The organism is Stutzerimonas stutzeri, assembly GCF_038561965.1.
GTDB lineage: Bacteria > Pseudomonadota > Gammaproteobacteria > Pseudomonadales > Pseudomonadaceae > Stutzerimonas > Stutzerimonas stutzeri_AA.
This window is the reverse complement of record NZ_CP139348.1, coordinates 2,697,299-3,158,671: the sequence shown is the minus strand read 5'-3', so window position 1 is coordinate 3,158,671 and position 461,373 is coordinate 2,697,299. Positions and strand designations below refer to the sequence as shown.

General features: G+C 60.9%; 415 protein-coding genes, 8 tRNA genes, 3 rRNA genes, 5 pseudogenes and 1 riboswitch (1 of these 432 running past the window's edge). Of the genes and pseudogenes, 247 read left to right on the top strand and 184 right to left on the bottom strand.

What is annotated here, in order from left to right; translation table 11 throughout:
• Positions 1-30, bottom strand: partial view of an SDR family oxidoreductase gene (locus tag SM130_RS14300; protein WP_102825363.1) — the start only. The gene continues 1,029 nt to the left of window position 1, outside the view; 30 of the gene's 1,059 nt are visible here — the first part of the coding sequence; the start codon lies at positions 28-30; its stop codon lies beyond the left edge, outside the window.
• An 88-nt stretch (positions 31-118) separates the two neighbouring features.
• On the opposite strand from SM130_RS14300, the gene SM130_RS14295 reads away from it, so the two are divergent.
• A complete protein-coding gene (locus SM130_RS14295; protein WP_102825364.1) occupies positions 119-502 on the top strand; it encodes a winged helix-turn-helix transcriptional regulator in 384 nt (127 codons plus the stop codon).
• Here the strand turns inward: SM130_RS14295 and SM130_RS14290 are convergent.
• Together SM130_RS14290 and SM130_RS14285 are read right to left on the bottom strand one after the other, a co-directional pair.
• Positions 499-591 (bottom strand): annotated as a pseudogene (locus SM130_RS14290) (LysR family transcriptional regulator); the annotation flags it as partial. The gene SM130_RS14295 and the pseudogene SM130_RS14290 overlap by 4 nt on opposite strands.
• Positions 592-895: 304 nt before the next feature.
• Entirely contained in the window at positions 896-1,999 is a 1,104-nt protein-coding gene (locus SM130_RS14285; RefSeq protein WP_102825365.1) for a DUF2855 family protein, read from the bottom strand.
• A 73-nt stretch (positions 2,000-2,072) separates the two neighbouring features.
• Between SM130_RS14285 and SM130_RS14280 the strand changes: the two genes are divergently transcribed.
• Together SM130_RS14280 and SM130_RS14275 are read left to right on the top strand one after the other, a co-directional pair.
• A complete protein-coding gene (locus SM130_RS14280; RefSeq protein ID WP_102825434.1) occupies positions 2,073-2,717 on the top strand; it encodes a TetR/AcrR family transcriptional regulator in 645 nt (214 codons plus the stop codon).
• Positions 2,718-2,883: 166 nt separating this feature from the next.
• Positions 2,884-3,627: a class I SAM-dependent DNA methyltransferase gene (locus tag SM130_RS14275; protein ID WP_102825366.1), complete on the top strand. Its 744-nt coding sequence runs from the start codon at positions 2,884-2,886 to the stop codon at positions 3,625-3,627.
• Positions 3,628-3,723: 96 nt separating this feature from the next.
• Here SM130_RS14275 and SM130_RS14270 read toward each other — a convergent pair whose 3' ends face one another.
• Positions 3,724-4,863: an MFS transporter gene (locus tag SM130_RS14270; protein WP_102825435.1), complete on the bottom strand. Its 1,140-nt coding sequence runs from the start codon at positions 4,861-4,863 to the stop codon at positions 3,724-3,726.
• Positions 4,864-5,003: 140 nt separating this feature from the next.
• Here SM130_RS14270 and SM130_RS14265 point away from each other — a divergent pair, with 140 nt between their 5' ends.
• On the top strand, positions 5,004-5,489 hold the full coding sequence (locus SM130_RS14265; RefSeq protein ID WP_181019259.1) for a MarR family winged helix-turn-helix transcriptional regulator: 486 nt from the start codon (positions 5,004-5,006) through the stop codon (positions 5,487-5,489).
• 184 nt (positions 5,490-5,673) lie between these two features.
• On the opposite strand, the pseudogene SM130_RS14260 reads toward SM130_RS14265, so the two are convergent.
• Both SM130_RS14260 and SM130_RS14255 read right to left on the bottom strand, forming a co-directional pair.
• Positions 5,674-5,877: pseudogene (locus SM130_RS14260) on the bottom strand (flavin reductase); the annotation flags it as partial.
• Positions 5,878-5,947: 70 nt separating this feature from the next.
• On the bottom strand, positions 5,948-6,640 hold the full coding sequence (locus SM130_RS14255) for a GNAT family N-acetyltransferase (RefSeq protein ID WP_102825368.1): 693 nt from the start codon (positions 6,638-6,640) through the stop codon (positions 5,948-5,950).
• 378 nt (positions 6,641-7,018) lie between these two features.
• Here SM130_RS14255 and katG point away from each other — a divergent pair, with 378 nt between their 5' ends.
• Positions 7,019-9,250, top strand: a complete 2,232-nt coding sequence (katG, locus tag SM130_RS14250) for a catalase/peroxidase HPI (protein ID WP_102825369.1) — start codon at positions 7,019-7,021, stop codon at positions 9,248-9,250.
• Between the two features lie 97 nt (positions 9,251-9,347).
• On the opposite strand, the gene SM130_RS14245 is transcribed toward katG, so the two are convergent.
• Entirely contained in the window at positions 9,348-10,070 is a 723-nt protein-coding gene (locus SM130_RS14245) for an FMN-dependent NADH-azoreductase (RefSeq protein ID WP_102825370.1), read from the bottom strand.
• Positions 10,071-10,187: 117 nt separating this feature from the next.
• Here SM130_RS14245 and gcvA point away from each other — a divergent pair, with 117 nt between their 5' ends.
• Positions 10,188-11,093, top strand: a complete 906-nt coding sequence (gene gcvA / locus SM130_RS14240; protein ID WP_102825371.1) for a transcriptional regulator GcvA — start codon at positions 10,188-10,190, stop codon at positions 11,091-11,093.
• 99 nt (positions 11,094-11,192) lie between these two features.
• The gene (locus tag SM130_RS14235; RefSeq protein WP_219725297.1) at positions 11,193-11,516 is read left to right on the top strand and encodes a hypothetical protein; all 324 of its coding nucleotides are present in this window, start codon (positions 11,193-11,195) and stop codon (positions 11,514-11,516) included.
• Between the two features lie 123 nt (positions 11,517-11,639).
• On the opposite strand, the gene SM130_RS14230 is transcribed toward SM130_RS14235, so the two are convergent.
• From SM130_RS14230 to SM130_RS14185, 10 genes and pseudogenes are all read right to left on the bottom strand, one after another.
• The gene (locus SM130_RS14230; protein WP_102825372.1) at positions 11,640-12,692 is read right to left on the bottom strand and encodes a hypothetical protein; all 1,053 of its coding nucleotides are present in this window, start codon (positions 12,690-12,692) and stop codon (positions 11,640-11,642) included.
• Between the two features lie 83 nt (positions 12,693-12,775).
• A pseudogene (locus tag SM130_RS14225) lies at positions 12,776-13,297 on the bottom strand (REP-associated tyrosine transposase).
• A 180-nt stretch (positions 13,298-13,477) separates the two neighbouring features.
• Positions 13,478-14,152 carry a hypothetical protein gene (locus SM130_RS14220; protein ID WP_102825373.1) on the bottom strand — a complete coding sequence of 225 codons (675 nt, stop codon included), beginning with the start codon at positions 14,150-14,152 and terminating at the stop codon, positions 13,478-13,480.
• A 172-nt stretch (positions 14,153-14,324) separates the two neighbouring features.
• A pseudogene (locus SM130_RS14215) lies at positions 14,325-14,468 on the bottom strand (REP-associated tyrosine transposase); the annotation flags it as partial.
• Between the two features lie 289 nt (positions 14,469-14,757).
• Positions 14,758-15,621 carry an IS3 family transposase gene (locus tag SM130_RS14210; RefSeq protein ID WP_102825374.1) on the bottom strand — a complete coding sequence of 288 codons (864 nt, stop codon included), beginning with the start codon at positions 15,619-15,621 and terminating at the stop codon, positions 14,758-14,760.
• Complete coding sequence (locus tag SM130_RS14205; protein WP_102825375.1) at positions 15,618-15,920, bottom strand: transposase; 303 nt, start codon at positions 15,918-15,920, stop codon at positions 15,618-15,620. Before SM130_RS14205 ends, SM130_RS14210 begins: the two co-directional genes overlap by 4 nt.
• Positions 15,921-16,057: 137 nt before the next feature.
• Entirely contained in the window at positions 16,058-16,645 is a 588-nt protein-coding gene (locus SM130_RS14200; RefSeq protein WP_146029741.1) for a hypothetical protein, read from the bottom strand.
• Positions 16,620-17,342: an adenylate/guanylate cyclase domain-containing protein gene (locus SM130_RS14195; protein ID WP_102825376.1), complete on the bottom strand. Its 723-nt coding sequence runs from the start codon at positions 17,340-17,342 to the stop codon at positions 16,620-16,622. Before SM130_RS14195 ends, SM130_RS14200 begins: the two co-directional genes overlap by 26 nt.
• Before the next feature lie 108 nt (positions 17,343-17,450).
• Positions 17,451-18,713, bottom strand: coding sequence for a ribonucleotide-diphosphate reductase subunit beta (locus tag SM130_RS14190; RefSeq protein WP_102825377.1), 1,263 nt, complete (start codon positions 18,711-18,713; stop codon positions 17,451-17,453).
• Positions 18,714-19,202: 489 nt separating this feature from the next.
• Positions 19,203-22,094: a ribonucleoside-diphosphate reductase subunit alpha gene (locus SM130_RS14185; RefSeq protein ID WP_102825378.1), complete on the bottom strand. Its 2,892-nt coding sequence runs from the start codon at positions 22,092-22,094 to the stop codon at positions 19,203-19,205.
• A 709-nt stretch (positions 22,095-22,803) separates the two neighbouring features.
• Here SM130_RS14185 and SM130_RS14180 point away from each other — a divergent pair.
• On the top strand, positions 22,804-23,523 hold the full coding sequence (locus SM130_RS14180) for a winged helix-turn-helix domain-containing protein (RefSeq protein WP_102825379.1): 720 nt from the start codon (positions 22,804-22,806) through the stop codon (positions 23,521-23,523).
• An 11-nt stretch (positions 23,524-23,534) separates the two neighbouring features.
• Positions 23,535-25,136, top strand: coding sequence for an ATP-binding protein (locus SM130_RS14175; RefSeq protein WP_102825380.1), 1,602 nt, complete (start codon positions 23,535-23,537; stop codon positions 25,134-25,136).
• 255 nt (positions 25,137-25,391) lie between these two features.
• Here SM130_RS14175 and SM130_RS14170 read toward each other — a convergent pair whose 3' ends face one another.
• From SM130_RS14170 to SM130_RS14160, 3 genes are all read right to left on the bottom strand, one after another.
• Positions 25,392-27,836, bottom strand: a complete 2,445-nt coding sequence (locus SM130_RS14170; protein WP_102825381.1) for an acyl-CoA dehydrogenase — start codon at positions 27,834-27,836, stop codon at positions 25,392-25,394.
• A gap of 109 nt (positions 27,837-27,945) precedes the next feature.
• Entirely contained in the window at positions 27,946-29,088 is a 1,143-nt protein-coding gene (locus SM130_RS14165) for a mechanosensitive ion channel family protein (protein ID WP_102825382.1), read from the bottom strand.
• 128 nt (positions 29,089-29,216) lie between these two features.
• Positions 29,217-29,573, bottom strand: coding sequence for a rhodanese-like domain-containing protein (locus SM130_RS14160; RefSeq protein WP_102825383.1), 357 nt, complete (start codon positions 29,571-29,573; stop codon positions 29,217-29,219).
• Positions 29,574-29,917: 344 nt separating this feature from the next.
• On the opposite strand from SM130_RS14160, the gene SM130_RS14155 reads away from it, so the two are divergent.
• Complete coding sequence (locus SM130_RS14155; RefSeq protein WP_102825384.1) at positions 29,918-30,430, top strand: hypothetical protein; 513 nt, start codon at positions 29,918-29,920, stop codon at positions 30,428-30,430.
• A gap of 27 nt (positions 30,431-30,457) precedes the next feature.
• Here the strand turns inward: SM130_RS14155 and SM130_RS14150 are convergent, their stop codons facing one another.
• Positions 30,458-30,880, bottom strand: a complete 423-nt coding sequence (locus SM130_RS14150; protein WP_102825385.1) for a DUF1810 domain-containing protein — start codon at positions 30,878-30,880, stop codon at positions 30,458-30,460.
• Between the two features lie 405 nt (positions 30,881-31,285).
• On the opposite strand from SM130_RS14150, the gene SM130_RS14145 reads away from it, so the two are divergent.
• A complete protein-coding gene (locus SM130_RS14145) occupies positions 31,286-31,612 on the top strand; it encodes a hypothetical protein (protein ID WP_102825386.1) in 327 nt (108 codons plus the stop codon).
• 43 nt (positions 31,613-31,655) lie between these two features.
• On the opposite strand, the gene SM130_RS14140 is transcribed toward SM130_RS14145, so the two are convergent.
• On the bottom strand, positions 31,656-32,207 hold the full coding sequence (locus SM130_RS14140) for a nucleotidyltransferase family protein (protein ID WP_102825387.1): 552 nt from the start codon (positions 32,205-32,207) through the stop codon (positions 31,656-31,658).
• Between the two features lie 123 nt (positions 32,208-32,330).
• A tRNA-Ser gene (locus SM130_RS14135) sits at positions 32,331-32,420 on the bottom strand.
• A 203-nt stretch (positions 32,421-32,623) separates the two neighbouring features.
• On the opposite strand from SM130_RS14135, the gene SM130_RS14130 reads away from it, so the two are divergent.
• The 8 genes from SM130_RS14130 (at position 32,624) to queF (ending at position 40,155) form a co-directional block, all read left to right on the top strand.
• Positions 32,624-33,916 (top strand): HD-GYP domain-containing protein, encoded by a 1,293-nt coding sequence (locus SM130_RS14130; protein WP_102825388.1) that lies wholly within the window; start codon positions 32,624-32,626, stop codon positions 33,914-33,916.
• A 125-nt stretch (positions 33,917-34,041) separates the two neighbouring features.
• Positions 34,042-34,731 carry a crotonase/enoyl-CoA hydratase family protein gene (locus SM130_RS14125; RefSeq protein ID WP_102825389.1) on the top strand — a complete coding sequence of 230 codons (690 nt, stop codon included), beginning with the start codon at positions 34,042-34,044 and terminating at the stop codon, positions 34,729-34,731.
• 140 nt (positions 34,732-34,871) lie between these two features.
• Positions 34,872-36,092, top strand: coding sequence for an aspartate aminotransferase family protein (locus SM130_RS14120; RefSeq protein ID WP_102825390.1), 1,221 nt, complete (start codon positions 34,872-34,874; stop codon positions 36,090-36,092).
• A gap of 57 nt (positions 36,093-36,149) precedes the next feature.
• Positions 36,150-36,431 carry a topoisomerase II gene (locus tag SM130_RS14115; protein ID WP_102825391.1) on the top strand — a complete coding sequence of 94 codons (282 nt, stop codon included), beginning with the start codon at positions 36,150-36,152 and terminating at the stop codon, positions 36,429-36,431.
• A 12-nt stretch (positions 36,432-36,443) separates the two neighbouring features.
• Positions 36,444-37,442: a succinylglutamate desuccinylase gene (locus SM130_RS14110; protein WP_102825392.1), complete on the top strand. Its 999-nt coding sequence runs from the start codon at positions 36,444-36,446 to the stop codon at positions 37,440-37,442.
• An 85-nt stretch (positions 37,443-37,527) separates the two neighbouring features.
• Positions 37,528-38,457: an ABC transporter ATP-binding protein gene (locus SM130_RS14105; protein ID WP_102825393.1), complete on the top strand. Its 930-nt coding sequence runs from the start codon at positions 37,528-37,530 to the stop codon at positions 38,455-38,457.
• On the top strand, positions 38,454-39,233 hold the full coding sequence (locus SM130_RS14100) for an ABC transporter permease (RefSeq protein ID WP_102825394.1): 780 nt from the start codon (positions 38,454-38,456) through the stop codon (positions 39,231-39,233). Before SM130_RS14105 ends, SM130_RS14100 begins: the two co-directional genes overlap by 4 nt.
• A gap of 91 nt (positions 39,234-39,324) precedes the next feature.
• Positions 39,325-40,155 carry an NADPH-dependent 7-cyano-7-deazaguanine reductase QueF gene (gene queF, locus SM130_RS14095; protein ID WP_102825395.1) on the top strand — a complete coding sequence of 277 codons (831 nt, stop codon included), beginning with the start codon at positions 39,325-39,327 and terminating at the stop codon, positions 40,153-40,155.
• A 39-nt stretch (positions 40,156-40,194) separates the two neighbouring features.
• On the opposite strand, the gene SM130_RS14090 is transcribed toward queF, so the two are convergent.
• A complete protein-coding gene (locus tag SM130_RS14090) occupies positions 40,195-40,461 on the bottom strand; it encodes a DUF4404 family protein (RefSeq protein WP_102825396.1) in 267 nt (88 codons plus the stop codon).
• A gap of 226 nt (positions 40,462-40,687) precedes the next feature.
• Here SM130_RS14090 and SM130_RS14085 point away from each other — a divergent pair, with 226 nt between their 5' ends.
• Complete coding sequence (locus tag SM130_RS14085) at positions 40,688-41,389, top strand: MlaA family lipoprotein (protein ID WP_102825397.1); 702 nt, start codon at positions 40,688-40,690, stop codon at positions 41,387-41,389.
• Between the two features lie 37 nt (positions 41,390-41,426).
• Here SM130_RS14085 and SM130_RS14080 read toward each other — a convergent pair whose 3' ends face one another.
• Positions 41,427-41,726, bottom strand: coding sequence for a PilZ domain-containing protein (locus SM130_RS14080; RefSeq protein ID WP_102825398.1), 300 nt, complete (start codon positions 41,724-41,726; stop codon positions 41,427-41,429).
• Between the two features lie 194 nt (positions 41,727-41,920).
• Here SM130_RS14080 and rssB point away from each other — a divergent pair, with 194 nt between their 5' ends.
• Both rssB and rssC read left to right on the top strand, forming a co-directional pair.
• Positions 41,921-43,105: a two-component system response regulator RssB gene (gene rssB, locus SM130_RS14075; protein WP_102825399.1), complete on the top strand. Its 1,185-nt coding sequence runs from the start codon at positions 41,921-41,923 to the stop codon at positions 43,103-43,105.
• The gene (rssC, locus tag SM130_RS14070; RefSeq protein ID WP_102825400.1) at positions 43,102-43,584 is read left to right on the top strand and encodes an anti-sigma factor antagonist RssC; all 483 of its coding nucleotides are present in this window, start codon (positions 43,102-43,104) and stop codon (positions 43,582-43,584) included. Before rssB ends, rssC begins: the two co-directional genes overlap by 4 nt.
• Here the strand turns inward: rssC and tal are convergent, their stop codons facing one another.
• Positions 43,585-44,511, bottom strand: a complete 927-nt coding sequence (gene tal / locus SM130_RS14065) for a transaldolase (protein WP_102825401.1) — start codon at positions 44,509-44,511, stop codon at positions 43,585-43,587.
• A gap of 132 nt (positions 44,512-44,643) precedes the next feature.
• Positions 44,644-45,648 (bottom strand): tRNA dihydrouridine(20/20a) synthase DusA, encoded by a 1,005-nt coding sequence (gene dusA / locus SM130_RS14060; protein ID WP_102825402.1) that lies wholly within the window; start codon positions 45,646-45,648, stop codon positions 44,644-44,646.
• 1,152 nt (positions 45,649-46,800) lie between these two features.
• Here dusA and SM130_RS14055 point away from each other — a divergent pair.
• The 5 genes from SM130_RS14055 to rrf all read left to right on the top strand — a co-directional run bounded on the left by SM130_RS14055 (position 46,801) and on the right by rrf (position 52,015).
• Positions 46,801-48,337: ribosomal RNA gene (locus SM130_RS14055) — 16S ribosomal RNA — on the top strand.
• A 91-nt stretch (positions 48,338-48,428) separates the two neighbouring features.
• A tRNA-Ile gene (locus SM130_RS14050) sits at positions 48,429-48,505 on the top strand.
• Positions 48,506-48,535: 30 nt separating this feature from the next.
• A tRNA-Ala gene (locus SM130_RS14045) sits at positions 48,536-48,611 on the top strand.
• 267 nt (positions 48,612-48,878) lie between these two features.
• A 23S ribosomal RNA gene (locus tag SM130_RS14040) occupies positions 48,879-51,769 on the top strand.
• A gap of 130 nt (positions 51,770-51,899) precedes the next feature.
• A 5S ribosomal RNA gene (rrf, locus tag SM130_RS14035) occupies positions 51,900-52,015 on the top strand.
• The 16S, 23S and 5S rRNA genes sit together here with 2 tRNA genes alongside, the layout of an rRNA operon.
• Positions 52,016-53,089: 1,074 nt before the next feature.
• Here rrf and SM130_RS14030 read toward each other — a convergent pair.
• Complete coding sequence (locus tag SM130_RS14030; RefSeq protein WP_102825437.1) at positions 53,090-54,487, bottom strand: class II fumarate hydratase; 1,398 nt, start codon at positions 54,485-54,487, stop codon at positions 53,090-53,092.
• Positions 54,488-54,634: 147 nt separating this feature from the next.
• Between SM130_RS14030 and SM130_RS14025 the strand changes: the two genes are divergently transcribed.
• From SM130_RS14025 to SM130_RS14000, 6 genes are all read left to right on the top strand, one after another.
• Positions 54,635-55,141, top strand: coding sequence for a DUF2059 domain-containing protein (locus tag SM130_RS14025; protein WP_102825438.1), 507 nt, complete (start codon positions 54,635-54,637; stop codon positions 55,139-55,141).
• Between the two features lie 11 nt (positions 55,142-55,152).
• Positions 55,153-55,449 carry a BolA family protein gene (locus SM130_RS14020; RefSeq protein ID WP_102825439.1) on the top strand — a complete coding sequence of 99 codons (297 nt, stop codon included), beginning with the start codon at positions 55,153-55,155 and terminating at the stop codon, positions 55,447-55,449.
• 125 nt (positions 55,450-55,574) lie between these two features.
• The gene (locus SM130_RS14015; RefSeq protein ID WP_102825440.1) at positions 55,575-56,510 is read left to right on the top strand and encodes a rhodanese-related sulfurtransferase; all 936 of its coding nucleotides are present in this window, start codon (positions 55,575-55,577) and stop codon (positions 56,508-56,510) included.
• 46 nt (positions 56,511-56,556) lie between these two features.
• On the top strand, positions 56,557-57,186 hold the full coding sequence (locus SM130_RS14010; protein WP_102825441.1) for a DsbA family protein: 630 nt from the start codon (positions 56,557-56,559) through the stop codon (positions 57,184-57,186).
• Positions 57,179-58,957: an ABC transporter ATP-binding protein gene (locus tag SM130_RS14005; RefSeq protein WP_102825442.1), complete on the top strand. Its 1,779-nt coding sequence runs from the start codon at positions 57,179-57,181 to the stop codon at positions 58,955-58,957. The genes SM130_RS14010 and SM130_RS14005 overlap by 8 nt, the downstream gene beginning before the upstream one ends.
• Before the next feature lie 271 nt (positions 58,958-59,228).
• Positions 59,229-61,181: a methyl-accepting chemotaxis protein gene (locus SM130_RS14000; protein WP_102825443.1), complete on the top strand. Its 1,953-nt coding sequence runs from the start codon at positions 59,229-59,231 to the stop codon at positions 61,179-61,181.
• 52 nt (positions 61,182-61,233) lie between these two features.
• On the opposite strand, the gene SM130_RS13995 is transcribed toward SM130_RS14000, so the two are convergent.
• The gene (locus SM130_RS13995) at positions 61,234-62,277 is read right to left on the bottom strand and encodes a metal-dependent hydrolase (protein ID WP_102825444.1); all 1,044 of its coding nucleotides are present in this window, start codon (positions 62,275-62,277) and stop codon (positions 61,234-61,236) included.
• A 136-nt stretch (positions 62,278-62,413) separates the two neighbouring features.
• On the opposite strand from SM130_RS13995, the gene arfB reads away from it, so the two are divergent.
• Positions 62,414-62,827 carry an alternative ribosome rescue aminoacyl-tRNA hydrolase ArfB gene (gene arfB, locus SM130_RS13990; protein ID WP_102825445.1) on the top strand — a complete coding sequence of 138 codons (414 nt, stop codon included), beginning with the start codon at positions 62,414-62,416 and terminating at the stop codon, positions 62,825-62,827.
• 38 nt (positions 62,828-62,865) lie between these two features.
• Here arfB and SM130_RS13985 read toward each other — a convergent pair whose 3' ends face one another.
• From SM130_RS13985 to SM130_RS13975, 3 genes are all read right to left on the bottom strand, one after another.
• A complete protein-coding gene (locus tag SM130_RS13985; protein ID WP_102825446.1) occupies positions 62,866-64,182 on the bottom strand; it encodes an MFS transporter in 1,317 nt (438 codons plus the stop codon).
• 154 nt (positions 64,183-64,336) lie between these two features.
• Positions 64,337-65,668, bottom strand: coding sequence for a DUF2254 domain-containing protein (locus tag SM130_RS13980; RefSeq protein WP_102825447.1), 1,332 nt, complete (start codon positions 65,666-65,668; stop codon positions 64,337-64,339).
• A gap of 85 nt (positions 65,669-65,753) precedes the next feature.
• Positions 65,754-66,644, bottom strand: a complete 891-nt coding sequence (locus SM130_RS13975; RefSeq protein ID WP_102825448.1) for a LysR substrate-binding domain-containing protein — start codon at positions 66,642-66,644, stop codon at positions 65,754-65,756.
• A 126-nt stretch (positions 66,645-66,770) separates the two neighbouring features.
• On the opposite strand from SM130_RS13975, the gene SM130_RS13970 reads away from it, so the two are divergent.
• The 11 genes from SM130_RS13970 to SM130_RS13920 all read left to right on the top strand — a co-directional run bounded on the left by SM130_RS13970 (position 66,771) and on the right by SM130_RS13920 (position 76,601).
• Entirely contained in the window at positions 66,771-67,592 is an 822-nt protein-coding gene (locus SM130_RS13970) for an FAS1-like dehydratase domain-containing protein (protein ID WP_102825449.1), read from the top strand.
• A 101-nt stretch (positions 67,593-67,693) separates the two neighbouring features.
• Positions 67,694-68,857: an acyl-CoA dehydrogenase family protein gene (locus SM130_RS13965; RefSeq protein WP_102825450.1), complete on the top strand. Its 1,164-nt coding sequence runs from the start codon at positions 67,694-67,696 to the stop codon at positions 68,855-68,857.
• A gap of 114 nt (positions 68,858-68,971) precedes the next feature.
• Positions 68,972-69,376, top strand: a complete 405-nt coding sequence (locus SM130_RS13960) for a VOC family protein (protein WP_102825451.1) — start codon at positions 68,972-68,974, stop codon at positions 69,374-69,376.
• Positions 69,373-70,725, top strand: a complete 1,353-nt coding sequence (locus SM130_RS13955; RefSeq protein ID WP_102825452.1) for an MmgE/PrpD family protein — start codon at positions 69,373-69,375, stop codon at positions 70,723-70,725. The genes SM130_RS13960 and SM130_RS13955 overlap by 4 nt, the downstream gene beginning before the upstream one ends.
• 109 nt (positions 70,726-70,834) lie before the next feature.
• A complete protein-coding gene (locus SM130_RS13950) occupies positions 70,835-72,040 on the top strand; it encodes a CaiB/BaiF CoA transferase family protein (protein ID WP_102825453.1) in 1,206 nt (401 codons plus the stop codon).
• A gap of 20 nt (positions 72,041-72,060) precedes the next feature.
• Positions 72,061-72,888, top strand: a complete 828-nt coding sequence (locus SM130_RS13945; RefSeq protein WP_102825454.1) for an HpcH/HpaI aldolase/citrate lyase family protein — start codon at positions 72,061-72,063, stop codon at positions 72,886-72,888.
• A 54-nt stretch (positions 72,889-72,942) separates the two neighbouring features.
• Positions 72,943-73,935 (top strand): TRAP transporter substrate-binding protein, encoded by a 993-nt coding sequence (locus SM130_RS13940; RefSeq protein ID WP_102825455.1) that lies wholly within the window; start codon positions 72,943-72,945, stop codon positions 73,933-73,935.
• 119 nt (positions 73,936-74,054) lie between these two features.
• A complete protein-coding gene (locus SM130_RS13935) occupies positions 74,055-74,945 on the top strand; it encodes an alpha/beta fold hydrolase (RefSeq protein ID WP_102825456.1) in 891 nt (296 codons plus the stop codon).
• 360 nt (positions 74,946-75,305) lie between these two features.
• Complete coding sequence (locus SM130_RS13930; RefSeq protein WP_146029744.1) at positions 75,306-75,692, top strand: hypothetical protein; 387 nt, start codon at positions 75,306-75,308, stop codon at positions 75,690-75,692.
• 75 nt (positions 75,693-75,767) lie between these two features.
• Complete coding sequence (locus SM130_RS13925; protein ID WP_146029745.1) at positions 75,768-76,247, top strand: hypothetical protein; 480 nt, start codon at positions 75,768-75,770, stop codon at positions 76,245-76,247.
• 84 nt (positions 76,248-76,331) lie between these two features.
• Positions 76,332-76,601, top strand: coding sequence for a hypothetical protein (locus tag SM130_RS13920; protein WP_102825457.1), 270 nt, complete (start codon positions 76,332-76,334; stop codon positions 76,599-76,601).
• A gap of 258 nt (positions 76,602-76,859) precedes the next feature.
• On the opposite strand, the gene SM130_RS13915 is transcribed toward SM130_RS13920, so the two are convergent.
• Positions 76,860-77,903, bottom strand: coding sequence for an IS110 family transposase (locus tag SM130_RS13915; protein ID WP_102825458.1), 1,044 nt, complete (start codon positions 77,901-77,903; stop codon positions 76,860-76,862).
• Positions 77,904-78,047: 144 nt separating this feature from the next.
• Between SM130_RS13915 and SM130_RS13910 the strand changes: the two genes are divergently transcribed.
• From SM130_RS13910 to SM130_RS13895, 4 genes and pseudogenes are all read left to right on the top strand, one after another.
• Positions 78,048-78,599, top strand: a complete 552-nt coding sequence (locus SM130_RS13910; RefSeq protein WP_102825459.1) for a hypothetical protein — start codon at positions 78,048-78,050, stop codon at positions 78,597-78,599.
• A 421-nt stretch (positions 78,600-79,020) separates the two neighbouring features.
• Positions 79,021-79,641: a LysE family translocator gene (locus tag SM130_RS13905; RefSeq protein WP_102825460.1), complete on the top strand. Its 621-nt coding sequence runs from the start codon at positions 79,021-79,023 to the stop codon at positions 79,639-79,641.
• A 98-nt stretch (positions 79,642-79,739) separates the two neighbouring features.
• A complete protein-coding gene (locus SM130_RS13900) occupies positions 79,740-80,099 on the top strand; it encodes a VOC family protein (protein ID WP_102825461.1) in 360 nt (119 codons plus the stop codon).
• 85 nt (positions 80,100-80,184) lie between these two features.
• Positions 80,185-80,492, top strand: a pseudogene (locus SM130_RS13895) (NIPSNAP family protein).
• 342 nt (positions 80,493-80,834) lie between these two features.
• Here SM130_RS13895 and SM130_RS13890 read toward each other — a convergent pair.
• A complete protein-coding gene (locus tag SM130_RS13890) occupies positions 80,835-81,770 on the bottom strand; it encodes a hydroxymethylglutaryl-CoA lyase (RefSeq protein ID WP_102825462.1) in 936 nt (311 codons plus the stop codon).
• A 202-nt stretch (positions 81,771-81,972) separates the two neighbouring features.
• Positions 81,973-83,175: a CaiB/BaiF CoA transferase family protein gene (locus SM130_RS13885; RefSeq protein ID WP_102825463.1), complete on the bottom strand. Its 1,203-nt coding sequence runs from the start codon at positions 83,173-83,175 to the stop codon at positions 81,973-81,975.
• Between the two features lie 177 nt (positions 83,176-83,352).
• Between SM130_RS13885 and SM130_RS13880 the strand changes: the two genes are divergently transcribed.
• Positions 83,353-84,252, top strand: coding sequence for a LysR family transcriptional regulator (locus tag SM130_RS13880; protein WP_102825464.1), 900 nt, complete (start codon positions 83,353-83,355; stop codon positions 84,250-84,252).
• 149 nt (positions 84,253-84,401) lie between these two features.
• On the top strand, positions 84,402-85,400 hold the full coding sequence (locus SM130_RS13875) for a DctP family TRAP transporter solute-binding subunit (protein ID WP_102825465.1): 999 nt from the start codon (positions 84,402-84,404) through the stop codon (positions 85,398-85,400).
• A 157-nt stretch (positions 85,401-85,557) separates the two neighbouring features.
• Here the strand turns inward: SM130_RS13875 and SM130_RS13870 are convergent, their stop codons facing one another.
• A complete protein-coding gene (locus tag SM130_RS13870) occupies positions 85,558-86,889 on the bottom strand; it encodes a DUF2254 domain-containing protein (protein WP_102825466.1) in 1,332 nt (443 codons plus the stop codon).
• Between the two features lie 253 nt (positions 86,890-87,142).
• Here SM130_RS13870 and acs point away from each other — a divergent pair, with 253 nt between their 5' ends.
• Complete coding sequence (gene acs, locus SM130_RS13865) at positions 87,143-89,098, top strand: acetate--CoA ligase (RefSeq protein ID WP_102825467.1); 1,956 nt, start codon at positions 87,143-87,145, stop codon at positions 89,096-89,098.
• Between the two features lie 163 nt (positions 89,099-89,261).
• Here acs and SM130_RS13860 read toward each other — a convergent pair whose 3' ends face one another.
• Together SM130_RS13860 and SM130_RS13855 are read right to left on the bottom strand one after the other, a co-directional pair.
• Entirely contained in the window at positions 89,262-89,621 is a 360-nt protein-coding gene (locus SM130_RS13860) for a YgaP-like transmembrane domain (RefSeq protein WP_102825468.1), read from the bottom strand.
• A 285-nt stretch (positions 89,622-89,906) separates the two neighbouring features.
• Positions 89,907-91,940, bottom strand: a complete 2,034-nt coding sequence (locus tag SM130_RS13855; protein WP_102825469.1) for a S9 family peptidase — start codon at positions 91,938-91,940, stop codon at positions 89,907-89,909.
• 440 nt (positions 91,941-92,380) lie between these two features.
• Between SM130_RS13855 and fadB the strand changes: the two genes are divergently transcribed.
• The 5 genes from fadB (at position 92,381) to SM130_RS13830 (ending at position 99,627) form a co-directional block, all read left to right on the top strand.
• A complete protein-coding gene (gene fadB / locus SM130_RS13850) occupies positions 92,381-94,528 on the top strand; it encodes a fatty acid oxidation complex subunit alpha FadB (protein WP_102825470.1) in 2,148 nt (715 codons plus the stop codon).
• Between the two features lie 18 nt (positions 94,529-94,546).
• Entirely contained in the window at positions 94,547-95,722 is a 1,176-nt protein-coding gene (fadA, locus tag SM130_RS13845; RefSeq protein WP_102825471.1) for an acetyl-CoA C-acyltransferase FadA, read from the top strand.
• Between the two features lie 131 nt (positions 95,723-95,853).
• A complete protein-coding gene (locus SM130_RS13840; protein WP_102825472.1) occupies positions 95,854-96,087 on the top strand; it encodes a DUF1653 domain-containing protein in 234 nt (77 codons plus the stop codon).
• Positions 96,088-96,373: 286 nt separating this feature from the next.
• On the top strand, positions 96,374-98,977 hold the full coding sequence (topA, locus tag SM130_RS13835; RefSeq protein ID WP_102825473.1) for a type I DNA topoisomerase: 2,604 nt from the start codon (positions 96,374-96,376) through the stop codon (positions 98,975-98,977).
• A 131-nt stretch (positions 98,978-99,108) separates the two neighbouring features.
• Complete coding sequence (locus tag SM130_RS13830; protein WP_102825474.1) at positions 99,109-99,627, top strand: DUF6586 family protein; 519 nt, start codon at positions 99,109-99,111, stop codon at positions 99,625-99,627.
• Positions 99,628-99,645: 18 nt separating this feature from the next.
• Here SM130_RS13830 and SM130_RS13825 read toward each other — a convergent pair whose 3' ends face one another.
• The gene (locus SM130_RS13825) at positions 99,646-100,485 is read right to left on the bottom strand and encodes a DMT family transporter (RefSeq protein WP_102825475.1); all 840 of its coding nucleotides are present in this window, start codon (positions 100,483-100,485) and stop codon (positions 99,646-99,648) included.
• Positions 100,486-100,708: 223 nt separating this feature from the next.
• Between SM130_RS13825 and SM130_RS13820 the strand changes: the two genes are divergently transcribed.
• Positions 100,709-100,945: a hypothetical protein gene (locus tag SM130_RS13820; RefSeq protein ID WP_102825476.1), complete on the top strand. Its 237-nt coding sequence runs from the start codon at positions 100,709-100,711 to the stop codon at positions 100,943-100,945.
• A 74-nt stretch (positions 100,946-101,019) separates the two neighbouring features.
• Here SM130_RS13820 and sulA read toward each other — a convergent pair whose 3' ends face one another.
• Complete coding sequence (gene sulA, locus SM130_RS13815; RefSeq protein WP_102825477.1) at positions 101,020-101,496, bottom strand: SOS-induced cell division inhibitor SulA; 477 nt, start codon at positions 101,494-101,496, stop codon at positions 101,020-101,022.
• A gap of 11 nt (positions 101,497-101,507) precedes the next feature.
• Entirely contained in the window at positions 101,508-102,116 is a 609-nt protein-coding gene (gene lexA / locus SM130_RS13810) for a transcriptional repressor LexA (RefSeq protein WP_102825478.1), read from the bottom strand.
• 208 nt (positions 102,117-102,324) lie between these two features.
• Here lexA and SM130_RS13805 point away from each other — a divergent pair, with 208 nt between their 5' ends.
• The 8 genes from SM130_RS13805 to SM130_RS13770 all read left to right on the top strand — a co-directional run bounded on the left by SM130_RS13805 (position 102,325) and on the right by SM130_RS13770 (position 109,302).
• The gene (locus SM130_RS13805; protein WP_102825479.1) at positions 102,325-103,032 is read left to right on the top strand and encodes a TetR/AcrR family transcriptional regulator; all 708 of its coding nucleotides are present in this window, start codon (positions 102,325-102,327) and stop codon (positions 103,030-103,032) included.
• 39 nt (positions 103,033-103,071) lie between these two features.
• Positions 103,072-103,596, top strand: coding sequence for a L,D-transpeptidase (locus SM130_RS13800; protein ID WP_102825480.1), 525 nt, complete (start codon positions 103,072-103,074; stop codon positions 103,594-103,596).
• Positions 103,597-103,611: 15 nt separating this feature from the next.
• Entirely contained in the window at positions 103,612-104,610 is a 999-nt protein-coding gene (gene nagZ / locus SM130_RS13795; RefSeq protein WP_102825481.1) for a beta-N-acetylhexosaminidase, read from the top strand.
• A gap of 24 nt (positions 104,611-104,634) precedes the next feature.
• Positions 104,635-105,372 (top strand): S-methyl-5'-thioinosine phosphorylase, encoded by a 738-nt coding sequence (locus tag SM130_RS13790; RefSeq protein ID WP_102825482.1) that lies wholly within the window; start codon positions 104,635-104,637, stop codon positions 105,370-105,372.
• A 146-nt stretch (positions 105,373-105,518) separates the two neighbouring features.
• Positions 105,519-106,016 carry an LEA type 2 family protein gene (locus SM130_RS13785; RefSeq protein WP_181019263.1) on the top strand — a complete coding sequence of 166 codons (498 nt, stop codon included), beginning with the start codon at positions 105,519-105,521 and terminating at the stop codon, positions 106,014-106,016.
• 7 nt (positions 106,017-106,023) lie between these two features.
• Complete coding sequence (locus SM130_RS13780) at positions 106,024-106,218, top strand: SEC-C metal-binding domain-containing protein (protein WP_102825484.1); 195 nt, start codon at positions 106,024-106,026, stop codon at positions 106,216-106,218.
• 7 nt (positions 106,219-106,225) lie between these two features.
• Positions 106,226-106,687 (top strand): DUF2489 domain-containing protein, encoded by a 462-nt coding sequence (locus SM130_RS13775; protein WP_102825485.1) that lies wholly within the window; start codon positions 106,226-106,228, stop codon positions 106,685-106,687.
• A 77-nt stretch (positions 106,688-106,764) separates the two neighbouring features.
• Complete coding sequence (locus SM130_RS13770; RefSeq protein WP_102825486.1) at positions 106,765-109,302, top strand: penicillin acylase family protein; 2,538 nt, start codon at positions 106,765-106,767, stop codon at positions 109,300-109,302.
• A gap of 19 nt (positions 109,303-109,321) precedes the next feature.
• On the opposite strand, the gene tsaA is transcribed toward SM130_RS13770, so the two are convergent.
• Both tsaA and trpB read right to left on the bottom strand, forming a co-directional pair.
• Positions 109,322-110,029, bottom strand: coding sequence for a tRNA (N6-threonylcarbamoyladenosine(37)-N6)-methyltransferase TrmO (tsaA, locus tag SM130_RS13765; RefSeq protein WP_102825487.1), 708 nt, complete (start codon positions 110,027-110,029; stop codon positions 109,322-109,324).
• 111 nt (positions 110,030-110,140) lie between these two features.
• Positions 110,141-111,349, bottom strand: coding sequence for a tryptophan synthase subunit beta (gene trpB, locus SM130_RS13760; protein WP_102825488.1), 1,209 nt, complete (start codon positions 111,347-111,349; stop codon positions 110,141-110,143).
• Positions 111,350-111,772: 423 nt separating this feature from the next.
• Between trpB and SM130_RS13755 the strand changes: the two genes are divergently transcribed.
• The 3 genes from SM130_RS13755 to betA all read left to right on the top strand — a co-directional run bounded on the left by SM130_RS13755 (position 111,773) and on the right by betA (position 117,091).
• Complete coding sequence (locus tag SM130_RS13755) at positions 111,773-113,839, top strand: choline transporter (protein WP_102825489.1); 2,067 nt, start codon at positions 111,773-111,775, stop codon at positions 113,837-113,839.
• Between the two features lie 91 nt (positions 113,840-113,930).
• Complete coding sequence (betB, locus tag SM130_RS13750; RefSeq protein ID WP_102825490.1) at positions 113,931-115,403, top strand: betaine-aldehyde dehydrogenase; 1,473 nt, start codon at positions 113,931-113,933, stop codon at positions 115,401-115,403.
• 14 nt (positions 115,404-115,417) lie between these two features.
• Entirely contained in the window at positions 115,418-117,091 is a 1,674-nt protein-coding gene (gene betA / locus SM130_RS13745) for a choline dehydrogenase (protein ID WP_102825491.1), read from the top strand.
• 120 nt (positions 117,092-117,211) lie between these two features.
• On the opposite strand, the gene rimO is transcribed toward betA, so the two are convergent.
• The gene (gene rimO / locus SM130_RS13740) at positions 117,212-118,534 is read right to left on the bottom strand and encodes a 30S ribosomal protein S12 methylthiotransferase RimO (protein WP_102825492.1); all 1,323 of its coding nucleotides are present in this window, start codon (positions 118,532-118,534) and stop codon (positions 117,212-117,214) included.
• A gap of 108 nt (positions 118,535-118,642) precedes the next feature.
• On the opposite strand from rimO, the gene SM130_RS13735 reads away from it, so the two are divergent.
• Positions 118,643-119,704 (top strand): hypothetical protein, encoded by a 1,062-nt coding sequence (locus SM130_RS13735; protein WP_102825493.1) that lies wholly within the window; start codon positions 118,643-118,645, stop codon positions 119,702-119,704.
• Positions 119,704-121,311, top strand: a complete 1,608-nt coding sequence (locus tag SM130_RS13730; protein WP_102825494.1) for a recombinase family protein — start codon at positions 119,704-119,706, stop codon at positions 121,309-121,311. Before SM130_RS13735 ends, SM130_RS13730 begins: the two co-directional genes overlap by 1 nt.
• On the opposite strand, the gene SM130_RS13725 is transcribed toward SM130_RS13730, so the two are convergent.
• The 15 genes from SM130_RS13725 to SM130_RS13655 all read right to left on the bottom strand — a co-directional run bounded on the left by SM130_RS13725 (position 121,312) and on the right by SM130_RS13655 (position 128,844).
• On the bottom strand, positions 121,312-121,599 hold the full coding sequence (locus SM130_RS13725) for a hypothetical protein (RefSeq protein ID WP_102825495.1): 288 nt from the start codon (positions 121,597-121,599) through the stop codon (positions 121,312-121,314). It abuts the gene before it with no gap.
• 14 nt (positions 121,600-121,613) lie between these two features.
• Complete coding sequence (locus SM130_RS13720) at positions 121,614-122,243, bottom strand: phosphohydrolase (protein ID WP_102825496.1); 630 nt, start codon at positions 122,241-122,243, stop codon at positions 121,614-121,616.
• Positions 122,240-122,725 (bottom strand): hypothetical protein, encoded by a 486-nt coding sequence (locus SM130_RS13715; RefSeq protein ID WP_102825497.1) that lies wholly within the window; start codon positions 122,723-122,725, stop codon positions 122,240-122,242. The genes SM130_RS13720 and SM130_RS13715 overlap by 4 nt, the downstream gene beginning before the upstream one ends.
• A 57-nt stretch (positions 122,726-122,782) precedes the next feature.
• Complete coding sequence (locus tag SM130_RS13710; RefSeq protein ID WP_102825498.1) at positions 122,783-123,622, bottom strand: DUF2303 family protein; 840 nt, start codon at positions 123,620-123,622, stop codon at positions 122,783-122,785.
• A 41-nt stretch (positions 123,623-123,663) separates the two neighbouring features.
• Complete coding sequence (locus tag SM130_RS13705) at positions 123,664-124,011, bottom strand: hypothetical protein (protein WP_102825499.1); 348 nt, start codon at positions 124,009-124,011, stop codon at positions 123,664-123,666.
• Positions 124,012-124,051: 40 nt separating this feature from the next.
• Positions 124,052-124,309, bottom strand: a complete 258-nt coding sequence (locus SM130_RS13700) for a pyocin activator PrtN family protein (protein WP_102825500.1) — start codon at positions 124,307-124,309, stop codon at positions 124,052-124,054.
• On the bottom strand, positions 124,306-124,671 hold the full coding sequence (locus tag SM130_RS13695) for a hypothetical protein (RefSeq protein WP_102825501.1): 366 nt from the start codon (positions 124,669-124,671) through the stop codon (positions 124,306-124,308). Before SM130_RS13695 ends, SM130_RS13700 begins: the two co-directional genes overlap by 4 nt.
• Positions 124,668-124,943: a hypothetical protein gene (locus tag SM130_RS13690; RefSeq protein WP_102825502.1), complete on the bottom strand. Its 276-nt coding sequence runs from the start codon at positions 124,941-124,943 to the stop codon at positions 124,668-124,670. The genes SM130_RS13695 and SM130_RS13690 overlap by 4 nt, the downstream gene beginning before the upstream one ends.
• 11 nt (positions 124,944-124,954) lie before the next feature.
• Positions 124,955-125,536 carry a hypothetical protein gene (locus SM130_RS13685; RefSeq protein WP_102825503.1) on the bottom strand — a complete coding sequence of 194 codons (582 nt, stop codon included), beginning with the start codon at positions 125,534-125,536 and terminating at the stop codon, positions 124,955-124,957.
• Positions 125,533-125,730, bottom strand: coding sequence for a hypothetical protein (locus tag SM130_RS13680; protein WP_102825504.1), 198 nt, complete (start codon positions 125,728-125,730; stop codon positions 125,533-125,535). The genes SM130_RS13685 and SM130_RS13680 overlap by 4 nt, the downstream gene beginning before the upstream one ends.
• Positions 125,731-125,823: 93 nt before the next feature.
• Entirely contained in the window at positions 125,824-126,081 is a 258-nt protein-coding gene (locus SM130_RS13675; RefSeq protein WP_102825505.1) for a DUF1654 domain-containing protein, read from the bottom strand.
• Positions 126,082-126,293: 212 nt separating this feature from the next.
• A complete protein-coding gene (locus tag SM130_RS13670) occupies positions 126,294-126,887 on the bottom strand; it encodes a hypothetical protein (protein WP_146029746.1) in 594 nt (197 codons plus the stop codon).
• A complete protein-coding gene (locus tag SM130_RS13665; RefSeq protein WP_102825507.1) occupies positions 126,871-127,788 on the bottom strand; it encodes a DUF4747 family protein in 918 nt (305 codons plus the stop codon). Before SM130_RS13665 ends, SM130_RS13670 begins: the two co-directional genes overlap by 17 nt.
• Positions 127,789-127,918: 130 nt before the next feature.
• Entirely contained in the window at positions 127,919-128,125 is a 207-nt protein-coding gene (locus SM130_RS13660; protein ID WP_102825508.1) for a carbon storage regulator, read from the bottom strand.
• Positions 128,126-128,154: 29 nt separating this feature from the next.
• A complete protein-coding gene (locus SM130_RS13655; protein WP_256044973.1) occupies positions 128,155-128,844 on the bottom strand; it encodes a S24 family peptidase in 690 nt (229 codons plus the stop codon).
• 759 nt (positions 128,845-129,603) lie between these two features.
• On the opposite strand from SM130_RS13655, the gene SM130_RS13650 reads away from it, so the two are divergent.
• On the top strand, positions 129,604-130,107 hold the full coding sequence (locus SM130_RS13650; protein ID WP_102825509.1) for a phage regulatory CII family protein: 504 nt from the start codon (positions 129,604-129,606) through the stop codon (positions 130,105-130,107).
• On the top strand, positions 130,100-130,321 hold the full coding sequence (locus tag SM130_RS13645) for a TraR/DksA C4-type zinc finger protein (protein ID WP_102825510.1): 222 nt from the start codon (positions 130,100-130,102) through the stop codon (positions 130,319-130,321). Before SM130_RS13650 ends, SM130_RS13645 begins: the two co-directional genes overlap by 8 nt.
• Positions 130,322-130,325: 4 nt before the next feature.
• Here SM130_RS13645 and SM130_RS13640 read toward each other — a convergent pair whose 3' ends face one another.
• Positions 130,326-130,907: a hypothetical protein gene (locus SM130_RS13640; RefSeq protein WP_342369038.1), complete on the bottom strand. Its 582-nt coding sequence runs from the start codon at positions 130,905-130,907 to the stop codon at positions 130,326-130,328.
• Between the two features lie 37 nt (positions 130,908-130,944).
• On the opposite strand from SM130_RS13640, the gene SM130_RS13635 reads away from it, so the two are divergent.
• The 16 genes from SM130_RS13635 to SM130_RS13560 all read left to right on the top strand — a co-directional run bounded on the left by SM130_RS13635 (position 130,945) and on the right by SM130_RS13560 (position 145,379).
• A complete protein-coding gene (locus tag SM130_RS13635) occupies positions 130,945-133,647 on the top strand; it encodes a DUF5906 domain-containing protein (protein ID WP_181019265.1) in 2,703 nt (900 codons plus the stop codon).
• Between the two features lie 301 nt (positions 133,648-133,948).
• The gene (locus SM130_RS13630; RefSeq protein ID WP_146029747.1) at positions 133,949-134,557 is read left to right on the top strand and encodes a hypothetical protein; all 609 of its coding nucleotides are present in this window, start codon (positions 133,949-133,951) and stop codon (positions 134,555-134,557) included.
• A gap of 280 nt (positions 134,558-134,837) precedes the next feature.
• Entirely contained in the window at positions 134,838-135,203 is a 366-nt protein-coding gene (locus tag SM130_RS13625) for a putative holin (protein WP_102825514.1), read from the top strand.
• Complete coding sequence (locus SM130_RS13620) at positions 135,196-135,528, top strand: phage holin family protein (RefSeq protein ID WP_102825515.1); 333 nt, start codon at positions 135,196-135,198, stop codon at positions 135,526-135,528. The genes SM130_RS13625 and SM130_RS13620 overlap by 8 nt, the downstream gene beginning before the upstream one ends.
• A gap of 153 nt (positions 135,529-135,681) precedes the next feature.
• Positions 135,682-136,305 carry a hypothetical protein gene (locus SM130_RS13615; RefSeq protein ID WP_336442484.1) on the top strand — a complete coding sequence of 208 codons (624 nt, stop codon included), beginning with the start codon at positions 135,682-135,684 and terminating at the stop codon, positions 136,303-136,305.
• 171 nt (positions 136,306-136,476) lie between these two features.
• Entirely contained in the window at positions 136,477-137,058 is a 582-nt protein-coding gene (locus SM130_RS13610) for a terminase small subunit (protein WP_102825517.1), read from the top strand.
• Between the two features lie 2 nt (positions 137,059-137,060).
• Positions 137,061-139,031, top strand: coding sequence for a phage terminase large subunit family protein (locus tag SM130_RS13605; RefSeq protein WP_102825518.1), 1,971 nt, complete (start codon positions 137,061-137,063; stop codon positions 139,029-139,031).
• Between the two features lie 14 nt (positions 139,032-139,045).
• Positions 139,046-139,264 (top strand): hypothetical protein, encoded by a 219-nt coding sequence (locus SM130_RS13600; RefSeq protein WP_102825519.1) that lies wholly within the window; start codon positions 139,046-139,048, stop codon positions 139,262-139,264.
• Positions 139,264-140,724 (top strand): phage portal protein, encoded by a 1,461-nt coding sequence (locus SM130_RS13595; protein ID WP_102825520.1) that lies wholly within the window; start codon positions 139,264-139,266, stop codon positions 140,722-140,724. The genes SM130_RS13600 and SM130_RS13595 overlap by 1 nt, the downstream gene beginning before the upstream one ends.
• Positions 140,724-141,956 carry a head maturation protease, ClpP-related gene (locus tag SM130_RS13590; RefSeq protein WP_181019267.1) on the top strand — a complete coding sequence of 411 codons (1,233 nt, stop codon included), beginning with the start codon at positions 140,724-140,726 and terminating at the stop codon, positions 141,954-141,956. The genes SM130_RS13595 and SM130_RS13590 overlap by 1 nt, the downstream gene beginning before the upstream one ends.
• Entirely contained in the window at positions 141,953-142,588 is a 636-nt protein-coding gene (locus SM130_RS13585) for a head decoration protein (protein WP_102825522.1), read from the top strand. Before SM130_RS13590 ends, SM130_RS13585 begins: the two co-directional genes overlap by 4 nt.
• A gap of 70 nt (positions 142,589-142,658) precedes the next feature.
• Positions 142,659-143,657 (top strand): major capsid protein, encoded by a 999-nt coding sequence (locus SM130_RS13580; RefSeq protein ID WP_102825523.1) that lies wholly within the window; start codon positions 142,659-142,661, stop codon positions 143,655-143,657.
• Between the two features lie 2 nt (positions 143,658-143,659).
• Entirely contained in the window at positions 143,660-143,974 is a 315-nt protein-coding gene (locus SM130_RS13575; RefSeq protein WP_102825524.1) for a hypothetical protein, read from the top strand.
• Between the two features lie 2 nt (positions 143,975-143,976).
• Positions 143,977-144,414, top strand: coding sequence for a hypothetical protein (locus SM130_RS13570; protein WP_102825525.1), 438 nt, complete (start codon positions 143,977-143,979; stop codon positions 144,412-144,414).
• 8 nt (positions 144,415-144,422) lie between these two features.
• Positions 144,423-144,611 carry a hypothetical protein gene (locus SM130_RS13565; RefSeq protein WP_102825526.1) on the top strand — a complete coding sequence of 63 codons (189 nt, stop codon included), beginning with the start codon at positions 144,423-144,425 and terminating at the stop codon, positions 144,609-144,611.
• A 12-nt stretch (positions 144,612-144,623) separates the two neighbouring features.
• Positions 144,624-145,379: a hypothetical protein gene (locus SM130_RS13560; RefSeq protein ID WP_102825527.1), complete on the top strand. Its 756-nt coding sequence runs from the start codon at positions 144,624-144,626 to the stop codon at positions 145,377-145,379.
• A 327-nt stretch (positions 145,380-145,706) separates the two neighbouring features.
• On the opposite strand, the gene SM130_RS13555 is transcribed toward SM130_RS13560, so the two are convergent.
• Positions 145,707-146,240 (bottom strand): hypothetical protein, encoded by a 534-nt coding sequence (locus tag SM130_RS13555; protein ID WP_146029748.1) that lies wholly within the window; start codon positions 146,238-146,240, stop codon positions 145,707-145,709.
• Positions 146,241-146,309: 69 nt separating this feature from the next.
• On the opposite strand from SM130_RS13555, the gene SM130_RS13550 reads away from it, so the two are divergent.
• From SM130_RS13550 to SM130_RS13520, 7 genes are read left to right on the top strand one after another with little or no spacing between them, the layout of a single operon-like run.
• Positions 146,310-149,483, top strand: a complete 3,174-nt coding sequence (locus tag SM130_RS13550; protein WP_102825529.1) for a phage tail length tape measure family protein — start codon at positions 146,310-146,312, stop codon at positions 149,481-149,483.
• The gene (locus SM130_RS13545; RefSeq protein WP_102825530.1) at positions 149,484-149,891 is read left to right on the top strand and encodes a hypothetical protein; all 408 of its coding nucleotides are present in this window, start codon (positions 149,484-149,486) and stop codon (positions 149,889-149,891) included.
• A gap of 42 nt (positions 149,892-149,933) precedes the next feature.
• Positions 149,934-151,925: a hypothetical protein gene (locus SM130_RS13540; protein WP_181019268.1), complete on the top strand. Its 1,992-nt coding sequence runs from the start codon at positions 149,934-149,936 to the stop codon at positions 151,923-151,925.
• 31 nt (positions 151,926-151,956) lie between these two features.
• Complete coding sequence (locus tag SM130_RS13535; protein WP_181019269.1) at positions 151,957-153,474, top strand: hypothetical protein; 1,518 nt, start codon at positions 151,957-151,959, stop codon at positions 153,472-153,474.
• On the top strand, positions 153,474-155,090 hold the full coding sequence (locus SM130_RS13530) for a hypothetical protein (protein WP_102825531.1): 1,617 nt from the start codon (positions 153,474-153,476) through the stop codon (positions 155,088-155,090). Before SM130_RS13535 ends, SM130_RS13530 begins: the two co-directional genes overlap by 1 nt.
• A 6-nt stretch (positions 155,091-155,096) precedes the next feature.
• Positions 155,097-156,938, top strand: a complete 1,842-nt coding sequence (locus tag SM130_RS13525) for a hypothetical protein (protein ID WP_102825532.1) — start codon at positions 155,097-155,099, stop codon at positions 156,936-156,938.
• On the top strand, positions 156,938-157,174 hold the full coding sequence (locus SM130_RS13520) for a hypothetical protein (protein WP_102825533.1): 237 nt from the start codon (positions 156,938-156,940) through the stop codon (positions 157,172-157,174). Before SM130_RS13525 ends, SM130_RS13520 begins: the two co-directional genes overlap by 1 nt.
• A gap of 431 nt (positions 157,175-157,605) precedes the next feature.
• Here SM130_RS13520 and SM130_RS13515 read toward each other — a convergent pair whose 3' ends face one another.
• Positions 157,606-157,938, bottom strand: coding sequence for a hypothetical protein (locus tag SM130_RS13515; RefSeq protein WP_102825535.1), 333 nt, complete (start codon positions 157,936-157,938; stop codon positions 157,606-157,608).
• A gap of 144 nt (positions 157,939-158,082) precedes the next feature.
• Here SM130_RS13515 and SM130_RS13510 point away from each other — a divergent pair, with 144 nt between their 5' ends.
• Together SM130_RS13510 and SM130_RS13505 are read left to right on the top strand one after the other, a co-directional pair.
• On the top strand, positions 158,083-158,715 hold the full coding sequence (locus SM130_RS13510; protein WP_102825536.1) for a glycoside hydrolase family 19 protein: 633 nt from the start codon (positions 158,083-158,085) through the stop codon (positions 158,713-158,715).
• Positions 158,712-159,200, top strand: a complete 489-nt coding sequence (locus SM130_RS13505; RefSeq protein ID WP_102825537.1) for a DUF2514 family protein — start codon at positions 158,712-158,714, stop codon at positions 159,198-159,200. Before SM130_RS13510 ends, SM130_RS13505 begins: the two co-directional genes overlap by 4 nt.
• A gap of 29 nt (positions 159,201-159,229) precedes the next feature.
• Here the strand turns inward: SM130_RS13505 and SM130_RS13500 are convergent, their stop codons facing one another.
• Both SM130_RS13500 and SM130_RS13495 read right to left on the bottom strand, forming a co-directional pair.
• The gene (locus tag SM130_RS13500; protein WP_102825538.1) at positions 159,230-159,985 is read right to left on the bottom strand and encodes a TerC family protein; all 756 of its coding nucleotides are present in this window, start codon (positions 159,983-159,985) and stop codon (positions 159,230-159,232) included.
• 196 nt (positions 159,986-160,181) lie between these two features.
• Positions 160,182-160,892 carry an SOS response-associated peptidase family protein gene (locus SM130_RS13495; RefSeq protein ID WP_102825539.1) on the bottom strand — a complete coding sequence of 237 codons (711 nt, stop codon included), beginning with the start codon at positions 160,890-160,892 and terminating at the stop codon, positions 160,182-160,184.
• Between the two features lie 100 nt (positions 160,893-160,992).
• On the opposite strand from SM130_RS13495, the gene SM130_RS13490 reads away from it, so the two are divergent.
• Both SM130_RS13490 and umuC read left to right on the top strand, forming a co-directional pair.
• Positions 160,993-161,418, top strand: coding sequence for a LexA family protein (locus tag SM130_RS13490; protein WP_102825540.1), 426 nt, complete (start codon positions 160,993-160,995; stop codon positions 161,416-161,418).
• Complete coding sequence (gene umuC / locus SM130_RS13485) at positions 161,406-162,662, top strand: translesion error-prone DNA polymerase V subunit UmuC (RefSeq protein ID WP_102825541.1); 1,257 nt, start codon at positions 161,406-161,408, stop codon at positions 162,660-162,662. The genes SM130_RS13490 and umuC overlap by 13 nt, the downstream gene beginning before the upstream one ends.
• A gap of 30 nt (positions 162,663-162,692) precedes the next feature.
• Here the strand turns inward: umuC and SM130_RS13480 are convergent, their stop codons facing one another.
• Positions 162,693-162,992 (bottom strand): hypothetical protein, encoded by a 300-nt coding sequence (locus SM130_RS13480; RefSeq protein ID WP_102825542.1) that lies wholly within the window; start codon positions 162,990-162,992, stop codon positions 162,693-162,695.
• Between the two features lie 396 nt (positions 162,993-163,388).
• Here SM130_RS13480 and SM130_RS13475 point away from each other — a divergent pair, with 396 nt between their 5' ends.
• A complete protein-coding gene (locus SM130_RS13475) occupies positions 163,389-164,045 on the top strand; it encodes a hypothetical protein (RefSeq protein WP_102825543.1) in 657 nt (218 codons plus the stop codon).
• A gap of 28 nt (positions 164,046-164,073) precedes the next feature.
• On the opposite strand, the gene SM130_RS13470 is transcribed toward SM130_RS13475, so the two are convergent.
• From SM130_RS13470 to SM130_RS13385, 18 genes are all read right to left on the bottom strand, one after another.
• Positions 164,074-165,144 (bottom strand): acyltransferase family protein, encoded by a 1,071-nt coding sequence (locus SM130_RS13470; RefSeq protein WP_102825544.1) that lies wholly within the window; start codon positions 165,142-165,144, stop codon positions 164,074-164,076.
• Between the two features lie 22 nt (positions 165,145-165,166).
• Complete coding sequence (locus tag SM130_RS13465) at positions 165,167-166,192, bottom strand: glycosyltransferase (protein ID WP_102825545.1); 1,026 nt, start codon at positions 166,190-166,192, stop codon at positions 165,167-165,169.
• A gap of 62 nt (positions 166,193-166,254) precedes the next feature.
• On the bottom strand, positions 166,255-166,464 hold the full coding sequence (locus SM130_RS13460) for a hypothetical protein (protein WP_102825546.1): 210 nt from the start codon (positions 166,462-166,464) through the stop codon (positions 166,255-166,257).
• Between the two features lie 407 nt (positions 166,465-166,871).
• Positions 166,872-168,077 (bottom strand): glycosyltransferase family 4 protein, encoded by a 1,206-nt coding sequence (locus tag SM130_RS13455; protein WP_102825548.1) that lies wholly within the window; start codon positions 168,075-168,077, stop codon positions 166,872-166,874.
• Positions 168,078-168,141: 64 nt separating this feature from the next.
• Positions 168,142-169,179 (bottom strand): acyltransferase family protein, encoded by a 1,038-nt coding sequence (locus SM130_RS13450; RefSeq protein WP_102825549.1) that lies wholly within the window; start codon positions 169,177-169,179, stop codon positions 168,142-168,144.
• Between the two features lie 48 nt (positions 169,180-169,227).
• Complete coding sequence (locus tag SM130_RS13445; protein ID WP_102825550.1) at positions 169,228-170,334, bottom strand: glycosyltransferase family 4 protein; 1,107 nt, start codon at positions 170,332-170,334, stop codon at positions 169,228-169,230.
• Positions 170,335-170,401: 67 nt separating this feature from the next.
• Positions 170,402-171,715 (bottom strand): hypothetical protein, encoded by a 1,314-nt coding sequence (locus tag SM130_RS13440; RefSeq protein ID WP_181019270.1) that lies wholly within the window; start codon positions 171,713-171,715, stop codon positions 170,402-170,404.
• Positions 171,716-171,740: 25 nt separating this feature from the next.
• Complete coding sequence (locus SM130_RS13435) at positions 171,741-173,039, bottom strand: hypothetical protein (protein WP_102825552.1); 1,299 nt, start codon at positions 173,037-173,039, stop codon at positions 171,741-171,743.
• The gene (locus tag SM130_RS13430; protein WP_102825553.1) at positions 172,933-174,243 is read right to left on the bottom strand and encodes a glycosyltransferase family 4 protein; all 1,311 of its coding nucleotides are present in this window, start codon (positions 174,241-174,243) and stop codon (positions 172,933-172,935) included. Before SM130_RS13430 ends, SM130_RS13435 begins: the two co-directional genes overlap by 107 nt.
• A gap of 61 nt (positions 174,244-174,304) precedes the next feature.
• Positions 174,305-174,814: a transcription/translation regulatory transformer protein RfaH gene (rfaH, locus tag SM130_RS13425; protein ID WP_102825554.1), complete on the bottom strand. Its 510-nt coding sequence runs from the start codon at positions 174,812-174,814 to the stop codon at positions 174,305-174,307.
• 55 nt (positions 174,815-174,869) lie between these two features.
• A complete protein-coding gene (locus SM130_RS13420) occupies positions 174,870-175,613 on the bottom strand; it encodes a WbqC family protein (protein WP_102825555.1) in 744 nt (247 codons plus the stop codon).
• 22 nt (positions 175,614-175,635) lie between these two features.
• A complete protein-coding gene (locus tag SM130_RS13415) occupies positions 175,636-177,846 on the bottom strand; it encodes a polysaccharide biosynthesis tyrosine autokinase (RefSeq protein ID WP_102825556.1) in 2,211 nt (736 codons plus the stop codon).
• Positions 177,847-177,897: 51 nt separating this feature from the next.
• Positions 177,898-178,830: a glycosyltransferase family 2 protein gene (locus SM130_RS13410; protein ID WP_102825557.1), complete on the bottom strand. Its 933-nt coding sequence runs from the start codon at positions 178,828-178,830 to the stop codon at positions 177,898-177,900.
• Positions 178,799-180,358, bottom strand: a complete 1,560-nt coding sequence (locus tag SM130_RS13405; protein ID WP_102825558.1) for a lipopolysaccharide biosynthesis protein — start codon at positions 180,356-180,358, stop codon at positions 178,799-178,801. The genes SM130_RS13410 and SM130_RS13405 overlap by 32 nt, the downstream gene beginning before the upstream one ends.
• 3 nt (positions 180,359-180,361) lie before the next feature.
• Complete coding sequence (locus SM130_RS13400) at positions 180,362-181,564, bottom strand: DegT/DnrJ/EryC1/StrS family aminotransferase (RefSeq protein WP_102825559.1); 1,203 nt, start codon at positions 181,562-181,564, stop codon at positions 180,362-180,364.
• Between the two features lie 69 nt (positions 181,565-181,633).
• Positions 181,634-182,386, bottom strand: coding sequence for a hypothetical protein (locus SM130_RS13395; protein ID WP_102825560.1), 753 nt, complete (start codon positions 182,384-182,386; stop codon positions 181,634-181,636).
• Between the two features lie 909 nt (positions 182,387-183,295).
• Positions 183,296-183,372, bottom strand: a tRNA-Met gene (locus tag SM130_RS13390).
• A gap of 170 nt (positions 183,373-183,542) precedes the next feature.
• A tRNA-Met gene (locus tag SM130_RS13385) sits at positions 183,543-183,619 on the bottom strand.
• Between the two features lie 399 nt (positions 183,620-184,018).
• Here SM130_RS13385 and SM130_RS13375 point away from each other — a divergent pair.
• From SM130_RS13375 to SM130_RS13365, 3 genes are all read left to right on the top strand, one after another.
• Positions 184,019-184,336 carry a hypothetical protein gene (locus SM130_RS13375; RefSeq protein ID WP_102826120.1) on the top strand — a complete coding sequence of 106 codons (318 nt, stop codon included), beginning with the start codon at positions 184,019-184,021 and terminating at the stop codon, positions 184,334-184,336.
• Between the two features lie 30 nt (positions 184,337-184,366).
• Positions 184,367-184,672, top strand: a complete 306-nt coding sequence (locus SM130_RS13370) for a hypothetical protein (protein WP_102825561.1) — start codon at positions 184,367-184,369, stop codon at positions 184,670-184,672.
• Between the two features lie 83 nt (positions 184,673-184,755).
• A complete protein-coding gene (locus SM130_RS13365; protein ID WP_102825562.1) occupies positions 184,756-185,730 on the top strand; it encodes a tRNA dihydrouridine synthase in 975 nt (324 codons plus the stop codon).
• Between the two features lie 6 nt (positions 185,731-185,736).
• Here SM130_RS13365 and SM130_RS13360 read toward each other — a convergent pair whose 3' ends face one another.
• Entirely contained in the window at positions 185,737-186,483 is a 747-nt protein-coding gene (locus tag SM130_RS13360; RefSeq protein ID WP_102825563.1) for an SDR family oxidoreductase, read from the bottom strand.
• Between the two features lie 135 nt (positions 186,484-186,618).
• On the opposite strand from SM130_RS13360, the gene SM130_RS13355 reads away from it, so the two are divergent.
• Entirely contained in the window at positions 186,619-187,065 is a 447-nt protein-coding gene (locus tag SM130_RS13355; RefSeq protein ID WP_272890581.1) for an Hsp20 family protein, read from the top strand.
• Between the two features lie 59 nt (positions 187,066-187,124).
• Here the strand turns inward: SM130_RS13355 and SM130_RS13350 are convergent, their stop codons facing one another.
• Positions 187,125-188,000, bottom strand: a complete 876-nt coding sequence (locus tag SM130_RS13350) for a LysR family transcriptional regulator (RefSeq protein WP_102825564.1) — start codon at positions 187,998-188,000, stop codon at positions 187,125-187,127.
• 139 nt (positions 188,001-188,139) lie between these two features.
• Here SM130_RS13350 and leuC point away from each other — a divergent pair, with 139 nt between their 5' ends.
• The 14 genes from leuC (at position 188,140) to SM130_RS13280 (ending at position 204,674) form a co-directional block, all read left to right on the top strand.
• Positions 188,140-189,567 carry a 3-isopropylmalate dehydratase large subunit gene (gene leuC, locus SM130_RS13345; protein WP_102825565.1) on the top strand — a complete coding sequence of 476 codons (1,428 nt, stop codon included), beginning with the start codon at positions 188,140-188,142 and terminating at the stop codon, positions 189,565-189,567.
• 11 nt (positions 189,568-189,578) lie between these two features.
• On the top strand, positions 189,579-190,226 hold the full coding sequence (gene leuD / locus SM130_RS13340; protein ID WP_102825566.1) for a 3-isopropylmalate dehydratase small subunit: 648 nt from the start codon (positions 189,579-189,581) through the stop codon (positions 190,224-190,226).
• Positions 190,227-190,312: 86 nt separating this feature from the next.
• On the top strand, positions 190,313-191,395 hold the full coding sequence (leuB, locus tag SM130_RS13335) for a 3-isopropylmalate dehydrogenase (RefSeq protein WP_102825567.1): 1,083 nt from the start codon (positions 190,313-190,315) through the stop codon (positions 191,393-191,395).
• A 54-nt stretch (positions 191,396-191,449) separates the two neighbouring features.
• A complete protein-coding gene (gene asd / locus SM130_RS13330) occupies positions 191,450-192,562 on the top strand; it encodes an aspartate-semialdehyde dehydrogenase (protein WP_102825568.1) in 1,113 nt (370 codons plus the stop codon).
• 135 nt (positions 192,563-192,697) lie between these two features.
• Positions 192,698-193,708: an aspartate-semialdehyde dehydrogenase gene (locus tag SM130_RS13325; protein ID WP_102825569.1), complete on the top strand. Its 1,011-nt coding sequence runs from the start codon at positions 192,698-192,700 to the stop codon at positions 193,706-193,708.
• A gap of 145 nt (positions 193,709-193,853) precedes the next feature.
• Positions 193,854-196,598, top strand: a complete 2,745-nt coding sequence (locus SM130_RS13320) for a FimV/HubP family polar landmark protein (protein WP_102825570.1) — start codon at positions 193,854-193,856, stop codon at positions 196,596-196,598.
• Between the two features lie 2 nt (positions 196,599-196,600).
• Positions 196,601-197,461, top strand: a complete 861-nt coding sequence (truA, locus tag SM130_RS13315) for a tRNA pseudouridine(38-40) synthase TruA (protein ID WP_102825571.1) — start codon at positions 196,601-196,603, stop codon at positions 197,459-197,461.
• 90 nt (positions 197,462-197,551) lie between these two features.
• Positions 197,552-198,175 (top strand): phosphoribosylanthranilate isomerase, encoded by a 624-nt coding sequence (locus tag SM130_RS13310; protein WP_102825572.1) that lies wholly within the window; start codon positions 197,552-197,554, stop codon positions 198,173-198,175.
• Positions 198,176-198,385: 210 nt separating this feature from the next.
• The gene (gene accD / locus SM130_RS13305) at positions 198,386-199,279 is read left to right on the top strand and encodes an acetyl-CoA carboxylase, carboxyltransferase subunit beta (RefSeq protein WP_102825573.1); all 894 of its coding nucleotides are present in this window, start codon (positions 198,386-198,388) and stop codon (positions 199,277-199,279) included.
• Positions 199,276-200,580, top strand: a complete 1,305-nt coding sequence (gene folC / locus SM130_RS13300) for a bifunctional tetrahydrofolate synthase/dihydrofolate synthase (RefSeq protein WP_102825574.1) — start codon at positions 199,276-199,278, stop codon at positions 200,578-200,580. Before accD ends, folC begins: the two co-directional genes overlap by 4 nt.
• Entirely contained in the window at positions 200,564-201,196 is a 633-nt protein-coding gene (locus SM130_RS13295; RefSeq protein ID WP_102825575.1) for an SPOR domain-containing protein, read from the top strand. The genes folC and SM130_RS13295 overlap by 17 nt, the downstream gene beginning before the upstream one ends.
• Before the next feature lie 98 nt (positions 201,197-201,294).
• The gene (locus tag SM130_RS13290; protein ID WP_258006878.1) at positions 201,295-201,840 is read left to right on the top strand and encodes a CvpA family protein; all 546 of its coding nucleotides are present in this window, start codon (positions 201,295-201,297) and stop codon (positions 201,838-201,840) included.
• A gap of 69 nt (positions 201,841-201,909) precedes the next feature.
• A complete protein-coding gene (gene purF / locus SM130_RS13285) occupies positions 201,910-203,415 on the top strand; it encodes an amidophosphoribosyltransferase (RefSeq protein ID WP_102825576.1) in 1,506 nt (501 codons plus the stop codon).
• 47 nt (positions 203,416-203,462) lie between these two features.
• Entirely contained in the window at positions 203,463-204,674 is a 1,212-nt protein-coding gene (locus SM130_RS13280; protein WP_102825577.1) for an O-succinylhomoserine sulfhydrylase, read from the top strand.
• Between the two features lie 73 nt (positions 204,675-204,747).
• Here SM130_RS13280 and gspD read toward each other — a convergent pair whose 3' ends face one another.
• The gene (gene gspD, locus SM130_RS13275) at positions 204,748-206,682 is read right to left on the bottom strand and encodes a type II secretion system secretin GspD (RefSeq protein ID WP_102825578.1); all 1,935 of its coding nucleotides are present in this window, start codon (positions 206,680-206,682) and stop codon (positions 204,748-204,750) included.
• Positions 206,683-206,685: 3 nt separating this feature from the next.
• Complete coding sequence (locus SM130_RS13270; RefSeq protein WP_102825579.1) at positions 206,686-207,330, bottom strand: type II secretion system protein N; 645 nt, start codon at positions 207,328-207,330, stop codon at positions 206,686-206,688.
• Positions 207,331-207,586: 256 nt separating this feature from the next.
• On the opposite strand from SM130_RS13270, the gene SM130_RS13265 reads away from it, so the two are divergent.
• Both SM130_RS13265 and SM130_RS13260 read left to right on the top strand, forming a co-directional pair.
• Positions 207,587-207,662 (top strand) — tRNA-Val (locus SM130_RS13265).
• A gap of 37 nt (positions 207,663-207,699) precedes the next feature.
• Positions 207,700-207,776 (top strand) — tRNA-Asp (locus tag SM130_RS13260).
• A 328-nt stretch (positions 207,777-208,104) separates the two neighbouring features.
• Here SM130_RS13260 and SM130_RS13255 read toward each other — a convergent pair.
• Positions 208,105-208,941: an isocitrate lyase/PEP mutase family protein gene (locus SM130_RS13255; RefSeq protein WP_102825580.1), complete on the bottom strand. Its 837-nt coding sequence runs from the start codon at positions 208,939-208,941 to the stop codon at positions 208,105-208,107.
• A gap of 432 nt (positions 208,942-209,373) precedes the next feature.
• Here SM130_RS13255 and SM130_RS13250 point away from each other — a divergent pair, with 432 nt between their 5' ends.
• The gene (locus SM130_RS13250) at positions 209,374-209,853 is read left to right on the top strand and encodes a VOC family protein (RefSeq protein WP_102825581.1); all 480 of its coding nucleotides are present in this window, start codon (positions 209,374-209,376) and stop codon (positions 209,851-209,853) included.
• A gap of 123 nt (positions 209,854-209,976) precedes the next feature.
• On the opposite strand, the gene SM130_RS13245 is transcribed toward SM130_RS13250, so the two are convergent.
• Positions 209,977-210,885 (bottom strand): LysR family transcriptional regulator, encoded by a 909-nt coding sequence (locus tag SM130_RS13245; protein WP_102825582.1) that lies wholly within the window; start codon positions 210,883-210,885, stop codon positions 209,977-209,979.
• Between the two features lie 101 nt (positions 210,886-210,986).
• Between SM130_RS13245 and wrbA the strand changes: the two genes are divergently transcribed.
• From wrbA to SM130_RS13230, 3 genes are all read left to right on the top strand, one after another.
• Complete coding sequence (gene wrbA, locus SM130_RS13240) at positions 210,987-211,613, top strand: NAD(P)H:quinone oxidoreductase (RefSeq protein ID WP_102825583.1); 627 nt, start codon at positions 210,987-210,989, stop codon at positions 211,611-211,613.
• Positions 211,610-212,836 (top strand): CynX/NimT family MFS transporter, encoded by a 1,227-nt coding sequence (locus tag SM130_RS13235; protein WP_102825584.1) that lies wholly within the window; start codon positions 211,610-211,612, stop codon positions 212,834-212,836. Before wrbA ends, SM130_RS13235 begins: the two co-directional genes overlap by 4 nt.
• Positions 212,837-213,156: 320 nt before the next feature.
• Complete coding sequence (locus SM130_RS13230; protein WP_102825585.1) at positions 213,157-215,286, top strand: putative bifunctional diguanylate cyclase/phosphodiesterase; 2,130 nt, start codon at positions 213,157-213,159, stop codon at positions 215,284-215,286.
• Positions 215,287-215,289: 3 nt separating this feature from the next.
• Here SM130_RS13230 and SM130_RS13225 read toward each other — a convergent pair whose 3' ends face one another.
• On the bottom strand, positions 215,290-215,622 hold the full coding sequence (locus SM130_RS13225; protein WP_102825586.1) for a protealysin inhibitor emfourin: 333 nt from the start codon (positions 215,620-215,622) through the stop codon (positions 215,290-215,292).
• Between the two features lie 9 nt (positions 215,623-215,631).
• The gene (locus SM130_RS13220; protein WP_102825587.1) at positions 215,632-216,675 is read right to left on the bottom strand and encodes a M4 family metallopeptidase; all 1,044 of its coding nucleotides are present in this window, start codon (positions 216,673-216,675) and stop codon (positions 215,632-215,634) included.
• A gap of 195 nt (positions 216,676-216,870) precedes the next feature.
• Here SM130_RS13220 and SM130_RS13215 point away from each other — a divergent pair, with 195 nt between their 5' ends.
• Genes SM130_RS13215 through SM130_RS13205 form a run of 3 tightly spaced genes read left to right on the top strand, consistent with a single transcriptional unit; the run spans position 216,871 to position 219,485 of the window.
• Complete coding sequence (locus SM130_RS13215) at positions 216,871-218,310, top strand: cytochrome ubiquinol oxidase subunit I (protein ID WP_102825588.1); 1,440 nt, start codon at positions 216,871-216,873, stop codon at positions 218,308-218,310.
• A 3-nt stretch (positions 218,311-218,313) separates the two neighbouring features.
• A complete protein-coding gene (cydB, locus tag SM130_RS13210) occupies positions 218,314-219,321 on the top strand; it encodes a cytochrome d ubiquinol oxidase subunit II (protein WP_102825589.1) in 1,008 nt (335 codons plus the stop codon).
• On the top strand, positions 219,321-219,485 hold the full coding sequence (locus SM130_RS13205) for a DUF2474 domain-containing protein (protein WP_102825590.1): 165 nt from the start codon (positions 219,321-219,323) through the stop codon (positions 219,483-219,485). The genes cydB and SM130_RS13205 overlap by 1 nt, the downstream gene beginning before the upstream one ends.
• A 280-nt stretch (positions 219,486-219,765) precedes the next feature.
• Here SM130_RS13205 and SM130_RS13200 read toward each other — a convergent pair whose 3' ends face one another.
• The gene (locus SM130_RS13200; protein WP_102825591.1) at positions 219,766-220,803 is read right to left on the bottom strand and encodes an AraC family transcriptional regulator; all 1,038 of its coding nucleotides are present in this window, start codon (positions 220,801-220,803) and stop codon (positions 219,766-219,768) included.
• A complete protein-coding gene (locus SM130_RS13195) occupies positions 220,800-221,813 on the bottom strand; it encodes a carbon-nitrogen hydrolase (protein ID WP_102825592.1) in 1,014 nt (337 codons plus the stop codon). The genes SM130_RS13200 and SM130_RS13195 overlap by 4 nt, the downstream gene beginning before the upstream one ends.
• A gap of 186 nt (positions 221,814-221,999) precedes the next feature.
• On the opposite strand from SM130_RS13195, the gene SM130_RS13190 reads away from it, so the two are divergent.
• The 5 genes from SM130_RS13190 (at position 222,000) to SM130_RS13170 (ending at position 228,113) form a co-directional block, all read left to right on the top strand.
• Entirely contained in the window at positions 222,000-224,030 is a 2,031-nt protein-coding gene (locus SM130_RS13190; RefSeq protein ID WP_102825593.1) for an NADPH-dependent 2,4-dienoyl-CoA reductase, read from the top strand.
• Positions 224,031-224,067: 37 nt separating this feature from the next.
• On the top strand, positions 224,068-224,490 hold the full coding sequence (locus tag SM130_RS13185; RefSeq protein ID WP_102825594.1) for a nuclear transport factor 2 family protein: 423 nt from the start codon (positions 224,068-224,070) through the stop codon (positions 224,488-224,490).
• 198 nt (positions 224,491-224,688) lie between these two features.
• Positions 224,689-226,047, top strand: a complete 1,359-nt coding sequence (locus SM130_RS13180) for a chromosome partitioning protein ParA (RefSeq protein ID WP_102825595.1) — start codon at positions 224,689-224,691, stop codon at positions 226,045-226,047.
• Positions 226,048-226,052: 5 nt separating this feature from the next.
• The gene (locus tag SM130_RS13175; protein ID WP_102825596.1) at positions 226,053-226,994 is read left to right on the top strand and encodes a 1-aminocyclopropane-1-carboxylate deaminase/D-cysteine desulfhydrase; all 942 of its coding nucleotides are present in this window, start codon (positions 226,053-226,055) and stop codon (positions 226,992-226,994) included.
• 18 nt (positions 226,995-227,012) lie between these two features.
• Positions 227,013-228,113, top strand: a complete 1,101-nt coding sequence (locus SM130_RS13170) for a cyclic nucleotide-binding domain-containing protein (protein ID WP_102825597.1) — start codon at positions 227,013-227,015, stop codon at positions 228,111-228,113.
• Between the two features lie 13 nt (positions 228,114-228,126).
• On the opposite strand, the gene SM130_RS13165 is transcribed toward SM130_RS13170, so the two are convergent.
• A complete protein-coding gene (locus SM130_RS13165) occupies positions 228,127-229,521 on the bottom strand; it encodes an MATE family efflux transporter (protein WP_102825598.1) in 1,395 nt (464 codons plus the stop codon).
• A 121-nt stretch (positions 229,522-229,642) separates the two neighbouring features.
• On the opposite strand from SM130_RS13165, the gene pdxB reads away from it, so the two are divergent.
• The 8 genes from pdxB (at position 229,643) to SM130_RS13125 (ending at position 237,456) form a co-directional block, all read left to right on the top strand.
• The gene (gene pdxB / locus SM130_RS13160; protein WP_102825599.1) at positions 229,643-230,788 is read left to right on the top strand and encodes a 4-phosphoerythronate dehydrogenase PdxB; all 1,146 of its coding nucleotides are present in this window, start codon (positions 229,643-229,645) and stop codon (positions 230,786-230,788) included.
• 87 nt (positions 230,789-230,875) lie between these two features.
• Positions 230,876-232,885 (top strand): DNA polymerase III subunit gamma/tau, encoded by a 2,010-nt coding sequence (dnaX, locus tag SM130_RS13155; RefSeq protein ID WP_102825600.1) that lies wholly within the window; start codon positions 230,876-230,878, stop codon positions 232,883-232,885.
• Positions 232,886-232,904: 19 nt separating this feature from the next.
• Complete coding sequence (locus tag SM130_RS13150) at positions 232,905-233,231, top strand: YbaB/EbfC family nucleoid-associated protein (protein ID WP_102825601.1); 327 nt, start codon at positions 232,905-232,907, stop codon at positions 233,229-233,231.
• A gap of 163 nt (positions 233,232-233,394) precedes the next feature.
• Positions 233,395-233,994 carry a recombination mediator RecR gene (recR, locus tag SM130_RS13145; RefSeq protein WP_102825602.1) on the top strand — a complete coding sequence of 200 codons (600 nt, stop codon included), beginning with the start codon at positions 233,395-233,397 and terminating at the stop codon, positions 233,992-233,994.
• 145 nt (positions 233,995-234,139) lie between these two features.
• Positions 234,140-235,129: an ABC transporter substrate-binding protein gene (locus SM130_RS13140; protein WP_102825603.1), complete on the top strand. Its 990-nt coding sequence runs from the start codon at positions 234,140-234,142 to the stop codon at positions 235,127-235,129.
• 101 nt (positions 235,130-235,230) lie between these two features.
• The gene (locus SM130_RS13135) at positions 235,231-235,977 is read left to right on the top strand and encodes an ABC transporter ATP-binding protein (RefSeq protein ID WP_102825604.1); all 747 of its coding nucleotides are present in this window, start codon (positions 235,231-235,233) and stop codon (positions 235,975-235,977) included.
• Positions 235,974-236,747 carry an ABC transporter permease gene (locus SM130_RS13130; protein WP_102825605.1) on the top strand — a complete coding sequence of 258 codons (774 nt, stop codon included), beginning with the start codon at positions 235,974-235,976 and terminating at the stop codon, positions 236,745-236,747. The genes SM130_RS13135 and SM130_RS13130 overlap by 4 nt, the downstream gene beginning before the upstream one ends.
• A 49-nt stretch (positions 236,748-236,796) precedes the next feature.
• Positions 236,797-237,456 carry a transporter substrate-binding domain-containing protein gene (locus SM130_RS13125; RefSeq protein ID WP_102826123.1) on the top strand — a complete coding sequence of 220 codons (660 nt, stop codon included), beginning with the start codon at positions 236,797-236,799 and terminating at the stop codon, positions 237,454-237,456.
• A gap of 26 nt (positions 237,457-237,482) precedes the next feature.
• On the opposite strand, the gene SM130_RS13120 is transcribed toward SM130_RS13125, so the two are convergent.
• The 4 genes from SM130_RS13120 to hemN all read right to left on the bottom strand — a co-directional run bounded on the left by SM130_RS13120 (position 237,483) and on the right by hemN (position 240,929).
• Complete coding sequence (locus SM130_RS13120) at positions 237,483-238,091, bottom strand: SCO family protein (RefSeq protein ID WP_102825606.1); 609 nt, start codon at positions 238,089-238,091, stop codon at positions 237,483-237,485.
• A gap of 45 nt (positions 238,092-238,136) precedes the next feature.
• Complete coding sequence (locus SM130_RS13115; protein WP_102825607.1) at positions 238,137-238,685, bottom strand: adenine phosphoribosyltransferase; 549 nt, start codon at positions 238,683-238,685, stop codon at positions 238,137-238,139.
• A 22-nt stretch (positions 238,686-238,707) separates the two neighbouring features.
• Positions 238,708-239,442: a fumarate/nitrate reduction transcriptional regulator Fnr gene (fnr, locus tag SM130_RS13110; RefSeq protein ID WP_102825608.1), complete on the bottom strand. Its 735-nt coding sequence runs from the start codon at positions 239,440-239,442 to the stop codon at positions 238,708-238,710.
• A 104-nt stretch (positions 239,443-239,546) separates the two neighbouring features.
• Entirely contained in the window at positions 239,547-240,929 is a 1,383-nt protein-coding gene (hemN, locus tag SM130_RS13105) for an oxygen-independent coproporphyrinogen III oxidase (protein ID WP_102825609.1), read from the bottom strand.
• Positions 240,930-241,134: 205 nt separating this feature from the next.
• Between hemN and nadE the strand changes: the two genes are divergently transcribed.
• The gene (gene nadE / locus SM130_RS13100; protein WP_102825610.1) at positions 241,135-241,962 is read left to right on the top strand and encodes an ammonia-dependent NAD(+) synthetase; all 828 of its coding nucleotides are present in this window, start codon (positions 241,135-241,137) and stop codon (positions 241,960-241,962) included.
• 18 nt (positions 241,963-241,980) lie between these two features.
• On the opposite strand, the gene SM130_RS13095 is transcribed toward nadE, so the two are convergent.
• The 12 genes from SM130_RS13095 to ccoN (SM130_RS13040) all read right to left on the bottom strand — a co-directional run bounded on the left by SM130_RS13095 (position 241,981) and on the right by ccoN (SM130_RS13040) (position 254,082).
• Positions 241,981-242,697: a sulfite exporter TauE/SafE family protein gene (locus SM130_RS13095; RefSeq protein ID WP_102825611.1), complete on the bottom strand. Its 717-nt coding sequence runs from the start codon at positions 242,695-242,697 to the stop codon at positions 241,981-241,983.
• On the bottom strand, positions 242,690-242,899 hold the full coding sequence (gene ccoS / locus SM130_RS13090; protein ID WP_102825612.1) for a cbb3-type cytochrome oxidase assembly protein CcoS: 210 nt from the start codon (positions 242,897-242,899) through the stop codon (positions 242,690-242,692). The genes SM130_RS13095 and ccoS overlap by 8 nt, the downstream gene beginning before the upstream one ends.
• 102 nt (positions 242,900-243,001) lie before the next feature.
• On the bottom strand, positions 243,002-245,416 hold the full coding sequence (locus tag SM130_RS13085) for a heavy metal translocating P-type ATPase (protein WP_102825613.1): 2,415 nt from the start codon (positions 245,414-245,416) through the stop codon (positions 243,002-243,004).
• A 7-nt stretch (positions 245,417-245,423) separates the two neighbouring features.
• On the bottom strand, positions 245,424-245,924 hold the full coding sequence (locus tag SM130_RS13080) for a FixH family protein (protein WP_102825614.1): 501 nt from the start codon (positions 245,922-245,924) through the stop codon (positions 245,424-245,426).
• 12 nt (positions 245,925-245,936) lie between these two features.
• On the bottom strand, positions 245,937-247,349 hold the full coding sequence (gene ccoG, locus SM130_RS13075; RefSeq protein ID WP_102825615.1) for a cytochrome c oxidase accessory protein CcoG: 1,413 nt from the start codon (positions 247,347-247,349) through the stop codon (positions 245,937-245,939).
• A gap of 137 nt (positions 247,350-247,486) precedes the next feature.
• Entirely contained in the window at positions 247,487-248,404 is a 918-nt protein-coding gene (gene ccoP / locus SM130_RS13070; RefSeq protein ID WP_102825616.1) for a cytochrome-c oxidase, cbb3-type subunit III, read from the bottom strand.
• Entirely contained in the window at positions 248,405-248,590 is a 186-nt protein-coding gene (locus SM130_RS13065) for a cbb3-type cytochrome oxidase subunit 3 (protein ID WP_102825617.1), read from the bottom strand.
• Between the two features lie 6 nt (positions 248,591-248,596).
• Complete coding sequence (ccoO, locus tag SM130_RS13060; RefSeq protein WP_102825618.1) at positions 248,597-249,208, bottom strand: cytochrome-c oxidase, cbb3-type subunit II; 612 nt, start codon at positions 249,206-249,208, stop codon at positions 248,597-248,599.
• Positions 249,209-249,220: 12 nt separating this feature from the next.
• Positions 249,221-250,648: a cytochrome-c oxidase, cbb3-type subunit I gene (gene ccoN / locus SM130_RS13055; RefSeq protein ID WP_102825619.1), complete on the bottom strand. Its 1,428-nt coding sequence runs from the start codon at positions 250,646-250,648 to the stop codon at positions 249,221-249,223.
• A 351-nt stretch (positions 250,649-250,999) separates the two neighbouring features.
• Positions 251,000-251,935, bottom strand: coding sequence for a cytochrome-c oxidase, cbb3-type subunit III (gene ccoP, locus SM130_RS13050; protein ID WP_102825620.1), 936 nt, complete (start codon positions 251,933-251,935; stop codon positions 251,000-251,002).
• 98 nt (positions 251,936-252,033) lie between these two features.
• Positions 252,034-252,645 (bottom strand): cytochrome-c oxidase, cbb3-type subunit II, encoded by a 612-nt coding sequence (ccoO, locus tag SM130_RS13045; RefSeq protein WP_102825621.1) that lies wholly within the window; start codon positions 252,643-252,645, stop codon positions 252,034-252,036.
• A gap of 12 nt (positions 252,646-252,657) precedes the next feature.
• Positions 252,658-254,082, bottom strand: coding sequence for a cytochrome-c oxidase, cbb3-type subunit I (ccoN, locus tag SM130_RS13040; protein ID WP_102825622.1), 1,425 nt, complete (start codon positions 254,080-254,082; stop codon positions 252,658-252,660).
• 63 nt (positions 254,083-254,145) lie between these two features.
• On the opposite strand from ccoN (SM130_RS13040), the gene SM130_RS13035 reads away from it, so the two are divergent.
• Positions 254,146-254,838, top strand: a complete 693-nt coding sequence (locus SM130_RS13035) for an alpha/beta family hydrolase (protein ID WP_102825623.1) — start codon at positions 254,146-254,148, stop codon at positions 254,836-254,838.
• Positions 254,839-254,879: 41 nt separating this feature from the next.
• On the opposite strand, the gene SM130_RS13030 is transcribed toward SM130_RS13035, so the two are convergent.
• Entirely contained in the window at positions 254,880-256,448 is a 1,569-nt protein-coding gene (locus SM130_RS13030) for a methyl-accepting chemotaxis protein (RefSeq protein ID WP_102825624.1), read from the bottom strand.
• Between the two features lie 348 nt (positions 256,449-256,796).
• Positions 256,797-259,472: an aconitate hydratase AcnA gene (gene acnA / locus SM130_RS13025; protein WP_102825625.1), complete on the bottom strand. Its 2,676-nt coding sequence runs from the start codon at positions 259,470-259,472 to the stop codon at positions 256,797-256,799.
• Positions 259,473-259,709: 237 nt separating this feature from the next.
• Between acnA and rlmM the strand changes: the two genes are divergently transcribed.
• Both rlmM and tusA read left to right on the top strand, forming a co-directional pair.
• A complete protein-coding gene (rlmM, locus tag SM130_RS13020; protein WP_102825626.1) occupies positions 259,710-260,759 on the top strand; it encodes a 23S rRNA (cytidine(2498)-2'-O)-methyltransferase RlmM in 1,050 nt (349 codons plus the stop codon).
• A 64-nt stretch (positions 260,760-260,823) separates the two neighbouring features.
• On the top strand, positions 260,824-261,075 hold the full coding sequence (tusA, locus tag SM130_RS13015) for a sulfurtransferase TusA (RefSeq protein WP_102825627.1): 252 nt from the start codon (positions 260,824-260,826) through the stop codon (positions 261,073-261,075).
• 31 nt (positions 261,076-261,106) lie between these two features.
• Here tusA and SM130_RS13010 read toward each other — a convergent pair whose 3' ends face one another.
• The 4 genes from SM130_RS13010 to coxB all read right to left on the bottom strand — a co-directional run bounded on the left by SM130_RS13010 (position 261,107) and on the right by coxB (position 265,768).
• Complete coding sequence (locus SM130_RS13010) at positions 261,107-261,895, bottom strand: cytochrome c oxidase assembly protein (RefSeq protein WP_256044917.1); 789 nt, start codon at positions 261,893-261,895, stop codon at positions 261,107-261,109.
• Positions 261,896-261,987: 92 nt separating this feature from the next.
• Positions 261,988-262,347 (bottom strand): hypothetical protein, encoded by a 360-nt coding sequence (locus tag SM130_RS13005; protein ID WP_102825628.1) that lies wholly within the window; start codon positions 262,345-262,347, stop codon positions 261,988-261,990.
• A complete protein-coding gene (gene ctaD, locus SM130_RS13000) occupies positions 262,347-264,878 on the bottom strand; it encodes a cytochrome c oxidase subunit I (protein WP_102825629.1) in 2,532 nt (843 codons plus the stop codon). The genes SM130_RS13005 and ctaD overlap by 1 nt, the downstream gene beginning before the upstream one ends.
• Complete coding sequence (gene coxB, locus SM130_RS12995) at positions 264,875-265,768, bottom strand: cytochrome c oxidase subunit II (protein WP_102826125.1); 894 nt, start codon at positions 265,766-265,768, stop codon at positions 264,875-264,877. The genes ctaD and coxB overlap by 4 nt, the downstream gene beginning before the upstream one ends.
• 144 nt (positions 265,769-265,912) lie before the next feature.
• On the opposite strand from coxB, the gene SM130_RS12990 reads away from it, so the two are divergent.
• The gene (locus SM130_RS12990) at positions 265,913-266,377 is read left to right on the top strand and encodes a DUF2231 domain-containing protein (protein ID WP_102825630.1); all 465 of its coding nucleotides are present in this window, start codon (positions 265,913-265,915) and stop codon (positions 266,375-266,377) included.
• A gap of 68 nt (positions 266,378-266,445) precedes the next feature.
• Here SM130_RS12990 and SM130_RS12985 read toward each other — a convergent pair whose 3' ends face one another.
• Both SM130_RS12985 and SM130_RS12980 read right to left on the bottom strand, forming a co-directional pair.
• A complete protein-coding gene (locus SM130_RS12985) occupies positions 266,446-266,859 on the bottom strand; it encodes a CopD family protein (protein WP_102825631.1) in 414 nt (137 codons plus the stop codon).
• Between the two features lie 111 nt (positions 266,860-266,970).
• Positions 266,971-267,822, bottom strand: a complete 852-nt coding sequence (locus tag SM130_RS12980; RefSeq protein ID WP_102825632.1) for an ion transporter — start codon at positions 267,820-267,822, stop codon at positions 266,971-266,973.
• A 173-nt stretch (positions 267,823-267,995) separates the two neighbouring features.
• Here SM130_RS12980 and moaA point away from each other — a divergent pair, with 173 nt between their 5' ends.
• From moaA to SM130_RS12865, 23 genes are all read left to right on the top strand, one after another.
• On the top strand, positions 267,996-268,991 hold the full coding sequence (moaA, locus tag SM130_RS12975; protein ID WP_102825633.1) for a GTP 3',8-cyclase MoaA: 996 nt from the start codon (positions 267,996-267,998) through the stop codon (positions 268,989-268,991).
• A gap of 229 nt (positions 268,992-269,220) precedes the next feature.
• On the top strand, positions 269,221-272,709 hold the full coding sequence (smc, locus tag SM130_RS12970; protein WP_102825634.1) for a chromosome segregation protein SMC: 3,489 nt from the start codon (positions 269,221-269,223) through the stop codon (positions 272,707-272,709).
• Between the two features lie 183 nt (positions 272,710-272,892).
• Positions 272,893-273,714, top strand: coding sequence for a cell division protein ZipA (zipA, locus tag SM130_RS12965; protein WP_102825635.1), 822 nt, complete (start codon positions 272,893-272,895; stop codon positions 273,712-273,714).
• A 289-nt stretch (positions 273,715-274,003) separates the two neighbouring features.
• Complete coding sequence (gene ligA / locus SM130_RS12960; protein ID WP_102825636.1) at positions 274,004-276,373, top strand: NAD-dependent DNA ligase LigA; 2,370 nt, start codon at positions 274,004-274,006, stop codon at positions 276,371-276,373.
• Positions 276,374-276,805: 432 nt separating this feature from the next.
• Complete coding sequence (locus tag SM130_RS12955) at positions 276,806-277,285, top strand: acyltransferase (protein WP_102825637.1); 480 nt, start codon at positions 276,806-276,808, stop codon at positions 277,283-277,285.
• Complete coding sequence (locus tag SM130_RS12950) at positions 277,282-278,391, top strand: DegT/DnrJ/EryC1/StrS family aminotransferase (RefSeq protein WP_102825638.1); 1,110 nt, start codon at positions 277,282-277,284, stop codon at positions 278,389-278,391. Before SM130_RS12955 ends, SM130_RS12950 begins: the two co-directional genes overlap by 4 nt.
• Before the next feature lie 26 nt (positions 278,392-278,417).
• Positions 278,418-278,840, top strand: a complete 423-nt coding sequence (locus SM130_RS12945; RefSeq protein ID WP_102825639.1) for a sugar 3,4-ketoisomerase — start codon at positions 278,418-278,420, stop codon at positions 278,838-278,840.
• Between the two features lie 160 nt (positions 278,841-279,000).
• On the top strand, positions 279,001-280,308 hold the full coding sequence (gene aepX, locus SM130_RS12940; protein ID WP_102825640.1) for a phosphoenolpyruvate mutase: 1,308 nt from the start codon (positions 279,001-279,003) through the stop codon (positions 280,306-280,308).
• Positions 280,309-280,319: 11 nt separating this feature from the next.
• Positions 280,320-281,438: a phosphonopyruvate decarboxylase gene (aepY, locus tag SM130_RS12935; RefSeq protein ID WP_102825641.1), complete on the top strand. Its 1,119-nt coding sequence runs from the start codon at positions 280,320-280,322 to the stop codon at positions 281,436-281,438.
• Positions 281,435-282,541 carry a phosphonoacetaldehyde reductase gene (locus SM130_RS12930; RefSeq protein ID WP_102825642.1) on the top strand — a complete coding sequence of 369 codons (1,107 nt, stop codon included), beginning with the start codon at positions 281,435-281,437 and terminating at the stop codon, positions 282,539-282,541. The genes aepY and SM130_RS12930 overlap by 4 nt, the downstream gene beginning before the upstream one ends.
• A gap of 108 nt (positions 282,542-282,649) precedes the next feature.
• The gene (locus tag SM130_RS12925; RefSeq protein ID WP_102825643.1) at positions 282,650-283,048 is read left to right on the top strand and encodes an adenylyltransferase/cytidyltransferase family protein; all 399 of its coding nucleotides are present in this window, start codon (positions 282,650-282,652) and stop codon (positions 283,046-283,048) included.
• A 127-nt stretch (positions 283,049-283,175) separates the two neighbouring features.
• A complete protein-coding gene (locus tag SM130_RS12920; RefSeq protein WP_102825644.1) occupies positions 283,176-284,465 on the top strand; it encodes a glycosyltransferase in 1,290 nt (429 codons plus the stop codon).
• 88 nt (positions 284,466-284,553) lie between these two features.
• On the top strand, positions 284,554-286,467 hold the full coding sequence (locus SM130_RS12915) for a CDP-glycerol glycerophosphotransferase family protein (RefSeq protein ID WP_102825645.1): 1,914 nt from the start codon (positions 284,554-284,556) through the stop codon (positions 286,465-286,467).
• Positions 286,468-286,688: 221 nt separating this feature from the next.
• Positions 286,689-287,801, top strand: a complete 1,113-nt coding sequence (locus SM130_RS12910; protein ID WP_102825646.1) for a DegT/DnrJ/EryC1/StrS family aminotransferase — start codon at positions 286,689-286,691, stop codon at positions 287,799-287,801.
• Positions 287,798-288,493 (top strand): WbqC family protein, encoded by a 696-nt coding sequence (locus SM130_RS12905; RefSeq protein WP_102825647.1) that lies wholly within the window; start codon positions 287,798-287,800, stop codon positions 288,491-288,493. The genes SM130_RS12910 and SM130_RS12905 overlap by 4 nt, the downstream gene beginning before the upstream one ends.
• The gene (locus tag SM130_RS12900) at positions 288,490-289,761 is read left to right on the top strand and encodes an ATP-grasp domain-containing protein (protein WP_102825648.1); all 1,272 of its coding nucleotides are present in this window, start codon (positions 288,490-288,492) and stop codon (positions 289,759-289,761) included. The genes SM130_RS12905 and SM130_RS12900 overlap by 4 nt, the downstream gene beginning before the upstream one ends.
• Complete coding sequence (locus SM130_RS12895) at positions 289,758-291,038, top strand: CDP-glycerol glycerophosphotransferase family protein (protein ID WP_102825649.1); 1,281 nt, start codon at positions 289,758-289,760, stop codon at positions 291,036-291,038. Before SM130_RS12900 ends, SM130_RS12895 begins: the two co-directional genes overlap by 4 nt.
• A 45-nt stretch (positions 291,039-291,083) precedes the next feature.
• Positions 291,084-294,569 carry a glycosyltransferase gene (locus SM130_RS12890; RefSeq protein ID WP_102826126.1) on the top strand — a complete coding sequence of 1,162 codons (3,486 nt, stop codon included), beginning with the start codon at positions 291,084-291,086 and terminating at the stop codon, positions 294,567-294,569.
• Positions 294,570-295,057: 488 nt separating this feature from the next.
• On the top strand, positions 295,058-296,260 hold the full coding sequence (locus SM130_RS12885; protein WP_102825650.1) for a flagellin: 1,203 nt from the start codon (positions 295,058-295,060) through the stop codon (positions 296,258-296,260).
• 77 nt (positions 296,261-296,337) lie between these two features.
• Positions 296,338-296,700 carry a flagellar protein FlaG gene (locus SM130_RS12880; RefSeq protein ID WP_102825651.1) on the top strand — a complete coding sequence of 121 codons (363 nt, stop codon included), beginning with the start codon at positions 296,338-296,340 and terminating at the stop codon, positions 296,698-296,700.
• A 67-nt stretch (positions 296,701-296,767) separates the two neighbouring features.
• Entirely contained in the window at positions 296,768-298,165 is a 1,398-nt protein-coding gene (fliD, locus tag SM130_RS12875; protein WP_181019271.1) for a flagellar filament capping protein FliD, read from the top strand.
• Between the two features lie 236 nt (positions 298,166-298,401).
• Positions 298,402-298,788 (top strand): flagellar export chaperone FliS, encoded by a 387-nt coding sequence (fliS, locus tag SM130_RS12870; RefSeq protein ID WP_102825652.1) that lies wholly within the window; start codon positions 298,402-298,404, stop codon positions 298,786-298,788.
• 98 nt (positions 298,789-298,886) lie between these two features.
• Positions 298,887-299,135: a flagellar protein FliT gene (locus SM130_RS12865; protein ID WP_256044897.1), complete on the top strand. Its 249-nt coding sequence runs from the start codon at positions 298,887-298,889 to the stop codon at positions 299,133-299,135.
• A 68-nt stretch (positions 299,136-299,203) separates the two neighbouring features.
• On the opposite strand, the gene SM130_RS12860 is transcribed toward SM130_RS12865, so the two are convergent.
• Positions 299,204-299,485, bottom strand: coding sequence for a pyrimidine/purine nucleoside phosphorylase (locus SM130_RS12860; RefSeq protein WP_102825654.1), 282 nt, complete (start codon positions 299,483-299,485; stop codon positions 299,204-299,206).
• Between the two features lie 98 nt (positions 299,486-299,583).
• Positions 299,584-299,925, bottom strand: coding sequence for a DMT family protein (locus tag SM130_RS12855; RefSeq protein WP_102825655.1), 342 nt, complete (start codon positions 299,923-299,925; stop codon positions 299,584-299,586).
• Between the two features lie 127 nt (positions 299,926-300,052).
• Here SM130_RS12855 and SM130_RS12850 point away from each other — a divergent pair, with 127 nt between their 5' ends.
• Complete coding sequence (locus tag SM130_RS12850; RefSeq protein WP_102825656.1) at positions 300,053-300,304, top strand: YkgJ family cysteine cluster protein; 252 nt, start codon at positions 300,053-300,055, stop codon at positions 300,302-300,304.
• A gap of 188 nt (positions 300,305-300,492) precedes the next feature.
• Here the strand turns inward: SM130_RS12850 and gltA are convergent, their stop codons facing one another.
• A complete protein-coding gene (gene gltA / locus SM130_RS12845; RefSeq protein WP_102825657.1) occupies positions 300,493-301,764 on the bottom strand; it encodes a citrate synthase in 1,272 nt (423 codons plus the stop codon).
• A gap of 360 nt (positions 301,765-302,124) precedes the next feature.
• Between gltA and sdhC the strand changes: the two genes are divergently transcribed.
• The 15 genes from sdhC to htpG all read left to right on the top strand — a co-directional run bounded on the left by sdhC (position 302,125) and on the right by htpG (position 320,417).
• Positions 302,125-302,499, top strand: coding sequence for a succinate dehydrogenase, cytochrome b556 subunit (gene sdhC / locus SM130_RS12840; protein WP_102825658.1), 375 nt, complete (start codon positions 302,125-302,127; stop codon positions 302,497-302,499).
• Positions 302,493-302,861 carry a succinate dehydrogenase, hydrophobic membrane anchor protein gene (gene sdhD / locus SM130_RS12835; protein ID WP_102825659.1) on the top strand — a complete coding sequence of 123 codons (369 nt, stop codon included), beginning with the start codon at positions 302,493-302,495 and terminating at the stop codon, positions 302,859-302,861. The genes sdhC and sdhD overlap by 7 nt, the downstream gene beginning before the upstream one ends.
• Before the next feature lie 3 nt (positions 302,862-302,864).
• A complete protein-coding gene (sdhA, locus tag SM130_RS12830) occupies positions 302,865-304,637 on the top strand; it encodes a succinate dehydrogenase flavoprotein subunit (protein ID WP_102825660.1) in 1,773 nt (590 codons plus the stop codon).
• Positions 304,638-304,647: 10 nt separating this feature from the next.
• Positions 304,648-305,352, top strand: coding sequence for a succinate dehydrogenase iron-sulfur subunit (locus tag SM130_RS12825; protein ID WP_003302396.1), 705 nt, complete (start codon positions 304,648-304,650; stop codon positions 305,350-305,352).
• Between the two features lie 292 nt (positions 305,353-305,644).
• Positions 305,645-308,476, top strand: coding sequence for a 2-oxoglutarate dehydrogenase E1 component (locus SM130_RS12820; RefSeq protein ID WP_102825661.1), 2,832 nt, complete (start codon positions 305,645-305,647; stop codon positions 308,474-308,476).
• A 71-nt stretch (positions 308,477-308,547) separates the two neighbouring features.
• Positions 308,548-309,774, top strand: coding sequence for a 2-oxoglutarate dehydrogenase complex dihydrolipoyllysine-residue succinyltransferase (gene odhB / locus SM130_RS12815; protein ID WP_102825662.1), 1,227 nt, complete (start codon positions 308,548-308,550; stop codon positions 309,772-309,774).
• Between the two features lie 95 nt (positions 309,775-309,869).
• Positions 309,870-311,306, top strand: a complete 1,437-nt coding sequence (gene lpdA / locus SM130_RS12810; RefSeq protein WP_102825663.1) for a dihydrolipoyl dehydrogenase — start codon at positions 309,870-309,872, stop codon at positions 311,304-311,306.
• A 189-nt stretch (positions 311,307-311,495) separates the two neighbouring features.
• Complete coding sequence (sucC, locus tag SM130_RS12805) at positions 311,496-312,662, top strand: ADP-forming succinate--CoA ligase subunit beta (RefSeq protein ID WP_102825664.1); 1,167 nt, start codon at positions 311,496-311,498, stop codon at positions 312,660-312,662.
• Entirely contained in the window at positions 312,662-313,546 is an 885-nt protein-coding gene (sucD, locus tag SM130_RS12800) for a succinate--CoA ligase subunit alpha (RefSeq protein WP_102825665.1), read from the top strand. The genes sucC and sucD overlap by 1 nt, the downstream gene beginning before the upstream one ends.
• Positions 313,547-313,965: 419 nt before the next feature.
• Positions 313,966-315,285 (top strand): branched-chain amino acid transport system II carrier protein, encoded by a 1,320-nt coding sequence (brnQ, locus tag SM130_RS12795; protein WP_102825666.1) that lies wholly within the window; start codon positions 313,966-313,968, stop codon positions 315,283-315,285.
• A 119-nt stretch (positions 315,286-315,404) separates the two neighbouring features.
• Positions 315,405-316,130, top strand: coding sequence for a DUF599 domain-containing protein (locus tag SM130_RS12790; protein WP_102825667.1), 726 nt, complete (start codon positions 315,405-315,407; stop codon positions 316,128-316,130).
• 57 nt (positions 316,131-316,187) lie between these two features.
• A complete protein-coding gene (locus SM130_RS12785; protein WP_102825668.1) occupies positions 316,188-316,649 on the top strand; it encodes a PaaI family thioesterase in 462 nt (153 codons plus the stop codon).
• The gene (locus SM130_RS12780) at positions 316,646-317,089 is read left to right on the top strand and encodes a PaaI family thioesterase (protein WP_102825669.1); all 444 of its coding nucleotides are present in this window, start codon (positions 316,646-316,648) and stop codon (positions 317,087-317,089) included. The genes SM130_RS12785 and SM130_RS12780 overlap by 4 nt, the downstream gene beginning before the upstream one ends.
• 64 nt (positions 317,090-317,153) lie before the next feature.
• Positions 317,154-318,395, top strand: coding sequence for an MFS transporter (locus SM130_RS12775; RefSeq protein WP_102825670.1), 1,242 nt, complete (start codon positions 317,154-317,156; stop codon positions 318,393-318,395).
• Between the two features lie 114 nt (positions 318,396-318,509).
• On the top strand, positions 318,510-320,417 hold the full coding sequence (htpG, locus tag SM130_RS12770) for a molecular chaperone HtpG (RefSeq protein WP_102825671.1): 1,908 nt from the start codon (positions 318,510-318,512) through the stop codon (positions 320,415-320,417).
• 60 nt (positions 320,418-320,477) lie between these two features.
• On the opposite strand, the gene SM130_RS12765 is transcribed toward htpG, so the two are convergent.
• Complete coding sequence (locus tag SM130_RS12765; protein WP_102825672.1) at positions 320,478-320,912, bottom strand: OsmC family protein; 435 nt, start codon at positions 320,910-320,912, stop codon at positions 320,478-320,480.
• Positions 320,913-321,148: 236 nt separating this feature from the next.
• Between SM130_RS12765 and SM130_RS12760 the strand changes: the two genes are divergently transcribed.
• The 5 genes from SM130_RS12760 to sstT all read left to right on the top strand — a co-directional run bounded on the left by SM130_RS12760 (position 321,149) and on the right by sstT (position 327,725).
• Positions 321,149-322,174 carry an amidohydrolase family protein gene (locus SM130_RS12760; RefSeq protein WP_102825673.1) on the top strand — a complete coding sequence of 342 codons (1,026 nt, stop codon included), beginning with the start codon at positions 321,149-321,151 and terminating at the stop codon, positions 322,172-322,174.
• A gap of 62 nt (positions 322,175-322,236) precedes the next feature.
• Positions 322,237-322,710, top strand: a complete 474-nt coding sequence (locus SM130_RS12755) for a DUF3859 domain-containing protein (RefSeq protein ID WP_102825674.1) — start codon at positions 322,237-322,239, stop codon at positions 322,708-322,710.
• 165 nt (positions 322,711-322,875) lie between these two features.
• Complete coding sequence (locus SM130_RS12750) at positions 322,876-324,501, top strand: methyl-accepting chemotaxis protein (protein WP_102825675.1); 1,626 nt, start codon at positions 322,876-322,878, stop codon at positions 324,499-324,501.
• 205 nt (positions 324,502-324,706) lie between these two features.
• Positions 324,707-326,317, top strand: a complete 1,611-nt coding sequence (locus SM130_RS12745) for a methyl-accepting chemotaxis protein (RefSeq protein ID WP_102825676.1) — start codon at positions 324,707-324,709, stop codon at positions 326,315-326,317.
• A gap of 169 nt (positions 326,318-326,486) precedes the next feature.
• Positions 326,487-327,725 (top strand): serine/threonine transporter SstT, encoded by a 1,239-nt coding sequence (sstT, locus tag SM130_RS12740; RefSeq protein WP_102825677.1) that lies wholly within the window; start codon positions 326,487-326,489, stop codon positions 327,723-327,725.
• Positions 327,726-327,790: 65 nt separating this feature from the next.
• Here sstT and fabB read toward each other — a convergent pair whose 3' ends face one another.
• Entirely contained in the window at positions 327,791-329,008 is a 1,218-nt protein-coding gene (fabB, locus tag SM130_RS12735) for a beta-ketoacyl-ACP synthase I (protein ID WP_102825678.1), read from the bottom strand.
• An 11-nt stretch (positions 329,009-329,019) separates the two neighbouring features.
• A complete protein-coding gene (gene fabA, locus SM130_RS12730) occupies positions 329,020-329,535 on the bottom strand; it encodes a 3-hydroxyacyl-[acyl-carrier-protein] dehydratase FabA (RefSeq protein WP_038660800.1) in 516 nt (171 codons plus the stop codon).
• A 430-nt stretch (positions 329,536-329,965) separates the two neighbouring features.
• Between fabA and SM130_RS12725 the strand changes: the two genes are divergently transcribed.
• The 8 genes from SM130_RS12725 (at position 329,966) to SM130_RS12690 (ending at position 336,348) form a co-directional block, all read left to right on the top strand.
• Positions 329,966-330,988 carry an NAD(P)H-dependent glycerol-3-phosphate dehydrogenase gene (locus SM130_RS12725; protein ID WP_102825680.1) on the top strand — a complete coding sequence of 341 codons (1,023 nt, stop codon included), beginning with the start codon at positions 329,966-329,968 and terminating at the stop codon, positions 330,986-330,988.
• A gap of 22 nt (positions 330,989-331,010) precedes the next feature.
• A complete protein-coding gene (locus tag SM130_RS12720) occupies positions 331,011-331,367 on the top strand; it encodes a DUF4389 domain-containing protein (protein ID WP_102825681.1) in 357 nt (118 codons plus the stop codon).
• A complete protein-coding gene (gene sixA, locus SM130_RS12715; protein WP_102825682.1) occupies positions 331,364-331,822 on the top strand; it encodes a phosphohistidine phosphatase SixA in 459 nt (152 codons plus the stop codon). Before SM130_RS12720 ends, sixA begins: the two co-directional genes overlap by 4 nt.
• A gap of 76 nt (positions 331,823-331,898) precedes the next feature.
• Positions 331,899-332,342 (top strand): hotdog fold thioesterase, encoded by a 444-nt coding sequence (locus SM130_RS12710; protein ID WP_102825683.1) that lies wholly within the window; start codon positions 331,899-331,901, stop codon positions 332,340-332,342.
• Positions 332,343-332,470: 128 nt separating this feature from the next.
• Positions 332,471-333,283 carry an alpha/beta fold hydrolase gene (locus tag SM130_RS12705; RefSeq protein WP_102825684.1) on the top strand — a complete coding sequence of 271 codons (813 nt, stop codon included), beginning with the start codon at positions 332,471-332,473 and terminating at the stop codon, positions 333,281-333,283.
• Positions 333,280-334,137 carry an alpha/beta hydrolase gene (locus tag SM130_RS12700; protein ID WP_102825685.1) on the top strand — a complete coding sequence of 286 codons (858 nt, stop codon included), beginning with the start codon at positions 333,280-333,282 and terminating at the stop codon, positions 334,135-334,137. Before SM130_RS12705 ends, SM130_RS12700 begins: the two co-directional genes overlap by 4 nt.
• 226 nt (positions 334,138-334,363) lie before the next feature.
• The gene (locus SM130_RS12695; protein ID WP_102825686.1) at positions 334,364-335,167 is read left to right on the top strand and encodes a DUF4892 domain-containing protein; all 804 of its coding nucleotides are present in this window, start codon (positions 334,364-334,366) and stop codon (positions 335,165-335,167) included.
• 86 nt (positions 335,168-335,253) lie between these two features.
• Positions 335,254-336,348, top strand: a complete 1,095-nt coding sequence (locus SM130_RS12690) for an AI-2E family transporter (protein ID WP_102825687.1) — start codon at positions 335,254-335,256, stop codon at positions 336,346-336,348.
• Positions 336,349-336,363: 15 nt separating this feature from the next.
• Here the strand turns inward: SM130_RS12690 and SM130_RS12685 are convergent, their stop codons facing one another.
• Positions 336,364-337,353 carry a patatin-like phospholipase family protein gene (locus SM130_RS12685; protein ID WP_102825688.1) on the bottom strand — a complete coding sequence of 330 codons (990 nt, stop codon included), beginning with the start codon at positions 337,351-337,353 and terminating at the stop codon, positions 336,364-336,366.
• Positions 337,354-337,529: 176 nt separating this feature from the next.
• On the opposite strand from SM130_RS12685, the gene selD reads away from it, so the two are divergent.
• The 16 genes from selD (at position 337,530) to SM130_RS12605 (ending at position 354,104) form a co-directional block, all read left to right on the top strand.
• Positions 337,530-338,564, top strand: a complete 1,035-nt coding sequence (selD, locus tag SM130_RS12680) for a selenide, water dikinase SelD (RefSeq protein ID WP_102825689.1) — start codon at positions 337,530-337,532, stop codon at positions 338,562-338,564.
• Positions 338,564-339,670 carry a tRNA 2-selenouridine(34) synthase MnmH gene (mnmH, locus tag SM130_RS12675; RefSeq protein ID WP_102825690.1) on the top strand — a complete coding sequence of 369 codons (1,107 nt, stop codon included), beginning with the start codon at positions 338,564-338,566 and terminating at the stop codon, positions 339,668-339,670. The genes selD and mnmH overlap by 1 nt, the downstream gene beginning before the upstream one ends.
• 29 nt (positions 339,671-339,699) lie before the next feature.
• Entirely contained in the window at positions 339,700-339,978 is a 279-nt protein-coding gene (locus SM130_RS12670) for a hypothetical protein (RefSeq protein WP_014820449.1), read from the top strand.
• A 271-nt stretch (positions 339,979-340,249) separates the two neighbouring features.
• Positions 340,250-341,167, top strand: a complete 918-nt coding sequence (locus tag SM130_RS12665) for an AAA family ATPase (RefSeq protein ID WP_102825691.1) — start codon at positions 340,250-340,252, stop codon at positions 341,165-341,167.
• 34 nt (positions 341,168-341,201) lie between these two features.
• Positions 341,202-342,164, top strand: a complete 963-nt coding sequence (locus tag SM130_RS12660; RefSeq protein ID WP_102825692.1) for a DUF58 domain-containing protein — start codon at positions 341,202-341,204, stop codon at positions 342,162-342,164.
• Positions 342,161-344,161: a transglutaminase TgpA family protein gene (locus SM130_RS12655; protein WP_102825693.1), complete on the top strand. Its 2,001-nt coding sequence runs from the start codon at positions 342,161-342,163 to the stop codon at positions 344,159-344,161. Before SM130_RS12660 ends, SM130_RS12655 begins: the two co-directional genes overlap by 4 nt.
• Positions 344,162-344,280: 119 nt before the next feature.
• On the top strand, positions 344,281-345,078 hold the full coding sequence (locus SM130_RS12650; RefSeq protein WP_102825694.1) for an acyl-CoA thioesterase: 798 nt from the start codon (positions 344,281-344,283) through the stop codon (positions 345,076-345,078).
• A 174-nt stretch (positions 345,079-345,252) separates the two neighbouring features.
• Positions 345,253-345,708 carry a hypothetical protein gene (locus SM130_RS12645; protein ID WP_102825695.1) on the top strand — a complete coding sequence of 152 codons (456 nt, stop codon included), beginning with the start codon at positions 345,253-345,255 and terminating at the stop codon, positions 345,706-345,708.
• Between the two features lie 64 nt (positions 345,709-345,772).
• Entirely contained in the window at positions 345,773-346,210 is a 438-nt protein-coding gene (locus SM130_RS12640; protein ID WP_102825696.1) for a YqaA family protein, read from the top strand.
• Positions 346,211-346,283: 73 nt separating this feature from the next.
• Entirely contained in the window at positions 346,284-347,351 is a 1,068-nt protein-coding gene (locus SM130_RS12635; RefSeq protein ID WP_102825697.1) for an AraC family transcriptional regulator, read from the top strand.
• 186 nt (positions 347,352-347,537) lie between these two features.
• Positions 347,538-348,305, top strand: coding sequence for an SDR family NAD(P)-dependent oxidoreductase (locus SM130_RS12630; protein ID WP_102825698.1), 768 nt, complete (start codon positions 347,538-347,540; stop codon positions 348,303-348,305).
• An 11-nt stretch (positions 348,306-348,316) separates the two neighbouring features.
• Entirely contained in the window at positions 348,317-349,501 is a 1,185-nt protein-coding gene (locus tag SM130_RS12625) for an acetyl-CoA C-acyltransferase (protein WP_102825699.1), read from the top strand.
• A 10-nt stretch (positions 349,502-349,511) separates the two neighbouring features.
• The gene (locus tag SM130_RS12620) at positions 349,512-350,651 is read left to right on the top strand and encodes an acyl-CoA dehydrogenase (protein WP_102825700.1); all 1,140 of its coding nucleotides are present in this window, start codon (positions 349,512-349,514) and stop codon (positions 350,649-350,651) included.
• Between the two features lie 133 nt (positions 350,652-350,784).
• Complete coding sequence (locus tag SM130_RS12615; protein ID WP_102825701.1) at positions 350,785-352,404, top strand: long-chain fatty acid--CoA ligase; 1,620 nt, start codon at positions 350,785-350,787, stop codon at positions 352,402-352,404.
• A gap of 73 nt (positions 352,405-352,477) precedes the next feature.
• A complete protein-coding gene (locus SM130_RS12610; protein ID WP_102825702.1) occupies positions 352,478-353,560 on the top strand; it encodes a CaiB/BaiF CoA transferase family protein in 1,083 nt (360 codons plus the stop codon).
• Between the two features lie 277 nt (positions 353,561-353,837).
• Positions 353,838-354,104 carry a hypothetical protein gene (locus SM130_RS12605; RefSeq protein ID WP_102825703.1) on the top strand — a complete coding sequence of 89 codons (267 nt, stop codon included), beginning with the start codon at positions 353,838-353,840 and terminating at the stop codon, positions 354,102-354,104.
• 861 nt (positions 354,105-354,965) lie between these two features.
• On the opposite strand, the gene SM130_RS12600 is transcribed toward SM130_RS12605, so the two are convergent.
• Genes SM130_RS12600 through SM130_RS12580 form a run of 5 tightly spaced genes read right to left on the bottom strand, consistent with a single transcriptional unit; the run spans position 354,966 to position 360,512 of the window.
• Positions 354,966-356,117 (bottom strand): acyl-CoA dehydrogenase family protein, encoded by a 1,152-nt coding sequence (locus SM130_RS12600; protein WP_102825704.1) that lies wholly within the window; start codon positions 356,115-356,117, stop codon positions 354,966-354,968.
• Positions 356,118-356,155: 38 nt separating this feature from the next.
• The gene (locus tag SM130_RS12595) at positions 356,156-357,250 is read right to left on the bottom strand and encodes an enoyl-CoA hydratase/isomerase family protein (RefSeq protein ID WP_102825705.1); all 1,095 of its coding nucleotides are present in this window, start codon (positions 357,248-357,250) and stop codon (positions 356,156-356,158) included.
• 2 nt (positions 357,251-357,252) lie between these two features.
• The gene (gene mmsB, locus SM130_RS12590) at positions 357,253-358,143 is read right to left on the bottom strand and encodes a 3-hydroxyisobutyrate dehydrogenase (RefSeq protein ID WP_102825706.1); all 891 of its coding nucleotides are present in this window, start codon (positions 358,141-358,143) and stop codon (positions 357,253-357,255) included.
• A gap of 35 nt (positions 358,144-358,178) precedes the next feature.
• Positions 358,179-358,952 carry an enoyl-CoA hydratase gene (locus SM130_RS12585; RefSeq protein ID WP_102825707.1) on the bottom strand — a complete coding sequence of 258 codons (774 nt, stop codon included), beginning with the start codon at positions 358,950-358,952 and terminating at the stop codon, positions 358,179-358,181.
• A 48-nt stretch (positions 358,953-359,000) separates the two neighbouring features.
• The gene (locus SM130_RS12580) at positions 359,001-360,512 is read right to left on the bottom strand and encodes a CoA-acylating methylmalonate-semialdehyde dehydrogenase (protein ID WP_102825708.1); all 1,512 of its coding nucleotides are present in this window, start codon (positions 360,510-360,512) and stop codon (positions 359,001-359,003) included.
• 157 nt (positions 360,513-360,669) lie between these two features.
• On the opposite strand from SM130_RS12580, the gene SM130_RS12575 reads away from it, so the two are divergent.
• Complete coding sequence (locus SM130_RS12575) at positions 360,670-361,563, top strand: LysR family transcriptional regulator (RefSeq protein WP_102825709.1); 894 nt, start codon at positions 360,670-360,672, stop codon at positions 361,561-361,563.
• Between the two features lie 204 nt (positions 361,564-361,767).
• Here SM130_RS12575 and SM130_RS12570 read toward each other — a convergent pair whose 3' ends face one another.
• Positions 361,768-362,121: a YgaP family membrane protein gene (locus SM130_RS12570; protein ID WP_102825710.1), complete on the bottom strand. Its 354-nt coding sequence runs from the start codon at positions 362,119-362,121 to the stop codon at positions 361,768-361,770.
• A gap of 218 nt (positions 362,122-362,339) precedes the next feature.
• Between SM130_RS12570 and SM130_RS12565 the strand changes: the two genes are divergently transcribed.
• From SM130_RS12565 to SM130_RS12540, 6 genes are read left to right on the top strand one after another with little or no spacing between them, the layout of a single operon-like run.
• A complete protein-coding gene (locus SM130_RS12565; RefSeq protein ID WP_102825711.1) occupies positions 362,340-362,429 on the top strand; it encodes a potassium-transporting ATPase subunit F in 90 nt (29 codons plus the stop codon).
• An 8-nt stretch (positions 362,430-362,437) separates the two neighbouring features.
• Positions 362,438-364,135: a potassium-transporting ATPase subunit KdpA gene (gene kdpA, locus SM130_RS12560; protein ID WP_102825712.1), complete on the top strand. Its 1,698-nt coding sequence runs from the start codon at positions 362,438-362,440 to the stop codon at positions 364,133-364,135.
• Positions 364,136-364,146: 11 nt separating this feature from the next.
• The gene (kdpB, locus tag SM130_RS12555; protein ID WP_102825713.1) at positions 364,147-366,198 is read left to right on the top strand and encodes a potassium-transporting ATPase subunit KdpB; all 2,052 of its coding nucleotides are present in this window, start codon (positions 364,147-364,149) and stop codon (positions 366,196-366,198) included.
• 42 nt (positions 366,199-366,240) lie between these two features.
• Positions 366,241-366,807 carry a potassium-transporting ATPase subunit KdpC gene (kdpC, locus tag SM130_RS12550; RefSeq protein ID WP_102825714.1) on the top strand — a complete coding sequence of 189 codons (567 nt, stop codon included), beginning with the start codon at positions 366,241-366,243 and terminating at the stop codon, positions 366,805-366,807.
• A gap of 5 nt (positions 366,808-366,812) precedes the next feature.
• On the top strand, positions 366,813-369,479 hold the full coding sequence (locus SM130_RS12545) for a sensor histidine kinase (protein WP_102825715.1): 2,667 nt from the start codon (positions 366,813-366,815) through the stop codon (positions 369,477-369,479).
• Positions 369,476-370,171, top strand: coding sequence for a response regulator (locus SM130_RS12540; protein ID WP_102825716.1), 696 nt, complete (start codon positions 369,476-369,478; stop codon positions 370,169-370,171). The genes SM130_RS12545 and SM130_RS12540 overlap by 4 nt, the downstream gene beginning before the upstream one ends.
• 23 nt (positions 370,172-370,194) lie before the next feature.
• Here the strand turns inward: SM130_RS12540 and glgP are convergent, their stop codons facing one another.
• The 3 genes from glgP to SM130_RS12525 all read right to left on the bottom strand — a co-directional run bounded on the left by glgP (position 370,195) and on the right by SM130_RS12525 (position 377,190).
• Positions 370,195-372,705 carry an alpha-glucan family phosphorylase gene (gene glgP, locus SM130_RS12535; RefSeq protein WP_102825717.1) on the bottom strand — a complete coding sequence of 837 codons (2,511 nt, stop codon included), beginning with the start codon at positions 372,703-372,705 and terminating at the stop codon, positions 370,195-370,197.
• 80 nt (positions 372,706-372,785) lie between these two features.
• A complete protein-coding gene (locus tag SM130_RS12530) occupies positions 372,786-373,883 on the bottom strand; it encodes an endonuclease/exonuclease/phosphatase family protein (protein ID WP_181019272.1) in 1,098 nt (365 codons plus the stop codon).
• A 187-nt stretch (positions 373,884-374,070) separates the two neighbouring features.
• Complete coding sequence (locus tag SM130_RS12525; RefSeq protein ID WP_256044899.1) at positions 374,071-377,190, bottom strand: transglycosylase domain-containing protein; 3,120 nt, start codon at positions 377,188-377,190, stop codon at positions 374,071-374,073.
• A gap of 194 nt (positions 377,191-377,384) precedes the next feature.
• On the opposite strand from SM130_RS12525, the gene SM130_RS12520 reads away from it, so the two are divergent.
• The 3 genes from SM130_RS12520 to SM130_RS12510 all read left to right on the top strand — a co-directional run bounded on the left by SM130_RS12520 (position 377,385) and on the right by SM130_RS12510 (position 379,310).
• The gene (locus SM130_RS12520) at positions 377,385-378,185 is read left to right on the top strand and encodes an AraC family transcriptional regulator (RefSeq protein WP_102825720.1); all 801 of its coding nucleotides are present in this window, start codon (positions 377,385-377,387) and stop codon (positions 378,183-378,185) included.
• 166 nt (positions 378,186-378,351) lie between these two features.
• A complete protein-coding gene (locus SM130_RS12515) occupies positions 378,352-379,002 on the top strand; it encodes an AzlC family ABC transporter permease (protein WP_102826128.1) in 651 nt (216 codons plus the stop codon).
• Positions 378,999-379,310 (top strand): hypothetical protein, encoded by a 312-nt coding sequence (locus SM130_RS12510; protein WP_102825721.1) that lies wholly within the window; start codon positions 378,999-379,001, stop codon positions 379,308-379,310. The genes SM130_RS12515 and SM130_RS12510 overlap by 4 nt, the downstream gene beginning before the upstream one ends.
• 5 nt (positions 379,311-379,315) lie before the next feature.
• On the opposite strand, the gene SM130_RS12505 is transcribed toward SM130_RS12510, so the two are convergent.
• On the bottom strand, positions 379,316-379,990 hold the full coding sequence (locus SM130_RS12505) for a TIGR04211 family SH3 domain-containing protein (protein ID WP_102825722.1): 675 nt from the start codon (positions 379,988-379,990) through the stop codon (positions 379,316-379,318).
• A gap of 562 nt (positions 379,991-380,552) precedes the next feature.
• Here SM130_RS12505 and SM130_RS12500 point away from each other — a divergent pair.
• The 3 genes from SM130_RS12500 to SM130_RS12490 are packed head-to-tail and all read left to right on the top strand — an operon-like array spanning position 380,553 to position 382,970.
• Complete coding sequence (locus SM130_RS12500; RefSeq protein WP_102825723.1) at positions 380,553-381,881, top strand: TrkH family potassium uptake protein; 1,329 nt, start codon at positions 380,553-380,555, stop codon at positions 381,879-381,881.
• Positions 381,871-382,566, top strand: coding sequence for a potassium channel family protein (locus SM130_RS12495; protein WP_102825724.1), 696 nt, complete (start codon positions 381,871-381,873; stop codon positions 382,564-382,566). Before SM130_RS12500 ends, SM130_RS12495 begins: the two co-directional genes overlap by 11 nt.
• Positions 382,563-382,970 carry a GFA family protein gene (locus tag SM130_RS12490; protein ID WP_102825725.1) on the top strand — a complete coding sequence of 136 codons (408 nt, stop codon included), beginning with the start codon at positions 382,563-382,565 and terminating at the stop codon, positions 382,968-382,970. The genes SM130_RS12495 and SM130_RS12490 overlap by 4 nt, the downstream gene beginning before the upstream one ends.
• 3 nt (positions 382,971-382,973) lie before the next feature.
• Here SM130_RS12490 and SM130_RS12485 read toward each other — a convergent pair whose 3' ends face one another.
• The 5 genes from SM130_RS12485 to SM130_RS12465 form a co-directional block, all read right to left on the bottom strand.
• A complete protein-coding gene (locus SM130_RS12485) occupies positions 382,974-385,322 on the bottom strand; it encodes an FdhF/YdeP family oxidoreductase (RefSeq protein ID WP_102825726.1) in 2,349 nt (782 codons plus the stop codon).
• Positions 385,319-386,122: a formate dehydrogenase accessory sulfurtransferase FdhD gene (fdhD, locus tag SM130_RS12480; RefSeq protein WP_102825727.1), complete on the bottom strand. Its 804-nt coding sequence runs from the start codon at positions 386,120-386,122 to the stop codon at positions 385,319-385,321. The genes SM130_RS12485 and fdhD overlap by 4 nt, the downstream gene beginning before the upstream one ends.
• Before the next feature lie 101 nt (positions 386,123-386,223).
• Positions 386,224-387,126 carry a LysR family transcriptional regulator gene (locus SM130_RS12475; protein ID WP_102825728.1) on the bottom strand — a complete coding sequence of 301 codons (903 nt, stop codon included), beginning with the start codon at positions 387,124-387,126 and terminating at the stop codon, positions 386,224-386,226.
• A 50-nt stretch (positions 387,127-387,176) separates the two neighbouring features.
• Complete coding sequence (locus tag SM130_RS12470; protein WP_102825729.1) at positions 387,177-388,214, bottom strand: AraC family transcriptional regulator; 1,038 nt, start codon at positions 388,212-388,214, stop codon at positions 387,177-387,179.
• 8 nt (positions 388,215-388,222) lie between these two features.
• Positions 388,223-389,137 carry a GGDEF domain-containing protein gene (locus SM130_RS12465; protein ID WP_102825730.1) on the bottom strand — a complete coding sequence of 305 codons (915 nt, stop codon included), beginning with the start codon at positions 389,135-389,137 and terminating at the stop codon, positions 388,223-388,225.
• Between the two features lie 1,035 nt (positions 389,138-390,172).
• Here SM130_RS12465 and SM130_RS12460 point away from each other — a divergent pair.
• From SM130_RS12460 to SM130_RS12435, 6 genes are all read left to right on the top strand, one after another.
• A complete protein-coding gene (locus SM130_RS12460) occupies positions 390,173-392,656 on the top strand; it encodes a TonB-dependent receptor (protein ID WP_102825731.1) in 2,484 nt (827 codons plus the stop codon).
• A 73-nt stretch (positions 392,657-392,729) separates the two neighbouring features.
• Positions 392,730-394,643, top strand: a complete 1,914-nt coding sequence (locus SM130_RS12455; protein WP_102825732.1) for a phytase — start codon at positions 392,730-392,732, stop codon at positions 394,641-394,643.
• 69 nt (positions 394,644-394,712) lie between these two features.
• Positions 394,713-395,426: a protein TolQ gene (tolQ, locus tag SM130_RS12450; RefSeq protein ID WP_102825733.1), complete on the top strand. Its 714-nt coding sequence runs from the start codon at positions 394,713-394,715 to the stop codon at positions 395,424-395,426.
• 11 nt (positions 395,427-395,437) lie between these two features.
• Positions 395,438-395,899 (top strand): protein TolR, encoded by a 462-nt coding sequence (gene tolR, locus SM130_RS12445; RefSeq protein ID WP_102825734.1) that lies wholly within the window; start codon positions 395,438-395,440, stop codon positions 395,897-395,899.
• Positions 395,899-396,702 carry an energy transducer TonB gene (locus tag SM130_RS12440; RefSeq protein ID WP_102825735.1) on the top strand — a complete coding sequence of 268 codons (804 nt, stop codon included), beginning with the start codon at positions 395,899-395,901 and terminating at the stop codon, positions 396,700-396,702. The genes tolR and SM130_RS12440 overlap by 1 nt, the downstream gene beginning before the upstream one ends.
• A 30-nt stretch (positions 396,703-396,732) precedes the next feature.
• Positions 396,733-398,694 carry a PhoX family protein gene (locus tag SM130_RS12435; RefSeq protein WP_102825736.1) on the top strand — a complete coding sequence of 654 codons (1,962 nt, stop codon included), beginning with the start codon at positions 396,733-396,735 and terminating at the stop codon, positions 398,692-398,694.
• Between the two features lie 40 nt (positions 398,695-398,734).
• Here the strand turns inward: SM130_RS12435 and SM130_RS12430 are convergent, their stop codons facing one another.
• Entirely contained in the window at positions 398,735-401,722 is a 2,988-nt protein-coding gene (locus SM130_RS12430) for a PAS domain-containing protein (RefSeq protein ID WP_102825737.1), read from the bottom strand.
• Positions 401,723-401,924: 202 nt separating this feature from the next.
• Here SM130_RS12430 and SM130_RS12425 point away from each other — a divergent pair, with 202 nt between their 5' ends.
• Complete coding sequence (locus SM130_RS12425; RefSeq protein ID WP_102825738.1) at positions 401,925-403,889, top strand: DEAD/DEAH box helicase; 1,965 nt, start codon at positions 401,925-401,927, stop codon at positions 403,887-403,889.
• Positions 403,890-403,892: 3 nt separating this feature from the next.
• Here SM130_RS12425 and SM130_RS12420 read toward each other — a convergent pair whose 3' ends face one another.
• The 5 genes from SM130_RS12420 to SM130_RS12400 all read right to left on the bottom strand — a co-directional run bounded on the left by SM130_RS12420 (position 403,893) and on the right by SM130_RS12400 (position 410,808).
• Complete coding sequence (locus tag SM130_RS12420; protein ID WP_256044900.1) at positions 403,893-405,614, bottom strand: bifunctional protein-serine/threonine kinase/phosphatase; 1,722 nt, start codon at positions 405,612-405,614, stop codon at positions 403,893-403,895.
• A 59-nt stretch (positions 405,615-405,673) separates the two neighbouring features.
• Entirely contained in the window at positions 405,674-406,486 is an 813-nt protein-coding gene (locus tag SM130_RS12415; RefSeq protein ID WP_102825740.1) for a formate/nitrite transporter family protein, read from the bottom strand.
• Between the two features lie 175 nt (positions 406,487-406,661).
• Positions 406,662-407,045, bottom strand: a complete 384-nt coding sequence (gene nirD, locus SM130_RS12410) for a nitrite reductase small subunit NirD (protein WP_102825741.1) — start codon at positions 407,043-407,045, stop codon at positions 406,662-406,664.
• Positions 407,045-409,603 (bottom strand): nitrite reductase large subunit NirB, encoded by a 2,559-nt coding sequence (nirB, locus tag SM130_RS12405; RefSeq protein WP_102825742.1) that lies wholly within the window; start codon positions 409,601-409,603, stop codon positions 407,045-407,047. Before nirB ends, nirD begins: the two co-directional genes overlap by 1 nt.
• Before the next feature lie 446 nt (positions 409,604-410,049).
• Positions 410,050-410,808, bottom strand: coding sequence for an SIR2 family NAD-dependent protein deacylase (locus tag SM130_RS12400; RefSeq protein WP_102825743.1), 759 nt, complete (start codon positions 410,806-410,808; stop codon positions 410,050-410,052).
• Between the two features lie 226 nt (positions 410,809-411,034).
• On the opposite strand from SM130_RS12400, the gene SM130_RS12395 reads away from it, so the two are divergent.
• Complete coding sequence (locus SM130_RS12395) at positions 411,035-412,372, top strand: coproporphyrinogen III oxidase (protein ID WP_102825744.1); 1,338 nt, start codon at positions 411,035-411,037, stop codon at positions 412,370-412,372.
• A 12-nt stretch (positions 412,373-412,384) separates the two neighbouring features.
• Here SM130_RS12395 and SM130_RS12390 read toward each other — a convergent pair whose 3' ends face one another.
• The 9 genes from SM130_RS12390 to SM130_RS12350 are packed head-to-tail and all read right to left on the bottom strand — an operon-like array spanning position 412,385 to position 421,763.
• Positions 412,385-413,881: a methyl-accepting chemotaxis protein gene (locus SM130_RS12390; RefSeq protein WP_102825745.1), complete on the bottom strand. Its 1,497-nt coding sequence runs from the start codon at positions 413,879-413,881 to the stop codon at positions 412,385-412,387.
• Between the two features lie 30 nt (positions 413,882-413,911).
• On the bottom strand, positions 413,912-415,201 hold the full coding sequence (locus tag SM130_RS12385) for an SAM-dependent methyltransferase (RefSeq protein WP_102825746.1): 1,290 nt from the start codon (positions 415,199-415,201) through the stop codon (positions 413,912-413,914).
• On the bottom strand, positions 415,188-415,988 hold the full coding sequence (locus tag SM130_RS12380; RefSeq protein WP_181019280.1) for a DUF1365 domain-containing protein: 801 nt from the start codon (positions 415,986-415,988) through the stop codon (positions 415,188-415,190). Before SM130_RS12380 ends, SM130_RS12385 begins: the two co-directional genes overlap by 14 nt.
• Positions 415,989-415,999: 11 nt before the next feature.
• Entirely contained in the window at positions 416,000-417,247 is a 1,248-nt protein-coding gene (locus SM130_RS12375) for an NAD(P)/FAD-dependent oxidoreductase (protein ID WP_102825748.1), read from the bottom strand.
• A gap of 2 nt (positions 417,248-417,249) precedes the next feature.
• Positions 417,250-418,017: an SDR family NAD(P)-dependent oxidoreductase gene (locus SM130_RS12370; protein ID WP_102825749.1), complete on the bottom strand. Its 768-nt coding sequence runs from the start codon at positions 418,015-418,017 to the stop codon at positions 417,250-417,252.
• The gene (locus tag SM130_RS12365; RefSeq protein WP_102825750.1) at positions 418,014-418,442 is read right to left on the bottom strand and encodes a nuclear transport factor 2 family protein; all 429 of its coding nucleotides are present in this window, start codon (positions 418,440-418,442) and stop codon (positions 418,014-418,016) included. Before SM130_RS12365 ends, SM130_RS12370 begins: the two co-directional genes overlap by 4 nt.
• Positions 418,439-419,869, bottom strand: coding sequence for a deoxyribodipyrimidine photo-lyase (gene phrB, locus SM130_RS12360; protein WP_102825751.1), 1,431 nt, complete (start codon positions 419,867-419,869; stop codon positions 418,439-418,441). The genes SM130_RS12365 and phrB overlap by 4 nt, the downstream gene beginning before the upstream one ends.
• Positions 419,866-420,801, bottom strand: a complete 936-nt coding sequence (locus SM130_RS12355; protein ID WP_102825752.1) for a MerR family transcriptional regulator — start codon at positions 420,799-420,801, stop codon at positions 419,866-419,868. The genes phrB and SM130_RS12355 overlap by 4 nt, the downstream gene beginning before the upstream one ends.
• 2 nt (positions 420,802-420,803) lie before the next feature.
• On the bottom strand, positions 420,804-421,763 hold the full coding sequence (locus SM130_RS12350) for a YbgA family protein (protein WP_102825753.1): 960 nt from the start codon (positions 421,761-421,763) through the stop codon (positions 420,804-420,806).
• 340 nt (positions 421,764-422,103) lie between these two features.
• On the opposite strand from SM130_RS12350, the gene SM130_RS12345 reads away from it, so the two are divergent.
• The gene (locus SM130_RS12345; RefSeq protein WP_102825754.1) at positions 422,104-423,006 is read left to right on the top strand and encodes a TIGR01777 family oxidoreductase; all 903 of its coding nucleotides are present in this window, start codon (positions 422,104-422,106) and stop codon (positions 423,004-423,006) included.
• Between the two features lie 79 nt (positions 423,007-423,085).
• On the top strand, positions 423,086-424,111 hold the full coding sequence (hemH, locus tag SM130_RS12340; protein WP_102825755.1) for a ferrochelatase: 1,026 nt from the start codon (positions 423,086-423,088) through the stop codon (positions 424,109-424,111).
• A gap of 43 nt (positions 424,112-424,154) precedes the next feature.
• On the opposite strand, the gene SM130_RS12335 is transcribed toward hemH, so the two are convergent.
• The 7 genes from SM130_RS12335 to folE all read right to left on the bottom strand — a co-directional run bounded on the left by SM130_RS12335 (position 424,155) and on the right by folE (position 430,721).
• A complete protein-coding gene (locus SM130_RS12335; protein WP_102825756.1) occupies positions 424,155-426,812 on the bottom strand; it encodes an EAL domain-containing protein in 2,658 nt (885 codons plus the stop codon).
• Positions 426,813-426,977: 165 nt separating this feature from the next.
• On the bottom strand, positions 426,978-427,418 hold the full coding sequence (locus SM130_RS12330; protein WP_102825757.1) for a PAS domain-containing protein: 441 nt from the start codon (positions 427,416-427,418) through the stop codon (positions 426,978-426,980).
• 86 nt (positions 427,419-427,504) lie between these two features.
• Positions 427,505-428,032 (bottom strand): DUF3833 domain-containing protein, encoded by a 528-nt coding sequence (locus tag SM130_RS12325; protein ID WP_102825758.1) that lies wholly within the window; start codon positions 428,030-428,032, stop codon positions 427,505-427,507.
• A complete protein-coding gene (locus SM130_RS12320; RefSeq protein WP_102825759.1) occupies positions 428,029-429,267 on the bottom strand; it encodes an MFS transporter in 1,239 nt (412 codons plus the stop codon). Before SM130_RS12320 ends, SM130_RS12325 begins: the two co-directional genes overlap by 4 nt.
• On the bottom strand, positions 429,264-429,785 hold the full coding sequence (locus SM130_RS12315) for a chalcone isomerase family protein (RefSeq protein WP_102825760.1): 522 nt from the start codon (positions 429,783-429,785) through the stop codon (positions 429,264-429,266). The genes SM130_RS12320 and SM130_RS12315 overlap by 4 nt, the downstream gene beginning before the upstream one ends.
• Positions 429,786-429,792: 7 nt before the next feature.
• The gene (folX, locus tag SM130_RS12310; protein ID WP_102825761.1) at positions 429,793-430,164 is read right to left on the bottom strand and encodes a dihydroneopterin triphosphate 2'-epimerase; all 372 of its coding nucleotides are present in this window, start codon (positions 430,162-430,164) and stop codon (positions 429,793-429,795) included.
• The gene (gene folE, locus SM130_RS12305; RefSeq protein ID WP_102825762.1) at positions 430,164-430,721 is read right to left on the bottom strand and encodes a GTP cyclohydrolase I FolE; all 558 of its coding nucleotides are present in this window, start codon (positions 430,719-430,721) and stop codon (positions 430,164-430,166) included. The genes folX and folE overlap by 1 nt, the downstream gene beginning before the upstream one ends.
• Positions 430,722-430,934: 213 nt before the next feature.
• On the opposite strand from folE, the gene SM130_RS12300 reads away from it, so the two are divergent.
• On the top strand, positions 430,935-431,249 hold the full coding sequence (locus SM130_RS12300; RefSeq protein ID WP_181019273.1) for a hypothetical protein: 315 nt from the start codon (positions 430,935-430,937) through the stop codon (positions 431,247-431,249).
• A 5-nt stretch (positions 431,250-431,254) separates the two neighbouring features.
• Here SM130_RS12300 and SM130_RS12295 read toward each other — a convergent pair whose 3' ends face one another.
• On the bottom strand, positions 431,255-431,695 hold the full coding sequence (locus tag SM130_RS12295; RefSeq protein WP_102825763.1) for a thiol-disulfide oxidoreductase DCC family protein: 441 nt from the start codon (positions 431,693-431,695) through the stop codon (positions 431,255-431,257).
• Positions 431,696-431,788: 93 nt separating this feature from the next.
• On the opposite strand from SM130_RS12295, the gene SM130_RS12290 reads away from it, so the two are divergent.
• The 5 genes from SM130_RS12290 to nahK all read left to right on the top strand — a co-directional run bounded on the left by SM130_RS12290 (position 431,789) and on the right by nahK (position 440,843).
• Entirely contained in the window at positions 431,789-432,736 is a 948-nt protein-coding gene (locus tag SM130_RS12290; protein ID WP_102825764.1) for a MerR family transcriptional regulator, read from the top strand.
• Positions 432,737-432,770: 34 nt separating this feature from the next.
• Positions 432,771-435,293, top strand: a complete 2,523-nt coding sequence (gene pqqF, locus SM130_RS12285; RefSeq protein WP_102825765.1) for a pyrroloquinoline quinone biosynthesis protein PqqF — start codon at positions 432,771-432,773, stop codon at positions 435,291-435,293.
• A 301-nt stretch (positions 435,294-435,594) separates the two neighbouring features.
• Complete coding sequence (locus SM130_RS12280) at positions 435,595-436,782, top strand: porin (RefSeq protein ID WP_102825766.1); 1,188 nt, start codon at positions 435,595-435,597, stop codon at positions 436,780-436,782.
• A gap of 328 nt (positions 436,783-437,110) precedes the next feature.
• Positions 437,111-438,274, top strand: a complete 1,164-nt coding sequence (gene nosP / locus SM130_RS12275; RefSeq protein ID WP_102825767.1) for a nitric oxide-sensing protein NosP — start codon at positions 437,111-437,113, stop codon at positions 438,272-438,274.
• Entirely contained in the window at positions 438,243-440,843 is a 2,601-nt protein-coding gene (nahK, locus tag SM130_RS12270) for a hybrid sensor histidine kinase/response regulator NahK/ErcS' (protein ID WP_102825768.1), read from the top strand. The genes nosP and nahK overlap by 32 nt, the downstream gene beginning before the upstream one ends.
• A gap of 58 nt (positions 440,844-440,901) precedes the next feature.
• Here nahK and SM130_RS12265 read toward each other — a convergent pair whose 3' ends face one another.
• The 6 genes from SM130_RS12265 to tusD form a co-directional block, all read right to left on the bottom strand.
• Positions 440,902-441,903 carry a glutathione S-transferase family protein gene (locus SM130_RS12265; protein WP_102825769.1) on the bottom strand — a complete coding sequence of 334 codons (1,002 nt, stop codon included), beginning with the start codon at positions 441,901-441,903 and terminating at the stop codon, positions 440,902-440,904.
• A gap of 84 nt (positions 441,904-441,987) precedes the next feature.
• Positions 441,988-442,971 carry a glycosyl transferase family protein gene (locus tag SM130_RS12260; RefSeq protein WP_102825770.1) on the bottom strand — a complete coding sequence of 328 codons (984 nt, stop codon included), beginning with the start codon at positions 442,969-442,971 and terminating at the stop codon, positions 441,988-441,990.
• Positions 442,968-443,300, bottom strand: a complete 333-nt coding sequence (locus SM130_RS12255) for a TusE/DsrC/DsvC family sulfur relay protein (RefSeq protein ID WP_102825771.1) — start codon at positions 443,298-443,300, stop codon at positions 442,968-442,970. The genes SM130_RS12260 and SM130_RS12255 overlap by 4 nt, the downstream gene beginning before the upstream one ends.
• Entirely contained in the window at positions 443,297-443,599 is a 303-nt protein-coding gene (tusB, locus tag SM130_RS12250; protein ID WP_102825772.1) for a sulfurtransferase complex subunit TusB, read from the bottom strand. Before tusB ends, SM130_RS12255 begins: the two co-directional genes overlap by 4 nt.
• A complete protein-coding gene (gene tusC / locus SM130_RS12245) occupies positions 443,599-443,958 on the bottom strand; it encodes a sulfurtransferase complex subunit TusC (RefSeq protein WP_102825773.1) in 360 nt (119 codons plus the stop codon). The genes tusB and tusC overlap by 1 nt, the downstream gene beginning before the upstream one ends.
• Positions 443,958-444,350 carry a sulfurtransferase complex subunit TusD gene (gene tusD / locus SM130_RS12240; protein WP_102825774.1) on the bottom strand — a complete coding sequence of 131 codons (393 nt, stop codon included), beginning with the start codon at positions 444,348-444,350 and terminating at the stop codon, positions 443,958-443,960. Before tusD ends, tusC begins: the two co-directional genes overlap by 1 nt.
• A 264-nt stretch (positions 444,351-444,614) precedes the next feature.
• On the opposite strand from tusD, the gene SM130_RS12235 reads away from it, so the two are divergent.
• Complete coding sequence (locus SM130_RS12235; RefSeq protein WP_102825775.1) at positions 444,615-445,883, top strand: MFS transporter; 1,269 nt, start codon at positions 444,615-444,617, stop codon at positions 445,881-445,883.
• Between the two features lie 116 nt (positions 445,884-445,999).
• Here SM130_RS12235 and SM130_RS12230 read toward each other — a convergent pair whose 3' ends face one another.
• Positions 446,000-446,668 carry a Bax inhibitor-1/YccA family protein gene (locus SM130_RS12230; RefSeq protein WP_102825776.1) on the bottom strand — a complete coding sequence of 223 codons (669 nt, stop codon included), beginning with the start codon at positions 446,666-446,668 and terminating at the stop codon, positions 446,000-446,002.
• Between the two features lie 128 nt (positions 446,669-446,796).
• Between SM130_RS12230 and SM130_RS12225 the strand changes: the two genes are divergently transcribed.
• A tRNA-Ser gene (locus SM130_RS12225) sits at positions 446,797-446,886 on the top strand.
• A gap of 332 nt (positions 446,887-447,218) precedes the next feature.
• Positions 447,219-447,491 (top strand): DUF1652 domain-containing protein, encoded by a 273-nt coding sequence (locus SM130_RS12220; protein ID WP_102825777.1) that lies wholly within the window; start codon positions 447,219-447,221, stop codon positions 447,489-447,491.
• Here SM130_RS12220 and SM130_RS12215 read toward each other — a convergent pair.
• The 3 genes from SM130_RS12215 to glnT form a co-directional block, all read right to left on the bottom strand.
• Positions 447,480-448,100 (bottom strand): TetR family transcriptional regulator, encoded by a 621-nt coding sequence (locus SM130_RS12215; protein WP_102825778.1) that lies wholly within the window; start codon positions 448,098-448,100, stop codon positions 447,480-447,482. The two genes, SM130_RS12220 and SM130_RS12215, sit on opposite strands and share 12 nt — an antisense overlap.
• Before the next feature lie 64 nt (positions 448,101-448,164).
• Positions 448,165-449,232, bottom strand: coding sequence for a putative urea ABC transporter substrate-binding protein (locus SM130_RS12210; RefSeq protein ID WP_102825779.1), 1,068 nt, complete (start codon positions 449,230-449,232; stop codon positions 448,165-448,167).
• A gap of 15 nt (positions 449,233-449,247) precedes the next feature.
• Positions 449,248-450,612: a type III glutamate--ammonia ligase gene (gene glnT / locus SM130_RS12205; RefSeq protein WP_102825780.1), complete on the bottom strand. Its 1,365-nt coding sequence runs from the start codon at positions 450,610-450,612 to the stop codon at positions 449,248-449,250.
• A gap of 142 nt (positions 450,613-450,754) precedes the next feature.
• On the opposite strand from glnT, the gene SM130_RS12200 reads away from it, so the two are divergent.
• Positions 450,755-451,777, top strand: coding sequence for an alpha/beta fold hydrolase (locus SM130_RS12200; RefSeq protein ID WP_102825781.1), 1,023 nt, complete (start codon positions 450,755-450,757; stop codon positions 451,775-451,777).
• Positions 451,778-451,780: 3 nt separating this feature from the next.
• Here the strand turns inward: SM130_RS12200 and SM130_RS12195 are convergent, their stop codons facing one another.
• Genes SM130_RS12195 through SM130_RS12145 form a run of 11 tightly spaced genes read right to left on the bottom strand, consistent with a single transcriptional unit; the run spans position 451,781 to position 460,979 of the window.
• Positions 451,781-452,620: an ABC transporter ATP-binding protein gene (locus SM130_RS12195; RefSeq protein WP_181019275.1), complete on the bottom strand. Its 840-nt coding sequence runs from the start codon at positions 452,618-452,620 to the stop codon at positions 451,781-451,783.
• Between the two features lie 2 nt (positions 452,621-452,622).
• On the bottom strand, positions 452,623-453,495 hold the full coding sequence (locus SM130_RS12190) for an ABC transporter permease (RefSeq protein WP_256044902.1): 873 nt from the start codon (positions 453,493-453,495) through the stop codon (positions 452,623-452,625).
• Positions 453,492-454,301: a hypothetical protein gene (locus SM130_RS12185; RefSeq protein ID WP_102825783.1), complete on the bottom strand. Its 810-nt coding sequence runs from the start codon at positions 454,299-454,301 to the stop codon at positions 453,492-453,494. The genes SM130_RS12190 and SM130_RS12185 overlap by 4 nt, the downstream gene beginning before the upstream one ends.
• Positions 454,298-455,077 carry an N-acyl homoserine lactonase family protein gene (locus SM130_RS12180; RefSeq protein WP_102825784.1) on the bottom strand — a complete coding sequence of 260 codons (780 nt, stop codon included), beginning with the start codon at positions 455,075-455,077 and terminating at the stop codon, positions 454,298-454,300. The genes SM130_RS12185 and SM130_RS12180 overlap by 4 nt, the downstream gene beginning before the upstream one ends.
• Positions 455,074-455,727, bottom strand: coding sequence for a cysteine hydrolase family protein (locus tag SM130_RS12175; RefSeq protein ID WP_102825785.1), 654 nt, complete (start codon positions 455,725-455,727; stop codon positions 455,074-455,076). The genes SM130_RS12180 and SM130_RS12175 overlap by 4 nt, the downstream gene beginning before the upstream one ends.
• A complete protein-coding gene (locus tag SM130_RS12170) occupies positions 455,724-456,485 on the bottom strand; it encodes a creatininase (protein ID WP_102825786.1) in 762 nt (253 codons plus the stop codon). Before SM130_RS12170 ends, SM130_RS12175 begins: the two co-directional genes overlap by 4 nt.
• Positions 456,482-457,366, bottom strand: coding sequence for a DMT family transporter (locus SM130_RS12165; RefSeq protein ID WP_102825787.1), 885 nt, complete (start codon positions 457,364-457,366; stop codon positions 456,482-456,484). Before SM130_RS12165 ends, SM130_RS12170 begins: the two co-directional genes overlap by 4 nt.
• Entirely contained in the window at positions 457,363-458,121 is a 759-nt protein-coding gene (locus tag SM130_RS12160) for an SDR family NAD(P)-dependent oxidoreductase (RefSeq protein WP_102825788.1), read from the bottom strand. Before SM130_RS12160 ends, SM130_RS12165 begins: the two co-directional genes overlap by 4 nt.
• Positions 458,121-458,909 (bottom strand): SDR family NAD(P)-dependent oxidoreductase, encoded by a 789-nt coding sequence (locus tag SM130_RS12155; RefSeq protein WP_102825789.1) that lies wholly within the window; start codon positions 458,907-458,909, stop codon positions 458,121-458,123. The genes SM130_RS12160 and SM130_RS12155 overlap by 1 nt, the downstream gene beginning before the upstream one ends.
• A 1-nt stretch (position 458,910) precedes the next feature.
• Positions 458,911-459,933: a fatty acid desaturase family protein gene (locus SM130_RS12150; protein WP_102825790.1), complete on the bottom strand. Its 1,023-nt coding sequence runs from the start codon at positions 459,931-459,933 to the stop codon at positions 458,911-458,913.
• Positions 459,934-459,977: 44 nt separating this feature from the next.
• Positions 459,978-460,979: an ABC transporter substrate-binding protein gene (locus SM130_RS12145; protein ID WP_102825791.1), complete on the bottom strand. Its 1,002-nt coding sequence runs from the start codon at positions 460,977-460,979 to the stop codon at positions 459,978-459,980.
• Positions 460,980-461,027: 48 nt separating this feature from the next.
• A riboswitch (guanidine-I (ykkC/yxkD leader) is annotated at positions 461,028-461,130 on the bottom strand.
• Positions 461,131-461,373: the final 243 nt, after the last annotated feature.

Here is a 461,373-nt window from a genome sequence, read left to right as displayed (position 1 = left end):
CGAGCCGACTACCAGTGCTTGATTTGTCATGTTCAGACCCCCAAAAAGTGAAACAGGCCTGCACCTTACCCACTCGAAAATGTCGATCCAAGTCGGCACCAAATGGTAACCATCCCCCATGCAACCCGGCTCTGATGAAGAACAATGGCGCGAAGACTGCGCGCCGAGGCGCGTACTGGAACTGTTCTCCACCAAGTGGACCAGCATGATCCTGCACACCCTGCATGCGCGACATGACGGCACCGCCCGCAGCGGCGCGTTGCATCGCAGCCTGCCCGGCATCTCCAAGAAGATGCTGATACAAACGCTCCGCGAGCTGGAGGCAAGCGGTCTGATCGAGCGCCATGCCATCGATTCAGTGCCGCCGGAGGTAAGCTATGCGCTGTCGCCGCTGGGCCGGCTGATGGTCGAGCCCATCGAACTGGTCTACGACTGGGGGAGGCAGAACTCGGCCGCCCTGGATCAACTGCAGCCAAGACGAACCTCCCGCAGACGTGGCTAGATCGCGTTGACGATCTGCTCGCGCAGCCAGTGTTGAGCAGGGTCGCGATGCGAGCGTTCATGCCAGAGCATGGCCATCGCGTAGCCGGGACGTGGCGCCAGGGCAGGTCGGCTTTGCCGCGCACGTAGAACAGCCGTAACCGCGCAGGGGCAGAGGCGTTCACTGGACGCCTCCGTCTTGCCGCCTGTGTGCGACTGGGAAGCACGTTGCGCACGGCCTCGTCGGCCAGCGCCAGGTTCTGTTGCGCCAGAGACGGTTTCGTCGGTGCGGGTTCGCGTTCACGCGGCGAGGTACGGGGCAATTCCATAGTCAGGCTAGCGACTTAGTCGATACACGCCAGCCGTATCCATCTACCGCGCTGGCTGTGGCTATCTGCTCAGCATCAAAACGAGGTCAGTCGAGGACCACGGCGTTGCCCTCCAGCGGGTTGATATCACCTTTTATCAGGGCTTCGGCCAGCGTCTGTGCCGCTTGCAGCCCTACGTGCTCGTTCACCTGCATCCATGGCTGCTGCGTATCGCTTACCCGGGCGATAAAGGCCAGTTGCGCCTCGTTGAAGCGGCGGGTCACCTCGGCGGCGCCCCAGTCGGCGTTGCGTTTCTTGATCTGATAGGGCGCGAAATAGGGCTGTGGTTGTGGACCGGCCAGCGTTTCGTCCGTCTCTCGGTATTCGTGGTTCTGGGCTGACCCGGCGAAGCAGTCGTACACCAGGGCACCCTTGAAATGGCTGTGGATTTGCCGGCGTAGGTCGGCGCTGCCGGAGAAGTCGACGTAGAGCGTAGGCACGCTCGGGTCCAGCGACGCGAGCTGGTCGTAGCCAATTGCCTGGCGGTAGCAACCCAGGCCTTGCACGAAGTCGGTGTTGCCGGCGGAGGTCAGGCCGATCAGCTGCGCGGCCGGGTTGTGCTGCAGGCAGAACGCTGTGCCATACGCCGTCTTGCTCGAGGCGCTGGAGATCAGGATCTGGCGCGCACCGAAGAACGCGTTGTCGTCGAGGAAGTCGGCCAGCATGAACGAGGTGATGAACAGCGGCCGCAGCAGCATCTGGTAGTTTTCGCTCTCGACACGATAGGCGGCGTCGCTGCTGATGCGCTGGTACTGGTTGTAGGCCGATGTGAGTTCAAGTCGATGTTCGACGCCGTCGTAGAAACCGCGCTCGGAAACGCGCACGGGCTGCATGACGACATGGCTGGCGATCGGCCAGAAGCCATAGAAGCGTTCGCCCTTCGCCAGGCCATCGACAGTGCTCTCCACGACTTCGGCGAAGCCCCACGCCGGCATGTGGAACCGCTCGCTATCGCCGGTCGGGTAGAAGTCCCAATAGCGCAGGTGAGGTGTCTCGCCGAACGCGGCGTAGGTCACATTGTTCGTGGTCAGTGCCAGCCGGCTGATACGCAGCAGGGCTTCGCCGGGTTTCAGCTCCGGAATCGGTCGGGTCTGAATGCGGGTCTGCTGCATGTCTTTCTTGTTGTTCTGCAACTGGCGGATGACGCTCATCGATGGCACCTTGGGTTCGTAAATGGACGACTTCGACTCTATCCCTTTCGTTTCACCGCCGGGTTCGGATTTCATGAGCACACGATTACCGAGCGCCAAACCGCTCAAACGGCCAACTCAGCAGCGCGCCAAGGCCACCGTTCAGGCGATTTTCGACACCTATGTTCGGATATGGCAGCGCGACGGCTGGTCGCGATTGACGACCCGTGCGGTGGCACTCGAAGCCGGCGTGGCCATCGGCACGCTGTACGACTATTTCCCCAGTAAACATGCGCTGCACTCGGGCTACGTGCGCTATTGCGTCGAGCAACTGCTGGAGGTCATCGACGCGCAAGCGGTAGCACCAACCGCGCTTGCCTGGCCCGAGCGCATCCGGAGACTGGTGCGCACCCTTGCCGGGGTCGAGTCGCGGCTGCCCTGGTTTCACCCGGATATGCTCGAGCTGGAAACGCTAGTGGCCGAGCCCAAGCATCAGCGTCGGGCCTACGAGGATCTGTTGGCCGCCTGGCATCGAGTCATCGACGCGGCGACCGATCTGCCGGTACGCCCGAGCGCTGCGACGCTGGAAGCACTGCATCTTTCGGTCTGGGGTGGCCGCCGCTACGCAATGCTGGTGCAGCTTGAAGCGGAACGCATGAGCGATTGGGCCAACTGCATGGAGCAGCTGTGCCTGGACAGGCTCGGTGGCCCACCTCAGCCTGAGCGTGATCGATCATGAGGCAGCCTGTCGTTTCGCTGACTCGCTAAAGAGGGGCGAGCATACGGTCGCCGGGTCTCTGGAGGACGGGCAACAGGATGTGTCGGCTCGGCGGTAATTGCCGGGCGATTTCCAGCCGGCCGGGCTAATATGCGCGCCCCTTCGATCCCTCGCATATCAGGTCATCATGCCCGGCGATGCTCTCTATACCGACTTGTCGGGTTACTACGACCTCATGTGTGCGGACATCGACTACCGGGCGCAAAGTCACTGTGTTCATCGGTTGCAGCAGTTGTTCGGCAATGGCGGTACGAGGCATCTGGACCTCGCCTGCGGCACTGGCCCGCACGTCCGCCATTTCATCGATGCCGGCTATACCAGCGGCGGGCTCGACATCAACCAGCCAATGCTGGACAGAGCGGCGGTGCGCTGCCCGGAAGCGCAGTTTTCCCTGCAGGACATGTGTGGCTTTGCGGTCGAGCAGCCGGCCGATCTGATCACCTGCTTCCTTTACTCCATCCATTACAGCTGCGGGCTGGCAAGGCTGAAGGCGTGCATCGCCAGTGTGCATGAGGCGTTGGCTGCGGGCGGGGTGTTCTGCTTCAACGCGGTGGACAAGCGCCGCATCGACAACACGTCATTCGTCTCGCATACCGCCAGGCATACGGACGACCTGTTCACCTTCAGCTCCGGTTGGCACTACCCGGGTGAAGGCGAGCGGCAGTTGTTGAAGCTGCGAATCGAAAAAACCGCCGCTGATCAAAGCCAGGTCTGGCACGACGAACACGCGATGGTGGCGGTGAGCTTTACCGAGCTGAGCGAGCTGCTGGCGCCGTACTTCGAGGTGCATGTGCTGGAGCATGACTACGACAAGCTCATCCCCTGGGACCAGGCATCCGGGAACGCAATATTTGCCTGCGTGAAGATCTAACGGACGATTACGTCGCACGGGCGCTCGCGATATTGGTCCTACTGCATCGGTGGATGGCGCTCGCACTGGCCTGATCAGTCGGCGGCTACAGCTGCGTTACGCCCCCGGTTGCGTTTGCACTGGCGGCGGAGCAGTTAGCCGAAACGCCAGGCCCATCAACAGAACGATGCCAGCGGCCATCAGCAGCCAGGCATCTGCAAGGCTTGCCAATCGGTCACGCAACAGGCCCGCGCCGAGTGGCGCCAGGCTGGCAATCAGGTAGCCGCCGCCCTGAACGAAGCCTAGCAACGAGCCGGCGTCGGCCGAGTCCCGTGCATGGTCCATGGCCAGGATCAACGAGAGCGGAAACAACGCGCCGATTCCCACGCCCAGCAATATCGCCGTCGGGATTGCCAATGCCAGCGGCGCCAGTGCCAGACACAGCAGCCCAGCCAGCACAACGGCCAGCACACCCAGCACCAGCGGCCGCCGCTGCCGGATCCGTCCGATCAGCGCGGAGAGCAGCAACCCCGCGCACACCTCGGCAAGGCTGATGCCGCCCAACAGCAGGCCGCTGTCCGCGGCGCTCCAGCCGAGCCCCGTGTAATAGGGCGGCAGCCAGGCCAACACCAGGGTGTAGGCAGCTGTACCAATGCCGAAGAACAGCAACAGCCGCCAGGCGTGTGGGGATTTCAACGGCAATGGGCGGGAGGAGGTTCGGCCCGTGGCGACTGGCGGGCGCGCCAGGTTCCACCAAATCAGCAAGGTCAGCAGGGCCGGTATGGCCCACAACGCCAAGCCGCTCGCCCAACCGAACCGCTCTGCCAAGGGTGCGGCACTGGCGGCGGCGAGCGCTGCACCACCCATGATGCCGGTGGTATAGAGCCCCATCAGTGCACTGGTACGTTGTGGATGGCGGCGATGGATGTAGGCGGGTATCAGCGCCTGCACCAGGGCAATGCCAACGCCGCCCAGTGCAGCGGTGAAGATCAGCCCTACGCCGCTTGGCGTGCCCCAGCGCAAGGCACTGGCCAGCGCAACCAGCGCGAGCCCGAGCGCGACGCCACGGCGTTCGCCCAGGTGCGCTTGCAACATGGCTCCGCCCAGCGCACAGAATCCCATGGCGGCTATCGGTAAGGTGGTGAGCGCTCCCGCACCGGCACTGCCCAGGCCGGTTGCTGCCTGGATTTCATCGAGTAATGGCCCAATGGCCGCTAGGATAGGCCGCAGGTTCAGGCCTACCAGCAGGACAAGCATGACTGCCAGTAGTGCTTCGCCGCCCCGCAGTAGCGAAGGCGAAGCGGGGGATCGAACGGAAAGCATGAATTCTCCAAATGAACATCAGATGTGTCTTTTCGGTAAGTATCTTAACATCAAGATAAATAGATGAGGTATCCGTGATCGATAGAGCTCAACTCGCCGTTGAACAATGGCAACAGCAGCGGCCGGACCTGGACACCTTGCCCATGCGCGTGATTGGTCGGCTGGGCGAGGCGGCGCAGGTGCTCAACCGGGACGTGCTGCAACCATTCTTTGATGAGCATCGTTTGCACTTCGGCGAGTTCGACGTGCTCGCGACCTTGCGCCGCGCCGGCGCGCCACATGCCTTGAGCCCGACCGCGCTCTATGAGGCGGCGATGATTTCGTCAGGCGGCATGACCAACCGGCTCGACCGCCTCGAGCGTGCCGGGTTGATCGAGCGCAAGCCGAACCCGGAAGACCGCCGTAGCACCTTGGTCGCACTGACTGAAGCCGGCTTCACCCTGATTGAAGGCTTGATGACCGCCCACGTCGAAAACGAGAAAAGAGCGCTCGCCACGCTCAGCCGTGACGAACAGGAACAACTCGACCAGCTATTGGGCAAGTGGCTGGCGGGGCGCTAGGGCGCCGTTTTGCCTGAACTGCGTCGACGTGATCAGCTCTGTTGAAACGAGTTCGGTGCGTTGGAAAGCACTCACAGGGCGTCCTCTGTCGCTTGCGTTCGTAGGGTGGGCTTCAGCCCACCGCGGCCATCACTGGCGGCAGCGTTGAGGCCCGTCCGATCAGGGCCGCCATCGCGTCAGCCCATTATTGAAAGCCCGTGACGTTGCGGCCGAAGTACGCCGGCGCATCAGTGCTACCGCGGCGGCGGTACACGGCGACGACTTTGCAATAGAGGATGTCGTGGGTGCCAACGCTGGCGCTGTGGCTGATGCGGCAGTCGAACGAGACCGTCGCTCCGTCGAGCAGCGGTGTGCCGGTCGCGCGCGGCCCGGTGAAGCGCTCGGCCATGGAAGGGGGCGGAGCCTGGGGTGTGGAACGAGCGGCTTGGCAACACCTGATCCACGCCACTCCTGGTTGGTTAATGCAACCGTCGCGCAGTCGAGTTCTGCACCACGTCCTGCGCCTGGCGCGCCAATTGATCGAGCAGACGGTCGCGTCGTTTCTCCGCCTCGCTCATGGCCTTGCGGCCGTTCTGCTGCACCAGGTAGCTGTAGATCTGCCGGACTTCCTTGGACTGGAAGATCGGCTCCAGATCCTGCACCGCCACCGCGCCATTTGAAGCCTCGTTTCGCGTATTCATCACCACCTGCGGGCCACGTGCTGCCAATGCCTGAAAGCCCAGAGCATTGAAGTACGGCACCTTGCCGGCCACGCATGCCACCTCGGCATGGGAATAGCGCGTCACCATCGCCTCGACCATGGCTCGGCCGATGCCCTGGCGGCGATGGCCGGCGTCCACCGCCAGATAGACCAGCGTGCAGGCTTCGGGATCATCCACAAAGGGCAGGTACAGCGCGAAGCCGAGCAGCACCGCCGGGTCGTCAGCATCCAGCGCCATGATCAGCTCCGGCTTGCCGGCCTGCGCGCCGTCCATGCTGTCCAGATAGCGGTGTACCTCGAAACCCACCACGTACTGATACAGCTGATACAGCGGGTTGCTGGGCTGCAGCGAGACCGGGCTGATGTCGCCGAGATAGTCCACCACCATCTGTAACACCTGGCTTTTCAGCGATTCCGGCGGCGGGGTGTCCAGGTGGGCGAGGGTGAACATGGGTTGGGCTCCGGCATGGGCATTAAGGGCGGCATTGTACCGACGGAAGCATCATGGCGTTCGGTTAGACACTGCTCAGCGTCCGGATTGGCGCGCATCCTGTGCCTGCTCGAGACGCTCATTCATCCCACACAAGCGCCGTGCATCCCCGCTCCCAAGCCACCCTCTATCGACCCGATAGCGAAATACGATATCGGCTCTATCCGCACTCCTTCAGCTCGGGCCAGGCCCCGTGCCTGCTGCGTTCAAGGTCTCAATCGACGGTGTCAGGACTGAAAAACAGCGGAGGTATGGCTTTTGTTCAGTCAGGGCGTCGGTGCTAGGTTGAGTGAAGCGGCGCCCGACTGCGCCATAGATAACCGTGAGGAGCAGAAGAACATGAACGAAGAGACTGGCGAAAAAGCGGGCGGTGGTTGCCCATTCGGTCATGGCGCTGGCGCGCCCCGCAAACGCCCGAGCAATCGGGACTGGTGGCCTGAAGCGCTGAGCCTCACATCGCTTAACCAGCACTCACCCCGATCCAATCCATACGGCGGCGATTTCGACTATGCCGCTGCATTCAAGTCACTCGACCTCGACGCGGTGATCGCCGACCTTCACCAAGTGATGACCGACTCCCAAGACTGGTGGCCAGCCGATTTTGGCCATTACGGCGGACTGTTCATTCGTCTGGCCTGGCACAGCGCCGGAACCTACCGCATCACCGATGGCCGCGGCGGCGCTGGTGGCGGTCAGCAGCGTTTCGCACCGCTCAACAGCTGGCCGGACAACGCCTCGCTGGACAAGGCGCGGCGCCTGCTCTGGCCGATCAAACAGAAATACGGACGCAAACTGTCGTGGGCGGACCTCTACGTGCTCACGGGCAACGTGGCGCTGGAGTCCATGGGCTTCAAGACCTTCGGTTTCGCCGGCGGCCGAGCGGATACCTGGGAGCCGGAAGAACTGTTCTGGGGTCCCGAGGGCACCTGGCTGGGCGATGAGCGCTACAGCGGCGAGCGGCAATTGCATCCGGGGCTGGGCGCCGTGCAGATGGGGTTGATCTACGTGAACCCGGAAGGCCCCAACGGCAATCCCGACCCCAAAGCGTCGGCCATCGACATCCGCGAAACCTTCGCCCGCATGGCGATGAACGACTATGAAACCGTAGCGCTGATCGCCGGCGGCCACACCTTCGGCAAAACCCACGGCGCAGGCGACCCCTCGCTGATGGGGCCAGACCCGGAAGGCGCAGTGATCGAAGATCAGGGCCTGGGTTGGCGCAGCCGATTCCAGACGGGAGTCGGAGCCGATGCCATCACGTCCGGTCTGGAAGTCATCTGGAGCCAGACCCCGACGCAGTGGTCGAATTACTTCTTCGAAAACCTGTTCAACTTCGAGTGGGAGCTGACCAAGAGCCCGGCCGGCGCGCATCAGTGGGAAGCCAAGGACGCACCGGAAATCATTCCAGACCCGTTCGACCCCAACAAAAAACGCAAGCCGACCATGCTCACCTCTGACCTGGCGCTGCGTTTCGACCCGATCTACGAAAAGATCTCCCGCCACTTCCTCGAGAACCCGGACGAGTTCGCCGATGCCTTCGCCAAGACGTGGTTCAAGCTCACCCACCGCGACATGGGCCCGATTGCCCGCTACCTGGGGCCGCTGGTGCCGAAGGAAACGCAGATATGGCAGGATCCGATCCCCGAGCGCGACCACCCGGTAATTGATGAAGCGGACATCGCCGCGCTGAAGCAGAAGCTGCTGGGCATGGGCTTCTCCGTCTCCGAACTGGTGTCGGTGGCCTGGGGCTCGGCGTCGACCTATCGCGGCTCGGACAAGCGCGGCGGGGCCAACGGCGCACGTATCCGCTTCGCGCCGCAAAAGGATTGGGAAACAAATAACCCGGCCCTGTTGGCCCGCGTGCTGCAAAAACTGACCAACATCCAAACCGAGTTCAATGCTTCGGCCACCGGTGGCAAGAAGGTCTCCATGGCCGACTTGATCGTGCTCGCCGGCTGCGCCGCCATCGAGAAAGCGGCGCAGGACGGTGGCGTGACCATCACCGTGCCTTTCACGCCAGGGCGGATGGATGCGCTTGAAGAGTGGACCGACGGCCCCTCGTTCGAAGCGCTGCGACCGGTCGCCGATGGTTTCCGCAACTACTACCACGAGTCCCACTTTATGGCGCCCGAGGAAGCGCTGGTCGATAAGGCCCACTTGCTGCGCCTGAGCGCACCGGAAATGACCGTACTGGTCGGCGGCATGCGCGTGCTTGGCACCAACGCCGATGGCGGTCAGGAGGGCGTCTTCACCAATCGCGTGGGCACGCTTTCGAATGACTTCTTCATCAACTTGCTGAGCATGCAAAACGAGTGGGTCGCCACCGAGCACAAGAACCGCTTCCAGGGCCTCGACCGCAAAACCCGCCAGTCCACCTGGACCGCCACCCGTGTGGACCTCATCTTCGGCGCGCAGTCGGAGCTGCGTGCCCAGGCCGAGGTGTACGGCATGGCCGACGGCAACGAGAAGTTCGTGCAGGACTTCGTCAAAGCCTGGGACAAGGTGATGAACGTGGACCGACTCGATATCGGCAAGCCCGCTGACAACTTCAGCCAGAAGCTATCGGCGTAAAGCAGTGCGGCGGCGCCTTCGGGCGCCGCTGACCAACCAGACCGTAGGGTGAAAACGGCAACGCCTTTTCCACCCGTCGTTCTGGCCGACAACACCACTAAACTGCCTCTGCCTGCCTCTGCTCGACCCGACCCACATGAGCGCCCTCAAGTCCTGCCTGCAGCTCTGCGACCAACGCATCCACCTGACGTAAAGCCTGCGCCACAGAAGCAGCCAATACCTCGCCACCGGTTTCCTGGCCTTCAATGGCGATCTGGTGGATACGGGTGATCCCGATGAAATTGAGTGCCGTCACCAGGTTCGGCTCCAGGTGATTCATGTGCGCCATCTCTCCACCGGGACCAAAGCCGATACCGCCCCTCGCAGTGAGAATGACCGCATGCCGTGGCCGGTCTGCCAGCAACGGTACGTACGGGTCAGGCAGCTTGCTTTCGTCGACCTCAACCGTCCGGCCTGGGCGAACGATCTGGTCAATCCAGGCCTTGAGCGCCGCGGGCATGCCGAAGTTGTAGAGCGGCGTACCGATGACCAATACATCGGCGGCGATCAGCTCATCGACCAGCTGGTCGCTTTCCACCAGCGTGTCCCGCATCCACGGCTCACGGCGCTCTTCCGGCGTAAAGCTGGAGGCGATCCAGTCATGGCTGATAAAGGAGGGCGGGTTCTGGCCTATATCCCGGTAGACGATGCTGTCCTGCGCGCGGCCGGCCGCCCACTGGCTGACGAAGCGGTGGGTGAGGTGACGGCTGTGGGAACCGTGCTCGTCCTTGCCGGCAAGACCAGGGCGGGCGCTGGCATCGAGGTACAGAAGGTGCGTCATGGTGAATCTCCTCTGTGATTGAATTCATCTGTCGTTCGCAGTAAATCCAGCCTAGGGCTAGGCTCTGTAAGCGACAAACGACCATTTCTTCCAATTACAGATGAGAGAAACTCAGCCATGGCGCACCGCTGGTTACCTTCGCTTTCTGCGCTACGGGCCTTCGAAGCCGCCGCCCGGCATGAGAGTGCCAAGCAGGCCGCCGAGGAGTTGTCCGTCACCGCCACAGCGATCAGCCACCAGATTCGTTCGCTGGAGGAATCCCTCGGCGTGGCGCTGTTCCTGCGCAAACCTCGGAAACTGGAACTGACCGACCAGGGGCGGGAGCTGCAACAGACGCTGGAAGCCGCGTTCGACAACATCAGCGGGGCGGTCGAACGCCTCAGCGCGAAGCCCTGCCGCCAGGCGATTACCCTCAGCACCACACCGGCCATCGCGGTGCGCTGGCTGGTGCCCTGGGTCTGCCTACTGCGCGATTCCCATCCGGATATCGACCTGCGCTTTCACACCTCCCATGAGCCAGTCGCGCTGGATGGCGTCACGGCGGACATCGCCATCCGCTACGGCGACGGCCGCTGGCCGGGCTTGGTGGCGGAGAAGCTGTTCGACAACACCTTCGTCCCGGTCTGCAGCCCGCACCTCGGCTTGCGGGATATAGCTGAATTACCCAAGCATTCGCTGATTCACTTCCAGGCCCAGCGCGCCGCCTCCGCGCCAATCCATTGGGCTTCCTGGCAAAAACTCGCCAACGTGCCAGAGCTGGACGTCAGCGCCGGGCTGGTCTTCTCCGACGAGACCCACGCCATCTCGGCCGCCATCGGCGCGCAGGGCGTGGCGCTGATGAGCCGGCAGCTGATCGAGGATGAACTGACGGAAGGGCGACTGGTGCAGCCGTTCGGGCCGGAGATGGAGGGCAAGCCGTTTCACCTCGTATACCCGGAGAGCCGTCGGGATGATCCGACGGTTCGGGCGGTGAGGGAGTGGGTGATGGCAGTGCCGGGTGGGCTGTGTGAGGTGGTGCGTTAATATTTACATATTTATAAGTCCCAGCAGTGCATAAGGCTAATCTATCCATCGTCTTGATTTCTCACCGCTCTCGTTCTTTGTAAATAAATGGAAATTTCTATGAAAATCAAAAAATTGCTAGAGGTCATTGACGGCGCTGTTAAAAGATTAGTTACTCCAGTTGCAATGCTGGTGGCGGCAGGGTTACTTAGTAAAGGGCTGAGCAATAAAGATGCCAGTTATTTGGTGGTGTCTTTCCTTATTGTTGTTTTGGCTCTTTGGGCGTTAGGCTACATGGTCCTTTCGGTGATCGTCGCGATCAAAGAACTTGAGCAAGAAGGCGTAAGTAAGGTAGCAGCTGCTATGTTGGGTACCTCATTTATTCTTGTGTATATGGTGTTGTTCTTGGTTGCGCTGAATTTCGGCTTAGGAAAGCTTGAGTAATCTGATGCCGCTTGGCGTCCCGCCCGGCCAAGTTTGCGTCAGCGCCTTATCGTAGCAGGTAGGGTGTGAAACGGCGAAGCCTTTTCCACGCGTGGCTTGCGGACTATGTCGTCAGCCAATGCGTTACTTAGCAGGGTTGATTATTGCCCGAATGAACCTGAACGGAATTTGTACAACGCGCCCGTCGTCAAGTCGCAGTATCAGTGTTTCGCCAAGGGACCATGTGATGTGGATGTCATTCATTGCACAGGTGGCATCCAAGGACAGGTTCTTCACCGGCTCGTCGCAGTAGCTAGTCTCGAAGACAATCGATTCGGCTCGAAAATTACCCAGCCCTAATGTATGTATCGTCTTGTCTGGCAGATTGGTGAGTAGCCCACTGTAAAGAGCGATTAGCAATGCGAAAAAAATAGAGAAATGCAGAGCGGAATTCCAGCCTGCAATAAAAACGAACGAGCACAAAGCTGCTATGAGCGGAACTATTAGAACCACAGCTACGTAGATTGCCCATTTCCATGCTCCGATCTGAAAACCCTCGATGATTGGACCAGATTGGCCGAGCGTAAAGGTCGTCAGAAGGCCTGCAATCATTACCCCAACGTCGGCTGCCCACATGTACCGAAGGAAGCTTAACGGTTTCAGTTCAAAGACGATCTGGATGATCACACCGAACAAAAGCGTCACCGCAATCGGGACCAGAATGACTGATAACGGGAATAGTGTCGGCGCCAGGATTACCACCGCAATCAGGCTTAACGTGCAGGCTATAAATGGCAGCCCGAAGACTAGGCTTCCTAGTTTTAGTACCCACCAACCTCGACGCTCCTCCAGATATGGCAGTGAGTACTTGAGATCACCTTTGACCTGCTTGTGCTGGAGAAACTGGTGGTAGATCCATATGCCAGGGCTGAACAGGGCAACAACCAGTAAGCCAATAATCGTAAATCCAATAGCGGCCGCAGCGATTAATAGCGATGAGAATTGGAACAGATCAAAGCTCGGATAGAACTGGTGACGGTAAAAATAGAAAATGAATATCGCGAAGCCGAATAGTGGCGGTCCGGCCTTCAGAATGATTGATATATGCCGGCTGAGAACCGCACTGGATGATGCGAGCAAGTGGTCAAACACGTCTTCATCTGACGACGCTGGCTGGTCGATCCATTTCGGTTGCATCACGTCATCCTTGAAGCCGAGTCGGGACGGCCACGCTACGGGAGCAAGCGAAGCACTGCAACATGCGTCGCATGGTCCATTATTTAAGGCAGAGAAAGAGTCAGCTCTTCACCGCACCAATTAAGCGGGTAGATCCCAGCTCCGGCCGCTCGATGAAAACTCGAATATGGCCAGTCGACGACACGCTCCACCAAACCGTGCTTTAACGGATTTCGATGCACGTAGTCGACGTGATGCCGGTAATCCCGTTCATCCTGAATGAGGTGTTCCCATTAGCGCCGTTGCCAGATTCCACGCTCGCCGCGGGAGCGCTGAGTTGCTGTCAGTACTTCGGTCTTAGGCAAGCGTCGGGCGAAAGCGAATTTGATGACCTTCCAGCGCAGGGCGAAGTCAGCGTCACCGTCCGGTAGCGTCCAGACGCAATGCATGTGGTCGGGCAGAACGACCCAGGCGTCGATGTAGAAGGAATGGCGTGAGCGTGTGGCACGCACCGTATCGCGGAGCAGATCGATATGGCGGACCAGCAGGTCGCTGCGCCGGTTGAGCAGATTGACCGTAAAGAAATACGTGGCGCCCGGCACATGGGCGCGGCGGCAGCGGGACATGGCGCCTCATCCTTGAGCGTTGTGTTGGCGGGAGGTCCGTATCGGTGGATAAGCAAAGCGTTATCCACCCTACGACATCTCAACCGCCCACACCGCCGACGCATCGACGTTGCCGGAGCGTAGGGTGGAAAACGGTAGAGCCTTTTCCACGAGTCACTCCCACGCAACCTCGCTGACGTGTCATCTATCGCGCCGCACATCCAGCACTTCGTTTTTGCCTATTCTTTCTAGGAGTCGTTGCCGGAAGGTTAGCTTGCTCTCCTGCAAAGGTTGAAGGCCAAAACGCTGACGTTCGTTATCAACCAGGCGGCGCGGAAGATGGGTCTCACAATAGTGCGCATACTGCTCGAAGTAGATTCTGCTATACGCACCATCCTTGATTTCGACTGGCTCGTTTAGGGCCTTGCGCTTGTGTTTGACCCACGGCTCCAACGCATACCAGCAGGCGAGATACATCGGGCCCCAGATATTCATGAAGTGGTTTCGGGAAACCAGATTGTGAAGCGCCATGTAGCCAATGCGTTGAAGGTTGACCCCAACGACCTGCGCTGCATCGAGCTCCTGGCTGGTCCAGCCGTTCGGGTTTGTCTCTGGGTCGTGCGGCAGCCCGCAGTAGTTATGCCGTTTGTGGGCGTCGGTGAGTAGCCTTATCTGCGGTTTTAGCGTGTCCATTTCCGACATTGCCCAGCGGAGAATGTCAGCATCTCGGGAGATTGACGACTCGCGAATGTTCTTTGCGCCCTGCTTCAACCCTGCAAGCAGGACCAATGTGAGCAGCACCATTACCACGTCGGACAGGCCGGATACGCCGCTCCAGTCAAACTTGCTGAGCTCGATTTTTATTTCGGTGAACATCGTTGTCCTTGAGTCTGGTTTGTATGCGCTGTTGATGCCGTATGTATCGTTGAGTCTGCAAGTTTCGATAAGCGGTTTTTGATTGGCACAGAGGGCGCCACATCGCGCTATGCCAAATCGTATCGGCGATAGTGCAGATTTCTGGAGGCGGTGGAGGGATCGCAATGCAAGTGAAAGGGGAGCGTGAGCGTGTGGCGCGCACCGTCTCGCGGAGCAGGTCGACGTGACGGACCAGCAGGTCGCTGCGACGGTTGAGCAGATTGACGGTGAAGAAGTATGTGGCGCCCGGCACACGGGCGCGGCGGTAGCGGGACATGGCAGCTCATCCTTGAGCGTTGTGTTGGCGGGAGTTCCGTATCGGTGGATAAGCAAAGCGTTATCCACCCTACGCCATCTCAACCGCCCACACCGCCGACGCATCGACGTTGCCGGAGCGTAGGGTGGAAAACGGCGAAGCCTTTTCCACGCGTCACTTCCAGGCTACTCGCTCGCCGTGAAGGCGAAATCTTTCGGGGGGACCGAGGAAAGTGTGGCGGGGGATACCGAGCAGTGAGTCGGCAGATCAAAAATAAATCTGAACTAGCCCCGGTTTCACGGACACCGGCCTAAGAGACAGCGTGTAGGCGCTCATACTCAAACGGCGTCATGTACGCCAGGTATGAATGCCGTCGCTGCCGGTTGTAAAAAACCTCAATGTAGTCGAATAGGCTTTGCCGGGCTTCGTCGAAGGTCCGGTACTTGTGGTGACGTACATGCTCGGTTTTCAGGGTATGGAAGAAGCTCTCCATCGCTGCGTTGTCATGGCAGTTGCCCTTACGGCTCATGCTCGGTTGGATATTGTTTTGAGCTAGCAACGCCTGGTAGCGAGCAGTTCTGTACTGCACTCCTTGGTCGGTGTGTAGCAACAATCCAATCGGTTTGGCACGCCTGCCCAAGCTCATTTCGAGCGCTAACGTTGCCAATTCCTGACTGGGTTTTTTATCCATCGCCCAGCCTACGATCAGCCGAGAGTAGAGATCCATAATCACCGACAAGTAAAGCCATCCTTGGGCTGTTGGGATGAATGTGATGTCCGCCACCCAGCGCTCATTTGGTCGATCCGCGTAGAAGCGTCTCAGTAGCCGGTGCTCAACGATGTGCTCAAAGGTCCTTCCACGACCAGCCTGCTGCCATACCAAAGCCTGCCTCGTTCTGAGGCCCGCCACCCGCTTCAAACGGGCTATACGGTTCAGGCCTGCGGTGCTGCCTTGGCTGTGCAGCTCCCGATGAATCCGGATAGGGCCATACGTTTGACGGCTATCGAAATGAGCGGTCTCGATCTGGGCAAGCAATGTGCGGTTTGCTTTTGAACGTCGAGACTCGGCTCTGTTAAGCCAGGCATAGTATCCACTTGGCGAAGCTCCAACCGTTCGACAAAGCCTGCGGATCGGATATTGCGCTGCATGATCACGGACGAAGGCGTACTTCACACGAGGCTCTTGGCAAAGTACGCAGCCGCCTTTTTTAGGATTTCGTTCTCTTCGCGCAACCGCTCCAGCTCGCGTTTCAGCTGGGCAACTTCACCATCAGCTTCTGCCTGGCGGCCAGACCCTGGAAAGGCATCGGCCTGGCTCTGATCAATCTGCTGCTTCCACTTGTAGAGCTGGTTGACACGGATGCCGAGCTCGCGCGCAAGCTGTGTACAGGACTTATCCGTGTCGGTGAGCTGGCGTACAGCCTCTCGCTTGAACTCTGGGTTGTAGCGTTGATACGTACGTTTGTCGGTCATGGGACACCTTCCTCTCTGACGGTATAGTCACATTCGAGGTGTCCGTAAAATCAGGGTCAGTTCAATCTGTCCGCTTTTTCGAGCCTAGGGTGGATAACGGCAGAGCCTTCTTCACGCGTTATTCCAAGCTACCTCGCTTAAGATGTAGCAAATTTAGAGATAAGAAATATGGATGCGCCCGTTGCAACCCAGCATATGGCTATCCTGTAACCTGCTTGTAGTCTATATATTTTTATATCCCTGATGTATGCTGTTTTTAGTTTTTCAAAAGCTAGTTGCTTTTCAATTTCCTCTTTTGTTGAGGGTAGGCTGGATAGGTATTCTTCCAGCGAAACTTTGCTGATTACGGATTTTCTATTTAAAAAAGCGTCAGCAATTTGCAGGCTGAAGAGTCCGCCAGCATAGAATTGACTTTCTCCGGCTGTGCCGGATTTTATATGTCTTGCGGGGTTGCCTATGGCTGCCAATCCTAGGGTTATACATGCTATCGCAAGAATCCATAATGAAAAAAACAAAATCGAAAGTAGAATTCCTATCCAAGGAGGGTCAATGGTACATATCGAAGATATATGGGCCCAGGCTCGCCCAAGTAAGGAGAACGGAAGGACTAGAGCAGCAAGAAAAGCGCCAAGCTTAGTGTCAATGGCACGAATGGTGTTTTGGGTGTCGAGGATTGCCTCCTTCAGAAAATCAGAAGTGCTAACCATTTTTCTTGACCCACTCATTCATCGTGCTGTCCACGATGTTTCCGTGATAGCAGTTTCTTTGGTGGCTCCACGACAGGAGGCCCTTGTTGTGCTCGTTGAGATTGCTTTGAAAGCCACTCGAAATCATAACCTCCGCATCAGACCAACTGCGGTTGCCGTATGAGCACAACTCGGCTGCTTCACCAACAAGTTTTCCTAGCCAGACGGCTTCATTTATGCCGCTGCCTTTGTGTCCGGCCTTGATGAATAACGAGCTCCCATAAGAAAGGCCGATGCCGACATTTAATGTTGAATAGCCTTTCTTTTTATATTTTATGTTCAGCGTGTCTATGAGGGAGGCGGCCGTCGCAGCCACCGAAAATAGTTCGTCGATATCAGACTTTAAAGGAGTATCTGCGATACCCCAGACGCAGTCCCCTTCGATGGATATTTCGCTTATGGACGAATGGCTTCTAATTACCGCGACTAATTCTGAAATGTACGTTTTGTAGATCTTTGCAAGGGTAGGTCGCTTGTGCTTGGCGTTGAGATCCTTTGAGCCTCGCATGTCTACGAAGATTGCTGAGCAGTCAACATAATAGCCGTTATCGAACGTAAGCTTGTCTCTAGAAGGTATTGATTTGCTGTCTTTGTATTCGGAGTCTGAGCTGTTCAGGATTTCGTCTATGCGCTCTCTGCTTTTTGCATAATCGTAGGGGCTATATTTGGCTTCCATTTGCTCACGTCCATTTACCATTAGCGAAGGACAAGAAGCCCCAATGGGGCTTCTCGCTTCGCAATGCATGGTGCTTCCGGCTGATTAGCGTTTAAAGGTCATTTTGAATCAATCCCAGCTCAAAGCCCCACCAGTCTGATACTCAATAACCCGCGTCTCGAAGAAGTTCTTCTCCTTCTTCAAATCCATGATCTCGCTCATCCACGGGAACGGGTTGGTAGTACCTGGATACTCTTCCTTCAGCCCGATCTGCGTCAGACGACGGTTGGCGATGAACTTGAGGTAGTCCTCCATCATCGCGGCGTTCATGCCGAGCACGCCACGGGGCATGGTGTCGCGGGCGTATTCGATTTCCAGTTGGGTGCCCTGGAGGATCATCTGGGTCGCTTCGTCCTTCATCTCGGCGTCCCACAGATGCGGGTTCTCGATCTTGATCTGGTTGATCATGTCGATGCCGAAGTTCAGGTGCATGGACTCGTCGCGCAGGATGTACTGGAACTGCTCGGCGGTGCCGGTCATCTTGTTGCGGCGGCCCATGGAGAGGATCTGGGTGAAGCCGCAGTAGAAGAAGATGCCTTCGAGTACACAGTAGTAGGCGATGAGGTTGCGCAGGAACTGCTTGTCGGTATCCGGGGTGCCGGTCTGGAAGGTCGGGTCGGAGATGGAGCGGGTGTACTTGAGCCCCCAGCTGGCCTTTTTCGCGACGCTCGGGATCTCGTGGTACATGTTGAAGATCTCGCCTTCATCCATGCCCAGCGATTCGATGCAGTACTGGTAGGCGTGGGTGTGGATCGCCTCTTCGAAGGCCTGCCGCAGGATGTACTGGCGGCACTCGGGGTTGGTGATCAGGCGGTAGGTGGCCAGCACGAGGTTGTTGGCGACCAGGCTGTCGGCGGTGGAGAAGAAGCCGAGGTTGCGCTTGACGATGCGACGCTCGTCTTCGCTGAGGCCGTCCTTGCTCTTCCACAAGGCAATGTCGGCGTTCATGTTCACTTCCTGGGGCATCCAGTGGTTGGCGCAACCATCCAGATACTTCTGCCAGGCCCAGTCGTACTTGAAGGGTACGAGCTGGTTGAGGTCGGCGCGGGCGTTGATCATGCGCTTTTCATCGACGCGAACGCGGGCCGATTCGCCTTCCAGGTCGTGGAGGCCTTCCTGAACGTCTAGCTCGTCCAGCGCACGCTTGGCGCGGGCGATGGCATCGGAGTCACTGGCGGCAACGGCGCGGGCTTCTTCGACGGAGCCTGCGGCGTCCTGGTCGAGCTTGGCCGGTGTTTCGTTGCTGGCCGCAGTTGTTTTGGGGGCGGCCGGCGTGGCGACGCCCTGTGCGGTGGTGGTTTCTTCTTCGTTGAATTCGTCCCAGCTCAGCATGTGCGATAGCTCCTGATCGGGGACCGGGGCTTGGCCGGTCGGTATGTATGGGTTGCTTTTGGTTTGCACGCAAAAGCGGATGTTTGGTTTAGGGGAGGGTGGTGCCCTGCGCCCTTGGTTCTGTATTAGGTCGGGGTTTTGGGCCGGCCTTTTGTGTTGTCTGGTGGAGCGGCCCCTCACCCTAGCCCTCTCCCCGGAGGAGCGAGGGGACTGGTTTGAGGCGCGCCTCGGGTTATGCGTTAACTCAGATTGGGTGTTGGCGAGTAGTGGATCGCGAGCAATAACAAGGCGTCCCCGACTAGGCCTCCCCCTCGCTCCTAGAAAAGAGCAGCGCTTTTCAGTAGCAGCTCGGTGTGAGCGGTTTCCAGAGCGAGGTAGCGCTAGGCGCCTGGCGGGTCGGAGCCCCTGAGCGTACGCATGTACGTGATGGGGGCCGGCCTGCCCGACAACAACGCGCGGTCCGCTCTGGGACCGCGACTTTCGCACTACTTACTGGCAGGCTTCGCAATCCGGTTCATCAATGGCACACGCCTTTGGTACCGGTGCCGGACCTGCGGACATTTCCGGGGCTGGCGCGGCCTTTACCGGGGCCGCGCTGAAGCCGTCGCCATTACCGTTGGATACCGCGTTGAGCTTGCCGGTGTTGACGGTGGACTTCTCGGTGCTGGTCGCGGCTAGGGCACGGAGGTAGTAGGTGGTTTTCAGGCCACGGTACCAAGCCATGCGGTAGGTCACGTCCAGCTTCTTGCCCGAAGCGCCGGCGATGTAGAGGTTCAGCGACTGGGCCTGGTCGATCCACTTTTGGCGGCGGCTGGCGGCGTCGACGATCCACTTGGTTTCCACTTCGAAGGCGGTTGCGTAGAGGTCTTTCAATTCCTGCGGGATGCGCTCGATCTGCTGCACGGAACCGTCGTAGTACTTGAGGTCGTTGATCATGACCGCATCCCACAGGCCGCGCGCCTTGAGATCGCGCACCAGGTAGGGATTGATCACGGTGAATTCGCCCGAGAGGTTCGATTTCACGTACAGGTTCTGGTAGGTCGGCTCGATGGACTGCGACACGCCGGTGATGTTGGCGATGGTCGCGGTCGGTGCGATGGCCATGATGTTCGAGTTACGGATGCCGTTCTTGACGCGGGCACGGACCGGCGCCCAGTCCAGGGACTCGGTCAGGTCGACGTCGATGTACTTCTGGCCACGCGCTTCGATGAGGATCTGCTGCGAATCCAGCGGCAGCACGCCCTGGCTCCACAACGAACCCTGGAAGGTTTCGTAGGCGCCGCGCTCGTCGGCCAGGTCACAGGAGGCCTGGATAGCGTAGTAGCTGACCGCTTCCATGGACTTGTCGGCGAAGTCGATGGCGGCATCGGATCCGTACGGGATGTGCTGCAGGTACAGCGCGTCCTGGAAGCCCATGATGCCGAGGCCCACTGGGCGGTGCTTGAGGTTGGAGTTCTTGGCCTGCGGCACCGAGTAGTAGTTGATGTCGATGACGTTATCGAGCATGCGCACGGCGGTGCGCACGGTGCGCTCCAGCTTGGCGGTGTCCAGCTTGCCGTCGACGATGTGGCGCGGCAGGTTGATCGAGCCCAGGTTGCAGACGGCGATCTCGTCCTTGTTGGTGTTCAGCGTGATCTCGGTGCAGAGGTTGGAGCTGTGCACCACGCCGACGTGCTGCTGCGGGCTGCGCAGGTTGCACGGGTCCTTGAAGGTCAGCCATGGGTGGCCGGTTTCGAACAGCATGGAGAGCATCTTGCGCCACAGGTCTTTGGCCTGCAGGCTCTTGTAGTTCTTGATCTTGCCGTATTCGATCAGGGCTTCGTAATACTCGTAGCGCTCTTCGAAGGCCTTGCCGGTGAGGTCGTGCAGATCGGGTGTTTCGCTCGGCGAGAACAGGGTCCACTTGCCGTCGTCGAAGACGCGCTTCATGAACAGGTCCGGAATCCAGTTGGCGGTGTTCATGTCGTGGGTGCGGCGACGGTCGTCACCGGTGTTCTTGCGCAGCTCGAGGAATTCCTCGATGTCCAGGTGCCAGGTTTCCAGGTAGGCGCAGACCGCGCCCTTGCGCTTGCCGCCCTGGTTGACCGCCACGGCGGTGTCGTTGACCACTTTCAGGAAGGGCACGACGCCCTGGGATTTGCCGTTGGTGCCCTTGATGTAGGCACCGAGTGCGCGCACCGGGGTCCAGTCATTGCCCAGACCGCCGGCGAACTTGGAGAGCAGGGCGTTATCGCGGATGGCGTCGTAGATGCCGCCCAGATCGTCCGGCACGGTGGTCAGGTAGCACGAGGACAGCTGCGGACGCAGGGTGCCGGCGTTGAACAGCGTCGGCGTAGAGGCCATGTAGTCGAAGGACGACAGCAGGTTGTAGAACTCAATGGCGCGGGCTTCGCGGTTTTCTTCTTCGATGGCCAGGCCCATGGCGACGCGCATGAAGAAGATCTGCGGCAGCTCGAAGCGGACGTTGTCCTTGTGGATGAAGTAGCGGTCGTAGAGGGTCTGCAGGCCGAGGTAGGTGAACTGCTGATCCTGCTCGTGGTTGATCGCGGCGCCCAGCTTGGCCAGGTCGTATTCCTTCAGGCGCGGGTCGAGCAGTTCGAACTGCACGCCTTTTTCCACATAGGCCGGCAGCGCTTTGGCATACAGGTCAGCCATCTCGTGGTGGGTGGCAGATTCGGCGACTTCGAGGAAGGTCAGGGCCTCGGCGCGCAGGGTGTCCATCAGCAGGCGAGCGGTAACGTAGGAGTAGTTCGGCTCACGCTCGACCAGGGTGCGGGCAGTCATCACCAGGGCGGTGTTGACGTCGGTCTGCTCAACGCCGTCGTAGAGGTTCTTCAGGGTTTCTTTCTGAATCAGTGCACCATCAACTTCTTCGAGGCCTTCACAGGCTTCGGTGATGATGGTGTTCAGGCGACCCAGGTCCAGCGGCGCCAGGCTGCCGTCGGCACGCTTGATGCGGATGCTTGGGTGGGCTTCGACCGGCGCGTCGACTGCGCCACGCTTGCGCTCCTGGCTACGTGATTCGCGATAGATCACGTAGTCACGGGCGACTTTCTGCTCGCCGGCACGCATCAGGGCCAGTTCGACCTGGTCCTGGATTTCTTCGATATGGATGGTGCCACCGGAAGGCATGCGACGACGGAAGGTGGCGCTGACCTGCTCGGTCAGGCGCGCGACGGTGTCGTGAATGCGCGAAGAAGCGGCAGCGTTACCGCCTTCCACTGCGAGAAACGCCTTGGTGATGGCGACGGTGATCTTGTCGTCGGTGTAGGCGACGACAGTGCCGTTGCGCTTGATCACGCGCAGCTGGCCCGGGGCGGTAGCCGCCAGATCCGGTGCATCGGCTGACAGCGGGTTCTCGCGAGTGGATTGGTTCTGCATGGGGGCTCCGGATTCTATTTTTTAATCGCGTTCTGATTCTGTCTGCGCGGGCGTGGTCGCGCCCGGGCGTCTGTTGTTGCATGAGCCGTGCCCCGCATCGCAGGACATGACGGTGTCGCAAGGAATAGCCCTGACTCGGCCGCTATCGAGCTAAGTCGATGCCGGAAGGATAGTCAGGCTGAAAAAACTGTCAACACAATATGTTGTGTTTTGTTGTAGCTCCGAGCACAGCTGCTGGGTACGGGCTTGGAGTCACGTAGACGACTGTCGAATGCTTGCATTTATGCTTGACCCGAGGCTGCCGCCGGTGTTGCAGAGCGGTGAGAGGTGCGCTGTACGCTGGCCCCTTCGATAGGTGTCGATTGTGTTGCTTAGCGTGTGTAGGCCCAACATCTAGGGGCTACGGTGCGCAGGGGCGACAAGATAATGCTGGCTCAGGGCCAATGCAAGGCGCTCGGCTGGGATAACCTGTGGATAAGGTGTGTGCGGTTTGTGGGTGAAAGTGCGGCGCCCGGCCGCAGCCCGCATGGTTCCGGCGCTCGGCTGAGGGCCGACGAAATACGCGCCGTCGGGCATATTTTTATCGTGTGCACGGACACTACATCTTGTGTTTGCTGCTGCCCGCTTTTTGTGCATCGTTCGGGCCCAGGCGTTGGGTACAATGCGCGCTTGTTCGTTTGTGGTCGGACGGTTCGACAGGGGGCGGGGGATGGAGCAAGAGACGTGGCGGATTCTCATTGTCGAGGACGATCGACGGCTGGCTGAGCTGACGCAGGAATACCTGCAGGGCGATGGCGGCTTCGAGGTGTCGATCGAGTCGGACGGCGCCTGTGCTGTCGAGCGTATCGTCGAGGAGCGGCCGGATCTGGTAGTGCTCGACCTGATGCTGCCCGGCGAGGATGGGCTGTCCATCTGCCGGCGGGTGCGTGACCGCTACGATGGCCCGATCCTTATGCTCACTGCGCGCGCCGACGATCTGGATCAGGTTCTGGGGCTGGAAACCGGTGCGGACGACTATGTCTGCAAGCCGGTTCGCCCGCGTCTGCTGCTGGCGCGTATCCGTGCCTTGCTGCGTCGTCGCGATACGCCCGAAGCGCCTGGCAACGCCAAGCGGCTGCAATTCGGCCCACTGGTGATCGACAGCGCGTTGCGCGAAGCCTGGCTGCGCGGACAGCAGATCGAGCTGACCGGTGCCGAGTTCGATTTGCTCTGGCTACTGACCTCCAACCCGGGCCGCATCCTTTCCCGCGAAGAAATCTTCGCCGAGCTGCGCGGCATCGAGTACGACGGCCAGGACCGCTCCATCGATGTGCGCATTTCGCGTATCCGCCCGAAGATCGGCGATGACCCCGATCACCCTCGGCTGATCAAGACGGTGCGCGGCAAGGGCTATCTGTTCGTTTCCGAAGCTGCCGTGGCGATGGTGTAGCGCCGCCGCCCATGAATTCGATCTTCCTGCGCATCTATGGCGGCATGCTGGGGGTGCTGGTGCTGGTGGCGCTGCTCGGCGCTGGCGGTCTGCACCTGCTCAACCAGTTTCGCGCGGACGACCATCGCGAACGCCTGGCCAGCGGCACCTTCCGCCTGATGGCGCACAACATGAGCAGCATGACGCCCATCGAGCGGCGCCAGGCAGCGAACCTCTGGGGGCGGCTGCTGGGCATTCCGCTGCGGGTACGCACATTGGACGACGTGCGCTTGGAAGGCCGTCTGGAGGCGCGCTTGCTGCGTGGGCAGGTGCTGGTCGAGCAGATTCGTCCGCAGAGCACCACGGTGTTCAGCCTGGTCAGTGCGCGGGATCGGCTGGTGCTTACCGGGGAAGTCGAGCAGCTGAGCGAACAGCTGGCGCGTGCCACCATTTATCTATTGATCGACGAACTGATTCGTTATCCCGAAGCCGAGCAGCCGCAGCGGCTTGCCGAGCTGAAACAGGCGCGCGGTTTTGGCTTCGACCTGGAGCTGCTGACGCGCGACAGCGCCAACCTCGACGACGACCAGCGGCGGCGACTGGACGAGGGCGACACAGTGATGGCACTGGCGCGAGGCGGTGACGCCATTCGCGTGTTTGCAGCGATTGCCGGCACCGGCTGGATCATGCAGCTCGGCCCGCTGTATCAGATGAATCCCTATCCGCCGCAGTTGCTGCTGCTGATCGGCCTGCTTGGCCTGTCGCTGATCGGCCTGACGGTGTATCTGCTGGTGCGTCAGCTGGAACAGCGATTGAGCGCGCTGGAAAGCGCCGCGACCCGTATCGCCGCGGGCAATCTGGAAACCCGCGTGCCTGACGTCGGCACCGATTCGGTCGGGCGCCTGGCTACGGCCTTCAATGGCATGGCCAGGCACCTGCAACGCTTGCTGGCAGTACAGCGCGAGATGGTCAGTGCCGTCGCCCATGAACTGCGCACGCCGGTAGCGCGCCTGCGTTTCGGCCTGGAAATGACCGCCGAGGCGCAGACCGACGAGGCGCGCCGCAAATACCTGCAAGGCATGGACGGCGACATCGACGATCTCGATGCGCTGGTCGACGAGATGCTGGTGTATTCACGGCTGGAGCGCGGTTCGCCGACCTTGCATTTCCAGCAGGTCGACATGGGGGCGCTGGTCGATCAGGTGATCGGTGAATTGGCGCCGCTACGCGCGGACGTCAGCGTTGCTCGGGGAGAATGCATCGTGGCAGCCGATGGCAGTGCCTGGGCGGATGCTGAACCGCAGTACCTGCGTCGCGCCCTGAGCAACCTGATCAACAATGCCATGCGGCATGCCGAGAGCCGGGTGCGCGTCAGCTTCGCTATCGATGGGCAAATGGTGCGGCTGGACGTGGACGATGACGGCCCTGGTGTGCCGGAAGCAGATTGGGAAAAGGTCTTTACCCCGTTCCTGCGCCTGGACGACAGCCGCACCCGCGCCTCCGGTGGGCACGGGCTGGGCCTGTCCATCGTGCGGCGAATCATCTATTGGCACGGCGGCCGCTCGCAGTTGGGGCACAGCGACCTGGGCGGCGCACGCTTCAGCCTGGCTTGGCCGCGCCAGCACTCGAACTGAGCGCCACACCGTAGGGTGGGCTTCAGCCCACCGGTACCCGTCGGTGAGGGCTTCCTGGTGGGCTAAAGCCCACCCTACGGGTATGTGCACGCTTCCAGTTGTGCGGGTGTGGCAAGCACCCTGGCGTGAACGCTGATGTGGTGGGGGTAGGAACCAAGCGTAGGGTGGGCTTCAGCCCACCGGTACACATTGGTGAGGGCTCGCTGGTGGGCTAAAGCCCACCCTACGTGAGATGGAAGAACTAGCGGGGCCGAATCAGCGAATTCGGCCATCTTGCAGTTCCAGTTCCTCCTTGGCGAAGTCGTCTACGTCGATGACTTTCCGTCGTGCCAATTCCGCTACTCGCAGTTGCGCGGCTTCGGCGGCGTCGATGGCGCCAGTTGCGAGGGCTGTATCGATCGGGCTTTCGCCTGGGATCGGTTTCACTGTGCCAGCTTTGAGCGCTTTGGCGAGCTTCTTCGCCGCGCCCTGGCTGGCGGCGATAGCTTCGAAGGCATGCTTCAACGCGCCAAGAGGCTGCTCTGGATCATGCGGGCGGTACATGCCGTTGAGAATGCTCTCCATGGCCGGATCGCCTTCGGGCCGGCCGAGCAGGGCGGCGACCTCGGCGTCCAGTACATCGGACGGCCCCTTGTGGCGTGCACCAAACGGGAACACCAGGGCATGCAGCAGATGGCCGAGGATGCGGTTGGGGAAGTTGGCCAGCACGTCCTGCAGGGCGGATTCGGCCTTTTCCAGGCAATCCTCCAGCGCCCAGCGCAGCAGCGGTTCCTGTTCGGTCGGATGGCCGAGGTCATGGAATTGCTTGAGCGCTGCGGAGGCGAGGTAGAGATGGCTGAGCACGTCACCGAGGCGCGCGGAAAGCCGCTCGCGACGCTTGAGCTCGCCTCCAAGCAGCATCATCGACAGATCGGCCAGCATGGCAAATGCCGCCGCGATGCGGTTGAGCGAACGGAAGTAGGGCTGCGTAACCTTGTTCCCGGGCACGCGCCCCATCAGGCCGAAACTCAGGCCCAGCAGCAGGGTGCTGGCGGTATTGCTGACGGCGAAGCCGATGTGTTGCATCAACAGGCTGTCGAATTTCTTCACCGCGGCGTCGCGATCGGGTTCGTGTACCAACTCCATCTCACGTAGCACGAATGGATGGCAGCGGATTGCGCCCTGGCCGAAGATCATCAGGTTGCGCGAAAGGATGTTCGCGCCTTCGACGGTGATGGAAATTGGCGCCGACAGCCACAGTCGACCGAGATAGTTGTTTGGTCCGAGGATAATGCCCTTGCCACCGTGGATATCCATGGTGTCGGTGATGCAGGCACGGCCGCGCTCGGTGAGGTGGTATTTGAGAATCGCCGACAGCACCGAAGGCTTCTCGCCAAGATCGACGGCGTTGGCAGTCAGAATACGCGCCGCATCCATCAGCCAGGCGTTGCCGCCGATGCGCGCCAGCGGCTCCTGAATGCCTTCGAAGGCCGCCAGCGGGACATTGAACTGCTCGCGGACCTGCGCATATCGGCCGCCGACATAGCTGCACACCTTGGCCGCACTGGTACCGGTCGCCGGCAAGGAGATGGAGCGGCCGACCGATAGGCAGTTCATCAGCATCATCCAGCCTTTGCCGATCATGTCGCGGCCGCCAATGATGGCCTCCAGCGGCACGAAGACGTCCTTGCCCCAGTTCGGCCCGTTCATAAAAGCGGCGCCGAGAGGCAGGTGACGGCGCCCGATGTCCACACCGGGGGTGTCGGTGGGAATCAGCGCCAGGCTGATGCCGAGTTCTTCCTCATCGCCCAGCAGGTGATCCGGGTCGTAAGTCTTGAAGGCCACACCAAGTAGCGTCGCGACCGGGCCGAGCGTGATGTAGCGCTTCTCCCAGTTCAGGCGCAGGCCGAGCACTTCCTCACCCTGCCACTGGCCGCGGCAGATCACGCCGCTGTCGTTCATCGCGCCTGCGTCGGAGCCCGCATAAGGGCCGGTAAGGGCGAAGCAGGGGATGTCCGTGCCGTTGGCCAGGCGCGGCAGGTAATGATTGCGCTGCTCGTCGGTGCCGTAGTGCATCAGTAGCTCGGCCGGGCCGAGAGAGTTTGGAACCATGACGGTGCTGGCCAGATCACCGCTGCGGGTGGCCAGCTTCATCACGATCTGCGAGTGGGCGTAGGCGGAAAAGCCCTTGCCGCCATATTCCTTGGGAATGATCAGGGCGAAGAAGCCTTCGGCCTTGATGTAGTCCCAGGCAGCTGGGGGCAGGTCCATGCGCTGGGCGATGTCCCATTCGCTGACCAGGGCGCAGAGGGTTTCAGTCGGGCCGTCGACGAAGGCCTGCTCTTCTTCGGTCAGACGTGCCCGCGGATAGCCGAGCAGCGTGTCCCAGTTCGGGCGGCCGCTGAACAGTTCGCCGTCCCACCACACTGTGCCCGCATCGATGGCGTCGCGCTCGGTGGCCGAAATCGGTGGCAGCACCTTCTTGAACCAGTCGAACATCGGGCCGCTGAAATACTTCAAGCGCACGTCGGCAACCAGCAGCGGCACGGCAATGGCGAGCAGCGCGAGCCAGAGCAGGAACACCACTACACCGGCCGTGTCGGCAGCGGTCATGAAGATCAGGTAGGTGGCGACGATCACCAGGGCCGGCACTGGCGACACGCGCAAGTGGGCAAGTACGGCGATGCCGAGCAGTAGGACCAGTAACCAGAGCAGCGTCATGAGTCTTATCCTTTTAGATTCGAACAGCTTCCATCGTCAGCATAGGCGCTCGCGCCGCTACAGCGAAGGGACGAGGTGTAGCCGCGGGTTGCGGCGACACCGGGATGGGTCAAGCGCGTGGCTGGGCGCCGCGGGATTGGCTTTCGGTGTCCCCAGCGTTCTGGTTGGCGGCGGGTTTGTCCTGCGGTACGCCCGCCACGCTGATTTCCGGCAGGCTGCCGCCGATGAACTCCACGCTGCGGGTCGGGAAGGCGAACTGCACGCCCATTTCGCGAATGCCCTCAAGCAGTGCGAGGTTGATTTCCTGCTGGGTATCCATGTACCGGTTGTAGTCCGAGACCTGCATGATGTAGACGACTTCGAAGGTCAGCTGGCTGTCGTCGAAGCCGAGGAAATGCGCGCGGTCGAACTTGGCTATCTCGATGCCATCGATGATTCGCTTCATCAGCGCTGCCACGTCTTTTACCTTTTCGGTCGGCGTGTTGTAGGTGATGCCGAACTTGAAAACGATCCGTCGGGTGTTCATGCGCTTGTAGTTGTGCACGATCTGCCGCAGGAGGTCCGCGTTGGCGATCACCACCTGTTCGCCGCTGAGGGCACGGATGCGAGTGGTCTTCAGGCCGATGTGCTCGATATTGCCGGCCACTTCGCCGAAGACCACGAAGTCGCCGATCTCGAAGGGCTTGTCTACACCGATGGATAGCGAGGCGAAGATGTCGCTGAGCAGCGTCTGCACCGCCAGCGCGATGGCGATACCGCCGACGCCGAGGCTGGCGATCATGGCGGTGATGTCGACGCCCAGATTGGCGAGGATCGACAGCAGCATCATGGTCCAGACCACGATACGGATCATGATGCCGATAATGGTGGTAGTGACCGGATTGCGAGCCTTGCCATCGCGGGTCAGGCTTTCCATCCACAGGCGCACACCGGTATCCATCCACAGCGCGAACTGGAACGCCAAGGCGATGAACCAGCCATGGGACATCGTCGATTCCCAGCGCGGCGACAGTTCCACCGTCTTGAGGGCGATGAGCAGGGAAAAGGCCAGAATCAGCAGGTTGCTGGTGCGTGAAAGCAGTTCGGCGGCGATCCCGAGGAACTTGGTTTTCGCCCCCACTGCAAGCTTGCTCAGGCGCCGGGTCACGATTCCGAGGATGGTGCGCAGGATCAGAAAGCTGGCGACGGTGATGCCCAGTACGATCGCCAGGTTGATCCAGAATGTCTCGTTTAGCAGGGCGTCCCAGTTCATCCATTTCCTCCGGCAAGGGTGCGCTTGATGCGGCGGACCACGTTTTTCAGTGGTCCGTGCTGCGCATAAGTTCCCTTGTCGGCGGTCGGGTGGGGCAGGTGTGGCGCGTTCGGGGACAGCCGATGGCGTCAGTCGCGCGGCAGCGTCGTGACGAGATCATCGTAAGCGCCGGCGTTGATGACCTGGCTGTAGCCAAGCTTGCCGAGGACGTCCTGAGCGGCCGACGAGCGCCTGCCGCTGCGGCAGTAGAGCACCACCGGCGTGTCTTTATCGGGCACCAGCTGGTGGATCTGCTCGGCAAGGTCCGGCGTCTCGATGCGGACCGCCCCTGGCAATGCGCCGTCTGCAAACTCCTCCACGGTCCTCACATCGATCAGTACGGTACCGGGTCGTTTCAGCATCTCAAGCGCAGCGGCTTGATTGATCTCGCCAGCCATAGCCTGAAGGCTGAGGGTGAGCACTAAAAAAAGAATGGCTGCGCGCATTGGAGGCCTCGGAGCGCACCGGCGCGCTCAGCTGAATATACGGGTCAAATTGGGCAGGATCAGAATCACTGCCGTGGCGATGACGATCAGGGTCGCCTGCCGAAATTTCTTCTGCTTAAGCATGACATGGCCTTTTATTCTTGTGTGTAGCGGATTAGCGCCTTGCCGGGAGGCGCAGACGGTACGGTGCCCTTGGCCCGCGAATCGAGCGGGTAGAAGACGTACCGGACGTTCGCCCAGATACAAAAAAGTAAGCAAGTTCCACACCAGCGAATCAGTGGCTCAATGAAGCTGCGATGCAATTTTGGTTGTCTTCCGTGGGTAACTCAATTGGAGGACAACCGATGAACAAGTCGAAGCTATCGCTGATATTGCTGCTCACGGCCGTTTCGACGGCCGCGCTCGCTCAGCAGGAGGACATGACGCTGCAGCAGGAGCGCGACAAGATGGGCGCTGACTTGGAAGACAATCGCCAACAGATCGGTCGAGATATCAACCGTATCCGTGAACCTGGCGCCACGCAGAACGACGCGCAGGGCATTAATCGAGGTGGCGTGCAGAGCGATGCCAACAACCCCCGGCCCAACGTTCCCGGAACTGCGAACCCGCCTGCGGGAACCGGTCTGCCGAGCGCTCAGGACAATGTTCAACAGCCGAATCGTCGCCTGGAAATGACTCCGGCTCCGGGTACCACGCAGCCGCAATCGACTCCGGGTGGTGCCAATGGAAACGCCAATCAGGGTGGCGTCACGCCACCGGGTGGAATCGGAACAGGTAGCGGTAACGACGCTGGTGGCGCGAACAGTGGAGGTGCAGCTACTGGCGGTGCGACGGGTGGCGCTGCGGGTCAGCGTTAAGTCGGCCGGATCGCCCGTTTGCCAGCGCTAGTCCAGTCGTTCGAGGCTGGCGGGGTCTGCTTGACCGTCGAAGAAGGCCTGCAGTGCTTGTTCGAATAGCGCCGGTTCCGAGGCGGTGCGAGCGAATAGGGTCATGCAGGAATGAAATTTCAGGTCGTCCGGACTCCCAAGAATTTGCCGTGCACTACCGCTGCAATGTTCGAGCATCGCCTGGGTACAGGTCCGCAGGCGAGGCCCGAGGATCGGATGCTGCAGATAAGCAATCGCCTCCTCACGCCCTGAAATAGCGTAGCGCTGCGCCATGGCGCTACGGCCAAGGCCCTGCAGCTGCGGAAAGATGAACCACATCCAGTGCGTGCGTTTGCTGCCGCTTCGCAGCTCTTCGAGCGCCTGTTGGTAATGGTCCTGCTGCGCATCGACAAAGCGCTGCAGATTATGAAGGTCGGCCATGAGGTACGCCCAGGCGGGGAGAAACAAGCAATCTGCTACAGCTTGGCCAAGCCAACAACCGCTGGCGGACGTAAGGGCGCACTGCGCACGCCCACTCACCGATGGTTCGGACGGGCTCTGGCAGGCGATGGCCCTTTTTGCTGGCGCCGTGGCGCGGCGATAGAGCTGAAATCAAACGGGGCGCGGCGGAGTCCGCCGGCGTCTCGATGGAGCCTCGCGCGGCAGTCGCCAGCTCGCACGTCCTACGTTCGACGGCCCTGGTGCTAGCGATAGAGGCTTTGTCAAACGTTGGGCTGCAGCGACAGCCTGGCCGCAGTCACCGTTGCCATATTTTTTCACCACGTGTCTGGCCTGAGCGGAATGACGGTGTAGAATCCGCGCCCCCAAAAATCAGGAGGCAATAAGGTGGTGATTCATTACTCCCCAGTCGATGGGAATGTCGCATGTGGACGTGCGGGATCGAGCTTGACCAGCTCCCGGGACGCCAGTCAGGTTTCTTGCAAGCTCTGTCTTCGCAGCGTTGAGAAGGAGACAGATGAGCCCGTGCGCAAGACGCCAACCCTTGCCGAGTTAAGGGCGGCGGCAAAAGCGGCAGCGGCCCCGAAGATCAGCGTGGAGGCTGCGAAGTCGACCCTGCGCCTGTCACCAAGCGCCGAATGGCAAAAGCGTCTCGAGCAGCTGCCAGGGCGAAATCGCCTTCCACGCGGCGTCTCCCGGCAAGCGTTCATCTAACCGTGGGGCGCTAGGGAGGCGTTTCTCCGCGGGAGCAGCACGCTTAGAGAATGCTCAGTTTTGGCCAGGTCTCGATCCAATTCTTCGAAGCGATGCGATCCAGATAGGCTTGTCGTTTCTCGCTTTGAAAATGCGCTGTAGGCCGGACGATCAGGTTGAAAAGATCGTCCAGCCCAAGTGGCGCTGCCACCTCGATCTCCCCATCCATTCTTAGCCGCACCCCGACCGCCGTGGCCGTCTCGGGCCAATGCGCCATCGCGTCCGTCGCCGACTTGTACGGTTGATCACCGTTGCGAAGGTGCATGCGCGCCTGGTTTTTCACTGACCAGTCGAGCAAGCCGTCCGAACGCCTCAGGCTCGCCTCGATCTCGGTATCCGCGGCTTGATCGGCCAGTTGCGCCTCGAACCAGATGACGTCGATGTCGGACAGCTGGGCGAAGCCGGTGCGTTGGTGAAGGTGATGCCAAACCGCACTGCGCACGAACCCGGCCGCTACCCAGCAGTCTGGTAAACCGAGCGCCTTCACGTGATGAAGAATTCGCATCCTTATCGGATCTGCAGCGATGATGGATCGCAACTGAGCAAGTTTTTGCATGAAGCGGCGAGGTCCGTCTGACGAGGGGGCTCAGTCGGCTGTGTTCTGTGGCCCGACCAGCGCCCCAAAACGACGAAGCCCCTGAAAGTCTTACGACTTCAGGGGCTTGCGTGATTTGCTATATGGCGGTGAGGAAGGGATTCGAACCCTTGATACGATTTCTCGTATACACACTTTCCAGGCGTGCTCCTTCAACCGCTCGGACACCTCACCGGATCGACGGAGGTTCATGTCCGTCGAGGCGCGCTAATGTAATCGAACGCACTGCCTTTGGCAAAAACTTTTTTAGCTTATTCATGCGCTTAACAAATTCGTCTCGCTCAGGTGACAGGCTGCACGTTCCGCTAGACTGCTGGTGCAACTCAGGCCAAAGCCTGGGGTATTTTGAAAGGAAGCCGAGGGAGTTCACTCGTTCCATGAAACTGACACGCAAGTCAGGCAAGCATACCGATACCTTGTTGGTGCCAACCCGTCGCCGGGTCTCTGTCGCCAACCTGGAATTGGGTATGTACGTCTGCGAGCTGGATCGGCCATGGAACGAAACCAACTTCGCATTCCAGGGGTTTCCGCTATTAACGCCCGGTGATGTGCTCAGGGTTCGCAGCTGTTGCGTATATGTGTACGTAGACGACACGCGGCGAGTCCGCCTGAAGCACGGCGCCTCGGTTGCGGCCGGCGCACCGCGTATGCGCAAACCGCAGGAGCGGCGATATCATGCGCTCTCGATCGAAGTGGACGAGGCGCGCGCAGCCTACCTGGATGGCACTCAGCTTATCGAGCAGGTGCTTGCCGACGTGCAGCATGGCCGGGTGATCGACACCCGAGCGTGCCATGGAGCGGTCAGGCGTAATCTTGAAAGTATGTTGCGCAACGAGAGCGCGATGCTCTGGCTGATTCGGCTGAAGAAAAAGGATCTCTATACCAGCCTGCACTGCCTATCCGTTTCGATCATGGCGATGGGGTTCGGCAACCATCTCGGCTTGCTGGACGACAAGCTGCAGCTGCTGGGGATGGCTGGCCTGCTGCACGACGTAGGCAAGATGCGTGTCGATCCTGAGATCCTCAACAAGCCCGGCAAGCTGACGCCACAGGAATTCGAGGTGATAAAGCGGCATCCGGTCTTCGGCCTGGAAGCACTGCGGGCACAGCCCGGAATTCCGGAGGCGGTGCTGCATGCCGCTTACGGCCACCACGAGCGGCTCGATGGTACCGGCTATCCGTTGGGCTCGGGGCCGGCACAAATTTCTTACATGACGCGCATCATCACCATCGTCGATGCGTTCGACGCCATCACCAGCCATCGGGCCTACGACTGTGCCCGGCCGGTGCAGTCGGCCTTCGAGATTCTGCGCAGTGGCAGTGGCAGACAGTTTGACGAAGATCTGGTGCGCGAATTCATCCGTTGGCTAGGAGCCTTCCCGGTCGGCACGTTGGTTGAGCTGCACACCGGCGAAGTGGCTGTGGTCGTGGAAAAGCACCAGCAGTTCCAGCTGCGGCCCCGCGTCGTGGTCCTGCGCGATGCCGCAAAGGAGCGCTGTGCCGCTCGCTATCTAGACCTGGCTCAGGTCACGGTGGACGAGGAGGGCACGCCCTATCGCATTTCCATCGGCTTGCCGGACGGCTCCTTCGGGTTGCATATCGCCGACCCGGAACTGCAATCCATCCTCCATCCAGAGACGCTGGCTGACTTCGAGCAGGACAACACCTAAGCGCCTGTAACGCGATTCTCGCCTCATTCCGAGCGCTCAAGCGTGACCGGTCGGTCGGTCATCGTGCTTTACCTGAACCGGAGCGCTGGGTAACGTCTGCCCACTTCAAAACAAGGAATCTCGTCATGAGTGAGCTGGTCTCTTACCAATTCGAAGACGGCGTCGCCACGCTGACGCTGTGCAATGGCAAGGTCAATGCGCTCTCGCCTGCGGTGTTCGAGGCGCTCAATGCCGCGCTGGATCGCGCCGAGCAAGACCGTGCCATCGTGATTCTCACCGGGCAACCGGGTATTCTCTCTGGCGGTTATGACCTCAAGGTAATGACTTCGAGTCCAGAGAACGCCATGACGTTGGTCGCCACCGGCTCGACCTTCGCGCGGCGGATGCTGGCGCACCCGTTCCCGATCATTGTTGCCTGTCCGGGCCATGCGGTCGCCAAGGGCGCCTTCCTACTGCTGTCGGCGGACTACCGCATTGGTGTCGAAGGGCCATTCCATATCGGCCTCAATGAGGTGCAGATCGGCATGACCATGCACCATGCCGGCATCGAGTTGGCGCGCGACCGTCTGCGCAAGTCGGCTTTCCACCGTTCGGTGATCAACGGCGAAATGTTCGATCCGGCTGGCGCGGTGGATGCTGGCTTCCTCGACAAGGTAGTGCCGACCGGTGAGCTGCTGGCAGTCGCCAGGGCTGCGGCCAAGCAGTTGAAGAAGATCAACATGGTGGCGCACAAGAACACCAAGCTGAAAGTGCGCAAGGCGCTGCTTGAAACTCTCGACGAGGCGATCGCGCTGGACCAGCAGCACTTCGGCTGATTCAGCGGCCGGCCACCCAAGAGAATTTGTTTTCGAGTGCGCACTAGGGCTGGCCCTGCGTTTACACTGCGCGAGTGACGCCCCGCCGACGGCGGGGCGTTTTCATTTCTCATTCAGTGTCGCCTCGCAGGAGAGCCCCGATGTCCGCCTCGCACACCCCGGTAGAACGTGCCGATTTCGACCAGGTCATTGTTCCCACCTTCGCCCCAGCAGCCTTCGTACCGGTACGTGGCCTGGGTTCGCGAGTATGGGATCAGAGCGGGCGAGAACTGGTGGATTTCTCTGGCGGCATCGCGGTCAACGCGCTGGGTCATGCACACCCGGCTATGGTCGCGGCGCTGACTGAGCAGGCTGGCAAGCTCTGGCACATCTCCAACATCTATACCAACGAGCCGGCACTGCGCCTGGCGAAGAAGCTGGTCGCGGCGACCTTCGCCGACCGCGCGTTCTTCTGCAACTCCGGCGCCGAAGCCAACGAGGCGGCATTCAAGCTGGCCCGTCGTTACGCCCATGACGTCTACGGCCCGCAGAAATTCGAAATCATTTCCGCGCTCAACAGCTTCCACGGCCGCACCCTGTTCACCGTCACGGTGGGCGGGCAGCCGAAGTACTCCGACGGTTTCGGGCCGAAGATCGAAGGCATTACCCATGTGCCTTACAACGACCTCGAGGCGCTTAAGGCGGCAATTTCTGACAAGACCTGCGCGGTGGTGCTGGAGCCGATCCAGGGCGAGAGTGGCATCCTGCCGGGCGATCAGGCCTATCTGGAAGGCGCGCGCCAGCTGTGCAACGAGCACAACGCGCTGCTGATCTTCGATGAGGTGCAGACCGGCCTTGGTCGTACCGGCGAGCTGTTCGCCTACATGCATTACGGTGTCACGCCGGACATCCTGACCAACGCCAAGAGTCTGGGCGGCGGTTTCCCCATCGGCGCGATGCTGACCACCAACGAAATCGCCGCGCACCTGAGTGTCGGCACCCACGGCACCACCTATGGCGGTAATCCGCTGGCCTGCGCGGTTGCCGAGACGGTGCTGGATATCGTTAACACGCCGGAAGTGCTCGAAGGCGTCAAGGCGCGGCACGAGCGTTTCAAGGCCCGACTCATGCAGATCGGCGAGCGCTATGGTGTGTTCAGCCTGGTGCGGGGTCGCGGCCTGCTGATCGGCTGCGTGCTGAGCGATGCCTGGAAGGGCAAGGCCGGTGCCTTCTGTGCTGCTGCTGAGAAGCAAGCGCTGATGGTGCTGCAGGCTGGCCCTGACGTGGTGCGGCTGGCGCCGAGCCTGGTGATCGACCAAGCTGATATCGACGAAGGGCTGGATCGTCTCGAGCGCGCCATCGCGACGCTGACCCAGGCCTGATCATTTCCCAAGTGCGGCGCTGCGGGCGCCGCGCGTTCTACTAGCGAGAGCAATTCAATGAGCGATAGCCTGCAACTGGTTCTGGAAGATGTCGACGGAACCCAACTGGAAACGTCTTGCACCCGTTTTGCCGTGATCTGGCAGGGCCGCGAGATCTGGATTCAGCAGGTCGGCAACGGTCAGCTGATGATCGGTGTAGACGTAGAGGACGGTGACACCGAATACGCCAATCTGGTGCTGCGCCCGCTGGCCACCAATCTGGTCAGCCTGCAGCTGGAAATGGAACCGGTCGAGGCCGATGACGACGAGCACGTCCACGGCCCTGACTGTAACCACTGACGGCTTCCCGGCATGCTCGCCCTCGGCAAGCTGCTGGAATTGACCCTCGCCGGGCGCGAGCCCTGCGAGAAGGTCCAGCTCACCTCACGAGGGGTGAAGCTGCACTGGCTGGCCGATGGCGCACTTCTGGTGTCTCCGCCAGTCGCGCAGGATCAAGGCCTGGACCTGCTGCTCTCGGCAGGCATTCACGGCAACGAGCTCATCCCCATACATGTTCTGGATCGTCTGGTCCGCGCCCTTGCGCGGGGCGACGTGCAGCCGCGTGCGCGACTGTTGCTGCTGTTCGCCAACCCTGCGGCGATGCGCCGAATGGCGCGGCAGGTCGAGCACGATCTGAATCGCCTGTTTCGCGGCGAACATGCAGACCTGTGGGGTGGCGAAGCCATTCGGGCGGCGGAGCTGGAAGCGCTGGTCGGCGGCTTCTTCAGCGGGGCAGGGCGCCAGCGTCGCCATTTTGATCTGCACTCGGCGATGCGTCCGTCGCGCCTGGCCCAGTTCGTCATCTGCCCATGGCGAGAGGATGAGCAGATCTCGCCCGAGGCGCTGGTTCGCCTTCGGAGCCTGGCGATTGAGGGCGTTCTACTGCAGCGCCAGGCCACGTCGACCTTCAGCGCGATGACCACCACGCGGCACGGTGCCGAGGCGTTCACGCTGGAGCTTGCCGAAAGCCCAGGCGAGGTACTGCACCCGGCAGTGGCGCAATTCGAGCAGGGCCTGACTGCGATGATTGAGGGGCGCAAGGCGCCAATCGTCGCGCAAACATTGCCGCAGCTGCTGCATATTTCTCGGGAAGTCATCAAGCACAGCCCGCAGTTTCGCTTGTGCGTGCCGGCCAATATCGAGAATTTCGCGCCGCTGCCGCTCGGCAGCGTGCTGGCAGAGGATGACGGGGTTCGCTGGGTCATCGACGAGCCGGGCGCGTGCATCCTGTTTCCCATGGCTGACGTCGCCGAAGGGCAGCGTGCCGCATTGATCGTCGTGCCGCTGGAGCAGCCTGAAGGGGAGCGTTGAGGCATTAGCTCCGGAAACGGGCGGTTGCAATTGGCGGCATGCGCCCTTATCTAGCTTCACTCCCCCTGCGTTGTGTGCACTTCTTATGAGTACTGCTCTATCCATTCGGCAGTTGACCAAGACCTACGGAAACGGCTTCCAGGCCCTCAAGGGCATCGACCTGGACGTCGCCGAAGGCGACTTCTTCGCCTTGCTCGGCCCCAACGGTGCCGGCAAGTCCACCACCATCGGCATCCTTTCGACCCTGGTGAATAAAAGCGGTGGCACGGTCAACGTGTTCGGCCACGACCTTGATCGCGACCCGTCCCGGCTCAAGCGCTGCCTGGGCGTGGTCCCGCAGGAATTCAATTTCAACCAGTTCGAGAAGGCCTTCGACATCCTGGTCACCCAGGCCGGTTACTACGGCATCCCGGCAAAGATCGCCAAGGAACGGGCCGAGCGTTATCTCAACCAGCTGGGCCTGTGGGACAAGCGTGACGTGTCCTCGCGGATGCTCTCTGGCGGGATGAAGCGCCGCCTGATGATCGCCCGAGCGCTGATTCATCAGCCGCGGCTGTTGATCCTCGACGAGCCAACGGCGGGTGTGGACATCGAGCTGCGCCGCTCCATGTGGTCGTTCCTCACCGAACTCAACCGAGAAGGCATCACCATCATCCTCACCACGCACTATCTGGAGGAGGCCGAACAGCTGTGCCGCAACATCGGCATCATCGACCGCGGTCAGATCGTCAAGAACACCAGCATGCGCGAGCTGCTCACGCAGCTGCATGTGGAAACCTTTCTGCTCGATCTCAAGGAGTCGCAGCTGGTGGCGCCTGAGCTGGGCAATTATCCGTCGCGGCTGGTCGACCATCACACCCTCGAGGTGCAGGTGGAGAAAAGCCAGGGCGTGACCGAGCTGTTTCGCTTGCTGGGCGCCCAGGGTATCGAGGTGCTGAGCCTGCGTAACAAGACCAACCGACTGGAGGAGCTGTTCGTGTCGCTGGTGGAGAACAACCTGAAGGTGAAGTCATGAGCGGCGAGCTGCGTCCCAACCTGGTCGCGCTGCAGACCATCGTCCAGCGCGAGATCCGTCGCTATACCCGCATCTGGCCGCAGACGCTGCTCCCCCCGGCGATCACCATGGTGCTGTATTTCGTCATCTTCGGCAGCCTGATCGGCGCGCGGATCGGCGACATGGGCGGCTTCAGCTACATGGATTACATCGTGCCGGGGCTGATCATGATGTCGGTGATCACCAACTCGTACAGTAACGTGGTGTCGAGCTTTTTCAGCACCAAGTTTCAGCGCTCTATCGAGGAGTTGCTGGTTTCGCCGGTGTCGCCACATGTGATCGTCATCGGTTTTGCCCTTGGCGGCATCACTCGCGGGCTGGCAGTCGCGGTGATAGTCACGCTGCTGTCGATGTTCTTCACCGACCTACAGGTGCACCATCTGGGCGTGACCGTGCTGGTCATCACCCTGACCGCGAGCATTTTCGCGCTGGGCGGCTTCATCAACGCGGTGTTTGCGCGCAACTTCGATGACATCTCGATCATTCCAACCTTCGTGCTGACGCCGCTGACGTACCTGGGCGGGGTGTTCTATTCCATCAACCTGTTGTCGCCGTTCTGGCAGACGCTATCGCTGGCCAACCCGGTGCTGCACATGGTCAACGCCTTCCGTTACGGCATCCTTGGCGTCTCCGATATTCGCATCGGCGTGGCGATCAGTTTCATGCTGGTGGCAGTGGTCGCGCTCTATCTGGTGTCGGTTGGCCTGCTCAAGAGTGGCCGGGGTATGCGGCAGTAGGCGCACTCCATTCGGCCGCCGCGCCGATGCCGCTGAAAAGAACGCCGCGAAGCGCTAAACTTCGCGGCGTTTTCGTTCAGGTTCTCTTCCCATGCAGCATCCCGCCGAACACTCCCCGCTGGGCAAATCCAGCGCCTACGTTGCAACCTACAGCCCACATCTGCTGTTCCCGATTCCGCGTGCGCCGAAGTGGGCCGAGCTCGGCCTTACCGCCGCGACGCTGCCTTACCAGGGCGTGGACCTGTGGAATTGCTACGAGCTTTCCTGGTTGCTGCCTTCCGGCAAGCCGGTGGTGGCGATCGGTGAATTCGAGATTCCGGCGGACTCGCCGAACATCATCGAATCGAAGTCGTTCAAGCTCTATCTCAACTCGCTGAACCAGTCGGTTTTCGAGTCGCGTGAGGCGCTGCTCGAGGTGATGAGCAGCGATCTTTCCGCGGCTGCCGGCAAGCCGGTGAAGGTGCGGCTGCGTACGCTGGATGAAGTCGCAGCAGAGGGTGTTGCGGGGCTTCCAGGTCGCTGCATCGACGATCTGGATGTTGTTATCGAGCACTACGATCATCCGCAACCGGAGCTGTTGGTCTGCGATGCAGAGCGTGTGGTAGAGGAGGCCCTGCATAGCCACTTGCTCAAATCCAATTGCCCGGTGACTGGTCAGCCGGACTGGGGCAGCGTGGTGGTCGAGTACCGCGGCGCGGCGTTGCAGGCGGAGAGTCTGTTGGCGTATCTGGTGAGCTTTCGACAGCATGCCGACTTTCACGAGCAATGCGTGGAACGCATCTTCCTCGATCTTCAGCGTCTGCTGCAGCCCGAGAAATTGACGGTCTATGCGCGCTACGTGCGCCGCGGCGGCTTGGATATCAATCCGTACCGCAGCAGCGAAGCGCTTGTCGTGGACAATCGCCGTCTGGTGCGTCAATGACGCAACGGGTCGCCGCCGCGGCGCGACCCGTTAACAGTTTTAGATGCCCATATTGGCCAGGGTCTGCATGATGTTGCGCAGTGTCATGGCCATGTTCGGGTGGCTGACTTCGAAGCGCTCTACCGCCAGGTTGACACCATCTACCAGCGAGTCGTTGTAGTCGCTGGAGCCCTGAGCCGCCAGGCGCGCCTCGATATCCTGGGCGATCGCGTGCAGCGAAGCGCGCTCCTCGTCGGTCAGCGGCGTATCCTGGGCCAGTTGATTACGCAGTTCTTCGAGCTGCGACTGCAGATCATGTTCCGGCATTTTGCTTCCCTCTCATGGGTTTACTGACGACTTGGTAAAAGCCTTGATAACCGAAGGTTAAACCAGCGGCCGCACCTTGTCTGTGTCTTTGCCGGAGCAAGATTGCCTCTAGGCGCAGGCGTGAAAGCCGAATGTCCGGCTGGCTGCCGAAAACCGGGTGTTCGCTCTATACTGCGTGGTCTGCGTCGGTGCGCCGCATACACCAATACCTAGGGAGAAAAAAGCAATGCCCAAGATCGCTACGGCCTGGATCGCCGTGCTCAAGGCCGGTTTCGTCGCTACTGTCGCCATGCTTGGCGCGGCGCCTGCGCTGGCGGCCGAAGAAGATCCATGGGAGGGCGTCAATCGTGCGGTGTTCCGTTTCAACGACACCGTCGACACCTACACCCTCAAGCCGCTCGCTAAGGGCTACCAGAAGGTCACCCCGGAGTTTCTCGAAGACGGCATCGGTAACGTGTTCAGCAATCTTGGTGACGTGATTGTGCTGACCAACGATCTGCTGCAGGGCAAGGTTCGCGACGCCGGCATCGATACCAGTCGAATCCTGTTCAATACCACTTTTGGTGTGTTGGGCTTCTTCGACGTCGCCACCCAGATGGGCTTGCAAAAGAACGATGAAGATTTTGGCCAGACCCTGGGCGCCTGGGGGCTGGGGAGCGGTCCTTACGTCGTGCTGCCATTGTTGGGCCCAAGTACGGTGCGTGACGCCGCTGGCCGCGTGCCCGACGCCTTGCTCGAACCCTATCCGCATATGAATCATGTGCCGACACGCAACGTCACGCGCGGCGTGGATCTGGTAGATACTCGCGCCGGACTGCTTTCCGCCGAAAGAATGATCCGAGGTGATCGCTACATTTTCGTGCGCAACGCCTACCTGCAGAATCGCGAGTTCCGCGTTAAAGATGGCGAGGTCGAAGACGACTTCTGAAGCATGGCCGCATTTGCTGCGGCCATATGGAGCAGGGTCAGGACATCGAAAGAATGGCCAGTCCCAGGCTCTGCCGACCATCGTCGAGCTGGCTGATGCGCACGACTTCGGTCTGCGCGTCGAGCCCTTTGAGCTCGCTGTGTTCGGAAGGGATCAGCACGCGAACCTTGTCACCCATGCGTAGCTGAGCATTGGCCAATACCTGCATGCCGGTGCTGGAGAGGTCGATACAGGTACCGCTCATTTTTGTATCGCCATGTTCCAGCGCGACGGTGGTTTCGATTTGCATACGGATGAAATCGCGTTTCTCGCTGTAATCGCGGTCTTTCTGGCTCATGGTTTCAACCTTTTATATATGACTCCCGGCATTCTTATAGCGCTCCTCAATTCGACCTGTAAAGGCACCAGCCGGTTGGCTTGAAACGCCGTTCGTATGGGAGTACCGTCTGCGCCTTGAAACGAACCCAAGCCCGGCGTCACGCAGGGCCAATGTTTTCGCCAATCATCCTGGCGACACCGCCTGGTAGGAACATGCATAAACCAAGCGCGACGCTGCTGATCATAGATGACGACGATGTGGTTCGAGCCAGTCTGGCTGCCTATCTGGATGACAGCGGCTTTCGTGTCCTGCAGGCCGGCAATGGCCCTCAGGGTATGGAGCTGTTTGATTCGGACCAACCTGACTTGGTGATCTGCGACCTGCGCATGCCGCAGATGGATGGCCTTGAGCTGATCCGCCAGATCAGCGAGCGGCAGGTCGATCTTCCCGTGATCGTGGTATCCGGAGCCGGTGTGATGAGCGACGCGGTAGAGGCGTTGCGTCTGGGCGCCGCTGACTACCTGATCAAGCCCCTCGAAGACTTGGCGATGCTTGAGCATTCAGTACGTCGCGCGCTGGACCGTTCGCGTCTTCGACTGGAAAACCGCCGCTACCGCGAGCAGCTGGAAACGGCGAACCGCGATCTACAAGCCAGTCTGCATCTGTTGCAGGAGGACCAGGATGCGGGTCGCCAGGTGCAGATGAACATGCTGCCGGTGACGCCCTGGACCGTCGATGGTTTCGACTTTGCCCACCAGATCATCCCATCGCTGTATCTGTCCGGTGATTTCGTCGACTATTTCCGAGTGGATGATCGACGCATCGGCTTTTACCTTGCTGACGTATCCGGCCACGGTGCCTCTTCGGCTTTCGTGACCGTTCTGCTCAAGTTCATGACTACCCGCCTGCTGTACGAATCGCGCCGCGGCGGTACGCTGCGCGAATTCAAGCCGTCGGAAGTGCTCGATCACATCAATCGCGGATTGATCAACTGCAAGCTCGGCAAGCACGTCACCATGCTGGGTGGTGTGATTGATCAGGAGCGCGACGTATTGCACTACAGTATCGGTGGTCACTTACCGATGCCGGTCCTTTATACGGGCGAGGGTGCCCATTACCTGGAAGGCCGCGGTCTACCGGTCGGGTTGTTCGTCGAGGCCACCTACCAGAATTTCGAGCTTAAGTTGCCGGACACTTTCAGTCTGACTTTGCTCTCCGATGGCATTCTGGACCTTTTGCCAGGCGAGACACTCAAAGAAAAAGAGTCCGCGCTGCCCGGCCTGATAACGGATGCTGGTGGCACGCTGGATGGATTACGTCGAGTCTTCGGGCTGGCCGAGCTGGCTGATATGCCTGACGATATCGCCTTGCTGGTGTTGAGCAGGAACCTTGCATGAGTACTGGTAGAATCCAGTTCGCCGAAATGGATGGCACCTTTGTTCTCAAGTTCATCGGTGAAATCCGCCTGACGCTTTGTTCGGCGCTGGATGCAACGATTGAGAAGATATTCTCGTCGCGCAATTTTTCGTCCATCGTCATCGATCTGACCGAGAGCCGTAGCATCGACAGCACCACGCTGGGCCTGCTGGCCAAGCTGTCGATCCTGTCGAGGCAGAAGGTTGGTATGCTGCCGACGCTGGTCACTACGCATCCCGACATCACTCGGCTGCTGCAGTCGATGGGGTTCGACCAGGTGTTCAATATCGTCGACACGCCACTGCCGTGTCCGGAGTGTCTGGCAGATCTACCCTCTCAGGATCAATCGGAAGAGATTGTGAAGGCCAAGGTATTGGAGGCCCACCGCATCCTGATGAGCCTCAATGAGTCCAATCGCGAGGCCTTCCGTGACCTCGTTACCGCCTTGGAGCGGTCCTGATCAGGTCAATTTGGCCAGCAGCGCTTCTAGCTTTTCCTGATCCCGGGCGAACTGGCGGATGCCTTCGGCGAGCTTCTCGGTGGCCATTGGATCCTCGTTCAGGTCCCAGCGGAAGCTCTTCTCATCCAGGCTGATACGCGTTTCTGACTCGCGGCCCGGTTGCAGCTTACGCTGCAGCGTACCGCTGGCATCGGCCAGTTCGCTAAGCAATTCGGGGCTGATGGTAAGGCGATCGCAACCAGCGAGTGCCTCGATTTGCCCGACATTGCGAAAGCTCGCGCCCATCACTACCGTCTTGTAACCGTGTGCCTTGTAGTAGTCGTAGATGCGGCTGACCGATTGCACGCCCGGATCTTCCGCACCTTGGTAATCACGACCTTCGTGCTTCTTGTACCAGTCATAGATGCGGCCAACGAACGGCGAGATCAGAAATACGTCAGCCTCGGCGCATGCCACGGCCTGGGTGAAGGAAAACAGTAGGGTGAGGTTGGTCTGGATACCGGCTTTCTCCAACTGTTCGGCTGCGCGGATGCCCTCCCAGGTCGCGGCGATCTTGATCAGCACGCGCTCGCGGCTGATGCCGGCCTGCTCATAAAGCCCTATCAGGCGCTCACCGCGTTGAACCATGGCCTGGGTATCGAACGACAGTCGTGCGTCCACCTCGGTGGAGATACGTCCTGGGATCAGTTCCAGAATCTGCTTGCCGACCGCTACGGCGAAAAGGTCACACGCCAGGCCGATGTCGCCCCGGCATTGCTTCATTGCGTTACCCAGGTGATCGGCATAGCGCGGCATGGCTGCTGCCTTTAGCAGCAGCGATGGGTTGGTGGTGGCATCCACCGGCTTCAGGCGGGCGATGGCGTCGATATCACCGGTATCGGCGACAACGGTCGTGAACTGCTTGAGATGTTCCAGCTTGGAAGTCATGTAAGAGGGGCTCCGTCCTGTGAGTGGCATGACCTTACCCGAGCCAGACGGCCCGCTCAACGAGCGTATGGACCCGGATGCGCCTCGCCTTTGATCCAAATGCCCGGGCGGCGTTCCTTACCTGCAGAGCCGTCAGTGCCCTTCGAGCAGTGCCGCGGCCTGATCGAGCAATGCAAGTGGCTCGCTGGTCTTGTGAATATCCACCGACAGCAGTTGGCGAAAGCGCCGGGCACCATGAAAACCCTGGCCTAGGCCGAGTACATGGCGAGTGATGTGATGCATTGCGCCGCCGTCGGCCAGATGCTGCTCGATATACGGCTGCATATTGCGCAACGCCTGTGCCCGACTAATCACAGGTGTGACGCTGCCGAACAGCGTCTGGTCGACCTGCGCCAGCAGGTAGGGATTGTGGTAAGCCTCGCGGCCGAGCATGACGCCATCGAAGGTCCGCAGATGTTCCCGGCACTCATCCAGCGTCTTGATCCCGCCGTTGAGGATAATCTCAAGTTCAGGGAAATCCTGCTTCAGTCGGGCGGCTATGTCGTAACGCAGTGGAGGCACGTTGCGATTCTGCTTCGGCGAAAGCCCTTCGAGAATCGCGATGCGTGCATGCACAGTGAAGCTACGGCAGCCGGCATCACGGACCTGTCCGACAAAATCGCATAGCTCTGCGTAGCTATCGCGGCCGTTGATTCCGATTCTGTGCTTCACCGTGACTTCGACAGCCACCGCATCGCGCATCGCTTTAACGCAGTCGGCCACAAGTCCTGGATGGCCCATCAGGCAAGCGCCAATCATATTGTTCTGCACTCGGTCGCTCGGGCAGCCAACATTGAGGTTAACCTCGTCATAGCCGGCGGCTTCGGCGAGCTTTGCGCAAGCGCCCAGCTCTGCCGGCACGCTGCCGCCAAGTTGCAAGGCTAGCGGATGCTCGCTCCTGTCGTGTCGCAGAAACCGCGCCGCATCGCCATGAAGCAGTGCACCGGTAGTGACCATCTCGGTGTAGAGCAGCGCATGTCGCGATAGCTGACGCAGGAAATACCTGCAGTGCCTATCAGTCCAATCCATCATCGGGGCGACGGAGAAACGATGAGCGGGCGAGGGCGGCGTCGTTGCCGGCTTGAGGGCTTCTACCATGGGGCTTCCAGCGGTTCGTGTAGCTGACGTATTTCTGCGCGTCGCGGCACTTTAGTCACTGTGGCGGCTAACGTGCCGGAATCCGCAGCTCATGCTCGTGCTCGTGCGCGCAAGGCGCCCGCGATACGAGCGACGGGATGATGTGCGCCGTACAAATACGATCAGGCAAAAGGGCGCCGAGTTTACACCGACAGGCCGCTCTTCGCGCGCTGTCAGGAGGATGGCGGCGCGTCGCGGCACATCAGAGAGCTGGGCTCGGGGGCAGATAGATGGGCCGCTTCATCAGCTAGGCACAGCCGCAATTTTGTCAGGATCAGTCCTGGCGCTCCAGGCTGTGCGCGACGTTACGTATACAGGCGGCAGCAATTGTAGATGCCTCCACTGGACCTAAGGGCGCCGGCCATAGGTATTACCTGAATGGAGGCAGGTGGTGCGGAATGGGCGCTGACTGTCCCGGAGACCGTATCTTCGATCCGGGTATCTCGGCGAGACAATGGGAAACCTAGCTATATAAGGGAGAGATATCTGAATAACCCTGAGTGACCGTTATGCCCACAACTGACTGCTGACAAACTCGCCTGAAGGCGAAAATAACGGTTGACGTTAGTTTTCAGGCTCCTATAATGCGCACCTTCTCCGGCGCAGTCCTTAAGCAAAATCTCTTGTAAATCAAAAGGTTAGCGAAATAAAAGGGTTGCACGGATGGCAAATTCGAGTAGAATGCGCCGGGCTGACAGGGTGGTGGTTGAGTCCTGTTGGTGGCTTCGGTCAGGTTGATCGGAAGCGGTTGAAAGAGGTGGTTGACAGCGGTTTTGAACGCTGTATGATTCGCCTCCCGCTGACGAGAGATGAGAGTTGATCGAAGGCGCAAGCGGTTGAGAAGAAAGAAAAAGTTCTTCAAAAACAGCTTGACAGGTAACAAGGCTGCTGTAGAATGCGCGGCCTCGGTTGAGACGAAAGACTTGATCGAAACGCTCTTTAACAACTGAATCAAGCAATTCGTGTGGGTGCTTGTGAATGTAAGACTGATGGTCAGCTAGATTATCAGCATCACAAAGCAACACTCGAGTATTCGAGAGTTACTCTTTACTTGTAAAGAGATTTGCGATTGCTGAGCCAAGTTTAGGGTTTTCTCAAAACCCAAGCAGTATTGAACTGAAGAGTTTGATCATGGCTCAGATTGAACGCTGGCGGCAGGCCTAACACATGCAAGTCGAGCGGATGAAGAGAGCTTGCTCTCTGATTCAGCGGCGGACGGGTGAGTAATGCCTAGGAATCTGCCTGATAGTGGGGGACAACGTTTCGAAAGGAACGCTAATACCGCATACGTCCTACGGGAGAAAGCAGGGGACCTTCGGGCCTTGCGCTATCAGATGAGCCTAGGTCGGATTAGCTAGTTGGTGAGGTAAAGGCTCACCAAGGCTACGATCCGTAACTGGTCTGAGAGGATGATCAGTCACACTGGAACTGAGACACGGTCCAGACTCCTACGGGAGGCAGCAGTGGGGAATATTGGACAATGGGCGAAAGCCTGATCCAGCCATGCCGCGTGTGTGAAGAAGGTCTTCGGATTGTAAAGCACTTTAAGTTGGGAGGAAGGGCAGTAAGCTAATACCTTGCTGTTTTGACGTTACCGACAGAATAAGCACCGGCTAACTTCGTGCCAGCAGCCGCGGTAATACGAAGGGTGCAAGCGTTAATCGGAATTACTGGGCGTAAAGCGCGCGTAGGTGGTTTGTTAAGTTGAATGTGAAAGCCCCGGGCTCAACCTGGGAACTGCATCCAAAACTGGCAAGCTAGAGTATGGCAGAGGGTGGTGGAATTTCCTGTGTAGCGGTGAAATGCGTAGATATAGGAAGGAACACCAGTGGCGAAGGCGACCACCTGGGCTAATACTGACACTGAGGTGCGAAAGCGTGGGGAGCAAACAGGATTAGATACCCTGGTAGTCCACGCCGTAAACGATGTCGACTAGCCGTTGGGATCCTTGAGATCTTAGTGGCGCAGCTAACGCATTAAGTCGACCGCCTGGGGAGTACGGCCGCAAGGTTAAAACTCAAATGAATTGACGGGGGCCCGCACAAGCGGTGGAGCATGTGGTTTAATTCGAAGCAACGCGAAGAACCTTACCAGGCCTTGACATGCAGAGAACTTTCCAGAGATGGATTGGTGCCTTCGGGAACTCTGACACAGGTGCTGCATGGCTGTCGTCAGCTCGTGTCGTGAGATGTTGGGTTAAGTCCCGTAACGAGCGCAACCCTTGTCCTTAGTTACCAGCACGTAATGGTGGGCACTCTAAGGAGACTGCCGGTGACAAACCGGAGGAAGGTGGGGATGACGTCAAGTCATCATGGCCCTTACGGCCTGGGCTACACACGTGCTACAATGGTCGGTACAAAGGGTTGCCAAGCCGCGAGGTGGAGCTAATCCCATAAAACCGATCGTAGTCCGGATCGCAGTCTGCAACTCGACTGCGTGAAGTCGGAATCGCTAGTAATCGTGAATCAGAATGTCACGGTGAATACGTTCCCGGGCCTTGTACACACCGCCCGTCACACCATGGGAGTGGGTTGCTCCAGAAGTAGCTAGTCTAACCTTCGGGGGGACGGTTACCACGGAGTGATTCATGACTGGGGTGAAGTCGTAACAAGGTAGCCGTAGGGGAACCTGCGGCTGGATCACCTCCTTAATCGAAGACTTCAGCTTCTTCATAAGCTCCCACACGAATTGCTTGATTCACTAGCGAAAAGCGATTGGGTTTCGACCCGAGAGAGACGATTGGGTCTGTAGCTCAGTTGGTTAGAGCGCACCCCTGATAAGGGTGAGGTCGGCAGTTCGAATCTGCCCAGACCCACCAATTGTCATGGGATGTGGCCGATCTGTAGATGGGGCCATAGCTCAGCTGGGAGAGCGCCTGCTTTGCACGCAGGAGGTCAGGAGTTCGATCCTCCTTGGCTCCACCATTAACTCGATAATCGCTGAAAGCTCAGAAATGAGTGCTGCTTGGGCATCTGATGGATGTTTGAGGGTATTGATTTCTGGTCTTTGCGCCAGAACTGTTCTTTAAAAATTTGGGTATGTGATAGAAGTAGATTTGGGTAGTTACTTTCACTGGTAATTATTCAAGTCAAGGTAAAATTTGCGAGTTGCTCTTTATGGGCAGAATGCGGATTTTCGGCGAATGTCGTCTTCACGTTATTAGACAGTAACCAGATTGCTTGGGGTTATATGGTCAAGTGAAGAAGCGCATACGGTGGATGCCTTGGCAGTCAGAGGCGATGAAAGACGTGGTAGCCTGCGAAAAGCTTCGGGGAGTCGGCAAACAGACTTTGATCCGGAGATGTCTGAATGGGGGAACCCAGCCATCATAAGATGGTTATCACACACTGAATACATAGGTGTGTGAGGCGAACCAGGGGAACTGAAACATCTAAGTACCCTGAGGAAAAGAAATCAACCGAGATTCCCTTAGTAGTGGCGAGCGAACGGGGATTAGCCCTTAAGCTTCTTTGATTTTAGCGGAACGCTCTGGAAAGTGCGGCCATAGTGGGTGATAGCCCTGTACGCGAAAAGGTCTTAGAAGTGAAATCGAGTAGGACGGAGCACGAGAAACTTTGTCTGAATATGGGGGGACCATCCTCCAAGGCTAAATACTACTGACTGACCGATAGTGAACTAGTACCGTGAGGGAAAGGCGAAAAGAACCCCGGAGAGGGGAGTGAAATAGATCCTGAAACCGTATGCGTACAAGCAGTGGGAGCCTACTTTGTTAGGTGACTGCGTACCTTTTGTATAATGGGTCAGCGACTTATTTTCAGTGGCGAGCTTAACCGAATAGGGGAGGCGTAGCGAAAGCGAGTCTTAATAGGGCGTTTAGTCGCTGGGAATAGACCCGAAACCGGGCGATCTATCCATGGGCAGGTTGAAGGTTGGGTAACACTAACTGGAGGACCGAACCGACTACCGTTGAAAAGTTAGCGGATGACCTGTGGATCGGAGTGAAAGGCTAATCAAGCTCGGAGATAGCTGGTTCTCCTCGAAAGCTATTTAGGTAGCGCCTCGTGTATCACTGCTGGGGGTAGAGCACTGTTTCGGCTAGGGGGTCATCCCGACTTACCAAACCGATGCAAACTCCGAATACCAGCAAGTGTCAGCACGGGAGACACACGGCGGGTGCTAACGTCCGTCGTGAAAAGGGAAACAACCCAGACCGTCAGCTAAGGTCCCAAAATCCTGGTTAAGTGGGAAACGATGTGGGAAGGCTTAGACAGCTAGGAGGTTGGCTTAGAAGCAGCCACCCTTTAAAGAAAGCGTAATAGCTCACTAGTCGAGTCGGCCTGCGCGGAAGATGTAACGGGGCTCAAACCAGGTACCGAAGCTACGGGTTCAACGTAAGTTGAGCGGTAGAGGAGCGTTCTGTAAGCCTGTGAAGGTCAGTTGAGAAGCTGGCTGGAGGTATCAGAAGTGCGAATGCTGACATGAGTAACGACAATGCGAGTGAAAAACTCGCACGCCGAAAGACCAAGGGTTCCTGCGCAACGTTAATCGACGCAGGGTGAGTCGGTCCCTAAGGCGAGGCTGAAGAGCGTAGTCGATGGGAAACGGGTTAATATTCCCGTACTTCTAGTTACTGCGATGGGGGGACGGAGAAGGCTAGGCCAGCAAGGCGTTGGTTGTCCTTGTTTAAGGTGGTAGGCAGAGATCTTAGGTAAATCCGGGATCTTAATGCCGAGAGCTGATGACGAGCTTTCTTTTAGAAAGCGAAGTGGTTGATGCCATGCTTCCAGGAAAAGCCTCTAAGCTTCAGGTAACTAGGAACCGTACCCCAAACCGACACAGGTGGTTGGGTAGAGAATACCAAGGCGCTTGAGAGAACTCGGGTGAAGGAACTAGGCAAAATGGCACCGTAACTTCGGGAGAAGGTGCGCCGGTGAGGGTGAAGTATTTACTACGTAAGCCCATGCCGGTCGAAGATACCAGGCCGCTGCGACTGTTTATTAAAAACACAGCACTCTGCAAACACGAAAGTGGACGTATAGGGTGTGACGCCTGCCCGGTGCCGGAAGGTTAATTGATGGGGTTAGCGCAAGCGAAGCTCTTGATCGAAGCCCCGGTAAACGGCGGCCGTAACTATAACGGTCCTAAGGTAGCGAAATTCCTTGTCGGGTAAGTTCCGACCTGCACGAATGGCGTAACGATGGCGGCGCTGTCTCCACCCGAGACTCAGTGAAATTGAAATCGCTGTGAAGATGCAGTGTATCCGCGGCTAGACGGAAAGACCCCGTGAACCTTTACTATAGCTTTGCACTGGACTTTGAATTTGCTTGTGTAGGATAGGTGGGAGGCTTTGAAGCGTGGACGCCAGTTCGCGTGGAGCCAACCTTGAAATACCACCCTGGCAACTTTGAGGTTCTAACTCTGGTCCGTTATCCGGATCGAGGACAGTGTATGGTGGGTAGTTTGACTGGGGCGGTCTCCTCCTAAAGAGTAACGGAGGAGTACGAAGGTGCGCTCAGACCGGTCGGAAATCGGTCGTAGAGTATAAAGGCAAAAGCGCGCTTGACTGCGAGACAGACACGTCGAGCAGGTACGAAAGTAGGTCTTAGTGATCCGGTGGTTCTGTATGGAAGGGCCATCGCTCAACGGATAAAAGGTACTCCGGGGATAACAGGCTGATACCGCCCAAGAGTTCATATCGACGGCGGTGTTTGGCACCTCGATGTCGGCTCATCACATCCTGGGGCTGAAGCCGGTCCCAAGGGTATGGCTGTTCGCCATTTAAAGTGGTACGCGAGCTGGGTTTAGAACGTCGTGAGACAGTTCGGTCCCTATCTGCCGTGGACGTTTGAGATTTGAGAGGGGCTGCTCCTAGTACGAGAGGACCGGAGTGGACGAACCTCTGGTGTTCCGGTTGTCACGCCAGTGGCATTGCCGGGTAGCTACGTTCGGAAGAGATAACCGCTGAAAGCATCTAAGCGGGAAACTTGCCTCAAGATGAGATCTCACTGGAGCCTTGAGCTCCCTGAAGGGCCGTCGAAGACTACGACGTTGATAGGTTGGGTGTGTAAGCGCTGTGAGGCGTTGAGCTAACCAATACTAATTGCCCGTGAGGCTTGACCATATAACACCCAAACAATTTGGCTGTTAGACGGAAAGTCGACAGAAAAGCCGAAAATCAGCATGAACACGCATTACCTGATCACATACCCAATTGGCTGTAGCGGCTAAACCCCGAGACAGCAACTGAATTGCTTGACGACCATAGAGCGTTGGAACCACCTGATCCCATCCCGAACTCAGTAGTGAAACGACGCATCGCCGATGGTAGTGTGGGGTCTCCCCATGTGAGAGTAGGTCATCGTCAAGCTCCTTTCCCAAACCCCCGATCCGCGAAAGCGGGTCGGGGGTTTGCTTTTGCCCAAAAGAAAGCCGCGATAGGCAGGTCTGTTCCTGATCTGGTGTACAGGTAGTCAAGAGCTACTCCTCGCGTAACGACTCCACCGGACTGACGGTCGCCCAGCGTCGAGTGGCGGCGGTGATCGCAAAAGCGGATCGTCAAACAGGTCGATCTTCGTCTTCTGGTAGTTGGCATGACGCTTTAAATACACCCGTTCGGCCTTCGGCGAGCGGAAGAAGTTCTCCATTGCCGCATTGTCCAACAGTCTTCCCGCGGCGATAACTAGGCCCGATGTGATGTTGCCGAAGTAAGAAGCAAGGCCTGGTAGCCATCGGCGCAATACTGGCTGCCACGATTCGGCCACGATTCGAGTGCAGGTAGTGGCTGTCGACGTGCCACGGCCATCTCCAGTGCGGCATGCATCTAGGCTGCTGCATGCAGTGGTGCATCGCATAGCCGAGCCGGCGACGGCGGCTGAATAGAAAGATCAAGCACACCTGCCAGATACAGCCGACCGTGGTCCGTCCGTTCGTATGTCATGTCCGAGATTCGATACCGTTTGGCGCGGTCCGAAGCGAACTGGCGATCAGATCATCGACGCAATCGGCAGGTCGGTCGTGACGACTTGCTGGACACCAGCCGCCAGCGCTTGCGCGAACGAACACGCAGGCCGGACTCTATACGTCAGCCGAGCTGACCATATGCGTATCGAATTTGCTGAGCAAGATAGCCATACATGACGAACGCAATACTTCTGGCCGCATTTTGGAGTCGCGAAACTTGGAGGTGGCGAGAGCCTGTTTCCGGTGAGCTCTGTTGGCGGTGTTTCCTGTCCCGTTGGCTTGGTGGCGGCAGGCGAAAAAAATCAGCGGGTGCACAGTCGCGCTGGCGAGCTAAGACTCGGCGCTTGAACCAACTGCCATCACTGCGACGTACGTTCTCCTGCCTTTCCGTGTCCTATTTAGACCTGCCTGCAAGCTGGGAAAGCGAACGCTGATTGAGGTTGATGGACGGGGCGAGGTAGCCACGCCCCTCCGACTCTTTTTAGCTATTTCCACTGCCCGATTCGAGCATGGTTTCTGGACGAACCCATTGATCGAATTCTTCGCTGGTAACGTAACCGAGCTCCATGGCTGCTTCGCGCAACGTGGTGCCTTGCGCATAGGCTTTTTTAGCTATCTCGGCCGCCCGGTCGTAACCGATATGTGGGTTCAGTGCGGTTACCAACATCAGCCCGCGCTCCAGATGCTCGGCCATGCGTGCCGGATCCGGTTCGAGTCCTGCAATGCAATGGGCGTTGAAATTGCGGGATCCATCGGACAGAAGTTGAATGGATTGAAGCAGGTTGTGAATGATCACCGGCTTGAAAACATTCAGCTGCAGATGCCCTTGGCTTGCGGCAAAGCTGATCGTCATATCGTTACCCATGACCTGGCATGCGAGCATCGACAACGCCTCGCACTGGGTCGGATTGACCTTGCCAGGCATGATCGAACTGCCAGGTTCGTTGGCGGGTAACCGCACCTCGGCAAAGCCTCCACGCGGACCTGAGCCAAGCAGACGAAGATCGTTGGCCAGCTTCATCAGCGCGACTGCCAGTGTCTTCAACGCACCGGATAGTGCGACCAGCGGCTCGTGCCCCGCCAATGCTGCGAACTTGTTGGGTGCAGATACGAAGGGAAGGCCTGAAAGGGCTGCAAGCTCCGCTGCGATGGCTTCGGCGAATCCATGGGGGGAGTTCAAGCCAGTTCCAACCGCAGTGCCGCCCTGCGCTAGCTCGTACACAGCCGGTAAGGATTGGCGGATCGTGCGCTCGGCAATGTCCAGTTGGGCGACGAAGGCTGACATCTCCTGGCCAAAGGTGATCGGGGTTGCATCCATCATGTGGGTGCGACCGGTCTTGATCAGCTTGTTGTGCCGCGCCGACAGCTCGGCCAGGCCCCCGGAAAGCTCTGCAATGGCGGGCAGCAGTTTGTTATGAACTGCCTTGGCCGCAGCGATATGCATTGCGGTCGGAAAACAGTCGTTGGAGCTTTGCGCCCGGTTCACATGGTCGTTGGGGTGGACGGGCGACTTGCCCCCCCGGTTACCGCCGGCCAGTTCGTTGGCTCGGCCTGCGATTACCTCGTTGACGTTCATGTTGCTTTGCGTTCCGCTGCCGGTTTGCCAGACCACCAGCGGGAACTGATCGTCGTGTTGGCCATGCAGGATCTCGTCCGCGGCTTGTTCGATCAGACGAGCTACGTCGGGAGGCAAGTCGCCAATTCGATTGTTCACCCGCGCGGCAGCCTTTTTGATCAGAGCCAGCGCATGCAGCATTTCGATCGGCATGCGCTCGTTACCGATTTCGAAATTGCTCAGCGAACGTTGCGTCTGGGCACCCCAGTAAGCCTGTTCCGGTACTTCGACTGGTCCCAGGCTGTCGGTTTCTATACGCGTCATGCAATGCTCCTGCTCTATATTGCTGGTTAGGCTGCCTTGCGGTGTCGACGGTTCCCCTAGCGTGCCGCTCGCGGCTTGAGGCATTGGAACTCCAGGCGCAGAATGTGTCCATTGAAGGCTACCTATAGCCTACTCAAGGAATTTCCAATGCCAACGTTTCGTACCCAGGCCTTGCGCTCTGCAATGCTGTTTATCTGTGTCAGTTCCTCGGCGTTGGCTGACAGCGCGAGCCATGCGGGGAGTGCAGAGCGTTTCCTGCAGCTAGCCAATGCTGATCGGCTCGCCGTACCCGTCTATGCCCAAGTGCAGCAGATGTTTGCGCAACGCTTTGCCGAGGCTCAGGCGCCTGACAGCAAGAAGGCGATGCTTGAGCGCTACCAGGCGCAGGCCAACACCGCGCTGGACAAGGCTATAGGTTGGGACAAGCTGAAACCCGATCTGGTCGATCTATACACCAGCCAATTTTCCGAAACCGAGCTGAATCAGCTGATCGACTTCTATCAGTCCCCTCTGGGCAAGAAGATGCTTACCAAGCTGCCGGAGCTCAACGCGCGTTCAGCTCAGCTCACCCAGGTCAAGCTGGAGGGTGCAGTACCGGAAGTGAACAAGTTGCTGGCCGATATGACGGCCGAGCTCGAAAAACAGAAGCCTTGAGAGACCCCGTAATGCGCAAAATCGATCTAGTCCAAAATGCCCTGCAGGCTCTGCAGCCAGAACACCTCGAAGTGCTTGATGAAAGTCACATGCATAGCCGGGGGCAGGAAACCCACTACAAGGCAGTGATCGTCAGCCCGCAGTTCAGCGGGCTGAATTCGGTCAAGCGTCATCAGCAGGCCTATGCAGCGATGGGTGAGCTGATGCAGCAGGTCCATGCGCTGGCGTTGCATACCTATACGCCAGAGGAATGGGCGCAACAGCGCACGGTGCCTGCGTCGCCGGTATGTGCCGGCGGGCATAAGTAGGAGCGCTTGCACGCAGGACCGTCCTGACGTTCTTTGTTAGACTTTCCGCTCGCGCCGGCCCACGCCGGCGTTTTCGTTTGTATCCGGTCCACCCTTTACGCGGGTGACCACTGGTGGAAGTACTCATGACTCAAAAAATCGTTGTGGCCGCGTTGTACAAGTTCGTATCGCTGCCCGATTACGTTGCGCTGCGCGAACCGCTGCTTGAAGCACTCCTTCAGAATGGCATCAAGGGAACGCTGCTGCTTGCGGAGGAAGGCATCAATGGCACTGTGTCCGGTACGCGCGAGAGCATTGATGCGCTGCTCGACTGGTTCCGCCGCGATGCCCGCCTGGCCGATATCGACCACAAGGAATCGTATTGCGATGAGCAGCCGTTCTATCGCACCAAGGTCAAGCTGAAGAAAGAGATCGTTACGCTTGGCGTTGAGGGTGTGGACCCCAACAAGCGGGTCGGCACTTACGTGGAACCGCGAGACTGGAATGAGCTCATTGCTGATCCCGAGGTGCTGCTGATCGATACGCGTAACGACTATGAAGTGGCGATCGGCACGTTCGATGGCGCGGTTGATCCCAAAACCAAGTCCTTCCGCGAGTTTCCTGACTACATTAAGGCGCACTACGATCCGGCGAAGCACAAGAAGGTTGCGATGTTCTGCACCGGAGGCATTCGGTGCGAGAAAGCCTCGAGCTACATGCTCGGTGAGGGCTTCGAAGAGGTCTATCACCTCAAAGGCGGCATCCTTAAATATCTGGAAGATGTGCCCGAGGCGCAAAGCCGCTGGCAGGGTGACTGCTTCGTGTTCGATAACCGGGTGACCGTACGCCATGACCTCAGTGTCGGCGATTTCGATCTGTGCCATGCCTGCCGCGCTCCCTTAGCCGTGGAAGATCGGCAATCGGAACACTACGCTCCGGGAATAAGCTGCCCGCACTGCTGGGATACGCTGAGCGAGAAGACGCGCGCCGGCGCACGTGAGCGGCAGAAGCAGATCGAACTGGCGCGTGAGCGCAATCAGCCGCATCCCATTGGCCGCGATCCACGCGAACTGGATCGCTGACAGCCGGCCGCCGTGCCAGCACGTCACGCAGTAGTGGAGTATCGAAGTGGCCCGACTGATCTATGTGATGGACCCGATGTGCTCCTGGTGCTGGGGTTTTGCGCCGGTGATGACGGCATTGGCCGAGCAGGCCGAGCAAAAAGGCGTGTCGCTCGGGCTGAGGGTCGGCGGATTACGCCGTGAGCAGGTTGTGATGGATCAGGCCGGGCGCGAGCGCACGTTGTCTTACTGGCAAGCCGTGCACTCGGCGACGGGGCAGGCATTCGATCTGGAGCAGGGTCTACCTGATGCGCTGATTTACGACACCGAACCGGCTTGTCGCGCACTTGTCGCGGCTCGCGACCTCGACGAGGCACGCGTCTGGCCACTGTCGTTGCTGATTCAGCAGGCGTTCTACGAGCGCCGGCGTGACGTGACTCAACCATCAGTACTGGTGGAACTGGCCGAGGCAGCAGGGCTGTCGCGCAGCCAGTTCGCCGAATGTTATGACGACCCGGCCACCAAGGCGGCGACCGCGGCTGACTTCGCCTGGGTCGAGAACCTGGGTATCGCCGGCTTCCCCACCTTGCTGGCCGAGCACGAAGGGCAACTGGCGTTGGTAACCAATGGTTATCAGCCTTTGCCAGCGTTGGCAGCGCTATTGGAGCGTTGGCTGGAGCGCAACGCCCATGGCTGACCAACTCAGCTGGGCGGAAATTCGCCGGCTTGCGCTGCACCACCGCAAAGCACTGATTCTGGCCAATCTGGTTGCCGTGCTGGCGACGCTCTGTAGCGTGCCGATTCCGTTGCTGCTGCCGTTGCTGGTCGACGAAGTGCTGCTGGGTGCGGGCGATACCGCGCTACAGGTCATGAATCGCTTCCTGCCGGCCAGCTGGGAAAGCGCGGCGGGTTATATCGGGCTGATGCTGGGCATAACACTGGTCCTGCGAGCGTCGGCGCTGGTGTTCAACGTGCTGCAGGCGCGCCTGTTTGCGCGACTGTCAAAGGACATCGTTTATCGCATCCGCGTGCGCCTGATCGAGCGCCTCAAACGCATCGCTCTTGCCGAATACGAAAGTCTCGGCGGCGGAACGGTAGCGGCGCATCTGGTGACCGATCTGGAGACCATCGACAAGTTTATTGGCGACACGCTGAGTCGCCTGCTCGTCGCCATTCTGTCGATCATCGGTACGGCAGCCATTCTGGTCTGGATGCACTGGCAACTGGCTTTGCTGATCCTGCTATTCAACCCACTGGTCATCTACGCGACGGTGCAGTTGGGCAAGCGGGTGAAACACCTGAAACGGTTGGAGAACGACAGCACATCGCGCTTCACCCAGGCGCTGACCGAAACCCTCGACGCGATTCAGGAGGTTCGCGCTAGTAATCGGCAAGGCTTCTTCCTTGGCCGTCTGGGGCTGCGCGCTCGAGAGGTGCGGGACTATGCAATCGCCTCACAGTGGAAGACCGATGCATCCAACCGTGCCAGTGGTCTGCTGTTCCAGTTCGGCATCGACGTGTTCCGTGCCGCCGCGATGCTTACCGTGCTGTTTTCCGACCTGTCGATCGGCCAGATGCTGGCAGTGTTCAGCTATCTCTGGTTCATGATTGGCCCAGTGGAACAACTGCTGAGTCTGCAGTACGCCTTCTACGCCGCCGGCGGTGCGTTGGGCCGCATCAACCAGCTACTGGCGCGGGCGGACGAGCCGCAATATGCCGGCGGACGCGATCCTTTTACTGGCCAGACGACGGTCGCAATCGAGGTGCGTGGCTTGCAGTTCGCCTATCAGGACGAACCGGTGCTCGAGGGCCTAGACCTCAGCATCGCACCTGGTGAAAAGGTCGCCATCGTCGGGGCCAGCGGTGGAGGCAAAAGCACCCTGGTGCAGTTGCTGTTGGGGCTGTATCAGCCGCAAGCCGGGCAGATTCGTTTTGGCGGCGTGCCACTCGAAGACATCGGACTGGGCACCGTGCGCGATAACGTTGCTGTGGTGCTGCAGCACCCGGCGTTGTTCAACGACACCGTGAGAGCCAACCTGATGATGGGCCGCGAGCGGGACGACGAGGCCTGTTGGCGAGCGCTGGAAATTGCTCAGCTGGCGGTCACGATTCGCCAATTGCCGAATGGGCTGGACAGCATCGTTGGGCGCTCCGGCGTGCGATTGTCTGGCGGGCAGCGGCAACGGCTAGCTGTCGCACGCATGGTTCTCGCCGAGCCGAAAGTGGTCATCCTCGACGAAGCCACTTCGGCGCTCGATGCGGCGACCGAGTACGCGTTGCATCAGGGGCTCAACCGCTTCCTCCAAGGACGCACGACGCTGATCATCGCCCACCGGTTGTCCGCGGTAAAACAGGCTGATCGCGTGCTGGTCTTTGATGGTGGCCGGATTGCCGAAGATGGTGACCACCACCAGCTCATCGCCGAGGGCGGGCTATACGCCCGGCTCTACGGACACCTGCAGCACTGATGATCGCAGCCACCAAGCCGAACATGTGGCGCTGAACTCCTCGTCGATCGGCCCTTGGCCACAGACCCAGTTGTACTTATCGTCCGAGCGCAGTTCCGCCCCCACACGGTGCAGCCTGTTCCTACGCGTGTACGAATCAACGGTTGTGCTAGGCAAACCCATCCGGCGCTTACCGTCAGTCCTAAGGCGTCAAAAATATCCAGCTGAAACACTCAACTATTAGTAACCTCTGCCGACTTCCCGATGTGCCCCTTTTTGCGGAACCTTTCTGATGGAACCAGTATTGAATCTCTTCACCAATCTCTCGGTTGGCAAAAAGCTCATCTGCGGCTTCGGCCTGGTATTGCTGCTGACACTCGGCGTGGCTGGTACTGGGTTCGTTGCGGTCGATGAAATCGTAGGCCGTGCGCAACAGATCGAGCAGCTTTCCCGCGTCAACGCATCAATTCTGGGCGCTCGTGGCGCTGAGCGCGATTTCGCCCTGACACGCCAGCAGTCGTCGGCTGACGCGTTGCACAGCTCGTTGCAGCAGCTCAATACGGAGCTGACTGGCCTGACGGCAACTTCCAGCGCGGCAGAGCGCGCCTACCTGGCTCGGATTCGCCAGGCTGCAGAAGACTACGGCCGTCAATTCGACCGCTACATGCAGCTGATCGAGCAGGGCGCTGCGCTGCGCACGCAGATGCAGAACGCCGCGCAGGTCAGTCGCGAGGAGTTCGAATTCATCGAGCTGGACATGTACGACGCGGTACGGGTGCTGCGTCTGGAGGGTGACCGGCTCAAGGGTAGCGACCCGCTGACGATTGCCGAGGCGACATCCGGCCTGACCAAGCAGATTCTGGACATGCGAACGCTGGAGAATGTCTTCGTCGCCAACAGCTCCGACGCTGCAGCGAAAAGCTGGAGCGAGCTGCACGGGAACGTCGCGGCTATCGGCAGCAACCTGAAGGTCTGGCTGAACGATGATCAGCAGGCGTCGATGGACAAGGCCCTCGCCGAGCTGAATCAGTACCGGTTGGCATTCGACGAGTTCCGTCAGAGTCGTATAGAGCGGCTTGCGCTCGAGCAGTCGATGGCTCAGCAGTCGGAGGTGGTTATCGCTGCCGCTGACGAGGCGCTGGCCAATGCCAGCAACGCCATGCAGCAGCAGCGGCGCAGCGGCTACATGTTGCTCGGTGTTATCGGTGCGTTGGCTATCTTCGTCGGCCTGCTGGCAGCCATGGTTATTTCGCGAATGATTGTGGGCCCGCTGCGTAGCACTGTTCAGCAGGCTCAGCGCGTCGCCAATGGCGACCTGACGTACTCTCAGGCCAGCGCCCGTCGCGATGAAGTGGGGCAGCTGCAGAATGCCATGCACGGCATGACAGAAAGCCTGCGTAATCTGATCGGCCGTATCGGTGGTAGCGTCAGCCAGATCGCGGCGGCCGCCGACCAGCTTTCTACCGTGACTGCGCAGACCAGCGCCGGCGTACAGACCCAGCGCGTAGAAACCGAGCAGGTAGCGACCGCGATGCACGAGATGGCCGCTACCGTACAAGAGGTAGCGCGCAACGCCGAACAGGCTTCCTTGGCGGCGCGCCAAGCCGATCAGCAGGCGCGGCAGGGTGATCTGGTGGTACAGGACGCCGTGGGACAGATCGGCAATCTGGCCAGCGAGGTGAATCAATCAGCCCATGCAATCGAAGCGCTGCATGCCGAAAGCGGACGTATTGGCAGTGTGCTCGAGGTGATCCGCGCGGTTGCCGAGCAGACCAATCTGTTGGCGCTCAACGCGGCCATCGAGGCGGCGCGTGCCGGCGAGCAAGGTCGTGGCTTCGCCGTGGTGGCCGACGAGGTCCGTGCATTGGCACGGCGCACCCATGATTCCACCGAGGAGATCGAAGGGCTGATCGCCAATCTGCAGCGGGTGGCGCAGCAGGCCGTAGAGCAGATGCAGACCAGTCGGGACCTTACTCAGAGCACTGTTGGCCTGGCTAACGAGGCAGGTGTCGCACTGGGCCGGATCACCGAGTCGGTTTCCACCATCGAACAGATGAACCAGCAGATTGCTGCAGCGGCTGAACAGCAAAGCGCGGTGGCCGAGAATATTTCTGAAAGCGTGACCCGCGTGCGTGATATCGGCGATCAGAGCGCCAGCGCTACGGAACACACCGCAGGGGCCAGCGCAGAGCTGGCTCGTCTGGGCTTGGAGCTACAGGAGCTGGTTCGTCAGTTCCGGGTCTGATACCACGGCGTATCAGGAGCGGGTCAAGCGGCTCTGAATTCGAGCCGCTTGCTCAGCGGTTTCCATTCAATTCGGCCGCCCAGGCCTCCAGGGGCAGCGCCGGCTCCTGCTGCCAGATGCGATGCCATAGGCTCGTCAGACGGCTCATGTCACCGCGGTTGGCCGGCAGTCGCTCGGGCTGCGCAACCAGCTGCCATTCTCCCGCCGAGCGCTCGGCCAAGGGGAAGCGAAATGGGTGAAAGCCGGTCATCCCCAACCGCAGGTCCGTCACCAGCAGCTGGTCACCATCGTCGTCATAGCGCAGCACGTTTCCGGTGAACCACTGCAATCGCTCATGCTGCGGCGAATCCCTCAGATCTTCGGCCAGATGGGCGTTGCGCGGCAGTCGCACCAGGGTCGGTGGTGCGTCATCCCACCAGCTGACCAGGGTCTCGTAGTAGTACTCGCCATCCACCAGAATCACCCGCCACAAAAGGCTGTTGAAAGGTGTCGGTGTGCTGAACATCTGCTCCGCCTGAACGCCTTGGTTGGCCATGGTCGCCTGCACGCGGTGCTCGGCCATCTGCTTGCCGGCCAGGGTGAATCCCAGATAACCGGTCGAGAGGATCAGCGCGTAGGCGGGCCATCTGGCCGTTCGCCCGCGCAGCCCGAACAGCGCGCCAGCCAGCACTGCGATTAGTAGCGGAACGCTGTAAAGCGGGTCGATAATGAACACGCTGGACCAGGCTATCGGCGGGGTCGTCAGCGGCCAGAACAACTGCGTGCCGTAGCTGGTGAAGGCATCCAGCAGCACGTGCGTGGTCAGCACCAGCCAGATGGTGAGCAACAGCCGCGCTCCGGAATAGCCACTGTGTGGGTGCCATCGCCTGGCTAGCCAGGTCAGCAGCAGCGCGAGCAGGCTCAGAACGAACAGCGAATGGCTGAAGCCACGGTGATAGGTCATGTTCGCCACCGCATCGCCGTAGTCGATGACCACATCGAGGTCCGGCAGTGTGCCGAGCACAGCGCCATAAGCGAGGGCTTTGCGACCCTGCCAGCGGCCGAGCAGCGCACCCTGCACACTGGCGCCCAGAAGGGCCTGAGTGATCGAGTCCATGTGTAGATCCGTTGAGGCGGGGGTTTACCTTAGCCGAACGGCTGAAGGCATCAGGCGTGCAAATATCTAAAAAGTGTGTCGGCAGCGCGCGGTGCATAGGACAATCGCGGGCGTCCATCGTCCGCTGCGAGCTTTCATGCTGGAAATTTCCAATACCGTGCAGTTGCCCGATGCCGAGATCGAGCTGACAGCCATACGCGCCCAGGGTGCCGGCGGCCAGAACGTCAACAAGGTGTCCAGTGCCTTGCACCTGCGCTTCGACATTCAAGCGTCTTCGTTACCGGTGTTCTACAAGGAGCGGCTGCTGGCGTTACGTGACAGTCGGATCACCAGCGAGGGGGTGGTTGTCATCAAGGCGCAGCGTTATCGAACCCAGGAGCAGAATCGTCTCGATGCACTGGAGCGGCTGGCGGAGTTGATTCGCAGCGTCGCGAAGGTGGAGAAGGCGCGCCGTCCGACCAAGCCGACGCTGGGCTCGAAGAAGCGCAGGCTGGAGGGCAAGAGCAAGCGCGGCGCGATCAAGGCGGGCCGCGGCAAGATCGACTTCTAACTCAGCGTCGATTGCCGGTGCGCCTGCCCTGCGGATGCCTAAAGGGTTCCGGTTCGTGGAGGCACCGGTTCATCCTGCGCTACTGGATGCTCGTCGACCATTTCTGCTTCGTGGGCCGGCGCCGGGGCGGGCTCGACCTCGGGGGTGTCGGGCATCAGCTCCAGGACGGTGTGGCTGGTGCGCAGCATCGGGGTGAAATGGCCGTGCGGCTCGGTGACCAGATCCACCACCCGGCGCGGCCGCCAGAACGAGTAGATCGCAAGAATGCCCAATGTCACGGCGAAGAACAGTGGCAGCGCTATAGCGCCGAACAGGTGCATCAGCCCACCGGCGACCACCGGCCCGAATGCTGCGCCGAAACCGTTGGCCAGCAACAGGCCGCTTGAGCCGGACAGAATCTCGTCCGGATTCAGCTGATCGACCATTTGCGCCACTGCGATGGAATAGATGGAAAACGCCAGGCCGCCCCAGAGGAACATCAAGCCCAGGAGCAGCGAGCCAGCAAGGATCGGCGTGATGACCAGCGCCAGTACCGCCGCGATCGCCGCCACCCAGAGCAGCACCACGCGCCGATCATGCTTGTCGGAAAACAGCCCGATCGGCCATTGCAGCACTGCACCGCCGAGAATCGTGATGCTCATCAGCAGGCCGACACCGGCCGCATCGAAACCGACCTGGCTCGCATACACCGGCGCGAGGCCCCAGAAGCCGCCAAGGGTCAATCCGGAAATGCCCGCTGCCATCAGCGGCAGTGGGGCGATGCGGGCCAGTTGCAGCAGGTCGGTCGCAGGCATGTCCGGCAGGGCAGGCTGCGCCTGGCGGGTCAGGGTGATCGGCATCAGCGCGCTGCTGATGAGAATGGCCGCCAACGCGAACAGGGTGAAGTTCATCGGCGTGTCCAGGCTCAGCAACTGCTGAGCGGCGGCCAAGGCGCCGAGGTTCACGGCCATGTACAGGGCAAATACCTGGCCGCGCTTCTCACCGCTGACCTGAGCGTTGAGCCAGCTTTCGATGACCATATACAAGGTGACCAGTGACACGCCGTAAAGCACGCGCAGCACCAGCCACACCCACGGATTGACGATCAGTACGTGCAATAGCACGGCAACCGCCGCCAGCGCGGCGTAGAAGGCGAAGGTACGGATATGGCCGATACGCCTGATCAGCGAAGGTGCGAGCCAGGTGCCGATCAGAAAGCCTGCGAAATAGCCGGACATCAACAGGCCGATCAGGCCGGTCGAGTAGCCTTCGGCGACGCCACGCAGCGTGAGCAGGGTATTGAGCAGGCCGTGCCCGAGCAGTAGTAATGCAACTCCGCCCAGCAGCGAGCTGATGGGGGCTATTAAGGACTTCATGACAAACAACCCTAGGCAAATCGGACGATGTTGGCAACCCGCGAGCGGTTCGTAAGGTTACCGGTTAAGTAATTAACTGATTGATATTTAATGGCTTTATGAGAGAAAAACAGCGCTGGGCTTCGCTCGTTACAGCTTGGGCAGTAGTTCCGTCTCAGGATTCCACGCTCTCGGGCATTTCCAGCACAGCGTGATGGCGAATCACCTTGTTCAGACGCTGCACGGCTTGCGCAATGGCCTCCCTGTCTGGAGCCTGACGGATATTCTCCGCGCTCTGCTCGATTACCGCACGGGCATGGCTGAGCAAGACAGCTTCCGTGTCGGCTTCAGGCTTGCAATACAGCAGATTCTTGTAGCACTGCAGCAAGCTGAGCACGACCTGCGTATCGTCCTGCCCGTAATGCCGCAGCGGCCCGAGCACGGCGAGCAGCATCTGTTGCAGCTCCAGCTCGATGAAGAATAGACGAGGCGGCTGGTCCGGCTCGGACGCGATGTCGAAGCCCGGCAGCTTCAACCGTTCAGCGAACAGCACGCTGAGCATGTCGATGGCCTTGATGGCAGTGCCCGGATCGTTGATCCCCGGGCTGAGCGCTTTGCTGCCGATCTCGGTGATCTGCTTGAATCCGAAGAAATAATGTTGATTGGCGTACTCCTCGACATAGAAGTCGAAGGCATCAAGCAGGGTCTCGATCACTTCGTCATCAGCGTCGTTACTTAGCCGGAACAGCGGGTGACCGGGCATCACGAAGAAGCCGTTGTGCACTTGCACGGTCATACGCAGATCATGCTTTTCCAGCAGTGTCTTTGCGGCTTCGCTGTTGAATGCCTTGAAGTAGCCAGCTCGACTCGAGCACACCACCTTCCAATTCTGGTCGTCCGGCCAGCTTGGGCGTTTATCCAGGCTGCCGAACTTTTTCTCCTGGACCTTCAGTTCGCACAGGGTTTTTTTGAAAAGGTTGTTGAGGATGTAGTCGACCTGAATCGACTGGGATATTTCCCGGATGAATGTGATGAACAGGCAAAGGCTGACAATACCCAGGCCCAGCGCGACGAATATGCCCAGACTGGGCACGTTTATATCGTCACCCTCCTGAATCGTCAGGATAAGCAACAGAGAGTCAATGATGGTGCCCAGGTAGATACCGAGGATGATCTGATGGTTGCGGCTGCTGATCAGGCTCGGGATAACCCGTGGCGAAAGTGTGGAGGATGCCGAGTTGAGCACCACCATCACCATGCTGAAACTGAAGACCATCAGCGAGACGATGCTTCCCACCAGGGTGCCCAGGATCAGCCGGGCATTCTCGGCGTTGTTTACCAGGCCGAGCTTGAGATCTTCCTTGTAAACCTGAAGCCAGGTCATCTCCAGCCAGATGCTCACCACGCAGAGCAACACCAGCCCAAGCGTGATCAGAGCAGGGTAGAAGGCGATGCTGCTGATGATGCGTTGGTAGAAGCGAAACAGTCGATTGCTAGCCGTAGCCATTGAGATTCCATTCGGGCTGGATGAGGTGCGTATCGGTTTCGGCAGTAGCAAGGCGCAAATGTTCGCAGCGGTCGCGATATCTGGATCACGCCGTTTCTGGAGCGAGCACTGCAATCAGGGCGCGAACGCTACCGGGCAGGGCGTCCAGTTCGCGGACCAGGATGCTGCGTTCGCGTATGGCCCAGGGCTCGTCGAGCTCGACCAGCGCGAGCTGCATGGTGCGGCTGTGCCGGCGCGCCGCGGACTCGGGGATGATGCCGATGCCGACACCCGCCTCGATCATTCGGCATACCGCCTCGAAGCTGGACATCTGGATGCGCAGCGACAGCTGACTGCCGAGCGTTTCCACCTGATCGCGCAGGAAGGTCAGCAGTGTGCTGCCTTCGTGCAGACCGATGTGTTGGTAGGACAAGGTCTGACGCAACGTGATTTTCTGCTCGCCCGCCAATGGATGGTCGACCGGCACGGCGAGCAACAGACGATCAGTGCTGAAGTGCAACACCTGCAAGCCCTCGGCCTGTACTGGGCCGGCAATGATCCCCATGTCAGTGCTGCCGTCGAGCACGCCACGCACGATGTCGCGGCTAAGCCGTTCCTGCAGATCCACGGTCACGCCAGGGCGCTGGGCGAGAAAGCCCGCCAGCACTTCCGGCAGGAACTCGGTCACTGCCGTGGTGTTGGCGAAGATGCGGATATGGCCAGCTGAGTCGGTGCCGTACTCGGTGAACTCGCTTTTCAGGTAATCCACCTGACGCATGATCAGCCTTGCGTGCTGCAGCAGCTTGCGTCCGGCCGGCGTCAGCTCCACGCCGCGGCTGTCACGGTAGAGCAGCCTGCTGTCGAGCTGACTTTCCAACGCCTTTATACGGGCGCTGGCCGCCGCTGGCGACAGGTGAGCGCGGCGCGCGCCTTGGGTCAGGCTGGGGGATTCGGCGATGTGAATGAACAGGCGCAGGTCGGCCAGATCGAAATGCATAAATGAAGCCCGTGCGAAGTGCTGGCGTTCAGCTTAGCCGAACGCTGGTGTCGGTAAATACAAATTCACGGAACGCTGGATACGCTGCATTCTCCAGCCAAACAAAGACAACAGCCGGAAGCCGCAATGACCGATATCTCTGCCTGGATTGGCCGCAGCGAAGAAGTGCACGACCAGCTCAGCCGTAATCTCCTGATGCGCATCGCCGCCACCTTTGGTGAAACCACTCCTGCCCATGGCGAAGCACTACCGCCGCTTTGGCAATGGTGCTTCTTTCAGGAGCCGATCGCGGAAAACGGTCTGGGCGAAGACGGCCACCCGGCGCGTGGCGGTTTCCTGCCTCCGGCCGACAACCGCAACCGCATGTGGGCCGGTGGCCGGGTGGAGTTCATCCGCCCTCTCGAGGCGGGCGGCGAGGCGCGCAGGGTGTCTACCATCAAGCACATCGAGGAAAAGCACGGCCGCACCGGCGCGTTGCTCTTCGTCACCGTGCAGCACGACTATCTCCAAGATGGCCGCCTGGCCATTCGCGAGGAGCAGGACATCGTCTACCGCGAGCCCAGCCCGCCGAAGACCAGCAGCGGTGAGCCGATGGTCGCCGGAGGCTGGCGTGAGGCGGTAACGCCAACGCCGACACTGCTGTTTCGCTATTCCGCCGTCACCTTCAATGGCCACCGCATTCACTACGACTGGCCCTACGTCACCGAGGCCGAAGGTTACTCCGGCCTAGTGGTGCATGGACCGCTGATCGCCACCTTCAACCTGCGTGCTTTCTGCCGCGCCAACCCTGATATGCGTGTGCGTCGCTTTGCCTACCGCGGCCTGCGTCCGCTGGTGGTGCCGCAGCCGTTCGAGGTCGGCGGCCGCATCGTCGCGCCGGGCAGGGCCGAACTCTGGGCGGGTGATCACAACGGCCTGGCGCAGAAAGCTGAAGTGGAATTCGACTGAGCGCCGGATTGCCGGAGCACCGGACCGCCGAAATCGTAGGGTGGGTCGGTAAAGCGTGACCCTGCGTCTGCCGCGACAACGAGAAGTGTTGAGGAAGCGAGATGAATCCGAACAAGAACGAAGAACTCAATGCCATCCGCGAAGGTGTGCGTGCACTCTGCGCCGAGTTTCCGGCCGAATACTGGCGCAAGGTCGATGAAGAGAAGGGGTTCCCGGTCGCCTTCGTCCAGGCGCTGACCGAAGCCGGCTGGCTGTCGGCGATGATTCCAGAAGAATACGGCGGCTCCGGCCTGGGCCTTGCCGAAGCCTCGGTGATTCTCGAGGAAGTGAACCATTGCGGCGGCAACTCCGGCACCGTGCACGGGCAGATGTACAACATGTTCACGTTGCTCAGGCACGGCAGTGAGGAACAGAAGCGCTACTACCTGCCCAAGCTGGCTAGTGGCGAGCTGCGCCTGCAGTCGATGGGCGTCACCGAGCCCACCACCGGCACCGACACCACCAAGATCAAGACCACCGCGGTGCGGCAGGACGACAAATACGTGATCAACGGGCAAAAGGTGTGGATCTCGCGCATCCAGCATTCCGACCTGATGATCCTGCTGGCGCGCACCACGCCGCTGGCCGAGGTGAAGAAGAAGTCCGAAGGCATGTCGATCTTCCTCGTCGATCTGCGTGAGGCCATCGGCAACGGCCTGACCGTTCAGCCGATTGCCAACATGGTCAATCACGAGACCAACGAGCTGTTCTTCGACAACCTGGAGATTCCCGCCAGCAGCCTGATCGGCGAGGAGGGCAAGGGCTTCCGCTACATCCTCGACGGCTTGAATGCCGAACGCACCCTGATCGCCGCCGAGTGCATCGGCGATGGTCGCTGGTTCGTCGAGAAGTCCGCGCAGTACGCCCGCGACCGCGTGGTGTTCGGGCGGCCGATCGGGCAGAACCAGGGCGTGCAGTTTCCGATTGCAGAGGCCCACATCGAGATCGAAGCCGCCGACCTAATGCGCTGGCGTGCCTGCGAGGAATACGACAGCGGCCGCAACGCCGGAGCGGCGGCCAACATGGCCAAGTACCTGGCGGCCAAGGCCAGCTGGGAGGCCGCCAACGCCTGCCTGCAAACCCACGGTGGCTTCGGCTTCGCTAACGAATACGACGTCGAGCGCAAGTTTCGCGAGACGCGGCTTTACCAGGTCGCGCCGATCTCAACCAACCTGATCCTGTCGTACGTAGCCGAGCACTTGCTGGAGCTGCCGCGCTCGTTCTAACGGCGCCAAACGTAGCGTGGAAAACGGCGAAGCCTTTTCCACGCGTATCGAACAGGCGACACAGGTGGTGGAAATGCTTCGCGATTTCCACCCTACGAAAGAGGGAAGTGCGTCATGAATATCAGCCATCTCGACCACCTGGTGCTAACCGTCGCCGACCTTGATGTCACGGTCGATTTCTACACCCGCGTGCTCGGCATGCAGGCGGTGACCTTTGGCGAAGGCCGCAAAGCGCTCACCTTCGGTAACCAGAAGATCAACCTGCATCAGGCCGGGCGCGAGTTCGAGCCCAAGGCCGAGCGGCCGACGCCGGGCTCGGAGGACCTCTGCTTTATCGTCGCGACGCCCTTGCATGACGTTATCGCGCATCTGAGCGAGCAGGGCGTCACCATCATAGAAGGCCCGGTACAGCGCACCGGGGCGGCCGGCCCGATCCACTCGGTGTATGTGCGTGACCCTGACCAGAACCTTATCGAGCTGTCCAATCCGTTAGAGAATTCGCTGGAGCCCAACGCATGAGCCAGCACACCCGTGCCTTGACCGAATTCCTAGCAGGGCTTGCCTACGAGCAGATCCCCGACGCGGTGTTTGCGCGTACCGAAGATCTCTTTCTGGATTGGCTTGGCTCCGCGTTGGCCAGCGCTGGATCGCATCCTATTCCGCTGTTCGAGCGCTACGCCGAGAAGATGGGCCCGGCTGACGGCCCGGCGCGCATCCTCGTCAACGGCAAGAGCAGCTCGGCCTACTTCGCTGCGCTGGTCAACGCCGCCAGCTCTCATCTGGTCGAGCAAGATGATTTGCACAACAGCTCCGTGCTGCACCCGGCCACGGTGGTGTTTCCGGCGGCGCTGGCGGCCGCACAGGATCTCGGTAAATCCGGGCGAGAGCTGCTGGTGGCCTCGGTAGCCGGCTACGAGGCGGGTATCCGCATCGGCGAATTCCTCGGCCGCTCGCATTACCGCATCTTCCACACCACCGCGACCGTCGGCACGCTGGCTGCGGCGGTGGCCGTCGGCAAGCTGATGGATTTCGACCAGCAGCAGTTCACTCATCTGCTCGGCAGCGCCGGCACGCAAGCGGCGGGGCTGTGGGAATTTCTTCGTGACGCGGCCGACTCCAAGCAGTTGCACACGGCCAAGGCCGCCGCCGATGGCCTGCTCGCCGCATACCTGACCGCCGATGGCCTGACTGGCGCGCAGAACATCCTCGAAGGCGAGCAGGGCATGGCTGCCGGTATGTCCAGCGATGCCGATCCGAGCAAGCTGTCCGACCGCCTCGGCACCCGCTGGGCGCTGGCGGAAACCTCGTTCAAGTTCCACGCCTCCTGCCGGCATACCCACCCGGCCGCCGATGCGCTGCTGGCGCTGATGCAGCGCGAGGGGCTCGGAGCCGAAGACATCGCGTCGGTCACCACCCGTGTGCATCAGGGCGCCATCGATGTACTCGGCCGCGTGACCGTGCCGCAATCGGTGCATCAAGCGAAGTTTTCCATGGGCACTGTGCTGGGCCTGATCGTCCTGTACGGCAAGGCAGGGCTGACCGAATTCCACAGCCATGCGCTCGGCGACCCGCGTGTCGGCGAGTTCCGCGAGAAAGTCTCGATGGCCCTCGATCCCGAGGTGGACGGCGCCTACCCGGCGCGCTGGCTCGGTCGCGTCGACGTGACCACCACCGACGGCCGCACGCTGAACGGCGCCATCGACGAGCCGAAGGGCGACCCGGGCAACACGCTGAGCCGCGCCGAGCTGGAGGACAAGTTCCGCCGCTTGGTGCAGTTCTCCGCGGCGCGCAGCGATGACGAGGCGGGCGTGCTGATTGACCAGGTCTGGCGTCTGCGCGAGATCGGTGATCTGGGCGTTTTCACATGATCGGACTTGCCCCTCCGTCGGACAAATTGGTGGGCTGAAGCCCACCCTACAAAGCGTGTCATGCGCATTTGCAAGCGCTTGGCATGAACCGAGATTGCAGGAAGAAGATATGACCGACAGCCAAGCCAAACCCCGCCCGCTCGACGGCATCACCGTGGTCAGCCTTGAGCATGCCATCGCTGCGCCGTTCTGCACGCGCCAGCTGGCCGATCTCGGCGCGCGGGTGATCAAGATCGAACGGCCCGGTGCCGGCGATTTCGCCCGCGGCTACGACGAGCGGGTCGATGGCCTGGCCTCGCATTTTGTCTGGACCAACCGTTCCAAGGAGAGCCTGACCCTCGACGTGAAGCAGGACGACGCTGCTCAGGTGCTCGACCAGCTGCTGGCGGGTGCCGACGTGCTAGTGCAGAACCTGGCACCCGGCGCCGCGGCGCGCATGGGGTTGTCGTTCGAGGCGCTGCATGAGCGCTTCCCGCGGCTGATTGTCTGCGACATCTCCGGCTACGGCGAAGGCGGACCCTACGAGCAGAAGAAGGCCTATGACCTGCTGATCCAAAGCGAAGGCGGCTTTCTTTCCGTCACTGGCGGGCCGGGTGAAACCGAGATGGCCAAGGCCGGCTGTTCGATCGCCGATATCGCCGCGGGCATGTACGCCTACACCGGTGTGCTCTCGGCGCTGATGCTGCGCGACAAGACGGGCGAGGGCAGCCGCGTCGACGTTTCCATGCTCGAAAGCCTGGTGGAGTGGATGGGCTACCCGCTGTACTACGCCTACAAGGGCGCAACGCCGCCACCCCGTGCCGGCGCCGCGCACGCCACCATCTACCCCTACGGCCCATTCCCCACCGGCGACGGCGGCACGGTGATGCTCGGGCTGCAGAACGAGCGCGAGTGGCTGCTGTTCTGCGAAAAGGTTCTGCTGCAACCCGCGCTTGCCAGCGATGAGCGCTTCTCCAGCAACTCGCAGCGCTCGGACAATCGCGAGGCGTTGCGCGCGATCATTGTCGAAACCTTCGCCGGACTCAGCGCCGAAGAGGTGATCGCCCGGCTGGATGCCGCACCCATCGCCAATGCCCACGTCAACGACATGGCCGGTGTTTGGGCGCATCCGCAGCTCAAGGCGCGGCAGCGCTGGAGTGAAGTGGACAGTCCGAGCGGTCGCTTGCCGGCGCTGTTGCCGCCAGGGCGCAACAGTGCGTTCGCGCCGCGCATGGACCCGATCCCCGCGCTGGGTCAGCACACCGATAGCCTGCTAACCGAACTGGGCTACGCCCCTGTAGATATCCAGCGCCTGCACGAGCAGGGCGCGGTATGAGCGTGCCCAGGAGCCAGCCTATGAACTCACCGATCATCCGAAGCGCGCTGTTCGTCCCGGCGACCCGCCCGGAACGCATTCCCAAGGCGCTGGCGAGCGGCGCCGACGCGGTCATCGTCGACCTCGAGGATGCGGTCGCGGAGAACCTGAAGGCAGAGGCGCGGGGCAACCTCGACGCGTTTCTTACGGCCAATCCGGACGCTCGCGTGCTGGTGCGTATCAATGCACCGACCCACGCCGAGCAGGCCGAGGATCTGCTGATGTGTGCACGTCACGCCGGCGTCACCGGCGTACTGCTGCCAAAGGTGGAAAGCGCGGTGCAGGTGGCCCTGGCGGCCAGCTGCGGCAAGCCGGTCTGGCCAATCGTCGAAAGTGCCCGCGGGCTGGCCAATCTGGCGGAAATTGCCCACGCCCAGGGTGTCGAGCGGCTGTCATTCGGCGCGCTGGACCTGGGCCTCGATCTCGGTCTGGCCAATGGCACCGCCGGCGCCGAGCGCATGCTCGACCAGGCGCGCTATGCGCTGCTGTTGCAGTCGCGATTGGCCGGGCTGGCAGCACCGCTGGACAGCGTCTTTCCCGACATCAAGAACCTCGAAGGCCTCGCCCGTGCCTCTGCCGACGCGCGTGACATGGGCTTTGGCGGCCTGCTGTGCATCCACCCGAGCCAGGTGGCCGTGGTGCACGAAATCCTGATGCCCAGTGCCGCGGAACTGGACTGGGCGCAACGCATCCTCGCCGCCGGCGCGTCCGGCGATGGGGTATTTGTGGTGGACGGACAGATGGTCGACGCCCCCGTCATCGGCCGTGCCCGTCGCCTGCTGCAACGTGCCGGGCAAGCGGTGCCCTGACCGCAACGCTTGCCTGCGAAACGTACCAACCGACAAAAACAAGAGGGTACTTCCATGCTGAGTAACAAGCTCAAGGCACTCGCCTGCGCGCTTTCTTTCACCGTCGCCGGGTTGGTGCATGCCGCCGACCCCGTGACCATAAAGTTCGCCCACGTAGTGGCGGACAACACACCGAAGGGGCAGGGCGCCCTGCTGTTCAAGAAACTCGCCGAGGAACGCCTGCCGGGCAAGGTGAAGGTCGAGGTCTACCCCAACTCCTCGCTGTTCGGCGACGGCAAGGAGATGGAGGCCCTGCTGCTCGGTGATGTGCATATGCTGGCGCCGTCGCTGGCGAAGTTCGAGCATTACGCCAAGGCCATCCAGATCTTCGATCTGCCGTTCCTGTTCGATGACCTGGCCGCTGCCGACCGCTTCCAGAGCAGCCCGCAGGGCCGGGCGCTGCTGACCGCGATGGAGGACAAGAACATCACCGGCCTAGCCTATTGGCACAACGGCACCAAGCAGCTATCGGCCAACAAGCCGCTGCGCGAACCCAAGGATGCGCGCGGTTTGAAATTCCGCGTACAGGCATCCGCAGTGCTTGACGAGCAGTTCAAGGCCGTGCGTGCCAACCCGCGCAAGATGAGCTTCGCCGAGGTCTATCAGGGGCTGCAAACCGGCGTGGTCAATGGCACCGAGAACACCTGGTCGAACTACGAAAGCCAGAAGGTGCATGAGGTGCAGCCCTACATGACCGCGTCCGATCACGGCCTGATCGACTACATGGTGATTACCAACACCAAGTTCTGGAAAGGCCTGCCGGATGACGTGCGCAGCGAGCTGGAAGCGATCATGGCCGAGGTCACCGTAGAGGTTAACCGCCAGGCGGACGAACTCAATCAGAAGGCGCGCCAGACCATCGCCGCGTCCGGCAAGACCGAAATCATCGAGCTGACCCCCGAGCAACGCGCGATGTGGCGCGAGGCGATGAAACCGGTGTGGAAGAAGTTCGAGAACGAGATCGGCGTCGAGCTGATCGAAGCGGCACAGGCAGCCAATCGCTCCTGAGCCTCCAGAGGCACCAAGCGGCGGAGAACGAACGGGCCTGTCCGATGTGACCGGCCCGTATTTTTATGCCTGAAACCAGGCTTATGCTGACCGACCAAAGCGCGCAAGGAGACGCCGGCATGAGTCGTTACGCCACGGTCAGCACACCCGTGCTGGATATCGCTTATCTCGAATGGAACCCCCGCGGCCAGCAGGTGGCCGTGCTCGTGCACGGCTGGCCGGATTGCCCCGAAGGCTGGGAGCCCGTGGCCGAACGCCTGGCCGCAGCTGGCTACCGGGTGCTCTGCCCGACGCTGCGCGGCTTCGGCCAGACACGCTTTCGCGATGCGCTGACCCCACGCAGCGGTCAGCTCGCCGCGCTGGGGCGCGACCTGCTGGATTTCATCGACGCATTGCGCCTCGACCAGCCGGTGCTGGTCGGCCACGACTGGGGCGCGCGCGCCGTGGCCAATGCCTGCGGGCTACGCCATCACGCGGCGGCACGGCTGGTAATGCTGGCGGTGGGCTACGGCACCAATGACCCGAACCAGCAAATCTCGCTCAGCCAGGCGCGCAACTACTGGTACCACTGGTACATGGCCACCCCGCGCGGTCAGCAGACGGTAGTCGAGGATCGCGCGGCCTTTACGCGGCTGCTGTGGGATACCTGGTCACCGGCCGGCTGGTACGCCGAGGCGGATTTCATCCAGGCGCTGGAGGCTTTCGACAACCCGGACTGGGCGGCGGTGGTACTGCACTCCTATCGCCACCGCTGGGGCTTCGTCGAAGGCGATCCTGCATATGCATCGGACGAGGCGCTGCTGCAACCGGCCCCGGTGCTAGCCGTGCCGACGCTGGTGCTGCACGGCGAGGCCGATACCTGCAACGCACCGGAAACCTCGGCCGGGCGTGAGGCCTTGTTCAGCGGCCCTTACCACCGACAGCTGTTGCCCGGCGTCGGCCACTTCCCCCAGCGCGAAGCGCCGCAAGCGGTGGCCGAGGCGATTCTGCAGTTCTGTCAGTGGGATTGAGCCCGTTGCTACATGCTGCGGGCGGCGAGAGCTAACTGTTTTCAGGCCTACAGTGGTTGGTTTTTCTAGGGCTCTGCTAGGCCCGCCGCTTGTGCTTGCCAGTTTCTTTTGCGGCTCTACACGGCATGGAATCTCGAAGCCTTATCGACACGGCAATGGAGGAGCGTTTGCGGAAGGTCGCAGGCGAGGCAAGGTTTGATGACATCAATTTCATGCTTCCCGGAGCTGGTGTATAAACAGCCGGCGTCCCTGAGAGGCCCGAGCTAGAGGCTCGGAGAGAAAGGCGAACGGAATGTTATACACCAAGCCCGTTCGGCGTCTTATACACCACTTGGTGTCTAATTATAGTTAGGCTAGAAAATGAGTCTCGACATTCACCTTGAAGCCGATGAGCGCCTTCCAATAGCCGCTATCTCTACGACCTTGAGCGAACTCGGAGCACTGGATACAAATAGCGATCCAAAAGCAGCGCAAGGATTTTTCGATTCAGGCTTATCAGTAAGCGCCACATGCGAATTAGATGACCACACGTTATATGCAGAAGATGCTAAAGGCATGAATTTCCCTGTAGCTATTCGCTGTTACATACGGATAAAAGGGCCAGAGCCAGAAGGCTTCTCTGCACTTGGCGATCTAGAGCGTTTTGTAAAGCTCATTGCAACCAAAACTGATGCGCACTTTGTAATTTCATTCCAGTACGAATCTGCGTTGTATTGGAAAAACAACGATGGTCTGCACGCCGCCTAACCAGTGGTTCAAACAGTTCGTTTCGCTCATTGGGACGGGCTAAAGTCCGCCCCTTAACCAAACGTTAGGCTCTGTATGGAAACTTTGAGTATCGCTCTGTCATTATGGAAGCTTGGGCTTGTAAGCTCAGAAGAGCTAATCGCCTGGGTTGATGCTCACATTGGAGCATCCAACAATCCCGACGAGGCTCTAGTCCAGCTATCACTCGACGGCCCCGATGCTTGTCTTAAACGCCCAAGTTATGAATTCCCTTATAGACCAATAGAGCTTACGTTTACCGAAGAATTTGGCTTGCGAGTATCAGCGCTAAATATCCAATCTGAGTTTGAGGTTAATAATTTTATTAAGTGGGCGACTGTTAAATGTATGGGCGAAAACCTTGACGACCCAATAGTCATATTTTGCTACCAGCTTGAGGATTGCTGCACTCTCGAAGCACAAGTAGCCTTTCTCCACAATGAGCTTCCTTCGTTAAAATCCAAAAGTATGTCTATTGCCCACTCTTTCTATGCAAGCGTACCTAGCCTGAAGCCTCAGAACGAGTACACGACATGAACTGCCTAACAACTGGTTCAAATCGTTCGCTTCGCTCACTGGGACGGGCTAAAGCCCGCCCCTTAACCAAACGTTAGGTAACACATGAGTAATCTGCAGGAATTAATCTTGGAGGCGAGGAATGGGCTATCGATCCAAGAACGAATCCCAGATCAAAAGTGGCGAGAAATTGCTACGTTCTGCGGGTCTGCCGAAATAGCTGAAATAGAACTTCGCATTCAAGATCTACGAGCAGAGCTAGAGTCTGTCGAAGAATGGGATGGTGACACGCAGGACGATATAAATTTGGCAATTTATAAATTCAAGCTGCTCCTTGAGGCAGCAAAAGCCCATCGGGCAGAGTCACCTAACTAGTGGTATATGGACTCTCCCCACAAGCAGTGAGGAATAGCTTTTTTCGATCCTGTCGTCAGCGCGGTTGCATTCGTATATCCGGCCTGTACTGGGCACTGCCCTGGCCATCCTGTAGTTCGCGCAGCGGGGGCCAAGCGTTCAAGCGATCGCGAAGATCATGATTGTTATCGGCCTTGTTCCGCTGCAGGACTCGCCTGTTCCGACAGTCTCGCTCCTCACCACAACCACTAGAAACTCACCTCATTATTTACCCCGCCGTCAGGCGGGCTTTGTGCTGCGCCAGTTGCCGCTGAACCGTCGCTCGTGGCACCACACCGCCCAACAGATCCTCACCAGTTTGTTCGCCAGCGCCACGGCGGCCTTGTTGTGGCCGATGCGTTCGGCGGTTTGCAGCGCCCAACTTTGCAACTGGGTCAGCCGCTCCGGTGTTCGCGCCTTGCAGCGCTTGGCTGCCAGTAGCGCCGCCCTTGCGCCATGGACCAGCAAGGTGCGCACGTAGACGTTGCCCTTGCAGCTGATTCGCCCTAGGCGTCGCCGCTCACCACTGCTGTATTCGTTCGGTGTCATGCCCAGCCAGGCACTCAGGTGCCGGCCACTGGCGAAGCGCTCGGGCTTGCCGACTGCAGTTTTAAAGGCGCTTGCGGTCAGCAGGCCGATGCCACTGACTTCGTCGAGCTTGTGCACGATCTCATCGTCGGCATGCCAGCGCGCCAGTTGTTCTTCGCACTCGCGCATCGACTGTTCATAGAGGTTGATCTCGGCCAGTACCACTTGCAGCGCTCCACGCAGTGCACGCACTTCAGGCCGTTCGATCAGTTCGCACGCTTGGCGCAGAAAGGGCTTGATGCCGTTCGGCGCTTCAACCCCAGCCTCGCGCAGGATGCCGCGTAACAGGTTGATGCGTTGCACGCGAGACTTCTTCCAACCCTCGCGCAACTTATGCAGCTGCTGGACTTGCTGCTGTTGCACACTTTTGACCGGCACCGGGCGAATATCCTGGCAGCGTGCCGCTTCCAGAATGGCGTCGCAATCGTTGCGATCGGTCTTGTTGCGCCGCCGATACGGGCGCACATAACGAGGGTGCAAGAGCACGACGCGATGGCCTTTCTCCTGCATTAATCGCCCCCAATGGTGAGCGGTGCCACAGGCTTCCATCACCCACTCGACAGGCTCGACCTGCTCCTGTACATATCGCGCAAATGCCCCGGAATCGAGCCGCTTGCGTCGATCCACTCGGCCGATCTGAACACTTTCGGCAACCTGGTAAACGGACTTGGCCAAATCAACCGCTATGCGTTTCATCGCACCTCTCCCAGTGAACAGTCACCACGGTGTTATAGAAGAAACGTGGTGCAGGGAGAGTCCATTACAGCCTTCAAATCGCTCGCTCCGCTCGCTGGGACGGGCTAAAGCCCGCCCTTTAACCAAACGTTAGGCAACCCACAGATGATCTTCGGCAAAAAATCAGACTTCGCAATTGAGGCGATGATAGAGCCACATTTAGAACCGCCGTCTGAGCCATGGGGCAGGCTATGTATATGGGTCGCCGGAAACCAAATCGGTAATTACTCCGATCCGCACTGCGGTCTTTATAGCTGCTATGTTGGTTTAAGAGAAAAGTGCGATCTACTAGATAGTCTTTGGATAGACCTATTCCAGAGCTTACGCGACCAAGAAATCTGGAATTTCTTGGATGGTGCTCTTTATGGCTACCACGGGAATGTCGAGCTCGACGATGAAAGAACTCTGGAGCAGATGCGGAACGACTCAGAAGAGCTATCGCGGTTCGATTTCGTTACTCAGTGGGGGGAGATGTTTGACCGTGGTGGGAAGGCATTCATCCTGAGGCTTCCTAGCGGGGAATTAAAAATACTCAGTTATGACTACCAAAGCGATACCGTAAAGCCGCATATTTGCTCAGCAAAATCGTTTTGCCTAGCAGCCGAAGGGTTCACAAAATGGTATTCAAATCAGATTCGATTGCTAAACCCTAACTAGCGGTTCAAAACGTTCGCTCCGCTCACTGGGACGGGCTAAAGCCCGCCCTTTAACCAAACGTTAGGCGTAAAAGCAGAAATCTTGGAACACGGAAGTTATGCGCCCGAATAACAATTGTTTTTGTCATTCTGCAAATTCGCGGCGGCGGTGAGAATCCGTGCCGGAACATTTGCGCCAGAAAACAACATCCAAAACTCGCCAACAGGTTCAGCTGCACGCGTCCTGGCCGCCGTCGGGGGCTTTTTCCTGCAAGATCGTGCGCGTATGCTCCAAGCCACAACCCCAACACAGAGTCGCTTCACCATCCTGCGTCCGGCACGCCATCGTCGCCTAACCAGGCATTCAAGCCACTCGCTTCGCTCGCTGGGACGGGCTAAAGCCCGCCCCTTAACTAAACGTTAGTTCAAAAGGAGAATTAGCTGTGTCGCTAATGACGATTTTATTTTTCATACCAGCATGCTTTGCTCTAAACATGGCACCTGGGCCAAACAATCTTCTTTCAATGGCTAATGCGAAGCGGTACGGCGTCAGAATCGCCTGCTATGCCGGGGTTGGTCGCCTTGTTGCATTCGTTGGTATGATTACTCTTGCGGCAACGGGGCTCGCAACCGTGTTGTACACATCCGAGAAGTTATTTCTCATGATAAAGATTGTCGGAGGGCTTTATCTGCTTTGGATGGCTTTTCAATTGTGGACTGCAGATCCTTCTGACGGTGGTGATGAAGCACTCGAAGGAAGAAGCTTGTTCCAACTGGGACGGCAAGAGTTTCTTTTGGCAGCCGGAAACCCTAAGGCTATTTTGATTTTTACAGCTTTTCTGCCTCAGTTTGTTGACCCCTCTGGTTCTGTAGGATTTCAGTTTTTGGTTCTAGGCTTCCTGTTTTTAGTACTTGAATGGGTAGCTATAGCCGGGTATGCATTTTTTGGAAAAGCATTACGGCATTGGTTCTCTCGACCTTCAATGCGTCGTATGTTCAACCGGATTTGCTCGGGGCTACTTGGCAGTGCTGGTATTGGGCTTCTACTAGCTCGTCGTGAATGAACTAACAAAGCAATTAAATTCGCTCCCTGCGGTCGCCGGACGCTCGTTCCTCGCGCCGCTTATTGCGGGCGTTATGCGCCTCAATCAGAGACTAATCTATGTACGAACATGAAAAGCTAAATTACGTTGAGTTAGCATCTGCTGACTTGCAAGCGACGAAGTATTTTTTCGAGAAAGCCTTTAACTGGACATTCGTAGATTACGGCCCTGAATACACGGCTTTCTCTGGGCAGGGTCTCGATGGTGGCTTCTTTAAAGCAGATATGCGGTCGTCTACCTCTACCGGGGCTGCTCTGTTGGTTTTCTATAGCAATAATCTTGAGGCTACACTTGACAAGATTTCAGAGGCCGGCGGAAAAATCATAAAGTCAATATTCCCGTTTCCCGGTGGTCGTCGTTTCCACTTTACTGAGCCTAGTGGTAATGAGCTTGCTGTGTGGTCAGATGTAGGCGCATAACAAATGGTTCAAATCGTTCGTTTCGCTCACTGGGACGGGCTAAAGCCCGCCCCTTAACCAAACGTTAGGCATATAGGAGAATACTGTGGTTACCTGCCATCTCAGATACATAATTGACCCATATAAACTCAAAGAATTTGAATGTTACGGCAAACTGTGGATTCCACTGGTTGAGAAATTCGGCGGCAAACACCACGGTTACTTCTTGCCATCAGAGGGTGCCAATAATGTTGCGCTCGCAATGTTCACATTCCCAAGCTTGGCTGAGTACGAGCAGTATCGGGAAAAGTCCCTTCAAGACACAGCCTGCATAGCTGCCTTCAAATATGCTGAAGAAACAAGTGTATCATCAGCTATGAACGAACTTTCTTTAAACCAGTGTTCAATGCCTAACAAATGGTATATGGACTCTCCCCACAAGCAGTGAGGAATAGCTTTTTTCGATCCTGTCGTCAGCGCGGTTGCATTCGTATATCCGGCCTGTTCTGGGCACTGCCCTGGCCATTCTGTAGTTCGCGCAGCGGGGGCCAAGCGTTCAAGCGATCGCGAAGATCATGATTGTTATCGGCCTTGTTCCGCTGCAGGACTCGCCTGTTCCGACAGTCTCGCTTCACAACAACACTAGAACCATCACTTCATTTTTCAACCCCGCCGTAAGGCGGGATTGCGTTGTGCCAGTCGCCGCCGAACCACCGCTCATGGCGCAACACCGTCCAGCAGCCGGTGCACACAGGCTCAAACGCCGGCTTCCTGCATCCACTTCGGTTTCGGATAACGGCGATTGGCCTTGCCCGCCTTGAGCAGGGCGCCCGGTACGTCGTGGCCGAGCAGTTGGGGCAGGTCGGCGGCGCATTGCAGCAGGCGGTCGAGATCGACGCCGGTGTCTAGGCCCATGCGCTGGAACATATGCACGAGATCTTCGGTGCAGATATTGCCGCTGGCGCCGGGCGCGTAAGGGCAGCCGCCGAGTCCGCCGAGAGAGGCATCGAAGCGGTCGATACCGGCGTTCAGCGCCGCCAGCGCGTTGGCCAGGCCCATTCCGCGGGTGTTGTGGAAGTGTGCGGTGAATACCGCCTGCGGCCAGCTGTTCAGCACTTCGCGGCAGATGCGCTCGACCTGCGCCGGGTCGGCCATGCCGGTGGTGTCGCAGAGGGTGATGCCCTGCACGCCGATCTCCAGCAGGCGTTGCACCAGCTCATAGACGCGCCGTTCCGGCACTTCGCCTTCGAAGGGACAGCCGAAGGTGGTGGATAGCGAGGCGTTGATAGACACACCACTGCCGCGGGTGACTTCGATGATTTCGCGGAACTGCGCCAGTGACTGCTCGGGCGTCATGCGCAGGTTGGCCAGGCCGTGGGTGTCGCTGGCCGACATCACCAGGTTGATCTCGTCCACCTCGCAGGCCAGCGCCCGTTCGCAGCCCTTCACGTTGGGCACCAGCACGGTGTACTCGACGCCCTCCACACGGCGGATGCCGCGCATCACGTCCTCGGCGTCGCGCAGGTTGGGAATGGCCTTGGGCGAGGTGAAGGAGGTGACCTCGATCTTCGCCAGCCCGGTTTGCGAGAGGCGGTCGATGAGGGCGATCTTGGCGTCGGTCGGCACGAAGTTCGCTTCGATCTGGAAGCCGTCGCGGGTGGCGACTTCCTGGATATACAGGCGTTTGTTCATGGGAATCCTGTCGGTTGTGCCTGGGCGTAGGGTGGATGACGCTTTACCCATCCACCGTTGTGGCTTGCTGGCTGGTGGACAAGCTTCGCGTTGTCCACCCTACGTAAGGCCGCAGTTCGTAGGGTGGATGACGCTCCATCCATCCACCGTTTCGGGAATGTCGCGATGGATGAAAAGCGCGTCATCCATCCAATGGCCAGTGTCAGATAATCCCGCGCTCGCGCAGGCCCTGGCGTTGTTCGTCGGTGAGTCCGAGGCCGGCCAGCACATCGTCGGTGTGTTCGCCCAGCTGCGGGCCACCTTCGCCGATGCGTCCCGGCGTGCGCGACAGCTTGGGCAGCACGCCCGGCACCTTGAGCGGACCGGCAAAGGTCTGCACCTGCTCGATCATCTGCCGCGCCAGGTAGTGCGGGTCCTTGACGATATCGGCGGCGGTGTAGGGATAGCCGGCCGGCACGCGGGCGCCCTTGAGCGCTTCGATCACCCCGTCGCGGCTGTGCTGGAGGGTCCATTCGCCGATGGCGGCATCGATCAGCTCGGCGTGCTGGGCGCGGCCGTCGTTGTGGGCGAAACGCGGGTCATCGGCGAGATCCTCGCGGCCCATCAGGGTCATCAGGCGCTTGTAGATGCTGTCGCCATTGCCGGCGATCAGCACGTAGGCGCCGTCGCTGCACAAATAGGAATTGGACGGGGTGATGCCGGGCAGGGCGCTGCCAGCCGGCTCGCGTACGTAGCCAAAGGCGTCGTATTCCGGCACCAGGCTTTCCATCATCGCGAACACCGACTCGTACAGCGCCACGTCGATCTCCTGGCCCTGGCCGCTACGGTTGCGCTCCTGCAGGGCGAGCAATACGCCGATCACGCCATACAGTGAGGACAGCGAATCGCCGATGCTGACGCCAACCCGTACCGGCGGCTGGCCCGGATAACCGGAGAGGTGACGCAGGCCGCCCATGGCTTCGCCGATCACACCGAAGCCCGGCAGGTCGCGATAGGGGCCGGTCTGGCCGTAGCCGGAAATGCGCAGCATGATCAGCCGAGGGTTCAGCTTCGACAGCTCGTCCCAGCCCAGGCCCCATTCCTCCAGCGTGCCGGGGCGGAAGTTCTCCACCAGAATGTCGGCCTCGGCCACCAGCTGACGGACGATCTGCTGGCCTTCAGCGGCCTTGAGATCCAGTGTCACCGAGCGCTTGTTGCGTGACTGCACATGCCACCAGAGCGAGGTGCCGTCCTTGAGCTTGCGCCACTTGCGCAACGGGTCGCCGACCTTGGGCGGCTCGATCTTGATCACATCGGCGCCGAATTCGCCGAGCAGCTTGCTGGCGAAAGGGCCGGCGATCAGTTGGCCCATCTCGATCACCTTGAGCCCCTGCAGCGGCAGGTTCTTGTCTGTCTGTTCGCTCATCACGACACCTGTGCCGGTTGATTCATGGTGCCGAGCATGACCGACGCATCGGCAGTGAACAATTGGCCGTTGGCCAAGTATGACTTCGCGCTTCACGAAGTCTAAGACAAAAGGTGCTTTGAATGGCTTGGGTTGGCAGGTGCATGCTTCGTCTACCGCGAATACGGAAGTCCCATCATGCGTCGTATCGATTTCGTCACCTTGCGCCTGTTCGTCGCCATCGCCGACGAGCGCAGCCTGACCCGCGCGGCCGAGCGCGAGCACCTGGCGTTGGCGGCGGTGAGCAAGCGCGTCAGCGATCTGGAAGGGCAGCTCGGCGTCAGCCTGCTCTATCGCCAACCCAAGGGCGTCGAGCTGACACCGGCGGGGCACGCGCTGCTGCACCACGCGCGCAACCTGCTGGACAACCTGCGCCAGCTGGACGCTGATCTCAGCGAATTCAGCCAGGGCGTGAAGGGCCATGTACGCATCCACGCCAATACCTCGGCGGTGATCGAATTCCTGCCCGAGGACCTGAGTACCTTCACCCGTCAGCACCCGGAAGTGAAGATCGACCTGGAGGAGCGCGTCAGCAGCGACACCCTGCGTGCGTTGCGCGAAGGGCTGACCGATATCGGCATCTTCGCCGGGCACATGCCGGCCGAGGACCTTCAGGTGTTCCCCTACCGCGAGGACCGGCTGGTGCTGGTCACGCCACGCGAGCATGTGCTGGCCGGGCGTGCAGAAATCGCCCTGCGCGATGCCGCCGGCTTCGACTTTATCGGCCTGCAGCAGGACGCCTCGCTGCACGTGCTGCTGCAGCAGTCGGCACAGCAGATGGGCACGCCGCTGCGCCTACGCATCCAGGTGCGCAGCTTCGAGGCGATCTGCCGGATGATCCATACCGGCATGGGCATCGGTGTGCTGCCCGAGCAGGTGGTGCGCAACTACCTGCCGGCGTTGGATGTAGCCATCGTGCCGCTGAGCGATGCTTGGGCGCGGCGCGAGCTGAAGCTCGGTGTGCGCAGCCTGGAAAGCCTGTCGGTGACTGCGCGGCAGATGCTCGAACACCTCACCGCTCGCGAAGGCAATGGCTGAAGAAGCGCGTCGGGCGGTGTGATTGTGCTGCTGCCTTCGCCAAGCACGAAGTCTTGCTTGGCCAAATAGCAATTCAGCGCGTGGCGGTGCCGGGGTAGAGTCGGGCAGCGATATGGCTCACACAACTACAAAACGGAGCTCACACCCCCATGGCACGACTCACCCGTGGCATCACCCGTCTGCTCGCCGCTTCGGCGCTGTTTACCGTGCTCGGTGCCCAGGCCGATCCGGTCCTGATCAAGTTCTCCCACATCACCGCCGACAGCACGCCGAAGGGGCAGGGCGCGCTGATGTTCAAGAAGCTCGTCGAAGAACGCCTGCCCGGCCAGGTCGAGGTACAGGTGTTCGCCAACTCTTCGCTGTATGGCGACGGCAAGGAGATGGAGGCGCTGCTGATGAACGAAGTGCAGCTGCTGGCGCCCGCGCCGTCGAAGCTGGAGCAGTACACCAAGCAGCTGCAGCTGTTCGACCTGATGTTCCTGTTCGACGACATGCCTGCCGCGCAGCGCTTCCAGCAGTCGGGCAAGGGCCGCGCCATGCTCAAGTCGATGGAAGACAAGGGCATCACCGGCCTGGCCTACTGGCTCAACGGCATGCGCCACTTCACCGCCAACAAGCCGCTGCGCGAGCCGGCCGATGCTCGCGGCTTGAAGTTCCGCGTGCAGCCGTCGGACCTGCAGGCCGCGCAGTACACCGCGCTGCGAGCGGTGCCGCGCAAGATGGCCTTCGCCGAGATCTACCAGGGCCTGCAGACCGGCGTGGTTAATGCCCAGGACAATCCCTGGTCGAACATCTACAGCCAGAAGTACCACGAGGTGCAGAAGTACATCACCGAATCCAGCCACGGCATCGGCAATTACCTCTTGATCACCAATACCAAATTCTGGAATGGGTTGCCGCAGGAGGTACGTGGCGAGTTGGAGGCGATCATCGAAGAGGTCACCGTCGAGGTGAACCGTCAGGCCGAGGCACTGAACGAGAAGGCCAAGCAGGGCGTTATCGATTCGGGGAAGAGCGAGATACTGGTGCTCACCGACGAGCAGCGGGCGCGCTGGCGCGAAGCGGTACAGCCGGCCTGGGAAAAGTTCGAAGCCGATATCGGCAAGGACCTGATCGAGGCCGCCCGCGCAGCCAATTCGGCGCCCTGAGGCAAGCCCGCCAATGGTCTGTTAGACCAATGTGCAGTTTCGGCAACAGCGCCGCCTGCACAGAATGGCGGCGTCTATCTGCGTGATCGGACAAGTGTGTACTGCAACCGAATGGTTGAACGAGCGGCCCTGAGGCCGCTCTTTTTTTGCCCGGCATTCAGCTACGAGCAGGAACCGGTAGCATCTCCAGCGGCGGCAGGTCGCCGCGAGGCATATGACCGATTTGCGCCAGCAGATCGTTCACCGCGCGGCGGTCGCGATCGTTGGGCAGATTGGTGGCGTCGGCTGCGTCGCGCAGTGCCTTGAGCTCATCCACATAGGCCGCCAGTTGCTCGTCAGAAACCTCTCCGCGCAGGGCGTCCTTCAGGCATTGCATCAGTGACGTGACGATGTGCGGGTCGTCGCTGCCATAGGTTCGGATCGGGTCGAGAATAAGCGTCATCAACCGCTGCGGGCTGAGCTGCGGATAGAACAGTCTCGGTTTGCCCTCGTCTATACAGCCAACATCCAGGTTCGGCAGGCCCCCCAGCCGCCTCAGCAACACGCTGTGCAAATTGAGCACGCGCACGGCGGTACCCGGGTCATTGATCGATGGGCTGATGGCTTTTACCGCGATTTCAGTCATCTGCCGCATGCCGTAGGAAACGTTGGCACCGGCGAATTCTTCGTCGTGGAAATCGAAGCAGTCGAGCAATTGGCGTGTGCGATGCGCGTTCAACCCGGCGCTGACTTTCAACAGCGGGTGGCCTTCGACCAGGAAGAATCCCGGTTCCACCTGAAGCACCACCTGCAAATCATCGGGGGCCAGCAACTCGCGCAAGCGCTGCTCGTTGACCTCGCGCAGAAAGCCGGGCGTGCGTGCCTCGATGCAGTACCAGTCCCGGTCGTCCGGCGCCTCGGTGATGCTGCCCAATCGCTCGCGGCGCAGCGCCAGGTTGTGGCAGGCGCTGCGGTACAGCTCGCTGATGATCCAGTCCACCTGAATGGATTGCGAAATGGCGCGGATGAAAACCACGAACAGGGCCATGCAGCCCAGTCCCATCAGCACGGCCAGCAGCACGCCGAACGCCGGCAGGCTGTGTGGCTCGTTCTTGTTGATGAACGAGATCAGCACCAGGAAGAACAGGATGCAGCCCAGGTAGTTGCCGAGGATCAGCCGATTGCGCATATCGCTGATCAGCCCGGGCAGCACCCGAGGCGACAGGCGCGAGGCGGCACCGTTGAGCACCACCATGACCATGGAAAAGCTGAACACGGTCAGCGAAATGATGCTGGTGATCAGCGTGCCCAGTATTTCCCGGGTGTTGTCAGCCTCTGTCAGACCGGGTGGCAGGCTGCCTCGCAGGTTGTCGGCCAGGCTGGTGCTCTCGAACGCCAGCACGAGCCCGCAGAGCAGGAGATAACCGGCGGGGATCACCGTCGGGTAGAAGACGATGCTCTCGTGTATCCGCTTGAGTTGACGAAACAGGGTATTGCTTGGAGCTGACATGACGGGTCCTGGCAGTCGTTGTTACGAATTAAGACAGCATGCTGCGGGGAAATTGCTGCGCATGACGGTCTATGCTTGGTGAAGATGGCCGCCTGGCTTGGCGGCTGCTGCGGTATTCGGCATCGGCTGAAGCAGACGTCTGACAGGCGCGTGGTTGGCGACCCGCATGGAAAGCGCGGGTTGATCGGATGGTAGGGGTTCGCCTGCGAGACAAGCTGCGACCGAACAAACCAGAAACTCCGAGGTGACTGCCATGTGCGCTGCATCCGTGTATCCCGTGTTCGCTGAGGCTGCAAAGGATTCCCTGACCGACGAGGCCACTTACCGGGCCATGTACCAACAGTCGGTGATCAACCCGGAAGGATTTTGGCGCGAACAGGCGGCACGGCTGGATTGGATACAGCCTTTCACCGAAGTCAAACGCACCTCGTTCGACGATCACCATGTCGATATCAAGTGGTTCGCCGACGGCACGCTGAACGTCTCGGCCAATTGTCTGGACCGGCATCTGGCCGAGCGCGGCGATCAGGTGGCGATCATCTGGGAGGGCGATGAGCCGTCCGAGCATCGCGAGATCACCTATCGCGAGCTTTACCAGGAGGTCTGCAAGTTTGCCAACGCGCTGCGCGGCCAGGACGTGCACCGCGGCGACGTAGTGACCATCTACATGCCGATGATCCCCGAGGCGGCAGTGGCGATGCTGGCCTGCGCGCGCATCGGTGCGATTCATTCGGTGGTATTTGGCGGTTTTTCCCCCGAAGCGCTTGCGGGGCGGATCATCGACGGTAACTCGAAGGTGGTCATCACCGCGGACGAAGGCATTCGTGGCGGTAAGCCGATTCCACTGAAAGAAAACGTCGACGAGGCACTGACGCACCCGCAGACGCGCTGCGTGCAAAAGATCATCGTCGCGCGCCGCACCGGCGCCGACATCCGCTGGCACCCGCACCGCGACGTCTGTTACGACGACCTGATGCGGGTAGCTGGCGAGGTCTGTGCACCCAAGGAAATGGGTGCCGAGGAGCCGCTGTTCATCCTTTATACGTCCGGCTCCACCGGTAAACCGAAAGGCGTACTGCACACCTGTGGCGGTTACCTGCTTTATGCCGCGCTGACCCATGAGCGGGTATTCGATTACCGGCCCGGCGACGTTTATTGGTGCACCGCGGACATCGGCTGGATCACCGGACACAGCTATCTGATCTATGGCCCACTGGCCAACGGCGCGACAACGCTGATGTATGAAGGTGTGCCCAACCATCCGGACGTCACCCGCGTTGCGCAGATCATCGACAAGCACAACGTCAATATCCTCTACACGGCGCCGACGGCGATTCGCGCGATGATGGCCGAGGGCGCGGCGGCCATGGAGGGCGCCGATGGCTCCAGCCTGCGCCTGCTCGGCACCGTCGGCGAACCGATCAATCCGGAGGCGTGGCACTGGTATTACGAAACGGTCGGTCGATCGCGCTGCCCGATCGTCGACACCTGGTGGCAGACCGAGACCGGCGGCATCCTCATCAGCCCGCTGCCCGGCGCAACCGCGCTCAAGCCGGGCTCTGCGACGCGCCCGTTGTTCGGTGTGGTGCCCGGGCTGGTGGACAACCTGGGCAACCTGTTGGAGGGACCGGCCGAGGGGAACCTGGTGATTCTGGATTCCTGGCCAGGGCAGATGCGCAGCATCTACCGCGACCACGATCGCTTCGTCGATACCTACTTCAAGACCTTTCGCGGCATGTACTTCACCGGCGATGGTGCGCGCCGCGACGAGGATGGCTACTACTGGATCACCGGGCGGGTGGACGATGTGCTCAACGTTTCCGGGCATCGCATGGGCACCGCCGAGATCGAGAGCGCCATGGTCGCGCATGCCAAGGTCGCCGAAGCCGCCGCAGTCGGCGTGCCGCATGCGTTGAAGGGGCAGGCGATCTACGTTTACGTGACCCTTGTTGCTGGAGTGGAGCCAACCGACGCGCTGCGCCAGGAGCTGCAGCAGTGGGTGCGACACGAGATCGGGCCGATCGCGGTGCCGGACACCATCCAGTGGGCGCCGGGCCTGCCGAAAACGCGCTCGGGAAAGATCATGCGCAGGCTGCTGCGCAAGATCGCCACGGACGACTACGACGCGTTGGGTGATACCTCAACGCTGGCTGATCCTGGTGTGGTGGATCAGCTGATCGAGGCTCATGAGGCGGTGAAGAAGCGCTGAAGGCGAGGGCGCCCGGAGCGTGATCGCGCACCCAGTCGCCTCCACCCCGTTAGCCTGTGCCCGGCGGCAACATTACGACTCGCCGGGCTCGATGTTCCCCGCTACATGACAGGCCAGCGGTAATCGCGGACAAGTCCGCTCCCACAGGCTTGTCTGGCGCGGCTCACACGCCGGCTGGCGGGCTTTTCAGGCTGTCGTTGCCGGTAACGGTGGTGCCATTGGTGGCAGCTTCGGCGTTGGCCTGCAACGCTTGCTTATCGGAGTCGTAGCGCTCGAACGGCATCTGGTGTGAGCGGCCCTCGGCCAAGCCGGCCTGTTCACTGATTTCGTTGAACACGCGTTTGGCTTCGCAATGGCCGGTCACGCCGCGGGCCACGGCCATGCCGCCGATGCCGAGCTGCAGCAACCCACCGAGGCCGCCACGGCTGAGGCCCTTGGCAAGAAAATAGATGCCGCCGGCCAGGGACATCGCGCGCTCCCAGCCGTGGACGTTCTGGTTGGGTTGATTCGAAGAGTTGTTCATGGGTGGCTCCGACAAGGACATTCCTAATGAATGACTCTTGCCGAGGCAGGCTGTTCGACGCCGCAGGTCGGCATCTGGCGGCAACGTCGGTGAAGTGGCTGTAGTGGGAAGCCAAACGGACGCCGGGGGGAGCGAGCCAGGGCGCGCCAACGCGTGGGAGCGGTCTTGACCGCGAATCGTGAAAATGCGACGGACGAACTTCGCGGCCAACACCGGCGGGGGCAGCCGTGCTTCACGGTCGGCCCCGAGGATGAATGTCGCGCGCAACCCGACAGGCCGCGCGCGCTAAGCCGCCATGCCGAACACCTTGAGCACGAACGCATACTCCAGTGCCACGTCCTTGAGCGCCTGATAGCGGCCGCTCATGCCACCGTGCCCGGCACCGAACTCGGTCTTGAGTAGCAGCAGGTTGTCGTCGGTGCGGGTAGCGCGCAGCTTGGCGACCCACTTGGCCGCCTCCCAGTACTGCACGCGGCTATCGTTGTAGCCGGCCACCGCGAGCAGCGCAGGATAGGCCTGGGCACGGACGTTCTCGTAAGGGGCGTAGGCCTTGATCCGCTCGTGCACCTCGGGCTGATTCGGGTCGCCCCACTCGTCGTACTCGGTCACGGTCAGCGGCAGGTCGGCGTTGAGCATGGTGTTGAGTACATCGACGAAAGGCACCTCGGCGACGGCTGCACCAAATAGCTCGGGGCGCATGTTCAGCACCGCTCCGATCAGCAGGCCGCCGGCGCTGCCGCCGCTGATGGCCAGGCGCGCCGAGGTGGTGTACCCGTCGGCCAGCAGCTGTTCGGCACAGACGATGAAGTCGCTGAAGGTGTTCGGCTTGTGCTCCAGCTTGCCGGCGCGGTACCAGGCTTCACCGAGATCGCCGCCGCCGCGCACATGGGCAATGGCGAAGACGAAACCACGGTCAAGCAACGACAGCCGTGCGTGCGAGAACCACGGGTCGAGGCTATGGCCATAGGCGCCGTAACCATAGAGATAAAGCGGTGCCGGCTTGCCGAAGCTGTCGCGCCGGCCGACCAGGCTGATAGGGATCTGCGTGCCATCCTGCGCGGTGGCCCAGATACGCCGGCTTTCATAGGCGTCCGCATCGAACGGGCCTTCCACCGGAGTTTCCTTGAGTACTTCCTGCGTGCCGTCGGCCAATGTCAGCTGACGGATCTGTGCTGGGCGGTTCAGCGCCTCGTAGCGCAGGCGGATCACCGTGCTGGTGAATTCCAGTGAGTTCTGCACGTGCAGGCTGTAGGCCGCGTCGGGCAGTTGCAGGCGATATGGCTGCACTCCTTGCGGGCGAACCTCGATTGCCGGCAGCCCGTTCTCACGCAGGGTCAGGGTGATCGCCTCGGCATTCAGGCTGACCTCTTCCAGCATTACCGTTTCGTTGTGCGGGACCAGCTCCTGCCAGTGCTGCCGAGCGGGTTGCGCTTCGCTGGCGCGGTAGAGGGCGAAGTTGATGCCCGCCTGATTGCTGCGGATCAGCCAGCTCCACTGGCCTTCGTACAGGCCGTGATCGGGGAAGTACTCATGATCCTCCTGGCGCGGCGCCAGGCACGTCCATTGGCCTTCGGGTTCGTCTGCCGAGAGCACCCAGGCTTCGCTGGTGGTCTTGCTGTGGGAAAGGATGACCAGCTGCCGCTCGGAACTGACGCGGTAGCAATGCACGAAGAAGCGCCCGTCCGGGTCGTGATAAACCTCGCTGCTGCCAGTTTCGCCGAGGCGATGGCGGTATATCTTGTGCGGACGGTGGGTGTCGTCCAGCTCGCCATAGAACAGCGTCTGGCTGTCGTTGGCCCAGGTCATGCTGCCGTCGCAATCATCGAAGGGCAGGGCGGTCACGTCGCCACTGGCGAGGTCCTTGACGAACAGCCGGTAGATCTCGTCGCCTTCGCGGTCGAGGCTGTAGGCCAGCTTGCCGTGGTCCTGGCTGATGCTGAATGCACCCAGGGAGAGAAAACCGCCAGCGGCCAGTTCGTTGGGGTCGAGCAGCAGCTGTTCGGCGTTCTCATCTACGGTGAGCGAACCATCCAGCGGACGTGGGCAGCGATAATGCCGCGGATATTCGTCGCCAGCGGTGGTGCGCTGGTAATACAGCCACGGCCCCCAGGGCGAAGGCAGAGACAGATCGGTTTCGCGGATACGGCCCTTGATTTCCTGGAAAAGCATTTCGCGCAGCTCGGCCTGATCGGCGAGCTGTTCTTCGAGGTAAGCGTTCTCTGCCTTGAGGTAAGTCAGCACGTCTTCGGCGTCTCGGTTCTCCAGCCAGCGATAGGGATCTGTGCCGGTATCGGCTCGGGCGATGGGGGCGTTGGACATGCAGTAACTCCGGATACGTTTCGCGGCCTGGTAGGCCGGTGATGGCAAAAAGCGCGATGCGGCAGTGTACCTGCTCGGCTACGTCTAGGATTGACTCGGTGGGTGCGGTGCGGTTTCAGCCGCTCGGTCAGCCAGCGTGGCAAAACATCTACGCGATGAATGCGGCAGGATTGCAGCTGTCGATGGTGACCGGGTGGTCGCGAAATGCCTGCTTGCAGGTCCGTTTCGGTTAGGCAAGACAGCTGATTGACAATGTTGAGCTTTTCCCCGAAGGTGTGCCGACCCAAATCAAACGGGCGTATGAATCGAGCGTTTGCCAGAGCAAATGCCGGTCACCCGGATTATCGTGTCGGTGGGTGTCGTTCGCCGTGAGGCGCGGTCGAGTAGGGCCGAAGACGTGAGACACGTAACGTTCAGCTTCCATACCTGGAGATCAGTTGATGATTTACGAAGGTAAAGCCATCACGGTTAAGGCTCTTGAGAGCGGCATCGTCGAATTGAATTTCGACCTCAAGGGTGAGTCCGTCAACAAGTTCAATCGCCTCACTCTCAACGATCTGCGCCAGGCCGTCGATGCCATCAAGGCTGACGCGTCGGTGAAAGGCGTCATCGTTACCAGCGGCAAGGACGTATTCATCGTCGGCGCCGACATCACCGAATTCGTCGACAACTTCAAGATGGCCGACGAGGAACTGGTCGCCGGCAACCTCGAAGCGAACAAGATCTTCAGTGATTTCGAAGACCTGGGCGTACCCACTGTGGCGGCCATCAACGGCATCGCCTTGGGTGGCGGCTTCGAAATGTGCATGGCTGCTGACTACCGCGTCATGTCCACCACCGCCAAGGTCGGTCTGCCGGAAGTGAAGCTTGGCATCTACCCGGGCTTCGGCGGCACCGTTCGTCTGCCGCGTCTGATCGGTGTGGATAACGCCGTCGAGTGGATCGCATCCGGCAAGGAAAACCGCGCCGAAGACGCGCTCAAGGTTCATGCAGTCGATGCCGTGGTCGTCCCGGAGAAGCTGCAGGAAGCCGCCCTGGATCTGGTCAAGCGCGCCATCTCCGGCGAGCTGAACTACAAGGCCAAGCGTCAGCCGAAGCTGGACAAGCTCAAGCTCAATGCCATCGAGCAGATGATGGCTTTCGAGACGAGCAAGGCCTTCGTTGCTGGCCAGGCCGGCCCGAACTACCCGGCCCCGGTCGAAGCCATCAAGACCATTCAGAAAGCCGCCAACTTTGGTCGTGACAAGGCCATCGAAGTCGAGGCCGCCGGCTTCGTCAAGCTGGCCAAGACTTCGGTTGCACAGAGCCTGGTCGGTCTGTTCCTCAGCGATCAGGAACTGAAGAAGAAGGCCAAGGCCTACGACAAGCAGGCGCGCGACGTGAAACTGGCTGCCGTTTTGGGCGCCGGCATCATGGGTGGCGGCATCGCCTACCAATCGGCCGTCAAGGGCACCCCGATCCTGATGAAGGATATCCGCGAAGAGGGTATCCAGATGGGGCTGGACGAGGCCTCCAAGCTGCTCGGCAAGCGTGTCGAAAAAGGCCGTCTGACTGCTGACAAGATGGCTCAGGCGCTCAACGCGATCCGCCCGACCATGTCCTACGGTGATTTTGGTAACGTCGACATCGTCGTCGAAGCCGTGGTCGAGAACCCGAAGGTCAAGCACGCCGTATTGGCCGAGGTGGAAGCGCACGTTCGCGAAGACGCGATCATCGCCTCCAACACCTCGACGATCTCCATCAACTACCTGGCCCAGGCGCTCAAGCGTCCGGAAAACTTCTGCGGCATGCACTTTTTCAACCCGGTGCACATGATGCCGCTGGTGGAAGTGATCCGTGGCGAGAAGACCAGCGAAGTGGCTATCGCTACCACCGTTGCCTACGCCAAGAAAATGGGCAAGAGCCCGGTCGTGGTCAACGACTGCCCTGGCTTCCTGGTCAACCGCGTACTGTTCCCTTACTTCGGCGGCTTCGCCCGCGCCATCGCCCACGGTGTCGACTTCGTTCGCGCCGACAAGGTGATGGAGAAGTTCGGCTGGCCGATGGGCCCGGCGTACCTCATGGACGTCGTTGGCATGGACACCGGCCACCACGGCCGTGACGTCATGGCCGAAGGCTTCCCGGATCGCATGAAGGACGACACCCGCACGGCGGTCGACGTCATGTACGAGGCCAACCGTCTTGGCCAGAAGAACGGCAAGGGCTTCTACGCCTACGAGATGGACAAGAAGGGCAAGCCGAAGAAAGTCGTCGATGCCGAAGCCTACGAGCTGCTCAACCCGATCGTTGCCGAGACTCGCGAGCTTTCGGATGAGGACATCATCAACTACATGATGATCGCGCTGTGCCTGGAAACCGTACGCTGCCTGGAAGACGGCATCGTCGAGACCGCTGCTGAAGCCGACATGGGCCTGATCTATGGCATTGGCTTCCCACCCTTCCGTGGTGGTGCGCTGCGCTACATCGATTCGATCGGCGTTGCCGAGTTCGTCGCGATGGCCGACAAGTACGCCGACCTGGGCCCGCTGTACCACCCGACCGCGAAGCTGCGCGAGATGGCTGCCAACGGCCAGCGCTTCTACGGTTAATCGAGGGAGAGAGAATTCATGAGTCTGAATCCAAGAGATGCAGTCATCGTCGACTTCGGTCGCACCCCGATGGGGCGCTCCAAGGGCGGCATGCACCGTAATACCCGTGCTGAAACCATGTCCGCACTCCTGATCGACGGCGTGCTGGCGCGCAACCCGAAGGTTGACCCGGCCGAAGTCGAGGACGTGATCTGGGGCTGCGTGAACCAGACCCTCGAGCAGGGCTGGAACATTGCTCGCATGGCATCGTTGATGACGCGCATTCCGCACACCAGCGCCGGCCAGACCGTGAGCCGCCTCTGCGGCTCGTCCATGAGCGCCCTGCACACCGCCGTGCAGGCCATCCAGACCAACAACGGTGACGTGTTCGTCATCGGCGGTGTGGAGCACATGGGCCACGTCAGCATGATGCACGGCGTGGATCCGAACCCGCAGTTGTCGCTGCATGCTGCCAAGGCATCCGGCATGATGGGCCTCACCGCCGAAATGCTGGGCAAGATGCATGGCATCACCCGTGAGCAGCAGGACGCCTTCGGTGAGCGTTCACACCGTCTGGCGCACAAGGCCACGCTGGAAGGCAACTTCAAGGATGAAATCATCCCGATGGAAGGCTACGACGAGGACGGTTTCCTCAAGGTCTTCGATTACGACGAAACCATCCGTCCGGACACGACGCTGGAAAGCCTGGCTGCCCTGAAGCCTGCGTTCAACCCGAAGGGCGGCACCGTGACTGCGGGTACTTCCTCGCAGATCACTGACGGCGCTTCCTGCATGATCGTCATGTCCGCACAGCGTGCCAAGGATCTCGGCATCCAGCCGCTGGCCGTGGTTCGCGCTATGGCGCTGGCCGGTGTCGACCCGGCAATCATGGGTTACGGCCCGGTGCCTTCGACCCAGAAAGTGCTCAAGCGCGCCGGTCTGACCATGGACGACATCAGCCACGTCGAGCTGAACGAAGCCTTTGCTGCGCAGGCCCTGCCGGTGCTCAAGGACCTCAAGCTGCTCGACAAGATGGAAGAGAAGGTCAACCTGCACGGCGGCGCCATCGCCCTGGGTCACCCGTTCGGCTGCTCCGGTGCGCGTATCTCCGGCACCCTGCTGAACGTGATGAAGCAGAACAACGGTACGCTCGGTGTCGCCACCATGTGTATCGGTCTGGGCCAGGGGATCAGTACGGTCTTCGAACGCGTCTAACAGACAGATGCAAATGACTGCGCTAGGCTGACAGCCATTCCGCTAGCTTGCGGGGATGATTGTCAGTCGGTGCATGGAAGCCGGGGCCTGGTGCCCCGGTTTTTCTTTTTTGTCTTTGCGTGGAGGTTGGTATGCAGGTGGAGCCAGGGCGTTATCGCCATTACAAGGGCCCTGAATATCGCGTATTCGCCGTAGCGCGGCACTCCGAGACGGAAGAGCCGGTGGTCTTCTATCAAGCGTTGTACGGGGAGCGTGGGCTCTGGGTGCGCCCTTTGTCGATGTTCACCGAAACGGTGGAGGTCAACGGTGAAACGGTGCCGCGGTTCGCGTTGATCGAGGCCGAGGCGAGCGTTTTCGAGGGGTGAGATGGCACACGGCTATCGGCCTCGCGCTTGACCTCACGTCCATCACCACTATATATAGCGGTGCTTTTTAAGCAGAGCGAAAACCTCGGCGTCTGGTTTATGGCATCGAACCACCGCTCTGATTCGCACCATACGGGGCCCGGCAGGATCATGGTTTTGCCAGGTTGCCCGTTCGCAAGACGCGGACTGATGTTCGCTGATGCTTTGCCGTCTAGCGCCGGTCGGGCATTCAAACTGCCGGAGGCGCTGCCTCTGTTCACCTTTCGATTCAGGAACTCTCCTCTCCATGGGTAAATCGCTGGTCATCGTGGAATCACCGGCCAAGGCCAAGACAATCAACAAGTATTTGGGCAACCAGTACGTGGTGAAGTCGAGTATCGGCCACATCCGCGACCTTCCCACCAGCGGCTCTGCCAACAAGGAGCCGGTCAAGCGCGGCAAGGCTGCAGCGGCCGAAACGCCAGCGCTGTCGCCGAAGGAGAAGGCCAAGCGTCAGCTCATCACGCGTATGGGCGTCGACCCCGAACATGGCTGGAAAGCCAAGTACGAGATCCTGCCGGGCAAGGAAAAGGTGATCGAGGAACTGCGTCGTCTGGCCAAGGAAGCCGACACCATCTATCTCGCGACCGACTTGGATAGAGAGGGGGAGGCCATCGCTTGGCACCTACGCGAGTCCATTGGCGGTGACGACAGCCGCTACAAGCGGGTGGTGTTCAACGAGATCACCAAGAAAGCGATCCAGGAAGCCTTTTCCAAACCCGGCGATCTGGATATCAACCGGGTCAACGCGCAGCAGGCGCGTCGCTTCCTCGACCGTGTGGTCGGCTACATGGTGTCGCCGCTGCTCTGGCAGAAAATCGCCCGCGGGCTCTCCGCTGGCCGGGTGCAATCGGTCGCGGTGAAGCTGGTGGTCGAACGTGAGCGCGAGATTCGTGCTTTCGTTCCTGAAGAATATTGGGAAGTGCATGCGGACCTGGCGAGTGCGCAGCAGGCCAAAGTGCGTTTCGAGGTCGCCCGCGAGAATGGTGAGGCCTTCAAGCCGCTGAACGAAGCGCAGGCTACTGCGGCGCTCGAAAAGCTCAAGGGCGCTCAGTACAGCGTCAGCAAGCGCGAGGACAAGCCGACCAGCAGCAAGCCGTCCGCTCCCTTCATCACTTCGACCCTGCAGCAGGCGGCGAGCAATCGCCTCGGCTTCGGCGTGAAGAAGACCATGATGATGGCTCAGCGCTTATACGAAGCCGGTTACATAACGTACATGCGTACCGACTCGACCAATCTCTCGGCCGACGCGGTCGCTATGGTGCGTGGGTTCATCGAGAGCGAGTTTGGCGACAAGTACCTGCCGGAGAAGCCGAACGTCTATTCGAGCAAGGAGGGCGCTCAGGAGGCGCACGAGGCGATTCGCCCGTCCGACGTCAACCTGCGCCCCACTCAGCTGTCGGGCATGGAGCGTGACGCCGAGCGTCTGTACGAGCTGATCTGGCGTCAGTTCGTGGCGTGCCAGATGCCGCCGGCGCAGTACCTGTCCACCAGCGTGACCGTCGCTGCCGGCAATTTCGAACTGCGTGCCAAGGGCCGCATTCTCAAGTTCGATGGCTATACCAAGGTCATGCCGCAGCAGAGCAAGGCCGGCGAGGACGACGTGCTGCCGGAGATGAACAAGGGCGACGACATGAAGCTGCTCAAGCTCGATCCGAGCCAGCATTTCACCAAGCCGCCGGCGCGCTTTTCCGAAGCCAGTCTGGTCAAGGAAATGGAGAAGCGCGGTATTGGCCGGCCGTCCACCTACGCCGCGATCATCTCTACCATTCAGGATCGCGGTTACGTCTCGCTGCACAACCGCCGTTTCTACTCGGAGAAGATGGGCGACATCGTCACCGAGCGTCTGTCAGAGAGTTTCAACAACCTGATGGACTACGGCTTTACCGCCGGCATGGAAGAGAACCTGGACGACGTCGCTCAGGGCGAGCGCGACTGGAAGCACGTGCTGGACGAGTTCTACGGTGATTTCCGCAAGAAGCTCGAAGTCGCTGAAGCCAGCGAGAACGGCATGCGCGCTAACCAGCCGACGCTCACCGATATTCCGTGCAAGGTCTGCGGTCGTCCGATGATGATCCGCACCGCCTCGACCGGCGTGTTCCTCGGTTGCTCCGGCTACAGCCTGCCACCGAAAGAGCGTTGTAAGTCCACGGTCAACCTGGTTCCAGGCGACGAGATTGCTGCTGATGACGAGGGCGAGTCCGAGTCCCTCGTGCTGCTGGGCAAGCACCGCTGCCCGATCTGCAGCACTGCAATGGATGCTTACCTGCTCGACGAGACGCAGAAGCTGCATATCTGCGGTAACAACCCCGACTGCTCCGGTTACGAGATCGAGAAAGGGCAGTACCGCATCAAGGGCTACGAAGGTCCGAGTCTGGAATGCGACAAGTGCGGCAGCGAAATGCAGCTCAAGACTGGCCGTTTCGGCAAGTTCTTCGGATGCACCAATGCTGAATGCAAGAACACTCGCAAGCTGCTGAAGAACGGCGAAGCGGCACCGCCGAAGATGGATGCGGTGAAGATGCCGGAGCTCAAGTGCGAGAAGGTGGATGACACCTACGTGCTACGTGATGGCGCTTCCGGGTTGTTCCTGGCCGCCAGTCAGTTCCCGAAGAATCGCGAAACCCGCGCTCCACTGGTGCGTGAGCTGATCCCGCACAAGGACGAGATCGATCCCAAGTACCACTTCCTGCTCGACGCACCGCAGAAGGATCCGGAAGGCCGCTTTGCAGTCATCCGCTTCAGCCGCAAGACCAAGGAGCAGTACGTGCAGACCGAAGTGGACGGCAAGCCGACCGGCTGGAAGGCGCTCTACGACGGCGGCAAGTGGAAGGTCGAAGACAAGCGTTGACCTCGTCCCGGTCAGCTGCATTGACTGGCCGGGTAGAGCACTCCTGAGATCGGCTGACGGTTCGTCAGCCGATCTGGTGCGGCAACCTGTGAAGGTCCATTCTCTGTTCATCTTCTTTCGGAGAGCATGCCATGGCTCACGAGCTCTATACGCGCACCAACCAGAAGATCTTCTTCGCCGGCCTGTCACTGGAAAGCTGGCGCAAAGCCGAAGAGTCCGCCTCTATGCATTCCCAAGGGTTGATCCAGGCTGAGCGCGAGGCCTGCCTGTTTCACCTTCACGGCGCATTGCTTGGACTTTGCCATGAAATTGCTGGCTACTATCGTTCGCCAGGCGCGGACGCGCCGGCGGTCGAGGCGTTTCTGACCCGTAGCGTGCTGGAATCGGCGCCGAGTCCGGAGCTCGCTGAGCTGCTGGAATTGTCGGAGCAGCCGAGCACCTGGCTCGGGCAGTTGCTGATGGCCTACAAACAGCTGTTCCAGCCGCCACGCGCGCCAGCGAAGGCGAAGACCGATCCGCGCCAGCCGCTGATCGAGGCAGTCAGCGTCGAGGATGAAACGCCGCCGCTGTCGCGTGCCGAGCTGGAAGCCTGGCGACAGAACCTAAAGGGCCTGGCGTTACGCTTTCGCGAGTCGCTTACCGAGTGGTGACAGCTTCGCACTGCGGCATCAGCCGCGGTGCTTGATGGTCAGTACCATGGCGATCCCGCCGAGAATCGCCGCGCCGGACAGCAGCAGCGTCGCAGTAAGGGCTTCGCCTAGTAGCACGGCCCCGGCAATGGCCGTTAGCAGTGGAACGCTGAGCTGCACGCTCGCCGCCTGTATTGCCGCAAGGCCGGGCAGCGCTGCGTACCAGATGGCGTAGCCGATGCCAGAAGTCAGTGCCCCGGAAAGCAGTGCGTATATCACCCCCGGCGCATCCCATTGCTGCTGGCCCAGCAGCAGCAGGCAGAGCACTGCGGCGAATGGGACTGCTTTGATGAAGTTACCTGCGGTTGCTGCCAAGGGGTTGCTCGCGCCCCGTCCGCGTAGCGAGTAGACGCCCCAGGCTATACCGGACAGCAGCATGAGCAATGCTCCCTCCAATGCCGGCGCGCTGCTTCCCGGCAGCAGTAAGATCAGCAACCCGCTCAGCGCAAGCAGCAAACCAGCAATCTGCCCACCGCTGAAGCGCTCGCCGCGCAGCAAGCCCCAGGCAAGCATGCTCAACTGCACCGCGCCGAACAGCAGCAGGGCGCCGGCTCCGGCGTCTAGATCGATATAGGCGAAGGAAAAGCTTGCCGCATAGACGAACAGGGCCAAGGCACTGAACCAGTCGCCGCCTGCAGAGGGGCGGGCCTGGCTTATGCGCAACAGCAGCCAGAGCATGAGCGCTCCGGCCAGAATACGCAGGCCCGTGAAGCTGGCTGGGTCGATAGCGGTGTCTCGCAAGGCAATACGGCACAAAACCGAATTGCCTGCGAATGCCAACATGGCTAGAGCGGTTAGTAGCAATGTGCGGGTGGTCATGCGCAATCCTTATCGCGGCACCAGCGGGCGCGCTTTTTTCAGCGCATGCTACGTGTCGGTTGGATTAGGCGCATCGTTTTCTTGCCCAGTCTGTTCTCGCCGTCTGGAACCTGCGCGACTGTCGTTACCGTGCGTCGCAGCCGCAAATCTTGCTGGGGTAGGCAGAGGCTGCCCTGACGCCGGTCGGCTGGTACAATGGCCGCCTTTCACGCGGAGCTGATCCATGCCTACATCTTTTCTGGAAATCGTCGAGCTACCGGACGGGCGCATCGTGCTCCGTCGTGCCGAGGACGAACAGGTGTTGGTCACGCTGGATTTCTCTGACGATGCCAAGGTGTTCCTGCAGGGTCAGCATGTCGAAATCGCCAAGGCGATGTTCAATGTCGGCGTTCAGATGGCCGGGCGCATGTCGGAAGGTGAGTTTGAGCGTGATGATGACGAGCCGCGCGTTCTGCACTGAACGGGTCGGCGTTAGAGCACTGTAGCTTCAGAATTCCATTCTCGATTTGGCAGCACTTCCCTGTGCTGTTGCGCTCAAAATCCCAGACGAATATTTAGGCTCTGAGCTTCGCCCAGGCTGGCGGAAGCGCGCAGCCTGCCGCGCGTTTTGCCGTCGAGCTGACTGAACCAGCTGATGACCGTGTGGCTGCAGCCCGAGGCCAGTGCCTTGCAGGCGAGGTCAAGCGCACCCTTTGCGTCCCGCGGCTGCAGCAGAATGATGCGTTCGCGATTCAGGCCGCATTTACGCAGCCAGCTCTGCGAAAGGAACGCGGGAGGGGCGATCAGCGTAAGCCAGCGGCTGTCGGTTGCGTCACCGAGTTCACGCAAGATAGGTGCGAGCAGCAGGTGGCAATGTTCGCTGCTACCGCTCAGGCTCAATTCGCTTAAATGTTCCTTTTCCTGCTCGGTTTTGCTGCGTGGTTTCAAACTGCCGAACGGCGCAAGGCTTTGCGCGATGACGCCGTCGAACAATGATAGTTGGGGCCGGGAAGTGCTGGTCTGGTACTGCATGAACCTTCTCCTTAGCGGCGTATGACGCCGACACTCAAGCCTTCAATCACTAATTCCTGCTGTTCGAGGTCGACCTCGATGGGCGCGAACTCGGGGTTTTCAGCCAGCAGCCAAACCTTCTTGCCGTCACGCTTGAAGCGCTTCACCGTCACTTCGTCACCGACGCGGGCAACCACGATCTGGCCGTTGCGCACCTCGCGGGTGGTGTGTACGGCCAGCAGGTCACCGTCGAAAATGCCGACGTCCTTCATGCTCATACCGTGTACGCGCAACAGATAATCGGCGCGCGGATGGAAAAAGGCGGGGCTGATCTGGCAGGATTCCTCGACATGCTGCTGCGCCAGGATCGGTGCGCCCGCGGCGACACGGCCGATGATTGGCAGGCCGTTCTCGGGAGCGGCGGGTTCGAAGTCCGGAATACGTATCCCGCGCGACGCGCCGGGCGTCATCTCGATAGCGCCTTTGCGGGCAAGTGCCTTGAGATGCTCTTCGGCGGCGTTGGGTGATTTGAAGCCGAGCTCCTGAGCGATCTCCGCGCGGGTGGGCGGATAACCGTTGTCTTCCAGGCAACGCTTGATGAACGCGAGGATTTCCGTCTGGCGAGGCGTCAGCTTGATCATGTCGGTCTCTGTTCTTTTATACAGTGACTGGGATTATATACAGTGATCCAGCCTTGGCAACGAATGATTCGGCGTGGAGGGCGGCGACGTTCCGCCTGCGGCATACCGCGTCTGCGACAATGACGCTAGTGCGGCAAGGCGTTTCGTGGTTGACTTGCCGGTCGGTGAAACGTAAGTTTCAAACAGTTGTTTGTCTTTCGGAGGGGGCATGGCGCAGTCGGAAACAGTTGAGCGCATTCTTGATGCAGCGGAACAGCTGTTCGCGGAAAAGGGCTTCGCCGAAACCTCGCTTCGTCTGATCACCAGCAAGGCTGGGGTCAACCTGGCTGCGGTGAATTACCACTTCGGTTCGAAGAAGGCGCTCATACAGGCAGTTTTCTCGCGCTTTCTCGGGCCGTTCTGCGCAAGCCTGGAGCGCGAACTGGATCGCCGTGAGGCGCTGACCGACGAGAAGGACACGCTCGAAGAGCTGTTGGAGATACTTGTCGAGCAGGCCTTGGCCGTTAAGCCGCGCAGCGGTGACGACCTGTCCATCTTCATGCGCCTGTTGGGTCTTTCCTTCAGTCAGAGCCAGGGCCACCTGCGGCGTTATCTGGAAGATATGTACGGCAAGGTGTTTCGTCGCTACATGCTCAAGGTCCACGACGCAGCGCCGGCTATTCCGCCCATCGAACTGTTCTGGCGGGTGCACTTCATGCTTGGTGCGGCGGCGTTCAGCATGTCGGGTATCAAAGCGCTGCGCGCGATTTCCGAAAACGACTTCGGTGTGCGGACCTCGATCGAACAGGTCATGCGCATGATGGTGCCGTTTCTCGCGGCCGGCATGCGTGCCGACAGCGGCATCGACGACAGGACACTGGCTGCGGCGCAACCGATCGCGCGGCGCAACGCGGTGGCTATCCCGGCGAAGGCTTGAGCTACAAGCCTGCCGAGTGATCGGCTAAGCTAGCCGCCCATGGCATTTCTCGATTTTCTGCATATCTCCATCGCCGATCAGCAGCTCTACGGCTTCGCCGAGGGGCAGCTGCGTCTGCGTTTTCCCGTGTCTACGGCACGCAATGGTGTGGGCGAGCTGAACGGTTCCGGTTGCACGCCGCGCGGCCTGCACCAGGTGCGGGCGCGCATAGGTGATGGCTTGCCTCAAGGTGCGGTGTTGCGTGGGCGACGCTGGACCGGCGAAGTTTGGTCCCCTGAGCTCCATGGGAGTTTCCCTGGTCGTGACTGGATCTTGAGCCGCATTCTCTGGCTCAGCGGTTGCGAGCCGGGAGCCAACCGGCAAGGGAAGGTCGATACGTTCCGGCGTTACATCTACATTCACGGCACTCCGGATTGCGAGCCGATGGGTGTGCCGCTTTCTCACGGTTGCGTTCGTATGCGCAACGCCGATCTGCTTCAGCTCTTTCCATGGGTGCCGCCTCACTGTGCGGTGCGCATCGACGAGGCGCCCTGTCCGGAATGGGCCGCCGCTGAACTCGAATAAGGATTCCTTCTGCATATGCACGGTTCACTGATGCTGGACATTGCCGGTACCTGGTTGACTGCCGAGGATCGGCAGCTGCTGCGCCAACCCGAAGTCGGTGGGCTCATTCTGTTTGCCCGCAATATTGATCACCCGCGCCAGGTCGATGAGCTGTGCCGCTCGATTCGCGCTGTGCGGCCGGATCTGCTCTTGGCGGTGGATCAGGAAGGCGGCCGTGTACAACGACTGCGCCAGGGATTCGTAAAGTTGCCCGCGATGCGTGAACTGGCGCGCTGCGCCGATGCACCGCGTCTTGCCGAAGCCTGTGGCTGGGTGATGGCTACTGAAGTGCTCGCTGTGGGCCTGGATTTCAGCTTCGCGCCGGTTCTCGATCTAGATCACCAGCGTAGCGCGGTGGTCGGAGCGCGTGCCTTCGAAGGTGATCCGCACGCCGCGGTAGTGCTCATCGATGCCTTTATCCGTGGGATGCATACCGCGGGCATGGCCGCAACCGGCAAGCACTTCCCCGGTCATGGCTGGGCCGAGGCGGATTCTCATGTTGCCATTCCCGTTGATGAGCGAAGTCTTGAGGAACTGCGCAGCTGTGATCTGATTCCCTTTCAGGCGCTGAGCGGCACGCTCGATGCGATCATGCCGGCGCATGTGATCTATCCTCAGGTCGACGATCAGCCTGCCGGTTTTTCGCGACGCTGGTTGCAGGACATCCTGCGCACCGAGCTCGGCTTCAAGGGTGTGATCTTCAGTGACGACTTGTCGATGGCGGGTGCGCATGTCGTCGGCGATGCAGCCGACCGCATCCAGGCCGCGATGGCAGCGGGCTGTGACATGGGGCTGGTGTGCAACGACCGAGCCGCTGCAGAGTTGGCATTGGCTGCGCTACAGCGTCTGCAGGTAACCCCTTCGCCCATGCTCGCAGGCATGCGCGGCCGCACTTGCAGCGCAGCCGAGTACAAGCAGAACCCTCGTTGGCTGGACGCCATTGGCGCGCTGAAGGCTGCCGATCTGATCGACTGACTTTTCTTCTCTCAAGGAATACCCATGACTGTCCACGCGATCATTGGCGGTACCGGTCTGACTCAGCTGACGGGCTTCAAGCTGCACCGTGCCCAGCTGATCGATACGCCTTATGGGCGTCCCTCCAGCGAAATCCTGCGCGGCGAGTATGGTGAGCAGGAAGTGCTGTTTCTCGCCAGGCATGGCCATCCGCACCGTATTGCGCCGCATCAGGTGAACTATCGGGCCAACCTCTGGGCATTGAAGCAAGCGGGTGCCGAGGCGATTCTCGCGGTCAACGCTGTGGGCGGCATCCATTCGGCCATGGGTTCCGGCCATTTCTGCGTACCCCATCAGATCATCGACTACAGCTACGGGCGCGAACACACCTTCTTCGAAGGCGATATCGACCACGTGACCCACATCGACTTCAGCTATCCCTATGACGACGCACTGCGCGAGCGCCTGATCGGTGCCTTGGCCGCCGAGGGTTATGCGTTCAGCAGTCATGGGGTGTATGGCTGCACGCAGGGTCCGCGGCTGGAAACCGCAGCGGAGATTGTCCGTATGGAGCGCGACGGCTGCGATATCGTCGGTATGACCGGTATGCCTGAAGCTGCGCTGGCGCGTGAGCTCGACCTGCCTTATGCCTGTCTGGCGCTGGTGGTTAATCCGGCGGCTGGTAAAACGAGTGGAGTGATCACCATGGCGGAAATCGAAGCGGCGCTGGCGGCGGGTATCGGTCAGGCGCGGCAGGTACTTGCCAGGGTGCTCGCTAAGTGAGCGTCGTTGCTCGGGCACGATGGTAGCGGTGCGCTTGTCTGAAATGTCGTTGTCATATTGCGGCCTGAGACTGGTATTTTTGCGGCGGACCCCCATTGCGGCAAGCAAGCTGCTTGCTACACTTGGCCGTCCTTTGGAGTACCGGAATGTTTTGCCAGGCACGCACAATAAAAATACTTAGAACGGTCGTGTTGCTCAGCCTGCTTGGCGGCATGGCCGGATGTTCGACCTGGTTCTCGGGGGATTTCAAGGATCCCGAGGTCGAACTCACCAAGGTCGATATCGTCAAGGCGAGACTGCTGGAACAGCAGTTCATGCTGCGTTTTCGCATAGACAACCCCAATGATCGCAGCCTGCCGGTCCGTGGATTGATCTACACGGTTCATCTCAACGACATTGAACTCGCCAGCGGTGAATCCAGCGGTTGGCTGACCGTCCCGGCCAATAGCTTCGAATATTACGAAGTGCCTGTTCACACCAATCTGTGGCGACACATGAAGTACATCGTGCGGTTGTTGGAAAAGCCGGACCGTCCGATCAGCTACCGACTGACCGGTGAGCTCAAGACCGGCCTGATGCTCGGTCGACGCGTGCACATTTCGAACAATGGCGAGATAATCCCGGGCAACTTTATTCCGGAGTAGTACCCAGATGAGTCAAGAACCCCACGTGCATGGTCCTGACTGCAACCACGATCACGATCACAGCCATGACCATCATCACGTCCACGGGCCGCATTGCAATCACAGCCATGAGCCTGTGCGCAATCCGCTGAAGGACGTTGGCCGCAACGACCCTTGCCCATGTGGCAGCCAGCAAAAGTACAAGAAATGCCACGGCGCCTGAACCTGTCATGAGCCTGTTTCTCGGTCTGCTTCTCGCCGCCGCGCTTTTGATCGCTGCGCTGGGCGGTTATGCGTTCTATCTCTGGCGTCGCATCTGGCGTAACGAGCGGCTGCAGGTCGAAGCGCGAGCCAAGCAACAGACAGCGCTGGCCGAGGATCTGCGGATACTCGCCAGTTGCCTGTTGGACGGGCAGCTGCCTCTCATCGAGGGCGCGATCCGTATCAAGGTGCTGCTCGACAACTATGACATGGCGCTGGGGCAGCATCCCCGTTGCCAAGTGTTCCAGCAGCTCTTCGAAGCGACCGAGCAAGTGCCTACCCACGCTGCCTGGAAGGCGCTGGACAAGCATGAGCGGCGTCGACACGAGGCGCAGTTCAGCGCTCTGGAACTGCAACACAAGGCCGAAGCACGGCGTTCGGCCCGTTGGCTGCTCGATGAAGCTCTGCCAAAATCGCGCGACGCGGCCTGATCGATCGATCTTCTTCGCTGCACACCCTCTAAGCTGTTAGCACTCTTTCCTCTTGCAAGCTCGCACAGGAGTTTTCGATGTCTCTGCGTCTGCCGTTCGTTTTGGTTCGTCTGACGCTGGGGGCCGCGCTTGGTCTGGCCGGCCTCGGCGGTTGCCAGGCTTATCTCGATAACCGCTACAGCGCCAGTCTGCCACCGGCTCAGGGCATCCAACCGCTGACCGGGCTGGCGGGCAGTGCGAGCATTCGGCGCAATTCGCTGGGTATGCCGGTGATCGAAACCTCATCGTTTCACGATGCGCTGTTCGCAATGGGCTACGTGCATGCAACCGATCGTCTGAGCCAGATGGTCAGCCTGCGGTTGATGGCACAGGGGCGATTAGCGGAAATGGTTGGTCCCGGCGTTCTGGAAACCGACCGCTTCATGCGGGCGGTCAATTTGCGCCAGAGTGCCGAGATGCTCTATCGCGAATCCTCGCCGCGGATGAAGAAATTCTTCGAGGTCTACGCCCGCGGCGTGAATGCCTATCTGTATCGCCATAGCGACAAGTTGCCGATGGATCTAGCCGAGTCCGGCTACAAGCCCGAATACTGGAAACCCGAAGATTCGGTGCTGGTGTTCTGCCTGCTGAGCTTCGGTTTGTCGCAGAACCTGCAGGAAGAAGTGGCGGCCTTGCTGCTGGCGCAGAAGGTGGGTAGCGACAAGCTGGGCTGGCTGCTGCCGATCTATCCGGACGAGGCATTACCATTTGCCGAAGCCGATAAACTCAAAGGGCTCGCTCTGAGCGGTTCAGTGCCAGGGCTGGCGGCGATCGAGCAGGCCGCGCAACACTTGGCGGCATTGACCCCGACTGGCATGGCGGCATCGAACAACTGGGCGATTGCCGGTAGCAACGCGCGTAGCGGCAAGCCGATCTTGGCCAACGACACGCATTTGCCGCTGTCGATGCCCTCGTATTGGAATTTCATGCAGATACGCGCGCCGAAATTCCAGGCGGCTGGCGTGACCATTGCCGGCGTGCCGGCGGTGGTGGCTGGTTTCAATGGCAAGCTCGGCTGGGGTATGACCATGGTCATGGGTGACAGCCAGGATCTGTATCTCGAGCAGGTGCGCCGTGAAGGCGGGCGGCTCATGTATCTGGCCGACGGCAAGTGGCTGCAGGCTCGCGAGCGTCACGAAACCTATTTCGTCAAAGGCGAGCGGCCGATTCGCGAAACCATTTACGAGACCCGCAACGGACCGCTGCTAAATACGGCGCTGGGCGAGCGCAAGCACCCTTTGCAGCCGCTACAGCTCAGCAGTGGCTATGGCCTTGCGCTGAAGAACACGCAGCTGGAGGCCGATCGCACACTGGATGCATTCTTCGACCTGTCCCGCGCGCAGTCGGTCGATCAGGCCTTCGAGGCGTCTCGCGAGATTCGCGCGACGGCGCTGAATCTGGTTTTTGCCGATCAGCAGGGCATCGGCTGGCAGGTCACCGGACGGTTCCCAAATCGGCGCGAGGGGCTGGGGCTGGTACCGTCGCCGGGCTGGGATAACCGCTATGAGTGGGACGGCTACGCCGACCCGATGCTGCATCCCTATGATCAGGACCCCGCGCAGGGCTGGCTCGGCACTGCCAATCAGCGCAGCGTGCCGCGCGGCTACGGGATGCAGCTATCCAGTTCCTGGTATGGCCCCGAACGTTACGAGCGGCTCGCAGAGCTGGCTGGGCGGGGCAAGCACGACACACGCAGCACCATCGCGATGCAATACGACCAGGTTACGCCTTTCGCCGCCAAACTCAGGATGATGTTTGAAGCGCCCGGCATGGCTGGCCCGTTGCGCCAGGCGATCGATGCGCTGCCGGCTGGCGAGCGGAGCAAAGCGCGTGAAGCACTGGATCGGCTGATGGCCTTCGACGGCAAGCTGGCTGCTGACTCGGCCAATGCTGCGCTGTACGGTGCGTTCCTGCATGAAAGCGCGCGGCAGATCTTCCTCGACGAACTCGGGCCGGAAGACACGCCGGCCTGGCGCGCACTGGTGCAGGCCGCCAACACCTCCTATTCCGCTCAGGCTGATCATCTGCTGGGTCGAGAAGACAGCCCGTTCTGGAATGATCAGCGCACCGCGCAGGTCGAGGACAAGCCGGCGATTCTGGCACGCAGCCTCGCCGCTGCCGTGGGCCTGCTGGAAAGCCGTCTGGGTAACGAGCGCAGCGCGTGGCAGTGGGGCAAGCTTCACACCGCCAACTGGACATCCGGAGCGACGCAGCTGGCGCCACATATGCCGGCCAGCCAGCGCAGCAAGATCAACGCCATCGGCAGCTACCTCGACCGCGGCCCGTATGCCATGGGCGGCGATCACAGCACGCTGAATGCCTCGGCCTACGGCATGGGGGCGAACTTCGATACCTGGCTGATCCCGGCGATGCGCATCATTGTCGACTTCGGTCGCGACGAGCCGATGATCGGCCTCAATAGTTCTGGGCAGTCCGGCAACCCGGCCAGTCCGCACTATGCCGATGGCATCGATGCATGGATGAAGGCGCAGTACCTGAGCTTCCCGTTCAAAACAGAAAATCTCGACAAGGTCTACGGCAGCCAGCGTCTGTTGCTGACGCCAGCCGGCAAATGAAGGAAGTGCCGCGCCGGCGCTAAGTCGGTTGCGGCGCTGCTGGCGCGACTTCCAGAACGCGGATCATGTCCGGAGCCGGGTAGTGCCAGCGCACGTCTACATCCCAGAACTGCGCGCCATAACGCCGCTCGGGCTCCGGCTTCTGATAAGCCGGGCGCGGGTCTTGCGCCAGGCACTGTTCGATGAGTTCGACCAGGGGCTCGCCCAGGCGCAGTGCTTCGCGGCGGGCTTGCAGCAGCCCCAATTCCGACCATTGCACCTCGATCAACTCTGGCGCGTCGGCGGCCATGTCGTTGCGTGCGTCAGGCAATGCGTCGGCGTAGGGCACGTAGGGTTTGATATCCAGCACCGGCGTGCCGTCCAGCAGGTCAATGCCAGAGATGAACAGGCGATCTGCTTCGATGCGATCCAGCCTGACCACCGACTGTCCAATGCCGTTGGGCCTGTGTGTCGCGCGGGTGGCGAATACCCCAACCATGCGGTTGCCGCCCAGGCGAGGCGGGCGGACCTTTAGGCGCGGTTTGCTTTCCAGCGCCTGGTGGAAGAGAAACAGTAGCCAGACATGGCTGACCTGTTCGAGCCCGGCTACTGCGTCACCACTGTCGAACGGTGGCAGCAGCTCCAGCACGCCGCGTGCGGCCGGTGCCAGGCTGGGTTGGCGCGGGATGGCGAATTTCTCCTTGAAGCAGGAGCGGACGTAACCGATAGGCGAGACGCTGTGATCCATGAAAAGCGGGCCTGAAAGCAGTCGTGCGGCTGCGCATCTTACCCGCTATGGCAGCTCGTTGCGCTTCCCGCAGGCCGGCGCGCAAAGCTGTGCCAGCCTGCCTCTCAGGTGCTACAGCCCGAGCAGGTTGGCCACGTAGTCGGCATCCTTGTCGCCGCGGCCAGAGAGGTTGACGAGAATGTGGCTGTCCTTGCTCAGTGTCGGTGCGGTGCGGATAGCCCAGGCCACGGCATGCGCGCTTTCCAGCGCCGGGATGATGCCTTCGACGCGGGACAGCGTCATGAACGCGTCGAGGCATTCCTGATCGGTTGCGGTCTGGTAATTCACCCGGCCCAGGTCTTTAAGGTAGCTGTGCTGCGGGCCGACGCCTGGGTAGTCGAGGCCGGAGGCAATGGAGTGCACTGCCGATGGATTGCCGTCGGCATCCTCCAGCACATAGCAGGCCATGCCATGCAGTTCGCCGGGTTTGCCCTTGGACAGCGTGGCCGAATGGCGGCCGGGCTTGTCCAGGCTTTCGCCGGCCGGCTCGATCCCCACCAGCTCGACCGCAGCGTCTTCGAGGAAGGCGGTGAACATGCCCATGGCATTGGAGCCGCCACCGACGCAGGCAACCACGTGGTCGGGCAGGCGGCCATGACGGGCGAGGAACTGCTCGCGGGCCTCGGTGCCGATGATCGATTGAAAGTCCCGAACCATCTTCGGAAACGGGTGCGGGCCGACCACCGAGCCGATCGCATAGATGTAGTTGTGCGGGTCCTTCAGGTATTCCTCGAAGGCGCTGTCCACCGCCTCCTTGAGGGTTGCGGCGCCGCGGGTGACGGCGATCAGCTCGCAGCCGAGGATCTTCATCTTGGTGACGTTGGGGTGTTCCTTCTCGATGTCCACCTGGCCCATGTGAATCTCGCAGGGAATACCCACCAGCGCGCAGGCGGTAGCCAAGGCAACGCCATGCTGGCCGGCACCGGTTTCGGCGATCACCTTCTTCTTGCCCATGAACTTGGCCAGCAGGGCCTCGCCCAGGCAGTGGTTGATCTTGTGCGCACCCGTGTGATTCAGGTCTTCGCGCTTGAGATAGATCTGTGCGCCGCCAAGCTGCTCGGAGAGGCGGCGTGCATGGAAGATCGGACTCGGTCGTCCGACGTAATCGGCGAGCAGTGCAGCCAGCTCCTGCTGAAAATCTTCGCGCTGGCGGATTTCTTCGTAGGCCAGGTTGATGTCGTCCATGGCCTGCTTGAGGTGCGGCGGCACCAACTGGCCGCCATAGGGACCGAAGTATCCGTTGGCATCGGGCATGGCAGTGAAGCGAGGGTCGGACGACATGAGTTCATCTCTGGGCGTGAAAAAGGGGGAGGCGCCTGCTGCGCGGCGCTGATCATAAGTCAGGACACCGTTGCTGAAAATGCCGCCGCTGGTGGCAGCGCAAGCCCTCTTGTGAGCAGTCCACACAGACGACCGGAGGGTCGAATCATGGACGCTAGAGCAGCCACGATTTCGTTCCGGTTCGCAAATTAGCCACTTATCGTGTAGGATGCGCGCCGACTTTGCCATTATAGGAGCAGAATTCAACCTTATGTTTTTCGTCGGCATTGCTTGCCGACGGGCATGACTGTCATCAGCACGGTCGTTATGCATGCCCACCCCGCCATCAGGTCGGCGCAATCGCTAATCAATTGCACGCCACCTGCCGCAATACGTCGCATAGCGATGTCGTAAAAGCCAGAACAAGTTCAGGAGATAGAACTGATGAACGAGGCTGAGCTCTCGCCCCACGATTCCGAAGCGCCTGCTGACCGAATCAATCCCGTAGTCTTCTACGGTTCTGCCATCGCCATTGTGTTGTTTGCCGTATGGACGATGTTTTTCACCGACCGCTCGTTGGCGGTCATCAATACGGTACTCGGCTGGATATCCAACACATTCGGCTGGTTCTACTTCCTCGCCGTGCTGCTCTATCTGTTATTCGTGGTGATCGTGGCGACCAGTCGCTACGGCAAGATCCGTCTCGGGCCGGATCACTCCAAGCCTGAGTTCAACGTGGTCACCTGGGCGGCGATGCTGTTCTCCGCCGGCATCGGCATTGACCTGCTGTTCTTCTGTATCGCCGAACCCATCACCCAGTTTATCGAGCCGCCGGTAGGTGAGGGCGGAACCACCCAGGCAGCGCGCCATGCGATGGAGCTGACCTTCCTGCACTGGGGCCTCTCCGGCTGGGGTGTCTACACACTGGTCGGCATGTCGCTGGCGTATTTCAGCTTCCGTCAGGGATTGCCGCTGTCGATTCGCTCGTCGCTGTACCCGATCTTCGGCAAGCGCATCTATGGCCCTATCGGCCACACCGTCGATACCGCCGCGGTACTGGGTACGATCTTCGGTATCGCCACCAGTCTGGGCATCGGCATCATCCAGCTGAACTTCGGCCTCAACTACATCTTTGGCATTCCGGAAGGCACACTCACCCAGGCGGTGCTGGTGGTGCTGATCGTGGTGTTTTCGGCGATCTCGGCGGCGACCGGGGTGGAGCGGGGGATTCGCCGGCTTTCCGAGTTCAACATGCTGCTGGCGGTTCTGCTGCTGCTGTTCGTGCTGGTGGTCGGTGACACGGTGTTCCTGCTCAACGCATTGGTGATGAATGTCGGTGATTATTTTTCCAACTTCATCAGCCTGTCGCTGGATACCTATGCCTACCGCCGTCCGACCGACTGGCTGAATGCCTGGACAGTGTTCTTCTGGGCCTGGTGGATTGCCTGGGGGCCGTTCGTAGGGCTGTTCCTGGCGCGGATTTCCCGCGGCCGCACCATCCGCGAGTTCGTCATCGGCACGCTGCTGCTGCCGCTGGCCTTTATGATGGCCTGGATGTCGATCATGGGTAACAGCGCCATCGAAATGGTCATGGGCGGTGCGCTCGAATTCGGCCAGCAGGCGGTGAGCAACCCTGGCTCGTCGATCTACCTCTTCCTGCAGAGCCTGCCGTGGGCCGGCCTTACCACCATCGTGGTGACCATCCTCGCAATCGTCTTCTTCGTCACCTCCGGCGACTCTGGCTCGCTGGTGCTGTCGAACTTCACCTCGATCCTCAAGGACGTCAACAGCGATGCGCCGGTGTGGATGCGCATCCTCTGGGCGGCGATCATCGGCATCCTCACCCTGGCGTTGCTGATCGCCGGTGGCCTGACCGCGCTGCAGGGCACCGTGGTGATCATGGGCCTGCCGTTCTCCATCGTGCTGCTGTTCATGATGTACGGGTTGTTCAAGGCATTGCACGTCGAAGGCGTCATGGCCGACAGCTACCAGAAGAGCCTGTCCGGCTACCTGTCCGGTCGCGCCACGCTTGAACATACGCAGATGAACTGGAGCCAGCGCCTGTCTCGAGCGATGAGCTTCCCCAGCCGCTCGCAGATCCGTCGCTACCTGAAGGACGTCTGCAAGCCAGCGATGGAAGAGATCCAGACGGCGCTGGGCGAGAAGGGCGTGCCGGTGGAGATCGTCGAAGGCGAACCGGGCAACGAGCACCTGGCGCTGCACGTCAATCTGGGCAGCGAGCAGGACTTCACCTACCAGATCTGGCCCGTGCGCGGCACGATGCCGTCCTTTGCCCTGCGCACGCAGAGCGGCAACGCGGACTACTACCGGCTCGAGGTGCATTTGCGCCAGGGCAGCCTGGGTTACGACCTGATGGGCTACTCCCGGCGCCAACTGATCGAGGACATCCTCGACCACTACGAGCACCACATGCACTTCCTGCATCTGCAACGCGAAAACGGTGGTGGTGAAAGCGGCATGCCCAACCCGGGCGCTACGCCGACAGCCTGACCACGTACGCCTCGGGCGATCCCCGAGGCGCTCCATTCATGTCGCGGCAGCGTGATCCGCTGCCGCCACAAACACACGCACGAGGTAGAACATGGCCCGTTTCCCACGGCAGCAACTCTATATCCATGGCGGTTACGTGAACGCCAGCAGCAATCAAACCTTCCAGAGCATCAACCCGGCCAATGGCGAAGTCCTGGCCGAAGTGGCCGAGGCCGGCGCGGCCGATCTGGAGCGCGCGGTTGAAAGTGCCGAGCAGGGCCAGCGCATCTGGGCGGCGCTGACCGGTATCGAGCGCGCGCGAATCATGCGCCGCGCGGTCGACCTGCTGCGCGAGCGCAACGACGAGCTGGCACTGCTGGAAACCCTGGATACCGGCAAGCCGCTGAGCGAAACCCGCGGCGTCGACATCGTCACCGGCGCCGACGTGCTGGAGTATTACGCCGGCTTGGCACCGGCCATCGAAGGTGAGCAGATTCCGCTGCGCGACAGCAGCTTCGTCTATACCCGGCGCGAGCCGCTGGGCGTGGTGGCCGGTATCGGTGCCTGGAACTACCCGATCCAGATTGCCCTGTGGAAAGCCGCACCGGCGCTTGCTGCGGGCAACGCGATGATCTTCAAACCCAGCGAAGTCACCTCGCTGAGTGCGCTGAAACTGGCGGAGATCTTCAGCGAGGCCGGTCTGCCGGATGGCGTGTTCAATGTGCTGACCGGCAGCGGCTCCGGCATCGGGGCGCTGCTCACCGAGCACCCACGCATCGCCAAGGTGTCCTTCACCGGCGGCGTGGCCACCGGCAAGAAGGTCATGGCCCGCGCGGCGTCGTCGTCGCTCAAGGACGTGACCATGGAGTTGGGCGGCAAGTCGCCGCTGATCATTTGCGAAGACGCCGATCTGGACCGCGCGGCCGACATTGCGGTGATGGCCAATTTCTTCAGCTCTGGGCAAGTGTGCACCAACGGCACCCGAGTGTTCGTCCCGGCCGGTCTGAAATCTGCGTTCGAGGCCAAGCTCTTGGAGCGGGTGCTGCGCATTCGCCTTGGCGATCCACAGCTGGAAGAAACCAACTTCGGTCCGCTGGTCGGCTTCGCGCACATGAACAACGTGCTCGACTACATCGCCAAGGGCAAAGCCGCCGGTGCGCGGGTGCTCTGTGGTGGGGAGCGGGTAACTGAAGGCGATTACGCCAAGGGCGCCTTTGTCGCGCCGACCATCTTCACCGACTGCCGCGACGACATGACCATCGTGCGCGAGGAAATCTTCGGCCCGGTACTGAGCCTGCTGGAGTATCAGGACGAGGAAGAAGTCATCCGCCGCGCCAATGACACCGATTACGGCCTCGCCGCGGGCGTGGTCACCACCGATCTGGCGCGGGCGCACCGCATCATCCATCGCCTGGAAGCCGGCATCTGCTGGATCAATACCTGGGGCGAGTCGCCGGCGCAGATGCCGGTCGGGGGCTACAAGCAGTCCGGCATCGGCCGCGAAAATGGAATCGCCTCGCTGGCGCACTACACCCGGGTTAAGTCGGTGCAGGTGGAGCTGGGCGAGTTCGCCTCGGTCTTCTGAGGGAGGGAGAACGCATGGAATACGACTACATCATTGTCGGCGCCGGCTCGGCCGGGAACGTGCTGGCCGCGCGGCTGACCGAGGACGCCGATGTCAGCGTGCTGCTGCTCGAAGCCGGTGGGCCGGACTATCGATTGGACTTCCGTACCCAGATGCCCGCAGCACTGGCGTATCCGCTGCAGGGCACTCGCTATAACTGGGCCTACAAGACCGATCCCGAGCCGCACATGAACAACCGCCGCATGGACTGCGGCCGCGGCAAGGGCCTGGGCGGCTCCTCTTTGATCAACGGCATGTGCTACATCCGCGGCAACGCCCTGGACTACGACAACTGGGCCAAGGCGCCGGGGCTGGAGGACTGGACCTACCTCGACTGCCTGCCGTACTTCCGCAAGGCCGAGTCGCGCGACATCGGCCCCAACGACTACCACGGTGGCGACGGCCCGGTCAGCGTGACCACGCCCAAGGCGAACAACAACGAGCTGTTCCAAGCCATGGTCGAGGCCGGCGTGCAGGCCGGTTATCCCCGTACCGACGATCTCAATGGCTTCCAGCAGGAAGGCTTCGGCCCGATGGACCGCACCGTGACGCCTCAGGGCCGGCGCGCCAGCACGGCGCGTGGTTATCTGGACCAGGCCAAGGAGCGGCCGAACCTGACCGTCCTTACCCACGCCGTCACCGATCGCGTGCTGTTCGAAGGCAAGCGTGCCATAGGTGTACGTTACCTGCGCGGCCGCGAGCAGCCACAGGTGGCGCGTGCACGCCGTGAAGTGTTGCTGTGTGGCGGCGCCATCGCCTCGCCGCAGATCCTGCAGCGCTCCGGGGTTGGCCCTGGCGCGTTGCTGAAGAAGCTCGGCGTCACGTTGGTGCAGGAGCTGCCTGGCGTCGGCCAGAACCTGCAGGATCACCTGGAGATGTACCTGCAGTTCGAGTGCCTGAAGCCGGTGTCGCTGTACCCGGCGCTCAAGTGGTGGAACCAGCCTGCTATCGGCGCTGAATGGCTGTTCCTGGGTTCGGGTATCGGCGCCAGCAACCAGTTCGAGGCCGGCGGCTTCATCCGCAGCAGCGACGAGTTCGAATGGCCGAACATCCAGTTCCACTTCCTGCCGGTGGCGGTCAGCTACAACGGCAGCAATGCCCATGACGGGCACAGCTTCCAGGCCCACGTCGGCTCGATGCGCTCGCCCAGCCGCGGCCGTATCGAGATTCGCTCCACCGATCCGCGGGTCGATCCGAGCATCCTGTTCAACTACATGGCCCACGAGCAGGACTGGCGCGAGTTCCGCGATGCCATCCGCCTCACCCGCGAGATCATCGCCCAGCCGGCACTCGATCCGTATCGTGGGCGCGAGTTGAACCCGGGCGTGGAAGCGCAGAGCGATGCAGAGCTGGACGCCTTCGTCCGCGAGCACGCGGAGACGGCCTATCACCCGTCCTGCTCCTGCAAGATGGGTACGGATGACATGGCCGTGGTCGACGGCCAGGGCCGGGTGCATGGGGTGGAAGGGCTGCGCGTGGTGGATGCCTCGATCATGCCGCAGATCATCACCGGCAACCTCAACGCCACCACCATCATGCTGGCGGAGAAGATCGTCGATCGCATCCGTGGCCAGGCGCCATTGCCGCGCAGCACGGCCGACTACTTCGTGGCCAACGGCGCACCGGTGCGGCATCCGCCGCAGCGTTGATGAACCCGCAGCCTGGAGTTGGCAAAGGCGTCGCCGTTTTCCACCCTTGCCGCCGAGGACTCGTCGCGCAGAAATGAAAACGCCCCGCAATAGCGGGGCGTTTTCATATACGCGCTTGGCTCAGATCACTTCGGCCCAGAGGTCGTACTCGTCGGCGTTGGTAACCCGAACGCGGACCTTGTCGCCCGGCTGCAGCGGATGTGCGCTGTCGACGTAGACCATGCCGTCGATCTCCGGGGCGTCGGCCCAGGAGCGGCCGATGGCGCCGTCTTCGTCCACTTCGTCGATCAGTACGTCCAGCTCCTGGCCGACCTTGCGCTGCAGGCGCTCGGCGCTGATGGCCTGCTGGTGTGCCATGAAACGATCCCAGCGCTCCTGCTTGATCTCGTCCGGCACTGCCTCCAGCCCGAGGACCTCGGCGGGTGCGCCTTCAACCGGTGAATACTGGAAGCAGCCGACGCGGTCGAGCTGGGCTTCGGTCAGCCAGTCGAGCAGGTATTGGAAGTCTTCTTCGGTTTCGCCGGGGAAGCCGACGATGAAAGTCGAGCGGATGGTCAGCTCGGGGCAGATCTCGCGCCATTTCTTGATGCGCGCCAGGGTCTTGTCTTCGAAGGCCGGACGCTTCATGGCCTTGAGCACCTTCGGGCTGGCGTGCTGGAAGGGGATATCCAGGTACGGCAGGATCTTGCCGGCGGCCATCAGCGGGATCACGTCGTCGACGTTCGGGTACGGGTAGACGTAGTGCAGGCGCACCCAGACGCCCATCTTGCCCAGCTCCTCGCACAGTTCGAGCATGCGGGTCTTGACCGGCTGGCCGTTCCAGAAGTCGAGCTTGTACTTGAGGTCGACGCCGTAGGCGCTGGTGTCCTGGCTGATCACTAGGACTTCCTTGACGCCGGCCTTGACCAGGCGCTCCGCTTCGCTGAGCACATCGCCCACCGGCCGGCTGACCAGCTTGCCGCGCATCGACGGGATGATGCAGAAGCTGCAGCTGTGGTTGCAGCCCTCGGAAATCTTCAGATAGGCGTAGTGGCGCGGGGTGAGCTTGATGCCTTGCGGCGGCACCAGATCGACGAAGGGATCGTGCTCGAGGTTCGGCGGCACCGCTGCGTGCACGGCGTTGACCACCTGCTCGTACTGCTGCGGCCCGGTGACTGCCAGCACGCTGGGGTGTACGCCGCGGATGTTGTTCTCATCCACGCCCATGCAGCCGGTGACGATGACTTTGCCGTTCTCGGCGATCGCCTCGCCAATGGCATCCAGCGATTCGGCCTTGGCGCTGTCGATGAACCCGCAGGTGTTGACCACCACCACATCGGCGTCCTCGTAGGACGGCACGATCTGGTAACCCTCCATGCGCAGCTGGGTGAGGATGCGTTCAGAATCGACCGTTGCCTTGGGGCACCCTAAGGAAATAAACCCTACACTCGGGGACTTGCTCATGTAATCTCTCCGTCGGGCGCGCCCCGAGCTGCTTCTAAAGGCGCGCGATTCTATAGATTGGTCAAAAAACGCGCAAATCAAAAACGAAACCCATCGCAGGGAGGGGAGATGGAAAAATCAGCCGCAGCATCCGCCACTGAGGCTATTCAGGGACGATTCAAGAGCAGTGAAGAGTGGGTCAGGCAGGAAGAGAACCGTGATGCAGAGCTTGAAAGGTCGTTAACCCATGAATGGAATCTAAAGGCTTGGAAGCGTAGGCAGTTACGCTTTCGCGTCCAATACTTTTTATTGTTAAACGTCTGTATTGCGATCGCGGTTCTGGGCTTAGACGCTTCAAATTCAAACTATCTAGACCACTTCCTGCAAAGTAAATACTCGTTAATCGCTGCGATAATATTGTATTTGTGCTCTGTGATTATGCTATTTGTGATGCCCTACAGGAGTTTTTACTTCGATTCCTTTTCTGAAATTGACCGACGTCATCAAGAATCAAAGGCTGAGATGTCAACTATTGCTGAGGCGAAGGTTGACGAGTTAGCTGATGTACTAACACAGGCGATTGATCAAGCTACAGAGACCATAAGCACCGATAGCAAAGACTCCAAAAGGCCAGAATTTGATCATTATTTAAAGCGGATTATTAGTGATCTTGATAAGCAAATAAGTCTATCTGACGAGAAGGCCTCTAAATTGCTTGATAAAGGTGTTGGGTATCTCGGGGCGGGCTTATTCTTCTATATTATATCGATTCTCTTTTGGCAGTTTTGGGCAAGGGGTGACGAGCTAAGCGCTGTAGTCGCTTTAGGAATGTTCTCCTGTACGATAACCTTTGTCGTTATTGAATTTCTGGCTGCTTGGTTTTTGAAGCAATATCGAAGCTTTATTGATTCGTCACTTTCCTATGCCCGTGTTAAATCCCATTATGATAGATGTCTTCTGTCCTATTATGCCCTGAGGGAGTTTTCATCAACAGCTGAAGACTCTGCAGTTCTAAGAAGTGAAATGCTAGAGTACTTGAAGCGTGAGGCTCATTGGCCTGATGCAAAACAAATTAACGACAACGATTTCAATTACATGCTTGAGTCAATGAATAGTATTACCTCGGCTGTTGATAAATTTCGTGGGTTAGTAAAAAAACCTAAGAAGGTCAACGTCAAAGAGCCTTCATGATGGCGGGTAAGGTATACAGCTATCTGAGGTTTTCCGATCCCCGGCAAGCGGCGGGAAGTAGCGCCGATCGTCAGCTGCAGTATGCCCAGCGTTGGGCAGCCGAGCGGGGGTTTGTGCTGGACGAATCGCTGTCGCTACGGGACGAGGGCTTGTCCGCTTATCACCAACAGCACGTTAAGCAGGGTGCACTCGGGGCGTTTCTGAAAGCGGTGGACGAGGGGCGCATCCCGAGTGGTTCGGTGCTGATCGTAGAGGGGCTGGACCGGCTGAGCCGGGCTGAGCCCATCCAGGCGCAGGCGCAGCTGGCGCAGATCATCAATGCCGGTATCACCGTCGTGACTGCGAGCGATGGCCGGGAGTACAACCGCGCCGGGTTGAAAGCGCAGCCGATGGACCTGGTTTATTCGCTGCTGGTGATGATCCGCGCGCACGAGGAGTCGGACACGAAGAGCAAGCGGGTGAAGGCCTCGATTCGGCGCCTCTGTGAAGGCTGGCAAGCAGATACATATCGTGGGCTGATCCGAAACGGGCGCGACCCTCAGTGGTTGCGCTGGGATGGCCAGGCCTGGCAGCTGTTACCGGAGCGCGTCGAGGCTGTGCGCTACGCACTGGAGTTGTATAAGAAAGGCGAGGGCGCCACGCGCGTGGTGCGGAAGATGGAAGAGCGCGGCTACGTGCTCAGCGACTGGGGGCTGGGCGGGCAGCAGATCTACCGGCTGATTAAGCTGCCCGCGCTGCGGGGTGCCAAGCGGGTCAGCATCGATGGCGAGGATTTTTTGCTCGAGGGGTACTACCCGCCGCTGTTGAGCGATGACGAGTACCACGAACTGCAGGCGGTCACCGATAAGCGCCACGGACGGCGTGGTGCCAGCGATATCGTTGGAATTGTCACCGGGATCGGCATCACCTGGTGCGGCTACTGTGGCACCGCTGTCACGGCGCAGAACCAGATCAGCCGGGCGCGTGAGGACGGGACACTCAATGACGGCCACCGCCGGCTGCACTGTTCATCCTACAGCAGTAGTACTGGGTGCAAGGCTGCCAGCTGCAGCGTGGTTCCAGTAGAGAAGGCTGTGCTCGCGTACTGCGCGGACCAGATGAACCTTACTCGGCTGCTGGAACCCACCGACGATGGCCAGCAGGTGCGCCAGCGGCTACAGGCCTGCCTGCGCAAGCAGGGCGAGGTGGAGCGGCAGTTGGCGCGCGTGACCGAGGCGCTGCTGGCCGACGACGGGGGCGCTGCGCCCTTGGCCTTCGTGCGCAAGGCGCGAGAGTTGGAAGCCGAGTTACAGCAGCTGCACGTCGAAGCCGAGCGGCTGGAACTGGAGCAGGCGGTTCAGGGTAAAGTGCAGACGCCGGCCGCTGCCGAACAGTGGGCTCAGCTTGCTGCCGACTCACAGGACATCTACAGCCCCGCACGGGAGCAGCTCCGGCAGTTGGTGTTGGACACCTTCAGCCGCATCGTGGTTTACATGAGGGGCGTAGTTCTGGACCCGAAGAGCAAGACCATTGCGGTGATGCTCGTATCGCGGGCCGGCCAGCGGGTGATGCTTGAGGTAGATCGGCGGTCGGGTGCCTGGAAGGCGAGCCGCGACCGCAGTGCGTGATCAGGCAGCTTTCTTGCCGATGAGGATGGCTGCCAGTTTCAGGTCGCCCGGCGGGCTGCTGTGCACCACCAGGTGGCCGAGACCCTCCCAGAAGTTTTCCTGTACCTCGATGCAGACTTTCCACGCGGCCCAGGCGACGTCGGCGCCGGCCTCAATGACATTGCCCTGATCATCGATGATGGCCAGCCGCGCCGGCTTTCCGTCGCCGGTAGTTACGGTGAAGCCCTCGCTGACCGTGGCGCTGATGCGGGAGGCCTGCAGCTGCGGATTGGGTACTGAGTCTTTCATCGCCGCTTCCCTCCCTAACAGCACTGCGGCGCGGGGCCGCCGGTATGTTCGGCGTCGACGCGTTCCCAGGTGGAGCGAGCGCGGGCGCGGTGGGTGGACTGCATCAGCTCGAGCAGGCGGTTGTGGTAGTGCAGGAACGCCTGGGCGGGCGTCCAGTTCTCCAGCGGCTGCTCGAGCGGGGTGATGCCGGCGAGGCATTCCCATTCGGCGGCGTGGTCCGGCATGAGCTGGGCGCGTTCGGTGGCCAGGGCGATCATGTCCGCCTCGTGCACGCAGGCAGGCAGTTCCGGTTCGAGGTGGAAGTGTTCGCAGATGGCCAGCCAGACGCGGTGCTCAATCCTGTCGTAAAGGGAGGTGAGTTTTTGTGCCTCGTAGAACTCGCGCATACCGAGCTTGAGCGGGCGCACCATGTCGCCGACGTAGGCTTCGGTGGCGTCGTGGAGCAGGGCGGCGAGCTGGTGTTCGGCCGGGACGATACTGGCGACCAGCAGGCTGTGCTGGGCGACCGAGTAGTGCCGGCTGCTGTGGCCGTTGAAGCGGCAGAGCTGCGACAGGGCGTGGGCGATGTCCAGCGTGCAGACCTGGTCGGCCTTGGGCGCGAGCAGGTCGAAGCTGCGGCCAGAGCGGGTGAGTATCCAGGTCATGCCAGCACCTCCACTTCCATTGCCGGCACGGTTTGCCAGTAGCGGTCGAAGAGGGCGCGGGCACGGTTGGAAAGGCGGCGGCAGATCTCGGCTTGGTCGTGCGAGCCGAGGCCGGCGAAGGTGTTGGAGGCGAGGGTGAGCTTGTCGGCCATGGCGACCAGCTGGTTGGCGTCATCCTCTGTCATGCAGCGAGCTTGCAGGTCTGCGACGTGCTTGCGGCAGGCGTCGAGTTCTGCGGTATTGGCCTCAAGTGCCTGGGCTGCATGGAAGCGGCTCATGGTGAGGGTGTGCTGAGCCGCGTCGACATCACGGCGGGCCTGGACAAGCTCGTGACGATGGGCGTGCAGGCCGCGCTGGTAGCCGATGTCGAAGGCCTCGCGCTTGCCCTTGCGCAAGCCCTCATAAAAGCCGATGCCGTATAGGATGGCCATGGCGGCAACTGCGCCGATGAAGGCGATGATCTGAATGGTGGTGAAGTTCATGTGCTGTGTCCCCGTGGTGCCCGCCAGCTGGTGAGGCCGGCGGGGTGGTGGTTGCTGTTACTTGCCGAGAGAGAAGGTGCCGATGGTGAGCGGCACCAGGCCGCCAACTTCCTGCTCGAGCACGTCCTTGAATTCCTGGGCGAAGGCTTCGCGCTGGGCTTCCTCCCCGACCCAGCGGAGTTTCAGGAGTGGCTCGTCGCGGCCGGTGATGACGGACAGGCGCAGCTTGATGTCGGCCACGTCGAGCCCTTCGAACGGCACGGTGGTGAAGATGAAGGCGGAGGGCAGGGTGTCCTGGCTCTTGGCCTCGATCTCGTCCATCGTCGAGCGGCTGGCAGAGAAGTCGCCGACGTTGCTGTCGCGCTGGCTGGTGGCCTTGATGACCATGCGGCGCACGGCGTTGACGGCCTGCAGCATTTCGAGGTTGGACTCACCGTCCCGCGCCTCGAGGTTGGGGAGCCAGTCCTCCAGCCATTCGGCGAGTTCCTTCTGGCTGAGTGGCTTGCCGAGCACAGCCTGAAGAGCGGAATAGGCGGCGGTGGGCTTGAGGGTGAGCACGGCCACGTCATCGCCGTGGCCGGCGGCGCCCGGCTCGCCCAGGTTGAAGATGACGGTAGCGCGCATGGCGTCCTGGTCGATGAAGCCGAGCGCCTTGACCGGTGCGTTGTCATCCACCACGTCATGGCTCTCGGTGTACTTGATGAAGTCCTGCAGGGAGTGGGTAGCCATGGTGCCGCGGAAGCGGTCGCGCTGAGGCTGGAATGCTTCCAGCGACTGCAGGCGAATGCCCTCTGGCAGTACCGCTACGCTAGTGCCGCCCTCAATGGTGAGCGGCTTAGCTGCCGCGATCACGGCTTGGGACTCGATATGTTGGATGGCTTCTTTGCTCAGCGACATGCTGTCTCTTCCTTTTGGTGAGTGGGGCTTGGTGATGCGGCTCAGACTTCGCGGGCTTTAACGGGCGCCTGCTCGCGGGTGAACATCTGGTCGGTCGGGCTCGTCTGGAACAGCTCAAGGCCGTTCTCGGTGACGTACATGGGCGTGTCGAGCGAGGTGTCCTCACGCTTCTTGCCGCGCTTGGTGGGTTGCACGAAGTCCAGCGTGTGGCTGACGGTGACCTGGTTGCTCTGGCCAATCTGCTTGAGCTTGAACTTGAGCGTTACCTCGCCGGGCTTGCCGTGGTCGACCACGCCGGCGGCGACGTCGGAGAGCGCGCGGCCGACCTGCTGGGCGAATACGCTGGCGTTGAGGGAGTTGATGAACTCGCTGGTATCGGTGGGTTTCATGGCGTGCTGTGCCTCTTTGGTTGCCCTTGGTGGGGGCGGGTTATGCCGCTTGTGCGGCGGCGGTTTGATCCAGCCATTCGGCCAGATCGTGTAGGTAGATGACCCAGGGGCTGCGGTTGGAGCTGGGGTCGAGCTGCCGGATCTTGAGGTTGAGCTGGCCTTCGCGGACCTTGCGGCGCAGGTGCTTGACCGTGGTGATGTGCGGCAGGTGATCGGTGAGCAGCTGCTCGGCGGTGATGTAACTGCCGGGGTAGCGGCTACGCAGGCTCTCCAGTGTGGTCTGGGGTGGTTGCTTCACGGCTGCGCCTCCCCGCGCCCCGCCGGGAGGCGTAGGCGGATCAGCTCGGTGATGCCTGCGATGGTCTTGCCGGCCTGACGGTCGACCACATTGCCGGCGCCGTCAGTAATGAAGCAGGCGAAGGGGGCGGTCGGGTCTTTGTTGAGGGTGACGTGCGGCAGATACCCGAGTGGCAGTACATCGAACAGCGCGCACCAGAGCCGGCCAAGGTCATCTGCACAAGGGTGGTCAAGCCGTAAGCGGGCAATGGCGTCGTCGCAGGCGCCGCGGAGCACGCCGGCCGCTACCACGCTGGGGTGGTCCAGATACAGGCTGGTGAGCTTGAGCGCGCCGATCGCTTGTTGGGCGGCTGAGGTGGTCATGCGGCGGCGTCCTTCTTGGTGACGGTAATGCTCAGTTGTTCGGCCAGCCAGGCGATGCCCGCTTCGGTGGCCATGACCACGCCGTAGTGCGTGTAGCTTTTGATGGCCGGGTTCCAGCGGCTGCGGGTGTCGACGAACAGCCGGCCCCGGCCGCGCTCGGTACTGATGAGCTCGCCGGCGTGGTTGAGCAGGCCCAGCTCACGCATACGGGCGCGCAGCTTGCGCGGGCCAATGTTCAGCACGGCGGCAGCCTGGTCGAGGGTGCGGTTCATGGTGGCGAGCCTCAGGCTTTGGGGCCGGTGGCCGACAGAGCGCGGCGGATCACCGCGTCGACGGCAGCCTCAGGGGTATCACCTTCGGCGCTGAAAATCGGCTTCTCGAAGCTGCTATATAGGTCAGCGTGCCACCGACCCTCGTACTCGGGAGTGAGCGCGATACGGTGCCTTTTCAACGCATCCAACAGGGCGGTTTGAACCGGGGCTTGCCGGGCCTTTTTGTTTAGCTCATGCGCTGCCTTGGAAAAGGCCGCCGTGGCTGCAGCAAGGTCGCTCGGCTTGGGTCGCTGCGGAATGGCCTCGGCCGTATCGAGCGTGCCGTTGGCGATGGCCTCGACCCAATCGGCCAAGTGTTGGGCGTTGGCGCCGTCGCCGGCCTGTAGGGTCATGCTGTGCTGCTGTTCGCGTAGATGCAGCACCGCCTCAAGCTTGAAACCAGAAGCTGCGTCGATGGCCGGCAGCACTTCCAGGCTTATTGCAGGGCGCAGTTCGCGCGAGGGCTGCACGAGTAGCAGCGTGTCGTTGCCACCGGTGCTTGCCAGCAGTTGCAGGGCGGCTTCGCTGCCTTTGGTGAGGGAGTAGATGCTCATGCGCAGTCGCCTCCGAACGGGCCGAAGCCCTCGAAGGCGGGCAGGGTGTGGCGCTTGAGTTGTGCCGTGCGCAGGGTGACGTGAGCGGTCAGGCCGGTTTCACGTTCGATACGGCGTACGGTGAAGGGGTTGGATGCCGCTGCCGGGTGCAGAAAGACCGGGCAGCGGGTGCTGCTGTGCTGTGCTGTGTCCATGGTCGCGATCCCGTGGTGAGTGGGTACACGACAAAATATGTACTAATGGTACACTGTAGTCAAGACGGCGCTAAATTTAAATGAACCTATAGTTCATTTACCGGTTTCTAGAGAGCGCCAAGTGACGTAGACGCTGCCGTCATCGCGCCTGGTCATCGCAACGCCATCTGCCTGCTGAATCTCGTCGAGGAGCCGGTCCCAGTCTTCAGGCCGGTCATCCTCTTCGCGTGCGAGGTTAGCCTGGCGCTCGCGCTGGGCGCGTGGCGTGGTGATGGCCCGGTTAACTCGGCGCACCAGGCGGTGGTAGGTGGAAAGGTGAGAGGGGTGGGATAGCGCAGCGTGCCCTTGCATGAAAAGCCTCCTTTTTACTGTGCGTATACACAGTAGTTGTGAGGATTAATTCGGGCAACCGATAGATGTAGTGGCGAAACGACACATGTAAACAAAGCGCTCATACGGGATTGATTACTTTAGAAATGCAGCGTGCATCGACGAACGGTATCTCAAATCACCGATTGCAAATACTAATCTAAGCGTTCTGCAAAAAAATCAATGCCAATACATTAGGCTTCTTTATCTGATTCAGTATTCTTTAAGGCGCCTATATACATCTCATACCAGCCTGAGATTCTGAATATGGCAAATGTTGCGCCCAAGATAAGCATAATGGCGTAGAGAAATGCGAAGTAACCGAAAGCGCCGCCAATCAAATTCAGCGTTGGGAGAGCTTTATAATACCAGTTTGGAAGCCAATCTGTTGTGAAGTACAAGGACTTGGCGCTAAGCGCATATGTAAATGCAATTACCTGCACCACAATGAAATGGGTAAACGAAGATATCAGAGATATGAATGGGGAAGGTTTGTCTGTTTTTTTGCTTCCGGCAATAAACTTACTGAAACCCGAATCCATGCTCAGGAAAACAGCCATGCCGGCCAAAGTGAATCCGAGTAGCGTCGGCATGGAAGAGATGATTACTTCCCACCAGCCAGGCTGCGACCAGCTTCCATAATTGACTATCGTTAGTGCTAGTGCGAGCAGGATATAAAAAGATTTGAAGAGCGCTTTGGCGCCCCCGTACGCGGACCAATACCTACGCCACAACACAAGCGTTGCAGCGTAAGGATGTATGTTGCGGCGTTTAGATTGCCTTTCCACTCAGTATTTCTCGGTGCAGTTCTTCTGCTTTTTCAAGTAGAGCATTAAGCTCGCTTTGTAAGTCGGGATTATAGCTTGCGGTTGCTTTAAGCGGCCTATCTTTTGTGCTGATTTCAACTATGTTTCCCGCGGTGCGGCCCTTGGCATAAACGGAGCCATTCTCCGAGGCTACTGCTGCGAGCGCTTTCAGCTGAGCATCTGGTTGCAGGCCCTCAGGGGTGGCCGAGAAATACTGCCGTTTTTCTTTCCCAGCGTTTAGTTCTTGCAGCCGCTCTAAAATGTCTTCCTCGACATCATCGTGATCATCTGGATTAGGCTTGCGTATCTCCAATTCGATTACCGAGATGTTTTCAATTTTAAAAAGCTCGTCAGTTACGCCTCTTTCCGGCTGAACAGTCACGTTGAGTTCGCCGAATTCAGCGAGGTTTGCATGTGTGGAAATAGACTCAAAAAAACGCTTTACCATAAGCGGGGACAGGTTGTGATCAGTTTTTTTGCTGATGAAATATAGTCTATGCTTTTTCGGAAAAAATACGTACTGAAACCGCTTGAAATGTGGCTTCAAATGATCTGGTATGACAATGTCCTTTACATCCTCTCTCGAGGCAGCATCCATCTTCAAAGTGTTGAACCAGTCCTCAGCGGCATTCAGCTTCAGGAATTTATAGATTGTTCCGGCGTATGCTTCAGTCTTAGTTGATCCTTCATCTGCACTGTAAAAAGACCCTAGCATCAGAGCGTCATCGCCACGTACCTTTGCGTCGAGCTGGGTTTCATGAATTGTTCTGAATAAATCTATATATCTTTCTGGAGAGTGTGGATGCAAAACAATATTGAGGCTGGCAACTTCAAACCTGATCTTCTTAATTTGCTTTGCTTTATTGCGCTTTATTGCGGCCATCTAGGCATTCCCCGGTGATGCAGAAAGTTTGGCAATTTATAATTATAGGTTCGGTATGGCGATTGGCCATACTACTTAGGCATCATCGCAAGTGTGCGAAGGCCGATATTAGAATTTGCGAATTACGATGCTACGTTTCTTCAAGTTCAGTGCGCAGCACTAGCAGGTCTTGCGGGGCGTCAATTGAGAGCCGGGCCTTGCTGCCTTTGATTTCTTTGACGGTCAGAATGATACCGTCGAGGAGGAGCTGTTCGATCAGCTCTTCGGCATCTGTGCCCGGCTGAACGCGGATGACGATTTTTTCACCTTCGCGGCGGGTGAGGGTGAGGTTGCCCATGGTCTCGCTTCCTTGCGTGATGTGTTCGGTCAGAGTCTGACTTTGCTAGGTGGCAGAATGGCCCCGACGTAATGGATGGTTTCTATCTGTTCGACCGGGATGGTGCGGCGGCCGAAGGCGTCGTTGACAGACATAACGCTGACTTCTGTGTCGTTGGCGTACAGCAGTTCCTTGACCATGCTTTCGCCGTCGACGAGGCGGATCATCACATATTCACCTGGCACCCAAGATTGGTTGGGTTCACAGACGGCGATCCAGCCGGACCGTATCGCGGGGGCCATAGAGTCGCCGCGTAGGCGCAGTGCGTAGGCGCCCGGGTCTCGCGACGGTACGTCAACAACTCCATCGCCTTCGTCCAGGGCATGCCAATAACCGTCGTTACCCATCTGGGCGGTGCCTACGATGCGGATCTCCCTGAAAGGGCTGATGATGGGCGGCCCTGGCTCTATGCTTGGTGCTGACTCGGCTTGGGTCGAGGACATCGGACCCTCTTCGTACTGTAGCCACTCTCGACGAACCCCAAGCTCCAGCGCTATCGCCAGAAGCTTGCTAGGCCCTGGCATAGCTTCTCCATTCAACCATTTACTCGCGGCTTTAGGCGTTACACCAGCGACTTTGGCCAGGCGAGCGCCAGCGCCCCAGCTTTCAACGCCATGGGCGGCTAGGGCGGCTTTGAGGCGTTTGGAGAACGCCGTGCGGATATCTTCGTGTTGAACCATAGGTTCAATTTCGCATGCCCTTGCGTGAACTTTCAGTTCCGTCATACCATGTACCGTAGGTTCACATTTGGCTTGGGAGACTCACGATGAGCTCAGTGAAAGAGGCGGTTCGATGCGCTGGCGGAGCCAAGGCTGTCGCACGGGCTTGTGGAGTCAGCGTTAGAGCCGTCTACAAATGGATCGCTGCCAATTCGTTACCCCGTACGGAATACACGGGTGAAACGAGATATCTCACCAAATTAGCGGACTTAGCGAGCGAGCAAGGCGCTTCGTTTGATGTTGCTCGTCTCAAAGCAGCGGCCGCGCCGCGCAAGGCTGGTACCGCTGAGCCGGAGACACTTCAGTTGCCCGACCGGCGTTCAGGTGAGCGGCGGAGTTGCGAACGCCGCGCCGACGAGCGCCGGTCGGAAGACCGCCGCGCATAACCCTTTCAACTCCGCTGGGACACACCACTGTTTTCAGTATCAGCGGGGGCTGGCACCGGGAGCCTCACCAGCAGACCGGAACGGGCAGGCCCAAGGGCCAAGAGCAACAAACCTGACGCCACGGCGGCAGGTGGATGTAGAGGCTGGAATCAAGGCGCCCACTCACCAAAGTAAAGCAGCCTTGACCCAGCGTTCCGGTAGACGGGTACCACCCCTGACTACCTCAACCCGCGACCCGAGGACACAGCACGTATCGGGAAGGGTCGCGAGCTGTGGGCCAACTGTAGGGCAACTGCCCTGCGGCTGGCTACAGCGTTACCGGGGCATTAACGCTATGAGCCGCAAGGATCTTTTACCGGGCACCGGCCCGGTGCTGAACACCCGCCAGGCGCTCTACCGCGCCACGCGCGACGCAACAGGGGGCCAGAACGCGGTGGCGCTGACCATCGGGATGGACCCGGACGAGCTGAACAAGCGCGTCAGCCCCACGAGCAATCGCCCCATTCACCCTGAGTTCTTGGAGGAAATCGTTGCGGCAACGCGCGACCCGCGCCTGCTGGCGGCCTTGGTGCGCCCGGCCGGTGCGGTGGCCTATGTGCCCGCGCCGGTTCCGGCCACGCATGCCGCGCTGAATGCGCTGGGCAAGCTGCTACGGGCAGAAGGGGATTTTGTGGCGAGCCTGCATGAGGGCGCTGCGGACAACATATGGTTGCCGCATGAGGTCGAGGCGCTGCGCTACCACGCCAACCGCGTGATTGGTCACGTGCTGGGCATTGTCGCCGGCGCTGAACTGGCGATGTCGGAGGCCAGGGCAGGCGGGGAGGTGGCCCATGGATGAGCGCGCATTCGAACTGGCGCAACAGCGCGAGCTGGAAGACCGGGAGGCGGCGATTGCGCGCCGCGCGCGTTATGAGGGCGTGAGCCTTAGTGAGTGCGAGGGGTGCGGCGACGAGATTCCGCCTGCGCGGCGCGAGGCGGTGAAGGGGTGCCGGCTGTGTATCGCTTGCCAGGCGGACGAGGACAAGCGGAATGCGGGGGTGAGGCGTGGGTAAGCCCTCAAACTGCTTCGATACGTGCTCGGTAGTTGGACGCTTGTGTACTGAGGCGTTCCACGACTTCACAATAAAGCGCGAACTCATACCTGAATCGTTCGGTTTCGTTTCCATAGGCCGCGAAATCGTTGCGTTGGAAGGCATCTATGGAGGCACGAAGGGTGACGCAGGCCCGCGTATATGTGCTTTTGAGTTCAAGCGCTGTAGCCACGCTGTCGTGGTCGGGCAGTTGGTGAATCGGGTATCGGTCAAGCTCAACTTGCATGCTGGAAAACATGTGATCCTCCCGAGCGAAGGACAGCGTTCCAAAAACGCCGTCGTCATCGTTCAGCTCATCTTGGACCATCGAAAGCAAGTGGCCCGCGAAGTTGGCCATTGCTCCGAGCGAATCAAAAAGCTGTATTGCCTGCTCGTGGTTTCTGATAGAGGCCTCCCTGCGCATCATCCGGTTCTGATGAAACGGGACGGCGATTGCGATTACCAAAGCGATGATCGTGCCGATGGCCTGCGCCCAGCTCGCGGTCCCAGGATGCGCTTCGAACCAAGTAAATACCCACTCCATTGCCCTCGACTCCAGTTCCGTCACGAACGTGCCATGGTGCACGAGACTAGAGGGTGCGCCAATGTCTGAGCGCGTACCCCTCACCGTGGCCGATCTCCCCGAGCTGCTGCAGTACATCAAAGCCGATGACCGTGACACCTGGTTGCAGGTGGGCATGGGCATTAAGGCGGAGTTCAGCAGTAATGGGTTCGATGCCTGGGATACCTGGAGTGCCGGCGCTGACAGTTACAGCACGGCGGATGCGAAGACGGTTTGGCGCTCGTTCCGCAAGGCGGGCACGGGCATGGGCACGGTGATCAAGCTGGCGAAGGACAACGGCTGGCGTCCGCGCCGAGAGCCGATCACCGCCGAGGAGAAGCGACGGCTGAATGCCGAGGCGGAAGCGCGGCGGGCGGTGCGCCAGGCGGAGATCGAAGCGGACGAGGCGAGGGCGCAGGTGATGCGCGAAGCCGTGGCCGCTGCCTGTGAGCTGATCTGGACTAAGCACTGCAAGCCGCAAGGCGAAAGCCCCTACCTGGAGCGCAAGCAGGTGGGGGCTTTTGGCGTTGGCTACTTCCATTACACGGTTGTGCTGGCCATCGATGACGAGCGGCAGCGCTGCGATGTGTGGGTGGGCAGCGAGACGCGGGAGTTCTTCGCGGCCATGCCCAAGCCCCGGCCGGATTCATTGTCGTTCCTGATGTTCAAGGCGGGCAGCATTGCCATTCCGCTGCGTGATGCGGCTGGCAAGTTGTGGAGCCTGCAGGCGATCAACGAGCAGGGCACGAAGCTGTTCCCGAAGTACGGGCGCAAGGCCGGTTGCCGGCATGTGCTGGGCGAGCTGGCCGACGCAGCGGTGATCGCCGAGGCCGAGGGCTACGCGACGGCGGCGAGCGTGCATATGGCCAAGGGCTGGCCAGTGGCGATGGCGCTGGACTCCGGCAACATGCCGGCGGTTGCGCGTGACCTGGCGGCGCAGTGCCCGGAAGCGCTGCTAGTGGTCACCGGTGACGATGACCCGACGAAGCCGGGCAACCCGGGCCGGAAGAAGGCGGAAGCGGCAGCGGGGGAGGTTTGCGGCATCGCGGCATTCCCGACGCTGCCGGCCGAAGGCGAGGCGGGGCAGGACTGGAACGATGTGCATGTAGCTTGGGGGCTGGAGGCGGTTGCGCAGCAGCTCGATGCGGCTGTGGCTGCTGGTAAGCCTTCCCCGGACCCATCCGCTGACGAAGCCGCTGCGGCGGCCGGCTCCTCCGACAACGGGGGGCAGGGGGTGGGCTTCACCAGTGAGCAGGTGATGCGGCGGTTTGCGTTGGTTGAGGGCACGACGCAGGTCTGGGACCAGGACAAGAAAGCGGTGATGAAGAAGACCGCGTTCGAGGCGCTGGTGACGAAGCCGCTGGCGAAGGCCTGGGCCGATGACGTTGGCAAGAAGCTGATCGGCGCCGATACGGTGCGCGAGTTGGAGCAGGCGCGGCGGATGGCCGGCAAGAAGGCAACGGCGCTGGGGATGACGCCCATCGAGCGGTATGTGTACATCGACGGGACGAAGGACGTGTGGGACCGCGAGAAGAAGCGGCGCATTCCGGAGGGCGCGGTGAAGATGGCACTGGGCGATGCCTATGCGTTGTGGCTGAACAGTGCCGAGCGCCGAACGGTGGATGTGGACCACATCGTCTTTGACCCGACGATGACGAAGGACCCGGCGGTGTATATCAACACGTTCGAGGGCCTGCCGCAGGAGCCGGTGCGCGATGACGCGGCGTGCGAGAACCTGCGGTGGCTGATCTCGTTTCTGTGCAACCACGAGGCGGAGCCGCTGGCGTGGTTAGTGAAATGGCTGGCTTATCCGCTGCAGCACCCGGGCGCGAAGCTGGACACGGCTGTGCTGATGCATTCGGTGATGGAGGGCTCGGGCAAGAGCTTGCTGTTTGCCGATACGCTGGGTGCGCTGTATGGCCCGTATGCGGCGACGGTGGGGCAGACGCAGCTGGAGAGCAACTTCAATGCGTGGCAGAGCCGGAAGCTGTGGGCGGTGTTCGAGGAAGTCGTGAGCCGCGACCAGCGTTACAACCAAGTGGGCAAGATCAAGCATCTGATCACTGGCAAGACGGTGCGGATGGAATCGAAGTTCATCAATGGTTGGGAGGAAGCCAACCATATGAATGCGGTGTTCCTCTCGAACGAGATCCTGCCGTGGCCGATCAGTGAGTCGGACCGGCGCTTTCTGGTGATGTGGCCGTTGGAGACGTTGCCGGAGGAACGGCAGCGGGCGATCGGTGCGGAGCTGGCGAACGGCGGGGTGGCTGCCCTTTATGGCTGGCTGCTGGATGTGGACCTGGGCGACTTCAATGAGCGCACCCGGCCGCCGCGCACGGATGCCCGGCAGCGGCTGGTGGCGTTGTCGCGGGCTGGCTGGCAGACCTTCCTTCATCAGTGGCAGCACGGAGAGTTGGGGCACAAGCTTTGGGGCGCGTGCCTGTCGACTGACCTCTACGCGCTGTTCCTTGAGTGGTGCCAGCGCAACCGTGAACACGCGATGAGCCAGACGAAGTTCAGCCTGTTCATCAGCTCCGAGGTGGAGAAGACGCGGTCGATTCCCTGGACGGAGGGGGCGAACCGGCGCTTCGGGGCCTTCTTCTTTCCTAATGACCCGGACTCTTCCCTGCCCCCATCTATGAACGCAGCTGCGCTTGGCCAGCATGTGGCGGCCTGGCGGGCGAAGGCGAAGCTGGCGGGCTGGGATGTGGGCGGCTGGGACCACTTGAAGGGGGCTGCGGCATGAATACGACGAAAAGTGTGTTGGGTGTGTTGGGTTGTGTTGGGTTGGGTTTGCGAACCCAACACAGAGGCAGGCCAGTAACGGCGCCGCTTTGCGGGGTGTGTGCTGGGTGTGTTGGGTTTGGAGTCGCGCGCGCGCATGCGTGTGTTTTGTTGCAACGACTGAACGGGGCTGATGAAGCGAGAAAAAACTGCTACGCGAGGACCGAAAAACCCAACAAACCCAACACACTCAACACAGCTGCTTCGAAGGCATTGATTTATAAGGGTTTTGAGTGTGTTGGGTTTGTGTTGGGTTGGGGTTTTTGTGTCGGGTTGGGGGGCAGAGCATGATCGAGGCCATGGAGGTGCTGTTGCAGGCGTGGGGCCGTGAGGTTGTGAACCCTGCTCTGGATGTGGCCATCGCCTCGCCGCTGGGGCGGATGGGTGACGATGCGCCGGGCGGTGTGGGCGGGCATCGGTGCCTCTCACTGGTGGAGTGCGCTGTGGCGATCAGCCGAGCGAGCCAGGCGGTGACAATGGCGCTGGATGGCATGGCGAAGGACGCGCCGCTGGGGCAGGGCTCGCGCGGGCGTGTGCTGCAGCGGTTGGCGCATGTGCGCTACTGCCAGGGACCGAAGACTGTAGCGGTGGCGGCGCAGTGTGCGCGGCTGGGTATATCGATGCGGACGTACCGCGCGCAGGTGGATGAGCTGCATGCCGAGTTGCAGGCGGAGTGGCCGGTAGCGCTGGCCCGCTTGCAGGCGGCGGAGCGGGGCACGGATGCGCACGCGGCGGCAGTGAAGCGTGCACGTGCTGCGCGTGATGTGGCGCGGGAGAACGCGCGGGCTGAGCGCAAGCGGGTGGCCGAGCGCAAGGCAGCGGCTAGGGCGGTGAAGGACGCTGCGGTTGGCCGTAAAGCGGGGGCTGCGTGATGACCGTTCGTCGGCTGGGTTTGGCGCGAACAGCGTCCAACCGTGCTCAAGCGTGCACAAGTGTGTGCAACCGCGTTTGCAAAAATCGGCGGTTGCGGGCGTTGCATGTCGGCTGTAGAAAGTCCCCATGGTTGTAGAGCTGCGCCCGCAGCGATAACCGCCAAGCGACGTGCTGTGTCGCGGCCTGTTCCCCGGCAGGCCAGCCCTCGAAAGAGGGCACCCATTCCAAGGCTCACCCGAAACGGTGGGCCTTTTTCATTTGTGCCGCTGGAGACGTTGCATGGCTGAGCCAACGAGCACCACGGCAGGCGTTGTGGTGGCAGGAGCGGCCGGTGCCGGCCTGGCTGGCTTCATGGCTGGCGTGAACGGTGATGCGGCTGTCGGCGCGCTGCTGGGTGCGCTGGTGTATGTGACTACGACGTATGACCTGCCGATCTGGAAGCGGCTGTTGTTCTTCTTGGTATCGGCGGTGATGGGTTACCAGTTCGCGCCTGCCATCGTGGAGGCGGAGTTCTGGGGCTTTCATCCGTTCGCCTACCCAGGCCCGGCCGCATTCGGTGCGGCGGTGCTGGTGGTGACGCTGGCGCTGGCCGCCATCCGCCGGCGAGGCGTGCCATCGATCAGTGACGGAGGCGCGGATGGTTAGTGCTCTGCTGACTCAGATGACGTTCCTTGTGTGCGTGGTGCTGTTCACGCGGTTGTTCACCTATCGCCGTGGCGCTGCGCGGTTCCGGCGCGGTGTGTCTTGCCTGGCCATGTTGGTGATGGGCTGCGCCGGCGCCGCGGTGATCTACATCCTGACTGGTGAGCTGCGCGTGCCTGCCATGGCCTGGCCACTGGTGGTGCTGCTGGCCGTGTTCGCCTGGGCGGTGTGGCAGAGCGGCGGCAACCTCGCCGGCGCCTTTCGCCCGAACGGCTGGGATGGCGTGGAGCGGCGGCAGCAGGATAGGCGGACGGGGTCGGTGCGGTGAGCGAGGTGAATCATGCGAGGCTCGATCAATGCCCGTGATCTGGATGATGCGCTGGCATCGCTTGATCGGCTAGGCAAAGGCTTGGCTTCACGGGCGCTAGCTGACGCTCTGAACCATACGGCGAACCAGGCTCGGCTTGCGTTGCGAGCTGAAATGGAGAGCGTGTTCGATCGGCCCACGCCCTGGACGCTGAATAGCGTGCGGATCTTTCGCGCCAAGCCTTCAGCTGACCCTGAAGCGGCGGTGTGGGTGCAGGACGAGTCGGGCGGGAAGAACCCATTCAGCGCAGAGGATTATCTGCTGCCGCAGGTCGATGGTGGTGACCGGATCACGCGCCGGTCGGAGAAGTATCTGCGCGACGCCGGGATTCTTCCGGCTGGGCGCTTCGTCGTACCCGCCGCGGGCGCCCGGCTGGATGCCTACGGAAATATCCAGAAGGGACACATGACGCAGATCCTGTCGGGCTTGAAGGCGATGAAGCTATCCGGCTCGGACAACGCGGCGACCGATAGCCGGCGCTCCCTTCGCAAGGGGCACGCGCTGGCGTTCTTCGTGATGAAGCGGGGCAAGACGCCCATCGGCATCGCCGAGCGGCGCGGCAAGAACCTGGCGATGGTGCTCGCCTTTGTCCGCCAGCCGCAGTATCGCGAGCGCTTCAAGTTCCATGACGTGGTGCGCCGGGTCGCAGAGAACGACGCGCAGCTGGAAGCGAACATCGACAAGGCCATCGCTGATGCCCTTGCAGGCAAGTTGCCCAGCCTCGAGCGGCGGCGCTGACCTGTCCATCCAGCCCTGCCAGACCTGGGCTCCAAGCGCCGGGGCCCCTGGAAGGGCGCCGCCGGCAAGGGTAATTCGAACCCCGCCCTCGCGGTAGTGGGTGGGGCTGGAAGTTAGTTAATCAGGGTTAATCGGTTAACCCTCATGCTGTTTCGGTTAACAGGTGAATGCATGACGGTCATGACAAAGGCTGAGTTCGCGGATAGCCGCGGCTGGTCTCGGCCGTATGTTTCCAAACTGGGCAAGCAGGGCCGCCTAGTGCTGACCGAGGACGGCAAGAAGGTCGACGTCGAAGCCACTCTTGCATTGCTTGGCGAAACGGCAGACCCGAGCAAGGCCGGCGTCTCTGAGCGCCACCAGCGTGATCGGGCCGAGAAGGGCGTGCATTCGCTGGTCACCTCACACGCACAGACGTCGAGCATGCCGCCCGCGGGGGGTGGCGATTCCTATCAAAAGGCCCGGGCGCACCGAGAGCACTTCCTCTCGCTGCTGGCCGAGGACGAATTCCTCAAGGGCCGTGGCGAGCTGGTCGAGCGCAAGGCGGTCGACCTCGCTGCCTTCAACACTGCCCGCACGCTGCGCGACCTGATCCTCGGCCTGCCGCCGAAAGTGGCTGGCGAGCTGATCGCAATCACCGATACCTGGGAAATGGAACGACGCCTGACCGAGCTGCTGCGCAGCGTCCTCGAGGATGCCGCCAGCCTGGTGCAGCTGGATGCCGAGCTGGAACAGGGGGCGAAGGAGCCGAACTAGCCATGCAATACCCCTATGCCAACGGTGCCGCCACGTACCGCGCGGCATACCTGAGGGGCCTGCACCTGGACCCCGAACTCTGGATTGACCAGTGGGCTGACGAATACCAGCGCATTCCGAAGGACACAGGCGCCGCTGAGCCCGGTAAGTACCACACAGATCGCACGCCATTCGCTCGCGAGCCAATGCGCTGCCTTTCTCCGCTACATCCGTGCAAGCGCGTGGTGACCATGGTTGCCTCGCAGATGATGAAGACGCAGATCGCGCTCAACTGGATCGGCGGCAACATCCACATGGCGCCGGCGAATATCCTGGCGCTGCTGCCCAGCGAGAAGCTGGCCCGCCGAGTTTCCAGCCGGATCGACAAGACGATCAAGGCAGTCCCTGAGCTGGGCAAGCGCGTCGCTAAACCGCGTTCGCGTGACGCCCGCAACACGCTGGATACCAAAGAATTCGAAGGCGGGACGCTCTACTGCACCACCGCAGGCTCCGCTGCCAACCTGGCAGAGCTGGCTGCGCGATACATCTACGGCGACGAGATCGACCGTTGGGACGTCGATGTAGACAGCGAAGGCGATCCCATCGAGCTAGCCGAGGCTCGCGGCACCACGTTCGGGCGCAAGGCGAAGTTCTACTTCTCCAGCTCGCCGACGATCAAGGGCGCCTCGCGCATCGACGATCTGTACGAAGCGAGCGACAAGCGACGCTACTTCGTGCCGTGCCCGCACTGCGGGCACCACCAGGTATTGGAGTGGGGCAACCTCAAGTGGACGGACGACTACAAGCGAGTCGACTACCTGTGCGGCAATCCGGCCTGTGGTGCGTTGATCGAAGAGCACCACAAAACGGCCATGCTGCTGGCCGGCGAGTGGCGTGCAACGGCGCAGGGGGACGGCGAAACGGTGGGCTTCCACCTGAATGCCCTGTATTCGCCACTGGGCTGGCTCTCGTGGCAGAGCCTGGCCAAGCAGTACGACAAGGCCAAGCAAGCTGCCGACCGTGGCGATAACGAGCCCATGCAGGTGTTCTACAACACCCGCTTGGCGCTGGTGTGGGACGCCGCCCAGGAGATGACCAAGGCCAGCGAGCTGAAGGCCCGCGCCGAGGACTACAGCCTGGGCTCGGTTCCGCCTGGTGTGCTGATCCTCACTGCCGCGGTAGACGTTCAGCACAACCGCCTTGAAATGCTGGTGATTGGATGGGGCGAAGGGCTAGAGCGTTGGGTTGTAGATTTCGCCGTGATCCCAGGAGACCCAGCCGACCAGCGCACCTGGCAGGCTCTCGACGAGCAGCTGAAGCGCCGGTACCGGCATATGTCGGGCGTGGAAATGGCCATTTGCGCCACGGCCATCGACTCCGGTGGCCACCACACCGACGAGGTTTACCAGTTCACCCGTCTGCGCCGCTGGCGAAACGTGTTCGCGGTGAAGGGCGCGAGCAAGCCAGGCCGGCCGGTTCTGGCTCAGCGCCCGTCGAAGGTCGACGTGAAGCACAACGGCCAGACTGAGAAACAGGGCGCAGAGCTCTGGATCATCGGTACCGACACTGCGAAGGACTGGATCTACAACCGCTACCCGTTCGCCGACGGCCCTGGCGCGCTGCACTTCTCGAAAGATCTGCCCGACGAGTTCTACGACCAAGCAGTGGCAGAGCGAAAAATTACCGTCTACGTGAAGGGCTACAAGCGAACCGTCTGGGTGAAGGGCAAGGCCGAGCGTAACGAAGTACTCGACCTGCTGGTTTACAACCAGGCTGCTGCCCAGTTCCTGGGGCTGCACCGCTATCACCAAGCCGAGTGGGACAGGCTGCGCGCTGCAGTAAGCCAGGGCAGCTTGTTCGCGCATCCAGCTGCGAGCAGCAACGTCGCTGCCCTGCAGGAGGATGCCGAGAAAACAGCCAGCCCACCTCTCGCAAAGCCCGCACCATCACCCACCGCGCGCCGGGTATCACGCAGCGCCTACCTGAAACGATGAAACGAGGGCGCCCAATGGCAAGCGCACAACAGCGCCTGGATGAAGTCCGGGCGTCGATCAAGGAACTGCTTGAGAAAGGGCAGAGCGTCAGCAAGGGTGATCGCCGTCTGGATCGTGCATCACTCGCCAGCCTGCGCATGCTCGAGGACCAGTACGCCGTCGAGGCCGCACGGGAATCCCGCCACGGCCGGCCCCGGCAGATTCGTCTCTACAGTCGTGGCAAGGGGGCGTGATGGGTTATCGAATCCGTGCTAAGTCACCCCGCCTGCAGGTGGTCAACAGCTACGAGGGGGCCGGCAATGGTCGCCGCGCTCAAGGCTGGGACGCGCCGGAGGCAGCGCTGAACGCTGTCGCCATTCCAGCACTGCCAGCGCTGCGCAAGCGCTCCAAGGCCGCGGTGCGCAACAACCCCTGGGCCGCTAGCGGAATCTCCAAACGGGTCAGCAGCCTGATTGGTACTGGCATCACCCCCCGTGCGCAAATCAAGGACCCTGCGCTGCGCAGCGCCATCAACGAGCTCTGGAGCGACTGGACCGACGAGTCGGATGCCGACAACCTGACCGACTTCTACGGCCAGCAAAGCGTCATCGCGCGAATGGTCGAAGAGTCTGGCGAGTGCTTCGTCAGGCTGCGCTACCGCAAGCCCGAGGATGGCCTGGTGGTGCCGTTGCAGTTGCAGATCTTGCCGCCTGAGTTCGTGCCACTGGACCGCAACTTCGTTACCCGCAAGGGAAACGTGGTGCGGGCTGGCATCGAGTTCGACCAGGTCGGTCGCCGCGTGGCGTACTGGATGTGGAAGAACCACCCCGGCGATGCGAGGGCCATCGGAACCACCTACAACGCATTGCATCGCATCCCGGCAAGCGAAGTGCTTCATATCTTCGAGCCCCTCGAAGGTGGACAGCTGCGTGGCATCCCGCGTCTGGCTCCGGTGCTGCTGCGGCTCAAGTCGCTCGACAACTACGACGACGCGGTGCTCTTCCGCCAAGAAGTGGCCAACCTCTTCGCCGGCTTCATCACCAAGCCTCGACCGGATGGCCCGCCGACCGTCGACCCGGTGACCGGCAAGCCCTTCACCAGCGACTCCGACGGCACCCCGATGGTGGCGATGGAGCCGGGCACCATGCAGGAGCTGCTCGAAGGCGAGGAGGTCGTGTTCTCCGCCCCGCCTTCGGCGGGTGACACATACGTCGACTTCATGCGGCAACAGCTCATGGCTGCAGCGGCCGGTATCGAGCTGCCCTACGAGCTGCTGACCGGCGATATGACAGATATCAGCGACCGCGTTCTCCGCGTGCTGCTGAACGAGTTCCGCCGCCGCATCGAGCAGCTGCAGTTCGGTGTGTACGTGTTTCAGCTGTGCCGTCCGGTGCGCGCGGCATGGCTCGACGCCGCCTGGTTGTCCGGTGCCATCGCGTTGCCGGACTACCAGGCAAAGCGCCGCGACTACCTTCGCACCCGCTGGGTACCGCAAGGCTGGGCCTACATGCACCCCGTACAGGACGTGCAGGGCAAGCTGCTCGAGATCAAGGGAGGCCTGGCCAGCCGCAGCGAACACGCACTGCGAAGCGGCTACGACGCAGAGGTCATCGACCAGGAAAACGCCGACGACAACGCCCGGGCCCAGACGCTCGGCCTCGACTACACCACTGACACGGCCGCGCTGGCGGGCGATAAAGAGGAAACCCGATGATGAAAATGACCAACCGCCTCGCGCTGGCGGTCATGCTGGGTGGCTGGGGCATCAGCACCCTGGAGCAGCCGCGTATCTTCAACCGTGCCGAAGGCGCACCGCAGCTCAACGCCGAACACTGGTACAGCATCCAGTCGGCCGACGAGGAGGGCGGCAAGCCGATCGAGGTCTACATCTATGGCGAGATCGGCTTCTGGGGCGTGACCTCGGGAGACTTCATCCGCGACCTCAAGGAAGTGGACGACGGCGTCTCGCAGGTGCTGGTGCATTTCGACACCATCGGCGGCGACCTCTTCGACGGTATCGCCATCCACAACGCGCTGCGAGCGCTGGGCGAGCGTTGCACCGGCCAGATCGATGGCGCGTGCTTCAGTGCTGGCAGCGTGGCGGTGTGCGGCGCGCACCGCGTGACCATGGCGGACAACGCCATGTTCATGATCCACAATCCCTGGACCTTCATGGCTGGCGACAGCGACGAGCTGCGCAAGATGGCCGACATGATGGACAAGGCCTTCGAGGGCATCGTCGCCAGCTACCAGCACCGCACGTTGACCATCGATGACGCCGAGCTGCGCCGCATGATCAACGACACGACCTGGCTCACCGCAAGCGAGGCCAAGGCACACGGTTTCGTTGACGAAGTGTTCGGCGAGGGCGAACCGCTGGTGAACAACGCCCCGCTTGGAAAAATCCTCAACCGCTATCGCAACGTGCCCGAAGCGGCTCTGCGTCTGGTTGGCGAAGTAGAGCAGCCTCCTGAGCCTGAGCCCCAACCCGAGCCCCAACCCGAGCCAACGCCCGAGCCGGAACCGACCCCGGAACCCGACCCGCAACCTCAGCCCCCTGAAGCTGCCGAGCTGGCCGCAAAGCTTGCGGCGGACTGCGCGCAAGCAGGCATGAGCAACTGCGTCAGCTACCTGATCCGTGCCAGCGCGCTGGCCAGCAGCGAGGCTGTGCAAGCTCACTTCAACCGCGCCAAGGATGTTCGCGCCGCCTGCCTGGTAGCCAAGCTGCCGGATGAAGCCCAGGGGCTGATCGAAGCGGGCCTGACCGGCGAGCAGGCCCGGGCAAAGCTGTTCGACAAGCTAGCCAAGAACAGCGGGCAGGTGGAGATCAGCAACCTGCCGCCGCTGGACGACGTCCCCCAGGCCAGCGCGCACCAACCCCCGTCGCCGAGTGAGGTCTACGCCCGGCGCCGCCCCCAAGCCTCGAAAGGAGGAAAACAAGCATGACCATCAAAACCGAAGGCGTGTACGCCGGCGAGTTCCTCCTTTCGGAGGCCAACGGCACCCGCAGCCGCGAGGAGGTGGTCATTGCCGCCGGCTCCGGCATCCTCATGGCTGGGACATTGATCGCGCTGATCACTGCCGCCAACGCACTGACCCCAACCGCCGATGCCGGCAACACCGGCAACGGTACCGTCGGCTCCGTCACCGTCACCAGCGCAGCCATCACCGGCGATTACCTGCTCACCATCACCGAGGTCGCCGCCAACGGAGGCAAGTTCGATCTGGTTGACCCGACCGGTTCGCGGGTGGGTACGGGCACCGTAGGCCAGCCGTTTACTGGCGGTGGGCTGACGTTCACCCTGAGCGATGGCTCGACCGACTTCGCCGTGGACGATGGCTTCACTCTGGCCGTGCTGGCGAATCTGGGCGAATACACGGGCTATGACGAAGCCGGCACTGACGATGGTCGGCGTACGGCTAGCGGCATCCTGTTCGCCTCGGTGGACGCCACTGTCAACGACGTACGCGCGGTAGGCGTGATGCGCGACGCCGAGGTCATCGAGCGCCTGCTCACCGGTCTGGACGCCAACGGCCGCGCCGACCTGCTGGCCAAGGGCATCATCATCCGCCCCTGATTGCCATTCGCAGCAACCCCAACACCCCAAGCCCCGCAAATGCGGGGCTTCGCATTTCTAGGAGCCCAACATGGCCGAGATCACCATTTTCCAAGACGAGGCGTTCGGCGTAGACGCGCTGCTCACCGTCATCAACGAAGACCACGTGCTGCCAGGGCAGATCGCTGCCGCCGGCTTGTTCGAGGAGCAAGGCGTAGCCGGTACCGTCGTGCAGATCGAAAAGGACGGCATGACGCTCGCACTGGTCAAAGCCGCAGCTCGCGGTAGTGCCGGTCAGGCAGTCATCGGCGGCATGCGCACTCTGATCCCGTTCAATACCGTGCACTTACCGCAGACCTTCCAGATTCTGGCGGATGAGATTCAGGGCATCCGCGCCGTCGGTAGCCTCACCGAGCTGATGCAGGTGCAGGCTTACGTGGCGCGGCGCATCGAAAAGGCGCGCCGCCAGCTTGACCTCACCCACGAGTTCCAGCGTATCGGCGCCATCATGGGCAAGGTGGTGGACGCGGATGGGCAAAGCGTTCTGTTCGACATCTTCCAGCGCTTCGATATCAAGCGCCCGAAAGCCTTCAGCATGGAGCTGAACAACGACGACACGGACGTGAGCGGCAAGTGTGTCGAGGTGCTGGACGCGCAAGAAGACGCCCTCGGCGCCGTCACCAGCACCGGTGCCCATGCGTACTGCGGCAAGGAGTACTGGAAGAAATTCATTGCCCACCCGAAAGTCCGCGAACCTTACCTGGGTTGGCAGGCCGCTCAGGCACTGATGGGTGATCGCCGGCAGCCGTTCGAGTTCGGCGGCATCACCTGGGAGCGTTACAAGGGCCAGTTGGGCGGCTCCGCCTTTGTCCCGGCAGACCGCGCTTTCGTAGTGCCGACCGGTGTGCCGGAGCTGTTCATCAGCGCGTTCGCCCCGGCCGACTACATGGAGACGGTCAACACCGAGGGCATGCCGTACTACTCCAAGCTGGAGATGATGAAGTTCGGCAAGGGCGTAGAAGGCGAGGCGCAGTCCAACCCGCTGCACCTGTGCACCCGGCCGGCCTCCGTCCGCGAGCTGACGATCTGACCATGGCTGGCTTCGGCGATTCACTGGCGGCGATGGACGCCGCCATCATGGCCAGCCTCAACGACGGCACCGCCGGCTACTTAAACGCCGCCGGTACTGTCCTGGCCAGCGGCGTCGAGGTCATTCTCGATCGCGATGTCGAGCGGCTAGATACGGTTAGCGGCATGCTCGATCGGGCGGTGACTATCACCGTCCGGAAGGCCTCGCTTCAACCGTTTGATCGCCGAGGCGCGTTCCGTCTCGACGGCAAAACCTGGCACATCGACGGCATTGCCACCGATGACGGCCACTGGCTCACCCTTTACGTGGTGCCCTGATCATGCTCATCGATATGCAATCCGCCATCGTCGCGGAGGTCATCGCGCGCCTTGGCGTTGTGCCGTCGTTCGGTGGCTTGGTTTTCGAGGACAGCGTGCTGCGCATTCTCGACTCTGACGACGAGACCCTGCCGGATGACTTCATCGTCATCCAGCCAGGGCAAACCGTGGAAGTCGAGCGAGCCGGGTCCGGCAGTGTGCGAGAGCGCGTCACCCTCAACGTCACCGCCATCACTCGTCGGCGGGGCTTTGCTCCGGCGCTGCGCGCGGCGCGGCTGGCAATCAAGGTTGCCCTCCCTGGCACCAAGGCCGGGCTGACGACCCAGGGCGTGCAGACCGCCTCGTTCCAGACAGAGACGCCAATGCCGCCCGGTGAAGGTCGCCGCTGGGCATGCCACGTACTGCCGCTGCAAATCACCTACCTGCAACCACTCAAGTGAGGCCAACCATGCCGCGAGTCACCATCAGTAAACCGTTCAACTACCAGCAGGGCGGTGACGTCAAGCGCTACGAGGTTGGCGCACAAGACGTCACACAAGCCGTTGCTGACCACGCCAAAGCGAAAGGCTTTCTTAAGCCGGAACCTCAGCCGGAAGCCCAGTCAAATTCCGCCCCCAAGGGCGAAACCAAAAAGTAAGGAGAGCCCGCAATGGCCCAAGTAGACCGCAGCTTCATTGGTGAGGGCATCATCTATGCCCGCAAATATGGCTCGCAAGATCCGTTCCTCGACATCGGCAACTGCGACACTTTCAACGTGGCGTATGCCACCGAGAAGAAGCAACTGCCGAACTACCGCGGTGGCGGTGGTAATCGCAACGTCAAAGAGCAGGTAACCGGCGTTACCGCTGCCATCGGCATGTACGACCTGACCCCCGAAAACATTGCACGCGTGACCAATTCCAACATCGTGTCCGTTGCGGTGACGCCTGTTGTGGATGAGCAGCTCATCGCTGGTGGAGTGGTCGGCGAGCTGATCCCGTTCAAACACCTTCCCGATACCAGCAAAACGGTAACGGTGAATACTGTGGTTGCCGCCCCGGCAGAAGGGGTTGAACTAGTGGCGGGTACCGACTATGTCCTGACGCCCCACGGCATTATCAGCAAGTCCGCTGCCGTCACGGCTGCTGGCGTTTCGGTCAGTTACACGCCTCTGAAAGCCAGTGCCTTGCACATGCTGGCGGGCGCCCCGGTCGAACTGGAGCTGTACATCGCTGGCCTGAACGATGCGCAATCGGGCGAGCCCTTCAGCTTGCGGCCTCGTCGCGCTAAGTTCGGCTTGACTAGTGAACTGCCAGTGTTCAGCCAGGAATACGTCAAGCTTGCCAGCACTGTCGAGCTGCTGGCCGATGATCTGGTGCAGGGTGCTGGGATCAGTAAGTTCTGTCAGATGGATGTGGTGGCTTGAATGAACGCCCCGCTGCTCGGCGGGGCATCATCTAGGATGCAGCTATATTATGATCAGGACTACCCTCATGTAATTCCATACTTCGTCCGGCGTCTCATAAAAATCAAGCGCTTGCTCCAGCATCGCCAACTCTTCATCTTTGATTTCCGCGTGTGGCGGGACTAGCCTGTCGGCGAGTTGTGATCCGTCAATTACCGTGCCGCTCGAAAGTTCCAAGATGGCTAGTATTAGTCTGAATCTCTTATTTATATCTCCGCCGTGCATCGCGTCCAGTAGAAGTCGGCGCCGATCAGCATTCGTCATAATATCAATACCCTCTCATAGGTTTCATTGGCCCTGGGAGCGCTTCATTTTAATCTCGCGGATTAGCTGCCGCCGCTTCTCGCGGTCTTTTATTCGCTTGGTCGATTGGATTCGAGGCTCTGGCGCTCTGTGTAGCCTTGTTGGAATGCGAGCAGCTTCTTCTAGAAGTACGCTCACAAAATTGTTTTGTATAAGCCAAGCTAGTTCAACAACTAGTACGGGCAAAACATAAACGACATAATAAAACAGCTTGAGTGCGAACGGCTTGTCTGTTCCCGCTATAAGCGAAAGTAAGCCAAGTGAGAGTACTGCGGACATTATAAACGCAGCAAACCACGCTGTTTCTTTTCCTATTTGTCGCTGAACAGCATACCCATCGTTCCGAATTGCTTTCGCTTTCTTCAGCTCCTTTGCTCGAATCGCTCGAAGGAAGCTGCTTGAGCGATTAGAGATAAAAGAGATGCCTTTTTTAATTAGCCAATAAATTGCTGCTACAACTGCTGGGGCTAGTAGTTCTCTGGCCGTTGGCATGTACTCAAGTATTTGGTTTATAGCCATTCTCATCTCAGTTTTTAGTTATTTCAATGACATGACTGCATAAACAATCCGCATTCAAATGGAGCCGCCATGGTCGGTATCAAAGATCGGCTGATTCAGTTTGTCCTCAGAGGAAAGGATGAGCTTTCGCCCGCCGCCAAGCAATCCGCTGAGGCAATAAGCGAAGTTCGAGACGAGGCCACTGAGCTTGGCAAAGCCCTCGACTCCGCCAAGGACGCGCGCGGCCTAGTTAAAGTTATCGAGGATACCCGCCGAGCGATGTCGCAGGCAGAGCAGGGGTTGATCGATACCGAGCAGCGGGTAAGCGATCTGCGCGATGCCCTGAACCAAAATCCTGAAGCGGCGGGTCTGCAGCAGTCTCTCAAGGATGCGGAGCGAGAGGCATCGCGCACCCGGCGTACGCTCGTATCGTTGACCGGCGCGCTGACCGATCAGGAAGCGGCAGCCAAGGCTGCAGGTATTGATACAAACAAGCTGGCCGACGAGGAGACACGGCTCGCTGCGGAGGTCGATGGCGCCAAGAAAGCGCTGGCCGCGAATGCTGAAGAGCTAAAAGCCCTACAGCGTGAGCAGGCCGCTGCGTCGAGAAGTACTGCTGAGCACACATCACGAGTCGACGCAGCCCGCTCGACGCTGAGCGATGGTGCAAAGCGGGTGCTGGCCTTCGCTGCTGCATACATCTCGCTGAACGCCGCTTTCAACCTGGTCCGCGGCGGGCTAAACCTGGTGCGCGACGGCATTCGTGCCGTGATCGCTGATGGTAGCGACAACGAGCAGGCGCTGGCGCAGCTCGAGGCGGCGCTGGCATCAACGGGCAATGCGGCCGGGCTGACGGCGCAGCAGCTGCTGGACATGGCAGCTGACTTCAAGCGGTCGTCGATGCTGACCACCGAGGAGATCCTGGCGGGTCAAACTCGCCTGCTGTCCTACACCGACATCGTCGCCAGCGAATTCCCGGCCGCGATGCAGATCGTGATTGATCAGCAGCAGCGCCTTGGTATCAGTGTCGAGCAGTCGGCCGAGATCGTAGGGCGCGCGCTGCAGTCGCCGTCCGAAGCAATCGCCACGCTGGGCCGGCAGGGCTTCAAGTTCGAGGATGGCCAGAAGCGTCTCCTCAAGCAGCTTGAAGCCACTGGCCGCAAGGCTGAAGCGCAAGCCATCATCATGGACATGCTGACCGAGGCCTACGGTGGCGCGGCAGCAGCGGCGCGGATGAACACCTTCGCCGGCCTGCTGAAGACAGTAGGTGACCAGTTCGGAGACTTCGCTGGCCGAGTGGCTGAGAGTGGGGCCTTTGAGTATGTACGCGGCAAGCTGCAGCAGCTAGCTGATCACCTCGACGAAATGGCGAACGATGGCCGGTTGGATCGCCTGGCGCAGAGTCTGTCGGACGCGTTCGTTAATGGTGCCGAGGCAGTTTCGAAATACGTCGAGCGATTGGCTACGGTCGATTTCGAGGGGCTGGCCGCGCGTGCTGCAAGCATGGCCGCTCAGATTGGGCCAGCCATCGAGCAGGCAGTCGCGGCAGGTCAGTACGCCACTGCGACGCTAACTACGGTCTGGAACACCTTCGCTGGTACGGTGAACTCAGCCGCTGCAGCCTTGGTTCTGGCAGTGCAACAGACCGTTGGCCGAATGGCGCTAGCGGTCGGCCAACTGGCCGAAATGGTTGGCAGCGATGATCTGCGCGCAAAGGCCGACTCGCTGTACACGTTCCTCGGTGAACTGAGTATGGGCTACGCCCAGCAAGCCAAAACAGACTTCGGTCAGGTGGCCGGCGCCTGGGATTTCCTCAACGAAAAGGTGCAGCAGAAGGCGACTGAACAGGCACAAGTCGTCAAGCAGGCCGCTGACGATCAGTTCCAGCATGTCGTGCAGCGCGTCACCGACATGAACAGCGCGCTTGCTCAGATCGATGCGGCCGAGGGTGCGGCACAGTTTCGGCAGTTGGGTGAGGAGTTGTTTGCAGCGTACCAGCGCGGCGACCTAAGCCAACAGCAGTTCGCCAGCACCACGGCGATTGTGCAGCGCCGCTTGCGTGAGTTGGGCGGCGCGGCGAATACGGCCACCGATGAGCTGGACAACCTGAAGTCGATCATGGGCGGCATCAGCCGTGCGGCCAACGAAGTCGATTTCAACCGGCTGCGGTCAGCGCTGCGCAAGGCGTATGGCGACGGCAAGATAACCGCCGAAGAGTTCGCCAAGGCGCAGGAGGCACTCAACCAGCGGATCGCAGAGGTGAAACCCGCCACTGAAAAGGCAGTGAAGGGGCTGGCCGACCAGCGCAAGGCAATGGGCGAAGCGACAGAGGCGGCCCGTCGAAGCCTCGGAAGTGTAGGTGAAGGTGCCGAGCAAGCTGCCAGCGGCATGAACTTCTTCGAGGAAGTGCTCAACCGCTCGCGCATGCCGCTTGCTGAGCTGAGCGCCGCGGCCTTAGATGCCTTCGATGCGCTGCAGGGCATCAAGAAAGCCGATACCGGCATCGACACCAGCAGCCTCGACAAAACGGCGGAGTCACTACAGAAGGCGAAGGACCGCGCCCTGGAGTTGCAAGGCGCTCTCGATCTCGAAGGCAGCCGTGCCAGTGGCTTCGGTCGCTGGATGATGGAAACCTTCGTCCGTTCCGAGCAGGTCAAGGTCAGCTATCTGGAGCAGAAGCGGGCATTGCAGAGCCTGATGCAGAGCTACGAAAGCGGCACGATGTCCACCGAGGCATTCGCCCGTTCGGCTGCAAGTGCGCGCCGCAACCTCGACCTGCTCGACGAGTCGGATCTGTCCGGCTTGGAGTCGGCTATCGAGGCGGCCAACCAGAAGATGCGGCAGATGGGCGACTCCACCCGCAGCACGCTCGACGGCCTGCGAATGGAACTGCTGCAGCTCAAGGGTACCGAGGAGGAGATCGAGAAGGCCCGTTATGCCAGCCGGCGTCGCGATCTGCAGGCGCAGCAGGCAGAGGCCCGCCAGTCCGGCGATGGATCTGCTGTGGCCAACCTGCAGGCGGCCTTGCGCACGCTGGACGAGATCGAACGCGAGTCGTCTCGCAAGCGCATGCAGGATGCGCAGCAGAAGGCGGCCGAACAGGTGACCAAGGCCGCGCCCGTGCCGGTCCAGCCTCAGCAGCCGCCGAAAATCATTCGACTGGAAACCACGCGTGGCCAGTCGGTCGAGGTGGGCCTGCAAAGCGACACGGACGAAACCAGGCTGCTCGGCATCCTCGAGAGCGCCGGGCTCAGGAGCCGATAGATGATCCTCAATACCATTGATCTAGATGACCAGTTCGAATGGGTGGATGAGTTCGAGTGGGACGCGATTGCGCAGGAGCAGGAGCGCAGCATTACCGGGGCGTTGCTCGTGCAGGAGGGCGTCAAGGTGCATGGGCGGCCCATCACGCTGCAGAGCAACGGTGGGGTCTGGACGCCGCTGTCGGTGGTTCGGCAGCTGGAGATCCTGCGTGACCAGCCGGGGCGGGTGATGCCGTTGCGGTTGCCGGATGGCCGTGAATTTCATGTGATCTTCAACCGGGTCGAAGGCGCACCGCTCGTGGCGAAGCCGCTGTTTCGCCAAGTAAACCCTAGCGCCGACTGGCTCTACGAAGTGGACATTCGCCTGATCACCGTGGCGCCGCCACCGAACCCTCTGACCGAACCCTGATAGCCCGCCCCCGTGCGGGCTTTTTAATGCCTGGAGATTGGCATGACGATCAACGTCGACGACGTAAAGCTGCTCAAGTCTCAACGCCTCACCGACGAAACCGACGGCGGCGGTCGAGCCACCGGCCAGGCCGTGATCGATGGGCAGGAGAACAACCTGTTCCCTGATATCTCTCGCCTTGATCGGACGCTGGGCCGTATCAACCTGCGCAAGGCATTTGCCGGCGTGATGACGCAGAACAATGACCCGTACCTGGGCGCCCATGCCATCGTCACCGAGCGGCCCGGCGACCCGCGTGTGAGCGTGCTGCTGTTCAAAACCAACAGCCAGACAGACACCCGCTCTGCCGCCCGGGCTGCTATCGAAAGCTATGTTGTGCCGGCCCTGGTGGCGCCGTTCGAACTGCTGGGCAACCAGATGGCAGGGCAGCGCGCGATTGCCTGCATTCAGCGTGAAGAGCAGCGCGTGCCTGAGGTGGGCGACGTGTTTCAGTTGGTATCGGGAGCCACCACCCAATACATCCGCTGTGCGGCGATCGAGCAGCGCCTCGAGGAGTTCGTGCACGACTACGGCAACGGCAACTTCACCAACTTCACCCGCCGCCGTATCGATATCATCATCAGCTCGCCGCTGCTGTCGACCTTCCCTGGCGGGCAGGCGACACCGGCCGGCACGACGGCCACCGGCATCGGCGGTGCGGCCAAGTCGCAGGTGCTGAGTACGCAGGTGGCGGATGCGGCTCGCTACTACGGCATCAGCCCGCTAGCGGTGGCCTGTTCCCAGGGCGACCTGTCGCTGCAGACGAAGTCCGTCTATGCGCCTCTGGTACCGAGCGCGGTAAAAGAGGTGCCATTGATTGACCAGCCGGGCGGCTACCGGCGCCGGTACCAGGTCGCGTCGGGACCAGCTCGCGCGGTGACGCTTGAGTTTGTATCGGCCGGCAGCGGCCAGAGCCGCGCATTCTTGGGCACTGGTGCCGCGCCCGGCAGCGTGCAGCTGACGATCGCCGGGGGCGTGTATCAGGACAACAGCCTTGGCGAACTCAAGGTGCAGAGCGGCAGCGCCGGTTTCACCAAGATCGCCATCGACTACGAAACCGGCCAGCTGACCGCCTACCGAGCCACGGTGTATGTCGGCAGCGCGGCGGGCACGTACGTTCCGGCCGCCTCGCTGACAGGGCAGACGGTCACTGGCGAGATCCGCATCACGCTCGGTACCCGAGGCTATGCCTACACGCTCAACCTGGCCGAGGCGAAGCCGCGACCGGGCACGCTCACGGTGAGCTTCATGGCGCTGGGTAAGTGGTACGAGTTGCGCGACGACGGTGCCGGCACGCTGGTGGGTAATGGAACCGGCACGGTCGACTATGCCACCGGCGGTGCATCGCTCAGCCTGGAAGCATTGCCTGATGTTGGGTCGAGCGTCATCTACAGCTACATCGTCGCCATCGCGGACGAGACAACCCAGCACATCGGCATTGTGGTTGGTGCCAAGGCGCAGATCCGTCACCGCCTGCCACATGATGGGGTGCTGCCGGGTTCGTTGGTGGTCACCTACCGATCAGGTGGGATAGACCGGACGTTGACCGACCAGGGCAACGGCACGCTGACGGGGCATGGCGGTGGGGTGGTGGTGTATGCCACCGGCGAGATCAGCATGGAGTTGAGCCAGACGCCTGATAGCGGCAGCGCGATCACCTACAGCTACCAACAGGGCGCCGTGACGACCACGCCGCTGCCGGCCTCGCCCGATGCGGGCGGCATGATCAGCGGGACCATTCCTGGGGCGCCGCTGAAACCGGGCAGTGTTCAGGCGAGCTGGCAGGTAACGCGGCAGGCGCGCGCGCCTGGTGTGGGTGGCGCCTACAGCGACGACACGGTGCTGGCTCGGTCCGCCTCGGATAACGGCAGCGGCGGCTGGATCGATTTCGCCGGAACTATCGACTACCAGACCGGTGCGTACACGCTGAAGGCTGAATCGCCCTACAGCTACACCACCCGCACCTACATACCTGTCTACCACAGCGCCAGTTGAGGACGCTATGAGCCGAGTAATTAGCAATACCGTGACCCTGCAGGAGCAGATGGCGGGTGGGCTGACCGTGCGCGCGCAGTCGGCTAGCATGGTCTACGGCGCGCAGACAGATGCGACGCCCGCGCCTCCAGTCGTGCTGGATCTGCTGCCGACAACGCTTGACCCGATCGTGCCCGGGTCGCTGGTCATTCATTGGGGCGGCCAGTCCTACATCGATCGGGACGGCGTTCTGTTTCGCAACATCAGCTCCGCTACCAACGCGGGAGAGGCAGTCGGCACGGTCGACTACGCGGCGGGGGAGGCCACCTTGCGTAGCTATCCCGCGGGCGTAGCGCCGGCTGTGGATGTCCGGGCGTGCTTGACGACCTCAGGCGGCTTCTCCGTAACAGGTGTCACATTCCGTACGCCCGGTGCGCCGCTGAGGCCGGCGAGCCTGCAGATTACGGCGGTGCGAGCTGACAATGCGCAGATCGCGACCGCCACCGCGGACCTCAACGGCTCGCTAAACGGGCCGGTGATCTACGGCACGGTTGATATCCAGACCGGCATCGCCCGGCTGCGCTTTACCAGCAACCCGGCCGATATCAGCGGTGCGAGCGACGTGCCGGTCATCGCCTCGCTGCTGCGCTACAACGCAGTGCTGCAGTCCAGCCTGCCAATGTCCGCCGACCTGCTGGGGCTCGATCCGGTGCGGCTCCCTGCCGACGGGCGGGTGCCGATCTTCCGCGAGGGCGAGGTGCTGGTTGTGCATCACGCTGCAAGGACTGAGATCGGCACGCCGGTCGCTGGGCAGGTGGTGGGCTTGAGCCGTGACCACCAAGCGGACATCACGGTACGCGACGCAAACGGCGCGAAGCTCAACCCGCAGCAGTACAGCGTCGAACTGAGGCTCGGAAGGGTGACGTTTGCCAATCCTCTGGTGCTGGAAACGGCCGAGGGCGCCCCGCTGCAGCAGCCGCTGACCGTTCACGATCGGGTCGAGCACATGACGGTGTGTACCGATGTGCAGATAACCGGCGTGGTCGGCATCAACAGCCCGATGCCATGGGACTTGCCGGCCGATCAGGCACTGGTCAGCAGTGCGTTGACCTGGGGCGACATGCAGGCGCGGATCTGGAGCTGGTTCACGCAGAAGACCTGGAACACTGGCGCGCCCAATTGGACCGACGTGCGCCAGGGCGACAGCACGACCGCGCAGTTCGACTCGCTCAACTACCCGCCCGTCATCACGAACATGGGCGCAATCAGTGGCAAGTGGGCGCTGGTGTTTACCGGCACTACCGCTTACCAGGTGGTCGAGCAGCAGCTAGGCATCATCGCCAATGGCACAACGGGCGCCGATTGCTCGCCAATCAACCCGGCCACCGGCACGCCGTACTTCACCATCCCGGCCAACGGCTGGGGTAGCGGCTGGGCGGCTGGCAACGCCATCCGCTTCAACACCGAGAGCTGCCTGGGGCCAATGTGGATCGTCCGCACGATCCTGGCGGGGCAGGGCACGGTGGAAGACGACACGTTCAAGTTGCAGGTTAGAGGGGATGCAGACTAATGGCACTTGCTGGTAGTGGAATCGAGAGCGATCCGTGGTTGATCACTACCGCTGGCGAATTTAATGCGGTGATACGCACTGCCAGCGAGTCGGGTTTTTACCGGGTTGCGTCTGACATTGAGGCAACGGCTGGGGGCTATTGGGGGATCAGCACTATCACGACGGTTGTGGGCGCGACGTATGCGCCCAAGGTGATTGATGGTAATGGCTTCACCATCCGATTTGCAGGTTCGCAGGGGACATCAAACGCGTCGTGCTTGTTCGCTGGCATTCACTTCAAGAACTTCAAGATTCACGTTTCGTTGTCAATATTCGGTAGCTATACCAATTACTTCTATTATCGATGTTCACTGACCGACGTAGCGACCTATGTTGATGTGGCGACCACGTTTTCGCCGTCCACGCAGCTGCTCTACTCGGACGCGGCGACTCCATTTCTTATCCCAAGAGATGTAACGCGGGCGCTGGTGTTTAGGGAGAAGAATCCAACATCAGACGTCTTTTACTTCATCAACAGCTTCCTCATCGGTGTGACGGCCAAACAGTGCTACGTCAAGGTCGCTAGTGCTACGAATGTCAACGGAGGGTTCATCAAGCGGACCGAGGCCCTGACCTTGGCGAGTTTGGATGCGCTGACCAGTTCAGCATTCTCGGACAATGGATGGTGGACAAGCGGACTGGAAATGGTGCCTTGGCAGTCGGAGCTTGTTGCGCTGACTCTGCAGACTGTCGCCAGCGGTAGTGCGGTCAGTCGAAGGCTTTGGCTGGAGAATGAACGCCAATTTCGGTATCTGGGTGAAACGGACGCAACAGGTCTTGCTCAGTACGGCGCGAGAATTCGCAAGTGGAGTTCGTTCACCGTGTACGCAAGCGAGGATCTCGCTGCTGATGCGTTGCGCAACGACAAGGCCATTAGCGAAGGGGCGCTTTATCTACCGCCATCGGAAAACGGCTTCGTCTATAAGGCAGCTTCGAGTGGCCGGATCACGAGCCTGACGGGCGTCGTTTTCAACGAACAGCCTGTGACGATAGACGGCATCGTTTTCTCGCCCCGCCCATGTTACACGGCTGTCGCATCAAAACGCCGGTCCGTGCTTATGAATGGTGTCACGCAAACGGTTTTGCTCGACAACTCCGCTGGCGGCGGTGGCCCTGTCGTAACGGGTGACCCCGCCTACCTCGACGGCGTTGTCGAGGAGATCCACCCCATGACGGGCGCGCGGCAAGCGCTGGCGAACTGCGAGGTGGTGGCGTTCGAGCGGCGCGGCAATACCTATGTGGCGATGGGCAACACGTTCTCGGATGGCGTTGGCGGATTTCGGCTGGAGACGGACATCTACGGTGGCGGCGATGTGTTCGCCTTCGCCGCTGATTTCCCCGGCGTGATCTTCCAGTCGGGTGCGTCGCTCAACGTGGGGGACCGCATCCGCCCCGCCCTGGCTAACGGCTATGTCTATGAGGTTGTGCAGCCCGGCAGTGCCGGTGCTAGCGAGCCCGCATGGTGGCCCGACCAGGGCGGCGGAACCGAAGGTGCGATCGGCACTGCGCGCGCTCGGGCGCGCCCGTACTACCAGCCGGTGGGCCATGGCCCGTTGAAAATGACCTTGATCGAGTAGTTAGCCATGGTGAAGTTTCGGCTCGCCGGCCCTTATGCGCCGCCCGCGCCGCCGGTCTTTACGCTGCAGGCTCGCTACGTCGACGTGGTGTACGTCGACCCTCCGCGCCTGCGCCATGACGCTGGCGGTCGATGGTCAGCGGGGCGCCTTACAGACTTCGCTGCTGTTGCGCCGTTTGGTAGTCCTCCCGCTCTCGACCCGGTCGCGTCCCTGAGTCATCAACAGGCAGCGGCCTACGATCGCGCAGCGGTTTCTGGCTGGGCGCGACCTGAAGCGGCGGACCAGCATCTGGCAGGCAACTGGCAGCACGCGGAACCGGTCGAGGCGCAGGCGATGGAGGATGGCTGGCAGGCCACCGTGCAGCGCGACCAGACCAGCCGGCCGGCATGGGCCGTGCCTCAGATCCGCGACTCGAATCGGTTGCGGCTCAACTGGCAGATATCTCTGTTCAAGGATCGCGGGCAGGGCGTGCGGCATCGCGATACGCAGCGATTCAGTGCGCCCTGGCATTACACCGAAGCGTTGCCGCCGTATGTGCCTGGCACGCAGCGGCTGGTGTTCCGCTTTGCGGGAGTTCCGTACTTCCCATCGCGCACGCCTGAGGTGTATTTCGCGCTGGGCGCGGATCTGCGCAGCAGGCCAACCCAGCCCAAGGACCTCGGGGTTGACGTCCGCTACGGCCGCAGCAGCCCCATGGATGTCTTCCGCCAGCTGCGTTGGGGCTGGGGCAAGCCGATGGACCCGATTCCGACTGGCATTAAATACCCCGACTACAACGGCCCGGTGAAGATCATCGAGCCACCGGCCGAGCCGGATGTTCTGGAGACATACATGATCGCCAACAGCGTGAGCCTCGTCGTGCTGCCCGATCGCACGCCGCTCGATGCCACCGGCCTGCAGGTCAGCCGCGATATCGACTCGTTCAGCTGGACGCTAAGCGCCAACCTGTTCGGCGTCACCTCGCTGAACCTGGTGCGGCCAGACAGCAACGGGCCGAAGACGGTTGAACTCTCCATCAATGGCCACGTATGGCTGTTCCTGGTTGAGCGCTACAGCGGGCAGGGCAAGTTCCCGTCTGAGCGCTACAGCATCAATGGCGTCAGCCGCAGCCAGCTGCTGGCCGAACCGTATGCGCCCAAGCGCAGCGCGGTGAATTCGGTGGCCATCAACGCACGACAGGCTGCGGAAGATCAGCTGCTCAACACCGGCTTCACGCTGGAGTGGGACGCGCTCAACCAGTCGCCGCCTGATTGGAGCATTCCGGCTACGGCGCTGAGCTACCAAGACCAGACGCCCATGCAGGTAATCGCCCGCATAGCGGAGGCGGTGGGTGCGGTGGTGCGCCCAGCGTTGGCCGGCGACAGCATCAGCGTTGTGCCGCGTTATCGTGAGGCGGTTTGGTGGTGGGCGTCTGCCATTGCCGATCGCATCATCCCGGCCGAGATCGTTGGCGAGTGGGGCAGCGAATGGACGCCGCAGCCGAGCTGGAACAGCTGCTACGTCTCGGGCACCACGCATGGCGTTGCAGTCGATGTTCGCCGTGCCGGCACTGCGGGCGACAACCCGGCGCCCGACGTGTACGACGAGCTGATCACCGCGACAGACGCGGCCCGGCATCGCGGCATGGCGGAGATTTGCAAAGGTGGCAATCAGGAGATCGTTACTCGCACCTTGCCTCTGTTCCCTGCGGAGCAGGCGCCCGGGCTGATCGAGCCGGCGATGCTCTGCGAAGTGCGAGAGCCCGACGGCAGCGAGTGGCGGGGCTTGTGTCTGGCAACGGACATCAGCGCAGAGGGCACCGGTGCGAGCCGGGTCAAGCAAACCATCAAACTGGAGCGCCACCACTGATGGCCACCGTGAACCCATGGAAGCGCTTCGAAGCGCTGCTGCCAGGCGGCCAACGTGCCGTCGGTACCGTAACGGCGATCAACGAGATCAGCGGCATCAGCACCATCCAGCTGCGCAATGGCACCGAGATCACCGCACGCGGTGTCGACGTGCCCGAGGGCAGCAAAGCATTCGTCATCGACGGCCAGATCACCGGGCCTGCTCCGGATCTGCCGCATTACGATGTGGAGGTGTGATCTGAGCCGCCCGGTTTCTGCGGGAAATCCTGCAAGATGGGACTCGGCCATTCGCAAAAGGACCTGCAATGCGTGCTTCAATTCGACGGGTAGCGGCAGCGGTTATATTCGGCTTGGCCTGCGTTGTAGCGGGCTTTTATTTGGGCTTCGGCAGAGCATATGACCGTATCACCGAGGATCTGCCCGCGCTGATCCTCGCCGCGGGTTGCGTTGACCCTGCCCATGAGCCGGCAGCCTATACCGGCGCGGACATGCCGCTTTGAGCTGTTACCAAGCGAAGCCAATCTCGGCCGCTAATGACGCTGGTCAATGCAAGCTCGAATAGCGAAACAGAACGGTTAAAGCGGTGACATTATAGCGCCACTACCTGCGGCACACCCCCGCCTGCAGCTGTGGTTTCGGAGCCCGCCTTGCGCGGGCTTTTTTTCGCCCTAACCAATGGCCGCTGTGTTGCCTGGTTTGGATAGGCGAGCGGTGTGGAACGGCGGGTAGGGCGCGATTGCAGCCTCAAGCTGCTTCAAACAGATCGTAAGTGCCTCGGTTCGCCTCTCGCTGTCACCATTAGCCAGCAGACTGAGAGCCTCATCCAGTTCCTGTGGTGTTGGCTCGCATAACAGGATGCCGTGGCGAACGCCCATCTCCTGACCCTTGAACAGAAGCTGCAACGGCTCCCGCTCCGTTATCGTCGCGCCGGCGTTCAGCAACGCCTCAACGTGTTTTCGTAGCGAGGGGTATTTGCGGCGTTCGTTCCCGTTGTAACTCATGCGTGGCTCCTTCTACGGCACCCTCCAATGGTGACACATTTCACATTGTTGTGACATTATTAGGCCACTATCTGCATGGCTCCTTCCGTGCGGATGTGGTTTCCCTGCCCGCCTAGAGCGGGCTTTTTTTTGCCTGGAGAAACCATGCGCCCGCTGACCGAGCAGCAGCTGCTGCAGATCCTCCCCAACGCCCGCCCTGTCGCGGGCGTTTTTGTTCCTGCACTTAACCGGGCAATGGCGCGGTTCCGCATCGATAGCCCGGTACGCCGGGCAGCGTTCCTTGCCCAGATAGGGCACGAATCCGGGCAGCTGCGCCGGCTCGTCGAGAACCTCAACTACAGCGCTGCCGGCTTGGCTGCGACCTGGCCTGGACGCTTCCGCGCGGCCAATGGCCAGCCGAACGCGCTGGCCATGTCCCTTGAGCGGCAACCCGAGCGGATTGCCAACCTCGTCTATGCCGGTCGCATGGGCAACGGTTCAGTTGAGAGTGGAGACGGGTGGCGATACCGGGGTCGTGGGCTGATCCAGCTCACCGGCTGCGACAACTACCGTGCCTGCGGAGTCGCCATCGGGGCTGACCTGGTGGCCGAGCCCGTGCTGCTCGAGCAACCCGAGTGGGCGGCCATGTCAGCGGCCTGGTTCTGGTCACGCAACGGGCTGAACGAACTGGCAGACGTCGGCCGGTTTGAGGACATCACTCGGCGCATCAATGGCGGTACTCACGGTCAGCCTCAGAGGCTTGCGCTTTGGCGGGTAGGGCAGGAGGTGTTGGCATGATCGGCACGCTGATGGAGCGCAGCACGATATATGGGGTGCTAGCTGCGATGTGCTTCGCGGCCGGCTGGAAGGTGAACGGCTGGCGGTTGGGCGAGGGCATCGCTCAGCAGCAGGTGGATACGGTCAGGGTTGTTCGAGTAATCGAGCTGAAACAGCAGGCGGTTGCAGATGAAGAGGGAAAGAAAGGCCATGACGAACTTGAAGATCTGCGGCGCGCTGCTGATCGCGCTGGGGCTACTGCTGCAGGGCTGCGGGTCGAAGCCGGCCGCCTCGCCACTCAGCTCGCTACCTGCAATGCCGGAACTGCCGGCGAGCGCCAGGCAAGGGCAGACGCCGCCACAGTGTTTGCCGACGTGCTTGGAGAGCTGGAATCAGAAGGCCGAGCAATGGCAGAAGCGGCTAGCCGCGCCCGCAGCGCAGGGCTTACCTGCGAGCGGATTTATGATGCAGTGAGGCGAGGCGCTAGCTTATGGGATACGGATTAGCGACTGTATCTCTATGGTTATCGGCCCATCTACAGTCGATGCTGCTTTTGTTTAGCGCGCCGCGAAAACATGTTCAGTACTTCGACTCCGGCAGAAAACGCCATCGCGGCATAAACGTAACCCTTGGGCACGTGAGCACCAAACCCCTCCGCAATAAGGGTCATTCCGATCATCAATAGAAAACCCAGCGCGAGCATTACGACGGTAGGGTTCTGGTTGATGAAGTCGGCTAGCGGATTAGCAGCCACCAGCATAACGGTAACTGCAACGATGACGGCTATGACCATGATTTCGATGTGACTTGTCATGCCGACGGCCGTGATGATGCTGTCGACGGAAAACACGAGATCTAGCAACAGGATTTGCCCAATCGCTGCGCTGAAGCCAAGTGTGGCGCCACGCTCAATGGGCTTTCCCTCAAACATGTCTCCGCCAGACGTAGGGTCCATGCTGTGGTGAATCTCTTTCGTCGCTTTCCATAGCAGGAAAAGGCCGCCTGCGATAAGAATCATGTCCTTCCAAGAAAATGCATTGCCGAAAACCTCAATAACCGGTTCGGTGAGCTGCACAATCCAAGCTACGGTGCCTAGCAGGCCTAACCGCAATACTAGCGCCAGACCGATACCGATGCGCCTGGCGCGCTCGCGCTGGCTTACGGGGAGCTTATTGGTAAGGATGGATATGAAGATCAGGTTATCGATGCCTAACACTACTTCCATGGCGATCAGGGTCGCCAACGCAACCCAAGTCGTGGGCTCAAGAAAAAGTTGAATCGACGATTCCATTTTAGCTCTCAGGGTTTGATGGCAGACGCCGCGCGGTAGGGGCCGCGCTTGGAACAGCATATATCGTAGAAGGTTGCCGCGCAGCGCAGTTTCACAAGCTCATTGCTGGCACTTCGGCTGGCTGAGTTGGAGCGCCGCTGTTGGTGCGTCGTTGCATCTCGGCCCGATTTGATCAGATTTCAATGGTCTAGGGTGATCAGTCCGGGGAAGTGTTTCGACCGATAGGGGCGAGAAGTCCCGGCCCCTCATTCCGCACATTCCCCACCGCGCGATCCACCGCAAACCATTCGAACGCCTCAACCGGCAGTGCCAGGTCGCGCACGATTTCCTCGGCACGCTCCAGCGCCAGATCCGGCTCGATCCACTCGCGCGCCAGGTCTGCCTCGAGCACGACCGGGCGGCGATCGTGGATATCTACCATGCCCTGGTCGCTGTCAGCGGTGATGATCACGAACCCGTCACCGTCGCGATCGGTCATGCCGCTACGGTCCATCTGTGCCAGTGCGGCGAACCATAGTGGCTCGCCGTCCTTGCGGCGGATGTAGTAGGGCTGCTTCTTTTTCGGGTCCGCTGGGTCCTTTACCCATTCATACCAGCCATCGGCGGCTACCAGCGTGCGGCCGGTCGCCCAGATGTCGCGGAAAAAGCGGCTGGTCGCTGCTGTCTCGACGCGGGCGTTGATTGCGGGTGGGCGTTTGCCGACAGCCCAGAAGGGTTGATACCCCCACGGCAGCTTGGCCATGCGCAGGCCGGCATCCGTCTCGTGGAAAATCATCACCCGCGAGCGCGGCGCGACGTTGTAGCGGTTGATCGGCTCCGGGTCGATGCCGCCTTCGATGGGCTTGTCGTAGCGCAGCGCATCGAGGTACTCGACTGCCGTTCGGTACTGCGTGAAACGCCCGCACATATCCCCTCCAGCCTGCTATCGGATGGCTGCCTCTCTACATTGACCGCGCGCTGCGCCCGTTGTTTACTGTATCTATATACAGTAATCGCAGAGCAGTACCATGCGCGCCACCGTCCTGGGTCAGATCGGCCCGTCTCCCACGTTCTTGCAGTACATCGATACCCGCGTGCCTGCGGGTTTCCCCTCGCCAGCGGCTGACTATGAGGAGGTCACGCTATCCATCGATGAGCTGATCGACCTTCGCACGCCGCATGTTTATCTGGTGCGGGTCGAGGGTTCGAGCATGATCGGCGCCGGGATTTATGACGGCGATGTGCTGGTGGTCAACAGGGCGCTGGAGGCGCGCTCCGGTCACATCATTGTCGCCTACGTGGACGGCGGCATGACCGTAAAGCGGCTGCAGGAAACGCCGGCCGGTATCTGGCTCCAGCCTGAAAACCCGGAATGCCACGCCATTCCGGTTACCGAGTCCCTGCATGTATGGGGCGTGGCCACGCACAACCTGCATCACCTATGTTCGCGCTGATCGATTGCAACTCGTTCTACTGCTCATGCGAGCGCGTCTACCGACCCTGGCTCGACAGCGTGCCGGTGGTGGTGCTGAGCAATAACGACGGTTGCGTGATCGCCCGTACCCGCGAGGCCAAGCGCCTCGGCATTCCCATGGGTGCGCCGTATTTCCAGTGGCGGGACCAGATGCGCGAGTGGGGCGTGGTGTGTTTCTCCAGCAACTACGAACTCTACGGGCAAATGAGCGCCCGGGTGATGACGACATTGGAGGGGATGTTTCCGCGAATCGAGGTGTACAGCATCGACGAGGCGTTCGCCGACCTGACAGGGGTGACGGGCGCCCACGTGCTGCTGGGGCACGAGGCGCGCGAGCGCGTGCTGCGCTGGACGGGCATACCGGTGGGCGTTGGGATAGGGCCGACGAAGACGCTGGCGAAGTTGGCCAACTGGGCCGCCAAAACCTGGCGCAAATCCGGCGGCGTGATCGACTTGAGCGACCCGGACCGGCGCGACCGGCTGTTGCGGATGACCGAGGTGAGCGAGGTATGGGGCGTCGGCCGGCGGCTTACCGTACGCCTGCGCCCGCTGGGCATCCAAACGGCCTGGGACCTTGCGCAGTACGATTCGGCATCGCTGCGCCGGCAATTCAGCGTGGTGCTGGAAAAAACCGCCCGTGAGCTGCGCGGGATCTCGTGCCTCGAGCTGGAGGAGGCGGTACCGCCCCGGCAGATGATCTGCTCATCCAAAATGTTCGGCAGCCGCCTGCGGGACATTGCGCCTATCCGCGAAGCGGTGGTTGCCTACGTGACCAAGGCCGCCGAAAAGCTCCGATCGCAACAGAGCCTGGCCGGCGCGCTGCAGGTCGCCATGCGCACCGGCATGCACAACCCCAACCAACCGCGCTACGCCAATGCCATCAGCTGCCCGCTGCCATACCCGACTGACGATACTCGCGTGCTGGCCGCTGCGGCGGTGCGCGGGTTGGAGGCGATCTTTCGGCCAGGCTACGCCTACAGCAAGGCGGAGATATTGCTGATGGATCTACGGCAGCGAGGCGAATTCACCGGCGACCTGTTCGCCGGGGCGCCGCGACCTGGTGCCGATCGGCTGATGGCTGTGGTCGATCAAATCAACGCGCGCGAGGGCAGGGGAACCGTCCGTCTTGGGCGCATCCCGGCCATAGCGGAATGGTCGATGAAGCGGGAAATGATGAGCCAGCGGTATACGACGCGGTGGGATGAGTTGATGGTGGTGCGGTAACAAGCCAGCCGTGACCACCGGTAAAGATGATCAGAAGGGGTAGTCGGCCTTAAGGCTAGGATAGTGTTCGACTATCCAGTTGATTACCTTACTTCTGCCTTGGACCGAACCCGGCAAATGCTCGTTGATCATCCACTCACAAATAAGGCGGGTGCGCTTGGCAAGATCGCCGCCTCCTTTTGCGGTGAGGGAGTTGAGCAGGTGTATGACTTCATAGCCCTCTGCACGACTGAACCGTTGAGCGTCAACCTTGGTTAGGTTCGGATTGTCGCCAGGTACAGCTGACCAGCTGTATTCGAAGTTGAGATCGGCGCGGGTGAGAGCGGGCATGTCTATATCCTTATAAAGCAAAAGGCTATCGTAGTGGCTTTATGACCTTATCGGCAATCGTCAGCGAAGTATAGAGATCGTTTCCTAGGGGCAACCCAGGCTCACGAACCCGACTGTTGGCGTTTTGCTCATCGACTAGAACCTCGAAAACCGCGCATGAAAAAGGCGCGCGAGTATATAGAGCTGAGCATTTTTTAGCCAGACTGGAAGCGTCAGCGCTCGACCGTTCAGCAGTTCGCCGCTCCATTGCCTTCGGCCGGGAGCGAGGCAGCGTAGCGGTCTGGCTGGCTTAACTTCGCAGCCATAGGCCGCATGCGGTGGTCGTGCTGCAAGCGTATTGCGTGAGCTATCAAAAGGCTATCATCGTCGCCTTTATTCAACTGAGAAAGGGACTTCATGAAACCGTTGCTATCGAAATGCCTAGCGATGATGGCTGCCATGACCTTGTGCACAAGCGCTTGGGCCGATGACGCACTGTTCAAGGAGCATGTGTATGGCGCGCCGTTCAGCAAATACAGCAATCAGGCCGGCTATTACGATTGTTCTGCAGAAATTGGTACTGCCGCACTGTGCATGGATGACGTCAAGTTCGTGGGGCACTCTTTTACCGCCGCCTTACTGTTCTCCGGCGAGAAGCTTTACATGGTCAGTCTGTTGTCAGATTTTGAGCAGCAGGCCTATGTACAGGCGGTCGCTGCGCTGGCTAAGACCTTTGCGCTTGTCTCACTGGCTGATGCCAGTTCGCAGCTTGATCTTCTTGATCTGGACCGCCGTAGCAGCCGGCAGGATTTCGCAGCGAAGCTGTCCAGTTATGAAAGCGTGGCGGCTAACGCGGGGAACCTCACCTACACCTTCATCGAAGGTCTGGATCGTGCCAAGAAGCATCCTAATGTCACGGCAGCAGTAGCCGCCGCCAGGGACAATACGCGTGTCGCTGAGCTGGTGATAATGGATGACGGCGCTGACTCGATACTTGCCGTCCGCTTTTCGTTTCCCAAGCTGGAGGCAAGAAAGCTCAAGGACGCGCTCGCCAGTCCCGTAGAGGATTTCTAGCCAATACAGGCGGGCGTTTTCCTTCCGATCAGCGATTGGCTGTCGCAACTGCCGTCGCTGTCGAGCGCCGCCGGCGCGGAAGGTAGCGCTTGAGCGCCATGGCTGGCGACTCGATCAGGTGCCAGGACAGTAGAGCGGCGATCAAGCTGGCGGTGAACCCGAGCGCCATGAATGGCAGCAGCGGCAGCTGGCCCTCGGTCCAGTGCATGATCAGCTGCTGGATCGGGAAGCTGAAAATGTACAGCCCGTAGGAGAAATCTCCTGCCTTGCCGAACCCGGCCAGCCGCGGAATACGCAGTTGCGCGAGGTATAGCGTGAGGTAGGGCACGGTCAGCACGTGCACCAGCTCCCAGTAGTCGCTGCGGGCACTGAGCAGGTTTGCGCCGACCAGCAGCGCGGCGATTTTCCAGCTCCAGACAAGGCGCTGGCGGTACAGGTAGAACACCACGCCGGCATAGAAGAACATGCCGAGCCGTGTAGCCTTGCGTAGCAGGTCGCTTTGCACCTCGTAGATCGGGATCAGGTAGAAATGCACGCCGACCATCAGCACCAGCCCGACTAGCGCCATGCTGCGGCCGAACACTTTGAGCAGGCCGAGCGTGAGCACGGTGACATACATCAGCACTTCGTACGGCAGCGTCCAGAGCGAGCCATTGACGGTGTATGCAAAGGGGTTGGATTCGAATACGCCCGGCAGCCGGAACTCGGTGATCAGCACCGCGTTGCTGAGGTAGGCAAGGGTGCCGGGTGCGGCGAAGTATTCACTTAGCGACAGCTCGGTAGCCAGCGGACCCACCACGAGCACGACGAATAACACCGAGACGATCAGCGCCGGAAGGATGCGCAATGCCCGCTTGGCTGCGAAATCCAACACGCTGTGACTGTTCAACCAGGAACCGGCGATGAGAAAGCCGCTCATGACGAAGAATACGTGCACGGCGATATCCGCCGAGTCGTAGCTGCCGCTGAACAGTCGCAGCGGTTCCTGATGTGCCTGGCCTGAAAGGCCGTAGCTGTGGCCGAACACCACCATGGCAGCGGCGAAAAAGCGCAGAAAGTCGAAGTTGTTGTCTCTGTTTGCCGGCGTGGGCGCTTGCATTGAAACCTCCTTGTGGACGCAATCAGCGCAACGGGAAAGTCTGGCTCATCCCCAGCGTGCGGCTCTCGCCGTCGCGGATGGCCTGCTCAATCAGTTGCAGGCGTTCCGGCGCATGTTGTCGCCAGGCCACAAGCCTCAGCAGGCCGAGGAAGATTCGCCGGTTCAGGCGATACAGCCAAGGCGAAGCCGCCCACACATAGGTATCGAACCAGGCTTGGTTCCGAGCGGTGTAATAGGCGCGGAAGTCCGAGTCGCCGAGCAGAAAGGCTTCATAAATGTTGCGCGTGTGGGCCTTGATGTTCCAAGACAGCTCCAGTTCGTCGATCAGCGCATCGGTTACCAGCCGCAGGCGCCCGCCTTTGGCGGTGATGCGACGGGTGTACTCGGTGTCGTCGGCGTAGAGCACCAGCTCGCGCAGTGGCACGCCGATCGCCTGGTAGAGGCTGCGGTGGGCGAGCATGCCGCCGTAAGGCGCGAACGGCAGGTCGACGGCGCGTGGTGGCGTCCCTTCCGGCCGCCCCCAGGGCAGGCGGCGCCAGAGCTTGTACGGCAGTTGCGCCACGTGGAAACCGAAGTAGCTGGAGCGCGGCTGGATGACGAAGCGCCGCGGCACACCACGGGCGATGTCTTCCTGCTGACTGGGGCGAAAGCCCAACACGGCGGCCCGGTGCAGCCCTACGTCGTCGCCCAGCTGCGTCAGTTCGTCGTGTAGCAGGCGCACGGCTGCGGCAGTCGGCGCGTTGTCGTCATCCATCATCCAGATGTATTGCGCGCCCTCGGCGAGCGCGGCTTCCAGCCCTACCGCGTAGCCGTTGGCTGAACCGGTGTTCTGCTCCAATGCAATGATCCGCACCTGCCCGGGCCAGCGACTGGTCAATTGCTCCAGCGGTGCAGTGGAAGCGTTGCTGACCACCACTACACGGGTGATCTGCTCGAACGCGAAGGCCTGTTCGATCAGGCGACGTAAGTAGTTCAGGCGATCACCGTAGGTGACGGTAACGATAGTGGTCTGTCGCTGTAGCAACGTTTCGCCGTGGCTTACCGCCATTGGGTGTGGGGTGCTGTGGCTAGAGTTTTCTACGGACGCTGGGTTCGGCACGGTATGTCTCCTCAACTCTGTTCCGGCGTGACCACCGGCGAGCTATAGGGCTGCGCGTCGGCCTTTGAGTCTTCTTCGCTCGGGCTGAAGAAGGCATGGAAGATGCGAATGAAGCCACTGCCGGCGGGACTGCCAGGCACATCCGGTGCTGGAATGAGTTCGGTGTACGAGTAGCCATCAGCCAGAACCAGTGACGCTCTGACGTTGCCTTGTGTGTCCATGCCTGTGCTCCTGGATATCCCGACGCGATTAGCGCAGGGGTCAGAATGAATAGCGTCTGTTGTCGGTGGGCGGAGACCAGAACGAACCCGATGCCGGTTCGGCGAGCCGGTGGCGCTGCGGCGCTGGCGACGAGCTGTTGCGAAGCTCTGCAGCGGACTCGTCGCATTGCGGCGTGGCGCTGATCGACGTGGGGATGTATGTGGTCGCGCTTACACGGCTGGTGGCTGCGCAGATCGCTGCATGAGCGTCCGGATGGGCTGTGGTGGCCCGCGGCGACTCGGTTGCCACGACTGCGCTTGCTGGCTCTGTCGTCACGATGAGAGCAAACCCGAGAGCGCGGGTCGCTCTCATCCACTTCTTTACTGTGTTCATCCTTGAAACCTCATAAGTGAATGTAGGGGCGTTTTCACGCGTGCTTGATCGGTACCACCGTGGCCGGATAGATCGACGTACTGGGTACCGCGGAAGGTGAGAAGTCTTGGCCGTCGTAGGCCCTGGCCTCGCGCAGACGAGCCTCGACGAAGGCACGGATTTCCTGCTGGAAGCGTTCGATGGCGAAGCGCTCTGCATTGCTGCGGCAGTTCGCTGCACTGATGCGTGAGTGCTGCACCTCGAATTGGGCAATGGCGGCGATGATCGAGGCGACGCTTTGCTCGGGGTAGAACACCCCGGTGGGCTCGGGATGGTCGAGGCCACGCACGGTTTCCAGCACGCCGCCGCGGCCGAAGGCGATTACCGGCGTGCCGCAGGCCTGGGCCTCGATCGGCGCGATGCCGAAATCCTCCTCTGCAGCGAAGACGAACGCCCGGGCGCGCTGCATGTGCTGCAGCAGCACCTCGAAGCTCTGATAGCCGAGCAGGGTGACGTTGGCGCCGGCGGCTTCGCGCGCCTTTTCCATTTCCGGGCCGGTGCCGATGACGATGAGGCGCTTGTCCGGCATCGCCGCGAAGGCTTCGATAATCAGCGGGATCTTCTTGTACGGCACCATGCGTGAGGCGGTGAGATAAAAGTCTTCCTTGGCCTCGTGCAGGGTGAACTGGCGGGTATCGACCGGCGGGTAAATCACCGTCGATTGACGCCGGTAGGCCTTGTTGATACGCCGGCCGATGAAGTGCGAATTGGCGATGAATTCGTCGACGCCGCTGGCGGTGCGCTGGTCCCACATGCGCATGTAGTGCAGCAGCATGCGCGCGAGCTTGGCCTTGATGCCGCGTTCCAGGCTGGCTTCGTGCAGGTACTGGTGCTGCAGGTCCCAGGCGTAGCGGATCGGCGAATGCACATAGCTGATGTGCAGCTGGTTGGGGCCGGTCAGCACACCCTTGGCCACCGCGTGGCTGCTGGAAATGATCAGGTCATAGGAGGACATGTCCAGCTGCTCGATGGCCAGCGGCATCAGTGGTAGGTACTTCTGGTAATGACTGCGGGCCTTCGGCAGTTGCTGGATGAAGGTGGTGGTGGCGCGTTTGCCGCCGAGGTGGGCACGGTCTTCATCGGAAAGAAAATCGATGACGGCAAACAGGTCGGCTTCCGGCCAGACGGCGCAAAGACCGGCAAGCACGCGTTCGGCGCCGGCATACGTCACCAGCCAATCGTGAACGATGGCAACTTTCATGGCATGACATCCTTGATCTGAAAAATGATGCGCGGCGATGCCGCGACAGGCAGAGCGGTGGCGATCAGCGGCTGTGCAGACGTACCAGCGGCAGCGGGTCGCGTTGTCCGGTGAGGCGTTTGCCGGCGTGGGCCAGGGGCAGATCCAGCAGATGGCGACAGAGCAGGGCGCTGCCGATTGCAAGCAGCAGACCGAGCGCGGCACCGACGACGGATGCGGTCGGGGCGGTGAGCTCAAGTGCCTGGGCCAATCGCTCACCCAGGCGCTGCATGGCCGGCAGTAACAGGTAAAGCGAGTAGCTGAGGCTGCCGAGCCACACCAGGGCTGGCGCACGCAATGGCAACCGGCTGGTGAACAACAGAAAGGTCGCGATCGCCAGGGCATAGCTGATCAGCTCGCGCGGCCAGGCCGTTCCGGCAGCAGACCAGCCGGCGATGAACACGACCGGTATTACCAGCAGATAAACCTTCAGGGTGTAGCGCACGTATTCGCGGGCGCGGCGGCGGGCATAGCTGCTGCTCTCGTGTTGAGCTTCGTACCAGATCGAAGCGAAGAACATCAGCGACAGCACCAGCGGTAGCGTCACGGGCAGTGCCATGTCGAGCAGCTGACGTACCAATGCCAGCAGCAGCGCGGCCGCCAACAAAAGGAGTGCGCAGCCGGCACGTAGGCTCACACTGTGCAGCAGGCCGAGCGCCTGCAGCGCAAGGCAAAGCGCGTAGAACAGCAGAAGTGGCGGCAGCGCGCCGTAACCGCCAATCGCATCGTATGCCACGCCGGTACTTGCTGTCGTCACGCCAGGCAACCAGGCTTGTGCCGCCGGCAGCACGATGGCAGTCAAGAGCACTGCGACCAGATAGACCGGCAGCAGGCGTAACAGGCGCCGGATGACGAAGCCGCGCCCGTCTTCAGTGCCGGCATGCAAGCTGGCCGGCACGATGAACCCGCCGCCGAGCAGGAACCAGAGGCATGCCAGCAGCCCCGTGTCTAAGCCGTGTTGCATCAGCCAGTTTGCCTCCAGTGCTGGCACCAGCAGGATCTGGGTCATCAGGAGTACTGCCGCGCCGCCACGAAGCGCGTCGATATGTGCCAACCGTTCCATGGTCTGCCTCGTTTGGGTAATCAGTGGGGAACAGCGTTCGGGCCGGCGTCAGTGGCGATCCGGTGACCAGGCGATGAGCGACGGCGGGCTGGGCTTGCCCATCAGCGCCTGGTCGATCAGTTGCGATACCGTCTGCGCGGATCGCTTCCAGGAGTAGCGCTCGACATTCGCCAGGCCGAGGGTGCGCAGGTCATCCCGCAGCCCTGCGTCCTGCAGCACGTGGCGCATGCAACGCGCGATGTCCTCGATGTTCAGCGGCTCGAAATAGAGCACGCTCTCGCCGAGCACTTCAGGGATGGATGCAGCGCGTGCGGCGATTACCGGGCAACCGCAAGCCTGCGCTTCCAGTGGTGGAATGCCGAAGCCTTCGTAGAGCGAGGGGAAAACGAATGCCGTCGCGCCCTGATATTCGCGTACCAGCTGTTCGTCGTTCAGCCGGCCCAGCATGCGCACGCGCGGGCTGCCATCGACACTGCAGTTGCCGCCGGAGAAGACCGAGTGCGAGTCGCCGACGATATGCAGTTCCACGTCGTCGAAGCCTTCCAGGCTAAGGAAGGCCGTCACCATTCGCGCGAAATTCTTGTGGGCGTTCGGTGAGGACACAGCCAGCAGGTATGGCTTGTCGTTGTCCCTGCGATCACCGCCACTGAGCGGATGAAACTTCGCCGCTACAGCGTTCGGTACCACGCAAATCTTCTCGCTCGGGTAGCCGTAGTAACGGGCGATTTCCTTGCGCGAGAAGTCGCTGACCGTGATCAGCGCTTTTATGCGCTTGAGCAGCAGCGGCGTGAGCCCCCGGTAGACGCTGCGGAAGGTGCGTGAATAGCTCTCTGGATGACGAACATAGGTGATGTCGTGATGCGTGGCGATCTGGTTGCGGTAGATCAGCGGTGCGGTATTGCACAGCGATACCAGCGGCGGATAGCGGTGGCGGGCCAGCCACAGGGGCAGGTCGAATTGCTCCCACAAGTGCCCCTGATTGCGGCCGATACGCCGTACCTGCAGGCGCTCGGCACTGGCATGCATGCGGATGTCATGGGGCGCGATGAAGGTCAGATCCTTGCGCATGGCTCCAAGCTCCAGGCAGACCTGCTCGGCAAAACGTTGCACGCCGCGGGTTTCCTGGGTCAGGAAACGAGCGTTGATAACGATCATGAAGGGGCTCTCCTTGCGGGATGGTGCGTTGTTTTCGTAAGCACGCGTGAGCGGCTGGCCAGGCCGGTCAACCTTCGTCTCGCACCGCATGCATGCTGATGATTTTCGGGAAGCCATCGAGCTTTACCGTGGCGCTGCAGCCGCTACCCGTGGCTGAACATTTCCATTCGGTTGTGGTGGTTACGCGACCGTGCTGTGGCTGCGCGGTGTCGATAAGCGCCACGCGGCCTGGGGTTTTTTCATTGTTGCGCAGCTCGATCGAGCGAGGCTTGCCGGCACTCCAGGCAACCAACAGTTCGTCGTCGTCGCGGGCAAAGCGCAGCAGCGTCACGTCACCTGCAGCACTTTCGCGGCTGACGAAGCTGTACTCCCTGACGATCTCGCTGATGGCGGCGAGCACCGGGTAAGCCGGCTTGAGCGTGAAGTCCTGCCGGACCAGGCCGAAGTTGTGCTCGCGCTCTGTTTTGTCGGTGCCATCGTTGCGGAAGTCGTACCACCACATGCCCTTGATGCTGGGCAGCGTCTTGGCGAGAAAGTAGGCGCGGGCCAGGTACGCGGCCTGCAAGGTTTCGTCGATGCCGCAGGCGCCCTGATGCGATGGCCAGGACATTTCGGTCAGGTAGAGCGGAACCGGGCGCCCGGCGGCGCGGGTCAGCTGCTTGTCGGCCTCGGTCATCCAGTCGATCCAGGCCTCGGGCGTATTGCGTCGCCAGCCCCGGCAATGCACATAGGGGTGCAGCGACAAGCCATCCACCGATTGCATCAGGCCGTTTTCAAGCAGGCGCAGGGCAAAGCCCGATTCGATTCCTTGGGTGGTCACAGCGCCGGCGAGCACCTTCGCGTTGGGGGCGCGCTGGCGGATGATGCCCGACGCATCGGCGATGAGCCGGGCATAGTCCTGGGTGAACTTGGGGTCGTGCGGGTTTTCCACGTCCCATTCGTTCCAGATTTCGTAATACGCGACCTGGCCCTTCAACTCGTCGGTGATGAATTCGACGTAGCGGTTGAACGCCGCTCTGACCGGCTCGCTGCGGGGCTTCTCACCGCCGCCATAATGAGAGTTGCCGTAGCCGAGGATGAACTGCGTGTTCAGGCCGTGCCGGGCGGTTTCCTTCAGATAGCGGCGCCACGACGGCTCGATCTTCAGCAATCCGGGCTGACGCTCGACATAGGCCCAGTGCGCATCGGTGCGCACGGAGGTGATGCCGGCATCGCGCATCATTGCGTAGGCGCGGCCGCTGGGGTCGCCCTTGTGCAACTCGTGGGCGCAAACGCCGACGACGAAGGGCTCCTCGATGGTGGTCTGGGCCAGGCCATGCAGGGACTGGCCGAGCAGACCGCCGAGCAGCAGGGCATTCAGCAAGGTAGAGCGCATCGTCATGTGGATCATCCGTGAAGGTTGGTGCTCAGGTGAGGTGCTGCAAGTCAGTAAGCCGTTGTGCGGACAGGCTGTTGGCCGTGGCCCGGGCCGGGGACAGCACGTGCGAGATGGCCAGCCCGAGGAAAAGTGTGGCGATGGACACTTCAAGTACGTCCGTGGCCCAGGCCACCAGGCAGATGCAGAAGACGATCGGCAGCAGGGCGCTGCGCAGCCGCGGTCCACGTTCATGCAAACGCAGCATGAGCGGAAAGGTCAGCAGGTAGAGCAGCACGCCGAACACGCCGAGCATTCCCCACAGGTAAAGCGCGGTGCTGTCGGCAATGCTCAGCAGATCGAGTCCCGGCAATGGGTAGACTTGGCCGGCGCTGCCCACCGCACCGAATCCCGCGCCCCACAAACCCCAACCTTCACGGCTGATTACCTCGATGAAGTTCGGCCAGCTGTTGATCAGTCGGTCGGCGAACGAGGCCAGCAGCGTCCCGTTGTTGGCTGCGTTGGGGTCAAGGCTCAGCACCAGGCTGGCCATCGGTAATGCCAGCCCGACCAGCACCGCGACGAGAAAGGCCGCCGCGCTGGCGAAGCGGTAGTTCGTGATGACCATCATCAGCAGCGTCAGCACATAGGCTGCTGCGGTGGATTTGTTGGTGGTCAGCACGATGCCGACCAGCGCCGCGACGTAGAGCATCATTCGCAGCAGCCGTGGCCGGATGAAGGCGGCGATGAACAGGCTGTACACCGCGATCATCACCGATAACGCCGTGGACATGCGGGCGAAGCCGCCGATGCGGTCGATGTCGTCGAAGGCCCAGGAGCGGTTGGCGCTCAGTTCCACCTCGCCGACCATGTAGCTGTAGCCCTTCCACGGCACGCTGGTGAGCAGGTCCAGGGCAATTCCGACGAAGCAGGCAATCAGGCAGAAGCCGATGACGCGCCTCAACAGCGCCAGTCGCAGCTCCAGGTGCCGGCCACAGATCAGCCCGAACAGCAGCGGAATGTAGATGAACAGGCTGAAGCCGATGTTGGCCAGTTCCGCACCGTGCATCAATGCCAGCTGGCTGGACGTAATCAGACCCAGCAGTACCAGCCAGAACGCCGGCCAGCCGCGATAGCGCAGCAGTTCAAGGCCCAAGGCCAGCAGACAGGCCACTTTCGGCAGGTAAAGCAGCCAGGAAATCCCAGCCATATCGAAGTAATAGCGCAGGGCGCCGGAGAAGGTTTCAGTCAGCAGCAGCGAGGCGACGACCAGCGTCAACAAGGTCGGCTTGTCGAAGGCCAACGGATTCGAGTCGCGTTGCCGCGGGGTGATCAGCAGGCTCTGGTTCATGGTGGATTCTCGTTCCCTGAAGTGTTTCGTGCAGGATCGACTGGTACTGATCGAGCATGCGTTCCATGTCCAGCAGCGGCAGTACGCTGGCGCGCGCCTGGCTGGCGAGCCGTTGCCGCAGTGCACCATCGATGTAGAGCCAGAGCATGGCGATGCCGAGCGAGTCTGGATCATCGGGCGAGCAGAGCAGGCCATTGCATTCGTCGCGGATGATCTCCGGTAGTCCGCCCATGTTGCTGGCGATCACTGGCAGGTGGTTGGCGCAGCCTTCGACGGCCACCAGGCCGAACGGCTCGCCCCACAGCGATGGCACCACCAGTACATCAATGCTCTGCAGGAATTCGTCGCTGTCGCAATAGCCGAGAAAACTCACTTTGCTCGGGTCGGCCATGGTCTTGAGCCGGGCCTCGTAGTCCAGCTTTCCGCGCCCGGCGATATCCAGGCGGGCATCGATCTCCAGGCGCTGGAACTGCTCGATCAGCCAGCCGACGCCCTTGTTCTCCGACAGCGTACCGATATAGCCGAAACGCAGTGGATGATTGCTGCGCTGCTTGGGTTTGCTGCCCTGACCGGGGTTGGCCGGCGTGCAGTTGTGCACCACATGCTGACGCGCGCGGCTGAAGTAGCCCTGGGCGGTGATGCGCTCGAGCACGAAGCGGCTGACGCCGATCACCGTCGCCACCGGCGCCGAGGCGCGGGCATGGCCTAGGCGGAATACCGAGCACAGGCCGCACTGGCGCTGGCAGCTCTTGCCGCGATTGAACATGGTGTCCTTTGGGCAGAGCAGGTACAGGTCGTGCAGCACCTGGACGATCGGCAGGCCTGCGGCGGTGATTTCGTCCCAGGCGGAAATCGACCAGCCAGTAAGGTTGTTGCAGACCACGATATCCGGCTGTTCCCGCGCGATCACCTCGCGCACATGGCAGCGCATGTCGCTGTTGTAGCGGTCGCGGTAGTGCCAGCCGAGGCGGGCGACACGACTCGGACGCTGCTGGGTGTAATGCCAGTAGCTGTTAGCCAGGTTGGCGCGATAGACCCGCACGCCGTCCTGAAGCTGCATGTCGAGGCCGGCGTCCGGGCCGGTTGCCAGCACCGTCACCTCGCAACCACGGCGCTGTAGCCCCTCGGCCAGGTGCCGGAGGATGACTTCCGCGCCGCCGCCGATATGCGGGGTGTAGAACGCATTGAGGAATAGGATCTTCATCGGTTGGCTCGCTGATTGATCCTGTCAGGCTGCTCGGTGCGCCCAAAGCGCCTTGCCTGGATCAGGAGTAGCACTGGAGATAGCGGGTGGGCACCCGGACCTTCTGCTCACGCTGCAGCAGGTTGAGCAGGATGACCGAGCGCTCCTCGCCGTCGCTGCTGACGAAGATCGCTTCGATGTCACTGAAACTGCCGCCACTGACCTGCACGCGCTCGCCAGGTGTGAACGTTGGCGCTGGTGCGCCTTCGCTCAGCGCAAGGCGCTGTCGCAACTGCTCGATCAACTCATCGCGTACCGGCGTTGGCTGGCCACCGAAGCTGACCACGCGGCTGACACCCCGGGTGGAGCGGATCGGGTACCAGTTGTCGTGAATACAATCCAGGCGGATGAACAGATAGCCCGGAAACAGCGCCTCGCCGGTCTTGGCGCTTTGCAAGCCGCGCAACGGTGAGGGCGCCTTGACCGGGCGGTAGCACTCGAACTGCTGGCGCAATAGGTGCTCCTCGGCGCGCGCTTCCTGGCGAGGCTTGGTCTGGATCAGATACCAGCGTGTGGTGTTGCTCGGTGTCATGAGGATGTCCTTCCCTGATTGGCCTGCCCGTATCCCGCTGGCAGGCTGAGTATCGTCAAGCCAGTGTCAGCGTTGCCCTTTTCTGGTGGCCTTCGACCACGCTGAAGCGCAGCAGCAATTCCTTGAGCGCCTCGCGGCTGTTGAACATCAGCACATCGATGATCGACAGCGAAGCCACGAAGGGATGATTGAGCTGCGAGTAAGCGATGTCGTCCATGCGCAGGAAGCGCAGCAGCAATCCGTCGGCGCGGAAGCGGGCAGGGCAGTACAGGTCCATGCCGCCGATGGGGTTCAGGTAGAGCTCGCCATCCATCCGATGAGTGATCTGGATGACCCGTTCCTGCATGTCCATCTTCGCCGGCAAGCCAAGGCTGGAGCCGCGATAGATCGGCGTGTGGATATCCAGGTAGGCGCACAGGCAGCGCAGCGAGTTCTCGGTGAACAGCGCCAGGTTGCGCTCGGGGCACTGCAGGATGCCGCGGATCAGCGGCAGCACCGAATCGCGCTGTGGCGCCCTGGCGTAGCTGCGCTCGAGCATCTTCATAAGCGCCTCGGCTTCCTTGTCGAAGTCATCACAAAGCCAGCGCTCCCTGATCTGTTCGGTCTGGTGACCCTTCCTCAACGGAAAGGTAACCAGCTTGGGCTGACCGTTGACCAGGATGCGGTTGCGGTTCATCCACGAGCCCCTGACGTACTGCAGGTCATCGCCCAGGACGAACACGTCGCTGAGCGCGATCAGCTGAAAGTAGCCCAGGTACGGAAATAGATAAGGCTGCATCATCGAGACGGTTCTGAGCACGGTGCACCTCCTTGTCTGGCGTTCAGGCATGCTGGGTATAGGTGTAATAGCCGTACGCACCGCTGTCGTAGGGCGAAGTGGACGCCTTGCGCTTCACGGCATTGAGGATCACGCCCTTGAGCAACACGCCGTTCTGTCCGAGGCGGCGCTTGGATGCATCGATTTGCGAGCTCGTGCTGAGACCGAAGCGGGCTACCAGCAGATTGGTGCCGGCCTGCTGGGCGACCAGTACGGCATCGGTAACCGCCAGCACGGGCGGCGTATCGATGATGATGAAGTCGTAGAGCTTCTCCGCCTCGCGCAGCAGGCGGGAAAAGTTATCGTGCATCAGCAGCTCGGACGGGTTCGGCGCGGTAAATCCTGCGGAGATGAAGTGCATGTTCTTCAATTCCGTGCGGTTGGTGATCTCAGCCAGGCTCAGCCCGCTGGCCAGGGCGTCTGACAGGCCATTGCGCGGCGCCATGCCGAACAGGGTGTGCAGGTAGCCGCGGCGCATGTCAGCGTCGATCAGCAGCACGCGCTGTCCGGTCTGGGCGATGACGGCGGCGAGGTTGCTGGACACGAATGACTTGCCGACGGCAGGTGTCGGGCTGGTGATCATCAGCACTTTGTTGCGCGCTTCGAGCATGGCGAACTTGAGGCTGGTGCGCAGGCTGCGCAGCGACTCCACCGCGAGGTCGGTTGGCTCGGTCAGGCTGAGCAGGCGAGTCTTGCCGTCGCGCGCTTTGCGGCTGCGGTTCAGCTGATCCTGCGAGGCGCTGTAGGGCAGCCCGGCATACACCGGTACGCCAAGCTTCTCGATTGCGTCCGGGCTTTCGACGCCGCGATAGAACGCCTGGCGCAACAGGATGACCGCCGCCGAAGCCAGCAGGCCGACGAAAATCGCAATGGCCACAACCAGCGGGCGAACCGGCTTGGACGGCTTCTCGATCATCGAGTAGGCGTTGTCGATGACGCGCACGTTGCCGATGGTGCCGGCACGCAGGATGTCCTGCTCCTGGGCCTGGTTCATCAGCAGCGTGTAGGTCTGGGTGGTGACTTCCATGTCACGCCTCAGGCGCAGCAACTCCTGCTGCGTCATGGGCAAGGCATCGACCTTCTTCAGCAGCTGGGCTTTCTGCGCCTGCAGTTCGCCCATCTGCGTCATCAGCGTTCGGTACGTCGGATGTTCGCGGGTGTAGAGCCGGTCGTAGTCCACACGCTTGAGCGTCAGTTCGGAAATCTGTGTTTCCAGCGCGACGATCTGATCGAGCACGCCCTTGGTTTCGATACTGATGTCCACGGATTTGGAACTGGTCTGATAGCTGTTCAGCGCCGCCTCGGCCTTCTCCAGTTCCTTGCGTACCTGTGGCAGTTGCGAGCGCAGGAACTCCAGGCGCTGGGCCGCTTCTGCCGAGCTGCGCTGGATGTTCTGGCTGACGTACAGGCGGCTGATCTCGTCCAGTACGCGGCTGGCCAGTTGCGGGTCCGGATCTTCTAGGGACATGTAGATGATCCCCGAGTCCTTGCCGGCCTCGCCGACCTTCAGGCGATCCTGGTACTCCAGCGCTGTGGTCTGCGGGCGATTGCGCACCAGCCGGAACTCGGTACCGGGCCGAGCCTCCAGCTGCGCAATCTGTACCTTGAAGCCTTGGCTCTCGACCGCCTGATTGACCTGGCCATGCAGAATCGGCTGCTGCTCATCGTCACGCAGGGTGAAACTGCCGTCGGTGCCGGTGACCAGTGTCAGCTCCAAACCCAGATAGGCTTCAGGAACGTCGAGCTGGAACACCTCGAGCTTCTCGCCGCCCCAGGCATAGCTGGCCAGGCCGAACAGTGGGGCCGCTAGGGCACCGTCGGTCGCGGGATCATGCTTACGCGCCATATATGCGCCAATAAGCGGGAAGTGGCGGGGCTTGGCAGCGATATAGAGTTTGAGTTCTTCGACCGCTTTGCCCAATACCGCGCGGGACTTCAACAGGGATATCTCGGTCACCGCCTGGGACACCGAATCTGGCCGTACGGATATTTCCGGCACTCCGGTAATGGCGGCCTTCTTCGGTTCGATCTGGATCATTGCAGTCGCTTGGTAGATCGGCGTGGCGATGAGGGCGTAGATAACGCCCAAGGCCGCGAACAACCCGGTGATGGCGATGATCAGCGCTTTGTGGTCGTAGGCGGTGCGCATTATTCCGGCCAGGTCGATGCGGTTGTCCGCGTCATATTCCAGCGAAGAGCGGGTCAAGGCAGTCATTTGGAGTCCTTCCTCATGGTGCGTTATTGCAAAGAAACAGGTTTGGGCTGATCAGCTCTTGGCCAGCCGTGGACTTAGCTTGCGCAGCAGGTTGCGACTGATGTTCTGTCCGATGCTCGATAGCGCCTGGAGCTTGCTGAACGGCGATATCAGCGATAGGCACTCGCCGAACACTTGGATCAGGAAATACTCGAAAAGGGCGTTATTGCCGATGCGGTTGTAGTAGCGCGCCAGCGAGTAGTGGGCGTGCATGGTCATCTGGATGCGCTGCCTGCTCGGCCGCATGGAAAAGATGCCGCCCTCGTGGACGCGGTAGGCAGCAGGGCTGATCCCATCCAGGAACTTGCCCTTGCCGTAGGCGCCGAGCAGCGACCACCAACAGATATCCAGCACGTCCACGCCGAGCAGTTCGGGCGGCAATTCCTGGATCAGGTTGCGAAAACATACGGTCAGCGTCGAGAGCGGGCGGCCCTGCATCAGCTCCTGCGCAGTGGCATCCTTGCGCAGTCTTCCCGTCAGCTGCGGGCTCTGGATGATGCCCTGGCTGTTGAACATGAACGCATCGTGATAGGTGATGACGTATTCGCGATGCTGCTCGAGAAAGTCCACCTGCTGTTGCAGCTTGCTGGGATCGGTCCAGTAGTCATCGCCTTCGCAATAGGCGATGTATTTGCCGCCCGCACGGGCGAACAAGCGGGTGCTGAACGGTACGCCGAGGCTGAACTGGTTCTGCGTCTGGTAGATCGGCTTGATGATGCTCGGATAGCGAGCCGCGTAGTCGGTGATGATCGCGGCGGTGGTGTCGGTCGAGGCGTCGTCGTGAACGATCACCTCGAAGGGGAAATCCGTTTCCTGCTGGAGGAAACTCTCCAGCGCCTTCCTGATAAAGGAGGCGTGGTTGTACGCCAGGCAAACGATGCTTAGCAGCGGTTCAGTCTTGCCGCCCCAGCGTTTAATCAAGGCTTGCTCGCTCTTCAATTCCATTTTTGGGTGCTCGCTTGATGAGTAGGTAGAGCTTGAGGATCAGTGGCTTCGAACTGACGGCTACCAGCAGCAGGCAGATTGCGCCGCTCACAGCCAGCGCCAGCAGAATGTCGAAACGGTTGTCGCTTGCGATAAGCTCGAACAGCGGCTCGCCAAGCGCCACGCCGAATACGGTCATGGCGCTAATCCGCAACATGTCCCGCGCCCAGACGCCTTGCAGGCCGGGCGCGAAGCGTCGGTGCACCACCGGTGGCCAGATCACGAAGGTCGCCAGACGCAGGAAGAACCAGGCCAGCGCGGCGCCGTAGGCGCCATGCACAAGAGCCGCATACGCCACGATCGGCACGCTGATCACGGTGGAAACCACGCTGTACCAGATGTGCAGGCGCAGCTGGCCATAGGCGTACTGCAAGTAGAACTGGAACGCGCTGACCGCCATCAGCGCGCTGCCGGGCACATACCAGAACAGCAGTCGCTCGCTCCAATCGGCCGCCGCCGAATCGCCCGTCCAGGCGAAGATCAGTGCCTGACCGTGCCAGGCGATCACCGCCGCCATCGGAAACAACACGCTGCAGACGAAACGGCTGGCATTGAGATACAGCCGCTCCATTTCATTTGTCCGGCCCTCGGCAACCAGCACGGTCATGCGCGGCAGCAAGGTCTGCACCAGCGGATTGGTCAGCGTCATGATCCCGGTGGTAATCAGCGCCACCAACGAAAAGTAGCCGTACTCCTTGAGCAGCAGCACTTTGGAAAGCAGCACCTTGTCCAGCTGGGTCAGCACGATCCAAAGCAGTGAGGTAAAGCACATGCCGCCGGCGAACGGCAGCACCGGCCTGACCACCCGCCAGTCAATACCGGTGAACAGCCGAGGACTGGACAGCTGAACGTAGGCCTTGCCGGCGAAGGCGAGCGTCTCGATGAGGGCCACGGCCGCCTGGAACAGAAAGAAGTCCAGCGGGTCCTGCGAGATGTAGGCGACCAGAAACAAACCACCGAAGTAGCGCAGGGTGGCGATCAGCATGTTCGTCGCATTCAGCCAGCCGTGCAGTTCCACGCCCTGCAACCCGCTCTTGTACAGCGTTGCGTAAAGCCGCAGACCCACCATCAGCCCCATCAGGCTGATGCACTGCATGATGGTGCCGGTGCTCAGCTCGCGCGCCTGCAGCCAGGTCTGAGCGATCCAGCCACTGCCCAGATAAATGGTGATGCAGGTGGCCAACGCGATCGGCAGCAAAAGCAGTTCGAATGAGCGCAGCAGGCGCCCAGCAGGCCCAGGGCCATCCGCCGGATCGCCTTGGCCCCGATACTGCGCGACCTGCCGGATCAGTGCTGGCGACATCCCGGCGTCGAGCAATTGCAGCCAAGCCTGAAGCACGGCGAAGAAACCAATCAGACCGTACGCTTCGGCACCCAGATGCCCCAGGTAGAACGGCAGGATCAGAATGCCGATCAGCAGGGCGTAGGCCTGGCCGATGTAGTTCAGGCTGGTGTTGCGAATGACCGATAGCCGCTTGGAGTCCGACATGAGCTACGCCTGACCTCCAGGAGCCAGGGGTACGTGTTTGCAGTCGGCGCTGGGCAAATGCTCGGCGCCGCTGAGCAATCCGAACGCATCTACGAATGGCTGAAACAATGTCCGGCTCGCTTGTGTGCTGTGTACCGATTCCTGGATCAGCGTCTGCACGACCTTTTCCTGAACCTTGCGTGGCAACCCTGGATAAATGGGCAGGCACAGTACTTTGCGGCTGAGGGCGCGTGATCGCGGCTGCGGTGCCTGTGGTTGCAGGTGCTCGAGGGTGTCCAGCGATGGGTAGAAGTAGCGGCGAGGATTGATCCCGTTCTCGTTCAATTGCGAACGGCAGCGCAGTAGCTGGCTTTCATCATCCAGAGCGATAGGGAAGTAGCTGTAGTTGCACAGGGAGTCCCGCTGCAGCATCTGCAGCTCGAAATGGTCACCGAGGCGTTGCTCGTAACGCCGTCCAATTTCGGCCCGGCATTCGAGAATCAGCTCGATATCATCGAGCACGCACATGCCCATTGCTGCAGAGAACTCGTTGAGCTTGGCGTTGATGCCGACACCTTCGATCTGGTCGGTATCGACAATGCCGAAATTGCACAACAGGCGCACCCGCTCGGCGAGGGCGTCGTCGTTGGTAACGATGGCGCCGCCTTCGATGGTGTGGAACAGCTTGGTCGCATGGAAACTCAGGGTACTTATATCGCCCCAGTTGTAGACCGATTGTCCCTTGTACTGCACGCCGAACGCGTGGGCACCGTCATAGACGACCTTGAGGTTGTGCTTTTTGGCGACTTGCTCGATGCGCTCGACATCGCAAGGATTGCCGAATACATGCGTGGCGACGATGGCCGAAGTGTCCCGCTGGATATGTCCTTCGATCTGCGCCGGATCCAGGTTCCAGGTGGCCGGGTCTATGTCGGCAAAGATGGGTTTGATGCCTTCCCACTGTAGCGAACTGGTTGTTGCAACGAAGCTGAACGGTGTGGTGACTGCACTGCCGGTAATGCCTAGCGCCCGATAGGCAATCTGAAGGGCGATGGTTCCGTTGTTGGTGAGGATGATGTTCCGGACGCCGAGGTATTCCTTGAGCCGCTGCTCAAGTGCGCTCACCAGCGGCCCGTTATTGGTGAGCCAGCCGGTGTTGTAGATCCGGTCCACGTACGCCTTGAACTTGTTCTTGCTACCCAGGTAGGACTTGGTCACGTTGATCATGGTGATTTCCTTATCGAGGCTCAGCCGCCCGGAAACCGGGACGACTTGGAAAGTGTCCTTGTCGGATGCTCAGATAGCCTGTTGCGTACCGATAACGCTGGCGCGCTTTGCTCGCCGCTGGTTGTGCCTGAGGATCATTCGGGTGAGCAGACTCCCCGCGTGCGGATCGCCGTAATGGAAAATGGCAGTCGCGCGTAGCTTCGCTGGATCGCAGGGTTCGTTGGCGTGTAAGGATCGATAACCCCAGAACAGGTAGAGATTGCCCGGCACTAGTTGCAAACGCTGAGGTTTGAGCAGCCCGATAGCAATCGCCCGGGCGATGAGTTTTCGGCTCAGGCCGTTCTGCAGAATTGCTTTCTCGAGAACGTTGAATAGTACGTACTTACGTATCCCGCGAAGGTTGGGGAACAACAAGAGATCGCCTCGTTCTTCACCCTCCTGGGGGATTTCGACCGGTAGTAGAGCCGTCACCAGCGAGGCGTCGAAGTGAAAACAGTTCGACTCCTTGCGTCCCGTCTCACCTTGAACGCAGCGCATCACCATGTATATGCGGCTGCTATGCGCGGGCCTGCGGGCACCAAACCGGTAGATCTCGTCCAGCAGTGCCTGAAATTCCGGTGCAGCACCCAGCACGGCGAGCAGCGAGCCTGCAACTTGTTCGCCGTCATGATGCGCAAAATACTGACCGTGGTGCTGTCGCGCCTGGATGTTGACTTGGTCTCTTAGTTGGCTCAGTTGATCGGGGCTTAAATAGCTTGGCAGACAGGCATAGCCTGTTTGATTGATGTCGCGAGCAATTTGAGCGCTATCCTGATCTTCCATTCGGTAAAAAGTAGTTGGCACGATGGTTCTCCCTGCGCATATGTCAGGCGGAGCAGTCTGGTTAGAGCAGAAGCGCCGGGCGGCGCTGTCTATGAAGGTTTTTTGTTTCGAAGCTGGCGCGCCGCATGGACAGGAGCTGTATCCGGAAAGAATATGCTTTCCCAGTGTTAACCGACGTTTGCAATTAATTCAGGCAAAGCTACCGCCACCGACATTTATACTGCCGTATAGAACTTAACTCTTATATGGTCCGGACTTTCCAGTGTCGGAGTTTGACGCCATCAGAATTCAGCAGGCCTAGCAATAATGCGGGCAAAGCTACCGCATCCAGAAAACTTTCCAGAACTCATAAATTCTTTTGCTGCTGACGAACAAACCCGCATCGCCAGTGTTTATGGCGGCTGCTGGTAAGTCTGGGGGTTTAACTCTCGCGTTACAAAACTTGACCTGTCCAGTTGGTCTTAAACTGCTTTGTAACGAAATGCTCCCTGTGGTGAATAGATATCCGTCATAAGGGAACTGAAGTCAAGCGGGCGAGCCAAAAAATTGTTGAGGCCAGCACCGGTTTCTCGTGTGGGTTACTTAACACGCTGATTTAATGAGATTTTACGTTTTTACCAGATGCCGTCGGCTCATTAGCATGACGTTATAGTAAAGCTGTTAATTAGAGCTAGGCTGAATAAGTAAAGTCGGTCATCGTATGATTAATTCTTATCAGCGCAGATGGGCCAGCGCCAATTGCCCTGCAATAGAGCAGCAAGTTGGCTAAAAGAACTAATTCGTTACTCGTAACTAAGACTTTAGGCTCGCTAAGCGATAGGGGGCGTATTGGTCGACATGCAATACGGAGGAATCAAAAAAAACGTACGCAAACGAAAAAGGCCACTCATCTGAGTGGCCTTTCCGATTTGGTTGCGGGAGCCGGATTTGAACCGACGACCTTCGGGTTATGAGCCCGACGAGCTACCAGACTGCTCCATCCCGCGTCTGTGGGGCGCATTCTACAGCCCAGCGATGTGCTGTCAATCCAAAGGTCGAAAAAAAGCGTAATTTATTCAAAAGCTTAGCTGCCGCGCCGGCACTGAGCATGGCAGCTGAGCGACAGTGACATTAATCCAGGCGAAAAAAAGGCCACTCATTGAGTGGCCTTTTAAATTGGTTGCGGGAGCCGGATTTGAACCGACGACCTTCGGGTTATGAGCCCGACGAGCTACCAGACTGCTCCATCCCGCGATGCGCATTCTACAGCTTCAAATGCTGCTGTCACGGGTTTATTTCAAAAAACATGGAAATAGCAGTCAGGCGTGCCAGGAGGGCAGGGCGATTGGATCGGCTGGCGCAGGGGAGTGAGATGGCTGTGAGGTCGGTCGCGCCTGTGGCGGATGATGACGCCGGGCAATCCTCATCATGCCCCAAAGCATCGCTAGCGCTACTGATAGCCAGCCTAGAACGATCATTCCCAGTATTAGCGCAGGTTCCATCCGGTGCTTCCTTCTGTGATCCAAATTCGTCCTTGGGGTTGTGACCTCTGCCGCTGAAAGCGGTTCCGGTGTGCCATCGGTCGCCCGCCACTGCACTCTGCGACGTGAGTGCTGCCCAAATTATCTGATGAACGATGCGGAGGTGCCCGACATGCGTATTCAGCTCGGTTTATTCATCGCGGTGCTTGCCTCGACGGCAAGCGCGCAAAGTCTGGAGCTGCCCTTTGTCGGCGCCCCGCTCGCGCAGAACACCGGCGCGGCAGATCGTGGGGCTGCCGGGAACGGCTCGATGGGCATCGGCGGCGGCGTTGATTACATAGATGAGAACGAACGCGACGCATCGGCAGGCTCGTCATCCGATGCATCATCGGCAGAGCAGGCCGACAGATCCATAGAGCCTGGTCACGGCGGTAACGAGACCGACATGGAGCATCGTCGCCGTCCGAAGCTGGAAAAGCGCAGCGACTAGCGCTGTCCTTGATTATCGAAGGAGGTAGCCATGAATCGGATACTTACATCAGTAGCAGTATTGCTCCTGGCAGGTTCGACGGGCGCCTTTGCCGGCTCGTCTGAGCAAAAAAACGGCGACGGCGAATCCAGCGGAGCGGCGGGCAGGTCGACGGTCGAATCGCAGGCCCCGCATTCCGGTCATGCCGACAAAGAGTCGGCCGATCACGAGGAGCGCACTGGAGAAGAGCGTCCAGATAGCAACCTTGGAACGATGGGTACCGGCAACACAGGTACCACCGGCGGCATGGGCGCGACCACAGGCACCGATACGATAGGCGGCACGATCGAGGAATAGCCGGGCGGCGGATGTCAGGCCAAACGTGATTCAGGGGGCGAGCATCCGTACAATGCCCGCCTTTCATCATCTATTGGCTTGATATGCAAATCGCTTTGGCACCCATGGAAGGGCTGGTCGACGAAATTCTTCGCGACGTACTCACCCGCATGGGCGGCGTAGATTGGTGCGTGACCGAGTTCATCAGGGTATCCGACCGTCTGTTGCCGCGAAGCAGCTTTCGCAAGCTTGCACCCGAACTGATGGCTGGTGCAGTGACCCGTGCGGGCACGTCGGTGCGTGTCCAGTTGTTGGGCTCCGATCCTGTTTGCCTTGCAGATAATGCTGCCTATGCCTGCTCATTGGGCGCGCCGGCTATTGATCTCAACTTCGGCTGCCCGGCTAAGACAGTGAACAAGTCGCGCGGTGGCGCCGTACTGTTGAAGGAACCGGAGCTGTTGCACGCCATCCTGTGCGAGGTGCGGCGAGCCGTGCCGGCGCACATTCCGGTAACCGCCAAGATGCGCCTGGGTTTCGACAGCCCGGATAGCGCTATTGATTGCGCGCGGGCGCTGGTAGACGGTGGGGCAGGGCAATTGGTGGTGCACGCGCGAACAAAGGTCGAAGGCTACAAGCCGCCTGCCCATTGGGAGTGGGTGGCGCGGGTGCAAGACGCGGTCGCGGTGCCGGTGTACGCCAATGGCGATATCTGGTCGCTGGCCGATTGGCGTCGCTGCCGTGAAGTCAGCGGCGCGGAGAACATCATGTTGGGTCGTGGTCTGGTTTCGCGGCCAGACTTGGCGCGGCAGATCGCTGCCGCTAAACAAGGGCGGAGCGTTCCAGAGATGAGTTGGGCGGAGTTCCAGCCCACGCTGGTGGACTTCTGGCAGCAGGCCCGCGGCAAGATCGCGCCACGCTACGCACCCGGCAGGCTCAAGCAGTGGATTGCTTTGCTGACGCGAAATTATCCCGAGGCCGTGGCCCTATTTACGGCCTTGCGCCGGGAAAACGATTGCGCCCGGATCGATGCGATGTTGGATGTCGATATGGCTGGTCTGGGTATGGCGGCGCTGGCGTGAGCACGCTCAGCGGCCCCCGCTGACGTCCAGCAGCGCGCCGGTGGTGTAGCTCGCCTGCTCGCTGGCGAGCCAGAGTATGGCTTCGGCGATCTCCTCTGCCTGGCCGCCACGTCCCATGGGCACGCTCGCCTTGACCCGTTCGATTCGATCCGGCTCGCCACCGCTGGCGTGGATGTCGGTATGGATCACCCCGGGTCGCACCGCATTGACTCGAATACCTTCGCCGGCGATTTCCTTGGCCAGGCCCAGCGTCATGCTGTCGATGGCGCCCTTGGCCGCTGCGTAGTCGATGTACTCGCCGGGCGCGCCCAGCCGCGCTGCGATGGACGAGAGATTGATGATCGACCCGCCCTGGCCGCCATGCTGCGTGGACATCCGCTTGATCGCCTCGCGGGCGCATAGAAAGCTGCCGATCACGTTGGTGCCGAGCACTCTTGCCCAGCGTGCGGCGTCCATCCGCTCCAGGCGCATCTGCTGTTCGAGCATGCCGGCGTTGTTGACCAGCACGTCCAGGCGGCCGAATTCACGATCGATGACCGCAAACATGTGCAGCACCTGATTTTCGTCGGCGACATCGGCTTTGATCGTGATCGCCGAGGCGCCTGCAGCACGGACCTGCTCGAGCACCTGGTTCGCTGCATCTTCGCGCTGGTGATAATTGAGGCAGAGGGCATAGCCCTGGTGGGCCGCCAGCCGCGCCGTTGCGGCTCCGATACCCCGGCTGGCACCGGTAATCAGCATGACTCTGGACATGGCGTTACCTCGTGTTCTTGTCGGCAGGCTCGTTTCTGCGCCTTGAAATCTGCAAAGCAGCTCTTATCTGGGGCTCAGCGGGATGCCGAAGTCGGGTCCCGCCTGTTTCAACTCGCTGATTTCAGGAGGTTTATCATGAGTTCGCTCCCCATGGCTCCTCTGTTCCGGCAATCCGTGGGCTTCGATCGTTTCAACGATCTGTTCGAGTCTGCCTTGCGCAACGAGACGGGCAGCTCGTATCCACCCTATAACATCGAGAAACACGGCGACGACCAATATCGCATCGTGATCGCAGTCGCCGGCTTCGAGGAGTCCGATCTCGATCTGCAGGTGGAGCGCAGCGTGCTAACCGTCAGCGGCTTGCGCCGGGAAAAGGAAGCCGAGAACGTCACCTACCTGCACCAGGGTATCGCCCAGCGCGCGTTCAAGCTGTCGTTCCGTCTGGCCGATCACATCGAGGTTAAAGGGGCGGCGCTGAACAGCGGCCTGCTCAACATCGACCTGGTGCGCATCGTGCCGGAAGAAGCCAAGCCCAAGCGCATCCCGATCAATGCCGATCAGCGACCCGAGCTGGAGGGTTGATGGGAAAGTAAAGAAGGGCGCCGCATGGCGCCTTTCTTCGTTTCGGAGCGTTGGCTCGATCAGCTGTCGCGTTCGGCGTCCAGCAGTGCCATGAAGGCCTTGGCCGCATTGGATAACGTGCGCTCGGTGTGCAAGATGTAGCCGAGTTGTCGCTCCAACTGGATACCTGGCAAGGGCAGGCTGACCACTTGGTCGTCGAGCATGCTGCGCGGCAACACGCTCCAGGCGATGCCGATGGAGACCATCATCTTGATGGTCTCCATATAGTTGGTGCTCATGGTGATATTGGGCGCCAGGCCCTCACGCTCGAACAATCGCTGGGCAATGTGGTGAGTAAAGGTGTTGCCGCCGGGAAAGACGGCCGGATGCCCGGCGACGTCGGCGAGCCGGATATTGGCCTTGCTCGCCAGCGGGTGCTCGGGGGCGACGACAAAGTCCAGCGGATCATTCCACACCTTTACCGCCCTGACTGGTTCAGCCGTCTGCGGGGCAAGGGTGATCACAGCCAGTTCGGCGCGGCCGTGCAGCACCTCGTCGTAGGCGACCTCCGAATCGAGAAAGCGGATATCCAGGCTGACCTGCGGATAAGTGCGGGTGAACGCGCGTAACAGCGGTGGCAGGCGGTGCAGGCCTATATGATGACTAGTCGCCAGGCTCAGCCGTCCGCCAATGTCGCCATTGAGGTTGGTAAGCGCACGACGCGTGTCGTCGAGCACATTGAGAATCTGATAGGCGCGCGGCAGCAGAGCACGACCGGCCTCGGTCAGGCCGATCTCACGGCCGAGCCGATCGAACAGGCGCACATCCAGTTGCGACTCCAGCGCGGCGATGCGCTTGCTGACGGCCGGCTGAGTCAGATGCAGGCGCTCTGCCGCCAGTGAAAAGCCACCTGTTTCGGCGATGGCGATGAAAGCGTTGAGGTTGGCTAGATCCATGGACGTATCTCTCGATTCCAGGCGGGAATGCATTGAATGAAAAATATGAATTTGAGTAATTGAATGCAAGCCCCTAGCATCGACCCCATAAGCGCAAGGGCTATTCGCCCCGCATAGAAAGCAGATGAGGAAAAGTCCGATGGCCGGCAAGACGCTCTACGACAAGCTCTGGGAAATGCACGAGGTGAAACGTCGCGACGATGGTTCGTCGCTGATCTACATCGACCGTCACATCCTTCACGAAGTGACCTCTCCGCAAGCGTTCGAAGGCCTGCGTCTGGCCAATCGCAAGCCATGGCGTATCGACGCCAACATCGCCACTCCGGATCACAACGTGCCGACCACCAAGGGTGAGCGCCAGGGCGGTCTGGAAGCGATCGCCGACGAGGTGTCGCGCATTCAGGTACAAACGCTGGACGAGAACTGCGATGACTTCGGCATCCTCGAATTCAAGATGAACGACGTGCGCCAGGGCATCGTTCACGTCATCGGCCCGGAGCAGGGCGCGACGCTGCCCGGCATGACGGTCGTCTGTGGCGACTCGCATACCTCCACCCATGGCGCGTTCGGTGCGCTGGCTCATGGCATCGGCACCTCGGAGGTCGAGCATGTGCTCGCGACCCAGTGCCTGATAGCCAAGAAAATGAAGAACATGCAGGTACGCGTTGAAGGCGAGTTGCCCTTCGGCGTTACCGCCAAGGACATCGTGCTGGCCGTGATCGGCAAGATCGGCACCGCCGGCGGCAATGGTCATGCCCTGGAGTTCGCCGGCAGCGCGATCCGCGGTCTTTCCATGGAAGGGCGTATGACCATCTGCAACATGTCGATCGAAGCAGGTGCCCGCGTGGGCATGGTGGCTGTCGACGAAAAGACCGTTGCCTACGTCGAAGGTCGCCCGTTCGCACCGAAGGGCGCCGACTGGAGCAAGGCCGTTGAGTTGTGGAAGGGGCTGGTTTCCGATGACGACGCGGTGTTCGATACCGTCATCGAGCTCAAGGCCGAGGACATCAAGCCGCAAGTGAGCTGGGGTACGTCGCCAGAAATGGTGCTGGCGGTCGATCAGAACGTGCCGGACCCTGCCGCCGAAGCCGACCCGGTCAAGCGTGATTCCATCGTCCGGGCACTGAAGTACATGGGCTTGGCCGCTAACCAGCCGATCACTGAAATCAAGCTGGACCGTGTGTTCATTGGTTCCTGCACCAACTCGCGGATCGAGGATCTGCGTGCCGCGGCTGAAGTCGCCAAAGGACGCAAGGTCGCAGCGAACGTCAAACAGGCCATGGTCGTACCGGGCTCCGGCCTGGTGAAACAGCAGGCCGAGGCTGAAGGGCTGGACAAGATTTTCGTCGAGGCAGGTTTCGAATGGCGAGAGCCGGGCTGCTCCATGTGCCTGGCGATGAACCCGGACAAGCTGGGCAGCGGCGAGCATTGCGCCTCGACTTCCAACCGTAACTTCGAAGGCCGTCAGGGCGCTGGTGGCCGTACTCATCTGGTCAGCCCGGCCATGGCTGCTGCTGCGGCGGTCACCGGTCACTTCATCGACGTACGCGAACTGGTCCAGGCCTGAGGAGATAACGGATGAAAGCCTTTACCCAACACACCGGTCTGGTCTGCCCGCTGGATCGTGCCAATGTCGACACCGATCAGATCATTCCCAAGCAGTTTCTCAAGTCGATCAAGCGCACCGGCTTTGGTCCGAACCTGTTCGACGAGTGGCGCTATCTGGACGTCGGCCAGCCCAACCAGGATTGCTCGCAGCGCCCGGTGAATCAGGACTTCGTGCTGAACTTCCCGCGCTACCAAGGCGCTAGCGTGCTGCTTGCACGTGAGAATTTTGGCTGCGGCTCGTCCCGTGAGCACGCGCCCTGGGCCTTGGAAGAGTACGGTTTCCGTACCATCATTGCGCCGAGCTTTGCTGACATCTTCTTCAACAACAGCTTCAAGAACGGCCTGCTGCCGATCGTGCTGAAGGAAGAAGAGGTGGACGAGTTGTTCCAGCAGGCCGATGCCAGCGAGGGCTACCAGCTGACCGTCGACCTGGCCGCGCAGACCGTGACGCGCCCGGATGGCAAGCAATACGGCTTCGAAGTCGATGCTTTCCGTAAGCATTGCCTGCTCAACGGCCTCGACGACATCGGCCTGACCCTGCAGGACGCCGAGGCGATCAAGGCTTTCGAAGTTGGTCACCAGCAGACCCAACCCTGGCTGTTCGGCGCGATCAAGTAGGCTGAGTATTGCCAAGTAGGGTGGGCTGAAGCCCATCCTACGAAATGCCCCAGCCGCGATTTGACTCCCCTATTAAGGAATAAGAGATGTCCAAACAGATTCTGGTTCTCCCCGGCGATGGTATCGGCCCGGAGATCATGACCGAGGCAGTCAAGGTACTGCAGCTGGCCAATGACAAGTTCCAGCTGGACTTTGAACTGAGCTATGACGAACTGGGTGGTGCGGCTGTCGACAAGTATGGCGTACCGCTGGCGGACGAAACCCTTGAGCGTGCGCGCGCCGCCGATGCCATCCTGCTTGGCGCCGTGGGCGGTCCGAAGTGGGACAAGATCGATCCGGCCATCCGCCCCGAGCGCGGCCTGCTGAAGATTCGCTCCGAGCTGGGCCTGTTCGGCAATCTGCGTCCGGCGCTGCTCTATCCGCAACTCGCCGACGCCTCCTCGCTCAAGCCGGAGATCGTCGCCGGGCTGGATATCCTGATCGTTCGTGAGCTGACCGGTGGGATCTATTTCGGCAAGCCGCGCGAAAGCAAGGTGTTGGAGAACGGCGAGCGCATGGCGTACGACACGCTGCCGTACAGCGAGAGCGAAATCCGTCGTATCGCCAAGGTCGGTTTCGACATGGCCATGGTTCGCAACAAGAAGCTTTGCTCGGTGGACAAGGCCAACGTGCTGGCGTCCAGCCAACTTTGGCGTGCCGTGGTCGAAGAAGTGGCCAAGGACTATCCCGAGGTCGAGCTGAGCCACATGTACGTCGACAACGCCGCGATGCAGTTGGTCCGTGCGCCTAAGCAGTTCGATGTGATTGTCACCGACAACATGTTTGGCGACATCCTCTCGGACGAAGCGTCCATGCTGACCGGCTCGATCGGCATGCTGCCATCCGCTTCGCTGGACGCAGCGAACAAGGGCATGTACGAGCCGTGCCACGGTTCGGCACCGGATATCGCCGGCAAGGGCATCGCCAATCCGCTAGCGACGATCCTCTCGGTTTCGATGATGCTGCGTTACAGCTTCAATCAGGTCGCCGCAGCTGATGTCATCGAACAGGCCGTCAGTGATGTGCTCGACCAGGGCCTGCGTACCGGCGATATCTGGTCCGAAGGTTGTAACAAAGTCGGCACTCAGGCGATGGGCGATGCAGTAGTCGCGGCCCTCGCGAAGTTGTAATCTTCTGGCCCGCCTTAATCTGCGCGGGCCACTTTTTCTATAGGTGTAGTTGCGATGAAACGTGTAGGTCTGATCGGTTGGCGCGGTATGGTCGGTTCCGTGCTCATGCAGCGGATGCTGGAAGAGCGGGACTTCGACCTGATCGAGCCTGTGTTCTTCACCACTTCCAATGTTGGTGGCCAAGGCCCCGATATTGGCAAGGAAACCGCTGCGCTGAAGGACGCCTACAGCATCGACGAGTTGAAAGGCCTCGATGTGATCCTGACCTGTCAGGGCGGCGACTACACCAGCGAAGTCTTCCCGAAGCTGCGTGAAGCCGGCTGGCAGGGCTACTGGATCGATGCGGCGTCTTCACTGCGCATGCAGGATGATGCGGTAATCGTCCTCGATCCGGTGAACCGCCGTGTGATCGACCAGCAGCTGGATGCCGGTACCAAGAACTACATTGGTGGCAACTGCACCGTCAGCCTGGCGCTGATGGGCCTTGGCGGCCTGTTCGAAGCCGGTTTGGTCGAGTGGATGAGCGCGATGACCTATCAGGCGGCCTCCGGTGCCGGCGCGCAGAACATGCGCGAGCTGATCAAGCAGATGGGTGCCATCAACGCGGCGGTGGCCGATGACTTGGCCAATCCTGCCAGCGCCATCCTGGACATCGATCGCAAGGTTGCCGAAACCCAGCGCAGCGAAGCCTTCCCGGTCGACAATTTCGGCGTACCGCTGGCGGGTAGCCTGATCCCGTACATCGACAAGGAGCTGCCTAACGGGCAGAGCCGCGAAGAGTGGAAAGCGCAGGCCGAAACCAACAAGATCCTCGGTCGGTTCAAAAACCCGATCCCGGTCGATGGCATCTGCGTACGGGTCGGTGCGATGCGCTGCCACAGCCAGGCACTGACCATCAAGTTGAACAAGGACGTACCGATCTCCGATATCGAAGGGCTCATCAGCCAGCACAACCCCTGGGTCAAGCTGGTGCCGAATCACCGTGATGCCAGCATGCAGGAGCTGAGTCCCGCAGCGGTTACCGGTACTCTTGCTGTGCCGGTCGGGCGCTTGCGCAAGCTCAATATGGGGTCGCACTACCTGGGTGCGTTCACCGTGGGTGATCAATTGCTGTGGGGTGCCGCCGAGCCTCTGCGCCGCATGCTGCGTATCCTGCTGGAGCGTTGATGCGCATTGTGTAACGTGTGCAACGCCGCGACTTGTTCGCGGCGTTTTCATTTGCGCGGCGTGCCGCTCGGCGGCGCTGCTTGCGGTGATCTGTCATTTCGCTACAGTGCCGGTCCTTAGTGTATGGAGGTGGCGATGCCCACAGGTGTCGGTGTTGCGGTTGTAGGGGCGGTCAGCCTGGTCGGCGAAGCGCTGGTCGAGGTGCTCGAGGAGCGCGCGTTTCCGCTGAGCGAGCTGCACCTGCTGGACGATGGTGAGGGCGTTGGGCACACGGTTCCATTCAAAGGACGAAATCTGCGCGTCGCCGGCGTAGATCGCTTCGATTTCACACGCGTGCAGCTGGTGTTTCTTGTTGGCGCCTCGGCTTTGGTGAGCGAGTGTCATGCCAGGGCAATTACGGCCGGCTGCCGGATCGTTGATCTGTCTGGCTCGATATCCGTGGAGGAGCAGCCGTGTCTGGTGCCAGAGGTCAATGGAGCGCTGCTCGATTCTTCACTGGACCGCCGTGCCGTTGCCAGCCCTCTGCCTGAGTCGGTTGCACTGGCGATTGCGCTGGCACCTGTCCGGCAGCAGCTTGGCCTGCAACGCGTTACCGTGACAGCGTGCCTTCCGGTGTCCAGTCGCGGCGAGATTGGCGTAAAGGAACTCGCAAGGCAAACCTCTGAGTTACTGAATGCACGTCCCTTGGAGCCGCGGGTGTTTGGCCGGCAGATGGCGTTCAACATGCTCGCGCAAACCGAGGCGGTTGATGCTCAAGGGTATGGCGCGCAGGAGAAGCGTTTGGTTGAAGAGCTTCGCCAGCTACTGGATAGTCCTGAACTCGTGATAGCCGTTACGTTCGTTCAAGCACCAGTGTTTTTTGGCGAAAGTCTCATCGTTTCTTTACAGGGTGCCGTTGAAGCCGATGCGCAGGCCGTGACGCTGGCGCTGGATGCGGCCCCTGGAGTAGAGGTTGTAGAGTCGGATGACTACCCGGCAGCGGTCGGTGACGCGGTTGGCCAGGATGTCATCTACGTCGGTAGAGTCCGCTGCGGCATCTGCGATCCACGCGAAGTCAATTTGTGGATTGTGTCTGATAACGTGCGAAAAGGCGCGGCACTAAACGCTGTGCAGTCTGGTGAGTTGTTGATAAAAGACTATCTGTAAAAGATACTTACTGGTAATTCAAAGAATATTTCTAGCCGATGCGCTGAACGGCTTATCGCTGATGGGGAGCCACCGCTAGGTGGCGCGGGCAGTGACATAAGACCCTCTCGTAGTTCGAGAAAAAAGATAAACAAGGGATTAAATAATGGTTCGGGTTCGCAATCTGGTGCTGGCAATCGCGGCTGCTACCGCGCTGACTACAGAAATGGCCCACGCGCTTGGGTTGGGAGAGGTCACGCTTCAGTCGTCATTGAATCAACCGCTGATCGCGGAAATCGAGCTGCTTGATGCCAACAGCCTCGCGCCGGGAGAGGTCATCCCGGTACTGGCTTCGCTTGAGGAATTCAATCGTGCCGGAATTGATCGTCAGTATTTCCTGACCGATCTGAAATTCACTCCGGTATTGCGTCCGAACGGAAAAAGCGTCATCCAGGTTTCTTCCAGCAAGCCTGTACGCGAGCCCTATCTCAACTTTCTCGTAGAAGTGCTCTGGCCTAGCGGGCGGCTACTTCGTGAGTACACGTTGCTGCTGGATCCGCCACTGTATTCCCCTGAAACTGCCGCTGCGGCCGCTCCTCAATTGCCGATCTCAGCACCTGTAAGGGCCGTCGAGCCCGCTCGCTCCGCTCCCGCGCGCCCGGCTGCCACCCCTTCCTCCAGTGTTTCGACGGCTGTTGCTACTCAGACCGGTACTGAGTACAAAACGTCGGCTCGCGATACGCTTTGGGATATCGCAGAGCGTAATCGTCGTAGCGGAACAGTGCACCAGACGATGCTGGCGATTCAGGACCTCAATCCGAACGCCTTCATTGATGGCAACATCAATCGTATGAAGAGCGGGCAGGTGCTGCGCCTGCCGGATGCCGAGCAAATTTCCCGTCGCTCTCAGTCCGAGGCTATCGGTCAGGTTGCGGAACAGAACGCAGCCTGGCGTCAGGGTCGGAGCGGGGCGGTTGCAGGAACTCGTCAACTTGATGCGACTCGTCGTACGGAGGCAGGTGCTGCTCCGTCTCGTAGCGACTCCGGCGACAATCTGCGGCTGGTCGCCGCTGATTCTGGCAAGTCCACTGCAGGCTCTGATACTGGCTCTGCAGACGGTGGCAAGGCGCTGCGCGATAAGCTTGCCGTAACTCAGGAAAGCCTGGATTCCAGCCGCCGCGAAAATGATGAGCTCAAAGACCGTTTGAATGATCTGCAGGGGCAGCTGGAGAAGTTGCAGCGTCTGATGCAGCTCAAGGATGACCAGCTTGCCAAGTTGCAAGTGCAACTGGGTGCTGATAGTCAGGCGCCTGTTGCGAATGGCGCTTCCGCGCAGCCTGATGCAGCCCCGGTTCAATCACCGGAAGGTCAAGCAGCGGTCGAGGGCGGCGCGAACGGAGTCGACTCTGCGGCAGGCTCTGTCGCCAGCCAGCAAGAACCAGCACCGGCCGCCGCTCCCGCCCCGGCTGAGCGTCCCGCCGCTGCAAAGCCGGCGGCTAAACCTGCCCCCGCGAAGCCGGCAGCACCGGTTGCCGAGCCAGAGCCCAAGGGGCTGATTGATGACCTGCTGTCCAATACGCTGTTACTTGGCGTGGTCGGCGGTAGCGCCCTCTTGCTACTGCTGCTCGGGCTAATGGCTTTATCGCGCCGTAACGCAATGAAGGAAGCCGAACTGCAGGAAAGCCTGATGGCGGACGATACGGTAGACGATTTGCGAATCGGAACGCCCACATACGTCGACATTGGCCAGGAACAGCCTGAGTCCACTTCCTTTCAAGGCTCGAATGCATCTGCGCCGTCGGATGAACTGACCGCCTCTACAGGCGACGCGCTGGCGGAGGCCGACATCTACATTGCGTATGGCCGGTTCAATCAGGCAGCCGAGCTGCTGCAGAACGCCCTTAACGATGAGCCCCAGCGTAGTGACTTGCGGCTCAAGCTCATGGAAGTCTATGCAGAGCTTGGCAATCGAGACGGCTTTGCCCGCGAAGAAGCGGAACTGCGCGAAATTGGCGGAGCGACCAGCGAAGTCGAGCAGCTGAAATACAAGTATCCGGCAATGGCAGCGATGGGTGGCTCGGCAGCTGCTGTTGCGGCTACTCAGATGGATGTGGATAGCTTCAATCTTGACGACCTTCAGCTCGATGATCCGTCTGTTCCGTCCGCAGGGCAGGATCTGGATGATGCATTCGACCTCAGCCTGGAAGACCTGGATATCGATCTAAACGATGAGCGTCCGACTGCTGCGCCGGCAGGTGAATCGTTGAACTTCGACGATCTGACTTTGGATGAGCCGGAACTTGAGCGCGACCCGCAATCCGCGGCAAGCGATTTTTCGTTTGATCTGGAAGAAGACGGCGATTCGTCGGTAGCCCAGAGCGATGATCTGTCAGATTTCTCTTTCGACCTGGAAAGCGAGAAGCAAGCCGGAGCGGCTGATAACGAGTTTTCACTGGATCTCGATGACGAAGTGCCTGCTGCTGCGTCTACCGCTTTCGAAAGTGATGAGCTTGATTTCGAATTGGCTGAGCCTGTGGCAAGCCCTAATGATGAGCTCCCGGAAGGGTTCGACATCTCGCTGGACGAGCCGGCTTTCGAAGCGCAGCCAGGTAACTTTGCCGATAAGCTGAGTGAGGTCGAAGCCGACCTGGAGGATCTGTCCAAGGATCTGGAAGAACCAGCCCCAGTAATCGCAGCTGATCGTGGCGTAGCAGATGCTGATGCCGGTGCGGACGATGACTTCGACTTCTTTTCTGATACGGACGAAACCACCACTAAACTGGATCTGGCTCGAGCTTATATCGACATGGGCGATGCTGAAGGTGCGCGCGATATCCTCGATGAAGTGATTGCTGAGGGCAGCGACGTCCAGCAGCAAGAGGCGCGGGATATGCTCGCCAAACTAGCCTGACCATGAGCAAAGCAGTACCCGAAACGGCAGCCGAAATGGCTGCCGTCGGCGTTTCCAGAATCGCCTTGGGCGTCGAATACAAAGGCTCCCGCTATCGCGGATTCCAGCGTCAGCGCGCAGGCGTTCCGTCCATTCAGGAGTCGCTCGAAACCGCTTTGTCCAAGGTGGCCGGCGGCCATCCTGTTACTCTGAGCTGTGCCGGGCGCACCGATGCGCTGGTGCACGCCAGCGCCCAGGTAGTGCATTTCGATACGCCTGTCTCGCGCACCATGCATGCATGGGTCATGGGTGCGAACATGAACTTGCCGCACGACATCAGCGTCACCTGGGCCAAAGAAATGCCACGCCATTTCGACGCTCGCTTCAGTGCCATGGCTCGCCGTTATCGTTATGTGATCTACAACGATCAGATCCGTCCGGCGCACATGGCTGAAGAGGTTACCTGGAATCATCGCCCTCTCGATATTGAGAGGATGCGCGCTGCTGCCGAGGCATTTGTCGGTACTCATGACTTCAGTGCCTTCCGTGCCAGGCAATGTCAGGCCAAGTCGCCAATCAAAACCATTCATCACCTTGAGCTGCTCGAGCATGGTCGGCTGATCGTCATAGATGTGCGAGCCAATGCCTTTCTGCATCACATGGTGCGCAACTTCGCTGGCGTGCTCATGACCATCGGTGCAGGTGAACGGCCGGTAGAGTGGGCGGCGGAAGTGCTGCATTCGCGGGTACGCCGAACGGGCGGGGTTACCGCGCACCCGTATGGGCTCTATCTGATCGAAGTCGACTATCCGGAAGAGTTCGAGCTGCCGAAGCGCTATCTCGGCCCGCACTTCCTGTCAGGTTTACCGGACGTGCGCCGCTGATGGCGCCGCGTGCGTTACAGCGGCTATCCGCTTGCAGGTGGCGGGTCTTTTGTTACCATCCCGTTTCCGTCTCGATAGGTAGGTATCTCGGTGCCAGTCGTTCGTAGCAAGATTTGCGGGATCACTCGTATCGAGGACGCCCTGGTCGCCGCTCAAGCTGGGGCTGATGCCATCGGCCTGGTGTTCTACTCTAAAAGTCCTCGCGCTGTGAGCGTGCAGCAGGCCCGCGAAATTATTGCGGTCTTGCCTCCTTTCGTTACTACCGTCGGGCTGTTCGTCAATGCCAGTCGTTGCGAAATCAATGAGATTCTCGACGCTGTTCCGCTGGATGTTCTGCAATTTCATGGTGATGAGACCCCAGCGGATTGCGAAGGCTTTCACCGCCCCTGGTTCAAAGCACTGCGAGTTGGTGGCGGTGAGGATATTGCAGCTCAAGTGGCTCGCTACGCCAATGCCAGCGGCATTCTGTTGGATACATATGTTGCCGGCGTGCCCGGTGGGACGGGAGAGCGCTTCGATTGGTCGCTGATTCCACCTGGGTTGGCCAAGCCATTGATTCTTGCTGGAGGTCTGACAGTGGAGAATGTCCAGCAGGCCATTGCCCAGGTCCGGCCTTATGCCGTGGATGTCAGTGGCGGCGTAGAGGCGAGCAAGGGAATCAAGGATACGTCCAAGGTGACGGACTTCGTCGAGCGCGTGCGCTCGGCCATGTGACGCCTGGGCGGCCGTGGCCGTCCAGTAACGAGTCGCTGGTTAGACCAGCACAGTGTTTGTGGATTTCCCATGTGTGGAAATCGGAGTTCCGCGGATGCGCCTGGTGTGGGCGCATCGCTCACGCGACCAGTGCCCGCATATGTCGGTCGCAACGATGAATCTGCCTGCAGCGCGAGTGCGCTCGGGACTGAAGCTTTGGAGAACAAGAGCATGAGCAACTGGCTGGTAGACAAACTGATCCCTTCGATCATGCGCTCGGAGACGCAGAAGAGTTCGGTCCCCGAAGGCCTCTGGCACAAGTGCCCGTCCTGTGAGGCGGTTCTTTACCGCCCCGAGCTGGAAAAGACTCTCGACGTCTGTCCGAAGTGCCAGCATCACATGCGTATCGATGCCCGTACTCGGCTCGATATCTTCCTTGATGCCGAAGGCCGAGAGGAAATTGCCGCAGAACTGGAGCCGGTTGACCGTCTGAAGTTCCGCGACAGCAAGAAGTACAAGGATCGCCTGTCTGCAGCACAGAAGCAGACCGGGGAGAAGGATGCTCTGGTCGCTATGAGCGGCAAGCTAGTCAATATTCCTGTGGTGGCCTGTGCATTCGAGTTCTCCTTCATGGGGGGCTCCATGGGCGCAATCGTCGGTGAGCGATTCGTTAGAGCCGCCAACGTGGCTCTGGAAAAGCGCTGCCCGTTGATCTGTTTCTCTGCCTCTGGCGGTGCGCGGATGCAGGAAGCGCTGATCTCCCTGATGCAAATGGCCAAAACTTCCGCCGTGCTGGCACGCATGCGTGAAGAGGGCCTACCGTTCATTTCCGTGCTCACCGATCCGGTGTACGGCGGTGTTTCGGCCAGTTTGGCGATGCTCGGCGACGTGATCGTCGCAGAACCCAAGGCACTAATTGGCTTCGCGGGTCCGCGCGTGATCGAGCAGACGGTACGGGAGAAGCTGCCGGAAGGTTTCCAGCGTAGCGAGTTCCTGCTAGATCATGGTGCGATCGACCTGATCATTCCGCGTTCGGAGTTGCGCGCACGTCTGTCGCGTCTGCTGGCGCAGATGCAGAAGTTGCCAAGCCCGGTCGAACCCGCTCAGGTAACGGCCACTGCATGACCGGCCGGAGTCTGGCCGACTGGCTTGCCTATCTGGAGCAGTTGCACCCCTCTGCCATCGATATGGGGCTGGACCGGGTTCTGGCGGTATCGGCGCGGCTTGGCCTGACGCGGCCGGCTCCTCTGGTTATCACTGTTACCGGAACCAATGGCAAGGGGTCCACTTGCGCCTTTATCGCCTCGCTGTTGAGCAGCCAGGGGATGCGGGTGGGCAGCTACAGTTCGCCACACTTGCTGCGATACAACGAGCGGGTCCAGCTGAATGGCTGCCAGGCAAGCGATCAGGACCTGTGCGAAGCGTTCTCCGCCGTCGAGTCCGCCCGTGGTGAGGTTTCGCTGACCTATTTCGAGATGGGTACGCTCGCTGCTTTATGGTTGTTCGAGCCTGCCGGGCTCGACGCTGCGGTGCTGGAAGTTGGCCTTGGTGGTCGGCTCGATGCGGTCAATATCGTCGATGCCGATCTGGCCGTGATTACCAATATCGGGCTTGATCACGCCGACTGGCTGGGCGATACCCGCGAAAGCGTCGCGTACGAAAAAGCCGGAATCATGCGTGCAGGCAAACCGGCGCTCTGCGGTGATCTGGATGCGCCTGCACCGGTGCTCGCACAGGCTGAGTCGTTGAGGGTGCCGCTGTTGCTGCGCGGCCGCGATTTCGATCTGGCTGTCGATCAGCGCACCTGGCATTGGCGCGGTGTTGGTCCAGCGGGTGAGCCACTCGAGTTGCATGAGCTGCCATTGTTGGCCCTGCCGATGGAGAACGCTGCACTTGCCCTGCAGGCTTATGCTTCGCTGGGTTTGCCCTGGGATTCTAGGTTTTTGTCTGCTGCCCTGGAGCGAACTCGCGTGACAGGGCGTCTCGATAGTCGGCAGGTCAGTTGGCGTGGCCGCAAGGTCTCGCTGCTGCTGGATGTAGGCCACAATCCGCACGCGGCCAGTTACCTTGCTCAACGCATCGAGCAGCGCCCGATTGCTGGTCGCCGGTTGGCCGTCTTTGGCCTGTTGGCAGACAAGGATCTCGACGGCGTGCTCGATGCGCTGGGGACGTGCATCACTGGCTGGGCTGTCGCCCCGTTGCCTACGCCTCGTACGCAATCAGCTACACAGTTGGCCGCCGCGCTGCTTGAGCGAGGCGCTCGGGTCAGCGAGTATGCGAGCATCGAGCAGGCGCTCGATGCTCAGTGCGCCATGGCTGAACCCGATGACCAAGTCTTGGTGTTCGGATCGTTCTATTGCGTGGCTGCGGCGCTTGAATGGCTGGATCAACAGGCGGAGGAGAGTGGGGATGGCGATGCTCGATAAGGGACTGCTGCAACGCATGGTTGGAGCGCTGGTGCTGGTTGCGCTGGCTGTGATTTTTGTCCCGATGCTGTTCAATCGGGAAGACGACCTGCGCCATGTCACAGTCGATGCACCGACTATCCCCGCAGCGCCAGTGGTTGCCGAAATCGAGATGCAGCCGGTCGACGTGCCGGAGCCTGAGCAAGAGCCAGGGTCGGTGCCGGAAGGTTTCGAAATCATCGAAGAGAATGCTGAGCCAGTTACCGCTCCTACGGTAGCTCAGCAAGCGCCAGCGCCGATCGAGCCGGTAGTCCCGGTCGCGCCAGCGCCTGCCGCGCAACCGTCCGCCGCGCAGCCGCAGCCACCGGTAGCTGAGCCGCGCTTGGACAACAACAACCTGCCGGTCAGCTGGTCGATTCAGCTGGCCAGCCTGTCCAATCGGGCCAGTGCCGAAAGCCTGCAGCAGACTTTGCGTTCGCAGGGCTATAACGCCTACATCCGCACCGCAGACGGTATGAACCGTGTTTTCGTCGGGCCGCTGGTGGAGCGCAGTGAGGCGAATCGGCTTCGCGATGTCCTGCAGCGACAGCAAAAGCTCGACGGCTTCGTCGTGCGCTTCAAGCCGGAAGGTAGCTGAATTGCTGAAGCGCTGGCCGAGAGCCTGAGCACCGCCCTCGATCAGCGCATTGCCGCCGGGCACCCGGCGCGTATTCCTGGCGCTCGCGCTCTGCTAAAATGCGCCGCCTTTTCCCCTTTGCAGAAGACATCGTGACTTTCACCTGGGTCGATTGGGCCATCATCGCGGTTATTGCAGTATCGAGTCTGATCAGTTTGAAGCGCGGCTTCGTCAAGGAAGCGCTTTCGCTGGTTACCTGGATCATTGCTGGCGTGGTCGCATGGATGTTCGGTGGTGCGCTGTCCCACCATCTCGCGGAATACATCAGCACACCCTCGGCGCAAGTCATCGCAGCCTGTGCATTGCTGTTCGTCGCTACTTTGCTGGTAGGGGCCCTGGTGAATTTTCTGATCGGTGAACTGATCAGGGTGACCGGTTTGTCCGGGACCGACCGCTTCCTGGGTATGGTCTTCGGTGCGGCGCGTGGTGGACTGTTGGTCGTGGTTTTGGCCGGCTTGCTGAGCCTCGCGCCGGTCGAACAGGACCTCTGGTGGCGCGAGTCTGGATTGTTACCGCACTTTCTTTTGATTGCTGACTGGTCGAAGAACCTCATTCTGGGGTTCAGCGGCCAATGGTTCGCCGGTTCGCTCACTCCGCCCGGTTGATTCCTTTTTCACGGATGCCCGGTCTGCCGTCGTATCCGGTCTGCCTGTAATAACTGAGAGGTTCCTTGCATGTGTGGCATTGTCGGCATCGTCGGTAAGTCGAACGTCAATCAGGCGCTATATGACGCGCTTACCGTACTGCAGCACCGCGGCCAGGATGCAGCCGGTATCGTGACCAGCCATGACGGACGCCTGTTTCTGCGCAAGGACAACGGGCTAGTTCGTGATGTCTTTCAGCAGCGCCACATGCAGCGCCTGGTCGGCAACATGGGCATCGGCCATATCCGTTATCCCACTGCCGGCAGCTCCAGCTCCGCCGAGGCCCAGCCGTTCTACGTCAACTCGCCTTATGGCATTACGCTGGCGCACAACGGCAACCTGACCAACGTCGATCAGCTGACCAAGGAAATCTACGAGTCGGATCTGCGACATGTGAACACCAATTCCGACTCGGAAGTGCTGCTCAACGTGTTTGCCCATGAGCTGGCGGTGCGCGGCAAGTTGCAGCCGACAGAAGAAGACGTTTTTGCGGCAGTGAGCAAAGTCCATGACCGCTGTCGCGGCGGATACGCAGTGGTTGCGATGGTTACCGGCTATGGCATCGTCGGCTTCCGCGATCCCAACGCGATTCGTCCTATCGTCTTCGGTCAGCGTCATACCGATGAAGGCGTCGAATATATGATCGCTTCGGAAAGTGTGTCGCTCGACGTGCTCGGCTTCACCCTGATTCGCGATCTGGCACCAGGCGAAGCGGTGTACATCACTACTGACGGCAAGCTGTTCACTCGCCAATGTGCGGAAGCGCCAAAGCTTGCCCCATGCATCTTCGAATACGTCTACCTGGCACGCTCTGACTCCCTGATGGATGGCGTTTCGGTGTACAAGGCGCGCCTGCGCATGGGCGAGAAGCTGGCCGACAAGATTCTGCGCGAGCGCGCCGATCACGACATCGACGTCGTCATCCCGATCCCTGATACCAGTCGTACCGCTGCCTTGGAGCTGGCTAACCGGCTGGGTGTGAAGTTTCGCGAGGGGTTCGTCAAGAACCGCTATATCGGTCGCACATTCATCATGCCCGGCCAGGCTGCGCGCAAAAAATCGGTGCGTCAGAAGCTCAATGCCATCGAGCTTGAGTTCCGCGGCAAGAACGTGATGCTGGTGGACGATTCCATCGTGCGTGGTACCACCTGCAAGCAGATTATCCAGATGGCCCGTGAAGCTGGGGCGAAGAATGTCTACTTCTGCTCGGCCGCGCCGGCGGTGCGTTACCCGAACGTTTACGGCATCGACATGCCCAGCGCGCACGAGCTGATCGCGCACAATCGCAGCACCGAAGAGGTCGCCGAACTGATCGGTGCTGATTGGCTGATCTACCAGGATCTGGAAGATCTCATCGACGCGGTAGGCGGCGGCAAGGTCAAGATAGATAACTTCGATTGCGCCGTTTTCGATGGGAACTACGTCACGGGCGACATCGACGAAGCTTATCTGCACAAGATCGAGCAGGCGCGCAATGACCTGAGCAAGGTCAAGACCAATGCAGTCAGCGCCATCATTGATCTCTACAACAACTGATTCATGCCGGCGTGGCAGCCTCGGCTGCCCCGGCTGAGGTAAAAGCTATGACGACTGAATGGGAAGCCGGCCGGCTGGACAGCGATCTGCAGGGTGTGGGGCTCGATACGCTGGCAGTACGCGCCGGGCAGCGACGCACGCCGGAAGGCGAGCATGGCGAGCCGCTGTTCTTCACCTCCAGTTATGTGTTCCGCAGTGCTGCCGATGCGGCTGCTCGTTTCGCGGGTGATGTGCCGGGCAACGTTTATTCGCGTTACACCAACCCCACCGTGCGCGCTTTCGAAGAGCGTATGGCGGCACTTGAAGGCGCTGAGCAAGCGGTCGCAACGGCGTCCGGCATGGCAGCCATTCTCGCCACCGTCATGAGCTTGTGCTCGGCCGGTGACCATGTGCTGGTGTCGCGTAGCGTATTCGGTGCCACCGTTTCGCTCTTCGAGAAATACTTCAAGCGCTTCGGGGTGCAGGTCGACTACGTTCCGCTCACCGATTTCTCCGCCTGGGAGTCGGCATTCAAGGAAAACACCAAGCTGGTGTTCGTCGAGTCGCCATCCAATCCGCTGGCCGAGCTGGTGGACATCCCTGCGCTGGCGCAGCTTTGTCATGCCAATGGTGCGATGCTGGCAGTCGATAACTGCTTTTGTACGCCGGTGTTGCAGCAGCCCTTGGCTCTGGGGGCGGATATCGTGATCCATTCCGCGACCAAGTATATCGACGGTCAGGGCCGCTGTTTGGGCGGCGTCGTTGCCGGTCGCAGCGAACAGATGAAAGAGTTGGTCGGGTTCCTGCGTACCGCGGGGCCGACGCTCAGTCCTTTCAACGCCTGGGTATTCCTCAAAGGACTGGAAACGCTGCGGCTGCGCATGCAGGCGCACTGCGCCAGCGCCCAGCAGCTTGCCGAGTGGCTTGAGCAGCAGCCGGGTATTGAGCGCGTCTACTATGCGGGTTTGCCCAGCCATCCACAGCACGAACTGGCCAAGCGTCAGCAGAAGGGATTCGGCGCAGTGGTGAGTTTCGAGGTGGCCGGTGGTAAAGAGGCGGCTTGGCGTTTCATCGACGCAACACGCCTTATCTCGATCACCGCTAATCTCGGTGACAGCAAGACCACCATCACCCATCCAGGCTCGACTACTCACGGCCGATTGTCCGCGGACGATCGCGTGACCGCGGGCATTCGTGACAGCCTGATTCGCGTGGCGGTCGGGCTGGAAGATGTAGCGGATCTCAAGGCTGATATGGCCCGCGGTCTCGCCGCGCTCTAAGTCGCGTATACGACATCCCGTTGCCTGGCCTGCGTAAGCAGGCCCAGGCACGCAGCAGCCAGCGCCCCGATTTTCACTGACGCAGATCGATGGCCGGTGCCGGTTCGCCCCGTCCATCGAACAGTTGCGCAGGATTCGCCGGCAGGATGCTCGGACTGGCCGAGTCCGTTTCAATGACCCGGATGTCGCTGTATTTCTTACCGGAAAGAGCGGCCAGACCGGCACGGTCGCGAATCACCGTCGGCCTCAGGAATACCATCAAGTTTCGTTTGATGTGGGTTTCCTGCGTCGAGCGGAACAGTGCGCCCAGCAATGGGATATCTCCCAGCAGCGGTACCTTGGCATTGGTGCGGGTAACGTCATCCTGAATCAAGCCGCCGAGTACGATGACCTGGCCGTCTTCAGCAAGGATGGTGCTTTTGATGGCGCGCTTGTTGGTCACCAGATCCACCGCTTGCGCGGTCAGGCTGGCGCTTGGGGCAATCGAGGAAATCTCCTGCTCGATCTGCAGGCGCAGCGTGGCGCCTTCGTTGATATGTGGCGTGACCTTGAGAGTCACGCCGATGTCCTGGCGCTCGATAGTGGTGAACGGGTTGTTCGCCCCGGCCGCATCGGTGGTGTACGAACCGGTCTGGAACGGCACGTTCTGCCCGACAAGGATTTCTGCTTCTTGATTGTCCAGCGTCAGCAGGCTTGGCGTGGATAGCAGGTTGCTCTTGCTGTTGGCCGACAGTGCGGTAACCAGGGCGCCGAAACTGCGCGTGCCGATGCCGATGATCGCGCCATCGGGCAAGTTGTCGGGAACCTCGTTTGCGTTGATTGCATTGAGCACGCTGCCGACCGAAATACCCGTGTTGCCGAAGCTGACGCCACCGGCTCCGCCAGTGCTGCCGCGAGCGTCCACCGCCCATTGCACGCCGAGGGCGTCGGTGATGTCGCCTGATACCTCGACGATCGCCGCTTCGACCATTACCTGGGCTCGAGGTACATCGAGCTGTCGGACGATGCTTTCCATGGTGCCGATCAGCTCCGGGTCGGCGAGCAGAACCAGGGCGTTCAGGCTTTCGTCGGCGCGAATCAGGATGTTCTGCGGCCGGGTCGTGGCGGTTTCGCCGCTCTCTGGGTTCTTCAGGCCTTCGGATATATCACCGAGGGTTTCGGCCAGCGATTTCGCATCATTGTGGCGCAGGCGGATGACACGCGTGTTGGCTGAGCGCGTGGTTGGCGTGTCGAGGGTCTGCGCCAGCGAGGCGAGCTTGCCGCGGGCCTCGCTGGGTCCGATGAAGATCAGTCGGTTGGTCCGCGAGTCGGCGATGATCTGCACGCCGGCGGTGGTTTTCGCATCACCACGCATCAGTGAGTTGCGCAGCACTTCGGCGATATCCACAGCCCAGCCGTGCTGCAGATTGAGCACGGCGTAGTCGTTGCTTTCGGCGCGATCAAGCTGCCGGACCAGATCCTGAATCCGAGCGATATTGGCGCTGCGGTCACTGATGATCAGTGCGTTTGCCGATGAAACCGCGGCCAGGTGACCGAACTGCGGCACCAGCGGACGGATCAGGGGTATCAGTTCCGCAGCGGATGTGTGCTGAACCTGGATTACCCGAGTTTCCAGTTGATCACCGCCGGAAGGACCACCGCCTGCCTCGGCTTTGGCTTCGGCATTCGGCACTACCCGTGCGACGTCGCCTTGGGTCAGTACGCTGAATCCGTGTGTGGCCATCACCGAAAGAAACAGTTGGTAGACCTCGCTAAGCGACAGCGTGGCGTTGGAGACAACGCTGACCTGTCCCTTCACTCGCGGGTCGACGATGAAGGTCTGGCCGCTGAGCTGGCTGACCTGATCGATGAAGGCGCGTATGTCGGCGTCCTTCAGGTTGATGGTCCAGCCGTCCTGCCGGGTATTACTCGGCTCGATACCGGGTTCGGCGGCAAGCAGAGGCAGGGGGACGGCCAGCAGGCTGGTGGCGAGCAGGGCAAGCAACGGGCGCGAAAAAGGCTTCGGCATCGGTCAATCGTCTTCCATGGGCTGGTCGTTAGCGGGCGTGGTGTCGGGCTGGTTGACGGCGTCTTCCAGCTGCTGGCGCAAGGTGTCCATCTGCTGCTGCATCAGCTGCGTTTCCTCATCCGAAGGTTCGGCATAGGGTTCTTCGTCCTGATACGTCGTGTCGATCGGTTCGTCAGGGATGTAGCTCTGCGAGCGAACTTGCGGGAAATGCAGGACCTCAACGGTGCCGTTGCGCAGCAGCTCGACTCGATCAGGGTAGACCTTGTGCAGGCTGACACCACCGGACAGCTCCTCGCCATGCCAGTACAGCCGAGGAGGCTGTCCGTCGACCTGGACAATGGCGCTGGATCGTTGCGGTTCGATATGAACGAAGCTGCCACGCAGGGTGAACCCGCTGGCAGTCGCCGAAGGCGCGGAAGTATCAGAGGGGGCGGCTGAGCCGAAGAGTATTTCCAGGCGCTGCATATCTGGCCCGCCTGGGTTTCCAGCGCCTTGCTCATAGATGTCCGCTGGAGCAGGGGCGCGGGAAAGCGTCATCCATTGCTCGATCTGAGTCGCGAGGTAGACCGCGAACAGGCAAAGAAGCAAAACGCTAATGATCAGTGGGGCGTAGCGGCGGTAATTGCGCAGTTTTCCCGGCAGTGGCAAGCGAAATACTCCATGGCGCTTTTGTTGTTCGGTTCCCTGTACTCGGGCTGCCTCTGTCAGGCGATACAGCACTTTTAGAACACTTTCGAGCATGCCGCAGCGAATTTGCAGCCAGCCTTGGCCGACCGATGTTGCACCGCCAAGGTTACAAAGCGATGCGGCAGCATCAGTTGACCACAGTTCCGTAAAAAAAATTCAATGCTGTTGTTGACTTAGCTTAGGGGGGTGAGTAAATTGCGCGCCTCGCAAGGCGATCGGCTGATTAGCTCAGCTGGGAGAGCACCTGCATCACACGCAGGGGGTCGGCGGTTCGATCCCGTCATCAGCCACCAACCTTTGTGAGATTTCGGACGAAAGTCCGGCCGACGCGCAGCGGTAGTTCAGTCGGTTAGAATACCGGCCTGTCACGCCGGGGGTCGCGGGTTCGAGTCCCGTCCGCTGCGCCATATACCTCCGCTCACTTCTTTTGGAAGTGATGAGACAAGAGAAGCTGCCCAAGGGCAGCTTTTTTTGTGCCTGTCGAATAGCGATGCGGCTGATCAGCATTGCAGTTTCACGAGCCTCGATGGCCGTTCGAGTGGACCGCCAAGCCTGGAGATTTCTAAGCCTGGCGCTGCGGCTACTGCTGTCGGTCCGGTCAACGGCCCGGAGGTATCAGCTTTCATGAGCTGCTGCAGAGCGTGTTCGGGGCTGAGCCCGCAGGGCAGATGCGGGTGCGAAAAGCGCCGTATACCGAGTGACTCGACGAGACGGGCTTCGCTACGTGGTTGCCTTCTACGGTCTATCCAGCTTGCCAAATAGCGCGTCTAGCTCCGCTCCAGATGCCGCGCCAGCAAAACCATCGAACCGTCCGTGCTCGGCGATAGAGCGTGCCGCGTGCAGGAAGCCGCCCCAGGCCGCTCGTGCCAAGGCGCCGCCGACGCTGATGCGTCTGACGCCGAGGTCAGTGAGGTCCTGAACGGTCAGGTCGCTATCCCAGCCGATCAGCACATTGATCGGCTTCGGCGCGATTGCCGCGACGACGGCACTGATCTGCTCGCGGGTTTTTAGGCCTGGTGCATACAGGCAGTCGGCACCGGCGTCAGAGTAGGCTTTAAGCCGCAGTATGGTGTCGTCCAGATCAGTACGTCCGACAAAGAAATTTTCCGCACGCCCGATCAGCAATGTTTCGCCTCCAGTAGCGTCAATCGCCCCACGCGCCGCGTACATCCGCTCGGTTGCATCAGCGATTGTGCGCAGCGGCTGGCGCGGGTCGCCTGTGGAATCCTCGATGGAAATACCCGCTACGCCGGTCTCGATCGCGATTCGTACGTTTTCGGCCACGCCTTCGGGCGTATCGGCGTAGCCACTCTCGAAATCTGCGTTTACGGGCAGGTCGGTGGCCTGGACCATGTCGCGCATATGGTCCAGGACCCTGTCACGCGACATCTGCCCATCGGCACGGCCGCACGACCAGGCGTAGCCAGAGCTGGTTGTCGCCAAGGCCTTGAAGCCAAGTCCAGCCAGAACGGCCGCGCTGCCGGCATCCCAGGGATTGGGCAGTACGAAGCAGCCCGAGTGGTGCAGTGCACGAAAGGCGGCACGCTTCTGAGACACGCTGATATGAACCATGAACCCTCCTGGTTGGTGATGTAGGCGAGCGCAACGCTTTTCGATCTGCTGCGGCGCGCCGTCAAAGACTAGCTGGTATATGGCGTGCCGTTATTGCCAAAACAGGCGCCATAGGGTGCAACCACGCTCATTCTTCTCGTAGAGCGGGCATCTTCGTCGGGATCCGGTTGGCGGGCGAGCCGTGATGCCTGTCGCGCCAACATGAAGCCGGCTGGAAAAGTCTGACCGTTGGCAGAGCTGTGGCGGGCAGCATCTGCGGCAGACTGTTCGAAGTGCTAAGCAGCAATGGCGCTCAGATCGCCTGCAGGTTTCGTCTGCGCAGTGAGTCTACGCTTGCGGGAGGAGAATCACGGCTGCCACGGAACGGCACGCTGCGTCGGCTTCGTTATGCGGCCTGTGCAGTGCACTCGCGGATGCCTTCAGGAGACCAGCATGATCAGCAAGAGCACCATTTGTCTGTGGTACGACAGTGCCGCGCTCGATGCAGCGACGTTCTACGCCGAAACCTTCCCGGACAGCGCTGTGGGCGCTGTCCTTCATGCGCCTGGCGACTATCCGGCGGGCAAGCAGGGCGACGTCTTGACTGTCGCATTCACCGTCTTGGGTATTCCTTGCCTTGGGTTGAACGGCGGGTCAGCGTTCAAGCAGAGCGAGTCCTTCTCGTTTCAGGTGGCTACCGATGACCAGGCCGAAACGGACCGCTTGTGGCATGCAATCGTCGACAACGGCGGTGAGGAAAGCGCCTGTGGTTGGTGCAAGGACAAGTGGGGTGTGTCCTGGCAGATTACCCCGCGCGCCCTGACGCAGGCGTTGGCCGATCCTGATCGGGCCGCCGCCAAGCGTGCCTTCGATGCAATGATGCAGATGAAGAAAATCGACATTGCGACGATCAAAGCAGCCCTGGCGAGTTGACCTGCGTCGTAGCATTTTCGCGGTCGAGGCGAGTCGTACTCCCCCTGCGGTGATGGCTTGGCGGCATCGACTTCGGGCCTTGAATGGGCCCGTACATCAGCGGCCGCGAACCTGTTTGTGAGTCTAGGACGTGGTTTGCTTGAGCAGTGCCCGGCGAAAGGCTTGCGCGACAGGCCCAAGCGGCTCATCCAGGCGGTGAGCCAGATATGCCTCGGATTGCACCTCACTGTTCCTGCCGAGATCAGGAATGGCAACGCGCGTTAGCCGCCCTGAATCCAGATCGTCCTGAATCTGCCATACCGGTAGCCGTCCCCAGCCGAGCCCGGCGCGGATGAGCGCCACCTTTGCTTCCTGGGTGTTCACTCGGCAGGTGAAGGGGAACAGGACGCCGAATGAGCGACCTTCTGAGAGTGAAGTAGGATCGATCAACACCACCTGCTGATAGCCGGCGAGATCCGGCAAGCCGAGCGGTGCGCGGCTGCCGAGTTCGGCCAGCGGATGATCACTGCTTACGACAGCGATCTGCCGGATCGAGCCGATGGCTTCCAGCGCCACCCGAGGGTTTCGAAAATCCTCGCCGACGATGATTGCGAGCGTGCAGCGCTTTTCATCCAGCGCTGCGATAGGTCCACCCAGAGGTTGTGAGCCCAGACGAAAGCTGGTGGAGGGAAACTCGAGGCTGATCCGGGTGATTGCCTGCGCCACCGATTCGATGGGAAACAGGGTGTCCACCACTAGGGCCAGTTCCAGCTCGACACCGGCACCCAGCGCGCGAGCACGGGCGCGCATGGCATCAGCGCGCAGCAGGATGTCACGCGCATGGGCCAGCAAGGCCTGGCCCTCTGGTGTGAGCACAGGACGATAGCCGCTGCGATCGAACAGCTGCAGGCCAAGTTCCGATTCCAGATTCGCGATTGCATGGCTAATAGCGGACTGCACGCGCAGAAGTCGGGCGGCACCGGATCGAAAGCTGCCGCTTTCGGCCACGGTCACAAACGTACGAATCTGATCCAGTGTCATTCCGTCGAGCATGATCTGCTCCATAGATCGAGTTGATCGAAATTTAATCACTCTGCGAGAGCGTTTGTAGTCATTAGCCTTGCTTCAGTCAACGCCATCGGAGGACTGCAGCAATGACGAACGTACTGGTGCTCTATTACTCGTCCTATGGGCACGTCGAGGCGCTTGCCCATGCCATCGCCGAGGGCGCTCGCGAGGCCGGCGCGCGGGCAGCCGTCAAGCGGGTACCCGAGCTCGTTCCGCAAGAAGTCGCGCAAAACGCGGGGTACAAGGTGGTCCAGCCTGCGGAGACGGCAACTGTGGCGGAACTGCCGAATCACGACGCCATCGTGATCGGCACGCCGACCCGTTTCGGCAACATGGCCGCGCAGATGAAGAATTTCCTCGACCGATGTGGCGGGCTATGGGCCGAGGACAAACTGGTCGGCAAGGTGGGCAGCGTCTTTACATCGACCGGCAGCCAGCACGGCGGCCAGGAAAGCACGATTCTGGCGACGCATACGGTGCTGCTTCACCTGGGCATGGTCGTGGTCGGGCTGCCTTACAGCTTCAAGGGCCAGCTGCGGATGGATGCCATTACCGGGGGGACGCCCTATGGCGCTTCGACACTCGCCGATGATGGCAGCGGCGGTGACCGCCAGCCGAGCGAGAACGAGCTGCAGGGCGCACGCTTCCAGGGCGCACATGTCGCGCGCGTGGCCGCTGCCTTGGTGGCGCATTCGGTCGGGACACCTCTGTGAGCGCCGTGCCCGTTGCGCCGCGGCAGCTGGTCGTCTGGGTCATTCTGGGTTGCGGCATCGTTGCGGCGTTACATCTGGGCAAGGCTGCCATCGCCACACCGTTGCTGCAGACGGGCTTAGATGTGAGTCTCGGCCAAGCTGGCTGGCTGACCGGCATATTTGCGCTGCTCGGTCTGCTGGGTGGTGCACCCGCCGGTGCGGTGGTGGTGGCAGTCGGCGGCCGACGAACCATGCTGCTCGGGCTGGGCATCACGGCGCTCGCCGGAGCCGCGGGCAGCGTTGCGCCTTCGTTCGCCATCCTGTTGGCGTCCAGATTGCTGGAAGGGCTGGGATTCCTGCTGATCATCGTCGCTGGTCCGGCGATACTCGAGCGGCTGATGACCGGTGTGGAGCGGGACAAGGCATTCTCGCTCTGGAGCTGTTTCATGCCGTGCGGGATGGCGCTCGTCATGCTCGCCGGGCCATTTTTTTCAGGATGGCAATGGCTCTGGTGGACGAGTTCTGCACTGGCCGCGCTCGCCGCAGCGCTTGTTGTGGTCTGCATCCCTCAAGACGACTCGCTCGGTTTGCCGCGGCAAGTACTCGATGGTATTTGGTGGGTGATCCGCTCTAGAGCCACCGCTTTGCTGGCAATTGTTTTCGCGTTGTACAGCCTGATGTTCTTCGCATTGTTCAGCTTTCTACCGGTTCTACTGATGGAGCGTATGGACATCACCTACCGCGGCGCAGGCCAGTTAAGTGCGCTGGCAAGCGTCGCCAATGCTGGCGGTAATCTTGGCGCGGGGTATCTGATGGCCCGCGGTGCCGGGCGTAGCTCCCTGCTGCTTTTCGCCAGCGGTGTCATGGGGCTCTCGGGGCTAGGCATTTTCCTCGGCCTGTTCGATGCGTCAATTACCTTCCTGCTGTGTCTGCTGTTTTCCACGGTGGGCGGGTTGATCCCAGCGACCTTGCTGGCCTCTGCGCCTATGGCGGCACGTGAAGCGACGCTTGTGCCCATCGCAGTCGGCCTGATCATGCAGGGAAGCAGCCTTGGCCAGCTTCTCGGCCCGGTCGTGGTCGGGGGCGTGACCGAGGCGTTTGGCTGGAGCGCTGCTGGAGTAGTCGTACTGATCGCGGCGATAGCCGCCTGGGTAAGCGCACTATTTTTGCGCGCTGCGCTTGACCGCGGTGCGTCGGCAAGGCGAGCGGCCGATGCGCCAGTAGCGACACGTGGGAAGCAGTGACCCGTCAGTCTCGGTGCAGTCGAAATCGTCCTGGCACCAAATTGACGCATGATTTGAGTCGCTTACTGGTGGATGCGCCTTTGTGGGGCGTTATAGAAATCGAGGCCGTTCGCAACGCACGAATACGCTGGTGATGCGGGTGGAGCGCTTCTTGCTCGGCAATGGCTTTCTGCCTCCTTTCTGCTCTTTCATTCTGTGTTCGGGGCTGAGCTCCGTTCCGATAGACGAGTGGGGACTACACAGCAAGCATGACCCAATGACCCAATGACCCAATGACCCAATGACCCAATGACCCAATGACCCAATGACCCAATGACCCAATGACTCTTGATTCTTCTGCCAACGTTCCGAGCAGTCTGCTCTCCTGCGAAGTACTGGACCGACCTCGCGTACTCGACACGCTGGTCAATAACCTCGAAGGCATGGCTTACCGCTGCCGCAACGATGCGTCATGGACGATGATCTTTGTCAGTCAGGGAGCGCTGGGGCTTTGCGGCTACAGCGCTGCAGAGTTGGTCGACGAAACGAACGTTTCCTGGGAGCGGATCACTCACCCAGATGACCGGCTGCGTGTGCGACGTTGCATCGAGCAGGCTGTTGCGGCCGCAGGGCGCTTTTCTGTGCATTACCGAATTCGTACTGCCTCGGGAATCCTCAAATGGGTTATCGAGCGCGGCGTCGCGGTGCCGGACGAGCAGGGCGAGGTCGTTGTGGAAGGCTTCATCGAGGACATCACCGCGCAACGAGCGGTGCTCGATGCATTGGAAGAGGCCGAACTGCGCTATCGCAGCATTTTCGAGAATGCCTCCGAGGGTATTTTCCAGTCGACCCGTGAGGGTCGATACCTGGCGGCCAATCCTGCCCTTGCGCGTATATACGGCTACCACAGCGCCGCCGAACTGGTGGCCGATCTGGCTGATATAGAGCATCGCCTGTATATCGAGAGCGGACGTCGTGAGGTGTTCTGTCAGCTGATGGAGCAGCAGGGCGAGGTGCTCAACTTCGAGTCCGAGGTGTATCGCCGGGACGGCACACGTATCTGGATATCCGAAAACGCGCACGTGGTGCGTGGCGCCAATGGCGAATTCATCTGCTATGAAGGCACCGTGCAGGATATTTCCGAGCGCAAGCATTATCAGCAGCAGCTCGAGCGCCAGGCCAACCATGATCTGCTGACCGGCCTGCCCAATCGCATCCTGCTCAATGACCGTATCGACCAGGGGCTCGCGCGTGCGGCACGTCTGGGTTACTACCTGACCCTGGTGTTCATTGATCTGGACAATTTCAAGTTCATCAACGACGGCCTCGGTCATGTTGCTGGCGACGAGCTGCTCAAGAGCATCGCAGCCCGGCTAGCCGGCAGCCTGCGCGGCTCCGACACCGTCTCACGGGTCGGTGGTGACGAGTTCGTGCTGGTGCTCAGTGATCACTACCGCATCAGTACCGTCATTTCGCTGTTGGAACGGGTGCTGAACGAGATCCGGCGGCCGGTCACGCTGGCTGGTCGCGAGTTTCAGGTCGGTGCGAGCCTCGGCGTAGCAATGTTCCCGGGTGACGGCGAGGACGCGCAAACATTGCTCAAGCATGCCGACATCGCCATGTACGCCGCAAAAAAACGCGGGCGCAACAATTTCCAGTTCTTTACCCATGACCTCAACCGGATCGCTGACGAGCGCCTGAACCTCGAAGCGGCGATGCGCGTTGCGCTGGAACGCGATGAGTTTTCGGTGCACTACCAGCCAAAGGTCGATGCCTCGCGGCGGATCGTCGGAGTCGAGGCACTGGCTCGCTGGACCCACACGGAGCTGGGTGTGATCGGGCCGGATCGATTCATTCCGGTGGCGGAGGAGAGTGGCCTGATCATGCCGCTGACGCTGGCCGTGCTACGCCGGGCTTTCAGCGACGCCCGCCAGTGGAACCTGGGGCGGGCTGTTCCGCTAATGATGGCGGTGAATCTTTCACCGCTGCTGTTTCTTGGTGATGATGTGGTGGATCGCGTTTGTGCAGTGCTGGAAGACGAAGGCCTGCCTGCGAATCACGTCGAGCTGGAGATCACCGAGACCGTGTTCCTCGGTGACGGTACGCGCGCAGTCTCGATTCTCGCCGAATTCAAGGCACGGGGTTTTCGACTGGCCATGGATGATTTCGGCACGGGCTACTCGGCGCTCAGTTATCTGCGGCGCTTCCCGCTGGACATCATCAAGATCGACCGTTCGCTGGTTACCGGGCTCGAACAGGAGGAGGAGGTGGCGATGATTGCTTGCGCCGCCATTTCCCTGGGCAAGAGCTTGCACAAGACGGTGGTCGCCGAAGGTGTTGAGAATGCCGCGCAGTTCGACTTTCTTTGCCGCAACGGCTGCGACGAATTCCAGGGTTACCTGCTGTCGCGGCCGCTACCGGCGGCGCAGCTCACTGCTTTGCTCGCTGCAGGTGGGGTTGTTCAGTTTTAACGTTTAGGTCGAGCTGCCAGGAATGGCGCCGTCCTGCCAGAGCTGCAGTAATTCCTGCGGGGCACGCTCCTCGGCGATCTGCAGGATCAACTCGGCATCGCTATTCTCGCGGCGATAGTGCACTTCGACCGTGAAAAAACGCCGGTCACCCTGGCCGACATTCTTGCTGGCAACCGGCAGGCACTGCTCAAGCACCGAGCAGAGCCCTTGGCGCTGGGCCGCGTCGCAATCGGCGAATTCGATCTGCCGCGTTCGCTTCAGGCCAGGCGCCGCGACGACGCCGCCCTGACGCGATACGCGCAGGGACGCATCCTGACCGATTGCTGGCATTTTCATGCTGCCTCCTTAGCGTGGCGTAATGCCCACCGACGACCACGCCTCGTATAGCGCCTGGACCTGTGGTGACAGGTGGCCGAACAACTTCGCGGCATGGGCCAGCGTGGCACTGGCAAACGTCACGAAGTCGGCATCGTTCGGCAGTTGCGGATCACAGACAGTGGCGCACCAGATTCGCCCGGCCTGTTCCCAGGCATAGCCGCCCAGGGCAGTGGCGACGAGATAGAACGCGCGGTTGGGAATGCCCGAGTTGAGGTGCACGCCGCCGTTGTCCTCGCGAGTTTCGATGAAGTCGCGCATGTGCGCCGGCTGCGGATCACGGCCGAGCAGTGGATCGTCATAAGCGGTACCGGGATTTGCCATGGAGCGCAGCGCCACGCCCTGGACTTTCTCCGTGAGCAATTCGGCGCCGACCAGCCAGTCCGCCTCGGCGGCTGTCTGTCCGAGTGCGTGCTGTTTGGTCAGGACACCGAACACATCCGAGATGGATTCGTTCAGCGCGCCGGGCTGATTGAAGTAGACCAGCCCGGCCTCGCTTTCGATTACGCCGTGTGCCAGTTCATGTGCGACCACATCCAGCGAGCGGGTGAAGCGCTGAAACAGCTCGCCGTCGCCATCACCGAATACCATCTGCTCACCGTTCCAGAAGGCATTCTCGTAGCCCTGGCCGTAGTGCACGGTGCCGATCAACGGCATGCCCAGATCATCGATCGAGTCGCGTTGCAGTACCTGCCAGAAAAACGCATAGGTCGCGCCAAGCGCGTCATATGCCTCGTCGACGGCCGCATCGCCGCTGACCGGCTGGCCTTCGCGGCGCCGTGGCGTACCGGGCAGTTGCATACGCTGTTCGGCATCATGGATGCGCCGCTGTGGATGGCCCGGCGTGCGCAGTTCGCCAAGCTCGGCGATTGCCGTTGGGCGAGGCGGGCCGGGGTTCGGCAGTAGGCTGTGAACGTGATCGAGCGTTTGTCGGGCACACCCACGCTGATAGGGCGAGCCGTGGCCGATGATGCGGTCAAGTATGTACGGCGGAATGAAGGAACGGATCTGCACCTGCAGTACTCCTGGGCTGACGCGGCTATGCCCAGCATAGACCTGGGGCGCGCTGTCAGTTCGACCGTCGATCCAGGCGCGACGACTTGGCGCGGCGATCGCCCTGCACCCTTGGCGCGTTCTGCTGTCATTTGTGCTGGAGCCTGTATCCGCCGTCATAGACGAGGCGGGCGGTCATACGACGAGGAGTTGCCCATGTTCGGATTGGAAGCACTAGAGCTTGCGCGAATCCAGTTCGCTTTCACGATTAGCTTTCACATCATTTTCCCGGCCATCACCATCGGTTTGGCCAGTTTTCTAGCGGTACTCGAAGCACTGTGGTTGAAGACCCGGAAGGAGGTCTATCGTGACCTGTACCACTTCTGGCTGAAGATATTCGCGGTCAATTTCGGTATGGGCGTGGTATCGGGAATCGTCATGGCGTACCAGTTCGGTACCAACTGGAGCGCCTATTCCGAATTCGCCGGCAGCGTCACAGGGCCGCTGCTTGCCTATGAGGTACTGACCGCGTTCTTCCTGGAGGCGGGCTTCCTCGGCGTAATGCTGTTCGGCTGGAACCGCGTCGGTGAGCGATTGCACTTCTTCTCGACGTTGATGGTAGCGGTTGGCACGCTGATTTCGACCTTCTGGATTCTTGCATCCAACAGCTGGATGCACACTCCGCAGGGTCACGAGATCATCGACGGTATCGTGGTGCCGGTGGACTGGTTCGCGATCATCTTCAATCCCTCGTTTCCTTATCGCCTGACGCACATGGCCGTCGCGGCCTTCCTCGCCACGGCGTTCTTCGTAGGGTCCTCGGCAGCCTGGCATCTGCTGCGCGGCAAGGACACCCCGGCGATCCGCAAGATGCTTTCGATGGCGATGTGGATGGCGCTGCTGGTAGCGCCGGTACAGGCCGTGATCGGCGACTTTCACGGGCTGAACACCCTCGAATACCAGCCAGCGAAAATCGCGGCGATGGAGGGACATTGGGATAATTCCGAAGGTGGTCCGACCCCGCTGCTGTTGTTTGGCTGGCCGGATATGGAGGCCGAAGAAACACGCTACAAGATCGAGATTCCCTACCTGGCGAGCCTGATTCTCAAGCACAGCCTGACCGAACCGATTCCCGCACTGAAGGACTTCCCCCCTGAGGATCGACCGAATTCGACGATCGTGTTCTGGACATTCCGCATCATGGTCGCGCTCGGCCTGCTGATGATTGTCACAGGCATCTGGAGCCTGCTGCTGCGGCGCGGGGACCGCCTGTACAGCTCGCGGCCGTTCCTGCGGCTGGTTCTGTTGATGGGGCCGTCCGGGCTGATTGCCATTCTGGCCGGTTGGTACACCACCGAAATCGGCCGGCAGCCATGGGTAATCTACGGCCTGATGCGCACCGCCGATGCCGTATCCAATCATGGCGCCGGGCAGCTGGGGCTGACGCTGGCCATGTTCGTGCTCGTCTACTTCGCTGTGTTCGGAGTAGGCATGGTGTACGTCCTGCGGCTGGTGAAGAAGGGCCCGGTAGCCAGCGAAGGCCGCGAAAAGGGGGCTGGCGGTCCTGGCGAGGCGCGCACTCCGATGCGGCCGATATCGGCGGCGGACGAGGCGCTTCCACATGACCACGGCGACCAACTGGGCGAGAGGAACTGAGCCATGGGTATTGATCTTTCACTGATCTGGGCGGTGATCATCATCTTCGGCATCATGATGTACGTGGTGATGGACGGCTTCGATCTCGGCGTCGGCATTCTCTTCCCGTTCGTTCCGGACAGCTCCAATCGCGACGTGATGATGAATACCGTCGCGCCGGTCTGGGACGGCAATGAAACCTGGCTGGTGCTCGGCGGGGCGGGGCTGTTCGCAGCGTTCCCGCTGGCGTACTCGGTGGTGCTGTCTGCGCTCTATCTGCCGATCATCTTCATGCTGATGGGGTTGATCTTCCGCGGTGTAGCCTTCGAGTTTCGCTTCAAGGCCAGCAAGCAGCGTCAGCATGTATGGGACAAGGCTTTCATCGGTGGTTCGCTGGCAGCGACGTTCTTCCAGGGCGTCGTGCTCGGCGCCTTTATCAGCGGGTTGCCGGTGGAGAACAGGGCGTATGCCGGCGGTGCGCTGGACTGGCTGACGCCGTTTTCGCTGTTCTGCGGCCTGGCGCTGATCGTTGCCTATGCGCTCTTGGGCTGCACCTGGCTGATGATGCGCACGGCGGGCGACCTGCAGCGACGCATGCACGACATCGGCGTGCCGCTGGTCTGGGCGGTGCTGGTCGTGACCGGTATCGTCAGCCTGTGGACGCCGCTGACCCATCCGGACATCGCCGAGCGCTGGTTCAGCATGCCCAATCTGCTGTATTTCATGCCGGTCCCGGTGCTGGTGCTGCTGTGTACCTTCGGGCTGCTGCGCTCCATCCAGCGCTACGCCAACTACATGCCCTTTCTACTCACCCTGGCGCTGATCTTCCTCGGTTATAGCGGGCTGGGCATCAGCCTGTGGCCGAACATCATCCCGCCGTCGGTGACCATCTGGGAGGCGGCGGCACCGCCGCAGAGCCAGGGCTTCACTCTGGTCGGGGCATTGCTCATCCTGCCGTTGATCCTGATGTACACGGCATGGAGCTACTACGTGTTCCGCGGCAAGGTCAGCGCCGAGGATGGGTATCACTGATGGCGCAGCAGGAGAAAAAACCGGCCTCCAGCGGCGAGCCGAAACCCCTTTGGCAGCGAATGAGCTGGCTGGTGTTGATCTGGAGCGGCAGTGTGCTGGCGCTTGGCATCGTGGCCTGGCTGATACGTCTGGCCATGAATGCAGCCGGGCTGGCGTCACCTTGAGGCGCGCCCCGCCATGGGGCGCGCTGTTCTGGAGCGGCGCCATTATGTCGCTGCCAGCGCACATGAATCACGTCACGATTCCTTCATTTGCGGCTTGTAGCCTTCCTGGCACGAACCTTGATGGGCGACAGACATAGCGCCTTGAACAAACTGACGACGAGGAATTTGCTATGGACGATTACCAGGACGAACTACTTGAGTGGCACGCCGCTGAGCAGGACCACCCGGACAGTGCCGAGGATGCGGTCGAACTCTAGACGGCTAATCGGGGAGCGGTTGGTCAGGCTCCGCGCCGCTGGGTGCGCCGGTAATCCCCCGGCGTCTGACCACTCCAGCGTTTGAAGGCGCGCTGAAACGCCTCTGCTGACGAGAAGCCGAGCAGCCAGGCGATTTCGCCGAACGCGGATTCTGTATCGCGAATATAGGCCATCGCCAGGTCGCGCCTAGTGTCATTGAGGATCGCGCGATAGCTGCTGCCTTCCTCGGCCAGCTTGCGGCGCAACGTCCAGGCCGGCATCTGCAGTCGCGCGGCAATCTGCTGCAGGTCTGGCTCCTGGCCCTTGAGCATTGGCCCGAGTATTTGTGCAACGCGTTCGCGCAGGCTGCGTGTGCGGGTACGGCGTTCCAGTTCGGCTTCGCACAGCTCCAGCAGGTGGCGCCAGGTTCCCGGGCAGTGGTCCGGGTTGCGCAAGGCCAGGGTGCGCTGGTCCAGTTGCAGCTGATTCGCTTCCGCATCGAAGCACACCGGCCGGCCGAAAAGCGCGTCGTAGCGTGGTGCGTAATCTGGCGCTGCGAATTCGATTTGAATCGCCGCTGGTACTACCGGCGTGCCGCTCAGTCGGCCGAGCTGCGAGACCCAGCTCGCCAGGACGGTGTCCACCACGAAGCGGTTATAGGCGTTGTATGGGCTGATGGAATAGAAACGTAACCAGGCGCCTGCTGCGTCTTCGTGAAAACTCGAACTGCCGCGATAGTTGGACGCATACAGCGCCTCGTAGCGAATCAGCGCGCGGGCGGCTTCACGCACGGTGGGCGCCTGAGCGGCGGTCAGGCCGGCGAGACCCAGGTGGCCGGGCTTGCGCAGGCGGCCCATCTCCAGCCCCAGAGCGGGATCGTCGGCCAGCTGAATGGCCGCATGTCCCAGACGCATGTAACGTGGAATCGACAGTCGTGCGTGCGGCTCGGCCAGGCGTTCGGCATCCAGTCCATAGGCCTGTAGAAGCGGCTTCGGGTCATGGCCATACAGCTGCAGCGCGTCGCTGAGGCTGTGCAGGAAACCGACTGACAGATCACCCAGCCGCACGCGCTGCGTATTCATGGATTACTGCCGAGCCAGTGGTTGCGTATTTGCACCGGAATACCATGGCCTGGCGGGGCAGGGCGGCGTGGCGAGCCAAGCAGGTTCCATGGCAGCGCGAGAGTTTGCACGGGCATCAGCGTCCGGCCGCTGACGGCGTCTGGTAGCGTGTTGCCGCAGCTGGACGAGGGGGCCGCGAGGGCGCCGGGTATCGCGAGCAACTTCGCTTCGGCAGACGGCCGCTCGAGGTAGGCATCACAACCCAACAGCACCGCGAGCGACCCAGCCGGCGTTTCGATCAGGCGCCGTGGTTCGGGGATGGGTGCGACGCTGTAGCGTCGTTCATAGCGGCTCAGCGCATGTTTGTATTGAAGTGCGCCCAACGGCTTGCCACGGCCATCGAAGGTCAGGCTGACCTGGCGCAGCGGACCGTCGCCGATCTTGAGCTGGTCGTTCTCCAGGTAGGGCTCCGGCAGCACGATCGAACCGGCCACCAGCGTGACGCCGAACTCATTGGCCAGGCCACCGAAGATTGTCTGGTATTCCTCGGCCATCTGCCGCGCTTTCAGCCGCAGCACGGCCCCAGTGCGTCGATCATCGACCTGGTTGCCCGTCAACGCACGCAGGTAGCTGCCCGGATTGCTGAGTGCCATCCACTGCATGGCGTCGCGCAGGGTACGGGCCTGCTGGACTTCCGGCTTTTCACCCAGCGCGAACAGGCCGGTACCGACGTGTTCGGGGAGCACCACGACGGTTCGCTCGCTGAGCATGCCGGCGTCAGCGGCTTGCTGGAGATAAGTCCGAAACTTCAGCTGGAGTCTTTCGCGGCTCTGGAAGTCCGCGGGTTGCAGGCGCGTCTCGATGCCCAGCAGGTTGCCCTCGGTGCCGGCCCGCCCGTGGCTCTCTATAGGCAGGGTGCGCAGATCGGACAGCAGGGGGCCACTGCGACGGTCTCCGGTCCAGTCGAGGTAGACAGCAAAGGAAGTCGCTGCAAGGACGAGCAACAACACGATATTGATTGAGGTACGCATGATAAGAAGGCTGTGATGAACTTCGATAGCCTAGGTAAAGCATGCCGTATTGCCAAGCACTTTGCGCAGCAGGATCAAAAAGTTGTCACTTTCGATCATTGAGCGCAGCAGCTGCGCTGTTTATCGTCGCTGCATACCGACCGCAGCCCCAAGAGGCTCGGCACTCCTGATGATGAGGATGCACTGATGACCGCTTTCCCGAAACTGCTGGCTCCGCTCGATCTTGGCTTCACCACTCTGCGCAATCGCACTTTGATGGGCTCTATGCACACCGGGCTGGAGGAGATGCCCAACGGCTTCGAGCGGATGGCGGCATTCTTCGCCGAGCGCGCCCGTGGCGGCGTTGGCCTGATCGTAACCGGTGGTGTTGGGCCCAACGAGGAAGGCTCGGTGCGTGCGGGAGCGGCCAAGCTCTCCACGCCCGAGGAAGCCGAAGAACACAAGGTCGTCACCCAGGCGGTTCACGAGGCAGGCGGCAAGATCTGCATGCAGATCCTGCACGCAGGGCGCTACGCCTATAGCCCTCAGCTGGTGGCGCCAAGCGCCATCCAGGCACCGATCAACCCGTTCACGCCGCGTGAACTGGACGAGGAGGGCATCGAGAAGCAGATCCGCGACTTCGTCAACTGCGCGAGCCTTGCCCAGCAAGCGGGCTACGACGGCGTCGAGATCATGGGGTCGGAAGGTTATTTCATTAACCAGTTCCTCGTGGCACATACCAACCACCGTACCGATCGTTGGGGTGGCAGCTACGAGAATCGCATGCGTCTGCCGGTCGAGATCGTGCGCCGTGTACGTGAAGCGGTAGGAAGCGATTTCATCATCATTTACCGCCTGTCGATGCTCGACCTCATCGAAGGCGGGAGCGTCTGGGAGGAGGTGGTGCAGCTGGCGAAGGCCATCGAGCAGGCCGGTGCCACGCTGATCAATACGGGCATCGGCTGGCACGAGGCGCGCATTCCCACGATCGCCACCAAGGTGCCGCGCGCCGCGTTCACCAAGGTCACCGCCAAGCTGCGCGGTAATGTGAGCATTCCGCTGATTACCACCAACCGTATCAACACACCGGAGGTCGCCGAGCAGGTATTGGCAGAGGGCGACGCCGACATGGTATCGATGGCTCGCCCGTTCCTGGCTGACCCTGAGTTCGTCAATAAGGCGGCTGCCGGCCATAGCGAGCGGATCAATACCTGCATCGGTTGCAACCAGGCCTGTCTGGACCACACCTTCAGCGGCAAGCTGACGACCTGCCTGGTCAATCCGCGCGCCTGCCACGAAACCGAGCTCAACTACATTCCCACCACCACGGTGAAGAAGATCGCCGTCGTCGGTGCCGGCCCGGCGGGTCTGGCTGCCGCCACGATTGCGGCCGAGCGCGGCCATCAGGTGACGTTGATCGATTCGGCCAGTGAAATCGGCGGCCAGTTCAATGTCGCCAAGCGCGTCCCAGGCAAGGAAGAGTTCTACGAAACGCTGCGCTACTTCCAGAACCGCCTGCAGGAAACCGGCGTCGAGGTGCAACTGAATACCCGTGCGACGGTGGAAACGCTGTTGGCTGGAGGCTTTGACGAAATCATCCTCGCTACCGGCATTGCCCCGCGGACCCCGGCAATTCCTGGCATCGATCATCCGAAGGTGATCGGTTATCTGGATGCCATCCTGGAACGCAAGCCGGTTGGTCAGCGCGTGGCAGTGATCGGCGCCGGTGGCATCGGCTTCGATGTGTCGGAATACATCACGCATGACGGCGAATCCACCAGTCTGGATCGTGAGGCTTTCTGGAAAGAGTGGGGTATCGACCTCGGGCTTGCGGTACGCGGTGGTATCGCCGGCATCCAGCCCGCCCCCCATGCGCCGAAGCGCCAGGTTTATCTGCTGCAACGCAAGAAGTCCAAGGTCGGTAATGGCTTGGGCAAGACCACAGGCTGGATTCACCGTACCGGTCTGAAGAACAAGCACGTGCAAATGCTTAATTCGGTCGAATATGTGCAAGTCGACGATGCCGGTCTGCACATCCGGGTAGGCGAGGGCGAGCCGCAAGTGTTGCCGGTGGATACGGTAATTCTCTGTGCTGGCCAGGAGCCGTTGCGTGAGCTCCAGGCGGGACTGGAAGCGGCAGGCGCGCGGGTGCATCTGATCGGCGGCGCGGATGTCGCTGCCGAGCTGGACGCCAAGCGAGCCATCGATCAGGGCTGCCGTTTGGCTGCGGCGCTCTGATTCGGAACCCATCGGCAAGTCTGAAAGAGGATCACTTATGGAAAGTGCAATTGCGCTGCAACCGGGGGCTGCGAGCAGTCTGGAAGCCTGGCACCGTATGATCGCTGAGCGTGATCTCAGCCGGCTGCCGGAGCTATTGCATCCACAGGCCGTGTTTCGCTCGCCGATGGCCTACAAACCCTATGAAGGCGCGGCGGCGGTCAATCTGATCCTCAATACCGTGCTCCAGGTGTTCGAGAATTTTCATTACCACCGTGAGCTGGCGAGCGCAGAAGGCTCGGACGTGGTACTGGAATTCAGCGCCCGCGTAGGGGATCGCGAGCTCAAGGGCATCGACATGATTCGGTTCGACGAGGCGGGCAAGATCGTCGAATTCGAGGTCATGATTCGTCCGATGAGTGGTTTGCAGGCGCTGGGCGATGAGATGGAGCACCGCCTGGCTGCCTACCGCGCGGGCTGATTTAGCAAAGCCCATCGCAAAATCCGCAGTGCGATGCACCGCGCGGCGCCCAATGCCGGGATTCGCTGCCAACCCAGTCACATTGCCTGCTTGAACATTTCCCCTAAACTTGCGGCACTAACGGGGCGACGGCATCGGATGGCCGTATCGCTCCGGATAATGCTGGCTCGCTGCTGCGGGCAATAGAGGAAGTCGAGCATGCAGAACAAGCCGCAGATGGTCGAAGCCGTACTGTTCTTCAATGAAGGCGCCATCTGCAAGGAAATGCTGTATCCGGAATTCGAGGCGGTGCTCGACGGGGTCGTTGCACTTCCCGAGTTCGCGGATCGTCAGATGCATGCCGTATACGTGATGATCAATCCACGGCTGCAGGTGCGTGCCGCGGTATTTTTCTGTCTCGACTTCAATGATGACGGCTCGGCCGATTCCGGCTGGAACATTCCGTTGCGCCAGTTGGCCGAGCGTACTGGCCGCGGTCCGGACATGGGCGCTGGGCCGATTCGCCTGGCCTGCCGCAGTCAGTGCCCGGTGTCCTGGCATCAGATGCACATGTGGGACCCAAAGGTCAGCCCGGAACGCAATGATCTGGTGGTGCTGCGCGAAACCATCAAGCGCAACCAGCTCGGCCTGCTGGTCGAAGATGAGACGCCTCAAGCAGTACCAGCAGAACGTCTGCAGATGGTTGCCGAGGACACCTGGTACGCAGCCGAGGCCGGCAAGGACGCCGCGGCAAAGCGATCCGAAAGCCATGAGCGGGAGCAGCGACAGAAGGCTGCCCTGCTGATCAAGCAGCAGCGTCAACGCATCGCAAACCTCGAGCGCCTGCGCGAAGAGGATGCGCTCAAACTGGCGGCTGCCGCGGAGAAGGAGCGCAAGGCGCTGCAGGATGAGGTCGGCGCGCTGCAACAGCAACTGCAGCAGCAGACCGAGCTGAACGCGAATCTGCATGCGCAGATGACCGCGCAGGGCGAGAGCTTCCAGAAAGCGCGCGAGGAAATGAGCAAGCAGCTGCGCACGCTGGAGGTCAGCGGCAGGGTCGAGATCGGCGCTGCCCGAGAACAGTTCGAAATTGAAGCTCAGGCTCGCATTACTGCGGCCGTGGCTGAGTACAGGGAGCAGGTATCGATCCGCGACGTCGAACTGGCCTACCGCAACGAGCTGGATGCGCAGCTGGAAGAGGAAATCCAGCGGTTGAAGGCCGAGTGCGAGAAGTTGGGTGGTAGCGGCGACCGGGTGCTGGAGGAGCTGTCTCGTCAGGGCGTGGTGTTCATGGCCTACCATCCTGGAGCAGGGCATCTAACCATCGCATTGCAGGACCTTGCTCGCTATCGCACCAATCCCTTGGCTTATGTCGCTGCCAAATGCTTCGTCTCCGAGGAGCAGTATCGGCAGTGGCTCGAGCATTACCAGAAGCCGGCCTGCGTTGCGACGCTTTCCAGTGGTGAGCGTTGCGCAATGCCGCTGGATAAGATTGATACACCTAGCCGCTTCGTCATCGGCGAATCCAACTGCTGCACTCGGCACCGCAAGGAAGACCGACAGCGCACCGGCAGCTAAGCGGTTTGTCTCTGCCTCCTCCCTTCGATGCCCCGTTGATCCTACAGCCCCTGTCGTTGGACTGGTTGCAGCGCAGCGGGGTCGAGGGCGCGGTACTACGTCTGGATCTGGTAGATCCCGAGTTATCCGGCAACAAGTGGTTCAAGCTGGTGGAGCATCTTCAGGCAGCCCGCCGTGCTGATGCATCGGGCCTGATCAGTCTCGGCGGTGCTCATTCCAATCATCTGCATGCAGTGGCGGCTGCGGGTCGCCGCTTTGGTCTGGCGACTGTCGGCTTGCTGCGCGGACACGAGCAGGAAACGCCAACGGTGTCCGATTTACGCGCCTGGGGCATGCAGCTGCACTGGCTTGGCTACGGTGGCTACCGGGAGCGTAACCAGCCGACGTTTTGGGAACCATGGCAAGCGCGCTACCCAGGCTTCTACCAGATACCCGAAGGGGGCGGTGGTGTGCTCGGCGCCCTCGGTTGCGCTGCGTTGGTTCCGCGCTTGCAAGCGTCGCTTGGCTCAGTGGGTTGGAGCGACTACGACGTCATTTGGCTGGCTACCGGTACCGGAACGACGCTGGCTGGCCTGGTCATCGGCGAGGCCGGTCGACATCGTGTGTTCGGCGCGCTGGCCGGCCCGCCTTCGCATGCGGTGAGCGCGGGTGTGGCGAGGTTGCTTGCGCAAGCCGGCGTCGCTGATGGCGGGTATGAGCTGCTGGACGCCAGCCGCGGCGGGTTTGGACGTTTCGACAAGGAGCTGGCCCAGTTCATCCTGGCGACCGAGCGCGCCGCTGGCGTGCCGCTCGATCCGATATACACTGCAAAGACCATGATGGCGTTGCGCCTTTATGTCGAGCGGGGGTATGTTCCTGCCGGCACGCGGCTGGTGTTCGTCCACACCGGTGGTCTGCAAGGGCGCCGTGCTGCTCAAGGCCAGCTGCAAAAGCTGATTGACGGATAGACGTTTGGATTTTCTCGGATGAACAAACCGCTGCACCCCGATCAGCTGCGCAATCTGATCCCGCTCGATGGGCTTTCGCCGCGCCAGCTATGGGAACTCCGCTTGCGGATTGCGCCGCTCGCGCTCACGGCCGGCCAAGTTCTCCAGTTCGGAAGTAACCCTGCAGTACGTCACTATTTGATGACGGGCAGTCTTCTGCTGATCGACATCAATGGGCAGCAGACGCGTTTCGTCGCTGGCACGCCGGCTGCCTTGCACAGCCTTGCGACTGGCCAGCTGGGCGAGTTGCGCGCACTGGAAGATTGCCAACTGCTGACCGTGGATGGTGCAGAGTTGGAGCGGCTGCTTTCCTGGCGCCAGGCCCTTCAGGACGTATTGCTGCAGCTGTCGATGGATGGAGAAGACAGCGAATGGCTCGAACGCCTGCTGGAAAATCCGTTGTTCGCTCAGGTGCCACCAGCAAACATACGCAGCATGCTGAGCCGTCTTGTCGAAATCGATGCGCCAGCCGGCCAATCCCTGATCCGTGAGGGCGAGGCCGGTGATTGCTGCTACTTCCTCAAGAGCGGTCGCGCGCAAGTGCTGAAAGCGGCTGGCAGCGGAGAACAACTGCTCGCAGAGCTCGAACCGGGCGCGTGTTTCGGTGAAGAAGCGCTGCTCGAAGAACGCTCGCGTAATGCGAGCATAGCCATGATCGAGGATGGCTCCGTGCTACGGCTTTCCCGAGCCGACTTCCTCGAGTTGCTCAAGGCGCCGGTGGTGGGCGACGTCGATCTGGGCAACGTGGCCGAGCTGCTCGCCTGTGGTGCTCAGTGGCTCGACGTACGATTGCTCGACGATTATGAGCAGGGTCATGCGATGCAAGCGCTGCATATGCCGTTGCACCTGCTGCGGTTGAAGACCCGCTTGTTGAGCCCGCAGCGTCCCTACCTCTGCTATTGCGAAAGCGGCAAGCGCAGTGCCAACGCCGTGTTTCTGCTGACCCAGCTTGGCTTTACTGCCTATGCACTGCGCGGCGGGCTCGACGCGCTAAGCCCGGAAGACCGGGCCGCGCTGCTCTGGGAGTGTGGTTCGGGGTACCTGGCGCGCTCCGACGGCAGGATCGAACGCAGTCTCTGATTGGCTGTGGCGGCTAGACCGCCGCCCTGCGAAGCGCAGTGTGCCGATGGATCTCGCGGCGGGCGCTGCGAGCCAGGCGCACGCTGAGCAGCAATGCCGCGCAGCTCAACCCGGCGATCAACCCTTGCCATAAGCCAGCTGGCCCTGTGGCAGCACCGAGGTGGTCCGTAAGCCCGAGTAGATACCCCACCGGCAGGCCGATGCCCCAGTAGGCGAAGAGGGTGTAGACCATCGTCATGCGGGTGTCCTGATAGCCGCGCAATGCTCCGGCGGCGGTGACCTGGACCACATCCGAGAACTGGAAGACCGCAGCATAGAAGAACAGGCTGGCGGCGACAGCGATGACAGCCGGGTCCGGTGTGTATATCCGCGCAATCTGTTCGCTGAACAGCAACATGACGCTGGCCGAAAAGCAGGCGTAAACCAGTGCCGCGGCGATCCCTACACCAGCGACGAAGCGGGCGTCTCTTGGGGCATTACGGCCCAGTTCCTGGCCAATACGCACGGTAACGGCCATCCCCAGCGACAGTGGGATCATGAAGATCAGTGAGGTGAAATTCAGCGCAATCTGGTGTCCGGCGACGACCGTTGCGCCGAGTGCGCCAATCAGCAGCGCGATGACGGAAAAGATACTGGCTTCGGCGAACACCGCGACACCAATCGGTACGCCTACCGACAGCAGATGCCGGAGCATCGGCCAACGCGGCCATTCGAAGTGGGAAAACAGCTGGCTGGGTTGATAGGCCGACGCACGTTTCACCCAGATGGTCATCGCTATCAGCATGAACAGCATCACCAGTGCAGTGGACACGCCACAGCCGACGCCCCCCATTGCCGGTATGCCTAGCTTGCCGTAGATGAAGATGTAGTTCAGCGGGATGTTCAGCAGCAGGCCAAGGATGCCGATCACCATGCTCGGTCGCGGATGACCCAGGCCGTCGCTGAAGCAACGCAGTACTTGATATAGCGCGACAGCGGGAAAGCCGCAGGCGACGGCGCGCAGGTAGGCCATGGTCGGCTCTATCAAAGCCGGCTCGACGCGCATCAAATGCAACACCGGCTCCGCATTCCACATCAGCAGCGCGCTGCCCAGGCCGATGCCTGCGCCCATCCAAAGAGCCTGACGGACAAGTGGCCCGATTTCGCCATGGTTGCCCGCGCCGTAGCGCTGGGCGACGTTCGGCGTTGTCGCCAGCGTGATGCCGCTTAGCAGCAAATAGACCGGCACCCATATCGAATTGCCCAGCGCGACCGCAGCCAGATCATGGGGGCTGACGCGACCGGCCATAACGGTGTCGACGAAGCCCATGGCAGTGCTGGCCAGCTGGGCAATCATCATGGGCAGGGCGAGGGCGAAGAGGGTGCGCAATTCAAGGCGGACCCGTCTGAGTCTGAGCTCAGTGGGCATCAGGAGGCGTTCCGGTTGTATACAAGAAGCGCGCTAGTCTACGCCCCGCGAGAGCGCTCAGGAAGGCGGCAAAGCAGTGGCAAGCCGTCTAGAATGTGCTTCCCCTCACCGGAGCCGCACCATGCATATCCTCGCCGATGAAAACATTCCGCTGGTCGATGAGTTCTTTGCCGGGCTTGGCGAGATTCGACGCATGCCCGGTCGTAGCATCAATCGGGCGGCACTGGAAAACATCGATGTGCTGCTGGTGCGCTCGGTTACACGGGTCGATCCCGATCTGCTGGACGGCAGTGCGGTGCGGTTCGTCGGAACCTGTACCATCGGAACGGATCACCTGGATCTCGACTACTTCGAAAAGGCCGGCATCGACTGGGCCAGCGCGCCGGGATGCAATGCACGGGGCGTCGTTGACTATGTGCTCGGCAGTTTGCTCGCGCTGGCGGAGGTGCGTGGCGAGGCGCTGGCGCAACGCCGCTTCGGTGTCGTTGGCGCCGGGGAAGTGGGCGGGCGGCTGGTAGAGGTGCTGCGTGGGCTTGGCTGGGATGTGCGCGTATGCGATCCGCCTCGACAGGCGCGCGAGGCGGGTGGTTTCGTCTCGCTGGACGAGGTGCTTGCTGAATGCGATGTGATCAGTCTGCATACCCCGCTGAGCATGGACGGCGACTGGCCGACCTTTCACCTTCTCGATCAACAGCGGCTGTCCAGGCTGCGCCCGGGAGCCTGGCTGATCAACGCCAGTCGCGGCGCAGTGGTGGACAATGCTGCACTGTGCGACCTGCTGCAGCAGCGCCCGGATATCGAAGCGGTGCTGGACGTCTGGGAGGGTGAGCCGCAGGTGGATGTGGCGCTTGCCGATTTGTGCCGGATCGCCACACCGCACATCGCCGGATACAGCCTGGATGGCAAGCTCCGCGGTACGGCGCAGATCTACACCGCACTCTGCATGGCGCGCGGGCTGGAGCCGCTCGTCGAACTCGCGCAGTTGATGCCCGGTGCGCCCTTGACCGAGCTGACCTTCGCATCTTCCGCGGAACCGGCTGAAATGCTGGCCATGCTGTGTCGGGCGGTCTACGACCCTCGCCGGGACGATGCGGATTTCCGCCGCAGTTTGCTCGGCGACGAAGCGCAGCGTCGGGCTGGGTTCGATCTGCTGCGCAAGCAGTATCCAGCGCGGCGCGAGATCGATGGGCTCGCGGTGCGGATCGTCGGGCAAAACCCGGCACTGGATGCGGTAGTTGAGGCGCTCGGTGCCCGATTGCTCGGCTAGCCGGCAGTTCGAGCGCAGCTCGGATGCAATTTCCATCCTGCTCCGCTAGCATTACCCGTCCTCTGCCTTGTCCCCCGCGATGGTGTTATGAGTTATCAGGTTCTCGCACGTAAATGGCGTCCGCGCTCGTTTCGCGAAATGGTCGGCCAGACGCATGTGCTCAAGGCCCTGATCAATGCGCTGGATAGCCAACGTCTGCACCATGCCTACCTGTTCACGGGCACCCGGGGCGTGGGCAAGACCACCATCGCGCGGATCATCGCCAAATGCCTGAACTGCGAAACCGGTGTCAGCTCGACGCCCTGCGGTGTGTGCTCGGTATGTCGGGAAATCGATGAAGGGCGCTTCGTCGACTTGATCGAGGTCGACGCTGCGAGCCGCACCAAGGTCGAAGACACTCGCGAGCTGCTGGACAATGTCCAGTACGCACCGAGCCGCGGGCGCTACAAGGTCTACCTGATCGACGAAGTGCACATGCTCTCGTCGCATTCATTCAACGCGCTGCTCAAAACCCTTGAGGAGCCGCCGCCCCACGTCAAGTTCCTGCTGGCGACTACCGATCCGCAGAAGTTGCCGGTCACTATCCTGTCGCGTTGCCTGCAGTTCTCGCTGAAGAACATGCCGCCGGAGCGCGTGGTCGAGCATCTCACCCACGTACTGAGCGTCGAGAACGTGCCTTTCGAAGACGATGCGCTGTGGCTACTGGGCCGCGCGGCGGACGGCTCGATGCGCGATGCGATGAGTTTGACCGACCAGGCGATCGCCTTCGGTGAAGGCAAGGTGCTTGCCGCCGACGTTCGGGCGATGCTCGGCACCCTCGACCACGGTCAGGTCTACGGCGTGTTGCAGGGATTGCTCGAAGGTGACGCCAGAGCGTTGCTCGAAGCGGTGCGTCATCTCGCCGAGCAGGGCCCGGATTGGGCTGGTGTGCTGGCCGAAATCCTCAACGTGCTGCACCGCGTCGCTATCGCGCAGGCGCTGCCGGAGGCCGTGGACAATGGTCAGGGCGATCGCGATCGGGTGCTGGCCTTGGCCCAGGCGCTGCCGGCCGAAGACGTTCAGTTCTATTACCAGATGGGGCTGATCGGTCGGCGCGATTTGCCGCTGGCACCGGATCCGCGCAGCGGCTTCGAGATGGTCTTGCTGCGTATGCTGGCGTTCCGTCCGGCGGGCAACGACGATGCGCCGCGAACACCGCTAAAGACCCTGGGAATCAGCCCGGCCACAGCTGATTCCAAGCCCGCAGCGGTGGCCGACACGCCGCCCGTTGGCGTGTCGCCTACTCCATCCCCGGTGGTTTCGGTCGCAGCAGTTGCACCACAGCCTGCGCCTGCCGTTTCGGCGCCAGCGCAGCAGCCGCCAGTACCCGAGCCTTCAGCTGTACCTGTGGCGGCCACTCCTGCTGTAGAGGAGCCTCAGGCGGCGCCTGTCATCGACGTGCCGTGGAACGAGCCGCCTGATGTGCCGCCGGTTGCGGTCGTTGCCGACGTCGTTCTGCCCGAACCTGCGCCGCTCGATGGTCCGGATGAACATGTAGCGTCCGTAGTGCAGGTTGAAGAGTCGGACGATGATGAGCCGCCGCTGACCGACGAGGACTACTTCGAGGTCGAGAATCAGGCCGAGGCCTACCTTGATGAGTTGAGCGATGCCGACGACGAACCTCAGACTGCCGAGCCGCTACCGGCGGTAGAGCCCGCCACTGGGCTTGCTGCCGAGTGGCTGCAGCTTTATCTCAAGCTCGGTTTGTCCGGTCTCACCGGCAGCATTGCCGCCAATTGCACGTTGATCTCGGTTGAGCGCGATCACTGGCTGATGCATCTTGATCCAGCGCAGAGTGCGCTGTTCAATCCTACCCAGCAGCGGCGGCTGAACGATGCGCTGAATCAGTACCATGGACGCACACTGCAGCTGGATATCGTGCTGCAGAAGCCGGAGCAGGAAACACCGGCGCAGGCTGCTTTCCGCCGTCGTGCCGAGCGGCAACGCGCAGCGGAGCAATCGATTCATTCGGACCCTCTGGTCCAGCAGTTGATGCAGCAGTTCGCCGCGGTGATCCGCGAAGGCACCATCGAACCCGTAGAACATTCCGAATCCTGATTGAAATGAGGTGATACCCATGATGAAAGGTGGCATGGCCGGCCTGATGAAGCAGGCGCAGCAGATGCAGGAAAAAATGCAGAAGATGCAGGAAGAGCTGGCGAACGCCGAGGTTACCGGGCAGTCGGGTGCTGGTCTGGTCAGCGTCGTGATGAATGGCCGTCATGACGTCAAACGCGTCAGCCTCGATGACAGCCTGATGCAGGAAGACAAGGAAATCCTGGAAGACCTGATCGCCGCTGCCGTCAACGATGCGGTGCGCAAGATCGAGCAGAACAGCCAGGACAAGATGGCGGGCATGACCTCTGGCATGCAGCTTCCGCCAGGCTTCAAAATGCCCTTCTAAACCGGGTCGCCCAGTCGACGCGCATGACTGCGGTGCTCAAAAGCGCGGGCACCCTCATGTATGCGCAGTAGATTCAGGGTGCCTACGCCTTCTCGCGGCTTGCTCCGCATGCCGCCTGAATGCCCTTGTTCCGTGCTGCCCCTTCCAATAGCGACACATACTTATGAGCTTCAGCCCCCTGATCCGCCAACTCATCGATGCATTGCGCATTCTCCCCGGTGTCGGGCAGAAGACTGCGCAGCGCATGGCCTTGCAAATGCTGGAGCGCGATCGCAGCGGCGGTTTGCGCCTGGCGCAGGCGCTGGCGAAAGCGATGGAGGGAGTCGGTTACTGCCGTCAATGCCGCACGCTGACCGAGGACGATCTGTGTCCGCAGTGCGCTGACCCGCGGCGGGACGATTCGCTGCTATGTGTGGTGCAGAGCCCCGTGGACGTTTTCGCTGTCGAGCAGACCGGTTTTCGAGGGCGTTATTTCGTTCTCAAGGGGCATCTGTCGCCGCTCGATGGCTTGGGTCCAGAAGCTATCGGCATTCCCGAGCTGCTTACTCGGGTTGCGGACGGGGCGTTCAGTGAGGTCATCCTGGCTACCAATCCGACTGTTGAAGGCGAGGCAACTGCGCACTACATCGCGCAAATGCTGATTCCGAAAGGGTTAACCATTAGCCGGATCGCCCACGGCGTGCCTTTGGGTGGCGAGCTGGATCTGGTTGATGGCGGTACTTTGGCCCATGCGTTGGCGGGGCGCAAAACAATCAGCCTATAACCTGAAGTACTGACTTTATGCCACCTCGGTAGTGCCGCTCCCTGTTTGATTCGGGTAAAGTTCTAAGCCATAGAACTTAGATAGCTAAAACGAATATTTATCTTCGTTTTAGTTATATATGTGCCGTATTCGAATCGAGGTCGAAATGAAAGCGAAGCATTGGCTGATTCCAGCTCTTTTACTGGTGAGTGCGTTTGCCCAGGCGCAGGAGAAGTTCAAGGTTGGCTATATCCGCGTTATGGATGATGCCCAAGCAATGGTTGCTCACGAAGCCGGGCTGTACAAAAAGCATGGCCTGGATGTCGAGCTGATCGAGTTCAGCTCGGGTACCGACCTTATCAAGGCCATTGTGGGCGGGCAGCTGGATACCGGCGTGCTTGGCTTCACCAATGCTGTCGCCTGGGCCTCCAAAGGGGCTGATCTAAAGGTGGTGGGCGGTGCACAGCAGGGGTATCACTCGATTCTCGTGCGCGAAGATACCGATATCAACGACGTTGCAGGCCTCAAGGACCGTACGCTGGCTTCCCAGCGTGAAGGCAGCACGGCCGATGCAGTACTGCGCGGCGTGACATTGAAGAATGCCGGCCTCAAGCCGAGTGACGTGAATATCATGGGCGTCAGCCCTGCCGTGGCGGTGCAGTCACTGGTATCCGGCCGTGTCGATGCGGCATTCCTGTTTGAGCCTTATGATCGCATCGCGCAACTGGTTGCGCCGGTTCGCCAGGTCTATGAGATCGGCGAAGTGTGGCCGTTCCCGTGCATGGTGGTAATCACTTCCGGCGACACCCTGGCCAAGCGCAAGGACGCTGTCTGGAAGTCGCTGGACGCCCAGCGTGACGCCATCGAAATGCTCGACAAGCAGCCGGCTGAAGCGGCCAAGCTGATTGCCAACTACTTCATCGCCGAGCCGACCCTGAAGACGCTCAAGCGTGGCGAGCTCGCCCGTGAAGTGGTTATTGAAGAGGCAATTGGCACCCAGACTTTCAGCGCCAAGCTTGATGAGAACGATCGGGCGCGTATTCAGGAGCTTGCGGATATTCTGCAGGAGCTCGGCTCGCTGAAGACCCGCGACGGTAAACCGTTCGATACCAGCGCCATCCTCGATCTTTCCTGGCAGGAAGCTCGCGAACTCTAAGCGACGTTTCCCGTTCGGTATTACCAGGGCCCGGCTTCGCGTCGGGCCGTTTAACCCGCCCGCATTGCCGGGCAATTTCGTTTCTGGATTTGCGGATTTTTATGCAGCTCAGGTTTGAGAATGTAGACAAGCGCTTCGGGCAGCTCGAAGTCATCAAGGGCTTCAACGGTGAGTTCGCCCAGGGCGAGCTGGTTGCCCTGGTCGGGCCTTCCGGCTGCGGTAAGTCGACTCTATTGCACCTGGTGGCGGGGCTGGAAAAGCCTAGCGCGGGGCGAGTGCTTGCCGATGGCAAGCCGATCACCGAGCCCAGCCCGCGGCGCACCTTGGTATTTCAGGAGCATGCGCTGTATCCCTGGCTAAGTTTGCAGGGCAATGTCGCCATGGCGCTCGAACTGCAGGGCGTGGCCAAGAGCGGCGCGTTCGAACAGGCGCAAGGCTGGCTCGAGCGCGTCGGGCTCAACGGTTTCGAACACTACTACCCGCATCAGGTGTCTGGCGGCATGCGCCAGCGTACAGCTCTGGCTCGCGCGTTCATCGCTAAACCAGAAGTGCTGTTGCTGGACGAGCCGTTTGGCGCACTGGACGCGCTGACCCGCATGGCACTGCAGGACGTGTTGCGCGAGCTGATCGAAGAGCATCAGCCCACCGTGCTGCTGGTCACCCACGATGTTGATGAAGCGTTGTACCTGGCCGATCACGTCCTCGTATTCAGCGCGCGCCCGACACGGGTACTGAAAACCTTCAACTTCACGCATTGCGAGAAGAGCCACGATCTTTCGGACTTCGCTGCCGAGCGTAAGGAAATTCTCAGCCTGCTGGGCATCAAGACTGAGGTCGCACACCCATGAGCCAGGCACGTCGTCTTACCGGCCCGAAGAAGTATCTCGCCGTCATTCTGGCCATATTGTTCATCCTGCTGATCTGGCAGGCTGCGGCCTGGAGTCTGCCGGCCTTCCTGATGCCGGGTATTCCGACCGTCTTCGAACGCCTGTTCACGACCGTGCAGCAACCGGAGTTCCGTGAAGGGCTTTACGGCAGCATGAGCCGCCTCGGCAGTGGCTACAGCTTCGCGCTGTTGTTCGGTATCGGCTTCGGCCTGGTGGGTGGGGTGCTGTTCTTCTTCCGCGAAATCCTGCGCTCAGCCATCGTCATTCTGCAGTCGATTCCGTCGATCGCCTGGGTGCCGCTGTTCCTGATCGTGATGGGTTTCGGCAACCTGCCGATCATCGTGGTTGTGGCCTTGGCCGCATTCTTCCCAATGGCGCTTTCGGTAATGAATGCCACCGAGAGTGTGCAGCCGGTGCATGTGTCCGCAGCGCGGGTGATGGGGGCGTCACGCTGGCAACTGCTGCGCCGTGTCTACCTGCCAGCAGTAATGCCCGAGCTGATCACGGGTGCGCAGTTGGCGTTCGGCAATGCGTGGCGTGCGCTTATTTCCGCTGAAATGCTGATCGGCTTCGGTCAGGGGCTCGGTCGTTCGCTCGCTTACTCGGGGGAGATTGCCGATATGGTTGGGGTGATGATGAACATTCTGGTCATCGCCATTCTCGCCACGCTGATCGATCAGGTGGTATTGGAGAAATTCAAGCAGCGGATGCTGCGTTACCAGTACGTCTGAGGCTGCTGACGTGTCCTCGCCCCTGCGCATCATTCTGTGTCTGGCCTTGATGACGCCGGCTGCGTTGCTGGCAGAGCCGTTGAGCGTCCAGCTGCCTCAGCATCGAGTGCTCTCCAGCAGCGAAACGGAGAGCTTGGAGCAGGCGCTGGTCGAACGGTTGGCTGAAGGGCTTGGGCGTCCTGCTACTGTAGCCGTGAATAAGGACGCCGATCTGCGCATGGTTGCCGGCGATCAGCCTGGCGCTGCGGTCTACTACCGTGCTGCGCCTGCCGCGCTCAGCGCTACGGAAGGCGGTCTCGGTGCCTGGTCCGATCTTCAAGGCCAGCCGGTCTGCGTCAGTGATGCCAGTCCGTATGGGTCGCTGCTGCGTTCGCGCTTTGCTGCAGAGCCGCGAGAGTATCCGAGCGCAGCGCATGCCCTAATCGGCCTCAAACTCGGCGAGTGCCGTGCGGTGGTTGATGACGATGTGTTGCTGAGGGATATCGCCACCTTGCCGGAGTGGCGGCGCTACAAGCGCTTGCTGCCTGCGCTTACTGACGCGGAGCGGCAGCTGAGGCTGGCTGCGGACGACCCAAGCCTGCAGCAGCAGATCGACACGCTGCTAGCGCAGTGGGCTGGCAACGGGCAACTGGCGGAGCTGACCCGGCAATGGGTCGATGAAGTTGCGTTCCAGGCCTATGTGCTGGCCGATACGCTGGACTGCCACTGATCGCTCAAACGGCTTGGACGGGCCATTCAGTATTCGCTTTGCAGTACCTGCGGCAACATTTCCTTTAGCCCGTCCAGCTTCAAGGGGGCGCGAATATGGCCGCGCAGGCTGCCGTTCGGTGCCACTAAAGCCAAATTGCCGCTGTGGCTGACACTGTAATCGCCCTGCGTCTCGCTGGCGGGAACGAAGGGAAGCCCTAGGGCTCTGGACAGCTTCTGCAGCTGGTCCATTTCTCCGGTCAGGCCGACAAAACCCGCACGGTAATAACTCAAGTAGGTCTTCAGTTGTTGCGGCGTATCGCGCGCAGGATCGGCGCTGATCAGAACCAGCTGCAATTGCTCCCTGACGTCAGCTGGAAGCTGGCTGAACAGCCGACGCATGTCGCTCAAGGTAGTGGGGCAGATGTCGGGACAGGCAGTGAAGCCGAAGAACAGGATATGCCAGCGGCCCTGAAGTGACGCGCTGTTGAACGGCTGGCCATCCTGGTCGACCAGTTCGAACTGCGGCAATGTGCGCTCGCGAGGGAGCAGCAGCATGTTCGCCTGGTCCAGCAGCGCGTCGCGATCCAATGCAAATGAGGGTGTCACGCACGCCAGCACGACAATCAAGAGGCTGCGTCGAAGCGTCGTAAGCACGGGCGGAGTCCTTGATCGAATCAGCGACGCAACGCCGGTCTGCCTTCAGCGGTCGCTCAAGGCAAAGGCGGTCAGGGTAAAGGTCGGAATACCGATGTCCTGAAGCTTCTGCGACCCGCCGAGCTCCGGCAAGTCAATGATCGCAGCGGCTTCATGGATGTTCGCCCGCATGCGACGAACCAATTGCGCGGCAGCGAGAAGAGTGCCGCCGGTGGCGATCAAATCATCGAACAGCAGCACCGAATCTCCCTCGCAGAGGCTGTCCGCATGGATCTCTAGATGAGCTTCGCCGTATTCGGTGCAATAAGCCTGCGACAACACGTCAGCCGGCAGCTTGCCCTGTTTGCGGAAGAGCACCAGTGGCTTGTTCAGCTCGTAGGCAAGGATCGAGCCGACTAGAAACCCGCGGGCATCAAGGGCGCCAATATGTGTGAAATCGGCTTCTACGTAGCGCTGAATAAAGCTGTCGGCCACCATGCGCAGGGCTTTCGGCGATTGAAACAGCGGGGTGATATCGCGGAATACCACGCCTGGCCGGGGGAAGTCCTGTACCGGACGAATCAGGGTTTTGATGCTGAATTCATCGAAGATCATCGTACTGCTCCCAGACAGCGGTTCAGACGTCCATGGCGCCGCCAGCTAGCGCGCACAGTCCGATGGAATCGAGGATGCGTACTTCCTTGCCCTCGGCTTCGAGCAAGCCGTTCTGCTGAAAGCGGGTAAAAACGCGTGAAACGGTTTCGACTGCCAGGCCCAGGTAATTGCCGATCTCGTTGCGTGACATGGGCAGTCGGAACTGGTTGGCCGAGAAGCCCCGTGCGCTGAAGCGTGCAGAGAGGTTGATCAGAAAAGTCGCGATGCGCTCATCTGCGGTTTTCTTCGACAGCAGTAGCATCATCTGCTGATCATCGCGAATTTCCCGGCTCATGATGCGCATCAGCTGACGGCGCAATTGCGGCAACAGCACGCTCAGCTCATCGAGCCGCTCGAAGGGAATCTCGCAGACCGAAGTGGTTTCCAGCGCTTGAGCGGTGACCGGATAGCTTTCGGTGTCCATACCGGACAGGCCCACTAGTTCGCTGGGCAGGTGGAAGCCGGTGATCTGCTCCTCACCGCTATCGGTCACGCTGAAGGTGCGTAACGCTCCGGAGCGTACGGCGAATACAGAACTGAAGACGTCACCTTGGCGGAACAACGTCTCGCCTTTCTTCAATGGGCGGCCACGCTTGACGATGTCGTCCAAAGCGTTCATGTCCTGCAGGTTCAACGACAGAGGCAGGCAAAGCCCGGACAGGCTGCAATCCTTGCAATGGGCTTGCCGCTGCGCACGGACCTTGATCGATTCGGACATAGGTGGGCTTCCTGGAAACCTTGGTTATAGCGCGCAAGGTTAACTCAGGTCGCCCGCTATGGCCAATCGGCTCAAGGGTCGCAGGGGAATCATTTGAGGGCGCTCTAGAGCACGCGCGAATAACTGCGGATGGCATGCTCGGGAAGGTAGTGATCGAAGAGCATGCATATCGAACGGACGAGTAGTCGGCCGACAGGCTGAATTACGAGATGGCCGTCAGCAATTTCGATCAGCCTATCCGCGGCCATCTGTTCGAGTAGCGGCCAGGTTTCGCAAAAGTAATCTTGGAAATCGATGGAGTAGTCGCGCTCGATGCGTTTCAGGTCAAGTTCGAAGTCACAGATGAGTGACTGAATAACCGCTCGGCGGATCTGGTCGTCCTGTTTGCAGCGCAGGCCCTTGGCAGTCGCTAGCTGGTTCTGGTCCAGCTGGTGCTGGTATTCCGTTACATCGCTACTGTTCTGGCAGTACAAGTCGCCGATCTGGCTAATGGCTGAAACGCCGAGGCCTACCAGATCGCAGTGACCATGTGTGGTATAGCCTTGAAAGTTGCGTTGCAGGCTACCGTCTTCCTGCGCCATGGCGAGTTCGTCGTCCGGCAGTGCGAAGTGGTCCATGCCAATGTAGCGATAGCCTGCGTCAGCGAGCTGGTTGATGCTCTGTTCCAGCATGGCCAGCTTGTCGGACGGCGAGGGCAGGTCACCAGCGCTGATGCGGCGCTGCGTTGCGAACTGTTCGGGCTGATGGTCGTAGCTGAACAGCGACAGCCGGTCGGGCTGTAGATCTATGATCGCCTCCAGCGTTGTCGCGAAACGCGCTGGCGTCTGCAGTGGCAGACCATATAGCAGGTCGATATTCAACGAGTGAAACTGCAAGGTGCGGGCCGCCTCGATGATGGTGCGGGTCTGTTCGAGTGTCTGCGTACGATTAACGGCGCGCTGGACGTCCGGATCCAGATCCTGAACGCCGATACTAATGCGGTTGAAGCCAAGCTCGCGCAGCAGGCCCATGGTTGGCCAGTCTGCTTCCCGAGGGTCGATTTCAATACTGAAGTCGCCGTGGTCGTCGTCCTGCAAATTGAAGTGTTGCCGCAAGTGGCCCATCAGTCGGCGCAGTTCTTCATGGCTGAGAAATGTGGGCGTGCCGCCACCGAAATGCAGTTGCTCAACCAGCTGATCCTTGCCGAGGTGGCAGGCAATCAGTTCGATTTCTCTTTCGAGACGTTCGAGATAAGCGCGCGCCTGTTTGCGGTCGCTTGTCACCACATTGTTGCGGCCACAGTAGTAGCAGGCATTGGCGCAGAACGGCAGATGGACGTAAAGCGACAGCGGTCGTGACGCCTGACGGCTGCCGCGCAATGCGTGCAGCAGGTCGAACGAGCCGATCTTGTCATTGAACTGTGCCGCGGTCGGGTACGACGAATAGCGGGGGCCAGCCTGATCGTAACGACGGATCAGGTCGGAGTCCCAGCGAATGGAGTCGAGCATGTGGCATTCCCGGTATGACGGCGGTCGCTGGATTCTAGGTGGAGGGCCGCGCGCCGGACTTGACCTGTATCAAACTTGATCCGAACCTAGCGCGCTGGGCCAGATTGGCGCCAATACCCGGAAAGATCAGGCTGATTCGTGGTCTCATGACCACATCGACGTTTCAGTTAGCCAGCAGAGCCTTCATACGCCAGAGGAGAGTTTCATGCACAGCCGCCAGCAGGAAATCGCAACCGCGCTCAATGTCTGCGCGCCGTTCACCGGGCCAGAGTCGGTGCAGGCCGAAATCGATCGCCGGGTGAGCTTCATCCAATCCTGTCTGCGCGAGTCGGGGCTGAAAACACTGGTGCTGGGCATCAGCGGGGGGGTCGATTCGACGACTGCGGGCTTGCTGGCGCAGCGAGCCGTCGCCGGTATGCGCGAGGCCGGTGAAGGTGACGATTACTGTTTCATCGCCGTGCGCCTTCCTTATCAGGTCCAGCAGGACGAGCATGAAGCTCAGATGGCGGTGGATACCATCAAGCCCGACGAGTGCCACACCGTAAACATCGGCACGGCCGTTCTGGGATTGGCCGCTGCCACGCAGACGCTCGATTCGTTGAGCCCAGAGCAGCGCGATTTCGTACTGGGTAACACCAAGGCGCGGATACGCATGGTCGCTCAGTACACCATTGCCAACGCACGTCAGGGACTGGTCATTGGCACCGATCATGCTGCCGAGGCGGTGATGGGGTTCTTCACCAAGTTCGGTGATGGCGCATGCGACCTGACGCCGCTTGCCGGCTTGGTGAAGGATCAGGTTCGGCAGATCGCCGCAGCGTTGGGGGCTCCAGATCAGCTTGTGCACAAGGTGCCGACCGCAGATCTGGAGGAGCTGTCCCCCGGTAAGCCCGACGAAGCCGCTCATGGGGTCAGTTATCGAAACATCGATGACTTTCTGCAGGGTAAGCCGGTACCAGACGAAGCCGCCAGGATCATCGTCGACACCTACGACAAGACCGCGCACAAGCGTCAGCTGCCCAAGGAGCCCTGAGCGTTCGCCAGCGTTGCACTAGTGCGCATGCTCTCCATGGGCGGCGCCGGAGCCATGCCCCATCAGCCACTGCTGATGCGGGCCCGGTAGCGTCCAGAGGCCAAATAGGATCACCATCACCCCACCTACCATGCGTACGCCACGCTTGCGCAACAATGCCGTCAGGCGCTCGGCCGCTAGGCCTGTGGCGAGTAACACGGGCCAGGTACCGATCCCGAAAGCCAGCATCAGCATGGCACTGTCCAGCGCATCGCCCTGGCTGGCCGACCACAGCAGTGTGCTGTAGACCAGGCCACACGGTAGCCAGCCCCACAGTGCACCCAGCAGTAAGGCACGCGGCACGTTGGTCACAGGCATGAATTTGCTAGCGATGGGCTGGATGTGGCGCCAGAGGCCGCGGCCCAGCGCCTCGATGCGAGTCAGCCCGCTCCACCAGCCGGCCAGGTACAGGCCCATGGTGATCAGCAGCAGCGCAGCGACGACCCGCAGGGCCATTGCCGCCGGGCTGTTGGCAACGGCCCAGCCTGCCAAGCCGATAAGAAAACCGGCGAGGGCATAGCTCGACACTCGTCCCAGGTTGTAGGCGATCAGCAGTCGCAGGCGCTTGGCGCGCTGCTCAGCCGGAATGGCCATGGTCAGCGCACCCATCAGCCCGCCGCACATGCCCAGGCAATGACCGCCGCCTAGCAAGCCCAGTACGAAGGCCGACAGCAGCAGGGGCGCCAGTTCAATCACCGTTGCGTTTCTCCTGCTGGGTTTCGGTACTGTGCTGTGCGTCGGCGGACGGCTGCTGCGGCTCGTCGTCATCGAACAGGATGCTGTGTGCCGGGCCATCGAGGTCGTCGAACTGCCCGCTATCCACAGCCCAAAAAAATACCCAGATCGCAACGGCCACCAGGACCACGGCAACAGGGATGAGGATATACAGAGCGGCCATCAGGACCTCCAAAGGATCCAAAACGAAGTCTTCAGCTGCGTTTGTGCGGCTGCGGCGTCATTGATATGCGTCACCGTCGCTACAGCAGATCTCGGTCGGAGTTCAGCCGTGATTCGTTGGCTGACGTGTCAGCCGCAGGGCATTCAAAACCACCAGTAGCGAGCTGATCGACATGCCCAACGCTGCCCATAGCGGGGTTACCCAGCCAATAGCAGCGAAGGGAAGGATCAGCCCATTGTACAGGCTTGCCCAGGTCAGGTTTTCGATGATGATGCGCCGGCTACGCCGTGCAACGTCAAAAGCCTGTGCCAGGCTGCCGAGGCGATTGGATAGCAGCACCGCATCAGCGCTGGTTTTTGCCAGGTCGGTGGCCGAACCCATGGCGACGCTGATATCAGCTGCGGCGAGCACTGGGACGTCATTTACACCGTCGCCAAGCATCAGTACGCGATGCCCCTGGGCCTGTAGTTCCTGCAGTCTCGTGAGCTTGGCGGCGGGTGTCATGCCGCCTTCCGCCCGATCGATGCCGAGTTCGCGCGCGATCTGGCCGACCATGGGTGAACTGTCGCCGGAGAGCAAAAGGGTCTGCCAGCCACGGCGACGGCAGGCATCGAGCAGTGCAGGCGCATCATCACGAAGACGATCGTCGAGTACCAGCCAGGCCAGAGGGCCTTGCTCATCACCAAGCAGCAGCCATTGGCCTTGCTCGCCAGGAATCGCTGGGGCTGGTTGGCAGAAGCCTTCGGCAACGAAAGCGGGTTGACCTATACGCAGGTTGCGCCCCTCGACGCAGCCCAGCAGGCCCAAGCCCGGCACTGTTTCGACCGATTCAGCAGCCAGTGGCGCACGGCCGAACGCGCGGGCGATTGGGTGTTCGGAGCGGTTTTCGAGGGCTGCGGCCAGTGCCAGGCAGGCATCGGCGTCGAGGGTGCCGAGTGGATGCACAGCGTTCAGCGTCAGACGCCCCTCGGTGAGGGTGCCGGTCTTGTCGAAGACTACCGTATCAATGTGGTTGAGGCCTTCCAGCACGTGACCGCGGGTCAGCAGCATGCCGAGCTTGTGCAATGTGCCGGTTGCGGTCGTGAGCGCGGTAGGCGTCGCCAGTGACAGCGCGCATGGGCAGGTGGCGACCAGCAGGGCAAGGACGATCCAGAACGCTCGCTGTGGGTCGATTTGCCACCAGACCAGCCCAACGACCGTGGCAACTACCAACACCACAAGCAGGAACCATTGCGCGACCCTGTCGGCCAGTTCGGCAAGCTTTGGCTTATCGGCTTGGGCTCGCTCCAGTAGCCGAACAATGGCCGACAGGCGCGTGTCGTCGCCCAAGGCCTGGACTTCGACGGTCAGCGGGCCTTCGACATTCAACGTGCCGGCGGTTACGGCATCACCCAAACCTCGGGGGAGGGGCAGATACTCCCCGGTGAGAACCGATTCGTCGACGCTGGACTGGCCGCTGATGATGATGCCATCTGACGGAATCAACGCGCCGGGCTGCACCAGTACGTGATCGCCGAGTTGCAGCTCGCTAAGCAGAATGCGTTGGCTGTGGCCTTCTGCATCGAGCTTAAGGCATGAGGCCGGAAGCAGATTGACCAGTTGCGCCGTTGCGTCTGCGGTGCGCTCTCGCGCTCGTCGCTCCAAGTAGCGTCCGGCCAGCAGGAACAGGGCGAACATGCCAACCGCGTCGAAGTAGAGTTCGCCCTGGCCGGTGATCGTGGACCAGATGCCGGCAACATAGGCGCCACCAATGGCCAGCGAAACTGATACGTCCATGGTCAGGTGGCGGGTGCGTAGATCACGGAGTGCACCCTTGAAGAAGTCTGTGCAGCAGTAGAAAACAATTGGGGTGGTCAGCAGCAGGGCGGTCCAGCGCAGGGTGACGAAGAAGCTCTCGGACAGGTCCAGGTTGAACTCGGGCCAGGTGGCCATGGTAGCCATCATCACCTGCATCCACAGCAGACCGGCAACGCCCAATTGGCGGAGCGAGCGGCGGTTCTCGCTGGCCAGCCGCTCGGCAGCCTGATCGGCCTGGTAGGGGTGCGCCGCGTAGCCGATCCGTCGCAGCTCGCCGAGCAGCTCACTGAGCGGCAACTGAGCGTCGCTCCAGCGTACGTTCAGTCGGTGATTGGATAGGTTGAGGCTGGCTTCGGTTACACCCTTCAAATTGCGCAGATGGCGTTCGATCAGCCAGCCGCACGCGGCGCAGCTGATGCCTTCGATCATCAGCGATGTGCTGGCCAGCTCACCTTGGTGTTGCACGAAGGGCTGCTGTACGTCTTCGCGATCGTACAAGGCCATCTCTTCACCCAGTTCCTGAGGCAAGGACTGAGGATTGATGGATGTCTCGCTGCGGTGCTGGTAATAGCTCTCCAGTCCGCCCTTTACAATGGCTTCGGCTACTGCCTGACATCCTGGGCAGCACAAGGCCCGCGTCTCTCCCAGCACGCGGGCCTGAAACGGACTGCCGGTAGGGACCGGCAGTCCGCAGTGATAGCAGGGGAGGGGCTTTGCCATCAGCGGGTCAAGGCTGCAGTTCTAGGGCTTGGCCGGTTTCGATGGTTTTTTCCCCATACAGCCGCCAATCCTGGTCACCTTCGCGGCCGAGCAACTCGATGAAGCGTCGCCCGCTGATCGGCTCCTGCATCTGTCCCTGATATAAGCCATCACCTTGCGGCTGCAGGATGATGCGGCGATCACGCTCCGGCTGGGTGGGGGAAAGCAGGTTGAGCACAAGTTGCTGTGGACGGCTCGCGCCGTTCAGTTGTACCTCGGCAAGGCCTCGCTCGTCATTGAGGGCGATGCGAGCCTGCATTTCCAGCCGCTCTGCCAGCTTCTCGCGCTCCAGCGATTGGTTGATGCCTTTGCCTGCGTCGTAGTAGTTATCCGCGACGAGCGTGTCGGCATTGCGAATCGCGATGGTCAACAGTGACAGCCCCAATACAACAGAGAAGAGCAATATTGCGATGACAAACCAAGCCCAGAACTGGGTGTACCAACGCGTTTGTTCGTTTTCAGAGCGCATGTATTACCTTGCTTAGCGGATGCTTGGGCCGATGAAACGGCTGTCGGCATCATCGTTTATCGAATCGTCGTCTACCGATCGAACATGGAAGACGATTTCGTTGGTGCTTGAGGGGAGCTTCTCTGCGGCGATCGACAGTTCAACCGGTATGGTGACCAGTTCGCCGGCAGCCGCTTGGATTTCGCTGCGGCCTTCGTAGACCAGGCCATCGAGACCGGATGCCTCGATAACGAAAGTCTGATCGCGCTGAGCCTTATTCATTATCTTGAGCGTGTAGACGTTCTCGATGTTGCCTTGCTCGTTCTCGCGATAGAGCACGCGATCCTTGAGTACGTCCAGTTTGACCAGCGGGCGTTCATACACGGCGTAGGTAAACAGCCCCATCATGGCCAAAAGCGCAACGGCATAACCGATCAGTCGTGGACGCAGCAAGTGCGTTTTCTGTCCGGACAAGTTGTGCTCGGTGGTATAGCTGATCAGACCACGCGGGTAATTCATCTTGTCCATGATGGCGTCGCATGCGTCTATGCACGCCGCACACCCAATGCACTCGATCTGCAGACCGTCGCGGATGTCGATGCCGGTCGGGCAGACCTGGACGCACATGGTGCAGTCGATGCAGTCGCCGAGGCCCATTGCCTTGTAGTCCGCTTCCTTCTTGCGTGGGCCGCGCTTCTCGCCGCGACGCGGATCATAGGAGACGATCAGGGTGTCCTTGTCGAACATCACGCTTTGGAAGCGCGCGTACGGGCACATGTAGATGCATACCTGTTCGCGCAGGTAGCCAGCGTTACCGTATGTGGCGAGAGTGAAGAAGCCGACCCAGAACAGTGCCCATCCACCTATTTGCAAGGTGAACAGTTCCGGCACCAGCTCGCGGATAGGCGTGAAATAGCCTACGAAGGTGATGCCTGTAGCAAGCGACACCATCAGCCAGATGCCATGCTTGCCCAGTTTGCGGATGAACTTGTTCCCGGTCATCGGCGCCTTGTCCATCTTAATGCGCTGATTGCGGTCACCCTCGGTGACCTTCTCGGCCCACATGAACACCCAGGTAAATACGCTCTGCGGGCAGGTATAGCCGCACCAGACGCGACCGGCGAAGACGGTGATGAAGAACAGGCCGAAGGCGCAAATGATGAGAAGCCACGACAGCAGGATGAAATCCTGAGGCCAGAACGTTGCGCCAAAGATATGAAACTTACGCTCGGGCAGATCCCACCACACAGCCTGTCGGCCGTTCCAGTTGATCCACGCGGTACCGAAATAGAGGATGAACAGCACGGCACCACCGACGCGGCGCACGTTTCGAAAGATTCCGGAGAAAGCCCGGGTGTAGATTTTTTCACGCGCGGCGTAGAGGTCGTTTGACGCTCCGGCCTTGGACGGGGGGGTTACATCATGAACGGGGATCTGCTCAGTCATCGAGTGCGTACCACGGCGGAAGGTGGGTGTCCCGGCCGATACGTGCCAACCGGGATCATTTTTCTGTCCAGCTGCGAATGGTACGCCCGGAGTATTGAGGTCGGGTGCGACAGGACGTCACTCCCGGCCTCGTACAATCACTGCTCCGGTTGCTGCGACAGGCTGTAGACGTAGGCCGCCAGCAGGTGAACCTTGTCATTACCAAGGATCGCTTCCTGAGCAGGCATGCGGCCATTGCGACCGTAACGCAGGGTTTGCTGAATCTGAGCGAAGCTCGAACCATACAGCCAGACATTGTCGGTCAGGTTCGGCGCGCCCATGGCAGTAACGCCCTTGGCTTCCGGTCCGTGGCAGACTACACAGTTGGCCGCGAAGATTTTTTGACCCTGCTCAATGTCAACGCTAATACCCTCTGGGGTATCGCGACCGGACAAGCTGCGGACGTAACCAGCTACGTTGCGGATGCCTTCTTCGCCGATCACGTCCTTCCAGCCGGGCATCGCGGCCTGGCGGCCGTGCAGGATGGTGGTCTTGATGGTTTCCGGCTCGCCGCCCCACAACCAGTCGTTATCGGTCAGGTTCGGGAAGCCGTAGGCGCCCTTGGCATCGGAGCCGTGGCAGACCGAGCAGTTGGAAGCAAACAGACGACCGCCCATCTTCAGCGCTTGCGGGTCTTTAGCCACCTCTTCCACCGGCCTGGCAGCGTATTTGGCGTATAGCGGGCCGTATTGCTCATTGGCCTTGTCCATCTCGCGCTGCCATTCCTTTACCTGGGTCCAGCCACCTTCGTAGCCAGGCAGAATGCCTTTCCAGTTGCCGAGGCCGGGATATAGCACCAGATAGCCAAGCGCGAAGATCACGGTGCCAACGAACAGCATGAACCACCAGCGCGGCAGCGGGTTGTCGTACTCCTCGATACCGTCATAGGAATGGCCAACGGTTTCTTCGGTGCTGTCGGGGCGCTGTCCCTTGCGTGTTGCCAGTAGCAGCCATACCAGCGCGGCAATGGTGCCCAGGCTCAGCAGGGTGACGTACCAACTCCAAAACGAGGTCATTTATTTCTTACTCCTGGAAGCTTCTTCTTCACGCTTCTTGGCGTCGGTCTCGTCGTCTGCGAAGGGCAGGTTGGCGGCTTCGTCGAAGCTTTGCTTGCGTTTGCTGCTGTAGGCCCAGAGCACCACGCCGATGAAGGCGACGGCTACCAGAATTGTGCCCAGGCCGCGAAGAGTCCCGATTTCCATCATGCGTTACCGTTTGTTGGTGAGTGCAGTGCCGAGTACTTGCAGGTAGGCCACGATCGCGTCCATTTCGGTCTTGCCGCGGACGGCATCCCGAGCTCCTGCGATGTCTTCTTCGGTATATGGCACGCCGAGAGTGCGCAGAGCCGACATCTTCTTGGCAGTGTCCTTGCCATCGAGCGTGTGCTCGACCAGCCAAGGATAGGAAGGCATCTTCGACTCGGGCACCACGTTGCGTGGGTTGTACAAGTGCGCACGGTGCCAGTCGTCGGAGTAGCGGCCGCCTACGCGGGCCAGGTCTGGACCGGTACGCTTGGAGCCCCACAGGAACGGGTGGTCGTAGACGCTTTCGCCGGCGACGGAGTAGTGGCCATAACGCTCGGTTTCAGCCCGGAAGGGGCGGATCATCTGCGAGTGGCAGCCGACGCAGCCTTCGCGGATGTACAGATCGCGGCCTTCAAGCTGCAGCGCCGTGTAGGGCTTCATGCCCTCGACCGGCTCGTTGACGGCGTCCTGGAAGAACAGCGGGACGATCTGAGTTAGACCGCCGATGCTTACCGCCAGGATCATGAACAGGGTCAGCAGACCGATGTTCTTTTCAAGTATTTCGTGATTCTTCATCTAACCGTTTCCTCAAGCGATCTGCGCGGCGGCGTCATACTGGGCTGACCTGGCCGCACGTACGGTGCGCCAAGTGTTGTAGGCCATCAGCAACATGCCGGCGAGGAAGAACGCACCGCCAACGGCGCGGACGATAAAGCCGGGGTGGCTGGCTTCCAGCGCTTCGACGAAGGAGTAGGTCAACGTGCCGTCCTCGTTGATCGCGCGCCACATCAGACCCTGGGTGATGCCGTTGACCCACATCGAAGCGATGTAGAGCACGGTGCCAATGGTGGCCAGCCAGAAGTGCGCATTGATCAGGCCGATGCTGTGCATCTGCTCGCGACCGAACACTTTCGGGATCAGGTGGTACATGGAGCCAATGGTGATCATCGCAACCCAGCCAAGAGCACCGGCGTGTACGTGACCAATGGTCCAGTCGGTGTAGTGGGAGAGGGCGTTGACGGTCTTGATGGCCATCATCGGACCTTCGAAGGTCGACATGCCGTAGAACGCCAGCGATACCACCAGGAAGCGCAGAATCGGATCGGTGCGCAGCTTATGCCAGGCGCCCGACAGGGTCATCATGCCGTTGATCATGCCGCCCCAGCTCGGAGCCAGCAGGATGATCGACATCACCATACCAAGGCTTTGCGCCCAATCCGGCAGAGCGGTGTAGTGCAGGTGGTGCGGGCCGGCCCAGATATAGAGGGTGATCAATGCCCAGAAGTGGACGATCGACAGGCGATAGGAATACACCGGACGTTCGGCCTGCTTCGGCACGAAGTAATACATCATGCCCAGGAAGCCGGTGGTCAGGAAGAAGCCTACGGCGTTGTGGCCGTACCACCACTGAACCATGGCGTCGGTCGCGCCCGAATAGATCGAGTAGGACTTGAACCACGACACCGGGATTTCCAGGTTGTTGACGATGTGCAGCATCGCTGTGACCAGGATGAAGGCACCGAAGAACCAGTTACCCACATAAATGTGCTTGGCTTTGCGCTTCATGATGGTGCCGAAGAATACGGCGATGTACGACACCCAGACCACGGTGATCAGAATGTCGATCGGCCACTCCAGTTCTGCGTATTCCTTGGAGCTGGTGAAGCCCTGCGGAAGAGTGATGACCGCAAGCACGATCACAGCCTGCCAACCCCAGAAGGTGAAGGCTGCAAGTCCGTCGGAGAACAGGCGCGCCTGGCAGGTGCGCTGAACCACATAGTAGGACGTGGCAAACAGTGCGCAACCACCAAATGCGAAGATCACCGCATTGGTGTGCAATGGTCGCAGACGGCCAAAGCTCGTCCACGGCAGATCCAAGTTGAGCGAGGGCCACACCAACTGCGCGGCGATGAAAACACCCAGGCCCATCCCAATGATTCCCCACACCACCGTCATGATGGCGAATTGGCGAACCACCTTATAGTTATAAGCAGTCTCACTTATTGCTGTGCTCATGCAAGGCTTCCACGCTAATGGCATTTTCGAAGGCAAAAACGGCGGCAAGTATGGAGAAAGCAGGGGGGCATTGCAAACGACGCCCAGGCTCTCTTTGCTGGCCAAAACCCTGATTTAAAGCGTTTTCCATGCGCTGCGCAGGGATGTTTCGCACCAGGCCGGTGCGCGGGAATCTCGAGTTCGCCTTATGGTTCTAGGCGGGGCGGCGAATCGGAAGCAAAGCTTAGAAGTGCGAGCGCGAACGGGGAAGGTCTTCGGTCGGCTTGTGATGCGACAGATAGTCGCAGCGAGGAAAGAGTTGCGTTACGACAAGGCGGGAAGGGCGGCACGAGTGTACCGCCCTTTTACGACTCACTGCTTGGCGAGTTGTTCCGGTTTCTGCGACAGGCTGTAAACGTACGCGGCGAGCAAGTGAACCTTGTCTTCGCCAAGGTACTGCTTCTGGGCAGGCATCTGACCGTTGCGGCCGTGACGAATGGTCTGCTGCAGCTGGCTCAGGCTAGAACCATAGATCCAGCCGGAAGCATGCTGAAGATTCGGCGCACCCAGTGCGGCCATGCCTTCACCACCTTGACCGTGACACACGGAGCAGGTCTGTGCGTAGGTCTGTTTGCCGGCGTCGATGTCGGCATCAGTACCCTCCGGCGGTGTCAGGCCTGCGAGTTCCTTGCGGACGAACGCGGCGACGTTCTTCACGCCTTCTTCTCCGATGGCCTGGCCCCAGGCCGGCATGGCCGCGATACGACCGTTCAGAATGCTGGTCTTGATCGAAGCCGCATCACCACCCCAACGCCAGTCCTTGTCGGCCAGGTTCGGGAAGCCCAGGGAACCCTTGGCATCGGAGCCGTGGCAGATCGCGCAGTAGTTGGCGAACAGGCGCGCACCCATCTTAACCGCTTGTTCGTCCTGAGCGACTTGCTCTACGGACATGGCAGCATACTTGGCGAAGATCGGGCCGTATTTCGCATCGGCCTGAGCAACTTCGCGCTCCCATTGTTTTTCCTGTGTCCAGCCGCCTTCGTAACCTGGCAGAACGCCTTTCCAGTTACCCAGGCCAGGGTAGAGCACCAGATAAAGGATGCCGAACACCAGGGTGCCGATGAACAGCAGGAACCACCAGCGCGGCAGCGGGTTGTCGTATTCCTCGATGCCATCGAAGGCATGCCCCATCGTCTGATCTGTCGTACCGGCAGACTCGCCCTTGCGGGTGGCGAAGATCAACCAGAACAGAGCGATGATGGTGCCCAGCGTCAGCAGGGCGATGTATCCACTCCAGAAAGTGCTCATGTGCTACTCCTGAACAGCCCGAGCAACTCTGGCTGTCCGCGATTGAAGTCCCTGACGGCTGGCTTGGCAGCCGTCATTTTTCTTGGCTGATATACCACTCAGCGCTTGTTGGTCAGAGCCGTGCCGAGCACCTGCAGATAGGCGACCATCGCGTCCATCTCGGTTTTGCCCTTGACGGAATCACCGGCGCCGGCGATGTCCTGCTCGGTGTACGGCACACCAAGGGTGCGCAGAGCCGACATCTTCTTGGCGGTGTCCTTGCCGTCGAGGGTGTTTTCGACCAGCCACGGGTAGGAAGGCATCTTCGACTCGGGCACTACGTTGCGCGGGTTGTACAGGTGCGCACGGTGCCAGTCGTCGGAGTAACGGCCGCCTACGCGGGCCAGGTCCGGACCGGTACGCTTGGAGCCCCACAGGAACGGGTGGTCGTATACGCTCTCACCGGCGACGGAGTAGTGGCCATAACGCTCGGTTTCAGCGCGGAAGGGACGGATCATCTGCGAGTGGCAGCCGACACAGCCTTCACGGATATACAGATCGCGACCTTCGAGTTGCAGCGCGGTGTAGGGCTTCATGCCTTCAACCGGCTCGTTGACCGCGTCCTGGAAGAACAGCGGGACGATCTGGGTCAGACCGCCGATGCTTACCGCCAGGATCATGAACAGGGTCAGAAGACCAACGTTCTTTTCTAGTTTCTCGTGCGATTTCATTACCTAGGCTCCTCAGGCGATCTGCGCGGCAGCGTCGTACTCGGCCGGCTTGGCAGCCTGCACGGTGCGCCAGGTGTTGTAGGCCATGACCAGCATGCCGGCGAAGAAGATCGCACCGCCTATCATCCGTACAACGAAACCGGGATGGCTGGCTTCCAGTGCTTCGACGAAGGAGTAGGTCAGCGTGCCGTCGTCATTGATCGCGCGCCACATTAGGCCCTGGGCGATACCGTTAACCCACATCGATGCGATGTAGAGCACGGTGCCGATAGTGGCCAGCCAGAAGTGGGTGTTGATCAGTGCGATGCTGTGCATCTGCTCGCGGCCGAACACTTTCGGGATCAGGTGATACAGCGCGCCGATCGAAACCATTGCAACCCAGCCGAGCGCACCAGCGTGTACGTGGCCGATGGTCCAGTCGGTGTAGTGGGACAGGGCGTTGACGGTCTTGATGGCCATCATCGGACCTTCGAAGGTCGACATGCCGTAGAACGCCAGCGATACCACCAGGAAGCGCAGGATCGGGTCGCTACGCAGTTTGTGCCAGGCACCGGACAGCGTCATCATGCCGTTGATCATGCCGCCCCAGCTCGGAGCCAGCAGAATCAGTGACATCACCATGCCCAGGCTCTGCGCCCAATCCGGCAGGGCGGTGTAGTGCAGGTGGTGCGGGCCGGCCCAGATGTAGACGGTGATCAGCGCCCAGAAGTGGACGATCGACAGGCGATAGGAATACACCGGGCGTTCGGCCTGCTTCGGCACGAAGTAGTACATGATCCCGAGGAAGCCTGCGGTGAGGAAGAAGCCCACGGCGTTGTGGCCGTACCACCATTGCACCATCGCATCGGTTGCACCGGCGTAGATCGAGTAGGACTTCATCGCGGTGACCGGGATTTCCAGGTTGTTGACGATGTGCAGGATCGCCACGGTCAGGATGAAGGCGCCGAAGAACCAGTTACCGACGTAGATGTGCTTGACCTTGCGCGTCGCCAACGTTCCGAAGAAGACGACCGCGTAGGCCACCCAGACGATGGTGATCAGGATGTCGATCGGCCATTCGAGCTCCGCGTATTCCTTGGAGCTGGTGAAGCCCAGCGGCAGGGAGATCGCAGCGAGCAGGATGACCAACTGCCAGCCCCAGAAGGTGAACGCAGCCAGTTTCGGCGCGAACAAGGTGGTCTGACAGGTGCGCTGGACCGAGTAGTAGGACGTTGCGAACAGAGCACAGCCACCGAAGGCGAAAATCACCGCGTTGGTGTGCAATGGACGTAGACGACCGAAACTGGTCCATGGGAGGTCGAGGTTCAGAAATGGCCAGGCCAATTGTGCTGCGATGAAAACGCCGAGCCCCATCCCGACGATTCCCCACACCACCGTCATGATGGCGAATTGGCGGACCACCTTGTAACTGTAGGCGGTACTGGTTGCTGTGTTCATGTATGGGCTTCCATCCACGGGTAATGAGCAGTTTTTTTCTTTCTAATAGAAAGCGAGGCAAGGATGGGGAAAGGGCAATCTGCCGGTATTGACGCCGGTCAATACACACAGGGTGACAAAGGGTATCTCGTCCGATGGAACCAAACGTCGAACGAGGCGTCGGCCACGCTGATCCTGGCCCACGGTGCAGGGGCGCCGATGGATAGTCCGTTCATGGACGAAATGGCCGCGCGCCTTGCTGCGCGCGGGATAGCGGTTTGCCGGTTCGAGTTTGCCTACATGGCGCTGCGGCGTACGGGGGCGGGAAGGCGACCACCCAGTCCCCAGGCTCAGCTACTGGCTCAGTGGCGGGAAGTCCATGCACTGGTGCGACAGCAGGCCACAGGACCGTTGGCCATCGGCGGCAAATCGATGGGCGGGCGAATGGCGAGCATGCTGGCGGAAGAGCTAGAGGTCGATGCCCTGGTGTGTCTGGGTTATCCGTTCTATCCCGCCGGCAAGCCCGACAAGCCGCGCGTGGCTCATCTGGCGACACTGCAGACGCCGACGTTGATTCTGCAGGGCGAGCGTGATGCGTTGGGGGACCGCGAAACGGTGGCGCGGTATTCGCTTTCGGCAGCGATCGAACTGCATTGGCTGGCCGCCGCCGATCATGATCTCAAGCCTTTGAAACGTTCGGGGCTGACCCATGACCGACATCTGGACAGTGCTGCTGATGCGATTGCCGTCTTTCTCGGCCGCGTCGTTGCGCAATGAGCGGCGGTCGCGGCCGGATCTTGTGACCCGGCCGGCCATGCTTAGCGGTTGAAGCGCTCGACGAGCGAGTACTGGCCCTCGGCCGTGGCGGCGAGGTCCTCGCTGAGCAGCGCCGAGCTACGTGCGTCGCCGGTGGTCTGCTCGGCTAGGCGGGCAATGGTGCTGACGTTGTTGCTGATCTCGTCGGCCACGGCGCTCTGCTCCTCGGTTGCCGACGCGATCTGGGTGGTCATGTCGATGATGTTGCCCATCGCCTCGTTGATTCCGGTCAGCGCCTGGTCGGCCTCGGCCACCTGATCCACGCCACGTAAGGCGTGCGTGCGGCCGTCCTCGGTGGTCTGCACAGCGTGACGAGCCTGAGACTGCAGTTTTTCGATCAGTTGATGAATTTCGCCGGTAGCGGAAGCGGTGCGTTGTGCAAGCTGTCTTACCTCGTCAGCCACTACGGCGAAACCGCGACCGCTGTCGCCCGCGCGCGCGGCCTCGATGGCTGCGTTCAAGGCCAGCAGGTTGGTCTGGTCTGCGATGCTTTTGATCACATCGACCACGCTGCCGATGGCCTCGCTGTCATTGGCCAATTGATTGACGGCTTCGCCGGTCTTGCCCACCGAGTCGGAAAGCTGCTGGATCGCCTTGCGTGTTTCTGCCGTGACTTCGCGGCCCCGCACGGTAAGACGGCTTGCCTCACGGGTTGCATCGGCGGCCAGCGCGACGTTGCCGGCAACCTCTTGGGTCGTTGCGGCCATTTCATTGATGGCCGTCGCCACCTGCTCGGTCTCCTGCTGTTGCTGCACCAGGCCGTTGGCGCAGTTCTGCGCCAGCGAATCGGCCTCCTTGGCTTGCCCTTGCAGTTGGACGGCTGTGTCCTGCAGGCGGGTGAGACAGGTTTTCAGGTGCGCCTGCTGGCTAAGCATTGCCATTTCCAGCTGGGCTTCGGCGCCGCGGCTGTCGGTATACATGCACGCGATGAGCGGATCGCTGGTGCTCTGGCTTGCCAGCTGCAACAGGCGTCGCAGACCGCGTTGCTGCCAATGCAGGCCGGCGAGACCGAGCGGTATGGCGAGCAACGCAGCAGCGATGAAGCCCATCGCGTGATCCAAGCCCGCGCCAACGAGAAAACCGATCTGACTGACCATCAGGAACGGTATCCATTTGCTCAGTGTCGGCAACCAGGCATCACGGCGTGGCACGCCCGACTTGCCCGAATTTATGCGTGCATAAAGGGCCTCTGCACGCTGAACCTGTTCGCGCGTCGGCTTGGTCCGTACCGACTCATAGCCGGTGACCTGGCGTTGCTGGTCGAGAATGGGCGTGACATAGGCGTTGACCCAATAATGGTCGCCCGTCTTGCGCCGATTTTTGACGATGCCCATCCAGGGCTTGCCCTGCTTGAGCGTCGTCCACATATGGTCGAACACTGCCGGCGGCACATCCGGATGACGCACCAGGTTGTGCGGCGCGCGAATCAGCTCATCACGGTCGAAGCCGCTGACCTCGGCGAAGATGTTGTTGCAGTAAGTGATCTGACCTTTGAGGTCAGTGGTGGAGATGAGGCGCTGTTGATCAGGAAAGGCAAACTCACGTTGGGTTACGGGCTGGTTATTACGCATCGACAATCACGCCTGGCAAGAGGAATCGTAAGGTGGCGCCGCTGACCTTTGTATTTTTCTAAGGGGGTCAGTCTGACCAGTTGGTCGGCCGGAGAGTGGCGTTCTTGAGCGAAAGCTGATTCACCGATCAGCTTTCACTGCACTCAGGCGACCAGCGGCAACCAAGGCTTAATGGTTCTGTCATGGGCTTGGCCCATCGTTGGTGTGTGTCCGGGCGCTTTGCGATGCGAAGTGACGATCAGGGAGCCGGACAGCGGGAAGGGATAACCCAGGGCAGCAGGAAACCAATCGCCGATGGATTGGCGGGCGCCGATGCGAAAGGACTCGCATCGGCGTTTCCGCTTTCGGTCAACTTCCGATCAGCTGGCGCAGCACGTAGTGCAGAATGCCGCCTGCCTTGAAGTACTGCACCTCGTTGAGGGTATCGATGCGGCTCAGCACCTGGAACGAATCGCGCGAGCCGTCGGCACGTTCAACCTCAACAGTCAGCGTCTGGCGTGGCTTGATATCGGCATCGAGCCCACGGATCGAGAGCTTCTCCGTACCGTTCAGGCCCAACGACTGACGCGTCTGCTCGTTGACGAACTGCAACGCCAGCACGCCCATGCCGATCAGGTTGGAGCGGTGGATACGTTCGAAGCTTTCGGCGATTACCGCCTTCACGCCTAACAGGTTTGTGCCCTTGGCCGCCCAGTCGCGGCTGGAGCCGGTGCCGTATTCCTTGCCGGCGATTACTACAAGTGGCACGCCCTCGGCCTGATAGCGCATGGCGGCATCGTAGATCGAGAGCCTTTCGCCGCTCGGCTGATACAACGTATTGCCACCTTCCTCGCCGCCAAGCATTTCGTTGCGGATACGAATATTGGCGAAGGTGCCGCGCATCATGACTTCATGGTTGCCACGACGCGACCCGTAGGAGTTGAAGTCCTCCGGTGCTACGCCCAGTGACTGCAGGTAGGTACCCGCCGGTGAACTGGCTTTGATATTGCCGGCCGGCGAGATGTGGTCGGTGGTGATCGAATCGCCGAACACGGCCAGCACTCGAGCGTTCTCTACATCCGTCGGTGGAGTCGGTGGCTGGCCGATATCCTCGAAGTAGGGCGGGTTTTGCACGTAGCTGGAGCCGGCGTCCCACTCATAGGTGGCCCCCGCACTGACCGGAATTTTCTGCCAGTGCTCGTCACCGCTGAACACGTCGGCGTAACGGCTGCGGAACATCTCGCCATCGATACTCGCGACTGCTTCGGCGATCTCGGCGCTGCTCGGCCAGATGTCCTTCAGGTACACCGGCTGGTTCTGCGCGTCATAGCCCAGCGGCTCGCGGTCCATGTCGATACGTGTAGTACCGGCCAGTGCGAAGGCGACCACCAGCGGCGGGGATGCCAGCCAGTTGGCTTTGACCAGCGGGTGTACGCGGCCTTCGAAGTTGCGGTTGCCGGAGAGTACGGAAGAAACGATCAGGTCGTTATCGGTGACTGCCTGGCCAATCGCGTCTGGTAGTGGGCCGGAGTTGCCGATGCAGGTGGTGCAGCCATAACCCACCAGGTTGAAGCCGAGTTCATCGAGATAGCGGGTCAGGCCGGCACGCTTGAGGTAGTCGGTAACCACCTTCGAGCCGGGCGCCAGGGAGGTCTTCACCCAAGGCTGGCGCTTGAGTCCGCGTTCGATTGCCTTCTTGGCGACCAGGCCGGCCGCCATCAGCACGTTTGGGTTCGAGGTATTGGTACAGGAAGTGATGGCGGCGATGACGACAGCACCGTGCTTGAGCGCGAAGTTCTCACCTGCGACCGCAAACTCGGTTTCGGCTTGCTGCGTGCGCCCGCTGGTTTCGACCAGCAGATCGAAGTTCGCACCGATATCGCCGAGGGTAACCCGGTCTTGCGGGCGCTTGGGCCCGGCTACGGACGGCCGCACCTGGCTCAGGTCGAGCTCGAGGGTAGCGGTGAACTCGGGATCGGGCGAATTGCTGTCGCGCCACATTCCCTGCGCCTTGCTGTAACTCTCGACCAGCGCGACACGCTCTTCGTTGCGGCCGGTCAGGCGCAGGTAATCGATAGTCACCTGGTCGACTGGGAAGAAACCGCAGGTGGCGCCGTACTCGGGTGCCATGTTGCCGATGGTGGCGCGGTCGGCCAGCGGCAGATGGTCCAGGCCGGGGCCGTAGAATTCGACGAACTTGCCGACCACGCCGTGCTTGCGCAGCATCTGCGTCACGGTCAGCACCAGGTCGGTAGCGGTGACGCCTTCGTTGAGTTTGCCGGTCAGGCGGAAGCCGATTACTTCCGGGATCAGCATCGACACCGGCTGGCCGAGCATCGCTGCTTCGGCCTCGATACCCCCGACGCCCCAGCCCAGCACGCCGAGGCCGTTGATCATGGTGGTGTGCGAGTCGGTGCCGACCAGGGTATCCGGGTAGGCGACGGTTTCGCCGTCCTCTTCCCGAGTCCAGACCACCTGGCCGAGATATTCCAGGTTTACCTGGTGACAGATGCCGGTACCCGGCGGCACCACGGCGAAGTTGTCGAAGGCTTGCTGGCCCCAGCGCAGAAACTCGTAGCGTTCGCCATTACGTTGCATCTCGATGTCGACGTTCTGTTCGAACGCCTGATCGTTGCCGAAGCGGTCGACCATCACCGAGTGGTCGATCACCAGGTCCACTGGCGACAGCGGGTTGATCTTCTGCGGATCACCGCCGGCCTTGGACACCGCATCGCGCATGGCGGCCAGATCGACCACAGCGGGTACGCCGGTAAAGTCCTGCATCAACACGCGAGCGGGGCGGTACTGGATTTCCTGGTCGGAGCTGCGCGATTGCAACCAGCCCGTCAGCGACCGGATATCGTCGGCACGCACGGTGACGTCATCCTCCCAGCGCAGCAGGTTCTCCAGCAGCACCTTCAGTGAAGTGGGCAGTCGGCTGATGTCGCCCAGCTGGGCGGCTGCATCGGGCAGGCTGTAATAGTGGTAGGTCTTGCCGGCGACTTCGAGACTGCGGCGGCATTTCAGGCTATCCAGGGAAGGCATTCCTCATCTCCTTGTGCCCACACGGTAGGGCTGGCTGATGAATGAGCTTTGAAACTAGCTTAAGTGGCCTGTTTGGTCAGTCCAGTTTGGTCAAACTTACCTAATCCAACCAATCGCACAGGCCAACAGGGCAATGGTTTCGCTACAGCACTGGACCGGGTCATGCGGGCGAGGGTTCCCGCGGTCGGCTATGATGCGCGGCTTTGGCGCAGGCCCGACCGCTGACAGGACTCGAACATGAACACATTGCTGCTGCATTGCCGGCCCGGTTTCGAGGGCGAGGTCTGCTCTGAAATCAGCGAACACGCCGCCATGCTCGAAGTTTCCGGCTACGCCAAGGCGCGGCCGGAGAGCGCCAGTGCCGAGTTCGTCTGCAGCGAAAGCGGGGGGACCGAGCGGTTGATGCGCAAGTTGCGCTTCGCCGAACTGATCTTCCCGCGGCAGTGGGCGCGCGGTGAGTATCTGCAACTTCCTGAAACGGATCGCATCAGCGTGTTGCTGGCGCATCTGGCGAGCTATCCGGTGTGCAGCAGCCTGTGGCTGGAGGTGCTGGACACCAACGATGGCAAGGAACTCTCGAATTTCTGCCGCAAGTTCGAGGCGCCTCTGCGCAAGGCGCTTATCAAGGCCGGTCGCTTGGACGAACAGGGCAAAGGCCCGCGTCTGCTGCTGACCTTCAAGAGTGGCCGTGAGGTGTTCGCCGGTATCGCCGAGGTCAATAACAGCGCGCTGTGGCCGATGGGCATACCGCGACTGAAATTCCCCCGCCAGGCACCCAGCCGTTCCACCCTCAAGTTGGAAGAAGCCTGGCACCACTTCATTCCACGCGACCAGTGGGACGCACGGTTGGCAGCGGGGATGACCGGTGTCGATCTCGGTGCGGCGCCGGGCGGCTGGACCTGGCAGCTGGTTAACCGACACATCAAGGTCAGCGCGGTAGACAACGGACCGATGGACCCTGATCTGATGGATTCCGGACTCGTCGAGCATTACCGGGCTGACGGCTTCACTTTTCGTCCGCGCAAACCAGTGAACTGGATGGTTTGCGATATCGTCGAAAAGCCGGCGCGCAATGCGGCTTTGCTGGAGACCTGGATCGGCGAAGGCCTGTGTCGCGAGGCGGTGGTCAACCTCAAGCTGCCGATGAAGCAGCGCTATGCCGAAGTGAAAAGGCTGCTGGAACGAATTGCCGATGGTCTGGCTGCGCGCGGCGTCAAGGCCAGTATCGGCTGCAAGCAGCTCTATCACGACAGGGAAGAGGTTACCTGCCATCTGCGGCGCCTCTGACGCCGAACGGATGACCTGTGCATGTGCTTGCGCGACAATGCCGACCTGTTTCCGGGAGCCCAAGATGACCCAATCAGCTGAAATGACCGTGGACGCCGTGCTCGATGCCAGCGGCCTGAATTGTCCCGAACCGGTGATGATGCTGCACAACAAGGTGCGTGATCTGGCCGGCGGGGCCTTGCTCAAGGTAATCGCTACCGACCCCTCGACCCAGCGCGACATACCCAAGTTCTGCATTTTCCTTGGCCACGACCTGGTCGAGCAGCAGGAAGCGGCTGGTACCTACCTTTACTGGATTCGCAAGAAAACCGAGTGAGCGAGACGGCTGTCGATTCGTTCGTGCAGCCTCAGCCTAGCTCCTCGCGACTGCCACCCGCTTGCTGGCGCCGCCACATGCGGGTTAGCCAGCGCCACGCAACCCAGCCGGCACCGATCAGATAGATCAGCCCGCCTGGCACCCACATGATCAATCCCGCCAGTTGCTGATCCGCCACGTCGCGTGACTCGCCATAGAACGAGGTGCTGGAAAAAGTCAGCAGTGCCCCGAGCAAGCCGGTATGCATCAGCGTCACCAGGTTTGCCATCAACGCTTGAGGTACCTGCTTTGGATTGGCACGTAGCATCGACCACCAGAACAGCCAGGCGGTGAACAGAAAGCAGGCGTGTTCGACGGCGTGCCACCATAGGTTGTCGAGTGCCAGCTGATAGAGCTTGGGCGTATGCCAGGTCCAGATCATCGCACCGTGCAGCATCGCCAGCGGCACCGGGTAACGACCCACACGCAGAATGGCCGTCCAAACCGGTTGCGCGAAGCGCCCGGTGACGGCGCGCCACTGTGGTAGCGGCCGGGCCAGCGCCCACATCGGCGGGATCACCACCATGAACAACATGTGCTGGACCATGTGCCAGGTGGTGCTGTGTTCGGCCCAGTCGTCGATCGGCCCGAATACTGCGAAGGCTGCCAGGAGCATGGCCCCGTGAAGCCACGCCGCTTCGCTTCGGCGGGTGGCGATGCGGCGGGAGCCGAGGATATACAGGCCCCAGGCGCTGGCCAGGATCATGGCGGTGAGGATCAGCGGCGCGCGTTCGACGAGGTGCCCGTCAAAAAGGCCGTGGGCGAGTGCTGGCTGCGGCATCAGGCTGATCAAGGCAATCAGCGCGAGCGCATACCAACGTGGATGCGACTGCGCGAAAGTTGTCGGCATGTTGCGCAACGCCGGGTCGGGATTCAAACGCATGGCGGCAGGAACGCCAGCTGCAGCCCGACGAATACCGTCGCCAGCGCTGCGATGAAGTGAATGCCCGAAGCGACCTTGGTGACGAACACCTGTCGTTCGTTGAGATCATGCGGCGGCCGGGACAGCTTCCATGAGCGTCGCCCGAGCCACAGCAACAGCACGACCACCAACAGCGTGGCCACGGCGAAGCTGGCGTTCAGCCAGTTGAAAACACCCTTGTTCGGATCCGGCGGAGCGATCGAGCAGACCACCGCGTGGGAGCCATACATTGAAGCGAACCAAAGGCTCCAGATGGTCAGTCCGAACGGAATCTGAACCGGATGGAAGACCGATGTGCGGTTGTATTTCATCAGGCGGCTCCCCAGGTTGACGGGAACAGAACGATCGCGGCGTAGGCGCTCCATACCACACCCAGGTTGTAGTACCAGAGTTGTTCGACCACTACCGGCTCATAGGGCGCCAGTTTTCCGACATAGCCGTAGTACACGCGCATGGCCTGCAAGACAGTGCAGATTGTCGCCAGGCCGCAATGAATCAGGCTGTACATAAGGATCACGAACATCACTGCGTCATGGGCGGTCGCGGTTATCTGCAGATCGGCGTTCAGCAGCACCCAGAGCAACATTGCGAACTGAACGGTGCCGATGACCGAGACGATCACCAGATTTAACAACAGTCGACTGCTATCACCGCGGCGCAGCTGTGCGGGAATGATCCGCATCCAGAGCGTCCCGAGTGTCAGCACAATGGCACTGGCGAGCATGAGCCAACCGTTGAGGTTCGAGTGCTCCGGTACCACCCATTCCGGCGACACGGTCCACAGGTAGAACCAGCCGAACAGCAGCGACAGGTACATGGTGCCGTCGGCCAGCAGAGTAACGCCCATGCCCCACAAGCCCGGGCCGTCAAAGGTGCGCGAATGCAGCGGAGGTTCATCCGGCTGGGTACGGGCGTCCGGTGCCGCAGCAGGGTGTGCACCGTTTTCCCAAGACCAGCGGAACAGCACGATCAGCGTTGCGACAGTTGCCACCAGCGCCAGCATGTACACCTTGTTCAGCAGGCTCAGGCACAGCACGCCGAGGAAAACCGAGGCGATGAATGGCAGCCAGCTGTTGCCCGGCAGGTGGATCACCTCGCGCACGTTGCCCGTCAGCGGGTCGGAGCCCCAGGTTTCCCGCCGGCCATGGTCGATGGTCTTCAGCGCATGTTCTGCACGCGCGATGCTGTGCGGCAGATCGGGGTCCTTCCACAGCGGATGGCGGTCGGTGACATCCGGCAAGCTGACAAAGTTGTACGGGCTTGGCGGCAGGCTGGTCGCCCACTCCAGGGTATCGGCGTTCCACGGGTTGGTTTTCGCCGGCTGGCCGAAGCGGAAATGCAGCACGATATCCAGCAGGATGGTGCCGATACCGATGGCCATGATGAAGCTGCCTATCGACGAGATCAGGTTGGGCAGGTCCCAGCCGAGGCCCGTGTCGTACGTGTAAACCCGGCGGGGCATGCCCATCAGCCCGGTCCAGTGCATGATCAGGAAGGTGGTGTTGAAGCCGATGAACACCAGCCAGAAGCCCCAGCGACCGAGGCGTACGGAGGGCATGCGCCCGGAGAAATGCGGTAACCAGTAATACAGGCCGGCCATCAGCGGGAAGAACATGCCGCCGACCAGCACGTAATGCATGTGTGCCACGACGAAGTGAGTGTCGTGCACCTGCCAGTCGAACGGCACCAGCGCCACCATCACGCCAGTCAAGCCGCCACAGACGAAGACGATCAGAAACCCAACCAGCCAGAGCATCGGGACGTGATAAACCGGTCTGCCCAACCAGAGTGTGGCAATCCAGGCAAAGATCTGCACCCCTGTCGGGATCGCCACCAACATGCTCGCCGCTGAAAAGAAACCCAGCGCCAGTGCCGGAATCCCGACGGTGAACATGTGGTGAACCCACAATCCGAAGCTCAAGAAGCCGGTGGTCAGCACGCCAAGGACCACCCAGCGATACCCTACCAGCGGTCTTTGGCAGAACACCGGCAGCAACGTCGACACGATGCCGGCGCCCGGCAGGAAGATGATGTACACCTCAGGGTGGCCGAACAGCCAGAACAGGTGCTGCCAAAGCACCGGATCGCCGCCCCTGGCCGTGTCAAAGAACGGTAGGCCGGCAGCTCGTTCAAGTTCCAGCAGAATGCTGCCGAGGATCAGCGGCGGAAAACCGAAGACGATCATCAGCGCCATGACCAGGATGTACCAGGCATACAGCGGCATCTTGTGCAGTGCCATGCCGTTGGTACGTGTACGCAGGATCGACACCACCAGCTCGACGCCCGCACTTACGGCAGAGATTTCGACAAAGGTGATGCCCAGCAGCCAGAAGTCCGAATTCACGCCAGGCATGTGCGAGGAGCTGGACAATGGCGTGTACATGAACCAGCCGGCCTTGGGCGCAACGCCGAGGAACACGCTGGATAGCAGAATGATCCCGCCGAACAGATAACAGAAGTAGCCGAGGGACGACAGTCGCGGGAAGATCAGATCGCGCGCGCCGATCATTTTCGGGATCAGGTAGACCGCCAGACCCTCCATCATCGGCACGGCGAACAGGAACATCATTACCGAGCCATGCATGGTGAAGATCTGGTTATAGACATCCGGCTCCATCAGCACATAGCCGGGCAGCGCCAGCTGGGTGCGGATCAGCATCGCCATCAGGCCGCCGATCAGAAAGAACACGGCCCCGGTGACCAGAAATCGCAGGCCGATCGTGGTGTGGTTGACGATGGTTAGCGCACGCCAGCCCGGCGGGTTGCCCCAGACGTCGTTGAACTGGTCACTTAGCTGGTCCGGGTCCGTGCAGGGTTTGCTGCTTTGGTCGCGTTGGGTCATGGAGTGAGCGTCTCCAGCCAGTCGGCAATCTGGTCGAGGGTTTCAGGGGGAACATCGTCATGCGCGGGCATGCCGTTGCCGAACTTCAGGTCTTTGTGCTCGCGCAGCCAGCGGCGCAGACCCTCACTATCGTTGTCGATTACGCCCGCACCCAGGCTAGGGCGCGTGGCCAGGTCGGTCAGGTCCGGTGCGCGGTTGCCATCGCTGATGCCCGAAACGCGGTGGCATTGGCCGCAACGGTCATCGAATACCTCACCGGCTTGCCCCGGCGCACGCTGGGTGAAACGCAGGTCTGCCCGGGCGGCAATCCAGCTGTCGAAGCCGTCCCGCTCCAAGGCTTCGACGTGGAGCTTCATGTGGGTGTGCTGCAACCCGCAGAACTCGGAGCACTGCCCATGAAAGATCCCGACGTGTCCGGCTTCGATCCGAATGACGTTGGTGCGTCCAGGGATCATGTCCATCTTGCCGCCGAGACGGGGGATCCAGAACGAATGGATCACATCGGCGCTGGTGACGTGCACATCCACCAATCGGCCAGCCGGAATGATCAGTTGGTTGGCCGTGGTGACGCCACTGTCCGGGTAATGCACTTCCCACCACCATTGGTGCCCGGTGACTTCAACCTTCAGCGGCTGCTCGCCGTCGACTGGCAACGGCATCATGCTGCGCCCGGTGGGAATGCCGAAAATCAGCAGCACGATGATGCTCACGCTTGGCAGGATGATGCCGCCACCCACGACCCAGCGCCGGTTGATTGCCAGCGCCTCTTCGTCGCTGGTTTCACGCGGCTTGCGCGCCAGCGCATAGATCCAGATCGCACTTACTACCAGCAGTACGAGCGTGGCGAAGGCAAACATGCCCCACCACACGTTCGCCACCTGGCGCGCCATCGGGCTGGCGGGGTTCAGGGTTGAAAGCGGCCCCTCACAGGCACTGATCAAAGGAACTGCCAGCGCCAGTGTGGTCCATTTCAAAAGGCCACCGGCTCGTTTGGCACGGCGGCCCCACTTGCCGAAAAACTGCCGGAGAGCCGAATGGCCCGTTACCGAGACTCCATCCATAGCCGTGCCGCCATCGCCGGCCACCCGCTGCATCCGATGTTGATCCACTTTCCTGTGGCCGCGCTGACCGGCCTGTTGCCGGTCGATCTGGCACACATCTGGACACTCGACGATTTCTGGTGGCGTGCCGGCCTCTGGCTGTCCGGTGTCGGCGCTCTGGGCGGCTGGATTGCCAGTATCTTCGGCTTGATAGATCTGGTCACGGTGCGCGAGATTCGACAGAAGATCACCGCTTGGTGCCATGCAATTCTTGCAGTGATGATGTTGTCGCTGGCCTCGCTGAACTGGTTGCTGCGTTTCCAGAACGACGCACAAAGCATGCAGTTCTGGGCGCTCTATCTCTCGGCCATCACGGCAGCGCTGATTTCTCTCGCCGCATATCTCGGTGGCCGGCTGGTCTATGAGCACGCAGTCGGTGTCGACCTGGACAAGGTCTGATCGGAGTGTGACGTGAGGCTTGTGTCGTTCAGTCATGGGCGGCATCGGCGCAGTGTGTGAGTCTCGTTCTAGAAGGGTTTGGCCAGGACCAGCCATAGCGTCGCGGTAATGAACAAGGCAGCTATGGCGCCGAGCAGGCGGCAGCGAATGCTTACGCTGCGCTCCGGTGACTTTTCGATACGCAGCACGAGCACACCGCACAGCGCGTGGCACAGAACCATGCCTGCAACGGTGCTGAGCTTGACGATCAGCCAGCCAGCGACGATGCCGTCTTTCAGAAACAGCGCCGTACCCGACCCGATTGCTATAAGCGCGGCCGGCGTCCCGACGAGGTTGAAAACCGTGCGCGTCAAATGCGCATGGTCTCGGTAGAACAAGGGGTCACTGCGTCTGGTGCCAGCCGCAATCAAGGCAGGGAGATACAGCAGGGTGCCGCACCAGCAGAGCAGGGCGGCAAAGTGCAGTAGTTTGAGCAAGGGCATGCCGGTCTCCATCCTGCCTGACGCGAATCTGAGGATGTGACAGTCCTGCTTCCGGGCAGTTCGTAATATGCAGGCGAAGCGGCCCCATGGTGATGGCGGCGGGGCGCTACGTCAGCCCTGCACGTCGCGCTCAGGGCGCTCGAACAGCTGCGTTCCGCAACGGCTGCAGAATGCGGCATTCGGCTCGTGGGTGAGCTTGTCGCAGGTCGGGCAGGCGTGGCGCAGGCTGTCTTGGCGCATGGCATTGGCCAGTTCGGCAGTGAAGATGCCGGTCGGCACCGCGATTATCGAATAACCGGTGATCATCACCACTGTCGCCAGCGCCTTGCCCAGCGGCGTGTGCGGGACGATGTCGCCGAAACCGACAGTGGTTAGCGTGACCACAGCCCAGTAGATGCTCATCGGGATACTGGTGAAGCCGTTGGAGGGACCCTCGATCACGTACATCAAGGTCCCGTAGACGATGATCAGCGTGGTGACACTGAGCAGGAAGACAACGATCTTCTGCCGGCTGCCCTGCAGCGCCACCAGCAGAAAGTTGGCCTGGCTCAGGTAGGGCGTCAGCTTCAGCACGCGGAATATTCGCAGCATGCGCACGATGCGGACCACCAGCAGATACTGCGCATCGGGCAGCAGCAGGGCGATGAAGGCCGGCAGAACAGAGAACAGATCGATTGCGCCGTAGAAGCTGAAGATGTACTTGCGGGGCTCCGGATGCGTATAAATGCGCACCAGGTATTCCACGGCAAATATCGCCGTGAAGGCCCATTCCAGATTGGTCAGTAGCTCGCCGTGGCGCTCATTGAACGAGGCGATGCTGTCGAACATCACCACCACCAGGCTGGCCATGATGATCACCAGTAGCCAGGTATCGAAGCGCTTGCCCGCCGGGGTATTGGTGAAAAAGATGATGACGTATAGCCGTTCGCGCCAGCTCATCGCTTTCAGGGATTCATTGTCCATTCGCCGTGGTCTCTCGCTTGGGTGCCGCCAAAGCGGTCCATTAAAGCATTGCGGCCGTCTAGCTGCATGTCGTGGCCTGGTGCAGAACGGCATGCCGTTGGTAACGTCGCTTTGCCTGAATCGTAGTTAGCGCATAGTCTGAACACAGGCGCAGCCAGCAGTTGGAGAGTGCAATGCCCGATTCCCAGTTGGTCGACCCATTCGGCCGGCGCATTACCTACCTGAGATTGTCGGTAACCGACCGCTGTGATTTTCGCTGCACCTACTGCATGAGCGAGGACATGGTTTTCGCGCCTCGAGCGCAGATACTTACCCTTGAGGAACTCTATGCCGTAGCCGATGCGTTCATCAGTCTCGGCGTTAAACGCATTCGCGTGACTGGCGGCGAGCCGCTGGTGCGTAAGGGCGTGACCGGCCTGTTGGCGCAACTGGGCGCGCGCAGCGAACTCGAAGACCTGGCCATCACCACCAACGGCTCGCAGCTGCCGAGCCTGGCGCCAGCGCTGCGTGCTGCGGGTGTGAAACGCCTCAACATCAGCCTCGATTCGCTCAAGCGGGATCGTTTTGCTGAACTGACTCGGCGCGACCGGCTGGACCAGGTGCTCGAAGGCATTGAGGCTGCACGTCGTGCGGGCTTCAAACGGATCAAGCTCAACAGCGTGGTGCAGAAGGGCCGCAACGACGACGAGATTCTCGATCTGGTCGATTTCGCCATCGAGCGCGGCCTGGACATCAGCTTCATCGAAGAGATGCCGCTGGGTAGCGTGTCCAGTCATCAGCGGCAGATCACCTTCTGCTCCAGCGACGAGGTCCGCGAACGGATCGAGGCGCGGCACACGCTGGTACGCAGCAGTCACGCTACGGGTGGCCCGTCGCGTTACTGGCAGGTGGCGGGTAGCGAAACGCAGGTCGGCTTCATCTCGCCGCACAGCAACAACTTCTGCGGCAGCTGCAACCGTGTCCGTGTTACCGCCGAGGGCAAGCTGGTGCTTTGCCTGGGGCATGAGGGTGCACTCGACCTGAAGAGCCTCATGCGGCGTCATCCGGGCGATAGCGAACGCCTGCGCAATGCCCTGGTGAGTGCGCTGCAGCTCAAGCCTGAAAAGCACCATTTCCGCACCGACGAACAGGTTCAGGTGGTGCGTTTCATGAGCATGACGGGCGGTTAGAGGCGCCGCGCCGTCATGCCTCGATAGAACGTCTCTTCAGTTCCATCTCCATCGGGTCGCCTTTGCTTGCTGCGTCGCTGCGGTTATGTGCGCCGCCGCGCTGCGAGCAGGGCCAGGCTGCGTGATAAACTCCCTGGCTTCTTGCCAGCACTCATTCGATGCCAGGATTACCGATGTTCACGGCGACTCCGCTTGTTCGTTCCCACGCTGACCGCCAAGGATTGGCTGCATGCGACTGAAGAGCATCAAACTCGCCGGCTTCAAATCCTTCGTCGATCCCACTACGGTCAGCTTCCCAAGCAACATGGCGGCCGTGGTCGGCCCGAACGGCTGCGGCAAATCCAACATCATCGACGCCGTGCGCTGGGTGATGGGCGAAAGCTCGGCGAAGAACCTGCGCGGCGAGTCGATGACCGACGTCATCTTCAACGGCTCGAACACACGCAAGCCGGTGACCCAGGCCAGCATCGAGCTGATCTTCGACAATTCCGACGGCACGCTGACGGGCGAGTACGCAGCCTTCGCCGAGATCTCCATCCGCCGCCGCGTGACCCGCGATTCGCAGAACACCTATTTCCTCAACGGTGTGAAGTGCCGGCGCCGCGACATCACCGATATCTTCCTCGGCACCGGACTCGGGCCGCGCAGCTACTCGATCATCGAGCAGGGGATGATTTCCAAGCTGATCGAGGCCAAGCCCGAGGATCTGCGCAATTTCATTGAAGAAGCCGCCGGTATTTCCAAGTACAAGGAGCGCCGGCGCGAAACCGAGAACCGCATCCGACGTACCCACGAAAATCTGGCGCGCCTGACCGACCTGCGCGAAGAGTTGGAGCGCCAGCTCGAGCGGTTGCATCGCCAGGCGCAGTCGGCAGAGAAGTATCAGGAATACAAAGCTGAAGAACGTCAGCTCAAGGCGCAGCTTTCGGCGCTGCGTTGGCAGGCCTTGAACGAGCAGGTCGGCCAGCGCGAGCAGGTAATCGGCGATCAGGAAGTGGCTTTCGAGGCGTTGGTGGCCGAGCAGCGGAGCGCCGACGCGAGCATCGAGCGGTTGCGTGACGGTCACCATGAGCTGTCTGAGCGCTTCAACCTGGTTCAGGGCCGTTTCTATTCCGTTGGTGGCGACATTGCTCGTGTCGAGCAGAGTATCCAACACGGGCAGCAGCGCTTGCGCCAGCTGCAGGACGATCTGCGTGAGGCCGAACAGGCGCGCCTGGAAACCGAGTCGCACCTCGGCCACGACCGCACGCTGCTGGCCACGCTGGGTGAGGAGATGGCCATGCTCGAGCCTGAGCAGGAGCTATCCAGCGCCGCCGCCGAGGAGTCTGCCGCACAGCTGGAAGAAGCAGAAGTGGCCATGCAGGCCTGGCAGGAACAGTGGGAACGTTTCAACTTGCACAGCGCCGAGCCGCGCCGCGCTGCCGAAGTCCAGCAGTCGCGTATTCAGCAGCTGGAGCAAAGTCTGGAACGCCTCGCCGAACGCCAGCGTCGCCTGGATGATGAGCGCGCATTGCTGGCGGCTGATCCCGAAGATGTAGCGATCACGGAACTCGTCGAGCAGCTTGCCGCCAGTGAGCTTGATATCGAGGTGCTTGCCGCAGCCGGCGAAACCCTCAATGAACGTCTTGAACAATTGCGCGAAGAGCTGCAGCAGACGTCCCAAACGCAGCAGCAGATGCAGGGCGAGTTGCAGCGCCTGAACGGGCGTATCGCGTCGCTTGAAGCGTTGCAGCAGGCTGCCATGGACCCGGGCAAGGGAGTCGCTGAATGGCTGCGTGAGCAGGGTTTGGAACAGCGCCCGCGCCTTGCCGAGGGGCTGCGGGTCGAGCCCGGCTGGGAGCTGGCGGTGGAAACCGTGTTGGGTTCCGATCTTCACGCTGTGCTGCTGGATGAGTTCGCGACAATCGATCTTGGTGGCTTCGAACAGGGTGATCTACACCTGGCGAGCTTGCATAAAGGCGATGTGCGTCACCCTGGCAGCTTGCTCGATCTGGTCGAGTCAGAGTTGGATCTTTCGCCCTGGCTGGCCCGTGTACGCCCTGTCGAGTCGCTGGATCAGGCACTGGCCGCACGCGCAACGCTCGGTGAAGACGAGAGCGTGATAAGTCGTGATGGCTATTGGGTCGGCCGGCATTTTTTACGGGTCCGCCGCGCCAGTGAGGCCGAGTCTGGCGTGCTTGCGCGCGGTCAGGAACTGGAGCACCTGCTGGCGGAGCGCGACGAACGTGAGGCAGCCCTGGCGGCGCTCGATGAGCGCGTTTCCGCGTTACGCGCGGATCAATCCCGTCTCGAAGACGAGCGCGAGCAACAGCGCCGACGCCAGCAGGAAGAAGCGCGCATACACAGTGATCTCAAGGCACAACTGTCTGCTGGGCAAGCGCGGCTGGAGCAACTTGAGCTGCGTCGCCAACGTCTGGCAGAAGAGTTCACCGAACAGCAGGAACGGCGCGAGATCGAGACCGAGCAGTTGGGCGAGGCGCGTTTGCAGCTGCAGGACGCATTGGACGCAATGGCGCAGGACGCCGAGCAGCGCGAGACGCTGCTGGGTAGTCGTGACAGCATTCGCGAGCGCCTGGACCACATCCGCCAGGACGCACGCCAGCACAAGGATCATGCGCACCAACTGGCGCTACGGGTCGGTTCGCTAAAGGCACAACACGATTCCACGCGCCAGGCGCTTGAGCGCCTCGAGCAGCAGTTTGAGCGGGCCGTCGAGCGCCGCGAGCAGCTTACGCTGAACCTGGAGGAGGGCGAGGCGCCGCTGGAAGAGCTGCGCATGAAGCTCGAGGAGCTGCTGGAGCGCCGCATGGGCGTCGAAGACGAACTCAAGCATGCACGTCTGGCACTGGAAGATGCCGACCGTGAGCTGCGCGACGCGGAGAAACGACGCACGCAGGCCGAGCAGCAGGCGCAGTTACTGCGCGGTCAGTTGGAGCAGCAGCGGCTGGACTGGCAAGGGCTGAGCGTCAGGCGCAAGGCACTGCAAGACCAACTGCAGGAAGACGGTTACGACTTGCACGGCGTACTGGGCACACTCGCTGCCGATGCCAGCGAGCAGGGTTGGGAAGCCGAGCTGGAGCGGCTCGCCCAGCGCATTCAGCGTCTTGGACCGATCAACCTCGCCGCGATCGACGAATACCAGCAGCAATCGGAGCGCAAACGCTATCTCGATGCGCAGAACGACGACCTCGTAGAGGCGCTGGATACGCTGGAAAACGTCATCCGCAAAATCGACCGCGAAACCCGCAATCGCTTCAAGGAAACCTTCGACCAGATCAACAGTGGCCTGCAGGCGCTTTTCCCCAAAGTCTTCGGCGGCGGCAACGCTTATCTGGAACTTACCGGGGAAGATTTACTCGATACCGGGGTGGCGATCATGGCGCGGCCGCCCGGAAAGAAGAACAGCACCATTCACCTGCTTTCGGGCGGTGAAAAGGCATTGACCGCGCTGGCGCTGGTATTTGCCATCTTCCAGCTCAACCCGGCGCCGTTCTGCATGCTCGATGAAGTCGATGCGCCATTGGATGATGCAAACGTCGGTCGTTATGCGCGGCTGGTGAAGGAGATGTCGGAGAAAGTGCAGTTCATTTACATCACCCACAACAAGATCGCCATGGAAATGGCCGATCAGCTGATGGGAGTGACCATGCATGAACCGGGATGCTCGCGGCTGGTAACAGTCGACGTCGAGCAAGCGGTCGCACTCGTTGAAACCTGAGGATTAAGCCGCGTCTTTGAGCGTTTTTGATACAAGGAAGGCCATAAAAAGAGAACTACCGCACGGTGCAAAGTTACCGTTCGTCGTGCTAGCTTAGAGCACAATTTTTGCGATGCGCTTGAAGCGGCCACCGAGTGGTCGTTCGTAGCGTCTTTATCATCGAATTCAGAGGTTAAAGCATTAATGGATATCGGTCTGCGCGAGTGGCTGATCGTCATCGGCATCATTGTCATCGGCGGCATATTGTTCGACGGGTGGCGGCGCATGCGCGGTGGCAAGGGCAAGCTGAAGTTCAAGCTGGACCGTAGCCTCTCCAACCTTCCCGATGCCGAAGATTCCCCCGAGGTGCTCGGTCCGGCACGTGTGGTGAATCGGGATCATGATCCCTCCTTCGATGAAGGCGACATGCCGCCTATGAATGCTCGCGAGTCGGGCAAAAAGCGTCGGCAGGACGAGCCGTTCCAAGGCGATCTTCAGCTGAACGCAGACGAGCCCGTACCGACGCTGCTCGATCCTGTAGTGGGTGACGATCAAGACGAGAAAGATCAGCCGCAGAAGGAGCTGGCACCTGTCGAGGAGGTGCTCGTCATTAACGTCATCTGCCGCGACCCTGTGGGTTTCCGTGGTCCCGCGCTGCTGCAGAACATTCTCGAAAGCGGTCTGCGTTTCGGTGAGATGGACATCTTCCATCGGCACGAAAGCATGGCCGGCAACGGCGAGGTGCTGTTCTCCATGGCCAATGCGGTCAAGCCCGGCACCTTCGATCTGGACGATATCGATCACTTCACCACGCCTGCCGTGAGCTTTTTCCTTGGTTTGCCTGGCCCTCGTCATCCCAAGCAGGCCTTCGACGTCATGGTCGCCGCCGCGCGCAAGCTGTCCCAGGAGCTCAATGGCGAGTTGAAGGATGACCAGCGCAGCGTGCTGACCGCCCAGACCATCGAGCACTACCGCCAGCGCATCGTCGAATTCGAGCGCCGGCAGATGACCGTCAAACAGCGCTGAGTCGTAGCCCAGTCCCCGTTGACTCATTAGCGTCGCAATGCCGTAGGGTGGGCTTCAGCCCACCGACGCCTCCTCGTAAAGTGCCACACCGCACAGCCGATGCCCTCTCGAAATGTGCGCTGAGGGTGGGCTGAAGCCCACCCTCAGCGCCGTCTCGCAATTCCTTCGAATAGCAAAATCCGCAAACCTTTCTTCGCGCTCTTAATTGGCTAAAATCCGACGTCTTCATATCAACCAAAGGGCACTGATCCGGTCTGAATCAGTACAGCCCCAGCCATGGCTCTGTCCTATGCCTTCCGCCCAAACCGCTGCCGAGCGCATCGCCGAACTGCGCAGCGAAATCGATGCCCACAACTACCGCTACTACGTTCTCGACGAGCCCAGCGTGCCAGACGCTGAGTACGATCGGCTGTTCAATGAGCTGAAGGTATTGGAGGCAGAGCATCCAGAATTGGTGACGCCCGAGTCGCCAACTCAGCGTGTCGGCGGCGCAGCGCTTGCGGCGTTCGGCCAGGTGCGCCATGAAATGCCGATGCTGAGCCTGGGTAACGCCTTCGAGGAAAAGGACCTGCTGGACTTCGATCGTCGTGTACGGGAGGCTTTGGATCTTCCGGCTGGCGACCTGTTCGGCGAGGCTGCGGTAGTCGAGTACAGCTGCGAACCCAAGCTCGACGGTTTGGCGGTCAGTCTGCTCTATGAGAGCGGTCATCTGGTGCGCGGTGCCACCCGCGGCGACGGCAGCACGGGCGAGGACATCAGCACCAACGTGCGTACCGTGCGGAATATTCCTCTGAAGCTGCATGGTAGCGGCTGGCCCGCGGTGCTTGAGGTGCGTGGGGAAATCTATATGCCCAAGGCAGGCTTCGAGGCGCTTAACGCACGGCAGCTGGAGAATGGCGGCAAGCCCTTCGCCAACCCACGTAACGCCGCGGCCGGCAGTCTGCGCCAACTGGATTCGAAGATCACCGCCAGCCGTCCACTGGAGCTGTGCGCCTATGGCGTGGGCCGTAGCGACGGCGAATTGCCGGATACCCATATTGGCATCCTCAACGCGCTGAAAGGCTGGGGCTTGCCCATCAGCCGCGAACTGAAGTTGGCCAAGGGTGTTGCTGAATGCCGCGCCTACTACGATGCCATCGGTGCAAAACGCGATGCGCTGCCCTATGAAATCGACGGCGTGGTGTTCAAGGTCAATTCGGTGGCGCAGCAGCGCGAACTGGGCTTCCGGGCGCGCGAGCCGCGCTGGGCCATCGCCCACAAGTTTCCCGCACGGGAGGAAATCACCGAACTGCTCGACGTCGAGTTCCAGGTTGGTCGCACTGGCGCGATCACCCCTGTCGCACGGTTGAAACCGGTGCAGGTTGCTGGGGTTACGGTATCCAACGCAACGCTACACAACATGGATGAAGTGGCCCGCCTGGGTGTGATGATCGGCGATACCGTGATCGTCCGCCGCGCCGGTGACGTGATTCCACAAATCCTCGGTGTGATTGCTGATCGCCGCCCGGCTGACGCGCGTGCTGTGGACGTGCCCGATCATTGCCCAGTCTGCGGTTCAGCGGTGGAGCGCACCCAGCTGATCAAGCGTAGCAAGGGAAGAGAGTCGGTCAGCGAAGGCTCGATCTACCGCTGCGTCGGCCGTCTTGCCTGTCAGGCTCAGCTCAAGCAGGCGATTATTCACTTCGTCTCACGGCGTGCCATGGATATCGATGGCCTGGGCGACAAGATCGTCGAGCAACTGGTCGATAAAGGGCTGGTCAATTCTCCGGCGGATCTATATTGCCTTACCCACGAGCAGGTCATCGAGCTGGAAGGTTTTGCGGAGATATCCACTCGCAATCTACTCAATGCCATTGATGCCAGCCGCAAACCAAGCCTTGCTCGATTCGTCTACGCGCTGGGCATACCGGATGTTGGCGAGGAAACCGCCAAGCTGCTGGCACGGGCATTGGGTTCGCTGGAGCGCATTGGCCGTGCGCTGCCTGATGTGCTTGTCTACCTGCCCGATGTGGGGCTCGAGGTTGCGCACGAGATTCACACCTTCTTCGATGACGAACACAACCGTAGCGTGATCGCCCTGCTGCGCGAGCGCGGCGTCGAACCGCAGGAGGAGGGTGACGTGCACCCCGAATTCGCCGCCTGCGCAACGCTTGCCGATCTGCTGGACCGGCTGAATATCCCCTACATTGCCCGCACCGGCGCCCAGCGCCTAGCAGAGCGTTTCGGTAGCTTGGAGGCGATCATCTCTGCCGACTGGCTCGACCTGCGCCAGGTCGAACGCCTCACTGAAAAGGCCGCCCGGTCTCTGCGCGACTATTTTGACAAACCTGGCAATGCCGAGCGCGCCCGTGTCATCGAAGCCCAGTTGCGAGAGTTCGGCATGCACTGGGACAGCGAGCGGAAAATAACCGAAGGCTTGCCGCTGGCTGGCCAGACCTGGGTGCTGACCGGCTCGCTCGAGGCGATGAGTCGTGACGAAGGCAAAGCGCGCTTGGAAGCGCTTGGCGCCAAGGTTGCCGGTTCCGTTTCTGCTAAGACGACTTGCGTGGTAGCAGGCCCGGGTGCCGGATCGAAGCTCGCTAGGGCCATTGAGCTAGGTTTAAGCGTGTTTGATGAACAGGCGTTCTTAGAGCGGCTGGTGCAGCTTGAACAGGGATAGGCCGTTGTCTGATCCGGCATTAGGGTGAGCGGTATTCGTTGCTAGCAGCCGCAACGATTTATTCGTTTTCCGACCCGGTTAGCCTCAAAGGGCTAATCTGACTTATCTGCATAATCACCTCCTGCCGTGAGGGGTGAGCACGTCTTGAACAGATTTTGTGCGTTCTGGCCAGAATTTTGCTGCTACGTTAGCAGTGGCAATATTTTGTCGATCAGCAAGCAAGAAAGCTCGATCGCTAGCATTGTCACCGGTAAGCATTCGGCAGGTGCGTAGATATGGTCCCCAACGGATGCAAGTTTGGAACTAACGTATGGCTCTGCGCCCGAGGGGGTGAAGCATACTGCATCTCCCAAATACGAGGATGAGTAACTTCGACGACAAGTTCTATATCACGGTGGGGTAGTGTGAAAAAATGAAAACGGCGCATTACATATGAGAATGATTCATCCATTGGCGGACGTTCAGTCGAGTTCTATAGGTGAGAATACGCGCATATGGCAATTTGTCGTGATCTTGCCGGGGGCTCGTGTTGGTGCTAACTGTAATGTGTGCTCACACTGTTTTATCGAGAATGATGTGCTAGTTGGTGACCGAGTAACCATAAAAAACGGCGTGCAATTGTGGGACGGATTGCGTGTTGCTGACGACGTATTTATTGGTCCGAATGTTTCCTTCACCAACGATCAGTATCCGCGATCACGTGGGTACCCCGATTCTTTTGCCATCACCGTAATAGAGCCTGGTGCCTCAATTGGTGCAGGAGCGGTAGTTCTACCTGGATTGACTATTGGTCATGGAGCTCTGGTAGGAGCAGGAGCGGTAGTTACTCACGACGTTCCGCCCAGGTCATTGGTGGTAGGCAATCCGGCACGAGTCGTCCGCAGGCTGGGTGAAGCAGAGGAGTGGTCATGATTCCGTTTCTAGACCTCCGGATGCTTAACAAGCGCTTCGAGGACGAGTTCGCTGCCGCATTGCAAAGAGTTGTCGCTAGCGGATGGTATATCCAAGGCGACGAATGCCGTGCATTCGAGGCTGAATTTGCTGGCTATTGTGGTGTTGCCCATGCAATTGGGGTCGGCAACGGGCTGGACGCTCTGGTGCTGATTCTCCGTGCCTTGTTAGAGGCAGGTCGCCTACAGCCAGGCGATGAAGTTCTCGTGCCGGGTAACACCTTCATCGCCAGCGCTTTAGCGGTCAGCGCTTGTGGCCTGAATGTACGATTGGTCGAACCGGAGTTTTCGAGTCTCAATGTCGATCCGCGAGCCGTTGAAGCGGCAATCGGCGCGCGCACTAGGGTAATTCTTGCAGTACATCTCTATGGACGCTTGGCTGACATGGCGACACTCGCCGACATTGCCAAGCGTCACGACTTGTTGTTGCTGGAGGATGCTGCGCAGGCGCACGGCGCGCGGCTTGGGGCTCGCCGCGCGGGTGCTTGGGGCCTAGCAGCGGGTTTCAGTATGTTTCCAGGTAAGCCGCTGGGTGCACTCGGCGATGGGGGCATGGTAACGACGAACGATACGGAACTGGCGACCATCATTCGCTCATTACAGAGCTATGGTTCCCCAATCAAATATCAGCATGATCGCAAGGGGTGCAATTCTCGGCTGGACGAGTTGCAAGCCGCTTTTCTACGTATAAAGCTCAGGCATCTGGACGCAGACAATCAGGCGCGCCACGAGATCGCATTGCGCTATGCCCAAGGCCTAGATCAGCGCGTCGTGTATCTGCCCGAGGTCCCCGGCAGGGATGAAGTTCATGCTTGGCATCAGTACGTTGTTCGCAGCGAGTCCAGGAACGCCCTGCAGAAACATCTGCTTAAAGCCGAAATACAGACTCTAATTCACTATCCCACGCCGATTCACCGGCAGGCGGCATACAGTGAGTTGAGAGAATTATCTCTGCCAGTTACCGAAATGCTCAGCGCACAGGTTCTTAGTCTTCCGATCTATCCTGGATTGTCGGTGCCGGAGATTAATAAAGTAATCAACGCCTGTAATAGTTTCATGGCGAATTAACAAAAAATAGATATAGGAGTATTGGCGTGTCACTACAGCATTGCAAAATTGTCGATCTGCCGAAGATAGAAGACCCGCGGGGCAATCTGACCTTTGTCGAAGGCGGAGAACATATACCCTTCGATATTAAACGAGTCTACTACCTCTACGATGTGCCAGGCGGATCCTATCGCGGCGGTCATGCACATAAAGAACTGCACCAGTTGTTGATCGCCATGTCCGGTAGTTTCGATATTACACTTGACGATGGGCGTACAAAGTTCAAGTACCACCTGAATCGATCCTACTATGGTCTTTACATACCGCCTATGATCTGGCGGGAAATGGATAACTTTTCTAGCGGCTCGGTCTGCATGGTGCTGGCATCGTCTCATTACACCGAAGAGGATTACTATCGGAATTATCAAGAGTTCTCGCAGGCAGTAGGTAATGGTTCGATGCATGGATGATGCTGGGTGCAATCTTGAAGTTAGGCGTAGTACGCGCTAAGACTGAGTGAGTGCAAGATACGCTTACAGTTTAGAAGCTGTTTATACGTAACGAGATGCCTGTCGCTTTGTTAAATTGGGTAGATAGCTTAAGTTTAGCGTATTAGATATCGAGATCATAATGGCTGCAAATAAAGTGGTTTACGTTGGCATGAGTGCCGATCTTGTTCATCCTGGCCATCTTAACATCCTTAAAAAAGCTGCCGAGTATGGCGAAGTAGTTGTCGGTCTTTTAACAGATGCGGCCATAGCCAGTTACAAGCGCATCCCGTTCATGGAATTTGAACAGCGGCGCTTAGTTATTGAGAATATTAAAAATGTTTCGCGTGTGGTTCCGCAAACCACCCTGGACTATGTGCCAAACCTGCGTGCACTTAAGCCCGACTATGTAGTACATGGTGATGACTGGCGTGAAGGAGTTCAACGCGAGACCCGCCAACGGGTTATTGATGCTTTGGCTGAATGGGGTGGAGAATTAGTCGAAGTCCCTTATACTGCGGGCATTTCGTCTACACAATTGAATAGGGCGCTTCGGGAAATTGGCACAACCCCTGATTTGCGCTTAAAGTCCTTGCGCCGAATGTTACAAGTCAAACCGTTGTTACGTTTTCTTGATATCCATAACGCGTTGAGTGGATTGATAATCGAGAACACAAAGGTCTCTACCCCTGAAGGTTTACGCGAGTTCGACGGCATGTGGGGAAGTTCATTAACTGACTCTACTGCTAAGGGTAAGCCTGACATTGAGGCGGTTGACGTATCAGCACGCATGAATACTCTAAATGAAGTGCTGGAAGTTACGACCAAGCCAATAATTTACGATGCTGATACTGGTGGGCAGCCCGAGCATTTTGAGTTTACCGTGCGTACGCTTGAGCGTCTGGGGGTTTCTGCTGCAATCATTGAAGATAAGACGGGTCTGAAGAAGAACTCGCTTTTTGGCAATGAAGTTGCTCAGGCGCAAGATACTATTGAAAATTTTTCTGCGAAAATAAGAATTGGTAAAAAGGCCCAAGCCACTGACGATTTTATGATCATAGCCAGGATCGAAAGCCTGATTCTTGATCGAGGCATGGATGATGCGATTTCAAGAGCAATGGCGTATTTGGATGCTGGCGCTGACGGCATAATGATACATAGTCGGAAAGAAGATCCGGCGGAGATATTCGAGTTTTGTGATCAATACAGGACGTTTGAAAACCGTAAGCCATTGGTAGTTGTACCCTCCAGCTATAATCGTGTGTTCGAGGCTGAATTACAGGAAAGAGGGGTCAATATCGTTATCTATGCAAATCAGCTTCTGCGCAGTGCCTATCCCGCTATGCTGGAAACAGCAAAATCAATTTTGCTTCACCAGCGCTCTAAAGAATGTGACGAAAAAATGTTGCCGATAAAAGAAATTTTGGAACTGATACCAGGGACAAAATAAGGGCATACTCCATGATTGATTCGCGGGATTTTTATAGAAAGCTAAAAGAATTCGATGTGAGCCTTTTCGCGGGAGTGCCAGACTCTTTGCTTAAAGACTTTTGTGCCTATATCGAAGATCATGCTCAAGTTGGTGAGCATGTCATTACCGCTAACGAAGGCAATGCAGTAGCTATAGCCGCTGGGTATCATCTGACTAGCGGCAAGCTTGCTGCGGTTTATATGCAGAACTCTGGACTGGGGAATGCAATCAATCCCTTGGTTTCGATTGCTGATTCTCAGGTCTATAGAATCCCGCTGGTTTTAATTATTGGTTGGCGCGGCGAGCCGGGCGTGAAAGACGAACCGCAGCATGTTAAACAGGGAGAAATTACTCCGCAGCAGCTGGATGTTCTCGGCATTCCGTATTGGATCTTGGACCAATACACTGACTTAGATATAACGCTGAAAAGCGCGATGCAAAAGCTTAAGGCAGCAGGCGCGCCTATAGCAATACTCGTGCGCAACGGTACCTTCATAAAATACGAAAGTCAGCGCAAGCCAGAATCCATTTCACAGATGAAACGTGAAGACGCTTTGCGCTGTCTTTTAAGCCTAATCGGTGACGCTTTAGTAATAAGTACTACGGGAAAGACATCGCGTGAGTTATTTGAGCTGCGTGTCGAACACGGCGAAGCTCAACGTGATTTTCTATCAGTTGGGGCTATGGGGCACACGGCCTCCATCGCTTTAGGAGCTGCGCTAGGTAATCCGGACAAGCAGATAGTCTGTATTGACGGTGATGGATCCGTGCTTATGCATATGGGGGCACTTCCTATCATTGGTGATCTGGCGCCTAGAAACTTAGTTCATGTGCTATTAAATAATGCCGCCCATGAGTCTGTCGGAGGACAGCCGACGGTAGGGGGTAAGACCGATTTCAAAAGTATAGCATTTGCAAGTGGCTATAAGGATTATAAGGCCGCTAGTGATGCTGTTGGTATAACTGCGGCTTGGCGGGCCATTCAAAATCAGCCTGGTCCGGTGCTTTTTGAAATAAAGATCGCCATCGGTTCGCGTGATGATCTGGGGCGCCCTACCAGCACTCCACAAGAAAACAAACGGGCCTTTATGCAGGCGGCTGGGTTGTGAGTAACTGGTTTTTCCATAATCCCGTTAAGCTGAATGCCGGGCCGGGTAGCTTAAAGCAAGTACCGCAGTGGTTAGGTTCCGGGACTTGGTTGTTAGTCACAACTAATGGGTTTACTTGCCGCGGCATGACTCACAAAGTTCAGAAGCTTTTGCCGAGCATAAACCTAGTTATATATGATAAGGTCACTCCGAATCCGGAGCTTGACGATTTAGAGAAAGTAACAAGCTATTATCGTGCTCAGGGTATTCAAGGGATTTTAGCTATTGGAGGGGGAAGTGTACTGGATGCGGCTAAGGTGCTTTCTGTGTCGCTTCCTAGTGATCTGCCTAGCCCTCTGATTCAGGTTTTGCGTGAAAAGCAGCCGCACCTTTGGAATAAAAAAGTACCTTTAATAGCCGTACCTACAACTTCGGGGACTGGCGCAGAAGTTACCCCTTTTGCTACTGTCTGGGATAGAACTCAACACAAAAAACATTCCATCGTCGGAGAGATGGTTATTCCAGATAGAGCAATATTGGATCCAGAGTTAACACTCAGTTTGCCGGAAATAGAGACATTATATACTGGGCTCGATGCAATTTCGCATGCCATCGAATCTATATGGAATATTAATAGCAATCCCATAAGTAGGGGTTTGGCGCTGCAGGCACTGGAGTTGGCTGTTAACTCTCTGCCGCACGTGTTGGAAAATCCCCTTGATCTAAAAGCTCGTGGCAATATGCAGGTTGCTAGCCTACTGGCGGGGCTGGCAATCAGCCAAACGCGTACGGCGATTGCGCATTCGATGTCCTATCCATTGACTATCCATTATGGTGTTCCACATGGATTGGCGTGTAGTTTTACATTGCCTGCTCTTATCGATCATTATTTAGAAAATAATGTTGCCTGTCCCGAAAAGGATTTGTTGCGCCGTGTTCAAAGTGTGTTAAACAGCTTTCAGCTAGATGCTCATATTGATAATTACCTCAGTAGAGAGAATATCTATTCGCTCAGAGGTGAGATGTATCATCCTGATAGAGTCGGGAATTATGCTGGCTCGATCTCGACTAAAGTATTCGAGAAAATAATTATATCTGCCACGGAAAGTCGTAGGCGTTCGTAAAATGCTGGCGAAGACCTAGCGCCGGAGGCAGGCATTATTGCCAAGCCTTAATAAGGTCCTGTATAAAAAATTTTAGAATTCCGTGACAGGCAAACGAAGAGGGCGAAGGTGAAAACAGTGATCACTTATGGAACGTTTGATATGTTCCATGTTGGCCATTTACGTTTGCTCGAGCGTATGCGTGAACTGGGTGAGCAGGTAGTCGTGGCGGTATCGACTGATGAGTTCAACGCTTTGAAAGGTAAGCGGGCACTGGTGCCTTATGAAGAACGCCGGGAAATCATAAGTGCGATAAAGTTTGTTGATCTGGTGATACCAGAGTGCTCTTGGGAACAAAAGGAAAGAGATATAGCGGAGCATGCTGTCGATGTATTTGTAATGGGCTGTGACTGGGCCGGAAAGTTTGACTACCTCTCAGATGTCTGTCAGGTCGTTTATCTTGATAGAACCCAAGGCATATCTTCGTCAGCCATTAAGCAGGCGCTGATTCTTCAGGCGGCCAAGTAAAACATTATAGGCAAACTCTAAAAGTCAGTTAGTTCGATTATCCGTAGAAAACAGCTGTAAGCGCTTTTTTTCGGAATTAATAGTTGTGAAGATATTTTTTTAGATATGCATTGCAGGGGCATAAAAAATGCATTGTGGGACTGTTGATGTGGTTAACCTTCCGAAGGTTACGGTTGCTCTAATATGTTACAACCAAGAAAAATATATAGAGCAGGCATTTAATTCTTGTTTGGATCAGGATTATCCTAACTTGAAAATTGTCGTGTCCGACGATGCTTCCAGTGATAATACAGTTAGTGTTGTTAGGGAGTTGCTGGATAGCTATACGGGAAGTTGCGATGTAGTAGTGAATCAGAATCCGGTCAATTTAGGTATTGGCCGTCATTTTGCGTACCTGATGGAAAATCTTGTAGACGGCGAACTTGTCGTCATGTGCGCTGGTGATGATATATCAAAGCCGAATAGAGTTTCTAGAATTGTGCAAGAGTGGTTGAAGGCTGGCAAACCATCTTTGGTAGCGCACGGGCTAGAGGAGTTAGATGAGAAGGGAGCTATTGTTACTGGATTGACAACCTTTCAATATAATAATCAGGACTATTCTATCCATGCTAATAACATGTATAGCATGATTGAGTATCATAAATATCATTTTGCAATACATTTTTTAGGTGCTGCCGTTGCGTACCGAATAGATACTTACAAAGCGTTCGGTACTCCGGTGACATATCCTGATTGTGAAGATCATCTTATGTACTTTCGCGCATTGTTGGCTGACGGAGTGCATTATTTTCCTGAGATACTTGTGGGGTATCGAAAGCATGAGAATGGATGGACTTCCCAAGTGATAAAAGCTCTTCATCCTATGAATATTAAGTCACCTTTCCTGTCTTTTTTTCTAGATAAGAATGGTAGCTTGGCAGAAGAGTACTTTAATTGTTTTGTGACGCACCAGATAGTAACGCAGCAATGGTACGACTATTTAATAGGTGTGCGCGCTGGGAAAGTTCAAATTGACTTTGAGCTTGTTACTTTGATACGCAAAAATATGTTGCGTAGGCATAGATTTTTGGTGAGGAATAAAGAGCTATGGGATGATCGAATGGATTATGCTCCTCCCTTAAATGCTGTGATTTTTGGAACCGCGTTAGGAGCTAAGAATACCTTGGCTTGGCTTGGTGACGGATTTAATGTCTTGTACGCATGTAATACTGATTCAGATCTCAGCGGGAAAAGTTTTTTTGGTTTGAAGGTCATCGATTTAAAGCACCTTGAGCCAATTATCAGCGAGGTTGATTGTGTGCTTGTGGCTAGTGGCTATTTCTTTAAAATAAAGAAATTATTAATGGAGCAGGCTAATATTGACGGTAGAAAAATAGTCAGAGTCCCCGCGTCTGCGATCGTGGGTGATCGTGGGTGATTTTCGTGAAGCTGCTTAGTTCTAAAAGAATAGCCGTCGTAAATTAGAAGTGTGATGTCCTTCTGCCTAACCTGTAGAGATTAGTACTATGATTTTCCCTCTTCCTGAAATCGATTTCACTAGGCCTTTGTATATTTATGGGGCAGGGATTATGGGGATCTCATACAAAAGGCAGGTTGAGTATTTAGATGCGCAAAGCATGCTTAAAGGTTTTGTTGAAGATCAGCCGACTATGGAAAGCTACCTAGGCGTTCCAGTTATTAAGAGGTCTGACCTGACTGCTGATCAGTTAAATTGTTCTCAGTTTTTAATCGCCTCAAATAGGCTCAGTAGATTATTTGAAAATAACTTGTTAGAGCAGGGGTGCGATGCGGCGAACATTATATTCCCATTAAGTCTTGCCTGGAATGGTCGGTCGGTATTGGCGCAAATAGAGGGCGATAGCCGCGTTTGTGTCTATCCCGTTATTTCATCCATGGATGAATTAACGGTTATATGTAGTAGGGCAAATAAGAAGCAGGCTCTATTCTCTGGGAGAGGTATAAGCCTTCATGTGACCGTGGTTGTTCATGGGGCGATACTTGCTGATGGATTCCAGTGCCCTGGGGTTGAATTGGTAGCGGTTAATAGCAAGGAAGGTTATCCCAGAGAAATACTTGAAGAGCATGGTGTCATTTTACTTTTGAATGGTAATGCCCTGTCTGCTCTGGATTTGGCTTATCATAGTAAAGTTTATTTTTATGGGATAAGCGTATTAGACTCTTTTGCGAGAAGATTAAAAGGCTGTCTGGTTGTTAGTCAGAGGGAGAAGCATAAGTCTTTATTGAAAAAAATTAAGGGAAAAGGTCGTATAAAGGTTGTATTCCTAGCTATTCATCATAGCGTGTGGAAGGTGGACTCAGTATTCAATAAGATGCTAGCCGACCCCTTGTTTGATCCTGTAGTTCTTGTCTGCCCTTTTGTGTCTTATGGGGATGAGCGGATGTGGGACGATTTACGGCAGTGTTGCGCTTTTTTTGATGAAAAAGGCTACCCATTTATTTCTGCATATAAAAAATCTGAGGATCGCTGGCTGCGCCTGGATGAGTTGGTGCCAGATATAGTTTTTTTTACCAATCCGCATAATTTAACTCGAAGAGAGTATTATCAAGATGCTTATCTGAATTATTTGAGTTGTTATGTTCCGTATCACCATGAAGTTTGCCGTTACGGGGGCGATGCTGCACAATATAATCAGAATTTTCACAATGCCCTTTGGAGAATATTCGTGCCGCACGAGTATTCATTAAGAACATATGTGGATGTGGCGGTAGCGAAAGGACAGAATGTCGTTGTCTCAGGCTATCCTGCGATGGAAGCTCTGATAGAAAAGAAAGCAAAAGGCCAATACCTGAATGTTTGGAAATCCAAAGACGATCGTCGCCGAATCATCTGGGCTCCGCATCATACGATCGTTGATGTATTTTTGCCGTACTCAAATTTTCTGAAGTATGCGGATGCATTCCGGGATTTGTCAGAGTCGATGAAGGAGAAAGTCGTTTGGAGTTTCAAGCCTCATCCTTTGTTAAAAGCAAAATTGTACAGGCATGCTTGTTGGGGGCGAGAGAAAACAGACGCATATTATAATTATTGGGAAAATGAATCGCACACGCAGCTGGATGAAGGTGAATATACCGATTTGTTTCTTTCGTCCGATGCGATGATTCACGATTCAGGTTCGTTTTTGGCTGAATTTCTATATGCCGAAAAGCCAGTCATGTACTTGCTGTCTGAAAATAATCAGGGCGAATATTATTCTGAATTTGGCACTGCTGCGTTGAAAGCGTGTGAAATTGGCTATTGTTTTGAGGATGTCATAGCGTTTGTGGAGCGCTTGATTGTTTCGGATAATACAATGCCGGCGATTCACAATGACTTTCTAATCAAAGAAATTATCCCTTATTTTTCTGGGGAGATGCCTTCGGAAAGGATAGTCAATGAGATCTCCAAGGGTATAAGCTAGGCCTTTATGGTATGCATTTGCGTGAATAAATCCAACGCCATTTTTTGTGGGTACGTTAAGTATCGCGTGTATTGAACAGATGGCTCTGATGTGCATTGTGAGTGGTGGGGTGATGGCAGGGTTTTCGAATTTAAAAGCGGTCGCTTACAGAACTATCTAGCACGTGGTGTATCGGACAGGGAAAAACACCTCTACTTCATCATTACGACAGGGGATAGAAAATTAAAAAGCCAATCACCGTCACCAGCCCCCTACTGCCCCCGTTGGATGAGTTCATCCCATATCTCGAGGATATCTGGGAAAGCCGCATGCTCACCAACGGGGGAGCCATGCACCAGCAATTAGAGCAAGCACTATGCGAGTACCTAGGGGTTGAGCACCTAGCGTTGTTCGCTAACGGCACCCTTGCGCTGGTTACCGCTTTGCAAGCGTTGCGTGTAACCGGTGAGGTCATAACCACGCCGTATTCCTTCGTCGCTACTGCTCATTCACTGTTATGGAACGGCGTCAAGCCAGTGTTTGTAGACATCGATCCGATTTCTCTCAACCTCGACCCGGAAAAGATAGAGGCTGCCATTACCCCTTCAACCACTGCAATCATGCCGGTGCACTGCTACGGACGGCCCTGCAACGTGGCGGCTATCGAGCGTATTGCGGACACCTATAATCTGCGGGTTATCTACGACGCGGCTCATGCTTTCGGCGTGCGCGACGAGGGCGGCAGTATTCTTCGCCATGGCGATCTAAGCGTGCTCAGCTTTCATGCCACTAAGGTGTTCAACACTTTCGAGGGCGGGGCAATTATTTGCCCGGACGCGAAGACTTACCGACGCATCGGGCACCTGAAAAATTTCGGGTTCGTCAACGAGACAACCGTAATCGCGCCAGGCATCAACGGTAAAATGAGTGAAGTCAACGCTGCCTTCGGGTTGCTGCAGTTGCGCTACATCGACCAGGCATTGGCGCGTCGTAAGCAGATTGACCGCTATTACCGCGAGCGATTGGTCGGGGTAGCGGGCATAAGCTGCTTCGAGGGTCTGATTGACAACAGCAACCACGCTTATTTTCCCATCCTGGTTGAGGCGCAGTTTCCCTTGGCGCGAGACGAGCTTTATGAGCGCCTGCGCGAGCGCGACATCTTAGCGCGTCGCTATTTTTACCCGCTCATCAGTGATTTTCCGATGTATCGCGGTCTGCTCTCTGCGGAGCCCGCCAACCTGCCGGTGGCTCGCGCCATCGCCGGTAAGGTCATCTGCCTGCCGATTTATCCGGATCTGGCGGACGAGGAAGTGGACATCATCTGCCAGCTCATTATTTCAGCGGGGCTACAGTGATCATCGCGGTAATGCAGCCTTATTTGTTTCCTTACCTCGGCTATTTTCAGTTGGCCGGGAGTGTCGACCATTTTGTGTTCCTCGACGATGTGGCCTTTATCAAAAAGGGCTATATCAACCGCAATCGCATTCTGCTGAGCGGTCATCCGTTTACCTTTAGCATCGCGGTGGAGCGGGTCAGCCAGAACCGCAGGATCGACGAGCACTATTTCACCGGTGTGTTCGATACTTTTCTAGAGCAGTTGCGCCACGCTTACAGCCGAGCGCCTTTTTTTACCGAGGTGTTTGCCCTGGTCGAGGCCGTCTGCCTTGCACCGGAACGCAATGTTGCACGCAAGAGTGCGGCGTCGGTATGCGCGGTATTCGAGTATCTTCAGCTGCCGTTTTCCACTCAGTTTGCTTCAACAATTCCGCGCACTGCGGCGATTGGCGAGCAACGGATACTCGAACTGTGCCAACACTTTGGCGCTGACACGTATCACAACGCGGCGGGCGGGCAGGAACTGTATAACAGTCGGCACTTTGCCGCGCAGGGTGTGCGCTTGCGCTTTGTGAGCAACCGTTTTGCTGCATACAACCAGGGCGTGGGAACATTTGTGCCTGGGCTGTCCATTATTGACGTCCTGATGCACAACTCGCGTGAGCAGGTGTACGAGATGCTGCTGGATTTCGACTTGGTGGAGGCAGCATGAAGCGCATCAACGTGCTGGTATTTCCTTGCGGTAGTGAAGTGGGCTTGGAGATTCAGCGTGCGCTCGCTCGTTCGATCCACGTCAATCTGCACGGCGCGTCCAGTCGCGACGATCATGGTCGCCTGGCGTTCGAGCGCTACATCGAGCTGCCGAATATCGCCGATGAGGATTTTGATGAGCGTTTCGCGGAGCTGTTGGCGGGCTGGGATATTCAGCTAGTGTTCGCCACTCACGATAGCGTTTTGGCCTATCTGGCGCCGCGAATGGCGGCATGGCGTGTCCATCTAGTTAACGGCGACCCGCAAAGCACACAGATTGCTCGTAGCAAGGCGGCTACCTACGCACTGCTCGCTGGGGAAGACTGGCTTCCCAGGCTGTTTGCGGGACTGGATGAGGTGGAGCATTGGCCTGTTCTACTCAAGCCAGACCAGCGCCAGGGAGGGCAGGGCGTGACGCTGGTCACGGATCGTGTGGCCGCCGAGGTGGCGCTGACTACTCTGGATCAGCCGCTGATCTGCGAGTACCTGCCGGGCGAGGAGCTGACGGTGGACTGCTTCAGTGACTGGCGCGGGCAGTTGCTGTATATCGGCCCACGTAGCCGAGAGCGGGTGGTAGGCGGTATTGCCATGCGCTCGCGGCGCATTCCCGTGACTCAAGAGGTGGGGCGGATCGCCAAAGCGATTCATGGTCGCCTGAAATTTCGTGGTCCTTGGTTCTTTCAGCTCAAGCGTGACGAGCAGGGTGGTTATAAACTTCTCGAGGTCAGTTGCCGCCTGTCCAGCAGTTCTGTGGTTCAACGAGTGGCTGGCGTAAACCTGCCGCTGATGGCTGTGCAAGATTTCATGGCACGTAATCTGAAAGTGCTGGACGAGCCCCGAGTTGTACTGGTCGAGCGCTGCCTCGCTAGCCATGCCGAGCTGGCATATGCCTTCGACACGGTTTACATGGACTTCGACGACACGCTTGTCTGCGGCGGGTGCGCTAACCCTCAGGCCATGCGCTTTGCCTACCGGGTGCTGGAGATGGGCAAGCGTCTGGTTCTGCTCACCCGCCATGAAGGCAGCCTTGAGACTGCTCTGGCCGAGGCGCGAATCGCCGAATCTTTATTTGATGAGATTATCCATCTGCGATCGGGTGAGTTGAAGTCCTCCGTAGTCGAGGGCGCCGCTATCTTCATTGACAACCATTTCCCTGAGCGTCTGGATGTGGCGCTTAACCGTGGGATTCCGGTGTTCGATGTGGACGCGTTGGAGCTGTTGTTTCCATGAAGCGGTGGGAGGCGCCGATCCGGCGCAGGTGGCTGGCTGCCTTGCTGATCCTGCCGCTGTGGTGGCTTTATGACCGGCTGACAATAAAGCGAGCCAATCACTGGGCCTTCTTCGTCCACCCGCTTAAGCCAAGCCAGTTGGTTGAAAACTCGCGGGCCATGTTTGAGGCGGTGAAGGGCGACCCAAGCATTCACAAGCGAGTGTTCACTCGTGACCAAGCGGCAGATCTGCATCTTGACGACGCCTGCAATACCGAGGTGATCGATGTGCAGAGCCTGCGAGGCCTGGCTGAGCTGGCGCGGTGTGGAGTCTACTTGCTGTCCAACGCGGTAGCCCTAGATATGTCATGGCGCTGGGCAGATGGTTCCTTTAGCGTGGTGCGGCCGAGCTTGACGCGGCGCGTGCTGGTCAATCTTTGGCATGGCATACCATTAAAACGGCTTTTCGCTCTGGCTAATCGCGAACAGCGTCGGCGTGCGGATAGGGTCGCCTTTCGCCGTAAAGAGCGGCGCTTCTATAAAGGCCTTATCGCTTCCTCCGATATTGATAGTTATGCGATGGCGGCCATATTTCATCCTATTGATTATGAAAGGGTCTGGGTCACTGGGTTGCCGCGTAATGATTTTCTCCTTATGCCTGAACAGGCGCTTCCGCGTTTTCTTCGTCGTGAAGTTGAATATATCCGTAAGCTTAAGAAGAAAAGACGTCTGGTGGTCTATGCACCGACTTTCCGGGAAGCTGATTTTAGCGGGGCTGGGTGTTACCAGTTTAACGAAGAGCAAGTGGCGCGGCTCAAGGATTTATTACGCAGAAACGACGCCGTTTTAGGTTTCCGGATGCACTACTTCCGCAAGGGTGATCAGTTATTTAATCTTGAATATTATGCCGACGGAGAACTGATTATTGACTTGGGGCATGCGGTTGTTAGTGAAATAGCCCCGGTATTGCGTGAGGCTGACTTGGTAGTGACCGATTATTCATCATTGTATGTTGATGCGCTTTACGTGGATAAGCCGGTTATTAGTTTTGCCTATGATCTGGCTCACTATAAAAGCAACCAGAATGGTTTGTTGTATGACATGGATCTGGTTTTTCCTGGTCCGGTAGTGACTGATTTCGACACCTTTCTGGTGGAGTTGCAGAAAGAGTTGGTCGATGCTAATCAGGTGCCGTCCGAAGCCTACCGTACCTGCAAGAGATTCTTTTTTAATTACCAAGATGATCAAAATTCACGGCGAGTCGTCGAAAGGCTGCGCGCGCTAAGTATTGAGGAGTGACCGGTGACTGATGCGAATGATGCCAAGCCCTTGGTTAGCGTAGCCATGCCGGCTTACAAATCTGCTTATTTGGAAAGTGCTCTAGATAGTGTGCTGCACCAAACTTACCGGCCTTTGGAAGTAGTGATTTGTGACGACTGCCGCGGGGGTGAGGTTCGCGAGATCGTGGAGCGTTTCATTGAGCGTGCCGATTTCAAAGTCACATATCAGCATAACCCGAAGCGTTTAAATGAAATAAATAATCTGGCACGTTGTATCGAGCTGGCAAGCGGGGAGTATATTAAGTTCCTTTATGATGATGATGTGCTTCACCCTGAATGCGTAGCATCTTTATTGGAACTTATGCAGGGCGACTCCAGTATTTCGCTTGCCAGTTCCCGGCGGCGGCGTATAGGTCCTTCAGGTGAACGCCTGCCGGATATATTTGCCACGGCGTTTCCTTTTGAAACTGATGCGATGATTGATGGCGAACAGCTTGTTTCGTTTTTGGCCGACCATACAGTTAATTTCATAGGTGAGCCCAGTTCCGTTATGTGTCGGCGTGCCGATGTATTATCGATGGGCAATCAGCTGAGCACATTGAATGGTGTGAGAATCCACTGGGTTGGGGATCTCGCCATCTACGCCAAGTTATTGCGTTTGGGAAACTTGGCGATGCGTTGCGAGGCATTATCAGATTTTAGGGTCTCAGAGGAACAGTTCAGTCAACTGGGTCGCGACCAGCCAGGTATAGGCGAAAAGGGGCACGAAAATTTTCGGCAGATGATTCGCGAGCTGGGCTGGTACCGCACTAGCGAGGACAGCCGGTTTGTGCGTGTGGCACCTATCACTCAGCTCAAAGCAAGGGTGTTCAAGCCGGTAAACGTGCTAGCGGCACTGATGCGGGCGATTGGTTTGGGCACTGTTCCGTTGCGGGCTTGGCAGGGGGAGCGCTGGGCAAAAGACGTTCAGCGAAGACTCATAGATGAACATTTGACGCATAGCAATGGTGGGCCGCGAATAGCTGTGGCGCTCCTTGATGCAAAGGCGGACCGAGAGGCTGTAGAAAGGACGCTGCGTAGTCTGGAAAGCAATAACTGCTACCGCAACATTGATATCCAGGTTGTTTCGTCTATGGCCCCCTCAGGCCTCAATGGTCGGGCGGAGCTGTTTCCGCTGGCTGGCAGCACCCCAATGGCTGTACTCAATGTCGTCGCAAACTCCAGCCAAGCCGAATGGATATTGGTGGCGGAGGCGGGCGTTGAATTTACCTCAAGCGGCTTGTTAATCGCAGCGCTGGATCTACTGGGCGCACCGGAGTCTTGTCTGGCCGTATATGCAGATGAACTGATGCGTCTGGAAGAGGGTGGAAGTGGGGTGGCTTTGCGTCCGGATTTCAACTTGGATTTACTGCTTAGCTTTCCCGCCGGGCTTTGCAAGCACTGGCTGTTAAGGCGTGAAGCGTTGGTAGAGCTGGGCGGGTTTTCAGCTGAGTATGACGAGGCGTTCGAGTTGGACTACCAGCTGCGCCTGGTCGAGCGCTACGGCCTAGCCTGTATAGGCCATATAAGTGAACCGCTTCTTACGAGCGATGCATTTGCGCTACGAGACAGTGCTCAGGAGCGCGCCGTTATCGAGCGGCATTTGCATGCCAGAGGATACGAGCAGGCTAAAGTGGATAGCCGACTGCCCGGCCGCTATGAACTCGATTACGGCCACGCTCAGCTCGGCTCTGTAAGCATTCTGATAGTGGTCAAGGATCGCTTGCCACAAATTCAGCGATGCATGGAAACGCTGCTGGAGCATACCGACTACGCAAATTACGAAGTGCTGTTGCTCGACCATGGTAATCAGTCCACACCTATGCGTGAGTGGCTCGCCGGCGTTGAGGCGATGGGCGTGGATCAATTGAGGGTGTTGCACTTCGATTCTGCTTTGTCGCGCGAGGTTTTGTGCAACCAGGCGGCGGAGCAAGCGAGAGGTGACTTCCTGCTATGGCTGGGCGATGGCGCCGGCGTCATGGGAGAGGGCTGGTTGCAGCAACTACTCAACCATGGTCAGCGATCGGAAGTCGGGGCAGTGGGCGGCAAATTATTGTCGGCAGATGGCAATATCCGCCACGCTGGCTTGTTGCTCGGTCTCTGCGGTCCCGTTGGCCGTGCCTTTGAAGGGGCCTCGTTTGATGATGCAGGCTATATGCAGCGTCTGCAGATCGACCAGAACTATTCTGCCCTCAGTGGCGAGTGTCTGATGGTCCATCGAGAGCTATTTCAGCAGCTCGGCGGTTTTGATGAGTCACCTCTGCTCGCGCGCTGGGCTGATGTGGATCTTTGCCTTCGTTTGCAGCAGTCGGGATATCTCAACGTCTGGACTCCCCGGGTACAGTTGTTGATGGATGCCCCGCCTGACGCTGCCACCAACGCTGCGGAGGAGGATGAGTTTTACCGGCGTTGGTTGCCGGTCTTGGCTCACGACCCTGCCTACAACACTGGTTTCAGCTTGCAGGTTGAGCAAGGTTTCAAGCTGGCCGATCCTCAGTTGTCCTGGCGTCCCTTGCAATCCTGGCGACCATTGCCGGTTGTTTTGGGCCACTACGCGGATCGCGAGGGTTGCGGCCACTATCGTGTGATCCAACCGTTCAACGCCATGCGCGATGCCGGTCTCATTGAGGGGGCGTTAACTGTCGGCCTGCTTTCCCCGGTCGAGCTGGCCCGTTACGCGCCGGACGTCGTGTTGTTGCAACGTCAGGTGGGTGAAGAGCAGTTGGAGCAGATGCGGCGGGTGCGGGAGTTTTCTAGCGCGTTCAAAATATACGAGTTGGACGACTATCTGCCGAACCTGCCGATCAAGAGTATCCACCGACTGCATATGCCCAAGGACATCGTTCGCACTTTGCGACGTGCACTGGGATATGTTGATCGTTTTGTGGTTTCCACCCAGCCTTTGGCAGAAGCCTATGCAGGGTTGCACGACGATATCAGGGTCATCGAGAACCGCTTGCCTGCTTCCTGGTGGGAGGGAAAGCAAAGTGAACGGCGGGTTGGCCTAAAGCCGAGGGTTGGCTGGGCTGGAGGGGTTGGTCATACGGGCGATTTGGAGCTGATTGCCGACGTGATCAAAGAGCTAGCCGATGAGGTCGAATGGGTGTTCTTCGGGATGTGCCCCGATAAGCTGAGGCCGTACGTTCACGAATTCCATGGGGGCGTGTCGATTCATCAGTATCCGTCGGTTCTAGCCAGCATGAACCTGGATCTTGCACTGGCTCCGCTCGAGCAGAACCTCTTCAATGAATGCAAGAGCAATTTGCGCCTGCTTGAGTACGGTGCCTGCGGCTTCCCTGTCATAGCCAGTGATGTTCGGTGCTATCGAGGTGATCTTCCAGTTATGTTGGTGAAGAACCGCTTCCGAGATTGGGTGGATGCGATCAGGGCTCACATCAACGATCTTGATGCCGCCTCCAGAGCAGGTGATGACTTACGAAATGTCGTGTTGAGCAAATGGATGCTTGAAGGTGCGAATCTGGAATCTTGGCGCAAGGCTTGGCTGCCCTAAATCGCTGGCTGGTTTGCATCAATGAGGCGATGCGGCCCGACTCGGCTGGTGAAATCGAAGGTGCCCCTCCCCAGGGTACCTCGCTATAAGGTCGTCTAGCCTTGGCAAGGTTGGCTAGTCCCTTATCCACCTACCGGCTAGCGCTGCCACTGGGCGGTCTGGGCTTCACGTCTGGGCGCTTCGCCAGCTTCGCAACAGGGATCACCTCCAGCATGATTCTATCTCGCCTTGGGGCTTGCGCGGCTCCCACACCATGATGAGCTAGTTCCTAAGGTTTTCTGCCGCCTTGCCGATGTAGTGACAAGGCGTCGGTACGAGCGTTCGAGGAAGTCAAGAGTGACGAAGGTTTTTTCTCTTTCTCCCCTAAAGCTTTTGAGAGTACCGCCGAAATAAATCATGAATGCGAACTTTATGGGTGCCTGGGTAATGTCCCTCCCCAAGGTCGCACACTCAGGCAAACAAGCTAGGTCCGATGGAGGACACACATCATGGCTTTGACCGTCAACACTAACGTTGCTTCCCTGAATACTCAGCGCAACCTCAGCAACTCCGCCAACTCCCTGCAGACCACCATGCAGCGCCTTTCAACCGGTAGCCGCATCAACAGTGCCAAGGACGATGCCGCCGGCCTGCAGATTTCCAACCGTCTGGGCAGCCAGATCAGCGGTCTGAATGTTGCGGTTAAGAACTCCAACGACGGTATCTCCATGGCGCAGACTGCTGAAGGCGCCCTGCAGCAGTCTACGAATATCCTGCAGCGTATGCGTGACCTGTCCCTGCAGGCTGCCAACGGATCCAACAGTGATTCTGAGCGTGGTGCGCTGAACGACGAAGTCACCCAGTTGAAGAAAGAACTGGACCGTATCAGCAATACCACTACCTTCGGTGGCCGTCAGTTGCTCAATGGTGACTTCGGCACTGCCAGCTTCCAGGTGGGTGCAGCAGCCAACGAAATCATCAGTGTTTCCATTGGCGAGATGAGCTCCAAGTCGCTTGATGCTACTCACTACGAGTCCACTATCGCTGCTTCGAGCGCAACCGCGGCCGCTTCTCCAGCGACCGGTGCTGCGGCCAGCGGTGGCGTTACGATAGGTTTCTCGGTTGGCTCCAAGTCGTATTCGGTTGACGCTAAGTTCGCCAAAGGCGATACCAACGTACAAATCAACCAGAAACTGGCTGCCGCGATTAACGATACCAACTCGGGCGTGGGCGCCTTCGTAGACGACACCACTGGTGCCATAACCGTCGTCGCTAAAGAGGACGCTAGCACCGCTGGGCAGTCAGCATTTGCTCTTACTAACATGGCTCAGACTAGCGGTACCGGTTTCACAGCTGGCGCTGCAACGGTTGCGGCCAGCGCAGGTACAGCAACCTCCACAACCATCGCCAAGATTGACCTGACTACAGCCAAGGGTGCGCAGATTGCCGTCCAGGCAATTGACGAGGCGATCAAATCGATCGACTCGCAGCGAGCCGAACTTGGTGCGGTGCAGAACCGCTTCGAGAATACGATTGCCAACTTGCAGAACATCGGCGAGAACGTATCGGCTGCCCGAGGCCGTATCCAAGATACCGACTACGCTGCTGAAACTGCAGCACTGAGCAAGAATCAGATCCTGCAGCAGGCAGGTACTGCGATTCTCGCTCAGGCCAACCAGCTGCCGCAGGCGGTGCTCAGTCTCCTGCAGTAATCAACAAGGCAGGATTGCAGTAACCACGGGAGGAAGTGCTGAGCGCTTCCTCCCGTTTTGCCGTTTCGAGGTGAAAAATGGACATTACGCTTTCCGGGCTTCCTACCAGTACAGCTCAAACATCAGTGTTAACAGATGGTCGGCGAAGCGCGGCCGGTAGACCTGTCGATACGGAAAATATCGAAAAGGCCGCCCCCGTTCAGGATGGTCCGGCCACTACTGAGTCGCTTCAAGGGGCTGTTACTAGCATCAAGGATTTTGTCCAAACCATCCGTCGAGATTTGAATTTCGATCTGGATGATTCCAGCGGACAAATGGTGGTGAGAGTCACTGACAGAGCTACCGGTGAGGTAGTGAGGCAGATACCTACTGAAGAAGCGCTGCGTTTGGCCGAGAACCTAGAAGAGGCACGCAGTCTTTTGTTCAAGGCGCAGGCGTAGCGGCGCGTTTCTTGCTGCGGATTAGCTTTGGCTTCTTAAGCGTCAACACTATGGCGAGGTGGTGAAGATGGCAGGTATTACGGGCATTGGCTCTGGGATGAACATCGATGCGATGGTCGGAGCGATGGTTTCGGCCGAAAAGGCTCCGAAGGAAGCGCAGCTTACCCGTCTTGCGACCGCTACCACCACTAAGATCTCCGCCTTGGGTACGCTGCGCACTTCGCTGAGTAGCTTTCAAACGGCGCTTAAAGATCTTAACGACATTAAGCTGTTCGAAAATCGATCCGCCAAATCATCTAATACCGATCTATTGACCGCCTCGGCCAGCAAAACCGCTCAAGCGGGGACCTACAGTGTCAAGGTCGATCAGCTAGCAACCGGAAGCAAGACGGCTACTGCTGCGCTGGATGGCGGCTTTAAGACCGAAGCCGCTGGCACCTTGACAGTCAGGATAGGTAGCGGCGGCGCAGGTATTAGCGTCAACGTCGCAAAAGATGCCTCGCTATCTGAGGTAAGAAACGCACTGAATACTGCGCTGAAGGATTCCAAGGTCACAGCGAACATACTTACGGACCCTAGTACTGGTAAGAGTCGTCTGGTGATGTCGTCTTCTGATACGGGTGAGGGCAAGGATGTCTCCATCACAGCCAGCGACGGTTTAGATGCCCTAACCATCGACCCCGAAAATGCCGCAACTGCCGAGGCGGGCGGCTTTTTGGAGCGAGCACAGAACGCCAAATTCTCGATCGATGGCCTGGCATTACAGAGCGCGACAAACAAGGTAACGGGAGCTATCCCTGAGGTAACCCTCAATCTGGTTTCGACGAGCAAAGACAAGACGTCCACTGTGACCGTTGCGCAAGACACCGAGGGTGTCACGGCCAACATCAAGAAATTCGTGACTGCCTACAACAACCTGATTAATACAACTAATACGTTGACGCGAGTGACAAAGGTGGGCGAAGACGGTAAGCCGCTCACTGGGGGGTTGGTTGGCGATTCCAGCGTTCGTAGCATCCTTTCAGGGATTCAGAACGAGTTGGTTTCCGTTGGGGGGGGCGATGGTGTCAGGGCGTTGTCCGACCTCGGTATTACCACGCAGAAGGATGGAACTCTCGCCATCAACGACACTAAGCTAAAAGCGGCGCTCGATGATAAGTTCGATGCTGTCGGTGCATTTTTTACCGGCGAATCTGGCCTGATGAGTCGTTTGAACAATAGAGTCGAGGGCTTTAATCAGGCAGGGGGAATCCTGGCTCAGCGGGTCTCCGGGCTTGAGGCAACCAATGCTGATATCAAGGTTCAGCGGGAGAAGCTGGCGTTGCGTGTCGAGTCTATATCCGCTCGCCTGTATTCTCAGTTCAACGCCATGGATACGTTGGTCGCTCAGCTTTCCAGCACTAGCAGTTGGTTGGAGAACACCCTTTCGAGTCTGCCGGGCGTAGTCAAAAAAAGTGGTAAATGATCGGTCGTTTTTTTATCCAGCTACGCGATGCGCGCGTTTGGGCGTTTCACAGCCATTGCGCGTTCCCGTGGGGCGCTCCGCCATGCCCAGTGCGCGTTGCTTGCTAGCGAGGGGCTTGCAGTGCTCCAGTCCGCGCCCCTCGATAATCAAAAAAAATCCTTAAGGATCGCTGCTAAAGCTGCGTAGCCGGGTGCCGATAAAGTGGTTAGTCCCGCCACGTATGGAGCACAATTCCCATGTATGCCATGGCAGCCATGAAGCAGTACCAATCAGTCAATACCAATGCACAGCTAGTAGATGCAAGCCCGCACCGGCTGATCCAGATGCTGATGGAGGGCGGCCTTACTCGTTTGGCTCAGGCTCGCGGTGCAATGGAGCGTGGTGACGTAGCGCTCAAGGGTACCTTGCTTGGAAAGGCTGTAGATATTGTCGGGGGGCTGCGCGAGGCGCTCAACCAAGACGCTGGTGGTGAGGTTGCGGCCAACCTGGATAGACTCTATGCCTATATGAGTTCACGCCTGCTCGAGGCAAACTTGAAAAACGATCTGTCAATCATCGATGAAGTGACTGGGCTGTTGCGCGAGGTTAAAGCGGGTTGGGATGGTATTGCTAAACTTGGTTGAGTTTCTGCTGACCAGCGGCGACTTCCGGTCTTTCATTGAAACCCTGTAGGGGCAGTATGCAATCCAGTTTGTTGTCGCTTCAGTCACTCCGGCACGCTATGCAAGAAGCGCTGGCGCTTCAGGACTGGAGCGCCATTGGATCGCTGGATTCGCAATGCCGCATATTGGTTGATCAGACCGTTGGAAGTGCCGATATTAATCTGCTGCAGCAAATTGAAGAGATTTCCCAGCTGTATCAGCTGCTGCTGCAGGCTGCACGCTTGGAGCGTGAGCGGATCGCCAGCGAGCTGACCCAGCTCAGTAAGTCGAAGCGGGCCGATCAGGCGTATAAGGCGTCCGACAGGTAGGGATGCGCCAGGGCTTGGCGCGTGGTGGAAAATAGGTTTCATTTTCCACCGACTACGGACTGAAAGTATCAGCGATATTCGCAAAGGTAGGCGGTGTCCACCGCTACCTTCAGCTGAAACTTGCTGTTCGCCGGAACGGTGAACTGACTGCCACTGGCAAAGGTTTCCCAGGCATCGCTGTCAGGCAGCTTCACTTCCAGGCTACCGGCAACTACGTGCATGACTTCCAGTTGCGCGGTGCCGAATTCATATTCGCCGGGGGCCATTACGCCGACTGTAGCCGGGCCTTCTGACATGTCGAAGGCGATGGATTTGACGGTGCCATCGAAGTACTCGTTGACCTTGAACATCGAGATTCCTTGAGCGATTTGAAAGGGTCGCCAGTATGCCCAAGCGCATGTGCCTGCGTCACCTGGCTGGTTGGGTCTCGGGCATCTGGGTGCGTTTGTTAACTGCGGAAGATAAAGTAAACGGCGCCGACCAGGCACAGTCCCGCCCATAAATAGTCCAGCTTCAGCGGCTGCTGCATGTACAGCACGCTAAACGGGACGAAGATCATCAGTGTGATTACCTCCTGCATGATCTTCAGCTGCCCGATCGACAGCTCGGTATAGCCGATACGGTTTGCCGGCACCATCAGCATGTATTCGAAGAATGCGATGCCCCAGCTGATCAGTGCGGCGATGAGCCAGGGTTTGCCGTTCAGGCTCTTCAGGTGCCCATACCAGGCGAAGGTCATGAAAAGGTTGGAGCAGCAGAGCAGGGCGGCGGTTTGCAACCAGACAGGCATGATGGTGGCTCGAAGATGACGACGCGCTAGCCTATTTCCGAGAGGAGTCACGCGCAACGGCCATCTGGTGTCTCTAGTTCGGCCGGATTATTATCGCCGCCCCCTTACCATCACTGAGTGGCAATTCATGGATTGTCGCCCTGGCTGCGGTGCCTGCTGTATCGCTCCTTCGATAAGTTCGCCCATACCCGGCATGCCGCATGGCAAGCCTGCGGGTGAACCATGTGTTCAATTGGATGCGAATCTCCTGTGTTCGCTGTTCGGCGATCCACGTCGGCCGGCGGTGTGTTCGGCATTTGCTGCGGACCCTGTTTGCTGTGGTGAAAACAGGGGTGATGCAATCCGCTTGCTGGGCTGGCTGGAGCAGGAAACGGCGTAGCGGCCTTCCGCGTGTAGCGATGCGTGACGCAGTAACATGCGGGAGATGCCCTCGCTGGGCGGTGGTTGGGCGCGAGGTCTGCTGTCGGCGGGGATGGTGGCGCTAATGCAGAGTTCGCTGCTGCGCTTTCGTAGAAATGAAAAGGCTGCCCCTGGGGGCAGCCTTTTTCGTTTGCACGGAAGTGTCGCTTATCGCGGCAGGTCGCGCTTGGTGTGGCCGGTATACAGCTGACGCGGACGGCCAATCTTCTGGCCAGAGGCAATCATTTCCTTCCAGTGGGAGATCCAGCCGACAGTGCGCGCCAGGGCGAATATGACGGTGAACATGCTGGTCGGAATACCGATAGCCTTGAGGATGATGCCCGAGTAGAAGTCTACGTTCGGATACAGGTTGCGTTCGGCAAAGTACGGATCGTTCAAGGCGATTTCTTCAAGCTTCATGGCCAGATCCAGTTGCGGATCGTTGATGCCCAATTCGCTCAGCACTTCGTCGCAGGTCTGCTTCATGACCTTGGCGCGCGGATCGAAGTTCTTGTAGACGCGATGGCCGAAGCCCATCAGCTTGAACGGGTCGTTCTTATCCTTGGCCTTGGCCAGGAATTTCTCGACATTCGATACGTCACCGATCTCGTCCAGCATGGTGAGTACGGCTTCGTTCGCACCGCCGTGTGCCGGGCCCCACAGGGCGGCGATACCGGCGGCGATACAGGCGAACGGGTTGGCGCCCGTCGAGCCCGCCAGGCGAACGGTAGAGGTGGAAGCGTTTTGCTCGTGATCAGCGTGCAGGATGAAGATACGATCCATGGCTTTGGCCAACACCGGGCTGATCGGTTTGATCTCGCACGGGGTGTTGAACATCATGTGCAGGAAGTTTTCCGAGTAGCTCAGGTCGTTGCGCGGATACATCATCGGCTGACCCATGGAGTACTTGTATACCATCGCTGCTAGGGTCGGCATCTTGGCGACCAGGCGCACCGCGGAGATTTCGCGATGGTGCGGATCGTTGATGTCCAGGGAGTCGTGGTAGAAGGCCGAGAGAGCGCCTACGACACCGCACATGATTGCCATGGGGTGAGCGTCGCGACGGAAGCCGTTCAGGAATGACTTCAGCTGCTCGTGGACCATGGTGTGGTTCTTGACGGTGCTGACGAACTCAGCCTTCTGCTCGGCTGTAGGTAGCTCACCGTTCAAAAGCAGGTAGCAGGTCTCAAGGTAGTCGGATTTCTCCGCTAGCTGCTCGATCGGGTAGCCGCGGTGTAGCAGGATGCCCTTGTCGCCGTCGATGTAGGTGATCTTGGACTCGCAAGAGGCGGTCGACATGAAGCCGGGATCGAAGGTGAAGTGACCCGTGGAGGTCAGGCTTCGTACGTCTATTACATCAGGCCCTACGGTACCGGTTAAAACGGGCAGTTCGACGGGGGCAGCGCCCTCGATGATCAACTGCGCTTTCTTGTCAGCCATGTATGGCCTCCTGTTTTGTGCTTGGAATCATCATGGCCCCCCACGCAGGGCCCGCATCACTATAGTGTGATAAACCGCAAAGTCAATTTGCGCGAACCCATGCCGTAGAGGGCTCTGCGGGGGGATGCGTACAGCTTGGGTGCACTGTTTACGGCATTTATATAGGGCCTGCTATCAGCCTTTAGTGGCACTTCACCACATTGTCATTAGTGACCTAACTGTTTATACTCGGACACCGACCGGCAGGGGCCTTACAGGCAGTATTCTGTAGGTTGTCACTCGTGGGTAGCGGGTACTGCTGCGTACTCTTCCCAACAACTTTGCCCTGCGTTCTGGGGCTCTCAAGTGTGAAAAAAAGCCGTGAAAAGCCAACGACCTGTAAACCTAGATCTTAGGACAATAAAACTCCCCATCACTGCTTACACGTCGATTCTCCACCGTGTATCCGGTGTCATCCTGTTCGTCGGTATCGCCTTGTTGCTGCTAGCGCTCGATACCTCGTTGTCTTCGCCAGAAGGTTTCGAGGATGTTCGTGCCTATCTGAGCAGTCCCCTGGCCAAGCTGGTGAGCTGGGCGTTGCTGTCCGCACTGCTGTATCACCTTGTGGCAGGTGTTCGTCACCTGATCATGGACACTGGCCATGGCGAGACGCTGGAAGGCGGCAAGCTGGGCGCGAAAATCGTAATCGCCGTTTCGGTGGTGCTGATCGTTCTGGCGGGGGTCTGGATATGGTAACCAATGTCACCAATTTTTCGCGCTCGGGTCTGTATGACTGGATGGCGCAGCGCGTATCTGCAGTGGTACTTGCGGCTTATTTTCTGTTTCTGCTTGGGTACCTGATTGCGAACCCAGGTCTGGAGTATGCCCAGTGGCACGAGCTGTTCTCGGCTAACTGGATGCGTATCTTCAGTCTGTTGGCTCTGGTCGCCTTGAGTGTGCACGCGTGGGTAGGCATGTGGACGATTTCCACCGACTACCTGACCAACATGGCGATCGGTAAATGGGCTACCGGCGTTCGTTTTCTGTTCCAGACGGTGTGTGGCATTGCCATGTTTACCTTCTTCGTCTGGGGCGTGCAGATTCTTTGGGGTATCTGATTCATGGCTAATATTCGTACGCTTTCCTTCGATGCCATCATTGTTGGTGGCGGCGGCGCGGGTATGCGCGCCGCACTGCAGCTGGCCCAGGGTGGCCACAAGACCGCGGTCGTGACCAAGGTCTTCCCAACTCGTTCGCACACTGTTTCTGCTCAGGGTGGCATCACCTGCGCCATCGCTTCGGCTGATCCGAACGACGATTGGCGCTGGCACATGTACGATACCGTCAAAGGCTCCGACTACATCGGTGACCAGGACGCTATCGAGTACATGTGTTCCGTTGGTCCCGAAGCGGTGTTCGAGCTCGAGCACATGGGCTTGCCGTTCTCCCGTACCGAGCAAGGTCGCATCTATCAGCGCCCGTTCGGTGGCCAGTCCAAGGACTTCGGTAAGGGCGGTCAGGCTGCCCGTACCTGCGCGGCTGCCGACCGTACCGGCCATGCGCTGCTGCACACCCTTTATCAGGGTAACCTGAAGAGCAATACTGTCTTCCTGAACGAGTGGTATGCCGTTGACCTGGTGAAGAATCAGGATGGTGCGGTTGTTGGCGTGATTGCCATCTGCATCGAAACCGGTGAAACCGTTTACATTCGCTCCAAAGCTACCGTTCTTGCCACTGGCGGTGCCGGTCGTATCTACGCATCGACTACCAATGCGCTGATCAATACCGGTGACGGTGTTGGCATGGCGCTGCGCGCGGGTGTGCCGGTTCAGGATATCGAGATGTGGCAGTTCCACCCGACCGGTATCGCCGGTGCCGGCGTGCTGGTGACCGAAGGTTGCCGCGGTGAAGGTGGTTATCTGATCAACAAGCATGGCGAGCGCTTCATGGAGCGTTATGCTCCGAACGCGAAGGATCTCGCTGGTCGTGACGTTGTTGCACGTTCGATGGTCAAGGAAATCCTGGCGGGCAACGGTTGTGGTCCGGATGGTGATCACGTGATGCTGAAGCTGGATCACCTTGGCGAAGAAGTGCTGCACAGCCGTCTGCCAGGAATCTGTGAGCTTTCGAAGACCTTCGCGCACGTCGATCCTGTGACCGCTCCGGTACCGGTTGTGCCGACCTGCCACTACATGATGGGTGGTATTGCCACCAACATCCACGGTCAGGCCATCACTCAGGATGCCAACGGCAACGATACGATTATCGACGGCCTGTTTGCTGTAGGCGAAGTGGCTTGCGTATCGGTGCACGGCGCCAACCGTCTGGGCGGCAACTCGCTGCTCGATCTTGTGGTGTTCGGTCGTGCTGCTGGTCTGCATCTGGAAAAAGCGCTCAAGGAAGGTGTCGACCACCGCGGCGCTAGCGAGACCGATCTGGAAGCGGCCCTGAGCCGCCTCGCCGGGCTCAACGAGCGCACCACGGGCGAAGATGTTGCCCCGCTGCGTAAAGAGCTGCAGAGCTGCATGCAGAACTACTTCGGTGTATTCCGTACCGGCGAATACATGCAGAAGGGTATCGCCCAGCTGGAAGATCTGCGTCTGCGTATCGCCAATGTCAAGATCTCCGACAAGAGCCAGGCGTTCAACACCGCGCGCATCGAAGCGCTGGAGCTGCAGAACCTTCTGGAAGTTGCTGAGGCCACTGCGATTGCTGCGGAGAACCGCAAAGAATCCCGTGGTGCGCATGCTCGCGAAGATTTCGAAGAGCGTGATGACGAGAATTGGTTGTGCCACACCCTGTACTTCCCGGGTGACAAGCGCGTTACCAAGCGTGCCGTGAACTTCGCTCCGAAGACCGTTCCGGCATTCGAGCCCAAGGTTCGGACTTATTGAGGTCGACGATATGTTGCAAGTGAGTGTTTATCGCTACAACCCCGATCAGGACGAAAAGCCGTTCATGCAGGATTTTCAGGTCAATACCGATGGTAAAGACCTGATGGTTCTGGACGTCTTGGCTCTGATCAAGGAACAGGATCAGGGTTTCTCCTATCGTCGCTCCTGCCGCGAAGGCGTGTGTGGCTCCGATGGGATGAACATCAACGGTAAGAACGGCCTGGCTTGCATCACGCCGCTGTCCGCCGTGGTCAAGAACAACAAGCTGGTCGTACGTCCGCTGCCGGGTCTCCCAGTTATTCGTGACTTGGCCGTCGATATGAGCATCTTCTACAAGCAGTACGAGAAAGTGCGTCCGTATCTGATGAACGATACGCCGCCACCGGCTATCGAACGTCTGCAAAGTCCGGAAGATCGCGAGAAGCTGGACGGTCTGTACGAGTGCATTCTGTGCGCTTGCTGCTCGACCAGCTGCCCGTCCTTCTGGTGGAACCCGGACAAGTTCCTCGGGCCGGCCGCGTCGCTGCAGGCTTATCGTTTCCTGGCCGACAGCCGCGACACCGAAACCGAGAACCGTCTGGCAGGTTTGGACGATCCGTTCAGCGTGTTCCGCTGCCGCGGTATCATGAATTGCGTTGACGTTTGTCCGAAAGGGTTGAACCCGACCAAGGCAATTGGTCACATACGCAACATGCTGCTGCAGAGCGGTACCTGATGACACCCCGGTCGCGACAGATTATGCGCTAGCCTGAAACGGCCGGAATGCGTTACCCGTTACACCTACGGCGCCGAAGTTGAAGCTCGGCGCCGTAGTTTTAGTAGGAATCCCAGCTCACAAAGCCGGGATTTCACTCTGAAAATTTGATGACCAGCAGGAGCATCCGGGTTGTGCCCGGGAACTATCTGCGCGGTCCGTAGTGGCTTTACCTGAGTCGCTGCTTCAGAACTTGGGAAGTCATGCTGCGGTTTCCACGCTGGTGGTGTCTCCTTATCGAAGGTGACCAGACATGCAAGAAAGCGTAATGCAGCGCATGTGGGACAGTGCCCACCTATCCGGTGGTAACGCTGCCTATGTGGAAGAGCTTTATGAGCTCTACCTGCACGATCCCAACGCTGTGCCCGAAGAGTGGCGCACTTACTTCCAGAAGTTGCCCTCCGGTGGCAGTGCTTCAGCCGATGTATCGCATTCGACGATTCGCGACCACTTCGTCCTGCTGGGCAAGAACCAGCGCCGTGCGCAGCCTGTTTCCGCAGGCAGTGTCAGCAGCGAGCACGAGAAGAAGCAGATCGAAGTACTGCGCCTGATCCAGGCCTATCGAGTACGCGGCCATCAGGCAGCACAGCTCGACCCGCTTGGCCTGCAGCAGCGCGCTGTCCCTGCTGATCTGGTGATCAACAATTACGGTTTGACCGATGCCGACCTCGACACCGTATTCCGTACTGCTGATCTGGCCATGGTCAACGGCCAGGCCACTCTGCGGGAAATCGTCCAGGCGCTGCAAGAAACCTATTGCCGCACCATCGGTGCCGAGTATATGCACATCGTCGACTCCGAGCAGCGCAGCTGGTTTGTGCAGCGCCTGGAGAGCGTGCGTGGTCGGCCGGAGTTCTCCGCCGAGATCAAGAGCCACCTGCTCGAGCGTCTCACTGCTGCTGAGGGCTTGGAAAAATACCTGGGCACCAAGTACCCGGGCACCAAGCGTTTTGGTCTGGAAGGGGGCGAGAGTCTGATCCCGCTGCTTGACGAGATCATCCAGCGCTCTGGTTCTTACGGCACTAAAGAAATTGTAATCGGCATGGCCCACCGCGGCCGTCTGAACGTACTGGTCAATACCTTCGGCAAAAACCCTCGTGACCTGTTCGACGAATTCGAAGGCAAGAAGGTCGAAGGCCTAAGCTCAGGCGACGTCAAGTACCACCAGGGCTTCTCGTCCAACGTGATGACACCGGGCGGCGAGATTCACCTGGCCATGGCGTTCAACCCGTCTCACTTGGAAATCGTTTCCCCGGTGGTCGAGGGTTCGGTACGCGCTCGTCAGGATCGCCGCAACGATCCGGTTGGCGACAAGGTGCTTCCGGTAACCATCCACGGTGACGCTGCCGTCGCCGGTCAGGGTGTGGTAATGGAAACGTTCCAGATGTCGCAGACCCGTGCCTATCGCACCGGTGGCACCATCCGCCTCGTGGTTAACAACCAGGTCGGCTTCACCACCAACAAGCAGGAAGATGCTCGGTCCACCGAGTACGCGACCGACGTGGCGAAGATGATTCAGGCTCCGATCTTTCACGTGAACGCAGACGATCCCGAAGCTGTGCTGTTTGTCACCCAGCTGGCTGTCGATTACCGGATGCAGTTCAAGCGCGATATCGTCATCGACCTGATCTGCTACCGCCGTCGTGGTCACAACGAAGCGGACGAGCCAAGCGGCACCCAGCCTCTGATGTATCAGAAGATCGCCAAGCAGCGCACCACTCGCGAGCTGTATGCGGACTCGCTGATCCAATCCAAAGTGCTGGATGACGAGCGCGTTCAGGCGAAGATTGATGAGTACCGTACCGCGCTCGATAACGGCTTGCACGTGGTCAAGAGCTTGGTCAAAGAGCCGAACAAGGAGCTCTTCGTCGATTGGCGTCCGTATCTGGGTCATGCCTGGACTGCCCGTCACGACACCAGCTTCGACCTGAAGACCCTGCAGGACCTGTCCAACAAGCTATTGCAGACGCCGGATGGCTTTGTAGTGCAGCGCCAGGTTTCGAAGATCCTCGAAGACCGGCAGAAGATGGGCGCGGGTGCGCTAGCGATCAACTGGGGTTACGCGGAAGTCATGGCGTACGCCACGCTGCTGCTCGAAGGCCACCCGGTACGTATTTCTGGTCAGGACGTCGGTCGCGGTACTTTCTCGCACCGTCATGCTGCGCTGCACAACCAGAAGGATGGCAACACCTACATCCCGCTGCAGCACCTCTACGAAGGTCAGCCGCGTTTCGATCTGTACGACTCGTTCCTTTCCGAGGAAGCGGTCCTGGCGTTCGAATACGGTTACGCCACCACGATGCCCAACGCTCTCGTCGTTTGGGAAGCGCAGTTTGGCGACTTCGCCAACGGCGCCCAAGTGGTCATCGACCAGTTCATCACCAGTGGTGAGCACAAGTGGGGCCGACTGTGTGGTTTGACCATGCTGTTGCCGCATGGTTATGAGGGGCAGGGTCCGGAGCACTCATCCGCTCGACTGGAGCGTTACCTGCAACTGTGTGCTGAGCACAACATCCAGGTATGCGTGCCGACTACTCCGGCTCAGGTCTACCACATGCTGCGTCGTCAGGCGATTCGCCCGCTACGCAAGCCGCTGGTTGCGCTGACGCCGAAGTCTCTGCTGCGTCACAAGCTTGCGACCTCGACACTGGAAGAACTCACTCAGGGTTCGTTCCAGACCGTTATCCCGGAAGTCGACGCGGTCGATCCGGCGAAGGTCGAGCGAGTGATCATGTGTAGCGGCAAGGTCTACTATGACCTGCTGGACAAGCGTCGTGCCGAGGGGCGTGAGGATATCGCCATCGTGCGTATCGAACAGCTCTATCCGTTCCCGGAAGAGGATCTGGCTGAGGCGCTCGCGCCTTACCAGAACCTCAAGCACATCGTCTGGTGTCAGGAAGAGCCGATGAACCAGGGCGCCTGGTATTGCAGCCAGCACCACATGCGCCGCGTGGCGACCGCGTTCAAGAAGGAACTGTTCCTTCAATACGCAGGTCGTGATGCATCAGCGGCGCCGGCGGTTGGGTACGCCTCCATGCATGCCGAACAGCAGGAAAAACTGCTGCAGGACGCCTTCACCGTTTAACCCATTCGTGCAAGAGGCCGCGAAAATTCGCGGCCTCGATGTAGAAACCGAATCAATAGGACCCCTGAATAATGGCTATCGAGATCAAAGCCCCTACATTCCCGGAATCGGTTGCCGACGGCACCGTTGCTACCTGGCACAAGCAGCCGGGCGACGCGGTTAAGCGCGATGAGCTGATCGTCGACATCGAAACCGACAAGGTGGTCATGGAAGTGCTCGCCGAAGCTGATGGCGTACTGACTGAGATCGTCAAGAACGAAGGCGACACCGTGCTGAGCGGCGAACTGCTCGGTAAGCTGGACGCTGGCGCTACAGCTGCCGCCGCGCCTGCCCCGGCTGCTGCTGCCCCGGCTCAAGCTGCTGCCCCGGCCGCTGCTGCAAGCGCAGCTGGCGAAGAGCCGATTCTGGCTCCTGCTGCTCGCAAGATGGCCGAAGAAAACGGTATCAATCCGAACAGCATCGCGGGCACCGGTAAAGATGGTCGCGTAACCAAGGAGGACGTTGTAGCTGCCATCGAGGCCAAGAAGTCCGCCCCGGCTGCTGCTGCCAAGCCTGCAGCCCCGGCTGCCGCTGCACCGATCTTCGCTGAAGGTGATCGCGTCGAGAAGCGCGTCCCGATGACTCGCCTGCGCACCAAGGTCGCCGAGCGCCTGGTTGAAGCTCAGTCGTCCATGGCAATGCTGACTACGTTCAACGAAGTCAACATGAAGCCGATCATGGAGCTGCGTGCCAAGTACAAGGATCTGTTCGAGAAGACCCACAACGGCGTGCGTCTGGGCTTTATGTCCTTCTTCGTCAAGGCCGCGGTAGAAGCGCTCAAGCGCCAGCCTGGCGTCAATGCTTCCATCGATGGCAATGACATCGTGTACCACGGCTATCAGGACATCGGCGTGGCCGTATCCAGCGACCGTGGTCTGGTGGTTCCGGTGCTGCGCAACGCCGAGCACATGAGCCTGGCCGAGATCGAAGGCGGCATCAATGAGTACGGTAAGAAGGCCAAGGCCGGTAAGCTGACCATCGAAGAGATGACTGGCGGTACCTTCACCATCTCCAACGGGGGTGTGTTTGGCTCGCTGCTGTCGACGCCGATCGTCAACCCGCCGCAGACCGCCATCCTCGGTATGCACAAGATCCAGGAACGTCCGATGGCCGTTAATGGTCAAGTGGTCATCCTGCCGATGATGTACCTGGCCCTGTCCTATGACCATCGCTTGATCGACGGCAAGGAAGCGGTCACCTTCCTGGTTACCATGAAGGACCTGCTGGAAGACCCGGCCCGTCTGCTGCTGGATATCTGATAGAAACGTCACGGGCTGCAGCTGGCAGGTCAGGTGAAAGCCGGCCGTGCTGCCTGCAGCCTTTGGCTTTTAGCTGCTTTTGAAGAGGATTTGTAATGAGCCAGAAATTCGACGTCGTCGTCATCGGTGCCGGCCCTGGCGGCTACGTGGCCGCCATTCGTGCAGCCCAACTGGGTCTGAAGACCGCGTGTATCGAAAAGTACCAGGGCAAGGATGGTAAGACCGCTCTGGGCGGCACCTGCCTGAACGTAGGCTGCATTCCTTCCAAGGCGCTGTTGGACAGCTCCTACAAGTTCCATGAAGCCCACGAGAGCTTCAAGGTTCACGGCATCAGCACCGGCGGAGTGGCCATGGACGTTCCGACCATGGTGGCACGCAAGGACCAGATCGTTAAGAACCTCACTGGCGGCGTCTCGTCGCTGCTGAAGGCCAATGGTGTCACCGTATTCGAAGGCCACGGCAAGCTGCTGGCTGGCAAGCAGGTCGAAGTGACTGGCCTGGACGGAAACGTCCAGACGCTGGCTGCCGAGAACGTCATTTTGGCGTCCGGCTCCACGCCGGTAAACATTCCGCCGGCTCCGGTTGATCAGAACGTGATCGTCGACTCCACTGGCGCGCTGGATTTTCAGAGCGTCCCGGGCAAGCTGGGTGTTATCGGCGCCGGCGTGATCGGGCTGGAGCTGGGTTCGGTATGGGCCCGCCTGGGTTCTGAAGTGACTGTCATCGAAGCCATGGACAAGTTCCTGCCGGCTGCTGACGAGCAGATCTCCAAGGAAGCTTTCAAGATCCTTTCCAAGCAAGGTCTGAAAATTCTTCTGGGTGCGCGCCTGACCGGTTCGGAAGTGAAGGGTGAGCAAGTCACCGTCAACTTCACCAGCACAGAAGGCGAGCAGCAGATGACCTTCGACAAGCTGATCGTTGCGGTCGGCCGTCGCCCGGTCACTTCCGAGCTATTGGCTGCCGATGCCGGGGTCGATATGGACGAGCGCGGTTTCATCTTTGTCGATGACTACTGCGCGACCAGCGTTCCTGGCGTTTATGCCATCGGTGACGTCGTACGCGGCGCAATGCTCGCCCACAAGGCCTCGGAAGAGGGCGTGATGGTTGCTGAGCGCATCGCTGGTCACAAGACCCAGATGAACTATGACCTGATTCCGTCGGTCATCTACACGCACCCGGAAATCGCATGGGTAGGAAAGTCGGAGCAGACGCTGAAGGCCGAAGGCGTTGAAGTCAACGTCGGTACCTTCCCGTTCGCTGCCAGCGGTCGCGCTATGGCTGCAAACGATACTGCTGGTCTGGTCAAGGTGATTGCTGATGCCAAGACCGACCGCGTACTGGGTGTCCATGTAATGGGGCCAAGTGCAGCCGAACTGGTTCAGCAGGGCGCCATCGGCATGGAGTTCGGCACCAGTGCCGAAGACCTGGGAATGATGGTGTTCTCGCACCCGACGATGTCCGAAGCGCTGCATGAAGCGGCTTTGGCAGTGAATGGTCACGCCATCCACATCGCCAATCGCAAGAAGCGCTAATCGGTTCGTGCTGTACCCGGGCCCGACGTATCCGTAGATACGCCGGGCCTTTTGCAAACTGCAGTTTCGAAAAATTGCAGGTCGCTGAGAGGTATCGTGAATTCGCGGATAGTTTTCAGCGACTTGTGAGGGGGCACGGCGATCTGTCGTGCCGTAAATGCGCCAATACCAAACCAGACGGTAGAAAGCATGAATCTTCACGAGTACCAAGGTAAGCAACTGTTCGCTGAATACGGTCTGCCCGTTTCCAAGGGCTATGCGGTAGACAGCCCTAAAGAGGCAGCGGAGGCCTGCGACAAAATTGGCGGGACCCAATGGGTAGTCAAGGCCCAGGTTCATGCCGGTGGGCGCGGTAAGGCGGGTGGCGTCAAGCTGGTCCGCAGCAAGGATGAAGCGCGGGCATTTGCCCAGCAGTGGCTCGACAAGCGTCTGGTCACTTATCAGACCGATGCGAACGGTCAGCCGGTCAGCAAAATCCTCGTCGAGGCTTGCACCGATATCGAGAAAGAGCTGTATCTGGGCGCCGTTGTTGATCGCGCCAGCCGTCGAGTCGTCTTCATGGCGTCCACCGAAGGTGGTGTGGATATCGAGAAGGTCGCTCACGACACGCCCGAGAAGATCCTCAAGGCCACCATCGATCCGTTGGTCGGTGCTCAGCCATTCCAGGCACGGGAACTGGCCTTCCAGCTCGGCCTGAAAGGCGATCAGGTCAAGCAGTTCGTCCACATCTTCGTTGGCCTTGCTCAGCTGTTCCAGGATTACGACCTGGCGCTGCTCGAGGTGAACCCGCTGGTGATCAAGAAAGACGGCAACCTGCATTGCCTTGATGCCAAGATCAATATCGACAGCAATGCCATCTATCGCCAGCCCAAGCTGCGTGACATGGCCGATCCGTCTCAGGACGACCCGCGCGAGGCCCACGCGGCCAAGTGGGAACTGAACTACGTGGCGCTCGACGGCAATATCGGTTGCATGGTCAATGGTGCTGGGCTGGCCATGGGGACCATGGACATTGTCAATCTGCACGGCGGTGCGCCGGCAAACTTCCTTGACGTTGGTGGTGGTGCGACCGAGGAGCGCGTGACCGAAGCGTTCAAGATCATTCTTTCCGATAGCAACGTCGCTGCTGTTCTGGTGAACATCTTCGGCGGTATCGTGCGTTGCGACATGATTGCCGAAGGCATCATCGGAGCGGTCCGCGAAGTAGGCGTCAAGGTTCCCGTGGTTGTGCGCCTTGAGGGCAACAACGCCGATCTGGGCGCCAAGATGCTGAGTGAGAGCGGTCTGAATATCATCGGTGCGAACAGCCTGACCGATGCGGCCATTCAGGTTGTCAAAGCCGCGGAGGGCAAATAATGAGCGTATTGATCAATAAGGACACCAAGGTTATTTGCCAAGGATTTACCGGCTCGCAGGGTACTTTCCATTCCGAGCAGGCCATCGCTTACGGCACCAAGATGGTCGGCGGTGTCACGCCGGGCAAAGGCGGCACGATGCATCTGGGCTTGCCGGTGTTCAACACCGTGCGGGAAGCAGTCGAAACCACGGGTGCCGACGCATCGGTGATCTACGTGCCGGCACCGTTCTGCAAGGACTCCATCCTCGAAGCAGCATTCGGCGGCATCAAATTGATCGTCTGCATCACCGAAGGTATTCCAACGCTGGATATGCTCGAAGTGAAGATCAAGTGCGACGAGTTGGGTGTACGCCTGATCGGGCCTAACTGCCCAGGCGTGATCACCCCTGGCGAGTGCAAGATTGGCATTCAGCCTGGTCACATTCATCTGCCAGGTAAGGTTGGGATTGTTTCCCGTTCGGGCACCCTGACATATGAAGCCGTCAAGCAGACCACCGACGCCGGCTTCGGTCAGTCGACGTGTGTCGGCATCGGTGGTGATCCGATCCCAGGCTCGACGTTCATCGATATCCTCAAGTTGTTCCAGGAAGACCCGCAGACCGAGGCCATCGTAATGATCGGCGAGATCGGCGGTTCGGCAGAGGAGGAGGCGGCGGCTTTCATCAAGGCCAACGTGACCAAACCTGTGGTTTCCTACATTGCGGGCGTCACGGCTCCGGCCGGCAAGCGGATGGGCCATGCGGGCGCGATCATTTCCGGCGGCAAGGGAACAGCGGAGGAGAAATTCGCGGCCCTGCAGGATGCCGGCGTGAAGACCGTTCGCTCCCTCGCCGACATCGGCAAGGCGCTGGCGGAAGTGACAGGTTGGGAAATGAAGGCCTGATGTGCCGTGGCGCCCGGTAACAGCCGGGCGTCACGCTCGTAAGTCCTGGCATGCCCCGAGGCGCGCTTATTGGCGTAAATCGGGGCTTGTCGTTTATGTCTTCTGCATGACTCGATTTTGAGCGTGATCGCCGCATCTCCGACATGGAGCGACACTTTTTCGCGGGCGATACCTCGGTTCTGATCGGCATCCACGACCGCATCGTGGCATCATTGCCATCCATTCATACGCTTGTTCGGTCCACAAGAGCGAAAGCGTGCAACAAAGGATTCGGCCCAACCGGCTGAATGACGTTTCCCCTTATCCCTGAAGGAAACCCGTAACCCATCATTCAGGCCAATATGAATTGCTGACCCGTCGCGCGTAATCGTGTGCGTCGCAGTTCATTACGCCGTTATCCACTTGGTATTTTTCTCCGCATGAATCGTTTGAAAGGTTTTGACCTGCTAGCCCTTGGCTTCATGACATTTGCGCTGTTTCTCGGCGCCGGCAACATCATTTTTCCGCCTAGCGCCGGCATGGCGGCAGGCGAGTTCATCTGGCACGCGGCACTGGGCTTTCTGCTGACAGGCGTCGGGCTGCCGCTGCTGACTGTTGTTGCACTCGCTCGCGTTGGCGGCGGAATGGATCGTCTTACTGCGCCGCTTGGCAAATTTGCCGGAACGGTGTTGGCTGTGGCCGTTTATCTTGCGATCGGGCCGTTGTTCGCCACTCCGCGTACAGCTGTCGTTTCGTTCGAGATGGGTATCGCGCCGTTCAGCGGCAACGCCGGAACGCCGCTTTTCATCTATACGCTCGTGTTCTTCGCCGCCATGCTGTTTCTGGTATTGAATCCCGGCCAGCTGGTGAATCGAATCGGCAAGTTCATTACGCCCGTGTTGCTGGCGGCGCTGCTCGTGCTTGGTGGGGCGGCCATTTTCGCCCCGGCAGGCGATGTGGGCGCCGCGACCGAAAGCTATCGTGCATCTCCATTGATCAAGGGCTTCCTCGAGGGCTACCTCACCATGGACACCCTTGGCGCGCTGGTTTTCGGAATCGTGATCGCTACCGCCATACGCGACCGTGGCGTGACCGAGCCTGCACTGGTGACCCGCTATTCGATGATCGCCGGTGTGATCGCCGCAATTGGACTCTCGCTGGTTTATTTGGCGCTGTTCTATCTCGGCGCGACTAGCCAGGGCATCGCCGCTGGTGCCGAAAATGGCGTGCAGATTCTCACCACCTACGTGCAACACACGTTCGGTACGCCGGGCAGCCTGCTGCTGGCGGTGGTCATCACGCTGGCATGCCTGACGACTGCGGTGGGCTTGACGACGGCCTGTGGTGAGTTCTTTAGTGCGCTGTTGCCGGTGTCCTATCGCACCGTTGTGATCGTCTTCGCGCTGTCCAGCCTGCTGGTGGCCAACCAGGGCCTGACCCAGCTGATCAGTGTCTCGGTGCCGGTACTGGTTGGCCTGTACCCTCTAGCGATCGTCCTCGTTGCGTTGAGCTTGCTGGATCGCTTCTGGGTATCGCCATCGCGGGTGTTCGTGCCGGTCATGGGGGTGACGCTGATCTTCGGCGTTGTCGATGGCCTCGCGGCAGCGGGATTCAATGATTGGGTTCCGGCACTGTTCGCACAGCTGCCGTTGGCAGATCAGAGCATGGGCTGGTTGGTTCCAGTGCTGGTGATGCTGGTCTTTGCCGTCGCTACGGACCGCCTGCTTGGTCGTGCTGAACAGGCGCAGCGCCAGGCTTGAAATGATCGCTGCGCTGCGTCGGAGCTGATGGTTGCAGCATCCGACGCAGCGTGGATGTCAGGCGCAGCGTCAGCACAGCGGTGCTGGCTATAATCTCGAGAAGTCTACGAGGGCGCGCCATGACGTTATCCCACCCGATCCTGCCCCATCTGATTGCCGTGTTCTGGTTCATCGTCTGCTGGGCCGGCTACAGCCGTTACGCAACCTGGCGCGGCCGAGATACCGCCTGTCTGGCAAGCGTGCTGCACCTGTATCGGCAGGACTGGATGCAACGCCTGTTGATGCGCGACAACCGCATCGCTGATGCCAACGTGATCGGCAATCTGGAACGCAACGCGTCGTTCTTTGCCTCCAGTACGCTGATCATTCTCGCCGGTATCCTCACCGCACTCGGTGCGTCCGATCGCGCGGTATCGCTGTTGGCCGACCTGCCATTTGCGCAGCCGGTCAGTCGCGGGCTCTCTGAGGTCAAACTGCTGTGCCTGGCGGTGGTGTTCGTCTACGCCTTCTTCACCTTCAGCTGGTGCATGCGTCAGTACAACTTCGCCGCAGTGCTGGTGGCGTCAGCACCGATGGTGGGGGAGCGCAACGTGAGTGACCAGGAGCGCCGGGCCTTCGCCGAGCGCGCGGCGCGGGTGATCTCCATGGCCGCCAACCAGTTCAATTTCGGTTTGCGTGCGTATTACTTCGGCATGGCGACGCTCGCATGGTTCGTCCATCCGTGGTTTTTCATGCTAGTGACCACTGGTGTCGTGCTGATCCTCTATCGCCGCGAATTCCACTCCGACGTGCTCGAAGTGATGGTATTCACGCCAACTTCGCCAGTCGAAGCGCCCAAGGAATAGGGCGGGCGCAAGGCAAGCCGGTATCATGCGTGGCTTGGTCCCCCTCCGAGAGTTCTAATGAGCGATAGTCAGATACTTGAGCGTACCCAGCGCTTCTTGTCTTTTCTGCGGCACTGCCAGGTGCTTGGGCTGAGTGTCGAACACGCTGACAGCAGTGGGTTGACGTTGCGTCTTCCGTACAGCGAAAAGATTATCGGGAATCCGGAAACCGGTGGCGTTCACGGTGGTGCGATCACCACGCTGATGGACACGACCTGCGGTATCTCCACGGCCTGTGCGTTGCCTGAGCTGGAGGTCTGCCCGACGCTCGACCTGCGTATCGATTACATGCATCCGGCCGAGGCGGGGCACGATATTTTCGGCTTTGCCGAGTGCTATCGCGTTACGCCGACCGTGATCTTTACCCGCGGGGTCGCCTACCAGCGGGATATCAACGAACCCATTGCTCACGTGGTTGGCACCTTCATGCGCATGGGCAAGGCCACTCAAGGCGTGTTCGGCAAGGGTGGCGCGGCATGAGCGACCTCGATCTCAACGAATTGGTCCGGAACGCTCATGCCAGTAACGATTACGACTCACTGATAGAGCTGGTGCCGTACGCCAAGCTGATCGGGATCGAGTGCTTGCGGCTCGGCGACGAAATGATTTTTCGGCTCCCGCAGAACGAGGACAACATAGGCAATCCGTTGCCGGCCATTCATGGAGGGGTGATTGCGGGGTTCATGGAGCACGCCGCGCTACTGCATCTGGTTATGTTCATGGGCGCGCCACATTTGCCCAAAATCATCGACTTCTCGATAGATTATCTGCGTGCCGGTCACTATCGTGACACCTTTGCCGACTGCCAGGTCTGGCGTCAGGGCCGTAGGGTCGCCAACGTAGCGATCACCGCCTGGCAGACCCATCAGGCCGAGCCTATCGCTACAGCCCGCTGCCATTTCAAGATCGACGAGCCCTGACGCATTCGTCAGGTGGCGGCGCTACGGCGCGGGCCGTCACTTGCGACTGTGTTAAGGAACCCGAATGGAAGCACTTTTGATACTCGGCGGCCTGCTGTTGATGCTTGCCGGTCTCGTCTGGCTCGTCAGTCAGGCATTTGCGACAAGCTTGTTTTGGGGGCTGGGCAGCCTGGTGCCGCCGTTGACGTTGGCTTTTGTATTCAGCCATTGGCGTGTTGCACGCAAGGCCTTCATCCTTTCCAGCCTTGGTCTCATACCACTCATTGTCGGCTTGTCATTGCTGGCCAGTCGTGATGCGGAGCGGCTGGAGGCGATTTTCAGTCTCCGCTGGCTGCCAACTCAGGAGCAGCCTGACCTGGCGATGGGCGTTCGTGGAAAGCTGAACGGCCGCAAATTTACACCGCAGCAAGGCGAGGCCATCAAGGGTGTGCTGACCTTGCGTGAAGGTCAGGGCTTCTTCGCTCGCCAGGAGGTCACCATCCGTCTGCGCGAGCCCGTCGAAGGTGCGCTGCGCGTTGACGTACTGCCTGATGACCTCGGTGCGTTGCCTGAGGTCGAAATCGCCTGGCTGAACCCGGATCAGGAGTTGCCTGAAACGCGTCGGCTCGATCGCGGATATACGCTGCATCTGAACTTGCAGCCCGTTGCGCCGAACAAGCTGCGCGGTGATTTCCATCTCATTCTGCCGCCTCAGTACGAAACCAGCCTCACCGGTGTTGTCGAGCTGGATACCGATCGCTTGCGCTATCTCGATGGCCAGGTGGACCGCCGTCACGACTCGCGAGAGACCCTGGCTTTCGTGATTGAAGATTATCTGCAGCGCCGGCATGCGAGTCCTGACGTCACGCTGCAGCCGATTCCTGCGGTGACGCTTCCGGCCGATGAGCTTGAAGTACAGGTGCAGGCGCAAGTGAAGGGCGAGGTCCAGCCCTTCACCCTAAATCTGGCCAAGGGCGAGCAGGGTTGGTATGTGAAAGGGGACGCTTACCCTCCATTGGCTGCGCCTGCGGCTAAGACGGTAACGCCGGCAAGCAAAGCGACTGACCCCGCCCTGGCGGCGAGACCGCAAAACAGCATGGATAAGCTCCAGGACTTTTCCATCGAGCAGCTGCTGCGTAATCCGGGCCGCTACCTTCACCGCTCGATGCGCGCCCACACCGAGCGTGGTGGCGTTGCCGAAGGCCGCTTCGCGGGCCTGGACGGCGAGGGCAACCTGGTCATCAGGCGCGTTATCCGTGGGCCTGGCGAAGCGACCTACAACCTGGCGCCGGGCGAGATCGTGCTGCTCGAACTGGTCGGACCATGAGTTCGCGGGGCTGAGCTGAGCCGCCCTTGCCCTTGAAATTTTCCACCAAGCCCCAATCTGCCAGTCATCGCCGCGACTGCGGCCCGTGCCATTGACGATGTGGAGTTGTTGACGATGAGTGTGGAAACTCAAAACAAAGAAACCCTGGGCTTCCAGACCGAGGTGAAGCAGCTGCTTCACCTGATGATCCATTCGCTGTACTCGAACAAGGAAATCTTCCTTCGCGAGCTGATTTCCAACGCCTCCGATGCCGCCGACAAACTGCGTTTCGAGGCGCTGGCCAAGCCAGAACTGCTCGAAGGCGGCGCTGACCTGAAAATCCGCGTCAGTTTCGACAAAGATGCCAAGACCGTGACCCTCGAGGACAACGGCATCGGCATGAACCGTGATGACGTGATCGCACACCTGGGCACCATCGCCAAGTCCGGCACCTCCGACTTCCTGAAGAACCTCTCCGGTGACCAGAAGAAGGATTCTCACCTGATCGGTCAGTTCGGCGTGGGCTTCTATTCCGCGTTCATCGTCGCCGACCAGGTAGAAGTATTCAGCCGCCGCGCCGGTACGCCGAGCGAGGAGGGCGTGTACTGGGCGTCCAAGGGCGAGGGCGAGTTCGAAGTTGCCAATATCGACAAGGCCGAGCGCGGCACCCGCATCGTCCTGCACCTGAAAAAGGACGAGGAAGAGTTCGCCGACGGCTGGCGCCTGCGCAACATCATCAAGAAGTACTCCGATCACATCGCGCTGCCCATCGAGCTACCGAAGGAATTCCACGGTGAGGAGGACGAAAAGCCCACCGAGCAGGAGTGGGAAACCGTCAACCGTGCCAGCGCGCTCTGGACTCGGCCGCGCACCGAGGTGAAGGACGAGGAGTATCAGGAGTTCTACAAGCACGTCGCCCACGACTTCGAGAACCCACTGGCCTGGAGCCACAACAAGGTCGAAGGCAAGCTCGAATATACGTCCTTGCTCTACGTACCAGGCCGCGCGCCGTTCGACCTGTACCATCGCGAAGCACCCAAGGGCCTGAAGCTGTACGTGCAGCGTGTGTTCATCATGGACCAGGCTGACGAATTCCTGCCGCTGTACCTGCGCTTCATCAAGGGCGTAGTCGATTCCAACGACTTGTCGCTGAACGTCTCGCGCGAGATCCTGCAGAAGGACCCGGTGATCGACTCGATGAAGTCTGCGCTGACCAAGCGCGTCCTGGACATGCTCGATAAGCTGGCCAAGGACAAGCCCGAGGAATACAAGGGCTTCTGGAAGCAGTTCGGTCAGGTGCTCAAGGAAGGCCCGGCGGAAGACTTCGCCAACAAGGAGAAAATCGCGAGTCTGCTGCGCTTTGCATCCACTATTGATGCCTCAGGCGAGCAGTCGGTGTCGTTGGCCGATTATCTGGGCCGCGTGAAGGAAGGCCAGGACAAGGTCTACTACCTCACCGGCGAGAGCTATGCGCAGGTGAAGAACAGCCCGCACCTGGAAGTCTTCCGCAAGAAGGGCATCGAAGTGCTGCTGCTCACCGACCGTATCGACGAGTGGCTGATGAGCTACCTCACAGATTTCGACGGCAAGCAGTTCGTCGACGTTGCACGCGGCGACCTGGATCTGGGCAAGCTGGATTCCGAAGAAGACAAAAAGGCCCAGGAAGAAATCGCCAAGACCAAGGAAGGCTTGATCGAGCGCCTCAAGGGTGCGCTGGGAGAGGAGGTGGCAGAGGTGCGGGTATCCCATCGCCTGACCGACTCGCCGGCAATCCTCGCCATCGGCGAGCAGGACCTGGGTCTGCAGATGCGTCAGATTCTCGAGGCCAGCGGGCAGAAGGTGCCGGAATCCAAGCCGATCTTCGAGTTCAACCCGCAGCATCCTTTGATCGAAAAACTGGATGCCGAGCCGGATGAAGATCGCTTTGCCGATCTCTCGCATATCCTCTTCGACCAGGCTGCGCTTGCCGCGGGCGACAGCCTGAAGGACCCGGCAGCGTATGTTCAGCGGCTGAATAAGCTGCTGGTCGAGCTGTCGGCCTGATCTAGCAAGTCTGCGATGCATAACGGCCCGTCATTGACGGGCCGTTTTCGTTCCAGCAGCTCAGAGCAATGTACTGACCAGGCGTGTGCCATGGCTGAGGTTATCGGCAACCGGGCAGCGTCGTTCTATCTGCTCCAATAGAGCCAGCTTTGCGGCACGGTCCAGATCGGCATCAATGTCGACGTTTACTCGCAGCTCCTGGAAACCGGGACGCACGCTCGGGTCGCGGCCGAGGAGCCCGGCGGGATCGTAGTCGGCTTCGATCGTGAAGCGCATGCCGCGCAGCTCGATCTTCTGTTGATGAGCAATGAAGCGTCCGATGGTACCGAAGCATCCTGCCACGGCCGCCAGTATCGCCTCTAACGGCGTCGGTCCGAGATCCTGGCCCGCCGCACTCTTCGGTTGATCCATCGTCAGGTGGTGATTACCACACTCCACTACGATGGCCATTCCGGCATTCAACTCTCCGTGAGCGCTGATGGTTTTGATTGGCATGGTGTTGTTCCTTCACTGATCAACCGACGATGGTGCGCATGGCGTCGCGCTGCGCATTGGATGATGTCTGGCGATACTAGCGGCGACTCAGGGCTACCGATTTGACCGTGATCAAATACTACTGGGGGTATAACGGTCGGGTGGAAATGCAAGATGGCGATACGCTTGCTGTTCGATGTGTCTGAACGGTGATGCATGCTGACGGTCTACTCGCTGGCTGTCAGGAGGACCGCGCTTTGTACATTCCTAGAATTATCTCCCTCGCCGCGCTCTTTGTTTTCTCGCCCATCCTCGCGGCGCAAGAGCGCGACTACCGTTATAGCGACGCGCATCTGCACTATGTCGACTTCTTCCAGGAAACCGATGGCATGCAGAAGCTGCTGGCGGCGATGGACGCCGGCAGCATCGACCATGTGATGATCAGTGGCATTCCTGTTGCGAAGAAGTGGCACGAAAACGAGCCCAAGCGCCCGCGTTATTACGCCGGTGACGATGCACCGGTGTACTGGTACAGCGCGACCGATGTGCTGGTCGCAGCGGCACTGGAGGAGCTGGATGAACGGCAGCGCAAGCGCTTCCATCCCTTTCTGTCCGGCTTCAACCCGAATGACAAAAATGCCGATGCGCATATTCGCCGGATGCTAGAGCTGCATCCAGGCCTCTGGCAGGGCCTGGGTGAAATCTTTACCCGCCACGACGACGTCACTGCGCTGACCGAAGGTGATACGCCGCGGGCCAACAACGAGGCGCTGGCCAGGGTCTATCACCTTGCCGCCGAGTTCGATCTTCCGGTGATGCTGCATTCCAACATCACCTCCAAGCGCGAGCGCAACCCGCTGTACCTCGTCGAGCTGGAAGAGCCGCTGCGCAATCATCCGCATACGCGCTTCATCTGGGCGCATGCGGGAACCAGCATGGAACTGCATCGGCATCAGGAGAAACTGACGTTTCTGCACGAGACGGTCAGTCGTCTGCTGGATGACTATCCGAACCTGTATATCGATCTGTCCTGGACCATGCTCAAGCCGTACTTGCTGGACGAAAACGAGCGCCCGGATCCGAAGTGGGTCGAGCTGGTGGAGCGCCATCCCACGCGCTTCGTGATCGGCTCCGATGTGGTCGGTCGTTTCGACAATCTCGCTACTGGCATGCATGCCTTCGCACCTTTTCTCGATGCATTGCCGGAGGCTGTGGCACAGGGTGTCGCGCGCGACAACTTTCTTGCCCTGCTGCCCCGCAAACGGCAGGCTGACCTGCGCTGATCGTCATGAGCCTGTAATCGTCACGTCATAACCTGCCTGCTTCAAATATGTCGGAGCAGGTCATGTCGTTTTCTCGTTGGACGCTAGCGGTGTTGGTGCTGGGACTGAGCGTTTCCGCGGCGCAAGCGCAGGTGGAGATAGTCGGGGACATCGAATACGGAGTCTTCGAAACTGCCAAAAAGGAATTCGAGCCCGGAGAACGTGTTTTGAGCCGCCGCGATCAATCTATTCGTCAGACTGCAGACGTGCCTGCGCGGCTTGGTAGCAAGTTTGGCATGCGCTACCGCCTCGTGGGAAAGCGCGAGGGTGATACGCCGTTGACCCTGCTTTACCTGACGCCGGGTGTCGTGACCCCTGATGGCAAGCGTCATGACAAATTCGAGGTCGTTCAAAGCCTGATGCCGGGAGCTGAAGCAGATGTCATGGCATTCGAATTTACCGAGCCCCATGAGATGGTGCCGGGCGAGTGGCGCTTGATGGTCTTTCAGGGGGATCGCTTGCTGACCGAGCGAACCTTCCATGTAACCGGCCACTAGTGGCCATTCTGAAGGGACTGATGGCCAGTCGGACCGTTTGTCAGTGAGCGCCTTGGGGTGAGACGAAAAGTTGGCGCCAATATTAAAGTGACGGGGAAGCCTTCCGATAATGAAGCAGGTCACGGTTGTGGCGCCGTTTCATTATTTCATGGAGAAGGTAGTCCCATGGCTATTCGCACCCTCACTATCGGTAAACGTTCCGCCCTTGGCTTTGGCCTGATCGGTTTGCTCGTCTTGTTTCTTGGTCTGTTCGCGTTGAACCAAATGACCAACATGCGTAAGGAAAACAAGGAAATCGACCAGAATTGGCTGCCAAGCATCATGGCTGTCAGTGAGCTGAACATCGCGGTAATGCGCATTAGGGCGCTCACCTTGCGCATGACATTGGCCGAGGACCCGCAAATCCTGCAAAGCACGGCGCAGCGTCTAACCCAGCTGCGATCTGAAGTACTCGAGCGCGACACTCAGTACGCCAAGCTGCTGACTACCGCGGAAGAGAAGGCGGGCTATCAACGCTTCAAACAGGCCTTCGAGCAGTACCTGCCGATGCAGCAGCGCATCACTGAACACGTTGGTCGTGGCGAGCAGTCACAGGCTGTGGCGATCACCAATGGCGCAATCAATGAGCACGCGGACAACGTTACGGCTGCCCTTAACGAGCTTCAGCGTATCAACAGCACGGAGGCAGGCAACGCAGCTGATCGTGCATCGATGCAATTCGATACCGGTTTTGCGTGGGTTGTGGCGACTGTCGTCCTGGCCGCCGCGTTCACCGTGCTGCTTGCCTGGATGTTCACGCGCAGCGTTGTAGGCCCGCTGGGCCTGGCGGTCTCGGTGGCCGAGCGCATCGCTGCTGGCGACCTGACTGTTGATTTCATTGTAGAAGGCAAGGATGAGCCGGCGCGTCTGTTGAACGCGCTCAAAACCATGCAAGGTAGTTTGCGCGGGACAATCCAAGGCATCGCCGAATCATCCAATCAGCTTGCTTCGGCAGCTGAAGAACTCAATGCCGTAACCGAGGATTCGACGCGCGGCTTGCACCAGCAGAACCATGAGATCGAGCAGGCAGCTGCTGCCGTCAATCAGATGACTGCCGCGGTCGACGAGGTGGCGCGCAATGCCGTCGCCACGTCCGAGGCTTCTCAGGAGTCCAGTGACACTGCGCTGCGTGGGCGCGAACAAGTCATGCAGACGGTCGAGTCGATCAATCTGCTGGCCAGCAACGTCACCAATACCGCTGGCGAGGTGGAGCACCTGGCCGGGCAGGTAAGGGATATCAGCAAGGTACTCGAAGTGATTCGCTCCATCGCCGAACAGACCAATCTGCTGGCGCTGAACGCGGCGATAGAAGCGGCCCGAGCAGGCGATGCTGGGCGCGGTTTTGCTGTCGTGGCTGACGAGGTCCGGGCCCTGGCGCACCGTACTCAGCAATCCACTGCAGAAATCGAGCAGATGATCAGCAGCGTCCATCAGGGTACCGACAAGGCTGTAAGTGCCATGCACATCAGCAACGAGCGGGCCCGTACCACTCTGGATATGGCCCGGGCTGCAGGCGATGCACTCGATGGCATCACCGGCGCAATCAGTCAGATCAGTGAACGGAATCTGGTCATTGCCAGCGCTTCGGAGGAGCAGGCTCAGGTTGCCCGCGAAGTGGATCGGAATCTCGTCAATATCCGTGACCTGTCGCTGCAATCCTCGGCAGGCGCCAACCAGACCAGTGCGGCAAGCCAGGAGCTGGCGCGGCTCGCGGTAGACCTCAATGCGTTGGTGACGCGTTTCCGCGTCTGACTACCAAAACCAGAAAAAGCCCCGCTTGCCGGGGCTTTTTTTTGATTATGCGCTGATGTTTCCAGGTAACACTCGTGTGCTTGTAGGGCCCGTGCTAGAGCTGTGACTGATAAGTCATTTTCTTATTTTCGTTTTTCAAGTTCGGAATTTCCACGCCGATAGGATGGTTATCAATGGACGTTGGAGGTTCTAGATGGTCAGGAATATGAAAATTGCAATGCGTGCTGGCGTAGGTTTCGGCATCGTCGCGCTGCTGGTATTTCTCTTGGGCGGATTCGCCTTATACGAAATCTCTGCCATGCAAAAAGAGGCGCGAGAGGTCGACAGTCGCTGGCTGCCCAGCATCATTCAGCTTGGCCAGGTGAACGATGAATTCATGAGCCTGCGAGCAACCACCTTGCGCATGCTCATAACCGATGACCCTGCAGAATTGCGTGACGCCGTCTCCGCCATCGGCTCACTCAAGGCGCGCCTGGCCGAGAGTCGCAAGACCTTGGATGGGCTGATCCTGAGCCCTGAGGGACGCGGCAAACTGGCGAGCTTTGAGCAATCGTTCAACCAGTACGAGAATATTCAGCGACAGATCGTCGAGCTGGCGGGGCAGGGGCGTGATGCGGATGCCATCGCCCTGACGCGAGGTGAACTCAATCAGCATGCAGGCAACGCGTCGGCAGCCATTCGTGCCCTGGTGGAATTCAACCGTGATCGCGCCATGGAAGCAGCCGATATTTCCGGCGAGGTAGCCGAGACGGCATTCGATGGCGTGATTCTGGCAATGGTCATCGTCGCGGGAGCGACCGTGGCTTTGGCTACGGTGCTGACCCGCAGTATTGTCGGGCCTCTACACCAGGCCGTGGAACTGGCCAGGGTAGTCGCCCAAGGCGACCTGACGCAGACGCTCGACGTCCAGGGTAGCGACGAACCTGCGCAACTGCTGAATTCGCTCAAAACCATGCAGGGCAATCTTCGCAGTACCATCCAGTCGATCAGCGATTCGTCGCGACAGCTCGCCTCTGCGGCGGAAGAGCTCAACGCGGTAACCGAAGACTCCACCCGCGGCCTGCACCAGCAGAATCACGAAATCGAGCAGGCCGCGACCGCGGTGAATGAAATGACCACTGCCGTGGACGAAGTGGCACGTAATGCGGTGGCTACATCTGAAGCGTCCCGAGAGTCCGATGAAACGGCGCAACACGGGCGTCAGCAGGTAATCCGCACTGTCGACTCGATCGGAATGCTGGCTGATGACGTCACCCAGACGGCCACCGAGGTCGAGCGCCTCGCCGGTCAGGTGCGCGATATCAGCAAGGTGCTGGATGTGATTCGTTCGATCGCCGAACAGACCAATCTCCTTGCCCTCAATGCTGCGATCGAGGCGGCGCGGGCCGGGGATGCGGGGCGTGGTTTCGCCGTGGTGGCAGATGAAGTCCGTGCACTGGCGCATCGCACCCAGCAGTCGACCCAGGAGATCGAACAGATGATTGGCGACGTGCATCTGGGGACCGACAAAGCCGTGCACGCGATGCAGCTGAGCAACGAGCGCGCCAGGACCACACTGGAACTCGCGCGCGCCGCCGGGGAGGCGCTTGATGGCATCGCCAGCGCGATCAGCCAGATCAGCGAGCGCAACCTGGTGATTGCCAGCGCGTCGGAGGAGCAGGCGCAGGTCGCCCGCGAGGTGGATCGCAACCTGGTCAATATTCGCGATCTGTCGCTGCAGTCTTCGGCGGGTGCCAATCAGACCAGCGCGGCCAGTCAGGAGTTGGCGCGGCTGGCAATCGACCTGAACAATCTCGTGGCGCGCTTCCAGGTCTGATGTTCGTAGGGGCGCCGCAACGGCGCCTGCTGCCGGCGGCGATCCGCTTTTGGCCGCCCGTGACAGTAGAACGCTGGGCATGGGCGGGCTAGCGGCGTACCATCCCGCGTTTTTCCATGGCAGGAATGGCCATTCTTGGGTCGTTCCTTCCTAGCTGCGAGACGCGCCTATGTCCGATATGCCTCGATTCATCCGCTTCATCAGTCGTACCAGCCTCGTTGCCCAGATCGTCGTTGGACTGGTCGCCGGGGCTCTGCTTGCCCTGTTTCTGCCTGCTGCGGCGAAGTCGTTGGCGCTGCTCGGCGATCTATTCGTGCAGGCGCTCAAAGCGGTGGCACCGATCTTGGTGTTCGTGCTGGTAACGTCTTCTCTAGCCAACCACAAGCGCGGGCAGCCAACCCACATCCGACCAATCATCCTGCTTTACGCGCTCGGCACGCTGAGTGCTTCCGCCGTCGCGGTGCTGGCGAGCTTCATGTTTCCCACCTCGCTTACCTTGGTAGGCGGCGTGGCCGATGTCACGCCGCCTTCGGGCGTGGCCGCGGTGTTGCAGACGCTGTTGTTCAACATCGCCGACAACCCGGTGCGGGCGCTGCTCAACGGCAACTTCATCGGCATCCTGGCCTGGGCAATCGGCCTGGGTTTTGCCTTTCGCCATGCGCAGGACAGTACTCGACGGCTCATCAGTGATTTGTCCGATGGCGTCACGCTGATCGTCAAGATCGTGATCCGTTTCGCCCCGCTTGGTGTGTTCGGCCTGGTGGCTGGCACCTTGGCTGAATCGGGCTTCGATGTGCTGCTGGGCTACGTGCGGCTCCTGCTGGTGCTGGTCGGTGCCATGCTGTTCATGGCTCTGGTGATGAATCCGTTGATCGTCTTCTGGCAGATTCGCCGCAATCCATATCCGCTGGTGTTCACCTGCCTGCGCGAAAGCGGTATCACCGCATTCTTCACTCGCAGCTCTGCCGCCAACATTCCGGTGAACATGCAGCTCTGCCAGCGTCTCGGTTTGCACAAGGACACCTATTCGGTGTCCATCCCGCTGGGCGCCACGATCAATATGGGTGGGGCGGCGATTACCATTACCGTGCTTACGTTGGCGGCGGTAAATACCCTTGGGATTCAGGTCGATGTTGCCACAGCCGTGTTGCTGAGCCTGCTCGCCGCGGTCTGTGCCTGTGGCGCTTCGGGTGTCGCCGGTGGTTCGCTATTGCTCATTCCGCTGGCGTGCAGCCTTTTCGGTATCTCCAACGACCTGGCGATGCAGGTGGTGGCGGTGGGCTTCATAATCGGCGTAGTGCAGGACTCGGCTGAAACAGCGCTCAATTCTTCCACCGATGTGCTCTTTACCGCTGCCTCGTGTATCGCCCATGGCGATATCGATGCGAGCGATGAACAACACGCCTGATCGGCCTTGATGCGGAAACGAAAACGGCGCCCGAGGGCGCCGTTTTCATGTGTCGCTGACCTGACTCACGCCTTGTAGCGGCGCAGCACCAGAGTCGAGTTGGTGCCACCGAAGCCGAAGCTGTTGCTCATCACGGTGTCGAGCTGCACGTTCTCGCGGGTTTCGCGAAGAATCGGCATGTCGGCAACTTCCGGATCCAGCTCTTCGATGTTGGCCGAGCCAGCAATGAAGTTGCCTTCCATCATCAGCATCGAATAGATCGCTTCGTGGACGCCAGCGGCCCCCAGCGAGTGACCAGACAGGCTCTTGGTCGAACTGATGGTCGGGATCTTGTCGCCGAACATGTTGCGCACGGCCTTGATCTCGGCCACATCGCCCACCGGGGTGGAGGTGCCATGGGTGTTGAGATAGTCGATGGTGGTATCGACGGTGGACATCGCCTGCTGCATGCAGCGCAGCGCGCCTTCACCGCTCGGTGCGACCATGTCGTAGCCGTCGGAAGTGGCGCCGTAGCCGACGATTTCTGCATAGATCTTGGCGCCGCGCTTGAGCGCATGCTCCAGCTCTTCGACTACCACCATGCCGCCACCGCCGGCGATGACGAAACCGTCACGCTTGGCGTCGTAGGCGCGGGAGGCTTTTTCCGGCGTTCCGTTGTACTGGCTGGACAGCGCACCCATGGCGTCGAACAGGCAGCTCTGGCTCCAATGCTCTTCCTCACCACCACCGGCAAAGACCACGTCCTGCTTGCCCATCTGGATCTGTTCCATGGCATGGCCGATGCAATGCGCGCTGGTGGCGCAGGCCGAAGCGATGGAGTAGTTGATGCCCTTGATGCGGAACGGCGTGGCCAGGCAGGCGGAAACGGTGCTGCTCATGGTGCGCGGTACGCGGTATGGGCCGATGCGTTTGACGCCCTTTTCGCGCAGGATGTCGATAGCTTCCATCTGGTTGATGGTCGAAGCACCGCCCGAGCCGGCCACCAGGCCGATGCGTGGGTTGGAAATGTCATCGAGGCTGAAGCCGGCGTCTTTCACAGCCTGCTCCATCGCCAGATAAGCGTAGGCGGCAGCGTCACCCATGAAGCGCAGGACCTTGCGGTCGATCAGCTCTTCCAGATTCAGGTTAACGGAGCCGGAAACCTGGCTGCGCAGCCCCATGTCCGCGTAGGACTGGTTGAAGCGAATGCCGGGGCGGCCGGCACGCAGGTTGCCAGAGACGGTCTCTTTGTCATTGCCGAGGCAGGAAACGATACCCAGGCCAGTGATCACGACGCGACGCATGCGGATGTCCTTCAAAAGCTGTCGGTAGAGGTGAACAGGCCGACGCGCAAACCTTCGGCACTGTAGATCTCGCGGCCATCAACGCTGACGGTGCCATCGGCGATGCCGAGGATCAGCGAGCGACTGATGGTGCGCTTGATATGAATGTTGTAGGTGACTTTCTTGGCGGTCGGCAGAACCTGACCGAAGAACTTCACTTCGCCGGAGCCCAGCGCGCGCCCGCGACCGGGGTTGCCCTGCCAGCCAAGGTAAAAGCCGACCAGCTGCCACATGGCATCGAGCCCCAGGCAGCCGGGCATGACCGGGTCACCTTCGAAATGGCAAGCAAAGAACCAGAGATCAGGATTGATATCCAGTTCGGCGACCAGTTCGCCCTTGCCATACTTACCGCCCACTTCACTGATGTGAACGATACGATCGACCATCAGCATGTTCGGCGCGGGCAGTTGCGCATTACCGGGACCGAAGAGTTCGCCGCGGCTGCAACGAAGCAGGTCTTCCCGAGTAAAGGCGTGTTGTTTGGTCATGCGTATTCCTCAATGGGCCCCTTGCGAAGGGCTTTGCTGCTTACATACCGGGCCAGATTTTCGAGGCCTGATCATCAAGACTAGTCATAGACTGCCGTGTTGTGGCTAAAGTCACAGCCTGCCAACAGCGACGCCATTCAACCCGTACCTGCGGCTGAAGGCGCAAAGACAGAATTGGGCGGCTACTTTAACACTCCTGACAAGATAACGAGGACCTTGCGACAGCTTGTCCTCTATAGACAATCGTTGCAGTGACGGTTGCATAGGGTGGCAGAAGTCCATTTTCATCGCTTGGGACGCCCTCTTTACGCGAGTCAGATGCAACTGTAACTGGATGATTTCGCTGGGCATGGCGGTTGCGCTGGCCGCTGTGAACACGAAACGTATAATGCCGGCACTGCCACTTCGGATGGCCCACGACGGAACCCACATGACACGACAGCAACCCATCGGCGTACTCGGTGGCGGTAGTTTCGGTACCGCGATCGCGAATCTGCTGGCCGAAAACGGTCACCGCGTTCTGCTCTGGATGCGCGACCCCGAGCAGGCCGAAAGCATCCGGACGCTGCGGCAGAATCCACGCTATCTCAAGGGTGTTCAGATACTCCCGCAGGTGGAGCCGACCACCGACCTGCCGTCGACTCTTGATGCATGCGCGCTGATTTTCGTGGCGCTGCCCTCCAGTGCGTTGCGTCAGGCACTGCAGCCGTTCGCGGCGCAACTGGGCGGCAAGATGCTAGTCAGCACGACCAAGGGTATCGAGGCCGATGGTTTCATGCTGATGAGCCAGATTCTCGAGCAGATCGCGCCAGACGCTCGCATCGGCGTATTGTCCGGCCCTAACCTGGCGCGAGAAGTGGCCGAGCACGCCCTGACCGCGACGGTCGTGGCAAGCCAGGACGAGGCACTGTGCCGCAGCGTCCAGCAAGTGCTGCATGGTCGCACTTTCCGTGTCTACGCCAGTTCTGATCGCTTTGGCGTCGAACTGGGCGGGGCGCTGAAGAACGTTTACGCGATTATGGCGGGCATGGCTGCTGCTCTGGGCATGGGCGAGAACACGCGGAGCATGCTGATTACCCGGGCGCTGGCGGAAATGACGCGATTCGCCGTGAAACTCGGGGCCAACCCCATGACATTTCTCGGTCTGGCCGGCGTCGGCGATCTGATCGTGACCTGTACATCACAAAAGAGCCGCAATTTTCAGGTGGGCTTTGCGTTGGGTGAAGGCCTCAGCCTGGACGAGGCGGTTTCCCGGCTGGGCGAGGTCGCCGAAGGCGTGAATACCATCAAGGTGCTCAAGTGCAAGGCCGAGGAGCTGCAGGTCTACATGCCGCTGGTCGCGGGTCTACATGCCATCCTCTTCGAGGGGCGTACGCTGGATCAGATCATCGGTGTGCTGATGCGCGGCGAGCCGAAGACCGATGTAGATTTCATTTCAACCGACGGATTCTGAGCCGAGCTTAGGGGAAACCTCCATGAACCAATCGAACCAGGCCACGGACCGGGAATCACTGATCCTGCGGGCCGTCTGGATGTTGATTTTCTTTTTTGTCTGGCAGCTGGCCGAACTGGCGCTGCTGGTGGTGGTGGTACTGCAGCTGGTGATGCGGCTGGTCAAGGGGCATCCCGACGCCAGCCTGCAGGGATTTGGTGACAGCCTCAGCCAGTACATCGCGCAGATTGGTCGCTTCGCCACATTCAATACCGAACGCAAGCCCTGGCCGCTCTCTGACTGGCCGACGCCGAGGCCGGCCGATGTCGAGCTGACCAACCCGGTCCCGCCAGTGCCGCCGGTCGAGCCGAAAGACTCTCATCAGGGGCCGACTCCATGAGGCTCTGGCTGCTGCGCCATGGCGAAGCCGAGCCGCAGGCCCGTACCGACGCTGAACGCAATCTGACCGAGGGTGGACGGCGTGACGTGCGCCGCAGCGCCACGTTTCTGCGGGGCAAGCCGCTACAGACGATGCTGGTGAGCCCGTTCAAGCGTGCTCAACAGACCGCAGATGAAGTGTGCAAGGCGCTGGGCTTCAGCGGCGAGCGTGAAATTGTGGACTGGGCCACGCCCGAATCGAGCCTGGAGGCAGCGTTGCGCGAGCTGGATCTGCGCGGCGAGAGCGACCTGCTGCTGGTCACTCATCAGCCATTTGTGGGCAGTCTTGCGGGCTGGCTGATCAACGGCCATTACGCTGATCCGCTGCCCATGGCGACTGCCTCGCTGGCTGAACTGGAAGGCGAAGCGATCGCCGGAGGCCTGATGCGACTGGTGTCCCTGCACCACGTTAGCTAGGGTTGGTGCGGCTCGCTTGGCGTTACCGGTTGAGACGAGCTTAACCGAAGAACAATAACCATCAGGAGTACACGCCTTGAGTATCTGGCAACGTCAGCCCGACCTGGAAGAGCTTCACAGCAACCGCAAGAACACCATCAGCGAGCTGCTGGACATACGCTTCGAATCGTTCGATGACGCCTCGATCACTGCGAGCATGCCGGTCGATGCCCGTACCCACCAACCCTATGGCCTGCTGCACGGTGGCGCCTCGGTGGTGCTGGCCGAAACCCTCGGCTCGATGGCCAGTTATCACTGCATCGACACCAGCAAGTTCTATTGCGTCGGGCTGGAAGTAAATGCCAACCATCTGCGTGGTCTACGCAGTGGCCGCGTGACCGGTGTTTGCCGAGCGGTGCATCTGGGACGTTCGACGCATGTATGGGACATTCGCCTGAGTGGCGAGGATGGCAAGCCCAGCTGTATCTCCCGGCTAACCGTCGCCATCGTGCCGCTGGACAAGGGCAACGTGGCAGGCTGATGCCAACACAGGGCGACATTGCGGCCTGCTGATTGGCCTGAATGCCCTTCATTCGGCAGGCCTATGTCGATTGCCGCCTGCCGAGGCCTGCCAGACAATGATGGTTCAGTCTGCCCGGCAATGCCTTCATGTCCCAACGTATCTTCTTCGCCCACGCCAATGGCTTCCCTTCAGCGACCTATCGCAAGCTGTTCGATGCCCTCGCGCCCGAGTACGAGGTCACGCACATGGACCGTCACGGCCATGACCCGCGCTTTCCGGTGGACGATAACTGGAGCAACCTGCTCGATGAGTTGTTCGAACAGCTCGAACGATTGCACGAGCCGGTCTGGGGTGTAGGGCACTCGCTCGGCGGCATGCTGCATTATCGCGCCGCGCTGCTGCGGCCCGAGCTGTATCACGGCGTCGTCATGCTGGATTCACCGCTTCCGACCTGGTTCGACCAGACCGTGATCTGGGCCGCCAAGCGCCTGGGCTTCATCGATCGGCTGACGCCGGCCGGGCGTACCCTCGGACGTCGCGAGCAGTTCTCCAGCGTCGAGGAGGCGCGTGCCTATTTCGCCGGCAAGGCGCTGTTCAGCAGCTTCGATCCTGAGTGCCTGGAAGCTTATATCGAGCACGGCCTGGAACCCGTCGGGGAGGGGATGCGCCTGCGTTTCGATCCGCAGACCGAGATCAGCATCTACCGTAGCGTGCCGCATCTCACCCCGGGTTGGCCGCCGGCATTGAAGATTCCTCTGGCCATGGTGCGTGGGCGCGACAGCCGTGTGGTGCTGCCGCATCACGCCTATCTGCTGCGGCTGATGGCGCGCGGCGAAGCACATACGCTGCCTGGTGGTCACATGTTTCCGTTCGAGCGGCCGCAGCAAACGGCCGATCAGCTGCGGGAGCTGCTCGGTCGCTGGGGCAGGCATGCCGAGCTTTCCGAGGGGGTGGCATGAGCGTGGTATTCGAGGAAGTCCGACTGAGTCTGCCGCACCTTGAGGTCGCGGCGCATCTGTACGGGCCGGACGACGGCAAGCCTGTGATCGCTCTGCATGGTTGGCTGGACAACGCCGCGACTTTCAGCCGTCTTGCGCCGCAGCTTCAGGGGCTGCGGATCGTTGCGTTGGATCTGCCTGGCCACGGGCATTCAGAGCATCGCCCAGCTGGCACCGCCTACAACATCTGGGACTACGCCCATGATGTGCTGCAGGTTGCCGAGCAGTTCGGCTGGCAGCGCTTTTCCTTGCTGGGGCATTCCATGGGCGCGATCATTTCGGTGTTGCTTGCTGGCGCGCTGCCCAAGCGCATCGAGAGCCTGGCGTTGATCGATGGAGCCATCCCCTACACCGGCGAGGCCGACAGTGCGCCGCGTAAGCTTGGCTCGGCGCTCGAGGCGCTGCTTGCGGTCGACGATAAGCGCAAGCCGGTTTACATAAGTTTCGACCAGGCGGTGGAAGCACGCATGAAGGGCGTCGGCGCGGTCAGTCGCGAGGCGGCCGAGCTATTGGCACAACGCGGTCTCATGCCCGTGCCAGGCGGTTACACCTGGCGCACCGATGCCCGCCTTATGCTGCCATCGGCGATGCGGCTGACGCGTGCCCATGCGCTGGCGTTTATCGCGCAGGTCGCTTGTCCGACCAGGCTGGTACTGGCAGAGCAAGGCCTGATGAACCAGCCGGAGATGATGGAGCTGGTCGCTGGCTTTCCCTTCGATGTGCAGCGGCTTGCCGGCGGCCATCATCTGCATCTGGACGACGAGGCGGGCGCGCAGGCAGTGGCTGCGGTGTTCAACGCCTTCTTTCAAGGCTGAGCGATGCCAGACGTTTGCAATACTCTCTCGCAAAGCCTCGCTTGACTTGCTTTTGCCAACTGGCGAGGCTGGGAGGCAACGTTTCCAGCAGAGCCAGCTCAATGATTGATTGCTTCAGAGTCGCGACGGCCCACGGCTGCGCCCTTGCGTTTGCCATGACGAACCTTGGCTTTCCGCATTCGCTGAGTTCCGGCAAACAGTCACGGGTAATCCGTTGAGGAGTGTTATGCGAAGTGCATGGATAGCGGCATCGGTCTTGATATCCACTGCTGCCGTGGCCGCTGACGTTACCGGCAGTGCCGATCTCGAGCGGCTGCCACGTTTCGCTCAGGCTCAGATCGTCGATTATCGGCAGTCGCAGGTGCAGGAGCGTATCTATCCCCAGGATTCGATTCGCCGCATCAGCGGTAATCTGCGCATGGCCACACAGGTGGTTGTCTCGGGCGAGCTGACGGCGGTTACCTATCAGTTGCCGAGTACGCACACCGGTATCGAAGCCTTCACCCAGGCCCGCGGCGAGTTGTTGCGTCAGGGTGCCGAGCTGCTGTTTTGGTGCGAAGGCCGCGAGTGTGGTTCGAGCAGCCTATGGGCGAACGCCATTTTCGGAAAATCCATGCTCTACGGCCCGGAAGCGCAACAGGCCTATCTTTTGACCCGTCTGCCCGACGCCGAGAACGACCTGGTTGCCTTGTACGGGATCACCCGAGGCAACGGCCGACCCTATCTGCACGTCGAACAGCTACAAAGTGATGAGCCGCTAGCCGCGGTGCTGCCTACGGCGGCAACGCTGCTGCGGCAGTTGCGCAGTACCGGTGAACTTCGTTTGCCGCGTCTGGCTGACGAACCGACTGCCGAGTGGGGGGCTTTGCTGGCCAATGTAATGAGCCTGGACAGCACCACGCGCGTCAGTCTTGCGGGCCGCGGTGCTGCAGCCTGGCGTGAGGCACTGATCGTCGAGCGTATCCGCGGCGGTCGACTGGAAGTCGATGAGTCCCAGGAGCCGGGCCTGCTCATCAGGCTATTGCGCTGATCCTGCGTAGCGGCTGCAATAGCTGACTTCGCCCACGCACCCTGACGTCAGGGTGCGTCCGCTGTTCTTCCGTAGAGTAATTACCCATGCTCAACAATGATCGCCTGTTGGTGCAGATTCTGCTCCTCGGGCTGCTTGCCGCCTGTCTCTGGGTGCTGGCGCCCTTTGCCTCCGCATTGTTCTGGGCCGCGGTTCTGGCATTCGCCAGCTGGCCGGTGATGCGTCTGTTGACGCGCTGGCTGCATGGCAATGCGACGCTTGCTGCCGCGCTGCTGACGTTCAGCTGGATGGTGCTGGTAGCGGTGCCGTTGGTATGGCTCGGGTTCAACATCGCTGATCAGATCCGCGAGGCCAATGCGCTGCTGCACGACCTTCAGGTCGAAGGATTGCCGCCTGCGCCAACCTGGCTGGCGGAACTGCCGCTGATTGGCGATACCCTCTTGGGCTTCTGGGATACCGTCGATGAGCAGGGCACCGCGCTGATCGCCAGCATCCGTCCCTATATCGGGCAGGTTGCCAACTGGCTGCTGGTGCGCAGCGCGCGGATCGGTGGTGGGATGCTCGAGTTGGCGCTGAGCCTGGTATTGGTGTTCTTTTTCTATAGGGATGGGCCGCGTCTCTCCGCATTCATCCACAGCCTGCTGCACAGGCTGATCGGCGGGCGCGCCGATCATTACCTGGAGCTCGTTGCCGGCACGGTGCAGCGTGTGGTCAACGGAGTGATCGGTACGGCTGCAGCACAGGCAATTTTGGCGTACATCGGTTTTCTCATTGCCGGAATACCGGGTGCATTGGTGCTCGGACTACTTACGTTTGCCTGCAGCTTCATCATGGTGCCACCACTGATCTGGGGGCCTGCCGTCGCCTGGCTGGCCTGGCAGGGCGACTACGGCATGGCGATCTTCCTCGGAATCTGGGGCATGTTCGTCATCAGTGGCGTGGACAACGTGCTCAAGCCCTACCTGATCAGCCGCGGCGGCAACCTGCCGTTGGTGGTGGTGCTGCTCGGCGTGTTCGGCGGCATCCTAGCCTTCGGCTTCATGGGGCTGTTCCTTGGCCCGACCCTGCTTGCTGTTGCCTATAGCCTGCTGGGTGACTGGTTGATCAAGGAAGTGCCGACGATGCCGTCGCACGAGTCGACCGTGCTCACAAGTGAGCCGCGCGAACCGCTTGGCCAGTGAGCGAGAGCCCGCCGCTCATTGTTCCTCTTCGTAGCGAACCAGCGCATCGTGGGCAACGATGCGCCCTAGTGCGATCAGCTCGGGGGCCTTGTAGAACTCATAGAAGCGGCAGGCCCGCTTGGGAATGTTGATCAGCACGTTCGGTGGGTATCCGGCGATCTTGTATTGCGCTAGCGAAGACTGCATGACGTCGAAACTCTGGTTGATCAGGTCCAGCAGCGATGCCGGGCCGGTGACGTCAATCACCGTCGCGCCTTCTGCGGACCTCGGCGCACTCTGACTGGTCGGCGCGGCAGGCGGTTGATCGCCGCGCAGCAGCTCGCCGGCACGTAGATCCTCGAGCTGACCTGCCAGCTCAGCCTCATCCTTGCGCCAGAACGGGATATGCGAGCTGATCGAATGGACCAGAGAGTCGAAGCGTCCCGGGCGGACGATCTCAGGCAGCGGATACTGCTTGTGGTTGTTCGCGTTTAGATTGACCGCGATGATCATGTCGCAGTGCGACGACACCACCGGAACGATTGGCAGGGGGTTGAGCAGCCCGCCGTCGACCAGCATGCGGTTGCCCTGCATCACTGGTGTGAACAGGCTGGGGATGGCCGCCGAGGCGCGCATGGCGAGTTCCAGGCTACCTTCCTGAAACCAGATCTCCTGCTGGTTGGTCAGGTCTGTGGCAACCGCGGTGAACGGGATTGGCAGATCCTCGATGCAGATCTTGCCGACCATGTCGCGGATACGCCCGAAGACCTTTTCCCCGCGAATTGCGCCGAGGCTGAAGCTCGGGTCGACCAGGCGCAGCAGGTCCAGATAATCGAGGCTCTCGATCCAGCTGCGATACTCGTCAAGCTTGCCCGCCGCGTAGATGCCGCCGACCACGGCGCCCATGGAGCAGCCGGCGATGCAGGCAATTTCATAGCCGCGCGCTTCCAGCTCCTCAATCACGCCGATGTGCGCATAGCCCCGAGCCCCGCCCGATCCTAGTACCAGTGCAACTTTCTTACTCATGCGGTTCTCCCTGTGGCACTAGCGATAGCTTCATGCCTGGCCGGCGAGCCTGCAAGCGCTGATCGGTTCCTGCCAGCAACTGCTGCACCCGCTGATCGAACGCTGTGCCAATCGGCGAACCGCCGACGGCCTTTGCTACAATCGCCGCCCGTTTGCATGTGTCACGAGAGAGTCCGATGAGCGAACCGATCCGCCTCACCCAGTACAGTCACGGCGCCGGCTGCGGCTGCAAGATATCGCCCAAGGTGCTGGACGTGATTCTTGCCGGCAGCGGTGCGCAGAATCTTGATCCGCGTTTGTGGGTCGGCAATGCCTCGCGCGATGACGCAGCGGTATATGGCATCGACGAGGAGCGCGGCGTTGTGTCGACCACCGACTTCTTCATGCCCATCGTTGACGATCCCTTCGATTTCGGCCGGATTGCCGCGACCAATGCGATCAGCGACATCTACGCCATGGGCGGTGATCCGCTCATGGCCATTGCAATCCTCGGCTGGCCGGTCAACGTGTTGCCGCCGGAGGTCGCCCGTGAGGTGATTGCCGGTGGCCGTGCAGTCTGTGACGCTGCAGGTATTCCGCTGGCTGGCGGGCATTCGATCGATGCGCCCGAACCGATCTTCGGCCTGGCCGTGACCGGTCTGGTGAACAAGCAGCAGATGAAGCGCAACGACACCGCCACCCCCGGCTGTAGGCTGTACCTGACCAAGCCATTGGGCATCGGCATCCTCACCACCGCCGAGAAGAAGGCCAAGCTGCGCGTCGAAGATGTCGGGCTGGCGCGGGACTGGATGTGCATGCTGAATACACCTGGCAGCCGCTTCGGCAAGCTCGAGGGTGTTCGTGCCATGACCGACGTCACGGGTTTCGGCCTGCTTGGCCATCTGGTGGAAATGGCCGATGGCAGCGGGCTGACTGCCGAGATCGACTACACCCGCGTGCCGCGCTTGCCGGGCATCGAGTACTACCTGGAGCAGGGCTGCGTACCTGGCGGCACACAGCGTAATTTTGACAGCTATGGTGAGCGTATCGCCGCGCTCGACGAGCGCCACAAGCAGCTGCTCTGCGATCCGCAGACCAGTGGTGGACTGTTGGTGGCTGTAGCGCCGGAAGGCGAGGCGGAGTTTCTCGCCGTTTGCGGCGAACTGGGCCTTGCGCTGGAGCCGATCGGCCAGCTGGTCGAAGCGCGCGGTCACGCGGTCGAGGTTCGTTGATGCGCAGCGATACCGAAGATTTTCGCGAGCTCTTTCTCAACGACATTCCCATGATGGACGCCCGCGCCCCGGTGGAATTCGGCAAGGGCGCCTTTCCTGGTGTGGTCAACCTGCCGCTGATGAACGATATTGAGCGCCAGAAGGTCGGCACCTGCTACAAGCAGCACGGCCAGCAGGCCGCGATTGAGCTGGGGCAGCAGTTGGTTTCCGGCAAGGTTAAGGCCGAACGGCTGCAGGCCTGGGCCGATTTTGCCCGTGCTCACCCGGATGGTTATCTGTACTGCTTCCGTGGTGGCCTGCGTTCGAAAATCGTCCAGCAGTGGCTGAAAGACGAAATGGACATCGACTATCCGCGAGTTGTGGGCGGCTACAAGGCGATGCGCCATTTCCTGCTCGACACCATCGACCAGGCCGTTGAGCAGTGTGGGTTCGTGCTGGTGGGAGGTATGACCGGTACCGGCAAGACCGAAGTGCTGGCGCAACTGGATAACAGCCTGGACCTCGAAGGCTTGGCCAATCACCGCGGCTCCAGCTTCGGCAAGCGTGCCACACCGCAGCCGGCGCAGATCGAGTTCGAAAATGCGCTGGCGATCCGCTTGCTGAAAATGCGTGCGGCCGGCAACGAGACTTTTGTCGTCGAAGACGAGGCGCGTCTGGTAGGACGCTGCTCGATTCCGCTGCCGCTGTTCAACGGCATGCAGGAGTTCGCGCTGGTCTGGCTCGAGGACACACTGGAAGGACGCGTCGAGAGAATTCTCAAGGACTACGTGATCGATCTGTGCGCTGAGTTCATCAATGAGCAGGGTGAGGGCGGTTTCGCGGCTTTTGCCGAGCGTCTGCAGGAAAGTCTGGTCAATATCAGCAAGCGACTCGGCGGTGAGCGTTATCAGCGCTTGGCATTGCTGATGGATCAAGCACTTGCGGAGCAGGCACGCAGCGGATCGGTCGACCTGCACAGGGCCTGGATCGAGGCACTGCTCGGTGAGTACTACGATCCTATGTATGCCTACCAGCGCGAGAGCAAGGCGGGCCGGATTGAGTTCGCTGGTGACCAGCAGTCAGTGGTCGAGTATTTGCGTAACCGTAAGGCGCGAACGGCGCCGTAATTTTCTGATGGCATACGAGGGACGATGCGATGAAAACCTGGTTATCTCTGCCTTTGCTGGTTCTGTTGCTTGCTGGCTGCGCTGGCAAGACCGCATACCGTGACAGCTGCGCCGCGGAACTGAATGCGGCGTGGAAGGAGCAGAGCCTGGCGGAAGCCGAAGGCTTTGCCGGCACCGTTAGCTATTCCAAGGCCATGGCCTTGCTGACCGGTGCCAAGACTCAGCAGCAATTCGAAGCCTTCCGCGGCTGTACACAGAAGGCGCAGAAGGCTCGCTTCTATCTTCGCGAATCCCGCGCCGGCCGCTGAGCCCGAACGGTCACGCCGACCGGTTCGCCCGAACCGGTCCATGGCGTGCACTGTCAGCCCGCCTGAATCCACCCGCTGAGCGCTGCGTTGCAATCGATGCCGTCTCTCAGGCCAGTCTTTCCCCGCGGTTACTTTAATCACGTCGGCAGTTAGGAACGGCGCTGGCCCGGCGAACAGTCCCAGGTCACAAACTCGTCACCGGGCGTTTCCTCTCGCTTTGCCTGGTCGCAGCTGACCAGTAGGATCAGTGCGACGAACGAAGGAGAGTTTAATGCGCACCCGATTGGACGCCTGTCTACGAGCAGTCAACGAAGTACTGCTCGGCAAGGAAGCCCAGGTCCGGCTGGCACTGGCCTGTCTTCTGGCCCGAGGCCACCTGCTGGTCGAGGACATGCCCGGGATGGGCAAAACCACGCTGAGCCATGCTCTGGCCAAAGTGCTGGGCCTGGAGTTTCAGCGCATCCAGTTCACTTCCGACCTGCTTCCCGGCGACATTCTCGGCACTTCGGTGTTCGACAAGGACAGCAGCCAGTTCATCTTCCATCCCGGGCCGATCTTCGCCGAGCTGGTGCTGGCTGACGAGATCAACCGCGCCACGCCAAAGAGCCAGAGCGCGCTACTTGAGGCGATGGAGGAGGGGCAGGTGACTATCGAGGGGGCGACGCGCCCGTTACCCGAGCCTTTTTTCGTAATCGCTACGCAGAATCCCGTAAGTTCGGGCGGCACCTTCGCCCTGCCGGAATCGCAACTCGACCGCTTTCTAATGCGAGTCTCGCTCGGCTATCCGGCCAAGGCGGCGGAGAAAGCACTGCTGCTTGGCGAATCCCGGCGGGACCTGCTGACTCGGCTCGAACCGCTGCTCGAGCATGACGAGTTACGCGCCATCCAGAACGCGGTTGGCACCGTACGGGTCAGCGATGCGCTGGTTGACTACGTGCTGCGCCTGGTGGAGGCCACGCGCACCCAGCCGCAGTTCGCCTGGGGCCTGTCACCGCGCGGTAGCCTGGCCCTGCTGGCTGCGGCACGGGCATGGGCTTTTCTCGACGGCCGCGAGTATGTGATTCCGGAAGACGTGCAGGCTGTTCTGCCGACCGTGGTTGGCCATCGGCTGCGCGAGCGGGCGGATGCCACGGGTCATGGCGGTGGTGCGCTGGTGCAGTGGTTGCTACGTGAGGTGCCGGCGCTGTGAGGCCGCTGTCCGTCCATCAATATGGACGATTGTCGTGAGGGTGCTGCCTCGGTTTCGTGATCGCTGGCTGCTACGACGAATACCGCCGGCATCCAGCGTACGGCTGGACCAGCGACGAATTTTCATCATGCCTACGGCAGTCGGGCTGGCGTTCATCGTGGCTTTGCTGCTGATGCTGCTTACTGCGATCAATTACCAGAACAGCCTGGCCTACGGGCTGACCTTTCTGCTCGGCTCGCTGTTGCTGGTCGCCATCCTGCACACCTGGCGCAATCTCGCCGGGCTCGTGCTGCAGGCCGGTGGTGGTACGGCAGCATTCGTCGGCGAGCAGGCATTGTTGCGTGTGCGCCTGGAGAGTCGAGGGCGTGCCTATCAGGCGGTGGCGCTCGGTTGGCCCGCCAGTGGTCTGCGCTTGGTCGATGTTCCCGCTGGCGGTACCGTCGAGGTCGAACTGAGCCTGCCGACTCAACGCCGCGGCTGGCTGCGGCCCGGCCGGGTGCGGGTTGAAAGCCGTTTCCCGCTGGGCCTGCTGGTGGCCTGGAGCTGGATCGATCTGGAACTGGCTGCTCTTGTCTATCCGCAGCCGTCCGTGGCCGAACGACTGCAGGGCACCGCTGCACCCGAAACCGACGAGGATGGAGGACTGGCGCGAGGTGCCGGTGTTGATGACTATCAGGGTCTTCGCGCCTGGCAGCCGGGCGACGCCCGCCGACGCTTGCATTGGAAAGCCTATTCCCGCGGTCAGGGTTTGCTGGTGAAGGATTTCACGAGCCTGGCCGGCAATGATCCGATGCTGGACTTCGATGCGCTCGAAGGCGATACCGAACAGCGTCTTTCGATGCTCTGCCACTGGGTCGTCGAGCTGAGCGAAAAGCAGCAGCCTTTCGCGTTGCGGCTGCCAGCCGGCTTGATTGGCCCCGACGGTGGGCAGGCGCATCGGGATATCTGCCTGCGTGCGTTGGCACTCCACGGACTCGGCGAGGAGGGCAGTGCATGAGCGCCAAGCCTGGAATCCCTCGCAACAGCCTGATCTGGCTGCTGGTGGCGCAGGTGCTTGTGATCCTGCCGCATCTCACCCATCTGCCGCTGTGGATCATCGGCCTGTGGTTGGGCTGCGCCAGCTGGCGGATCCAAATCTTCCGCATGCGTGCACGTTATCCGCGTAGCTGGCTCAAGGCGCTGCTGATGATCGGTGCTGGCTTCGGCGTCTATTTCTCGCGGGGCAGTCTGGTCGGGCTGGAGGCTGGCGTGGTGCTGCTGATCGCCGCGTTCATTCTCAAACTGGTGGAAATGAGCAGCCGTCGCGATGCGCTGGTGCTGATCTTCCTGGGCTTCTTCGCTGTTGTGACTAGCTACCTGTTCGAGGATGGCTTGCTCGCCGGGCTCTACAGCCTGCTGCCGGTCACCGCTCTGCTGGCGGCGATGATTGGTTTGCAGCAGAGCAGCCTGGTCACCCGGCCATGGCCGACGGTGCGGTTGGCGGCCTCCTTGCTGCTGCAGGCCGTTCCCCTGATGCTGGTGCTGTTCCTGTTCTTCCCGCGATTGCCGCCGCTGTGGTCGTTGCCGCAGGCCGGGGATCGCGGCGTGACCGGCTTGGCTGACCATATGGCACCAGGAGACATCGCCCGCCTGAGCCGCTCGGCTGAGCTGGCCTTTCGTGCCAGTTTCGATGGCGACATTCCTCCTCGCGACCAGCTCTACTGGCGTGCAGTGACCTTCGAACGATTCGACGGCCGACGCTGGTCGCAGTCCTTCGCATCCCATGTGCCGCAGGCGCCGGAGTGGCAGGCGGTCGGTGAATCGATCAGTTACAGCATCGTGATGCAGCCCAGCGGCCAGCCCTGGCTGTTCGCCCTGGACGTCGCGCAGATGGCCCCTGGCCAGGCGCAACTGATGGCCGACTTCCATCTGCAACGCCGCCAGCCGGTGACAAAGCCGCTGATGTATCAAGTGACCTCCTGGCTGGACGCTCGCCGCGAGGCAACCAATGCTCCGGAGAGCCTGGGCCGTGCGCTGCAGCTGCCGGAGCAGGGCAACCCACGCAGCCGCGCCTGGGCCGCCGAGCTGCGGCGGACCGCGCAGCAGCCGCAGGCGATGGTCGATGCGCTGTTGAAGCACTTCAACCGCGAGCCTTATCACTACACGCTGGAGCCGCCGCCAGTTGGTGACGATATCGTTGACGACTTTCTGTTCGAGACCCGCAGTGGCTTCTGTGCCCACTATGCGGGAGCAATGACGTTCGTGCTGCGTGCGGCGGGTATTCCGGCTCGCGTGGTGGCGGGCTACCAGGGTGGCGAGATCAATCCGGCAGGTAACTATCTCTCCGTGCATCAATTCGATGCCCATGCCTGGGTCGAGTACTGGGTGGCCGAGCGTGGCTGGATCAGCATCGACCCGACCTTCCAAGTCGCACCCGAGCGGGTTGAACAAGGGCTGGAACAGGCTCTGGCGCGAGAGCAAAGCTTTCTTGCCGACGAGCCCATGTCGCTGCTGCGTTACCGCGATATCGGCTGGATGAACACGCTGCGGTTGCGCTGGGATAGCTTGAACTACGGCTGGCAGCGCTGGGTACTCAACTACCAAGACGAGCAGCAATCGCAGATGCTGCGACGCTGGTTTGGCCAGTTCGATGCCCAGACGCTCGGTCTGGGGCTTGTAGCGGCGCTGGGCCTGCTGATCGGAATGCTGGCGCTGGTGCTGTTCAAGCCTTGGCGTCGTGAAACCGATGTCCAGCAGCGCCTGTTCGGGCGCTTCGAACGGCTGCTGGCGCACCATGGTGTCCAGCGTTACAAAGGCGAGGGTGCACGTAGCTTCGCCGAGCGCGCGGCGGCGGCGCTACCCGGGCAAGCAGCGATCATTCTTACCTTCGTCAGGCTCTACGAGGCTCAGCGCTACGCCCTGCAGCCAGGGGTCGCCAATGAGTTGTCACACACTCTGCGCCAGCTTCGGCGCGCATTGCCCTGGAGGTTTCTCGCCTCAGCTGCGCGCGGCTGACAGCTTATTTGCGGCATGGATGATTCGGCATTTCATCCGGCTGCTTCTGCCAGACAGGATCGCGCCGCCGGGTGCAGGCCTTTAACATCCGTCGCATAACGAACGATAACGAGGTGGGTATGGAGCTTTGCGAGCTGCTGCAAGCGGTACGTGACAACCCCGGCAGTGTGGTAGTCCCGGCCAGCTGGGGCCAGGGCCGTGCAGGTTTCGGTGGCCTGGTCGCCGCGCTGGTCTTCGAGAGCATGCGGGCCAAGGTTCCGGAGGGGCGGCCGCTGCGCTCGCTGGCGATCACCTTCGTAGGGCCGTTGGCGCTGGACACACCGGCGAGCTTCGAGGCTGAAGTGCTGCGCGAAGGCAAGGCGGTGAGCCAGATGCTCGGCCGAGTGATGCAGGGCGGACAAGTAGTCACCATCGTCCAGGGCAGCTTCGGCGCACCGCGCGATTCAGCGGTCGATGTGGCAGCCGACCCGGCGCCGTCGATGCCGCCGGTCGAAGCCTGTCAGGAGCTTCCTTACCTGGCAGGCGTTACGCCTGAATTTACCCGCTACCTGGCCATGCGCTGGGGTGTTGGCGGCCTGCCATTCACCGGTAACACGTCACGCGAAATGGGTGGCTGGGTGCGCCAGCGCGGTGAGGTGCCTCGCGAACCGATGACTGAGGCCCACCTGCTGGCATTGGTCGATGCTTGGCCGCCCGCCGTGCTGCCGCAGCTGAAGAGCTTCGCCCCCGGCAGCTCGCTGACCTGGACCATCGAGTTCATCCAGCCATTGCCCCAGCTCGACAGTCACGACTGGTGCATGTATCGCGCCGTGATCGAGCATGCCCGCGATGGTTACGGACATTGTGCGGCGGCATTGTGGACGCCATCTGGTGAGCTGATCGCCCTCAGTCGCCAGACCGTCACGGTGTTCGGCTGAGTCATCTACGCGTTGCAACGTTCTGTAGCAACGCGGCAGGACGCCACGCGGCGGCGCCGGTCAGGTGAACTAGTCTGTAATCAGCATCAAGAAAAGGCGGAGAAAACAGACTCGGGCATCGGCAGGTACGCCGGCGTGCTACCTGTTGGTTGCCACACCAGCGGAGATTTGGCGATGAAAATCGAGCGTTTCGAAGACCTGATCGACTGGACACGCGACACCCACGCAATGCTGGCTCGTTGCATGGCGCGGTGTTCCGACAAGCACGAAGAGACCCGCGCCAAATGGTTGCTGGTCTATATCGCCGATCACGAGCGAGCACTGGCCGAGACGGTCGACAAGATCGAGAAACATGCTGACCCCAAGGCCCTGCACACCTGGATCTACGATTACCTGACACGCAACCCGGTGTTGCGCAATCAGGCCTGCAAGGCTTACGAGACCATGACGGTGGAGGAGATCTCGCTGGACATCTTCACCATCCACAATCAGGTCATCGACCTTTATCGCTCCCTGGCGCGTCGTGCCGAGATCGACGGCGCGCGCAATCTGGCCGAAGACCTGCTGCGCATCGAAGAGCATGAGACGATGCGTCTGGCCCGGCAGGTCAGCCGCATACACGAAATGTAGGTGCAGGCGCCGTTCGATCAGTTCGAGCATACTGCCGCCCCCGATCGCTGCTCACAGGCGGTAGATGTTCGTGTTTTCCGGCTATTTCGGCCTTTTTCTAGCGGCCTTCGGTGCTGCCACGCTGTTGCCCATGCAATCCGAGGCGGTGCTTGCCGGCCTGCTGCTATCTGAGCGTTACACCGTTTGGGGCTTGGTTGCTGCAGCCAGCCTGGGCAACGTGCTGGGCTCGGTGGTGAACTGGTTGCTCGGGCGTTATGTCGAGCATTTTCGCCACAAGCGCTGGTTTCCGGTCAACGAGCGTCAGCTGGCCAAGGCTCAGCGCAGCTACCACCAGTACGGCCGCTGGACCTTGCTGCTCAGCTGGGTGCCAATCATCGGTGACCCGCTGACCATGGTCGCCGGTGTCATGCGCGAGCCGTTATGGAGCTTTCTGCTTATCGTGACCTTGGCCAAGACCGCGCGCTATCTGATCGTGATGGGGCTGACGCTCGGCTGGATGTGACACAAGGGCTGACAGCCGGACCGCGCCTGGTCGATCATGACGGCCATCGACTTCAGGCAGGAAACCGAGCGGCATGACCATCGAGGCGCAAACGACACCAGACGAAGCGGTTGCCGCGGTCAGCGCTGGCCGGGACAGCATCAGTGTCCGCCTGGTGGCCGAGGCGCTGCAGGGCTTCGTCGGTCCGCAGTTGAGTGGCACGCAACTGCTGGAAGAGATCGGGCTTGACCCGACCTGCCTGCATGACGGCAATGGGCGCATGGATGTGCGCGACTATTCGCAACTCTGGCTGCGCCTGGCGCGGCGCTTCGACGACGAGTTCTTCGGCATGGACCCGCGGCGCCTGCGCTCGGGCAGCTTCGTCTTTCTCAGCCGCAGCTGCCTGCCGCAGCCGACGCTGGAGCACGCGTTGGTTCATGCGTTGAGCTTTCTCGGGCTGGGGCTGGAAAACCTGCGTGGCAAGCTGATCCGCAGCCAGAGCCTGGCCGAAGTGGTGCTCCGCGAGCGCAACGCCGAGCCGGCGAGGGCCTTCTGCTATTTCACCTTCTGGATGCTGTTGCACGGGCTGGCCTGCTGGCTGGTGGGGCGGCGTATCCCGTTGCTGGCGGTCGAGTTGCGTTGCGCCGAACCGGACTACACCGACGATTACCGGGTCATGTTCTCCGACAACCTGCGTTTCGGTCGGCCGTCGACGCGGATCATCTTCGCCGCCGAGGTGCTCGACCTGCCGATCCGTCGCAGCGAAGCGGAGTTGCGTGCCTTTCTCGCCGAGGCCCCGGCGAACATCCTGGTGCGCTATCGCGACCATTCCAGCCTGGCCAGCCGCATCAAACAGCACCTGCGCAGCCTGCCCGCCGAGCGCTGGCCGGACAGCGAGACGCTGGCGCAGACGTTGTGCATGTCCCCCTCTACCTTGCGCCGCCGGCTGGCGGAAGCGGGGCAGCCCTATCAGGCGATCAAGGATGGCTTGCGCCAGGAAATGGCCACCGAGTGGCTGGCCGATGCAACCGTCAGTTATGGCGAAATTGCCGAGCGCCTGGGATTTGCCGATGTCAGCTCGTTCTACAAGGCGTTTCGCAAGTGGACCGGAATCAATCCCGGGCACTACCGCAATCTGATTCTGGCGCCAGCGCGCGACTGATAGCGCACTGGTGGGCTTCAGCCCACCGACCGCCCCGCACGCCTTCAGCTACACCGACATGATCGCCTTTTGCTATTGGCCAAAACGGTCAGGCAGGTTGGTTAGATCGACCATTGCCCCCTGCATGTCGCTGCCCAAAGATAACCCCGGCTTCGCACCGAATAACAACAAGCACGGGAGAGAGCCATGCAGATTCGCGACAAGGTATTCCTCATTACTGGCGGCGCCTCCGGCCTTGGCGCTGCGGCGGCGCAGGCGCTGGTCGAGGCGGGCGGCAAGGTCGTGCTCGCCGATCTGGACGAGGCCGCCGCCAACGCCACTGCGCAGGCGCTGGGTCCCAACGCCCTGGGTGTTGCTACCGACATTCGTGACGAACAGGCTGCACGCCACGCCGTCGCCATCGCCTGCGAACACTTCGGCGGGCTGCATGGGCTGGTCAATTGCGCCGGCGTCGCCGGTGGCGAAAAGGTGCTCGGGCGCAATGGCCCGCACAGCCTCGACGGCTTCAGCCGCATCGTTGGCATCAACCTGATCGGCAGCTTCAACATGCTGCGGCTGGCCGCCGAGGCGATGGCCGAGAACGCGCCGGATGCCAATGGCGAGCGCGGCGCGATCATCAATACCGCATCCATCGCTGCCTTCGACGGGCAGATCGGCCAGGCTGCCTACGCGGCATCCAAGGGCGGGGTGGTCAGCATGACCCTGCCGGCCGCCCGCGAGCTGGCGCGCTTCGGCATTCGCGTGATGACCATCGCCCCCGGTGTGTTCGAGACACCGATGATGGCCGGCATGACCCAGGAAATCCGCGACTCGCTGGCGGCCGGCGTGCCGTTCCCGCCACGCCTGGGCCATCCGGCCGAATACGCCGCCTTGGTGCGGCACATCTTCGAGAACAGCATGCTCAACGGTGAGGTGATCCGCCTCGACGGCGCCTTGCGCATGGCCGCCAAGTAAAGGAAGCAGAGATGAAAGATGATCCGATCGTAATCGTCAGCAGTGCGCGCACCCCCATGGGAGGATTCCAGGGCGACCTGCAGGGCATGACGGCACCGCAGCTCGGCGCCGCCGCGATCCGCGCGGCAGTGGAGCGCAGCGGCCTGCCGGCCGAGAACGTGCAGGACGTTTTGATGGGCTGCGTGCTGCCCGCCGGCCAGGGCCAGGCGCCCGCGCGGCAGGCGGCATTGGGCGCCGGACTGACCCGTGCCACCACCTGTACCACGGTGAACAAGATGTGCGGTTCGGGCATGCAGACGGTGATCATGGCCCATGACCAGCTGCTCGCTGGCAGCGCGGAGATCGTCGTCGCCGGCGGCATGGAAAGCATGAGCAATGCCCCCTATCTGCTCGACCGCGCCCGTGGCGGCTACCGCATGGGGCACGGTCGGGTGCTTGACCATATGTTTCTCGACGGTCTCGAAGACGCCTTCGACAAAGGCCGCCTGATGGGCACTTTTGCCGAGGAATGCGCTGACGCCTTCGGCTTTACCCGCGAGGAGCAGGACGCGTTCGCGCTCGAATCACTGCGGCGCGCTCAGGCGGCCATAACCGATGGGCGCTTCGCCGATGAAATCGCCGCGCTGGAGGTCACTCAAGGCAAACAGCAGCGGCAGATCCGCGACGACGAGCAGCCGCCCAAGGCAATGCCGGAAAAGATTCCCAGCCTGCGGCCCGCGTTCCGCGAAGGCGGCACGGTGACTGCGGCCAATTCCAGCTCGATTTCCGATGGTGCTGCTGCGCTGCTGCTGATGCGCCGCTCCGAGGCCGAGCGCTGGGGGTTGCAGCCACAGGCGGTAATCCACGGGCATGCGGCGTACGCCGATGCGCCGAACCTGTTTACCACTGCGCCGATCGGGGCAATCCGCAAGCTGATGGAGCGCACCGGCTGGGCCATCGATGAGGTCGATCTGTTTGAGATCAATGAAGCCTTCGCTGTCGTTGCCATGGCCAGCATGCGCGAGCTGGGGCTCGATCACGCCAAGGTCAACGTCAATGGCGGTGCCTGTGCACTCGGCCACCCCATCGGCGCGTCTGGTGCGCGGATTCTGGTGACGTTGCTTGCCGCATTGCGTGCGCGTGGCTTGCGCCGTGGTGTAGCGGCGATCTGCATCGGTGGCGGCGAAGCCACGGCCATGGCCGTCGAACTGATCTGAGGAGGCACCTATGCTGCCCAATGAAGATCAAAGCGCGATTGCCGAAATGGCCCGCCAGTTTGCTCAGGAGCGGCTGAAGCCCTTCGCCGAACAGTGGAGTCGCGAGCATCGCTATCCTGCCGAGGCGATTGGCGAAATGGCGGCGCTCGGCTTCTTCGGCATGTTGGTGCCGGAGCAGTGGGGCGGCAGCGATACCGGCTACCTGGCCTATGCCATGGCGCTGGAAGAAGTTGCTGCCGGTGACGGTGCCTGCTCGACCATCATGAGCGTGCATAACTCGGTTGGTTGCGTACCGATCCTGCGTTTCGGCAACGAACAGCAGAAGCGCGACTTCCTCACGCCGCTGGCCCGTGGCGAGCAGATCGGTGCCTTTGCGCTGACCGAGCCGCAAGCGGGCTCCGACGCCAGCAGCCTGCGCACCCGCGCCTGTCGCGACGGCGATCATTACGTGCTCAACGGCGCCAAGCAGTTCATCACCTCCGGTAAGCATGCCGGCACGGTGATCGTCTTCGCGGTGACCGACCCGGACGCCGGCAAGCGTGGCATCAGCGCCTTTATCGTGCCGACCGACAGCCCCGGCTACCAGGTGGTTCGGGTCGAGGAAAAGCTCGGCCAGCACGCCTCGGACACCTGCCAGATCGCGTTCGAGGACCTACGCGTGCCGGTCGCCAATCGGCTGGGCGAGGAGGGCGAGGGCTACCGCATCGCCTTGGCCAATCTCGAGGGCGGACGCATCGGTATCGCCGCCCAGGCGGTCGGGATGGCACGGGCGGCATTCGAGGCAGCGCGTGATTACGCTCGCGAGCGCGAAACCTTTGGCAAGCCGATCATCGAGCACCAAGCGGTGGCGTTCCGCCTGGCCGACATGGCGACCCAGATCGCCGTCGCGCGGCAGATGGTGTATCACGCCGCCGCACTGCGCGAAGCCGGACGACTGGCGCTGGTGGAGGCCTCCATGGCCAAGCTGTTCGCCTCGGAAATGGCGGAAAAGGTCTGTTCCGCCGCAATCCAGACGCTCGGTGGCTACGGCTATCTGGCCGACTTCCCGGTTGAGCGCATCTACCGTGACGTGCGGGTCTGCCAGATCTACGAAGGCACCAGCGACATCCAGCGCCTGGTCATCGCGCGAAATCTCGGAGGGCCGACCTGACCTGAACCAGCTGCGCCTGCGTGCATGCGGCGCATCGAACATGATTTCAGTGGTGCCGGTAGAACGCCGTTTCCTCGACCAGCACTTGCACAATAAAAACAAGATAGAGGTAGGAAACATGCAACCAGGATTGATGCAGAACGCCCCGCTGTTGATCAGCAGTATCGTCACCCATGCCGCGCGTGCTCATGGCGATCGCGAGATCGTCTCGCGGCTGGTCGAAGAACCCCTCTGGCGTTATGACTATGCTGGGCTCGCCACCCGTTCGGCGCAGGCCGCCAGCATGCTGGGCAAGCTGGGTATCGGGCCCGGCGACTGCGTATCGTCGCTGGCCTGGAACACCCATCGTCATTACGAGCTGTTCTTCGCCGTACCTGGCATCGGGGCTGTGCTGCACACGGCCAACCCGCGGTTGTCGGACGAGCAGATCGTCTACACCATCAACCATGCCGGCAGCCAGGTGCTGCTGTTCGACAGCAGCTTCGCTGCCTGCGTCGCCCGGTTGCGGCCGCGGTTGGGCAATATCCGCCACTTCATCGAGCTGGCTGCGCAACCCAGTTCCGGCCTTGAAGATGTGCTGGGTTACGAACAGCTGATCGCCGCCGAGCAGCCGCTGGACTGGCCGCAGTTCGACGAGAATGCCGGCGCGGTGCTCTGCTACACCTCCGGCACCACCGGTGATCCCAAGGGCGTGCTCTATAGCCACCGCTCGGTGGTGCTGCACGCCATGGCTGCCGGGCTTTCCGGCGCGTTCGGCCTGTCTGCCTTCGATTGCATCATGCCGTGCTCGTCGCTCTATCACGGCACCGCCTGGGGGATCCCGTTCGCGGCGGCGATCAATGGCTGCAAGTTTGTACTGCCATGCGACAAGATGGATGGCGCGAGCCTGCAGGAATTGATCAAGAGCGAGGGCGTGACCCTGTCCGGTGGCGTGCCGACCATCTGGACCATGTACCTCGCCCATCTGGAACGCAGCGGTGAGGATTCTGGCAGCCTGGCGCGGCTGGTGATCGGCGGATCCGCCGTGCCGCGGGCGATGGCCGAGACCTTCCAGACCAAGTACGGCGTTGCGGTCTGCCAGCTGTGGGGCATGACCGAGACCAGCCCGCTGGGTGTGGTGGCGACGCCGACACCCAAGCTCGCCGAACGTGGCCAGCAGGCAACCAACGACACCATCTGGACACGTCAGGGTCGTCTGCAATTCGGCATCGAACTCAGAATCGTGGACGAGGAGGGGCGCGAGCTGCCGTGCGATGGTGTCAGCTCCGGCAGCCTCAAGGTGCGCGGACCATGGACAGTCGAGCGCTACTACCGCAGCGAAGTGAGTGCGCTGGACGAAGACGGCTGGTTCGACACCGGCGATATCGCCACGCTGGACGCCGATGGCTTCATGCGCATCACCGACCGCAGCAAAGACGTGATCAAGTCCGGTGGCGAGTGGGTCAGCTCTATCGACATCGAGAATGTCGCGGCGGCCTGTCCCGGTGTGAAGGTCGCGGCGGTAGTCGGTGTGTTCCATCCAAAATGGGAAGAGCGCCCGCTGCTGGTGGTCGAGCCGCACGCCGACGCTGAGGTTACGGTCGAGACCATCCTCGCCCATCTGGAGCCGAACATCGTCAAATGGTGGATGCCTGATGCGGTGATTTTCGACGCGGTGCCGCTGACCGCCACTGGCAAGATCGACAAGAAGGTGCTGCGCGAGCGCTATCGCAACCATCTGGTCGAGAATCAGCTGAACGCCGTAAACCAGTAACTGTTTGCGAAAAGCGCGCCCCGTGCCCATCGGCGCGGGGCGCGCTCGTGCGCGTGGATCAGGAGAAGCACAGATGAGCGAGAACGCCAACGTAAGGCAAGGCCCGTTGAAAGGCTTGCGCGTGCTGGAGTTCGCTGGGATCGGGCCAGGGCCACATTGCGCGATGCTGCTGGCAGACATGGGTGCCGAAGTGCTGCGCATTGAGCGCGAGGGCGGCAACGGCTGGCCCAATCCGGTGGTCGACCGCGGTCGCAAGACGCTGACGCTGGATATCCGCAGCGAAGCAGGGCGTGAGCGCTGCCTTGAACTGGCGCAGACGGCCGACGTGCTGATCGAGGGGTTTCGCCCAGGCGTGATGGAAAGGCTGGGGCTCGGGTCGGATGAGTTACTGAAGCGCAATCCGAAGCTGATCTACGGCCGCATGACCGGCTGGGGTCAGACCGGGCCGCTGGCGAAAACCGCTGGGCACGACATCAACTACATCGCATTGACCGGTGCGCTGGCGGCAATCCGCGGAGAGAACGGAACCGCGGTGCCACCGTTGAACTTGGTTGGCGATTTCGGCGGGGGCTCGTTGTATCTCGCGGTCGGTATTCTCGCCGCGTTATGGGAGCGTGAGCGATCAGGCGAGGGCCAAGTCATCGATGCAGCCATCGTCGACGGCGTGTCGTCGCTGATGACCTTCTTCGCTGGCTTGCTGCCGAGCGGGCGCATCGACATGCAGCGTGAACGCAATCCCCTGGCAGGCGCAGCGCCGAACTACCGTTGCTATCGCTGCGCGGATGAACGAGAGATCGCGATCGGGCCGCTGGAGCCGCAGTTCTGGCAAGAATTGCTGGAGCGTATCGATGCGCCCGAAGCGCTCTGGGTGGGTTGTGTCGATCCAGCTGAATGGCCCGCACAGACCGAGCTGCTCAAGCGCCTGTTCGCCACCCGTACCAGGGACGAATGGTGTGCTTTGCTGGAGGGTAGCGACGCCTGCTTCGCGCCAGTGCTCGAGCTGGGTGAGGCGGCGCAGCATCCGCATCTGCGTCAACGCGGCGTCTATCAGGAGCTAGAAGGCCTTGTGCAGGCGGCGCCGGCCCCACGTTTTTCACGCACGCCAGGCAAAGCGAGACCGACTCTACGCGGCGGTGATGCTGAAGGTTGGGATTGAGCGCACCGACGATCTCTGCCGGTTTCCCAAGACTTATCTTGTCTGCCGGTGCAACGGATCGCGTATATCGGAATGGGGCGATAAAGGGGGTGTTGAAAGCGCGTCTTTTATTGGACAAAGAGTCAGGAAATCAATTCCGGCATATATATCACTTATGACGAGACAGCGTTCCAACTGATCATTCGGCATAGACCAAAGTAGCGTGTATCGTCTGTAATGCGCGGCCTAGACGTGCCGCACGTCGGTTGGGGTTGCTACTTGGCGACAGCTGACTAATATGAAAAGCGAGGCTGCTTATTACAAGAAAAACGGGGAGTCAGAAGTCATGATTAATAATGCCGAACAGCAAGTAGTTGCACTCGAACTGTGTCGTTTCCTGGCCCATTGCGTTGCCGCGATCGTAATCGTGGGAATGCTCTTCGTGGCCCTCGTCGGATCCTGGCATGCCGCCCTCAGTGTCGGGGTTGTTCCACTGCTGGCCGTCATGGCCTGCGATTACCTAGCCAGACGCAAGGAAACTGCTGTACTCACAGCAGACGCCTGATACGACCCAGGCGCTAACCAGCCGAAGAACCTTTTATGCCCATCGAGCGATCGACACCCTGACAGTGACTACTGCCGGGGTGTCTTGCATTGGGGCTGAGAACAACCTGTCCCTCGCTGCTGCTGAGCGGCGCCGGTAACGCAGCAGAGTTACCCAAAGGTGTTACTTCTTTCGTACAGCGTAACGGTCGCTGAGTTGGGTGGTAACGAATCCTTGGTCGATCTTGCCTGTCTGGGGTGGGCGTAAAAGCTAACTACTTGAAAAGTAACGATTTATCAAAATTGGCACGGCAAATGCTTTCTTATTGGCATAACAAAAACAAGAAAGCACACCCAATAACAAAAACAACACGTAGCGACTCCGACACAATAAAAACAAGCAGGTGGGAGACGTAGCAAACTGATTCTTTTGGAGAGGAATTGCCCGACAGGTTTCCTGTCGACCGGACCGAGAACAATAAAACTGCCACCAGGCAGCTCCAGAACCGGTTGAGCCCGTGAGGGTAGTGGCAACATCAGCGACCAAAATAATCCGTTTGTTCTTTATGTCCCGAATGGGACTGCTATCCGGACCTCGGTCCGACCGGGCTAACAACAAAAACAACAAGCCCGTCAGCAGAAGAAGAACAAAGCAACACGCCCTGAAGGGGAGCCTAACCGGCTCCCCTTTTTATTTGGCAACGATTGCTGGGTCTAGGTACCTGTTGCTCGGTGGGCTAAAGCCCACCCTATGGGGATGCACGAGCTGGATGTCGTAGGGTGGGCTTCAGCCCACCAGAGTCGCGGCAGGTAGCATTCCCCAGGACTATTGAGATCGCACCCGGAGCGAGCCGCTGTAGCGGAACACAGCTCCGGCGCTTGCCTATAGCGGGTAGCTCGCCAGCTCGCGCGCGATCAGCAGGCGTTGAATCTCGCTGGAGCCTTCGTAGATCTGCGTGATCCGCGCGTCGCGGTAGTAGCGCTCGACCGGATAATCCTCCAGATAGCCGTAGCCACCGTGAATCTGCACGGCCAGCGAGCAGACCTTCTCGGCCATTTCCGAGGCGAACAGCTTGGCCTGAGAGGCTTCGGACAAGCAGGGCAGGCCGGCGCTTTTCAGTCGTGCGGCATGAAGGATCAGCAGGCGTGCGGCGTTCAGCTGCGTCTGCATATCGGCGAGCATGTTGGCGATGCTCTGGTGTTCGGCGATCGGCTTGCCGAATTGCACCCGCTCGCGGGCATAGAGCAGCGCGGCTTCGAACGCCGCGCGGGCGATACCCAAGGCCTGCGCACCGATGCCGATACGGCCGCCTTCCAGATTCGACAGGGCAATTGCCAGGCCCTTGCCGCGCTCACCGAGCAGGTTGGCTTGCGGGATGTGGCAATCGCTGAGCGATACCGCGCAGGTGTCGGAGGCACGGATGCCCATCTTGTGTTCGCTGCGCTCCACCGCAAAGCCGGGGGTATCGGTGGGCACCAGAAATGCGGACAGGCCCTTTTTGCCAAGATCCGGGTCGGTCACCGCAAAAACGATGGCCAGCTTGGCCCGTTTCGCGTTGCTGCAGAACTGCTTGCTGCCGTTGAGCACCCACTGGCCGTCCACCAGTTCGGCGCGGGTGCGCAGGTTGTGCGCTTCGGAGCCCGCTTGTGGTTCGGTGAGGGCGAAACAGCCGATAGCGCGACCGCTGGCCAGCTCCGCCAGCCACTCATCCTTCTGCGCCTGCGAGCCGTAATTCAGCACCGGGCCACAGCCGACCGAGTTGTGAATGCTCATCAGCGCGCCGGTGGCGCCGTCGCCGGCGGAGATCTCTTCCACGGCCAGGGCGTAGGCGACGTAATCAATATAGCTGCCGCCCCATTCTTCCGGTACGACCATGCCGAGCAGGCCGAGCTCGCCCATCTGTGCGACCAGGGCGTCATTGATCCAGCCGGCCTTTTCCCAGGCCTGGGCATTCGGGGCGATCTCGCGGCGGGCGAAGTCGCGCGCCATGTCGCGGATCATGCGTTGGTCTTCGCTGAGTTCGAGGTCATGCATTGCGCGGTCTCTTCTTGTTGTTGTGCTGCAAAAGAGGTTCAGGCCGTGGCGCTGCGGCGTGTCTTGCCGGTGGTGGCCTTGAAGCCGTCGAAGAACGCCTGGACGCGCTCCGGCGTGACCTCTGCCAGCGTCGGCGGATTCCAGCGCGGTGACTTGTCCTTGTCGATGATCAGCGCGCGCACGCCTTCCATGATGTCGCCGTTGGCGAACCACTGGCGATCCAGATGCAGTTCCAGGGCGAAACAGTCGGCGATCGTCAGCTCGCGGCCTCGGCGCAGCATCTCCAGGGTCACAGACATCGCCAGCGGTGAGCGGCTGTCGAGCACCTTGGTCGTTTCTTTGGCCCAGTCGGTAAACTCCGGGCGAGTCTCGGCCGCCAACGAGGCGCGAATCGCGGCCACGTCGCTCTTACCGAAATGCTCGTCGATGGCCTGATGCAGCGCCTTCAGCTCGGAGCCAGGGAGCTTGTTGCTGCCCAGGGTCGCCACCAGCGTGCGCAGCGCTTCCTGGGGGTGAACAGTCCAACTCATGCGGTCGAGGCAGCGATCAAGTTCAGTGATCTGGTCGTGGCTGACACACCAGTCCGCCAGGCCGACGTGCAGCGCATCGGCGGCGCGGATCTGCAGGCCGGTGACGCCCATGTAGGTGCCGAGCTCACCCGGCAGGCGAGAGAGGAAATAGCTGCCGCCGACATCCGGGAAGTAGCCGATGCCCACTTCCGGCATGCCCATGCGCACCCGCTCGGTGACCACGCGCAGCGATGCGCCCTGGACCAGGCCCATGCCACCGCCGAGGACGAAGCCATCCATCAGCGCCAGCAGCGGCTTCGGGTAGGCGTGGATGTATTGGTCGAGGGCGTATTCCTCCTCGAAGAAGGTTTCATGCTCGGTGTCGCCGCGCTGGAAACTGTCGTACAGCGAGCGGATGTCACCGCCAGCGCAGAAGGCTTTCTCGCCATTGGCACGCAGCACCACGGCATGAATCTGCGGATCGGCCGCCCAGGCGCTGAGCTGCTCTTGTAGCAGGCGAACCATCTCCAGCGTGACGGCATTCAGCCCGGCCGGGCGGTTGAGGGTGAGGTGGCCGATGTGGTTACGTACGGCGGCCAGCACAGGGCGTTCGGTTGCAGTCATGTTCAGGTGTCCTTGCGGTACTGATTGATGATCGCCGAGAAGTCCAGGCCGCCGTGGCCTTGGGCGCTGAAGCTTTGATAGAGCTGCTGGGCGAGGGCGCCGAGGATCACCGGCTGACGCACCTGCTTCGCCGCTTCGGTGGCCAGGCCCAGGTCCTTGAGCATCAGGTCGCTGCCGAAGCCGCCGCTGTAGCCACGCGACGCCGGAGCGTTTTCCAGTACGCCGGGGAATGGGTTGTAGGTGTCCGAACTCCAGCAGCGACCGCTGGAGGTATTGATCACGCCGGCCAGGGTCTTGGCATCCATGCCCAGCGCAACGCCCAGTGCCATCGCTTCGGCGACGCCGATCATGGAGATGCCCAGCAGCATGTTGTTGGCGACCTTGGCCACCTGGCCGTTACCGGCCGCACCACAGTGCACGATGTTCTTGCCCATCGCCGCGAGGATCGGCTGCGCACGATCGAAGTCTGCGTCGCTGCCGCCCACCATGAAAGTCAGCGTGCCGGCTGCAGCACCGCCGGTGCCGCCGGAAACCGGTGCGTCGAGCATCGGGTTGCCATGCTCGGCGGCGGCCTTGGCCACTTCGCGGGCACTGTGGGGGTCGATGGTGGAACAGTCGATCAGCATCACGCCCGCGCGGCTGCTGGCGATCAGGCCGTTCTCGCCTAGGTACACACTCTTCACATGCGCGGCGGCGGGCAGCATGGTGATGATCAGCTCGGCGTTGCCCTGGGCGATGGCGGTCGGGGAGTCGACCGGTAGCGCGCCGGCGCCAGCCAGGCTCTCGACGGCCGAGGCGTTGAGGTCGAATACGCTGAGCTGGTGGCCTGCCTTGAGCAGGTTGTGAGCCATGGGCGCGCCCATGTTGCCGAGGCCGATAAATCCGATATGCATGGCTGTTTCCTCTTGTTGTTATGGCCAGATGCGGCTTAGCGATTGGTGAACTCAGGCTTGCGCTTTTCGCTGAACGCGGCCATGCCTTCTTTCTGGTCGGCAGTGGCGAACACCGCATGGAACACCCGACGTTCGAAGCGGATGCCTTCGGCCAGCGTGGTTTCGAAGGCGCGGTTGACGCTTTCCTTGATCATCATGGTGGCCGGCAGGGATTTCTCGGCGATCACCCGGGCGGCCTTCAGGGTTTCCTCCAGCAGGCTTTCGGCCGGGAACACACGGGCGACGAGGCCGGCGCGCTCGGCTTCGGCCGCGTCCATTTGGCGGCCAGTCAGGCACATGTCCATGGCCTTGGCCTTGCCTACGGCACGGGTCAGGCGCTGGGTGCCGCCGATGCCCGGCAGCACACCGAGGTTGACCTCCGGCTGGCCAAAACGGGCGTTGTCGGCGGCAAAGATCATGTCGCAGAGCAACGCCAGTTCGCAGCCGCCGCCCAGGGCGTAACCGGCTACTGCGGCAATCAGCGGCTTGCGACGGGTGGCGATGCGGTCGGCTTCGGCGAAGAGATCGTCGAGGTAGACCTGCGGGTAGGACAAATCAGCCATTTCCTTTATGTCGGCGCCGGCGGCGAAGGCCTTGGGCGAGCCGGTCAGGACGATGCAGCCGATCTGTGGATTAGCCTCGAGCTGGCCCAGGGCCTGGTTCAGTTCGCTGATCAGCTGGGCGTTGAGCGCGTTGAGCGCCTGCGGCCGGTTGAGGGTGATCAGCGCAACGCGCTCTTGGATGTCGACGAGCAGGGTTTCGAATGTCATTTCAGCGTCCTTGAGGGCCGGCGCGTCCGCCGGCCCGGTGGAGTTATGTCACTTCAAATTGATGGTGGTGTTGACCGGGCCGCCCACTTCGTTCTCATCGAACCAGCGTTCGGTGATGGTCTTGGTCTGCGTGTAGAACTGCACCACCTGCTTGCCGTAGGGGCCGAGGTCGCCGAGCTTGGAGGCTCGTGAGCCGGTGAAGGAGAACATCGGCACCGGCACCGGGATCGGCACGTTGATGCCGACCTGGCCCACGTCGATCTCTTCCTGGAAGTGCCGCGCCGCTGCGCCGGAGCGGGTGAAGATGGCGGTGCCGTTACCATTCGGGTTGGCGTTGATCAGCTCGATGGCTTCGTCCATGGTCGCCGCCGCCATCACGCAGAGTACCGGGCCAAAGATTTCCTCCAGGTAGATGCTCATCTCGCGGGTGACGCCGGAGAAGATCGTCGGGCCGACGAAGTTGCCCTTCTCGTAACCGCTGACGCTCGGGTTGCGGCCGTCCAGCTCCAGCTTGGCGCCTTCGCGCACGCCGCGCTCGATCAACCCGCTGACGCGGTCCAGCGCTGCGCAGGAAACCAGCGGCCCGACATCGGTGCCGGCCTCGACACCGGCGTTGACCTTGAGCGTCTGCGCCTTGGCCACCAGATCGGGAATCCAGGACTGCGCTTCGCCTACCAGCACCACCACCGACAGCGCCATGCAGCGCTGGCCCGCCGCACCAAAGGCGGCCCCGGCGAGGTTGTTGAGGGTCTGCTCCTTGTGCGCATCGGGCAGCACGATGGCGTGGTTCTTCGCGCCCATCATGCACTGCACGCGCTTGCCGGCCTGCGAGGCGCGGTTGTAGACGTGGGTGCCGACCTTGGTCGAGCCAACGAAGGACACCGCCTTGATATCCGGGTGGTCGCAGATTGCATTCACCGCATCCGCACCGCCATGCACCACGTTGAGCACGCCCGGCGGCACGCCGGCTTCCAGCGCCAGCTCGCACAGACGCATGGTGACCATCGGGTCCTGTTCGGAGGGCTTGAGAACGAAGGTGTTACCGGTGGCGATGGCCATCGGGAACATCCACAGCGGAATCATTGCCGGGAAGTTGAATGGGGTAATGCCGGCACAGACGCCCAGCGGCTGCAGCAAGGTGTAGGTGTCGACGCCCGCGGCGACATTGTTGGCCAGCTCACCCAACTGCAGGTTGCCGATGCCGGCGGCGTGTTCGACCACTTCCAGGCCGCGAAACACATCGCCTTCGGCATCGGCCAGGGTCTTGCCCTGTTCGGCGGTGAGGATTGCCGCCAGGTCTTTCATGTTTTCGCGGATCAACTGCTGGTACTTGAGGAAGATCCGTGCCCGCGCGCCGATGGGTGTCTTGCGCCAGGTCTTGAAGGCTTTCTGGCCGCTGGCGACGGCGCGTTCGATCTCCTCGGCGGTGGCGAACGGCACGCGCGCCAGGACTTCCTGGGTCGCAGGGTTGACGACATCGCGCCAGTCCTGGGTGGTCGACTCGATGAATTCACCGTCGATCAGCAATTTGACGGTAGGAATGGCGCTGGACGTTGTCATATGGCTCTCCGCCTGAGAAGGCACTGTTGTTGTTATGACTCGCGGACAGCTGCGAGAAGATGCATTGAATGTAGCAATGCAAAAAACCACATTACAATGCGGTCGACTGCAGAGTCGGTCTGCATAAATGCACAGGAACCCGTTGGAGGCTTCAACCATGGATTGGGACAATCTGCGCTATTTCCTCGAGGTCGCCCGTGCCGGGCGGCTGACGACCGCGGCGCGCCGGCTCGCCGTCGACCACACCACCGTATCCCGCCGTTTGCAGGCGCTGGAAAAGAGCATCGGGCTGCAACTCTTCCTCCGTGAGCCAGGCGGCTACAAGCTCACCGAAGCCGGGCGCAACCTGCTGCCACGGGTCGAAGCGATGGAAAGCGCCAGCGTGGCCATCGAGCATTCCTTGCCGAGCATGGGCGATGGGCTTTCCGGGCAGGTGCGCATCGGCGCCACCGAGGGTTACGGCACAGTGATGCTTGCCGGCCAGCTCACCGGCCTGAGCCGCCGCTATCCACATTTGAATATCGACCTATTGGCCTTGCCGCGCGCGGTGCGGCTGTCGCGCCACGAGGCGGATATCGTCATTACGCTGGAGCGCCCGGAGCGCGGGCCTTTCATCATCACCCGCCTGACCGACTACGTGCTGCGGTTGTATGCCTCGCCAGCCTATCTGGAAGAGCATCCACCGATTCGCAGCCGCGAGGACCTGGCCGAGCATCGCTTCGTCAGTTATGTGGATGACCTGCTGTTCAGCAAGGAACTGCTGTTTCTCGATGGCATCGCCGACGCCCGCGCCATCGGCCTGCGCAGCACCAGCCTGCTGGCCCAGCAGGAAGCCGTGGCGATGGGGGCGGGTATCGCGATTCTTCCGGCGTTCTCGGCTGACGCTGATCCGCGTCTGCGCCTGCTGCTGCCCGAGGAGGTCAGCTTCACCCGTACGTTCTGGATGCTGATGCCCATCGAGTTCAAGGACCTGGCGCGCATGCGCACCACCTGGGATTACCTGAAGGAAATGGCGCAGCAGAACCAGGACCGGTTGCTGGGGCAGGTTTGATCGTCCCTAAACAGCTTTTCCGGCAGGTGTTGCGGCCTGCAGTTGCCTAAGTACACGCCTAGCAGCGGCCGGTGATCGCCTGGGCGAGGCATCGATCCTCGGCAGTAGGGTGGGCTTTAGCCCACCGATAGGAGCGGGCTTTGGTGGGCTGAAGCCCACCCTACGGTGCTGCCCCTTGGCGCGACGCTGTTCGACCTGGCCAGGTCAGACGCGTGGTGTCGTGGGGGACTCGTTGCCCATCGGCGAGCTGTCCGGCAGCGTGACGCTGTTGTCCTGAAAGTCCGGGCTATGCACTTCGGAATCCATCGGCATGTGGCTATAGCGCTGGCTCGGCAATGCCGGCTTCGTCTCCATCTCGGTCAACATACGCTTGCCCTCGCAACGGCCGCTGATGCCGCGGGCCAGGGCCATGCCGCCCATCGCCAGCTCGGCCAGACCGAATATCCCGCCACGGCGGAGCCCTTTGCCCATAAGCACCAAGCCCCCGGCCAGCGAAGCTGCGCGTTCCCAGCCGTGCACATTCTGCGGGACGGACTTGTCGAACAGTTGCTTGATCATCTGCAGCATCCTTCTTGAGGCTAGTGGTTAATAGAGGACTGCGCCGTTGCGCCAGCGTTCCGATCAGAACTGATGCGGGCCGCCAGTAGCACTGCAGGGCGCGCGATGAAAAATACGTTTTCTTTACGCCGTCTGGCCGCTCGCGCAATCGATTTTTTACAGCGGCTGCTCCGACACTTTGCGTTCGCGCACTGAAGCGCCATACGGAGCATTAACCCATGACCATCCTCGACGGGCTCGCACTGGGCCTGGCCATCGTCCTGTTCTTCTACCTACTGGCTGCGCTGTTGCGCGCCGAACGTAGTTAGGGGGCCGCATGAACGCCAACGACTACTGGCTCATCGCGGCTTTTTTCATCCTCGTGCTTGCACCGGCCCCCTGGCTTGGTCGTTATCTGTACCGGGCGATGGAGGGTGAGCGCACCTGGCTGACACCCGTATTCAGACCGATAGAACAGCTGTGTTACCGCGCAGCAGGCATTGATCGGGACCGTGAGCAGAGCTGGACGTATAGCCTGGCCTTGCTCGGCCTTACCTTGGCAAGCCTGCTGGGGTTAATCGCGACACTCATGTTGCAAGGACAGCTGCCACTGAACCCGCAACGCTTGCCCGGTCTCGAATGGCCCCTGGCGCTGAACACCGCGGTGAGTTTCGTAACCAACACTAATTGGCAGGCCTATAGCGGCGAGGCGCAACTCAGCTACTTCAGCCAGATGCTGGGCCTGGGCGTGCAGAACTTTTTGAGTCCGGCGGTTGGCCTGGCAGTACTGGTGGTGCTCTGTCGCGCACTGTTTCGCCGCAATGCGGGCGAAGTCGGCAATTTCTGGGTCGATGTGACCCGCGCCGTCCTGTATGGACTGTTGCCTTTCAGCGTGATCCTGGCGTTGCTACTGGTGTGGCAGGGCGTGCCGCAAAGCCTGGCGGATTACGTCCAGGTGGTGACGTTGCAAGGCGGCGAGCAGAGCATTCCACTAGGACCGGCGGCCAGCCAGATAGCAATCAAGCAATTGGGCACCAACGGCGGTGGCTTCTTCGGTGTCAACTCGGCCCACCCTTTCGAGAATCCGACAGCCTGGAGCAACCTGCTTGAGGTGGCTTCGATCCTGCTGCTGCCGGCTGCACTGATATTCATGTTTGGTCATTACGTACGCGACCTTCGCCAGAGCCGGGCGATCCTTGCCTGCATGCTGGTGCTGTTCACACTAGGCCTGGGCACGAGCTTGTTCGCAGAGCATCAGGCCAACCCTGCGTTCGTCGGCATTGCGGTGGAACAGACGGGGCCGTTGGAAGGGAAGGAAAGTCGTCTGGGCATCGCCGCCTCGGCGCTATGGGCCACCGTGACCAGCGCGGCGTCGAACGGCTCGGTCAATGCAATGCATGACAGTTTCAGCCCGCTTGGGGGCATGGTGCCGATGTTCAATATGATGCTGGGCGAGATCGTGTTCGGCGGCGTCGGCGCAGGCCTGTACGGCATGTTGCTGTTCGTGCTGGTTACGGTATTCCTGGCGGGCCTGATGATCGGACGCACACCCGAGTACCTGGGCAAAAAGCTCGAAGCGCGTGAGGTCCGCTTGCTCGTGGCATCTCTGCTGGTGATGCCGGTGGGTGTGCTGGTGCTGGCCGCGCTCGGTGTCAGCTTGCCGGGGCCCGCCGCCTCGATCAGCAATCCAGGCCCTCATGGGCTGAGCCAGATCCTGTACGCCTATACGTCAGGTACCGGCAATAACGGGTCGGCATTCGCCGGTTTCGGCGCCGGCACCACCTATCACAACCTGATGATCGCACTCGCCATGCTGCTGGGGCGCTTCGGCTTCATCCTGCCGGTGCTGGCGATTGCCGGCAGTCTGGCGGCGAAGAACCGCGCACCGCTCGATGCAAACAGCTTTCCCACCCACGGACCGCTGTTCGTGACGCTGTTGACCCTGGTGATCCTCCTGGTCGGCGGGCTGACATTCCTGCCGGCCCTCGCGCTCGGCCCGCTCGCCGAACACTTCGTCCTGCTGCAAGGCTTCTGAGGAGCGTCATGATGAACGTCCGTCAAACGGCACTCGACAGTGCCGAGCAACAACCTGCCACATCCTTTGCTGCGCTGTGCAAACCGGCGCTGTTGCAGGCCCTGGTCAAACTCGACCCACGCCGGCTCGCCCGATCTCCGGTGATGCTGGTGGTCGAGCTCGCCGCTGTAGCGACCACGCTGCTGTGTTTCCTGCCTGACGCTGCGGTCAGTCGCCCGGTGGCAATACAGATAGCACTATGGCTGTGGTTCACCGTGCTCTTCGCCAATTTTGCCGAAGCGCTTGCCGAAGGGCGCGGCAAGGCACGGGCGGATAGCCTCAAGGCAGGCGTGCAGGGACTCGAGGCGCGACTGCGCGATGACAATGGCAATTACCGCCAGGTGGCTGCGAGCAGCCTGCGCCGCGGCGATGTGGTACGGGTCGAGGTCGGCGAGCTGATTCCCGGTGATGGGGAAGTCATCGAAGGCATCGCGGCTGTCAACGAGGCGGCGATCACCGGGGAGTCTGCACCGGTGATCCGCGAGTCGGGAGGGGATCGCTCGGCCGTAACGGGCAATACCCGCGTGGTGTCCGATTGGTTGCTGGTGCGCATCAGCAGCGATCCGGGCGAATCCACACTGGACCGAATGATCGCCCTGGTCGAGGGGGCCAAGCGGCAGAAGACGCCCAACGAGGTCGCGCTGGACGTCCTGTTGATCGGGTTGACGCTGATCTTTCTCGTGGTGGTCGCCACGTTGCAGCCATTCGCCCGTTTCGCCGGGGGCGATCTGCCATTGGTCTTTCTGGTTGCGCTGCTGGTGACATTGATTCCGACGACGATCGGCGGGCTGTTGTCGGCGATCGGGATCGCCGGCATGGATCGTCTGGTGCGGCTCAATGTGATCGCTAAATCGGGCCGGGCAGTGGAGGCGGCCGGCGACGTCCAGGTGCTGCTATTGGACAAGACCGGCACCATCACCTTTGGCAACCGGCGCTGCAGCGCGATGGTGAAGGCCCCAGGCATTTCCACCACCGAGCTGTCGCATGCGGCATTGCTCTCTTCGCTGGCGGACGACACGGCCGAAGGAAAATCTATCGTGGAATATCTGCGTGCCTTGGCGCCGATGGCGGAGCCGTCCACACAGAACGTCAGCAATATTCCATTCAGCGCGGAAACCCGTTTGTCTGGTGCCGATCACCAGGGCCGTCGCTATCGCAAAGGCGCGGTAGACGCTGTGCTTGACCATTTGGACATGACGCGGGATCAGGTTCCGCCAGTATTGGCGCGCGAGGTGGAAAAAATCGCTCAGAGTGGTGGCACGCCGTTGCTGGTGTGCGCTGATGATCGTTTGTTGGGCGCCATCCACCTCAAGGATGTCGTGAAGCCAGGCATACGCGAACGCTTCGCCGAGCTGCGCCAGCTGGGTATACGTACGGTGATGGTTACCGGGGATAACCCACTGACCGCAGCCGCGATTGCAGCCGAGGCAGGGGTCGACGACCTGATTGCCGAAGCGACGCCGCAGAAGAAACTGCAGCGCATTCGCCAGGAGCAGGCCGAGGGCAAGATGGTCGCTATGTGCGGCGATGGCGCCAACGATGCGCCAGCGCTGGCGCAGGCCGATGTCGGCATGGCGATGAACGATGGCACCCAGGCGGCGCGTGAGGCGGCGAATCTGGTCGACCTGGACTCCGATCCGACCAAGCTGCTCGACGTGGTTCAGGTGGGCAAGCAGCTGCTGGTGACACGGGGCGCGTTGACGACCTTTTCGATCGCCAACGACGTGGCGAAATACTTTGCCATCCTGCCGGCACTGTTCATCGGCATCTATCCGCAGCTCTCGGCACTGAACCTGATGCAGCTGCACAGCCCGGAGAGCGCAATCCTGTCCGCAATCGTGTTCAACGCGCTGATCATCGTCGTCCTGATCCCGCTGGCGCTGCGTGGCGTGCGCATCAAGGCGGCCGACGCAGCCAGCCTGCTACGGCGCAACCTATTGATCTACGGACTGGGCGGGCTGCTGGCTCCGTTCGTTGGGATCAAGCTGATCGATCTGCTACTGACCGCGACTGGTCTGGTCTGAATCCCGCTGCGCCTAACTGGCGCGGCTTCTGGAGATGAAAAGATGCTCAAACAAATTCGTCCGGCGTTTGTCCTGCTGGTCCTGATGACCCTGATCACCGGGGTGGCTTATCCGCTGCTGGTGACGGCTGTGGCGCAGCTGGCGTTTGCCGAACAGGCCAACGGCAGCCTGGTTCGTGATGCCAGCGGGCAAGTACGTGGCAGCAGCCTATTGGCCCAGCGTTTCGAAGGCGCGCAGTGGTTCCATCCGCGCCCCTCGGCGGGCGACTACGAGACGGTGGCTAGCGCCGCCAGCAACCTGGCACCAAGCAACCCGGAACTGGCTGCCCAGGTCCGTGCGCGGGTGATCGAATGGGCTGGCAGCCCTACGGCGCCGGTGCCCATGGAGTTGGTGACGACTTCGGCCAGCGGGCTGGATCCGCACCTGACGCTGGCTGCGGCTCGCTTTCAGGCGTCACGGGTGGCGGCCGCTCGGGGCATCCAGCCTGAGCGCCTGAACCATTTGCTGCTGGAACACCTGGAAGCCCCTCTGGTGGGACCCGCCGTGGTAAACGTGCTGGCTCTGAATCTTGCATTGGCTGACAATCGTCTGCCTGCCCCCAGCGAGTGATGTGAATGAGCGATGCCCTGCGCGCGGATGCGCTGCTCGACGATGTGCCTAGGGAAGGCCGTGGGCGTCTCAAGGTTTTCCTCGGATCGGCGCCCGGGGTCGGTAAGACCTACGCGATGCTGCAGGCCGCACAGCGCCAAAAACGACTCGGGTGCGACCTGCGTGTAGGTGTGGTCGAAACCCACGGCAGGGCTGAAACCGAAGCGATGCTCGTTGGCCTGCCCGAGCAGCCGTTGATCCGCAGCGAGTATCGCGGCATCACCCTGGTCGAGATGGACCTTGATGGCCTGCTGGCGGTGCGGCCGCGTGTAGTGCTGGTGGATGAGCTGGCACATAGCAACGCCCCCGGCAGCCGCCACAGCAAACGTTGGCAGGATGTGCTGGAACTGCTCGAAGCAGGCATCGACATCTATACGACGGTCAATGTCCAGCATCTGGAAAGCCTGAACGATCAGGTCCGTGCGATCACCGGAATACAGGTCCGGGAAACCGTACCGGACTGGATTCTGCAGGAAGCGGACGACATCCTGCTGATCGATCTGCCGCCTCGCGAGCTGCTGGAACGCTTGCGAGAAGGCAAGGTTTACGTTCCGGAACAGGCTAGGGCGGCCATTGATGCGTTCTTCACGCAAACCAACCTGACTGCCTTGCGTGAGCTGGCAATGCAAACCGCCGCTGCGCGGGTTGATGCTGAACTGAATCGGCGTTACCGCTTGCAGGGGCAGTCGGCACCAGCGGTTCGTGGTCGCCTGCTGGTCGGTATCTGCGGCAACGATGCTGCCGAAGGGCTGGTGCGACATGCCGCGCGGGTAGCGGAGCGTAGGCACCTGCCATGGTCGGCTGTGCATGTGAACACCGGGGCGAATCGCGGCGAGGCTGAGCTCGGCCACTTGCAGGCGGCTCAGCAGCTGGCAGAACGGCTCGGTGGCGAGGTGGTGGAGCTGCGTGGCGAGCGAGTCGCTCGGACCCTGATCGACCACGCCTATGAGCGACGCGCCACGTTGGTTCTGGTCGGCCGCTGTGATCAAGCACGACGGGGCCTGAAGCGCCTGTTCACACGCTCGGTCGCCGAGCAACTCATCGCCGCAGGCCAAGGGCTGGAAGTCAGTATTCTTGACCAACGGCGTGAGCGCGCGCCCTCGCGAACAGGGGACCAGACGAGGCAGCCGCTGGACTGGCGGACCTACCTGCTGGCGTTGCTGGCGACCTTAGTGGCGACCGGGGCCGCACTGGTGCTGTCGCGCTACCTCGCGCTACCCAACATCTCCCTGGTCTTTCTTGCAGCGGTACTGGTCGTGGCCGTACGTAGTAGCCTGGGTCCGGCGCTGGCCTGCGCGGGATTGTCGTTTCTGTTCTACGACTTTCTGTTCATCCCCCCCACCTTCACCTTTATTGTGGCGCGTCAGGAAGATGTGCTGACACTGTTGTTCTTCCTGCTGATGGCGGTCCTCACTGGCAATCTCGCCAGTCGCCAGCGCCGCCAGCTGCAGTCGTTGCGTCAGGCGCAAGCGCAGACGACGGCCCTGCTTGATCTTTCCCGTCGGCTGAGCGCCGCGACGGATGTTCAGGCGGTCTGTGCCGTTGCGGTTCACCAGCTTCAGTTGCTCCCGGATATCGAGGCCGTGGTGGCGACGCGTACGAAGAAGGCTGAGTGGTCGTTCAAGGGCGGTCCTCTGCCGGCTCTGAGCGACCAGGCGCTGGCGGCGGCCGAGTGGGCATGGAAACATGGGCAGCCTGCGGGGCAGGGGACCGATACCTTGCCGGGCGGGCAATGGTGGTGGCTGCCACTCAGCGGGGATGGGCAATCGCTGGGCTTGCTTGGTATTCAAGCTCTAGCTGCGACTCAGCTGCCGCCCCCGAAGCGTCGGCTCATAACCGCACTGGCTCAACCGCTGGCACAAGCGCTGGGGCGTGCGACGCTCGCTCATGAACTGGAAGCGGCCCGCCTGCATGGCCAGACCGAAGAGCTGCGCAGCGCCTTGCTGGCGTCCGTCTCACACGATTTGCGCACGCCGCTGACCGCGATGCGTGGCTCCATCGACTGCCTGGCCAGTTTGGGGCAGGGCATGAGCGAGGCTGACCGGCAAGATCTTCTGGAAACCACGCGGGACGAAGCGGAGCGCCTGGATCGCTATATCCAGAACCTCCTGGACATGACTCGTCTGGGTCATGGCGGGCTCAAACTTATTCGCGATTGGGTGACCCCTGCCGACATCGTCGCCAGTGCTTTGCAGCGCCTTCATCGGGTCCTGGCCGAGTTCAAGATTGAACTCAATGTCCCCAACAGGCTACCGCTGCTGTACGTCCATGCGGCGCTGATCGAGCAAGCGCTGGTCAATGTCCTGGAGAACGCTGCGCGTTTCTCATCGCCGGGTGGCTGTCTGCAAGTGGCTATTACGGTCGACGCGAAGGCGCTGCGTTTTGTCGTCAGCGATGAGGGGCCGGGTATTCCCGAAGCGGAGCGCGAGAAAATATTCGACATGTTCTACACGGCTGCGCGTGGCGATCGGGGCGGCCCGGGCACTGGGCTCGGTCTCGCCATTTGCCAGGGAATGATTGGTGCCCATGGCGGGCGCGTATCGGTCGATGACGGGCTCAACGGCAAAGGCGCAAGCGTGATCCTTGAACTGCCGCTGTCGCCGCAGCCGGAAATGGAGGAAGGCCTTTCGTGAATTGCGAATCGGCAAGTGTTCTGATCATCGACGATGAGCCGCAAATCCGGAAATTTCTACGCATCAGCCTCGGTTCGCAAGGTTATCGGGTCGTCGAAGGTGCCGATGGCCGCGATGGCTTGACCCGCGCGGCGCTGGAACAACCTGATCTGGTGGTGCTGGACCTGGGGCTGCCGGATATGGACGGCCAGGCCGTCCTGAGTGAGCTGCGTGGCTGGAGCCAGGTGCCGGTGATCGTGTTGTCGGTACGCTCCAGCGAGTCGGAAAAGGTTAAGGCCCTTGACGCTGGCGCCAACGACTACGTGACCAAGCCTTTCGGTATCCAGGAATTTCTCGCCCGGGTGCGTGCGCTGCTGCGCCAGTCTCGACAGCCCGCGGGTGCCGCAGCGCAAGTCATGGCCGGACCTCTGTGCATCGACTTCGCGTTCAGGCGTGTCAGTCTGGACGAGCAGGCCGTGAGCCTGACGCGCAAGGAATACGCGGTGCTCGCGGAACTGGCTCGTCATGCCGGCCGAGTGGTTACCCAGCAGCATCTACTGAGCGAAATATGGGGGCCGAGCCATCGCGGCGACAGCCACTATCTGCGCGTGGTCATCGGCCACCTGCGGCGCAAGCTAGACGACGATCCGACCGCACCCCGCTTCATCGTGACCGAGGCCGGGGTTGGCTATCGCCTGATCTCGGACGCCTGACATCACGTACTCAAGCAAAGCAGTCATCGCTGCCAGCTAATCAACCCCAGCTCCAGCGGGATGGCAATACCCAACTCCGTGCTGGGTATGACGCGGGCGGTGTAGTCGCCTTGAGGGCTACCTGCTGGCAGCTGGCCTTGGAAGATGGCGAATGCGCCGTCATGGCGCGTGAGCCGCAGTGAATGAATGTCGGCGCCTTCGCCATCTGGCTTTTGCCTGAAGAGTTCGACCCTGATCTGTGCCGGTTCGATGTTCCCGACATGCAGGCGGGCCTTGATGCGGTACTGATCACCGTCACGTAGCCACTGCACATCGACGAAGTCGAGTTCGTGCCAGTGGCCCTGCAGCCAGGTGACCTGCTGCGCCAGTGTGGTGGCCAGAGCCGAGCCATCCGCACAGCGTTGCCGGTAGGCAGTTGAGAGCGGCAGGTAATAACGCTCGGTGTATTCGCGCACTGTGCGATCGGCGGAGAACTGCTCCACCAGTTCGCTCATGCTACGGCGCATGCGTTTCACCCAAGCGGTCGGAATGTCCTGCTCATCGCGCTTGTAGAAGCAGGGCACTACCTGCTCTTCGAGCAGCCGATAGAGCTGTTCGGCGTCCACGGCATCATGTTCGGGTTCGTGCTCCAGGCCGTCTCCGACCGCCCAGCCGAGGTCGGCGACATAGGCTTCGGCCCACCAGCCGTCGAGTTGCGACAGGTTCAGCCCGCCGTTGGCCAGGACCTTCATGCCGCTGGTGCCGCTGGCTTCCCATGGGCGACGAGGCGTGTTCAGCCAGACATCGACGCCTTGCACCATGTGCCGGGCGATGCGCATGTCGTAATCCTCGAGAAATACCACTTGGCCGGCGACATCGGGGCGGTCGGCGAACTGCTGCCATTCGGTGAGCAAGGCCTGGCCGGCGCGATCGGCCGGGTGCGCCTTGCCAGCCACCAGCAGCTGCACCGGGTGGTCGGGGTGACAGAGGATGCGTGCGAGCCGCTCAGGATCCTGCAACAGCAGGTTGGGACGCTTGTAGGTGGCGAAGCGCCGGGCGAAACCCAGAGTCAGGCGCTCGGGATGCAGGCGCGATCCAGCGACCTCGATTTCTGTTGGCGAGGCGCCATGAACGGCAAGACTTCGAGCCAGGTGGCTGCGGACGAAACCGAGCAGTTCGCTACGTGCATGCTGACGGATCTGCCATAGCCAGCGGTCATCCACCCGTGCCAGCAGTTCGTCTACCGATGCCTGATCGGTTCCGCGCCAGGGTATATCGTCGCCATGCAATTCATACCAGTGGGCTTCGGCATTCGGCGAAACCCAGGCTGGCAAATGGATGCCGTTGGTGACATGGCCAACGGGCACCGACTCGATCGGCCAGCGCGGATAAAGCTCACGGAAGATGTAGCGGCTGGTACGGCCATGCAGCTGGCTGACGGCGTTTACCGCGCCGGCGCCTCGCGTAGCCAGGTAGGCCATGTTGAACGGCTCTGCCGCGTCTTGCGCATGCTTGCGGCCCATCGCCAGCATGCTCTGCAAAGGAATGCCCAGCTCGTACTCGGCATAGCGTTCCAGGTACTTGCTTACCAGCTCAGGCGGGAAACGATCGAAACCGGCTTCGACCGGTGTATGGGTGGTGAACAGGTTGCCGGCCCGCGTTGCGTTAAGGGCGACCTCGAAGGTGACGCGTTCCCTGGCCATGTGACTGCGCGCGCGCTCAAGCACGGCAAAGGCGGCATGACCATCATTCAGATGCAGCACATCGGCCCGCAGTCCGGCAGCTTCCAGCAGGCGCCAGCCGCCGATGCCGAGCACCAGCTCCTGGCGCAGCCGCATCTCGTTGTCGCCGCCATAGAGCTCGCTGGTAATCAATCGCGCAATGGGTGGGTTCGCCGGATCATTGGTGTCCAGCAACAGCAGGCGGTTCAGGCCAACCGTGGCCTGCCAGCCGCGTAACCATATCTGCAGACCGGGAAGCTGAATGGCCAGCCGCAGCGGTGTGCCGCTTGCATCCAGCAGTGGCTCGATGGGCATCTGCCGGGTGTCATTGACCGGATACAACGCCTGCTGGCGGCCATCCGGGCCGATGCTTTGGCGGAAGTAGCCGTGCTGCCAGAGCATGCCCACCGCCGTGACCGGAACACCGAGATCGCTGGCTGCCTTGAGCTGATCGCCAGCTACGTTGCCGAGCCCACCGGAATAAATCGGCAACGCCTCGCTGAGCATGTACTCCATGGAGAAGTAGGCGACGCGCGCGAGCTTGTCGCCGAAATTCTGCCTGGCGAACCAGGTCGGCTGCTGCAGCCGGGCCTGCTGAGCCTGAACCATACCTGCCACCAGACGATGACAGTCGGCACGGCGCAACAGCGCCTCAAGCGTCTGCTCGGGCACGGTGCTGAGGATCAGGCTGGGGTTACGGGTGAGCTTCCACAGATCGTTGTCGATCAGCTGCCAGAGGTCATCGTTCTGGCTCGTCCAGCGAATCGACTGGTCGAAGGCAAGCCGGCGTAAGGTTTCGGGGGTGATGGCGGGGCGTTCGAATGCAGGAGTCAATGGAGCCTCTCTCTTCGGAACCGGGGAGCGCTACGTCGTCCAGCATAGCTTTCCCGCTACGACTAACCCGGCCGCGCGGCTCAGCGCTGCGGTTCGGCATCTGGTTGCGGCACGTCGCTCGGGGTGACGGGCGCTTCGTTGATGGTTTCCTCGGCCTGTTGCTGGTCATCGCGCTCTGCTTCGAGGCCGTGTTGTTGCTCAGTGTGCTTGGGGTCGTACTGCAGTTCGATGAATACCGGGAAGTGGTCGGAACCGATATCCGGCAGGCGCAGCAGGCGGATGAAGCGAAAATGCGCGCTGTGAAAGAAGTGATCCAGCGGCCAGCGCAGGAACCAGTGATGGGCATGGAAGGTGTTGTACATGCCGCGGCCGACACGCGGATCGAGCAGGCCACTGATCTTGCGAAACAGCCGGGTGGTCGGTGCCCAGGCCACGTCATTGAGGTCTCCGGTGACAATGATCGGATCATCATTGCCTTGTACGCTGCGGGCGATCACCAGCAGCTCGACATCCCGCTCAGTGGATTCTTCGTTCTCGGTCGGGCTGGGCGGTGCGGGGTGCAGGAAATGCATGCGCACCGAAAGGGCGTCGTTGACTCGTACCCGGGCGTGCATCGACGGCACATCGTCCTCGACCAGAAAACACAGCTCCGGCTCCTCCAATGGCAGACGCGAATAGACGTGCATGCCGTAGAGGTTGTCTTGCGGGCAACGGATGCTGTGTGGATAGTCCTCGGCTAACTGTTCTAGCTGCGCTTCCCACCATTGGTCGGTCTCGAGCGTCACCAGTACATCGGGGCGGTATTCGCGGACCAGCGCCAGCAGACGGTCGGACGCTCTGTTCGGCCCCAGGACGTTGGCGGCCATCACCCGTATACGCGGGCCCGGTGCATCGGGCGCGGCGCGCAGCACCTCGTTGTGCCAGAGGCGCGTGTAGGGTGCGATCCACCAGAGCTGATACACCAGGCTTGCACCGACCGCCGCGGTCGCAAGAGCGTGCCAGGGTTCGTTGTAGTCGAGCAGCATGCCCAGCGCGATAAGCAGTGCTGCCAGCAGTGTGCCGAGCTGCAGGCGTGGAAATTCCCATACGCGCACCCACCACGCTGGCGATCGCCAGAGCGGCAGTAGCGTGACGAGCACGAAAAAGCCGGTTGCGACCAGCAAAATCCCTTCGATCATGACGTTTCCCATAACGGCCGACCGGTCGCAAGCGGGCTTGCGTTCCCGGATTGGTAGAGGACCGAGGCATTCGACAGGCAAACAGGCGAAGCGTCGCGGAGGAAGTCAGATTCAGCGCACTCAGCGGAGCGAATCGCCGAAAGCGACTGGCCTGGCGGCCAGCCGCTACGCTGTTTTTTGCGGGGGGTCAGTTGTCGGCCGAGAGCATGCTGCCAGTCAGTACCGGTAGCTGCTCCGGCTGACACAGCGTGTTCTGGCCCTGCAGATAGGGCAGCAGGATCGGTGCCATGCCCTTGAGCGTCTGTACCGGCAACGCCGAGGTGAAGCGGAAGTTCTCGGCGCCGCGCCCCGGAACATAGGCCGTCAGCGTGCCGAAGTGGCGGGGTCCGAGATAGAAGACGAACGTGGCCGTGCGGTTCAGCGCCAGCGAGCTGATTAGCCGTCCGCCTGCGCCAACGCTCTGGATACGGTTGTCGCCGGTGCCGGTCTTGCCACCCACGCGCAACGCGCTGCCGTCCTCCTGCACGAAGCTGCCTTGCAGACGCCGCGCTGTGCCGCCTTCGACTACGTTGGCCAGCGCATCCTGCAGCGCGCGGGCAACCTCAACGGGCATCACCCGCTTGCCGTCGCCCGCGACGAAGCCCATGCGCGTCTCGTAGGGAGTGCCTTCGGCGAACTGCAGGTTATCGATGCGTACGCTGGGCAGACGGATGCCGTCGTTGAGGATGATGCCCATCAACTCGGCCAGCGCGGCCGGTCGGTCACCCGAGCTGCCCAGCGCCGTGGCAAGCGAAGGCACCAGGTTGTCGAATGGATAGCCCAGCCGCTGCCAGCGCCGATGGATGTCGGTGAAGGCCTCGACCTCGAGCATGATGCGAATCCGGCTGTCGCGTGCACTCTTGTGCCGGCTGCGGAACAGCCAGCCGTAGACTTCCTGGCGCTCTGCGCGGCTATCGACGACCACTTCGGAAAGCGTCGCCTGCGGGTTGGCGATCAGGTAACCCAGCAGCCACAGGTCGAGCGGGTGTGTGCGGGCGATGTAGGCCTGGTCGGGCAGGCTGTAGGCACCAGGCCCATAACGGGTGTAAAGCGCATCCAGTTGCTTGTCGTTGAGGTCGGCGTCCGGCAGATGCTGCTTGAGAAAGCGATCGAACACCGGCCGCTCGGCATCCGGCATCAGGTAGCGATGCACGGCGGCCAGGCGCACCGGGGTGGGCCGCATGCCTTGCAGGAAGGTTTCGATGCGCTGCTCGGCTGTCTTGTCGCGATACTTTTTCCAGAAGCGCTGCAAGAACACCGAGCCCTCACGGTCGGCGAAGCGGGTCAGGTACTCCTGACGACGCGGGTCCTTGTCGTCGTTCAGCAACTCGGCGCTGTTGATGGTTTCGTGGGTGCTGTAGCTCACCAGATCTCGCATCAGGCGCACAAACGGCAGGTTGATCGACTCGCGCAGGGATTCGCGCACCGTGGCGATGCGCCCATCGTCCTCGCGGCGGAAGTTGCCGAAGCGGTGCATGCCCGCGCCAGTGAAGAAGCGTTCGGCAGGGCTGGCCGAATAGCGCCGCTCCAGGGCAGCGTCGAGCATGCGATCGAGACTGCGGTCGCTGTGTGTGGCCAGGTAATCGATGGCCCAGCGGCTGAGGTTGGCCTTGGCGTCGATCTTGCGCAGCTCGCTTGGGGTGAGGTCCGAGTAGCGCTGGTGCAGCTCGGCGATAACTTCGAGGTAGGTCGTCAGTACGCGCAGTTTTGCGGTCGAGCCCAGCTCCAGTTTGCTGCCTTCGTTGATGTCGAACGGCTGGTTGGTGTTGTCAGTCTGTACCCGTACACGGAAGCCTTCCTCGCCACGTTCGAACAGCGTGAAGCTGTAGCGCACCTCGGCGGTTTTCTCGGGCGACAGCATGCGGTCACCGAACAGCCCGACCGTCTCGGCAAATGCCGGATCTGCCAGACGCACCAGGTACTCGCTGATCTGCGCCTGCAAATCGCCTTGCAACGGGGTGCTGGCGGTGAGGTCCAGGCGGTCCAGATCGTAAAGCGGCAGGCCCAGCAGGCCGGCCAGGCGCATGCGCGCCACGGTGATGCCTTTGGTGGCATCGACCGTTTGAATTGCCGAGTCGCGGCTCGGGCTGCGCGCGACGATCCGCTGATTCAATGCTGCGTCGCGAAGGCCAGCATCAATGATGCCGCCATTGGCCAACAGGCGGATGTGGCTGTCGGCCAGCGCTGCCATTTCCTCACGGCCGGCGCCCAGGTAATAGGACGGGCGCCGCTGAGCGATCAGCAGTGAAAGCACCTGACGCAGCGCCAGGCCTCGGGCCTGCGGATCGACATCTTCGCCGCTTCGCGGGTCGAGCAGGCGGTTGAACTCGTGGAAATTGGCACCGAACCACAGGCGCAGGCCATCGGCGATGCCATGCACTTCACCATGACCCGGCGCGGCTGAGAGCGGCACGCTGTTGAGGTAGTCGCGCACGATGCGCTGGCGTGTGGCGAGCGTTTGCGGGCCCTCGCGGTAGGTACGCACGCTGGCGGAAACCATCTGACGGATCTTTTCCTGCGGGTCGCCGGTGCGGCCTTCCGGGGAATGCCGGTATTTCTCCACCTGGGTCGCCAGGGTACTGCCGCCAGCCGCCTGGCCACCCAGGCCGATACGCTTTTCCAGCTGGCTGATCGCGGCCTTGGTAAAGCGTGGCCAGTCCACCGCCGGGTTGGCGTTAGGACGGCTGATATCCAGCAGGCCGCGATCCTCGATGAACAGCAGGCTCATCACCACCAGCGGAGGAATATCCTCGAAGCGCTCGTAGTACTGCCGCGGATAGCTGTTGGCGTAGAGCTGCACGCCGCGACAATCGTTGATCGTAAGCCCAGCCTGCGATTCCTCGGGGTAGGGCGGGAAAAAGCCACGGTTGGTGTAGTCCAGCAGCGCTCGTGAGAAGCGTGCCTGTTCATCGATGCGGAAGTTGCGCTGCGAAAGCTGCTCGATGAAGCGCGGCAGATCCACGTAACCCAAGCGGCGATCAAACGGACCGTCCTCGGGAAACTGAATGCGCGGGCTTGGCCCAGGCATGACGGCGTAATCCAGATCAGCCGCATAGCGGCTTAGCCAGTGTGCTTGCCAGCGAGAACTTTTCAGTTCTTGCCAGCCAAGGTAGCCGCCGCCGGCCAGCAGCGAAACGCCGACGAGCAGCGCCAACCGCCGTGCCACCTTGCGGCGGCCTTTAGCGGGTGTGCGGGATGATTTCGGGGAGGGGGCGTGCTTGTTACGCCCATCCTGGGATGTCTTGTCGGACCGCCATACTGCGCCCATGTGTGCCTGGCTTCCTAGCAGTTCTCTGCGACAAGCATAGTCGGCGCGCAGGGCTTAAGCGATGCCCCTTTGACGAACGGAGCGGCTCAAACGTGGGTTTTCGAAGGCATTTGTTGCCTGGCGTCGCCATCGCTCGCTACCGTAACGCGGGTCAACAACGCCGCCGATGGATGCTCGACCATGGATCAACCCACATGAGCGACGAAGACTGGGTCAAGCGTCCGAATGAGCCGGGACGGCTGGAAAGACTCGAGGCCTATTTCGCCGGTTACGGTTTTGCGCCGCACAGGCACGATACGTACGCCATCGGCTGTACGCTGGCTGGCGTACATCGCTTCAACTATCGCCACTGCGCGCGCTACAGCCTGCCGGGCGACACCATGGTGCTGCACCCGGATGAGCTGCATGACGGCGAGGCGGGCTGCGAGGCCGGCTTTCGCTACCGCATCGTCTATATCGAGCCCGCATTGCTACAGGGGCCTCTGGGCGGCCAGCCACTGCCTTTCATTGACGATGGCGTATCCCGCGATCCGCGCCTGCAGTACACCATCGGCCGCTTGCTGCAGTGTCTGGACAGCCCTCTCGATGGGCTGGAGGAGCAGGATGCGTTGTTCGATCTGGCTCAGGTGATGGCGGCGGTTGCGGGTGCAAAGGGCAGGCGTCGCTGCGTGGATTTTCGGGCTGCCGAGCGCGCACGGGATTACATCCACAGTTTGCTGACGCAGGCGATGAGTCTCGACGAATTGGAGCGCGTATCTGGACGAGATCGTTGGAGTCTCTCGCGGGATTTTCGCGCGCTGTACGGCACTAGCCCCTACCGCTATCTGACGCTGCGCCGGCTCGATCTTGTCCGTCGTTTGCTGCTCGGTGGAACCGATGCGTGCGAAGCAGCACTGACCGCCGGATTCAACGACCAGAGCCATATGACCCGCCACTTCAAACAGGCCTATGGTCTTTCACCCGTTCACTGGCTGCGCTTGATAAGTAGGGTCTGAGCCGTAGGCCCGTTGCACGATCGTGCAAGACGCTTTTGTCAGCCGCCGCCGAGACTGGGTGAAATACGCACTGGCAAGGCAGGGGATACAGGTGACAGACGCGTTAGATGATTTTGAACGGCCTCGATGCCGGCACGCAGCAGCAGAGTCGGCGATGAAGCGAGCACTGCCCGCTGCGCTGTCGGTCATGCCGGTCAGCATGCTGTTCGGTGTGCTGGCCTCGCGTTCCGATTGGTCAATGCTGGAAGTGCTTTTCGTCGGCCTGCTCGGCTTTACGGGCAGTGGCCAGTTCGCAGCGTTGCCGCTTAGCGAAAGCGGGGCGGGTTTTCTGACCCTGGTGCTGGTGACGGCTTCGATCAACAGTCGCTATCTGCCCATGGCGTTGACCACCATCGAACGTCTCCCGCGCCCCGCATTCAAGCGGGCCTTCTGTGCGCATATGCTCGGGGACGAAGCCTATGCCAGCGAGCGCGACGACGAGCCGCCCGCTGCGGTGCTGCAGATCCGTCTGGTCGTTTTTTTCGCGTGGGTACTGGCGGGCGCGCTTGGTGCATTGCTCGGCGGGGCGCTGCCCGAAAACTGGCTCAGCGCTGACATTAATCTCGGCTTTCCGGCAAGTGCCGTGCTGCTTTACCTCGCGGTATCACAGCTGAGGACGAGGATCGGGTTGCTGAATCGCGCGAGGCTTATCGCGATAGCAGCGGTTGCGCTCTGCGCCGCTGGGGTGAGCGGGTTGATCCTGCTGCTTGGTCCGGTGTACTTCTGGGCGCCCGGTGTGCTGATGGCGACGTGGCTGCTCGGCAGGGTGCGCCCATGAATGAATCAGCGCTTATAACTATTGGTGCGCTATGCGCGACCAGCGTACTGGTGCGTATTGCGCCGGTATTCGTCAGCCTTCGGCTGAGCGCACGCAGTCTCCACTTGGTTGGCCAGGTCATGCCCATGGCCGTTTTCGTCAACCTCGCGGTTTACGTTCTATACAGCGAGATCGGAAACGCGCCCGTGACTGGCGGACTGGCGCTACTGATCGTTGCGGCGCTGGCCGCACATGGGCGCGTCGGCCTTATGGGCAGCACGCTGTGCGCGGCTGCCGTCTACTACCTGTTGGCTGCGTATCTGCGCTGACCCATTCAGAACCAGCGATCATTACGTTTGCGACCGCGGGTCAGCGTCGGCAGGATCAGGCCGACCAGTAGCCCGGCACCGGCGATGCTGCCGCCGTAGACCATGTACTGCATGAGCACCTGCTTGTTCTCGTCGCCCAGTCGCGCCTGGGTGGAGCGCAGTTCCGATCGAGCTTCGGTGAGTTCTGTTTCGAGCGCTACGCGGCGGGCGTCCAGTTCGTCGATCAGTGCTTTGCGCGAATCCAGGGTTTCCTGCATGCCCTGCACGCGCACCTGCCAGCTTTGGTCGATGGTCTTGAGTTCCTCGCTCAGCTCGGCAACTTGCTGTTCGAGTTGAGGCAGCCGTTCGGCCTGGCCGGGCACTTCCTGCAGTTCCTTACTGGGAATCCAGACATTGCTGCCGGACTCCGAGCGCACCTGGCTGTAATCGCCCTGGGTGCTGATGAGTTCGACCTTCTGGCCCGAGGTCAATGTGCCAACGATGCGGTAGCCATCGGTAGGACCGCTGCGTACGAAGGTATTCAGGCTGTCGCTGACCCAGCGCGCGTTGGCGGAGGCTTCTTGAGCATTCACGGGCCCAGCCAGAAGAAGAGCGCCAAACAGACCGGCGCCGATGAACTGGCGCGACTTGGAACGAGTGAGGCGGGAGAGCAGGGCAGAAAGATGAAGAGATATGGACATGAAAAGTTCGCGTTATTGGAAGAAGAATAAGCCCATGGGTGAGGGCAGTGGGTCGCTGTATCCGGTAGGTGGCACGTGGCAAATAACCGACGGCGGATACGGGTAGAGCAGCGGGCGAACCCGGTAGTCGCAACTGGAACCCCAGCGTGCAAACGGCACGAAAACAATGGCGCTCCGTAGGGTGCATCAGCTGACTGACAGTCTCGTTTTGTGAAAGTTCAGGCGCGTTGCGCGTGGCACTTGGCCGATCGATCCGATCGATTCTTCCCGGTTGCGAAGCTGAGGGATGCGTTGCGTCCCACAGGTTTATTTATTGGCTGGGGCACGTTCTGGCCGCGCGGGTGCAAGTGCGGACCGGCATGCCGGCGTTGACCAAGCTATTTGCGGATAGACGACTTCGCTGTCTGGTGCTGGAGCGGATGAAAGCCTAAGGTCAGCCTTCGGGCGCTCTATTTCGGTCATCCAGTTGAAGAGTTGACGTAATGCGCCTAGCCTTTCGCTCTGCTTTCAGGGCCGCCGATTCCGGCGGTTCTCACTCTTCGGATCCGTCAATGTGGGTCGAATGAAATCACTGCTGTACCCCGGCAGAGTCGTCGCGCTTGTTTTTCTCTTCGCCATTCTTTGCGGCACAGCGTTGCTCTCATTGCCCGCGGCTCATGCCCAGGGCGAGTCGGCGCCGTGGATCACCGCCTTCTTCACCGCCGTGTCAGCGGTCAGCGTTACCGGGTTGGTGGTTGTCGACACCGGTACCTATTGGTCGACCTTCGGCCAGGTGGTGATCATGGTGCTGTTTCAGCTCGGCGGCTTCGGCATGATGACGCTGGCTACGCTGCTCGGTTTGCTGGTCAACCGATCGTTTCACCTGCGTTCCAAGCTCATCGTTCAGGCCGAATCCCACGTGCTGGGGCTGGGTGACATCACCAGCGTGGCGAAACTGGTGCTGGTGGTGACGCTGGTGATGGAACTGGTGGTGATGGCGCTGCTCACCCTGCGCTTGCATCTGGCGCACGGCCTCGCCTGGGACGAAGCAGCCTGGAGCGGACTGTTCCATGCGGTCTCGGCGTTCAACAACGCGGGGTTCTCGATTCACGATGACGGTCTCGTCCGCTATGCCACCGATGCGCTGATCCTGACGCCAGTCATGAGCGCCATCGTGATCGGCGGGATCGGCTTCCCGGTGCTTTACGACCTGCGCAGCAAGTGGGCCGATCCGCGGCATTGGTCGCTGCACACCAAGCTCACGCTGTCCGGGACTGGGGTACTGCTGGCCGGCGGCTTCTTGGTTGTGCTGCTGTTCGAGTGGTCCAACCCGGGCACGCTCGGCCCGATGGCATGGGCGGACAAGATGCTCTCGGCGGCCTTCATTTCCGTTTCGGCGCGTACAGCCGGCTTCAATGCCATCGACATCGGCGCGCTGACCCACGAGAGCTGGGCGCTGCACTATTTTCTGATGTTCATCGGCGGCGGCAGTGCCGGGACCGCGGGCGGGGTCAAGGTCGGGACAGTGGCCATCTTGGCGCTGATGGTGATCGCCGAGATTCGTGGCAGGCCGGACGTCGAAGCCTTCGGCCGCCGGGTCGGCAGCTCGGTGCAGCGCCAGGCAATCACCGTGTTGGTGCTGGGCAGCGCCCTGGTGGTGCTGGGTACGCTGGTCATCCTGCGCGACACCGATATCCCTACCGATCAGGTCATCTTCGAGGTCATATCCGCGTTTGGCACCGTCGGCCTGTCCACCGGTATTACCGCGGACCTGCCGGAGACCAGTCAGCTCATGCTGACGCTGCTGATGTATGTCGGCCGGGTAGGCACCATCACCCTGGCCGCTTCGCTTGCACTAGGCGAGCATCGAATGCCATACCGCTATCCGGAGGAACACCCAATTGTTGGCTAAATTGTTGTTTTCAGAACAGTTTTCGTTCTCTAAAGGCGATAGCGTGGTGGTCATCGGGCTGGGGCGGTTTGGCAGCTCCGTGGCGCGTTCGCTGATTCGCCTGGGGCATGACGTGATGGGCATTGATCAGGCTCCGGAGCCGGTGCATGCCTGGGCCGATCTACTGACCCACGCGGTGCAGGCCGACTCCACCAATGTCATGGCGTTGCGGCAGCTCGGCGTCGCCGACTTTCCCCACGCCATCGTCGGCATCGGTACCGACCTGGCGGCAAGCCTGATGACTATCATGGCGTTGACCGAACTGGGCATCAAAGACATCTGGGTCAAGGCGCTGACCGCCGAGCACGGACAGATCGCGACGCGGATCGGGGCGCACCACGTGGTTTATCCTGAGGCGGACATGGGCGAGCGGGTTGCCCACCTGATCACCGGGCGAATGATGGATTTCATCGAGTTCGATGACGGCTTCGCCATCGCCAAGATCCGTGCCCCCGAGCGGATTCACAACAGCACCCTCGCAGCTGCCGGCGTTCGCGAAAAGTTTGGCGTGACCGTGGTCGGTCTGAAGCGCGCCAACGAAGAGTTTCAACATGCGACGCCCAGCACCCAAGTGCTCGCAGGCGATCTGCTGATCGTTTCCGGACCGACGCACGACATCCAGCGTTTCGCCGGCCACGGCCGATGACCACCCTCGAACCAGCTGAGCAATTCAGCGGAGGGTGCCTGTGCGGCAACGTGCGGATCGTGGCGTCAGGGCAGCCTTATCGAGTCGGGCTCTGTCACTGCATGGACTGCCGCAAGCATCACGGCGCGTTGTTCTACGCCGCGGCGGTGTTTGCGCAGGAGGCAGTAACCGTCGAGGGCGAGACGGCCGAATATGCCGGGCGGCATTTCTGCCCCCGTTGTGGCTCGTCGATTTTTGCCCGCAGTGGCGATGAGATCGAAGTCAACCTGGGTTCGTTGGACGCGCCTGATCAGCTGACGCCGACCTACGAGTGCTGGACCGTGCGTCGCGAGGGCTGGTTACCACCGTTTCCGTTCAGCCGGCGCTACCTGCACGATCGGGACGACGCCAGCCGCTTCGAATGATCGTCATTGCCCGCTGGCGATCAGCCGCTGCGTTTTCTCCCGCGTGTTTGGCAGCACGCGAATCGCGATGAACTTCGACGTTGGCGTGTGGCTGCGGTCGCCGAAGCTTTCCAGCGGCACCAGCGGGTTGGTTTCCGGATAGTAGGCCGCTGCCTGGCCGAGCGGGGTGTCGTAGGCGAGCAGGGTAAAACCGCGCACGCGGCGTTCGATGCCGTCATCCCACAGCGAAACCAGATCGACCTGCTGGCCGGCTTCCAAGCCCAGGCGCTGGATGTCTGCAGGATTGACGAACACCACATTGCGCATGCCTTTCACCCCGCGATAGCGATCATCCAGACCGTAGAGCGTGGTGTTGTACTGATCGTGAGAGCGCAACGTCTGCAGGATCAGGTCGACGCTGGTGCCCGGCTGGCGCGCCTGTTCGGGTACCAGATCGTCCGGCAGCGGTTGTGCCTTGAATTCGGCGCGACCGCTGGCGGTGTTCCATTCCCGTCGCGCGGCGGCGTTGCCAAGGTAGAACCCTCCGGGGCGGTGCAGACGGTGATCGAAACCGGCGAAACCGGGGATGGTTGCCGCAATCAGCTCACGGATACGCGCGTAATCTTCCACCAGCCAGAGCCAATCTACCGGACGCTTATCTAGGGTCGCTGCGGCGATGCCGGCTACGATCGCCGGCTCCGAACGCATCTGCGACGAAGAGGGTTCGAGCTGGCCTCGCGATGCATGGATCATGCTGAACGAGTCTTCCACCGTGACGGCCTGTGGGCCGCAGGCCTGGCGGTCGATATCGGTGCGGCCAAGGCACGGCAGGATCAGCGCGTCGCGGCCCATGGTCAGGTGGCTACGGTTGAGCTTGGTGCTGATCTGCACGGTCAGCTCGCAGTTGCGCAACGCCTGTTGGGTCCGCGGGCTGTCCGGCGTCGCCTGGGCGAAGTTGCCACCCAAACCGATGAACACCTTGACCTGCCCGGCGAGCATGGCCTGGATGCACTCGACCGTGTTGTAGCCGGGTTGACGTGGCATCGTCAGGTCGAACTGGCGTTGCAGGGCATCGAGCAGCGCGATCGGGGGGCGCTCGTTGATGCCCATGGTGCGGTCGCCCTGCACGTTGCTGTGGCCGCGCACCGGACAGGCACCAGCGCCGGGCTTGCCGATGTTGCCGCGCAACAGCAGCAAGTTGGCGATTTCCTGAATGGTCGCCACCGAATGCCGATGCTGAGTGATGCCCATTGCCCAGCAGACGATGGCCCGCTCGGCGCTGCGGTAGATCGCTGCGGCGTGGCGAATCTCTTCCCGATCAAGCCCCGATTGTTGTTCGATCAGCGACCAGGGCGTGGCTTCGACCTGAGCCAGGTAGGCGTCCAGACCGTGGCTGTGTTCAGCCAGGAAGGTGTGGTCGAACACGGCTGGCGCGCCGCTGGCCTGGGCTTCCTGTTCCCACTGCAGCAGGTACTTGGCGATGCCGCGCAGTACGGCGAGATCGCCACCGAGGTTGGGCCGCAGGTAGGCGCTGTGGGTCGGCGCATCCTGGTTGGCGAGCATCTCGATGGGCTTTTGCGGGTGCTGAAAGCGCTCCAGCCCACGTTCGCGCAGGGGATTGAAGCAGGCCACCTGAGCGCCGCGTTCCACTGCCTGGCGCAGCGGTTCGAGCATGCGCGGGTGGTTGGTGCCGGGGTTCTGACCGAGGACGAAGATCGCATCGGCGTGGTCGAAGTCCTCCAGCGTCACGGTGCCCTTACCGACTCCGATGGATTCGCCAAGCGCGACGCCACTGGCTTCGTGACACATGTTCGAACAGTCGGGGAAGTTGTTGGTGCCGAAGCTACGACCGAACAGCTGGTAGAGGTAAGCGGCCTCGTTACTGGCGCGGCCGGAGGTGTAGAACGCTGCTTGGTGTGGGCTGTCCAGACGGTTCAAATGGCGTGCGATTAGCGCGAAGGCATCATTCCAGCTGACGGGCAGATAGCGGTCGCTGTCGGCGTCGTAACGTACCGGTTCGGTCAGGCGGCCCTGGTATTCGAGCCAGTAGTCGCTCTGCTCGCGCAGTTGGCTGACGCTGTGACGGGCGAAAAAGGCGGCATCCACACGGCGCCGCGTCGCTTCCCAGTTCACCGCCTTGGCGCCGTTTTCGCAGAACTTCACCGCGCCGGGCTCGGGCGAATCACCCCAGGCACAGCCGGGACAGTCGAAGCCGCCGTTCTGGTTGGTGCGCAGCATGGCGCGGATGTTCTTCAGCGCATTGCCGCTGCCAAGCCACGCACTGGCCACGCTGCGCAGTGCGCCCCAACCGCCGGCTGGGCCGGCATAAGGTTGGAAGCGGGTGGCGGGATGGAAGCGGGACGTGCGGCTCATGGGTGGCATCCGTTCTGATCGGGCAGCGCTGGCGCCGGGCTGTAGACCCGTGGCGTGCTGTGGTGGGGCAGGTGAATGAGGTTGAGGTTGTGCCGGCGCGCCCATTCGACGGTGAGCTGGGTCGGTGCGGAGAGGCTGACCAGCGTACCGATGCCGGCGCGCACGGCCTTGTGAATCAGCTCCAGGCTGCAGCGGCTGGTGACCACGACAAAACCTGTGCTGGGCTGCCGACGTTGCCGCTGCAGCGCGCCGATCAGCTTGTCCAGGGCGTTATGCCGACCGATGTCCTCGCGGCACAGCGCAACTCCGCCATCGCCGTCGACGTACAGCGCCGCATGCAATGCGCCGCTGTCGCGAGCCAACAGCTGTGCTTCGGTAATGCGCTGGCGCAGGTTGTGGAAATGCGCTTCGGGCGGTAGGTCGACTGACGAAAGTGGCTGGAGTTGTGGCAATGCCTGTTCCAGCGCCTCCACACCGCATAAGCCGCAGCCACTGTGGCCGGCCAGCTGGCGACGTTGCTGCTTGATGGCCCAGAAGGCTCGCGGGCTTACTTGAACGTCGGCGTGGCGGGCAGCGCCACTGCCATGCAGGCGCAGGTCGCGAAGCTCATCGATGCACTCGATCAGCCCAGCGCTCAGGCTGAAGCCGATGACGAAATCTTCCAGGTCCAGCGGCGTCACCATCATCACTGCCTGGTTGAGGCCGTTGTAGCTGATGGCCAGGGCGCACTCTTCGGCCAGACGCGCCGCGCCGGCAGTCGGATCGTTGGCATTTGCGGCGCTAAGGGTGGCGTACTGCATGGCGGTGGCCTGCGACAGGTCGACGCAGGGAGCCTAGGAGCGCAGCGTGGCGCCGTCCAATCGCTATGTTCGATAGGCTGATCGAGCGTATCGATCACGCGTCAAGCGGTGGCTGGTTTTTGCCGTTGCAGCAGCTCGCGTGCTTCGTCGAAACAGGCTTCGCCCAATGCCGAGCGGGGTGATGCGCGACGCAGGATCAGCCCCAGTGGCGCGAGAGTGCTGGCGTTATCGATGGGCGTCAGGCTCAGCCTGCCGTCCAGCGCTTCGAGCCCGCTGTCCAGCGGCATGATTGCGCAACACAGGCCGGCAGCCACGGCCTGCAGCAAATGGTGCACCGCATCGGTCTGCAGCCGGGGCGCAAGGCTCAGGCCCCGGCTCCGCAGCGCATGGTCGATGGACTGGCGAAAGTGCATGCCCCCCGTCAAAAGGCCGAGCGGCAACTCGGCAAGCGCTTCCCAGCTCAGCGATGGCGCGTCGAAGCGGAAATGGCGCTCGTCATGCAGCAGGCCCATGCGGGTTTCGCCGAGTGGCAGGCTGGTGAAGTGCGCTTCATCCAGTCGTTCCAGGTAGGACAGCCCCAGATCCAGCAGATTGCGGTTGAGCCGTTCGAGGATCTGTTCGCTGCTTAGCGCGAACAACTCGAAGCGCAGGTTCGGGTGGCGCTCGCCGAAGGCCTGCACCAATTGCATCGGGTCGAAACCGGCCAGCGGCACCACGCCCAGACGCAAGGTGCCGACCAGCTGGCCGCGGCACGAGGCGGCTTCGGCGAGCAGGCCGTCCTGCGCCGCCAGCAGGCTGCGCGCCCAGGCCAGAATGCGCTCGCCCTCGGGCGTGAAGCCTTCGAAGCGCTGCGTGCGGATCACCAGTTGCAGGCCGAGTTCGTCTTCGAGACCGCGCAGGCGCATCGACAGCGTCGGCTGGGTGACATGACAGCGCGCTGCGGCCTGACCGAAATGCCGCGTTTCGTCCAGCGCCACGAGAAACTTCAGCTGCTTGATATCCATGCCCGGCCCGCTCGCATCGAAGGTTGTGCGGGCGGCACCTTAGCACGCCGTCAGGTCGCGTCGAACAGCGGTTGCAGGCCGCTGGGCACTACACCGGTCCAGCGTTTGAAGGCGCGACGGAAGTTGGTGGTGTCGTTGAAGCCGAGGTGTCTGGCAACGGCCTCGTTACCCAGACCCTGGCTTTGATAGAGGTAGAGCGCAACGTGCGTGCGCACCAGATCGAGTTGTTCCTGAAAATGCGTGCCGTGCTTGGCCAGCTTGCGCTTGAGCGTTGCCGGGCTCATGGCGAAAGCCAGGGCGACGCGCTCCAGGTTCAGCGGCTCGCGGATGTGGTCATGCAGGTATTGATAGAAGGCATCGAGAAAGGCGCAGGGGCCTTCCAGTGCGTCGATCTGCTGCTGGCTCGCCTGCTGTGCGACCTGGCCAACCGTCGCCGAGGCATCCGGCCAAGGCTGATGCAGATACTCGCGTGGCAGGCTGAGCAGGGTCAGGTGGCGGTCGAACTGCAGCGCATCGCCCAGGTGCACCCAGTACTGTTCGATATGTCGCGGCTGCGCGTAGGCGAACTGAAAGCGCCACGGCAGGCGCAAGCCGCTGCCGCGTTTGCACAACGCGACGATGGCGGTCAGGTGCGCCTCGATAAGAAAGCGCAGGTGTTTGCCGGCGCTGCCGTTGTCCAGCCAATAGATGTGCAGCTGCTGTTCATCCAGCAGCAGCCTTGGAGCCAGCAGCGGGCAGAGCAGGGCGCGGAACTGGCAAAGACGCTCCAGCGCCTGCTCGAGGTTGCAGGCATTTTCCAGCGCCAGGCTGACGTCGCCGTAGTGCCCGGGCAGCAGACGTTGGCCGAACAGAAAGCTGCTGTCCGCCGCGCCGAGCAACCGCTCGGTATTGCCGACAAGTGTAAGCAACTGCTCCGGGCTGACGCGGGCACGACCACTGGCGACGTCTTCGTAAAACAGTCCGCTGCCGCGCAGCAGCGCATGGCTGTCGATGCCGCGCGACAACGCCAGGTCCAGCAATACCGCCGGCTGATGATGTGCGGCGATGAAGCGTGTGTCCCATTCGTACCAGCGCAAGGGGCTTTCCATTGATCGCCTCAGGCGCAGCGTGGCAGCGATTGCTTGGCCCTGGCCAAGCCGAGATTGAGACGTTTGAGCAGCTGCTCGACATCGTCATCGAAGGCCATCACCACTGCGGTACTGGCGCGCAGGTGGAGCCGCTCGCCATGCTGCCGCGTCTTGTGCGCGAGGCTGGCGATGGCGGTCTGCAACTCCTCGGCGAGCTGCCGCGCCTGTTGCTCGGCGGTATCGGGCAGCAGCACGACGAACCGATCACCCGCCAGGCGGCAAAGCAGATCCTGATGGCGCAGGTTGAGTACCAGCAACTGCGCCACGGCCTGCAGCACCAGATCGCCTTCTTCCTGACCGTAGCGCTGATTGACCCGGCTGAATTCGTCGAGGTCGACCGCCAGCAGCGACAACGGCCGCTGATCATCGGTGGCCTGGCGCAGGGCGAGATCGAGTTGACGACGCAGGTACTCGGCTGTGCCCAGCGGGGTCAGGTTGTCGAACAGACGGTGCTCGCGAAAAAGCCGCTCGCGTTTGTGCATCTGCGCATTGATGGCGCGCTGTTCCTGATTCAGGTGGTAGATGCCGAAGGTCAGCAGGATCAGGCCGACCGGCATGGGCGCGGTTTCCAGCCAGTTGTCCCAGGCGATGTGGGCGGGGATCTGGATGAATTCATCGAGCAGGTCCATCCACCAGGAAAAGCAGATGCAAGCCAGGCCCAGCGCCAGCAGACGCGTTACACGACCAGCTGGGCGGCTGTGCAACAGCATGATCAACCAGGCGAGGGCGAGTACGGCGCAACCGCCTTCACCGACCACGTCCATCCAGTCGATCTCGCCCCAGGATTTGATCTGGCCGACGGCGAGGAGCAGCTGCAGGCCGACGTTGGCGGCCAGGGCGAGGCCTAGCAGGGTGAGGGTGTGGAGTTTCAGCAGGGATTTCATCAGGTCTCCGTGGCGTGGGTTCGCGCCAGTGCGTGAGGGCACGGAAACAGATGGATGTGACAGTTGGATGAATGGGGTGGGGGTTGAATTGGCTCAGAGGGTTTTTAATCTTTTGCGGCGTCAGACGAATTATGGAGTTGCTTGATAGCTGGGTTTCGCCCTGCTGGGCGACCTACTTTTTCCAGTCGCGGAAAAAGTAGGCAAAAACGCTTGCCCCTGCATCCGGCCCCGGCTGCGCCGGGGTTCGTTCTCTACGCCGCCGTTCCGAGGGTCGCCGTACAAGGGCCATCCATGGCCCTTTACGGCTCTCGCGGCATCCATGCCGCTCGCCCCTCTACACGACGGCTCCGTTCACCCTCCTGAAGGGGCGATTGGGAGTCGCCTGGGAGGCAGTGCAAGCAGAACGATAAGCAGCCTTAGGCTTCCGCGGGTTAGAGGATCACTCAAGGTTTCTACGTTTCAGCATAGGAGCCGTGCTTTGGCGCTCTGCATTACGTACGCGAAGCATTTCTACGACCTGTCCACATAAAAAGGGGGTAGCTCTGCATGTACTTGCACAGATCACCAGGTAATACGAATGCCTCTTTCAGGAGGCCGAATGGAATCGTTGCGTAGGGGAGCGAGCGGCATGGATGCCGCGAGAGAACTAGGCGTCCCCCGTAAAGCGCCATGGATGGCCCTTGTAAGCCGACCCCTGGAGCAGCGATGTAGCGAACGAACCCCGCGCGTAGCGCGGGGCCGTATGCAGGGGCAAAGCGTTTTTTGGTTACTTTTTCCCGGCCGGGCAGGCGCGTCTGGAAAAAGTGACTCGCCCAGCAGGGCGAAACAGAAACTTCGACCCCTTCGAAAAACGGCTCTGACGCGCAGTCCGCCCTGAAAACAGGTCATATCAGCTCAATCCCGCTCGCAAAATCCCCGAAAACCCCCTGTTCCAAGCCATCCCCGAACCCCCTGTCACAGAACCGCCATATCCCCCGCCTACCGTCCGCTGCAGTTCCGGGATGGACCCGGTAAACACCGTTCGGGGGATTGTTCATGAGCACATACCGCAGTGGCATCCGCGGTGCAGGATTCCGCATCAGCCTGCTGGCCCTGGCCGTCAGTGCCGGTTCGGCCTGGGCCGAAGAGCCACTTGTCATGGAGCACGTTGAGGTTGTCGGCCAGGCGGTCAGCATCGACGAGGCACTGAAGGACCAGCGTCGTTCCGACAGCGTGAAGAGCGTGGTGCATGCCGACGGCATCGGTCAGTTGCCGGACGACAATGCCGCCGAGGCGCTGCAGCGCATTCCGGGCATCTCGGTCGAGCGCGACCAGGGTGAAGGGCGTTTCGTCAGCGTGCGCGGCATCGCGCCGGACCTGAACAGCGTCACCATCAACGGCACCCTGGTGCCCTCTCCGGAAAGTGGCCGTCGCGCGGTAGCGCTGGACGTGCTGCCTTCGGAGCTGGTGCAGTCACTGTCGGTGGTCAAGACGCTGACCCCGGACATGGACGCCAACTCCCTCGGCGGCACCATCGAGGTGGAGAGCCTGTCTGCCTTCGACCACGACGGGCTGTTCTACAGCATCAGCGGTGAGGGCAGTTATGACGACAACGTCGACAAGAGCAGCCCGAAATTCTCCGGGGCGATCAGCAACCGCTTCAGCCTGGGCGATGGCGTCGACAACTTCGGTGTGGCCGCGGCTGTCAGCTGGCAAGAGCGCGACTTTGGCTCCGACAACGTCGAAACCGGCGGCAAGTGGGATTTCGCTGACGATGGCGCCCGGCTGCGAGAGTTCGAGCAGCGCGATTACGAGATCACCCGTGAGCGCACCGGCTTCGGTCTGAACTTCGACTACAAGCCGGACGATGTCAGCAGCTACTACCTGCGCACGCTGTACAGCCGCTTCAAGGACACCGAGACCCGTAACGCCGCGGGCGTGGAGTTCGACGACGCGCAGCTGCCTGGCGAGACCGGAGACGCCGAGGGCTGGCGCGAGCTGAAGTCCCGCGAGGAAACCCAGACCGTCCAGTCCTATGTGTTTGGTGGTGAACGCATGATGGGCCTGTGGACGCTGAGCGGCCAGGTTGGCTACAGCCAGTCCCGCGAGCGAAACCCAGGTGGCATCTCCGGTGCGACCTTCGAGGGTGACTTCGCCGATGCCGGTTTCTCCAGCAGCCGCAAGCCGCGCCTGACGGTTGATTCGTCGTTCTACGACCCGGCGTCCTTCGAACTGGACGAGGTGGAGTGGGAGAAAAGTGACACCCGTGACCGCGAGAAGAACATCCGCCTGGATCTGGCGCGTGACTACGACATTCAGGGTTACGCCGCGCAGGCCAAGTTCGGCGGCAAACTCAGCCGCCGGCACAAGGACAACGACAGCGAGGTCTGGGTGTACGACGATTTCGACGACCTGACCCTGGCCGACTTCCAGAGCGGCAAGGTCGATTATGCGCTTGGCCGCTTCGGCCCGGGCATCAGCGCCTCGGCAATCAAGGGCGCAATTGCCGGCCTGGATGCCAGCCAGTTCTACGATGAAGAAGAGTCGCGCATCAATGACTTCGACATGCACGAGGACATCAACGCGGCCTACTTGATGAACACCGTGGACATCGATCGCTGGCGCTTCATCGCCGGCCTGCGCTACGAAGGTACGCGTTTTCGTGCCAAGGGCACCGGCATGCGCGACGATCAGTTCGAGTCGGTTTCCAGTAGCAACAACTACCACCACTGGCTGCCGGGGCTGCATGCGCGCTACCAGCTGACCGACGACACGCTCATCCGTGCCGCCTGGACCAACAGCGTGGTGCGCCCAACCTTCGGCCAGCTCGCACCGGGCTTCGTTATTGACGGCGATGACGCCTCGTTCGGCAATCCTGATCTCAAGCCGCTGGAGTCGGTCAACTACGACCTGGGCATCGAGCACTACATGGGCCGTGCCGGCGTGGTGTCTGCCTACCTGTTCTACAAGGACATCGACAACTTCGTCTACAGCACCGACCTTGCCGGCACCGGGCAGTGGGGCGCGTTCGATGAAGCGCTCAGCTTCCAGAATGGCAGCAGCGCCAAGCTCTACGGGCTGGAACTGGCCTACTCGCAAAAACTCGATTGGCTGCCGGCGCCTTGGAACGGCCTGTTGCTGGGTGCCAACGCGACCTTCAGCAAGTCCGATGCTGACATCGAAGGGCAGGGCATGCGCCGCAGCATCGACCTGCCGAATCACTCCGATACGGTCGGCAACCTGATGCTTGGCTGGGAAAACGACCGGGTCAACCTGCGCCTGGCGGCCAATTACAAGTCCGACTACCTGTACGAGGTGGCTGGCATCGACGACAAGGCCCACGACCTGTACGTCGACGATCAGCTGTTCGTCGACTTCAAGGCCGGCTACTTCCTCACGCCGAACCTGCAGCTGACCTTCGAGGCGCTGAACCTGACGGACGAGTCCTACTACGTCTACGCCGGACACCGCTCCTACAACGCCCAGTACGAAGAGTACGGCCCGACCTACAAGCTCGGCCTGACCCTGACCCACTTCTGACCCCATGCCGCTCCGATGCCCGCCGTTCCCCTTTCGGCGGGCATCGGCCCGCGGCAGCCTGAATGGAAACGCCATGTACGCATTACCCAAGACCGCGCTGCTCAGCTTGTGCATCTCGCTGGCGGCCTGCCAGTCGGCAAACCACGATGAGCCCATCAACGCGGTGCAGCTGAGCTTCAGCGAACCTGTGCAGGCTGGCCTCGAATACGCCCAGCTGACGGGCAACACACCCTGGGCCAGCGCCGAGCGCATCCAGGTTGATAGCAAGGGGCTGCACCTACTGGATGCCAGTGGTCGCACCCTCGCTGAATATGCCGGGCGCTTCGAGGGGCTCGATCACCGCGCCGATCAGCGCGGGCTGTTTCTGGCAACCGTCGAACGCAAACGTCAACAGGCGATGCTGATTGGCCTGGATGGCCAGCGCGCCTGGAGCCAGCCGTTGTATCTGCCGCGCACGGCCTTTGCCATCGAAGGGCTGTGCCTGTATCGCGACAGCGCACGCAACGATTTCGTCTTTCTGCTTGGTGAAGAAGGCGTCGGCGAGCAATGGCTGGTCGCTAGCCAAGGCCGCCTGCTTGACGAGGCTCGCCGGGTGCGAGGGCTCAGCCTGCCGCCGGAGAGCGCCTTCTGCCAGACGGACGACGCAACTGGCCTGCTCTACGTAAACGAGGAGACCGTCGGCCTGTGGCGCTACCCGGCCGATGCCGAGGCGCCTTTGCAGCGCGAGCCGGTAGATCTGCGACAGCCATTTGGCGGCCTGGCCCAAGCGGCGGCCGGCATGGCGCTGGTGCCGGGCGGCCTGCTGGCACTCGACCCGGAAGTGCCCGCGTTGCACTTGTACCGCCAGACCCAGAACGGTTGGAAAGCCGACGCTGTTCTTGCTCTAGAGGGCTTCGACGAGCCGGAGCAGATCAGCGCTCGCCGCTCTCAGAATGGCGTCGAGCTGCTGCTGGCGGACGAGCAAGGCGTGCATCGCGGTCGCCTGGCCTGGCAGCCACAAGCGCTGGCGCAAACGGCGCCGATCGTGAGCTTGCCTGCAGCGGCCCAGACCGATGCCGTGCCGAGCCTGGGTGATGCGGCAGACGATCCGGCGATCTGGATCAACCCGCGCAATCCGGCGCAGAGCCGCGTGCTCGGAACCGACAAGAAGGGTGGTTTGCTGGTGTACGACCTGGATGGGCGTGAGACCCAGAACCTGCGCGTCGGTCGGTTGAACAATGTCGATGTGCGCGGTGATTTCCGCCTGGGCGCAAAGCGTGTGGATCTGGCCGTAGCAAGCAATCGGGATCACAACAGCCTGCACCTGTTCGCCATCGACCAGGCCAGCGGTGTGCTTGACGACATCGGCCAGATCGCCACGCCGCTGACCGATATCTACGGCCTGTGCATGTTCAAGGATCGCCAGGGCGGCATTCATGCCATCGCCAACGACAAGGACGGCACCTTCCTGCAATACCGTCTCGATGGCAGCTCCGGCAAGCCGCGTGGCGAGCTGGTACGGCGCTTCAAGGTGGAGACCCAACCCGAGGGATGTGTAGCCGATGACCGTAATGAGCGGCTCTTCGTAGGCGAAGAGGATGTCGCGGTATGGGTGCTGGATGCCCGTGTCGGGGCGCCGACGACGCTGGAAAAAGTAATCGGCGTCGGCGGGCCGGTATACGACGACATCGAAGGCCTGGCGCTCTATCAGGGTACGAGCAGCGACTACCTGGTCATTTCCAGCCAGGGCAACGACAGCTATGTGGTGCTCGATGCCCAGGCGCCCTATGCCGTGCGCGGTGCTTTCCGCATCGGCCTGAATGCCGAGCGCGGCATCGATGGTGCGTCCGAGACCGATGGGCTGGAAGTCACTTCAGCCAACCTTGGCGGAATCTGGAGCCGCGGCATGTTGGTGGTGCAGGACGGCCGCAAACGCATGCCCGAGGGGGCGCAGAACTACAAGTACCTGCCCTGGTCGGCGGTCGCCGATGCGCTCGGGCTGGACTGAATGTCATCGCCCTGTAACCGACCCGTCATCCAATAGCAGCTGCCCACTTGGGGCAGGAGGAAACGAATCATGCAAACGACTTTCGAGCACATGTCCGTCTGGGGCCTGATCAGCGAGGCCAGCCTGGTGGTCCAGGCGGTGATGGTGATTCTGGTGCTGGCTTCGGTGTCCAGCTGGTATCTGATCATTCGTCGCGGTGCTGCATTACGCAGCGCCGAGCGCCTGCAGCGCGCTTTCCAGCAGCGCTTCCGCCAGGGTGGTGATCTGGCCAAGCTTTACCGCGAGGGGCAGGAGCAGCCGCTGCCGGAAGAGGCCGCGTTGCAGCGCATCTTTCTCGCCGGCTATACGGAGTTCGCCCAGTTGCAACGCCAGCCTGGCATCGCGCCGGATGCCGTGGCGCAGGGTGTCGAGCGCAGTCTTTATGTGGCCATCGCCGAGCAGGAAGAGCGCCTGGAGAAAGGCTTGCAGTTTCTTGCCACGGTTGGCTCGGTCAGCCCGTACATCGGCCTGTTTGGCACAGTGTGGGGAATCATGAATTCTTTCCTCGGGCTGTCGCAGGTGCAGCAAGCGACGCTTTCCACGGTGGCACCGGGTATCGCCGAGGCGCTGATCGCCACGGCGATCGGTCTGTTCGCCGCGATTCCGGCAGTGATGGCGTACAACCGCTTCGCTGCCCGCGGGCAAACGCTGACTGGCCGCTACTACGCCTTCGGCAACGAATTGCAGGCGCGACTGCACCGTCGGCTGCATGCCGGTTCGCCCAGCGTTGCCGCAGCCGCCTGAGGAGAGTTGCCATGCTAGTCAGGCCACAGCACAAACACGGGCCCAAGGCGGAAATGAACGTGGTGCCCTATATCGACGTCATGCTGGTGCTGCTGGTGATCTTCATGGTCACCGCGCCGATGCTGGTACAGGGGGTCAAGATCGAGCTACCCAAGGTGGCAGCCGAGGCGCTGCCGGTCGAAAACGAGCGACAGATCCTCACGCTTTCGGTGAAGGCCGAAGGCGGCTTCTATTGGAATCTGGGTAGCGAACTGGACATCGACAACCAGACCGACAGCGCCGTCGACCTGGCCGAGCTACAAGCCAAGGTTGGCGCGATCATCGCCGAGCGGGGCGACACGCAGGTTTACATTCGTGCCGATGAGGCGGCCGATTACGGTCGTGTGGTGGCGGGGATCGCTGAACTGCAGCGCGGTGGCGTGCTCAACCTGGGGCTGATTACCGAGGCGCCTGCCGAGGCCGGGCAGCCGTGATGATGACCTTCAGCACACCCGCCACGCATGGCGCCGAAGTTGCTCCGCGGCAGTGGATCGGTCCTGCCGGGGCCGCATTGCTGACCCTCGGGCTGCACGCCGGGTTGTTCTCGTTGCTGCTTACGGGTTGGACACCGGCGCTTGAAACGCCTGTCGCTGCGCAGGTAATGCGCACCCAGCTGATCAGCCTGCCGTTGCCGGCTGTGCCAGAACCGCTGATCGAACAGCCTGTCGAGCCGGTGGTCGAACCGCTGCCAGTGGAGACGCAAGTCGATACCGGGGCGCAACAGCAACGGCTGGAACAGGCCGAACTGGCATTCAAGCGTGCCGAGCAGGAGCGCGAGGCCGAGCAACAGAAACTGCAGCGCGAGCGCATCGAACGGCGGCGTGGAGCGCAGCGCAAGGAGCAAGTCCGCGAGCAGGAGCGGCTGGCCGATCAGGCCCGGCTGGAAGAAGCCCGGCGCCAGGCGCAAGCGACCGAACGCGCTGAGGCCGCTGAACGTGCACGCCAGGCTGCGGCGGCCGAAGCGGCCAGTCGTCAGTACTTGCCGATCGCCAAGAAGCCCCCGGTGTACCCGCAACGCGCGCTGGACTCCGGCCTGCAGGGCTCGTGCACGGTGAGTTACACAGTGGATGCCCAGGGTCGCGCGCGCTCGCCCAAGGTGGTCGGCGACTGCCACCCGCTGTTCATCCGCCCATCGCTTACGGCCGCCGAGAGCTTCCGTTACCAGCCGCGCATCGTCGATGGCCGGGCCGTGCCCGTGCCGGATGTACGGAACACCTTTCACTACCGCATCGAATGATGCGAGTTGCAGACCAAGGATTCATTTTCGATGAAACAGGATTTCACTGAGTTCCACGCCAGCGTTGCAGCTCATGACGATCAGCCGGTCAATCCTAGCGGCAATGCATCGCTGGCGCAGACCATCGACCACCGCCGCCGCGGCCTGCTCAAAGGCGGCCTGGGTCTGGCCAGCATTGCCTTTCTCGGTGGTCGGATAGCAGGCGCACGCGCGGCGACCGGGAGCGGTTCGTTGCTCGGCTTCGAGGGCATTCCTGCCCGGCTTGATGCGCTTTTCGACCGGGTCGAGGTGGCGCCTGGCTACAGCACACGGGTGTTTTTTTCCTGGGGTGACCCGGTGCATGCCGATGCGCCAGCGTGGCAGCCGGACGCCAGCGACGATTGGCAGGCGCAGTTGAAACAGGCCGGCGACAACCACGACGGCATGCATTTCTTCCCGTTCCCCGATGCACCAGAAAGCCGCGGCCTGCTGGCGATCAACCACGAGTACGTCAACCCGACGCTGCACCCCGATGGCATCAGCCTGGTCGACGGCCGGCGCCCGTTGGATCAAGTGCGTAAGGAACAGGCGGCCCATGGCGTAAGCGTCATCGAGGTGCGCAAGGATGCCCAGGGCAAGTGGCAGCGGGTGATGGATTCGCCGTACAACCGGCGTGTCTCAGGCCTCACGCCGATGGCGATTGCCGGACCGCTGGCCGGCCATGCAGCAATGCAAACCATGGACGACCCCGAAGGGAAGACGGTGCTCGGCACGCTGAACAACTGCTCCAGCGGCTTCACGCCCTGGGGCACCTATCTGGTCTGCGAGGAAAACTGGCACAACTACTTCGTCAACCACGACGCCGACGACCTCGCAGCACGCATCTCGCATAACCGTTACGGCATTGCCGGCAGCGGCATGAGCAAGCTCTATGGCTGGGAGACGGCCGATCCGCGCTTCGATGCTACGCCCCAGGCGGATCAGCCTCATCACGGCTATGTCAACGAACCGCACCGCTTCGGTTGGGTAGTCGAGGTCGACCCCTTCGATCCGAAAAGCACGCCAATCAAGCGCACCGCCTTCGGCCGCTATTGCCGGGAATGCTCGGTGTTGTCGTTGGGCAATGACGGCCGCATGGCCTTCTACTCGGGCGATGACACCAAGGGTGAGTACGTCTACAAGTTCGTCCCCAGTGGCCGCTTCGTGCCCGGCGCGGACGCCGCCAACCGCCGCTTGCTGGATGAGGGCACCTTGTACGTAGCCCGCTTCGATGGCGACGGCAGCGGCCAGTGGCTGGCGCTGGTGCATGGCCAGCACGGCCTGACCGCGGAGAACGGCTTTGCCAGCCAGGCCGAGGTTCTGCTCAACGCCCGTGCCGCCGCCGACCGCGCCGGGGCGACGCCAATGGATCGGCCGGAATGGGTAGCCGTGCATCCCGATACCCGCGAGGTATACGTCACCCTGACCAACAATGATGGCCGCGGCGCCAAGCAGCCCCTGGACAAGGCCAACCCGCGACCGAACAACCTGCATGGGCAAATTCTGCGCTGGAATGAAGAGGGCGGTGACCCGGCGGCGACGCGCTTCGAATGGGAGGTCTTCCTGCTCGCTGGCGAGCGCCGCGGTGCGCGAGATGCCGAAGGCCGGGCGGTAGCCGCCAACCTCGTCGGCACCATAGACGGTGACTGTTTTTCATCCCCAGACGGCCTGGCCTTCGACCGTGATGGACGACTGTGGATCGAAACCGACTTCGACGACGACCAGCCGGCGATGCAGGCGATGGGCACCAACCAGCTGCTCTGTGCCGATCCGAAAACGCGCGAGGTGCGGCGCTTTCTGGTGGGGCCGCGCGGCTGCGAGATCACCGGCATCACCTGGAGCCCGGACTATCGCGCCATGTGGATCAACGTGCAGCACCCGGGGCTGAGCTTTCCGGCCAGCGATGGTCGATCCCGCCCGCGCTCGTCCACCGTACTGATCACCAAGGACGATGGTGGCGTGATTGGCAGCTGAGCTTGCCCGGTGATGCTGGCCAGGCCTGGGCCGGCTGCGCTCAGGCCTGGCCGATGCTCAGCTGTTCGACGGCATCGAGCAGCTGGTGCTGGTTGAACGGCTTGGCTAGCCGTCGCAGCGGCACTGCGGGGGTCGCCGAGGGCAGCTCGGCATAGCCGGACACCAGCAGGATCGGCAAGTGCGGGCGAGTTTCCCGGATGATCGCGGCCAGTTGCACGCCACTCATCAGCGGCATCGCGTGGTCGGTGATGAGCACGTCGATCTGGTTGGTCTGCAACAGGTCCAGCGCCTCGCCGCCCGAGCGTGCCGTCAGAACACGATGACCAGCCGCTTCGAGCATGCCGGCGGTGCCGAACAGCACCAGCTCGTCATCGTCGACGGCTAGCAGCGTCAGGGGGTTGAGGGCCTGGCGCTGACTGTCATCGGGTGTCGCGCTGCGCGCTGGCGCATCTTCGTCATTGTCCAGTGCCGGTAGCCAGATTTCGGCGGTGGTGCCCGAGCCAGGGGCGCTACGCAATACCAGCCGCCCGCCGGACTGCTCCGCGAGCCCGTGCACCATGGAAAGTCCGAGCCCGGTGCCCTTGCCGACGCCCTTGGTGGTGAAGAACGGCTCGACGGCGCGCTTGAGTGTTCCTTCGTCCATGCCCGTGCCGCTGTCGCTGAGGTCGAGACGAATGTAGCGCCCTGCCGGCAGACCGTTCTGCTCGCTGGACAGCGAGAGTTCCTCTGCGCCGATGTAGATGCGCCCTTCACCAGCCATGGCGTCACGTGCATTGGCGGCGAGGTTGAGCAGAGCGGTTTCCAGTTGGTTGGGGTCGGTCTTGACCCGTGCGAGTCGCTGTGGCAGCTCGATCTCCAGCTGAATGGTCGGGCCGAGCGAGCTGAGCAGCAGCGGCTGCATGCCTTCGATCAACTGGCACAGGTCGATCGGCGTCTTGTACAGTTCCTGCTTACGCGCGAACGAGAGCATGCGTGCGGTGAGCGAGGCGCCGCGTTCGGCACCGGCGCGGGCGTTGTCCACCAGGCGCAACAGCGCGGCGTCGGCCGGCATGCGCCGGCGCAGCAGCTCCAGGCTGCCGAGCACCGCCATCAGCAGATTGTTGAAGTCGTGGGCGATGCCACCGGTTAGGTTGCCCAACGCTTCCATCTTGTGCAGTTGCTGCAGCGTCTGTTCGGTGGCGACGCGTTCGCTGATATCCAGCGCCTCCGGGACCAGTGCGACGATTTCGCCGTCCTCGCCAAGCACCGGGCGCATGGAGAAATCGAAGGTGCGCCTGCCGCCCGGCATATTCAGGCTCATGGTCACATGCTCGGTGGCACCTGCCGCGACGCGCTGCGTCATGGCCTTGATTGTTTCCGCCATGCCGGGGGTGGCGGTGAACCAGGGCGACTCCCAGAAGGGCGTGCCGGCCAGTTGGTGGAAGCGCGCGCCGATACCGGCCAGTGCCGTGGCGTTGACGTAGAGAATCGAGCCGTCAGGGGCCAGCATCGCCTTGTACAGATGAGAGGTTTCCAGCACCGCGCGAATATTGGCTTCGCTGCGTGCCAGCGCTGCAGTGCGCTCCGCCACCTTGGCTTCCAGCTCTACCAGAAAGCACTGCTCGCGCTGGCGGACCGCTGCCGCCGAGCGCACGCGCTCGATATGTGCCCAGGAGCGGTCGGTGACTTCCGAGAGCAGGGCCAGCTCAGCGTCGGTCCACACATGCGGTAGCCGATCATGCATTGCCATCAACGCCGTCAGGCGGCCAGCCTTGACCAACGGCAGGCAGACGGTCGCAGCAATGTCGAGTTGCTGGAACGCGGCGGCTTCGTGCGGCGGCAGCTGTGCACAATGATCCTGAATGACAAAGGCTTGGCCGGCGCGCAGCTTGTCGACCGCCAGCGTGCCGAAGTCCGCTAGGCGATAGCGCCCGAGAATGCTGACGCATCCCGGCGCGGCCCAGTCGCCGCGGATGGTGAAGCCATCCTGGTCGGGGTCCATGTCGGCATAGGCGCAGCTCGACAGACTCAGATGCTCGCCGAGCATCTGAGTGGTAATCGCCAGGATGGCGTCGGCATCGGTGCTGCGCGCGGTTTCGCGGGCCAGCGCATCGAGAAAGCGCAGGCGCTGTTCGTTTTCGCGCAGCGCCTGTTCGGCGCGAGCGCGCTCGGTGACGTCGTTGCCCTCGACGAAGATGCCGCTGACATTGCCGTCGATGCCGGTCACCGGCTGGAATACGAAATCCAGCACGCGCTCTTCCTCGGCTTCCCCCAGGGTGCGCTGCAGGCCAACACGGATACCGGAGCCGACGAAGGCTTCGCCTGTGCGGTACACCCGGTCGAGAATATCGATGAAACCCTGACGTTCGACCTCCGGCAGCGCTTCACGCACCGGCTTGCCGACGACCTCACGCTCGCCCACTACCCGCAGATAGGCCGGGTTGGCCATCTCGAAGACATGTTCCGGGCCACGCAGCATGGCCATGAGCCCGGGCGCCTGTTCGAACATCTGTTGCAGGCGTGCTTGCTGCCCTTGCAGCTCGCGTTCGGCCAGTACCCGCTCGGTGGTTTCCACCACCAGCGCGATCACGCCGGCTGGCCGCGCCTGCTCGTCCAGCACAGGTGAGTAATCCAGATTCATCCATGCCCGTGCTGGGCGGCCGTTTCGGTGCAGCTCCAGCTCCTGATCCTTGTAGGACAGCGTCCCTCCGGCCAGCACGATCCGCATCGCGTTGGCCGAGAATTCAGCCGCTTCAGGCCAGCCTTTGCAGACATCCGAGCCAAGCAGATGCGGATGGCGATTGCCCGCAAGCGAAGCGTAGGCATCGTTGTAGATCATGATGCCGGTTTCGCCCCAGAGCACCACCATCGGGGTCGGCGAGTGCAGCAGCAAGGCGGTGACGGTTTTCAGGCTCGATGGCCAGCCCTCCAGCGGTCCCAACGCGGTGTGCGACCAGTCGAAGCGCCGAATGAGCGCGCCGAGTTCGCTACCAACCGGCAGAAACAGGTGGCGGGTGTCGTGGCATGGGGGGTTGGCTGCTGGGGCCATCAGTAGCGGTCCATATCCGGTGTAAAGGAGGCAGGTGAGCAGATGAGCGCTGGTTCAGCTCCGACAGCTGTTTGCCGAGGAAGTCGTGCGGGTCAAGCAAGTGATTGCCATCTCCGTTTGCTGCTGTTCGTCCTTGCAGCGGCCAGAGTACTGGGAAAAACCCGTACCATATCAACGATATGCATGTTCACGGTGATTTCCGATGTTTTCTGCCGTCAAGCGCTACAGATCCCTCGTCGCGGGAGTATTGAAGCGCTGTTTTCCACGTACCTCGGCCCATCTGCGCGAAGAGGATGAGCTGTTGTTTCGTCGCTGGGGCAGTGCGCCCAGCAAGACGAACAAGGCCGCGGTCCCCAAGCGCAAGGGCAACCCTGCAGCCAAAACCAAGGACAAGTCCGAGGGGGCGGCACGCGCTGCCGGCAAGCCGCGCAAGACGGCAGCGCAAGGTATTTACGCAGCGGCACAGCTTAAGGTCGATGACGCTCAGGTTCAGGCCATGCGTGATCGCGTGGGCCAGGCGGTGGCGGCCGGTGTCATCAGCGCGCCGTCGGACGAACAGTGGGCGATGATCCTCAGCCGCAGCCCGGTGACGCGAATCTTCGCCGGCGCTGGGTCCGGCAAGTCAACCACCTTGCTGTTGCGGGTGGTGTTCATGCTCTGCCACATGGGCGTCGAGCCAGGACGCTTGACCGTCATCTCGTTCACCAATGCCTCTTGCGCGCAGCTGCGCGAACAGTTGGTGCGCGTGCTGGGCTTCTGGCAGGTGCCGTTCGATGCACAGCAGGCGCGCCAGTGCGTACGCACCTTTCATTCGGGCATGGCGCAGTTGGCGCGTGAGGTGCTGGCCCGACCGGTGTGGTTCGAGCAGCTGGACGACAAGGCCGCCGCGGCGGACGAGCCCGACAACCCGCTGGCCAATGCACGTCTGCGGCCGGCGCAATTGCGCCTGCTCAAACAGGCCTATCAGCAGTGTTACGCCGAACAAGCGCCATTCCGCGAACGGGTGCACCGGTTGCTCGATCTACCCGTGCCGCCGACCGAAGCCGAGCAGGGCAAGCGCGCCGCGCCGAAAGCGCCAGCCGATACCTTCGCCCTGGCCGGTGAGTTCACGCCGCTGCCGCTGTATGAGGCCTTCCATGCCCAGGCGGGCTTCATCGAGAGCATCGGCATTCGCATCGATCAGCTGCAACCGGGCAAGCTGCAGTGCGCGGCGCGCGAACGGGATTTCGTCGAAGCGCTGGTGAGTTTCCATGGCTACTTCCAGGCCGTGCTGCGTGAGCAGGGGCTGATGACCTTCAATGAGGCGTTCCAACAACTCACCGAGCGGCTGGGCTCAGGCAAGGATGTGCCTGAGGCCAGTCTCGCGGCGTTCGAGCATCTCTTGATCGACGAATTCCAAGACATTTCCCCGCAGATCGTCCAATGGCTGCAAGCGTTGCATCGCCAGTTGGCGCGACAGAAGCGCAGCCCAAGCCTGATGGCCATCGGTGACGACTGGCAGTCGATCTATGGCTGGCGCGGCAGTTCGCCCGAACTGTTCATCGACTTCGACAAGTATTTCCCGCGGCGCGGCGCAAAGGGCAGTGAAACATTGCTACTGGAAACCAACTACCGCTCCATCGAACCGGTGATTCGCGATGGCGAGGCGGTGCTGGCCGGGGTTAGGTTCAAGCAGGCCAAGACCAGCCGGCCATGCAAACCGACGCAGCCCGGCGACCATGGGGTAAAGCTGGTCACCGGTTTCGAGCTGAACAAGGGCCTGCCGACGCTGATCGAGGCGATCACCGCGCAATGTGCCCATGTGGCCGAGCGGCAAAGCCGCGAACGCACCGCGGTGCTGCTGCTCAGCCGGCGCAACGAGCCGCTGCGCACTATTCAGGCGCAGCTGGACCGCAAGCTGCCGGTCAAGGCTTACACCATCCACCGCGCCAAGGGTTTGCAGGCCGAAGTGGCGATCATCGTCGACGATTGCGCGCCGGTGCAGCCACACCCGTTGCGCAATGCGCTGTATGCCTACTCGGGTTTCTTCCGCAACAGCTATGACCAGGCCATGGCCGATGAGAGTTTGCGCCTGGGCTATGTGGCGATCACCCGCGGCGTCAGCCGGGTGTTCTGGTATACGCGCAAGGCCCAGGGCGCCACCGAGTGCCTGGCGCGGCGCGGCTAGCCGTCAACGCAACAGCAGCGTGACGACTGTCACCGCCAATAGCAGCGACAACCCTTTCCAGAACAGCAGCGGATTGCGCTCCAGCAACGGCGGGCGGGCGCGGTTGAGAAATGCCGGGTTGGGCTGGCGCAGCTCGAAGACGAACTCCGACAGCTCGGCGTAGCGCCGCGCCGGATCGGGATGCAGCGCCTTGCCCAGCACTTCGTCGATCCACGCCGGGATATCGCGTTGTGCATGGCGTAGCGGCTGATAGCAAAGACGCTTTTGTACTGCTCTGGTGCGCGCTCTGGCGACGTCGGCACCATAGGGCAAGCGACCGCTGAGCATCTGGTAGGCAATCACCGCGAGAGAGAACTGGTCCGAGCGCGGCGTGCCGGCTTCGCCGAGAAAATATTCCGGTGCGGTATAGGCCGCGGTGCCGAGCAGGTTGTCCTGTGTACCTGACGCGTTGCGCTCGGCCAGCCCGGCGACACGGGTCGAGCCGAAATCGATGATCTTCAGCGTACCGGTGGCGTCGATCATCAGGTTCTGCGGGCGCAGGTCCTGATGCAGCATTTCCAGGCGGTGAAAAGCACGCAGGCCGCGGGCGATCTGCTCGACGACGCCGCGCACGGTTTCCAGGTCCGGCTGTGGGTGGTCGAGCATCCATTGCGTCAGCGTCTGGCCGTCGATGAATTCGCTGACCGTATAGAGGTAGCGCCGCTGCCGCGGTGGCGGGCAGGCCTTGAGCACGTGGGGGTTGTCGAGGCGCCGGGCAATCCATTCTTCCAGCAGGAAGCGCTCCAGATAGGCGGAGTCGCCACGCAGGTCGAGCGAGGGCGTCTTCAGCACCACCGTGGCGCCGCTGGTTTCATCGACGGCCAGGTGCACATGGCTGCGGCTGCTGACATGCAGTTCGCGGACGATGCGGTAGCCATCGAACTGCATGCGTGGCTCCAGCAGCGGCGGCGACGCCAGTTCACCGAGCTGCCGCTGCACATCGTCGACGGCCTGCTCCGGCAGGCTATCGATGCGTACCAGTTGTGCGGTGAGGTTGTCGTCGCTGCCGTTGGCCAGTGCCCGCTCGATGATCAGTCGCGCCGCCAGGTTGAGCTCGTCGCCATGCTCGGCAACGAGCTGCACCACGTCCCGTGCGGCGATGTGCTCGTAGACGCCATCGGTGGCGAGCAGGAACAGATCACCGACGGCCAGCGGCAGGCTGCGGTAGTCGATCTCCAGGTGCCGGTCGATGCCCAGTGCGCGGCCGAGGTAGCTGGTGTCCGCCGACACTCGCACGCGGTGATCTTCGGTCAGTTGCTCCAAGTCGCCGTCGCGCAATCGATAGATGCGCGCATCGCCGACGTGGAACAGGTGCGCGCTAGCGGACTTGAGCACCAGCGCGCTGAAAGTGCAGACATAGCCGCGGTCGCGGTCATAGCGGTGCGGGCTGTGGCGGGTCTGCGCATGCAGCCAGGAGTTGATCGCCACCAGCACCCGCTGCGCCGATTGCTTCACCGACCAGGCGTCGGAGGTGCAGAAGTAGTCGGAAAGAAAGCTCGCCACCGCGGTTTCGCTGGCGACATGACTGACCTCGCTGCTGCTGATGCCATCGGCCAGCGCGATGGCGATGCCCTTGCTGGCGAGTTGGGCGTCGGTGGGCACGCAGGCGCCGTGAAAGTCCTGGTTGGTCGGCTTGCGCCCGCGGTCCGAATGCTGGCCGAGGGAAATGGCGAGTTGGCTGGGCATCTTCATTTGCGCAAAAGCCCCGGCGCGCATGCGAGCCGGGGCCTTCGTTAACTCCAGGGTCAGTAGACGGTGCGCTTGGGGGCGGTGCGCACGTGGGTGGTGTAGAGCGTCAACCCGGTGAAGGCCAGGCCGCCGACCAGGTTGCCCAAGGCGGTGGGGATCTCGTTCCAGAGCATGTAGTCCATCACCGAGAAGTCGCCGCCCATGATCATCGCCGAGGGGAACAGAAACATGTTCACCACCGAATGCTCAAAGCCCATGAAGAAGAACAGCATGATCGGCATCCACATGGCGATGACCTTGCCGCTGACCGAGGTGGAGATCATCGCGCCGACCACGCCCATCGAGACCATCCAGTTACACAGCATGCCGCGCAGGAAAATGGTCGCCCAGCCTGCCGCGCCGAACTCGGCGTAACCCAGGGTGCGGTCCTCACCGATGTGCGAGATTTTTTCGCCGATCGGCCCCGGGTCGGTGGAGAAGCCCATGGTGAAGACGAAAGCCATCATGAAGGCGACCACCAGCGCCCCGGCGAAGTTGCCGAGAAACACCCAACCCCAGTTGCGCAGAATGCCACTGACGGTCACGCCAGGACGGCGGTCGAGCAGGGCCAGCGGGGTGAGCATGAACACGCCGGTCAGCAGGTCGAAGCCCATCAGGTAAAGCATGATGAAACCCACCGGGAACAGCATCGCGCCAACCAGCGGCGAACCGGTCTGCACGGTCACGGCAATTGCGAACACCGCGGCGAGGGAGAGGATGGCGCCAGCCATGAAGGCACGGATCAGCGTGTCGCGGGTGGACATGAAGATCTTCGATTCGCCGGCGTCCACCATCTTGGTGACGAACTCGGCGGGGACTATGTAGGACATGGCGGATTCTCTTTAATTGGCAATCAAGGGCCGTCCCGGCGGTCGTACCGGGGCCTGGCTGAGCGTTGTTGTGATCGAGGCGTTAGGCGTTGCTTAAGGTTCGTTCGCGGTCAAGACCGCTCCCACGGGCTCAGCACCGGTGTGGGAGTGGTTGCAATCGTGAGTAAACGGGGACTCAGCCGACGGCGATCTGCACCTCGTCGCCGGCCAGGCGTACCGGCCAGACGCGCAGGCTTTGCTCGGGGTATTCCATGCAGCTGCCATCGGCGAGGCGGAAATGCTGCTTGTACAGCGGCGATGCGATCACCAGCTCACCCTTGATGTTGCCAACGATGCCGCGGCCGATCACGTTGGCGCCGGATTTGGGGTCGCGGTTGTCGACGGCGAACAGCTGGTCGCCTTCGGCATTGTCGGGCAGGTGGAACAGCGCGACCTGAGCGCCTTCGTGCCAGGCCACCACACCGGAGTTGGCGACCAGATCATGCCGGCTGCACAGCGCCTGCCATGCCGCTGGCGCGGTGGAACGGGAGTCGAGACGAACAACGTTGGACTGGCTCATCAGAGCGCCTCCTGGGTGAGGGGAATCAGGTGAAGTTCGCTGGCGCGCACCGGCCGACGCTGGCCACGCTCCTTGACGAAGTGGATGTCCGGGTCGCCGCGCTGATCATTGACGAAGGTGCGGAAGCGCTTGAGCTTCTCCGGGTCGTTGATGGCGTTGGCCCATTCGCATTCGTAGCTGTCGACGACGTGCTGCATCTGGCTTTCCAGTTCGGCGGCAAGGCCCAGGCTGTCATCGAGGACCACGGCCTTCAGGTAGTCGAGACCGCCTTCCAGGCTTTCGCGCCAGACCGAGGTGCGTTGCAGCTTGTCCGCGGTGCGCACGTAGAACATCAGCACGCGGTCGATGGTGCGGATCAGCGCTTCGTCGTCGAGGTCGGTGGCGAACAGCTCGGCATGCCGCGGGCGCATACCACCGTTACCGCAGACATAGAGGTTCCAGCCCTTGTCGGTGGCGATCACGCCGATGTCCTTGCTCTGCGCCTCGGCGCATTCGCGGGTGCAACCGGATACGGCGAACTTGATCTTGTGCGGCGCACGCAGGCCCTTGTAGCGATCCTCCAGGCGCAGCGCCATGCCGACGCTGTCCTGCACGCCGTAGCGGCACCAGGTGCTGCCGACACAGGATTTCACCGTGCGCAGGGATTTGCCGTAGGCATGGCCGGTCTCGAAGCCGGCGGCGATCAGCTCGCCCCAGATGTCCGGCAGCTCGTGCAGCTGGGCGCCGAACAGGTCGATGCGCTGGCCGCCAGTGATCTTGGTGTAGAGATCGTATTTCTTCGCCACCTGGCCGATGGCGATCAGCCCTTCAGGTGTTACCTCACCACCCGGAATACGCGGCACTACTGAGTAGGTGCCGTTCTTCTGCATGTTGGCCATGAAGGTGTCGTTGGTGTCCTGCAGCGGAATCAGCGCCGGATCGGTGATCGGCTGGTTCCAGCAGGAGGCGAGAATCGAGCCCACCGTCGGCTTGCAGATGTCGCAGCCGACATGCCCGCGGCCGTGCTTGATCATCAGTTCGGTGAAGCTCTGGATGCCCTCGACGCGGACGATGCCGTAGAGCTCCTGGCGGGTGTAGGCGAAGTGTTCGCACAGGCTCTTGTCCACCGCCACGCCGCGCGCGGCCAGTTCGGCATCGAACACCAGCTTGAGCAGGGCATTGCAGCCACCGCAGCCGGTGGCCGCCTTGGTTGCCGCCTTGAGTTCGCCGAGATCGGTGACGCCGGCGTCGACCTGGCAGCACACCGCGCCCTTGCTGACGTTGTGGCAGGAACAGATGGTTGCGCTGGCTGGCAGCGCGTCCGGGCCAAGGGTCGGAGCGCCCTCGGTCTGCGGCAGTATCAGCGCGGACGGGTCGGCCGGCAGCTTGATGCCGTTCTGCGCGTACTGCAGCAAGGTGTCGTAATAGCTGTTGTCACCGACCAGCACCGCGCCGAGCACAGTCTTGCCGTCGGCCGAGACCACCAGGCGGCGGTAGCTGGCGCTGGCCTCGTCGATGAAGCGGTAGCTGCGCGCGCCCGGCGTGGCACCGTGGGCATCGCCGATGGAACCGACGTCGACGCCGAGCAGCTTGAGCTTGGTCGACATGTCGGCGCCGTAGAAGGGCTCGTGCGGCTCGTCGGCCAGCTGCGCGGCGGCACTGCGCGCCATGCTATAGCCCGGTGCCACAAGGCCGAACACGCTGCCGTTCCAGCTGGCGCACTCGCCGATGGCGAAGATCGCCGGGTCAGAGGTGCGGCATTCGCTATCGATCACGATGCCGCCGCGCGGGGCGATGTCCAGCTCTGCAGCGCGGCCAAGGGCATCCTGCGGGCGGATGCCGGCGGAAAACACGATCAGGTCGGTTTCGAGGAATTCGCCGTCGGTGAAGTTCATCCGCCAGGCGTAATCCTCACCGGCGACGATCTCCTGGGTGGCGCGCGACAGATGCACGCCAACGCCGAGCGACTCGATACGCGCCTTCAGCGCCGCGCCGCCTTCGTCGTCCAGCTGAACCGGCATCAGGCGCGGGGCGAACTCGACCACGTGGGCTTCAAGCCCCAGGGACTTCAGCGCGTTGGCTGCTTCCAGGCCGAGCAGGCCACCACCGACCACGACGCCACGCGTGGCGTTGGTGGCGGCAGCGCGGATGGCGTCGAGATCATCGAGGGTGCGGTAGACCAGTCGCGCGCTGCCTTCGGCACCGGTGATCGGTGGCACGAAGGGGTAGGAGCCGGTGGCAAGGATCAGCTGGTCGTACGGCTGACGGCCAGCGCTGGTGACGACTTCCTTGCGCTCGCGGTCGATGCCCAGCACCTGCACGCCCAGATGGGTGTAGACGCCGTGGCTGGCATAGTAATCAGCCTCGCACATGGCCAGCGACTCGGCATCGCGGCCGCCGAAATACTCGGACAGGTGCACGCGGTCGTAGGCGCGCTGGCGCTCCTCGCCGAATACGTGCAGCTCGTAGCGGGTGAGGGCGCCGCGCTCGATCAGCTGTTCGATGCAATGGTGACCGACCATGCCGTTGCCGACGATGACCAGTTTTTCGTGCGTGAGCGGAGTGACGGTAGAACTCATGGCCTTTCCTCAGTCGAGCTGCTGCGGCACGTGGCCGGCAAAACGCAAAAAGGCGCCTGGAGCTGGTATCAGCTCCAGGCGCCTTTGCCTGGTAATTAGTGGTGTGTGGGGTGGTCGGTCAGGCCTCGTTGCCTGCTACACCCGGTCCCGCGCCTGTTGGCTTGACGGTCTCCGCTGACCGTCTGGGACGCCCTGCCGCGAGGCGGCAGGTGTTGCCAGGGTGATTGCAGGTTGTATGCCAGCTTGTCCACTAGCGTGGATTTGCGGCTGTAAGTCGCGCGATTGCGCGGCGTTACGCGGTGTTGGTTGCCTGGACGCTGAGCAAATCAGCCTCCGTAACTGCGAGCTGAGCGCGGCAGGCTTGAACCAGAACAGTGCGGCGGTGCAATCGCGCTCCCCGCTTTGGGGCGATCAAGCCCCGCGGCAGGGAAGGAAATGCCTCTGCATCAGGCGCCAAACGCCGCGCGGAGCAATTCGGGCAGTGCCTCGCCGGCGGGCAGGGCGAGCAGGTGTTCGCGAACGCCACTCGTAGCCTCGCCCTGTGGATTGATATGCACCACGGTGGCACCGGCCTCCAATGCCAGATGTGGTACCTGAGCCGCGGGATAGACCACACCGGAGGTGCCGACCGACAGCAGCAGGTCGCATTCGCCGGCTGCCTGGAACGCCGCGTTCAGCGCAGCGGCCGGCAGGTTCTCACCGAACCAGACCACCCCAGGGCGCAGCCGTCCGCCGCAATGGCTGCAGCGGGGCGGTTCCACACGGCGGCCGCCTTCGGGCTCGTCGGCAGCCGGCAGCGGATCGGTCGGCACGCGGGCGCAGGCGAAGCAGCGCGGCTGATGCAGGCTGCCGTGCAGGTGGATCACGTCCTGGCTGCCGGCGCGTTCGTGCAGGTCATCGACGTTCTGCGTGATCAGCGTCAGCTGCGGTACATGGCGCGCCAGTTCGGCGATGGCCAGATGGGCGGGATTGGGCTGAGCCTGGAGCACGCGCATCCGTCGCCATTCGTACCAGCCCCAGACCAGTGCCGGATCGCGGCGAAAGGCGTTCAGTGTGGCCAGCTCGGCTGGATCGAAACGCTCCCACAAGCCGGTGAGCGCGTCGCGAAAAGTCGGGATACCGCTCTCGGCAGAAACCCCGGCGCCGGTGAATACGACGACATGGCGCGCTGAACGCAACGTAGACAATAAAGAGTCGGGAATCACGAGCAGCTCCGTTCGATAGGGGTCCGGCTATCAATATCACCGTGCAGGCAGATTTTCCAAAGTCTGCCGCCGGGGCAAGCGGGCCATCCAGCATGCTCGCGTCGAATTTCTGACCGTCCGGCCGGCCGCTCGCGCCATCTGTCACCTACTTGACGGGGGTCAACGCCGTCGGCAGCGGCTCGCGGATGATGCCCGCTAAAGCGATATTCGATGCCGGGAGGCTCTTATGCTTGGCTCAGTGACCTGGGATGACGCCCTGGTACAACGCTACGGGCAGATTGGGCAACAACAATGCACGTATCCGTCTGCGGTCGATTTCACCGACCGAATTGCGCCGTTGGACCTGCTGCGCGCGCTGCGGCAAAGCCGCCGTGCCGGTCGCCCGTTGTCGATAGCCATCCACCAGCCCGGTGGCGTCGAACTGGCGCCAGGCGAGGCCGCGGACTATCAGCTACGTCTGGAGCGCGAGATCGAGCAGCTCGGTTGCCATGTCGGGCCGATGCAGCAGGTCCAGCAGCTGCGGCTGAGTGTCGGCAGCCTGGGAATCGAGGCGCTGCGAAGACTGGTGACGCAGCTCAAAGCGCGTTTCAACTTCGTCGATCCCCGTGCCGGAAGCTTTCTTGCCGAGGTGGAGTTGGCCCATGTCGACTGGCCGCTGATCGGCGCGCTGCATGAGCTCGGCTTCAATCAGCTCAGCGTAGCGGTGCCGGACTTGCGCGCCGATGATGGCGGCACGGTCGAATACTTCCGCAGTTCGGCACGCATTCGCGCGGTGATTGAAGCTGCCCATGCGCTGCACTACCGCTCGGTTAACCTCGATCTCGGCTACGGCCGCTCCTGGCAGACGCCTGCAAGCTTTGCGCGCAAGCTGGCGTCGATCATCGAGCTGGCACCCGACCAGGTCACGATGTTCGACTACCGCGACGCAGCGCCGCTCGCCTCGTCCGGCCCGACGCGCCTCGGCCTGGCCTCGGTCGCCGACACCCTGGCGATGTACCGCTACGGCGTCGAACAGCTTGGCGCCGCTGGCTATCGCTATATAGGCCTGGGCAAGTTCGTCCTGCCGCACGACGACCTGGCGATGGCCCAGGAGATCGGTGCGCTGTACCACGACATACATGGCTACACCCTGCATGGCGACTGCGACCACCTGGGGTTCGGTGCCGGCGCAATCAGTCGGGTCGGGGCGCTGTATTGCCAGAACACCAGCAGTGCGCAGGTCTATCAGCAAACGCTGGACCAGGATCAGTTACCCAGCGCCTATGGCCTACACGCCGACCACGTCGACCTGCTGCATCGGATGTTGCTCGAGAGTCTGCGCTGCAGCTTCGCGCTGGATTTCGACACGCTTACCGCGAACAGCGGCGTGGATATGCCGCAGCGCTATGCGCCGCATTGGCCTGCGCTGGAGCACCTGCATGCACAAGGTGTGATCGTGCTGGAAGAGGGTGGGCTGAGCATTCCGTCGCATGCGCGGCTGTTGCTGCCGGCGGTCTGCGCGGCCTTCGAGCAACCCAGCGCCATGGCCGTTGGTCATTCGGCCGGCCATGGCAGGCACGGTTGACGCCGCACCGCTTTACTGCACGGTAAAGCGGCCGCTCAGGCTACCGAGGCGGCCAGCCAGTTCGTGCAATTGGCGCCCGTCGTGGTCGAGTTCGCTGGCGTCACCCGCGTTACGTTCGGCAACCTGCTGAACGCTCTGCAGATGGCGGCCCATGTCGGCTGAAACTGCGGTCTGCTCGTGGGTCGCCGCGGCGATCATCTCGTTCATCTGACTGATGCCCTCGATTTCGCTGGCAATGGCATCCAGCAGAGCAGTGGTGTCCTGGCTGCTGTTGACGCAACGGGCAACACTGTCGCGGCTGTTCTGCATCGCTTCGGTGGCCTTGCGGCTGCCTTGCTGCAGGCGGCTGATGATGCCCTGGATCTCGGTGGTGGAAGCTGCGGTCTTCTGGGCCAGGTTGCGCACCTCATCGGCGACCACGGCAAAGCCACGACCCTGCTCGCCGGCCCGGGCGGCCTCGATAGCAGCATTGAGCGCGAGCAGGTTGGTCTGTTCGGCGATGGTGCGGATCACCTCTAGCACGCGGTCAATCTGTTCGGATTGCGCGGCAAGATCCTGAACAACACGATCAGTGCCTTCGATGTGCTCGGCGAGCGTACCGATTTCGCTGCGCACGGTGCTGACTGCGCTGCGGCCCTGGCCGGCTTTCTGGCTCGCGCCCTGCGCGGCCTGGGCAGCGCGGTCGGCATGACCGGCGACGTCGTCGATTGCCACTGTCATCTGCTGCATGGCTTCGACCATATAGGCGGTTTCATCCAGCTGGCGGCTGGCGCCGTCGCGCAGCTGGCGGGTGGCCTGGCTGAGGTTGGCAGCGGTGCCGCCCAACCCGGCGGTATCCCGTATCACGGCGCCGACCAGTTCACCCAACTGGTCGAGCAACTGATTGAAGCGCTGAGTGACCGGCCCGCTGGCCTTGCTGCGGTAGCTCAGGTCGATGCGTTCGGGATGGGCGGTGATGGCCGCTGCCGCCCCGAGCAACGCTTCGCCTTCACGGGCTTCGGCGGCGGCGCGGATCGCCAGGTAGATCAGAATTGCGCTTTCCAGCACCACGTAGAACGCGTGCAGAAACACTTCGCCCCAGTTGCCATCAGGCATCAGGAACACGCCGCTGCCCTGTTGCTGGAGGGCGAAAAAGCTCAGGTGGTGTACCGCAATGGTTGCTGCTGCGACCACGATTGGCAGCCAGTCGCGGTAGTACACCAGGAATGCCAGCAGGGCGAAGATGCCGAAGTGCATTTCCAGCATGCCGTGCGCCTGGTTGATATGCAGCGCGGACAGCACCATGAACGCGGCGCCGATCACGCAACGCAATAAACGCTGACCCGGAATCAGCAGGTGAAGCGCCGTTACCGCGACAGCCGTGAGCCCGCCGATGACGAACGCCTGGGCCCAGGTGCCATAGAACGCCCCAATCGCGAAGGAATAGGCAACCAAAAACCAGATGACGCCCAGCATGATGCGATCGGCCTTAAGGTAATGCGCTTGCAGCGTGACGCTTTCGGTGTTCATGAAGTACTCCGGGTGGAATGGCGCATCGTGTTATCGGGTATCGCAGGCGGCGCTTGACCCGGCATAGAGCGGTTTCCGACGAGCGCCCGGTTTGGCCAGCAGCAGCTGTGCGGTGCCGATGGCACGCTCGAGAAAGCCGCCCTCGCAGTAGCACAGGTAGAACTCCCAGAGCCGGTAGAAGTAATCGTCGTACCCATGCCGTTCCAGCTCGCTGCGCGCGCGGCGAAAGTTCTCGTGCCAGAGCCGCAGGGTGCGCGCGTAGTGCGTGCCGAAGTCCTCCATGTGCAGCAGGTTCATGTCCGTGTCCTGGGACACCACGCTGAGCATGCGTTGCAGCGAGGGCAGGGCGCCGCCGGGGAAGATGTAGCGCTGGATGAAGTCGACGTTGCGTCGCGCCTGCGCGTAGCGCTGGTCGCGCATGGTGATCGCCTGCAGCAGCATCAGGCCGTCATCCTTGAGCAAGTGCGCGCATTGGCGGAAGTAGGTCGGCAGGAAGTCGTGGCCCACCGCTTCGATCATTTCGATGGAAACGAGCTTGTCGAACTGACCGTCGAGATCACGGTAATCCTTGAGCAGCAGGGTGATGCGATCCTGCAGGCCCTGCTTCTCGATGCGTTGCTGGGTATAGGCGAACTGCTCGCGTGACAGCGTCGTGGTGGTCACTCGGCAGCCGTAGCGGGCCGCGGCATACAGCGCCATGCTGCCCCAGCCGGTGCCGATTTCCAGCAGATGGTCGTCAGGTTGCAGGTCGAGCTTCTCGCAGATGCGCTCCAGCTTGTGCAGCTGGGCCTGTTCCAGATCCTGCTCGGGGCTGGCGAACATGGCCGCCGAGTACATCATGGTCGGGTCGAGAAATTGTTCGAACAGCTCGTTGCCAAGGTCGTAGTGCGCGGCGATGTTGCGTTGCGAGCCGGCGCGGGTGTTGCGGTTGAGCCAGTGCAGTGCCTTGATCACCGGTTGACCGAACAGTGCCAGGCTGCCGCGCTCGATGCTGTCGAGTACGTCGAGGTTGGCGACGAACAGGCGGATCACCGCGGTCAGGTCCGGGCTGTGCCAGTAGCCATGGATATACGCTTCGCCGGCGCCGATAGAGCCTCGGGCGGCAATCAAACCCCAGGCCGCGCCGTCGACGATGTGGATCTCGGCCTTCAGCGGGCTCGCCAGATCACCGAACAGCTGGGACTCACCGCCGAATTGCAGGGTGAGCTGGCCATGGCGCAGTTTTTCCAGCTGACGCAGTACGGTGCGGCGCAGCAATCCGCTGGCCAGCCCCATGCCAACCAGCGGATGGGCTTTGACGCTCAGGCTAGGGCTCTTCATGGCGGGCTCCGGATGTGTGATCGATGGCCAGCCCATAAGAGGTTGTAGCGGGCTGATGGGTGAAAATCGGGGTGCGCTTGAGCAACAGCCGCACGGCTTGCCAGTAGATGGCGAGTAGGGTCTTGGCAGTCATCCAGGGGAAACTGAGCAGGTAGCGGTGCACGGCGCCGGCATTCAGCGCCTGGCGTTCCAGGCCGAGGGTCGCGTCGAACAGCTTCTGCTCGCCTTGCCAGTCCTCCATGTGCACGCCGATGCGCCGTCCCGGTGGGTTGAAGCGCATGCGGTATTCCAGCTCCCCGGGCAGAAACGGCGAGACGTGGAAGGTCTTGGCTACCGAACAACGCAGGTTGCGATTGCCACTGGCCGGCAGCACGTAGTGGTATCGCTCGCGCCAGGGCGTATTGCTGACTTCGCAGAGCACGGCAGCCAGCTGTTCCTGCTCGTCGAAGCAATAGAAGAAACTGACCGGGTTGAAGCAAAGGCCCCAGCTGCGCGGTTGGGTCAGCAGGCGCACGGCGCCGGTGACCGGCCGCCCGAGCGCCTCGCTGACGCGCTGGCGTACCGCATCGGCCAGTGATATGCCGCGGCCGGTGTATTCCGGCAGGTAGTCGCGCTCACGGAAGGAGAACGCGGCAAAGCGGGCGCGCCCGCTCAGCGGCGAAAGCCCGAGCACGGCGTCCTGTTCCGCCAGGTCGAGGTACAGCAGCCCCATGCGGTAGGCAAAGGCGTGGGCGCGTGGGGCGAAGCGCCGATGCTGCACCCAGCCGCAGTACAGCGCGCTGTGCACGATGGGGCTGGTCACAGCGATTCTCCGAAGGCATTCGCCACGCGCAGCGCGCTGACCACACCGTCCTCATGAAAGCCGTTGCCCCAGTAGGCGCCGCAGAAATAACTGTGGTTCGCGCCCTGCAGTTCGTCGGCGCGCGCCTGGGCAGCGATGCCGGCCACGCTGTATTGCGGGTGATCGTAGGAAAAGCAGGCGAGGATCTGTTCCGGGTCGATGGCTTCGGTCTGGTTGAGGCTGACGCAGAAGGTCTCCGGGGCATCGATACCCTGCAGAATGTTCATGTTGTAGGTGACAGCCGCCAGCTGTTCGTTCGGACCGCCAAGGCGGTAATTCCAGCTGGCCCAGGCACGCTGGCGTTTGGGTAGCAGGCGGGTGTCCGTGTGCAGCACCACGTCGTTACTGGCGTAGCCGATGGCGCCGAGGATTTCGCGCTCCGGCTTGCTCGGCTCAGCCAGCAGACCCAGCGCCTGATTGCTATGGCAGGCAAAAACAACCTTGTCGAAGCGCTCGGCTCCCGCCGGGCTATGGATCGTCACGCCGTACTCGTCGCGCAGCACTTCGAATACCGGGCAGTTGAGACGTATGTGTTGGCTGAATCCCTTGGTCAGCGGCGATACATAGGCGCTGGAGCCTCCCTCGACGACGTACCACTGCGGACGTTCGCGCACCGACAGCAGGCCATGGTTCTTGAAGAAGCGGATGAAGAATTCCAGCGGGAATTCCAGCATGTCGGTCAGCGACATCGACCAGATTGCCGCGCCCATCGGCACGATGTAGTGGTCGATGAAGCGCTGGCTGTAGCGCCCGAGCTGCAGGTAGTTGCCCAGCGTGACATGGGTGCCGATGCGGCCGTTGTGGTAGTCGTCCAGCGCTTCGCGATTGAAGCGCAGGATGTCGCGGATCATGCCCCAGAAGGGCGGCGAGAACAGGTTGCTGCGCTGGGCGAACAGGGTGTTCAGATCATGCCCGTTGTATTCCACGCCGCTGAACGGATCGCTGACCGAGAAGCTCATTTCGGTCGGCTTGTAGCGCACCCCGAGCTGGCCCAGCAGCTTGATGAAGTTAGGGTACGTCCAGTCGTTGAAGACGATGAACCCGGTGTCGACGGCATAGTCACGGCCGTGCAGGCGGAAATCTACCGTATGGGTATGTCCGCCGATCCAGCTGGCCGATTCGAATACCGCAACCTGATGTTTGCGAGAAAGCAGGTGCGCACAGGTGAGGCCGGCAATACCGCTGCCGATGATGGCGATCTTCATGGTTAACCTTCCTTGAGGGGCGTGCGCGCCATTCGCCGGCCCAGGGCGAACTGCAGGCGTGCGGGCAGAAGTGAAAGCAGGCGCAGCGCGGCAATGAACAGCGCTGGGAATCCGATGTGCAGCGGGCGCCGGTCCAGGCTCCGCACGATCTGCCGCGCGGCCTTGTCGACCGGCCAGCTCAGCGGCATCGGGAAGTCGTTGCGACGGGTCAGCGGCGTATCGACGAATCCCGGACTGACGAGGGTGACGTCGATTCCTTCAGCGGCCAGATCCAGGCGCAGCGATTCGAGCAGGTAGCGCAAGGCCGCCTTGGATGCGCCGTAGGCGCCGGCCCGTGGCAGTGGTAGCCAGGTCACCGAACTGCTGATGCCGACCAGATGAGGTCGCACCCCCCGGCGCAGCAGGGGCAATGCCGCCTCGATGCAGTAGCCGACCGAGATCAGGTTGGCCTGCACCACGCGCTCGAGCAGCGCCGCCTCGAAGTGCTGGGCATCGATGTATTCGCAGGTGCCGGCGTTCAGAATCACGCCGTCCAGCGCACCCCATTGCCCTTCGATAGCAGCGCCAATGGCGCGCACCTGGGCGCTGTCGGTGAGATCACCCGGCAGTGCCAAAACCCGGTCCGGATAGCGTCGGGCGAAAGCCTGCAAGGGCTCGGCGCGGCGTGCCGAAAGCGCCAGGCAATGCCCCTCAGCCAACAATTGGTGCGCCAGTTCCTGGCCAATTCCGCTGCTGGCACCCGTCAGCCAGATTCGCCGTGAGAGGTTCATGCAAGCCTCCGCTGCAGCCAGCGAATGGCTGAGCCGAGCACCGGCACGTGCTGGTAGAGCAGGGCGCCGGCATCGAAGTAGTCGCGGTGACGGACGACCTTGCCTTCGCCGTTCCAGCGCAGCAGCGAGCAGCCTTCGAGGCTGATCAGCCCGCCACCGTTCAGGCGTGGGTGGCGGTAGCTCATGACCCAGCGCAGATAGCCCTGGCCCTCGCATACCTCGTCGTGACTGATGAACTCGAAATGCAGGTGTTCGACGTTTGCGTAAAGCTCGCTGAAATAGTGCTCCAGTTCGACCAGGCCGCAGATCTCATGCAATGGGTCGGTGAAATGTACGTCGGGGCTGTAGAGGTCGCGAAGCCGCTCGAGATTGCTTGCATCGAGGCTGGCGAAATCGGCAGCAAAGCTGTGCAGGAAGCTGCTCATGGACGCAGCTCCGCCAGGTTGCGGAACGCAGCCAGGGCTCGGGCCCGGGTTTCGCCGAGATCGACGATGGGCTTTGGGTAATCCGCTGCGCCGAAAAGGCTGCGCTGTGCCGATGGGTTATGCACGTCGCTCTTGTTCAGGTGCTGCAGTTCCGGCAGCCAGCGTCGCAGAAACTGGCCGTCCGGGTCGAAGCGCTGCGACTGGCTGATCGGATTGAACAGCCGGAAGTAGGGCACCGAGTCGGTGCCGGTGGAGGCGCTCCATTGCCAGCCGCCGTTGTTGGCGGCCAGATCACCGTCGATCAGCTGGCGCATGAACCAGCGCTCGCCCTCACGCCAGTCGATGAGCAGGTTCTTGCTGAGAAACATGGCGACCACCATGCGCAGGCGATTGTGCATCCAGCCGGTTGCTTTCAGCTGACGCATGGCCGCGTCGATGATCGGAAAGCCGGTGCGGCCTTCTTGCCATGCTTTCAGTTCGTTGCTTGCCCGACGCCACGGCAGCGCTTCGGTTTCGGCGCGGAAGGCGCGGTGCATCGATACGCGCGGGTAGCCCACCAGAATATGGTTGTAGAACTCGCGCCAGAGCAGTTCGTTGATCCAGGTGGTCGCGCCTGTGCTGCCGCTGTCCAGTTCGCCCTGGTTATATCCAAGCGCCGCGTGCAGGCACTGGCGGATGGAAATCACTCCGGCCGCAAGATACGGCGACAGCTGGCTGGTGCCGGGCTCGGCGGGCAGGTCGCGACGATGGTGATATTGGTTCAGATCGTCTTCGACGAACGATGCCAAGCGTCGCTGAGCGAAGGCCTCGCCGGCCGGCCAGAGGGCGCGCAGATAATCACTGGGTCGGGCGAACCCTGACGCTTCGCCAGGAACCGGGTCGCTGCTGATGTGCATAGGGAGCTGCGCCGCCGGCACGCCTTTGCACGGCGGCAGCGACATGCTCAACCGTGCCAGGCAAGCCCTGCGGAACTGGCCGAAAACCTTGAAATAGCTCCCCGACTGGGTCAGTACGCTGCCCGGTGCGAACAGCAGACGATCAAGGTGCCCGAGCACGCTGATGCCAGCGTTCTCCAGCCGCGTCGTCACCGCTTGATCGCGGCGTTGCTCATTGACCCCGTACTCGTCGTTGTAATGCACCCGCTGCAGCTGGTGTTCGCGGCATACCGTCAGCAGCATCTCGGGCACTGCCTGCCAGTCGTCCACTTCGCGGATCAGCACTGGCACGTTCAGCGCCTGCAGTTGTGCCGACAGCTGGGCCAGGTTGCGCAGCCAGAAGTCCACTTTGCACGGGGCATCGTCATGGGCCAGCCACTGGCCGGGCGTGATCAGGTAAAGCGCGACGGTAGGACCGGCAGCCATGGCGGCGCAGAGGGCGGGGTTGTCGCTCGTGCGCAGGTCGGTGCGCAACCAGAGTAGTTGGCTCATGCTCCACGCCCCTCGCTACCGGGTAGCAGCCCGGCATCGTGCAGCTGTTGCAGGGCCGCGAGCGGGTCCCCGGCGAGCATCAGGCGGTGGTGTCGTTGCAATTCAGGCGCGTGGATATGTACCGCCGGGCCGGCCATGACCAGCGGAGCGACGCTTTGCTCGACTAGACGCGGGAGATCACGTTGCAGGCAAGTGCCGAGCAGACTATTGCTGGCATACAAAAGTATGGCGCGCGGCCGGATACGCTGCGCCGCAAGGTCGAGTTCATTGAGTGGCACCGGCCATTCGATGATTTCTACAGGGCAGTCGGTACTGGAGACGAGCCAGGCAGTCAGCCAGAGTCCCGGCGCAAAGGACTCGTCATCAAGATTGGCCAGTAGCAACGGCCGACCGGCCTGTTGCCGGTTGTTGAAGTAAATGCGCGTAGCCAGCTTGCTGCGCAGCCAGGAGTGAAACAGCACCCGTTCCAGCGCCGCGCCGTACTGACCTTGCCAGCGCTGCTCCAGCGCGTCGAGCAAGGGTTGCACCAGGTGCTGGCACAGCGTCCGTGGCGGATAAAGTGCCATGGCCCGGTTGAAGGTGTCGTCCAGGCGTCGCTCGCTCAGGCGGTCGATGGCCTGCAGCAGCTCTTCGAGCAGCTCGGACCATTGATTCTGCTGCGGCAGTTCCGGCGGCGTGGAGGTATCGAGCAGCGGCTTGATCTGGCTGACGGCCACGCCGCGGTTGAGCCAGGTGAGGATGTCACGGACGCGCTGGATGTGCGCTTGTTCGTAGAGTCGATGGCCCTTGGGCGTACGCAACGGCACGATCAGCCCGTAGCGACGTTCCCAGGCCCGCAGGGTTACAGCGTTGACGCCGGTAACGCGCGCCACTTCGCGGATCGGCAGCAGGCCGTCGGCGGTCAGCTGCGCCAGGTCCGGTTGTTCATTCATGGTCAGATTCCGTTGCGCAGGCTGAGGGTTTCCGGGTGCGGCTGCATGTAGGCCTGGCGCGCGATGTATTGGTCGGGATGGCGACGGAAGTGGTGCTTGAGCAGCGTCAGCGGAACCACCAGGGGAATCACCCCGGCGCGGTACTGCTCGATGAGGTGGCGCATTTCGCGACGATCGTCCGAACCCAGTGCGTCTTTCAGATAACCGCTCAGATGCAGCAGCACATTGCAGTGAGTACCGCGGGTGGCCGGCTTCTTCAGCGCCTGCATCATCTGGCTGAAATAGTGCGGGGCGAACTCATCCAGCGAGCGCTCGGCCAGGTTGGCCACCAGCCGACCGAGCACCTTGTATTGCAGCGGGTTGCTGGCCATCAGCTGGTACTTGTAGCGCGAGTGGAAGTCGACAATGGCGCGTCGGGTCAGGCCGGCCTTGAGCAGGCGCTGCCAGTCCGCATAGGCATAGACGCGAGTCAGGAAGTTTTCACGCAGCACGGCATCGTTCAGACGCCCGTCCTCTTCGATCGGCAGATCGGGGCGTGCCTGCATCAGTGCCTGGGCGAAGATGCCGGCGCCACCGCCGGGCAGCGTATGGCCGTTGGCCCCGTACACCTTGACGCGCTCCATGCCGCACGAGGGTGACTTCTGCATCAGGATGTAGCCGCTGATGTCGTGCAACTGCTCGGCGATCTGGCGGCCGTAAGCGGCCAGGGCTTCGGTCACATCCAGTTCGGGGCGCACGGTGCCTACGGCCCTTGGCGCCTCGGTGTCGCCCACCAGGCGGATCGGCTCGCGCGGTGTACCGAGACCGATGGCGACCTCGGGGCATACCGCGACGAACTCGAAGTGCTGCGCCAGGGTTTCGCTGCAAAGCCGCGATTCCTTGTGGCCACCGTTGAAGCGCACCGGATTGCCGAGCAGGCAGGCGCTTATACCTATTCTGGGCGTGGGAAGCGTGGTGTGCATGATAATGACCTCATCTTGTACAAACGGATTTTCTGTACAACTTGTGGCCATCATATTCTTAGCATTGTACAAGTCAATACATCGTGTACAAGAAATGCTATATTCCTGTACAGCTAGCGTGACCGTCACTTCTAAGGGGCTGTTCGCTGCGTATGTGGTTGCCTCTTAGGCCTGCTCGCTAGCTGAGGCGCAGCGCTCGATGATGCCGCGAACGGGCTGTTTGGCTGAGGGTTAGCCAGGGAAAGACCATTCGCACCTGTACGGTCGCGTAGTGTTTGTATAGGTGTATGCTGAAATCACAATCGAACCAGCGCAGCGAAACAGCGCATAGGAGCTCACCATGAACATCTTGCTCACGGGCGGTACCGGGCTAATCGGTCGTGCGTTGTGCCGGCGTTGGCTAGCCGAAGGGCATCGGCTTTGGGTCTGGAGCCGCAGGCCGGAGCAGGTTGCTCAGATTTGCGGGGCGGGCGTGCAGGGTGTCGGCAGCCTGGAACAGCTGGATGCGGTGACCTTCGATGCAGTGATCAACCTGGCCGGCGCACCGATTGCCGACCGGCCCTGGACGAAATCGCGCAAGGCGTTGCTCTGGGAAAGCCGCGTGAAACTGACCGATCAGCTGGTGGCATGGTTGGCCAAGCGTGAGCAGAAACCGGCACTGCTTATCTCCGGTTCTGCGGTGGGCTGGTATGGCGATGGCGGTGAACACCGGTTGACCGAGGCCGACCAGCCGGTCTCCCCCGATTTCGCCAGTCAGCTGTGCAGCGCCTGGGAAGAGCGCGCCATGGAGGCATCGGTATTGGGCATGCGTGTGGTGCTGGTCCGTACCGGGTTGGTCCTGGCAGCTGATGGCGGCTTCCTTAAGCGTCTGTTACCGCTGTTCAAGCTCGGCCTGGGTGGGCGTCTCGGTGACGGACGGCAATGGATGCCATGGGTCCATATCGAGGACCAAATCGCCCTGATTGATTTTCTTCTGCGGCAGCCGACCTCCAGCGGTCCTTACAATGCCTGCGCGCCCGAGCCGGTGCGCAATATCGACTTTACCCGCAGCCTCGGCCGATGCCTGCATCGCCCCGCGGTGTTGCCGGTGCCGGCGGTGGTCCTGAAGCCCATGCTCGGTGAGCTGTCCGGGTTGCTACTGGGCGGCCAGCACGCATTACCGCAGCGGCTGCAGGATGAGGGGTTCAATTTTCGCTTCCGCGACCTGGATTCGGCCTTGGCCGACCTATTGACGCACCCCTGACGGGTGCACCCTGTGTGAAAATAGCGCGCCTGCCGCTTGGGCACGGCGCAACCTTTAAAACAGTAGTCAGGAAAGTTGCATGACAGAGCAGGCGTTGTTGTTGGTCAATCTGGGTTCGCCGGCCTCCACGGAAGTCGCTGATGTACGCCGCTACCTCAACCAGTTTCTGATGGACCCCTATGTCATCGATCTGCCCTGGCCGCTGCGGCGCCTGCTGGTTTCGCTGATTCTGATCAAACGTCCCGAGCAATCCGCCCATGCCTATGCGTCGATCTGGTGGCCCGAGGGCTCTCCGCTGGTCGTGCTGAGCCGACGGCTGCACGAGGCGGTACGGCCGCACTGGACCCAGGGACCGGTGGAATTGGCGATGCGCTACGGCGAGCCGTCCATCGAGACCACGCTGACTCGCCTGGCCGGGCAGGGCATCTCTCGGGTGACGCTGGCGCCGCTCTATCCGCAATTTGCCGACAGCACCACCACGACGGTCATCCAGGAGGCGCGGCGGGTGATTCGCGAGCACGGGCTGAGCCTGCAACTGTCGATCCTGCAGCCGTTCTATGATCAGCCGGAATATCTGCAAGCGCTCGCCACCAGCGCCAAGCCGCATCTGGAGCAGGATTTCGATCACCTGCTGCTGAGTTTTCACGGCCTGCCGGAGCGGCATCTGCACAAGGTCGATCCGACGGGCTCGCATTGCCTCAAGGGTGACGATTGCTGTCAGCGGGCCGAAGGCGATGTACTCGCCAGCTGTTATCGCGCGCAATGCATGCGCACCGCTGCCGGTTTCGCTGCCCAGGCGGGACTGCGGGACGATCAGTGGTCGGTTTCGTTCCAGTCGCGTCTGGGGCGGGCCAAATGGATCGAGCCTTACACCGAAACCCGCCTGGACGAACTGGCTCAGCAAGGCGTGAAGAAATTGCTGGTGATGTGCCCGGCGTTCGTCTCCGACTGCATCGAAACCCTCGAGGAAATCGGTGATCGCGGCCGCGAACAGTTCATCGAAGCCGGCGGCGAAGAACTGCTGCTGGTGCCTTGCCTGAATACCCATGAAGCCTGGGTGCAGGCTTTGGTCCAGCTCTGCAGCCGCGCACCTCTGGAAATCTGAAGGGCAGGGCCGGGGAAGGCGCGCGCGGCGCCACTTCCTCGGATCAGGCCTTGGTCCCTTCGCCCGCTTCGGTGTCGCGAACCAGCTGCTCGAACGCGTCCGCGGCGAGCGGGCGACCGAACAGGTAGCCCTGGTAGCGATGGCAGCCGTTGGCGAGCAATATCGCCCGTTGCGGCTCGCCTTCAACCCCTTCGGCGATGACCTCCAGGCCCAGGCCGGTAGCCAGCGCACAGATCGCGCGAACGATGGTCAGGCTGCTGGCGTCGTCGGGCAGGCGGCGAATGAACGTCTGGTCGATCTTCAACTGATCCAGCGGCAATTGCTGCAGATAGCTCATCGACGAATAGCCGGTACCGAAATCGTCGATGGCGAAACGAATGCCGCGCTCCTTCAGCCGTGTCATGCGCGCGATGGCTTCGGGCATGTTGTCCAGCAGGAGGGTTTCGGTCAGTTCAAGCTTGAGACGAGCCGGGTTGGCACCGCTGCGTTCAAGCAGCTCGAGCACCTTTTCGACGAAATTGTCCTGATAGAGCAGGTGCGCGCTGAGGTTGACCGAAAGACTGAGTTGCGAGAACGCCGGAATATCGGCCCAGTGCGCCAGTTGTGTGCAGGCCTGGGTCAGCACCTGTTGATCGAGCGCGTGGATCAGCCCTGCGTGTTCGGCCTGGCTAATGAACGCAGCGGGGGATAGCAGACCGCGCTGAGGGTGCTGCCAGCGCACCAGGGCTTCGGCACCGACGATGCCGTCGATCTGTTCCAGCTGCGGCTGGAAGTGCAGCACGAATTCCCCGTTCTTGAGCCCTTGGCGGATCTCGCCCTCGAGGCGCAAGCGCTCCTGTACGGCCAGTTGCATGCGCGGATCGAAGAAGCGCAGGGCATTCTTGCCGGAGATCTTCGCCTCATACATCGACATGTCGGCGCGCTTCATCAGCTCGTCGCTGCTGTTGGCCTCCGCGCCGAACAGCACCACGCCGATGCTGGCGCTGCTGTACAGGCCGAGCTCGTTCAGGCGGTATGACCGATCCAGGGAATTGAGCAACTTCATGCCGATGTGCTCCGCCTGGGCCGCGGCGCGGAGTGGGTCGTCACCGAGGTTTTCCAGCATTACCACGAACTCATCGCCACCCAGACGGGCTACTGTGTCGCTGGCGCGCACCTCGCCATGCAGGCGCTCGGCGGCAATGCGCAGTACCTGGTCACCTGTCTGGTGGCCGTGCAGGTCGTTGATGTTCTTGAAATTGTCCAGATCGATGAACATCAGCGCGCCGAGTTGATTGCTTCGTCGGCTGGCAGCCATGGCCTGATGAAGACGGTCGAGCAGCAGACGCCGGTTGGGCAGCCCAGTCAACGGGTCGTAGAAGGCCAGGTTATGGATGCGCTCTTCGGCTGCCTTGCGTTCGGTGATATCGGTAAACGCCGCGACAAAATGGGTGACTTCACCGCGGGGGTTGAGTACTGCGCTGATGGTCAGCCATTCGGGGAAGATCTCGCCGCTTTTACGACGGTTCCAGATTTCGCCTTCCCATACGCCGGTGCCTTCGATGCTCGACCACATCGAGCGATAGAACTCCGGGCCGTGTTTGCCGGACGCGAGCAGGGCTGTGGTTTTGCCGATGGCTTCAGCAGCGCTGTACCCGCTGATGCGGGTGAACGCACGGTTGACCCGGAGGATGCGGTTTTGCGCGTCGGTAATCAGCATGCCCTGCTGCGACTCGAACGCGATGGCAGCGATACGGCGCTCCAGCTCGGTGTTCACTCGGTCGGTGATGTCTCGGCTCAGCCAGACGACTGCGCGCTTCTGTCCTTCCGGCTGCTCCAATGGCAGGGCGCGTCCTTCGAAGACTTTCGGCCCGCCCAATGTCTGCAGGTTGTATTCGATGAGCTGCGGTGCATCGCTGTTGAGTGTTTGCTGAATGAAGTCGAGGAAACGCCGCTCTTCCGACTCAGGCATGACGTCATGTAGCCGGCGACCGAGCAGCTTGCTCGGCTCATCGAACAGCAGGCTCGGTTCCGCGCAGAGGATTTCCAGGTAGCGGCCATCTTCGTCGAGCACCAGAAGCAGGTCGGGTATGGCTTGGGTGATTGCGCGCAACCTTGCTTCGCTGAAGCGCAGGGCTTGCTCGACGCGGTCGCGCTCCAGCAAATCATTCAGAAGGACCCCGAGAATAGCGGTCGCCAAGGGCAGTGCGAGCAACACTGGCAAGGCGATTTCCCTTACCGCGGCGGCGCCCCGTGGGCTCGGCAGAAGCAGCGCGACAATCCCCAGCACGGCAAGGTGCAGCAGCAGCCCGAACCCGAGTAGCTGCCAGAATCCGATGCCGAGCAGACGCTTGCGAAATGCGCAGCGGTAGGTAAGTCCGAGCAGGATCGGCAGCAGGATGTTGGCAAGCCCAGGAACGACGCCCGGCCCACCCATCCACAACCGATAACCTCCGGCCAGCGTTCCTGCGATCCCGGCTACCAGCGGCCCGCCGAACAGACCAGCCATGCTCAGCACCACAGTGCGGGCGTCCAGAATGATTCCCGTCTGACCAACGCTGGTGTTCAGCATGCCGAAAATGCAAGCACTGCCGAACCAGAGCCCGGCGAGCAATTTCGCCGATGCCTGACCACTGCGGTTCCAGCTGCGTGTGGTAAAGGCTAGCAGCCAGCACAACGCGAGCAGCATGACCGCGTTTTCTACAACGGCATTGATGGTCAAGAACGGATCCTAGGGCTCGACTGCCCACAACAGGATTGGCGGGGGTGGCAGCTGGCCAGTATTTCATATCTGGCGCCAGGCGTTAATCGCACTTAGGTAGGGTGCCACGCACGCGATGCGTGTTCCCAGAGAGCCGACCCGCCTGGCGCGAGCCGAGCCCTCAACTCAGCTCTGGGCTAGCTTCGCTTTCAGGTCGCGGATCTCGGCCTCCAGCGCTTCGACACGCTGCAGTGCATCGACCTCGGCGGTGACGTTCTTCTGGATGCCGATGAAGTAGGTCAGCTGATCGGCTTCGTTGAACACCGGGGTGATGGACAGCTCATTCCAGAACGGTGTGCCGTCCTTACGGTAGTTGCGGATGATCTGCCGGCACGGCTGGTTGTTCTTCACTGCCTCGCGGATCGCCTGCAGGCCGGCCTGGTCGCGGTTCTCGCCCTGCAGAAAACGGCAGTCGCGATAAAGAATGTCATCGACCGCATAACCGGTCAGGCGCTCGAAGGCCGGGTTGGCGTAGATCAGGATGTTGTCGTCGCCTTCCTGCTCGGCGACCACGATTCCGTCGTTGGAGGCTTCGATAACCAGTTGCAGCAGCTTGGCGTTGATCATGTCACGACATCCTGAAAGGGCATGCGGCGCATTCTAGAACAACTTGGCCCGATCAGTGACTTGCCGTAGCGCTTGAAGCAATCAGCTCATTCGACGCGCTTGCGGAAGAACAGCGTGACCTGGCCTACCTCAATGCCGAACTTGCTCATGAACGAGCGATTGGCCAGCGTGTTCTCGTCGATGAGGTACATCCAGTCGTCCAGATGCACGTCGTAGACCTTGCCATCCACCGGCAGGCTGAGCACGTAGCCCCAGCGCAGGGCGTTGCCGGCCACTTCGCCTCGCGCTTCGCCGACCACGTCTGCCGCAGTGCCGCGCCAGTGGCCGGGGCTTTGCTCGGTCAGCGTCCAGACGCGTTGTTGGGTGGTGCCGTCGCTGTAGCGGAAGTATTCGTCGAGTATCAACTTGTCGCCATCGAGGCTGCCGTCGATCTCGACATGAAAACGCTTCACTACCTCGCCGGAGCGCTTCTGGAACATACCCCAGGCGTCGACCTTGCCGACGAAGTATTCGCGCAGGTCCAGCTTGGGCTCCTCGTTGCGGTAGTGCTCGACGTCGACGACGGTGCAGCTGAGCAATAGCAGGCAGCAGGCCAGGATCAATGCCTTTTTCATGGTTTCGGTTCTCCGCAGGGAAGGGATGTGAGCAGCCCGGCCGCCAGGAGCTTTAGCAGGCAGGGCAGGCCGGCGTAGACCAGCGCGAGGTTCCAGCCGGCCGGTGTGCCCGGTTGGTAATCGCTTAACGCCAGCAGGGGCAGGGCGAGGCCGGCTATAGCCAGCGCCAGCTTGGCGAGAAAACTCCATAGGCCGAAGTAGGCGGCAGTCGAGTCGCGCTCATCGGCAGGGATGATGTCGGCCAGCAACGCCGGAGGCAGGGCGAGGTCGGCTCCGAGGGCGAGACCTGACATCACGCAGACGCCGGCATAGGCCCAGGCCGAGCCGGGTTCCAGCAGCACTGCCCAGACGAAGGCGGCGCAACCGGTGAGCATGCCGATCCGCCAGCTGCGCCGTTTACCCAGGCGGTCGGCCAGGCGCGTCCAGAACGGCAAGCCAAGGGCACCACTGACGAAGTACAGCGCCAGGAAGAGGCCGGTCAGCTGCGCCAGTTGCAGCCGGTCGGCAATGAAGAACAACGCCAGCGTTGCGGGAATCGCGACCGCCACGGCGTTGATGAAATAGACCCCCGCCAGCCGCCGAAACGCCAGGTTGCGCAACGGCAGTCGCCAGCTCCCGGCAGCGGTACGTGCGGCACGGTATGGCCTTGGCGCAGCCAGCAACAAGACGGCCGCGCCGATACACAGCAGCGCGGCGAATGTGGCGGCGAAGGTCGCCAGCGCCGCGGCCATGCCGTACTGAATCGCCAATACACTGGGCAACACGCTGGCCAGAACCACGCCGACAAGTCCCGCGCCTTCGCGCCAGGCGGCGACTCGCGTGCGGGTGTCCGGCTGATCGGAGAGCCGCGCACCCCAGGCCAGGTAGGTGATATTGACCAGGCTGTGCAGGGTGTAGGTGAGGGCCAGCAACGCACCCAGCCAAAAGGCAAGGCTGAATCTGCCGAGACTGTCCGGCGGTATCAGCAGCGCTGCCATCGCCAGGCTCAGCAGTACGGCCGCGCCGGCCAGCAGGATGGTCCAGCCGCGCGGCGAACGGCGGTCGATGAAGCGGCCGAGCCATGGGTCTTGCACGGTATCCAGCAAGCGGGCGAGAAACAGTACCGTGCCGGTCAGCGCCAGACCCAGCCCGAGGTCCGCCGCGTAAAAGTTCGGCAGCAGCACGTAGATCGGCAGCATGGCCATCGCCAGCGGCAGGCCGAGCACACCATAGGCGGCCAGCGCTGCGTTTTTCACCGTTCGCCCTGCAGGTTGCGCCGCAGCTTCTGGTCGCGGCTGCGCGGGTCGAGCCAGATGGCAAAAAAGGCCTCGGCGAAGGCCGGGTCGGCGACCTCATGTTGCAGGCGATCATTGACGTAGAAGCGGCAGCCGCGACCGGGTAGGAAGACGCCGGTGATGCGCTCGCCGGGTGAGACATTGACAAAGGCCTGCTGCATCTCTGCGCGCCACTGGCGCAAGCGCGCGGAGTCGGTTGCTTCGCCGGAGAGTCGCTGGATTTCTTCGAGGCTGGTGCGCACGAAATCGTCGCGACTGATGGCGCGGTGGTAGGTCAGTTCCAGGGCGAACGGCGCCTGCGCTTGCAGCGGCGCCTGTCCGCTCCATAGCCGCGCGTCATAGATACGGAATCCGAAGAAGCGCAGCTCGCCTTCGCCGACCAGGCGTGCTTCGGGCACGGACTCGCGCCAGTTGGCAGCCGCAAGCATCGGCAGCAGCCATAACAAGCTGATGAAGATACCGTTTCGGCGGCTGGTCATGGCCGGCTCAGCGACTGCCAGCGAGGGTGATCGATACGGAGTCGGCAAAGCGCAGCGCGTGCGGCTTGTCGACTTCCACCTCGGCGTAGGCCACCGCAGGATGAGCCATCACCAGGTCGAGGATTTCCTGAGTCATGCGCTCGAGCAGGGCAAAACGGTTCCGCTCCACATGGCGGATGATCGCCTTGGTAATGGTGCGGTAGTTGAGGGCCTGCTCGATGTCGTTATCACGCACCGCTTCGACAGCGGGGTAGAGAATATTCAGGTTGATCAGCACATCCTGGCGATTGAGGATCTCGTCCTCATTGATGCCTATATAGGTGCGCAGGCGCAGGTCCTTTACGCGGATGCGCGCCATGCCCGGCTCCAGGCGCGACATTACTGCGCCCTCCCGATCAGCTGGAGAAACTCCATCCGGGTGTTGCAGGAACTGCGGAAGGCGCCAAGCATGACTGAGGTATTCATCACCGAGTTCTGCTTCTCCACGCCGCGCATCATCATGCACATGTGCTTGGCTTCGATGACCACCGCGACGCCGGCAGCGCCGGTGACTTCCTGAATGGCTTCGGCGATCTGGCGGGTCAGGTTCTCCTGAATCTGCAGGCGGCGCGCGAACATGTCGACGATCCGCGCGATCTTGGAAAGGCCCAGTACGCGCCCCGTAGGGATATACGCGACATGAGCCTTGCCGATGAAAGGCAGGATGTGGTGTTCACACAACGAGTAAAGCTCGATGTCCTTGACGATCACCATTTCGTCGTTATCCGAGGCGAACAGCGCGCCGTTTACCACTTCCTCAAGGCTGCGGTTGTAGCCCCCGCACAGGTACTGCATCGCCTTTGCAGCGCGCTGCGGAGTATCACGCAGCCCCTCGCGCTCCGGGTTTTCGCCTACTCCGGACAGTATTTCGCGGTAATGGCCAGGCAAATCGTTCATGACGGGTTCCTTTCGTGCGAGTGACGCGGTGTAGGGCTGAGAGCAGGTGCCGCAGCAATGATGCCGGGGTGTGATAAAGCTATACGTAACAATGTAGTTGTACAAGTAGCTGTAGAGGAAATACTCTGCGCTTGCGCCACGGCTTTGGCGACACCGCGATGAGCTGGACGCTGAAGTCGACATCGCTTCCAGAACTTGTATAGGTATCGGAACTTGAACGGCAAACTATCGAGCATTCGCCTGCGCTTCGCGCTTTATCGAGGCAAGGCCGATCGGGTTGAATTGCATGGGCTGCGCTGCTGCGGTTACAGCGCCTGGGTGATCGAGCGCAACGGCAGCCGACGTCAGTTCGCTGAAGGCCAGCGCACGGTCTGGGGCGACCTCGGTAGCTTGAAGCGTGCGCTGCTGGCCTGCGGCGTTTGCGCTGTGTACTGGCGCCAGCCGGTCAGCCATGACGAGATGATCGGGCGTCCAGCCTGTGCCGAGCCCGGATACGGCCTTCTTATCCCGCTGCTCGCCAAAAACTAACGGCGCTATTTTTCGATCCTGCGGGATGGGCTCGAAGCATTCTGCGGCGCGCTGCACTGGTTGGTGCAGCGATTGGCCCCGTCCGGGTGAGGCAGCCACTCCAGATGCGGGCGTAATACGGCGAACAGCTGGTAGCCGAGCAACAGCAGTGGGCGTAGCGGTCGCCAGCCGAGTGGGGCGGCCCAGCGCCCATGACCTGCCAGGCGCCAGCTCCAGTAGGTGGCGTCGACCCCGGTTAGCCAGATTCCGCTGGCGCTGCGTGCATGCAGGCGGCGACGCAGCTGCATGATGTCGCGGTCGAGCCCTTCGCAATCGAAGTCGGCAGCACTGATATCCACCAGCAGCAATCGCGCCGGGTCGGCGTTCCGCTCTAGCCAGCGCACCTCGCGAGCGCACAGCGGGCAGGCACGATCTACGTAAAGCGTCAGTGGCAGCTCCGGCGTCATTTCATCACATCTCGCATTTGTACAACGTTTGTAGAGGGTATGCTGCGAAACGCTGGGTTACAATCTCGGCATTCTTCTCCAGCGAGCCGCCCCATGACCGATTCTTCCGGCGCTTCGACCCTGGCCTCGAGTGCGTTCGAGCAACAGGAGCTATTCCCCATCCGCGAAGTATGCCGCCTGACCGGTGTAAATCCGGTCACCTTGCGGGCCTGGGAGCGCCGCTACGGGCTTATCCGCCCGACGCGCACGGACAGTGGCCATCGGTTGTATTCGATGGCTGATGTGGAAGCGGTTCGCAGCATCCTTTCCTGGACCGAGCGCGGCGTGGCCGTAAGCAAGGTCGGCAATATCCTGGCTCGCAGCGCGGCGACTCGCGAAGCCGAGGAGCCGACCGCAACGGTCAGCGGCGAGTGGAGTGAATGGCAGGGGCAACTGCGCGAAGCGGTGAATGGCTTCGACGAGGTACGCCTGGAACAGCTGTATGGCCAGGTGTTCTCCACCTATCCGCAGGCCGTGGTGTTTCAGGACGTGCTGCTGCCGGTGTGGCAGGAGCTGTTGCTACGGCAGGACGAGTTCGGCGGCACCAGCGAGTGGCTGTTCCTTGATGCCTTCCTGCGCGCGCGCGTACTGCAGCGGCTGCAGCTGTCTCGCATGCCTGCCGGTGAGCGTGTATTGCTCGCCGCCATGCCAGGCCAATGCCGTGAACTGGAACTGTTGGTAGCAGGGCTGATGCTGGGCGGCGACAGTCTTGCCGTCAGTGTGTTGCCTGTCGGCCAGCCTCTGGAAGAATTGGCACTGGTCTGCGACAAGATGAAGCCGCAGGGCCTGGTTCTGTACTCCAACGTCCCCCATGGCGAGGCCCAGCTGCGCCAGCTCAACAAGCTCTCGCTAGGGCTCGATTGCCCGTTGGCGCTGGCCGGCGAGGCGGCCGAGCTTGGGCGTGAAGCCCTGGCCGGTACTCCGATTGCTTGCCTGGGCAGTTCGGGCAAGCTGATGCAGCGCCGGCTGCGGCAGTTTCTTGCCGGCCAGCTGGATACCTGATGCGAACGGCTGTCCGGCAAAGGGAGTGCAATCCATGACGCCAGACAGCGCTGCGGCTGACCTGCTTCCGCTACGCCGGGTACTGCCCAACGGGCTAAGACTTGGCTTTATCCAGCTGCCCGTCGGTAGCAGGGCGGCGGCACTTGTTCGTGTGCACGCCGGGGCGCACGACACGCCTGCCGAATACCCGGGACTCGCACACTTCCTCGAACACCTGCTGTTTCTTGGCAGCCAGGCCTATGCCGCGAACGAAAGCTTGATGCCATTCGTGCAGGGCCGTGCCGGGCAGCTCAATGCTTCGACACGTGAACGCCACACCGACTTTTTCTTTCAGGTATCGACCGATGCCTTCGACGAAGCACTCAAGCGTTTGCTCGACATGCTGGCCCGGCCACTGCTTGACGAAGCAGCGCAGCTGCGGGAACGCGAAGTGTTGCAGGCGGAGTTCCTGGCTCGTGGGCGAGATCGTGAAACCCTGTGCGATGCCGCTATCGGCACGGCACTGACGGCTCCCCATCCGTTTTCCGCCTTCCATGCCGGCAACCGCGACACGCTGGCGGTGGAAACCTCTGATTTCCAGCAGGCACTGAAGGACTATCACCGGCGCTTCTATCACAGCGGCCAAATGGAACTGCTGGTCGCCACGCCTTGCAGCCTCGAACAGCTGCTGGAACTGCTGCAATGCACCGACGAATGCCAGTTGCCCGCCGCGCCTAGTGTAGTGCGGCGGGTTGCGCCCTTGCGCGTCGATGACGGAGCTACGCTGCGACTGAAGGTCGACGGTGCTCCACCTGCCCTGAACCTGGCGTTCGCGCTGGATGGCTTGCCTGAGGAAACCTGCGTAGCGCTGGACGTGCTTGGATCGTGGTTGGCATCGCAGGCAGATGGCAGCCTCGGGGCGGCCGTGCGCGAGGCCGGCTGGTGCGATGCGGTGGCGCTGCGTGTGCCGTATTGGCATGACGGCCAGGGCGTGGTCGTCCTCGAGATGCAGCTGACCAAGCAGGGCATGGTGGATCGTGCGCAACTCGGCGCGGCTGTTCGCAGCTGGCTGCAGTTCATGACGGCACAGGCGCCCTGGCCCGAGCTATGGGACGAATATGTGCAGATCCGCCAGCGTGGGCTGCGGGGCAAGGAGCCGCTGGCGCTGTTGCGTTACTGGGTCGATCCGTCTGCCTGGGCGCCGTCGATCGATGCGAAACGCGTCCGGCAAGCGCTGCAGGCGCTAGGCACGCAGCTCGATGGAGCCAAGCCGATCGTGCTGACCGTGGATGGCCTGGGCTGCAATAAAGGAAAGCGCATCGAAGCGGCACGTGTCGGCTTTGCACTGGACCTGGTTTCCGAGCCACTGCCAGCGCTGCATCGCCACGCTTGGCAGTGGCGACTGCCTGAGCGCAATCCGTGGCTAAGCGAGCGCCTGCACCCGCAGCTTGCCCCGGTGGTCGCACCGAGTCTGTGCTGGCTTGAACACACCGATAATGCCGGTCAGGGCGCGCTTTATGTTCGCTGGCGCTTCTCTTCGGGACAGCCGCCAGCGGGGCTCTGGTATGTGTTGCATGCAACTCTGCGCATGCACGTGCCTGCTGCCGCGCAGGCGGGCGTCGAACTGCGCTTCGAAGATTATGGGCGCAGCTGGTGCCTGATGCTTTTTGGTCATGCTGAAGCACTGCCGCTGATTCTTCGCGACTTGCTCGGCGTTCTGAGGGCGCCGGCGACCGCCGCGTTCGACGAGGGGCGCCGCTTGCACAGCGAGGCGGCAACATCTGGCGCGGACGAGATGCTGATAAGGCAGATGCTTCGTCGTATACCGCTGCTGCTCAGTCCGGCTTTGCTCGCCGATGGCGCAACGCTGGACCCGCAAGCGCTCGCCCGGGCGTGGCAACGTTCGAACTGGGATGCGCTCGCAATCGGACTGCCTGCGCACTTGAGTGGGCCGCTGCAGACGATTCTGGCCGACATGCCCGGACAGGCGGAGCCCGGTGTCAAGCAACAGCACGCAAGCGCGCCGCGCTATCGGTGGTCACGCTTTGGGGAACCAGGCGTCGAAACGGCGCTGGTGCTGTTCTGTCCGCTTCCGGTTCGCACGGCTGCTGTCGAGGCCGCCTGGCGCCTGCTGGCAAAGCTGATGGAAGGTGCGTTCTTTCGTCGGCTGCGCAGCGAACTGCAGCTCGGTTATGCAGTGTTCTGCGGTTTTCGGCAGTTTGGCGACCAGGCAGGGATCGTCTTCGCCGTGCAGTCTCCTTGCGCATCGGCAGACGCGATCCTTGAACATATCGAATCGTTTTTGGCGACCTTTGCTGGCGGGCTCGATGTTTCCGAGGCTCTGAATATAGGCGCACTCGAACGTCCGAACGATGATCTGCGTAGCCGCGCTGAATCTGTCTGGCAGGCACGTCTCGCGGGTTTCGATGTCGACCACCCGGCTGCGGTAGTCGCCGCGTCCGCAGCGCTCGGAGTGCGAGACATCCTTGCGCAGCTACAGGCGCTGCGGGCCGCTGAAGGTGGTTGGCAGGTTGTCGCCAACGCCGATGCGCCAGACGCTCGCTGGCAAAACGGCTGACCAGCGCCTGCCTGGCTTTCGGTCCTGCAGCCCCCTCGCGTCATCGATCTCGCTAACCCGACTTGCTTGCCGAATCCTTGCGTTCGCATCTGCTCGTGCGCAGAAATGAGCGGTGCGCTGCTTTGGGCGTACGACCTAAGCCTTGTCTTCCCGCTGCGCGGATGAGGTGCTTTGCGCGCAAGACGGCACCCGCGGCGAAAGTACTAGCCTTTCGCCGCCATCGCAGCGTATGTCCGCTTTGATGGCCTTTCGATAATCGCTCCCGTCACGACTGCTTGTCGTCAAAACCGCGGAGAGCGCCATGCACAACAACAAGAAAGCCGTATCAACCCTTCTGCCTCTGGTCCTGGCCAGCGCAATAGCCATGACCGTCAGCCAGTCGGCAATGGCGGAGATCGTTCTCTATGATCAGAACGACACCACTTTCTCCACCGATGGCTATTTCAATACCTTCTACGTGCACAGCGACGTGGATCGGGACGGCGAGCAGTTCGATCGCAAGCAGTCGCGGGTGAAGATGGGCTTCCTGCCCAACTGGATCGGCTTCAACTTCACCAAGCAGGTCGGTGACCTCAAGCTGGGCGGCCGCTCTTCGTTCTGGGTTTCGATCAACGATAGCGAAAGCAACGGCACCGAAACCGGCATCGATGTTCGTCAGTTCTACGCCACTGTCGCCAATGATCAGTGGGGTGAAGTCCTGTTTGGTAAGGACTTCGGCCTGTTCGGTCGCTCCAACATCCTGCTCGATGAATTGCTCAGCGGTTATGGTCAGGTGAGCGACACGCTGGGTCTGGTCGATGGTGGCGGTGTGTCCTTCGGCAACATTGGTACCGGCTACCCGTACCCGTTCCCGACCTCGCAGATTACCTACCGCTCGCCGAAGATGAACGGCCTGCGTATCGCCGCGGGCATCATGGACCCGGTGGATACCACCAACGACACCAATTCCACGCTGGATAAGGCCTACCAGGAAGCCCCGCGCTTTGAAACCGAGGTAACCTACGAGTTCGACCTGGGTGGCACCCAGTTCTACACCTGGATCAACGGCATGCAGCAGAGCTCGGACAATACCAACAGCAGCATCGAGAAAGTTGACTCCAAAGGTCTGGGCTATGGCGTACAGGCCAAGATGGGCAACCTGTCGTTGACCGCCTCGGGTTTCCAGGCCGAGGGTATCAACCCGTTCTTCACCAACAACGCTGGCGAAGCACTGCTGCGTGAAGTGGATAGCGATGGCTACCTGTTGCAAGGCTCCTACCGCTTCGGCAAAAACCGCGTGGCGCTGTCCTACGGTAAGACCAAGGACGACGGCAACGGTCTGGGCAGTGCGGCCGACTATGAAACTCGCGGCATCGCTCTGTTCCACAGCATCAACGACAACCTGACGTTGGTCGCCGAGCTGAACCAGTTCGAAATCGAAGGTCGCGACACTTCGACTCTCGACGAGGAAACTCGCACCTTCGCAGTAGGTGCGGCGCTCAGCTTCTAAGCGAGTAGCGATCGAGGGCGCGAATGACAGCCGAACCGTAGGTCGTGTCATCCGTTGCGATGCAGTGGTGTGTACGTTGATCGTCCCCACGCCCTGACTGCAGCGACACCGCTACATCCTGAAAGGCTGGCACCCGCAAGGGGCCAGCCTTTTCGCTATCTGCATGTCCCGACGGAATCGCCGTAGGCAGCGGAACTGTTGGGAGCCTGCGTTGTTTAGTCGCGATACTACCTAGGCAGGCCTTTACCGGTACTCAAGTAGCATTTTCGGGCCATATGCCCTGGCCAAGAATGGGGTCATCCGATTCAGGTGGTGCGGGGTATCGTGCGTGACCGATGAACAAGGCGAAGTAATCCGCACCGCGATGTCCGAGGCCCGGCTGCCCGAGACGGTGGCACAGGACCTGGCGCGCCAGCTGATGCATCCGCATCTGGGCTTCGTGCTGTTCTTCTGTTCGGCGGAATACGACCTGCCCGCGCTGGGCGATGCGTTGCGCGAGTACTTCGGCGGCGTGCGTCTGGTCGGCTGCACCTCGGCGGGTGAAATCACCTCGCAAGGTTACGGCCGCAGCTGCGTAACGGCGGTTGGCTTCGACCATCGCAGCTTTTCCATTGCCTGCGAGCTGATCGATGAGATGGACCGCTTCAGCCTGATCGAGGCGCAGCAGCTGGTGGAGCGTCTGGGCAGTGACTGTCGCAGCAACTCACTGGCGCCGATCAAGGACCACAGCTTCGCGTTGACCCTGCTCGATGGTCTCTCCAGCCGCGAGGAAGTGGTGCTCTCGGCGCTGAGTGCTGCGTTCGGCAGCATTCCGCATTTTGGCGGTTCGGCCGGCGATGACAACCATCTGAGCGACACCTACGTCTATTACGACGGCTGCTTTTACAGCAATGCGGCCATCGTGGTGCTGATCAATACCTGGCTGGACTTCGAGGTGTTCACCACCCATCACATCCTGCCGCTTGAAGACAAACTGGTGGTGACGCGCGCAGACAGCAACAGCCGCCGGGTCTATGAACTGAATGCCGAGCCGGCAGCCGAGGAATATGCGCGGCTGATCGGCGTTCCGGTCAGCGATCTCGACCATAGGCTGTTCGCAGCACATCCGCTGGCAGTGCGTATCAACGAGCACTACTACGTGCGCTCGATCCAGAAGGTCAACGAGGACATGAGCCTGACCTTCTATTGCGCCGTGGAGAACGGCATCGTGCTGACGGCCATGGAACCCGGCCCGCTGATGCCGAACCTGGAAGCCGTGTTCGAACGGTTGGAACAACGCCTCGGGCCTCCGCTGCTCACGATCGGCTGCGACTGCTTCCTGCGCCGCCTGGAAATCGAGGCCAACGACACCAGTGAGCAGACCTCGGCTTTTCTCCGACGCCAACAGGTGATCGGCTTCAACACCTACGGAGAGCAGTTCAATGGCATGCACATCAACCAGACCTTCACCGGTGTCGCCATTGGCCGACCCGGAGGCCGGGCAGGTCGCTGAGCTGCTGGCACGTCAGGCCGAACTCGAGCGCGAGAATCACAAGCTCAAACGCATCAACGCTGCGCTGATCGAGCGCGTCGAATCCAGCGGCGCCGGGCGGGATGCATCCTATGCGGCGTTCCAGCATTCGGTGGAACTGGCCGAGCAGGTGCGCGAACGCACTGATGCGCTGAATCAGGCAATGGCCGAACTCAAGGGCAGCAACCAGTTGCTCAGCGATGCGCGGCTGCGTGCGGAAACGGCTCACCAGCACCTGGTCGATGCCATCGAAAGCATTTCCGATGCGTTCGTGCTGTTCGACCGTGATCAGCGCATCGTCCTGTTCAATCGCCGCTTCAAGTCGTTATGGACGCGCACGCGCGCGCGCATCAATGCCGGCACGCGGCTGGCCGAGGTGCGGCGACTGGCCGAAAGCACCGGGCTGATCGTTGAGGAGCATCGTGGCAAGGGCGATGAACCCACGGTGTATCGCCTGAACAATGGCCGCTGGGTGCAGGTCAGCGAGCGGCCGACCCGTGAAGGCGGGCTGGTGATTCTCTACACCGACATCACTGAGGTGAAGGTCAGCGAAACCATGCGCCGCGAGCAGGCGCTGGCGCAGAAGTCGCGGCTGTTGCAGCGCGCGGTGGACAATCTGTCACAAGGCGTTGCGATGGTCAGCGCCGAGGGCGCGCTGGAACTGTGGAACCGGCGTTTTCTCGAACTCTGCGGGCTGGCGCCGATCGAGGCGCACCGGCCGTTCGAGGAGGTCATGGCCGACAGCGAGCTGACCTTGCTCACCCCCAACAGCCGTGACGCCCGCGGCCGGCCGATTCGCGAGCTGGAGCAGCGATTGTTCGACGGTCGCGTTCTGGAAATCCGCACCCATGCGTTGCCTACCGGTGGCTTCGTCAATACGTTCACCGATATCACCGAGCGCTACCGCCATGCCGAGGCACTGCGTGAAAGCGAGCGCTGGATTCGCCTGATTACCGACCATGTACCGGCGCTGATCGCCTATGTGTCAGCCGATCTCATCTACGAGTTCACCAACAAGGTTTATGAAGAATGGTATCGCTGGCCCAGCGACGGCATGCTCGGCCAGTCCTTGCGCGAGGTGCACAGTGGTGAGCACTGGCGGCAACTGGAGCCGTACATCGACCGGGCGCTGTCGGGCGAAAGCGTCAGTTTCGAAATGGCCGAGCGCAACCATGCCGGCCAGCAGCGTTACATGCTTCGTTCCTATGTGCCGAACCGGCAGGCCAATGGCGACGTGGCCGGCATCTTCGTGTTGATCCAGGACATTACCGACCGCCGACGTACCGCCGAGGCGCTGCATCAGGCTTATCAGAACCTCGAACAGCGAGTGCGCGAGCGCACCGCCGAACTCACCAGCCTCAACGACCAACTGCTGCGTGAAATCGACGAACGCAGCAATGTCGAGGCGCGCCTGCGCGAAGCCAAGCGTGAGGCGGAAGTGGCCAACCTCTCGAAGACCAAGTTTCTCGCTGCGGTCAGTCACGATCTGCTGCAGCCGCTCAACGCTGCGCGGCTGTTTACCAGCGCCTTGCTCGAGCAGCCGGGCGCACTCAATGGCGGGCTGATCCGCAACATCAGCAATTCGCTGGAAGACGTGGAAAACCTGCTCGGTACGTTGGTTGACATTTCCAAGCTGGATGCCGGCGTGATCAAGCCGGATATCGCCCCGTTCGCCGTAAGCGAGCTGCTGGAAAACCTCGCCATGGAGTTTCGCCAGATCGCCGGGACCGAGCAGCTGCAGCTGGATTTCATCCCCTGCTCGGCACTGGTGCGTAGCGACATCCAACTACTGGCGCGCATCCTGCGCAACCTGCTGACCAACGCCATTCGCTACACGCCGCAGGGGCGTGTATTGCTGGGTTGTCGCCGGCATCGGCAGAGCCTGTCCATCGAGGTGTGGGACACCGGTATCGGCATTGCCGCAGACAAGCTCGAGGAAGTCTTTCAGGAATTCAAACGTGGGGATGGCGTGCGTCCCAATCAGGATCGCGGCCTGGGGCTTGGCCTGGCGATCGTGGAAAAGATCGCGCGCATCCTCGGCCATCGCATCCGCGTCAGCTCCCATCCGGGACGCGGCTCATGCTTCGCCATCGATGTACCGCTGGCCAAGCGTGCGCCGAAGGCACGGCCCGAGCCGAGCACGACCGAGCTACTGTTGCAGCGTCTTCAGGGCGCCCGGGTCTGGGTACTGGATAACGATACGGCGATCTGCGCGGGCATGCGTACCCTGCTGGAAGGTTGGGGTTGCAAGGTGATTACCGCGCTTTCCGAAGAGGATCTGGCGCGGCAGGTCGACAACTTCCACGCCGAGGCGGACCTGATGATTGCCGATTACCACCTGGATAACGGCCACACCGGCATCGACGTGGTCGCCACGGTGAATGCGCGACGCGCCAGCCCGTTGCCGGCGTTGATGATCACGGCGAACTACAGCAACGAACTCAAGCAGCAGGTGCGTGAACTGGGCCATATGCTGATGCACAAGCCGGTGCGGCCGATGAAGCTGAAGACCGCCATGTGCCATATGCTCGAACACGGCACGGCGGGGTAGAGGCACGATTGGCGCGGCAGGCACGTTCGGCCAAGCCATCACTGTGGTACGGCCGCGTTCAGCTCTGGCGCGTCCATATTCCGCGTCCCGCAAGCCGCTCGCGGTCATGCGGGCGATGGAGGCCGAGAGCCGGGCCTTTGGGAACGATGCCGTTGCCGTTGATCTGCCGGTGGCTGGCGTAGTAGTGGCTCTTGATATGGTTGAAGTCCACTGTTTCGGCTATGCCCGGCCATTGATACAGCTCGCGCAGCCAGTTCGACAGGTTCGGATAATCCTCGATTCGGCGCAGGTTGCACTTGAAGTGCCCGTAGTACACCGCGTCGAAGCGCACGGCTGTGGTGAACAACCGCCAGTCGGCTTCAGTCACGTATTCCCCGGTCAGATAGCGCTGTTTGCCAAGGCGCCGTTCCACCCACTCGAGCTCGCGGAATAGCTCGTCGAAGGGTTCTTCGTACGCTTCTTGGGTGCTCGCGAAGCCGGCGCGATACACGCCATTGTTGATCGCCGGATAGATCCGCGCATTGAGCGCATCGATCTCACCGCGTAGCGGCTCGGGGTAAAAATCCAGGCGCGAGCCAGTGAGATCGTCGAATGCGTTGTTGAAGATGCGGATGATCTCGGCGGACTCGTTGTTGACGATGCACTGGCGTTCGCGATCCCACAGCACGGGAACGGTGACCCGTCCGGAATAGTCCGCGTCGTCGCGGGTGTAACGTTGGTGCAGGTAGTCGAGATCGTCCAGTGCATCGCCGCTGGAGCCGGTGGCCTTGTCGAACGTCCAGCCGTTCTCCGCCATCAGCCAGCTGACCACGGACACGTCGATCAAAGAATCGAGGCCTTTGAGTTTGCGGTAGATCAGCGTGCGGTGAGCCCAGGGGCAGGCTAGAGAAACGTACAGGTGGTAACGGCCGGCCTCGGCCGGAAAGGCCGTCTTGCCGCCCGGGCCCGGCGAACCGTCCCGGGTGATCCAGTTGTGGCGCTTGGAGTGTTCTCGCTCGAACCTGCCGTCGCGGTTTGCGTACCAGCGGTCATGCCACTGGCCATCTATCAGTAATCCCATTTTTTCCTCCTGTTGCGGCATAGGAGGGCAGTCTAGGAAGCATGGTTCGATTAATGTGACCGAACGGCGGGTTAATCCTATCGCTTAAATCGATGAATGGCGTGCCTGCCAGTAGGCTCGAGCCTGCTCGAATGCAGCCTCGCGCTCTATCCCCAACCCGCGCAAGGCGAGCGCCATGGTGGCAACTACCGCCAGCTCGCCATACGCATCGTTCTGCTCGCCAGTCCAGGCGGCGAGTAGCTGCTGCGGATCGAGTTGCGCGGGCTTCACGTGGCGCCGCTCGGACAGTGCGGGCCATTCCTCGTCCCACGGCGCACCGCCGGTGGTGCCGTAGAGGTGGGAGATGTTGTCCGGGTTCATCTCGATCTCGCCACCTTCGCCCTTGATCACGATGGCGTGATCGCCGAGCAGGGTGCTGGCCTGGCGGTGGGCGTCCTGATAGCCGGGGTGAAAGATGCTCTGCAGGCCACAGCGGGCGCCGAGCGGGTTGAGCAGGCGCGCCAGTGAGTGCACCGGCGAGCGCAGGCCGAGCAGGTTGCGCATGTCGATCATGCGTTGCAGCACCGGCATCCAGGCACCCAGCGGGATGAACGCAAGATTGCTCTGTTCCAGTGCTGCGCCTACCTGCTCCCAGTTCTCGCAGCGACGAATGCCGAGCAGCTCCAGTTGCTGTTCGGTGTAGATGCGGCCGGCGGTGTGCGCACCACCGCCATGCAGGAGGATGCGCACGCCATTATTCGCCAAGCATTTGGCTGCCAGCAGGTACCAGGGCAGATGACGCTTCTTGCCGGCATAGCTCGGCCAGTCGATATCGACTGGGATTGCGGGTGCCTGCACGCGCGCGCGCACCGCCTCGGTGAAGCCGGCCAGCTCTTCGGCACTTTCTTCCTTGTGCCGCAGCAGCATGAGGAAGGCACCGAGCTGAGCGTCCTCCACCTTGCCGTCGAGCAGCATGCCCATGGCTTCGCGAGCCTCTTCGCGGGTCAGGTCGCGGGCGCCGCGCTTGCCCTTGCCGAGAATGCGCACGAAGGCGGCGAAAGGATGTTCTGCAGGCGTTTCGAGGCTCATAGGCAATTGTTCGGTTTTGGCAGCCCGGCCAGCTTGGCGGCCAGTTTCGCAGGAGTGCCCTTGAACAGGCGGTTGAGGTGCAGGCTGTTGCCTTTTTCCGGGCCCAGCTTGAGCGCGGTGTACTTGATCAACGGACGCGTGGCCGGCGACAGCTGGAATTCGGCGTAGAACTCTCGCAGCAGCCAGAGGATTTCCCAATGCTCGGCTTTCAGCTCGAGCTCTTCTCGGCAGGCCAGCGCTTGTGCGGCGGCCTCGTTCCAGTCAGCGAGATCGACCAGAAAGCCGTCCTTGTCCAGGGCGATCTCCCGCCCGCTGACGAACAGGCTCATAGCCAGCTGTTGACCCGCTCGTAGCGGCAGGTCAGTTCGACGAAGGCGGCATAGTCCAGCAATTGCACACGAGCGGGCAGGGCACTGAGCGCACGGGCTTGCACGTCCTCCTCCAGCGCGAACACGGCGACCTGTTCCGGCAGCCGCTCCAGCTCGGCCGCAGGCTGTGTACCTGCCGTCAGGGCGTACGTTGCATCGCCAGTCAGCAGCAGGGCGTCGGTATCAGCCAACAGCGGCAGGCAGCTGGCGAAGCGGCCATCGGCAAAAGGTGTGTGGGAAAGCAGATGCAGGGTTGCCATCAGATCGTGATCACATGGTCATAGCGGTTGAACAGGGCACTCAGGCCGGCGTCGTCGAGCACTTCGACGGGCAATGCCAGAGCTGATTCATTCAGGTTGCGCTCGGCCAGGCTGCGGCGTGCGGCAAACAGTGCATCGATGCCAAACAGTGGCAGTGCCTGCAGATTCGCCGTCAGGTCTTTCTGCTCGACCGAAGTGGCCCGCTGAGAAGCGGTAAGCTGAAACACGCCGTCATCGAGAAACAGCAGCCCCAACGGCAATTCGAAGGCGCCGCCGGCCAGTACGATATCCAGCGCCTCGCGCGCCGACGGGCCGGCCCAGGGAGACTGACGGCTGATGATCAACATGGAACGTGCCATCAGTGACCTCCGAAGCAGACGAGGCGATCCGCTTGCTGCGCCGCTTCATGCAGTTGACCAAGCCCCGATAGCTCCCAGCCCGCGGCAAGATTCGCCGCCGGGCGCTGGTAACGCAGCGCCTCGCCGGCATCCAGCACGCCACGACGCAGGCCGGCGGCGATGCAAACCACGCCGTCGAGCTGATTTGCGGCCAGGAAGCGGCTCCATTCGGCGGCCACGTCAAGTTCATCCTGTGCCGCGACGATATTTGCCGAGGCGCTATGCACGCCGTCCTGATAGAAAAACAGGCGGACGATTTCATGTCCGCCGGCAAGCGCGGCTTCGGCAAAGCGCAACGCACGGCGAGCAGCGGGCGAATGAGGTGGGGCGAACAGGGCGATTGCGAATTTCATCGGGGCACCATGGCAAAACAGCCGACATGATACGCCCAGCGGCCGGCCTGAAGAATCCCGGTCGGCGGCATGTGCATGCTGTTTCGCGATTGGAGCACCAATGGCAAGGGCGCGCCGACTCGGCCTGGGTGCACCGGAGACGTTCCGAATTTCGCGCGTACCGCGTCAGCAGGCCACCGGTCCGGTCGTGGTTTGCCTGGCATGACGGCCCTCCGGTAGATTGGCTCGCCTTCGGCCCCGTCGTGGGCGCCGTCTGGATATCCAATGTCTGTTTCCGACGCCTCTACCTCTTCCACCTCCGTCTACCGCCAGCCCGGCTTCCTGCCGTTTCTGATCAGTCGTGTACTGGCTATGTTCGCCGTGCAGATCCTCGCCGTGGTGGTGGCCTGGCAGGTGTACGACATGACTCGCGATCCGCTGTCGCTGGCCTTTGTCGGTCTCGCGCAATTCGTGCCGATGTTCCTGCTGCTGATGCCGGCGGGCGATCTGATCGACCGCTACGACCGCAAGCGCATCCTCTCGCTCAGTTGGGCGCTCGAAGCGGTCTGCGCAGCGGCATTGCTGTGGCTGTCACTGAGTGACGGAGCGGTGGGCCGTTACTACATCGTGCTGGTGTTTTATGGCTGCGCGCGCGCCTTTACCGGGCCGGCGCTCTCCAGCCTGTTGCCGCAGATCGTGCCACGTGAGCGATTGGCCGCAGCGATCGCCGCCAACAGCATGATCGTGCGCGGGTCCACCATTGCCGGGCCGGTATTCGGCGGTGGGCTCTATGCGCTGGGCGGTGGCGGACTGACCTATGCCGCCTGTCTGGCGTTCTTCTTGGCTGCAATTGCGCTGTTGCACAGCGTGCAAGTGCGTTATGCCGAAGCGATGCAGGCGCTTGAATCTACGGCCTGGCAGCGCTTCACGGCAGGCATTCGCTTCATCCGTTCGCGGCCGATCATCCTGGGCACCATCTCGCTGGATCTGTTCGCCGTACTGCTCGGCGGCGTGGTCGCGCTGCTGCCGATCTATGCGCAGGAAGTACTGGAAGTCGGGCCGACCGGCCTCGGCGCGCTGCGCAGCGCCATGGCTCTGGGCGAGGTAATGGTGGGCTTCTACCTGAGTACGCGACCGTTCAATCGCCATGTCGGCATGACGATGTTCATCGCGGTGGCGGTGTTCGGTCTGGCCAATACGGTGTTCGCGTTATCCAGCCTGTTCTGGCTGTCGTTCGCTGCTCTGTTCGTTGCTGGTGGCGCGGATATGGTCAGCATGTACATTCGCTCGTCGTTGATCCAGTTCTCTACGCCCGATGCCATGCGCGGTCGGGTCAATGCCGTGAACATGCTCTTTATCGGCTCGTCCAACGAGCTCGGTGAGTTCCGTGCCGGCTTCAGCGCCTCCTGGTTCGGCGCGGTGCCAGCGGCACTGCTGGGCAGCGTCAGCACGCTGTTGGTGACCGGCGGCTGGATGCTCGGTTTCAGAAGTCTGCGGCAAGTCGATCGGTTCGAGGATGCCGCGCCACAGGCGCGGACGGAGAGGGGCGACTGAGCAGCTATAAGGCTGAGCCGTGATAAATGTGTCGCCCCAAAACGAAAAAACCCTGCGAAAGCATGGCTCTCGCAGGGTATCGGGAAACCCGCCGGAGCGGGTTCGCCAAGCGTGTATCAGTCGTCGCCGCCGAAGATGCCCAGCAGCTGCAGCAGGCTGATGAACAGGTTGTACAGCGAGACGAACAGGCCGATGGTGGCCATAATGTAGTTGCGCTCGCCGCCGTGGATGATGGCGCTAGTCTGGAACAGGATGCAGGCCGAGGAGAACAGCACGAAGCCAGCGCTGATCGCCAGTTGCAGCCCGGTGATCTGGAAGAAGAAGCCCGCCAGCATGGCACCGATCAGCACGAAGAAGCCCGCGGTGATGAAGCCGCTGAGGAAGCTCATGTCCTTGCGGGTGATCAGTACGTAGGCCGACAGTCCGAAGAACACCAGTGCGGTCATCGACAGCGCCGAGCTGATCAGCTGACCACCGTTGGCCAGGCCCAGATACATGTTGAGGATCGGGCCGAGGGTATAGCCCATGAAGCCGGTCAGGGCGAAGGTGGAAACCAGGCCCCATACCGAATTGCGTAGCTTGGCGGTGAGGAAGAACAGGCCATAGAAGCCGATCAGCACCACGAAGATGTTCGGGTAAGCGGCGTTGGCCTGCATGGCCATATAGGCAACCAGGCCGCTGAACGCGAGCGTCATGGCCAAGAGCCCGTAGGTGTTGCGCAGGACCTTGCTGACCTCGCGCTGTTCGACCTGCGTGTGGCTAAGCGCGTATTCGTGTTCGTGCATGGCGACACTCCTTGGATGAATTCAAGCCTGAGACGATTTGTCCCGGATCATAGCAGAGGCAAGCGAGATGCCTAGCATCAGTGTTTGACAGTGTATTTCTATCCGGTAATATTGCGCCCGCTTTATCCGGAAGTGTGGCCGAGTGGTTGAAGGCAGCGGTCTTGAAAACCGCCGAAGGGGAGACTCTTCCCAGAGTTCGAATCTCTGCGCTTCCGCCATCTGAAAACCTGAAGGCCCCGTATTCCGGGGCCTTCAGCGTTTCTGGGGTGCGGAAAACAGCATGTTTTGTCCCGGCTTGGTCCCATTGGACGCTTACCCTGTGGACGCATTCCCGTGAGCTCACGGCCTCGCTGATCGTTCTGTTTCTCCCTGACTCACGCCATCATTGATGTCTCCCGTCCCGATCTTGCCGCATCGATTTGTCCTGAACCCGTGTGGGTAGCGACCTGTACGGGCTCAAGTCCGCCCTGTGGCGGAGTTGGCATTTGCCGTCGGTGGCGATGCGCCAGCTGCTGCTAGAATGCGCCGCCTGACAAATGGAGTTGTCGCTATGAAGCGTTTCAGGCAACCGGAGGCTTTCGCCCAGGTTCAACAGCATTTCGAGCCGCTGGTGGTCAGCGCACGAATGGACTCGCCATCCACGATACGGGTGATGCTCATCGACGAAGCGGCCGGAGAGTCATTGCTGCTCACCGGGCTGCCGTGTCGCATATCGCTTTCCCAGGCCGACATCACTGGCCTGATCAACACCATCGACCTGGATGCCGCTGCGCTTCGACCGGCGCTGCTGAGCAAGCTCAAGCGCCCACGGCTACTGGGCTGATGCGCCCGTTGTAGCGCCGGGGATTGCCAGCGCAAACAGGCTGCGCGCCATCAGGGGCGCCTGTTCTCTAAGCGAGAACAGCTTCGGTGACAGCAACCAGGTATGGGTGATACCCATCAGGCTCGAATAGAGCAGAACAGCGAGTGAGCGCGCCGATTCTTCATCCGCTTGCGCCTTCGCGATCAGTTCTTCCAGCAATTGCACCATCGCCCGGGTCAGCTTGCGTTCGCGTTTCAGCGTGCTGGCCATCTGCGCGGTGAGTTCGGTCTTGTTCAGCAGGATCTCGAAAGACTGGCGGTACCAGCGATCTTCCAGCAGCAGTCGAAACCACTCGCTGATGAAGTGTTCCAGCGCAGCGCGCGGATCGGCGGCACGTTCTCGGCTTTGTTCGATCAGCCGCTCTAGGGGCACCTGGGAATAGCCGAGCACTGCTTCGTACAGTTCGTCCTTGCTCTTGAAGTGCCAGTAGATCGGCCCCCGGCTGAAGCCGGCGGCTTCGGCGATCATCGCCAGGGTGGTGTTGGAATAGCCGTTGCGGCTGAACAGCTCAAGTGCCGCGGCGATTACCTTTAGGCGGGTCTGCTCAGCGTCTTCTTTGGTACGGCGCATGGGGCTCCTCAGAATGCGCAGTGGCCACGCAGCGTGCCGTCGCCGGACGCTACGTGGCAAGGCTTTACAGCGCGCCGTCGGCGGCCATCTGCATGTAGCGGGTGTCGAAGCGCAGCTTCAGGTTGCCCTGGTCACCGAGCGCGCCGGCCGGCATGTCGATGCCGACGAAGTCTGCCGAGTCGGCACCGTCGCCCAGCAGACCATGGTCGAAGGAGAACTTGCGCACGCTGTCCATGGCTTCATGGGCCGGCTCGCCAGAGATAAAGGCGACCGCTTCGGCTGGTTGGAAGAACATGTGCGTGCCCTTCAGCTGCGCCTCGTAGCCGGCCTGGTCGGTGCCCGATGCAGCACCCAATTGGGCACGCAGTTCGGCGCCCTCCGGCGTATCGCTGGCCATGATTGCCATCACTTCGTACCAGGCGCCGGTAACCGCCTTGCCGAAAGCCGGGTTGTCGGCCAGGGTCTCGCTGTTGACGATCAGCAGATCCTTGACGTGGCCCGGTACGCTGGCCGAATCGAAGACCTGGTGCGCGTCGGGCGCGGCCGCCACTTCCTGCAGCAATGGGCTCCAGGTGGCGACGTTACGCACGTCGGCGGTGCTGAAGGCGGCAACGATGTCAGCATCCGAGGTGTTCACTACCTTTACGTCTTTCTCCGATAGGCCGACGCTGTCCAGCGCCTTGGCCAGGATGTAGTGCGACACCGACAGTTCGACCAGATGCACCTGCTGGCCCTTGATCTGCTTGAGGTCGTCGGTGCCTTTCATCACCAGCCCGTCGTTGCCGTTGGAATAGCTGCCGACGATCAGCGCGGTGGTATCGACGCCACCGGCTGCCGGGATCGACAGCGCATCCATGCTGGTGGCGACCACGCCGTCGAACTGACTGGCGCTGTACTGGTTGATGGACTCAACGTAGTCGTTGATCTGGCTGATGTTCACCTCGATCCCGTACTTGTCCGCCCACTTCTTCATGATTCCGGACTCGTCGGCGTACTTCCATGGCATCCAGCCAACGTAAATGGTCCAGGCGAGATTGAAGGTCTTTTTCTCCTCGGCCTGGGCCAGCGGGGCGAGGGCGGCGAGGGCGATGGCCCCGGCGCAGAGCAGCTTTTTCATCATGGTGCCGTGCATGGCGGTACTCCCTGTTCAGAAGAATTTCAGATAACGCTGGATTTCCCAGTCGGAAACATGGGTGTGGTAGGCATTCCATTCGTCGCGTTTGAAGTCGACGAAGGCCTGGTACATCGCATCGCCGAATACCTGGCGTGACAGCGGGTCGGCCTCGAAGGCGTCGATGGCTTCGGAGAGGGTGCGCGGCAGGGTTTCGATACCCATCTGCACCACTTCCTGTTCGCTATAGTGGTACATGTTTTCGCGGTGCGGCTGGCCGGGATCGAGCTTGTCACGGACGCCTTCGAGGCCGGCGGCAAGGATCATCGCGGCGCCGAGATAAGGGTTGCAGCCGATATCCGCGGCGCGGCATTCGACTCGCGCGCCCTGGGACGGGATGCGCAGCATGTTGGTGCGGTTGTTGTTGCCGTAGCAGCAGAACACCGGCGCCCAGGTCGAGCCGGACATGGCGCCCTTGCGGATCAGCCGCTTGTAGCTGTTGACCGTCGGCGCGATGACGGCGCAGATCGCCTTGGCGTGCTTCAGCATGCCAGCGATGAAGTGGTAGGCCAGCGGGGTCACGCCGCAACCGTAGGTGTCCTCGCCGTCGACTTCGAACAGGTTCTTGCCGGTTTCGATGTCGGCCAGCGACATGTTGTAGTGCGCGCCGCTGCCGGTGCGGTTGGCCGAGGGCTTGGGCATGAAAGTGGCGAAGGCACCGTGCTTGCGGGCGATTTCGTTGGCCATCATGCGAAAGAAGACGAAACGGTCGGCCATGCCTAGGGCATCGGTGTATTTGAAGTCTGTTTCGAACTGGCCGTTGGCGTCCTCGTGGTCAAAGGAATAGACACCCCAACCCATCTCGTTCATGGCCTGCACCAGCTCGTCGATGATGGGCAGGTTGTCCATTAGCAGGCGCGGGTCGTAGCACGGCTTGGCCATGTCGTCGCGCTCGGAAATCGGTGCAAAGCCGCCGTCTGGCGTGTCCTTGAACAGGAAGAACTCGGTCTCGATACCCAGGTTGAAGGTGTAGCCAAGTTTGGCAGCGGCTTCGGTCTGACGCTTGAGAATGCCGCGCGAGCAGGCTTCGAAGGGCTTGCCGTCCAGATAGAGATCGCTGGCGAACCAGGCCAGATCGCGGTTCCAGCTGCACTGGGTGGCGGTCGCCGGGTCGGGCATGGCAGCCACTTCGTTGTCACTGATCTCTTGCGGCACACCGTCCAGCGCCGCACCGGTGTAGAGCTCGGAGCCGCGCAGCATTTGACCGAGGTGGGCGAGGGGGACGAACTTGCCCTTGATCACGCCGTGGAGGTCGACGTAACTGGCCATCGCGTACTTGACGCCCTTGTCTTGCAACTGCTGTTTCAGCTCCTCGACGGAGGAGAGGGGAAAGCTGGTCATCTGCTTGCGCTCCTTGGAGTCATCAGTGGCGGCCGGGGCCGCTGGCACGATTCCTTCATCCAATATACATGCCAGCGTGTATAGAAGCGGGCCGTCGCTGGTGCTGCCTTGCACCCGTTTAGCCGATGCCGGAGTCATGCAGATGCTTGAAATAAAAAGGGAAAAGAAGTTTTTCGCGCTGGGCGAAATGCGCCTGGAAAACGGTGAGCGCCTGCGCAATGCGCGCCTTTGCTATCAGGTGGTGGGTACGCCGAACCGCGCGCGGGACAACCTGGTGCTGATTCCGAGCTACTACGGCGGCACACATTGGGGCAGCCTGCCCCTGCTTGGTGCGGACGGGCCGCTGGCGAGTGGTGATTATTGTGTGGTGTTGACCAACCTGTTCGGTGCCGGCTGGTCGACATCGCCGAGCAATGCCGCACCTGGGCAGGCCGCCGCGGACTTTCCGCAGGTCAGCCTGCTGGACAACGTCAGGGCGCAGAAGACGCTGCTCGACCGGCTATACGGTGACGACTGGCAGCTTGCCCTGGTGACAGGCTGGTCCATGGGCGGCATGCAGACGCTGTTCTGGGCGATGGCCTATCCCGAGCGGGTGCGCGCCATTCTGCCGTTCTGCTGCACGGCGCACTGCTGGCCGCACAATCAGGTATTTCTCGAGGGTGTAAAGGCGGCGCTCTGCGCCGACGCCGCTTGGCTGGGTGGTCGCTACAGCGTGCCGCCGGAACGCGGCCTGCGCGCCTTCGGCCGTGCCTATGCCGGCTGGGCTTATTCGCAGGCTTTCTATCGTCATGAGCTGTGGCGCGAGCTGGGTTTCCAGAGCATCGACGAGCTGCTCGATTACTGGGAGCAGGATCATCTGGAGCAGGATGCCAACGACCTGCTCTGCGTGCTGCACAGCTGGCAGTCGGCCGACCCAGCCCGCTGTTTCGGCACAGACTCGCTGGCCGAAGCGCTGTGCCGCATTCGCGCACGGGCCATCCTCATGCCCGGCAGCACAGACCTGTATTTCACCGTCGAGGACGCGCGCCACGAGGCCTCGCTGATTCCGGGTGCCGAGCTGCGGGTGCTCGAATCGGACTGGGGCCATTGTGCCGGCGGACCAGGCCGCAGCGCGGCGGCCATGCAGCAGGTGTTCGCAGCGATGGCCGAGCTGCTCGGCCGTTAGCCTTCAGCCGGCCACGGCACTGAGTTTGGCCAGCTGCTCGAGGTCGGTCTGCATGCCGGAGGTTTCGCGGATGCGCGCGAGGATCTCGCGCTTGAGTGCGGTGAATTCCGGCGCGAGCTTCATGTCCTGGTTGCGCTGGGCCGGCAGTGGCACGTCATAGATCGAGTCGATGCGCCCAGGGCGTGGCGCCATCAGCACGATGCGACTGCCGAGATAGATGGCTTCCTCGACGTCGTGGGTGACGAACAGGATGGTGCTCTTTTCCAGCCGGTGCACATGCCGGATCAGGTCGTGCATCACCTCACGGGTCTGCGCATCCAGCGCGCCGAAGGGCTCATCCATCAGCAGCGTCGCCGGTTTGGGCAGCAGGGCGCGCGCAATGGCAACGCGCTGCTGCATGCCGCCGGAGAGCTGGCTGGGATAGGCATCGGCGAAGCGCGTCAGGCCCATCAGGTTGAGCAGGGCGTCGGCGCGGCCGGCGGCCGATTCCACGTCGCCGTCATGGCGCACGGTGTCGCCGATCACCTTGAGCTGGCGGCAAAACTTGATGTTCTGCATCACCGTCAGCCAGGGATAGAGGCTGTAGTGCTGGAAGACCATGGCGCGGTCGACGCCGGGGCCGTCGATGGGCTTGCTGTCGAGCAGGATCTCGCCGTGGCTCAGTGTTTCCAGCCCGGCAATGATGCGCAGCAGGGTGGACTTGCCACAGCCTGACGCGCCGACAAAGGTGACGAACTCGTTGGGCTGGATATCCAGATCAATCGACTGCAGCGCCTGCACCTCGCGCTGCTCGCTGATGAAGGTCTTGCCGACCTGGCGGATTCGAATCTTGGTATCGGACATGGTCATTTCCTCATCCAGGGGAAGGCGCGGCGGTGCAACCAGCGGAAGGCCTGGTCGGTGAGCAGACCGATCAGGCCGATCAGCAGGATGCCGGCGAAGATCTTGTCGGTGTGCATGTAGCGCTGCGCCTTGAGGATGGCGTAACCGAGGCCGGAATTGGCCGCGACCAGTTCGGCCACCACCAGGTAGGTCCAGGCCCAGCCGCAGGTGATACGCAGGGTGTCGAGCAGCGCCGGTTTGGCTGACGGCAGGATCACCAGCTTGACGATCTCGCCGCGGTTGGCGCCCATGGTCTGCGCCGCCTCGATCTGCGCCATGGGCACCCGCCGCACGTCTTCGGCGACCATCAGCACCATCTGGAAGAACGTGCCGATGAAGATGATCAGCACCTTCGAGCCCTCGTCGATACCGACCCAGAGCATCACCAGCGGAATGAAGGCCACCGCCGGCATGTAGCGAATGAAGTCGGTGAGCGGTTCGAGAAAGGCCTGCACCGGCCGGTAGGTGCCGATATACAGCCCCAGCGGCAGGGCAAGCAGCGCCGAGGCGCCGAAGCCTGCCATCACCCGCCAGACGCTGATGCCGATGTCAGCCAGCAGCCCCTCGCTGGTCGACCAGCGGCCGATGCGTTCGAGCACGGCGCCGGGGCTGGGCATGAACATTGGGTCGGCGAGGCCCAGGGCTGTCCACAGCCACCAGACGACGAAGGGCAGGCTAAGCCCGGCGCCGGTCAGCAGCCAGGCGCTGCGTCGGGATATCTCGCCGCGAATGCGCCAGAAGCCGCTTTTGCGAACGGCCTGTGCAGTCGCTGCAGCGGGCTTTTCCCGGCTCGGTCGCTCGATGCTGGGCGTGGCGATGGTGATCTGCGCAGTCATGCGGACACCTCCTGGGGCGTGCTGGAAACGGGATGCTCGGCACGCTGCCAGCCGCCGCTCGGCGCATAGCGGCCCAGTCGTGCCAGGTCTTCCTTGGGCAGGCTGGCCGGATTGGCGAAGCGCCAATAGCTGGACAGCAGCGCGTCACCGACACGACCCGGTAGCGTCGAATGGCTGATCTGCCAGGGCGTGGCACCGTTGCGATGGCGGCCGAAGGAGAGTTCGAACGCCAGCAGCTGCGGCCGCAGGGCGGGATCAACGGCGCCCAGTTCGTCGCGCAGGTGCTTGCCGCCCGCTGAAAGGGGCAGCGGACGATCGGCGGCGAACAGGAAGTAGTCGCCGGCTACCAGCAGGCAGGCCTGGCGCGAGGGCTCACCGGCAGCGCGCAGCCACAGGCCCCAGTTGGCGCCAGCGGATTCGGGCAGGCGTTGCCAGATTTCGTGGTAGCTGCCGTCCAGCCCGTCTTCCAGCAAGCGCTCCGGGGTTTCGAAGTGCATCAGGCCGATATCCGCCGGCCCGCCCGGTGGCTGAAAGTCGATCAGCCGATGCCACTGGCAGATATTGCCGTTGACCTCGGTGACGCCGGCGAAGCCCGCCTGTTCGGCCAGCGCCAGCTGCTGGGTGTGGCTGCAGGTTTCCAGCGAGGCGGCCGGCGGCAGCGCTTGCGGCCGTGGCAGGCGCAGGTCGGCGTGCAGGCTGGCGGTTTGCAGCCAGTACACCTCGCTGGTTTCGTCACGCAAGCCGGCCGTGGTGGTCAGCAGGCGCCGGCGCCACACGCCGAGATAGGCATCGGGAACGGTCTTCATGCGTGGTACTCCGGAAAGCGTTTGAGGGTGCGCCAGAAGGCCATGTCGTGATTCGGCCAAATCGCGGCGTCGGTCTCGGCGGCGGTTGCCTTGAGTTTGCGAATGCTGGCCAGCGCCAGGTCTTCGCGGTCCTGCCAGCAGAGGCCGGGCGCGACTTCGTCGACCAGGTTCTCGCTCAGGTCCGCAGCGTCCCCGGCGAGAATCAGCTTGCCGTGCGGCAGTTCGATCAGCAGCGACATGTGGCCGGCGGTGTGGCCAGGTGTATTTATGGCGCGCAGTCCGGGCAGCAGCTCGTATTCGTCGTGCTGCAGCGTCCAGTGATGCTCGCCAGCAAAGTCATCGGCGAAGTAGGCGTCGTCCGCCTGGGCGCGGGCGGCGGCGAGTTCCGCTTCGTGCACATGCACGTCGCAGCCGCACAGTTCGCACAGGCCGCCGGCGTGATCGAAATGCAGATGGCTGAGGAACACCAGGTCGATATCCGCGGGTGAAAGCCCGTGTCGGGCGAGCTGGGCGGGCAGGCGTTGCTCCTCGGTCATCTCGGGCGGACCCATGGGAAATTCCACGGGGTCGAACCAGCGCGCACGCCGTTGCGGATCGCTGAGCTTGGTGTAGTCGCAGCCGACATCGAACAGCACGCGGCCCTGTCGGGTTTCGATAAGGAAGGCGAGGATCGGCGCGTCGATCAGCGTGCCCTGGCCGCGATTGCGGGTGGAAATCGACTTGTCGTAGCGATGCGTGGCGGTTAGCAGCGGCCAGAGCTTCAGCACATCGGTCATGCCGCACGCTCCAGGCGCCGGAGCAGGCTGGGGCTGTCGGTCACGCTGCCGAACAGCCCGCCTTCGACTTCGATCATCGCCAGCGCGGCGGCGTGCAGTTGTGGGTCGGACGAGGCGCAGGCATCGCTGACGGTCAGGCAGTCGAGGCCAAGGTCGATGGCCTGACGCAGCGTCGAAGACACGCAGACCTCGGTGGTGACGCCGGTCAGGATCAGTTGCTCGATGCCGCGACGGCGCAGGATCAGTTCGAGATCGGTGTGGGCGAAGGCGCTGTAGCCGGGTTTGTCGATCACCGGCTCGCCGGCGCGCGGCTGCAATTCGTCGATCAGGTCGTGGCCGAACTCGCCACGCACCAGCAGGCGGCCGAGCGGACCGGAACTGCCGATGGGCGCGCCGCTCGCTTCGGCACGGCGGCGTTTGGGGTCGGGCAGGTCGGAAAGATCCGGACGATGCCCCTCGCGGGTGTGCACGACCAGCATGCCCAGCCCGCGGGCGCGATCCAGCAGCGCCTGGAGCGCCGGGATCGGTGCGCGCAGGCGGCTGACGTCCATGCCGGCCTGGTCGGCGTAGCCGCCCAGGGCGCAGAAGTCGCGCTGCATGTCGATCACCAGCAGCGCCGTGCGCCCGGGGTTCAGGCTCGTCAGGCTCACAGCGCGAACTCCCTGCAAACCGCCGTGGCGATGCCGTCGACGATGTCGTCGGCCAGCCGCCGGCCTTTCGCCGCGCTGGAGCCTTTGGCCGAGGACAGCACGCCGGAAGGCGGCACCCACTCGGTGCGGGTGGGATACATGTCGTAGGGCGGGAAGTCCGCCGGGGCGTCATCTGGAATCTTCTCCAGGGCCACCAGTTGTGGGTGGAAGTGCAGCATCAGCGAAGTTTCGATCACCGCGGCATGCTCCAGGGCGAAACCGGGAAAGCCGTCGGGGAAGACGTCAGTGAGGGTCTGCTCGCGGCAGAAGTCCCAGTGTTCCAGGCGCATCACTTCCAGGCCGGCGCCCGGTCCGAGGTCGCGCAGCGCCAGCTGGATGCCCTCGGCGACGAACCACTGATTTTCGTAATGGCCGAGCACCAGCACCAGGCGGCGCACGCCGTGGCGGTGGAACTCCCGCACGGCGTCGCGCACCAGCGCGCTCAGGGTCGCGCCATCCAGGCTGGTGGTGCCGCAGAAATGCTGCCCGCCGCCGCATTTGGGCTGCGACTTGTAGCCGTAGGAAAGAGCCGGCGCGACCAGCCCGCCGACACGCGTCGCCACTTCGGCGCTGATGGCGCTGGCCAGCAGCGCATCGGTGCCCAGCGGCAGGTGCGGGCCATGCTGCTCGGTAGCGCCGCAGGGCAGGAAGACCACGGCGCCTTCACCGATGCGACGTTCGTAATCGACCCAGCTCAGTTGATCCATGTGCACGGTCATGCGCAGGTGCTCCTAGTCGCGATGGGGAGGGGACGTTCCGGCCAGCCGGCGATCAGCGCGGCAGTGGTAATCAGGGCGGCGCCGAGCCATTCGTTCGGACCGATGGCATGGCTGCCGAACCAGGCCGACGAGAGCACCGCGGCGATCAACTCGAACACAACCAGCACCGCGGCGCGGCCGGCTTCCAGATGAGTGAGGCCGTACTGCACGGCAGCCATGCTGATCAGCCAGCCAAGGGCGAGCAGGGCGATCTGCCAGGTCAGGGTTAGATCCAGCGGTGGTAGCGACTGACGAAACAGCAGGCAGAACAGTCCGCCGAGCAGGGCGCTGCCGATGAAACTGACCAACGCCTTGCTCGCCAGCGGCACCCGGTCAGCAGCGCGGGTGGCCAGGTTGTTGAGGCTGAAGGCGAGGCCGGCAGAAAGTGCCAGCCAGTCGTTGGCACCTGGCGCGTCCAGAGCTTCGCCGGTGATGCCGAGGGTCAGCCCAATGCCCAGCATCGCCAGCCCCAGGGCGAACAGCCGCGCGCCGCTGAAGCGTTCGCCCAGCAGCAGCCAGCCGCCGACCATCGCCCACACCGGCGCCAGGTAGAACAGCAGCATCACCCGCACCACGTTGCCTTCGGCCAGGGCGGTGACCAGCGCCGCGGTGGCCCAGCCGCCGCACAGGCCCATGGTGAGTACCTGGCGATACTGGCTCGCCCACTGCCGGCGCTGCTGCCAGAGCACCGGCAGCGCCAGCAGGCTGAGCAGCGAATAGGTCAGCAGCACCAGCGGCATACCGGCCAGGCCACGGGCGGCAAAGAACTGCAACGGCAGCCAGCCCAGGCCCCACATGATGGCGCCGCCGATCAGCATGCCCTGTGGCAGCAGACTGTTCATGCGCCCATCCAGGAGCCGCCATTGGGCCCGAGCAGCTGTCCGGTGAAATAGCTCGCCTGCGGCGAAAGCAGGAAGACGATGGCCGCCGCGACTTCCTCCGGCGTACCCAGGCGCGCCATGGGGATCGCCAGCTCCTTGGCCATCCACTCGTCACTCATGTGCTCCGCGCTGACCATCGCCGTGGCGATGGGGCCGGGGGCGACGCCATTGACGCGGATGCCATCGGTGGCGAATTCGCGCGCCAGCGAACGGGTCAGGCCGATCACCCCGGCCTTGGCCGTGCAGTAGGCGACGTACTGTTCGCGGCCGAGAAAGCCGAGGTCCGAGGCGACGTTGACGATGGCGCCAGTGCGCCGCGGCTGCATCTGCGCCAGCGCATGGCGACAGCAGCGGTAGACGCCGCCCAGGTCGACGCCCAGCAGCATTGCCCAGTCCGCCTCGCTGGTTTGCAGAAAGGGCTTTTCCAGGATCACCCCGGCGTTGTTGACGAGCAGACCCAGCGGTCCCTGCGCCTCGATGGTCTCGAACATTGCCGCGACCGCGGCCGGATCGCTGACATCGGCCTCGATGGCGCAGGCGTCGCCACCATTGGCGGTGATCTGCTCGACCAATTGGTTCGCCAGATCTTGCTGGCCGCGATGGTTGATCCATACGTGTGCGCCCTCGGCTGCAAGCGCAAGGGCGGTGGCGCGGCCGATACCGGTCGCTGCGCCAGTGATCAGCGCGGTCTGGCCTGCGAAGCGTTTGCTGGCCATCAGTGCATCACCTCGCCATGGCTGACCGACAGCGCCTGGCCGGTCAGGGCGGCGGCCAGTGGCGAGCCGAGAAAGAGGAAGGTGCCGCCCAGGTCAGCCGGCGTCAGCAGTTCCGGGATGGCCTGGTTGGCGAGGATCGCCGCCAGCTCGGCGCTGTCGCTGCGGCCGTTGGCGTCCGCCATCACCTGCAGCGAGCGCATGGCCGCATCGGTGCCGATCCAGCCGGGGCACACCGCGTTCACCCGGATGCGCCGCGGGCCCAGCTCCCAGGCCAGCGAACGGGTCAGGCCGACCACCGCGTGCTTGCTGGCGACATAGGCGGAAAAGCCCGGCACGCCTTTCAGACCCCAGATGGAGGCCTGGTTGATCACGCTGGCGCCGGCGCGCAGGCGTGGCAGCAATGCGCGGGTCAGGCGCTGCATGGAACCGACGTTGTTCTCCAGCAGGGTCGACCAGCGCTGGTCGGCCTCGAAGCTGCACTCGCCCAGCGGCGTGGCGTACTCGACACCAGCGTTGTTGATCAGCACATCGGCGTTGAGGCCGCGGCAGGCGAGGTCATCGGCATACTGCTGCACCGCCTGCCGATCGCCCAGGTCCAGTGCGGTGCAGTGCAGCGGCGTCTCGCCAGCGAGTTCGTCAGCGAGCCGGGCGAGGGCGTCGGCGTCACGGTCGAGCAGCTCCAGGGTGGCGCCGGCAGCGGCGAAGCTCTGCGCCAGGCCCCGGCCGATGCCCCCGGCGGCGCCGGTGATGACCACGCAGCGGCCTCGGTAATCCAGTGCCTTGTGCATGTCACACCGCCGTCAGGAAGGAGACGCCGACGGCGCCGTAGAAGTTGTCGGCCTTGTGCGGCCCTTCGCTGACCACGCCGTAGTCATCGTCCAGCACGCGGCGCACGCGGTAGCGGTGGAAACTGCCGAGCAGCTTGCGCATCGGAATCACCTGGTTGTAAGTGCTGCCGTACAGCTCGGCGTGCAGCTTGGGCAGGCGATACCAGGGCGCTACCGGTTTCTCGTGGTGGGCGTTGTGGAAGGAGAAATTGAGCAGCAGCAGGTTCAGCGCCGGCCAGCGTTCCGATACCACGTTGCTGTAGGTGTTCTGTTGCTCGTAGCTGCGGTCGCGGCGCTTGTCCTCCGGCAGCTTGGCGCCGTCCTCCAGCACGGCGAAGGCCTCGTAGGTGTGCTGATAGGCATCGGCGAAACGCAGCACGCTGAGCATGATCATCCAGGCCACGGCGTAGAGCAGCACGGCCTTCAGCGAAAGCACCGCGAGCCCGGCAAAAAGCAGCGTGCGAATGGCCAGCACCGCGGCGACCTTGCCACGGCGGGCGCGGTGCTTGTCGTTGTCGGTGATGAAGGGTAGGGCGATCACGTAGAAATGCATGATCAGCTCCACCGCCGGCACATAGGCCCATTCCAGCGCCAGTACCAGTTTCTGGATCCACACGGGGCGCGCCTTGAGAAAGGCCTTGCTGTCAAAAGTGATCACGTCGGCTCGGTCGACGTGATGGCGCATGTGTTTCTTGCGCAGGTCCTGGAACTCGGCGTAGCAGCTGCCGCACAACCAACTGCAGACGTTGCCGGCCCATTCGTTGTGCTTGGGCACGCTGAAGATCGCGCCATGGGCGAATTCGTGAATCAGGTAAGCGGCGATGATCATGCCGTGGGCCAGCAGCAGTGTGCCCAATGCGTTCAGCCAGCCATTCGGGGCGAACAGCAGGGCCAGCCCGCCACCGTAGGCGAGCACGGTGTAGAGGATCGCCAGGGTGTTGGGCAGGCGGCCATCGGCATAGCGGTACAGAGGTTTTGCGTTCATGGTCTTCTCCAGCACAGGCGGGCAACTGCCCGCCGGGCATCGGCTTACTGGGCGAGCGCTTCGGTGAACTGGGCGTCGTAGGTCTTGCTGAAGTCCGGGATGGTCGGAATCTGCCCGTTGTCCTTGAGCAACTTGGCGATGATTGCGCCGCTGCCATGGAATGAATGGGTGTCATCGCCAGGTGTGAAGCTCTTGCTCATCTCGGCGAGGGGGATGTTGTAGGCGCCGGCCATCTGCTCGACGGCCTCTTCGGCGCTGACCCCGAGCACCTCGCCGATGATCTTGGCCGACTCCTCGGGGTGCGCCTGCATGTAGGCCAGGCCGTCCAGGTAGCCCTGGATCATCGCCTTGATGGCAGCGGGCTTCTTGGCGATCACCGCCTCGTCGAAGACCAGTACGTCGGTGATCAGCCCCGGTGCGTCCTTGGAGGAATAAACCACCTTGAACTTGTCGCCACCGCCCATGGAGAGGATTTGCGAGACGTTGGGTTCGTAGGTCACGCCAATCGGCAGGTTGCCCGAGGCCATGGCGCCGGGAATGCCTTCCGGGGTCATGTTGACGGCGTTGATGTCCTTGTCACTCATGCCGTTATGCTGCAGCGCATAGGCCAGCAGAAAGTCCGATGGCGAGAGTGGGTTGAAGCCGACCTTCTTGCCCTTGAAGTCGGCAAAGGACTGGATCGAGGCGTCGGCGACGATGGCATCGCCACCGTTGGAGAAGTCGATGGGCATCACCACGCGATGCTTGAGGCCCTTGGCGACCGAGGCCACCACCTGGTCGTAGGTGAGCATGCCGCCGTCCAGCGCGCGGCTGAGCATGGCGGTGGGGATCAGCGCCGGGTCGTTGAAAAACTGCAGGTCCACGTCCAGGCCGTGGGGCTTGAACAGGTCCTTCTTGTCGGCGACGTAGAAGGGGCCGTAACCGGCCCAGACCACAGTGCCGATCTTCAGCTTCTCGGCAGCCTGGCTGGCCAGCGGTGAAAACAATGTCGCGACGGCCAGGCCGGCGGCGAGAAGGGTCTTGTTCAGCGAGCGCAGTGTGGACATGGTGTGATTTCCCTACACATTGGAATGACAGGCACGGGATGACATCGCGTCTCCCGGGCTTTTATCCCTCCGTGTAGTCCCGTCCCTGGGACCGGAGAACTCTCGGACCAGCGCCCACTCCCTGTGAGCCGGAACCCTAGTTCTCCTTGAAGCTGCTCCTGTGTTTGTGCCAAGCGTCATGAGCGCCGGTGGCGACTCATCCCGTTCACTGGAGATACAGCAGGTTGCGTGCCAGCTGCGCTGCTCGAAGCAAAAGCGTCGCTTATTCAAGAAGTTGCCGTGCGAAACGGACGTAGGGCGGCTTGCCCGGCTTGAACGTCGCTGCTCTCAAATGGGGAGCCTTGCTCCGTGATAGTGCGGAGCAAGGCTGTGTGGTGGGATGTCATCGGCGGGG

Coding starts and splice junctions, on each gene's coding strand:
- SM130_RS14295 (WP_102825364.1), top strand. CDS start 119: ATGCAACCCGGCTCTGATGAAGAACAATGGCGCGAAGACTGCGCGCCG.
- SM130_RS14285 (WP_102825365.1), bottom strand. CDS start 1,999: ATGAGCGTCATCCGCCAGTTGCAGAACAACAAGAAAGACATGCAGCAG.
- SM130_RS14280 (WP_102825434.1), top strand. CDS start 2,073: ATGAGCACACGATTACCGAGCGCCAAACCGCTCAAACGGCCAACTCAG.
- SM130_RS14275 (WP_102825366.1), top strand. CDS start 2,884: ATGCCCGGCGATGCTCTCTATACCGACTTGTCGGGTTACTACGACCTC.
- SM130_RS14270 (WP_102825435.1), bottom strand. CDS start 4,863: ATGCTTGTCCTGCTGGTAGGCCTGAACCTGCGGCCTATCCTAGCGGCC.
- SM130_RS14255 (WP_102825368.1), bottom strand. CDS start 6,640: ATGTTCACCCTCGCCCACCTGGACACCCCGCCGCCGGAATCGCTGAAA.
- katG (WP_102825369.1), top strand. CDS start 7,019: ATGAACGAAGAGACTGGCGAAAAAGCGGGCGGTGGTTGCCCATTCGGT.
- SM130_RS14245 (WP_102825370.1), bottom strand. CDS start 10,070: ATGACGCACCTTCTGTACCTCGATGCCAGCGCCCGCCCTGGTCTTGCC.
- gcvA (WP_102825371.1), top strand. CDS start 10,188: ATGGCGCACCGCTGGTTACCTTCGCTTTCTGCGCTACGGGCCTTCGAA.
- SM130_RS14235 (WP_219725297.1), top strand. CDS start 11,193: ATGAAAATCAAAAAATTGCTAGAGGTCATTGACGGCGCTGTTAAAAGA.
- SM130_RS14230 (WP_102825372.1), bottom strand. CDS start 12,692: ATGCAACCGAAATGGATCGACCAGCCAGCGTCGTCAGATGAAGACGTG.
- SM130_RS14220 (WP_102825373.1), bottom strand. CDS start 14,152: ATGTTCACCGAAATAAAAATCGAGCTCAGCAAGTTTGACTGGAGCGGC.
- SM130_RS14205 (WP_102825375.1), bottom strand. CDS start 15,920: ATGACCGACAAACGTACGTATCAACGCTACAACCCAGAGTTCAAGCGA.
- SM130_RS14200 (WP_146029741.1), bottom strand. CDS start 16,645: ATGAGTGGGTCAAGAAAAATGGTTAGCACTTCTGATTTTCTGAAGGAG.
- SM130_RS14195 (WP_102825376.1), bottom strand. CDS start 17,342: ATGGAAGCCAAATATAGCCCCTACGATTATGCAAAAAGCAGAGAGCGC.
- SM130_RS14190 (WP_102825377.1), bottom strand. CDS start 18,713: ATGCTGAGCTGGGACGAATTCAACGAAGAAGAAACCACCACCGCACAG.
- SM130_RS14185 (WP_102825378.1), bottom strand. CDS start 22,094: ATGCAGAACCAATCCACTCGCGAGAACCCGCTGTCAGCCGATGCACCG.
- SM130_RS14180 (WP_102825379.1), top strand. CDS start 22,804: ATGGAGCAAGAGACGTGGCGGATTCTCATTGTCGAGGACGATCGACGG.
- SM130_RS14175 (WP_102825380.1), top strand. CDS start 23,535: ATGAATTCGATCTTCCTGCGCATCTATGGCGGCATGCTGGGGGTGCTG.
- SM130_RS14170 (WP_102825381.1), bottom strand. CDS start 27,836: ATGACGCTGCTCTGGTTACTGGTCCTACTGCTCGGCATCGCCGTACTT.
- SM130_RS14165 (WP_102825382.1), bottom strand. CDS start 29,088: ATGAACTGGGACGCCCTGCTAAACGAGACATTCTGGATCAACCTGGCG.
- SM130_RS14160 (WP_102825383.1), bottom strand. CDS start 29,573: ATGCGCGCAGCCATTCTTTTTTTAGTGCTCACCCTCAGCCTTCAGGCT.
- SM130_RS14155 (WP_102825384.1), top strand. CDS start 29,918: ATGAACAAGTCGAAGCTATCGCTGATATTGCTGCTCACGGCCGTTTCG.
- SM130_RS14150 (WP_102825385.1), bottom strand. CDS start 30,880: ATGGCCGACCTTCATAATCTGCAGCGCTTTGTCGATGCGCAGCAGGAC.
- SM130_RS14140 (WP_102825387.1), bottom strand. CDS start 32,207: ATGCAAAAACTTGCTCAGTTGCGATCCATCATCGCTGCAGATCCGATA.
- SM130_RS14130 (WP_102825388.1), top strand. CDS start 32,624: ATGAAACTGACACGCAAGTCAGGCAAGCATACCGATACCTTGTTGGTG.
- SM130_RS14125 (WP_102825389.1), top strand. CDS start 34,042: ATGAGTGAGCTGGTCTCTTACCAATTCGAAGACGGCGTCGCCACGCTG.
- SM130_RS14120 (WP_102825390.1), top strand. CDS start 34,872: ATGTCCGCCTCGCACACCCCGGTAGAACGTGCCGATTTCGACCAGGTC.
- SM130_RS14115 (WP_102825391.1), top strand. CDS start 36,150: ATGAGCGATAGCCTGCAACTGGTTCTGGAAGATGTCGACGGAACCCAA.
- SM130_RS14110 (WP_102825392.1), top strand. CDS start 36,444: ATGCTCGCCCTCGGCAAGCTGCTGGAATTGACCCTCGCCGGGCGCGAG.
- SM130_RS14105 (WP_102825393.1), top strand. CDS start 37,528: ATGAGTACTGCTCTATCCATTCGGCAGTTGACCAAGACCTACGGAAAC.
- SM130_RS14100 (WP_102825394.1), top strand. CDS start 38,454: ATGAGCGGCGAGCTGCGTCCCAACCTGGTCGCGCTGCAGACCATCGTC.
- queF (WP_102825395.1), top strand. CDS start 39,325: ATGCAGCATCCCGCCGAACACTCCCCGCTGGGCAAATCCAGCGCCTAC.
- SM130_RS14090 (WP_102825396.1), bottom strand. CDS start 40,461: ATGCCGGAACATGATCTGCAGTCGCAGCTCGAAGAACTGCGTAATCAA.
- SM130_RS14085 (WP_102825397.1), top strand. CDS start 40,688: ATGCCCAAGATCGCTACGGCCTGGATCGCCGTGCTCAAGGCCGGTTTC.
- SM130_RS14080 (WP_102825398.1), bottom strand. CDS start 41,726: ATGAGCCAGAAAGACCGCGATTACAGCGAGAAACGCGATTTCATCCGT.
- rssB (WP_102825399.1), top strand. CDS start 41,921: ATGCATAAACCAAGCGCGACGCTGCTGATCATAGATGACGACGATGTG.
- rssC (WP_102825400.1), top strand. CDS start 43,102: ATGAGTACTGGTAGAATCCAGTTCGCCGAAATGGATGGCACCTTTGTT.
- tal (WP_102825401.1), bottom strand. CDS start 44,511: ATGACTTCCAAGCTGGAACATCTCAAGCAGTTCACGACCGTTGTCGCC.
- dusA (WP_102825402.1), bottom strand. CDS start 45,648: ATGGTAGAAGCCCTCAAGCCGGCAACGACGCCGCCCTCGCCCGCTCAT.
- SM130_RS14030 (WP_102825437.1), bottom strand. CDS start 54,487: ATGACGCGTATAGAAACCGACAGCCTGGGACCAGTCGAAGTACCGGAA.
- SM130_RS14025 (WP_102825438.1), top strand. CDS start 54,635: ATGCCAACGTTTCGTACCCAGGCCTTGCGCTCTGCAATGCTGTTTATC.
- SM130_RS14020 (WP_102825439.1), top strand. CDS start 55,153: ATGCGCAAAATCGATCTAGTCCAAAATGCCCTGCAGGCTCTGCAGCCA.
- SM130_RS14015 (WP_102825440.1), top strand. CDS start 55,575: ATGACTCAAAAAATCGTTGTGGCCGCGTTGTACAAGTTCGTATCGCTG.
- SM130_RS14005 (WP_102825442.1), top strand. CDS start 57,179: ATGGCTGACCAACTCAGCTGGGCGGAAATTCGCCGGCTTGCGCTGCAC.
- SM130_RS14000 (WP_102825443.1), top strand. CDS start 59,229: ATGGAACCAGTATTGAATCTCTTCACCAATCTCTCGGTTGGCAAAAAG.
- SM130_RS13995 (WP_102825444.1), bottom strand. CDS start 62,277: ATGGACTCGATCACTCAGGCCCTTCTGGGCGCCAGTGTGCAGGGTGCG.
- arfB (WP_102825445.1), top strand. CDS start 62,414: ATGCTGGAAATTTCCAATACCGTGCAGTTGCCCGATGCCGAGATCGAG.
- SM130_RS13985 (WP_102825446.1), bottom strand. CDS start 64,182: ATGAAGTCCTTAATAGCCCCCATCAGCTCGCTGCTGGGCGGAGTTGCA.
- SM130_RS13980 (WP_102825447.1), bottom strand. CDS start 65,668: ATGGCTACGGCTAGCAATCGACTGTTTCGCTTCTACCAACGCATCATC.
- SM130_RS13975 (WP_102825448.1), bottom strand. CDS start 66,644: ATGCATTTCGATCTGGCCGACCTGCGCCTGTTCATTCACATCGCCGAA.
- SM130_RS13970 (WP_102825449.1), top strand. CDS start 66,771: ATGACCGATATCTCTGCCTGGATTGGCCGCAGCGAAGAAGTGCACGAC.
- SM130_RS13965 (WP_102825450.1), top strand. CDS start 67,694: ATGAATCCGAACAAGAACGAAGAACTCAATGCCATCCGCGAAGGTGTG.
- SM130_RS13960 (WP_102825451.1), top strand. CDS start 68,972: ATGAATATCAGCCATCTCGACCACCTGGTGCTAACCGTCGCCGACCTT.
- SM130_RS13955 (WP_102825452.1), top strand. CDS start 69,373: ATGAGCCAGCACACCCGTGCCTTGACCGAATTCCTAGCAGGGCTTGCC.
- SM130_RS13950 (WP_102825453.1), top strand. CDS start 70,835: ATGACCGACAGCCAAGCCAAACCCCGCCCGCTCGACGGCATCACCGTG.
- SM130_RS13945 (WP_102825454.1), top strand. CDS start 72,061: ATGAACTCACCGATCATCCGAAGCGCGCTGTTCGTCCCGGCGACCCGC.
- SM130_RS13940 (WP_102825455.1), top strand. CDS start 72,943: ATGCTGAGTAACAAGCTCAAGGCACTCGCCTGCGCGCTTTCTTTCACC.
- SM130_RS13935 (WP_102825456.1), top strand. CDS start 74,055: ATGAGTCGTTACGCCACGGTCAGCACACCCGTGCTGGATATCGCTTAT.
- SM130_RS13930 (WP_146029744.1), top strand. CDS start 75,306: ATGAGTCTCGACATTCACCTTGAAGCCGATGAGCGCCTTCCAATAGCC.
- SM130_RS13925 (WP_146029745.1), top strand. CDS start 75,768: ATGGAAACTTTGAGTATCGCTCTGTCATTATGGAAGCTTGGGCTTGTA.
- SM130_RS13920 (WP_102825457.1), top strand. CDS start 76,332: ATGAGTAATCTGCAGGAATTAATCTTGGAGGCGAGGAATGGGCTATCG.
- SM130_RS13915 (WP_102825458.1), bottom strand. CDS start 77,903: ATGAAACGCATAGCGGTTGATTTGGCCAAGTCCGTTTACCAGGTTGCC.
- SM130_RS13910 (WP_102825459.1), top strand. CDS start 78,048: ATGATCTTCGGCAAAAAATCAGACTTCGCAATTGAGGCGATGATAGAG.
- SM130_RS13900 (WP_102825461.1), top strand. CDS start 79,740: ATGTACGAACATGAAAAGCTAAATTACGTTGAGTTAGCATCTGCTGAC.
- SM130_RS13890 (WP_102825462.1), bottom strand. CDS start 81,770: ATGAACAAACGCCTGTATATCCAGGAAGTCGCCACCCGCGACGGCTTC.
- SM130_RS13885 (WP_102825463.1), bottom strand. CDS start 83,175: ATGAGCGAACAGACAGACAAGAACCTGCCGCTGCAGGGGCTCAAGGTG.
- SM130_RS13880 (WP_102825464.1), top strand. CDS start 83,353: ATGCGTCGTATCGATTTCGTCACCTTGCGCCTGTTCGTCGCCATCGCC.
- SM130_RS13875 (WP_102825465.1), top strand. CDS start 84,402: ATGGCACGACTCACCCGTGGCATCACCCGTCTGCTCGCCGCTTCGGCG.
- SM130_RS13870 (WP_102825466.1), bottom strand. CDS start 86,889: ATGTCAGCTCCAAGCAATACCCTGTTTCGTCAACTCAAGCGGATACAC.
- acs (WP_102825467.1), top strand. CDS start 87,143: ATGTGCGCTGCATCCGTGTATCCCGTGTTCGCTGAGGCTGCAAAGGAT.
- SM130_RS13860 (WP_102825468.1), bottom strand. CDS start 89,621: ATGAACAACTCTTCGAATCAACCCAACCAGAACGTCCACGGCTGGGAG.
- SM130_RS13855 (WP_102825469.1), bottom strand. CDS start 91,940: ATGTCCAACGCCCCCATCGCCCGAGCCGATACCGGCACAGATCCCTAT.
- fadB (WP_102825470.1), top strand. CDS start 92,381: ATGATTTACGAAGGTAAAGCCATCACGGTTAAGGCTCTTGAGAGCGGC.
- fadA (WP_102825471.1), top strand. CDS start 94,547: ATGAGTCTGAATCCAAGAGATGCAGTCATCGTCGACTTCGGTCGCACC.
- SM130_RS13840 (WP_102825472.1), top strand. CDS start 95,854: ATGCAGGTGGAGCCAGGGCGTTATCGCCATTACAAGGGCCCTGAATAT.
- topA (WP_102825473.1), top strand. CDS start 96,374: ATGGGTAAATCGCTGGTCATCGTGGAATCACCGGCCAAGGCCAAGACA.
- SM130_RS13830 (WP_102825474.1), top strand. CDS start 99,109: ATGGCTCACGAGCTCTATACGCGCACCAACCAGAAGATCTTCTTCGCC.
- SM130_RS13825 (WP_102825475.1), bottom strand. CDS start 100,485: ATGACCACCCGCACATTGCTACTAACCGCTCTAGCCATGTTGGCATTC.
- SM130_RS13820 (WP_102825476.1), top strand. CDS start 100,709: ATGCCTACATCTTTTCTGGAAATCGTCGAGCTACCGGACGGGCGCATC.
- sulA (WP_102825477.1), bottom strand. CDS start 101,496: ATGCAGTACCAGACCAGCACTTCCCGGCCCCAACTATCATTGTTCGAC.
- lexA (WP_102825478.1), bottom strand. CDS start 102,116: ATGATCAAGCTGACGCCTCGCCAGACGGAAATCCTCGCGTTCATCAAG.
- SM130_RS13805 (WP_102825479.1), top strand. CDS start 102,325: ATGGCGCAGTCGGAAACAGTTGAGCGCATTCTTGATGCAGCGGAACAG.
- SM130_RS13800 (WP_102825480.1), top strand. CDS start 103,072: ATGGCATTTCTCGATTTTCTGCATATCTCCATCGCCGATCAGCAGCTC.
- nagZ (WP_102825481.1), top strand. CDS start 103,612: ATGCACGGTTCACTGATGCTGGACATTGCCGGTACCTGGTTGACTGCC.
- SM130_RS13790 (WP_102825482.1), top strand. CDS start 104,635: ATGACTGTCCACGCGATCATTGGCGGTACCGGTCTGACTCAGCTGACG.
- SM130_RS13785 (WP_181019263.1), top strand. CDS start 105,519: ATGTTTTGCCAGGCACGCACAATAAAAATACTTAGAACGGTCGTGTTG.
- SM130_RS13780 (WP_102825484.1), top strand. CDS start 106,024: ATGAGTCAAGAACCCCACGTGCATGGTCCTGACTGCAACCACGATCAC.
- SM130_RS13775 (WP_102825485.1), top strand. CDS start 106,226: ATGAGCCTGTTTCTCGGTCTGCTTCTCGCCGCCGCGCTTTTGATCGCT.
- SM130_RS13770 (WP_102825486.1), top strand. CDS start 106,765: ATGTCTCTGCGTCTGCCGTTCGTTTTGGTTCGTCTGACGCTGGGGGCC.
- tsaA (WP_102825487.1), bottom strand. CDS start 110,029: ATGGATCACAGCGTCTCGCCTATCGGTTACGTCCGCTCCTGCTTCAAG.
- trpB (WP_102825488.1), bottom strand. CDS start 111,349: ATGTCGTCCGACCCTCGCTTCACTGCCATGCCCGATGCCAACGGATAC.
- SM130_RS13755 (WP_102825489.1), top strand. CDS start 111,773: ATGAACGAGGCTGAGCTCTCGCCCCACGATTCCGAAGCGCCTGCTGAC.
- betB (WP_102825490.1), top strand. CDS start 113,931: ATGGCCCGTTTCCCACGGCAGCAACTCTATATCCATGGCGGTTACGTG.
- betA (WP_102825491.1), top strand. CDS start 115,418: ATGGAATACGACTACATCATTGTCGGCGCCGGCTCGGCCGGGAACGTG.
- rimO (WP_102825492.1), bottom strand. CDS start 118,534: ATGAGCAAGTCCCCGAGTGTAGGGTTTATTTCCTTAGGGTGCCCCAAG.
- SM130_RS13735 (WP_102825493.1), top strand. CDS start 118,643: ATGGAAAAATCAGCCGCAGCATCCGCCACTGAGGCTATTCAGGGACGA.
- SM130_RS13730 (WP_102825494.1), top strand. CDS start 119,704: ATGGCGGGTAAGGTATACAGCTATCTGAGGTTTTCCGATCCCCGGCAA.
- SM130_RS13725 (WP_102825495.1), bottom strand. CDS start 121,599: ATGAAAGACTCAGTACCCAATCCGCAGCTGCAGGCCTCCCGCATCAGC.
- SM130_RS13720 (WP_102825496.1), bottom strand. CDS start 122,243: ATGACCTGGATACTCACCCGCTCTGGCCGCAGCTTCGACCTGCTCGCG.
- SM130_RS13715 (WP_102825497.1), bottom strand. CDS start 122,725: ATGAACTTCACCACCATTCAGATCATCGCCTTCATCGGCGCAGTTGCC.
- SM130_RS13710 (WP_102825498.1), bottom strand. CDS start 123,622: ATGTCGCTGAGCAAAGAAGCCATCCAACATATCGAGTCCCAAGCCGTG.
- SM130_RS13705 (WP_102825499.1), bottom strand. CDS start 124,011: ATGAAACCCACCGATACCAGCGAGTTCATCAACTCCCTCAACGCCAGC.
- SM130_RS13695 (WP_102825501.1), bottom strand. CDS start 124,671: ATGACCACCTCAGCCGCCCAACAAGCGATCGGCGCGCTCAAGCTCACC.
- SM130_RS13690 (WP_102825502.1), bottom strand. CDS start 124,943: ATGAACCGCACCCTCGACCAGGCTGCCGCCGTGCTGAACATTGGCCCG.
- SM130_RS13685 (WP_102825503.1), bottom strand. CDS start 125,536: ATGAGCATCTACTCCCTCACCAAAGGCAGCGAAGCCGCCCTGCAACTG.
- SM130_RS13680 (WP_102825504.1), bottom strand. CDS start 125,730: ATGGACACAGCACAGCACAGCAGCACCCGCTGCCCGGTCTTTCTGCAC.
- SM130_RS13675 (WP_102825505.1), bottom strand. CDS start 126,081: ATGCAAGGGCACGCTGCGCTATCCCACCCCTCTCACCTTTCCACCTAC.
- SM130_RS13665 (WP_102825507.1), bottom strand. CDS start 127,788: ATGGCCGCAATAAAGCGCAATAAAGCAAAGCAAATTAAGAAGATCAGG.
- SM130_RS13660 (WP_102825508.1), bottom strand. CDS start 128,125: ATGGGCAACCTCACCCTCACCCGCCGCGAAGGTGAAAAAATCGTCATC.
- SM130_RS13655 (WP_256044973.1), bottom strand. CDS start 128,844: ATGGTTCAACACGAAGATATCCGCACGGCGTTCTCCAAACGCCTCAAA.
- SM130_RS13650 (WP_102825509.1), top strand. CDS start 129,604: ATGAGCCGCAAGGATCTTTTACCGGGCACCGGCCCGGTGCTGAACACC.
- SM130_RS13645 (WP_102825510.1), top strand. CDS start 130,100: ATGGATGAGCGCGCATTCGAACTGGCGCAACAGCGCGAGCTGGAAGAC.
- SM130_RS13635 (WP_181019265.1), top strand. CDS start 130,945: ATGTCTGAGCGCGTACCCCTCACCGTGGCCGATCTCCCCGAGCTGCTG.
- SM130_RS13625 (WP_102825514.1), top strand. CDS start 134,838: ATGGCTGAGCCAACGAGCACCACGGCAGGCGTTGTGGTGGCAGGAGCG.
- SM130_RS13620 (WP_102825515.1), top strand. CDS start 135,196: ATGGTTAGTGCTCTGCTGACTCAGATGACGTTCCTTGTGTGCGTGGTG.
- SM130_RS13615 (WP_336442484.1), top strand. CDS start 135,682: ATGGAGAGCGTGTTCGATCGGCCCACGCCCTGGACGCTGAATAGCGTG.
- SM130_RS13610 (WP_102825517.1), top strand. CDS start 136,477: ATGACGGTCATGACAAAGGCTGAGTTCGCGGATAGCCGCGGCTGGTCT.
- SM130_RS13605 (WP_102825518.1), top strand. CDS start 137,061: ATGCAATACCCCTATGCCAACGGTGCCGCCACGTACCGCGCGGCATAC.
- SM130_RS13600 (WP_102825519.1), top strand. CDS start 139,046: ATGGCAAGCGCACAACAGCGCCTGGATGAAGTCCGGGCGTCGATCAAG.
- SM130_RS13595 (WP_102825520.1), top strand. CDS start 139,264: ATGGGTTATCGAATCCGTGCTAAGTCACCCCGCCTGCAGGTGGTCAAC.
- SM130_RS13590 (WP_181019267.1), top strand. CDS start 140,724: ATGAAAATGACCAACCGCCTCGCGCTGGCGGTCATGCTGGGTGGCTGG.
- SM130_RS13585 (WP_102825522.1), top strand. CDS start 141,953: ATGACCATCAAAACCGAAGGCGTGTACGCCGGCGAGTTCCTCCTTTCG.
- SM130_RS13580 (WP_102825523.1), top strand. CDS start 142,659: ATGGCCGAGATCACCATTTTCCAAGACGAGGCGTTCGGCGTAGACGCG.
- SM130_RS13575 (WP_102825524.1), top strand. CDS start 143,660: ATGGCTGGCTTCGGCGATTCACTGGCGGCGATGGACGCCGCCATCATG.
- SM130_RS13570 (WP_102825525.1), top strand. CDS start 143,977: ATGCTCATCGATATGCAATCCGCCATCGTCGCGGAGGTCATCGCGCGC.
- SM130_RS13565 (WP_102825526.1), top strand. CDS start 144,423: ATGCCGCGAGTCACCATCAGTAAACCGTTCAACTACCAGCAGGGCGGT.
- SM130_RS13560 (WP_102825527.1), top strand. CDS start 144,624: ATGGCCCAAGTAGACCGCAGCTTCATTGGTGAGGGCATCATCTATGCC.
- SM130_RS13555 (WP_146029748.1), bottom strand. CDS start 146,240: ATGGCTATAAACCAAATACTTGAGTACATGCCAACGGCCAGAGAACTA.
- SM130_RS13550 (WP_102825529.1), top strand. CDS start 146,310: ATGGTCGGTATCAAAGATCGGCTGATTCAGTTTGTCCTCAGAGGAAAG.
- SM130_RS13545 (WP_102825530.1), top strand. CDS start 149,484: ATGATCCTCAATACCATTGATCTAGATGACCAGTTCGAATGGGTGGAT.
- SM130_RS13540 (WP_181019268.1), top strand. CDS start 149,934: ATGACGATCAACGTCGACGACGTAAAGCTGCTCAAGTCTCAACGCCTC.
- SM130_RS13530 (WP_102825531.1), top strand. CDS start 153,474: ATGGCACTTGCTGGTAGTGGAATCGAGAGCGATCCGTGGTTGATCACT.
- SM130_RS13525 (WP_102825532.1), top strand. CDS start 155,097: ATGGTGAAGTTTCGGCTCGCCGGCCCTTATGCGCCGCCCGCGCCGCCG.
- SM130_RS13520 (WP_102825533.1), top strand. CDS start 156,938: ATGGCCACCGTGAACCCATGGAAGCGCTTCGAAGCGCTGCTGCCAGGC.
- SM130_RS13515 (WP_102825535.1), bottom strand. CDS start 157,938: ATGAGTTACAACGGGAACGAACGCCGCAAATACCCCTCGCTACGAAAA.
- SM130_RS13510 (WP_102825536.1), top strand. CDS start 158,083: ATGCGCCCGCTGACCGAGCAGCAGCTGCTGCAGATCCTCCCCAACGCC.
- SM130_RS13505 (WP_102825537.1), top strand. CDS start 158,712: ATGATCGGCACGCTGATGGAGCGCAGCACGATATATGGGGTGCTAGCT.
- SM130_RS13500 (WP_102825538.1), bottom strand. CDS start 159,985: ATGGAATCGTCGATTCAACTTTTTCTTGAGCCCACGACTTGGGTTGCG.
- SM130_RS13495 (WP_102825539.1), bottom strand. CDS start 160,892: ATGTGCGGGCGTTTCACGCAGTACCGAACGGCAGTCGAGTACCTCGAT.
- SM130_RS13490 (WP_102825540.1), top strand. CDS start 160,993: ATGCGCGCCACCGTCCTGGGTCAGATCGGCCCGTCTCCCACGTTCTTG.
- umuC (WP_102825541.1), top strand. CDS start 161,406: ATGTTCGCGCTGATCGATTGCAACTCGTTCTACTGCTCATGCGAGCGC.
- SM130_RS13480 (WP_102825542.1), bottom strand. CDS start 162,992: ATGCCCGCTCTCACCCGCGCCGATCTCAACTTCGAATACAGCTGGTCA.
- SM130_RS13475 (WP_102825543.1), top strand. CDS start 163,389: ATGAAACCGTTGCTATCGAAATGCCTAGCGATGATGGCTGCCATGACC.
- SM130_RS13470 (WP_102825544.1), bottom strand. CDS start 165,144: ATGCAAGCGCCCACGCCGGCAAACAGAGACAACAACTTCGACTTTCTG.
- SM130_RS13465 (WP_102825545.1), bottom strand. CDS start 166,192: ATGGCGGTAAGCCACGGCGAAACGTTGCTACAGCGACAGACCACTATC.
- SM130_RS13460 (WP_102825546.1), bottom strand. CDS start 166,464: ATGGACACACAAGGCAACGTCAGAGCGTCACTGGTTCTGGCTGATGGC.
- SM130_RS13455 (WP_102825548.1), bottom strand. CDS start 168,077: ATGAAAGTTGCCATCGTTCACGATTGGCTGGTGACGTATGCCGGCGCC.
- SM130_RS13450 (WP_102825549.1), bottom strand. CDS start 169,179: ATGGAACGGTTGGCACATATCGACGCGCTTCGTGGCGGCGCGGCAGTA.
- SM130_RS13445 (WP_102825550.1), bottom strand. CDS start 170,334: ATGATCGTTATCAACGCTCGTTTCCTGACCCAGGAAACCCGCGGCGTG.
- SM130_RS13440 (WP_181019270.1), bottom strand. CDS start 171,715: ATGACGATGCGCTCTACCTTGCTGAATGCCCTGCTGCTCGGCGGTCTG.
- SM130_RS13435 (WP_102825552.1), bottom strand. CDS start 173,039: ATGAACCAGAGCCTGCTGATCACCCCGCGGCAACGCGACTCGAATCCG.
- SM130_RS13430 (WP_102825553.1), bottom strand. CDS start 174,243: ATGAAGATCCTATTCCTCAATGCGTTCTACACCCCGCATATCGGCGGC.
- rfaH (WP_102825554.1), bottom strand. CDS start 174,814: ATGACACCGAGCAACACCACACGCTGGTATCTGATCCAGACCAAGCCT.
- SM130_RS13415 (WP_102825556.1), bottom strand. CDS start 177,846: ATGACTGCCTTGACCCGCTCTTCGCTGGAATATGACGCGGACAACCGC.
- SM130_RS13410 (WP_102825557.1), bottom strand. CDS start 178,830: ATGGAATTGAAGAGCGAGCAAGCCTTGATTAAACGCTGGGGCGGCAAG.
- SM130_RS13405 (WP_102825558.1), bottom strand. CDS start 180,358: ATGTCGGACTCCAAGCGGCTATCGGTCATTCGCAACACCAGCCTGAAC.
- SM130_RS13400 (WP_102825559.1), bottom strand. CDS start 181,564: ATGATCAACGTGACCAAGTCCTACCTGGGTAGCAAGAACAAGTTCAAG.
- SM130_RS13395 (WP_102825560.1), bottom strand. CDS start 182,386: ATGGAAGATCAGGATAGCGCTCAAATTGCTCGCGACATCAATCAAACA.
- SM130_RS13375 (WP_102826120.1), top strand. CDS start 184,019: ATGCGTATTCAGCTCGGTTTATTCATCGCGGTGCTTGCCTCGACGGCA.
- SM130_RS13370 (WP_102825561.1), top strand. CDS start 184,367: ATGAATCGGATACTTACATCAGTAGCAGTATTGCTCCTGGCAGGTTCG.
- SM130_RS13365 (WP_102825562.1), top strand. CDS start 184,756: ATGCAAATCGCTTTGGCACCCATGGAAGGGCTGGTCGACGAAATTCTT.
- SM130_RS13360 (WP_102825563.1), bottom strand. CDS start 186,483: ATGTCCAGAGTCATGCTGATTACCGGTGCCAGCCGGGGTATCGGAGCC.
- SM130_RS13355 (WP_272890581.1), top strand. CDS start 186,619: ATGAGTTCGCTCCCCATGGCTCCTCTGTTCCGGCAATCCGTGGGCTTC.
- SM130_RS13350 (WP_102825564.1), bottom strand. CDS start 188,000: ATGGATCTAGCCAACCTCAACGCTTTCATCGCCATCGCCGAAACAGGT.
- leuC (WP_102825565.1), top strand. CDS start 188,140: ATGGCCGGCAAGACGCTCTACGACAAGCTCTGGGAAATGCACGAGGTG.
- leuD (WP_102825566.1), top strand. CDS start 189,579: ATGAAAGCCTTTACCCAACACACCGGTCTGGTCTGCCCGCTGGATCGT.
- leuB (WP_102825567.1), top strand. CDS start 190,313: ATGTCCAAACAGATTCTGGTTCTCCCCGGCGATGGTATCGGCCCGGAG.
- asd (WP_102825568.1), top strand. CDS start 191,450: ATGAAACGTGTAGGTCTGATCGGTTGGCGCGGTATGGTCGGTTCCGTG.
- SM130_RS13325 (WP_102825569.1), top strand. CDS start 192,698: ATGCCCACAGGTGTCGGTGTTGCGGTTGTAGGGGCGGTCAGCCTGGTC.
- SM130_RS13320 (WP_102825570.1), top strand. CDS start 193,854: ATGGTTCGGGTTCGCAATCTGGTGCTGGCAATCGCGGCTGCTACCGCG.
- truA (WP_102825571.1), top strand. CDS start 196,601: ATGAGCAAAGCAGTACCCGAAACGGCAGCCGAAATGGCTGCCGTCGGC.
- accD (WP_102825573.1), top strand. CDS start 198,386: ATGAGCAACTGGCTGGTAGACAAACTGATCCCTTCGATCATGCGCTCG.
- folC (WP_102825574.1), top strand. CDS start 199,276: ATGACCGGCCGGAGTCTGGCCGACTGGCTTGCCTATCTGGAGCAGTTG.
- SM130_RS13295 (WP_102825575.1), top strand. CDS start 200,564: ATGGCGATGCTCGATAAGGGACTGCTGCAACGCATGGTTGGAGCGCTG.
- SM130_RS13290 (WP_258006878.1), top strand. CDS start 201,295: ATGCGCCGCCTTTTCCCCTTTGCAGAAGACATCGTGACTTTCACCTGG.
- purF (WP_102825576.1), top strand. CDS start 201,910: ATGTGTGGCATTGTCGGCATCGTCGGTAAGTCGAACGTCAATCAGGCG.
- SM130_RS13280 (WP_102825577.1), top strand. CDS start 203,463: ATGACGACTGAATGGGAAGCCGGCCGGCTGGACAGCGATCTGCAGGGT.
- gspD (WP_102825578.1), bottom strand. CDS start 206,682: ATGCCGAAGCCTTTTTCGCGCCCGTTGCTTGCCCTGCTCGCCACCAGC.
- SM130_RS13255 (WP_102825580.1), bottom strand. CDS start 208,941: ATGGTTCATATCAGCGTGTCTCAGAAGCGTGCCGCCTTTCGTGCACTG.
- SM130_RS13250 (WP_102825581.1), top strand. CDS start 209,374: ATGATCAGCAAGAGCACCATTTGTCTGTGGTACGACAGTGCCGCGCTC.
- SM130_RS13245 (WP_102825582.1), bottom strand. CDS start 210,885: ATGCTCGACGGAATGACACTGGATCAGATTCGTACGTTTGTGACCGTG.
- wrbA (WP_102825583.1), top strand. CDS start 210,987: ATGACGAACGTACTGGTGCTCTATTACTCGTCCTATGGGCACGTCGAG.
- SM130_RS13230 (WP_102825585.1), top strand. CDS start 213,157: ATGACTCTTGATTCTTCTGCCAACGTTCCGAGCAGTCTGCTCTCCTGC.
- SM130_RS13225 (WP_102825586.1), bottom strand. CDS start 215,622: ATGAAAATGCCAGCAATCGGTCAGGATGCGTCCCTGCGCGTATCGCGT.
- SM130_RS13215 (WP_102825588.1), top strand. CDS start 216,871: ATGTTCGGATTGGAAGCACTAGAGCTTGCGCGAATCCAGTTCGCTTTC.
- cydB (WP_102825589.1), top strand. CDS start 218,314: ATGGGTATTGATCTTTCACTGATCTGGGCGGTGATCATCATCTTCGGC.
- SM130_RS13205 (WP_102825590.1), top strand. CDS start 219,321: ATGGCGCAGCAGGAGAAAAAACCGGCCTCCAGCGGCGAGCCGAAACCC.
- SM130_RS13200 (WP_102825591.1), bottom strand. CDS start 220,803: ATGAATACGCAGCGCGTGCGGCTGGGTGATCTGTCAGTCGGTTTCCTG.
- SM130_RS13195 (WP_102825592.1), bottom strand. CDS start 221,813: ATGCGTACCTCAATCAATATCGTGTTGTTGCTCGTCCTTGCAGCGACT.
- SM130_RS13190 (WP_102825593.1), top strand. CDS start 222,000: ATGACCGCTTTCCCGAAACTGCTGGCTCCGCTCGATCTTGGCTTCACC.
- SM130_RS13185 (WP_102825594.1), top strand. CDS start 224,068: ATGGAAAGTGCAATTGCGCTGCAACCGGGGGCTGCGAGCAGTCTGGAA.
- SM130_RS13180 (WP_102825595.1), top strand. CDS start 224,689: ATGCAGAACAAGCCGCAGATGGTCGAAGCCGTACTGTTCTTCAATGAA.
- SM130_RS13170 (WP_102825597.1), top strand. CDS start 227,013: ATGAACAAACCGCTGCACCCCGATCAGCTGCGCAATCTGATCCCGCTC.
- SM130_RS13165 (WP_102825598.1), bottom strand. CDS start 229,521: ATGCCCACTGAGCTCAGACTCAGACGGGTCCGCCTTGAATTGCGCACC.
- pdxB (WP_102825599.1), top strand. CDS start 229,643: ATGCATATCCTCGCCGATGAAAACATTCCGCTGGTCGATGAGTTCTTT.
- dnaX (WP_102825600.1), top strand. CDS start 230,876: ATGAGTTATCAGGTTCTCGCACGTAAATGGCGTCCGCGCTCGTTTCGC.
- SM130_RS13150 (WP_102825601.1), top strand. CDS start 232,905: ATGATGAAAGGTGGCATGGCCGGCCTGATGAAGCAGGCGCAGCAGATG.
- recR (WP_102825602.1), top strand. CDS start 233,395: ATGAGCTTCAGCCCCCTGATCCGCCAACTCATCGATGCATTGCGCATT.
- SM130_RS13140 (WP_102825603.1), top strand. CDS start 234,140: ATGAAAGCGAAGCATTGGCTGATTCCAGCTCTTTTACTGGTGAGTGCG.
- SM130_RS13135 (WP_102825604.1), top strand. CDS start 235,231: ATGCAGCTCAGGTTTGAGAATGTAGACAAGCGCTTCGGGCAGCTCGAA.
- SM130_RS13130 (WP_102825605.1), top strand. CDS start 235,974: ATGAGCCAGGCACGTCGTCTTACCGGCCCGAAGAAGTATCTCGCCGTC.
- SM130_RS13125 (WP_102826123.1), top strand. CDS start 236,797: ATGACGCCGGCTGCGTTGCTGGCAGAGCCGTTGAGCGTCCAGCTGCCT.
- SM130_RS13115 (WP_102825607.1), bottom strand. CDS start 238,685: ATGATCTTCGATGAATTCAGCATCAAAACCCTGATTCGTCCGGTACAG.
- fnr (WP_102825608.1), bottom strand. CDS start 239,442: ATGTCCGAATCGATCAAGGTCCGTGCGCAGCGGCAAGCCCATTGCAAG.
- hemN (WP_102825609.1), bottom strand. CDS start 240,929: ATGCTCGACTCCATTCGCTGGGACTCCGACCTGATCCGTCGTTACGAT.
- nadE (WP_102825610.1), top strand. CDS start 241,135: ATGCACAGCCGCCAGCAGGAAATCGCAACCGCGCTCAATGTCTGCGCG.
- ccoS (WP_102825612.1), bottom strand. CDS start 242,899: ATGGCCGCTCTGTATATCCTCATCCCTGTTGCCGTGGTCCTGGTGGCC.
- SM130_RS13085 (WP_102825613.1), bottom strand. CDS start 245,416: ATGGCAAAGCCCCTCCCCTGCTATCACTGCGGACTGCCGGTCCCTACC.
- SM130_RS13080 (WP_102825614.1), bottom strand. CDS start 245,924: ATGCGCTCTGAAAACGAACAAACGCGTTGGTACACCCAGTTCTGGGCT.
- ccoG (WP_102825615.1), bottom strand. CDS start 247,349: ATGACTGAGCAGATCCCCGTTCATGATGTAACCCCCCCGTCCAAGGCC.
- ccoP (WP_102825616.1), bottom strand. CDS start 248,404: ATGACCTCGTTTTGGAGTTGGTACGTCACCCTGCTGAGCCTGGGCACC.
- SM130_RS13065 (WP_102825617.1), bottom strand. CDS start 248,590: ATGGAAATCGGGACTCTTCGCGGCCTGGGCACAATTCTGGTAGCCGTC.
- ccoO (WP_102825618.1), bottom strand. CDS start 249,208: ATGAAGAATCACGAAATACTTGAAAAGAACATCGGTCTGCTGACCCTG.
- ccoN (WP_102825619.1), bottom strand. CDS start 250,648: ATGAGCACAGCAATAAGTGAGACTGCTTATAACTATAAGGTGGTTCGC.
- ccoP (WP_102825620.1), bottom strand. CDS start 251,935: ATGAGCACTTTCTGGAGTGGATACATCGCCCTGCTGACGCTGGGCACC.
- ccoO (WP_102825621.1), bottom strand. CDS start 252,645: ATGAAATCGCACGAGAAACTAGAAAAGAACGTTGGTCTTCTGACCCTG.
- ccoN (WP_102825622.1), bottom strand. CDS start 254,082: ATGAACACAGCAACCAGTACCGCCTACAGTTACAAGGTGGTCCGCCAA.
- SM130_RS13035 (WP_102825623.1), top strand. CDS start 254,146: ATGGGGAAAGGGCAATCTGCCGGTATTGACGCCGGTCAATACACACAG.
- SM130_RS13030 (WP_102825624.1), bottom strand. CDS start 256,448: ATGCGTAATAACCAGCCCGTAACCCAACGTGAGTTTGCCTTTCCTGAT.
- acnA (WP_102825625.1), bottom strand. CDS start 259,472: ATGCCTTCCCTGGATAGCCTGAAATGCCGCCGCAGTCTCGAAGTCGCC.
- rlmM (WP_102825626.1), top strand. CDS start 259,710: ATGAACACATTGCTGCTGCATTGCCGGCCCGGTTTCGAGGGCGAGGTC.
- tusA (WP_102825627.1), top strand. CDS start 260,824: ATGACCCAATCAGCTGAAATGACCGTGGACGCCGTGCTCGATGCCAGC.
- SM130_RS13010 (WP_256044917.1), bottom strand. CDS start 261,895: ATGCCGCAGCCAGCACTCGCCCACGGCCTTTTTGACGGGCACCTCGTC.
- SM130_RS13005 (WP_102825628.1), bottom strand. CDS start 262,347: ATGAAATACAACCGCACATCGGTCTTCCATCCGGTTCAGATTCCGTTC.
- ctaD (WP_102825629.1), bottom strand. CDS start 264,878: ATGACCCAACGCGACCAAAGCAGCAAACCCTGCACGGACCCGGACCAG.
- coxB (WP_102826125.1), bottom strand. CDS start 265,768: ATGGCGCGCCAGGTGGCGAACGTGTGGTGGGGCATGTTTGCCTTCGCC.
- SM130_RS12990 (WP_102825630.1), top strand. CDS start 265,913: ATGGCCCGTTACCGAGACTCCATCCATAGCCGTGCCGCCATCGCCGGC.
- SM130_RS12985 (WP_102825631.1), bottom strand. CDS start 266,859: ATGCCCTTGCTCAAACTACTGCACTTTGCCGCCCTGCTCTGCTGGTGC.
- SM130_RS12980 (WP_102825632.1), bottom strand. CDS start 267,822: ATGGACAATGAATCCCTGAAAGCGATGAGCTGGCGCGAACGGCTATAC.
- moaA (WP_102825633.1), top strand. CDS start 267,996: ATGCCCGATTCCCAGTTGGTCGACCCATTCGGCCGGCGCATTACCTAC.
- smc (WP_102825634.1), top strand. CDS start 269,221: ATGCGACTGAAGAGCATCAAACTCGCCGGCTTCAAATCCTTCGTCGAT.
- zipA (WP_102825635.1), top strand. CDS start 272,893: ATGGATATCGGTCTGCGCGAGTGGCTGATCGTCATCGGCATCATTGTC.
- ligA (WP_102825636.1), top strand. CDS start 274,004: ATGCCTTCCGCCCAAACCGCTGCCGAGCGCATCGCCGAACTGCGCAGC.
- SM130_RS12955 (WP_102825637.1), top strand. CDS start 276,806: ATGAGAATGATTCATCCATTGGCGGACGTTCAGTCGAGTTCTATAGGT.
- SM130_RS12950 (WP_102825638.1), top strand. CDS start 277,282: ATGATTCCGTTTCTAGACCTCCGGATGCTTAACAAGCGCTTCGAGGAC.
- aepX (WP_102825640.1), top strand. CDS start 279,001: ATGGCTGCAAATAAAGTGGTTTACGTTGGCATGAGTGCCGATCTTGTT.
- aepY (WP_102825641.1), top strand. CDS start 280,320: ATGATTGATTCGCGGGATTTTTATAGAAAGCTAAAAGAATTCGATGTG.
- SM130_RS12920 (WP_102825644.1), top strand. CDS start 283,176: ATGCATTGTGGGACTGTTGATGTGGTTAACCTTCCGAAGGTTACGGTT.
- SM130_RS12915 (WP_102825645.1), top strand. CDS start 284,554: ATGATTTTCCCTCTTCCTGAAATCGATTTCACTAGGCCTTTGTATATT.
- SM130_RS12900 (WP_102825648.1), top strand. CDS start 288,490: ATGAAGCGCATCAACGTGCTGGTATTTCCTTGCGGTAGTGAAGTGGGC.
- SM130_RS12895 (WP_102825649.1), top strand. CDS start 289,758: ATGAAGCGGTGGGAGGCGCCGATCCGGCGCAGGTGGCTGGCTGCCTTG.
- SM130_RS12890 (WP_102826126.1), top strand. CDS start 291,084: ATGCCGGCTTACAAATCTGCTTATTTGGAAAGTGCTCTAGATAGTGTG.
- SM130_RS12885 (WP_102825650.1), top strand. CDS start 295,058: ATGGCTTTGACCGTCAACACTAACGTTGCTTCCCTGAATACTCAGCGC.
- SM130_RS12880 (WP_102825651.1), top strand. CDS start 296,338: ATGGACATTACGCTTTCCGGGCTTCCTACCAGTACAGCTCAAACATCA.
- fliD (WP_181019271.1), top strand. CDS start 296,768: ATGGCAGGTATTACGGGCATTGGCTCTGGGATGAACATCGATGCGATG.
- fliS (WP_102825652.1), top strand. CDS start 298,402: ATGTATGCCATGGCAGCCATGAAGCAGTACCAATCAGTCAATACCAAT.
- SM130_RS12865 (WP_256044897.1), top strand. CDS start 298,887: ATGCAAGAAGCGCTGGCGCTTCAGGACTGGAGCGCCATTGGATCGCTG.
- SM130_RS12860 (WP_102825654.1), bottom strand. CDS start 299,485: ATGTTCAAGGTCAACGAGTACTTCGATGGCACCGTCAAATCCATCGCC.
- SM130_RS12855 (WP_102825655.1), bottom strand. CDS start 299,925: ATGCCTGTCTGGTTGCAAACCGCCGCCCTGCTCTGCTGCTCCAACCTT.
- SM130_RS12850 (WP_102825656.1), top strand. CDS start 300,053: ATGGATTGTCGCCCTGGCTGCGGTGCCTGCTGTATCGCTCCTTCGATA.
- gltA (WP_102825657.1), bottom strand. CDS start 301,764: ATGGCTGACAAGAAAGCGCAGTTGATCATCGAGGGCGCTGCCCCCGTC.
- sdhD (WP_102825659.1), top strand. CDS start 302,493: ATGGTAACCAATGTCACCAATTTTTCGCGCTCGGGTCTGTATGACTGG.
- sdhA (WP_102825660.1), top strand. CDS start 302,865: ATGGCTAATATTCGTACGCTTTCCTTCGATGCCATCATTGTTGGTGGC.
- SM130_RS12825 (WP_003302396.1), top strand. CDS start 304,648: ATGTTGCAAGTGAGTGTTTATCGCTACAACCCCGATCAGGACGAAAAG.
- SM130_RS12820 (WP_102825661.1), top strand. CDS start 305,645: ATGCAAGAAAGCGTAATGCAGCGCATGTGGGACAGTGCCCACCTATCC.
- odhB (WP_102825662.1), top strand. CDS start 308,548: ATGGCTATCGAGATCAAAGCCCCTACATTCCCGGAATCGGTTGCCGAC.
- lpdA (WP_102825663.1), top strand. CDS start 309,870: ATGAGCCAGAAATTCGACGTCGTCGTCATCGGTGCCGGCCCTGGCGGC.
- sucC (WP_102825664.1), top strand. CDS start 311,496: ATGAATCTTCACGAGTACCAAGGTAAGCAACTGTTCGCTGAATACGGT.
- sucD (WP_102825665.1), top strand. CDS start 312,662: ATGAGCGTATTGATCAATAAGGACACCAAGGTTATTTGCCAAGGATTT.
- brnQ (WP_102825666.1), top strand. CDS start 313,966: ATGAATCGTTTGAAAGGTTTTGACCTGCTAGCCCTTGGCTTCATGACA.
- SM130_RS12790 (WP_102825667.1), top strand. CDS start 315,405: ATGACGTTATCCCACCCGATCCTGCCCCATCTGATTGCCGTGTTCTGG.
- SM130_RS12785 (WP_102825668.1), top strand. CDS start 316,188: ATGAGCGATAGTCAGATACTTGAGCGTACCCAGCGCTTCTTGTCTTTT.
- SM130_RS12780 (WP_102825669.1), top strand. CDS start 316,646: ATGAGCGACCTCGATCTCAACGAATTGGTCCGGAACGCTCATGCCAGT.
- SM130_RS12775 (WP_102825670.1), top strand. CDS start 317,154: ATGGAAGCACTTTTGATACTCGGCGGCCTGCTGTTGATGCTTGCCGGT.
- htpG (WP_102825671.1), top strand. CDS start 318,510: ATGAGTGTGGAAACTCAAAACAAAGAAACCCTGGGCTTCCAGACCGAG.
- SM130_RS12765 (WP_102825672.1), bottom strand. CDS start 320,912: ATGCCAATCAAAACCATCAGCGCTCACGGAGAGTTGAATGCCGGAATG.
- SM130_RS12755 (WP_102825674.1), top strand. CDS start 322,237: ATGTCGTTTTCTCGTTGGACGCTAGCGGTGTTGGTGCTGGGACTGAGC.
- SM130_RS12750 (WP_102825675.1), top strand. CDS start 322,876: ATGGCTATTCGCACCCTCACTATCGGTAAACGTTCCGCCCTTGGCTTT.
- SM130_RS12745 (WP_102825676.1), top strand. CDS start 324,707: ATGAAAATTGCAATGCGTGCTGGCGTAGGTTTCGGCATCGTCGCGCTG.
- sstT (WP_102825677.1), top strand. CDS start 326,487: ATGTCCGATATGCCTCGATTCATCCGCTTCATCAGTCGTACCAGCCTC.
- fabB (WP_102825678.1), bottom strand. CDS start 329,008: ATGCGTCGCGTCGTGATCACTGGCCTGGGTATCGTTTCCTGCCTCGGC.
- fabA (WP_038660800.1), bottom strand. CDS start 329,535: ATGACCAAACAACACGCCTTTACTCGGGAAGACCTGCTTCGTTGCAGC.
- SM130_RS12725 (WP_102825680.1), top strand. CDS start 329,966: ATGACACGACAGCAACCCATCGGCGTACTCGGTGGCGGTAGTTTCGGT.
- SM130_RS12720 (WP_102825681.1), top strand. CDS start 331,011: ATGAACCAATCGAACCAGGCCACGGACCGGGAATCACTGATCCTGCGG.
- sixA (WP_102825682.1), top strand. CDS start 331,364: ATGAGGCTCTGGCTGCTGCGCCATGGCGAAGCCGAGCCGCAGGCCCGT.
- SM130_RS12705 (WP_102825684.1), top strand. CDS start 332,471: ATGTCCCAACGTATCTTCTTCGCCCACGCCAATGGCTTCCCTTCAGCG.
- SM130_RS12700 (WP_102825685.1), top strand. CDS start 333,280: ATGAGCGTGGTATTCGAGGAAGTCCGACTGAGTCTGCCGCACCTTGAG.
- SM130_RS12695 (WP_102825686.1), top strand. CDS start 334,364: ATGCGAAGTGCATGGATAGCGGCATCGGTCTTGATATCCACTGCTGCC.
- SM130_RS12690 (WP_102825687.1), top strand. CDS start 335,254: ATGCTCAACAATGATCGCCTGTTGGTGCAGATTCTGCTCCTCGGGCTG.
- SM130_RS12685 (WP_102825688.1), bottom strand. CDS start 337,353: ATGAGTAAGAAAGTTGCACTGGTACTAGGATCGGGCGGGGCTCGGGGC.
- selD (WP_102825689.1), top strand. CDS start 337,530: ATGAGCGAACCGATCCGCCTCACCCAGTACAGTCACGGCGCCGGCTGC.
- mnmH (WP_102825690.1), top strand. CDS start 338,564: ATGCGCAGCGATACCGAAGATTTTCGCGAGCTCTTTCTCAACGACATT.
- SM130_RS12670 (WP_014820449.1), top strand. CDS start 339,700: ATGAAAACCTGGTTATCTCTGCCTTTGCTGGTTCTGTTGCTTGCTGGC.
- SM130_RS12665 (WP_102825691.1), top strand. CDS start 340,250: ATGCGCACCCGATTGGACGCCTGTCTACGAGCAGTCAACGAAGTACTG.
- SM130_RS12655 (WP_102825693.1), top strand. CDS start 342,161: ATGAGCGCCAAGCCTGGAATCCCTCGCAACAGCCTGATCTGGCTGCTG.
- SM130_RS12650 (WP_102825694.1), top strand. CDS start 344,281: ATGGAGCTTTGCGAGCTGCTGCAAGCGGTACGTGACAACCCCGGCAGT.
- SM130_RS12645 (WP_102825695.1), top strand. CDS start 345,253: ATGAAAATCGAGCGTTTCGAAGACCTGATCGACTGGACACGCGACACC.
- SM130_RS12640 (WP_102825696.1), top strand. CDS start 345,773: ATGTTCGTGTTTTCCGGCTATTTCGGCCTTTTTCTAGCGGCCTTCGGT.
- SM130_RS12635 (WP_102825697.1), top strand. CDS start 346,284: ATGACCATCGAGGCGCAAACGACACCAGACGAAGCGGTTGCCGCGGTC.
- SM130_RS12630 (WP_102825698.1), top strand. CDS start 347,538: ATGCAGATTCGCGACAAGGTATTCCTCATTACTGGCGGCGCCTCCGGC.
- SM130_RS12625 (WP_102825699.1), top strand. CDS start 348,317: ATGAAAGATGATCCGATCGTAATCGTCAGCAGTGCGCGCACCCCCATG.
- SM130_RS12620 (WP_102825700.1), top strand. CDS start 349,512: ATGCTGCCCAATGAAGATCAAAGCGCGATTGCCGAAATGGCCCGCCAG.
- SM130_RS12615 (WP_102825701.1), top strand. CDS start 350,785: ATGCAGAACGCCCCGCTGTTGATCAGCAGTATCGTCACCCATGCCGCG.
- SM130_RS12610 (WP_102825702.1), top strand. CDS start 352,478: ATGAGCGAGAACGCCAACGTAAGGCAAGGCCCGTTGAAAGGCTTGCGC.
- SM130_RS12605 (WP_102825703.1), top strand. CDS start 353,838: ATGAAAAGCGAGGCTGCTTATTACAAGAAAAACGGGGAGTCAGAAGTC.
- SM130_RS12600 (WP_102825704.1), bottom strand. CDS start 356,117: ATGCATGACCTCGAACTCAGCGAAGACCAACGCATGATCCGCGACATG.
- SM130_RS12595 (WP_102825705.1), bottom strand. CDS start 357,250: ATGACTGCAACCGAACGCCCTGTGCTGGCCGCCGTACGTAACCACATC.
- mmsB (WP_102825706.1), bottom strand. CDS start 358,143: ATGCATATCGGATTTATCGGCCTCGGCAACATGGGCGCGCCCATGGCT.
- SM130_RS12585 (WP_102825707.1), bottom strand. CDS start 358,952: ATGACATTCGAAACCCTGCTCGTCGACATCCAAGAGCGCGTTGCGCTG.
- SM130_RS12580 (WP_102825708.1), bottom strand. CDS start 360,512: ATGACAACGTCCAGCGCCATTCCTACCGTCAAATTGCTGATCGACGGT.
- SM130_RS12575 (WP_102825709.1), top strand. CDS start 360,670: ATGGATTGGGACAATCTGCGCTATTTCCTCGAGGTCGCCCGTGCCGGG.
- SM130_RS12570 (WP_102825710.1), bottom strand. CDS start 362,121: ATGATCAAGCAACTGTTCGACAAGTCCGTCCCGCAGAATGTGCACGGC.
- SM130_RS12565 (WP_102825711.1), top strand. CDS start 362,340: ATGACCATCCTCGACGGGCTCGCACTGGGCCTGGCCATCGTCCTGTTC.
- kdpA (WP_102825712.1), top strand. CDS start 362,438: ATGAACGCCAACGACTACTGGCTCATCGCGGCTTTTTTCATCCTCGTG.
- kdpB (WP_102825713.1), top strand. CDS start 364,147: ATGAACGTCCGTCAAACGGCACTCGACAGTGCCGAGCAACAACCTGCC.
- kdpC (WP_102825714.1), top strand. CDS start 366,241: ATGCTCAAACAAATTCGTCCGGCGTTTGTCCTGCTGGTCCTGATGACC.
- SM130_RS12545 (WP_102825715.1), top strand. CDS start 366,813: ATGAGCGATGCCCTGCGCGCGGATGCGCTGCTCGACGATGTGCCTAGG.
- SM130_RS12530 (WP_181019272.1), bottom strand. CDS start 373,883: ATGATCGAAGGGATTTTGCTGGTCGCAACCGGCTTTTTCGTGCTCGTC.
- SM130_RS12525 (WP_256044899.1), bottom strand. CDS start 377,190: ATGGGCGCAGTATGGCGGTCCGACAAGACATCCCAGGATGGGCGTAAC.
- SM130_RS12520 (WP_102825720.1), top strand. CDS start 377,385: ATGAGCGACGAAGACTGGGTCAAGCGTCCGAATGAGCCGGGACGGCTG.
- SM130_RS12510 (WP_102825721.1), top strand. CDS start 378,999: ATGAATGAATCAGCGCTTATAACTATTGGTGCGCTATGCGCGACCAGC.
- SM130_RS12505 (WP_102825722.1), bottom strand. CDS start 379,990: ATGTCCATATCTCTTCATCTTTCTGCCCTGCTCTCCCGCCTCACTCGT.
- SM130_RS12500 (WP_102825723.1), top strand. CDS start 380,553: ATGAAATCACTGCTGTACCCCGGCAGAGTCGTCGCGCTTGTTTTTCTC.
- SM130_RS12490 (WP_102825725.1), top strand. CDS start 382,563: ATGACCACCCTCGAACCAGCTGAGCAATTCAGCGGAGGGTGCCTGTGC.
- SM130_RS12485 (WP_102825726.1), bottom strand. CDS start 385,322: ATGAGCCGCACGTCCCGCTTCCATCCCGCCACCCGCTTCCAACCTTAT.
- fdhD (WP_102825727.1), bottom strand. CDS start 386,122: ATGCAGTACGCCACCCTTAGCGCCGCAAATGCCAACGATCCGACTGCC.
- SM130_RS12475 (WP_102825728.1), bottom strand. CDS start 387,126: ATGGATATCAAGCAGCTGAAGTTTCTCGTGGCGCTGGACGAAACGCGG.
- SM130_RS12470 (WP_102825729.1), bottom strand. CDS start 388,214: ATGGAAAGCCCCTTGCGCTGGTACGAATGGGACACACGCTTCATCGCC.
- SM130_RS12465 (WP_102825730.1), bottom strand. CDS start 389,137: ATGAAATCCCTGCTGAAACTCCACACCCTCACCCTGCTAGGCCTCGCC.
- SM130_RS12460 (WP_102825731.1), top strand. CDS start 390,173: ATGAGCACATACCGCAGTGGCATCCGCGGTGCAGGATTCCGCATCAGC.
- SM130_RS12455 (WP_102825732.1), top strand. CDS start 392,730: ATGTACGCATTACCCAAGACCGCGCTGCTCAGCTTGTGCATCTCGCTG.
- tolQ (WP_102825733.1), top strand. CDS start 394,713: ATGCAAACGACTTTCGAGCACATGTCCGTCTGGGGCCTGATCAGCGAG.
- tolR (WP_102825734.1), top strand. CDS start 395,438: ATGCTAGTCAGGCCACAGCACAAACACGGGCCCAAGGCGGAAATGAAC.
- SM130_RS12440 (WP_102825735.1), top strand. CDS start 395,899: ATGATGACCTTCAGCACACCCGCCACGCATGGCGCCGAAGTTGCTCCG.
- SM130_RS12435 (WP_102825736.1), top strand. CDS start 396,733: ATGAAACAGGATTTCACTGAGTTCCACGCCAGCGTTGCAGCTCATGAC.
- SM130_RS12430 (WP_102825737.1), bottom strand. CDS start 401,722: ATGGCCCCAGCAGCCAACCCCCCATGCCACGACACCCGCCACCTGTTT.
- SM130_RS12425 (WP_102825738.1), top strand. CDS start 401,925: ATGTTTTCTGCCGTCAAGCGCTACAGATCCCTCGTCGCGGGAGTATTG.
- SM130_RS12420 (WP_256044900.1), bottom strand. CDS start 405,614: ATGCCCAGCCAACTCGCCATTTCCCTCGGCCAGCATTCGGACCGCGGG.
- SM130_RS12415 (WP_102825740.1), bottom strand. CDS start 406,486: ATGTCCTACATAGTCCCCGCCGAGTTCGTCACCAAGATGGTGGACGCC.
- nirD (WP_102825741.1), bottom strand. CDS start 407,045: ATGAGCCAGTCCAACGTTGTTCGTCTCGACTCCCGTTCCACCGCGCCA.
- nirB (WP_102825742.1), bottom strand. CDS start 409,603: ATGAGTTCTACCGTCACTCCGCTCACGCACGAAAAACTGGTCATCGTC.
- SM130_RS12395 (WP_102825744.1), top strand. CDS start 411,035: ATGCTTGGCTCAGTGACCTGGGATGACGCCCTGGTACAACGCTACGGG.
- SM130_RS12390 (WP_102825745.1), bottom strand. CDS start 413,881: ATGAACACCGAAAGCGTCACGCTGCAAGCGCATTACCTTAAGGCCGAT.
- SM130_RS12385 (WP_102825746.1), bottom strand. CDS start 415,201: ATGAAGAGCCCTAGCCTGAGCGTCAAAGCCCATCCGCTGGTTGGCATG.
- SM130_RS12375 (WP_102825748.1), bottom strand. CDS start 417,247: ATGAAGATCGCCATCATCGGCAGCGGTATTGCCGGCCTCACCTGTGCG.
- SM130_RS12370 (WP_102825749.1), bottom strand. CDS start 418,017: ATGAACCTCTCACGGCGAATCTGGCTGACGGGTGCCAGCAGCGGAATT.
- SM130_RS12365 (WP_102825750.1), bottom strand. CDS start 418,442: ATGAGCAGCTTCCTGCACAGCTTTGCTGCCGATTTCGCCAGCCTCGAT.
- phrB (WP_102825751.1), bottom strand. CDS start 419,869: ATGAGCCAACTACTCTGGTTGCGCACCGACCTGCGCACGAGCGACAAC.
- SM130_RS12355 (WP_102825752.1), bottom strand. CDS start 420,801: ATGAATGAACAACCGGACCTGGCGCAGCTGACCGCCGACGGCCTGCTG.
- SM130_RS12350 (WP_102825753.1), bottom strand. CDS start 421,763: ATGCACACCACGCTTCCCACGCCCAGAATAGGTATAAGCGCCTGCCTG.
- SM130_RS12345 (WP_102825754.1), top strand. CDS start 422,104: ATGAACATCTTGCTCACGGGCGGTACCGGGCTAATCGGTCGTGCGTTG.
- hemH (WP_102825755.1), top strand. CDS start 423,086: ATGACAGAGCAGGCGTTGTTGTTGGTCAATCTGGGTTCGCCGGCCTCC.
- SM130_RS12330 (WP_102825757.1), bottom strand. CDS start 427,418: ATGATCAACGCCAAGCTGCTGCAACTGGTTATCGAAGCCTCCAACGAC.
- SM130_RS12325 (WP_102825758.1), bottom strand. CDS start 428,032: ATGAAAAAGGCATTGATCCTGGCCTGCTGCCTGCTATTGCTCAGCTGC.
- SM130_RS12315 (WP_102825760.1), bottom strand. CDS start 429,785: ATGACCAGCCGCCGAAACGGTATCTTCATCAGCTTGTTATGGCTGCTG.
- folX (WP_102825761.1), bottom strand. CDS start 430,164: ATGTCGCGCCTGGAGCCGGGCATGGCGCGCATCCGCGTAAAGGACCTG.
- folE (WP_102825762.1), bottom strand. CDS start 430,721: ATGAACGATTTGCCTGGCCATTACCGCGAAATACTGTCCGGAGTAGGC.
- SM130_RS12295 (WP_102825763.1), bottom strand. CDS start 431,695: ATGACGCCGGAGCTGCCACTGACGCTTTACGTAGATCGTGCCTGCCCG.
- SM130_RS12290 (WP_102825764.1), top strand. CDS start 431,789: ATGACCGATTCTTCCGGCGCTTCGACCCTGGCCTCGAGTGCGTTCGAG.
- pqqF (WP_102825765.1), top strand. CDS start 432,771: ATGACGCCAGACAGCGCTGCGGCTGACCTGCTTCCGCTACGCCGGGTA.
- SM130_RS12280 (WP_102825766.1), top strand. CDS start 435,595: ATGCACAACAACAAGAAAGCCGTATCAACCCTTCTGCCTCTGGTCCTG.
- SM130_RS12265 (WP_102825769.1), bottom strand. CDS start 441,903: ATGGGATTACTGATAGATGGCCAGTGGCATGACCGCTGGTACGCAAAC.
- SM130_RS12260 (WP_102825770.1), bottom strand. CDS start 442,971: ATGAGCCTCGAAACGCCTGCAGAACATCCTTTCGCCGCCTTCGTGCGC.
- SM130_RS12255 (WP_102825771.1), bottom strand. CDS start 443,300: ATGAGCCTGTTCGTCAGCGGGCGGGAGATCGCCCTGGACAAGGACGGC.
- tusB (WP_102825772.1), bottom strand. CDS start 443,599: ATGGCAACCCTGCATCTGCTTTCCCACACACCTTTTGCCGATGGCCGC.
- tusC (WP_102825773.1), bottom strand. CDS start 443,958: ATGGCACGTTCCATGTTGATCATCAGCCGTCAGTCTCCCTGGGCCGGC.
- tusD (WP_102825774.1), bottom strand. CDS start 444,350: ATGAAATTCGCAATCGCCCTGTTCGCCCCACCTCATTCGCCCGCTGCT.
- SM130_RS12235 (WP_102825775.1), top strand. CDS start 444,615: ATGTCTGTTTCCGACGCCTCTACCTCTTCCACCTCCGTCTACCGCCAG.
- SM130_RS12230 (WP_102825776.1), bottom strand. CDS start 446,668: ATGCACGAACACGAATACGCGCTTAGCCACACGCAGGTCGAACAGCGC.
- SM130_RS12220 (WP_102825777.1), top strand. CDS start 447,219: ATGAAGCGTTTCAGGCAACCGGAGGCTTTCGCCCAGGTTCAACAGCAT.
- SM130_RS12215 (WP_102825778.1), bottom strand. CDS start 448,100: ATGCGCCGTACCAAAGAAGACGCTGAGCAGACCCGCCTAAAGGTAATC.
- SM130_RS12210 (WP_102825779.1), bottom strand. CDS start 449,232: ATGCACGGCACCATGATGAAAAAGCTGCTCTGCGCCGGGGCCATCGCC.
- glnT (WP_102825780.1), bottom strand. CDS start 450,612: ATGACCAGCTTTCCCCTCTCCTCCGTCGAGGAGCTGAAACAGCAGTTG.
- SM130_RS12200 (WP_102825781.1), top strand. CDS start 450,755: ATGCTTGAAATAAAAAGGGAAAAGAAGTTTTTCGCGCTGGGCGAAATG.
- SM130_RS12195 (WP_181019275.1), bottom strand. CDS start 452,620: ATGTCCGATACCAAGATTCGAATCCGCCAGGTCGGCAAGACCTTCATC.
- SM130_RS12190 (WP_256044902.1), bottom strand. CDS start 453,495: ATGACTGCGCAGATCACCATCGCCACGCCCAGCATCGAGCGACCGAGC.
- SM130_RS12185 (WP_102825783.1), bottom strand. CDS start 454,301: ATGAAGACCGTTCCCGATGCCTATCTCGGCGTGTGGCGCCGGCGCCTG.
- SM130_RS12180 (WP_102825784.1), bottom strand. CDS start 455,077: ATGACCGATGTGCTGAAGCTCTGGCCGCTGCTAACCGCCACGCATCGC.
- SM130_RS12170 (WP_102825786.1), bottom strand. CDS start 456,485: ATGACCGTGCACATGGATCAACTGAGCTGGGTCGATTACGAACGTCGC.
- SM130_RS12165 (WP_102825787.1), bottom strand. CDS start 457,366: ATGAACAGTCTGCTGCCACAGGGCATGCTGATCGGCGGCGCCATCATG.
- SM130_RS12160 (WP_102825788.1), bottom strand. CDS start 458,121: ATGGCCAGCAAACGCTTCGCAGGCCAGACCGCGCTGATCACTGGCGCA.
- SM130_RS12155 (WP_102825789.1), bottom strand. CDS start 458,909: ATGCACAAGGCACTGGATTACCGAGGCCGCTGCGTGGTCATCACCGGC.
- SM130_RS12150 (WP_102825790.1), bottom strand. CDS start 459,933: ATGAACGCAAAACCTCTGTACCGCTATGCCGATGGCCGCCTGCCCAAC.
- SM130_RS12145 (WP_102825791.1), bottom strand. CDS start 460,979: ATGTCCACACTGCGCTCGCTGAACAAGACCCTTCTCGCCGCCGGCCTG.